General features: G+C 67.8%; 397 protein-coding genes, 2 tRNA genes, 1 pseudogene and 1 riboswitch (2 of these 401 only partly in view). Of the genes and pseudogenes, 166 read left to right on the top strand and 234 right to left on the bottom strand.

Going from position 1 to position 461,373, the window contains the following annotated elements:
- Nucleotides 1-64, top strand: partial view of a Type 1 glutamine amidotransferase-like domain-containing protein gene (locus QX204_RS03430; RefSeq protein WP_301905135.1) — the 3' end only. Its footprint begins 578 nt before the window's first position; 64 of the gene's 642 nt are visible here — the last part of the coding sequence; its start codon lies beyond the left edge, outside the window; it ends in the stop codon at nucleotides 62-64.
- 3 nt (nucleotides 65-67) lie between these two features.
- Here the strand turns inward: QX204_RS03430 and QX204_RS03425 are convergent, their stop codons facing one another.
- Both QX204_RS03425 and QX204_RS03420 read right to left on the bottom strand, forming a co-directional pair.
- Complete coding sequence (locus tag QX204_RS03425) at nucleotides 68-559, bottom strand: GtrA family protein (protein WP_301905134.1); 492 nt, start codon at nucleotides 557-559, stop codon at nucleotides 68-70.
- Nucleotides 560-624: 65 nt separating this feature from the next.
- Nucleotides 625-936, bottom strand: coding sequence for a hypothetical protein (locus tag QX204_RS03420; RefSeq protein WP_301905133.1), 312 nt, complete (start codon nucleotides 934-936; stop codon nucleotides 625-627).
- A gap of 324 nt (nucleotides 937-1,260) precedes the next feature.
- Between QX204_RS03420 and QX204_RS03415 the strand changes: the two genes are divergently transcribed.
- Together QX204_RS03415 and QX204_RS03410 are read left to right on the top strand one after the other, a co-directional pair.
- Nucleotides 1,261-2,634 carry an FAD-binding oxidoreductase gene (locus QX204_RS03415; protein WP_301905132.1) on the top strand — a complete coding sequence of 458 codons (1,374 nt, stop codon included), beginning with the start codon at nucleotides 1,261-1,263 and terminating at the stop codon, nucleotides 2,632-2,634.
- A gap of 19 nt (nucleotides 2,635-2,653) precedes the next feature.
- Nucleotides 2,654-2,938: a GNAT family N-acetyltransferase gene (locus QX204_RS03410; protein ID WP_056818029.1), complete on the top strand. Its 285-nt coding sequence runs from the start codon at nucleotides 2,654-2,656 to the stop codon at nucleotides 2,936-2,938.
- A 132-nt stretch (nucleotides 2,939-3,070) separates the two neighbouring features.
- Here QX204_RS03410 and QX204_RS03405 read toward each other — a convergent pair whose 3' ends face one another.
- The 3 genes from QX204_RS03405 to QX204_RS03395 all read right to left on the bottom strand — a co-directional run bounded on the left by QX204_RS03405 (nucleotide 3,071) and on the right by QX204_RS03395 (nucleotide 5,687).
- Complete coding sequence (locus tag QX204_RS03405) at nucleotides 3,071-4,231, bottom strand: acyl-CoA dehydrogenase (protein ID WP_056819164.1); 1,161 nt, start codon at nucleotides 4,229-4,231, stop codon at nucleotides 3,071-3,073.
- 173 nt (nucleotides 4,232-4,404) lie between these two features.
- Nucleotides 4,405-5,064 carry a TetR family transcriptional regulator gene (locus QX204_RS03400; protein ID WP_301905131.1) on the bottom strand — a complete coding sequence of 220 codons (660 nt, stop codon included), beginning with the start codon at nucleotides 5,062-5,064 and terminating at the stop codon, nucleotides 4,405-4,407.
- Nucleotides 5,065-5,099: 35 nt separating this feature from the next.
- Nucleotides 5,100-5,687 carry a TetR/AcrR family transcriptional regulator gene (locus QX204_RS03395; RefSeq protein ID WP_301905130.1) on the bottom strand — a complete coding sequence of 196 codons (588 nt, stop codon included), beginning with the start codon at nucleotides 5,685-5,687 and terminating at the stop codon, nucleotides 5,100-5,102.
- Between the two features lie 85 nt (nucleotides 5,688-5,772).
- On the opposite strand from QX204_RS03395, the gene QX204_RS03390 reads away from it, so the two are divergent.
- Nucleotides 5,773-6,711, top strand: a complete 939-nt coding sequence (locus tag QX204_RS03390) for an alpha/beta fold hydrolase (RefSeq protein WP_301905129.1) — start codon at nucleotides 5,773-5,775, stop codon at nucleotides 6,709-6,711.
- 29 nt (nucleotides 6,712-6,740) lie between these two features.
- Here the strand turns inward: QX204_RS03390 and purE are convergent, their stop codons facing one another.
- Both purE and QX204_RS03380 read right to left on the bottom strand, forming a co-directional pair.
- The gene (purE, locus tag QX204_RS03385) at nucleotides 6,741-7,214 is read right to left on the bottom strand and encodes a 5-(carboxyamino)imidazole ribonucleotide mutase (RefSeq protein ID WP_062984527.1); all 474 of its coding nucleotides are present in this window, start codon (nucleotides 7,212-7,214) and stop codon (nucleotides 6,741-6,743) included.
- Between the two features lie 76 nt (nucleotides 7,215-7,290).
- A complete protein-coding gene (locus QX204_RS03380; RefSeq protein ID WP_301907894.1) occupies nucleotides 7,291-8,466 on the bottom strand; it encodes a 5-(carboxyamino)imidazole ribonucleotide synthase in 1,176 nt (391 codons plus the stop codon).
- An 87-nt stretch (nucleotides 8,467-8,553) separates the two neighbouring features.
- Between QX204_RS03380 and QX204_RS03375 the strand changes: the two genes are divergently transcribed.
- On the top strand, nucleotides 8,554-9,102 hold the full coding sequence (locus tag QX204_RS03375) for a GtrA family protein (RefSeq protein WP_301905128.1): 549 nt from the start codon (nucleotides 8,554-8,556) through the stop codon (nucleotides 9,100-9,102).
- 1 nt (nucleotide 9,103) lies between these two features.
- On the opposite strand, the gene QX204_RS03370 is transcribed toward QX204_RS03375, so the two are convergent.
- The 3 genes from QX204_RS03370 to QX204_RS03360 form a co-directional block, all read right to left on the bottom strand.
- Entirely contained in the window at nucleotides 9,104-10,411 is a 1,308-nt protein-coding gene (locus tag QX204_RS03370) for a sensor histidine kinase (protein WP_301905127.1), read from the bottom strand.
- A gap of 6 nt (nucleotides 10,412-10,417) precedes the next feature.
- On the bottom strand, nucleotides 10,418-11,116 hold the full coding sequence (locus QX204_RS03365) for a response regulator transcription factor (RefSeq protein ID WP_056818039.1): 699 nt from the start codon (nucleotides 11,114-11,116) through the stop codon (nucleotides 10,418-10,420).
- Between the two features lie 71 nt (nucleotides 11,117-11,187).
- Entirely contained in the window at nucleotides 11,188-11,721 is a 534-nt protein-coding gene (locus tag QX204_RS03360; protein ID WP_101464260.1) for a PH domain-containing protein, read from the bottom strand.
- A 127-nt stretch (nucleotides 11,722-11,848) separates the two neighbouring features.
- Between QX204_RS03360 and QX204_RS03355 the strand changes: the two genes are divergently transcribed.
- Nucleotides 11,849-12,817: an acyl-ACP desaturase gene (locus tag QX204_RS03355; protein ID WP_301905126.1), complete on the top strand. Its 969-nt coding sequence runs from the start codon at nucleotides 11,849-11,851 to the stop codon at nucleotides 12,815-12,817.
- Nucleotides 12,818-12,853: 36 nt separating this feature from the next.
- Here QX204_RS03355 and QX204_RS03350 read toward each other — a convergent pair whose 3' ends face one another.
- A complete protein-coding gene (locus QX204_RS03350) occupies nucleotides 12,854-13,642 on the bottom strand; it encodes a biotin--[acetyl-CoA-carboxylase] ligase (protein ID WP_301905125.1) in 789 nt (262 codons plus the stop codon).
- A 123-nt stretch (nucleotides 13,643-13,765) separates the two neighbouring features.
- Here QX204_RS03350 and QX204_RS03345 point away from each other — a divergent pair, with 123 nt between their 5' ends.
- The 3 genes from QX204_RS03345 (at nucleotide 13,766) to QX204_RS03335 (ending at nucleotide 16,523) form a co-directional block, all read left to right on the top strand.
- Complete coding sequence (locus tag QX204_RS03345) at nucleotides 13,766-15,406, top strand: acyl-CoA carboxylase subunit beta (protein WP_301905124.1); 1,641 nt, start codon at nucleotides 13,766-13,768, stop codon at nucleotides 15,404-15,406.
- A 129-nt stretch (nucleotides 15,407-15,535) separates the two neighbouring features.
- Entirely contained in the window at nucleotides 15,536-15,865 is a 330-nt protein-coding gene (locus QX204_RS03340) for an acyl-CoA carboxylase epsilon subunit (RefSeq protein WP_301905123.1), read from the top strand.
- Between the two features lie 22 nt (nucleotides 15,866-15,887).
- Nucleotides 15,888-16,523, top strand: coding sequence for a Maf family protein (locus tag QX204_RS03335; RefSeq protein ID WP_056818052.1), 636 nt, complete (start codon nucleotides 15,888-15,890; stop codon nucleotides 16,521-16,523).
- Here QX204_RS03335 and QX204_RS03330 read toward each other — a convergent pair.
- Complete coding sequence (locus QX204_RS03330) at nucleotides 16,449-17,213, bottom strand: helix-turn-helix transcriptional regulator (protein ID WP_301905122.1); 765 nt, start codon at nucleotides 17,211-17,213, stop codon at nucleotides 16,449-16,451. The genes QX204_RS03335 and QX204_RS03330 overlap by 75 nt on opposite strands.
- Before the next feature lie 148 nt (nucleotides 17,214-17,361).
- On the opposite strand from QX204_RS03330, the gene QX204_RS03325 reads away from it, so the two are divergent.
- From QX204_RS03325 to QX204_RS03310, 4 genes are all read left to right on the top strand, one after another.
- Nucleotides 17,362-18,252 (top strand): sulfurtransferase, encoded by an 891-nt coding sequence (locus QX204_RS03325; RefSeq protein ID WP_301905121.1) that lies wholly within the window; start codon nucleotides 17,362-17,364, stop codon nucleotides 18,250-18,252.
- 188 nt (nucleotides 18,253-18,440) lie between these two features.
- Complete coding sequence (locus tag QX204_RS03320; protein ID WP_301905120.1) at nucleotides 18,441-20,240, top strand: acetyl/propionyl/methylcrotonyl-CoA carboxylase subunit alpha; 1,800 nt, start codon at nucleotides 18,441-18,443, stop codon at nucleotides 20,238-20,240.
- A gap of 130 nt (nucleotides 20,241-20,370) precedes the next feature.
- Nucleotides 20,371-21,342: a patatin-like phospholipase family protein gene (locus tag QX204_RS03315; protein WP_301905119.1), complete on the top strand. Its 972-nt coding sequence runs from the start codon at nucleotides 20,371-20,373 to the stop codon at nucleotides 21,340-21,342.
- Nucleotides 21,343-21,378: 36 nt separating this feature from the next.
- Complete coding sequence (locus QX204_RS03310; protein WP_301905118.1) at nucleotides 21,379-21,723, top strand: hypothetical protein; 345 nt, start codon at nucleotides 21,379-21,381, stop codon at nucleotides 21,721-21,723.
- Nucleotides 21,724-21,785: 62 nt separating this feature from the next.
- On the opposite strand, the gene lat is transcribed toward QX204_RS03310, so the two are convergent.
- Both lat and QX204_RS03300 read right to left on the bottom strand, forming a co-directional pair.
- Nucleotides 21,786-23,123, bottom strand: coding sequence for an L-lysine 6-transaminase (lat, locus tag QX204_RS03305; protein ID WP_301905117.1), 1,338 nt, complete (start codon nucleotides 23,121-23,123; stop codon nucleotides 21,786-21,788).
- Between the two features lie 66 nt (nucleotides 23,124-23,189).
- Nucleotides 23,190-23,642: an Lrp/AsnC family transcriptional regulator gene (locus tag QX204_RS03300; protein WP_301905116.1), complete on the bottom strand. Its 453-nt coding sequence runs from the start codon at nucleotides 23,640-23,642 to the stop codon at nucleotides 23,190-23,192.
- A gap of 118 nt (nucleotides 23,643-23,760) precedes the next feature.
- On the opposite strand from QX204_RS03300, the gene QX204_RS03295 reads away from it, so the two are divergent.
- Together QX204_RS03295 and QX204_RS03290 are read left to right on the top strand one after the other, a co-directional pair.
- Nucleotides 23,761-25,278, top strand: coding sequence for an L-piperidine-6-carboxylate dehydrogenase (locus QX204_RS03295; RefSeq protein WP_301905115.1), 1,518 nt, complete (start codon nucleotides 23,761-23,763; stop codon nucleotides 25,276-25,278).
- Between the two features lie 74 nt (nucleotides 25,279-25,352).
- Nucleotides 25,353-25,426, top strand: a tRNA-Met gene (locus QX204_RS03290).
- Between the two features lie 43 nt (nucleotides 25,427-25,469).
- On the opposite strand, the gene QX204_RS03285 is transcribed toward QX204_RS03290, so the two are convergent.
- A complete protein-coding gene (locus tag QX204_RS03285; protein ID WP_301905114.1) occupies nucleotides 25,470-26,018 on the bottom strand; it encodes a histidine phosphatase family protein in 549 nt (182 codons plus the stop codon).
- A 136-nt stretch (nucleotides 26,019-26,154) separates the two neighbouring features.
- Here QX204_RS03285 and QX204_RS03280 point away from each other — a divergent pair, with 136 nt between their 5' ends.
- Both QX204_RS03280 and QX204_RS03275 read left to right on the top strand, forming a co-directional pair.
- Nucleotides 26,155-31,332, top strand: a complete 5,178-nt coding sequence (locus tag QX204_RS03280; protein ID WP_301905113.1) for an Lhr family ATP-dependent helicase — start codon at nucleotides 26,155-26,157, stop codon at nucleotides 31,330-31,332.
- A 4-nt stretch (nucleotides 31,333-31,336) separates the two neighbouring features.
- Nucleotides 31,337-32,110 carry an Fpg/Nei family DNA glycosylase gene (locus QX204_RS03275; protein ID WP_301905112.1) on the top strand — a complete coding sequence of 258 codons (774 nt, stop codon included), beginning with the start codon at nucleotides 31,337-31,339 and terminating at the stop codon, nucleotides 32,108-32,110.
- A 26-nt stretch (nucleotides 32,111-32,136) separates the two neighbouring features.
- Here the strand turns inward: QX204_RS03275 and glpD (QX204_RS03270) are convergent, their stop codons facing one another.
- Entirely contained in the window at nucleotides 32,137-33,927 is a 1,791-nt protein-coding gene (gene glpD / locus QX204_RS03270; RefSeq protein ID WP_301905111.1) for a glycerol-3-phosphate dehydrogenase, read from the bottom strand.
- A 203-nt stretch (nucleotides 33,928-34,130) separates the two neighbouring features.
- On the opposite strand from glpD (QX204_RS03270), the gene glpK (QX204_RS03265) reads away from it, so the two are divergent.
- Entirely contained in the window at nucleotides 34,131-35,627 is a 1,497-nt protein-coding gene (gene glpK / locus QX204_RS03265; RefSeq protein WP_301905110.1) for a glycerol kinase GlpK, read from the top strand.
- Between the two features lie 44 nt (nucleotides 35,628-35,671).
- Complete coding sequence (locus tag QX204_RS03260; RefSeq protein WP_301905109.1) at nucleotides 35,672-36,244, top strand: TetR/AcrR family transcriptional regulator; 573 nt, start codon at nucleotides 35,672-35,674, stop codon at nucleotides 36,242-36,244.
- Here the strand turns inward: QX204_RS03260 and QX204_RS03255 are convergent.
- The 5 genes from QX204_RS03255 to QX204_RS03235 all read right to left on the bottom strand — a co-directional run bounded on the left by QX204_RS03255 (nucleotide 36,203) and on the right by QX204_RS03235 (nucleotide 42,804).
- Nucleotides 36,203-37,123: an alpha/beta hydrolase gene (locus QX204_RS03255; RefSeq protein ID WP_301905108.1), complete on the bottom strand. Its 921-nt coding sequence runs from the start codon at nucleotides 37,121-37,123 to the stop codon at nucleotides 36,203-36,205. The genes QX204_RS03260 and QX204_RS03255 overlap by 42 nt on opposite strands.
- A 200-nt stretch (nucleotides 37,124-37,323) precedes the next feature.
- Entirely contained in the window at nucleotides 37,324-38,508 is a 1,185-nt protein-coding gene (locus QX204_RS03250; protein ID WP_301905107.1) for an aminotransferase-like domain-containing protein, read from the bottom strand.
- Nucleotides 38,509-38,599: 91 nt separating this feature from the next.
- Nucleotides 38,600-40,018, bottom strand: coding sequence for a DUF8176 domain-containing protein (locus QX204_RS03245; RefSeq protein ID WP_301905106.1), 1,419 nt, complete (start codon nucleotides 40,016-40,018; stop codon nucleotides 38,600-38,602).
- A gap of 69 nt (nucleotides 40,019-40,087) precedes the next feature.
- Entirely contained in the window at nucleotides 40,088-41,113 is a 1,026-nt protein-coding gene (locus tag QX204_RS03240) for a hypothetical protein (protein ID WP_301905105.1), read from the bottom strand.
- A gap of 290 nt (nucleotides 41,114-41,403) precedes the next feature.
- Nucleotides 41,404-42,804: an NAD(P)H-quinone dehydrogenase gene (locus tag QX204_RS03235; RefSeq protein ID WP_056818075.1), complete on the bottom strand. Its 1,401-nt coding sequence runs from the start codon at nucleotides 42,802-42,804 to the stop codon at nucleotides 41,404-41,406.
- A gap of 220 nt (nucleotides 42,805-43,024) precedes the next feature.
- On the opposite strand from QX204_RS03235, the gene QX204_RS03230 reads away from it, so the two are divergent.
- Nucleotides 43,025-43,486: a gamma-glutamylcyclotransferase family protein gene (locus QX204_RS03230; protein WP_056819179.1), complete on the top strand. Its 462-nt coding sequence runs from the start codon at nucleotides 43,025-43,027 to the stop codon at nucleotides 43,484-43,486.
- A 39-nt stretch (nucleotides 43,487-43,525) separates the two neighbouring features.
- Here QX204_RS03230 and QX204_RS03225 read toward each other — a convergent pair whose 3' ends face one another.
- From QX204_RS03225 to QX204_RS03215, 3 genes are all read right to left on the bottom strand, one after another.
- Nucleotides 43,526-44,692, bottom strand: coding sequence for a M20 family metallopeptidase (locus QX204_RS03225; protein ID WP_301907893.1), 1,167 nt, complete (start codon nucleotides 44,690-44,692; stop codon nucleotides 43,526-43,528).
- Between the two features lie 125 nt (nucleotides 44,693-44,817).
- Complete coding sequence (locus tag QX204_RS03220) at nucleotides 44,818-46,020, bottom strand: M20 family metallopeptidase (protein ID WP_301905104.1); 1,203 nt, start codon at nucleotides 46,018-46,020, stop codon at nucleotides 44,818-44,820.
- A gap of 49 nt (nucleotides 46,021-46,069) precedes the next feature.
- On the bottom strand, nucleotides 46,070-46,771 hold the full coding sequence (locus tag QX204_RS03215; protein ID WP_301905103.1) for an enoyl-CoA hydratase-related protein: 702 nt from the start codon (nucleotides 46,769-46,771) through the stop codon (nucleotides 46,070-46,072).
- A 125-nt stretch (nucleotides 46,772-46,896) separates the two neighbouring features.
- On the opposite strand from QX204_RS03215, the gene QX204_RS03210 reads away from it, so the two are divergent.
- The 3 genes from QX204_RS03210 to QX204_RS03200 all read left to right on the top strand — a co-directional run bounded on the left by QX204_RS03210 (nucleotide 46,897) and on the right by QX204_RS03200 (nucleotide 49,406).
- Nucleotides 46,897-47,676, top strand: a complete 780-nt coding sequence (locus QX204_RS03210) for a purine-nucleoside phosphorylase (protein WP_301905102.1) — start codon at nucleotides 46,897-46,899, stop codon at nucleotides 47,674-47,676.
- A complete protein-coding gene (locus QX204_RS03205; RefSeq protein ID WP_301905101.1) occupies nucleotides 47,677-49,185 on the top strand; it encodes a phospho-sugar mutase in 1,509 nt (502 codons plus the stop codon).
- A 92-nt stretch (nucleotides 49,186-49,277) separates the two neighbouring features.
- A complete protein-coding gene (locus tag QX204_RS03200) occupies nucleotides 49,278-49,406 on the top strand; it encodes a hypothetical protein (protein WP_301905100.1) in 129 nt (42 codons plus the stop codon).
- Between the two features lies 1 nt (nucleotide 49,407).
- Here QX204_RS03200 and upp read toward each other — a convergent pair whose 3' ends face one another.
- Nucleotides 49,408-50,031, bottom strand: coding sequence for a uracil phosphoribosyltransferase (upp, locus tag QX204_RS03195; RefSeq protein ID WP_301905099.1), 624 nt, complete (start codon nucleotides 50,029-50,031; stop codon nucleotides 49,408-49,410).
- 147 nt (nucleotides 50,032-50,178) lie between these two features.
- Between upp and QX204_RS03190 the strand changes: the two genes are divergently transcribed.
- From QX204_RS03190 to QX204_RS03170, 5 genes are read left to right on the top strand one after another with little or no spacing between them, the layout of a single operon-like run.
- Entirely contained in the window at nucleotides 50,179-50,508 is a 330-nt protein-coding gene (locus tag QX204_RS03190) for a hypothetical protein (protein ID WP_056818089.1), read from the top strand.
- Complete coding sequence (locus QX204_RS03185) at nucleotides 50,505-51,662, top strand: C40 family peptidase (RefSeq protein ID WP_301905098.1); 1,158 nt, start codon at nucleotides 50,505-50,507, stop codon at nucleotides 51,660-51,662. The genes QX204_RS03190 and QX204_RS03185 overlap by 4 nt, the downstream gene beginning before the upstream one ends.
- Entirely contained in the window at nucleotides 51,659-52,012 is a 354-nt protein-coding gene (locus QX204_RS03180; protein WP_301905097.1) for a hypothetical protein, read from the top strand. Before QX204_RS03185 ends, QX204_RS03180 begins: the two co-directional genes overlap by 4 nt.
- Complete coding sequence (locus tag QX204_RS03175; protein ID WP_301905096.1) at nucleotides 52,009-52,368, top strand: YbaB/EbfC family nucleoid-associated protein; 360 nt, start codon at nucleotides 52,009-52,011, stop codon at nucleotides 52,366-52,368. Before QX204_RS03180 ends, QX204_RS03175 begins: the two co-directional genes overlap by 4 nt.
- Before the next feature lie 14 nt (nucleotides 52,369-52,382).
- Nucleotides 52,383-53,621, top strand: a complete 1,239-nt coding sequence (locus QX204_RS03170; RefSeq protein ID WP_301905095.1) for a SatS C-terminal domain-containing protein — start codon at nucleotides 52,383-52,385, stop codon at nucleotides 53,619-53,621.
- Between the two features lie 50 nt (nucleotides 53,622-53,671).
- Here the strand turns inward: QX204_RS03170 and QX204_RS03165 are convergent, their stop codons facing one another.
- The 3 genes from QX204_RS03165 to QX204_RS03155 all read right to left on the bottom strand — a co-directional run bounded on the left by QX204_RS03165 (nucleotide 53,672) and on the right by QX204_RS03155 (nucleotide 56,713).
- Nucleotides 53,672-54,769, bottom strand: coding sequence for an adenosine deaminase (locus QX204_RS03165; protein ID WP_301905094.1), 1,098 nt, complete (start codon nucleotides 54,767-54,769; stop codon nucleotides 53,672-53,674).
- Between the two features lie 128 nt (nucleotides 54,770-54,897).
- The gene (locus tag QX204_RS03160) at nucleotides 54,898-56,280 is read right to left on the bottom strand and encodes a thymidine phosphorylase (protein ID WP_301905093.1); all 1,383 of its coding nucleotides are present in this window, start codon (nucleotides 56,278-56,280) and stop codon (nucleotides 54,898-54,900) included.
- Nucleotides 56,281-56,299: 19 nt separating this feature from the next.
- Nucleotides 56,300-56,713 carry a cytidine deaminase gene (locus QX204_RS03155; protein ID WP_301905092.1) on the bottom strand — a complete coding sequence of 138 codons (414 nt, stop codon included), beginning with the start codon at nucleotides 56,711-56,713 and terminating at the stop codon, nucleotides 56,300-56,302.
- A 290-nt stretch (nucleotides 56,714-57,003) separates the two neighbouring features.
- Here QX204_RS03155 and sdhC point away from each other — a divergent pair, with 290 nt between their 5' ends.
- The 6 genes from sdhC to QX204_RS03125 all read left to right on the top strand — a co-directional run bounded on the left by sdhC (nucleotide 57,004) and on the right by QX204_RS03125 (nucleotide 61,578).
- Nucleotides 57,004-57,408 carry a succinate dehydrogenase, cytochrome b556 subunit gene (gene sdhC / locus QX204_RS03150; RefSeq protein ID WP_056818101.1) on the top strand — a complete coding sequence of 135 codons (405 nt, stop codon included), beginning with the start codon at nucleotides 57,004-57,006 and terminating at the stop codon, nucleotides 57,406-57,408.
- A 1-nt stretch (nucleotide 57,409) separates the two neighbouring features.
- The gene (locus tag QX204_RS03145; protein ID WP_301905091.1) at nucleotides 57,410-57,844 is read left to right on the top strand and encodes a succinate dehydrogenase hydrophobic membrane anchor subunit; all 435 of its coding nucleotides are present in this window, start codon (nucleotides 57,410-57,412) and stop codon (nucleotides 57,842-57,844) included.
- 34 nt (nucleotides 57,845-57,878) lie between these two features.
- Complete coding sequence (sdhA, locus tag QX204_RS03140; protein ID WP_056819186.1) at nucleotides 57,879-59,630, top strand: succinate dehydrogenase flavoprotein subunit; 1,752 nt, start codon at nucleotides 57,879-57,881, stop codon at nucleotides 59,628-59,630.
- A complete protein-coding gene (locus QX204_RS03135; protein ID WP_301905090.1) occupies nucleotides 59,630-60,400 on the top strand; it encodes a succinate dehydrogenase iron-sulfur subunit in 771 nt (256 codons plus the stop codon). Before sdhA ends, QX204_RS03135 begins: the two co-directional genes overlap by 1 nt.
- Nucleotides 60,401-60,541: 141 nt before the next feature.
- A complete protein-coding gene (locus QX204_RS03130) occupies nucleotides 60,542-61,051 on the top strand; it encodes a DoxX family protein (RefSeq protein WP_301905089.1) in 510 nt (169 codons plus the stop codon).
- A 68-nt stretch (nucleotides 61,052-61,119) separates the two neighbouring features.
- Nucleotides 61,120-61,578: a hypothetical protein gene (locus QX204_RS03125; RefSeq protein WP_301905088.1), complete on the top strand. Its 459-nt coding sequence runs from the start codon at nucleotides 61,120-61,122 to the stop codon at nucleotides 61,576-61,578.
- Nucleotides 61,579-61,617: 39 nt separating this feature from the next.
- Here QX204_RS03125 and QX204_RS03120 read toward each other — a convergent pair whose 3' ends face one another.
- Nucleotides 61,618-62,508, bottom strand: a complete 891-nt coding sequence (locus QX204_RS03120; RefSeq protein WP_301905087.1) for a fructosamine kinase family protein — start codon at nucleotides 62,506-62,508, stop codon at nucleotides 61,618-61,620.
- Nucleotides 62,509-62,713: 205 nt separating this feature from the next.
- On the opposite strand from QX204_RS03120, the gene QX204_RS03115 reads away from it, so the two are divergent.
- Both QX204_RS03115 and QX204_RS03110 read left to right on the top strand, forming a co-directional pair.
- Nucleotides 62,714-63,943, top strand: a complete 1,230-nt coding sequence (locus QX204_RS03115; protein WP_301905086.1) for a cytochrome P450 — start codon at nucleotides 62,714-62,716, stop codon at nucleotides 63,941-63,943.
- Nucleotides 63,944-63,971: 28 nt separating this feature from the next.
- Nucleotides 63,972-64,688 (top strand): TetR/AcrR family transcriptional regulator, encoded by a 717-nt coding sequence (locus tag QX204_RS03110; protein WP_301905085.1) that lies wholly within the window; start codon nucleotides 63,972-63,974, stop codon nucleotides 64,686-64,688.
- A 16-nt stretch (nucleotides 64,689-64,704) separates the two neighbouring features.
- Here the strand turns inward: QX204_RS03110 and QX204_RS03105 are convergent, their stop codons facing one another.
- Entirely contained in the window at nucleotides 64,705-65,376 is a 672-nt protein-coding gene (locus tag QX204_RS03105; protein WP_301905084.1) for a JAB domain-containing protein, read from the bottom strand.
- Nucleotides 65,377-65,489: 113 nt separating this feature from the next.
- Complete coding sequence (locus QX204_RS03100) at nucleotides 65,490-65,756, bottom strand: type II toxin-antitoxin system VapB family antitoxin (protein ID WP_301905083.1); 267 nt, start codon at nucleotides 65,754-65,756, stop codon at nucleotides 65,490-65,492.
- A gap of 246 nt (nucleotides 65,757-66,002) precedes the next feature.
- Between QX204_RS03100 and QX204_RS03095 the strand changes: the two genes are divergently transcribed.
- Together QX204_RS03095 and QX204_RS03090 are read left to right on the top strand one after the other, a co-directional pair.
- Nucleotides 66,003-66,899, top strand: a complete 897-nt coding sequence (locus QX204_RS03095) for a phenylalanine 4-monooxygenase (RefSeq protein WP_301905082.1) — start codon at nucleotides 66,003-66,005, stop codon at nucleotides 66,897-66,899.
- Nucleotides 66,900-67,051: 152 nt separating this feature from the next.
- A complete protein-coding gene (locus tag QX204_RS03090; RefSeq protein WP_301905081.1) occupies nucleotides 67,052-67,735 on the top strand; it encodes an ester cyclase in 684 nt (227 codons plus the stop codon).
- Here the strand turns inward: QX204_RS03090 and QX204_RS03085 are convergent, their stop codons facing one another.
- Together QX204_RS03085 and QX204_RS03080 are read right to left on the bottom strand one after the other, a co-directional pair.
- Nucleotides 67,736-68,320 carry a TetR family transcriptional regulator gene (locus QX204_RS03085; RefSeq protein WP_301905080.1) on the bottom strand — a complete coding sequence of 195 codons (585 nt, stop codon included), beginning with the start codon at nucleotides 68,318-68,320 and terminating at the stop codon, nucleotides 67,736-67,738.
- Nucleotides 68,310-69,818 (bottom strand): MFS transporter, encoded by a 1,509-nt coding sequence (locus QX204_RS03080; protein WP_301905079.1) that lies wholly within the window; start codon nucleotides 69,816-69,818, stop codon nucleotides 68,310-68,312. Before QX204_RS03080 ends, QX204_RS03085 begins: the two co-directional genes overlap by 11 nt.
- Before the next feature lie 117 nt (nucleotides 69,819-69,935).
- Between QX204_RS03080 and QX204_RS03075 the strand changes: the two genes are divergently transcribed.
- On the top strand, nucleotides 69,936-71,249 hold the full coding sequence (locus QX204_RS03075; protein WP_301905078.1) for a D-alanyl-D-alanine carboxypeptidase family protein: 1,314 nt from the start codon (nucleotides 69,936-69,938) through the stop codon (nucleotides 71,247-71,249).
- A 7-nt stretch (nucleotides 71,250-71,256) separates the two neighbouring features.
- On the opposite strand, the gene yhjD is transcribed toward QX204_RS03075, so the two are convergent.
- From yhjD to QX204_RS03060, 3 genes are read right to left on the bottom strand one after another with little or no spacing between them, the layout of a single operon-like run.
- Nucleotides 71,257-72,279, bottom strand: coding sequence for an inner membrane protein YhjD (gene yhjD / locus QX204_RS03070; RefSeq protein ID WP_301905077.1), 1,023 nt, complete (start codon nucleotides 72,277-72,279; stop codon nucleotides 71,257-71,259).
- 41 nt (nucleotides 72,280-72,320) lie between these two features.
- Entirely contained in the window at nucleotides 72,321-73,352 is a 1,032-nt protein-coding gene (gene trpS, locus QX204_RS03065; RefSeq protein WP_301905076.1) for a tryptophan--tRNA ligase, read from the bottom strand.
- A 21-nt stretch (nucleotides 73,353-73,373) separates the two neighbouring features.
- Nucleotides 73,374-74,318: an oxygenase MpaB family protein gene (locus QX204_RS03060; protein WP_301905075.1), complete on the bottom strand. Its 945-nt coding sequence runs from the start codon at nucleotides 74,316-74,318 to the stop codon at nucleotides 73,374-73,376.
- Between the two features lie 103 nt (nucleotides 74,319-74,421).
- On the opposite strand from QX204_RS03060, the gene QX204_RS03055 reads away from it, so the two are divergent.
- Nucleotides 74,422-75,060, top strand: a complete 639-nt coding sequence (locus tag QX204_RS03055) for a TetR/AcrR family transcriptional regulator (RefSeq protein ID WP_301905074.1) — start codon at nucleotides 74,422-74,424, stop codon at nucleotides 75,058-75,060.
- 13 nt (nucleotides 75,061-75,073) lie between these two features.
- Here the strand turns inward: QX204_RS03055 and QX204_RS03050 are convergent, their stop codons facing one another.
- From QX204_RS03050 to QX204_RS03030, 5 genes are all read right to left on the bottom strand, one after another.
- On the bottom strand, nucleotides 75,074-75,289 hold the full coding sequence (locus tag QX204_RS03050) for a hypothetical protein (protein ID WP_301905073.1): 216 nt from the start codon (nucleotides 75,287-75,289) through the stop codon (nucleotides 75,074-75,076).
- Between the two features lie 361 nt (nucleotides 75,290-75,650).
- Nucleotides 75,651-75,920, bottom strand: a complete 270-nt coding sequence (locus tag QX204_RS03045; protein WP_301905072.1) for a hypothetical protein — start codon at nucleotides 75,918-75,920, stop codon at nucleotides 75,651-75,653.
- A 103-nt stretch (nucleotides 75,921-76,023) separates the two neighbouring features.
- Nucleotides 76,024-76,503, bottom strand: coding sequence for a barstar family protein (locus QX204_RS03040; RefSeq protein WP_301905071.1), 480 nt, complete (start codon nucleotides 76,501-76,503; stop codon nucleotides 76,024-76,026).
- Nucleotides 76,503-76,994, bottom strand: coding sequence for a guanyl-specific ribonuclease (locus tag QX204_RS03035; protein WP_301905070.1), 492 nt, complete (start codon nucleotides 76,992-76,994; stop codon nucleotides 76,503-76,505). Before QX204_RS03035 ends, QX204_RS03040 begins: the two co-directional genes overlap by 1 nt.
- On the bottom strand, nucleotides 76,991-77,770 hold the full coding sequence (locus tag QX204_RS03030; RefSeq protein WP_082844060.1) for an exodeoxyribonuclease III: 780 nt from the start codon (nucleotides 77,768-77,770) through the stop codon (nucleotides 76,991-76,993). The genes QX204_RS03035 and QX204_RS03030 overlap by 4 nt, the downstream gene beginning before the upstream one ends.
- Nucleotides 77,771-77,837: 67 nt before the next feature.
- Here QX204_RS03030 and QX204_RS03025 point away from each other — a divergent pair, with 67 nt between their 5' ends.
- Nucleotides 77,838-78,692: an epoxide hydrolase EphH gene (locus QX204_RS03025; RefSeq protein WP_301905069.1), complete on the top strand. Its 855-nt coding sequence runs from the start codon at nucleotides 77,838-77,840 to the stop codon at nucleotides 78,690-78,692.
- 43 nt (nucleotides 78,693-78,735) lie between these two features.
- Here QX204_RS03025 and QX204_RS03020 read toward each other — a convergent pair whose 3' ends face one another.
- Nucleotides 78,736-79,965: an acyl-CoA dehydrogenase family protein gene (locus tag QX204_RS03020; protein WP_301905068.1), complete on the bottom strand. Its 1,230-nt coding sequence runs from the start codon at nucleotides 79,963-79,965 to the stop codon at nucleotides 78,736-78,738.
- A gap of 193 nt (nucleotides 79,966-80,158) precedes the next feature.
- Between QX204_RS03020 and QX204_RS03015 the strand changes: the two genes are divergently transcribed.
- On the top strand, nucleotides 80,159-81,781 hold the full coding sequence (locus QX204_RS03015) for a purine-cytosine permease family protein (RefSeq protein WP_301905067.1): 1,623 nt from the start codon (nucleotides 80,159-80,161) through the stop codon (nucleotides 81,779-81,781).
- A 168-nt stretch (nucleotides 81,782-81,949) separates the two neighbouring features.
- Here QX204_RS03015 and QX204_RS03010 read toward each other — a convergent pair whose 3' ends face one another.
- From QX204_RS03010 to glpK (QX204_RS03000), 3 genes are all read right to left on the bottom strand, one after another.
- Nucleotides 81,950-82,699 carry an SDR family oxidoreductase gene (locus QX204_RS03010; protein ID WP_301905066.1) on the bottom strand — a complete coding sequence of 250 codons (750 nt, stop codon included), beginning with the start codon at nucleotides 82,697-82,699 and terminating at the stop codon, nucleotides 81,950-81,952.
- Nucleotides 82,700-82,877: 178 nt separating this feature from the next.
- The gene (glpD, locus tag QX204_RS03005) at nucleotides 82,878-84,557 is read right to left on the bottom strand and encodes a glycerol-3-phosphate dehydrogenase (RefSeq protein WP_301905065.1); all 1,680 of its coding nucleotides are present in this window, start codon (nucleotides 84,555-84,557) and stop codon (nucleotides 82,878-82,880) included.
- A gap of 32 nt (nucleotides 84,558-84,589) precedes the next feature.
- Complete coding sequence (gene glpK / locus QX204_RS03000; protein WP_301905064.1) at nucleotides 84,590-86,092, bottom strand: glycerol kinase GlpK; 1,503 nt, start codon at nucleotides 86,090-86,092, stop codon at nucleotides 84,590-84,592.
- Nucleotides 86,093-86,226: 134 nt separating this feature from the next.
- On the opposite strand from glpK (QX204_RS03000), the gene QX204_RS02995 reads away from it, so the two are divergent.
- Together QX204_RS02995 and glpK (QX204_RS02990) are read left to right on the top strand one after the other, a co-directional pair.
- Nucleotides 86,227-86,979 (top strand): IclR family transcriptional regulator, encoded by a 753-nt coding sequence (locus QX204_RS02995; RefSeq protein WP_301905063.1) that lies wholly within the window; start codon nucleotides 86,227-86,229, stop codon nucleotides 86,977-86,979.
- A gap of 55 nt (nucleotides 86,980-87,034) precedes the next feature.
- Entirely contained in the window at nucleotides 87,035-88,558 is a 1,524-nt protein-coding gene (glpK, locus tag QX204_RS02990) for a glycerol kinase GlpK (protein ID WP_301905062.1), read from the top strand.
- Here glpK (QX204_RS02990) and QX204_RS02985 read toward each other — a convergent pair.
- From QX204_RS02985 to QX204_RS02975, 3 genes are all read right to left on the bottom strand, one after another.
- Complete coding sequence (locus QX204_RS02985; protein WP_301907892.1) at nucleotides 88,555-89,757, bottom strand: MFS transporter; 1,203 nt, start codon at nucleotides 89,755-89,757, stop codon at nucleotides 88,555-88,557. The two genes, glpK (QX204_RS02990) and QX204_RS02985, sit on opposite strands and share 4 nt — an antisense overlap.
- A gap of 153 nt (nucleotides 89,758-89,910) precedes the next feature.
- Entirely contained in the window at nucleotides 89,911-91,128 is a 1,218-nt protein-coding gene (locus QX204_RS02980) for an NADP-dependent isocitrate dehydrogenase (RefSeq protein WP_301905061.1), read from the bottom strand.
- Nucleotides 91,129-91,438: 310 nt separating this feature from the next.
- Nucleotides 91,439-92,932, bottom strand: a complete 1,494-nt coding sequence (locus QX204_RS02975) for an MFS transporter (RefSeq protein WP_301905060.1) — start codon at nucleotides 92,930-92,932, stop codon at nucleotides 91,439-91,441.
- 134 nt (nucleotides 92,933-93,066) lie between these two features.
- On the opposite strand from QX204_RS02975, the gene QX204_RS02970 reads away from it, so the two are divergent.
- From QX204_RS02970 to QX204_RS02960, 3 genes are all read left to right on the top strand, one after another.
- Nucleotides 93,067-93,789, top strand: coding sequence for a TetR family transcriptional regulator (locus QX204_RS02970; protein ID WP_301905059.1), 723 nt, complete (start codon nucleotides 93,067-93,069; stop codon nucleotides 93,787-93,789).
- 64 nt (nucleotides 93,790-93,853) lie between these two features.
- Nucleotides 93,854-93,964, top strand: a riboswitch (SAM riboswitch).
- An 82-nt stretch (nucleotides 93,965-94,046) separates the two neighbouring features.
- A complete protein-coding gene (locus tag QX204_RS02965; protein WP_301905058.1) occupies nucleotides 94,047-95,363 on the top strand; it encodes a bifunctional o-acetylhomoserine/o-acetylserine sulfhydrylase in 1,317 nt (438 codons plus the stop codon).
- Nucleotides 95,360-96,505, top strand: a complete 1,146-nt coding sequence (locus tag QX204_RS02960; RefSeq protein WP_301905057.1) for a homoserine O-acetyltransferase MetX — start codon at nucleotides 95,360-95,362, stop codon at nucleotides 96,503-96,505. The genes QX204_RS02965 and QX204_RS02960 overlap by 4 nt, the downstream gene beginning before the upstream one ends.
- 3 nt (nucleotides 96,506-96,508) lie before the next feature.
- Here the strand turns inward: QX204_RS02960 and QX204_RS02955 are convergent, their stop codons facing one another.
- Nucleotides 96,509-97,144, bottom strand: a complete 636-nt coding sequence (locus QX204_RS02955) for a TetR/AcrR family transcriptional regulator (RefSeq protein WP_063056166.1) — start codon at nucleotides 97,142-97,144, stop codon at nucleotides 96,509-96,511.
- A 140-nt stretch (nucleotides 97,145-97,284) separates the two neighbouring features.
- Between QX204_RS02955 and QX204_RS02950 the strand changes: the two genes are divergently transcribed.
- Nucleotides 97,285-98,232 (top strand): oxygenase MpaB family protein, encoded by a 948-nt coding sequence (locus QX204_RS02950; protein WP_301905056.1) that lies wholly within the window; start codon nucleotides 97,285-97,287, stop codon nucleotides 98,230-98,232.
- 1 nt (nucleotide 98,233) lies between these two features.
- Here the strand turns inward: QX204_RS02950 and QX204_RS02945 are convergent, their stop codons facing one another.
- Nucleotides 98,234-98,560, bottom strand: coding sequence for a DUF3017 domain-containing protein (locus QX204_RS02945; protein WP_235569656.1), 327 nt, complete (start codon nucleotides 98,558-98,560; stop codon nucleotides 98,234-98,236).
- Nucleotides 98,561-98,624: 64 nt separating this feature from the next.
- Between QX204_RS02945 and QX204_RS02940 the strand changes: the two genes are divergently transcribed.
- The gene (locus QX204_RS02940) at nucleotides 98,625-99,089 is read left to right on the top strand and encodes a tRNA (cytidine(34)-2'-O)-methyltransferase (protein ID WP_301908236.1); all 465 of its coding nucleotides are present in this window, start codon (nucleotides 98,625-98,627) and stop codon (nucleotides 99,087-99,089) included.
- Between the two features lie 100 nt (nucleotides 99,090-99,189).
- Here the strand turns inward: QX204_RS02940 and QX204_RS02935 are convergent, their stop codons facing one another.
- From QX204_RS02935 to QX204_RS02915, 5 genes are read right to left on the bottom strand one after another with little or no spacing between them, the layout of a single operon-like run.
- On the bottom strand, nucleotides 99,190-99,414 hold the full coding sequence (locus tag QX204_RS02935; RefSeq protein WP_301905055.1) for a DUF167 domain-containing protein: 225 nt from the start codon (nucleotides 99,412-99,414) through the stop codon (nucleotides 99,190-99,192).
- Nucleotides 99,374-100,408, bottom strand: a complete 1,035-nt coding sequence (locus QX204_RS02930; RefSeq protein ID WP_301905054.1) for a DUF4349 domain-containing protein — start codon at nucleotides 100,406-100,408, stop codon at nucleotides 99,374-99,376. Before QX204_RS02930 ends, QX204_RS02935 begins: the two co-directional genes overlap by 41 nt.
- A 53-nt stretch (nucleotides 100,409-100,461) precedes the next feature.
- Nucleotides 100,462-101,508: a M48 family metallopeptidase gene (locus tag QX204_RS02925; protein ID WP_301905053.1), complete on the bottom strand. Its 1,047-nt coding sequence runs from the start codon at nucleotides 101,506-101,508 to the stop codon at nucleotides 100,462-100,464.
- Between the two features lie 51 nt (nucleotides 101,509-101,559).
- The gene (locus QX204_RS02920; RefSeq protein WP_301905052.1) at nucleotides 101,560-105,015 is read right to left on the bottom strand and encodes an error-prone DNA polymerase; all 3,456 of its coding nucleotides are present in this window, start codon (nucleotides 105,013-105,015) and stop codon (nucleotides 101,560-101,562) included.
- Nucleotides 105,016-105,073: 58 nt separating this feature from the next.
- Complete coding sequence (locus QX204_RS02915) at nucleotides 105,074-105,529, bottom strand: hypothetical protein (protein WP_063816123.1); 456 nt, start codon at nucleotides 105,527-105,529, stop codon at nucleotides 105,074-105,076.
- A 132-nt stretch (nucleotides 105,530-105,661) separates the two neighbouring features.
- Between QX204_RS02915 and QX204_RS02910 the strand changes: the two genes are divergently transcribed.
- Nucleotides 105,662-106,618 (top strand): SDR family NAD(P)-dependent oxidoreductase, encoded by a 957-nt coding sequence (locus QX204_RS02910; RefSeq protein WP_301905051.1) that lies wholly within the window; start codon nucleotides 105,662-105,664, stop codon nucleotides 106,616-106,618.
- Between the two features lie 72 nt (nucleotides 106,619-106,690).
- Here QX204_RS02910 and QX204_RS02905 read toward each other — a convergent pair whose 3' ends face one another.
- Both QX204_RS02905 and QX204_RS02900 read right to left on the bottom strand, forming a co-directional pair.
- Nucleotides 106,691-107,131 (bottom strand): GNAT family N-acetyltransferase, encoded by a 441-nt coding sequence (locus tag QX204_RS02905; protein WP_301905050.1) that lies wholly within the window; start codon nucleotides 107,129-107,131, stop codon nucleotides 106,691-106,693.
- Nucleotides 107,132-107,240: 109 nt separating this feature from the next.
- Entirely contained in the window at nucleotides 107,241-108,167 is a 927-nt protein-coding gene (locus QX204_RS02900; protein WP_301908235.1) for a ferredoxin family protein, read from the bottom strand.
- Between the two features lie 265 nt (nucleotides 108,168-108,432).
- Between QX204_RS02900 and QX204_RS02895 the strand changes: the two genes are divergently transcribed.
- Nucleotides 108,433-109,188, top strand: a complete 756-nt coding sequence (locus QX204_RS02895) for a hypothetical protein (RefSeq protein ID WP_301905049.1) — start codon at nucleotides 108,433-108,435, stop codon at nucleotides 109,186-109,188.
- Here QX204_RS02895 and QX204_RS02890 read toward each other — a convergent pair.
- Together QX204_RS02890 and QX204_RS02885 are read right to left on the bottom strand one after the other, a co-directional pair.
- Nucleotides 109,179-110,783, bottom strand: coding sequence for a DNA polymerase Y family protein (locus QX204_RS02890; protein WP_301908234.1), 1,605 nt, complete (start codon nucleotides 110,781-110,783; stop codon nucleotides 109,179-109,181). The genes QX204_RS02895 and QX204_RS02890 overlap by 10 nt on opposite strands.
- A gap of 168 nt (nucleotides 110,784-110,951) precedes the next feature.
- Nucleotides 110,952-111,692, bottom strand: a complete 741-nt coding sequence (locus QX204_RS02885; protein WP_301905048.1) for a DnaE2-dependent mutagenesis accessory factor ImuA' — start codon at nucleotides 111,690-111,692, stop codon at nucleotides 110,952-110,954.
- 199 nt (nucleotides 111,693-111,891) lie between these two features.
- Between QX204_RS02885 and QX204_RS02880 the strand changes: the two genes are divergently transcribed.
- Nucleotides 111,892-113,025 (top strand): serine/threonine-protein kinase, encoded by a 1,134-nt coding sequence (locus tag QX204_RS02880; protein WP_301905047.1) that lies wholly within the window; start codon nucleotides 111,892-111,894, stop codon nucleotides 113,023-113,025.
- On the opposite strand, the gene QX204_RS02875 is transcribed toward QX204_RS02880, so the two are convergent.
- Together QX204_RS02875 and QX204_RS02870 are read right to left on the bottom strand one after the other, a co-directional pair.
- Nucleotides 113,026-113,661 (bottom strand): response regulator, encoded by a 636-nt coding sequence (locus QX204_RS02875; RefSeq protein WP_056819208.1) that lies wholly within the window; start codon nucleotides 113,659-113,661, stop codon nucleotides 113,026-113,028.
- 110 nt (nucleotides 113,662-113,771) lie between these two features.
- Nucleotides 113,772-115,100, bottom strand: a complete 1,329-nt coding sequence (locus tag QX204_RS02870; RefSeq protein ID WP_301908233.1) for an ATP-binding protein — start codon at nucleotides 115,098-115,100, stop codon at nucleotides 113,772-113,774.
- Nucleotides 115,101-115,609: 509 nt separating this feature from the next.
- Here QX204_RS02870 and QX204_RS02865 point away from each other — a divergent pair.
- The 3 genes from QX204_RS02865 to QX204_RS02855 all read left to right on the top strand — a co-directional run bounded on the left by QX204_RS02865 (nucleotide 115,610) and on the right by QX204_RS02855 (nucleotide 117,745).
- A complete protein-coding gene (locus QX204_RS02865; protein WP_367620155.1) occupies nucleotides 115,610-117,319 on the top strand; it encodes a PspC domain-containing protein in 1,710 nt (569 codons plus the stop codon).
- Nucleotides 117,312-117,524 carry a hypothetical protein gene (locus tag QX204_RS02860; RefSeq protein ID WP_301905045.1) on the top strand — a complete coding sequence of 71 codons (213 nt, stop codon included), beginning with the start codon at nucleotides 117,312-117,314 and terminating at the stop codon, nucleotides 117,522-117,524. The genes QX204_RS02865 and QX204_RS02860 overlap by 8 nt, the downstream gene beginning before the upstream one ends.
- An 86-nt stretch (nucleotides 117,525-117,610) precedes the next feature.
- Nucleotides 117,611-117,745, top strand: coding sequence for a hypothetical protein (locus QX204_RS02855; protein WP_301905044.1), 135 nt, complete (start codon nucleotides 117,611-117,613; stop codon nucleotides 117,743-117,745).
- Between the two features lies 1 nt (nucleotide 117,746).
- Here the strand turns inward: QX204_RS02855 and guaA are convergent, their stop codons facing one another.
- Entirely contained in the window at nucleotides 117,747-119,327 is a 1,581-nt protein-coding gene (guaA, locus tag QX204_RS02850) for a glutamine-hydrolyzing GMP synthase (RefSeq protein ID WP_301905043.1), read from the bottom strand.
- Between the two features lie 126 nt (nucleotides 119,328-119,453).
- Between guaA and QX204_RS02845 the strand changes: the two genes are divergently transcribed.
- Complete coding sequence (locus QX204_RS02845) at nucleotides 119,454-120,254, top strand: alpha/beta fold hydrolase (RefSeq protein WP_301905042.1); 801 nt, start codon at nucleotides 119,454-119,456, stop codon at nucleotides 120,252-120,254.
- A gap of 5 nt (nucleotides 120,255-120,259) precedes the next feature.
- Here QX204_RS02845 and QX204_RS02840 read toward each other — a convergent pair whose 3' ends face one another.
- On the bottom strand, nucleotides 120,260-121,414 hold the full coding sequence (locus tag QX204_RS02840; RefSeq protein ID WP_301905041.1) for a GuaB3 family IMP dehydrogenase-related protein: 1,155 nt from the start codon (nucleotides 121,412-121,414) through the stop codon (nucleotides 120,260-120,262).
- Between the two features lie 268 nt (nucleotides 121,415-121,682).
- Nucleotides 121,683-123,227, bottom strand: coding sequence for an IMP dehydrogenase (gene guaB, locus QX204_RS02835; RefSeq protein ID WP_174555356.1), 1,545 nt, complete (start codon nucleotides 123,225-123,227; stop codon nucleotides 121,683-121,685).
- Between the two features lie 222 nt (nucleotides 123,228-123,449).
- Here guaB and QX204_RS02830 point away from each other — a divergent pair, with 222 nt between their 5' ends.
- Entirely contained in the window at nucleotides 123,450-123,863 is a 414-nt protein-coding gene (locus tag QX204_RS02830) for a DUF5319 domain-containing protein (protein WP_022567296.1), read from the top strand.
- Between the two features lie 169 nt (nucleotides 123,864-124,032).
- On the opposite strand, the gene QX204_RS02825 is transcribed toward QX204_RS02830, so the two are convergent.
- The 3 genes from QX204_RS02825 to QX204_RS02815 all read right to left on the bottom strand — a co-directional run bounded on the left by QX204_RS02825 (nucleotide 124,033) and on the right by QX204_RS02815 (nucleotide 126,703).
- Nucleotides 124,033-125,142, bottom strand: a complete 1,110-nt coding sequence (locus tag QX204_RS02825; protein WP_301905040.1) for an anti-sigma-D factor RsdA — start codon at nucleotides 125,140-125,142, stop codon at nucleotides 124,033-124,035.
- Entirely contained in the window at nucleotides 125,135-125,713 is a 579-nt protein-coding gene (locus tag QX204_RS02820; RefSeq protein WP_056818204.1) for a sigma-70 family RNA polymerase sigma factor, read from the bottom strand. Before QX204_RS02820 ends, QX204_RS02825 begins: the two co-directional genes overlap by 8 nt.
- Before the next feature lie 156 nt (nucleotides 125,714-125,869).
- On the bottom strand, nucleotides 125,870-126,703 hold the full coding sequence (locus QX204_RS02815; RefSeq protein WP_301905039.1) for a hypothetical protein: 834 nt from the start codon (nucleotides 126,701-126,703) through the stop codon (nucleotides 125,870-125,872).
- A 621-nt stretch (nucleotides 126,704-127,324) separates the two neighbouring features.
- On the opposite strand from QX204_RS02815, the gene QX204_RS02810 reads away from it, so the two are divergent.
- The 3 genes from QX204_RS02810 to QX204_RS02800 all read left to right on the top strand — a co-directional run bounded on the left by QX204_RS02810 (nucleotide 127,325) and on the right by QX204_RS02800 (nucleotide 128,637).
- On the top strand, nucleotides 127,325-127,618 hold the full coding sequence (locus tag QX204_RS02810; protein ID WP_022567299.1) for a WhiB family transcriptional regulator: 294 nt from the start codon (nucleotides 127,325-127,327) through the stop codon (nucleotides 127,616-127,618).
- Nucleotides 127,619-127,808: 190 nt separating this feature from the next.
- Nucleotides 127,809-128,384, top strand: coding sequence for a sigma-70 family RNA polymerase sigma factor (locus tag QX204_RS02805; RefSeq protein ID WP_101464342.1), 576 nt, complete (start codon nucleotides 127,809-127,811; stop codon nucleotides 128,382-128,384).
- A 1-nt stretch (nucleotide 128,385) separates the two neighbouring features.
- Complete coding sequence (locus QX204_RS02800; RefSeq protein ID WP_301905038.1) at nucleotides 128,386-128,637, top strand: RskA family anti-sigma factor; 252 nt, start codon at nucleotides 128,386-128,388, stop codon at nucleotides 128,635-128,637.
- Between the two features lie 60 nt (nucleotides 128,638-128,697).
- Here the strand turns inward: QX204_RS02800 and groL are convergent, their stop codons facing one another.
- Together groL and groES are read right to left on the bottom strand one after the other, a co-directional pair.
- A complete protein-coding gene (gene groL, locus QX204_RS02795) occupies nucleotides 128,698-130,308 on the bottom strand; it encodes a chaperonin GroEL (protein WP_056818212.1) in 1,611 nt (536 codons plus the stop codon).
- Between the two features lie 84 nt (nucleotides 130,309-130,392).
- A complete protein-coding gene (gene groES, locus QX204_RS02790; protein ID WP_056818214.1) occupies nucleotides 130,393-130,692 on the bottom strand; it encodes a co-chaperone GroES in 300 nt (99 codons plus the stop codon).
- 352 nt (nucleotides 130,693-131,044) lie between these two features.
- Between groES and QX204_RS02785 the strand changes: the two genes are divergently transcribed.
- Nucleotides 131,045-132,529, top strand: a complete 1,485-nt coding sequence (locus tag QX204_RS02785; RefSeq protein WP_301905037.1) for an Hsp70 family protein — start codon at nucleotides 131,045-131,047, stop codon at nucleotides 132,527-132,529.
- 53 nt (nucleotides 132,530-132,582) lie between these two features.
- Here QX204_RS02785 and tsaD read toward each other — a convergent pair whose 3' ends face one another.
- From tsaD to QX204_RS02750, 7 genes are all read right to left on the bottom strand, one after another.
- Nucleotides 132,583-133,629 (bottom strand): tRNA (adenosine(37)-N6)-threonylcarbamoyltransferase complex transferase subunit TsaD, encoded by a 1,047-nt coding sequence (gene tsaD, locus QX204_RS02780; RefSeq protein WP_301905036.1) that lies wholly within the window; start codon nucleotides 133,627-133,629, stop codon nucleotides 132,583-132,585.
- Nucleotides 133,626-134,120: a ribosomal protein S18-alanine N-acetyltransferase gene (gene rimI / locus QX204_RS02775; RefSeq protein WP_301908232.1), complete on the bottom strand. Its 495-nt coding sequence runs from the start codon at nucleotides 134,118-134,120 to the stop codon at nucleotides 133,626-133,628. The genes tsaD and rimI overlap by 4 nt, the downstream gene beginning before the upstream one ends.
- 28 nt (nucleotides 134,121-134,148) lie before the next feature.
- On the bottom strand, nucleotides 134,149-134,841 hold the full coding sequence (gene tsaB, locus QX204_RS02770) for a tRNA (adenosine(37)-N6)-threonylcarbamoyltransferase complex dimerization subunit type 1 TsaB (protein WP_301905035.1): 693 nt from the start codon (nucleotides 134,839-134,841) through the stop codon (nucleotides 134,149-134,151).
- Nucleotides 134,842-134,906: 65 nt separating this feature from the next.
- Entirely contained in the window at nucleotides 134,907-135,362 is a 456-nt protein-coding gene (gene tsaE / locus QX204_RS02765; protein WP_056818220.1) for a tRNA (adenosine(37)-N6)-threonylcarbamoyltransferase complex ATPase subunit type 1 TsaE, read from the bottom strand.
- Nucleotides 135,355-136,431, bottom strand: coding sequence for an alpha/beta fold hydrolase (locus QX204_RS02760; protein WP_301905034.1), 1,077 nt, complete (start codon nucleotides 136,429-136,431; stop codon nucleotides 135,355-135,357). The genes tsaE and QX204_RS02760 overlap by 8 nt, the downstream gene beginning before the upstream one ends.
- Nucleotides 136,428-137,591: an alanine racemase gene (alr, locus tag QX204_RS02755; RefSeq protein ID WP_301905033.1), complete on the bottom strand. Its 1,164-nt coding sequence runs from the start codon at nucleotides 137,589-137,591 to the stop codon at nucleotides 136,428-136,430. The genes QX204_RS02760 and alr overlap by 4 nt, the downstream gene beginning before the upstream one ends.
- Nucleotides 137,588-139,060, bottom strand: a complete 1,473-nt coding sequence (locus QX204_RS02750; RefSeq protein ID WP_301905032.1) for a bifunctional ADP-dependent NAD(P)H-hydrate dehydratase/NAD(P)H-hydrate epimerase — start codon at nucleotides 139,058-139,060, stop codon at nucleotides 137,588-137,590. Before QX204_RS02750 ends, alr begins: the two co-directional genes overlap by 4 nt.
- A 71-nt stretch (nucleotides 139,061-139,131) precedes the next feature.
- On the opposite strand from QX204_RS02750, the gene QX204_RS02745 reads away from it, so the two are divergent.
- Nucleotides 139,132-139,557, top strand: coding sequence for a cupredoxin domain-containing protein (locus QX204_RS02745; RefSeq protein WP_301905031.1), 426 nt, complete (start codon nucleotides 139,132-139,134; stop codon nucleotides 139,555-139,557).
- A gap of 35 nt (nucleotides 139,558-139,592) precedes the next feature.
- On the opposite strand, the gene glmS is transcribed toward QX204_RS02745, so the two are convergent.
- Nucleotides 139,593-141,473 (bottom strand): glutamine--fructose-6-phosphate transaminase (isomerizing), encoded by a 1,881-nt coding sequence (glmS, locus tag QX204_RS02740; RefSeq protein WP_301905030.1) that lies wholly within the window; start codon nucleotides 141,471-141,473, stop codon nucleotides 139,593-139,595.
- Between the two features lie 36 nt (nucleotides 141,474-141,509).
- On the opposite strand from glmS, the gene QX204_RS02735 reads away from it, so the two are divergent.
- Nucleotides 141,510-142,364, top strand: coding sequence for an alpha/beta hydrolase (locus tag QX204_RS02735; protein ID WP_301905029.1), 855 nt, complete (start codon nucleotides 141,510-141,512; stop codon nucleotides 142,362-142,364).
- A gap of 61 nt (nucleotides 142,365-142,425) precedes the next feature.
- Here the strand turns inward: QX204_RS02735 and QX204_RS02730 are convergent, their stop codons facing one another.
- From QX204_RS02730 to QX204_RS02710, 5 genes are all read right to left on the bottom strand, one after another.
- Nucleotides 142,426-142,782, bottom strand: a complete 357-nt coding sequence (locus QX204_RS02730; RefSeq protein WP_301905028.1) for a hypothetical protein — start codon at nucleotides 142,780-142,782, stop codon at nucleotides 142,426-142,428.
- Between the two features lie 31 nt (nucleotides 142,783-142,813).
- Entirely contained in the window at nucleotides 142,814-144,376 is a 1,563-nt protein-coding gene (locus QX204_RS02725; RefSeq protein ID WP_301905027.1) for a hypothetical protein, read from the bottom strand.
- A gap of 31 nt (nucleotides 144,377-144,407) precedes the next feature.
- Nucleotides 144,408-144,728 (bottom strand): hypothetical protein, encoded by a 321-nt coding sequence (locus QX204_RS02720; protein WP_301905026.1) that lies wholly within the window; start codon nucleotides 144,726-144,728, stop codon nucleotides 144,408-144,410.
- A 150-nt stretch (nucleotides 144,729-144,878) separates the two neighbouring features.
- Nucleotides 144,879-145,187: a DUF6802 family protein gene (locus QX204_RS02715; protein WP_301905025.1), complete on the bottom strand. Its 309-nt coding sequence runs from the start codon at nucleotides 145,185-145,187 to the stop codon at nucleotides 144,879-144,881.
- A gap of 91 nt (nucleotides 145,188-145,278) precedes the next feature.
- Nucleotides 145,279-145,470 (bottom strand): PspC domain-containing protein, encoded by a 192-nt coding sequence (locus tag QX204_RS02710; protein ID WP_056819227.1) that lies wholly within the window; start codon nucleotides 145,468-145,470, stop codon nucleotides 145,279-145,281.
- Nucleotides 145,471-145,614: 144 nt separating this feature from the next.
- Between QX204_RS02710 and QX204_RS02705 the strand changes: the two genes are divergently transcribed.
- Nucleotides 145,615-147,255, top strand: coding sequence for an ABC-F family ATP-binding cassette domain-containing protein (locus QX204_RS02705; RefSeq protein WP_301905024.1), 1,641 nt, complete (start codon nucleotides 145,615-145,617; stop codon nucleotides 147,253-147,255).
- Between the two features lie 4 nt (nucleotides 147,256-147,259).
- The gene (locus QX204_RS02700; protein WP_301905023.1) at nucleotides 147,260-147,685 is read left to right on the top strand and encodes a hypothetical protein; all 426 of its coding nucleotides are present in this window, start codon (nucleotides 147,260-147,262) and stop codon (nucleotides 147,683-147,685) included.
- Here QX204_RS02700 and QX204_RS02695 read toward each other — a convergent pair.
- The 7 genes from QX204_RS02695 to QX204_RS02665 form a co-directional block, all read right to left on the bottom strand.
- The gene (locus QX204_RS02695; protein WP_301905022.1) at nucleotides 147,682-148,038 is read right to left on the bottom strand and encodes a hypothetical protein; all 357 of its coding nucleotides are present in this window, start codon (nucleotides 148,036-148,038) and stop codon (nucleotides 147,682-147,684) included. The genes QX204_RS02700 and QX204_RS02695 overlap by 4 nt on opposite strands.
- A gap of 128 nt (nucleotides 148,039-148,166) precedes the next feature.
- A complete protein-coding gene (glmM, locus tag QX204_RS02690) occupies nucleotides 148,167-149,504 on the bottom strand; it encodes a phosphoglucosamine mutase (RefSeq protein WP_301905021.1) in 1,338 nt (445 codons plus the stop codon).
- Nucleotides 149,505-149,647: 143 nt separating this feature from the next.
- Complete coding sequence (rpsI, locus tag QX204_RS02685; RefSeq protein ID WP_082844303.1) at nucleotides 149,648-150,172, bottom strand: 30S ribosomal protein S9; 525 nt, start codon at nucleotides 150,170-150,172, stop codon at nucleotides 149,648-149,650.
- Nucleotides 150,169-150,612 (bottom strand): 50S ribosomal protein L13, encoded by a 444-nt coding sequence (gene rplM, locus QX204_RS02680; protein WP_101468214.1) that lies wholly within the window; start codon nucleotides 150,610-150,612, stop codon nucleotides 150,169-150,171. Before rplM ends, rpsI begins: the two co-directional genes overlap by 4 nt.
- A gap of 205 nt (nucleotides 150,613-150,817) precedes the next feature.
- Nucleotides 150,818-152,167: a hypothetical protein gene (locus tag QX204_RS02675; protein ID WP_301905020.1), complete on the bottom strand. Its 1,350-nt coding sequence runs from the start codon at nucleotides 152,165-152,167 to the stop codon at nucleotides 150,818-150,820.
- Nucleotides 152,164-152,316, bottom strand: coding sequence for a hypothetical protein (locus QX204_RS02670; protein ID WP_301905019.1), 153 nt, complete (start codon nucleotides 152,314-152,316; stop codon nucleotides 152,164-152,166). The genes QX204_RS02675 and QX204_RS02670 overlap by 4 nt, the downstream gene beginning before the upstream one ends.
- Nucleotides 152,313-154,847, bottom strand: coding sequence for an ATP-binding cassette domain-containing protein (locus tag QX204_RS02665; RefSeq protein WP_301905018.1), 2,535 nt, complete (start codon nucleotides 154,845-154,847; stop codon nucleotides 152,313-152,315). Before QX204_RS02665 ends, QX204_RS02670 begins: the two co-directional genes overlap by 4 nt.
- A gap of 143 nt (nucleotides 154,848-154,990) precedes the next feature.
- Between QX204_RS02665 and QX204_RS02660 the strand changes: the two genes are divergently transcribed.
- Entirely contained in the window at nucleotides 154,991-156,394 is a 1,404-nt protein-coding gene (locus QX204_RS02660) for a neutral zinc metallopeptidase (RefSeq protein WP_367620154.1), read from the top strand.
- 365 nt (nucleotides 156,395-156,759) lie between these two features.
- Here QX204_RS02660 and QX204_RS02655 read toward each other — a convergent pair whose 3' ends face one another.
- On the bottom strand, nucleotides 156,760-158,070 hold the full coding sequence (locus tag QX204_RS02655; RefSeq protein WP_301905016.1) for an FHA domain-containing protein: 1,311 nt from the start codon (nucleotides 158,068-158,070) through the stop codon (nucleotides 156,760-156,762).
- Between the two features lie 165 nt (nucleotides 158,071-158,235).
- Here QX204_RS02655 and QX204_RS02650 point away from each other — a divergent pair, with 165 nt between their 5' ends.
- From QX204_RS02650 to QX204_RS02615, 8 genes are all read left to right on the top strand, one after another.
- Complete coding sequence (locus QX204_RS02650) at nucleotides 158,236-159,435, top strand: DUF7373 family lipoprotein (RefSeq protein WP_301905015.1); 1,200 nt, start codon at nucleotides 158,236-158,238, stop codon at nucleotides 159,433-159,435.
- Nucleotides 159,436-159,507: 72 nt separating this feature from the next.
- Nucleotides 159,508-160,701: a DUF7373 family lipoprotein gene (locus QX204_RS02645; protein ID WP_301905014.1), complete on the top strand. Its 1,194-nt coding sequence runs from the start codon at nucleotides 159,508-159,510 to the stop codon at nucleotides 160,699-160,701.
- A complete protein-coding gene (locus QX204_RS02640) occupies nucleotides 160,698-161,930 on the top strand; it encodes a DUF7373 family lipoprotein (protein WP_301905013.1) in 1,233 nt (410 codons plus the stop codon). The genes QX204_RS02645 and QX204_RS02640 overlap by 4 nt, the downstream gene beginning before the upstream one ends.
- Before the next feature lie 153 nt (nucleotides 161,931-162,083).
- A complete protein-coding gene (locus QX204_RS02635; RefSeq protein ID WP_367620153.1) occupies nucleotides 162,084-163,577 on the top strand; it encodes a serine/threonine-protein kinase in 1,494 nt (497 codons plus the stop codon).
- A gap of 180 nt (nucleotides 163,578-163,757) precedes the next feature.
- A complete protein-coding gene (locus QX204_RS02630) occupies nucleotides 163,758-164,927 on the top strand; it encodes a DUF7373 family lipoprotein (protein ID WP_301905011.1) in 1,170 nt (389 codons plus the stop codon).
- 30 nt (nucleotides 164,928-164,957) lie between these two features.
- Nucleotides 164,958-166,229, top strand: a complete 1,272-nt coding sequence (locus QX204_RS02625) for a DUF7373 family lipoprotein (protein WP_301905010.1) — start codon at nucleotides 164,958-164,960, stop codon at nucleotides 166,227-166,229.
- A 329-nt stretch (nucleotides 166,230-166,558) separates the two neighbouring features.
- A complete protein-coding gene (locus tag QX204_RS02620) occupies nucleotides 166,559-166,882 on the top strand; it encodes a WXG100 family type VII secretion target (protein ID WP_056818263.1) in 324 nt (107 codons plus the stop codon).
- A gap of 39 nt (nucleotides 166,883-166,921) precedes the next feature.
- On the top strand, nucleotides 166,922-167,224 hold the full coding sequence (locus tag QX204_RS02615; RefSeq protein WP_301905009.1) for a WXG100 family type VII secretion target: 303 nt from the start codon (nucleotides 166,922-166,924) through the stop codon (nucleotides 167,222-167,224).
- A 112-nt stretch (nucleotides 167,225-167,336) separates the two neighbouring features.
- Here the strand turns inward: QX204_RS02615 and QX204_RS02610 are convergent, their stop codons facing one another.
- From QX204_RS02610 to eccCa (QX204_RS02600), 3 genes are read right to left on the bottom strand one after another with little or no spacing between them, the layout of a single operon-like run.
- Nucleotides 167,337-167,894 carry a hypothetical protein gene (locus tag QX204_RS02610; RefSeq protein WP_301905008.1) on the bottom strand — a complete coding sequence of 186 codons (558 nt, stop codon included), beginning with the start codon at nucleotides 167,892-167,894 and terminating at the stop codon, nucleotides 167,337-167,339.
- The gene (locus QX204_RS02605; RefSeq protein ID WP_301905007.1) at nucleotides 167,891-169,321 is read right to left on the bottom strand and encodes a type VII secretion-associated protein; all 1,431 of its coding nucleotides are present in this window, start codon (nucleotides 169,319-169,321) and stop codon (nucleotides 167,891-167,893) included. Before QX204_RS02605 ends, QX204_RS02610 begins: the two co-directional genes overlap by 4 nt.
- On the bottom strand, nucleotides 169,318-173,355 hold the full coding sequence (gene eccCa / locus QX204_RS02600) for a type VII secretion protein EccCa (protein ID WP_301905006.1): 4,038 nt from the start codon (nucleotides 173,353-173,355) through the stop codon (nucleotides 169,318-169,320). Before eccCa (QX204_RS02600) ends, QX204_RS02605 begins: the two co-directional genes overlap by 4 nt.
- Before the next feature lie 188 nt (nucleotides 173,356-173,543).
- Between eccCa (QX204_RS02600) and eccD (QX204_RS02595) the strand changes: the two genes are divergently transcribed.
- The 3 genes from eccD (QX204_RS02595) (at nucleotide 173,544) to QX204_RS02585 (ending at nucleotide 177,976) form a co-directional block, all read left to right on the top strand.
- Nucleotides 173,544-175,010, top strand: a complete 1,467-nt coding sequence (eccD, locus tag QX204_RS02595) for a type VII secretion integral membrane protein EccD (RefSeq protein ID WP_357211644.1) — start codon at nucleotides 173,544-173,546, stop codon at nucleotides 175,008-175,010.
- A gap of 107 nt (nucleotides 175,011-175,117) precedes the next feature.
- Nucleotides 175,118-176,425 (top strand): type VII secretion-associated serine protease mycosin, encoded by a 1,308-nt coding sequence (gene mycP / locus QX204_RS02590; protein WP_301905004.1) that lies wholly within the window; start codon nucleotides 175,118-175,120, stop codon nucleotides 176,423-176,425.
- A gap of 783 nt (nucleotides 176,426-177,208) precedes the next feature.
- A complete protein-coding gene (locus tag QX204_RS02585; protein ID WP_301905003.1) occupies nucleotides 177,209-177,976 on the top strand; it encodes a potassium channel family protein in 768 nt (255 codons plus the stop codon).
- Here the strand turns inward: QX204_RS02585 and eccB (QX204_RS02580) are convergent.
- Nucleotides 177,973-179,541, bottom strand: a complete 1,569-nt coding sequence (gene eccB, locus QX204_RS02580; RefSeq protein ID WP_367620152.1) for a type VII secretion protein EccB — start codon at nucleotides 179,539-179,541, stop codon at nucleotides 177,973-177,975. The genes QX204_RS02585 and eccB (QX204_RS02580) overlap by 4 nt on opposite strands.
- A gap of 23 nt (nucleotides 179,542-179,564) precedes the next feature.
- Between eccB (QX204_RS02580) and eccE (QX204_RS02575) the strand changes: the two genes are divergently transcribed.
- Nucleotides 179,565-181,208: a type VII secretion protein EccE gene (gene eccE, locus QX204_RS02575; protein ID WP_301905002.1), complete on the top strand. Its 1,644-nt coding sequence runs from the start codon at nucleotides 179,565-179,567 to the stop codon at nucleotides 181,206-181,208.
- A 4-nt stretch (nucleotides 181,209-181,212) separates the two neighbouring features.
- Here eccE (QX204_RS02575) and QX204_RS02570 read toward each other — a convergent pair whose 3' ends face one another.
- Nucleotides 181,213-181,773 (bottom strand): NADPH-dependent FMN reductase, encoded by a 561-nt coding sequence (locus QX204_RS02570; RefSeq protein ID WP_301905001.1) that lies wholly within the window; start codon nucleotides 181,771-181,773, stop codon nucleotides 181,213-181,215.
- Nucleotides 181,774-181,933: 160 nt separating this feature from the next.
- On the opposite strand from QX204_RS02570, the gene QX204_RS02565 reads away from it, so the two are divergent.
- Nucleotides 181,934-182,857 carry a GAF domain-containing protein gene (locus tag QX204_RS02565; RefSeq protein WP_301905000.1) on the top strand — a complete coding sequence of 308 codons (924 nt, stop codon included), beginning with the start codon at nucleotides 181,934-181,936 and terminating at the stop codon, nucleotides 182,855-182,857.
- Here the strand turns inward: QX204_RS02565 and QX204_RS02560 are convergent, their stop codons facing one another.
- Nucleotides 182,858-183,664: an S-methyl-5'-thioadenosine phosphorylase gene (locus QX204_RS02560; protein WP_301904999.1), complete on the bottom strand. Its 807-nt coding sequence runs from the start codon at nucleotides 183,662-183,664 to the stop codon at nucleotides 182,858-182,860.
- A gap of 133 nt (nucleotides 183,665-183,797) precedes the next feature.
- Between QX204_RS02560 and QX204_RS02555 the strand changes: the two genes are divergently transcribed.
- Both QX204_RS02555 and QX204_RS02550 read left to right on the top strand, forming a co-directional pair.
- Nucleotides 183,798-184,133, top strand: coding sequence for a metal-sensitive transcriptional regulator (locus tag QX204_RS02555; protein WP_063004986.1), 336 nt, complete (start codon nucleotides 183,798-183,800; stop codon nucleotides 184,131-184,133).
- 73 nt (nucleotides 184,134-184,206) lie between these two features.
- Complete coding sequence (locus tag QX204_RS02550) at nucleotides 184,207-185,583, top strand: ATP-binding protein (RefSeq protein WP_301904998.1); 1,377 nt, start codon at nucleotides 184,207-184,209, stop codon at nucleotides 185,581-185,583.
- A gap of 15 nt (nucleotides 185,584-185,598) precedes the next feature.
- Here QX204_RS02550 and QX204_RS02545 read toward each other — a convergent pair whose 3' ends face one another.
- From QX204_RS02545 to infA, 11 genes are all read right to left on the bottom strand, one after another.
- Nucleotides 185,599-186,549, bottom strand: coding sequence for a nitrilase-related carbon-nitrogen hydrolase (locus tag QX204_RS02545; RefSeq protein ID WP_301904997.1), 951 nt, complete (start codon nucleotides 186,547-186,549; stop codon nucleotides 185,599-185,601).
- Nucleotides 186,550-186,803: 254 nt separating this feature from the next.
- Nucleotides 186,804-187,754, bottom strand: coding sequence for an AraC-like ligand-binding domain-containing protein (locus tag QX204_RS02540; RefSeq protein ID WP_301904996.1), 951 nt, complete (start codon nucleotides 187,752-187,754; stop codon nucleotides 186,804-186,806).
- A 248-nt stretch (nucleotides 187,755-188,002) separates the two neighbouring features.
- Nucleotides 188,003-188,977 (bottom strand): AraC-like ligand-binding domain-containing protein, encoded by a 975-nt coding sequence (locus tag QX204_RS02535; protein ID WP_301904995.1) that lies wholly within the window; start codon nucleotides 188,975-188,977, stop codon nucleotides 188,003-188,005.
- A gap of 306 nt (nucleotides 188,978-189,283) precedes the next feature.
- Nucleotides 189,284-190,096, bottom strand: coding sequence for a tRNA pseudouridine(38-40) synthase TruA (gene truA / locus QX204_RS02530; RefSeq protein WP_367620212.1), 813 nt, complete (start codon nucleotides 190,094-190,096; stop codon nucleotides 189,284-189,286).
- Between the two features lie 91 nt (nucleotides 190,097-190,187).
- Nucleotides 190,188-190,733 carry a 50S ribosomal protein L17 gene (rplQ, locus tag QX204_RS02525; RefSeq protein ID WP_301904993.1) on the bottom strand — a complete coding sequence of 182 codons (546 nt, stop codon included), beginning with the start codon at nucleotides 190,731-190,733 and terminating at the stop codon, nucleotides 190,188-190,190.
- 21 nt (nucleotides 190,734-190,754) lie between these two features.
- Nucleotides 190,755-191,813 (bottom strand): DNA-directed RNA polymerase subunit alpha, encoded by a 1,059-nt coding sequence (locus QX204_RS02520; protein WP_056818293.1) that lies wholly within the window; start codon nucleotides 191,811-191,813, stop codon nucleotides 190,755-190,757.
- A gap of 91 nt (nucleotides 191,814-191,904) precedes the next feature.
- Complete coding sequence (rpsD, locus tag QX204_RS02515) at nucleotides 191,905-192,510, bottom strand: 30S ribosomal protein S4 (protein ID WP_301904992.1); 606 nt, start codon at nucleotides 192,508-192,510, stop codon at nucleotides 191,905-191,907.
- A gap of 24 nt (nucleotides 192,511-192,534) precedes the next feature.
- The gene (gene rpsK / locus QX204_RS02510) at nucleotides 192,535-192,948 is read right to left on the bottom strand and encodes a 30S ribosomal protein S11 (protein ID WP_019045110.1); all 414 of its coding nucleotides are present in this window, start codon (nucleotides 192,946-192,948) and stop codon (nucleotides 192,535-192,537) included.
- A 9-nt stretch (nucleotides 192,949-192,957) separates the two neighbouring features.
- Nucleotides 192,958-193,329: a 30S ribosomal protein S13 gene (rpsM, locus tag QX204_RS02505; protein ID WP_056818296.1), complete on the bottom strand. Its 372-nt coding sequence runs from the start codon at nucleotides 193,327-193,329 to the stop codon at nucleotides 192,958-192,960.
- A gap of 177 nt (nucleotides 193,330-193,506) precedes the next feature.
- Nucleotides 193,507-193,620, bottom strand: coding sequence for a 50S ribosomal protein L36 (gene rpmJ / locus QX204_RS02500; RefSeq protein WP_056818299.1), 114 nt, complete (start codon nucleotides 193,618-193,620; stop codon nucleotides 193,507-193,509).
- A gap of 145 nt (nucleotides 193,621-193,765) precedes the next feature.
- A complete protein-coding gene (gene infA, locus QX204_RS02495) occupies nucleotides 193,766-193,987 on the bottom strand; it encodes a translation initiation factor IF-1 (protein ID WP_003418601.1) in 222 nt (73 codons plus the stop codon).
- 313 nt (nucleotides 193,988-194,300) lie between these two features.
- Here infA and QX204_RS02490 point away from each other — a divergent pair, with 313 nt between their 5' ends.
- On the top strand, nucleotides 194,301-197,459 hold the full coding sequence (locus QX204_RS02490) for a nucleotide-binding protein (RefSeq protein ID WP_301904991.1): 3,159 nt from the start codon (nucleotides 194,301-194,303) through the stop codon (nucleotides 197,457-197,459).
- 26 nt (nucleotides 197,460-197,485) lie between these two features.
- Here the strand turns inward: QX204_RS02490 and QX204_RS02485 are convergent, their stop codons facing one another.
- On the bottom strand, nucleotides 197,486-197,878 hold the full coding sequence (locus tag QX204_RS02485) for a DUF4254 domain-containing protein (RefSeq protein ID WP_301904990.1): 393 nt from the start codon (nucleotides 197,876-197,878) through the stop codon (nucleotides 197,486-197,488).
- Between the two features lie 281 nt (nucleotides 197,879-198,159).
- On the opposite strand from QX204_RS02485, the gene QX204_RS02480 reads away from it, so the two are divergent.
- Complete coding sequence (locus QX204_RS02480; RefSeq protein ID WP_301904989.1) at nucleotides 198,160-198,969, top strand: GntR family transcriptional regulator; 810 nt, start codon at nucleotides 198,160-198,162, stop codon at nucleotides 198,967-198,969.
- Nucleotides 198,966-199,562, top strand: a complete 597-nt coding sequence (locus QX204_RS02475) for a GNAT family N-acetyltransferase (protein WP_301904988.1) — start codon at nucleotides 198,966-198,968, stop codon at nucleotides 199,560-199,562. Before QX204_RS02480 ends, QX204_RS02475 begins: the two co-directional genes overlap by 4 nt.
- 5 nt (nucleotides 199,563-199,567) lie before the next feature.
- Here the strand turns inward: QX204_RS02475 and eccCa (QX204_RS02470) are convergent, their stop codons facing one another.
- The 3 genes from eccCa (QX204_RS02470) to eccD (QX204_RS02460) are packed head-to-tail and all read right to left on the bottom strand — an operon-like array spanning nucleotide 199,568 to nucleotide 206,468.
- Nucleotides 199,568-203,635 (bottom strand): type VII secretion protein EccCa, encoded by a 4,068-nt coding sequence (gene eccCa, locus QX204_RS02470; RefSeq protein WP_301904987.1) that lies wholly within the window; start codon nucleotides 203,633-203,635, stop codon nucleotides 199,568-199,570.
- Nucleotides 203,636-203,646: 11 nt separating this feature from the next.
- A complete protein-coding gene (mycP, locus tag QX204_RS02465) occupies nucleotides 203,647-205,056 on the bottom strand; it encodes a type VII secretion-associated serine protease mycosin (RefSeq protein WP_301904986.1) in 1,410 nt (469 codons plus the stop codon).
- Nucleotides 205,053-206,468 (bottom strand): type VII secretion integral membrane protein EccD, encoded by a 1,416-nt coding sequence (gene eccD / locus QX204_RS02460; protein WP_301904985.1) that lies wholly within the window; start codon nucleotides 206,466-206,468, stop codon nucleotides 205,053-205,055. Before eccD (QX204_RS02460) ends, mycP (QX204_RS02465) begins: the two co-directional genes overlap by 4 nt.
- Nucleotides 206,469-206,670: 202 nt before the next feature.
- Between eccD (QX204_RS02460) and eccA the strand changes: the two genes are divergently transcribed.
- On the top strand, nucleotides 206,671-208,512 hold the full coding sequence (eccA, locus tag QX204_RS02455; RefSeq protein ID WP_301904984.1) for a type VII secretion AAA-ATPase EccA: 1,842 nt from the start codon (nucleotides 206,671-206,673) through the stop codon (nucleotides 208,510-208,512).
- A gap of 53 nt (nucleotides 208,513-208,565) precedes the next feature.
- Here eccA and eccB (QX204_RS02450) read toward each other — a convergent pair whose 3' ends face one another.
- On the bottom strand, nucleotides 208,566-210,074 hold the full coding sequence (gene eccB, locus QX204_RS02450; RefSeq protein ID WP_301904983.1) for a type VII secretion protein EccB: 1,509 nt from the start codon (nucleotides 210,072-210,074) through the stop codon (nucleotides 208,566-208,568).
- A 118-nt stretch (nucleotides 210,075-210,192) separates the two neighbouring features.
- Here eccB (QX204_RS02450) and eccE (QX204_RS02445) point away from each other — a divergent pair, with 118 nt between their 5' ends.
- The gene (gene eccE, locus QX204_RS02445; protein WP_301904982.1) at nucleotides 210,193-211,932 is read left to right on the top strand and encodes a type VII secretion protein EccE; all 1,740 of its coding nucleotides are present in this window, start codon (nucleotides 210,193-210,195) and stop codon (nucleotides 211,930-211,932) included.
- Between the two features lie 216 nt (nucleotides 211,933-212,148).
- On the opposite strand, the gene QX204_RS02440 is transcribed toward eccE (QX204_RS02445), so the two are convergent.
- The 15 genes from QX204_RS02440 to QX204_RS02370 all read right to left on the bottom strand — a co-directional run bounded on the left by QX204_RS02440 (nucleotide 212,149) and on the right by QX204_RS02370 (nucleotide 238,658).
- Nucleotides 212,149-212,442 carry a WXG100 family type VII secretion target gene (locus QX204_RS02440; RefSeq protein ID WP_301904981.1) on the bottom strand — a complete coding sequence of 98 codons (294 nt, stop codon included), beginning with the start codon at nucleotides 212,440-212,442 and terminating at the stop codon, nucleotides 212,149-212,151.
- A gap of 32 nt (nucleotides 212,443-212,474) precedes the next feature.
- On the bottom strand, nucleotides 212,475-212,804 hold the full coding sequence (locus QX204_RS02435) for a WXG100 family type VII secretion target (RefSeq protein WP_301904980.1): 330 nt from the start codon (nucleotides 212,802-212,804) through the stop codon (nucleotides 212,475-212,477).
- Between the two features lie 42 nt (nucleotides 212,805-212,846).
- Nucleotides 212,847-213,638, bottom strand: a complete 792-nt coding sequence (locus tag QX204_RS02430; RefSeq protein WP_301904979.1) for an ESX secretion-associated protein EspG — start codon at nucleotides 213,636-213,638, stop codon at nucleotides 212,847-212,849.
- On the bottom strand, nucleotides 213,635-214,615 hold the full coding sequence (locus QX204_RS02425) for a PPE domain-containing protein (RefSeq protein WP_301904978.1): 981 nt from the start codon (nucleotides 214,613-214,615) through the stop codon (nucleotides 213,635-213,637). The genes QX204_RS02430 and QX204_RS02425 overlap by 4 nt, the downstream gene beginning before the upstream one ends.
- The gene (locus QX204_RS02420) at nucleotides 214,612-214,917 is read right to left on the bottom strand and encodes a PE family protein (RefSeq protein ID WP_301904977.1); all 306 of its coding nucleotides are present in this window, start codon (nucleotides 214,915-214,917) and stop codon (nucleotides 214,612-214,614) included. Before QX204_RS02420 ends, QX204_RS02425 begins: the two co-directional genes overlap by 4 nt.
- Nucleotides 214,918-214,945: 28 nt before the next feature.
- Nucleotides 214,946-216,313, bottom strand: coding sequence for a hypothetical protein (locus tag QX204_RS02415; RefSeq protein WP_301904976.1), 1,368 nt, complete (start codon nucleotides 216,311-216,313; stop codon nucleotides 214,946-214,948).
- 2 nt (nucleotides 216,314-216,315) lie between these two features.
- Nucleotides 216,316-216,567: a type VII secretion target gene (locus QX204_RS02410; RefSeq protein ID WP_301904975.1), complete on the bottom strand. Its 252-nt coding sequence runs from the start codon at nucleotides 216,565-216,567 to the stop codon at nucleotides 216,316-216,318.
- A 160-nt stretch (nucleotides 216,568-216,727) separates the two neighbouring features.
- The gene (locus QX204_RS02405; RefSeq protein WP_301904974.1) at nucleotides 216,728-217,024 is read right to left on the bottom strand and encodes a YbaB/EbfC family nucleoid-associated protein; all 297 of its coding nucleotides are present in this window, start codon (nucleotides 217,022-217,024) and stop codon (nucleotides 216,728-216,730) included.
- A gap of 25 nt (nucleotides 217,025-217,049) precedes the next feature.
- Complete coding sequence (locus QX204_RS02400) at nucleotides 217,050-217,382, bottom strand: hypothetical protein (RefSeq protein WP_301904973.1); 333 nt, start codon at nucleotides 217,380-217,382, stop codon at nucleotides 217,050-217,052.
- A 29-nt stretch (nucleotides 217,383-217,411) separates the two neighbouring features.
- Nucleotides 217,412-218,194, bottom strand: coding sequence for an ESX secretion-associated protein EspG (locus QX204_RS02395; protein ID WP_301904972.1), 783 nt, complete (start codon nucleotides 218,192-218,194; stop codon nucleotides 217,412-217,414).
- Nucleotides 218,191-219,948: a hypothetical protein gene (locus tag QX204_RS02390; RefSeq protein ID WP_301904971.1), complete on the bottom strand. Its 1,758-nt coding sequence runs from the start codon at nucleotides 219,946-219,948 to the stop codon at nucleotides 218,191-218,193. The genes QX204_RS02395 and QX204_RS02390 overlap by 4 nt, the downstream gene beginning before the upstream one ends.
- A gap of 166 nt (nucleotides 219,949-220,114) precedes the next feature.
- Nucleotides 220,115-220,591 (bottom strand): YbaB/EbfC family nucleoid-associated protein, encoded by a 477-nt coding sequence (locus QX204_RS02385; protein ID WP_301904970.1) that lies wholly within the window; start codon nucleotides 220,589-220,591, stop codon nucleotides 220,115-220,117.
- Nucleotides 220,592-220,688: 97 nt separating this feature from the next.
- A complete protein-coding gene (locus QX204_RS02380) occupies nucleotides 220,689-221,888 on the bottom strand; it encodes a hypothetical protein (protein WP_301904969.1) in 1,200 nt (399 codons plus the stop codon).
- A gap of 14 nt (nucleotides 221,889-221,902) precedes the next feature.
- On the bottom strand, nucleotides 221,903-222,652 hold the full coding sequence (locus QX204_RS02375; RefSeq protein WP_301904968.1) for a toxin-antitoxin system YwqK family antitoxin: 750 nt from the start codon (nucleotides 222,650-222,652) through the stop codon (nucleotides 221,903-221,905).
- A gap of 22 nt (nucleotides 222,653-222,674) precedes the next feature.
- Nucleotides 222,675-238,658 (bottom strand): WXG100-like domain-containing protein, encoded by a 15,984-nt coding sequence (locus tag QX204_RS02370; protein WP_301904967.1) that lies wholly within the window; start codon nucleotides 238,656-238,658, stop codon nucleotides 222,675-222,677.
- Between the two features lie 362 nt (nucleotides 238,659-239,020).
- On the opposite strand from QX204_RS02370, the gene QX204_RS02365 reads away from it, so the two are divergent.
- The 4 genes from QX204_RS02365 to QX204_RS02350 are packed head-to-tail and all read left to right on the top strand — an operon-like array spanning nucleotide 239,021 to nucleotide 241,527.
- Complete coding sequence (locus QX204_RS02365) at nucleotides 239,021-239,404, top strand: hypothetical protein (RefSeq protein ID WP_301904966.1); 384 nt, start codon at nucleotides 239,021-239,023, stop codon at nucleotides 239,402-239,404.
- A gap of 28 nt (nucleotides 239,405-239,432) precedes the next feature.
- Nucleotides 239,433-240,602, top strand: coding sequence for a toxin-antitoxin system YwqK family antitoxin (locus QX204_RS02360; RefSeq protein ID WP_301904965.1), 1,170 nt, complete (start codon nucleotides 239,433-239,435; stop codon nucleotides 240,600-240,602).
- Between the two features lie 14 nt (nucleotides 240,603-240,616).
- The gene (locus tag QX204_RS02355; RefSeq protein ID WP_301904964.1) at nucleotides 240,617-241,084 is read left to right on the top strand and encodes a DUF6301 family protein; all 468 of its coding nucleotides are present in this window, start codon (nucleotides 240,617-240,619) and stop codon (nucleotides 241,082-241,084) included.
- Nucleotides 241,081-241,527: a TY-Chap domain-containing protein gene (locus tag QX204_RS02350; protein WP_301904963.1), complete on the top strand. Its 447-nt coding sequence runs from the start codon at nucleotides 241,081-241,083 to the stop codon at nucleotides 241,525-241,527. The genes QX204_RS02355 and QX204_RS02350 overlap by 4 nt, the downstream gene beginning before the upstream one ends.
- A 12-nt stretch (nucleotides 241,528-241,539) precedes the next feature.
- On the opposite strand, the gene QX204_RS02345 is transcribed toward QX204_RS02350, so the two are convergent.
- The 3 genes from QX204_RS02345 to QX204_RS02335 all read right to left on the bottom strand — a co-directional run bounded on the left by QX204_RS02345 (nucleotide 241,540) and on the right by QX204_RS02335 (nucleotide 244,640).
- Nucleotides 241,540-241,860 (bottom strand): WXG100 family type VII secretion target, encoded by a 321-nt coding sequence (locus QX204_RS02345; RefSeq protein WP_301904962.1) that lies wholly within the window; start codon nucleotides 241,858-241,860, stop codon nucleotides 241,540-241,542.
- A gap of 75 nt (nucleotides 241,861-241,935) precedes the next feature.
- The gene (locus QX204_RS02340; protein WP_301904961.1) at nucleotides 241,936-242,736 is read right to left on the bottom strand and encodes an ESX secretion-associated protein EspG; all 801 of its coding nucleotides are present in this window, start codon (nucleotides 242,734-242,736) and stop codon (nucleotides 241,936-241,938) included.
- On the bottom strand, nucleotides 242,733-244,640 hold the full coding sequence (locus tag QX204_RS02335; protein WP_301904960.1) for a hypothetical protein: 1,908 nt from the start codon (nucleotides 244,638-244,640) through the stop codon (nucleotides 242,733-242,735). The genes QX204_RS02340 and QX204_RS02335 overlap by 4 nt, the downstream gene beginning before the upstream one ends.
- A 256-nt stretch (nucleotides 244,641-244,896) precedes the next feature.
- Between QX204_RS02335 and QX204_RS02330 the strand changes: the two genes are divergently transcribed.
- On the top strand, nucleotides 244,897-246,396 hold the full coding sequence (locus QX204_RS02330) for a hypothetical protein (protein ID WP_301904959.1): 1,500 nt from the start codon (nucleotides 244,897-244,899) through the stop codon (nucleotides 246,394-246,396).
- A 52-nt stretch (nucleotides 246,397-246,448) separates the two neighbouring features.
- Here QX204_RS02330 and QX204_RS02325 read toward each other — a convergent pair whose 3' ends face one another.
- Nucleotides 246,449-246,661: a hypothetical protein gene (locus QX204_RS02325; protein WP_301904958.1), complete on the bottom strand. Its 213-nt coding sequence runs from the start codon at nucleotides 246,659-246,661 to the stop codon at nucleotides 246,449-246,451.
- Between the two features lie 146 nt (nucleotides 246,662-246,807).
- Here QX204_RS02325 and dtd point away from each other — a divergent pair, with 146 nt between their 5' ends.
- Entirely contained in the window at nucleotides 246,808-247,251 is a 444-nt protein-coding gene (dtd, locus tag QX204_RS02320) for a D-aminoacyl-tRNA deacylase (protein ID WP_301908230.1), read from the top strand.
- Between the two features lie 12 nt (nucleotides 247,252-247,263).
- Here dtd and map read toward each other — a convergent pair whose 3' ends face one another.
- The 10 genes from map to QX204_RS02270 form a co-directional block, all read right to left on the bottom strand.
- Nucleotides 247,264-248,061, bottom strand: coding sequence for a type I methionyl aminopeptidase (gene map, locus QX204_RS02315; RefSeq protein ID WP_301904957.1), 798 nt, complete (start codon nucleotides 248,059-248,061; stop codon nucleotides 247,264-247,266).
- 26 nt (nucleotides 248,062-248,087) lie between these two features.
- Nucleotides 248,088-248,633: an adenylate kinase gene (locus QX204_RS02310; protein WP_056818371.1), complete on the bottom strand. Its 546-nt coding sequence runs from the start codon at nucleotides 248,631-248,633 to the stop codon at nucleotides 248,088-248,090.
- The gene (secY, locus tag QX204_RS02305; protein ID WP_301904956.1) at nucleotides 248,630-249,952 is read right to left on the bottom strand and encodes a preprotein translocase subunit SecY; all 1,323 of its coding nucleotides are present in this window, start codon (nucleotides 249,950-249,952) and stop codon (nucleotides 248,630-248,632) included. Before secY ends, QX204_RS02310 begins: the two co-directional genes overlap by 4 nt.
- Nucleotides 249,953-250,107: 155 nt before the next feature.
- Entirely contained in the window at nucleotides 250,108-250,551 is a 444-nt protein-coding gene (rplO, locus tag QX204_RS02300) for a 50S ribosomal protein L15 (RefSeq protein ID WP_056818375.1), read from the bottom strand.
- Nucleotides 250,552-250,553: 2 nt separating this feature from the next.
- The gene (gene rpmD, locus QX204_RS02295) at nucleotides 250,554-250,733 is read right to left on the bottom strand and encodes a 50S ribosomal protein L30 (protein WP_056819257.1); all 180 of its coding nucleotides are present in this window, start codon (nucleotides 250,731-250,733) and stop codon (nucleotides 250,554-250,556) included.
- A 1-nt stretch (nucleotide 250,734) separates the two neighbouring features.
- Nucleotides 250,735-251,394, bottom strand: coding sequence for a 30S ribosomal protein S5 (gene rpsE / locus QX204_RS02290; RefSeq protein WP_056818377.1), 660 nt, complete (start codon nucleotides 251,392-251,394; stop codon nucleotides 250,735-250,737).
- 31 nt (nucleotides 251,395-251,425) lie between these two features.
- Entirely contained in the window at nucleotides 251,426-251,833 is a 408-nt protein-coding gene (rplR, locus tag QX204_RS02285; RefSeq protein ID WP_301904955.1) for a 50S ribosomal protein L18, read from the bottom strand.
- A gap of 2 nt (nucleotides 251,834-251,835) precedes the next feature.
- Nucleotides 251,836-252,375, bottom strand: coding sequence for a 50S ribosomal protein L6 (gene rplF / locus QX204_RS02280; RefSeq protein WP_301904954.1), 540 nt, complete (start codon nucleotides 252,373-252,375; stop codon nucleotides 251,836-251,838).
- 15 nt (nucleotides 252,376-252,390) lie between these two features.
- Nucleotides 252,391-252,789, bottom strand: a complete 399-nt coding sequence (gene rpsH, locus QX204_RS02275; RefSeq protein WP_056818383.1) for a 30S ribosomal protein S8 — start codon at nucleotides 252,787-252,789, stop codon at nucleotides 252,391-252,393.
- 269 nt (nucleotides 252,790-253,058) lie between these two features.
- Nucleotides 253,059-253,790 (bottom strand): YoaK family protein, encoded by a 732-nt coding sequence (locus QX204_RS02270; RefSeq protein WP_301904953.1) that lies wholly within the window; start codon nucleotides 253,788-253,790, stop codon nucleotides 253,059-253,061.
- A 361-nt stretch (nucleotides 253,791-254,151) separates the two neighbouring features.
- On the opposite strand from QX204_RS02270, the gene QX204_RS02265 reads away from it, so the two are divergent.
- Nucleotides 254,152-255,711, top strand: coding sequence for an alpha/beta hydrolase (locus QX204_RS02265; RefSeq protein WP_301904952.1), 1,560 nt, complete (start codon nucleotides 254,152-254,154; stop codon nucleotides 255,709-255,711).
- Here the strand turns inward: QX204_RS02265 and QX204_RS02260 are convergent.
- From QX204_RS02260 to QX204_RS02230, 7 genes are all read right to left on the bottom strand, one after another.
- Nucleotides 255,704-255,916 carry a hypothetical protein gene (locus QX204_RS02260; RefSeq protein ID WP_301904951.1) on the bottom strand — a complete coding sequence of 71 codons (213 nt, stop codon included), beginning with the start codon at nucleotides 255,914-255,916 and terminating at the stop codon, nucleotides 255,704-255,706. The genes QX204_RS02265 and QX204_RS02260 overlap by 8 nt on opposite strands.
- Before the next feature lie 184 nt (nucleotides 255,917-256,100).
- Nucleotides 256,101-256,286, bottom strand: a complete 186-nt coding sequence (locus QX204_RS02255) for a type Z 30S ribosomal protein S14 (RefSeq protein ID WP_056818387.1) — start codon at nucleotides 256,284-256,286, stop codon at nucleotides 256,101-256,103.
- Nucleotides 256,287-256,290: 4 nt separating this feature from the next.
- Nucleotides 256,291-256,854 carry a 50S ribosomal protein L5 gene (gene rplE / locus QX204_RS02250; protein WP_056818389.1) on the bottom strand — a complete coding sequence of 188 codons (564 nt, stop codon included), beginning with the start codon at nucleotides 256,852-256,854 and terminating at the stop codon, nucleotides 256,291-256,293.
- 1 nt (nucleotide 256,855) lies between these two features.
- The gene (rplX, locus tag QX204_RS02245; protein ID WP_056818391.1) at nucleotides 256,856-257,173 is read right to left on the bottom strand and encodes a 50S ribosomal protein L24; all 318 of its coding nucleotides are present in this window, start codon (nucleotides 257,171-257,173) and stop codon (nucleotides 256,856-256,858) included.
- A gap of 2 nt (nucleotides 257,174-257,175) precedes the next feature.
- The gene (rplN, locus tag QX204_RS02240; protein ID WP_056818394.1) at nucleotides 257,176-257,544 is read right to left on the bottom strand and encodes a 50S ribosomal protein L14; all 369 of its coding nucleotides are present in this window, start codon (nucleotides 257,542-257,544) and stop codon (nucleotides 257,176-257,178) included.
- 256 nt (nucleotides 257,545-257,800) lie between these two features.
- The gene (locus QX204_RS02235) at nucleotides 257,801-258,130 is read right to left on the bottom strand and encodes a hypothetical protein (protein WP_301904950.1); all 330 of its coding nucleotides are present in this window, start codon (nucleotides 258,128-258,130) and stop codon (nucleotides 257,801-257,803) included.
- Nucleotides 258,131-258,319: 189 nt separating this feature from the next.
- Nucleotides 258,320-260,167, bottom strand: coding sequence for an ABC transporter ATP-binding protein/permease (locus QX204_RS02230; RefSeq protein ID WP_301904949.1), 1,848 nt, complete (start codon nucleotides 260,165-260,167; stop codon nucleotides 258,320-258,322).
- Nucleotides 260,168-260,357: 190 nt separating this feature from the next.
- On the opposite strand from QX204_RS02230, the gene QX204_RS02225 reads away from it, so the two are divergent.
- The 7 genes from QX204_RS02225 (at nucleotide 260,358) to QX204_RS02195 (ending at nucleotide 271,998) form a co-directional block, all read left to right on the top strand.
- Nucleotides 260,358-261,335 (top strand): ABC transporter substrate-binding protein, encoded by a 978-nt coding sequence (locus tag QX204_RS02225; RefSeq protein WP_301904948.1) that lies wholly within the window; start codon nucleotides 260,358-260,360, stop codon nucleotides 261,333-261,335.
- A 39-nt stretch (nucleotides 261,336-261,374) separates the two neighbouring features.
- Entirely contained in the window at nucleotides 261,375-262,724 is a 1,350-nt protein-coding gene (locus tag QX204_RS02220; RefSeq protein WP_301904947.1) for a SagB family peptide dehydrogenase, read from the top strand.
- Between the two features lie 88 nt (nucleotides 262,725-262,812).
- On the top strand, nucleotides 262,813-263,328 hold the full coding sequence (locus tag QX204_RS02215) for a YbaB/EbfC family nucleoid-associated protein (protein WP_301904946.1): 516 nt from the start codon (nucleotides 262,813-262,815) through the stop codon (nucleotides 263,326-263,328).
- The gene (locus tag QX204_RS02210) at nucleotides 263,325-263,645 is read left to right on the top strand and encodes a hypothetical protein (RefSeq protein WP_301904945.1); all 321 of its coding nucleotides are present in this window, start codon (nucleotides 263,325-263,327) and stop codon (nucleotides 263,643-263,645) included. Before QX204_RS02215 ends, QX204_RS02210 begins: the two co-directional genes overlap by 4 nt.
- Nucleotides 263,646-271,052, top strand: coding sequence for a toxin glutamine deamidase domain-containing protein (locus tag QX204_RS02205; RefSeq protein ID WP_301904944.1), 7,407 nt, complete (start codon nucleotides 263,646-263,648; stop codon nucleotides 271,050-271,052). It abuts the gene before it with no gap.
- Nucleotides 271,053-271,067: 15 nt separating this feature from the next.
- Nucleotides 271,068-271,451, top strand: coding sequence for a hypothetical protein (locus tag QX204_RS02200; RefSeq protein ID WP_301904943.1), 384 nt, complete (start codon nucleotides 271,068-271,070; stop codon nucleotides 271,449-271,451).
- A 166-nt stretch (nucleotides 271,452-271,617) separates the two neighbouring features.
- Nucleotides 271,618-271,998 (top strand): VOC family protein, encoded by a 381-nt coding sequence (locus tag QX204_RS02195; protein ID WP_301904942.1) that lies wholly within the window; start codon nucleotides 271,618-271,620, stop codon nucleotides 271,996-271,998.
- 102 nt (nucleotides 271,999-272,100) lie between these two features.
- Here the strand turns inward: QX204_RS02195 and QX204_RS02190 are convergent, their stop codons facing one another.
- Nucleotides 272,101-272,271 carry a hypothetical protein gene (locus tag QX204_RS02190; protein WP_301904941.1) on the bottom strand — a complete coding sequence of 57 codons (171 nt, stop codon included), beginning with the start codon at nucleotides 272,269-272,271 and terminating at the stop codon, nucleotides 272,101-272,103.
- Nucleotides 272,272-272,620: 349 nt separating this feature from the next.
- On the opposite strand from QX204_RS02190, the gene QX204_RS02185 reads away from it, so the two are divergent.
- Nucleotides 272,621-272,869, top strand: coding sequence for an SUKH-4 family immunity protein (locus tag QX204_RS02185; protein WP_301904940.1), 249 nt, complete (start codon nucleotides 272,621-272,623; stop codon nucleotides 272,867-272,869).
- Nucleotides 272,870-273,271: 402 nt separating this feature from the next.
- On the opposite strand, the gene QX204_RS02180 is transcribed toward QX204_RS02185, so the two are convergent.
- The 5 genes from QX204_RS02180 to QX204_RS02160 are packed head-to-tail and all read right to left on the bottom strand — an operon-like array spanning nucleotide 273,272 to nucleotide 288,318.
- Entirely contained in the window at nucleotides 273,272-278,002 is a 4,731-nt protein-coding gene (locus QX204_RS02180) for a non-ribosomal peptide synthetase (protein WP_301904939.1), read from the bottom strand.
- 43 nt (nucleotides 278,003-278,045) lie between these two features.
- Nucleotides 278,046-283,109: a non-ribosomal peptide synthetase gene (locus QX204_RS02175; protein WP_301904938.1), complete on the bottom strand. Its 5,064-nt coding sequence runs from the start codon at nucleotides 283,107-283,109 to the stop codon at nucleotides 278,046-278,048.
- A gap of 13 nt (nucleotides 283,110-283,122) precedes the next feature.
- Entirely contained in the window at nucleotides 283,123-286,263 is a 3,141-nt protein-coding gene (nbtC, locus tag QX204_RS02170; RefSeq protein WP_301904937.1) for a nocobactin polyketide synthase NbtC, read from the bottom strand.
- The gene (locus tag QX204_RS02165) at nucleotides 286,256-287,569 is read right to left on the bottom strand and encodes a beta-ketoacyl [acyl carrier protein] synthase domain-containing protein (protein WP_301904936.1); all 1,314 of its coding nucleotides are present in this window, start codon (nucleotides 287,567-287,569) and stop codon (nucleotides 286,256-286,258) included. The genes nbtC and QX204_RS02165 overlap by 8 nt, the downstream gene beginning before the upstream one ends.
- Complete coding sequence (locus QX204_RS02160; protein ID WP_301904935.1) at nucleotides 287,566-288,318, bottom strand: thioesterase II family protein; 753 nt, start codon at nucleotides 288,316-288,318, stop codon at nucleotides 287,566-287,568. Before QX204_RS02160 ends, QX204_RS02165 begins: the two co-directional genes overlap by 4 nt.
- A gap of 254 nt (nucleotides 288,319-288,572) precedes the next feature.
- Here QX204_RS02160 and QX204_RS02155 point away from each other — a divergent pair, with 254 nt between their 5' ends.
- Nucleotides 288,573-289,235 (top strand): GNAT family N-acetyltransferase, encoded by a 663-nt coding sequence (locus QX204_RS02155; protein ID WP_301904934.1) that lies wholly within the window; start codon nucleotides 288,573-288,575, stop codon nucleotides 289,233-289,235.
- Between the two features lie 60 nt (nucleotides 289,236-289,295).
- Here QX204_RS02155 and QX204_RS02150 read toward each other — a convergent pair whose 3' ends face one another.
- A complete protein-coding gene (locus QX204_RS02150) occupies nucleotides 289,296-290,567 on the bottom strand; it encodes a SidA/IucD/PvdA family monooxygenase (RefSeq protein WP_301908229.1) in 1,272 nt (423 codons plus the stop codon).
- Between the two features lie 104 nt (nucleotides 290,568-290,671).
- On the opposite strand from QX204_RS02150, the gene QX204_RS02145 reads away from it, so the two are divergent.
- The 3 genes from QX204_RS02145 to QX204_RS02135 all read left to right on the top strand — a co-directional run bounded on the left by QX204_RS02145 (nucleotide 290,672) and on the right by QX204_RS02135 (nucleotide 293,167).
- On the top strand, nucleotides 290,672-291,379 hold the full coding sequence (locus tag QX204_RS02145; RefSeq protein WP_301904933.1) for a siderophore-interacting protein: 708 nt from the start codon (nucleotides 290,672-290,674) through the stop codon (nucleotides 291,377-291,379).
- 83 nt (nucleotides 291,380-291,462) lie between these two features.
- A complete protein-coding gene (locus QX204_RS02140) occupies nucleotides 291,463-291,882 on the top strand; it encodes a TIGR03667 family PPOX class F420-dependent oxidoreductase (RefSeq protein ID WP_301904932.1) in 420 nt (139 codons plus the stop codon).
- Between the two features lie 73 nt (nucleotides 291,883-291,955).
- Nucleotides 291,956-293,167 carry a pyridoxal phosphate-dependent aminotransferase gene (locus QX204_RS02135; protein WP_301904931.1) on the top strand — a complete coding sequence of 404 codons (1,212 nt, stop codon included), beginning with the start codon at nucleotides 291,956-291,958 and terminating at the stop codon, nucleotides 293,165-293,167.
- Between the two features lie 42 nt (nucleotides 293,168-293,209).
- Here QX204_RS02135 and QX204_RS02130 read toward each other — a convergent pair whose 3' ends face one another.
- Together QX204_RS02130 and QX204_RS02125 are read right to left on the bottom strand one after the other, a co-directional pair.
- Complete coding sequence (locus QX204_RS02130) at nucleotides 293,210-294,946, bottom strand: ABC transporter ATP-binding protein (protein WP_301904930.1); 1,737 nt, start codon at nucleotides 294,944-294,946, stop codon at nucleotides 293,210-293,212.
- Nucleotides 294,943-296,775: an ABC transporter ATP-binding protein gene (locus QX204_RS02125; RefSeq protein WP_301904929.1), complete on the bottom strand. Its 1,833-nt coding sequence runs from the start codon at nucleotides 296,773-296,775 to the stop codon at nucleotides 294,943-294,945. Before QX204_RS02125 ends, QX204_RS02130 begins: the two co-directional genes overlap by 4 nt.
- Before the next feature lie 341 nt (nucleotides 296,776-297,116).
- Between QX204_RS02125 and QX204_RS02120 the strand changes: the two genes are divergently transcribed.
- The 5 genes from QX204_RS02120 (at nucleotide 297,117) to QX204_RS02100 (ending at nucleotide 302,670) form a co-directional block, all read left to right on the top strand.
- Complete coding sequence (locus tag QX204_RS02120) at nucleotides 297,117-297,692, top strand: putative glycolipid-binding domain-containing protein (protein WP_301904928.1); 576 nt, start codon at nucleotides 297,117-297,119, stop codon at nucleotides 297,690-297,692.
- A 44-nt stretch (nucleotides 297,693-297,736) separates the two neighbouring features.
- The gene (locus QX204_RS02115; RefSeq protein WP_301904927.1) at nucleotides 297,737-298,678 is read left to right on the top strand and encodes an RluA family pseudouridine synthase; all 942 of its coding nucleotides are present in this window, start codon (nucleotides 297,737-297,739) and stop codon (nucleotides 298,676-298,678) included.
- A gap of 127 nt (nucleotides 298,679-298,805) precedes the next feature.
- The gene (locus QX204_RS02110) at nucleotides 298,806-299,540 is read left to right on the top strand and encodes a CPBP family intramembrane glutamic endopeptidase (RefSeq protein ID WP_062982456.1); all 735 of its coding nucleotides are present in this window, start codon (nucleotides 298,806-298,808) and stop codon (nucleotides 299,538-299,540) included.
- Between the two features lie 202 nt (nucleotides 299,541-299,742).
- Nucleotides 299,743-300,579 carry an SDR family oxidoreductase gene (locus QX204_RS02105; RefSeq protein ID WP_301904926.1) on the top strand — a complete coding sequence of 279 codons (837 nt, stop codon included), beginning with the start codon at nucleotides 299,743-299,745 and terminating at the stop codon, nucleotides 300,577-300,579.
- A 135-nt stretch (nucleotides 300,580-300,714) separates the two neighbouring features.
- Nucleotides 300,715-302,670: a hypothetical protein gene (locus QX204_RS02100; protein WP_301904925.1), complete on the top strand. Its 1,956-nt coding sequence runs from the start codon at nucleotides 300,715-300,717 to the stop codon at nucleotides 302,668-302,670.
- A 150-nt stretch (nucleotides 302,671-302,820) separates the two neighbouring features.
- Here QX204_RS02100 and rpsQ read toward each other — a convergent pair whose 3' ends face one another.
- From rpsQ to rpsJ, 11 genes are read right to left on the bottom strand one after another with little or no spacing between them, the layout of a single operon-like run.
- Entirely contained in the window at nucleotides 302,821-303,090 is a 270-nt protein-coding gene (rpsQ, locus tag QX204_RS02095) for a 30S ribosomal protein S17 (protein WP_056818470.1), read from the bottom strand.
- Complete coding sequence (rpmC, locus tag QX204_RS02090) at nucleotides 303,087-303,326, bottom strand: 50S ribosomal protein L29 (protein WP_056818473.1); 240 nt, start codon at nucleotides 303,324-303,326, stop codon at nucleotides 303,087-303,089. The genes rpsQ and rpmC overlap by 4 nt, the downstream gene beginning before the upstream one ends.
- Entirely contained in the window at nucleotides 303,326-303,742 is a 417-nt protein-coding gene (gene rplP / locus QX204_RS02085; RefSeq protein ID WP_056818475.1) for a 50S ribosomal protein L16, read from the bottom strand. The genes rpmC and rplP overlap by 1 nt, the downstream gene beginning before the upstream one ends.
- Before the next feature lie 3 nt (nucleotides 303,743-303,745).
- Nucleotides 303,746-304,540 carry a 30S ribosomal protein S3 gene (gene rpsC, locus QX204_RS02080; protein ID WP_056818477.1) on the bottom strand — a complete coding sequence of 265 codons (795 nt, stop codon included), beginning with the start codon at nucleotides 304,538-304,540 and terminating at the stop codon, nucleotides 303,746-303,748.
- The gene (gene rplV / locus QX204_RS02075) at nucleotides 304,541-304,954 is read right to left on the bottom strand and encodes a 50S ribosomal protein L22 (protein WP_056818479.1); all 414 of its coding nucleotides are present in this window, start codon (nucleotides 304,952-304,954) and stop codon (nucleotides 304,541-304,543) included.
- Complete coding sequence (gene rpsS, locus QX204_RS02070; protein WP_056818481.1) at nucleotides 304,951-305,232, bottom strand: 30S ribosomal protein S19; 282 nt, start codon at nucleotides 305,230-305,232, stop codon at nucleotides 304,951-304,953. Before rpsS ends, rplV begins: the two co-directional genes overlap by 4 nt.
- A 14-nt stretch (nucleotides 305,233-305,246) precedes the next feature.
- Entirely contained in the window at nucleotides 305,247-306,083 is an 837-nt protein-coding gene (gene rplB / locus QX204_RS02065) for a 50S ribosomal protein L2 (protein ID WP_056818484.1), read from the bottom strand.
- Between the two features lie 32 nt (nucleotides 306,084-306,115).
- On the bottom strand, nucleotides 306,116-306,421 hold the full coding sequence (gene rplW / locus QX204_RS02060) for a 50S ribosomal protein L23 (protein WP_301904924.1): 306 nt from the start codon (nucleotides 306,419-306,421) through the stop codon (nucleotides 306,116-306,118).
- Nucleotides 306,418-307,092 carry a 50S ribosomal protein L4 gene (rplD, locus tag QX204_RS02055; RefSeq protein ID WP_056818488.1) on the bottom strand — a complete coding sequence of 225 codons (675 nt, stop codon included), beginning with the start codon at nucleotides 307,090-307,092 and terminating at the stop codon, nucleotides 306,418-306,420. The genes rplW and rplD overlap by 4 nt, the downstream gene beginning before the upstream one ends.
- Nucleotides 307,089-307,754, bottom strand: a complete 666-nt coding sequence (rplC, locus tag QX204_RS02050) for a 50S ribosomal protein L3 (protein WP_056818490.1) — start codon at nucleotides 307,752-307,754, stop codon at nucleotides 307,089-307,091. Before rplC ends, rplD begins: the two co-directional genes overlap by 4 nt.
- A gap of 14 nt (nucleotides 307,755-307,768) precedes the next feature.
- Complete coding sequence (rpsJ, locus tag QX204_RS02045) at nucleotides 307,769-308,074, bottom strand: 30S ribosomal protein S10 (protein WP_040804197.1); 306 nt, start codon at nucleotides 308,072-308,074, stop codon at nucleotides 307,769-307,771.
- A gap of 556 nt (nucleotides 308,075-308,630) precedes the next feature.
- On the opposite strand from rpsJ, the gene QX204_RS02040 reads away from it, so the two are divergent.
- From QX204_RS02040 to QX204_RS02025, 4 genes are all read left to right on the top strand, one after another.
- The gene (locus QX204_RS02040; RefSeq protein ID WP_301904923.1) at nucleotides 308,631-309,107 is read left to right on the top strand and encodes a hotdog fold domain-containing protein; all 477 of its coding nucleotides are present in this window, start codon (nucleotides 308,631-308,633) and stop codon (nucleotides 309,105-309,107) included.
- Nucleotides 309,108-309,173: 66 nt separating this feature from the next.
- Entirely contained in the window at nucleotides 309,174-310,052 is an 879-nt protein-coding gene (locus QX204_RS02035) for an ABC transporter ATP-binding protein (RefSeq protein ID WP_301904922.1), read from the top strand.
- Entirely contained in the window at nucleotides 310,049-311,218 is a 1,170-nt protein-coding gene (locus QX204_RS02030) for an ABC transporter permease (protein WP_301904921.1), read from the top strand. Before QX204_RS02035 ends, QX204_RS02030 begins: the two co-directional genes overlap by 4 nt.
- A 99-nt stretch (nucleotides 311,219-311,317) precedes the next feature.
- Entirely contained in the window at nucleotides 311,318-312,502 is a 1,185-nt protein-coding gene (locus QX204_RS02025) for a lycopene cyclase family protein (protein WP_301904920.1), read from the top strand.
- 51 nt (nucleotides 312,503-312,553) lie between these two features.
- Here the strand turns inward: QX204_RS02025 and QX204_RS02020 are convergent, their stop codons facing one another.
- The 3 genes from QX204_RS02020 to QX204_RS02010 are packed head-to-tail and all read right to left on the bottom strand — an operon-like array spanning nucleotide 312,554 to nucleotide 315,206.
- Nucleotides 312,554-313,399, bottom strand: a complete 846-nt coding sequence (locus QX204_RS02020) for an ABC transporter permease (protein WP_301904919.1) — start codon at nucleotides 313,397-313,399, stop codon at nucleotides 312,554-312,556.
- The gene (locus tag QX204_RS02015; protein WP_301904918.1) at nucleotides 313,396-314,199 is read right to left on the bottom strand and encodes an ABC transporter permease; all 804 of its coding nucleotides are present in this window, start codon (nucleotides 314,197-314,199) and stop codon (nucleotides 313,396-313,398) included. Before QX204_RS02015 ends, QX204_RS02020 begins: the two co-directional genes overlap by 4 nt.
- 5 nt (nucleotides 314,200-314,204) lie before the next feature.
- The gene (locus tag QX204_RS02010; protein ID WP_301904917.1) at nucleotides 314,205-315,206 is read right to left on the bottom strand and encodes an efflux ABC transporter ATPase subunit, DrrA-related; all 1,002 of its coding nucleotides are present in this window, start codon (nucleotides 315,204-315,206) and stop codon (nucleotides 314,205-314,207) included.
- Between the two features lie 314 nt (nucleotides 315,207-315,520).
- Between QX204_RS02010 and QX204_RS02005 the strand changes: the two genes are divergently transcribed.
- Complete coding sequence (locus tag QX204_RS02005) at nucleotides 315,521-317,029, top strand: aldehyde dehydrogenase family protein (protein WP_301904916.1); 1,509 nt, start codon at nucleotides 315,521-315,523, stop codon at nucleotides 317,027-317,029.
- A 4-nt stretch (nucleotides 317,030-317,033) separates the two neighbouring features.
- On the opposite strand, the gene QX204_RS02000 is transcribed toward QX204_RS02005, so the two are convergent.
- The 7 genes from QX204_RS02000 to QX204_RS01970 form a co-directional block, all read right to left on the bottom strand.
- Nucleotides 317,034-318,272: a TetR/AcrR family transcriptional regulator gene (locus QX204_RS02000; RefSeq protein WP_301904915.1), complete on the bottom strand. Its 1,239-nt coding sequence runs from the start codon at nucleotides 318,270-318,272 to the stop codon at nucleotides 317,034-317,036.
- A gap of 144 nt (nucleotides 318,273-318,416) precedes the next feature.
- Entirely contained in the window at nucleotides 318,417-319,439 is a 1,023-nt protein-coding gene (locus QX204_RS01995; RefSeq protein ID WP_301908228.1) for an alpha/beta hydrolase, read from the bottom strand.
- 248 nt (nucleotides 319,440-319,687) lie between these two features.
- Nucleotides 319,688-336,532, bottom strand: coding sequence for a non-ribosomal peptide synthetase (locus tag QX204_RS01990; protein ID WP_301904914.1), 16,845 nt, complete (start codon nucleotides 336,530-336,532; stop codon nucleotides 319,688-319,690).
- Nucleotides 336,533-336,654: 122 nt separating this feature from the next.
- The gene (locus QX204_RS01985) at nucleotides 336,655-344,163 is read right to left on the bottom strand and encodes a non-ribosomal peptide synthetase (protein ID WP_301904913.1); all 7,509 of its coding nucleotides are present in this window, start codon (nucleotides 344,161-344,163) and stop codon (nucleotides 336,655-336,657) included.
- Between the two features lie 141 nt (nucleotides 344,164-344,304).
- Complete coding sequence (locus QX204_RS01980) at nucleotides 344,305-350,157, bottom strand: non-ribosomal peptide synthetase (RefSeq protein WP_301904912.1); 5,853 nt, start codon at nucleotides 350,155-350,157, stop codon at nucleotides 344,305-344,307.
- Nucleotides 350,158-350,232: 75 nt separating this feature from the next.
- Entirely contained in the window at nucleotides 350,233-357,573 is a 7,341-nt protein-coding gene (locus QX204_RS01975) for a non-ribosomal peptide synthetase (RefSeq protein ID WP_301904911.1), read from the bottom strand.
- A 233-nt stretch (nucleotides 357,574-357,806) separates the two neighbouring features.
- Nucleotides 357,807-358,670, bottom strand: coding sequence for a M23 family metallopeptidase (locus tag QX204_RS01970; RefSeq protein ID WP_301904910.1), 864 nt, complete (start codon nucleotides 358,668-358,670; stop codon nucleotides 357,807-357,809).
- A gap of 267 nt (nucleotides 358,671-358,937) precedes the next feature.
- Here QX204_RS01970 and QX204_RS01965 point away from each other — a divergent pair, with 267 nt between their 5' ends.
- Together QX204_RS01965 and QX204_RS01960 are read left to right on the top strand one after the other, a co-directional pair.
- The gene (locus QX204_RS01965; protein WP_301904909.1) at nucleotides 358,938-359,984 is read left to right on the top strand and encodes an NAD(P)H-dependent flavin oxidoreductase; all 1,047 of its coding nucleotides are present in this window, start codon (nucleotides 358,938-358,940) and stop codon (nucleotides 359,982-359,984) included.
- A gap of 72 nt (nucleotides 359,985-360,056) precedes the next feature.
- Nucleotides 360,057-360,449 carry an SCO5389 family protein gene (locus tag QX204_RS01960; RefSeq protein WP_062982488.1) on the top strand — a complete coding sequence of 131 codons (393 nt, stop codon included), beginning with the start codon at nucleotides 360,057-360,059 and terminating at the stop codon, nucleotides 360,447-360,449.
- A gap of 106 nt (nucleotides 360,450-360,555) precedes the next feature.
- Here the strand turns inward: QX204_RS01960 and QX204_RS01955 are convergent, their stop codons facing one another.
- From QX204_RS01955 to QX204_RS01945, 3 genes are all read right to left on the bottom strand, one after another.
- Entirely contained in the window at nucleotides 360,556-362,190 is a 1,635-nt protein-coding gene (locus QX204_RS01955) for a long-chain fatty acid--CoA ligase (protein ID WP_301904908.1), read from the bottom strand.
- A 117-nt stretch (nucleotides 362,191-362,307) separates the two neighbouring features.
- The gene (locus tag QX204_RS01950) at nucleotides 362,308-362,682 is read right to left on the bottom strand and encodes an ArsR/SmtB family transcription factor (protein ID WP_301904907.1); all 375 of its coding nucleotides are present in this window, start codon (nucleotides 362,680-362,682) and stop codon (nucleotides 362,308-362,310) included.
- A 55-nt stretch (nucleotides 362,683-362,737) separates the two neighbouring features.
- Complete coding sequence (locus QX204_RS01945) at nucleotides 362,738-364,156, bottom strand: lipase family protein (RefSeq protein WP_301904906.1); 1,419 nt, start codon at nucleotides 364,154-364,156, stop codon at nucleotides 362,738-362,740.
- A 159-nt stretch (nucleotides 364,157-364,315) separates the two neighbouring features.
- Here QX204_RS01945 and QX204_RS01940 point away from each other — a divergent pair, with 159 nt between their 5' ends.
- A complete protein-coding gene (locus QX204_RS01940; RefSeq protein WP_301904905.1) occupies nucleotides 364,316-364,945 on the top strand; it encodes a TetR/AcrR family transcriptional regulator in 630 nt (209 codons plus the stop codon).
- A gap of 40 nt (nucleotides 364,946-364,985) precedes the next feature.
- Here QX204_RS01940 and QX204_RS01935 read toward each other — a convergent pair whose 3' ends face one another.
- The gene (locus tag QX204_RS01935; RefSeq protein ID WP_301904904.1) at nucleotides 364,986-365,585 is read right to left on the bottom strand and encodes a TetR/AcrR family transcriptional regulator; all 600 of its coding nucleotides are present in this window, start codon (nucleotides 365,583-365,585) and stop codon (nucleotides 364,986-364,988) included.
- Between the two features lie 72 nt (nucleotides 365,586-365,657).
- Between QX204_RS01935 and QX204_RS01930 the strand changes: the two genes are divergently transcribed.
- The 4 genes from QX204_RS01930 to QX204_RS01915 all read left to right on the top strand — a co-directional run bounded on the left by QX204_RS01930 (nucleotide 365,658) and on the right by QX204_RS01915 (nucleotide 368,478).
- Entirely contained in the window at nucleotides 365,658-366,797 is a 1,140-nt protein-coding gene (locus tag QX204_RS01930) for an acyl-CoA dehydrogenase family protein (RefSeq protein WP_301904903.1), read from the top strand.
- A gap of 62 nt (nucleotides 366,798-366,859) precedes the next feature.
- Nucleotides 366,860-367,651 (top strand): DUF1542 domain-containing protein, encoded by a 792-nt coding sequence (locus tag QX204_RS01925; RefSeq protein ID WP_301904902.1) that lies wholly within the window; start codon nucleotides 366,860-366,862, stop codon nucleotides 367,649-367,651.
- 73 nt (nucleotides 367,652-367,724) lie between these two features.
- Nucleotides 367,725-367,800: transfer RNA gene (locus tag QX204_RS01920), tRNA-Arg, on the top strand.
- A gap of 24 nt (nucleotides 367,801-367,824) precedes the next feature.
- Complete coding sequence (locus QX204_RS01915) at nucleotides 367,825-368,478, top strand: Uma2 family endonuclease (RefSeq protein ID WP_301904901.1); 654 nt, start codon at nucleotides 367,825-367,827, stop codon at nucleotides 368,476-368,478.
- 60 nt (nucleotides 368,479-368,538) lie between these two features.
- Here QX204_RS01915 and QX204_RS01910 read toward each other — a convergent pair whose 3' ends face one another.
- Nucleotides 368,539-369,426, bottom strand: coding sequence for an exodeoxyribonuclease III (locus QX204_RS01910; RefSeq protein WP_301904900.1), 888 nt, complete (start codon nucleotides 369,424-369,426; stop codon nucleotides 368,539-368,541).
- Nucleotides 369,427-369,535: 109 nt separating this feature from the next.
- Between QX204_RS01910 and QX204_RS01905 the strand changes: the two genes are divergently transcribed.
- On the top strand, nucleotides 369,536-369,823 hold the full coding sequence (locus QX204_RS01905) for a hypothetical protein (RefSeq protein WP_301904899.1): 288 nt from the start codon (nucleotides 369,536-369,538) through the stop codon (nucleotides 369,821-369,823).
- Between the two features lie 188 nt (nucleotides 369,824-370,011).
- Here QX204_RS01905 and QX204_RS01900 read toward each other — a convergent pair whose 3' ends face one another.
- The 3 genes from QX204_RS01900 to QX204_RS01890 are packed head-to-tail and all read right to left on the bottom strand — an operon-like array spanning nucleotide 370,012 to nucleotide 372,296.
- Nucleotides 370,012-371,232 carry an RNA polymerase sigma factor gene (locus QX204_RS01900; RefSeq protein ID WP_301904898.1) on the bottom strand — a complete coding sequence of 407 codons (1,221 nt, stop codon included), beginning with the start codon at nucleotides 371,230-371,232 and terminating at the stop codon, nucleotides 370,012-370,014.
- Complete coding sequence (locus tag QX204_RS01895) at nucleotides 371,229-371,600, bottom strand: YciI family protein (protein ID WP_301904897.1); 372 nt, start codon at nucleotides 371,598-371,600, stop codon at nucleotides 371,229-371,231. The genes QX204_RS01900 and QX204_RS01895 overlap by 4 nt, the downstream gene beginning before the upstream one ends.
- Nucleotides 371,601-371,651: 51 nt before the next feature.
- Nucleotides 371,652-372,296 carry a DUF998 domain-containing protein gene (locus QX204_RS01890; RefSeq protein WP_301904896.1) on the bottom strand — a complete coding sequence of 215 codons (645 nt, stop codon included), beginning with the start codon at nucleotides 372,294-372,296 and terminating at the stop codon, nucleotides 371,652-371,654.
- Between the two features lie 161 nt (nucleotides 372,297-372,457).
- Between QX204_RS01890 and QX204_RS01885 the strand changes: the two genes are divergently transcribed.
- A complete protein-coding gene (locus QX204_RS01885; protein WP_301904895.1) occupies nucleotides 372,458-372,886 on the top strand; it encodes a hypothetical protein in 429 nt (142 codons plus the stop codon).
- Between the two features lie 28 nt (nucleotides 372,887-372,914).
- Here QX204_RS01885 and QX204_RS01880 read toward each other — a convergent pair whose 3' ends face one another.
- Both QX204_RS01880 and QX204_RS01875 read right to left on the bottom strand, forming a co-directional pair.
- A complete protein-coding gene (locus QX204_RS01880) occupies nucleotides 372,915-373,343 on the bottom strand; it encodes a hypothetical protein (protein ID WP_301904894.1) in 429 nt (142 codons plus the stop codon).
- A 38-nt stretch (nucleotides 373,344-373,381) separates the two neighbouring features.
- Nucleotides 373,382-374,548, bottom strand: coding sequence for a serine hydrolase domain-containing protein (locus QX204_RS01875; protein WP_301904893.1), 1,167 nt, complete (start codon nucleotides 374,546-374,548; stop codon nucleotides 373,382-373,384).
- Between the two features lie 151 nt (nucleotides 374,549-374,699).
- Here QX204_RS01875 and QX204_RS01870 point away from each other — a divergent pair, with 151 nt between their 5' ends.
- The gene (locus QX204_RS01870) at nucleotides 374,700-375,410 is read left to right on the top strand and encodes a helix-turn-helix domain-containing protein (RefSeq protein ID WP_301904892.1); all 711 of its coding nucleotides are present in this window, start codon (nucleotides 374,700-374,702) and stop codon (nucleotides 375,408-375,410) included.
- On the opposite strand, the gene QX204_RS01865 is transcribed toward QX204_RS01870, so the two are convergent.
- Complete coding sequence (locus QX204_RS01865; protein WP_301904891.1) at nucleotides 375,392-375,967, bottom strand: dihydrofolate reductase family protein; 576 nt, start codon at nucleotides 375,965-375,967, stop codon at nucleotides 375,392-375,394. The two genes, QX204_RS01870 and QX204_RS01865, sit on opposite strands and share 19 nt — an antisense overlap.
- Before the next feature lie 246 nt (nucleotides 375,968-376,213).
- On the opposite strand from QX204_RS01865, the gene QX204_RS01860 reads away from it, so the two are divergent.
- Nucleotides 376,214-377,458: an ATP-binding protein gene (locus tag QX204_RS01860; RefSeq protein ID WP_301904890.1), complete on the top strand. Its 1,245-nt coding sequence runs from the start codon at nucleotides 376,214-376,216 to the stop codon at nucleotides 377,456-377,458.
- Between the two features lie 56 nt (nucleotides 377,459-377,514).
- On the opposite strand, the gene QX204_RS01855 is transcribed toward QX204_RS01860, so the two are convergent.
- From QX204_RS01855 to QX204_RS01835, 5 genes are all read right to left on the bottom strand, one after another.
- Nucleotides 377,515-377,766 (bottom strand): hypothetical protein, encoded by a 252-nt coding sequence (locus QX204_RS01855; protein ID WP_301904889.1) that lies wholly within the window; start codon nucleotides 377,764-377,766, stop codon nucleotides 377,515-377,517.
- Between the two features lie 158 nt (nucleotides 377,767-377,924).
- A complete protein-coding gene (locus tag QX204_RS01850; protein ID WP_084472559.1) occupies nucleotides 377,925-378,092 on the bottom strand; it encodes a DUF4236 domain-containing protein in 168 nt (55 codons plus the stop codon).
- 39 nt (nucleotides 378,093-378,131) lie between these two features.
- Complete coding sequence (locus QX204_RS01845; RefSeq protein WP_301904888.1) at nucleotides 378,132-378,413, bottom strand: hypothetical protein; 282 nt, start codon at nucleotides 378,411-378,413, stop codon at nucleotides 378,132-378,134.
- Nucleotides 378,414-378,532: 119 nt separating this feature from the next.
- Nucleotides 378,533-378,970, bottom strand: a complete 438-nt coding sequence (locus tag QX204_RS01840) for a DUF6194 family protein (protein ID WP_301904887.1) — start codon at nucleotides 378,968-378,970, stop codon at nucleotides 378,533-378,535.
- 43 nt (nucleotides 378,971-379,013) lie between these two features.
- Nucleotides 379,014-379,835, bottom strand: coding sequence for a helix-turn-helix transcriptional regulator (locus tag QX204_RS01835; protein WP_301904886.1), 822 nt, complete (start codon nucleotides 379,833-379,835; stop codon nucleotides 379,014-379,016).
- A 130-nt stretch (nucleotides 379,836-379,965) separates the two neighbouring features.
- On the opposite strand from QX204_RS01835, the gene QX204_RS01830 reads away from it, so the two are divergent.
- The gene (locus QX204_RS01830) at nucleotides 379,966-380,427 is read left to right on the top strand and encodes a hypothetical protein (RefSeq protein WP_301904885.1); all 462 of its coding nucleotides are present in this window, start codon (nucleotides 379,966-379,968) and stop codon (nucleotides 380,425-380,427) included.
- Here the strand turns inward: QX204_RS01830 and QX204_RS01825 are convergent.
- Nucleotides 380,409-381,290 (bottom strand): imine reductase family protein, encoded by an 882-nt coding sequence (locus QX204_RS01825; protein WP_301904884.1) that lies wholly within the window; start codon nucleotides 381,288-381,290, stop codon nucleotides 380,409-380,411. The genes QX204_RS01830 and QX204_RS01825 overlap by 19 nt on opposite strands.
- A 247-nt stretch (nucleotides 381,291-381,537) precedes the next feature.
- On the opposite strand from QX204_RS01825, the gene QX204_RS01820 reads away from it, so the two are divergent.
- Nucleotides 381,538-382,530, top strand: a complete 993-nt coding sequence (locus QX204_RS01820) for an adenylate/guanylate cyclase domain-containing protein (RefSeq protein WP_301908227.1) — start codon at nucleotides 381,538-381,540, stop codon at nucleotides 382,528-382,530.
- Nucleotides 382,531-382,612: 82 nt separating this feature from the next.
- On the top strand, nucleotides 382,613-383,380 hold the full coding sequence (locus QX204_RS01815) for an RluA family pseudouridine synthase (RefSeq protein WP_301904883.1): 768 nt from the start codon (nucleotides 382,613-382,615) through the stop codon (nucleotides 383,378-383,380).
- A 24-nt stretch (nucleotides 383,381-383,404) separates the two neighbouring features.
- Here the strand turns inward: QX204_RS01815 and QX204_RS01810 are convergent, their stop codons facing one another.
- Nucleotides 383,405-383,953 carry a DUF4333 domain-containing protein gene (locus QX204_RS01810; protein ID WP_301904882.1) on the bottom strand — a complete coding sequence of 183 codons (549 nt, stop codon included), beginning with the start codon at nucleotides 383,951-383,953 and terminating at the stop codon, nucleotides 383,405-383,407.
- Nucleotides 383,954-384,216: 263 nt separating this feature from the next.
- Between QX204_RS01810 and QX204_RS01805 the strand changes: the two genes are divergently transcribed.
- Nucleotides 384,217-384,999: a phosphodiesterase gene (locus QX204_RS01805; RefSeq protein ID WP_301904881.1), complete on the top strand. Its 783-nt coding sequence runs from the start codon at nucleotides 384,217-384,219 to the stop codon at nucleotides 384,997-384,999.
- A 52-nt stretch (nucleotides 385,000-385,051) separates the two neighbouring features.
- On the opposite strand, the gene QX204_RS01800 is transcribed toward QX204_RS01805, so the two are convergent.
- Nucleotides 385,052-385,795 (bottom strand): PIG-L deacetylase family protein, encoded by a 744-nt coding sequence (locus tag QX204_RS01800; protein ID WP_301904880.1) that lies wholly within the window; start codon nucleotides 385,793-385,795, stop codon nucleotides 385,052-385,054.
- 105 nt (nucleotides 385,796-385,900) lie between these two features.
- On the opposite strand from QX204_RS01800, the gene QX204_RS01795 reads away from it, so the two are divergent.
- Complete coding sequence (locus tag QX204_RS01795) at nucleotides 385,901-387,079, top strand: acyl-CoA dehydrogenase family protein (protein ID WP_301904879.1); 1,179 nt, start codon at nucleotides 385,901-385,903, stop codon at nucleotides 387,077-387,079.
- Between the two features lie 22 nt (nucleotides 387,080-387,101).
- Here the strand turns inward: QX204_RS01795 and QX204_RS01790 are convergent, their stop codons facing one another.
- Both QX204_RS01790 and QX204_RS01785 read right to left on the bottom strand, forming a co-directional pair.
- Entirely contained in the window at nucleotides 387,102-389,822 is a 2,721-nt protein-coding gene (locus tag QX204_RS01790; protein ID WP_301904878.1) for an AfsR/SARP family transcriptional regulator, read from the bottom strand.
- A gap of 101 nt (nucleotides 389,823-389,923) precedes the next feature.
- The gene (locus QX204_RS01785; RefSeq protein ID WP_301904877.1) at nucleotides 389,924-390,874 is read right to left on the bottom strand and encodes a LysR family transcriptional regulator; all 951 of its coding nucleotides are present in this window, start codon (nucleotides 390,872-390,874) and stop codon (nucleotides 389,924-389,926) included.
- Nucleotides 390,875-390,958: 84 nt separating this feature from the next.
- Here QX204_RS01785 and QX204_RS01780 point away from each other — a divergent pair, with 84 nt between their 5' ends.
- The 5 genes from QX204_RS01780 (at nucleotide 390,959) to QX204_RS01760 (ending at nucleotide 396,341) form a co-directional block, all read left to right on the top strand.
- Nucleotides 390,959-391,879 carry a DMT family transporter gene (locus tag QX204_RS01780; RefSeq protein ID WP_301904876.1) on the top strand — a complete coding sequence of 307 codons (921 nt, stop codon included), beginning with the start codon at nucleotides 390,959-390,961 and terminating at the stop codon, nucleotides 391,877-391,879.
- Between the two features lie 154 nt (nucleotides 391,880-392,033).
- Nucleotides 392,034-394,094 carry an ABC transporter ATP-binding protein gene (locus tag QX204_RS01775; protein ID WP_301908226.1) on the top strand — a complete coding sequence of 687 codons (2,061 nt, stop codon included), beginning with the start codon at nucleotides 392,034-392,036 and terminating at the stop codon, nucleotides 394,092-394,094.
- Entirely contained in the window at nucleotides 394,091-394,831 is a 741-nt protein-coding gene (locus QX204_RS01770; protein ID WP_301904875.1) for an energy-coupling factor transporter transmembrane component T family protein, read from the top strand. The genes QX204_RS01775 and QX204_RS01770 overlap by 4 nt, the downstream gene beginning before the upstream one ends.
- 160 nt (nucleotides 394,832-394,991) lie before the next feature.
- Complete coding sequence (locus tag QX204_RS01765) at nucleotides 394,992-395,648, top strand: DUF8020 domain-containing protein (protein WP_301904874.1); 657 nt, start codon at nucleotides 394,992-394,994, stop codon at nucleotides 395,646-395,648.
- A 51-nt stretch (nucleotides 395,649-395,699) separates the two neighbouring features.
- Nucleotides 395,700-396,341 carry a cysteine hydrolase family protein gene (locus QX204_RS01760; RefSeq protein WP_301904873.1) on the top strand — a complete coding sequence of 214 codons (642 nt, stop codon included), beginning with the start codon at nucleotides 395,700-395,702 and terminating at the stop codon, nucleotides 396,339-396,341.
- Nucleotides 396,342-396,404: 63 nt separating this feature from the next.
- Here QX204_RS01760 and QX204_RS01755 read toward each other — a convergent pair whose 3' ends face one another.
- The 5 genes from QX204_RS01755 to QX204_RS01735 all read right to left on the bottom strand — a co-directional run bounded on the left by QX204_RS01755 (nucleotide 396,405) and on the right by QX204_RS01735 (nucleotide 401,102).
- Nucleotides 396,405-396,584, bottom strand: a complete 180-nt coding sequence (locus tag QX204_RS01755) for an antitoxin (protein ID WP_301904872.1) — start codon at nucleotides 396,582-396,584, stop codon at nucleotides 396,405-396,407.
- A 74-nt stretch (nucleotides 396,585-396,658) separates the two neighbouring features.
- A complete protein-coding gene (locus QX204_RS01750; RefSeq protein WP_301904871.1) occupies nucleotides 396,659-398,917 on the bottom strand; it encodes an ATP-dependent DNA ligase in 2,259 nt (752 codons plus the stop codon).
- A gap of 50 nt (nucleotides 398,918-398,967) precedes the next feature.
- Entirely contained in the window at nucleotides 398,968-399,213 is a 246-nt protein-coding gene (locus tag QX204_RS01745; protein ID WP_301904870.1) for an antitoxin, read from the bottom strand.
- A gap of 27 nt (nucleotides 399,214-399,240) precedes the next feature.
- Entirely contained in the window at nucleotides 399,241-400,374 is a 1,134-nt protein-coding gene (locus tag QX204_RS01740) for an MBL fold metallo-hydrolase (protein ID WP_301904869.1), read from the bottom strand.
- Nucleotides 400,374-401,102, bottom strand: a complete 729-nt coding sequence (locus tag QX204_RS01735; RefSeq protein ID WP_301904868.1) for an enoyl-CoA hydratase — start codon at nucleotides 401,100-401,102, stop codon at nucleotides 400,374-400,376. The genes QX204_RS01740 and QX204_RS01735 overlap by 1 nt, the downstream gene beginning before the upstream one ends.
- A 91-nt stretch (nucleotides 401,103-401,193) precedes the next feature.
- On the opposite strand from QX204_RS01735, the gene QX204_RS01730 reads away from it, so the two are divergent.
- Nucleotides 401,194-402,321, top strand: a complete 1,128-nt coding sequence (locus QX204_RS01730; protein ID WP_301904867.1) for an NAD(P)-binding domain-containing protein — start codon at nucleotides 401,194-401,196, stop codon at nucleotides 402,319-402,321.
- Here the strand turns inward: QX204_RS01730 and QX204_RS01725 are convergent.
- The gene (locus QX204_RS01725; RefSeq protein WP_301904866.1) at nucleotides 402,302-403,156 is read right to left on the bottom strand and encodes an aldo/keto reductase; all 855 of its coding nucleotides are present in this window, start codon (nucleotides 403,154-403,156) and stop codon (nucleotides 402,302-402,304) included. The two genes, QX204_RS01730 and QX204_RS01725, sit on opposite strands and share 20 nt — an antisense overlap.
- A 101-nt stretch (nucleotides 403,157-403,257) precedes the next feature.
- Nucleotides 403,258-404,769, bottom strand: a complete 1,512-nt coding sequence (locus QX204_RS01720) for a carboxyl transferase domain-containing protein (RefSeq protein ID WP_301908225.1) — start codon at nucleotides 404,767-404,769, stop codon at nucleotides 403,258-403,260.
- Between the two features lie 106 nt (nucleotides 404,770-404,875).
- On the opposite strand from QX204_RS01720, the gene QX204_RS01715 reads away from it, so the two are divergent.
- Nucleotides 404,876-405,154 (top strand): helix-turn-helix transcriptional regulator, encoded by a 279-nt coding sequence (locus tag QX204_RS01715; protein WP_101464495.1) that lies wholly within the window; start codon nucleotides 404,876-404,878, stop codon nucleotides 405,152-405,154.
- Nucleotides 405,151-405,684 carry a hypothetical protein gene (locus QX204_RS01710; protein ID WP_301904865.1) on the top strand — a complete coding sequence of 178 codons (534 nt, stop codon included), beginning with the start codon at nucleotides 405,151-405,153 and terminating at the stop codon, nucleotides 405,682-405,684. The genes QX204_RS01715 and QX204_RS01710 overlap by 4 nt, the downstream gene beginning before the upstream one ends.
- Before the next feature lie 60 nt (nucleotides 405,685-405,744).
- Here the strand turns inward: QX204_RS01710 and QX204_RS01705 are convergent, their stop codons facing one another.
- From QX204_RS01705 to QX204_RS01690, 4 genes are all read right to left on the bottom strand, one after another.
- A complete protein-coding gene (locus tag QX204_RS01705; protein WP_228537035.1) occupies nucleotides 405,745-406,239 on the bottom strand; it encodes a GTP-binding protein in 495 nt (164 codons plus the stop codon).
- A gap of 88 nt (nucleotides 406,240-406,327) precedes the next feature.
- Nucleotides 406,328-406,702, bottom strand: a complete 375-nt coding sequence (locus QX204_RS01700; protein WP_056818578.1) for a DUF742 domain-containing protein — start codon at nucleotides 406,700-406,702, stop codon at nucleotides 406,328-406,330.
- 7 nt (nucleotides 406,703-406,709) lie between these two features.
- Entirely contained in the window at nucleotides 406,710-407,123 is a 414-nt protein-coding gene (locus QX204_RS01695) for a roadblock/LC7 domain-containing protein (protein WP_011207200.1), read from the bottom strand.
- Entirely contained in the window at nucleotides 407,120-410,851 is a 3,732-nt protein-coding gene (locus QX204_RS01690; protein WP_301904864.1) for a sensor histidine kinase, read from the bottom strand. Before QX204_RS01690 ends, QX204_RS01695 begins: the two co-directional genes overlap by 4 nt.
- A gap of 319 nt (nucleotides 410,852-411,170) precedes the next feature.
- Here QX204_RS01690 and QX204_RS01685 point away from each other — a divergent pair, with 319 nt between their 5' ends.
- The 3 genes from QX204_RS01685 (at nucleotide 411,171) to QX204_RS01675 (ending at nucleotide 415,437) form a co-directional block, all read left to right on the top strand.
- Nucleotides 411,171-413,216, top strand: coding sequence for an AMP-binding protein (locus QX204_RS01685; RefSeq protein ID WP_301904863.1), 2,046 nt, complete (start codon nucleotides 411,171-411,173; stop codon nucleotides 413,214-413,216).
- A gap of 158 nt (nucleotides 413,217-413,374) precedes the next feature.
- Nucleotides 413,375-414,070, top strand: coding sequence for a response regulator transcription factor (locus tag QX204_RS01680; protein ID WP_301904862.1), 696 nt, complete (start codon nucleotides 413,375-413,377; stop codon nucleotides 414,068-414,070).
- A gap of 140 nt (nucleotides 414,071-414,210) precedes the next feature.
- Entirely contained in the window at nucleotides 414,211-415,437 is a 1,227-nt protein-coding gene (locus QX204_RS01675; protein WP_357211793.1) for a sensor histidine kinase, read from the top strand.
- A gap of 54 nt (nucleotides 415,438-415,491) precedes the next feature.
- On the opposite strand, the gene QX204_RS01670 is transcribed toward QX204_RS01675, so the two are convergent.
- Nucleotides 415,492-415,638 carry a hypothetical protein gene (locus QX204_RS01670; RefSeq protein WP_301904860.1) on the bottom strand — a complete coding sequence of 49 codons (147 nt, stop codon included), beginning with the start codon at nucleotides 415,636-415,638 and terminating at the stop codon, nucleotides 415,492-415,494.
- Between the two features lie 97 nt (nucleotides 415,639-415,735).
- Entirely contained in the window at nucleotides 415,736-416,398 is a 663-nt protein-coding gene (locus QX204_RS01665) for a DUF8020 domain-containing protein (protein ID WP_063004788.1), read from the bottom strand.
- 278 nt (nucleotides 416,399-416,676) lie between these two features.
- Between QX204_RS01665 and QX204_RS01660 the strand changes: the two genes are divergently transcribed.
- From QX204_RS01660 to QX204_RS01650, 3 genes are read left to right on the top strand one after another with little or no spacing between them, the layout of a single operon-like run.
- Entirely contained in the window at nucleotides 416,677-417,834 is a 1,158-nt protein-coding gene (locus QX204_RS01660; protein WP_301904859.1) for a YhgE/Pip domain-containing protein, read from the top strand.
- A gap of 35 nt (nucleotides 417,835-417,869) precedes the next feature.
- On the top strand, nucleotides 417,870-418,316 hold the full coding sequence (locus QX204_RS01655) for a Uma2 family endonuclease (protein ID WP_301904858.1): 447 nt from the start codon (nucleotides 417,870-417,872) through the stop codon (nucleotides 418,314-418,316).
- A 9-nt stretch (nucleotides 418,317-418,325) separates the two neighbouring features.
- Nucleotides 418,326-418,451, top strand: a complete 126-nt coding sequence (locus tag QX204_RS01650; RefSeq protein ID WP_301904857.1) for a hypothetical protein — start codon at nucleotides 418,326-418,328, stop codon at nucleotides 418,449-418,451.
- A 50-nt stretch (nucleotides 418,452-418,501) separates the two neighbouring features.
- Here the strand turns inward: QX204_RS01650 and QX204_RS01645 are convergent, their stop codons facing one another.
- The 5 genes from QX204_RS01645 to pdxH form a co-directional block, all read right to left on the bottom strand.
- Nucleotides 418,502-419,128: a DUF8020 domain-containing protein gene (locus QX204_RS01645; RefSeq protein ID WP_301904856.1), complete on the bottom strand. Its 627-nt coding sequence runs from the start codon at nucleotides 419,126-419,128 to the stop codon at nucleotides 418,502-418,504.
- A gap of 220 nt (nucleotides 419,129-419,348) precedes the next feature.
- Nucleotides 419,349-419,708, bottom strand: a complete 360-nt coding sequence (locus tag QX204_RS01640; protein WP_056818595.1) for an FKBP-type peptidyl-prolyl cis-trans isomerase — start codon at nucleotides 419,706-419,708, stop codon at nucleotides 419,349-419,351.
- 65 nt (nucleotides 419,709-419,773) lie between these two features.
- Nucleotides 419,774-421,087: a citrate synthase gene (locus QX204_RS01635; RefSeq protein WP_101464504.1), complete on the bottom strand. Its 1,314-nt coding sequence runs from the start codon at nucleotides 421,085-421,087 to the stop codon at nucleotides 419,774-419,776.
- A 258-nt stretch (nucleotides 421,088-421,345) separates the two neighbouring features.
- Nucleotides 421,346-422,638: an MFS transporter gene (locus QX204_RS01630; protein WP_301908224.1), complete on the bottom strand. Its 1,293-nt coding sequence runs from the start codon at nucleotides 422,636-422,638 to the stop codon at nucleotides 421,346-421,348.
- Between the two features lie 59 nt (nucleotides 422,639-422,697).
- The gene (gene pdxH / locus QX204_RS01625) at nucleotides 422,698-423,402 is read right to left on the bottom strand and encodes a pyridoxamine 5'-phosphate oxidase (RefSeq protein WP_301904855.1); all 705 of its coding nucleotides are present in this window, start codon (nucleotides 423,400-423,402) and stop codon (nucleotides 422,698-422,700) included.
- A gap of 76 nt (nucleotides 423,403-423,478) precedes the next feature.
- Here pdxH and QX204_RS01620 point away from each other — a divergent pair, with 76 nt between their 5' ends.
- Entirely contained in the window at nucleotides 423,479-424,603 is a 1,125-nt protein-coding gene (locus tag QX204_RS01620; RefSeq protein WP_101464507.1) for a citrate synthase 2, read from the top strand.
- Nucleotides 424,604-424,921: 318 nt separating this feature from the next.
- Nucleotides 424,922-425,620, top strand: a complete 699-nt coding sequence (locus tag QX204_RS01615) for a polysaccharide deacetylase family protein (RefSeq protein ID WP_301904854.1) — start codon at nucleotides 424,922-424,924, stop codon at nucleotides 425,618-425,620.
- A gap of 30 nt (nucleotides 425,621-425,650) precedes the next feature.
- On the opposite strand, the gene QX204_RS01610 is transcribed toward QX204_RS01615, so the two are convergent.
- Nucleotides 425,651-426,289: a hypothetical protein gene (locus QX204_RS01610; protein ID WP_301904853.1), complete on the bottom strand. Its 639-nt coding sequence runs from the start codon at nucleotides 426,287-426,289 to the stop codon at nucleotides 425,651-425,653.
- 66 nt (nucleotides 426,290-426,355) lie between these two features.
- Complete coding sequence (locus QX204_RS01605; RefSeq protein ID WP_301904852.1) at nucleotides 426,356-427,027, bottom strand: TetR/AcrR family transcriptional regulator; 672 nt, start codon at nucleotides 427,025-427,027, stop codon at nucleotides 426,356-426,358.
- A gap of 287 nt (nucleotides 427,028-427,314) precedes the next feature.
- Between QX204_RS01605 and serC the strand changes: the two genes are divergently transcribed.
- From serC to QX204_RS01590, 3 genes are all read left to right on the top strand, one after another.
- Nucleotides 427,315-428,436, top strand: coding sequence for a phosphoserine transaminase (gene serC, locus QX204_RS01600; protein ID WP_301904851.1), 1,122 nt, complete (start codon nucleotides 427,315-427,317; stop codon nucleotides 428,434-428,436).
- A gap of 312 nt (nucleotides 428,437-428,748) precedes the next feature.
- Entirely contained in the window at nucleotides 428,749-429,765 is a 1,017-nt protein-coding gene (sepH, locus tag QX204_RS01595) for a septation protein SepH (protein ID WP_301904850.1), read from the top strand.
- Nucleotides 429,766-429,865: 100 nt separating this feature from the next.
- Nucleotides 429,866-430,597 carry a DUF6928 family protein gene (locus tag QX204_RS01590; protein WP_301904849.1) on the top strand — a complete coding sequence of 244 codons (732 nt, stop codon included), beginning with the start codon at nucleotides 429,866-429,868 and terminating at the stop codon, nucleotides 430,595-430,597.
- Nucleotides 430,598-430,600: 3 nt separating this feature from the next.
- Here QX204_RS01590 and QX204_RS01585 read toward each other — a convergent pair whose 3' ends face one another.
- Together QX204_RS01585 and QX204_RS01580 are read right to left on the bottom strand one after the other, a co-directional pair.
- Complete coding sequence (locus QX204_RS01585; RefSeq protein WP_062982555.1) at nucleotides 430,601-430,900, bottom strand: DUF2537 domain-containing protein; 300 nt, start codon at nucleotides 430,898-430,900, stop codon at nucleotides 430,601-430,603.
- On the bottom strand, nucleotides 430,897-431,700 hold the full coding sequence (locus tag QX204_RS01580) for a TrmH family RNA methyltransferase (RefSeq protein WP_301904848.1): 804 nt from the start codon (nucleotides 431,698-431,700) through the stop codon (nucleotides 430,897-430,899). Before QX204_RS01580 ends, QX204_RS01585 begins: the two co-directional genes overlap by 4 nt.
- A gap of 25 nt (nucleotides 431,701-431,725) precedes the next feature.
- On the opposite strand from QX204_RS01580, the gene QX204_RS01575 reads away from it, so the two are divergent.
- Nucleotides 431,726-432,118, top strand: a complete 393-nt coding sequence (locus tag QX204_RS01575; RefSeq protein WP_301904847.1) for a YccF domain-containing protein — start codon at nucleotides 431,726-431,728, stop codon at nucleotides 432,116-432,118.
- 9 nt (nucleotides 432,119-432,127) lie between these two features.
- Here QX204_RS01575 and QX204_RS01570 read toward each other — a convergent pair whose 3' ends face one another.
- Nucleotides 432,128-432,565, bottom strand: a complete 438-nt coding sequence (locus QX204_RS01570) for a MarR family winged helix-turn-helix transcriptional regulator (RefSeq protein ID WP_056818616.1) — start codon at nucleotides 432,563-432,565, stop codon at nucleotides 432,128-432,130.
- 62 nt (nucleotides 432,566-432,627) lie between these two features.
- Between QX204_RS01570 and QX204_RS01565 the strand changes: the two genes are divergently transcribed.
- A complete protein-coding gene (locus QX204_RS01565) occupies nucleotides 432,628-432,888 on the top strand; it encodes a DUF2530 domain-containing protein (protein ID WP_301904846.1) in 261 nt (86 codons plus the stop codon).
- On the opposite strand, the gene QX204_RS01560 is transcribed toward QX204_RS01565, so the two are convergent.
- Nucleotides 432,885-434,831 (bottom strand): neutral/alkaline ceramidase, encoded by a 1,947-nt coding sequence (locus QX204_RS01560; RefSeq protein WP_367620151.1) that lies wholly within the window; start codon nucleotides 434,829-434,831, stop codon nucleotides 432,885-432,887. The genes QX204_RS01565 and QX204_RS01560 overlap by 4 nt on opposite strands.
- Nucleotides 434,832-434,844: 13 nt before the next feature.
- Between QX204_RS01560 and QX204_RS01555 the strand changes: the two genes are divergently transcribed.
- Entirely contained in the window at nucleotides 434,845-435,654 is an 810-nt protein-coding gene (locus QX204_RS01555; protein ID WP_301904844.1) for a TetR/AcrR family transcriptional regulator, read from the top strand.
- 12 nt (nucleotides 435,655-435,666) lie between these two features.
- Here the strand turns inward: QX204_RS01555 and QX204_RS01550 are convergent, their stop codons facing one another.
- Nucleotides 435,667-438,726: a sacsin N-terminal ATP-binding-like domain-containing protein gene (locus tag QX204_RS01550; RefSeq protein ID WP_301908223.1), complete on the bottom strand. Its 3,060-nt coding sequence runs from the start codon at nucleotides 438,724-438,726 to the stop codon at nucleotides 435,667-435,669.
- Between the two features lie 497 nt (nucleotides 438,727-439,223).
- Nucleotides 439,224-439,961: pseudogene (locus tag QX204_RS01545) on the bottom strand (DUF3027 domain-containing protein); the annotation flags it as partial.
- A gap of 8 nt (nucleotides 439,962-439,969) precedes the next feature.
- Here QX204_RS01545 and QX204_RS01540 point away from each other — a divergent pair.
- From QX204_RS01540 to QX204_RS01530, 3 genes are all read left to right on the top strand, one after another.
- On the top strand, nucleotides 439,970-440,746 hold the full coding sequence (locus QX204_RS01540; RefSeq protein ID WP_301904843.1) for a glutaminyl-peptide cyclotransferase: 777 nt from the start codon (nucleotides 439,970-439,972) through the stop codon (nucleotides 440,744-440,746).
- Nucleotides 440,747-440,838: 92 nt separating this feature from the next.
- Nucleotides 440,839-442,731: an MFS transporter gene (locus QX204_RS01535; protein WP_301904842.1), complete on the top strand. Its 1,893-nt coding sequence runs from the start codon at nucleotides 440,839-440,841 to the stop codon at nucleotides 442,729-442,731.
- The gene (locus QX204_RS01530; protein WP_301904841.1) at nucleotides 442,728-443,258 is read left to right on the top strand and encodes a DUF2771 domain-containing protein; all 531 of its coding nucleotides are present in this window, start codon (nucleotides 442,728-442,730) and stop codon (nucleotides 443,256-443,258) included. Before QX204_RS01535 ends, QX204_RS01530 begins: the two co-directional genes overlap by 4 nt.
- Nucleotides 443,259-443,314: 56 nt before the next feature.
- Here the strand turns inward: QX204_RS01530 and QX204_RS01525 are convergent, their stop codons facing one another.
- Nucleotides 443,315-443,740, bottom strand: a complete 426-nt coding sequence (locus tag QX204_RS01525) for a cold-shock protein (RefSeq protein ID WP_056818628.1) — start codon at nucleotides 443,738-443,740, stop codon at nucleotides 443,315-443,317.
- Nucleotides 443,741-443,902: 162 nt separating this feature from the next.
- Here QX204_RS01525 and QX204_RS01520 point away from each other — a divergent pair, with 162 nt between their 5' ends.
- The gene (locus tag QX204_RS01520; protein WP_301904840.1) at nucleotides 443,903-444,139 is read left to right on the top strand and encodes a hypothetical protein; all 237 of its coding nucleotides are present in this window, start codon (nucleotides 443,903-443,905) and stop codon (nucleotides 444,137-444,139) included.
- A gap of 373 nt (nucleotides 444,140-444,512) precedes the next feature.
- Nucleotides 444,513-445,121 carry a transglycosylase family protein gene (locus QX204_RS01515; RefSeq protein WP_301904839.1) on the top strand — a complete coding sequence of 203 codons (609 nt, stop codon included), beginning with the start codon at nucleotides 444,513-444,515 and terminating at the stop codon, nucleotides 445,119-445,121.
- A gap of 83 nt (nucleotides 445,122-445,204) precedes the next feature.
- Here the strand turns inward: QX204_RS01515 and QX204_RS01510 are convergent, their stop codons facing one another.
- Nucleotides 445,205-445,396, bottom strand: coding sequence for a hypothetical protein (locus QX204_RS01510; RefSeq protein ID WP_062982571.1), 192 nt, complete (start codon nucleotides 445,394-445,396; stop codon nucleotides 445,205-445,207).
- 154 nt (nucleotides 445,397-445,550) lie between these two features.
- Here QX204_RS01510 and QX204_RS01505 point away from each other — a divergent pair, with 154 nt between their 5' ends.
- On the top strand, nucleotides 445,551-447,842 hold the full coding sequence (locus QX204_RS01505) for a helicase-associated domain-containing protein (RefSeq protein WP_301904838.1): 2,292 nt from the start codon (nucleotides 445,551-445,553) through the stop codon (nucleotides 447,840-447,842).
- Here the strand turns inward: QX204_RS01505 and QX204_RS01500 are convergent.
- On the bottom strand, nucleotides 447,839-448,354 hold the full coding sequence (locus tag QX204_RS01500) for an LppU/SCO3897 family protein (RefSeq protein WP_301904837.1): 516 nt from the start codon (nucleotides 448,352-448,354) through the stop codon (nucleotides 447,839-447,841). The two genes, QX204_RS01505 and QX204_RS01500, sit on opposite strands and share 4 nt — an antisense overlap.
- A gap of 97 nt (nucleotides 448,355-448,451) precedes the next feature.
- Between QX204_RS01500 and QX204_RS01495 the strand changes: the two genes are divergently transcribed.
- Nucleotides 448,452-449,294 (top strand): hypothetical protein, encoded by an 843-nt coding sequence (locus QX204_RS01495; RefSeq protein WP_301904836.1) that lies wholly within the window; start codon nucleotides 448,452-448,454, stop codon nucleotides 449,292-449,294.
- Here the strand turns inward: QX204_RS01495 and QX204_RS01490 are convergent.
- The 3 genes from QX204_RS01490 to QX204_RS01480 all read right to left on the bottom strand — a co-directional run bounded on the left by QX204_RS01490 (nucleotide 449,291) and on the right by QX204_RS01480 (nucleotide 453,200).
- Nucleotides 449,291-450,682, bottom strand: a complete 1,392-nt coding sequence (locus tag QX204_RS01490) for a M1 family metallopeptidase (RefSeq protein ID WP_301904835.1) — start codon at nucleotides 450,680-450,682, stop codon at nucleotides 449,291-449,293. The two genes, QX204_RS01495 and QX204_RS01490, sit on opposite strands and share 4 nt — an antisense overlap.
- Nucleotides 450,683-450,767: 85 nt before the next feature.
- Entirely contained in the window at nucleotides 450,768-451,433 is a 666-nt protein-coding gene (locus tag QX204_RS01485) for a DUF3239 domain-containing protein (protein WP_301904834.1), read from the bottom strand.
- 99 nt (nucleotides 451,434-451,532) lie between these two features.
- Entirely contained in the window at nucleotides 451,533-453,200 is a 1,668-nt protein-coding gene (locus tag QX204_RS01480; RefSeq protein ID WP_056818641.1) for a DNA repair helicase XPB, read from the bottom strand.
- A 325-nt stretch (nucleotides 453,201-453,525) separates the two neighbouring features.
- Between QX204_RS01480 and QX204_RS01475 the strand changes: the two genes are divergently transcribed.
- Complete coding sequence (locus tag QX204_RS01475; RefSeq protein ID WP_301904833.1) at nucleotides 453,526-454,170, top strand: LysE family translocator; 645 nt, start codon at nucleotides 453,526-453,528, stop codon at nucleotides 454,168-454,170.
- A gap of 101 nt (nucleotides 454,171-454,271) precedes the next feature.
- Nucleotides 454,272-454,946, top strand: coding sequence for a trimeric intracellular cation channel family protein (locus tag QX204_RS01470; protein ID WP_301908222.1), 675 nt, complete (start codon nucleotides 454,272-454,274; stop codon nucleotides 454,944-454,946).
- Between the two features lie 44 nt (nucleotides 454,947-454,990).
- Here QX204_RS01470 and QX204_RS01465 read toward each other — a convergent pair whose 3' ends face one another.
- The gene (locus tag QX204_RS01465; RefSeq protein WP_301904832.1) at nucleotides 454,991-456,169 is read right to left on the bottom strand and encodes a pyridoxal phosphate-dependent aminotransferase; all 1,179 of its coding nucleotides are present in this window, start codon (nucleotides 456,167-456,169) and stop codon (nucleotides 454,991-454,993) included.
- A gap of 173 nt (nucleotides 456,170-456,342) precedes the next feature.
- Here QX204_RS01465 and QX204_RS01460 point away from each other — a divergent pair, with 173 nt between their 5' ends.
- Nucleotides 456,343-456,558, top strand: a complete 216-nt coding sequence (locus tag QX204_RS01460) for a hypothetical protein (protein ID WP_301904831.1) — start codon at nucleotides 456,343-456,345, stop codon at nucleotides 456,556-456,558.
- A 97-nt stretch (nucleotides 456,559-456,655) separates the two neighbouring features.
- On the opposite strand, the gene sigJ is transcribed toward QX204_RS01460, so the two are convergent.
- Nucleotides 456,656-457,555: an RNA polymerase sigma factor SigJ gene (sigJ, locus tag QX204_RS01455; protein ID WP_301904830.1), complete on the bottom strand. Its 900-nt coding sequence runs from the start codon at nucleotides 457,553-457,555 to the stop codon at nucleotides 456,656-456,658.
- A gap of 114 nt (nucleotides 457,556-457,669) precedes the next feature.
- Here sigJ and QX204_RS01450 point away from each other — a divergent pair, with 114 nt between their 5' ends.
- Genes QX204_RS01450 through QX204_RS01440 form a run of 3 tightly spaced genes read left to right on the top strand, consistent with a single transcriptional unit; the run spans nucleotide 457,670 to nucleotide 459,686 of the window.
- Nucleotides 457,670-458,506, top strand: a complete 837-nt coding sequence (locus QX204_RS01450; protein ID WP_301904829.1) for an SMP-30/gluconolactonase/LRE family protein — start codon at nucleotides 457,670-457,672, stop codon at nucleotides 458,504-458,506.
- A gap of 42 nt (nucleotides 458,507-458,548) precedes the next feature.
- On the top strand, nucleotides 458,549-459,163 hold the full coding sequence (locus QX204_RS01445; protein ID WP_301904828.1) for a GNAT family N-acetyltransferase: 615 nt from the start codon (nucleotides 458,549-458,551) through the stop codon (nucleotides 459,161-459,163).
- Nucleotides 459,156-459,686, top strand: a complete 531-nt coding sequence (locus QX204_RS01440) for an SAM-dependent methyltransferase (protein WP_301904827.1) — start codon at nucleotides 459,156-459,158, stop codon at nucleotides 459,684-459,686. Before QX204_RS01445 ends, QX204_RS01440 begins: the two co-directional genes overlap by 8 nt.
- Before the next feature lie 9 nt (nucleotides 459,687-459,695).
- Here the strand turns inward: QX204_RS01440 and hrpB are convergent, their stop codons facing one another.
- On the bottom strand, nucleotides 459,696-461,373 hold the 3' portion of the coding sequence (gene hrpB, locus QX204_RS01435; RefSeq protein WP_301904826.1) for an ATP-dependent helicase HrpB. The gene runs 806 nt beyond the window's last position; only the last 1,678 of its 2,484 coding nucleotides appear in the window; its start codon lies beyond the right edge, outside the window — the gene reads right to left on this strand; it ends in the stop codon at nucleotides 459,696-459,698.

Raw genomic sequence — 461,373 nt, 5'->3', positions numbered from 1 at the left:
GGCACTCACCGACGACGACGTGGTCCTGGTCGACGGCGATCGCACCGAGGTACTCAGAGGCTGAGCCTCACGCGGCGGCCACCGCCGGTGCGCGGCGGAAGACGATCCAGCGCATCGCGCAATACATGTACACGGCCTCACAACCGCCCGCGAGCAGCCTGGCCAGGTGGTATTCCACGCCGAGCGCGGTGAGACCGGAGCCGACGCCGAGGATGAACGCCAGGTAGTTCACCAGGACGACGACCACATACACCGAGGCCTGCTTGCCCATCGGCGCGTGGGAATGGAAGTTGAAGGTGCGGTTGAGCAGGAAGCTCAGCCCGAACGCGGCGATGTAGGCGAGAGTGATCGACAGCCAGATCGGCAGGCCGAGCCCGCTGTGCAGCAGGGTGAGCAGCAGCAGGTCGACACCGAAGGTGAAGCTGTTGATCAGGGCGAAGCCGAGGAATGTCGCGGGCACATACCGGTCGAGGCCCCACGGCAGCCGGGCGACGACCGCCTCGCACCAACGGGTGAATCGGTCGGCCACCGAATCGGTGACACTCGCCTGATGCTCCACGCGGCCAGCCTGCCAGCGGCAGATGAAGCCAGGGTGAGCAACCGGCAAACGGGCGGGCCGAACAGCTAGCGGCTGACCGCCGCGAACGGGCGAGTATCGAACGAGGCCCATGCGGCGAGACATCGGCGACGGGTGAGCTCGTCGGCCTCGGCGAGCAGGGCATCACGCAGCAGCGCGGGGTCGGCGCTCCAGCACGCGGCGATCTCGGCCATCGCGCGGACATCGAACATCCCGGTCGATTCCAGCGCGGACAGCCATTCCTGATGGACGCCGGTGTGCACACAACGCATCGCCTCGGTATCGAGGCCCGCGTCGGCGAACTCCGCGGCCAACAGAGCACCCACCAGCTCGCTGCGGTCCTGCGGTTGTTTCATCATCGCCAGTCCTCCCTACGAAAAGCGGTGCGGCGCAACGGCGTCGCATGAACGATGCGCGCGGAGCGCACCCGTGGAGCAGAACTCGAAACACGCTGGGCGGCGAGGCGATTCACCATCGAACACACCCTGTACGGGCATTGTGACGGATTGGACGGCGTATACACCAACGGGGCGCGCCAGATCACATCGATGCGGAAATTTCCTTGTTCGGGCCCACATCACATCTGGTCGATCACCAGGGCGATGTTCGCGTGACTCCCTGATGGCCGACCGACCGGGACGAACTGCCCGCGGCGGAGGGGCCGGGCGGGTTAGCGTGAACAGGTGGACGAGCCCAGCGGTGACCTCGATTCGTTGATTTCGGCGCTGTCGGACGGGGCGGTCGTCATCGACCCCGACCTGCTGGCGGGCTACCGGCAGGACTGGGCGCGCGATCCCGACGCGGGCACGCCGCTGGCGGTGGTTCGGGCGCGCACCACCGCCGATGTCGCCGCCACGCTGCGGTGGGCGCACGCGAACAAGGTGCCGATCGTGCCGCGCGGGGCCGGGACGGGGTTGTCCGGCGGGGCGACCGCCGTGAACGGCGGGATCGTGCTCAGTACCGAGTTGATGCGCGAGATCGACGTCGACACGGTGACCCGGATCGCGGTGGTGCAGCCAGGGCTGCTCAATGCCGAGGTGAAGCGGGCCGTCGCCGAAGTCGGTCTGTGGTACCCGCCGGACCCGTCCTCGTTCGAGATCTGCTCGATCGGTGGCAACGCGGCGACCAACGCGGGCGGGCTGTGCTGCGTGAAGTACGGCGTGACCACCGACTACGTGCTCGGCATGGAAGTGGTGCTCGCCGATGGAACCGTGGTGCGGCTCGGTGGGCCGCGGCTCAAGGACTCGGCCGGGCTGTCGCTGACCAAACTGTTCGTCGGGAGCGAGGGCACGCTCGGCGTGATCACCGAGCTCACGCTGCGGCTACTGCCCGCGCAGCCGCCGCAGTCGACCGTCGTCGCGAGCTTCGGCTCGCTCACCGCGGCGACCGAGGCGATCCTGGCGATCACCTCGACGCTGCGGCCGGCGATGCTCGAATTCATGGACACCGTGGCGATCAACGCGGTCGAGGACGAGATGCGAATGGGGTTGGACCGCACCGCCGCCGCCCTGCTGGTCGCCCGCTCCGACGCACCGGGCGAATACGCCGGGCAGGAAGCGCAGGTGATGGTTGGGCTGTGTGAGAAGGCCGGGGCGACAGAGGTTTTCCACACCGCCGATGCCACCGAGGGTGAAGCGTTCACCGCCGCACGCCGATTCGCGATTCCGGCGGTGGAGAAGATCGGGCCGCTGCTGCTCGAAGACGTCGGCGTGCCGCTGCCCCGCCTCGGCGACCTGATCGCCGGGGTCACCGCGATCGGTGAACGCAACGACGTGCTCGTGTCGGTCATCGCGCACGCGGGCGACGGCAACACCCACCCGCTGATCGTGCACGACCCCACCGACCCCGACAACACCGCCCGCGCGCACCGCGCCTTCGGCGAGATCATGGACCTGGCCATCGCCCTCGGCGGCACCATCACCGGCGAACACGGCGTCGGCCGCTTGAAAAAGGCCTGGCTTCCCGACCAGGTCGGCCCCGATGTCATGGCCCTGACCCGCCGCATCAAAGACGCCCTCGACCCCGAAGGCATCCTCAACCCCGGCGCGGTGCTCTGACCGGGTTAGCATCCGAGGTATGACCACCAGGCTCGAGCACAACGTCGACGACACCCGCTACGAGATCTACCACGACGATGTCCTCGCGGGGTACGCCGACTACGCCGAACGCGAAGACCCCAAGGTCCGCGACTTCCACCACACCATGACATTCCCCGAATTCCGGGGCCGAGGAGTGGCGGCCGAGGTCGTGAAATACGGCCTCGACGACTCCCGCGAACACGGCTACCAGATCATCCCCACCTGCTGGTACGTCGAAAAGTACATCGCCGAACACCCCGAATACGCCGAACTCGTCCCGTAATTCGAGTCTGCTGTCGACCCGAATCCGCGGATTTCCGCCCGGGCCCACACAGCAATCGACCGGGTGTTCCGGCCTACCCACGGCCTGGCCGAGGGGAAGTAGGCGATGTGGAACACCCGGTCGGTGTGGGAATCAGCCCTTGAGCAGGTTGCGAGCCATCACCAGGCGCTGGATCTGGTTGGTGCCCTCGTAGATCTGGGTGATCTTCGCGTCGCGCATCATGCGCTCGACCGGGAAGTCGGTGGTGTAGCCGGCGCCGCCGAAGAGCTGGACGGCGTTGGTGGTGACCTCCATGGCCACGTCCGAGGCGAAGCACTTGGCGGCGGCGGAGATGAAGCCGAGGTTCTTCTCGCCGCGCTCGGCGCGGGCGGCCGAGGTGTAGACCATCAGGCGCGCGGCCTCGATCTTCATGGCCATGTCGGCCAGCATGAACTCGGTGTTCTGGAAGCTGGCGATGGTCTTGCCGAACTGCTTGCGATCCTTGGTGTAGGCGATCGCGGCGTCGAGCGCGCCCTGGGCCAGGCCGACGGCCTGCGCGCCGATGGTCGGGCGGGTGTGGTCGAGGGTCTGCAGCGCGGTCTTGAAACCGGTGCCGGGCTCGCCGACGATGCGGTCGCCGGGGATGCGGCAGTTCTCGAAGTACAGCTCGGCGGTGGGCGAACCCTTGATGCCCAGCTTGTGCTCGAGCGGGCCGACCACGAAGCCCTCGTCGTCCTTGTGGACGAGGAACGAGGAGATGCCGTTGGCGCCCTTGTCGGCGTCGGTCACGGCCATCACGGTGTACCAGGAAGACTTGCCGCCGTTGGTGATCCAGCACTTGGAGCCGTTGAGGATCCAGTCGTCGCCGTCGGCCTTGGCGCGGGTGCGCATCGCGGCGGCGTCGGAACCGGCCTCACGCTCGGACAGCGCGTAGGAGGCCATCTCGCCGTTGACGATGTCGGCGAGGACCTTGGCCTTGAGCTCTTCGGAGCCGTTGAGGATCAGGCCCATGGTGCCGAGCTTGTTCACAGCGGGGATCAGCGAGGAGGAGCCACAGACGCGGGCGACTTCCTCGATCACGATACAAGTGGCGACCGAGTCGGCGCCCTGGCCGCCGTAGGCCTCCGGCACGTGCACAGCGTTGAAGCCCGCGGCGTTGAGCGCGGTGAGCGCCTCCTCGGGGAAGCGGGCGTTGCCGTCGACGTCCTTGGCGTAAGGAGCGATCTCCTTCTCCGCGAGGCCGCGGATGGCACCGCGCAGCTCGTCATGGAAGTCCTCGAGCTTGAACAGGTCGAAATCGGGGTTTCCAGCCATCGGGGGCACACTCCTGGTCGTGGTCGTGATCGCTGCGACGATGCTCACAGCGCGTGGCGCGTCGGCACGCAGTGCCAATCTACCGAGGATTATACGCCCGGCACTCTATCGCTACATGCGGATATATGGGTGGCACTCAGTGTCACCGCTGCGCGCACCGGCGCGAGCGGCGGTCACAGGTTACCGAGGCGGGCCGTGAGCAGGTCGGCCACCTTGCGCGGCGGCATGTCGCGGGGGAACACCGCGAGCACCAGCTCGTCGGACTCGGTCTGCACGCGTCTGCCGCGCGGGATCAAGGCCAGTTCGGTGCGCAGATCCGCTACCGCGGCCCCCGATTCCCCGCGCACCATCCGGCGCAGCAGGTAATTGTGCGTGGCGGTGACAGCGGCGGTGTACTGCACCCTTGCGAGATCGGGCACCTCCGGCAGTCGGCCGCGCAGGAACTCGGTGAACAGCCGCTCGTACCGGAACACCGTGACGATCTCGCGCTCACGCAACGCGGGCACCCGCCGCACCACCTGATACCGCCGCGCCGCGATGTCGCGCCACTGCGTGAACCGCTCGAACACCCCGATCACGGCCTCGCAGATCGCTTCCCACGGATCACCCCCCGCCCCTTCGAGGAACTCCTGCGCCGAGGCCAGCTGGAACTCGTGATCGGCGAAGATCACATCCTCTTTGGACCGGAACTGCCGGAAGAACGTCCGCCGCGAGATCCCCGCCGCCACCGCGATCTCATCCACCGTCGTCGCCTCGTACCCCCGCTCGGCGAACAATCGCAACGCCTGATCAACCACCGTAAGCCGAAACTGCGCCGCGTCATCGTGTGCCACGGACGTCAACCGTAGTCACTGCCATGCGGCGCGATTCAGGCAGGCGAACGCGGCGGCGACTGCGCGGTGAACGCGGCGACGAGTTGTGCCATCCCGCCGACGACCTGGTCAGGCGACCTACCGCTCGCGAGACGGCGCAGTTGGAGGCCGACCAACGTCGCGACGGCCAGCGGCGCCGCCGAATCGGCGTCGGCGACACCGAGTGCGCGCAGGATCGACACGGCGAGCCGGTCGTAGGTATCGAAGAATTCAGCGGTCGCGGCATGCAGGGCCGGATATCTGGCGGCCTGGACGAAGAGTTCGAACCAGGCGAGGTGGTCGCCGCCGAAGTCGGTATCGGTGACGATGCCGCCGAGGATCTCACCCGCCTGAGCCAGGTCGATCTCGCCCGCGGCGGCGCGGTCGGCGAGCTGGGTGAATTTGACAGTCTCCGCGGCGACGAAGGCCGCCATCCCCGCTTCGACGAGGTCGCGCTGGGTCGAGAAATGGTAGGTGAGGGTGCCCAGCGAGATGCCGGCCTCGGTGGCGATCCGGCGATTGGTCACCGCCGCCGCACCGTCGGCTCCCATGATTCGAACGACCGCCCGGATGATGCGCTCCCGGGTGGGCTCCGCCTGCGACATGAGTCCCTCTTCCCGCGACCACTCATGTCGCGCTATCGTTGATTCGTTCGTTCGAACGAACGATATCAAAGGATCGGAGCACTCGATGGCCGTAGCCGTCCAGCCCACCCCCTTTCGGCAGGTGCGATTCCGGGATCTGCCGGCCGAACCCGTCCGCCCGCATTCCTTTCTCCAGCTACCAGCGGTGGACCTGCCGATGAACTCCGCCCGATATGGACGGATTCGCATTCGATACCGCACCACCGGAACCGGGCCGCCCCTGCTGCTGATCCACGGACTGATGACCACGTCCTACTCATGGCGATATGTCATGACCGGACTCGGCGAACATTTTCGTGTGGTGGCGGTCGACCTGCCCGGCTGCGGCGGCAGTGACGCGCCCTCGGATGCGACGTTCCGCTCCGCCGAGATCGGCGAATGGCTCGGCGAGTTCCAGCGCGCCCTCGGCATCGAAGGGTGTGCGGTGGTGGGTAATTCGCTCGGCGGTCTGCCGGTGCTACACCGCGCGCTCGCCGACCCCGATTCGTTCCGGAAGGTGGTGATCCTGCATTCGCCGCTACTGCCGGAAATCAAGCATCGCGCGCTCGCCGTCGCCATGGCGGTGCCCGGCGTCGCCGCCGGGCTCGCGGCATACGTGCGAAGACAGCCCCACCGGTGGGCACACCACCGCACGCACTATTTCGACGAGAGCGTGAAGTCGCTGGAGGAAGCGGGCGAATACGGCTCCCCGCTCGCGAGTGCCGCGGGCTCGCGAGCCTTCGTACGACATCTACGCGACGGCCTCCGCCCCGCCGACCTGGCCGCTCTCGGTCGCACACTCAGCGAACTGCCCAGCTTCCCGGTACCGCTGCTCGCCGTCTACGGCACCGAACCCGACCCGATCGTGTCGCCCCGGGTAGCCGACACCCTCGCCGCCCGCCTGCCGTCCGCGCGAATGGTGCGCGTCGACCGGACCTCCCATTTCGTCCAGGTCGACCGACCCGACGCGGTCATCGACACCCTCGTCGAGTTCCTGAACCCCTGAAAAGGACGGTGGTCGGTCGGTGGACGCGATCAGCCGAGGAGTTTGTTGCGCAGGGCCTCGTCCTTGTCCAGGACCATCTGTTCGAGGCCGGCCTGGAACTGTTCCATGCGGGTGCGCAGGGCCGGGTCGGCGGCGGCGAGGATGCGGACGGCGAGGAGGCCGGCGTTGCGGGCGCCGCCGATGGAGACGGTGGCTACCGGGACGCCTGCGGGCATCTGGACGATGGAGAGCAGGGAGTCCATGCCGTCGAGGTATTTCAGGGGGACGGGGACGCCGATGACCGGGAGGGGGGTGGCCGAGGCGACCATGCCGGGGAGGTGGGCGGCGCCGCCCGCGCCCGCGATGATCACCTGCAGACCGCGACCGGCCGCTTCGCGCGCGTAGTCGAGCATGCGCTGGGGAGTGCGGTGGGCGGAGACGACGCCGACCTCGAAGCGGATACCGAATTCGGCGAGTGCCTCAGCGGCGGCTTCCATGGTGGGCCAGTCGGAGTCGCTGCCCATGATCAGGCCGACCTGGGGTCCGTTGGTGCTCACGTTGTTTCCTTAAGTGGTCGAAAGCGTTGTGGTGGAAACGGTTTCACGCCCCGTGTGGGTCCCAACCATCGGTCCAGACGGCGTGCGACATCCAGTGCGCGGCCCGCTCGGCCTTCTCGCGCACCTCGGTGACGTCGTCGCCGAGGATGTTGATGTGGCCGATCTTGCGGTCGGGGCGCTCGCCCTTGCCGTAGAGGTGGACCTTGGCCTCCGGCAGGCGGGCGAACAGGTGGTGCAGACGTTCGTCCATCGACATCTCGGGCGCCTGCGCCGCACCGAGGATGTTCGCCATCACCGTCACCGGCGCGAGGGGGCTGGTGTCGCCGAGCGGGTAGTCCAGGACCGCGCGCAGGTGCTGTTCGAACTGGCCGGTGCGGGCACCGTCCATGCCCCAGTGACCGGAGTTGTGCGGGCGCATCGCGAGCTCGTTCACCAGGAGTTCGCCGTCGTGGGTTTCGAACAGCTCGACAGCCATGACGCCCACCACACCGAGACCGGCGGCCAGCTCCAGTGCCATGGTCTCGGCGCGCGCGGCCAGGTCCTCGTCCAGTTCCTGCGCGGGGGCGATCACCACGGCGCACTGACCGTTGCGTTGCACGGTCTCCACGACCGGCCACGTCGCGGCCTGCCCGAACGGCGAACGCGCGACCATCGCCGACAGCTCACGCTTCAAGTCGACCTTCGACTCGGCCAGCAACTGCACACCGTGCGCGAGCTGGTCGGTGACCAGCCGGGTGGCCTCGGCGGCATCGGCCGGCATCCAGACGCCGCGTCCGTCGTAACCGCCGCGCACGGCCTTCAACACGAACGGCCAGCCGTGCTCGTCGCCGAACGCCACCGCGTCCGCGGGCGCCTTCACCTCGACGAACGCGGGCACCGGCAGTCCGAGCGAGGACAGCTTCGTGCGCATGGCCAGCTTGTCCTGGGCGAAGATGAGCGCCTGCGGCGGCGGCGCCACGTTCACGCCCTCGGCGACCAGCACGTCGAGGTGCTCGGTCGGCACGTGCTCGTGGTCGAAGGTCAGCGCGTGCGAGCCGCTGGCGGCTCTGCGCAGCGCCGACAGGTCGTTGTGGCTGCCGAACACGACGTCGGGAGTCACCTGGGCGGCCGGGTCGTCGGGCCGCTCGGCGAGCACCCGTAGACGCTGGCCGAGGGCGACGGCGGCCTGGTGCGTCATGCGCGCGAGCTGGCCCCCACCGACCATCGTGACGGTGGGCATGGCTGACGGATCGAATGAACGTGCACTCACGTCGTGCAATGTTGTCATGTCGAATGCGAATGTTTGCGACCGGTACACTCGGAACTCGTGTCAATCGTCGACGACGTGGTCAGCGTCCTTCCCCCGCGCCTTCGCGAAACCGCGATCAGGCATAAAGAGCTGATCAAGTTCGCCATCGTCGGGGCGACGACGTTCGTGATCGACAGCGGCCTGTTCTACCTCCTGAAATGGACCGTTCTCTCGGATAAGCCGATCACCGCCAAGATCATCTCGGGCGTGGTGGCGGTTATCGCCTCTTACATCCTCAACCGAGAATGGTCGTTCAAGAACCGGGGCGGGCGAGATAAGCATCACGAGGCACTGCTGTTCTTCGGGGTGAGCGGGATCGGGGTGATCCTGAGCAATATCCCGCTGTGGATCTCGATCTATGTGCTCGATCTGCGCCAACCGCATGTGAGCTTCCTCGTCGAGAACATCGCCGATTTCGTCAGCGCTTTCGTGATCGGCAATCTGCTGCAGATGGCGTTCCGGTTCTGGGCGATGCGGCGCTGGGTGTTCCCCGACGAGATCGACGACATCGTCGCCGAGCTCGAGGAACTGGTCGAAGGCGAACAGGAACCTCTCGGCCAGAGCTGAGTCAGCGCGGCTCGGTCAGCGTCGCGTTCTGCGGCCGGTTGAGCTTGGAACCGAGGAACACCGCGAACAGAGCCGGGCGGCGACGTTGCAGCTCCAGACGACCACCGTCGGCCTCGACCAGCGCGCGGGCCAGCGCGAGACCGACGCCGGTCGACCCGCCCGCGGAGAAGCCACGATCGAAGATGTGCGGTGCGAGTTCATCGCGCACACCCTCGCCCTCGTCGGACACTTCCACACAGATCAACGGGTCGCGCGAACTCATCGTCGGGACCGTGCGCACCGAGATCGTGCAGGTGCCCGCACCGTGCATCAGGGCATTGTCGACCAGTACCGCGACGGCCTCGCGCAACCGTGAACCGGTGATCGGGGCCTGCAGGGATTCGTCGCCGAGCAGGAGCAGTTCGCGCCCGGTCTCGTGGAACGGGTGGGTCCACTCGGTGACGACACCGCGCAATTCCGCCATCACCGGGACGGGATCGCGGTCGGTGGCGTCTTCGTCGCGGGAGGCGCGGACCAGGTCGTCGATCGCCTCGGTGAGCCGGTCGACCTGCGCCATCGCCTCCTCGGCCTCGTGCACCACCTCGGGGTCGGCATGGGTGGACAGCTCGTCCAGGCGCAACCGTACGGCGGTCAGGCGGCTGCGTAGCTGGTGGGAAACGTCGGCGACCAGCGCGTGCTCGCGTTGCAGTCGGCCCGCGATCTCGACGGTCGCCGAATCGAGCACATCGGAGACCCGGTCGAGTTCGGCGATACCGTGGCGGCGGGGATCGGGCCGGAAGTCGCCCATCGCCAGCCGGGCGGCGCGCGCGGCCACATCGCGCAGCGGATCGGCGACCCGACGCGCGGTCACCACGGCGACCGAGAATGCCGCGCCCAGCGAGGCGAGCACGGCCAGCGCCACCGCGGCCACCGCCTGCTCCTGCCTCGAATGCATCGGCCCGGCGGGCACCTCGAGCCGCAGCGAACCGGAGGTGCCCATCGACAGCGATTCGACCAGCGGATCGGTGACCTCCCCGACGCCGATATCGGTGCGCGCGGCATTGTCGTCGGGGGTCGGATAGACGATCGTGAGCTTGCCGCCCTCGGGGACCAACGCGCTCATGGCGCGCACGTCGAGGCCGTCGTGAACGGTCCCGTCGACGCGTTCCTGGGCGATCACCTCGGTCGAGATCCGTTCCAGGCGACTCTGCAAATCGTTGCGGGTGATGTCTTCGACCCACAGCCAGGCGGTGTAGATCAACGGCACGCCGAGCACCACCGTGGTGATGGTCAGCACGGTCAGGATCGAACGCAGGATGCGACGGCGCATGGCCCGTCAGCCTCGGTGCGAGGTGGGTCCGTCGGTATTGAGCCGGAACCCGACACCGCGCACGGTGACGATGCGCCGCTCGGCCATCGGGCCCTCGTCGCCGATCTTGCGACGCAACCAGGACATGTGCATGTCGAGGGTCTTGGAACCGCGCAGGTCGGCATCGCCCCAGACCTCGCGCAGGATGGTCTCGCGCGCCACCACCTGACCGGCCCGGTCGATGAGCACCTTGAGCAGCTCGTATTCCTTGTTGGCCAGGTTCACCTCGGCCCCGTTGACCAGTACGCGCCGCGCCGCGGGTTCGAGCCGGATCGCGCCGACCTCCACGGCGTCGTCACCGATTCCGCTGCGCCGCAACAGCGCTCGCACCCGGGCAAGGAGCTCGGCCAGACGGAACGGCTTGCCCACATAGTCGTCGGCGCCTGCGTCGAGGCCGACGACGAAGTCGACCTCGTCGGTGCGGGCGGTGAGCATCAGCACCGCCAGATCGGCGCCGCTCGCGCGCACCTGCCGACACACCTCCAGCCCGTCCATGCCGGGCAGGCCGAGGTCGAGGATCAGCAGGTCGTGGTTGCCCTCGAGCGCGCGGCGCAACACCGCCGGACCGAAGCGCTCGACGGTGACGGTGTAGCCCTCACGCCCCAGTGCCCGCGACAGGGGTGCGGCGATCGCCTCGTCGTCTTCGGCCAGCAGTACAGCGGTCATCTGCACAGGTTAAGCGAAACCTCCGCCTGCGCTCCGGCCATGCGCAGCCGAGCAGCGCTGCGCGTCGGCGCTCACCGGTATCCGCCACCCCAGTGCTGCTCGTTGGCGGAACGCCCCGCCTCGAACACCTGGTGATAGAGCAGCGAGTGGACCTGCTGCACCTGGGGCACGTCGTCGTATTCGAGCGGCTCCTCCGACGAGGAACCGATGATCAGGGTGCCGGTACCGAGCGCCCGGTCGAGCAGACCGTGGCGGAACTGCACACTGGAGATGCGGCTGAGCGGGATATCGATGCCGGTATGGGTGAGCACGCCCTGGCGCACCAGCACCCGCCGTCCGGTGACGATGAAATGCGTCGACTTCCAGGCGATCACGCGCGCGACGACCCGCCAGGCGATCAGCCCGAGCCAGGCCAGGCCGAGCAGGATCAGCAGCACCGTGCGGACGTGACCGGTGGTATTGCGCCAGGCCAAGCCGCCGAGAAAACCGGCGATCGCGGTCACGACGATAAGAGTGACGATGGGCCACACCAACATTTTCCAGTGCGGGTGGCGGTGCAGGATCAACTGCTCGTCGGGCGCGAGGACATCCTCCGGGTAACCCATGATGTGACAGTACCGCGCTGGCACACCGCATTTCTCGATGCCACGGCCGAGGCGATACTGTGGATTACACGCTAGATGCCAGGTTTTGCCCATATCTGCTTGCTCGACACCGACAGTGGAGGCACGCGTGACCAAAGATCTGACTCAGCTCGAAATCCTCACGGCCCTCGAACCAGTGGCCGAACAGAACCTCAACCGGCACCTTTCCATCGCCAAGGACTGGAATCCGCACGATTACGTTCCGTGGGAGGAAGGCCGCAATTTCGCCGCGATGGGCGGAATCGATTGGGAGCCATCACAATCACGGCTCACCGATGTCGCCAAGGCGGCGATGATCACCAATCTGCTCACCGAGGACAACCTGCCGTCCTATCACCGCGAGATCGCCGAGAACTTCTCGCTCGACGGCGCGTGGGGCACCTGGGTGGGCCGCTGGACCGCCGAGGAGAACCGCCACGGCATCGTGATCCGCGACTACCTCGTCGTCACCCGCGGCGTCGACCCGGTGGCGCTGGAAGAAGCGCGGATGGTCCACATGACCCAGGGTGCGCACGCACCGGCGAACTGGGGCGGATTCCTGGTCAACGTCGCGTACGTGACGTTCCAGGAACTGGCCACCCGGGTGAGTCACCGCAATACCGGCCGCGTGTGCGACGACCCGGTCGCCGACAAGATGCTGGCCCGCGTGGCCACCGACGAGAACCTGCACATGATCTTCTATCGCAACCTGTGCGCGGCCGCTCTCGATCTCGCACCGGACCAGGCGATGCCCGCGATCACCAAGGTGCTCACCAACTTCCAGATGCCGGGCGCCGGCATGCCCAACTGGCGGCGCAACGGTGTGCTGATGGCCAAGCACGGCATCTACGACCTGCGCCAGCACCTCGACGAGGTGGTGCGTCCGGTGCTCAAGCAGTGGAACGTCTTCGAGCGCAACGACTTCGGTGCGCGCGGCGAGGCGGCACGCGATGAACTCGCGCTGTTCATCGACAGGCTGGAGAAGGACGTGCTCCGCTTCGAGGAGCAGCGCGACCGGTTGCTCGCGCGCGAGCGCGAGGTGGCCGAGCGTGCGACGGCGGGTTCGGCCGCACGCTGAACCCGTCCCGGCGGCGGGCCCGGTTCGGGCCCGTCGTCAGTACTGTCCGCGCAGGTGGGACACGTCGCCCGCCGACACCGCCCGCTCGCCGATGAGCAGCCGTCCGGTGTCGTCGACGCCGGCGGCCACCCCGGTGAGCACCGTCCCGCCGGGCAGTTCGGCGCGCACCTCGATCCCGATGGTCGCGCACCGCTCGCGATACTCCGCCATCAGATCGGCGGTTTCCCAGCCTGCCCGCTCCCACGCGGTGAACCGGCGCGCGAACTCGGCCAGGATCGCCGCGACCAGCGCGGTGCGGTCGACGTCTCGCGCACCGGCCAGGGTCAGCGAAGTCGCGTGCGGGACAGGCAGTTCCGACTCGTCGAGGTCGACATTCATCCCGATGCCGACCACGACCGCGGGCGAGATCCCGGTCGTGGCGACCTCGGCCAGGATGCCGGCGAGCTTGCGGCCCTCGAGCAGGACATCGTTGGGCCACTTCAATTCCGGCGAGATCCCGGCCGTGCCGCGCAGCGCGTCGACCACCGCGATACCGGTGAGCAACGGCAGCCAGCCGAGGGCGGTGGGGTCGATGCCGGGCAGGCGCACCAGGATCGACAGCGAGATCTGCGCACGGGGCGGACTCACCCAGGCGCGGGCATGTCGGCCGCGACCGCTCACCTGTTCCTCGGCGAGCAGCGCCTGACGGTCGGCGGACGGGTCGGCGGCGCGGGCGACCAGGTCGGCATTGGTCGATCCGGTCGATTCGACCACATCGATCCGGTCGTAGAACGACAGTCCCTGCGAGCTGCGCAGACCCTGTACATCGATGGGTGCCCTGTTCATTCCGGGGACGTTACTGGAGTTCTCTGTGAACGATCATGACCACACCTAGCTGGGGTTTCTCTACTGGCCGGTAGGCGAGACTGCCGTGGTGCGCGACGGTGTCACTCGTTACACTCGCAACCCATGACGAGTGTCCAGCAGCAGCCCGCATCGGAATCGGCGGGCACCCCCGATATCCACACCACCGCCGGGAAGCTGGCTGATCTGCGGAATCGGCTGGAAGAAGCGCAACACCCGATGGGTGAGGCCGCGGTCGACAAGGTGCACGCCAAGGGCAAGATGACCGCGCGCGAGCGCATCCTCGCCCTGGTCGACGAAGGCTCCTTCGTCGAGCTCGACGCCCTGGCCAAGCACCGCAGCGTGAACTTCGGCCTCGAGAACAACCGCCCGCTCGGTGACGGCGTCGTCACCGGTTACGGCACGATCGACGGCCGCGACGTGTGCATCTTCTCCCAGGACGTCACCGTGTTCGGTGGCTCCCTCGGCGAGGTCTACGGCGAGAAGATCGTCAAGGTGATGGACCTGGCGATCAAGACCGGCCGTCCCCTCGTCGGCATCAACGAGGGCGCGGGCGCGCGCATCCAGGAGGGCGTCGTCTCGCTCGGCCTCTACGGCGAGATCTTCCACCGCAACGTGCAGGCCTCCGGCGTGATCCCGCAGATCTCGCTGATCATGGGTGCCGCCGCCGGTGGTCACGTGTACTCCCCCGCGCTCACCGACTTCGTGGTGATGGTCGATCAGACCTCCCAGATGTTCGTCACCGGGCCCGACGTGATCAAGACCGTCACCGGTGAAGAGGTCTCGATGGAGGACCTGGGTGGCGCGCACACCCACATGGTGAAGTCCGGCGTCGCCCACTACGTGGCCTCCGGCGAGCAGGACGCCCTCGACTACGTCAAGGACCTGCTGAGCTACCTACCGAGCAACAACCGCGCCGAGGCCCCGCGCCACGCGCCCACCGACCCGATCAACGGTGCGATCGAAGAGTCCCTCACCGACGAGGACATCGAGCTCGACACGATCATCCCGGACTCGCCGAACCAGCCCTACGACATGCACGAGGTCATCCGCCGTCTGCTCGACGACGACGAGTTCCTCGAGGTCCAGGCCGAGCGCGCGATGAACATCATCTGCGGCTTCGGTCGGGTGGACGGGCGCAGCGTCGGCATCGTGGCCAACCAGCCGACCCAGTTCGCCGGTTGCCTCGACATCGACGCCTCGGAGAAGGCCGCGCGCTTCGTGCGCACCTGCGACGCCTTCAACATCCCGATCATCACCCTGGTGGACGTGCCCGGCTTCCTGCCCGGCACCGGCCAGGAATACAACGGCATCATCCGCCGTGGCGCGAAGCTGCTCTACGCCTACGGCGAGGCCACTGTGGGCAAGATCACGATCATCACTCGCAAGGCTTACGGCGGCGCCTACGACGTCATGGGTTCCAAGCACATGGGCGCCGATGTGAACCTGGCGTGGCCGACCGCTCAGATCGCCGTGATGGGCGCCTCCGGCGCCGTCGGTTTCGTCTACCGCAAGCAACTGCTCGAAGCCGCCAAGAACGGCGACGATGTCGATGCGCTGCGCCTCGAGCTGCAGAACGAGTACGAGGACACTCTCGTGAACCCGTACGTCGCCGCCGAGCGCGGATACGTCGACGCGGTCATCCCGCCCTCGCACACCCGTGGCCAAATCGTGTCGGCGCTGCGGCTCCTCGAGCGCAAAATGGTGACCATGCCGCCGAAGAAACACGGCAACATTCCGCTCTGAAAACGCGATATCCCGGATAGGCCGCGCACACTTGTTGTGGAAGACAACTATTGATCAGCGCGGCCACACCGGGAATGATCGCGTCAACCGCGCTGTGAAGCGAAGTAAGTGCAGGAAGGATCTGGCACTGTGACAACTGTGGCAGAAGAAGACGTGTTGACAGTCGCCGAGCTCGAGCTCGTCGTCGAACCACTCGTCGAAGAAGCCGAACTGTCGGTGGACGCGGCGGTCGAGGCCCCCGTGACGGCCACCGGCGAGCCGATGTTCCGCATTCTCAAGGGTTCGCCCACCGATCAGGACATCGCGGCTCTGGTCGCCGTCCTGAGCGCGGCAACCGCCAACGCGCCCGCCGGTGCATCGAATGGACCGGCCGACGCATGGGGCACATCGACGATGATGCATCGGGGCACGAACCCGTTCTCGCCGTACGTGTACCCGATGCTGTCGCACCTGCGCTGAGGTGACCGAGCTGGTGGGCGAGATGACCAGACTGGTTCTGGCATCGGCGTCGCCGGCCCGGCTCGGGATCCTGCGTACCGCGGGCATCGACCCCGTGGTGCGGGTCTCGGGCGTAGACGAGGACGCGGTGTCGGCGGCGCTGCCCGCGGACACCTCCTCGCACGATGTCGTCGTCGCCTTGGCTCGCGCCAAGGCGGCCGACGTCGCCGCTTCGATTCCGGAACTCGCCGCCGACTGTGTCGTCGTCGGCTGCGATTCGATGTTGCTCGTCGACGGGCAGCTGCAGGGCAAACCGCACACCCCCGAGGTGGCGCGCGAGCGCTGGGCCACGATGGCGGGCCGCAGCGCGGACCTGATCACCGGGCACTGTGTGCTGCGTCTACGCGACGGCGAGATCGTCGCCGAGTCGGCCGAATGCAGCAGTACCACGGTGCATTTCGCGAAACCGACGCCCGATGAGCTCGATACCTACATCGCGACGGGCGAACCGCTGAAGGTCGCGGGCGCGTTCACCTTGGACGGGCTCGGCGGCTGGTTCGTCGACCGGATCGAGGGCGACCCGTCCAGCGTCATCGGGATCGGCTTACCGCTGTTGCGCCGACTGCTCGAAGACGTCGGCGTCGGTGTCACTCAGTTGTGGCGGGATCCGCGGGGCTGACGGCGCGATCACGTGCTGATCCCCCGGCGCCTCGGCCGGGGTGCGGTCGGGCGCGTTCATCGTCAGGTCGAGCCGGGCCGTACACAGTTCGGGCTCGACGAACGGATGCAGCTGCACGTCCACCCGCCCGCGGGCCCCGTTGCGCTCGAGAACCTCCCGCATGAGGCCCATGTGCACACCGCACACCACCTCGGAGTGCGAGCGGGCCAGCTCACGCAGCGGACAGGCGGTGAGGTTGATCTGTACGTGCTCCGGGGTCTCCCCGGCGGGCTCCTTCTCGGGCGCGAACCCGAGCTCCGACATCAGCGACATGGTGATGTCCCTGGCATCGGCGAGGGTCTCCACCTGCTGCGTGCCGACATCCATCCGCGCACCCCACGCGCGGCCCGCGGCCACGGCGGCGGCGGATCGGGCGACCGGATCGGGACCGAGATGGTCGGCCAGCACCTGCGCGAGCTCCTGATAGCCCACCGAGCGCTGCACCGCACGGTAGCCGATCCGCGGGCGTCCGCGACCGCGTGGCGGTTGCTGGAACTGGCGAACCAGCGACTCACGGGTGAGGACATCGAGGTGGAATCGGACGGTGGTGACGTGCTGTCCGGTGATGCGGGCCAGTTCCTGGGCATCGAGGGGCTCGGTGGCGCCACGTAGGATCGCGAGCAGTCGCCGTCGCGGCCAAGAATCGGACATAGCTCACCCCTCCTCTCCAGAGACTTTATCGGACATCCGTGCGCTTTATTCGCCCATTGTGTCGATTCGTGATGTGCCACCACACACTTACCATCGGCTGCGACCACCAAGTGCTCGCACCCGCCCAACTCGCGTGAAGGACCACACCGTGCCCGTCGCCCCGGATCCGCACCCCGCCTTCGGTTCCTACGCAGTCCCGCATCGATTGGTAACCACAGAATGGCTGTCCGCAAACATCGGCGTGCGTGGTTTACGAATCATCGAGTCCAACGATGACATCCTGCTCTACGACATCGGCCATGTCCCGGGCGCGGTCAAGATCGACTGGCGCGGCGACCTGAGCGACCCGGTGACCCGCGATTATGTCGACGGCGAGCGCTTCACCGAGCTGATGCGTGCCAAGGGCATCGAGCGTGACGACACCATCGTCATCTACGGCGATCGCGGCAACGCCCAGGCCGCGCACACCGCCTGGATCTTCACGCTGTTCGGCCACGAGGACGTGCGCCTGCTCGACGGCGGCCGCGATGCCTGGATCTCCGAGGAGCGCGACACCACCTTCGACCAGCCTTACCCCACCCCCAGCGACTACCCCGAGGTCGTGCGCGACGACTCGACCGCGCGCGCGTTCCGCGAGGAGGTGCTCGGCAGGCTCGGCAAGCCCCTGGTCGACGTGCGTTCGGCGCAGGAGTACTCGGGCGAACTCGAGGACAAGCCGCTCAACCAGGAGTACGCGGCCCTGCGCGGCGGACACGTGCCGACCGCGGTGAACATCCCGTGGACCGCGGCGGCCACCAACGACGGCCGCTTCCGCTCGCGCGCCGACCTCGACGAGGTCTACGGCGCGCTTCCGGCCGACGACCTGGTCGTGTACAGCCGGGTGGGCGAGCGGTCCAGCCACACCTGGTTCGTCCTCACCTTCCTGCTCGGCCGCAGGTCGGTACGCAATTACGACGGTTCGTGGATCGAATGGGGTAACTCGGTGCGCGTACCGATCGCCACGGGCACCGAACCAGGTGTCGCGAATCAGATCATTTGAAACATGTTCACATCACTGGACGCCGCGTAGTGTGACCTGCGACCTACTCGACAGTAGGGCTAGCCGAGTTCGAGCAGGGTTGGCACACTGCCTACACTCGCCCGAGACGAAAGTTGTCGATACCGGGCACGGGGCCTAACCGGCGACCCGTTCCCCGACGCGACCAAAGATTGCACACAGGAGGCTCAGTGCCCAGCCATGCCAGCGCACGGATCACAAAGGTACTCGTAGCTAACCGCGGCGAGATCGCGGTTCGCGTGATCCGGGCTGCCAAGGACGCGGGAATCACCAGCGTCGCGGTGTATGCCGAGCCCGATGCCGACGCTCCCTTCGTGAAGCTCGCCGACGAGGCGTTCGCCCTCGGTGGTCAGACCTCTGCCGAGTCGTACCTCGTGTTCGACAAGATCCTCGACGCCGCGGCCAAGTCCGGCGCCGACGCGATCCACCCCGGTTACGGTTTCCTCTCCGAGAACGCCGACTTCGCCCAGGCCGTCATCGACGCCGGGCTGATCTGGATCGGCCCCTCGCCGCAGTCCATCCGCGACCTCGGTGACAAGGTCACCGCGCGCCACATCGCCGAGAAGGCGAAGGCGCCGATGGCCGCGGGCACCAAGGACCCGGTCAAGAACGCTGACGAGGTCGTCGCGTTCGCCAAGGAATACGGCGTCCCGGTGGCCATCAAGGCCGCTTTCGGTGGCGGTGGCCGCGGCATGAAGGTCGCCCACACCATCGAAGAGATCCCCGAGCTGTTCGAGTCGGCCACCCGTGAGGCCATCGCCGCCTTCGGTCGCGGCGAGTGCTTCGTCGAGCAGTACCTCGACAAGGCCCGCCACGTCGAAGCCCAGGTCATCGCCGACCAGCACGGCAACGTGGTCGTCGCCGGTACCCGCGACTGCTCGCTGCAGCGCCGGTTCCAGAAGCTCGTCGAGGAGGCGCCCGCGCCGTTCCTGTCCGACGAGGTTCGCGCCGCCATCCACGAGTCGGCCAAGCGCATCTGCCGCGAGGCGGGCTACTACGGCGCAGGCACCGTGGAGTACCTGGTGCAGGGCGAGACCGTGTCGTTCCTCGAGGTGAACACCCGCCTGCAGGTGGAGCACCCGGTCACCGAGGAGACCGCGGGCATCGACCTGGTGCGTCAGCAGTTCGCGATCGCCAACGGCGACGAGCTCTCCATCAAGGAAGACCCCACCCCGCGTGGCCACTCGTTCGAGTTCCGGATCAACGGTGAGGACGCCGGTCGCGGCTTCCTGCCCGCTCCCGGCCCGGTGAACGTCTACCGCGAGCCCTCGGGCCCGGGTGTGCGCGTCGATTCCGGTGTGGTCCAGGGCAGCGTCATCGGCGGTCAGTTCGACTCGATGCTGGCCAAGCTGATCGTCACCGGCGAGAACCGCGAGCAGGCGCTGCAGCGCGCCCGTCGCGCGCTGGCCGAGTTCGACGTCGAGGGCCTGGCGACGGTGATCCCGTTCCACCGCGCGGTCATCGAGGATCCGGCGTTCATCGGTGACGGTGAGAAGTTCGACGTCTACACCAAGTGGATCGAGAACGAGTGGAAGAACACCATCGAGCCGTACACGGCCGCCGGTGCCGCCGACGATGACGACGACGATCTGCCCCGGCAGAAGGTTGTCGTCGAGGTCGGCGGGCGTCGCGTCGAGGTGTCGCTGCCCGGTCAGTTCACCCTCGGTGGCGGTGCGGCCGGTTCGGCCGGCAACGGTGTGGTTCGCAAGAAGCCGAAGGCGCGCAAGCGTGGCGGCGCCGGTGCCGGTGCCGCGTCGGGTGACGCGGTGACCGCGCCGATGCAGGGCACTGTCGTGAAGGTCGCGGTCGAAGAGGGCCAGACCGTCGAGGTGGGCGACCTGATCGTGGTGCTCGAGGCCATGAAGATGGAGAACCCGGTCAACGCGCACAAGGCCGGTGTCGTCACCGGGCTGGCCGTCGAGGCGGGTGCGGCGATCACCCAGGGCACCGTTCTGGCGGAGATCAAGTAATAGGCAGTCTCACCAGCGGGCGTCGGTCTTCTCGGACCGGCGCCCGTTGTCGTTCGCCGGGGTGAACGGCGGACGAAGATCACCTGTCCGCGCCGGATGAGTGCCCGTGTTCTGTCGTATCGTGGATCGGGTGACCAGTACTGCGCACACCGGCCTGGATCCGCTCTCGACGCCGGGTTCGGCCACGGTGGCCGAGGTCATCCAGGCTCGCCGGGAATCCGGGCAGCGCGCCGACGGCAACCGCCTCGCGTTGGTGATCGAGGGCGGCGGCAGCCGCGGCGTGTACTCCAGCGGCATGGTCCAGGCGCTCGAGGAGCTGGGTCTGTCGAAGGTGTTCGACGCCGTCTACGGCACCTCGGCCGGAGCGATCAACGGCGCGTGGTTGCTGTGCGGGCGCGCCGCGACGGGAATGCGTTCGTGGACCGACCCGGTGATCATGCGCCGCGTGGTCGATCCGGTGCGCATCCTCCGCGGTCGCCCCGTCTTCGATCTGCACTATCTCGTGCATCGCGTGTACGACGGCATCGAGCCGATGGATTTTCCGGCCATCCTGGCCAATCCGACCACCTTCCACCCGATCGCGACCGATATCCGCACTGGGCAGTCGGTGGACCTCGGGCCCTACATCACTGATAAAAGCACCCTCATGACGGCGCTGCGGGCCTCTGCGGGCCTACCGCTGCTGGCGGGACCCCCGGTGGCCCTCGCGGGTGGCAGCTATTTCGACGGCGGGCTCACCGAGACCGTCCCGATCCGCACCGCCGTGGCCGCGGGCGCCACCCACGCCCTGGTCCTGCGGACCCGCCGGACCGATGAACTCCGCCCGCCCGCTCCCCTGCTGCATCGAGTGGTCGGTGGCGGCTATATGCGTGCCATCGCGCCCGGCGCCTTCCGGGCGTGGAGCAAGCGGCCCGGCCAGCAGGCGGTCGAGGACAGCTACCTCGACGGCCTCGGCGATCATGTCCTCCAGGTGCACCCACCCGTCGGTTCCCCCGCCATCGACAGCGCGGCCCGCGACACCGACCTGCTCACCCGCGCCCTCGACATCGGTCGCACCGCGGTTCACTCACTGCTCGGCGGCGGCGCATTGCGCACGGCCTGAACCCGGCTCGGCGCACGGCACCACTAGGCTGCTCGCGTGGAACCGATCGAGATCAACGCAGGGTCCTGGTATCTGCGCGCCCTTCGCGCCGACGAGCGCATCGACGACCGGCCCGCGCTGGCCGACGGCGGCATCACCGATCCGGACTACGTGGCCACCCGATCGGCACAGTGGGCCGATGAATCCCACTTCTCCTGGGCGGTCTGCGTTCCGACGACGGCCGAACTGGTCGCCGAGATCGGCGTGACACCGGGCCCCGACGACACCGCCACCGTCTCGGGCTGGGCTCGCCCCGGCGAGGACGAGGCGCTGGCCGCCGGTCTGGCCTCGGTCCACCGCTTCGTCGCGGGCGCGCTCGGACTGACCGTCCCGCAGGGCTGATCGCCGCTACCGCATGGCACCGCGTGCCCGGTGGAACAGTGTCCGGGCACGCGGCCACATCGTCAGCGTGCTCGCATGAGCACCGCGTCGAGTGCGCCGACTGCCTGACTCAGCTCGTCCTCGGTGACGGTCAACGGCGGACGGAACCGGATGCTGCGCTCCCCCGTGCCGAGCAGCAGCACATGTTCGCGGTCCCGAAGCTCGTTCACCACCCGATCGCGTAGCTGCGGCGTCGCCAGGGTGATCGCGCACATCAGCCCACGCCCCCGCGCTTCGCTGACCTTGTCCGGGTGTGCGGTGGCGAGCTTGTCGAGCAGGTCGAGCAGGTACGCACCGAGCGGCCCCGCGCCCTCGATCAGCCGATCCCGCTCCAGCACTTCGAGAATGCGCCGGGTGCGCACCATATCGGTGAGGTTGCCGCCCCAGGTGGAGTTGAGCCGTGAGCTCACCTGGAAGACATTGTCGGCCACCTCGTCGACCCGCCCGCCCGCCATGATCCCGCAGACCTGGGTCTTCTTGCCGAAGGCGATCACATCGGGCTGCACGTCCAATTGCTGGAAGGCCCAGGTGGTCCCGGTCATGCCGACGCCGGTCTGCACCTCGTCGAGGATGAACAGCGCGTCGTTGGCGTGGCACAGCCACTGCATGGCGCCGAGGAACTCCGGCCGCAGATGACGGTCACCGCCTTCGCCCTGGATCGGTTCGGCGATGAAGCAGGCGATGTCGTGCGGATTATCGGCGAAGGCCTGTTCGGCCTGGGCCACGGCGCGCGCCTCGAGGGCGGCGATGTCGGGTCCGGCGAAGGTGTGCGGTGTGTCGATTCGCGGCCAATCGAATTTCGGGAATCGCGCGGTCTTCACCGGGTCGGTATTGGTGAGCGACAGCGTATAGCCGCTCCGCCCGTGGAACGCGCCGGTCAGGTGCAGCACCTTTGTGCCGAGTTCCGTTGCGCGGCCGTGTAATTCGTTGTGTCGGCTCTTCCAGTCGAAAGCGACTTTCAGCGCGTTCTCCACCGCGAGCGCACCACCGTCGACAAAGAACAGATGCGGCAAGCGCGGATCACCGAGAACGCGGGCGAAGGTTTCGACGAAGCGGGCCATCTCGACGGTGTAGATATCGGAGTTGCTCGGCTTGTTCAGCGCGGCGGTGGCCAGTTCGGCGAGAAAGCTCTCATCGCCTGCCAGCGCGGGATGGTTCATCCCGAGCGCGTTGGAGGCGAAGAAGCCGAACATGTCGAGATAGCTGGTGCCGTCGCGTTCGTCGACCAGCGTGCGGCCGTGCGACTCGTGTAGGTCGAGCACAAGCTCGAAACCGTCCGCGAGGATGTGCGAGGACAGGATTTCGTGGACCCGGTCGGCGGGGATGACCGCCGCGCCGGGGCGCTCCAGTTCGATGGTCATGAAACCGACGATACGCAAATATTTACGGAAGTTCTACGGAATCACGGATCAAATTACGGGAGATGACTACTTGTCATAGAATGTCTGCAGGATGATGGTGCTGCGGGTGTGCACGTTGGCCGTGGCCCTGATCTCCTGCAGCAGATGTTCCAGATGCCGAGGAGAGGCCACCCGTACCAGCAGGACGTAGCTCTCCTCGCCCGCCACCGAGTGGCACCCCTCGATGCCGGGGATGTGCTGCAACAGGGCGGGCGCGTCATCGGGCTGGGACGGGTCGAGAGGAGTGATCGCGACGAACGCCGACAACAAGTGCCCGAGCGCCTCGGGGTCCACCTGCGCCGCGTATCCGCGAATCACCCCGCGCGCTTCGAGCCTGCGCACCCGTGATTGCACCGCGGAGACCGAGAGACTGGCCTTCTCCGCCAGATTCGACAATGTAGCGCGACCGTCGGCCATCAGTTCTTTGATCAATAGTCGATCGATGTCATCGAGCTGGGGTCGAGCCGGTGTATCCGCCATCAGCGAAGGCTAACGCAGCGTGGGGCTCGGGCGGGGAAAACTTCTTACCGTTCCCCTCCGAATTCTCCCGAACTTTTCCGTGAGTCCTACCAAACAGCAGAAGGTGAGCAGAGTACCGATGACGCAGACCGTGAACTTCTCCGAGCAGCTCTCCCTGCGAGCCAGGGCGCTACTGCAAGGCCTCGGCGCCGCCGTGCCGGAACCCGGCCCGCTGCTCGCGCGCACGCCGATCTCCGGCGGTGTCCTGTTGCCCCTGACCGCCGATACCCCCGACGGCGTCGACGCCGCGATCGGCCGCGCCGCAACCGCGTTCGAGACGTGGCGTACGGTCCCCGCGCCCGTCCGGGCGGCGCTGGTGCGCAGGCTGGCCCAGTTGCTGGTGACCAATCAGCACGAGCTGGCCGAGCTGGTGACCCTGGAAGCGGGCAAGATCGGCCCCGAGGCGCTGGGCGAAGTGCAGGAGATGATCGATGTCTGCGAGTTCGCGATCGGGCTGTCGCGCCAACTCTACGGCGCCACAATGCCTTCCGAGCGGCCCGGACACCGGCTCATGGAGACGTGGCATCCGCTCGGCGTCGTCGGGGTGATCTCGGCGTTCAATTTCCCTGTCGCGGTGTGGGCTTGGAATACCGCGATCGCGCTGGTGTGCGGGGACACGGTGGTGTGGAAGCCGTCGGAGACCACGCCGTTGACGGCGTTGGCGTGTCACACGCTGCTGCGTCGAGCGGCGGTCGAGGTCGGAGCCGATCCCGAAGTGCACCAACTCATCCAAGGCGACGCCACCGTCGGATCCGCCTTGGTCGACGACGCCAGGGTCGCCCTGGTGAGCGCGACCGGTTCGGTGCGGATGGGCGCCACCGTCGCCCCTCGGGTGGCCGGGCGGTTCGGGCGGTGCCTGCTCGAACTGGGGGGCAACAATGCCGCGATCGTGGCGTCGAGCGCCGATCTGGAGTTGGCGGTGCGCGGCATCGTCTTCTCGGCGGCCGGGACGGCGGGGCAGCGGTGTACGAGTCTGCGGCGATTGATCGCGCACCGTTCGATCGCCGACCAGCTGGTCGACCGGCTCGGGGCGGCGTACAGCCAACTCCCCGTGGGCAATCCACTCGACGACGGGGTGCTGGTCGGACCGCTGATCAACGAGCGGGCCTTCGCGGCGATGCAGCAGGCGCTGGTCGGCGCGGTGGCCGAGGGCGGCGACATCATCTGTGGCGGTGAGCGAGTCGAGGTGCTCGGCCCCGACGCCTACTACGTGCGCCCCGCCCTCGTTCGCATGCCCGCGCAGACCGAGCTCGTGCGCGAGGAGACCTTCGCGCCGATTCTGTACGTGCTGACCTACGACGACATCGACGAGGCCATCGCACTCAACAATGATGTGACACAGGGCCTTTCCTCGTCGATCTTCACCCTCGACCAGCGCGAGGCCGAACAGTTCCTGGCCGGATCCGACTGTGGCATCGCCAATGTCAATATCGGGACGTCGGGTGCGGAGATCGGCGGCGCGTTCGGCGGGGAGAAACACACCGGCGGCGGCCGGGAATCGGGCTCGGACTCCTGGAAAGCCTACATGCGCCGGGCCACCAACACCGTCAACTACTCCACCGAGCTCCCGCTCGCGCAGGGCATCCATTTCGGCTGATCAGGCAGACGCGACACTGCGCCCACCAGGCGATTTCACCTTCTGACCCACCCCGTGTAAAGTGGTATTTGCAACGCGGGATGGAGCAGCTCGGTAGCTCGCTGGGCTCATAACCCAGAGGTCGCAGGTTCAAATCCTGTTCCCGCTACTACGAAGAAGGCCCCGGATTTTCGAATCCGGGGCCTTCTTCGTTATCCGTTGCCGAGCCGCAGAGTCCAGTTCCCGCGATAGTGCAGCCGGGTGATGCTCGCGGGCGGAACATCCATGCGCCAGAACGACTTCGCCGGTGCGTCGAGCACCACGAGCAGCGCCGCGCGCACCACGGCCGGATGTGTCACCGCCACGGTGTTGCGCCCCGACGACGCGATCTCGGCCAACCAGAACCGCACTCTATCGACCAAATCGGTGACGGATTCGCCACCGTGCCCGCGGAATTCGGGATCGGTCAGCCAGGCGAACAACTGATCCTGTGGGAGTTTGCCCATCTCACTGCCTCGCCACGACCCGGCATCGAGATCTCGTAATCGCACGTCCTGTTCGCCGACGAGGCCCAGTTCCTCCGCCGTCTCCCGAGCCCGCCGCTCCGGCCCTGTCCGCACCAACGCTTCGTCGAGCGGCACACAGGCACGCACAGCGGCCCGCCCCGACTCGTCCAGGGGTTCATCGACAGGAAAACGCGCCTTACGTACCGCCTCGGTAAGGCCATGGCCGACAAGGTCGACTCTCAGCACCGTTTGCACGAGAGTCGAGGGTAGCGACGAATGCGATCCACGTCACAACCCGGTCTGCGGGCCACCCCGGTCATCGGCATATCCACGCAGGTGGGGGTGCATGAGGTCGGCGAAGTTGTCGGTGGGTCGGTGCACACTTGGTGCTATGGATCGGTTCTCCCCCGCGACGGCACAGTGGTTCGACGGCGCCTTCCCCGGCGCGACGTCGGCCCAGCTCGGCGCGTGGGACGCGATCGCCGCCGGGGAGAACACCCTGGTGATCGCGCCGACGGGCTCGGGCAAGACCTTGTCGGCGTTCTTGTGGGCCATCGACCGGCTGGCACACCGGGACCCACCGGAGCCGGGAACCTCCCGTGGCACATCGGTGCTCTATGTCTCGCCGTTGAAGGCGCTGGCCGTGGATGTGGAGCGCAATCTGCGTGCGCCGCTGGTCGGTGTGACGCAGACGGCGAAACGGCTGGGCCTGGACCCACCGGAGATCTCGGTGGGTGTGCGCTCCGGCGACACGCCGCCTGCCCAGCGCCGGGCCATGCTGCGCACGCCGCCCGACATTCTCATCACCACCCCTGAGTCGCTGTTCTTGCTGTTGACCTCGGCGGCCCGCGAGACGCTCGCCCAGGTCGATACGGTGATCGTCGACGAAGTGCACGCCATCGCCGGGTCCAAGCGCGGCGCCCATCTGGCGCTGTCGCTGGCCCGGCTCGACCAGCTCACCGACAAGCCCGCGCAGCGGATCGGGTTGTCGGCGACGGTGCGCCCGCCCGAGGAGGTCGGGCGGTTCCTGGTGGGGAACGCGCCGATCACCATCGTGCGCCCGCCCGCGCCGAAGACCTTCGACCTGTCGGTGCGGGTGCCGGTGGCCGATATGACCGACCCGGGGGGCGACTCCGATCAGCCGGGCTCGATCTGGCCGCACGTCGACGAGGCGATCGTCGACCTGGTGCTCGAGCACCGGTCCTCGATCGTGTTCGCCAACTCGCGACGGCTCTCCGAGCGACTGACCGCACGGCTCAACGAGACCTACTCCGCCCGGCTAGGCGAGCCGGTGGACACCGAGCACAAACCACCCGCCCAGCTGGGGCCGTCCACCGAGGTGATCCACGGGGCCGACCACCTGTTGGCGCGCGCGCATCACGGGTCGGTCAGCAAGGAACAACGCGCCATCATCGAGGACGATCTCAAGACCGGTCGCCTGCGCTGTGTGGTGGCCACCAGCAGTCTCGAACTCGGCATCGATATGGGCGCGGTGGACCTGGTGGTGCAGGTGGAGGCGCCGCCGTCGGTGGCAAGCGGCTTGCAACGAGTCGGCCGCGCCGGGCACCAGGTGGGTGAGATCTCGCGGGGCGTGCTGTTTCCCAAGCACCGCACCGATGTCATCCACTGCACCGTGGCCGCCCAGCGCATGCTCTCGGGGGAGATCGAGAAGCTCCAGATCCCCGCGCACCCACTCGACATCCTCGCCCAGCAGACGGTGGCGGCCTGCGCGCTCGAACCGATCGATGTCGACAGCTGGTTCGATATCGTCCGCTCCACCGGCAGCTACGCGAACCTGCCGCGCTCGGCCTACGAATCGGTGCTCGACCTGCTGGCCGGGCGTTATCCGTCCGACGAGTTCGCCGAACTGCGGCCGCGCGTGGTGTGGGACCGCGACGCGGGCACCCTCACCGGTCGCCCTGGTGCGCAGCGCCTGGCGGTGACCTCCGGCGGCGCGATCCCCGACCGTGGGATGTTCGCGGTGTTCATGGTGGGTGAAAAGGCTTCTCGGGTCGGCGAACTCGACGAGGAGATGGTCTACGAATCGCGCGTCGGCGATGTGTTCGCGCTCGGTGCGACCAGTTGGCGGATCGAGGAGATCACCTTCGATCGGGTGCTGGTGTCGCCCGCGTTCGGACTGCCGGGCAGGTTGCCGTTCTGGCACGGTGACGGTTTGGGTCGCCCGGCCGAATTGGGCGCCGCGCTGGGTGAATTCGTGCGCACGGCGGGTCAGGTACCAGCCGACGAGTTGTCTCGGATCGTGGCGAACATGGGCTCCGGCACTGTGCTGCCCCCGACCGACGTTCCCGCACCCACCAAGACGACCCGGGGCTCGAAGAAGGCCGGGCGTGCTGCAGCGTCCAGCGTCGACGACCCGGCCGAGGCCGTCGAGGGGCAGATCGCCACTCCTGGGAAGTCGAAGTCGTCCGCGGAGCAGAGCAAGCCCGCGGTAAGACTCGAGCAGTTGGTGCGCACCGCCGGACTCGATCAGAACGCGACAGCGAATCTGGTGGGCCTGCTCGAGGAACAGCGCAGCGCGACAGGTCAATTGCCCACCGACCGCACGCTGGTCGTGGAACGGTTCCGCGACGAACTCGGCGACTGGCGACTGGTCCTGCATTCCCCCTACGGCACTCCTGTGCACGCGCCGTGGGCACTGGCGGTGGGCGCGCGCCTGCAGGAACAGTTCGGCATCGACGCCGCCCCGACCGCCTCCGACGACGGCATCGTGGTGCGCCTGCCCGACACCACCGATCAACCGCCCGGCGCCGAACTGTTCGCCTTCGAGCCCGACGAGATCGACGACATCGTCACCGAACAGGTCGGCGGCTCAGCTCTTTTCGCGTCTCGTTTCCGCGAATGCGCCGCCAGGGCGCTGCTGCTGCCGCGTCGCGATCCCGGCAAGCGTGCCCCGCTGTGGCAGCAGCGACAGCGCTCGGCCCAATTGCTGGACGTGGCACGCAAATTCCCGCAGTTCCCGATCCTGCTGGAAACCGTCCGCGAATGCCTGCGCGACGTGTACGACCTACCCGCCCTGCGCGATCTGCTCACCAAGGTGGCCCGCCGCGAGATCCGTCTGATCGAGGTCGAAACCGCGAGCCCGTCGCCTTTCGCGGGCGCTCTGCTGTTCTCCTACATCGGCCAATTCCTCTACGACGGCGACAGCCCGCTGGCCGAACGGCGAGCCGCCGCACTGGCCCTCGATTCCAGCCTGCTCGCCGAACTCCTCGGCCGGGTCGAGCTCCGCGAACTCCTCGACCCCGACGTCATCACCTTGACCGAACACGAACTCCAACGCCTCACCCCCGAACGTCGAGCCCGCGATGCGGAAGGTCTGGCAGACCTCCTCCGGCTACTAGGCCCCCTCACACCCGTCGAAGCCGCGGCCCGCTGTGTCCCAAGGCCCGGCACCGCATCCGCCGCCCGCCACGCCGAGGCCATGGAGAGCCGAGCACCCGACGACTTCCGGACGCACGAGCGCGCCTCGGACTCCGATGAGCTAGCCGCAGAACCCACCGGGGGCGCTCTCGCAGCCGAGTCGTCCGATCTCGATGGAACCGCAGCGATTGCTGTTCCCGCCGACGAGGTGGATCGTGGACTCGCTTCCGGTCGGGATGAGCGTGACCTCCTCGTCGACTCCGACGCTCCCGCATGGTTCGCGGAACTACGGGATTCACGTCGGGCGCTGGAGGTTTCGTTCGCGGGACGAACCTGGTGGGTGGCGGTAGAGGACGCGGCGCGCCTGCGGGACGCACTCGGGGTGCCTTTGCCGATCGGGGTGCCCGCGGCGTTCATCGAACCGGTGCCCGATCCGCTGGGCGACCTCGTCGGCCGCTACGCGCGTACCCATGCGCCGTTCACGACGGCCGCGGTCGCCGACCGCTTCGGCTTGGGTACCGCCGTCGCCGCGACCTCGCTGCACCGCCTGCTCGCCGAAAAGCGGGTCGTGGAGGGTGAGTTCACGCCGGGTGCCGCCGGTGGCGAGTGGTGTGATGCCCAGGTCCTGCGTCGGTTGCGTCGCCGTTCGCTGGCCGCCGCCCGGCACGAGGTCGAGCCGGTGTCCACCGCTGCCTTCGCCCGCTTCCTGCCCGCCTGGCAACACGTCGGTTCCGGCGAGCTACGCGGCGTCGACGGCGTCGCGACCGTCGTGGAACAGCTCGCGGGCGTGCCTATTCCGGCCTCGGCCTGGGAATCGCTGATCCTGCCGACGCGGGTGCGCGACTACTCCCCCGCCATGCTGGACGAGCTGATGGCGACCGGTGAGGTGGTGTGGTCGGGCCACGGCGCCATCACCGCCCGTGACGGCTGGATCGCCCTGCACCTGACCGACCAGGCCCCGTTCACGCTGCCGCCCGCCGATGACATCGACCCCACCGACATCCAGCTCAGCCTTCTGGTTGCCCTCGGCGCGAACCTGGAGCCATGGCCCCCACCGGACGCCGCGCGAACCGACCCGCAGCCGCCGCGGGACTCGAAGGCACCGGGCACGCGCGCGAAGGCCGCTCGTGGAAAAGCGTCCGCAGGCAAGGTCGTCGACCTCGACGCCGCCGAGTCGGCACAACCGACCCGCGGCAACGGCCACCGGCCCGATCCAGAACACGATGCGCCCACCGAGTCCGGTGGTGTCACACGATTACCACCCACACTGACCGGCGGCGGTGCGTACTTCTTCCGACAGCTCTCCGACGCCGCGGGTCTGCTCGACGACAAGGCGGCCGGGGACGCGCTGTGGCAGCTGGTCTGGGCCGGCTACGTCTCCGGTGACACCTTCGCCCCGGTGCGCGCCCTGCTGTCCGGCACCGCCCGGACCACCACCGCGCACCGCGCCCCACGCCGCGCTCCCCGAGGCCGCGCGTACCTGCCGCGACCCTCGATGCCGACCCGGTCCGGTCCGCCCACGCTGGCCGGCCGCTGGTCGATCCTGCCCGAACGCGTGCGGGACAACACCGTTCGCGCCCACGCCACCGCCGATCAGCTCGTCGAACGCTACGGCGTGCTGACTCGCGGATCGGTGCAGAACGAAGGGATCTCCGGCGGGTTCCAGCTGATGTACCGGGTGCTCACCGAGTTCGAGGATCGCGGCCGTTGCCGACGCGGCTATTTCGTCGACACGCTCGGCGGCGCCCAGTTCTCCACCACCGATACCGTCGATCGCCTGCGTTCGTTCGACACCGACCGGGACGACACCAGAGCCGGCGTCGCGCTCGCCCTCGCGGCGTGCGACCCCGCCAACCCCTACGGCGCGGCCCTGCCGTGGCCGAAGGGCGACGCCGACGGCGGTCATCGGCCGGGGCGCAAGGCGGGCGCGGTGGTGGTGCTGGTCGGCGGCGAGTTGGTGCTCTACTCCGAGCGCGGCGGCAAGACTCTGCTCAGTTTCACCGAGGACATCGGCCTGCGCCGGGCGGCGGCGATCGCGCTGGCCGGACTGGTACGCGACCGCAGGGTCGACAGCTTGGTGATCGACAAGATCAACGGAGAAACCGTGCACGGCAACCTTTTCGTCGAAGTGCTGATCGAAGCCGGTTTCTCGATGACCCCCAGCGGTCTGCGACTGCGCAGGAAGGTGTAATCGGATGCCCGAGGGCGACACAGTCTTCCACGCCGCGCGCCGCCTACGCACGGCATTGGTCGGTAGAACTCTGATCCGCAGCGACTTCCGGGTCCCCCGCTACGCCACCGTGAATCTGGTCGGCGAGCTCGTCGACGAGGTCGCCAGCTACGGCAAGCACCTGTTCATCCGCACCGACCGCGCGAGCGTCCACACCCATCTGAAGATGGAAGGGGTGTGGCGGGTGTTCCACCACGGCCAGCGCTGGACCAAACCCGCGGTCACCGCGCGACTGGTGCTCGCCAACGACGAGTTCGAGGCCGTCGGCTTCTCGCTCGGCAAGGTCCAGGTGCTGGCGCGCGCCGACGAACACACCGTCATCGACCACCTCGGCCCCGATCTCCTCGGTCCGGACTGGGATGCGGCCGAGGCCTTGCGCAGGCTCACCGAGTACCCCCGCCGCGCCATCGGTCTCGCCCTGCTCGACCAGCGCAATCTGGCGGGCATCGGCAACATCTACCGCAGCGAGATCTGCTTCCTGCGCAAAGTCCACCCGGTGACCGCTGTCGGCGACGTCCCCGATCTCGTGGCGCTCGTCGACGAGGCTCACCGCGTCATGGGCAAGGCCGCACACCAACCACCATGGCGCGCCATGGTCTACGGCCGCACCGGCCGTTCCTGCCCCCGCTGCGGCACCCCCATCGCTTCCCAACTCCTCGGCGAGAACGAACCCGGCGACCGCATCACCCAGCGCGAACGCGGCATCTTCTTCTGCCCGCGCTGCCAGCCCCCACCCTGAGAACGCCTCGCAGCCCCTGCTGAGGTTCAGCGGTCCTGCGGTACCGGTTCCAGTAGTTGCGGGCGCGGCTCGGGAGCGGCGGCGCGGAGTGCGTCGGCCGCCTTGTCGTCGGGTTGGGTCTGCGATTCGATCTCGGCCCGCACGCGCGCCTGGTACGTGGATACCTCACGGTCGATATCGTCGGCGTCCCACCCGAGTACGGGTGCGACGAGGTGGGCCACCTGCTCGGCGCTGTTCGCGCCGCGATCGGAGTATTCGATCGAGATGCGGGTGCGACGGGCCAGGATGTCGTCGAGGTGCAGCGCGCCCTCCGCGGCGGCCGCGTACACCGCTTCGACCTGCAGGTAGGCGGGGGCGTCGGTAATCGGTTGCAGCAGTTCGGGTTTGCCCGCGGCCATGGCGAGGACCTCGTCGACCAGGGAGCCGTAGCGGTCGAGCAGGTGCGTCATCCGGTACGGGTGGATGCGGTAGTGCTCGGCGAGCTGCACGGTCTGGTTGACCAGCGCGAAGTAGCCGTCGGCGCCGAGCAGCGCGACCTTCTCGGTGATCGAGGGCGAGACGCGCGCCGGAATGTCTTGTGCGGCTTCGTCCATCGCGTCGGCCGCCATCACCCGATAGGTGGTGTACTTGCCGCCCGCGATGCTGACCAGTCCGGGCGCGACCCTGGCCACGGCGTGTTCGCGCGAGAGCTTGGAGGTCTCGTCGCTCTCCCCCGCCAGCAGCGGGCGAAGGCCCGCGTAGACCCCGTCGATGTCGGCGTGGGTGAGCGGGGTGACCAGCACCTCGTTGACCCGGTCGAGCAGGTAGTCGATATCTGCCTTGGTCGCCGCGGGGTGGGCCAGGTCGAGATTCCAGTCGGTGTCGGTGGTGCCGACGATCCAGTGCGCGCCCCACGGGATGACGAACAGCACCGAGGTGGCGGTGCGCAGGATGATCGCGGCATCGCTGACGATGCGGTCGCGCGGCACCACGATGTGCACGCCCTTGGACGCTCGCACATGGAATCGGCCCCGTTGATTCGACAGACCCTGCACCTCGTCGGTCCAGACGCCCGTCGCGTTGATCACCACATTCGCGCGCGCCTCGCCGGTGCGCCCATCCTCGGTGTCACGCAGCTTCACCCCGACGACCCGGTCGGCTTCGCGCAGAAACCCGACGACCTGCGTGGAGGTGCGGATGACCGCGCCGTAGTGGGCGGCGGTGCGGGCGACTGTCATGGTGTGGCGGGCGTCGTCGACCACGGTGTCGTAGTAGGTGACGCCGCCGATCATCGAATCCCGGCGCAGGCCGGGAGCGAGCCGCAGCGCGCCGTGCCGGGTCAGATGATGCTGTCCCGGAACCGATTTCGCGCCGCCCATGGAGTCGTACAGGGTCAGGCCGGCGGCTACGTACGGTCGTTCCCACACCCGGTGGGTCAGCGGGTAGAGGAAGCGTAACGGCTTCACCAGGTGCGGCGCCAGGGTCGACAGCGCCAGCTCACGCTCCTTCAGCGCTTCCCTGACCAGCCCGAATTCGAGCTGCTCGAGGTAGCGCAGGCCGCCGTGGAACATCTTCGACGAGCGGCTCGACGTGCCCGACGCGAGATCACGGGCCTCGACCAGCGCGACCGACAGCCCGCGCGTCGCGGCGTCGAGCGCGATACCGGCGCCGACGACTCCGCCGCCGACCACCAGGACGTCGAACTGATCCTTGCCCAAACGCTCCCAGGCGCTCCGTCGATGTTCGGGCCCCAGCTCACCCGGCCCGAGCCGGTCCCGCTTTCCGCCCGCGACCAGCTCACCCGGGTGCAGGAACGGAAACTCCGGTGTCTGCGACATGCTCGACTCCTCGCCGCCGGCCGAGAAACGGCCGGTCCCAGTCGACAGTGGGGGCGAACGCCGCGTTCGGCGGCGCCGCTGCGTACAGGCTAAACGTAGTGCCCGCTCGACGCTCGGGACGTGCGCGGCGGGGCGCGGCCGCGAAATTCGTCGCCGACGACAAATCCCGCGGTCGCGGGCTCCGCGTTCGGTAACCTGCAGCAATGCGTCGCTATGTGGCTGCCATCGATCAGGGCACGACTTCGAGTCGGTGCATCATCTTCGATCGGCAGGGTCGGATCGTCGGGACCGCACAGCGGGAGCATCGGCAGATCTTTCCGAAGCCGGGCTGGGTGGAGCACGATCCGGCGGAGGTGTGGCGCAACACCGAGTCGGTGCTCGGTGCGGCGCTGGGCACCAGCCGGTGCTCGGCCGGGGATCTGGCCGCGGTGGGGATCACCAATCAGCGCGAGACCACGGTGGTGTGGGACCGGGCCACCGGCGAGCCCGTGTACAACGCGATCGTCTGGCAGGACACCCGCACCGATCAACTGTGCACCGAACTGGCCGGTGAGCAGGGACCGCAGCGCTATGCGGACCGCACCGGGCTGCCGCTGTCGACCTATTTCGCCGGTCCGAAATTGCGCTGGATTCTCGACAATGTCGACGGCGTCCGGGCACGCGCCGAAGCCGGCGACCTGTGCTTCGGCACCATGGACAGCTGGGTGCTGTGGAAGCTGACCGGCGAGCACCTCACCGACGTCACCAACGCCTCACGCACCATGCTGATGGATCTTCGTACCCTGCAATGGGATTCGCAGATCTGTGCCGACTTCGGCATCCCGATGTCGCTGCTGCCGCAGATCCGCAGCTCGTCGGAGGTCTACGCCGACATCGCCTCCGGTCCGTTCGAAGGAATCCCCGTCGCCGGTATTCTCGGCGACCAGCAGGCGGCCACCTTCGGCCAGGCGTGCCTGTCCCCCGGCGAAGCCAAGAACACCTATGGCACCGGCAATTTCATGCTCCTCAACACCGGCACCACCCCGGTGTTCAGCAAGCACGGGCTGCTCACCACCGCCTGCTACCGACTCGGTGACGCCCCCGCCGTCTACGCCCTCGAAGGCTCCATCGCGGTCACCGGCTCGCTGGTCCAGTGGCTGCGCGACAACCTCGGCATCATCTCCTCCGCCGAGGAGGTGGAGCCGCTGGCCCGCAGCGTCGACGACAACGGCGGCGCCCACTTCGTCCCGGCCTTCTCCGGCCTGTTCGCCCCTCGCTGGCGCCCCGACGCCCGCGGCGTCATCGCCGGCCTCACCCGCTTCGTCACCAAGGCCCACCTGGCAAGGGCCGCACTCGAATCCACCGCCTTCCAGACCCGCGAGGTCGTGGACGCGATGCGCGCCGACGCCGCCGCCCAACGCCTCGACCTGGAACTCACCACCCTCAAGGTCGACGGCGGCATGACCGGCAACAACCTGCTCATGCAATTCCAGGCCGACATCCTCGACGTCCCCGTCGTTCGCCCGGTAGTCCGCGAAACCACCGCCCTCGGCGCCGCCTACGCCGCCGGTTTGGCAGTCGGCTACTGGTCCGGCCTCGATGATCTGCGCGCCAACTGGTCCGCGGATCGAACCTGGACCCCCTCGATGTCGGAGGAGGAACGGACCCAGCGCTACGCCGACTGGAACAAGGCCGTCGAACGCACCTACAACTGGGTATGAACCGACCGCGCAAGCTGCCTCGGCAACAGCGATCCAGGAACACCGTGGAAACGTTGCTCGAAGCGGCTGCCCAGGTGTTCTCCCGGGAGGGCGCGACCGCGACCACCAACCGCATCGCCGAACGTGCGGGCCTGTCGATCGGCACGCTGTACCAGTACTTTCCGAACAAAGAGGCCATGCTGCACGCATTGGCCGAACGCCACTTCCTCGACGGCGGGCAGCGCCTGAGCGAGGTCTTCACACGTCTGCGAGTCGAACAACCGCCGTTCGACGAGAGCATGCGCGCGATCATGGAGGTCGTGGCCGACCTCCACCGCGATCGCCCCGCCCTGCACGCGTTGCTGCACCGGGTGGCGTTGAGCCTGCCGATCGAACTCGCGGCGGTCCGGGCCTTCGAGGACTACCTCGTCGCCGAGGTCGAATACCAGCTGCGTCGCTGCGACCGTGGCGGACCCGACCCCCTGCTCACCGCACGCACGCTGGTTCACGCGGTGGACGCGCAGGTACATCGTGTCCTCACCCGTCACACCGTGAGCGCCGACAGCTTGACGGCGCTGGTGTCGGCCCTCACCGCGTCACCGCCGCGTGCCGCCGACCTCGGTGAGGAGCGTCCGTAGTGTGTCGGCGAGCCGCGTGATGCCTGGTTCCTCCACCGGGAAATGGCCACACCCGTCGAGCAGCGTGACAGTGGTCGGCGCGTCGATGCGATCGAGGAAACGCAGGCTCAGTTCCGGCGGCGTCCATCGATCCGCGGCGGGATGGACCAACGTCACCGGCGCCGCGACGAATTCCTCCGGCGGGGTGTGCCGGAATCGCAGGAAGTCCATGAGGAATCCGAGCGGAATTCGCACTCCGCCACCGCGTGGGTCGGTGGCACACAGCCGCGACAACGACGGGTCCAGACTCATGTTCGCCATATCTACGAGCCAGCGGATCGGCACCCGCACCCGGCCGAGAACCGCGTCGATACCGGAGAGCATCAGCGGTGGCATCGCCCCGGCGGGACCCCAGCGCGCCATCGCCCGTCGCGTCGCCGGATCGGCCGGGTCCGGCAGGCAGGTCGCCACCACCTGCGCGATCCGACCAGTCCGCGCGGCCACCTCGTAGCCGAGGATCCCACCCAGACTCGCCCCGAACACGATGAGCGGACGATCATCGGATTCCGTCTCGGCCACCACGAAATCACACACCAGCTCGACCCAGTCGCGGTAGCGCACCCCGCGCGGGTCCGCCACCACGGTGTCGCCGTAGAGCGGCAGGTCCATCGCCATCACCGAAACGCCTTCGGCCGCAACGATACCGAGCAGCGGCCACAGCAGCCCCGCGTGCCCGCCCGCACCGTGCAGTGCCAGCACCCGAACGGGAGCGTCATCCGCACCGGCACGCGCGACATGAACCCGATTTCCGCGCCAAGCGAACCAGCTCGCCACCGGTTCGAACATCACCACGTCGCGATACCGCTGAGGTAGAAACCGCACATACTCCGCATATTCCATACGTCGAGCATCAACGCTGCCGACCCCGCCGCCAACTCGCATTCGTCCGGCACCACGCTAGAAAAGGCCGGCCCTGAGCTGGGAAAACACTATGCGACCCAGCCGGACTTCACCTTGCTCGCATTCGGGGCCCGGTTGGCCGCCGACCGGAATGCACCCGACACCGTGGCGAGCGAACCGGCGACGACGGGCACCGGCGTTCAGCTCGTAGTCTGTGCTGCCTTCGACAAGCGGCCGACCGCCTCGGTCAGGGTGGCTTCGTCCGAGGTGGTGAAGCACAGGCGCAGGGTGTTGGGTGTGGTGTCGGCGACGGCGAAGGCCGCGCCTGGGACGTACGCGACACCGGCTTCGAGCGCTGCCGGCAGGAGCGTGGAAGTGTCGGTGTCGTCGGTGAATTCGGCCCAGATGAACATGCCGCCGGTCGGGTCGGTACAACGGACGCGGTCGGCGAAAGTGGCGCGGACGGCGGAGACGAGGGCTTTGGCTCGGGTGCCGTAGGTGGTGCGGATCGCATCGATGTGGGCGGACAGCCAGTCGGTGTCGGTGAGCAGGTCGGTGGTGATCTGCTGGGTCAGGGCCGAACCGCACAGGTCGGCGCCCTGCTTGAGCAGTTCCACTGCGCGACAGACCCTTTCGGGGGCGATCATCCAGCCGACGCGGAGGGAGGGGGACAGGATTTTGGAGACGCTGGACAGGCGGATCACCTGGGGCGAGTACGAGGCCACCGGCGCCGGGGCCGGGGTGTCGAACCAGAGTTCGCCGTAGGGGTCGTCTTCGATGATCCAGAAGCCGTGTGCTTCAGCCAATTCCGCGAGGCGCCGGCGGCGTTCGGGGGTGAGGGTGACGCCGCCCGGGTTGTGGAAGGTGGAGACGGTGTGGACCACGGCGGGGCGTTCGCCCGCCGCGAGAAGGTCTTCGAGAATGTCCAGGCGCATGCCCTCACCGTCCAGGGGGACGGCGACGATTCGGGCGCCGGCAGCTCGAAACACCTGCAGGGCACCCACATACGCGGGATCCTCGACGATCACGAGAGCGCCGGGGTCGAGGAGGACTTCGGCGAGCAAGGAGAGCGCCTGCTGGGAGCCGTGGGTGATGAAGACTTCCCCGACCGGCACCGTGCGGCCGATCTTGACCGATTCGCGGGCCGCGATCACCGCACGCAGCGCGGGCCAGCCGGACGACTCGGTGTACTGCAGCACGGCGGTGTCGCGCAGTGCCGTCTCGGCGGCGAGGGCGATCCGTTCACGCGGCATCAGGGCGGCGTCGGGGAGGCCGCCCGCGAGGCTGATGATGTCGTCGCGGGCGGTGAGTTTGAGCAGGTCTCTGATCGCCGAGCTCTGCAGGCCGGCGAGCTTGCCCGCCAAAGCTGGAATGGTCAGCGACATGGGAACCTCCGGGGACGCCACGAGAAGCAATCATCCTACGATTGCATATCGCCCACCAGAATGTGAAATTGTTGTCTCAAATAATGAGACTCTACCGAGCAGTGATCGACTTGACCTGCCACTTTCCGTCGGTGTTGGTGGTGATGATTTCCTGCTTGTAGACCACCGCGGAGCCATCCGGGTGCATTTCGCGCAGCTCCACGTCGTAGCGGCCAAGGGTGGTTTCGCGCATCTTCACGCAGTGGGTGGTGCCCGGGGGGATCTGACTGTCGATCGCCTGCTGGATCGTCTCGGCAGGCGAGATGTTCTCGGCGTCGGGCGCCACGTAGTCGCGCACCTTCGCCCCGGATCGGTCGGTGTAGAAGGCGTATTGGAAGCCCAGGATGGCCCTGGCGCCGGCGGTGGTGTCGCCCGGTCCGTTGCCGACAGTGACGGATTGCTCTGCGACAGTCTGACATTCGGAGGCGGATGCGATCGAGGGAATCGGCGCGGCCGTGACTCCCGGATCGGCACCGCCGCCGCGCTTGACCAGACCGATCGTCAACACGAGGGCCACCACGAGCAGGACGGCCGCGGCCACCCCGCCGATGATCCAGCGCAGGCGCTTGTTGTCGGGTTCTTCCTCCACCGGCGCCGGGGTGATCGGATTCTTCGGCGCGAGACGGCGCGCGATCGGGTCGTCGGCCCACGACAGACCGGGTTCGGACGGCGGCTTCGGGATCGCGCCGTCATCGTCGGGGTTGTCCCACCACGCCTTGTCGGCGGCGGGCCTCGGCTTATCCGGGACCAAGGGGGTGCGTGAGCCCTCCGGCGGCCGCACCGGTTCCGACGCGGGCCCGAGATCGCGCGAGGGCGCCTGCGGCACAGAGTCTTTGGGGCCGGGGCGACCACGACGGATCACCTCGGTGAGCTCACGTCCGGAAGTCACCGGCACGGAATCACCGAACACCGAGTCGCCGAAGACGGAACTCTCGCCGCGCGGCTGCTCGCCACCGAAACGCACCGTCGGGTCGGCAGCGGGCGGACCACCGGGGGTGGGGCCGCCGAACGGTGCCGTGCTCCGCGGACCCGGCCCGGCGGGCGGCGTGGGCGGCGGTGTCGCCACCGCGTCACCGAACACCGAAGTCGGCGCGGAACGGCGACCATCGGGCAGCCGAGGTGGCGCTTGACCGGCGGACGGCGTCGGCGGCACCGAACCGGTGAACGGAGCCCCTGGCGGACCCGGCGGTGGAGTCACGGGCGGCTGACCCGCGACAGGTCCACCGAACGGACCCGGCGCGGGTGCCCCGGCAGGCGGACCGAACGGACCGGGCGCAGGTGTACCGGTCGGCGGACCGGCCGGTCGCCAACCTCGCTCCGGAACCCCGGACGGCGCGGGCGGCGGTGCGGCGGGAACAGGCCCACCGAAACCGGCGTCATCGACCGGCGGCCCGAATCCGCTTACGGGGGGCCCGAATTCCGCAGCAGGTCGTTGATCGCCGCGTTCGTTGTCGTCGCCCTCGGTGCCCAAGTCCAATCCTTTCCCGGGACACACGTGTGGGGCGGTCGAAGGCGACCGCCCCACACGTCAAACTGCGTGTCAGTACTGGATCGAGCCACCCCACTGGGTGTTCACACCCGCGACGTTCAACGTCTGAAGCAACTCCCCCGGCACGGGCAGTGTAGCCTTCGCGGCCGCATCGAGCGCGGCAGTGCCGCCCGGCTGCGCCTTGATCCAGTTCTCCACCGCGGCCTTGGCCAGGTTGGCCTGCGTGGTGTCGAGCACGGTCACCGTGGTGTTGTCGCTGCGGCCGTCGCCACCGTTGAAGGTGGTGACCTTGACCTCGTTCGCGCCGACGTACTCGACCGAGACACCGGCATCACCGAAACCGCCACCCGGCGTCCGGTAACCGACGGTGCCGACGTAGCCCGAAGCGTTGTTGTAGTGGTGGGTGTTGGCCAGGATCCCGGCGCCGTCGACGGTGACGCCGATTTCCTGACGCGGGCCTTCCATCTCGACGACAGGTGCCGCGGGCGCGTTGGCCAGACGCGGTGCCTGCCAGGCCGGTTCCTTCGGCTCCTGGACGAGGGTGTCCGGCGACTCGACCTCGGCCTCGGTGCCGTTCCCGGTGCCCTGCGGCACGGAGGGCTGCGTCTGCTGCTGGCCCGGCGTGGCGCCCGGCTGGCTCGGCTGAGTCGGCGTGGTGCCCGTCTCGGGCTTGGTGGTACCCGGCTGATCGGGCGTCGCGCCCGCACGCTCCGGCTGGACCGCGGGCTGCGACTGTCCCGGCACGGGCAGCGGCGCGACACGCGGACTGGTGACGCCCGGCTGGCTCGGCGTCGGCTTGACGGGGGTCTCCTGCCCCGGCTGACCCGGCGCGGGGCTGGTGACGCCCGGCTGGGCCGGCGTCGGCTTGGTCTCGCCCGGCTTCGTCTGACCCGGCTTCACACTTTCCGGGGTATCCGGGGTCTCCGGGGCTTCTACTTCACCCGAAGGCTGGCCCGGCTGCGCAGGAGCCGGAGTCGCGGGGGTGGTCGGCTGGTCGCTGGGGACCGCGCCGGCCGGCGCCGCGAGGAGGGTTGCCACTGCTGCCGCGGCAGCCAGAGGCAATGACGTGCTTGCCATCGCTCGCTGCGCCCGACTCGGCTTACGATGCTTCACTTTTCGTAATCCCTTTCCCGGAGGGAATCCCCCACTGCATCCACCACGCGACCACAACTGATCGCGCCTCGGCGGTGAGTCAACCACATGAGCGCGGGACAGGCAACGCAGCGCCAGGTTTCGAGTTCACCGGGTGCCGCCTGCGCAAACACCTGGCGTGAGGCGTGCCGCGAAGCGACGAGCAGCGTTGGCGAGCAACACAATTCGAAACTCGAAAGCCTCTGTGATTCGTTTCACAGTCTGGCGTCGAGAGCTCAGTCGAGGTCGTCGTGACGCATCAGCAAACGTCCGGCTTCGGTGAGCGAACCGGTCAGCGAGGGATACACCGAGAACGTCTGTGCCAAGTCGGTGACCGTCAGATTGTTCTGCACCGCCAACGCGATCGGCAGGATCAGCTCCGAGGCGATCGGCGCGACCACCACACCACCGATCACCACACCGGTGGCCGGGCGGCAGAAGATCTTGACGAAACCGCGCCGCAGCCCCGACATCTTCGCGCGCGGATTGGTGTTGAGCGGCAACATCACCGTGCGCGCGGGGACTTCACCGTTGTCGATGGCGGTCTGGCTCACGCCGACGGTCGCGATCTCCGGGCGGGTGAACACCGCCGAGGCCACCGTCTTCAACCTGATCGGGCTCACGCCCTCGCCGAGCGCGTGATACATCGCGATCCGCCCCTGCATGGCGGCCACCGAAGCCAACGGCAGCAGACCCGTGCAGTCGCCCGCGGCGTAGATACCGGGCACCGAGGTTCGCGAAACCCGGTCGACGCGAAGGTATCCACCGCGATCGAGTTCGATCCCGACCCGATCCAGACCCAGGTTCTGAGTGTTCGGGGTGGAGCCGACGGTCATCAGCGCGTGCGAGCCGGTGACGGTGCGACCGTCCGACAGCTTCACCACGATGCCTTCGGCGGTGCGTTCCACGGCGTCGGCGCGGGCGTGCTTGACCAGCTCGACGCCACGTTCGGCGAGGGCTTCCTCCAACACGAGGGCCGCGTCGGCGTCCTCCCCGGGCAGCACGCGGTCACGGCTCGACACGAGCTTCACCCGCACACCCATCTCGGTGTACGCGGACACGAATTCGGCTCCGGTGACACCGGATCCGACGACGACCAGCGTCTCCGGCAGCTCCGGCAGGTCGTAGAGCTGACGCCAGTTCAGGATCCGCTCGCCGTCGGGCTCGGCGCCCTGGAGCACCCGCGGGCTCGCGCCGGTCGCGATCAGCACGACCTCGGCCTCGAACTCCTCGGAGCCGCCGTCGACCAGGTTCGCGCGCACGCGATGCGCCAAACCCGGTGCGGGCCCGACCAATTCGCCGTAGCCGGGCAGTAGTTGCACACCCGCGGCCTGCAACTTGGCGCGGATATCGGAGGACTGCGCCAAGGCGAGCGCCTTGACGCGCGCGTTCACCTCGGGCAGGTGCACCTTCGCCTGGTCGGCATCGATATTGATGCCGAGGTCGCGCGCGCGGCGCAGATCGGTGCGCAGACCCGTCGAGGCGATGAAGGTTTTCGACGGCACGCAATCCCACAGCACACAGGCGCCACCGATGCCGTCGGCGTCCACCAGGGTCACCGTGGCCCCGTGCTGGGCGGCTACCAGTGCCGCCTCGTATCCGGCCGGTCCACCACCGATGATCGCAATCCGTGCCACCAGTCACGCTCCTTGTGCTCGCCTGATCGGACTGCCCCTTGTGAGGGCTCGTCCGTGCTGTCGACTCATCATTTCAGGTGCGATGTGACATGGCCGGGTCGGATCGGTGAACAACGGTGCGCGTGTTCCGCGCCGCGTTCTGTGCCACCGGCAGTGTGACGGTCAGCCGATCTGGGAGGGAGACGGGAATTCCACCGGGGTTATTGGCTACAGTTCCATGGTGCCGATCTATGCCGCCTACGGGTCCAACATGGACTCGACGCAGATGCTGGAACGCTGCCCGCATTCGCCCATGTCCGGGACCGGGTGGCTGGAGGGTTGGCGCCTGACCTTCGCCGGTGACGACATCGGCTGGGAAGGGCCGTTGGCCACCGTCGTCGAGGATCCCGGCTCGCGGGTATTCGTCGTGCTCTACGACGTCTCCCCCGAGGACGAGGACAGCCTCGACCGTTGGGAGGGCTCCGACTTCGGCATCCACAAGAAGATCCGAATCCGAGTCACCGGCACCCAGGGCGAGTCCCGCCTGGCCTGGCTCTACGTCCTCGACGCCTACGAGGGCGGCCTCCCCTCGGCCCGCTACATCGGCGTGATCGCCGACGCGGCCGAAAAGGCAGGCGCCCCAGAGGACTACGTCCACGCCCTGCGCACCCGCAACAGCAAGAACGTCGGGCCAGGAGCTTGAGAGGATCCCGCGCCGGTCACGTGACCGGCGCGGGATCGTTCAGTGTGCCTGCAGGATGATGTTGGTCAGAGTTCGTACGCCGACCGCCAGCGCGCGCTCGTCGATATCGAACGTCGGCTGGTGCAGATCCAACTGCTCGCCGACGCCGGACCAGACGCCCAGCCTGGCCATGGCGCCGGGTACTTCCTCCAGGTACCAGGAGAAGTCCTCACCGCCGCCCGACTGCGGGGTGTCGGCCAGCGCGTCCTCGCCCAGTCCCAGGATCGCGTTCTCGAACATCAGCGCCGACGTCGGATCGTTGACCACCGGCGGCACACCGCGTTTGTAGTTGAGCTGGTAGCGCACGCCCGTCGGCGCGAGCAAGCCGTCGATGATCTCGCGGACCAGCGGTTCCAGCAGCAGCCAGGTGGCGTGATCGCCGGTGCGCACGGTGCCCGTGAGCATGCCCGTCTGCGGAATCGCGTTGGGCGCCTTGCCCGCGCTCACCGCACCCCAGACCATGATCGTGCTGGTACGCGGATCAACGCGACGGCTCAGCAAGCCGGGCAGACCCGTGATGACAGTGCCGATCGCGTAGACCAGGTCGCTGGTCAGATGCGGCCGCGACGTATGCCCACCCGGCGAATCGAGCACCAGCTCGACAGTATCGGCCGCCGACGTGATGGCTCCGGTTCGCACGCCGACCTTGCCGACCTCCAAACGCGGATCACAGTGCAGCGCGAAGATCCGATCGACCCCGGTCGTCCCGCCGGCCGCGACCACGTCGATCGCACCACCGGGCATCACTTCCTCGGCGGGCTGGAACACCAACCGCACCCCGACCGGCAACGTGTCCTGAGCCTCGGCCAGCGCGAGCCCGGCACCGAGCAGGACCGTGGTGTGTGCGTCGTGCCCGCAGGCATGCGACACACCGGGCACCGTCGAGGCGAAGGTCAGACCGGTGAATTCCTGCATCGGCAGCGCGTCCATATCGGCGCGCAAGGCGATACGCGGACGATCGGTGGGGCCGAAGTCGCAGATCAGGCCGGTGCCGCCCGGCAGCACTTCCCAGCTCAAGCCTGCCTTGGTGAGCCAGCCCGAGACGAACTCGGTGGTGGCGAACTCCGCCCGGGACAACTCGGGGTTGGCGTGGATGTGCCTGCGCCATTGCACCAGGTCACCGGTGTGCTCGGCCAGCCATGCGTCGACGATCTCGGTTCCCGACATCAGCGTTGCTTCGGTGTCCGGCGTGATCGGACACGCTGCGGTCTCGCGTGCCATCGAGGGGGTTCCCACACCCATCGATAGCGCGTCGGAGCCTGCGCGTGCGGTGCCCGGATGGCCGGAAATGGTCACCGAATATCCTCCTGTCGTTCGATCAGCCGTTGCAACAACCTGTCCCTGTGTACTTCATCGCCCGCCACGGCGACAGCGGTACGCGCCAACGCGAGCGCGCCGTCGAGCACCGCCCGGTCCGCCGAGGCGTTCACGGCGGCGGCGGCGAACGCGGGTTGGTGGGTAGCCGCGCCGCCCGCGTCGATGCCGATCACCGGGTGAATACCGGGAATGACGTTGGTGACGTTGCCCATGTCGGTGCTCCCGAGCGGTCGCAGCACCTCGAGCTCGGGCGCGATCGGCGTCCGTCCCAGCCCGGTGATCTGCGCGCGGTAGGCGGCGGAGAGAACCGGATCGGGGGTGAGCTCGGTATAGGTGGGCGCGAGCGTCCGTATGTCGTGGGTGCAGCCGGTGGCCAGGGCGCCCGCTTCGAAACACGCCTTCGCTCGGCGCATCAGGTCGTCGAGGGAGTCGGAATCGGCCGCGCGGAGGTAGTACAGCAACTCCGCACGTCCGGGCACGATGTTGGGGGCTACGCCACCGTCGGACACTATACCGTGCAGCTGCTGACCAGGCCGCAGATGCTGACGCAGCAAGCCGACAGCTACCTGGGTCAGGGTCGCCGCGTCGCCCGCGTTGCGGCCCAGTTCGGGCGCGGCGCTGGCATGCGCCTCGCGGCCGTGGAAGACGACGGCGAGGTCGGCCAGCGCCAAGGAACGCGCGCCGACGATATCGACGGGACCGGGGTGAACCATCATCGCCATCGCGATGTCGTCGAAAGCGCCCGCTTCCAGCATGAGCACCTTGCCGCCGCCGCTCTCCTCCGCGGGCGTGCCGAGCACGACCACGGTCAGACCGAGCTCGTCGGCCACGGCGGCCAGACCGAGGGCGGCGCCGACGGCGGACGCGGCGATGATGTTGTGCCCGCACGCGTGGCCGATCTCGGGCAGCGCGTCGTATTCGGCGCAGATACCGACGGTGAGCGGGCCGCTGCCGTACACGGCGCGAAAGGCCGTCGACAGCCCGGCCACGTTCGTGGTGACCGCGAATCCGCGCTCGACCAGCGGCGCGAGGACTTTGGCGACGCTACGCGTTTCGGCGAAGGCCAGCTCGGGTTCGGCGTGGATCGCGTGCGAGAGCCCGATCAGTTCGTCCGAGGCAGCCTTGATCGCGGCGTCGGAGGCGGTGGCCGTGAGTTCGCCGGTGCGCGAGGGTGCCATACCCCCAGTCTTGCATCAGTGCCCGACAGCGGCGCACCGGCGAGCGGGGTCAGTTGCCGAAGGGAAGATTCTCCGGAGTGACGGGGGTGGCCAGCGCGGCGAGGGTCTCGGCGTGCAGCGCGGTCTTGATGATCGGGGTGATCGGCTTGCGCAGGCTGGTGAGCGCGGCGGCGCGAGCGATCGCGGCGGGCAGCACCTCGTCGGCGTCGGCCTTGGCATCGACGATCCCCGCGGCGATGGCCTCGTCGGCGCTGAAGCGGTGGCCGGTGGTCATCGCCTGGACACACACCTGGTTGCTCAGGCGACCCTTCAGCAAGCCGTTCATGCCGACGGTGAACGGCATGCCCAGGTGCACCTCGGGCAGCGACCAGAAGCCGCGGTCACCCCGCATCACGCGGAAGTCGTGGGAGGTGGCCAGCATGGCGCCCGCGCCGAACGCGTGGCCGTTGACCGCGGCGACCGTCGGCATCGGGAAGGTCAGCAGGCGGGTGTAGAGGGAGTGCACCCGGTCGAGGTAGCCGTGGATCTTGTCGAGGTTGCCGAAGACGTAATCGGTGTCGAGGCCGTTGCTGTAGTACTTGCCGGTCGCGACGGTGACCAGCGCGGCAGCACCCTCGGACGCCTCGACCTTGTCGAGTGCGGCGTGGAAGGCCTCGATCCAGTCCGGCGAGAAACGGTTCTCGTTGTCTGTCTCACCTTCGTTGCCGAGGTACAGGACGAAAACATCACCAGAGCGCTCCAAATACGGCATACAGGGAGAATAAACCGCGCCGGAAGGCGTACCTACTCGCGGGTACGACACGTGCGGACCGCATCGTGGCGCCCCGGCCGCTCAGCCCGAGGACACCCACCGCCCACGCGGCTTAGACTCCCCTCATGACTGCCGAACAGGCCGCTGCGGCGATTGCCGAACGTACGGGGGTGCCGCGTCATCGCGTGGCCGTGGTGCTGGGATCGGGGTGGCAGGAGGCAGCAGCCGAGATCGGCGCGCCGCATGCCTCGATCCCGATGACGGAGCTACCCGGCTTCGGCAAACCCAGTGCGCAGGGGCACGGGGGCATGGTGCATTCGGTCACCGTGAACGACAACAACGTGCTGCTGCTGATGGGTCGTCAGCACCTGTACGAGGGCTATACGCCCCAGCAGGTGGTGCATCCGGTGACCGCGGCGATCGCGGCGGGCGCCGAGATCGTGCTGCTCACCAATGCCGCGGGCGGGCTCAGGGCGGGTCTGCAGGTGGGTGAGCCGGTATTGATCGCCGATCACATCAACCTCACCGCGCGCACTCCGCTGGTCGGTGCGCGATTCGTCGACCTGGTCGACGCCTGGGACTCCGAATTGCGAGCGCTGACAAGGGAAATCGACCCCAGCCTGACCGAAGGCGTGTACGCCGGGCTCATCGGCCCGCAGTACGAGACGCCCGCCGAGATCCGCATGCTCGCGACGATCGGCGCCGATCTGGTCGGCATGTCGACGGTACTGGAGGCGATCGAGGCGCGTTCGCTCGGCGCGAAGGTACTCGGCATCTCACTGGTCACCAATCTGGCCGCGGGCGTTACCGGAGAACATCTTTCGCACGCGGAGGTGCTGGCCGAAGGCCAGGCCGCGGCGCCCCGGTTGGGCAAGCTGCTGCGCGGCATTCTGGAGCGCGTGTAGATGCTGCGTTTCGGGACCGCAGGCCTGCGTGGACCGTTGCGCGAGGGCCCGGACGGGATGAATGTGACGACGGTGTCGCGGGCCACGGCCGGGCTGGCCGACTGGCTGCGTGAGCGGTGCCTCGGTGGTGGCGCCGTGGTGGTCGGCCGGGACGCGCGACACGGGTCGGCCGAGTTCGCCACGGCGACCGCGGAGATCTTCACCGCCGCGGGCTTTCCCGTGACGGTGCTGCCGGATCCGGTGCCGACTCCGGTGGTGGCGTTCGCGGTGCGCGAGCTGGGGGCGGTGGCGGGAGTGCAGATCACCGCCTCGCACAATCCGCCCGCCGACAACGGGTACAAGGTGTATCTCGACGGGGGGTCGCAGTTGATCGCGCCCGCCGACAGCGAGATCGAGAAGCACATCGAGGCGGTTGTCGAACCTATTGCGCGGGAAACTGTTTCGGTTTCCGGCGCGGAATTCGTCGATCGTTACCTCGAGCGCGTCGCGCAACTGCCCGGTCTGCTCGGCGGTTCCGGCGAGCGGGCGAGTGTGCGGATCGCGCTCACCGCGCTGCACGGCGTCGGCGGCGAGCTCGCGGTGCGCGCGCTGGCCGACGCGGGGTTCGCCGACGTGCACGTGGTCGAGGAACAGTTCGCCCCCGACCCCGACTTCCCCACCGTCGCCTTCCCCAATCCGGAAGAGCCGGGCGCCGCCGATCTGTTGCTCGCGCTGGCCGAGCGGATCGAGGCCGACGTGGCCATCGCGCTCGATCCCGATGCCGATCGATGCGCGCTCGGCGTGCCGGGCCCGAACGGTTGGCACATGTTGCGCGGCGACGAAACCGGCGTGCTGCTGGCCGATTACGTGCTGCGCACGCGTCCCACCGATCCGCTGGTCGCCACGACCATCGTGTCCTCGCGCCTGCTGTCGAAGCTGGCCGCCGCGCGTTCGGCGCGCTACGCCGAGACCCTCACCGGCTTCAAATGGCTGGCCAGGGCCGGCGACGGACTCGTCTACGCCTACGAGGAAGCCATCGGCCACTGCGTCGACCCCGCGAGGGTCCGCGACAAGGACGGCATCTCGGCCGCGGTGGCCGCCGCCGACCTCGTCGCCCTGCTGAAAGCCCAGGGCAAGACGCTGCAAGGCGAACTCGACTCCTACGCGGTCGAATTCGGCCTGCACGCGGGCGGCCAGGTCTCGCTGCGCCTGCCCGACCAGGCCGCCGCGACCGCGCTGGTCGCCGCCCTGCGTGCGAACCCACCCAGCGAAATCGCCGATACCCCGGTCGAATTCACCGACCAGGCGCAGGTCCGCGGCCGATTGCGCACCGACGCATTGATCTTCGACGCCCACGACTTCCGCATCGTCGTCCGCCCCTCGGGCACCGAACCCAAACTGAAGTGCTACCTGGAGGTTTTCGCCCCGGTAGCCGACTACGCGGCCCTCCCCCAGGCACACCTCGCCGCTGACAACCGCCTCGCGGCACTGGCCGACTATTGCCAGTCCCTCACTACAGTGGCGCGGTGACTGCGCGACACCGCACCCAGTGCGGCGGAACCGTTCTCAGGCTCGGCCTCATCGAGGACGCCGGCCAACCGGCGCACGTCGAATCCCGTTAATTGGAGGGTCCTTTCGAGCGCGGCTTCTTCGGCGGGAAGCGGCGCTCCCGCAAGACAGCTCGCACCGTCGATGCCTACCGCTGCGTCGCCTGCGACCACCTGGAGCTGTTCGTCGGCTCCGAAGACTGAGTCAGCGTGGGCCGAACTGGCGGTCGCCCGCGTCGCCGAGGCCGGGGACGATGTAGGCGTTCTCGTTGAGTTTCTCGTCGACGGCGGCGGTGACCAGGCGGACCGGCAGGCCCGAGGCCGCGAGGGCGGCAACGCCTTCGGGGGCCGAGACCACGCAGAGGGCGGTGATGTCGGTGGCGCCGCGGGCGACCAGGAGTTCGATGGTGTGGCGCATGGAACCGCCGGTGGCCAGCATCGGATCCAGGACGAAGACGGGCAGGCCGGTGAGGTCGGCGGGCAGCGACTCGAGGTAGGGCACCGGCTCGTGGGTCTGCTCGTCGCGGGCGATACCCACGAAACCGACGCGGGCTTGCGGGACGAGTTCGGCTGCGGCGTAGACCATGCCGAGCCCGGCCCGCAGCACCGGCACCAGCAGCGGCGGCGATGCCAATCGGATGCCCTCGGTGACCGCGACCGGCGTGTCGATCGGTTCGCGCACCACCGGCGCGTCGCGCAGCGCCTCGTACATGAGGATGCCGGTGAGATCGGCCAGAGCATTGCGGAAGGCGGCGTTGTCGGTACGAGCGTCTCGCATGGTGCTGAGCAGGGTTGCGGCGAGTGGATGGTCGACGGTGTCGGTGCGCATGAAAAGACGATAGGGTCGCTTGGCGCTTCGCGCCTACGACCGCTGGGGAAATATTTTCGCGGTCGAGGGAACCGAATGCGGAGTCGGTGCGTCCAAGATACTGAGTGACGTACTCTGCCCGGGAACTCGAGGATTGGGGGAAGTTCGATGACGAAAATGTCAGCCGATGCCGAGGGCATCGTCGCGTACAGCGCGGCTGCTGAGGTGATGGCCACGGAACTGGCCACCGCGGCGGCTGGTTCGGTTGCCTCCGACCCCACTCTGCTCGGCCCCATCATGGGTCTCATCGGCGGCGATTTCACCGCCGCCTACTCTGCCGCGCACGCGGGTCACGTGGCGGCGATCGCCCAGCTGTCCGCGGTCATGGGCAGCATGGGGCTGGCCACCGCCAGCGCCGCGACGACTCTTGTCGAGACCGACCTGAACAACGCGGCCGGGATCACCGCCACCGCGGGCGAACTCGGTACCGACGCATGATCGACCTCAGCGGGCTGGCCCAGCCCCTCCTCGATCTGCTGTCGAGCTTCGGCACCGGCGTGCTCGGCGCCGGCGGCGCTTCCGACGGCTTGCGCTCGACCTCGACCAACCTCGACCAGATCTATCAACAGGGTCGCTACAGCATCAACAACGTGAACACCGCGTGGGACGGCCAGGCCGTCGACGCGGCCACCTCCAAAGCGCTGCGCGTGCAGACGTCCTCGGCCACCCTGTCCGACAACGGCACCGAGATGGCGACCGTCGTCGACCAGGCCGCCGCCTACGTGGAGACCGGGCAGAAAGAGCTCGACGGGATCGTCAACTCGTTCCTGTCCCAGGTGTCCGCGCTCAGTCCCACCCTTGGCACTCCCGCCGGTCTGACCGCCGTGGTGAGCTCGGCGATCGACCACATCGGTCAGGGCATGGGCGTCGTCGGCCGCGTGCAGGACGAAATGGGCACCCAGACCGCCGCGATCCAGGAACTCACCCCCGCACCGTCGAGCACGTCGCTGGCGAGCGTCTCGTCCGGCGCGAGCAACCTCGTGTCCTCGGCGTCGAGTTCCGGTCTGCTCTCGACCGCGGCGAGCGCAGGCAGCACGGTGCTCAGCGCCATGGGCTCGGGTCTGTCGACGGCGATGGGCGGCAGCAACAGCAGCACCTCGAAGTCGACCACCACCGGCGGCACGGGCGCGGGTGCGGGCACGGGAACGGGCGGATCGACGGGGTCGTCGGCCGGTTCGTCGACCGGGTCCGGCACCGGCGTCAAGATCACCCTGCCCGACGGCAGCACGGTCGAGGCTCCCAACGAGAAGGCAGCGACCGCGGTCCGTTCGGCCATCGGCGCGGTCGGCACCCCGTATGTGTGGGGCGGCAACGACCCCCAATCGGGCATCGACTGCAGCGGGCTCACCAAGTACGCCTACGGCGAGGCCGGGGTCGAACTGCCGCGGTTGGCGCAGGAACAGCACATCGGCAATCCTCAGGTATCCCCCGGTGACCTGATGCCGGGCGATCTGGCCGTGTGGGACGGCCACGTCGCCATGGTCGTCGGCAACGGGCAGCTCGTCGAGGCGGGCGATCCGGTTTCGATCAGTTCCATCCGAACGGAGAACAGTGGCATGGAGTTCTACGGCTTCTACAGGCCCACCGAATGAGCGGCACGCCGATCCCCGAGGTGCCCAACGTGGAGTCCGCGGTCAGCACCAACCGGTCGGGCACGATCTCGGTCCGCGCGACCAGCATGGGTCTGCCGATCGCGATCAAGTTCGAGCGCAGCGAGTACCAGTTCGGCGCCCAAGCGCTGGCCGACGAGATCCTGCGCCTGACCCGGCGCTCGACCATCGCCGCCGCCGCCCGCCTTCGCGAGGTCTACAGCGAGCAGGCGCAGATCCCCGATGACCTGCTCGACAAGATGAACCTGCCCACCCGGCGTCAGGCGGTCGACGAGCTCGATCGCATCGACGACGCCGACACCGGTCAGACGAGTTGGATGAGGCCACTGTGAGTGCGGAAATGGACGCCCTGGTCGCGGGCGTCACCGGAAAGCTCGAGGCGCTCGAAGCGGCGCTGTACGGTTTGAAGCAGGTCAACGGGCGTTTCACCACCGAGGACGGGCTGGTCACCGCCGAGGTGAACAGCGAGGGCGCCGTCGTCGCCCTGACACTGGACGAAGGCATCACCGCGCTGGCGCCCACCGAGGCCGCCGCGCTCATCCTGGCCGCCTGCAAACAGGCCACCGAGACCGCCGGCGAGGCACGTTCCAACATCATTGCGACACTGAACGAATCGCTCACCGGACCGAGTGCACAGCCCGACGGGCAATTAGCACCCGGGCCGGATAGTGCCCGGCGCTCGAGCTAGCTAGGCTTCGCGTCATGGCTTCTGGAGACATCGTCCCGATCGAGCTCGGTCTGACCGATGGCGATCTCGTCACCCTGTGGGCACCGCGCTGGCGCGACGGTGACGACGAGTGGGAGGCGTTCCTCGGTCACGAGGACGACCTCTACGGATTCGAGTCCGTTGCGGAGCTGGCGGCGTTCATCCGCACCAACTCCGACAACGACCTCGTCGACCACCCGTCCTGGGCGGTCATCGTCGGTCTTTCGGCCGCTGAGCTGGAGCCGGAGGAGAACTTCAGCTTCGATCTGGTCTCCGTGCCGGAACTGGCCGCGGGCGAACCCGACGTCGATGTCATCGGCGAGCTCGAGGACACCCTGGCGATGGTGCGCAATATCGCCGAGGTGTGCGAGCTCGACGTGGTGACCAAGTTCTTCGGCAACAACCCGGTGCTCGGCGCACTGGCCAGCGGGGCGAGCACGTTCGTCGGCCGCGACGGCGAAGAGCTGTGGGACCAGGTCGGCGCCGCGATCGTCAAGGGCTGGGACGACGTGCTCGACGCGATCGACGGCGTCGTGACCACCCCCGAGGTCGACGCGGCCGCGGTCGCCGTCGCCGAGGCGGAACTGCTGGCGGCCGAGGAGAACGAGGTCGACGCCGACGATGTCGCCGAGGAGGAGGAAGAGTTCGAGAACGTCGACCTCACCGCCACCGACGACGACGAAGAGGAGTCCTTCTGGGACGAGGTCGGCATCGACCCCGTCAAGATCGTCACCTCCGACGGCGAGCAGTTCACCCTGCGGTGCTACCTCGACGACGAGCCGATCTTCCTCGGCGACGGCCGCAGCATCACCGTCTTCGGTTCCGAGCGCGCACTGGCCCGCTACCTGGCCGACGATCACGAGCACGAGCTGGCCCGGGTGTCGACCTTCGCCGAGGTGCAGACCGCGGCGGTGGACGGTTCGCTCGAGGTCGAGGTGACCGACGAGAACGTCTACGTGCTCACCGGTCTGGTCGACGATCTGGCCGAGGGGCCGGAGGCGGTCGACATCGAACAGCTCGACCTCGCTGTCGAACTGTTCAGCGACGCCGCCGACTACGCCGACGACGACAGCGTGGAATCCGCTCTCGCACAGTCGAATCCGCTCGGCTGGTACGTCTCCTACCTGCTCAACCCGGATCCGAACCGGATGGCGCCGAACCCGCCGTACGCGTCGGAGGCCCAGCAGTTCCGCGACCTGCAGCGTGCGTTCGAAGCCCGACTCGTCAGCGAGTAGTTCTCGACAGGTCAGGGGTGGCGCCGATGCGGCGCCACCCCTGATCCATGTCAACCGAGCAGTACCGCGTAACCCGGCTTGATCACTTCGTCGATGATCTTCAGCCGGTCCGGGAACGGGATGAAGGCCGACTTCATGGCGTTGATGGTGAAGCGTTCCAGGTCGCTCCAGCCGTAGCCGAAGGTGTCGACCAGCTTGCGCATCTCCTCGCTCATGGAGGTGTCGCTCATCAGCCGGTTGTCGGTGTTGACGGTGACCCGGAAGCGCAGGCGGGCGAGCAGGTCGAACGGATGCTTGTCCAGCGAGGGCACCGCGCCGGTCTGCACATTCGACGAGGGACACAGTTCCAGCGGCACCCGCATATCGCGCACATAGTTCGCGACGAGGCCGAGCTGCGCGTCCTCGATGTCGCCGGGAACGCTGATGTCGTCGGTGATCCGCACGCCGTGGCCGAGCCGATCACAGCCGCAGAACGCCAGCGCCTCGTGAATCGACGGCAGGCCGAACGCCTCACCCGCGTGAATCGTGAAGTGCGCGTGGTTGGCTCGCAGATACTCGAAAGCGTCCAGGTGCCGGGTGGGAGGGAATCCCGCCTCGGCGCCGGCGATATCGAACCCGCCGACGCCGCTGTCGCGGAACCGGACGGTGAGCTCCGCGATCTCGCGCGACCTGGCCGCGTGCCGCATCGCGGTGAGCAGACACGTCACCCGAATGGCATTGCCCTGCTCGGCCGCGATCGCCTCGCCCTCGCGGAATCCCGCGAGCGTGTGCTCGACCACCTCGTCGAGCGTGAGGCCCTTCTCCAGATGCTGCTCGGGCGCGAACCGCACCTCCGCGTAGACGACGCCGTCGGCCGCGAGGTCGATGGCGCACTCCCGCGCCACCCGGCGCAGCCCCTCGGGGGTCTGCATCACCGCGACCGTGTGCGCGAACGTCTCCAGATACCGCTCCAGCGACCCACTGTCGGCGGCGTCGCGGAACCACGCCCCCAGCCTCTCGGCATCGGTAGCGGGTAATTCGTCATAGCCGCAGTCCGCGGCCAGCTCTAGCACCGTCGAGGGCCGCAGACCACCGTCGAGGTGATCGTGCAGCAAGGCCTTCGGTGCGCGTCGGATCGAAGCAAGGTCAAGGGGCGCCGGTCCAGTCATGTATAGACGGTAGCGGCCCGCGCCGATCCCGGCAGCGAAGTCCCCACGTGGCAACCGTCTCGTTGATTATCCGTCCCGCGAAGGACTATTGCGGGCCATCCGGCGTGCGCGAACCCCGGGGCTCGCCCTCACTCGATCCGCCCGAGCACCAGCTCCCCCGGCTTGCCGTCGGGCGCGGAATCGATCGTCACCGCATCGGCGAGCGCAGCCGAAGCCCCGGCGAACGCCTCCGGCGTATCGGTGTGCAGCGTCAACAAGGGCTGGCCAGCCACCACCGAATCCCCGGGCTTGGCATGCATCTCGATGCCTGCCCCCGCCTGCACCTTCTCCCCCTGCCGCGCACGCCCCGCACCGAGCCGCCACGCGGCGACCCCCACCCCCATCGCGTCGAGTCGAGTGAGCACCCCGCTCGATTCCGCCCGCACGATCTCGCTGTGGCGCGCGACCGGCAGCGCGGCATCCGGGTCCCCGCCCTGCGCCTGAATCATCGCGCGCCAGTGATCCATCGCCCGACCGTCGGCGAGAACATCGGCGGGATCGATCCGCAGCCCCGCCTGCGCGACCATCTCCCGCGCCAGCGTCAACGTCAGCTCGACCACATCCGCGGCTCCCCCACCAGCGAGAACCTCCACCGACTCGGCCACCTCCAGCGCATTGCCCGCGGTGCGCCCGAGCGGTGTATCCATCGCGGTGAGCAGCGCGACGGTCTTCACTCCCGCATCGCGTCCGAGCTCGACCATCGCGGTCGCGAGTTCGCGAGCGCCGTCGAGCGTCTTGAGGAAGGCTCCCGAGCCGACCTTCACATCCAGCACCAGCGCCGCCGTCCCCTCGGCGATCTTCTTGCTCATGATCGAACTCGCGATCAACGGAATCGACTCGACCGTCCCGGTCACATCCCGCAGCGCGTAGAGCCGCTTGTCGGCGGGGGCGAGATCGGCGCCCGCCGCGCAGATCACCGCGCCGATCGCCGGGTCGGTCAGGATCTCGCGCATCCGGGGCACGCTCACGTCTGCCTGCCAGCCGCGGATCGCCTCGAGTTTGTCCAGCGTCCCGCCGGTGTGCCCGAGCCCACGCCCCGACAACTGCGGCACCGCCGCCCCACAGGCGGCCACCAGCGGAGCCAACGGGAGGGTGATCTTGTCGCCGACCCCACCGGTCGAATGCTTGTCGACGGTCGGTCGCGGCAGGTCGGTGAAGTCCGTCCGGGTACCGGACCCGATCATCGCCGCCGTCCACCGCGCGGTCTCGCGCCGGGTCATCCCCCGCCACACGATCGCCATGGCCAGCGCCGACATCTGCTCATCGGCCACGATCCCCCGGGTGAACGCGTCCACCACCCAGTCGATCTGTGCGTCGGACAGCTCTGCGCCGTCGCGCTTGGTAGTAATGACTGAAACCGCATCTAATCCGCCTCCCCGCGCCTTCGAGCCAGACTCAGGCGCCGGCCGACTCACGTCGGCGACTGGCGGCAAGTGGGTGGAGCGTTCGTTCGTTCCCGACGAGTTACCCATGTGCCCACTAAATCAGTGGTTACGCGCCTTCGCCAGCCCGACCGGCCGCCAGGTCATCCGGCCCGAAGGCATAGGGCAGCAGCTCCGACAGCGGCTTCGGGCCGTCGGCGTGATCGACCAGCAACTCGCCCCCGCCGTGTTCGAACAGCAGCTGACGACAGCGCCCGCACGGCATCAGGATTTCGCCCCGGGAATCGGTCACGGAGACGGCGATGAGACGCCCGCCACCCGACACGAATAAGTTACCGACGAGTACACATTCGGCACACAGGGTTAGCCCATATGAGACATTTTCCACATTGCATCCGCTCACAATTCGGCCATCCGCACTGAGAGCAGCGGCGCCGACCGGGAAACCCGAGTACGGGGCATACGCCGACCCCATAGCGCGAATTGCCATGTCATGCAACGTATTCCAGTCGATGTCGGGCATCGAAAACCTCCAGCGGATCCCGCCGAACACAGGGAAACAGGGGCCGAAACACCAGTATTCGGCATCGGGAAAGGTAAACCTAACTCGCCTGTTTTACGCGCAACGCACGGCACGCCGAATTAGTTCCGCGAAACAGAGGGGATTAGAGTTCAGCGAAGATCGGTTCAGGTTCCCGGCGGCGGGCGAGCGCTCGAGAATACAGCGCAGCCACCTGGGCATTTGCCTCTCCACGCATGCCGGCGTCGGATCTGTGACCGGGTCCATCAACGACGTTGGAGGCACCGCACTCTATGACCACGATAGAAGCTCCGGCTCCGGCCCAGCCGAAGCGGAAGACGCTGTACCGCGGCGACCCCGGCATGTGGTCCTGGGCGCTGCACCGGATCACCGGTGTCACGCTGTTCTTCTTCCTCTTCGTGCACGTGCTGGACACGGCATTGGTCCGGGTCAACCCGGACACCTACGACCACTCGATCGCGATCTACAAGAACCCGGTCGTGGCGTTGATGGAGATGGGTCTCGTCGTCGCCGTCCTGTTCCACGCCCTCAACGGCGTCCGGGTCATCCTGGTCGACTTCTGGTCCCAGGGTCCGCGATTCCAGAAGCAGATGCTGTGGATCGTCCTCGCCATCTGGATTCTGGTCTCCGCCGCCGGCATCGGCCGCCAGTTCTTCTACCTGCTGACGGAGCACTGATATGTCTGCACCTGTCCTCGGCAAGTCCTACGATCGCCCGGCCAGCCTCGACTCCCCGCGCTCGCCGCGTGGCAAGTCCAACGGCAACTTCGAGAAGTACGCATGGCTGTTCATGCGCATCTCGGGCCTGTTCCTGATCGTCCTCGTACTCGGCCACATGTTCATCATGTTGATGATCGACGGTGGCGTGAACCGGCTGAACTTCGCGTTCGTGGCCGGTCGCTGGTCCAGCCCGTTCTGGCAGTTCTGGGACCTGTCCATGCTGTGGCTGGCTCAGCTGCACGGCGGCAACGGTCTGCGCGTCATCATCGACGACTACTCGCGCAAGGACTCCACCCGGTTCTGGCTCAAGACCATTCTCGCGATTTCGATGATCCTGGTCGTCGCTGTGGGCACGTACGTCATCTTCACCTTCGACCCCAACATCACAGGTTAGGAACAGGCCACCTCGCATGAGTGAATCCCGTCCGATTCAGGAGCATCGCTACGACGTGGTCATCGTCGGCGCCGGTGGCGCGGGCATGCGCGCGGCGATCGAGGCCGGCCCGCGCGCTCGTACCGCGGTCCTGACCAAGCTGTACCCGACCCGTAGCCACACCGGCGCGGCCCAGGGCGGTATGTGCGCCGCGCTGGCCAACGTCGAAGAAGACAACTGGGAATGGCACACCTTCGACACCGTCAAGGGTGGCGACTACCTCGTCGACCAGGACGCCGCGGAGATCATGGCCAAAGAGGCCATCGACGCGGTCATGGACCTGGAGAAGATGGGCCTGCCGTTCAACCGCACGCCCGAGGGCAAGATCGACCAGCGTCGTTTCGGTGGCCACACCCGTGACCACGGCAAGGCGCCCGTGCGTCGCGCGTGTTATGCCGCCGACCGCACCGGTCACATGATCCTGCAGACGCTCTACCAGAACTGCGTCAAGCACGACGTCGAGTTCTACAACGAGTTCTACGTGCTCGACCTGGTGATGACCGAGTCCGATCGTGGCCCCGTCGCCACCGGCGTCGTCGCCTACGAGCTGTCGACCGGCGAGATCCACATCTTCCACGCGAAGTCGATCGTGTTCGCCACCGGCGGCTCGGGCCGCATGTACAAGACCACCTCGAACGCGCACACGCTGACCGGTGACGGCATGGCGATCGTGTTCCGCAAGGGCCTGCCGCTCGAGGACATGGAGTTCCACCAGTTCCACCCGACAGGCCTCGCGGGCCTCGGCATCCTCATCTCCGAGGCTGTTCGCGGTGAGGGCGGCATCCTGCGCAACGCTTCCGGCGAGCGCTTCATGGAGCGCTACGCCCCCACCATCAAGGACCTCGCGCCGCGTGACATCGTCGCCCGCTCGATGGTGCTCGAGGTGGCCGAAGGCCGTGGCGCCGGCCCGAACAAGGATTACGTCTACATCGACGTGACCCACCTCGGCGCCGACGTGCTCGAGGAGAAGCTGCCCGACATCACCGAGTTCGCGCGCACCTACCTCGGCGTCGACCCGGTCTCCGAGCTCGTACCCGTCATGCCGACCTGCCACTACGTGATGGGCGGTATCCCCACCCGCATCCGTGGCGAGGTCCTGCGCAACAACACCGACGTGGTCCCCGGCCTCTACGCCGCCGGTGAGTGCGCCTGCGTGTCGGTGCACGGCGCGAACCGTCTCGGCACCAACTCGCTGCTCGACATCAACGTGTTCGGCCGTCGCGCCGGCATCGCGGCCGCCGAGTACGCCAACCGCACCGAGTTCGTCGAGATGCCGGAGAACCCGTCGCAGATGGTGATGGACTGGCTCGAGCTGATCCTGTCCGATCACGGCAACGAGCGCGTGGCCGACATCCGCACCGAGCTGCAGGCCACGATGGATGCCAACGCGGGCGTGTTCCGCACCGAGGAAACCCTCAAGAAGGTCCTCACCGACATCCACACGCTCAAGGAGCGCTACACCCGGATCACGGTGCAGGACAAGGGCAAGCGCTACAACAGCGACCTGCTCGAGGCCGTCGAGCTGGGCTTCCTGCTCGAGCTGGCCGAGGTCACCGTCGTCGGCGCGCTCAACCGCAAGGAATCGCGTGGCGGCCACGCCCGCGAGGACTACCCGGACCGCGACGACGTGAACTTCATGCGGCACACGATGGCGTACAAGGAGGGGCCGGAGCTCATCTCCGAGATCCGCCTCGACTTCAAGCCGGTGGTGCAGACCCGCTACGAGCCGATGGAGCGTAAGTACTGATGACTGCTGCAGTCGATACCGCAAAGCAGAAGCCGGCGCCGGTGCCCGAGGGCTCGGTCATGGTCACCGTCAAGGTGGCCCGCTTCAACCCGGAGAACGGCCAGGGCGCCTACTGGGATTCGTTCCAGGTGCCGGTCCTGCCGACCGACCGCTTCCTCAACGTGCTCATCTACATCAAGTCCTACCTGGACGGCACCCTCACCTTCCGACGCTCCTGCGCCCACGGTGTGTGTGGCTCCGACGCCATGCGGATCAACAATGTGAACCGCCTGGCGTGCAAGGTGCTGATGAAGGACCTGCTGCCCAAGGGCGACAAGACCCTCACCATGACCGTCGAGCCGATCCGCGGCCTGCCCGTGGAGAAGGACCTCGTGGTCGACATGGAGCCGTTCTTCGACGCGTTCCGCGCGGTGAAGCCCTACCTGATGACCTCGGGTAACGAGCCCACCCGCGAGCAGATCCAGAGCCAGGCCGACCGGGCCCGCTTCGATGACACCACCAAGTGCATCCTGTGCGCCTGCTGCACCACCTCGTGCCCCGTGTACTGGACCGACGGCAGCTACTTCGGTCCGGCCGCGATCGTGAACGCGCACCGCTTCATCTTCGACAGCCGGGACGAGGGCGCCCGCGAGCGTCTCGACATCCTCAACGACGTCGAAGGTGTCTGGCGCTGCCGCACCACCTTCAACTGCACCGACGCGTGCCCCCGTGGCATCGAGGTCACCAAGGCGATCCAGGAAGTCAAGCGGGCCCTGCTCTTCACCCGCTGATCTTTCCCGCTCGGCACCGGCCGTCCACACCGAAAGGTGTGGGCGGCCTTTGTCGTTCGTCGGCACTTGCGGGAATGCCGACGGAGTAGATAGTGTTGCTATCCATAGCAGATAGTTTCAGTATCCATTCTGGGAGTACCGATGATCACCCTCGTAGCCCTGATCGGCTCGCTCGTAGTCTTCCGAACGCTGGGAGCACTCGGCGTGACCCGATTCGCCTCGTGGTCCGCCAGCGCCGCCCACGCACTGGCCGTCATGCTCGTGATGACGGGGACCGCGCACTTCATGCCCGCGAGCGTCACCGTGATGCCGAACTACACCGACATGGTCGCCATGATCCCGCCCTTCGTCCCATTCCCCGGCTTCATGGTCCTGGCCAGCGGCGTCCTGGAACTCCTCGCCGCCGCCGGTCTGATCCTCACCCGCACCCGCCGACTAGCAGGCTGGGCCCTGGTCCCCCTGTTCCTCCTGCTCCTGCCGGCCAACATCTACGCCGCCCTCAACGACATCCCCTTCGCGGGAGAGCCCGCCTCGCCCCTGTGGCAGCGAATCCCGGAACAGGCGCTGTACATCGGGTTCGCCGTGTGGGCCACCCGATCAGCACCCCGTGTCGTGCCCGCGCTACGGCGTCGCGAACCGTCGACCGCCTGAGCGCGTTCGGCTGGCCCCGTCCCCATCGAAAGACGCAGGCTGCCTTTGCCGTTCACTAGGATTGCCGGGTGTCGCAGACATGGATGCCGGTATTCGGCTACAACAACAAAGTCGCCCCGGCGAGCGGAATGCTGCTCGCCGGGTCCATAGCCGTCCTCATGACGCTCTGGCTCCCGCTCTTCGAGGTCGACCGCAGTCGAGGCCGACGAACCTACTCATTGTGGGACCTACGCGAAGTCGGCGCCCCCGGCTTACCGCTGCTGGTCTTCGGCGCGGCCTTGCTGGTCGTCGCAGGTTTCGTCACATACCGGCGACACCTTCCGAGAGCGTTGCTGTCCTGCCTCGCGGTCGCCGAAGCCCTCGGCATCCTGATCGCGCTGAGCATCGGATTCACGATCACCTTCGCAAGCCTGGACTATCCAGCCTCCACTTCCATCTCGTTCCACCCCTGCCTGCTGATCCTCATCGGCGGACTCGCCACTGCCCTTGTCGGCTCATGGCAGCAGCCGAAATTCCACGATCACTGACCCGGAACGGCCGAGTAGAACAGCTCTCTCCGCGATGAGCTAGTAGTAGCGGGCCGCGGCGTCCAGGACGGCGGTTCGGTAGGAGCGGCCGAAGAGGACGGCGTGGGCCAGTAGGAGGTGGAGTTGGTGGAGGGGGATGCGGGTTTGCCAGTCGGGGGCCAAGGGGTGGACTTCGTTGTAGGCGGCGATGATTCGGGGTAGGTAGGGGGCGCCGCCGAAGAGGGACAGGGTGGCGAGGTCCGTTTCGGGGTGGCCTCCGTGGGCGGCGGGGTCGATCAGCCAGGGGGTGTCGGAGAGGCCCCAGAGGATGTTTCCCGGCCAGAGGTCGCCGTGGATTCGGGCGGGGGGTTCGATGGGGGCTTCGATGTGGATCGATTCGATGGAGGTGGCGTCGGCGGGGTCGAGGGCGCCCGCGTCGACGGCGAGCTTCAGGTGCGGCAGGATTCGGCGCTCGCGGTACCAGGTCGGCCAGTCCTGGCCGGGGGTGTTGTCGAGGGGCAGTCCCGCGAGGAAACCCTCGGCGGCAGCGCCGAATCCGGGGGCGCCCGCGTCATGGGTGAGCGCCAGTCCGGCACCGAACCGTTCGGCGGCGGTGGCGCTCGGCTCGGCGTGGTCGATCCACTGCATCAACAACAGTTCGCCGGTCTGGGCATACACCTCCGGCACCGCCACCCCACCGGCCTCCCGCAACCAACGGAGCCCCTGCGCCTCCCCCTCGAAAAGTCCCGACGGAGCAGGCACCGGCGCGGCGGTCGGGACGGCGGATATCCCGCCCGGCCAAGTCTTGAGAAACAGGTGGGTCCCGTCGTCGAGCACGATCCGCTCGGCGACACTGATCGACCCACCCGAGACAGGCGTAGTCCGTAGCCGCTGATGAGCGAGAAACGTCGGCAACAGGTGCGGGTTCGCACGCAGAAACGGCAGGTCCACGCCGCCATCTTGCCCAAGTACCGCCGGTGACTGTCTACGAATCGGGAGATCCCCGGACCACACAGCCAAGTCGGCAGCGTCCGAGCTCCTTGTAAACGGGTATTACTAAACGCTGTTCATAAATAGGCTCGCCGTGGTTTCATCTACTCGAACGTGTTCCACATCACGTTGTGACGTCCGCGCACCGGGCCGAAGGAGATAAGCCGTGACCAGCACAAACATTCCCGCGGGATTCGATTTCACCGATCCCGACCTGCTCGCGAGTCGATTGCCGATCGAAGAGTTCGCCGAACTGCGGCGCACCGCACCGGTCTGGTGGTGCGCGCAGCCCGACCGCGCCAGCGGCTTCGACGACGGCGGCTACTGGGTGGTGTCGACGCTGGCCGACATCAAGGAGATCTCGAAGAACCCGGAGGACTTCTCCTCGCACGAGAACACCGCGATCATCCGGTTCAACGAGGAGACCACCCGCGAGCAGATCGACATGCTCGGCAACATGCTGATGCTGAACCTGGACCCGCCGCAGCACACCAAGATCCGGCGGATCGTGTCGAAAGGCTTCACCCCGCGCGCGGTGGAGAACCTGCGGGCCGCACTCACCGAGCGAGCCCAGCGGATCGTGTGGGAGGCCAAGAAGGCCGGTCGCGGCGACTTCGTCGAGCAGATCGCGTGCGAGCTGCCGCTACAGGCCATCGCCGAGCTGATCGGCGTGCCGCAGGAGGACCGCATGAAGCTGTTCGACTGGACCAATCAGATGATCTCCTACGACGACCCGGAGTTCGAGGGCAACCACCACACCGCGACCGCCGAGGTGATGGGCTACGCCTGGAACATGGCCGAACAGCGCCGCGGCTGTCCGGCGGCCGACATCGTCACCCAGTTGGTGAACGCCGACGTCGACGGCGAGCACCTCGGCTCGGACGAGTTCGCGTTCTTCGTCATCCTGCTCGCGGTCGCGGGCAACGAGACCACCCGCAATTCGATCACCCACGGCATGAAGGCCTTCGTGGACAACCCGGATCAGTGGGAGCTCTACAAGCAGCAGCGTCCGCGCACCGCGCCCGACGAGATCGTGCGCTGGGCCACGCCGGTGACCGCCTTCCAGCGCACCGCCACACGCGACCTGGAACTCGGTGGCCAGCAGATCAAGAAGGGCCAGCGCATCGGCCTGTTCTACAGCTCGGCCAATTTCGACGAGCAGGCCTTCGTCGACCCGTTCCGGTTCGACATCCTGCGCAACCCCAACCCGCACGTCGGCTTCGGCGGCACCGGCACCCACTACTGTGTCGGCGCGAATCTGGCCCGCTTGGAGATCGACCTGATGTTCAATGCCATTGCCGACGCGATGCCGAACCTGCGCCAGGTCGCCGAGCCGGTGCGGCTGCGCAGCGGCTGGCTCAACGGCATCAAGCGCTGGGAGGTCGAATACGCTTGAACCGACGTGTGATCGAGGGGGTGGCCGGGTGACGGGCAAGGCGCGTGGCCGTGCGCCGGTGGTGACCGATGCCGATATCCGGCGGGTCACCCGGGCGCTGCTGTCGGAGCAGGGCGCGGACGCGGTCACCCTGCGCGCGATCGCCCGCGAACTCGGCGTCACCGCGCCCGCGCTGTATCGGCACTATTCGTCGCGCGACGAGCTGATCGAGCGGATGCGGGTGGAGTTCTGCGCCGATCTGGCTCAGTTCCTCTCGACCGAGATCGAGCCGCTGCCCGACGACGGCGCGGTGCGATTCCTTGCCATCTGCCGGGGCTTCCGGCACTGGGCGCTGGCGAACCCGAGGGAGTTCACCCTGGTGTTCGCCTCGCCCACCTCGGAACGGTCGATGATGCACCGCTTCGACGAACCCTTCGGCCGGATCTTCCTCGCCGCCGCCGGCGGACTCCTGGCGAACTTCGAGATCGCCACCCCACCGGGCGAGACCATCCCGGCGGCGCTTCGCGACGACCTCATCGGCTTCCAGACCGACCTGCTCGCCATGCTCTCCGAATCCGGGCAGAAGTTCCCCGCCGAGAAACTCGACCTCGGCGTGACGTACCTGATGGTGCAGATCTGGGCCCGCCTGTTCGGCCACGTCACCCTCGAGGTGTTCGGCAATTACCCGATTCCCCTGGCGGACCCGGAGATCATGTTCGACGCCATGCTCGCCGACCTCGCCCGCACCACCGGTTTCGCCGGCTGAGAGATCCACGCCTCGGTCACGGGAAAGGTGCCGCGGTAGACCAGATTTCGCCCGCTACGACGAGATGGTCGAGGTAGCGCAGGCCCACTGTGCGGGCGGCTTGGTGGAGCAGGGTGCTGGCTCGGCGGTCGTCGGGACTGGGAGTCGGATCGCCGGAGGGGTGATTGTGTACCAGCGCGAAGGCTCGGCCGTCGTGGCGCAGGACGGTGTTGAGGATTTCGCGGACGGGAACGGCGACGTGGTCGATGGCGCCTTCGGCGACGAAAGCCCGGTGGCGTAGGCGGTTCTGGGTGTCGCAGACGAGGACGAGCAGGCGCTCTACCCGGGCTCCCGCGAACAGCGGGATCGCCACGGCCGCGATGTCTTCGGGGGTGGTGAGCTGGGGTAGCGACTCCGTAGGGGTGCGCGAGCGGGTGCCGAGGTGGAAGGCCGCGACGACCGTGGCGGCTTTGGCTGGGCCGATGCCGGCGTGGACGGCCAGTTCCTCGGGCCGGGCGGCGGCGAGTTCGGCCAAACCGCCGTAGTCACCGAGCAATTGGGCGGCGACTTCCAGTGCGGATCGGCCACGGGTGCCCTGGCCGAGCAGCAGCGCCAGCAGCTCGCCGTCGCTGAGCGCGTGTGGGCCGAGCATGCGCAATCGCTCGCGCGGACGTTGGGCGACAGGCAAACTCGCGATCGGAACCGACATCGTATCCCCCTGCGGATCGGTGACTGACTCCGATAATCGCAGGGGGTACCGACAGACTCGGGCTACCCCTCAGCCACCACCTCGGTGACGAACCCGAACCTGGACCTGTCCCCCTAGGTCGACTCCGCGAGGAGGACGGAATCAGTGGGCGGATCTGTGCTGAATACCGAATCTGGATCGAGGGCACTGCCCCGGTCAGTGGGCGGATCTGTGCTGAATACCGAATCTGCCATCAAGCGTTCCAAATTCCGTAGCTGACGTTCGTGCACCACGATGCGGCGCAGCGCCTCGTTGACGGTGGCATTGCTGTCGGCGGTGCCCATGATGTCGGCGGCAGCGGCCAGCAGGCGCTGATCGAGATCTATTCGCAGGGTGCGCACACAACCTCCTCTTCTACGAACGCAATTTTGCGCGATAGCCGCTCGGCTCGTCGGCTGATTCACCGCGTCGTTACCGAAACCGCGTGTTCGCAAGTCCGCACAGCACGGCGCGAGGACAGTCAGCAAGCACACAGAAAACACAGTTCACCGCCGGAATCCGACCGCGACGAACCCTGCAACTGTGCAGTTTGCGTAGTTGTCGGCGTGGTTGTTGTCGCGACGGGAATGCGGTGCTTGCCTGGAGTCATGTTCACCGAGGCCCAGCTCTACTCGCCGGTGACGCGCGAGCGTGACGGCAACGTGACAGTGCACCTGAGCGACGACCACCCCGGCGTGCACGACGAGCACTACCGCGCGCGCCGCAATGCCATCGCCGCGCTCGCGCTCGACCACTCCCCCGGCGCCCCCGCACCGCACATCGACTACACCGACGACGAGCAGCGGGTGTGGCGGATCGCGTCGGCGGAGCTGGCCCGCAAACACGAGGTCTACGCCTGCCGTGAGGTTCGGGAGGCAGCGAGCAACCTCGGCCTCCCGCACGATCACATCCCGCAACTCGACGAAGTATCGCGGCTGCTCACCCCCCTCACCGGCTTCCGGTACGTGCCCGCCGCCGGCCTGGTTCCGCTGCGCGAGTTCTTCGGTTCCTTCGCCGAGCGCACCTTCCACTCCACCCAGTACATCCGTCACCACTCCGCCCCGCTCTACACCCCCGAACCCGATGCGATCCACGAGATCATCGGCCACGCCAGCCAGATCGCCAGCCCACGTTTCGCGGCACTGTACGAGACGGTCGGCGCCGCGGTGGCCCGGCTGGAGACCGACACCGCGCTGAAATTCCTCGCCGACGTCTTCTGGTTCTCGCTCGAGTTCGGCGTGGTCCGCGAGAACGATGAAATCCGTTGCTACGGCGCCGGACTGCTGTCGTCCTACGGCGAGATCGACGAGTTCCGGCACGCGCGCCTGCGGCCGCTCGACGTCGCGGAGATGGGCGCCATCGCCTACGACATCACGCATTACCAACCGGTGCTGTACTGCGCGGATTCGGTGGATCAGATAGTCGGCGTGCTCGGCGAATTCTTCGCGACCATGGACGACGAGACACCGGCCAGGCTCGGCCGCCCCGCCCAGCCGGTTTCCTAGCTACCCTCGAAAACCTTGCTACAGAACACAGTTCAACATTTCGTGTTTCTCACTTGTTGGGACCCAACACGCGCGACTGATGCGCGACTGTTACCTTCGACCCGTTCTTCGAGCTTTTGAAAGGGTCGGGTAGACCGAAAATGACTGTGGACGTGACAAATACGCAGGCCGAGCAGAACCCGGAACCGGAAGCGCCCCTGTGGCTGCAGGGCCGCGAAGCCGTGATCGCCGCCGCAGCGCCGGAGGAATGGCGCGGCGACGTTCCCGATTACCATCTGAGCCATGTGGTGATCCCGCGCGAGCGCAGCGTCGAGCACGCGCCCGGGTCCCTGGAGGCGATCGTCGAAGACTTGGTGAAGGTCTTCGAAATGGAGGTCTCGCACAAGGCCGACCCCGCCAACTGGTTGTCGGTGGTGGCCGAGCATTACCGCGGCCGGGTCAACGGTGGGACGTGGCAGGACGCCGAGGAATTCGCGCGTATCGGCAGCTACAACATCCTGATCGGCGACAACCCGTACTACGACGCCGCGAACGAGACCTTCGATTCCTCGCACCACATCTTCCACACCGCCTTCCCCGGCGGATTCTTCTGGGAGGTCCAGGAAGTGCTGTCGGGCCCGCCGTCGGTGAGCTTCCGCTGGCGTCACTGGGGCAAGTTCGAGGGCGAGTACAAGGGCCACCAGCCCACCGGTGAGCAGATCGAGATGTTCGGTGTGACCATCGCCCGCGTCAGCGAGGATCTGCGCATCCTCGAGCTGGAGCACTTCTACGACAACAACCAGCTGCTCGGCCCGCTGGCGCACGGCTGCCCTGTGCAGCACGGCAAGTCGGAGTAATCAGGCCGGATCGTCGAACGGCAGGCCGGCCTGCAGGAATGTCAGGGCGGCACTGACGTTGGTGACATTCATCGGAGTGGCGGGCGCGATGGCGAGCATGGAGCCGATCATCGCGCCCGCGGCTACCCGCACATCGAAATCGTCCGCGGACCGACCCGTGTAGTCGGCCAGCATCTGGGCGGCGAGCTCGATACTGCGCAGAAATTCCAAACCGATCGCCGAGCGTAGTTCGGGCACGTGGAACAGCAGTGCCTGCCGTTCCTGCTCGAACGCGAGGTCGGCGGGCGACATCCTGCCGAAGACCGCCGCGGTCGCGGTGCGGATGGCGGTGATCGGATTCAGGCCGCGCGGGAGCGTGGCCAGCTCCTCGATCATCACCGGGTCCTGGTCGTCGGCGATGACCAGCTGTTCCTTGGTCGGGAAGTAGCGGAAGAAGGTGCTGGGCGAGATCTCGGCCGCCGCCGCGATCTGCTCCACCGTGGTCTCGGTGTAGCCCTGTTCCCGGAACAGCCGGAACGCCTCGACCCTGATGGTTCGGCGGGTCCGCTCCTTCTTCCGCTCGCGTAGCGACCTCTCAACCGACATGTACCGATTCTGCCGCATCCGGGGCGACAGCCGGTGCCGTCGGTCGCAGCCACAGCGCTGTCACCAGTCCGGCGACCAGACACAGCGCCGCGCACAGCCCGAGCATGGTGTCCATGCCCGCCACGAAGGCCTGCTGCACCTGCGCGAGCATCGCCGGATCACCGGTCTCGCGCGCCACCGCGACGCCCGCGTTGACACCGTCGGAGATCGGCGCACGGTCGAGCGCGCCGAGGTCGGCCCGGTACCGGGTGGCCAGCACGGTGCCGAGCACGGCGACGCCGATGGTGCCGCCCGCCTGTCGAAGTGCTTGCAGCAGTGCTGAACCCGACCCCGAACGTTCGGCGGTCAGTTCACCCATCCCCAGGCCGACGGCCGCGGGCATCACCATGCCGAGCCCGGCGCCGAGCACCGTCGTCCACAGCGCGGTCAGCCCGTAACCGCTGTCCACCGTGGTGAACGCGCCGAGTCCGAGTCCACCGGCGACCACGAGCAGTCCGGCGGTGATCACCACCCGCACACCGAGCCGGGGCAGCAGCAGATCGACCAGTCTGCTGCCGATGACGAGTCCACCGATCAACGGCAGCAGTCGCAGCCCGCTGCCCAGCGCGTCGACGCCGAGCACGGCCTGGAAGTACTGCGGGACAGTGAAGAACATGCCGAACATGGCGAAGCTGACCAGGATCGAAATCGCCGTGCCCCACCGGAAGCCGGGCGCGGCGAACAGCGCGAGGTCGATCAGCGGATACTCGGCGCGACGCTGCCACCACAGGAACACCGCGAGCGTCGCCGCCCCGGCCCCCACGACGAGCCAGCCGACCAGATCGTCCCAACCGCGTTCACCGATGCGGATGAAGCCGTAGGTCAACCCGAGCATGCCTGCCGCCGACAGCAGCGCGCCGAGGAGGTCGACGCGAAAACCGCGCTCACTGCGCGATTCCGGCACCAGGGTGGCGACGGCCAGTGCGCCGATGACGACCAGTGGCACATTGATCAGGAACACCGAACCCCACCAGAAGTGCTGTAGCAGCCAGCCACCGAGGATCGGGCCGAGCGGCAGGCCGATGGCGGTCGAGGTGACCCAGATCGTCAGCGCGCGTTGCCGCTCGACGGGGTCGGTGAACAACACCGGCAGCACCGACATCGACAGCGGCACCAGGGCGGCGGCGGCGATGCCGAGCACCACTCGTGCCGCGATCAGCTGACCCGACGAGCCCGCGAACGCGCACGCCAGCGAGGCCACACCGAACAGCACCAGCGCGGCGAGCAGCACCTTCTTGCGGCCGTAGCGGTCGCCGAGCGCGCCCGCGGGCAGCATCAGCGCGGCGAGGGCAAGGGTGTAGGCGCTGCTGAACCATTGCAGCGCAGCGGTATTCGCGTCGAGGTCGACCGCGAGCGTCGGGATGGCGACCGTGAGCACGGTGACGTCGAGTCCGATGGTGAGCATCGCTACGGCGAGCGCGCCGAGCGCGAGCCAGCGGCGGGTTTCTTCCGTCCGCATATCTCCTCCAAAATGAGAGTGTCTACTTTTTGATAGTAACTTCCATTTACTAGTGAGTGTCAATAGATACTCGGGTCGGGGAACGGCGCGCGACAGCGACAACTAGGCTGCGTGGCGATGAGGATTCGCGAAGTCGGCCTGCGCGCCGCATGCTTTCTCGGCGCTGCCGTCACCGCCACCGCTCTCGCAGGCACTCCCGCCGTCGCCGTGCCCGCCACGAACGGGCCACCGACCAGCGCCCCCGCACCGGGTGCGACGACCACGCCGCCGTTCACCACGCCGAACACCGACGACTGCCCGCAGAAAACGCAGCCGCCCGCGCCGATCGATACCTCGGAAGTGCCTGCCCCCGGCGAACCGACACCGAGCCGGATACCCGTTCCCTCCCCCGCTATCGGTGGCCAGCGGATGGGAGACTGCGGGCTGATCACGCCCGACGGCGCGCCCCCGGTGCCCGCCGAGATCTCGGCCACCGCGTGGATGGTCTCCGACCTCGACACCGGTCGCGTACTCGCCGCCAAGGACCCACACGGCCGCTACCGCCCCGCCAGCACCATCAAGGTCGCCCTCGCCATCGTGGCGCTGCGCAGCCTGGATCTGGACAAGGTGGTGATCGGAACGCAGGCCGACGCCGACGTCGACGGCACCAAGGTCGGCATCGGCCCCGGTGGTCGCTACACCAACCGACAGCTCATGCAGGCGCTGATCATGTGCTCGGGCAACGACGCCGCCCACGCCATCGCCGCCCAGCTCGGCGGCGACAAGGCCACCGTGGCGAAGATGAACGAGGTGGCGAAGTCGTTGCGCGCGTTGGATACTCGCGCGGCGACCCCGTCCGGCCTCGATGGCCCCGGCATGAGCACCTCGGCCTACGACCTCTCGGTGCTGTTCCGCGAGGCGATGAACATCCCGCTGTTCGCCGAACTGATCCACACCGAACAGGTCGACTTCCCCGGCTTCCCCGCCGACCCCGAGATCCCCGGCGACAAGGATCACCCCGGCTTCCCGATCGCCAACGACAACCAGTTGCTCTACAACTACGAGGGCGCGATCGGCGGCAAGACCGGTTTCACCGACGACGCGCGCCAGACCTTCGTCGCCGCCGCCGAACGCGACGGACATCGCTTGGTCGTCACCCTGCTCAAGGCCGACGTACGCCCGATCCGGCCGTGGGAACAGGCCGCGCGCCTGCTGGACTATGGTTTCGCCCTCGACACCGACGGCAGGATCGGCAAGCTGCCCGAAACAGGCAGCGAGGCGATTCAACCCAGCGTGCCGCTGGCCTCACCGCCGCCGCGTGCCGACGGTTCTCAGGCCGAGCCGCAGCGATCCCCCCATCAGGGCGCACGCATCGCCACCTTGATCGGCGGTCCGGTGTTGGTCGTGGTGCTGTTGCTGTTGGCGCGCCGGGCATTCCGACGCAGGCGCTGACCGGGCGTTACTTGCGCCGACCGACCAGCAGCAGCGCGAGCGCCGCGACCGCGCCGGCTCCGAAGTAGGCGGCGCCCGTCCCCGTCGACATCCCGTGCTCGACCACCCGTGGCCGGATGACCACCGCGTTCGGCGGCTCGACCGTCACAGCGCGCTCGTTGTCGCGCGAGGTGGCCGCCCACGCGGTCGCGAACAGCAGAATCCGATAGGACATGTAGCTGAACACCATCAGACCGATGATCGAACCGAACGTCGCCCCCACCGGGCTGGACAGCACCACCCGCAGGTAGATCGCAGCGATGATCTTGAAGATCTCGAAGGCCACCGCGGCCAGCATCGCCGCCCGCACCGCGCTGCGCAACGACACCGGCTCACGCGGTAACCGCGCGATCATCCACGCGAACACCGCCCACGACGCGAGCAATCCGAGCGCGATCGATAACAACCGCAACACCAGCGAGGCGCCGGGCAGATGGTCGGTCCCCAGGAATTCGAGCACCCCCTTGCCCAAACCGCTCGCGGAGACCGCGGACAGACCGAGCGACACCACGAAGGCGAGACCGAGACCGACCAGCGCGCCGATATCCGACAATTTGGCCAGCCACCAGGGTTTTTCGGGACTCTGCGTGTCCCACTGCTCGGTGAGCGCGGCCCGCAGGTTCGCGATCCAGCCGAGCCCGGTGTAGAGGCCGACCAGCAGGCCGATGACGCCGACGGTGCCGCGGGAATTCATCGCCTGCTCGATGAGGTCGTTGATCTGGGTGCCGAAAGAGCTGGGAACCTTCTCGACGACCTTCTCCTGCAACTCGTTCAGCAGGTCCGGTTGCCCGGCCAGGATGAACCCGGCCACCGAGAAGGCCACCATCAGCAGCGGAAACAGCGACAGCACAGTGAAATACGTGATGCCCGCGGCGAAGAAGTCACCGCGCTGGCTCTGGAAACGCCCACCGGCCCTGACCAGATGATCCAGCCAGGGCCTGCGCCCGATGTGCTTCTCGACGGTGGCCGAGATGTTGTCGATCAACTGCATGACACGCGCCCCTTCAACGAAAACCTCAGGTGCGCAACGGGTCAGCGAGCGAGGAAGCCAACCCGGTCGTACACCTGAGCAAGTGTGTTGCCTGCGATCTCACGCGCCCGTTCGGCACCCGCGGCCAGAATCCGGTCCAGTTCTGTCTGATCGGACAGGTAATCCTGGACCTTCTTCTGCAGGGGCGTGACGAATTCGACCAGCGCGTCGGCCACCTCGGCCTTGAGATCACCGTAGCCCTTACCCTCGAAATTCACCTCGAGGTCGACGATCGGGGTTTCGCGCAGCGAGCTCAGGATCACCAGCAGGTTGCTGACGCCCGCCTTGTTCGCCGGGTCGTAGCGGATCTCGCGCTCGGTGTCGGTGACCGCCGAACGCACCTTCTTGGCCGTGACCTTCGGGTCGTCGAGCAGATTGATCAGCCCGGCGTCGCTGGAGGCCGACTTGCTCATCTTCGCGGTGGGGTCCTGCAGATCGAAGATCTTCGCGGTGCCCTTGACGATGTGCGGTTCGGGCACCACGAAGGTCTTCTTGTAGCGAGTGTTGAAGCGCTGGGCCAGGTTTCGGGTCAGCTCGAGATGCTGACGCTGGTCCTCGCCGACCGGCACCTGATGGGGGCGGTAGAGCAGGATGTCGGCGGCCATCAGCACCGGGTAGGTGAACAGGCCGACGGTCGCGTTCTCGGCGCCCTGCTTGACCGACTTGTCCTTGAACTGGGTCATCCGGCCCGCCTCACCGAAACCGGTGATACAGCTGAGCACCCACGCCAGCTCGGCGTGCTCGGGCACCTGACTCTGCACGAACAGGGTGGACTTGGCGGGATCGATGCCGAGCGCGAGCAGCTGGGCCGCGGCGGACTTGGTGCGCGCGCGCAGCGCCTTGGGATCCTGGCTGACGGTGATCGCGTGCATATCCGGAATGAAGTACAGCGCGTCGTACTCGTCCTGCATCGTCACCCAGTACTGCAGCGCACCCAGGTAGTTGCCGAGGTGGAAGGAGTCGCTGGTGGGCTGGATGCCCGACAGCACCCGCTGCTTGCGTTCGGCCGTCGCGGCCGGGGCAGGACTGGACATGCCCCAATCCTTCCATGGGCCTCAAGCGGAATTTCGCTGCACCCAGTTGCGCGGATCGACGCCGGGCATGCTCGGGTGCCCCGTTCGCACCATGTGCTGTTCGCGGCGGGCCAGCAGCTGGTAGGAGGGGGCGCTCGGTCCGGCGAGGGTGCTCGCGAGCACCCGGGGCGCCAACGGTGGGGCGAGGTGGGCGGTGCGGATGCCGGTGCACAGCGCGCGGTGGGCGAGTTCGTCGGCGATGCCCCACTCGATGCCGTACATCTGCCGGATCCGGGCCGGGAGGCTGCCCTGCACGAGCAGATACAGCGCCGTGCCGACCTGCTCGGCGGGCGGACGCTGCCGGTAGGCCTTGCGGTGGCCTGCCAGGTAGGAACCGACCAGCGCCGCCTCGTCGGTGAGGAACAGCTCGGTGGAGTTCAGATAGGTGTCGAAGTAGCGGCGGAAGGCCGGGTAGTCGGCGGGCGCGGCGTCGCGCGGCATGCCGAACAGCTCCCCCCAGCGGACGTAGTCCTGGTAGAGATCTTCGCGTTCGGTGGGGGTGAGTTCGCGCACGAGCCGGTCGTACATCACCTCGGCCGAATCGAAGGTGAAGGCCATGGTCATGAACATCAGATGCGGGTCATGGGCCGCGTAGGCGGTGCCCGCGGGGTGGTGGGCGCCCGCGTCTTCGGGCAGGGCGCCGACCACCGCGTCGTGCTTGCGCCTGGTGAAGGCCAGCGCGCGGTCCGCCTCGGCCTTGCTGCCGAGGAACACCGCTTCGAACAGGGCGCCGGTGACGGCCAGCCGGGTGTAGGGGGTCTCCCGATGCGAGGTGTGTTCGCTGGTGCCCACGAACAGCAGCGGATGCACCGCACCGATCACCAGGGCCCGCACGCCGTAGGTCAGACCGACCGCGCGCTTGCTCATCACCCGCCGGATCATCGAATCATCGGCGAAATATCCGGGTTCGCCCTGTCGTACAGCCATGCCGCGCCTCCTCGTCGAGTGCATCTGGCAATAGAATCCCCCAGAATTGATATTCTGGCAAGAGTCTCTACCAGAACACCACCCGAGTACGACGGCACGCAGAATGGAAGCCGTGGCAGCACAACGGACATACGGCGGCGTCTCGGCGTCGCAGCGGCAGGCGCAGCGGCGCACCGCACTGTTGGACGCGGCGCTCGACATCGTCGCCGAGGACGGGCAGGCCAAACTCACCGTCGCCGGGCTGTGCGCCCGCGCCGGTCTCAACGAGCGCTACTACTACGAGAGCTTCGAAACCCGCGACGGCGTACTGGAAGCGCTGCTCGACCGCATCGCCGAGGAACTCACCGCGGCGATCGCGACCGCACTGGCGACCGCGGGCCCCGACAGCCGCACCCAGGCCCATGCCGCGATCGACGCGGGCATCTCGGTGCTCACCGACGATCCACGCAAGGCACACGCCGCGCTGATCGCCGGGATGGCGACCCCGGAATTGCGCGCGCGCACCGCCCGGACGGTGCGCGCCTTCGCCCGTCTGGTCGCCGCCGAAGGCACCGGATTCTATGGCGGTGACGTTCCACGGAAACTGGTCGACTTCCGGGCGATCTACCTGGTCGGCGGCCTGACCCAGGCCCTCACGACCTGGCTGGCCGGCGATCTCGACCTCACGCGCGAAGAGCTGATCGACCAGATCACCGAGGTCTTCGTGCTACTCGGCGACGACCTGGCCGACCGCTACCGCTGAGCGCACTCGGCTCCTAGCCGATCGGGATGCACGTATCGAGCATGATCCCGTCGCACGGCTGGGAGGAACCGAGCCCGATCTGCCGCACTAGCGCCTCGATCAGGGCACCGCCGGACGATCCGGTCGCGGGCCCCGCGACCGGCGCCGTCGCCACATCGGCCGAGGCCATCGCGGCACCCGACATCATGATCGCGGCGGCAATGCCCGCGCTCGCCAGAACTCGCTTCATCGTGTCTCTCCTCGTTCGGCGGCCTCAGCGACCGCTCGGCGAGAACGGTAAGCGGGTCGACGGCGCGGTGACAGCCACCAATTCCGGTGCCATCGAAGTGTGTGGCTATCGGCGGCGACGTTTACCCAGCAGGGTGAACGTGTGATGCCGCCGACGACGGGCGCGGACGCGACAACGGCGATGCCGGTACGGAGCAGCGCGGGGGTGTTGCCTTCGTCGGAGTCGGAGTCGGAGTCGGAGTCGGAGTCGGAGTCGGTGGCCTGTGCGTCGATCTGAGCCATCGCACCGAACACCGCCACCGCTGAGGTCGCGCCGGAGTACCGAGCTCAGCGCAGGCCGACTCCGACTCCACCTCGATCGGCTATCCCTGTGCGGTTGACGTCGGGTACGGCGTGCAGATACCGGGCGGGACGCCGTTGCACTTCGTGGAGGAGCCGGAGGCTATCTCGACGATGTCGAGGAGAATCCCGTCGATGATCGCGCTCGATCCCGAAGCCGGTTCCGCGATCAGCCCCACCTTCGCCTGCTGGGCATAAGGCTGCGGTGCCGGGCCCGCGTCGGCCGTGCCCATGCCGGTGGCCGCTGCCATGATCGCGGTGAAAATACCCGCGCCGGCCAGTACTCGCTTCATCGTGTCTCCTCGCCGTGCGGCCCTGGATGGCCGCACAGTCGATGACGCTAGGCGACCTGATCACGGTGCGGCAGCCGGGAATTCCGGTGGCACCGGAACCGGGTCAGGCGGACAGGGCGACCGCGCCGAAGGTTTCCGGATCGCCCTGCAGGACAACGCGGAAGGCGACGTCGCGGCGCGTCCAGTAGGCGGCGCAGTCGCGCATGGCGCTGTCGAACCAGGCGCGTTCGGTGGGGTCGTCGGCGAGCAGGTCGTCGGCGGTGCGCACCATCACCACGTAGCCGGGGGCGTCGCCGACGAAATCGTCCAGGTCGCGCAGGCATTCGTCGAAGGCGTCCTTGTTGGCGCCGAAGTAGTACGGGAACTGGAAGGCCGCGGCGAATTCGTCGAACAGTTCGGCCACGGTGCGCATCTTGGCGCCGCGGAGTTCGCGGACGCGGTAGTCGGCGGGGGCGTCGTAGCGGACGCCGCTGAACTGGTTGGCATCCACCGGCAACGCGCCGAGCACCGGCGCCGTGGCGGCGGCCGGTGCCTCGGCGCTGGGACGAGCGAGGAACTGCGACAGCGTCATTCGCGGAGTCATCAGCGCATCCTTGTGAAGGTTTCGTAGTGGTCGCCGGTGTACCAGGCGGAGCCGTCGCTGCCGGTGACGATGCGTTCGGCGTCACGACCACGGTTGGGCTGCTTGGGATTCACATCCCACTCCTGGTATTTCACCGCTTTGCCCGCCGAATCCTTGGGCGGCAGTCTGGTTCCTCGGTTCATGAACTGCTCGCCGCCCTTGGTGCCCTGCGCGTTCGCCGAGCCGGGCCAGCGACCCGCATCGATTTCGATCAGGGTGACGTAGGCGCGGTCGGGCACACCGGCGGTCTTGGTGACCGGCGAGGCCGACGCATTCCCGCTGGGCGGACCAGGTTTCGGTGCGGCGACCGTCGTGGTGATCCCGGCGACCGCCTTCGTGCTGGTCGTGGTGGTGCTGTCCGTACCGCGACCGCCGAACAGCGTGAGACCGATGGCCGCCAGCACGAGGACGAGTCCGCCGAGCAGGCTGAGAGTCTTGCGTGAGAGTTTCATCGGTACTGGACAGTAACCGGCGCGTGGTCGGACCAGCGCTGGTCGTAGGCATCCGCGCGTTCGACGACGGCCTGCTTGGCGCGACCGGTCAGCTCGCCCAGTGCCAGCTGGTAATCGATGCGCCACCCGGAATCGTTGTCGAATGCGCGGCCACGGTAGGACCACCAGCTGTAGGGGCCCGCGACGTCGGGGTGCAGGGCGCGGACCACGTCGACGTAGCCCGCGGCGAGCAGTTCGGCGATCCAGGCCCGTTCCTCGGGCAGGAAGCCCGCCGACTTCTGGTTGCCCTTCCAGTTCTTCAGGTCGACCTCGGCGGGGGCGATATTCCAGTCGCCGCTCACCACGAACTCGCCGGTGCGCGCCTTCAGGTACGCGCCGAGCTCGGCCATGAACCGGTACTTCTCGTCCTGCTTGGGAGTGTTCTCCTCCCCCGAGTGCACGTAGACGCTCGCCGCGGTGACGTCGTCGAAATCGGCCTCGATATAGCGGCCCGACGCCGCGAACTCGGTGCTGCCGAACCCGACGCGCACGGCATCGGGTGCGCGCCGCGACAGAATCCCCACCCCGGCCCGGCCCTTGGATTCGGGCTCGGCGTGGGAGAGCACCCAGCCCGCGTCGAGGGCGGGAGCCAACGCCGCGGCGGTCTGCGCGTCGGTCGCTCTGGTCTCCTGTAGGCAGACGATGTCGGCTTCGGTCGCCGCCAACCAGGCCAACATGCCCTTGGTCGATGCGGCACGGACCCCGTTAACGTTCACAGTCGAGAGGATTATCGGCACCCGACGACCGTACAATGCAGGCAGGGATGCTCCCCCGGACACTGTCGTCCAGGAAGGGGTGATGACGATGACGTCACGCACCGCCAAGTCCACCGCCCGCCCCGCGCCCGTCGCGGCGCTGCATATCGGGTCCGGCGACCCGGTGCTGTTGTTGCACGGGTTCTTGCTCTCGCCACATTGCTGGGAGCAGGTCGCACAGCGAATGTCGGCCCATTGCGAGGTGTACGCGCCCGCGTTCGCCGGGCACTGGGGTGGCCCGAAGGTCGAGGGCTGGGCAATGGATGTGTACGCCCTGGCCGATCAGATCGAAGACCAGCTCGACGAGCTGGGCTGGCGCACCTGTCACATCGCGGGCAATTCGCTCGGCGGCTGGGTGGGACTCGAGCTGGCTCGACGCGGCAGGGCACGCACGCTCACCACGATCGCCGCGGCGGGAGGTTGGGCGTCGCCGTCGCTGAGCCAGGTCAGGGTCGGCATCAAGTTCGCGTCGATGATTCCCTTCATCGAGATCGGCAAGCGCCTGGGCGGGGTGGCGATCAACAATCCGCTCGTGCAGCAGGTGGCCGCCATGCTGGTCACCAAGCACACCGGCGCCGTCGCCCGCCGCGACCTCGCGACCACGCTCACCGCGGTCCTGCACTGCGACGCGATGATCCCGCTGATCCTCGGCAGCCTGCGGGCGCCGGGCATGGACGACCTGGGTGAGCTGACTACCCCGGTGCGGATGCTGCTCGCCGAATACGACCGGATCATTCCCAACAGCGTGTACGCCACCCGCTACCTGCGCGAACTCCCGGAGTCCGCGGATCGGATCCTGGTGCACGGGGTGGGGCATGTGCCGATGCTGGAGGCACCCGACCGGATCGCCACGCTGATCGCCGAGCACATCTACGCCAGCCGCGGACACCTGCGCGCGGTATGACGAGATCCCGGCCGCGACGACACTGTTCGCGGCCGGGCCCGGTTCACTTCCCGAGTAGACCCTTGGCGATGTGGGTCACCTGGATCTCGTTGCTGCCCGCGTAGATCATCAGCGACTTCGCGTCGCGAGCCAGCTGCTCGACCCGGTATTCGCTCATATAGCCGTTGCCGCCGAACAACTGCACCGCCTCCATGGCCACCTCGGTCGCGGCCTCGGAGCAATACAGCTTCATCGCCGAGGCCTCGGCCAGGCTCGGCGGCTTACCCGCGCGACCACGCTCGAGCACGTTGAACACCATGTTCCGCACATTGATTCGCGCAACCTCCATCTTGGCCAGCTTGAGCTGGATCAGCTGGAAGCGCCCGATCTCCTGGCCCCACAGTGTGCGTTCGCGCGCGTAATTCACACAGAGCCGGTGACATTCGTCGATCACGCCGAGCGCCATGAATCCGACGCCGATCCGCTCGGCGGTGAAACTCGCTCTGGCGCTTTCTCTTCCGTCGCCGCCCTTGTGTTCTTCGGTCTCGCCGAGCAGGCGATCCTTGCCGAGCCGGACATTGTCGAAGAACAACTCGCCGGTCGGCGAGGAGTGCAGGCCCATCTTCTTGAACGGTTTGCCCTGGGTGAGGCCCTCCATGCCCTTGTCGAGCACGAAGGTGAGCACCTTGCGGTCGCGTTTGTCGACGCCGTCGCGCTCGTCGAGCTTGGCGTAGACGATTATCACGTCGGCGCACGGGCCGTTGGTGATGAAGGTCTTCTGACCGTTGAGGATGTAGTCCTCACCGTCGCGTTCGACGCGAGTCTTCATGCCGCCGAACGCATCCGAGCCGGAATCGGGTTCGGTGATGGCCCAGGAGGCCACCTTGCGCAGGGTGACGATGTCGGCCAGCCAGCGCTGCTTCTGGGCCAGGGTGCCCCGCGACATGATGGTGGTGGCGCCGAGCCCGATGCTCACCCCCAGCGCCGACACCAAACCCATACACACGCCAGACAATTCACTGATCAGCACGGCCATCATCGACTGTTGATCACCGAACGGACTGCCCGGCTTCTTGTCGCCCTCGCGCGGACCCGCCGCTTCCCTGGCGAGCATCTTCGCGACGGCGTCCTCGCCCATCGCATCGATCCCGAACTGACTGAACAGCGTGCGCAGGATCGGATACGGCAGCATCTCACCGCTGTCGAGGGCGTCGAGATTCGGCCGGACCTCCTTGTCGATGAACGCCCGCACGGCGTCGCGGATCATCAGATCGGTCTCGGACCATTCGAACACTCTCGTCTCCTGACGCTCGCTCCGCCCAAAAACATACACGCGTGCTTGTTTTTGCGCGGCGGTTTCGGTGACCCCGGTCACCATCGCGGTGCGTAACAGCGGCGTAACGAATCAGAAAATTCATGTCTACATCCATGCACCACCGTCTGTGAGTCGCCGATTTCGGGCGGCAGCGGATGAAGGAGAGAGGGAAATGGCCGGAGCAGATACTGCCGCCAAAGAAACACTCGAGGACTACACGCTGCGTTTCGCCCCGCGGAGCTACCGCAAATGGAGCCCCGCGGTCGTCGGCATCTCCGCGCTCGGCGGCATCGCCTATCTGGCCGATTTCGCGATCGGCGCGAATATCGGCATCGCCCACGGCACCGGAAACGCCCTGATCGGCATCGGTATCTTCGCCGTGGTCGTGATGCTCACCGGATTTCCGCTCGCCTATTACGCGGCGCGCTACAACATCGATCTCGACCTGATCACGCGCGGCAGCGGATTCGGCTACTACGGATCCGTGATCACCAATATCGTGTTCGCGTCGTTCACTTTCATCTTCTTCGCGCTCGAAGGTTCGATCATGGCCCAGGGCCTGTTATTGGGCCTCGGAATTCCCCTGTGGCTGGGCTATCTGGCCTCCACGATCATCATCTTCCCGCTGGTCATCTACGGGATGAACACCCTGGCCAAACTCCAGGTGTGGACCACTCCCCTGTGGCTGCTGCTGATGGTGGCGCCGTTCGGCTTCCTGCTGGTGCGCCACCCCGACTCGGTGGGTTCGTTCTTCGCCTACGGCGGGGAGAACGGCGAGGGCGTGAGCGTTTCGGGCGCGCTGCTGGCCGCCGGCGTGTGCCTGTCGCTGATCGCCCAGATCGCCGAGCAGATCGACTACCTGCGTTTCATGCCGCCGCGCACGCCGGAGAACCGGGCCAAGTGGTGGGGCTGGATGCTGCTCGCCGGTCCCGGCTGGGTGCTGTTCGGTGCGGCCAAGCAGGTCGTCGGCCTGTTCCTCGCGGTGTACCTGATCGCGAATCTGCCTGCCGCCCAAGGCATCGCCAACCAGCCGGTGCACCAGTTCCTGGAGATCTACAAGGACATGGTGCCGGGGTGGCTGGCCATGACGCTGGCGGTGGTGCTGGTGGTGATCAGCCAGGTCAAGATCAACGTGACCAACGCCTACTCGGGCTCGCTGGCCTGGACCAACTCCTACACCCGTGTCACCAAGACCTACCCGGGTCGGCTGGTGTTCCTGGTGGTCAACCTCGCTGTCGCGCTGGTGCTGATGGAAGCGAACATGTTCGACTTCCTCAACAACATCCTCGGCTTCTACGCCAACTGCGGCATCGCCTGGATCGTCACCGTGGCCACCGACATCGCGGTGAACAAGTACCTGCTGAAGATCTCGCCGAAGGTGCCGGAGTTCCGGCGCGGCATGCTCTACGACTTCAACCCGGTGGGTCTGGTCGGTTTCGGGCTGTCTGCGGTGCTGTCGATCATGACCTTCTTCGGCCTGTTCGGTGACCTGCTCAAGCCGTACTCGCCGCTGGTCGCGGTGCTGGTCGCCTTCCTCGCGACCCCGCTCACCGCGATCGCCACCAAGGGCAAGTACTACCTGCGACGCGCCGACGACGGCATCGAGGCGCCGATGTTCGACGAACACGGCAACCCCTCGGGCGACCTGCTCACCTGCCATGTCACCGGCATGGACTTCGAGCGACCGGACATGATCGCCTCGGCGGTGCCGGGTCCCGAAGGCGAGATCCAGTACATCAGCTCGCTGGCGCTGTCCACCGACAAGGACGGCAAGCACCTGCTGCCCCGGCAGTGATGTTGGAGCGCTGGCGCGCTCGAGTTCGCGCCCCCGGCGGTCCCGTCGATCAGGCACCGTTGCTTGCTCCTTCGTCGCCTACGCAACGGCGCCTGATCGACGGGACGGGCGCGAACCGCCGACTGCGTCGGCGGCCCCTCCTCGGGGTCGGGGCGTGCGGGACCGGTGTCAGATCAGTTTGCGGACCAGTGGCAGGGGCAGGGTACGCAGCGCGAAACCCATCGGTACCCACGGCCAGGCGGGCACGTAGGCATTGGCGCGGCGCTTCTCGATCGCGGCGATCATGGAGCGGACGCCGGTTTCGGTGTCCACCATGTACTTCGGCTGATGCTTGACCCGGTCGTTCATCTCCGAGCGGATGTAACCGGGGTAGATCACCGAGACGTCGACGCCCGGAATCGCTTCCGCGCGAACGCCTTCGGCGAGCGCCGCGACGCCCGCTTTGGTGGCCGCGTAGGTGGTGAGCGTCTTGGGCATGCCGCGCAGGGCCGAGATCGAGGAGATCATCACCAGATGGCCGCGGCCCTGCGCGCGGAAGATCTGCAGCGCCGCCTCGCTTTGCGCCAGGGCGGCAACGAAGTTCACCATCGCGGTCTGGCGGTTGGCCTTGTGGTACCCGGTGCCGAGCGGTGCGCCCTTACCGAGGCCGGCGTTGACGATCACCCGATCGATGGTGCCGAATTCCTCGGCGAACTCGTCGAAAACGGTGAACACCGCGGCGTCGTCGGTGACGTCGAGTTGCTTCACCGAGACGACGCGGTCGGAGTGTTCGGCGAGGATCTGGGTGCGCAGTTCGTCGAGGCGCTCGGTCCGGCGAGCGCACAGGCCGAGGTCATAGCCGAGCGCGGCGAACTGGCGGGCCATCTCGGCGCCGAGCCCGGAGCTGGCGCCGGTGATCAGGATGGTGCCCCGGCTCACGACAGTGCCGGGGTTCGTCGGGGAGTGATTCGCGATTCCATGTCCCCACGCTAGCCACCGCGCGGCGTGGTCGTCGAGGATCGGCGACTACGTCCCGGCCGATGCGCCACGGCACCGCGGTGCCGCGCTGCTTCGATCAGGCGAGGGCGGCGCGGTCCCGCGGTGCGGGCGGCGGAGTTCAGCGGGCCGCGACCAGCCTGGCGGCGTTCGCGGCGGCGTCGTCGCCCGCTTCGTTGGCGGCGAGTTCGGCGTGGACCCGGTCGTAGTAGCGGTTGATCTCGGCGTTGGTGGTCTCCTCGTTCCAGCCGAGCAACGGCGCGATCAGGCGGGCGACCTCCGGTGCGGCGGCGAGACCGCGATCGGGGACCTCGATGGAGATCCGGGTACGACGGGTGAGGATGTCGTCGAGGTGCAGGGCGCCCTCGTGGGTGACGGCGTAGACGATCTCGGCGGCGATGTAGTCCGATGCCCCCGGAATCGGGTGGCGCAGGGCGGGATCGGCGGCGATGAGGCCGAAGATGTCGGTGCTCAGCGAGCCGTAACGGCCGAGCAGGTGTTCGACCACGTCGACGGGCAGTCGCTGGGACACCGACAGGTCGGTCACCTCGGCGAGCATGTCGAAGTAGCCCGCCGCGCCGACGATGGGCAGCTGCGCGGTCGACGAGGCGGGGATATCCCCACCCAGGCGCGCGACGGCCGCGTCGACGACATCGGCGGCCATCACCCGGTAGGTCGTGTACTTCCCGCCCGCGATCACGAACAGACCCGGCGCGGGCTCGGCGACGGCGTGTTCGCGCGAGAGTTTGGCGGTCTCCTTCGTGGCGCCGGTCATCAACGGGCGAAGGCCCGCGTAGGTGCCGACGATGTCGGCCCTGGTCAACGGCTCGCGCAGCAGCGCGTTGACGTGGTCGAGGATGTATTGCACGTCGGCGGCGGTGGCCGTCGGGTGGTTCTTGTCCAGGGCCCATTCGGTATCGGTGGTGCCGATGATCCAGTGTTCGGCCCACGGAATCACGAACAGGACCGACTTCTCGGTGCGCATGATCATGCCGGTGTGCAGGTCGAGCCGGTCGCGCGGCACCAGGATGTGCACGCCCTTCGACATCTGGACATGGAACGGGAAGTCCACGCCGGTCATCTTGATCATGTCGTCGGTCCACACGCCGGTCGCGCTGATCACGGTGCGGGCCCGAATCGTGTGCGTCAGGCCGGTTTCCAGGTCTTCCACGCGCGCACCCACGACCTTGTCGCCGTCGCGTTCCAGCCCGATCACCCTGGTCCGGGTCAGCACCGTGGCGCCGTGTTCGGCGGCGGTCCTGGCGATCATCATCGTGTGGCGGGCGTCGTCGACCTGCGCGTCGTAGTAGCGGATGGCGCCGGTCATCGCGTTCTCCCGCAGCGCGGGCGCGAGTTCCAGTGCGCCGGAACGGGTCAGGTGCTTGTGCATCGGGACGGTGCGCGCGCCACCGAGGGTGTCGTACAGCGCGATTCCGGCCCCGATGTAAGCGCGCTCCCACACGCGGTGCTGGAGCGGAAACAGGAACGGCACCGGATGCACCAGGTGCGGCGCGAGCGTATTCAGCAGCAGACCACGCTCTTTGAGCGCCTCGCGCACCAGCGCGAAGTCCATCTGCTCCAGGTAGCGAAGGCCGCCGTGGATGAGCTTGGACGACCGGCTCGAGGTGCCCGCGGCGAAATCACGTGCCTCGACCAGGGTGACCGACAGGCCGCGCGATGCGGCGTCGAGCGCGGCGCCGGCGCCGGTCACGCCACCGCCGATGACCAGGACATCGACCTCGGCGGTGTCGAGCGTGCCGACAGCCTTCTCGCGGTAGGTGGGGTCCAGTTGCACAGACACGATGATCTCCTTCTCGAAAGTATTGTGGTGAATCAGATTTCGGCCCAGTCGAGGGTGCGCTCGACGGCTTTGAGCCAGCGGCGGTAGCCGTGTCCGCGTTGCTCGTCGGACCAACTCGGGTACCAGCGGATGTCTTCGGACCAGTTGTCGAGCAGTTCGTCGGTGCCGCTCCAGAAACCCACGGCCAGTCCCGCGGCGTAGGCGGCGCCGAGCGCGGTGGTCTCGGCGACGACCGGTCGCGAGACCGGGACGCCGAGTAGATCGGCCTGGATCTGCATGGCCAGCTGGTTCACGGTGACGCCGCCGTCCACCCGCAGCGTCGCCAGTTGAACGCCCGCGTCGCGCTGCATGGCCTCCACCACGTCGCGGGTCTGATAGGCGATGGATTCCAGGGTGGCCCTGGCCAAGTGGGCGTTGTTGCTGTAGCGCGACAGCCCGACGACCGCGCCGCGGGCATCGGGTCGCCAGTACGGCGCGAACAGACCGGAGAAGGCGGGCACGAAGTACACGCCGCCGGAATCGGTCACCTGACCGGCGAGGTCCTCGATCTGCGCGGCACCGGCGATGATGCCCATCTGGTCGCGCAGCCACTGCACCGCGGAGCCGGTGACCGCGATCGAACCCTCCAGCGCGTACGCGGGCTTGTCGTCGCCGAACTGATAGGCGACGGTGGTGATCAGACCGTGGTTCGAGCGCACGATCTCCGTGCCGGTATTGAGCATCAGGAAATTGCCTGTGCCATAGGTGTTCTTGGCCTCGCCGGGCCGGAAGCACACCTGTCCCACACCCGCGGCCTGCTGGTCGCCGAGCACGCCCGCGATGGGCACCGATCCTTTGAACGGGCCGTCGGGTTTCGTGGTCCCGAACAGTTCCGGGTTCGCCGACGGCGCGATGGTCGGCAGCATGGCGCGCGGGATGCCGAAGATCGCGAGGAGTTCGTCGTCCCAGTCGAGGGTTTCGAGATCCATCAGCATGGTTCGCGAGGCGTTGGTGGGGTCGGTGACGTGCACGCCGCCGGTGAGATTCCAGATCAGCCAGCTGTCGAGGGTGCCGAACAGGGCGTCACCGCGCTCGGCATCGGCGCGCACGCCGGCGACATTGTCCAGGATCCACTTCAGCTTGCCACCGGAGAAATACGGTGCGGGCGGCAGTCCGGTCTTCTGGCGGATGAGCGCGCTGTGCCCGGCGGCGTCGAGGTCGGCGATGATGCGGTCGGTGCGGGTGTCCTGCCAGACGATGGCGTTGCCATAGGGACGGCCGGTGCGGCGGTTCCACACGACCGTGGTCTCGCGCTGGTTGGTGACGCCGATGGCGGCGAGGTCGTCGGCCGTGAGATCGGCGAGCGAGAGCGCGGTCTTGACGACGGTGCGGGTGCGTTCCCAGATCTCGTCCGGATTGTGTTCGACCCAGCCCGGCTGCGGCATGATCTGGGAGTGTTCGAGCTGATGGCGGGCCACAACGGTGCCTTTGTGGTCGAAAACCATGAATCGCGTCGACGTGGTGCCCTGGTCGATCGCGCCCACATACCGGTTCATTTGTCGTCCTTCCCGGATCTCGCCGTCGAGCTCCGCCGATCGGGCACCTCGGCCCGAAACCCACGCTAGGAACGCGCGGACGCGGACACCACACGCACCGTTCGACAATGCTGAACGGTGGTAGGTTCGGGGCCATGCCCGGGCCGATCCAGTCGATCGAACGCGCCGCCGCCGTGCTGCGTCTGCTCGCGCGCGGATCGGGACCGCTGGGCGTCGGCGAGATCGCGACCGCGCTCGACCTGGCCAAACCCACCGCGCACGGCATCCTGCGGACCCTGCTCGGGGTCGGGTTCGTCGGCCAGGACGCACTCACCGGCAAGTACCTACTCGGTCCCGCGATCGGCGAACTCGGGACCGATCGGCTCGATGTGAACGAGTTACGTTCGCGAGCGATCCACCGGGCCGACGCCCTCGCCTCCCGTTCCGGGGAATCGGTGCGCATCGGGGTGGCGCGGGAAACCGGGATCACGGTCATCCACCATGTCTTCCGGCCCGACAACAGCGTGCAGGCCTTGGCGGTGGGCGAAATACTCCCCGCTCACGCGACCGCGCTCGGCAAGGTACTGCTGGCCTACGACGCCGCGGCGGAAGCCGTTGCCCTCCAAGGGTTCACCCAGCGGACCATCACCGAACGCGACCGCCTCGACCGTGCGATCGCCGAGGTTCGACGACGGGGTTGGGCGGACGAAGTCGAGGAGCACCGCTCGGGCGAAGCGGGCATCGCCGCGCCCATTCGAGCCAGAGGTGGGCTGGTCGTCGCGGCTATCGGCATCACCGGGCCGACGGATCGGCTGTGCGACAACCGCTTACAGGTGCATCCCGCCGCGATCGAGCAGGTTCGCGCCGCCGCTCTCGCCGTGCACCGCGACCTGACGGCAGCGCAATGAGCTGGGCCGGTATCCCCGCCGCCGTGGCATCGGCCGACAACGAGAGCAGACGACGATGACCCAACGTTTCGTGCTCGCCATCGATCAGGGCACCACCTCGAGCCGGTGCATCGTCTTCGATCAGCACGCCCGGCTGGCCGGCATGGCGCAGCGGACCCACCGCCAGCACTACCCCAGGTCGGGATGGGTGGAGCAGGACGCGCTCGAGATCTGGCGGACGGTCGAGCGGATCGTGCCCGCGGCGCTGCGCGATGCCGGGATCACCGTGGACCAGGTGGCCGCGATCGGCATCGCCAATCAGCGCGAGACCACCGTGGTGTGGGATCGGCGCACGGGGCTGCCGGTGCGGCTGGCCATCGTCTGGCAGGACGTGCGCACCGAAGAGCTGGTCGATCGGATGAAGGAACTGCCGGGGGCCCAGCGCATTCCCGAGTTGAGCGGGCTGCCCCTGGCCACCTACTTCGCCGCACCACGCCTGCGCTGGCTGCTCGACAATGTCGACGGCCTTCGCGCCAGAGCCGAACGCGGCGACGTCCTGTTCGGCACCATGGAATCCTGGCTCATCTGGAACCTGACCGGCGGCGCCGAGCACGTCACCGACGTGACCAACGCGGGTCGCACCCTGCTGATGAACCTCGCCACCCGCCAGTGGGACGCGGAACTGTTGCGGTTCTTCGACATTCCGCCCGCCATGCTCCCCCGCATCGAACCCTCGACCGGCGATTTCGGCACTGCTTCGACAGTCGTGCCGGGCGTGCGGATCGGCGCCGCCCTCGGCGACCAGCACGCGGCCCTCTTCGGCCAAACGTGCTTCGCCCCGGGGGAAACCGAATGCACCTACGGCACCGGCGGTTTCCTCATGATGAACACCGGCGCCGAACTGATCCGCTCCGAACACGGCCTGCTCACCACCATCGGCTACCAGGTCGGCCCCGAGCCGGTCTACGCGCTGGAAGGCCCGATCGCGGTGACCGGGTCCCTGGTGCAATGGCTGCGCGACATCGTCGGCCTGATCGCCACCGCCCCGGAAATCGAAACTCTCGCCAACACCGTCGACGACAACGGCGGCTGCTACCTCGTCCCCGCCTTCTCCGGCCTCTACGCCCCCCATTGGCGCAGCGACGCTCGCGGCTTGCTCATCGGCCTGACCTCCTATGTCACCAAAGGCCACCTGGCCCGCGCGGTCCTCGAGGCCACCGCCTGGCAGACCCGCGACGTGGTCGAAGCCATGAACGCCGACGCCGGTCTCCAAGCGAAATCCCTACGAGTGGCAGGCGGCATGGCGTCCAACAACCTGCTGATGCAGGTCATCGCCGATGTCCTCGACACTCCGGTCATGCGCCCGCTGGTCACCGAGACGGTCTCTCTCGGCGCCGCCTACGCGGCGGGGCTGGCCGTGGGCTACTGGCCCGATCTGCAAGGTCTGCGCCGCAATTGGAAGGTCGCCGCCCAGTGGACCCCTGCCCCGGACCGCCGCATCCGCGACGACGAATACGAACGCTGGCAACGAGCCGTCCAACTCAGCGTCGGCTGGGCCAAGCCCGCCGGGGGCCGGCGACGCGGGGACCTCGATCGCTAGGACGCGTCGCGTACGGAGCGGCGCTGGAGGAAGACGGTCAGCGTGAACAGCAGCACACCGGCTACGGCGAGGATGGCACCGACCATCGCCGGGGCGGTGTAGCCGAGGCCCGCGGCGATCACGAGACCGCCGAGCCAGGCACCCGCGGCGTTGGCCATGTTCAAGGCGGCGTGGTTGAGGGCGGCGGCGAGAGTCTGGGCGTCGGCCGCCACGTCCATCAGGCGGGTTTGCAGGCCGGGTGCCAAGGCCGCGCCGGAGGCGCCGACGAGGAAGGCGCCGATCGAGGCGGTGATCGGGTTGTGGGCGGCCAGGACGAAGCCGGCCAGGATCACCACCATCGCGATCATGGCGACGAAGATCGACCGGTCGACGCCGCGGTCGGCGAGGATGCCGCCGCCGATATTGCCCACGATCATGCCGAGGCCGAACAGCGCGAGCACGATCGGCACCGCGCCGATAGGCATCCCCGCGACATCGGTCATGGTGGTGGCGATGTAGGTGTAGACGGCGAACATGCCGCCGAAGCCGATCGCGCCGACGGCCAGGGTGAGCAGCACCTGCGGGCGACGCAGCGCACCGAGCTCGGTCATCGGGTTGGTGATCTTCATGCTGGTCAGCGCGGGAACATAGCGCCACAGGGCAGCGACTGTCGCCACCCCGATCACGGCGACGACCACATAGGCGTCACGCCAGCCCAGGTGCTGGCCGAGCCAGGTCGCGCCGGGCACACCGATCACATTCGCCACACTGAGCCCGAGCATCACCGCGGCGACCGCCTTGGCTCGCTGTCCGACGGGCGCGAGCGTGGCCGCCGCCAGCGAGGCGACACCGAAGTACGCGCCGTGCGGCAGACCGGACACGAACCGGGCGAGCACGAGCGTGCCGAAGGTCGGCGCGAGCACCGTCCCGATATTGCCGACGGTGAACGCGACCATCAACGCGATGAGCAATTTCTTGCGCGCCACCCGGGCGCACAACGCGGCGATCAGCGGCGCACCGACCACCACACCCAGCGCGTACGCCGACACCGCGTGCCCGGCCGACGGCTCGGAGATATCGAAAGCCCGCGCGATATCGGGCAGCAACCCCATGGTCACGAACTCGGTGGTGCCGATCCCGAATCCACCCAGCGCCAGCGCGAGCATCGCCGGGACATGCCAGCTGGTGCGTGGCACATCGAGGCGATCGGGAGCTGCGATGGAAGAAGTCACGCTTCCATGCAACGGCCACGGGTACCCGTTCGCTACCCGAGCAGAGCGTGAGTTACCCCACCCCACAGAAAACGCCCGCACCGGATTCGGTGCGGGCGCCTTCACAGCCGTGCGGGTTCGCGGTCGCGAACCGGGGCTACATCACTTCAGTGCGCGAGCCAGGTTCGCATCGAGCGCGCCGAGGAATTCCTCGGTGCTCAGGTAACCCTGGTCGCCGCCGACGAGCGCGGCGAGGTCCTTGGTCATCTGACCGCCCTCGACGGTCTTGATGACCACATCCTCGAGCGCCTGCGCGAAGCCGATCACCTCGGGGGTGTTGTCCAGCTTGCCGCGGTGTTCGAGGCCGCGGGTCCAGGCGAAGATCGACGCGATCGGGTTGGTCGAGGTCGGCTTGCCCTGCTGGTGCTGGCGGTAGTGCCGGGTGACCGTGCCGTGCGCGGCCTCGGCCTCACAGGTCTTGCCGTCCGGGGTGAGCAGCACCGAGGTCATCAGGCCGAGCGAACCGAAGCCCTGGGCCACGGTGTCGGACTGCACGTCGCCGTCGTAGTTCTTGCAGGCCCAGACGTAGCCGCCCTCCCATTTCATGGAGGAGGCGACCATGTCGTCGATCAGGCGGTGCTCGTAGGTGAGACCCGCCGCGTCGAACTCGGCCTTGAACTCGGCGTCGAAGACTTCCTCGAAGGTGTCCTTGAACATGCCGTCGTAGGCCTTGAGGATGGTGTTCTTCGTGGAGAGGTACACCGGGTAGTTCTGCTGCAGGCCGTAGTTGAACGAGGCCCGCGCGAAGTCCTCGATGGACTTCTTGAAGTTGTACATACCCATGACGACGCCGCCGTCTTCGGGCATCTTCACGACCTCGTGCACGATCGGCTCGCTGCCGTCTTCCGGCGTGAAGGTCAGCGTGACGGTGCCCGCCTCGTAGACCTTGAAGTCGGTGGCGCGGTACTGGTCGCCGAAAGCGTGACGGCCGATGATGATCGGCTTGGTCCAGCCGGGCACCAAGCGGGGCACATTGGAGATGATGATCGGCGCGCGGAAGATGGTGCCACCCAGAATGTTTCGGATGGTGCCGTTGGGCGAGCGCCACATCTTCTTGAGGCCGAATTCTTTCACCCGCGCTTCGTCGGGGGTGATGGTGGCGCATTTCACGCCGACGCCGTACTTCTTGATGGCATTGGCCGCGTCGACGGTGACCTGGTCGTCTGTCTTGTCGCGGTACTCGATGCCGAGGTCGTAGTACTCGAGGTTCACGTCGAGATAGGGATGGATCAGCTTGTCCTTGATGAACTGCCAGATGATCCGGGTCATCTCGTCGCCGTCGAGTTCTACAACGGTGCCTTCAACCTTGATCTTGGACATGGATCTTCGTGTCCTCCTCGGTGGGTGCCCTTATTGCACGGCTAGGCGAACACGCTTGTGAGCGGACCCCAGCAGTTCCAACAGACAACGTATATGCCCCGCGTTGTCTGCGGGACGTGTGGTGCAAACAAGACGAGCGTACTGCTGTCCCCCACCTCACCGCGATGGGAGGGCCCGCTGTGCGGGACTCCTCGAAGCTACTCCGCCCCGACCGCGTGCCGGCGCCCGATCGGGCCTTGACCGGCTACTGAGTAGTAACACGGCGGGGCCCGCGCACCGAGGAACGGTGACGCGGGCCCGGTCGAGCAGGTCAGACCGCGATCGGTACGGCGGCCGCGTGCTCGTCGCCTTCGATCAGATTCTCCGGCTTGTCGCGGATCATTACCGCGATCACCACGGCGGCGGCGAGGAAGAAGCCGGCGCCGATATAGAACGCGACGTCGTAGCTGTAGATCGAGGCGCGCTCGATCAGGTGGTCGACGGTGGGGTTGTCGGTGACGTAGTTCTCGGCGGCCTGGACCGAGAGGGTGGTCAGCAGCGCGGTGCCGACGGCACCACCGACCTGCTGGGCGGCATTGAGCAGGGCGCTGGCGACGCCGGAGTCCTCGGCGTCGACCTGATGCAGCGCGACGGCCTGCATCCCGACGAACAGCGGGCCCATGCCGAGCGCCATCAACAACTGCGCCGGCAGCACGCTCAGCGCGTACCCGTCGCCATAGCTCAGTTGCGCCAGCCACAGCAGCCCGACGACGCCGAGCAACGCACCGACCACCATCAGCGGGCGCGGCCCGAACTTGGGCATCAACGAACTGGTGATGCCCGCCGCGATCCCGATGCCCACCGGGAACGGCAGGAACGCGATGCCTGCCTTCAGCGGCGAATAGCCGAGGGTGTTCTGGTAGTAGAAGCTCAGGAACAAGAACATGGCGAACATCGCGATCGGGATGAGCAGCGCGGCCAGCAAGGCGCCGCCTCGATTGATCTCACCCGGAATTCGCAAGGGCAGCAGCGGATTCGCCGAGCGCGCCTCGATGAGGACGAACGCGATGAGCAAGGCGAAGCCCGCCCCGAGCAGGCCGAGGGTGCTGCCCGCCAGCCACCCGTGTTCGGCGGCGCGACTGAATCCGTAGACGATCGACACCAAGCCGAATGTCACGGTGACGGCGCCGGGCAGGTCGTAGCCGCCGGTCCTGGGCACCGGGATATCGCGCGCGATCACCGCCACCGCACCGGCCACCGCGATGAGCGCGATCGGCGTATTCATCAACAGCGTCCACCGCCACGACGCGAACTCGGTGAGCGCACCACCCACGATCAGCCCGAACGCGATACCACCCGCGGTGATACCCGCGAACACCGCGAACGCGCGGGCCCGCTCCTGCACATCGGTGAAGATCACCGACAGCAGCGACAGGGCCGCGGGGGCGAGCAGCGCGGCGAACGCACCCTGCAGACCTCGGCCGATGAACAACTGCGGGCCGGTCTGCGCGAGCCCCGCCAGCGCCGACGCGGCGGCGAAGCCGACCAGACCGACCAGGAAGATCCGGCGTCGGCCCAGATAGTCGGCCATCCGGCCGCCGAGCAGCAGCAGCCCGCCGAAGATGAGCGTGTACGCGGTGAGCGCCCACTGTTTGTCGCCGTCGCTGATCCCCAGGTCACGCTGGGCGTACGGCAGGGCGATCGTGATCACGGTGGCGTCGAGCACCACCATCAGCTGGGCGGCGGAGAGCACGACCAACGCCCACCATCGCATCGAATTCTGTTGTTGATCAACATGTTTCGTCAATACCTCGGTGCCGGTCACCAGGACTCCTCGTCGCTCGATTGGCGTGGACCAATCCTGGCACTCCGAGACAATTGGCGTCAAGAGAAAAATGTCTGAATGCGCCAATTGGCCTACTTGGACAGATAAAGCCGCCGACACGGTAGGCTGAGAGCATGCTGGACTCGACCACTCCGATCAGCGCCGACCGGACGACCGAACCGGCTGCCGACGCGCCGCTGGGCCTGCGCGAGCGCAAGAAGCTCCAGACCAAGGCCGCGATCGTGGCGGTCGGGCTCGAGCTGTGCGACAGCCAAGGGTTCGACGCGACGACGGTCGAGCAGATCGCCGCGGGCGCCGACGTGTCCCCGCGCACCGTCAACCGGTACTTCGCGCTCAAGGAAGACATCGTGCTGGCCCCGATCGACGACTTCGGGGCCTCCGTCGCCGTCGCGCTGCGCTCCCAGCCGAACACCGGCAACGAACTCCAGGCACTGTGTGGCGCCTACCTGACGGTGGTCCAGGCCGAGGCGGACGCGGACGGCATCCGGTTCATCCGCCAGTTCCTGCAGATGCAGCGGATCATGCGCACCAGCCAGTCGGTCAACGCGCGCGCGCTGGAATACGCCGAGAAGAAGAACGTCGCGGTGTGCACCGAGCTCGCGCAACGGATGGGCACGTCACCGGAGGACTTCACGGTGAAGCTGGTGGCCGGCATCTGGCAGATGCTCTGCCATATCTCGGTCGCCGATACCGAACAGGCACTGCTGAGCGGATCACCGGCGGTAGCCGTTCGGGTCACCCGCGACGCCGTGCTGCGCGCCTACCACGGCTTGCGGCAGGTCTGTGGCGCACCGGTGGACGACACGCCAGGCTTCGGCACACCGTCCGACGAGTGATCTTCGGCGGGAAATGCGGGGGAAGTTTCCGCCCGCGGGAGATCTCCGGTTAACATGACGGCAAGGTCATGAGTACCAGCGCCAAGCCCCGGCTCGCTGGTCGGCAACCCTCCAGCTGCGGTGGGGTGCTCCGGGTGATGACCGGGCTCTCGAAAGTCGAGGGCAAGCGCGCACTGCAGGAGGCCCCCATGTGTTGTTGCCAGTCGATCCGACCCAGTTGACGAGATCCCCCCGGCTGACACCCTTTGGAGCACGACATGACTGACTCTTCCCTGCCCGAGAACTGGTCCTTCGAGACCAAGCAGGTCCACGCGGGCCAGGCACCCGACGCCGCCACCGGCGCGCGCGCACTGCCGATCTACCAGACCACTTCGTACGCGTTCCGCGACACCGATCACGCCGCCGCGCTGTTCGGTCTCGCCGAGCCGGGCAACATCTACACCCGGATCATGAACCCCACCCAGGACGCGGTGGAGCAGCGCGTGGCCGCGCTCGAAGGCGGCGTCGCGGCGCTGCTGCTGGCCTCGGGCCAGGCCGCGGAGACCTACGCGATCCTGAACCTGGCGAGCGCGGGCGACCACATCGTGTCCAGCCCGCACCTCTACGGCGGCACCTACAACCTCTTCCACTACTCGCTGCCCAAGCTGGGGATCACGGTCTCGTTCGTCGAGGACCCCGATGACCTCGAGCAGTGGAAGGCCGCGATCCAGCCGAACACCAAGGCGTTCTACGGCGAGACCATCGCCAACCCGAGCAGCGCGGTGTTCGACATCCCCGGTATCGCCGGTGTCGCGCACGCGAACGGCATTCCGCTGATCGTGGACAACACCGTCGCCACCCCGTACCTGATCCAGCCGCTGGCCCACGGCGCCGACATCGTCGTGCATTCGGCGACGAAGTACCTGGGTGGGCACGGCGCGGCCGTGGCGGGCGTGATCGTCGACGGCGGCGCGTTCGACTGGACGGTGCGCGACGCCGACGGCAACGCGCGCTTCCCCGGCTTCACCGAGCCCGATCCGAGCTACCACGGCGCGGTGTTCGCCGATCTGGGCGCGCCCGCGTTCGCGCTCAAGGCGCGGGTGCAGTTGCTGCGCGATCTGGGCGCTGCGGTGTCGCCGTTCAACGCGTTCCTCATCGCGCAGGGCATCGAGACCTTGAGCCTGCGGGTCGAGCGACATGTCAGCAATGCCGAGACGGTCGCGAAGTTCGTCGCCGAGCAGCCGGGCGTCGACGCGGTGTTCTACGCGGGCCTCGAGTCCTCGCCCTGGCACGCGCGGGCCAAGGAGCTGGCGCCCAAGGGTGCGGGCGCGATCGTGGCATTCGAGCTGGCGGGCGGCGTCGACGCGGGCAAGAAGTTCGTGGACGCGCTCAGCCTGCACAGCCATGTAGCTAACATCGGTGATGTGCGTTCACTCGTGATTCACCCGGCGTCGACCACGCACTCGCAGTTGACGCCCGAAGAGCAGCTGGCGGCCGGCGTCACGCCCGGCCTGGTCAGGCTCGCGGTGGGCATCGAGGGAATCGACGACATTCTGGCCGATCTGCGGGCCGGGTTCGCGGCGGCGACGACGTGACCGTGAGCACCGAATCGCCGATCGCCCGACCCGGAACCGGGGTGGCCCTGCTGCCACCGCCGGACGGGCGCGTCGGCGTGGTCGCCATCGGGGATGTGGCGCTGGAGAACGGCGCCGTCGTCCCCGATGTGCGGCTGGCGGTGCAACGGTGGGGCGAGCTCTCGCCCACGCTGGACAATGTGGTGCTCGTCGAACACGCGCTCACCGGCGACTCCCATGTCGTCGGTGGGCCCGACGGGGCGCCCGGCTGGTGGGAGGGCATGGTCGGGCCCGGCGCGCCGATCGACACCGACGAGTGGTGTGTGATCGCGACCAACGTGCTGGGCGGCTGCAAGGGCAGCACCGGCCCGTCCTCGCTCGCCTCCGACGGAAAGCCTTGGGGCGCACGGTTTCCCGAGCTGAATATCCGTGACCAGGTGAAAGCCGAAGCACAGTTGTTCGAGGTGCTCGGGATCGAGCGGCTCGGCGCTGTGGTCGGCGGCTCGATGGGCGGCATGCGGGTGCTCGAGTGGATCATCGGCCTGCCGGAGCGGGTCAGCGCCGCGCTCGTGCTGGCCGTCGGCGCCCGCGCCACCGCCGATCAGATCGGCACCCAGACCACTCAGATGGCCGTCATCACGGCCGATCCCGACTGGCAGGGCGGCGACTATCACGGCACCGGCCGCGCGCCGATGACCGGCATGGGCCTGGCCCGGCGCATCGCGCACCTGACCTACCGCACCGAGGGCGAACTCGACCACCGCTTCACCAACAAGCCCCAGGGCGACGAAGACCCGTGGACCGGTGGGCGCTACGCGGTGCAGAGCTACCTCGAGCACCAGGCCGACAAGCTGGTCCAGCGGTTCGATCCGGCCACCTATGTGCTGCTCAGCGAGGCCATGAACCGCCACGATGTGGGTCGCGGGCGCGGCGGCGTCGCTGCCGCGCTGGCCTCGACATCGGTGCCGTGCGTGGTCGGCGGGGTCGACTCGGATCGCCTGTACCCCCTCAACACTCAGGCCGAGCTGGCCGAAGGTCTGCCCGGCTGCGCGGGGCTCGAGGTCGTGCATTCACGCGACGGGCACGACGGGTTCCTCACCGAGGCCGCCGCGGTGTCGAAGTTGCTCACCGAGACGATGCGCCTCGCGCGGGAGAACCGCTGACCTTCACGGTCCTGTCAGCAAGGCGACGATCGAGCGGACGTAGGCCTGAAGGCGTTCGCGCGGATACTCTTCCGGCTCGCTGACTCCCAGCCGACCGAGCATCTCGGCGATGGTGAGGGTCGAGTTCGCGAGTAGCCCGGCATCCATGCCCGACCATCGCGGCAGCACGGAGATGCCCATGCGGACAAGCGATTCCGCGCGTTCCAAGATCTCGGCGCGCGAAGCACGAAGCGCCGCACGGTATTCGTCGGGCGCACTCGCCGGGGTGGCGAGGATCAGCCGCCAACGGGTCGGATTCGCCAGTGCCACACCGACGAACGCTTCGACGGTCGCCGAGGCGGCGGCCAAGGGGTCGGCGCCGAGCAGGTCTTCGGGCAGCGTGTCGGCGATCTGATCCAGTCCGCGTTCCCGTTCGCGTTCCAGCAGCGCTTCGACGAGTTCGGCGCGGGTCTTGAACACCGTGTACAGCACCGGTTTTCCGACGCCCGCCTCCTGCGCGACGGCCTCCATGCTCAACTCGTGCAGTTCCATCCGGCCCAGGACCGTGAACGCGGCGTCGAGAAGTTGCGCGCGGCGCTGCTCCGGCGGCAGGCGCGGCGCATAGCGGCGTCGAGGTCGCTGCTCCTGGGTCGAGGTCACCGCCCACCTGCCTTTCGCTCGCCGACGATACCCGCCGACCCTGTCGTCACGAATCCTACGCAACCGTTGTATTCGCGTCGAGCCATTGCTACGGTGGTGTTGTATTCAATTATTCCTCGCACTGCAAAGGGGCATGTGCCATGGCTTTCGATGCGTCGACTCTCCGTCGCGACGACCACGGCTTCTTCGGGCCGGATTCCCCCACCTGGAAGGTGTGGGCGGCGCCGACCGCGCTGATCGGATTCCAGCGGGCGGTCACTCTCGAACACTTCGATCCGTTCCTGACCGCCGCGGTCGCCGATTCACACGGGATCTACGACAATCCCGCTACCCGTCTCGACCACACGCTGTCCTACTTCCTGCTGGTCGCGCTGGGTGACGGCCGCACCGCCATCCAGGCCGCCGAGCACCTGATGAAGGTGCACGCGCCGATGACGGGTATCGAACCGATCAGCGGCAAGCGCTACAGCGCCAACAACCCCGACTCCCAGCTGTGGATCCATGTCACCGGGTGGCATTCGGTGCTCAAGGCCTACGAGATGTTCGGACCGGGGCCGCTGAGTCCCGCCGAAGAGGATCGGTACTGGGCCGAGTGCGTGATCGCCGCCGAGCTGCAGACCTGCAAGCCCGCTGATGTGCCGCGCGATCGGGCTGAGGTGCGCGCGTACTTCGAGCGCGTTCGGCCGCAGTTGTGTGTCAGCGAGCGGGCGGTCGAGGCGATGCATTTCCTGCTGTGGCCGTCGGTGAGCAAGGGCATGACGTTCGCGGCCGGTGGTCGGGTGCTGTCGCTGGCGACGATCTCGACGCTGCCCGCCTGGATGCGCGAACTCGGCCGGTTCGACATGCCCCGCGTCGTCGACGCCGCGGTACGCGTCCCGGGCAAGGCACTCGTCTGGGCCGCCGCCCGTCGCGACAACCGTGGCCTGATCATGGCCAGCCCGTACGTCGCGAAGATGACCGGACAGATCCTGGCCGCCCACGCCGGCGCCGCACCGCCGCGAACCCCGGCGACGATCAGCCCGAGCGATGCTCGCGCGCTCTACGGCAGCAACGGCACCCACAGCCTGTGGGACAGGACCTCCGCCTGAACTAGGAAACGCCGAGGGTGTTGATGGTGGCCGCCAGGAAGACGATGGCGCTGCCGAGCGCGGTCAGCGCGGCCACGTCGAACGGGCGGCTGCGTACGGCGAGCAAGCCCACCTGCACGGTCGGCAAGCACAGCCGGAACGCGGCGGCCACCAGGGCGGCGCTGCCGAAGATCAGCGCGCCGCGACGCCACCGATCCCAGGCGACGAAGCCGACCGCGATCACGATCAGCGCGGTCACCACGGTCATCGGCAGATGACTGCGCAGGTACTGCTCCCCCGCGCTCAACCGCGCGACCCGGTGCTTGCCGGTCGTCTCCGCCTCGTTCACGAGCCCGATTGTTCCAGATACCGCCTGCGCGCGGACGGGGTGGCGCATGACAGAGTGGTCGGCTGTGCTGCACCTGATCTTTCACGAGCCCGTGATTCCGCCCAATACCGGCAATGCGATCCGGTTGGCCGCGGGGACCGGCTGCGCGCTACACCTGATCGAACCGCTCGGCTTCGACCTCTCGGAGGCCAAGCTGCGCCGGGCCGGACTGGACTATCACGACCTCGCGGTGGTGACCGTGCATCCCGACCTGGCCACGGCGTTCGCGGCGATCCGGCCCGGCCGCGTCTTCGCCTTCACCACCCAGGCCACCACCCGTTTCACCGATATCGCCTATCACGACAACGACGCGCTGCTGTTCGGCACCGAGCCCACGGGGCTGCCCGAGGAAGTGCTGACAGATCCCCAGATCACCGAGCAGGTCCGCATTCCGATGCTGCCGGGGCGACGGTCGATGAATCTGTCGAACGCCGCGGCGGTCTCGGTATACGAAGCGTGGCGCCAGCTGGGATTTCCGGGGGCGGTCTGACCCCACGGCCTATTCGGTCACGTGATCAGCAGGCCACCATGGCGGCATCGCCCGAGAGCGAAAATCCCTGATGGCCTGGTGAACATCTGTCCAGGCTCTCTCAGGCGATGTCGAAGCGCTTGAAGCGTGAGGTGGGGGCGACGGTCAGCCGGACGGCGGACTTGGCTACGCCGAAGTGGTCGGCGAGCAGTTTGATCGCGGCCTTGTTGGCCTTGCCTTCGACGGCCGGGGCGCGGACGTAGAGGGTGAGGGTGCCGTCGTCGGCGGTTTCGACGAGCGGGCCTTTACGGCTGTTCGGTTTGATCGTCGCCCGCACGGTGGGCACCGGGGGCCTCCTTCCCTGGCGCCGTCGGTTCGGTGGCCCGGGTTGTGGGAGTGGCGGTCTCGGGTGCGGTGACCGCTGGGGCCGTGGCAGCCGGTGCGGTGGTCGCTCGGACCGCCGGTGTGGTGGCAGGCGCCCCGGTACGGCGCCTGCGCAGCAATCGCAGTGCGGCATACAGCAATCCGCCGATCACGGCGAGGAAGCCCAGCCACGGCACGGCCTTGCCGACGAAGACGATCGCGTCCTGCAACCAGTCGATCAGCGAGTGCCAGCCCGAGACGATGCCGTCCCAGAAGTTGTCCGGATCGCCGGGTGCGTTCTTGTCGTCGGCGGTGAGCGTGATGGTGAGCGTCGACAGCGCCACCTGATCGTCGAGGCTGCGCTTCTGCGCGGTGAGACTGTCGAGTTCGCCCTGCCTGCTCGACAGCGCCTCCTCCGCCGCGATCAGGTCGGCGGTGTTGGTGGCGCCGGTGATCAGCGCTTTGAGCCGATCGACGGAGGCTTGTAGTGCGCGGATGCGGGCATCGAGGTCCTGCCACTGCATGGTGACGTCGTCGCGATTGGTGCTCACCCTGGTGACCGTGCCGACTCCGCCGAGGCCGGTGATGAAGGCGTCGGTCTTGTCGGCGGGCACTCGAACACTGAGCACGGCGCGAGCCGCGCGCTTGTCGGTGCCGGGTTGTTCGGTGCGACTGTCGATTCGGCCGTCGACGGCATCGACCTGCCCGGTGACGGTCGCGGCGGCGGCAATCGGATCGGCCGAGGTGACATCCACCGACCCGGTGATCACCTCTTTCCGGTTCGACTGATCCGTCGGCGCCGGACTGTCCTTCTGCGGTGCGCCCTCCCGGAACCCGGGCGCCACAGCGGGTGCGGGCCCACCCAGGACGGTGGGCGCCGATGCCCGACCGGCCTCGTCCTCGCTGTCGTCATCGCCGCACCCGGCCAGGAACAGGAGTCCGAGCAACGCGATCATCACCACGGCAAGCTTGCGCATGATCGCAGCGTAGTGCGTGGGAGAGCCGGAGCGGGCCCGCTCGCGCGACCTGGTCACGACGGCTGATCGTCGGCCGTTGCCGGGTGCCGTCGAGGGTCGAGCGCTACGACCGCGCGGCGGCGGCTGTCGGGCGACGGGTGGGTATGAAACAAGGGCGCCAGTAGACGCTGCTCGTCAGGGATAGCGTCCCAATCCGCCTGCAGTCGTCGTAGTACACCGCGAAGGTCCTGGCCGTAGCCGAGTTCCACCGCTACTCGGTCGGCGCCGTACTCCCGCCACTGGGACAGCCTGGCTCGCGCGACGGGCTGCGCGACGATTGCCACCACCACGGCCAGGGCGGTCGGGAGCCCGAGAAACCGGGTCGACACCGCGAGAAGCGCCCAACCCGAGCCGAGGACGGCCGCGGTCGGCACGATGGCGACCACCAGCACGCCGAGGAGGATGACCGGCCGAGGCCCCCGATACAGCCGGTGGGCGATCCACCGAGGCCCGACCTGCAGCAGCGACGCGACCTTGGACACAACGCCCACCGCGAGAGCGAAGAGCAGGTCGGCAGGACCTCGGTACCACTTGATCAGCATCCGTAACCACATGTACCCCAGCAACTGATGGCCCAACTCGTGCGCGAGTACCGCCCGCAGTTCCCCTCGTGTGAACACGTCGACGGCACGCCGGGTCACGACGATGTGTCGGCCCAGAGTCGCGTATCCGTGCATCTCTCCGTTCACCGTCGCGACGTCGTGAACCCATGGCGTATAGCGAGACTCGTCGATCCGCGCAACGGCGGCGACCGCCGCCCACGCGGCGACCACTTCCGCGTGCTCGGGCGACGCGGACCGGCTGGCCTGCGCTGTCGCACCGGTGATCAGGACACTGACGAGCAGAACGCACGCGCCCGATACCGGCCACACCAGTGCGGCGACGACCACGAGCCAGTCCCCGACCAGCGCCGACAATCCCCAGATGAGCCATCCGCTGAGCACGACCGACGGCAGCGAGACAACCAGATCCCCGATCAGCACCGAGAATCTGGTCCGTCGTGTGACCAGCACCGGCCCCGCGGATTCCGACTCCGATTCCCGCCGAATGTGCGCGTTCATGCTGTACCCCCGATTCCCAAGATACCCAACGGATACCGGGTGACCGCGAGTTCAACGGAAGTCGCGGGAGCGGGCGACGATGGTGAGGTCGAGGTGTTCGAGGTGGTCGGCGACGAGGCTGGCAGCGCCCTCGGCGTTTTGGATGCGGCCACGGATGAGCAGGGCGGTGGCGTTCTGGGCGAGGCGGCGGTAGCGGGTCCACAGGCCGACCGAGCAGACCACGTTGACCATGCCGGTTTCGTCTTCGAGATTGAGGAAGGTGACGCCCGCGGCGGTGGCGGGGCGCTGACGGTGGGTGACAGCGCCTGCCACCAGGATTCGCGCGCCGTCCTCGACGAGCAATAGATCGCAGGCGGGGACGACACCGAGCGAATTCAGGTGGGCGCGAAGGAATTCGGTGGGGTAGGTATCGGGCGAGATACCGGTGGCCCAGACGTCGGCAGCGGCGAGTTCGAGTGCGCTCATGCCGGGCAGCGCGGGTGCCGCGACGGCGGGGCCGGTGCCGGGCAGGAGGTTCGCGCGTTCCTGGGCCGCCGCTCCCGCCGCCCACAGCGCCGCCCGCCGGGAGCTCGGCACCGAGTGCTCGCTCGAGGTGTCGACCAAGGTGCTCAACGCGCCCGCGGTGGCGAGGGATTCGGTTTGGGGGATGGTCAGTTCGATGCGGCCGGTGAGGTCGAGCATCGAGGTGAAGGGACCGTGTTCGGCGCGGGTGGCGACGATGCGGTCGGCGAGGTCGGTGCCGATGTGGCGCACGCCCGACAGGCCGAGCCGGATCTCGGCGCCCGCGTTCTCGAGGGTGGGTTCGGCACGGCTGGCGTTGATGTCGGGGCCGTGCACGCGCACCCCGTGGCGGCGGGCATCGGCGACCAGCGACTGCGGTGAGTAGAAACCCATCGGCTGCGCGCGCAACAACCCGGCGCAGAACGCGGCCGGATGGTGCAGCTTGAACCACGACGAATAGAACACGATCGCGGCGAAGCTCTGCGAATGGCTTTCGGGGAAACCGAAATTGGCGAAGGCGTAGAGCTTCTCGTAGATGCGGTCGGCGACCTCGTCGGTGATGCCGTGCAGCTGCCGCATGCCCTCGTAGAACCGGGTCTTCAACCGGCGCATCTTCTCCGGCGACCGTTTGGAGCCCATCGCACGGCGCAGCTGATCGGCTTCGGCCGCGCTGAAACCGGCGACATCGACCGCCATCTGCATCAGTTGTTCCTGGAACAGCGGGACGCCGAGCGTACGCGTGAGCGAGCGCTCCAGCGAGGGATGGTCGAACACCACCGGCTCCTTGCCGTTACGCCTGCGGATATAGGGGTGCACCGAGCCGCCCTGAATCGGTCCGGGGCGGATCAGCGCCACCTCGACGACCAGATCGTAGAAATTGCGCGGCTTGAGCCGGGGCAGTGTCGCCATCTGCGCGCGCGACTCCACCTGGAACACCCCGATCGAGTCCGCGCGTTGCAGCATCTCGTAGACGCCCGCTTCGGTGAGGTCGAGCGCGTGCAGTTCCACGGTCTCGCCCTTGTGCTCGCGCACCAGGTCGATCATGTAGTGCAGCGCCGAGAGCATGCCGAGGCCGAGCAGATCGAACTTGACCAAACCGACTGCGGCGCAATCGTCTTTGTCCCACTGCAGCACACTGCGCCCGGCCATCCGCGCCCACTCCACCGGGCACACGTCGGCGATCGGTCGATCACAGATCACCATGCCGCCGGAGTGGATGCCCAAATGCCTGGGCAGACCGTCGAGTTCGCCCGCGAGTTCGAGAACCGCGTCCGGGATATCGGTGCCCGTCTCGGCGGCCACCCCGGACCAGCGGCTCACCTGCTTGCTCCACGCGTCCTGCTGTCCCGGTGAGAAGCCCAGTGCCCGTGCGGCATCGCGCACCGAGGACTTACCCCGGTAGGTGATCACGTTCGCCACCTGAGCGGCGAAGTCGCGCCCGTACTTGGCGTAGACGTGCTGGATGGCCTCCTCGCGGCGGTCGGATTCGATATCGACATCGATATCGGGTGGCCCGTCGCGCTCGGGCGAGAGGAATCGCTCGAACAGCAGTTGATTGCCGACGGGGTCGACATTGGTGATGCCGATGGCGTAGCAGACCGCGGAGTTGGCGGCCGAACCCCGGCCCTGGCACAGGATGTCGCTGTCCTTGCAGAACTGGACGATGTCGTGCACCACCAGGAAATAGCCGGGAAAGTTCAGGTCCGCGATCACCGCCAGTTCGTGGTCGATCTGCTCATACGCCTTGGCGTTTCGCTCCCTCGGCCCGTAGCGGCGCGCCGCTCCCGTATAGGCGAGGTCGCGCAGCCAAGAGTTCTCGTCGTGGCCGGGCGGCACCTCGAACGGCGGCAGGTTCGGGGCGATCAGCCCCAGGTCGAACGCGCATTCGCGAGCCAGCGTCACCGCGTTCGCCACCGCGTGCGGGTAGTCGGCGAACAGGTGCGCCATCTCCGTGCCCGAACGCAGGTGCGCGCCGCCGGTGGGAGCGAGCCATCCCGCCATCTCGTCGAGGCTGCTCCTGGCCCGGATCGCGGCCAACGCCATCGCCCGTCGACGTTGCGCCGGTGACGCGAAATGCGCACCGGTGGTGGCGAGTACGGGAACACCGAGCCGGTCGGCCAGTGCGATCAGCAGGGCGTTGCGCTCGTCATCGGTGGCGATTCCGTGGTGGGTGAGCTCCACGCTCACCCGGTCGGCGCCGAATCTTTCGACCAGATCCCGCAGTGCCGCTTCGGCTTTCGACAGGCGAACATCGCCACTGCGCAGATCGTGTTCGAGCGCGTTGCGCAGGTGGCCTTTTCGGCAGCCGGTGAGAATGTGCCAGTGCCCGCCCGCCGCCGCGGTGAGCGTGTCGAGGTCATAGCGCAGCACGCCCTTCTCCCCCGCGGCCATGTGCGCCGTGGTCATCTCCCTGGAGAGCCGCCGGTACCCCTCCTGCCCCCTGGCCAGCACCAGCAGATGCGGGCCGAAAGGGTCGGGAGATCCGGTGCGCGGCACCGAGTCCGGCGCGTGCGCGTGTCCTCGCTCGACCACGTCATCGGCAGTGGCTCGCACCCCGCCCCGAGGGACAGAACGGCGCCGGACCGCATCCCCTCGGCCCGGCGCCGCCTTCGCATCGGTTCCCAGTGACAGTTCGGCACCGAAAACCGTTGGCATTCCCCATTCCCTGGCCGCCTCGGCGAACCGGACGGTCCCGTAGAACCCGTTGTGGTCGGTGAGCGCGAGCGCTTCCAGACCGAGCCGCACCGCCTCCTCCACCAGTTCCTCCGGCTGACTCGCGCCATCGAGGAAGCTGTAGGCGGAGTGGGTGTGCAGCTCCGCGTAGGGCACCGTCGGGCCGGTCGACCGGTCGAGCCCGGCGGCGTGGTACTCGCCGCGCTTGCGTGACCAGGCCGGACTGTCGCCGCCGTCGCCGGGGTGCATATCCTCCGCGGGCCTGCCGCTCGGTTTGCCCGAGAGCACCCGTTCCAGTTCCGACCAGGTCGGCGGACCGTTGCTCCAGCCCATGCACCCTCTCCTCTCACGACCCCCGCATCACCACATCCCTTTCGTGTTGGACGACAACTCAATTCGCGGGCAAGCGCTCCATCGACCGCGACTCCAGCGCGGCCTCCACATGTCCGAGACCCGAGCGGATCACCGCGCCGTAGGCATCGTTGGCGAGCACGTCCAGGTGCCCGCGCGCGATGGCCAACTGCATCCGCGCCATCTCGAAGTCACCGACGCGGCGGTGACTGTCGGCCAGGTTCAGATACAGCGAGGGCAGGAACCCGCGCAGCCCCTCATCGAGCGGGATGCCCGGCCCGAACACCGCGGCCAGCGCCCGCTGGTCCCACAGCAACGCACCCTCCGGCAACTCCTGCACATCCGCCAGGTGATGTGCCACCACGCAGCGATGCAACGGGTCGCCGCCTTCCCCTATTTCGCTCCACAGCCTGGTCAGCGCCGCGCGCGCCGCATCAGGGTCGCCACCGCCGAGCCGCACCGCGGCATAGATGTCCGCCATCCGATCGTCCGCCATGCGCACCAGTATCGCACATACGTTCGAATAATGGCGAGAGGCATTCGAACATATTTTCGAGTTTTTCGAGGGGCCTGGCCCTGGAACTTACTTTGGAGTAAGTTCGAGGGAACGAGCTGCAAAGGAGCAGTGATGTCTCAGGTTTCTCCAGGTGAACGGGGCCGCAAGCGGCGCGATCTCACCGGCAGGCATGTCGTGATCACCGGCGCGTCCTCCGGGATCGGACGGGCCGCCGCACTCTCGGTGGCCGACAAGGGCGGGATCGTGTTCCTGCTCGCGCGCCGCGCCGACGAACTGGCCGCGGTGGTCACCGAGATCGTCGACGCGGGCGGGCTGGCCTACGGCTACCCGTGCGATGTCACCGATTCCGAATCCGTGGATTCGGCGGTCGAGGCCATTCTCGCGCAGCACGGCCACGTCGACATGCTGGTCAACAACGCGGGCCGGTCCATCCGCCGCGCCATCCATCGCTCCACCGACCGCCTGCACGACTTCGAACGCACCATGGCGGTCAACTACTTCGGCGCGCTGCGGATGACATTGGCTCTCCTGCCACAGATGCGCGAACGCGGCTTCGGCCACATCGTCAATATCTCCAGCGCCGGCGTGCAGGTGGCCACTCCCCGCTTCGCCGCCTATCTCGCCAGCAAGGCGGCCCTGGACAAGTTCACCGAGGTCGCGTCGGTCGAAACCCTCGCCGACGGAGTCACTTTCACCACCATTCACATGCCGCTGGTGCGCACCCCGATGATCGCCCCCAGCGGCGACCAGGGTCCCTCCGAATCCCCCGAGTGGGCCGCGGGCACGATCGTCCGCGCCCTCACCGAACGCCCGAGGCGCATCGACGTCCCCCTCGGCACCCTCGCCGAATACGGCGGCATCATCACCCCCAAACTCCGCGACCGCATCCTGCACCGCTACTACCGCGCGCTGCCGGATTCCCCTGCGGCCAAGGGTGAATCAGCCGAAGACGTCCCCGTCCCCGTCCCGACCCCTCGGGCAGATCCGAAAACCCCTTCCGCCGCCCGAAAAGCCACCGGCACCGCTCTGCGCCGCGCAGCCCGCTGGGTTCCCGGCACGCACTGGTGACCCCTGGGTAGTCACCCAGTTCGCTTCGGGCCCACATGGATTCGGGGTACGGCTCGCGGGTCCGCCCGCGATTCACTGCAGGTCGAGGGTGAAGTGGTGGGCGGTGATGGCCAGATGGCGGCGCATGTAGAGGCGGTGGGCGGCGGCTCGAGTGGGGCCGACGCCGGAGTCCAGGTGGATCCCCGTGCACCGCAGGCGCCCGGCCTCGGCGATGAGCCAGTCGAGCAGGCGGTCGGCGTGGCCTCGACCGCGCACCGCGGGGAGGGTCGAGACGTCGTCGATGTAGAGGTGGTGGCCCCAGGCGGTGGAGTGGGATTCGCGGAATCCCGCCACCGATAGCGCTGTGGGAGAACCCGGTTCGAAGATCCCGATCAGCCGGTAGCCCTCGGGGCGGAGTTCGGTGTCGATGAACTCGGTCAGCCGCGATGTCGTCTCCCACCGTGGGCGAAGCTCCAGTAGCGCCGGGCCTGCCAGCTCGGTTTCGTGCTTGCCGATTTCCCGGATGTCGCTCATGGAGTCGACGTTAGGCACGTCGGGTGACGTGCGGGAGGGCCACCGCGCCGCAATTCCAGTAGTCCACCGTGGAGCTCGCCCGGAAGCCGAGTCGTCCGCAGTCGATGAGTCAGCGATCCGTGGGTTGTTCGGACTGAGCGAAGGACAGCGCGGGGAGTTGTTCTACCGCAGCGGGTTCCAAGTAGGTGGCCGGTTTGGGGGCGGCGCCGCAGCTGGCTTGGCGGGGAGCAGCGGGGACGGTGCGGGCGGTGACGCGCCAGCGGCGGCCGTCGCGGTGGGTGACGACGGCGGCGCCCGCCAGCGTCGGGTCATCGGTGGGAGCCGGGTCGGGGTGGACGGTGAGGTCGGTGGCGCCGGCCGGGAACTGTTCGCGCACAGCTACTTCAGCGAGCTGGGAGATCGGGGGGTAGCAGCTACGGCCGCGGAGACCGGTCAGGGAGACCTCGTCGACATCGGCCGCTTCGAGCATCGCCTTGGCGGCAGTGGCGTCTACCCGGCCGTAGGTGAGGCCGGAGGGAAGCAGGACGACCGCGGGGGCGAAGCGGTGACCACCGGTGTGCGAGGCCTCCCAGACCCGGCCCGGGTAATCGGCGGCAAGGGCGGCGGCGATCGGGCGACCCAACAGGGCACAGCACTGGTCGCGTTTACCGTGGGCGCAGACCAGGACCACCGGATCATCCACCCGCACACCGATTCCCGGAGCCGGTCCGTCGACGAGATGCAGGTCGATGTCGAAGAGCTGGCGCAGGTCGGTGATCTCGAACCGCTCACACCAGGAACCCTCCGGCCGCGAACTGACCAGCAGCACCGTGCGGGTACCGGTGAACTCGTTGCGCCCCGGACGGCGGATCAGCGTCGGCCGAACTCGCGCCGCGGACGTACGCGCCGCCAGTTCGGCGGTGATCTCCGGACCGAGCACCTCGTCACCGATCACATCACCGCCCCACGCGCCGGGATGCTCGATACACAGCCATCCGGTGAAGTGCCCCGCGGTACCGAGCAGCGGAAGGTCGGCCGCGGCCGCCGTACACAACATGCCCTCGAATGGGTTCACAGCGCTCCTCCCGCGACCGAGCCTTCCGGGCGTTCCGAGACAGGCCTTGTTCACTGTAGAACCAGTTGAACGACTAATTGGAAGCCTGGGTCGAGGTCGGTACAGTGGTCGCCGTCACTTCGACAAGGCAGGGCGGGCCGAACAAAAGAAGAACCCCCACGACCTAGCTGTCGCGGGGGAAACTCCATGTGTTTACGAGGGACCTTGTCCTCGTATCTGTTATCGATGATAGCGGGGGGAAACCGGGATGCCAACACGCGCCACGATCATTGCCGTCAACAAACATCTCCACCCCGTACGACTCGCTACCTACAGTGCGCGCTGTGGCAACGACCCCTTGCTCGCGCTGGAACTCTACAAGTGGAACCTTCATCTGTCGGCAGCCTTCCAGCAGGTCCTCGCCATCAGCGAAGTTGCCCTGCGCAACGCCATCGATCAACAACTCCGTACCTGGAACGCCTGTCAACCACATCACACGCGCACAGGCGCTACCCATGGCGCCGACTGGCTCATCGACCCCGCTCGGCCGCTCAACTCGCTGACCAGAGGGTCCCGCAAGACCGCGACACAACACGCCACCGAAGCCGACGGCAACCGCGACTCGAAGCATCCGCGCAAAGGCGCGGTGATCACCCACGACGACGTGCTCGCGCAGATCACTTTTGGAGTCTGGCCGAAGCTTTTGCCGACACCGAATGCTGGTGATGCCAGCTATCGCGGCCGCCAGGTTTTGTGGCGAGATGCGTTGCGCCAGGCCTTTCCACACGCGGTAAACGACCCACACGGTCTTGTTGTTGCAGATCGAGCGAGCCGATTGCACGGCTTGCGCAACCGGGTCTCACACATGGAACCGCTCCTCGATGTCAACATCACGGCTCGCCACAATGACGCCTTGCGGTTGCTCGGTGCGATCAGTCCGGAAGTGCGTGACTGGTGCGCAGGGTTCAGCAGGGTGGTCGAAGTTCGACGGAAGTGCCCGGTCGAGTTGAGTCGTCACTCGTAGACGCCCTCGGCGTGCCAAAGGGCGGCGTCGTAGACGAGCAGGACGGCGCGGATTTCGGTGGGGTCGGCGTCGAGCTGGACTTGGACGCGCACGGCCAGGGAGGTGGGTTCGGCGGTGGACCACCATCGTTCGGCGACCGGCCACGGGCCCGCCCAGCCCAGCAGCGCCCATTCCTTGCGGCCCCAGCGCAGGCGGGTGGGGGTGGCGGTGAACAGGCCGCGGTCGGTGACCAGGACGGGAGCGCCGTCGGCGGCGGTCAGGTGTACGACCGGACGGTGCAGCAGGAGCAGGGTGGGGGCGGGTTCGGGGAGTCGTCCGGGCCAGGGCTGGGTGGGGTCGGCGGCGGGGGTCAGTTCGTCGCCGAGGGCGATCATGGTGATGCGTTCGGCGGGGCCGCGGCCGCCGCTGAGCACGCCGATGCGGACCGCTTCGCCGCCGAGCAGTCCCTGCACGCGAACCAGTGCGCGGCGGGCACGTTCGGTCTCCTCGCCCTCGCCGCCCCACAGACCGAGTTGCAGCGCACCGGCGGCGACCACCTCGACCGGCTCCAGCGTGAGCTCCACGATCGGGCCGGTGGGGCGGGCGCGGTGGGTGAGCCAGCCGTCGAGCTGCCAGCGCACGCGGTCGGCGGTGTCGGCGGGAGTGAGCGGACGAGCGCAGCGCCAGATCCTGGTGAGCTCCTCGCCCGCCTCGGTGCGCGCGGTGACGGCGAGCCGGGTGCAGGCCACGCCCGCCGCCGACAACGCCGTGTGCAGCCAGGTGGACAGTTGCCTGCCCGCGAACGCGGCGGCGTCGACCCGATCGATGGGCGGATCGCAGGCCAGCTCGACAGTCAGTTCCGGAGCGGGGCGGCGCGCCGACGGTGGGCGTTCCGGCAGCGCGAGGGCGGCGCGATGGGCGAGCACGGCGTCGGCGCCGAACCGGGAGGCCACTTCGGCGGGAGCCAGGCGCGCGAAATCGCCGATGCGGCGCAATCCCAAGCGCCGCAACAGGTCTACCAACTCCGTGCGCTCCGGTGCGGCCAGGCTCGGTTCCACCGCGAGCTCGGAGACCGGGAGCCCAGCGAGGTACTTCGCGCCCTCCCCCGGCGCCACGATCGCCCCGCGCCTGGCCGCGATCACCGCTGTCGACATGGCATCGGCGATCCCGATCTGCGCCTCCGCTCCCGCTACCGCGACCGCGTCGATCAACCGCACCACCGCGGCCTCCTCGGAGCCGAAATACCGTGCGGCGCCGCGTGCTCCGAGCACGATGAGCCCCGGCCGCAACACCTCCACGCCCGGCACCGTCGCATCGACAGCCCCGACCACCGGCTCGAACAACCGCGCGTCCCGATCCGGATCATCTTGCACAACAACAAGTCCCGGACAACACCCTTGCGCGTCGCGCCGCCGCATCCCCCGCCGCACGCCCTCGGCCCGCGCGATCGCCGAGCACGCCACCACCGAACTCCCGCGCAACACCGCGATCGGCCGCTCCGCCGACACCCCCTCCACCGCGGCCGCCGCCACCGCGGGCCAGTCCAGGCACCACACCGCCAGCACCCGATCGACACGCGTCACGACGACACCGCCGATCCACACGCCACACCACATCCGAACCGCGACACCCACCACGAATGCGGTGGGCGCTCGGTAACCGCGACGGCGTGCCGAGAGCGACTCGGGAACGAACGGGAGACCCGCGGCGACTGTCCGGCGGCCGCCGGACAGTCGATGGATCCCCTCACGCCCATCGGCCGGAACCCGACAACAGGTCGTCGGTCATGAGACGGCCTCGTGGAGCGCGGTGACTTCCGTTGCACCGCTGACGTTTTCGCGAGGCAGCCATTCGGTGCGCCCGACCCGGGCGCACAGGTCCATGCGGCCGTGGCGGGTCTGGCCCGCCTTGGCGCTGACGCGCACGTCGAGGCAGACCGAACGCAGGCGCCCGCGACCGGCACCGAGGCCGCGATAGCCGGTGACGCGGGAGTCCAGGCGCAGGGTGGGGTTGGCCCATTCGCCCGCGACGACGAGGGTGGCGCCGCGATTGCGGGCGCGGGCGGCCAGGACGCGACAGCGAGCGGGTGGGACGGCGAGGCCGCCCAGGCCGAGGACCACCAGGTCGAGGCCGTCGAGCAGGACCGCGGCCACCTCGGCGGGGTCGGGGCCGGGGTCGGCGATCACCGCCAGGTGGGATAGTCGGGCACCCATCTCCGCGGCGGCCAGCAAACCGAGCCGGGGCAGGCCGACCACCGCCGCGTGGCCGCCGTTTCCGGTGACGGCGGCGAGCAGTCCGGTCAGCAGGGAGTGCGCGCCGGTGTAGGCGACCACCGCTCCTTTGGGTAGCCCGCCATCGGGCAGCAGGTCGGCGAGCGGCGGCGGCACCGGCAACAAATCACGGCGTAATCGCTGCTCACGCGGCATGCGCCCGGCCGCGGACTCACCACGGCCCGGCACTGCGGCCATGCGCCTACGCAGCTCGTCGAGCATGCCCCGCTCGGGCGACAACGCTTCCGAACCCATCAACACCACCTACTTCCACGATGGACCCGCGAGCGGAAAACCGCCCCGCGCCGAAACGACAGCACCGTTTCAGCTATCGATCGTATTCGAATATACGTTCGATAGCGACCAGCGTGACACCCACCCCCACCCCGTGTCCACCGCGAAGCACCCCGAAGATCCCGGCCAGTCAGCGCCATATTCGGCTACCCTCGCACCCGTGACCGAACGTGCTCGTCCCCATATCGGCCCCGACTACCTGGTCGCGGGCCGCTACCGCCTGCAGTCCAAGCTGGGCGGGGGTGGTATGGGTGCGGTCTGGCTCGCGACCGATCGGTTGCTGAACCGGGAAGTCGCGATCAAGCAGGTGCTGTCCACCGCGGGACTGAGCGCGGCCGAGGCCGAGCGAATCCGCAGCGCCATCGTGCACGAGGGCCGGGTGGCCGCCAAGCTGTCGCACATCCACGCCGTGGCCGTGCACGACGTGGTGATCGAGGCGGGCGAGCCGTGGCTCGTCATGGAGTACTTACCCTCGCGCAGCGTGGCCAAGGCGCTCGCGCTGGTCGACACGCTGCCCGCGGTCGAGGTCGCCCAGATCGGCGCGCAGGTGGCCGACGCGCTCGCCGCCGCGCATGCCGCGGGCATCGTGCACCGCGATATCAAGCCGGGCAACATCCTCGTCGCCGATCGTGGCAACAGTGTGGGCCTGGCCAAACTCAGCGACTTCGGCATCTCGCGCGGCGCGGGCGACGCCCAAGGTGACGAACCCGACGGTGTGATCACCGGCACCCCCGCCTACCTCCCGCCCGAGGTCGCGCGCGGCGCCCGGCCCACCGAGGCCAGCGACGTGTTCTCCCTCGGCGCCACCCTCTACACCGCGCTGGAGGGCCAGCCGCCGTTCGGTTTCGACTCCGACGAGAACGACGTCGTCGCCACGGCCGCGATGGGCCGGATCATCCCGCCCACCCGTAGCGGCATCCTCACCCAGCCGATCCTGCACATGCTCGAGCCCGCGCCCCAGCGTCGCCCGACCATGGCCGAGGCCCGCGACGAGATCCTCACCGCCGCCTTCGGCCCGGGCACCGGCGCCTACATCCTCGGTGTGCCGTTGCGCACCGAAGACGGCACCATCCCCGCCTGGTCCACCCGCAACTCCGCCAGCGGCCTGCGCAGCCCCAACTCCTCCCCCCTCCCGCGTCCGCACCGGGCCCCGGTCGCCGCCACCGCCGCCGCACCCCAGCAGCGCACCGGCAGCTTCATCGACAATCTGCCCAACGGCGCCCCCCTCGCCATCGGCGCGGGCGTGCTGATCGGCCTGATCATCCTGATCGCGATGATCATCGCCGTGATGTGATCATTCGATCCGTCGTCGGTGCGCCCAGCGGGTGAGCGCGTTGCGATTGGACTGCTGGGTCTTGCGCAGCACATTCGACGCGTGCGTCTCGACGGTCTTCACCGAGATGAACAAGGACTCGGCGATCTCCCGGTAGGTGTAACCACGCGCGAGCAAGCGCAGCACCTCCAACTCACGCGGGGTGAGCGAGTCCAATTCGGGATCGAGTGGCGGCTCCGGGACGGGCGAGCGCCCGGTGAACGAGTCGAGCACGAACCCGGCCAACCTCGGGCTGAACACCGCGTCCCCGCCCGCGACCCGACGGATGCCGTCGGCCAGCTCGGCACCGGAAATCGTCTTGGTGACATACCCGCGCGCCCCCGCCCGGATCACCGCGATCACATCCTCGGCCGCGTCGGACACGCTCAACGCCAAACACACCGGCCCCTGGGCGATTCCGCTCAGCACCGCCACCCCACCGCCATCGGGCATGTGCACGTCGAGCAGCACCACGTCGGGCTTCGCGGCATCGATCCCGGCGATCGCCTCAGCCACCGCCCCCGCCTCACCGACGACCTCCATATCGGTCTCGCGGCTCAACTCGGCCCGCACCCCCGACCGGAAGACCGCATGATCGTCGACCAGGAACACCCGCACACTCACTACAAGACTCCTCAGTAGAACCGTCTCGATCGACCTGCTGTCATCGGTACCACACCGTGGTGTCCGGGCGTCGAAATCGGCTCGGGTTCGGTGCGATCGCACGCTCAGGGATCGGTCGGATGATCCTGCGTCGACGCGCGGTCCTCGGTGGTCGGCGCGTTTTCGCTCGCGACCTCGTCCGGCTCCGAGGTCCCCGAATCGGTGCGCGGCATGACAATCCGCACCTCGGTGCCACGCCCGAGGGTCGAGTCGATCTCGGCGGTGCCGCCGCGGCGCTCGATTCTGGCTCGGATCGACTTGGCAACCCCGCGCCGGTCGGCAGGCACCGCCGACACGTCGAAACCGGCGCCGCGGTCGCGCACGAAGATGCTCACCTGGTGGGGTTCGGTCTCGGCGAACAGGTCGATCTCGGGGACGTCGGCGTGCTTGGCGGCGTTGACCAGCGCCTCGCGGGTGGCGCCGAGCAGGGCGGTGAAATGTTCCTTGGGCAGGCCGGCGCCGGTGTCGCCGGGGTCCATCGCCACATCGCCGACGGTGACCGGGGTGACCTTCACACCGTGCTGGTCCTCCACCTCGCCCGCGATGGTGCGCAGTGCGGTGGCCAGGCTGGACTGGGCGGGTGCGGTGTCGTCGAAGAGCCACTTGCGCAGTTCGCGCTCCTGACTGCGGGCCAGGCGGAGCACCTCCTGCGGGTCCTCGGCCTGACGCTGGATCAGCGCGAGCGTCTGCAGCACCGAATCGTGCAGATGGGAGGCGATCTCCTCGCGTTCCTCGTTGCGGATGCGGGCGCCGCGCTCGGCATTGAGCGCGCGGACCATGCGCAACCACAGCGGCACCGTCAGCAGACCGGCGCCGACCAGGGTGACCGCCACCGCGATCAGCGCGGACCCGAGCGAACTGAGATCGATCCTGGCCAGCACCACCACCCCGAGCCCGACCACGATCAGCGTCGCCCCGGCCACGATGCGCGACCAGGTGACCACCGAGGGTCGCGCGGGCAGCCCGAACAGGGCCCGTGGACCCGGCGCGGCCACATCGTATTCACGCCACACCAGCGCCGCGCCGACCGCGACCACCACGATCGGCGCGATCACCTGCGCGGCTGTCCCCTGGAACAGCCATCCCACCGTCACCGTGAGCCCGAGCCCGAGCAGGGCAAGCCCGATCGCCTGCCTGCGCTCGTCGCCGGTCGGCTTCACGGCATCCGCGCCACCGGGCGTGAAGATCCACAGCAGCCCGTAGGCCACCAGGCCCGCACCGACAATCGCGGACAGCAGCACGAACGCCAGCCGCACCTTGACCACATCGACGCCGAGATGGTCGGCCAGCCCACCCGCGACACCGCCGACCACCCGCCCACCACTGCGACGGACCAGGCGCGGGGGCTCCGGCAACGGCGCACCCACCGGTTCGGGACCGGGGACCGGCAGCATGGGCCGATAGCCGCGAGGCACGCCATAGCCCTGCGGGCCCCCCGGATAACCCGGCGCGGCCCGGTACTGCGGCGGCGGAACGTAGTGCTGCGGCGCCCCATACACCGCGGGCTGTCCCCCGAACGCGCGCTCTACGAAACGACCACGCGGCCGGTGCCCACCGGGCCGCGGATTCGCCGCGGCCCCCGGCCCCTCGGCAGGCCGGCCCGAATTACCCGGTTGAATCCCGTTCGCGGCCACCGGCGCACGACCGACAACGTCCGCTTCGTTGCCGATCGCGGGCCGGTAGCCGGGCGCGGTGGCCTGATGGTTGGTGGCGTTGTTCCCGGCGGCGGCGTGCCCAGGTGGGGTGGCAGACCCCTGGGCGGCAGTGCGGGCGGAAACAGACGGATCCATTCTTCGATACTGGCACGCATTTTGCTGGGTGGGCATCGGGAACATCCCTGAGATCGAATTATCAGGGTTACCCCCGATGTGCGAAGGGGGTGGCTCGGCACACCATGGATGGCATGAGCAGAACGAGCTTCGCCGACCAGGTTCACCAGATGTGGCAGACGCGGCCCGTCCGGCTGCCTCGGCAGGGGCCGATCGCCGGGGTGGCGGCGGGTTTCGGGTTGCGGTACGGGGTGGATCCGGTGCTCGTGCGGGTGGCCTTCGTGGTGTCGACCATTTTCGGTGGGGCAGGGATCGTGTTGTATCTGCTGGCCTGGCTGGTGCTGGGGTCGGCGGGCAACGAGGTGTCGGCGGCGCAGGCCCTGTCGTCCCACGATCGGGGGTCGCATTCGCAGACCAAGACGATCGTGTTGATCGTCGCGCTGGCGATCGCCGTGTCGACCATGGGTCCGATCGGGCTGGGGATGGGCGGGGGCGGGGTGGTCAGCTTCGGGCTGATGCTCGCGGGCTGGTGGATGCTGTATCTGCGTCATCCCGAGCTGCCCGCGGGGTTCGATGCCTACCGCGCTCCGCTCGGCACGACGGGTTACCCGGGTGCGGGCTACCCGACCGGCGTCCCGGTACGCGGATATCCGTATAACCCGGAGGTACCGCCGACGGGGATGTACACGCCCTACACCAAACTCCCCGACGCCTACGTGCCCGATCCGGCGGCCGCCCGCGCGGCCACGGCCGAATCGACCCCGCTGTTGCGTGTCGACGCTACCGAGACGGTCGTCCTGCACAAGAACATCGACGAAACCGGTGAAACCACCTCGGATGCGGTAGACACGGTCCGGATCACGGTGACGCCGACGGAATCCGGCGACCCCGAACACGATGACGCGGATTCGACGCCGACCAGTCGCCTCGAAGCCACCGACGCGACGTCGGACGCACCGCACGCCGCCGGCCCGAGCGAGCAGACAGCGGAACCGGTTCGCCTGGTTGATGATTCGGCCGCGCCCGTCGATCTCGACAAGCGTGCGGACAGCCCGGAAGCCGAGGTCGTCGAGACACCTGAAGCCGAAGAGATCGGCGCCACCGCGGTTCTGTACAAGAACCTCCCCGGAACCATCTCTCCCGCACCGGAACCCGCTCGTATCAACGCGCAGGTGCCCAACGGCTGGGACCCGCTCGCCGTCGCCCCTCTCGCCTGGGAGCTCCCGGAAGCGGCACCCCAGTACGCCCCCGTAGCGCCACCGCCACCGAAACGTCCACACTCCCGGCTGACTCCGGTCACCATCGGCCTGGCGATCCTCGCCGCGGCGCTGGCGGGTGCCGCGGCGGCCTCGGGCGTCGAATGGATGACCCCGGCACGGATCGCGGCCTTCGCCTTGGCCGTGGTCGGTCTCGGCCTCGTCGTCGGCGCGTTCCTGCGGCGCGGGTACGGGCTGCTGGTGCTCACCGCCCCGCTGGCCGGTTTCGTGGTGTTGGCCTCCCTGATCGGGCCGATCGAGTTCGACAGCGCCACCATGGGTGACCGCACCTGGGCACCGGTCGCGCTCACCGAACTCCAGCCGACCTACGCGGTGAACATGGGCTCGGGCACGCTGGACCTGCGCGAGCTGAACCTCACCGAATCCCGCACCGTCGAGGTGTCGGTGAACATGGGCGAGGCCACCGTCCTGCTGCCGGAGAACATGACCGTGAAAACTACTTGCGAGGTCGACATGGGCGAATCACACTGCACCGACGGCATTTCCGGACCCAACACCCCTGGTGCCCCGGTTCTCGACCTGCGCGTCGCGGTGAACATGGGCGAGGCGGCGGTGAACCGTGGCTGAGCAGAACAGCGTCGAGACCCGACGCCGACCCGCGTTCACCCTGCTGACCACCGGCCTGATCGCGCTGGCCGTGAGCGTCTGGGCACTGCTGGGGGCACCCACCCCCGACGAGGGCGGCATCCTGCCCGTCGGCTGGGGCGTGGTGATCGCGGCCATCGTGATCGGACTGCTGCTCACGCTGGTCCCGAGCCGTAAACACCACTGACCGAAGGACAACCGAGGAAACCAGCAATGGCCCGTCATCGTGACGGGCCATTGCTGTTGGACGAGACCAGTTGGAGGACAAGGGCGATGGACGAATCCGACAAGCGACCGGAAACCCCGCTGGCGAAGGTCCTGCCACCGGCCACCCACCGACCGCACACCGGCGGCTTCCTCCTCGGCAGGCTCCTGCTCACCCAGGCGGCGCCGCCGCGACCGGCCTAGTTCACTCCCACTCGATGGTGCCCGGCGGCTTGCTCGTCACGTCGAGGACCACGCGGTTGACGTCGGCCACCTCGTTGGTGATGCGCGTGGAGATCCGCTCCAGCACGTCGTAGGGCAGCCGGGTCCAGTCCGCGGTCATCGCGTCCTCGCTCGACACCGGACGCAGCACGATCGGGTGACCGTAGGTGCGACCGTCACCCTGTACGCCGACCGAGCGCACGTCGGCGAGCAGCACGACCGGGCACTGCCAGATCTGCTTGTCCAGACCGGCGGCGGTGAGTTCTTCGCGGGCGATGGCGTCGGCCTGACGGAGCAGCTCGAGCCGGTCGGCGGTCACCTCGCCGACGATGCGGATGGCGAGACCCGGGCCCGGGAAGGGCTGGCGGGCAACGATTTCCTCGGGCAGCCCCAGTTCGCGACCGACCGCGCGGACCTCGTCCTTGAACAGCAGGCGCAGCGGCTCGACCAGGTCGAACTCGAGGTCGTCGGGCAGGCCGCCGACGTTGTGGTGGCTCTTGATGTTCGCGGTGCCCGCGCCGCCACCGGATTCGACGACGTCCGGGTACAGGGTGCCCTGGACCAGGAACTCGACCTTCGGGTCGCTGCCTTCGGCCGCACCCTCTTCGATGACGATGCCCGCGACCGCGTCCTCGAAGGAGCGGATGAACTCGCGACCGATGATCTTGCGCTTCTCCTCGGGATCGGAGACGCCCTTCAGTTCGCCGAGGAACTTGTCCACCGCGTCGACGGTCACCAGCTTGGCGCCGGTCGCGGCGACGAAGTCCTGCTGGACCTGCTCGCGCTCACCGGCCCGCAGCAGACCGTGGTCGACGAACACACAGGTGAGCCGGTCACCGATCGCGCGCTGCACCAGCGCGGCCGCCACGGCGGAGTCGACACCACCGGACAGACCACAGATGGCGTGCCCGTCACCGATCTGCTCGCGCACACTCTCGATCAGCGACTCGGCGATATTGGCCGGGGTCCACTGGGCAGGGATGCCCGCGAGCTCGTGCAGGAAGCGGCTGAGCACCTGCTGGCCGTGCGGGGAGTGCAGCACCTCGGGGTGGTACTGGACACCGGCCAGACGACGCGCGCGATCCTCGAACGCGGCGACCGGAGCGCCCGCGGTGGTGCCGGTGACCTCGAAGCCCTCGGGGGCGTCGGTCACCGCGTCACCGTGCGACATCCACACCGGCTGAATGGTCGGCAGACCGCCGTGCAGCACACCGCCGTCGATGTTCAGTTCGGTGCGGCCGTATTCACGGGTGCCGGTGTGCGACACCGTGCCGCCCAGCGCCTGCGCCATCGCCTGGAAGCCGTAGCAGATGCCGAACACGGGCACGCCGAGATCGAACAGCCGCGCGTCGAGTTGCGGTGCGCCCTCGGCATATACGCTCGACGGACCACCGGACAAGATCACGGCCAGCGGCTGCTTGTCGGCGATCTCTTCCACTGTCATGGTGTGGGGAATCACCTCGGAGAACACCCGCGCCTCCCGCACCCGTCGGGCGATCAGCTGGGCGTACTGCGCGCCGAAGTCGACGACGAGGACCGGTCTCTGAGTATCTGCCACCGCCACAGTTTAGTGACGGGGTGCGACGAGCAAGCAGCGGGCATCGTCGGAGCGCGGACGCGCCGTAGTGACTGTGCACGACGCGCCCACATTCTTAGGCGTGGCGCGGTGGCTCTGGCTATCCTCGTCCTCGTGCCATTCGCCCGCGCGATCGATGCAGACATCTACTACGAGGACAGCGGTGGCACAGGCCCGGTGGTGTTGCTCGCCCATGAATTCTTCATGGATCGAACGATGTTCGCCTCGCAACAGGCCGCACTCGCACCCGAATTCCGGATCGTCGCCTGGGACGCGCGCGGTCACGGCCGCACCAAAGATCAGCGGTTGCCCTTCACCTATTGGACCGCGGCCCGCGACGCGCTGACAGTGCTCGACTCGATCGGCGCCGAACGCGCCATCGTCGGCGGGACCGCGCAAGGGGGCTTCACCGCCTTGCGCACCGCGCTGGTAGCGCCGGAACGGGTCGCCGGATTGATCTTGATCAGCACCGAGGCGCACGGGCCGACCCTCGACCAGTCCACCGCCACCCAGCGGTTCCTCGACGAGTGGCACGACCGCAGCTCCCGGGAGGAAGCCGCGGGCCGGCTGGCCGACTGGCTCATCGGCGACGACACCTGGTACCGCGACATCTGGACCCGGCGCTGGGTCGGCGACGCCCACAGCGGCCTCGACGCCGCCGTGGGCTGCCTGCTCGGGCGCGATTCGGTGCTCGACCGGCTGCGCGAGATCACCTGCCCGGCGCTGATCATCCATGCCACGCAGAGCGGCATCGCGGGCGCCAGGGCTCGCACGCTGGCCGACGGGCTCACCGCCTCCACCTTCGTGGAGATCGATGACGCCCGCCTGGCCGTCACGATGACCCACCCGGAACCGGTCAATACCGCGATCTCCCGGTTCCTGCGGGATCGGGTCTCACCGACCCACGTGCGTTAGCGCTGTCAGCGGACGCTGAGCCCGACCTTCTGGAATTCCTTGAGGTCGGAGTAGCCGGCCTTGGCCATCGAACGACGCAGGCCACCGACCAGGTTCAGCGAACCGAACGGGTCGTCGGAGGGGCCGTAGAGCACGCGCTCGAGGTTCGGGCGGGCCGCCGCGCCGTCGGGGCCGTCGAGCCAGGCCTCGTCGACCGGCAGGAACGAACCACGCGGCACCGAGGGGTGCGCGGTAGCCGAGGGCCAGTACCAGCCACGACCGGGCGCCTCGGCCGATGCCGACAGCGGCACACCGAGCATCACGGCGTCGGCGCCACAGGCGATGGCCTTGGCCAGCTGACCCGAGGTGGCCACATCGCCGTCGGCGATGACGTGCACGTAACGGCCGCCGGTCTCGTCGAGGTAGTCGCGACGCGCTGCGGCGGCATCGGCGATCGCGGTCGCCATCGGGACGCCGATGCCGAGCACCTCGCCGGTGGTGGTGGCGCCGGGGAACGAGCCGTAGCCGACGATGACGCCCGCCGCACCGGTGCGCATCAGGTGCAGCGCGGTGCGGTGATCGCTCACGCCACCGGCCACGACCGGCACATCCAGCTCGGCGATGAAGGTCTTGAGGTTGAGCGGCTCGTCGCCACCGACGTGCTCGGCGGAGATGATGGTGCCCTGCACGACCAGCAGGTCGATGCCGGCCTGGACCAGCGCCGGGGTCAGCGCGCGGGCGTTCTGCGGGCTCACGCGCACCGAGGTGGTCACCCCGGCCGCCCGGACCTGCGCGACGGCGGCGGCGAGCAGGTCGGGCTGCATCGGCGCGGCGTGGAGTTCCTGCAGCAGCGAGATGGCCTTTTCGTAACCCCCCTTGTCGACCAGATCCAGCAGCTGATCGATCTTGGCCTGCACATCGGCGTGGCGCGCCCAGAGGCCTTCGCCGTTGATCACGCCGAGGCCGCCCTGACGACCCAGCTCGATCGCGAACTCCGGCGAGACCAGCGCGTCGGTGGGGTGCGCGAGCACCGGGATCTCGAAACGGTAGGCGTCGAGCTGCCAGGCCAACGAGACCAGCTTGGACGAACGCGTCCGCCGCGAGGGAACGATATCGACGTCATCGAGCTCGTAAGTCCGACGGGCGACTCTGCCCATACCGATTTCGACCATGTCACGCACAGTTGCTCCTGTGTTTTTGGAGCGCTGGCGCGCTCGAGTTCGCGGCCACCACGGGCCGCCGGTCAGTCACCGCTGCTTGCTCCTTCGTCGCCTACGCAGCGGCGCCTGACCGGCGACCCGGCCGCGAACCGCCGCTTCGCGGCGGGACCCTCCTCGAGGTCGGGTCGTGCGGGGCTGGGAGTGCCGTTACGGCGAGACTCGGGGCCAAGCCTGCGTTGCCTTGTGCTCCGGGAGCCTATCTCCCGGAGCACAAACGCATCTATTGTACTCAGCCGCGCCCGGTGTAGTTCGGGGCCTCGACGGTCATCGTGATGTCGTGCGGGTGGCTCTCCTTGAGACCCGCCGCGGTGATCTGCACGAACTGCGCGCCCTGGAGGTGCTCGATGTTCTGCGAACCGGTGTAGCCCATCGCGGCACGCAGGCCGCCCACGAGCTGGTGGATCACCTGGTTGACCGGGCCACGGAACGGAACGCGGCCTTCGATGCCCTCGGGGACGAGCTTGTCCTCGGCGAGCACGTCGTCCTGGAAGTAACGGTCCTTGGAGTACGACTTGGCCTGGCCGCGGCCCTGCATGGCGCCGAGTGAGCCCATGCCGCGGTAGCTCTTGAACTGCTTGCCGTTGACCAGGATCAGCTCACCGGGCGACTCGGCGGTGCCCGCGAGCAGCGAGCCGAGCATCACGGTGGACGCGCCCGCGGCGATGGCCTTGGCGACGTCGCCGGAGTACTGCACACCGCCGTCGGCGATCACCGGCACACCGGCGGCCTTGCAGGCGGCGACGGCTTCGAGGATGGCGGTGATCTGCGGCGCGCCGACACCGGCGACCACCCGGGTGGTGCAGATGGAGCCGGGGCCCACACCCACCTTCACCGCGTCGACGCCCGCCTCGACGAGCGCGGCGGCGCCCGCACGCGTGGCGACATTGCCGCCGACGATCTGGATCCGGTCGCCGACCTCGGCCTTGACCTTGGCGACCATCTGCAGCACCTGCGACTGGTGGCCGTGCGCGGTGTCGACGATCAGCACGTCCACCCCGGCATCGGCCAGGGTCATCGCCCGCGACCAGGAATCCTCGCCGACACCGATCGCGGCGCCGACCAGCAGGCGGCCGTCGCGGTCCTTGGTGGCGTTGGGGTACTGATCGGTCTTGACGAAGTCCTTGACCGTGATCAACCCACGCAGGCGGCCGTTGCCGTCGACGATGGGCAGCTTCTCGATCTTGTGGCGACGCAGCAGACCCAGCGCGGCCTCGGCGGTGACACCCTCACGCGCGGTGATCAGCGGCGCCTTGGTCATCACCTCGTCCACGCGGCGATCCTGATCGACCTCGAATCGCATGTCGCGGTTGGTGATAATGCCCACCAGCGCGCCGGTCTCGTCCACCACCGGCAGACCCGAGATACGGAAGCGGGCGCACATCGCGTCGACCTCGGCGAGGGTATCGGTGGGACGACAGGTGACCGGATCGGTCACCATGCCCGCCTCGGAGCGCTTCACCGTCTCCACCTGGGCGGCCTGATCGACGGCCGAGAGGTTGCGGTGCAGCACGCCCATACCGCCCGCACGCGCCATGGCGATGGCCATGCGCGCCTCGGTGACGGTGTCCATGGCCGAGCTCACCAGCGGCGTACGCAGCGTGATGTCCCTGGTCAGTCGACTGGATGTCTCGACCGAGCTGGGGATGAGATCCGAGGCGGCAGGCAGCAACAGCACGTCGTCGAACGTGAGGCCGAGCATGGCGATCTTGGTCGGATCGTCGCCCCCCGTAGGAGGGCGCACCGCGGTTCGTTCGCCCGACACGGGATTACTCATTCGGATCGACCCCTCCTGGTCGTCATAGCAACCGACGCGGTAGACACAGTGCGTCGGTGCTCGAGCGGAAAAAAGCTTTCGGATGGTCGGCAAGAACAAAGTCGCCGACGCCTGCATTCCATGGTATCCGGCGGCCGCGGACGCCTGTGAAGTGAGCCCTTCCGCAAAACTTGCCCGGTGCATCGCTGGCGCGATGCACCAAGTACTGCGTACCGTGGGGATGTGCGTGACCATCTACCACCTGGCCTGCCGCCGGATCCCTTCGCCGGAGACCCCTCCGATCCGTCCGCCGCGCTCGATGCGATCGAGCCCGGTGAGCCGTTGGATCCTCATGAGCGCCTCGCGGTCGAGGAAGATCTCGCAGACCTCGCCGTATACGAAGCCCTGCTGGCACATCGCGGAATCCGCGGTCTGGTCGTCAGCTGTGAGGATTGTCGGCAAGATCACTACCACGACTGGGACATGCTGCGGGCCAACCTGCTGCAGCTACTCGTCGACGGCACCGTCCGTCCGCACGAGCCCGCCTACGATCCCACCCCCGAGGCTTACGTCACGTGGGACTACTGCCGCGGCTACGCGGACGCGTCGATGAACGAGGCGTTCCACGGCGACGGCTTCGACGGGTTCGACAACTGAGTTCCGCGCCGGCTCGGCACAGCTGAGTCCGTCGCGGACGCCGGCCCTCCCCCACTCTCGGTCACGCGTGCGTGGGGGACCACGCGGGCCCGCATCCGAACTCCCCCGACACAAAACGAAGGCCCCGAACCTGTTCGGGGCCTTCGTTTTTGGTCAATTCATCGTTCTGCTACGGAGAGGGCACCGTAGGTGGCGACTGCAGGATCGTCGCCTGCGTGGGCACCTGCTGCGTGGGCGGCAAGATCGGCGGCAACGGTGACGACGTCGGGACCACCGTCGGCACGGTGACCGGCGGTGGTGGTTCGGCGATGGTCGTCTGCGGTGTCGTCGGGTCGACCGTGACCGGCGGCGGGCTCACCGGCGGCTGGGTGGTCACCGGTGGTTGCGTCTGCTCGACCGGCGGCAACAGCGGCTTGGTCTCCGGGCCGGGTGACTGCAAGATGACCGGCGGCGGAGTGGACGGATCGGTGCTTTCCGATCCCGGACCGACCGGCGCCACCGGAGCAGTGGTGCCCGGGTTCGTCGTCGGGGGGACCTGAACCGGCGAGGTCGGCTTGGCCGGGGCAGTGGTGGTGGTCGGCGGCAGTTGTGCGCCGATCTCCGGTGCGACCTTGATCAGCTGATCACGCAGCAGGTTCCAGCGCGCGATCAGATCCTCACGCTTGCCCTGGTCGTCGACCTGGCCGGCGTTGGCCGAAGCCTGTTCCAGCCTGGCCTTCGCCTGTTCCGGATTGCCCGAGGTGAGCAGGTTCTGCGCGGCGACCAGATCTTCGTCGGCGTACTGTACGACGGTGGACTGCGCCTGCTCGCTGAACACGACCTCCTTGACCCGCCAGAGCGGATCGCCGGGTGCCGCGCTGTAAGCGAAGGCCGTGATACCGCCGAACACCAGCGACAATGCCGCTGCTGCCCCGAAAATCGGGCGGACCAGCCGTAGACGTCCGCGCGAGGAAGCACCGACTCGAACCTGCCGTGCGCCGATCTCCTGATTGACTGCCGCGAACACGGTGTCCAGATCAGGGCCCGCGGGCATCGGCTCGGCCAGTAGGTCGGCCCGCCAATCCGCGAGTAACGACGCCAGCTGGAACTCTTCGGGACTGTCGGTACGAACCGGACCGTCGCTCGCGATCGCGTCGATCAGCGCGTCATCGCTGCGCACCGCCGCGATGTCGACCGGTCCGGAGTCACCGGTGTCCTCGGCGGCGTAGGGACCGCTGTCGTGCGATCCGCGCTGCCAAACTTTCCGGTCGCCTAGACCGCGCTCGCCATCCCTAGCCATACATTTCACCTGCCCTCGCCACTTGTGACTTCAGTTTCGCGAGCGCCCTGTGCTGGGCGACCCGTATCGCTCCCGCCGTGCTGCCCACGGCGACTGCGGTTTCCTCTGCTGACAGACCCATGACCAAACGCAGGATCAGGATCTCTCGATGCTTCTCGGGGAGCGTTGCCAGCAGAGTGTTCATCTGCCTGCTCGTCTCCGAGTCGAGAGCCCGCTGTTCCGGCCCGTGGTCGGTGGATATGACATCTGGTACTTCGGCCATCGCCTCCGCCTTGTTACGGGCGGCGTTGCGATGGGCGTCGGCGACCTTGTGCGAAGCGATTCCGTACACGAAGGCCATGAAGGGCCGACCCTGATCCTGATAGCGGGGCAGGGCGGTCATCACAGCCAAACAGACCTCTTGCGCAACATCGTCCGCGGAGAGCTGTCCGCGCTCCGCGGCTCCGATCCGTGCCCTGCAGTAGCGAACTACCAAGGGACGGACCAGTTCCAATACCCGAGCTAAAGCGGTCCTGTCGCCCTGCGCAGCCGCAGCGACGGCGAGGTCCAACTCTTCGCCCATATGCGTCATCGTCAGAGATTTTCCTGGCGTTACGAGTGGCGCGGTCGAATGTGACCGAGCTTCCACCGAAAAGGCGGAACGGGACTAACAATAGCGACCCCCCGATCGGTCGCCAGCGGGCGTGGTCGCTTCTAACCGTGCTCTCAGAAAGATCATCCGGAGCAATCAGGCGCCCAGCGGGGCGATGTCTCCACCCCAGGCCCGTAGACGGGCGCCATGATCTGCGGCTTCGTTCGCCGCGTCGCGCGCCCGCGCCGGATCAGCGACCCCCGAGCGCAGCATCGCGGTGGCCCAACGCAGTGGGAGAAGGCCGTTTTCGCGACAATCCGCGTCGACCCGCGCGGCCAATTCCGCCGACCGGGCGAGGTCACCGGTCGCGGCGGTCGCGGCGGCGACGAGCAGTGCCGATTTCACCTGGTGACGGACCGACGGCAGCGCCGCGGCGAGGTCGACGGCCTCGACCGCCTCGCGCAGCGCCGCGCTCGCTTCGCCGCCCGCGAGCGCGGTCTCGACGCGCACCCAGTGCCAGCGCACCTCAGCTCGTGGGGGCGCGTCGGCGAGCAGTGGGCGCACGCGCCCGAGCAACGTGCGGGCCAGGCCGAGTCGGCCGGTGCCGAGCGCATCGGCCGCAAGCCCCGTATACGCGTCGGCGAGCGCTTCGGCGCGGGCCGCTCCGGTGGCGCCGAGCGCGATCGCCGCCGCGCGGCCGTCGAACGCTGCCGCGCCGACGTGATCGCCGAGCTGGCGAAGCAACGATCCCCGGGTGCTCTCGACGAGGGATCGCAGGCCTGGATCCGTTGCTGTTCGCGCCAATATTCGCAGGTCAGAGCGTGCGGCCGCGTAGCGACCCTGCCCGCCGAGCGCGACCGCGCGGTACCACCGCGACACCGGGTCCGCGGGCTCCGGCAACTCCGTAGCGGCCAGCCCGGGAGTGGGGCCGAAGGCAGTCGAAACGAGTATTTCGGAACCGATATCCGCGGGTGAGGCCGTTGTCTGCACGCCGAGACTCTAGCCGCCACTCGCCCGGGAGCGTTCGCGTGTTATGACGCGGAGACTGCCATTCAGCTAACAGTCAGCATTTCTCCCGAGCGGCGATGTTGCCATCAGGTAAATCTCCGCTCCTCGATGCCGCCACCGCAAAGTCTCGAATTCACATGCGTTTCGCGCAATTAACCTTCGCGCCCCGTTTTCGCCATCTACACGCAGTCCGGCCGAGGAAGCCGTTGTGATCCAGCACACCCACTCGCAGTGGACACCACCCGCACGAACCGGGCTCCTACCGGCGCGACCTGGGAAAACTGAGGATGCTGCGCATACGCGAAGACACCCGATCCATAGCCAACCGAACAGTATGGAGGGATCGGGTGTGAAATGTAAATAGTGAGTAGGTTAAATTTCGGCGTTGCAGATTTACTGAACTCATGCGCCGAACTATTGACGGAATTTCCCGCCTGCACCTAACGTAGCTCATCGCCACGGTTGGCGCTGCGCGAAATCGCAGCGACCTCCGAGCGGCACCGTCAGGCACCGTCGAGCCGGCCACCCACCACCGGGTGGCGCGAAGACCTGCCGCACCACTCGCTCGACAACGCTGACGAGCTCGCGCCACAAGGAGTTCACATGCCCATGCCCACCCACCTCCCCGGACCGAACGCCGATGTCTGGGATTGGCAGATGCGTGGCTCGTGCCGCGGCCAGGACTCCGCGGTCTTCTTCCACCCCGACGGCGAACGTGGCCGCGCCCGCACGGCGCGCGAAATGCGCGCCAAGGAGATCTGCCGGGCCTGCCCCGTCCTCATGCAGTGCCGCACCCATGCCCTCAAGGTCAGCGAACCCTATGGCATCTGGGGCGGCATGTCCGAGACCGAACGCGAGATGCACGCCCGCCGCAACCGGCGCCGGATGGCCGTCTGAGATCCCGCCGAGCCTGTCTGGCCGGGTTGGCAAATCCGTTCCAATCCGTTTGCCGTGGCGCGCCGAATCCCTAGCAAACAGCTGGCACCCCGAATAAAGACACCCCCGGTCGCAGGGAGGTCATAGCTTCGGGCTAGATTCGTGACCGATGACACAGAATGGGTTCCGAAGCGAAGCCTTTCCACCGATCGTGGATTCTGCGGTTACCGCACGCGCGGCCGAGGGAGTCGAGCTAGCTGCACTGCTGGAACGATGCGGTCTGTCCGACCAGCAGGCCTTTGCCGAGCTGTACGACCGAACGTCCGCGCGCGTTTTCGGCCTGGTCCTGCGGGTGCTCCACGACCCCGGGTACGCGGAGGAGACCACTCAGGAGGTCTATCTCCAGATCTGGCGTACCGCCACCAGTTTCGACCCCGCCAAGGGGTCGGCGGTGACCTGGCTGATGACGCTGGCACACCGGCGCGCGGTCGACCGGGTTCGCGCCGAGCAGGCCCACACCCAGCGCGAGGTCGCGTACGGGATCCGGGTGCTCGGCCACGAATTCGACGAGGTCACCGAGGAGGTGGAACGCAGACTGGAACAACAGGCCGTCCAGCGCGGGCTCTCGACCCTCACCGAGACCCAACGCGAGGCGATCTCGCTCGCCTACTACGGCGGGCGGACCTACGCGGAGGTAGCGCAATACCTCGGCATCGGGTTACCGACCGTTAAGTCCCGGATTCGGGACGGATTGACACGACTGAAGAAAAGTTTGGGGGTGACGTGAGATGAACGAAGCCCAGATCGATCTCGCGCACACCGTCGCGCTCGGATTGATCGACGACGAAGACCATCACGCGATCCAGACCATCATCGATACCGAAGACCCAACCCTGTGTACCGAGTTCTTGCGAGAGCTTCGCGATACCCGCGAAGCCCTCGCCCAGCTCGCGTCCGCAACCCCCACCCCACCGCCTCCGTCCCTGCGCGCCCGTTTACTGGCCGCGCTCGATACCGAGGATCCGCCGGTAGCCAGCTAGCGGATAACGAAAGGCCCCCAGATCGCGCTCGCGATCAGGGGGCCTTCGTTGTTGTTCGCGCTAGTGCGAGTGACCGTGATGCCCGTGGTCGTCGTCGGCGTCGGCCGGCTTCTCCACGATGGCGCTCTCGGTGGTCAGGATCATCCGTGCGACCGAGGCGGCGTTCACCACGGCGGAGCGGGTCACCTTGACCGGGTCGACGACACCGTCGGCGAGCAGGTCGCCGTAGGTCAGGGTGGCGGCGTTGAAGCCTTCCTTGCCCTCGGAGACCTTGGCGACGACAACCGCACCGTCGAGACCGGCGTTGCTGGCGATCCAGTACAGCGGAGCCTCGAGGCCCTTGCGAACCACCTCGACACCGACGGCCTTGTCGCCGGTGAACGAGTCACGCAGCTCGGCCAGCGCGGCAGCGGCGATCACGAGCGCCGAACCACCACCGGGGACGATGCCCTCCTCGACCGCGGCCTTGGCGGCGGCGACCGCGTCGTCGACGCGGTACTTGCGCTCCTTGAGCGCGGTCTCGGTGGCAGCGCCGACCTTGATCACCGCGACGCCGCCGGCCAGCTTCGCCAGCCGCTCTTCGAGCTTCTCACGATCCCAGTCGGAGTCCGAGGCCTCGATCTCGCGACGCAGCTGCGCGCTACGGCCCTTGATGTCCTCGTCGGAGCCCGCGCCGTCGATCAGCACGGTCTCGTCCTTGGTGACGACGACGCGACGCGCCTGACCCAGCTGCTCGATGGTGGCCTCGCGCAGGGTGACGCCGAGATCGGGGTTGATCACGGTGCCACCGGTGACGACGGCCAGGTCGTCGAGGAACGCCTTGCGACGGTCACCGAAGAACGGCGCCTTCACGGCGACGGCCTTGATCGTCTTGCGGATCGAGTTGACCACCAGGGTCGACAGCGCTTCGCCGTCGACGTCCTCGGCCACGATCAGCACGGCCTTGCCGGACTCGGCGATCTTCTCGAGCAGCGGCAGCAGATCGGGCAGCGAGCTGATCTTGTCGCGGTGCAGCAGGACGTAAGTGTCCTCGAGCACGGCCTGCTGGGTCTCGGGATCGGTCTGGAAGTAGGGCGAGAGGTAGCCCTTGTCGAACTGCACGCCTTCGGTGATGACGAGTTCGGTGTTCGTGGTCGAGGACTCCTCGACCGTCACGACGCCGTCCTTGCCGACCGTGGTGAGCGCCTTGCCGACCATCTCGCCGATTTCCTCGTCACGTGAGGAAACGGTGGCGACCTGGGCGATGGCCTTCTCGCCGGAGACGGGAGTGGCCAGCGCGAGCAGCACCTCCGACACCTTCTCGGCGGCAGCGGCGATGCCCTGGCCGAGGGTGATCGGGTTGGCGCCCGCGGCGACGTTCTTCAGGCCGCCGCGCACGAAGGCCTGGGCCAGCACGGTGGCGGTGGTCGTACCGTCGCCCGCGACATCGTTGGTCTTGGTGGCGACGCTCTTGACGAGCTGTGCGCCGAGGTTCTCGAAGGGGTCCTCGAGGTCGATCTCACGCGCGATGGTGACACCGTCGTTGGTGACGGTCGGGCCACCGAAAGCCTTGGCCAGCACCACATGCCGGCCACGGGGGCCGAGGGTCACCTTGACGGCGTCGGCCAGCTTGTCGACACCGCGTTCCAGAGCCCGGCGAGCCTTTTCGTCGAACTCGATCTGCTTGGGCATAAGAGGATTCAGCTCCTGTTTGTGAACGCAATCCGCCCCGGGCCTGTGAAGACGCCGGGGCGGAACGCTGATGCGGCGTTGGCCTTACTTGGTGACGACGGCCAGGATGTCGCGCGCCGAGAGGATGAGGTATTCCCCACCCTGGTACTTGATCTCGGTGCCGCCGTACTTGCTGTAGATGACGACGTCGCCTTCTTTGACATCGACCGGGATGCGGTCACCCTTGTCGGTGACGCGACCCGCGCCGACGGCGATGACGGTGCCCTCCTGGGGCTTCTCCTTGGCCGTGTCCGGGATGACCAGGCCGGAGGCCGTCGTCGTCTCGGCCTCGTTGGCCTGGACGAGGATCTTGTCCTCGAGCGGCTTGATGTTCACGCTCGCCACGTTGAGCCCTCCACTTTCAGGGGAAATTCGGTTGTCCGGAACTGGTGTCCCAGGCCGGGTTTCGGTCAGCTCGCGACCCTGCGCACAGCCCCGTCGTCGCGGGTGCCGGAGCCGAAGCCCAGAAGTCGACTGGCACAAGTACAGCTACACAGTGCCGACTAGCACTCTATACGTGAGAGTGCCAGCACTCAAGGTCGGGTTCTGCCGACCTCGCATTCTCGACACGCCCACACTGGCCAGTGATCTTCACATCGCCTGCCACAATCTGTAACGTTCGCATAACAGGCTGTGACATAGCACAGGAAAGGCGCCATCCGCTCGGAGAGCACCATCGGCTTGAAGGGAGGTGAACATGCGAACATCCCTCGGTATCTCGGCCGGGAACGAGGTGGTGTGCTCGGCACTGGTCGCGACGGGGCCGGCCGGCGAGCAGAGTTTCGATTACCGGGTCGTTTCCGCGGATGAGGCACATTCCGACCTCGGCGATCTCGTGGCGTCCTCGATCGAGTTGATGACCACCCAGCTACCGGTGTCGCAGGCCGCGATGGCGGGCGAACCGCTCGGCCGCTATTCCGGCAGCCACCGGCGGGTCGAGTCGACCCGCTCGCGTCCGACCAGCGTCGCCGTCGCCTACCGCAACAAGGAACAGGCACAGGCCATTCGGGCCGCGTGCGCTCGCCACCGCGATCTGCGGTTGGTCACCGAGGGCGCCGCCGCCCTCGCCTACCTGCGCCACACCGGACTGCTCGACCGCTACCCCACCGTCGCCGTGATCGACCTGGGGGCAACCGGACTCACCGTCACCGTGGCCGATCACGTCGAAAGCGTGGTCCTGCACTCCGAACGCACGCCGACGCTGAGCGGCAACGCGATCGACGAGCTGATCTACCACCACCTGGTGGACCTGCACTACGCCCGTCGCGGCACCCGGCCCAACCGCACCACACTGACCAACCGTGGCCGTGCCGCCAAGGAACACCTGTCGCAGGCGCCCGTCGTCACCATCGATCATGTCGCGGGACAGGGGCTCGAGCTCACCCGCCCTGATTTCGAGGAGCTCATCGGCGGCCTGCTGCGCAATATCGCGCTCTTCTCGTCGTCGGTGTTCACCCGGGCGCCGAAGTATCCCGACGCGGTCGCCGTGATCGGCGGGTGCGCCAATATCCCGTGCGTCATCGACATTCTCGCCTCGCGCCTCGACGTGCCCGTACTCACCGTGCCCGACCCCGAGGCCGTGATCGCCAAGGGCGCCGCGCTGGTCGCCGATGCCGCGGCGCCGTCCGGACTGTCGGGCGGCATGAACTCCGACGCACCGAGCGGCACCTTCGCCAAGGTCGTCGGCACCCTCGTCGGCGCGGTGGTGGTGGTCGGCCTGGTGATCGGTTACGGCGTGCAAGCCGTCACGCCCGACACCCCCGATGTCACGCCGGCCGGTACGAGCAGCACCGTGCGTCAATCCCCCTCACCGGTGACGCCCTCCCCGGCACCCGCCCCCGCCAATCGGGAGAGCACCGAACGCACCGGCGCCACCGTTGCCCCACCCGCCCCCGAATCGCCCAAGGCCACGACCGGGGCACCGTCGACGAGCGCGAACGCCACCACCCCGTCCGCGCCCACCTCGACAACGGCGCCCACCCTGCGCCCCGACCCGAACCTGCCGCAGATCCCCTACCCCGAGTCCCCCCTCGGTCAGATGGACAGCGGCTCCTCCACCGGCGGCGGGCAACAACGCCCCTCCACCCCCAACACCTCTCCCACGCAGGCGCCCGCCAACAGCACCCTCCCGATCCCGTCGACGACAACGACAGACGAGATCCCCTCACCACCGACCGATTGACGAGCCGAGGCGACGGTCCTCCATGGGGGCCGTACGGACGGCCAGGACGGCCGCTAGCCGCGCAGGGCGCTCACCGAGACCGGCAGCCCCGGATCTGTGGCGACAGTCAGTTCAGCGGGCAGCGCACCCGCCGCGATCACATGCGCCCCCAGCGCCGCGATCATCACACCGTTGTCCGTACACAGCCGCGGCTTCGGCACGCGAAGCGTCAAACCCGCCGCCGCACAACGCTCTTCGGCGAGTGATCGAATGCGCGAGTTGGCGGTGGCGCCGCCCCCGAGCACGATCGTGTCGACACCGACATCTTTCGCCGCGCGCACCGCCTTCATCGTCAGCACGTCCGCCACCGCCTCCTGGAAGGACGCGGCGATATCGGGAATGGGCAGCTGGTCGGCCGTGATGCCCTGACGCTGCGCGGCCTCGACGTAGCGGGCCACCGCGGTCTTGAGGCCGGAGAAGGAGAAGTCGTAGCGCGCGTCACGGGGCCCGGTCATGCCGCGAGGAAAGGCGATCGCGCGTGCGTCGCCCGAGGCGGCGGCAGCGTCGAGGGCAGGCCCGCCGGGATAGCCGAGACCGAGCAGTCGCGCGACCTTGTCGAACGCCTCCCCCGCGGCATCGTCGACAGTGCTGCCGAGCTCGGTGATCGGCTCACCCAGATCCGTGACCTGCAGCAGATGCGTGTGTCCACCGGAGACCAGCAGCGCCACCGCGGGCGGCATCGGCCCGTGCTCGAGCGTATCGACCGCCACGTGCCCACCGAGATGGTTGAGCGCGTAGAAAGGCACATCCCACGCCGCCGCGTAGGCCTTGGCCGCGGCCACCCCCACCAGCAGCGCACCGGCCAATCCCGGCCCGATGGTGACGGCGAGCGCGTCGGGCTTGCTGATTCCCGCGGTCGCGAGCGCACGACGCATCGCGGGCACGATCGCCTCGAGATGGGCGCGCGAGGCGATCTCGGGCACCACGCCACCGAAGCGCGCGTGCTGGTCGACGCTGGAGGCGACCTCGTCGGCGAGCAGTTCGACGGAGCCGTCGGAATGACGGCGCACGATGCCGACTCCCGTTTCGTCGCACGAGCTCTCGATCCCCATGACGATCACGACAACACCTCGTCCTGCCGACCGCGCGCGGCCCACTCGTCGGCCGCGGCGGTCAGTTCCGGACGCCGCATCGTGTACGCGTCGGCGCCGCTGGGGTGGTAGTAGTTCTTGCGCAGCCCGATGATGTGAAAACCGTGCTTGGCGTACATCGCGATGGCGGGCGCGTTGTCGGTACGCACCTCGAGGAACACCGGCCCGCCACGTTCGGCAGCCGTGGCCAGCAGCGCTTCGAGCAGCAGCGTGCCGATGCCACCCCGATGGCATCGCGGGTCGACACCGATCGTGTGCACCTCGGCCTCGGGATGGGCATCGTCACCGAGCAGCGCGATGCCCGCGTAGCCGACCATCACCCCGGCGGCATCGCGCGCGGTGATGTAGCGGTTGTGCCCACCCGCCAGCTCGGACCGGAACGACACCGCTTGCCACGGGTCGTCCTCGGGGAACAGCAGGTGCTCCAGTTCGACGCAGCGGTCGATATCGGGCAGCGTCATGGGAGCGATCAGGTAATCGGTCACGGCATCACGCCCCGGTTCGGTCGAGGGTGCGGAAGCTGTTCTCCACCGCATCGGGCCTACGCAGATACAGCGGCACCAGCGCTTCCGGCACGTCTCCGGCCAAGAGCGCGGGCGCGGCGACGGTGACCAGCCCGGCAGGCGACGGCGTCTCGCTGGGCAGCACCGGTAGATCGAAATAGTCGACGTGCGCGGCCGACCCGGCGACGGCCGAGGCCTCACCCACCGGCACGTCGGCGGCCTTGTTCACCTCGGGACCGGCCACCCGCGCCCCGTTCAGATACTTGGCCCAGTACACCTCGCGCCTGCGCGCATCGGTGACCACCAGCAGTTCGCCGGGATCGCGCTTCTCACCGAAGGTGTCGGCGGCGATCGCGTCGAGACTGCACACCCCGTGCACGGGTAGCCCCAGCGCGTCGCCGAAGGCGGCCGCGGTGGCCATCCCGACGCGTAGCCCGGTGAACGGTCCCGGTCCCAGCCCGACGACGACCGCGTCGAGCTCACCGCGGCTCACCCCCGCTTCGGCCAGGCATTCCAGGATCTGCGGGGTGAGGACCTCGGCGTGCGCGCGGGCGTCGACCTTCACCCGGGCAGCGAGCGTCGCCACGGCGGGCCGGGTGCCGGGTTCAACGGCAGGTGACAGGTGCACCAATCCCGCTGTAACGGCGGGTGTCGCGGTGTCGACTGCTAGTACGAGCATGATTGTCTCAACAATACCGGGTGGTATCGGCGCTCGGCGCGCACCGGTGCGCGCGTGATCGCGCGTTATTCGATCCATTCCCAGATCGCCGTGCGCACATCGGATTCCGGCTCCCGGGCGAGTTGCACTCGCAAGTGCCGGTCGGCGAGGTGTTCGACCACCCCCTTGCCCCATTCCACGACGACGACCGCGTGGTGCAGGTCGGTGTCGAGGTCGAGCGAGTCCAGTTCGTCGAGGTCGCCGGCGAGCCGATAGGCATCGACATGAACCATCGCCACCCCGGGCGTGCCGTCCGGGCGCACCCCGGCCTTGTGCGCTCGCGCGATGATGAACGTCGGCGAGCTGACCCGGCCCGCGACACCGAGTCCGGCGGCGATTCCTCTGGTCAGCGCGGTTTTACCGGCGCCGAGCGGGCCGTCGAGAACGACCAGGTCACCCGGGCGCAGGGTGGCCGCCAGTTCGCGGCCGAACGCTTCGGTGTCCTCGACCGTGTCGAGCACACGCTGGTGCGGGTCAGCCACCGACAGCCTCCTCGCCGCGCGTGTCGGTGATCCCCGCGCGGGCCAGCAGCCGATCGAGTGCGGCCAGGCTCACCTCGGGGAACTGCAGGTGCGGCATGTGCGCCGCCTCACCGATTCGAACCAGTTCGCTGCTCGGCAGTTCCGCCGCCAATTCGCGGGAGTTGCGGAATGGGATCACCACGTCGTGCGCGCCGCCGAGAATCAGCACCGGCATGTCGCCGAGGACCGGCAATGCGGCCGATTCATCGTGCAGCTCAATCGCTTTCAGGAATTTCTCGATGGTGCCGACCGGGGTGCGGTCGATCATCATCGTGGTGAATCGCGACAGCGTCGGACTCACCGGGCCGTGGAAGGAGCTGACGTGCAGGATCGGCGTCACCACGTGCTTGCTCGCACTGCGGCTGAACTGCACCAGCGTCGGCGCCGTTCGCACCGCCAGCCGGAAGCCGTCGACCGCGGGATGCCGGATCAGTTGCGAGATCCCGGTCGCGGTCACCTCCGCAGCCGCGGTACTCAGCAGCCCGACCGCGCGCACCCGGGTCGCGAACAGCTCGGGGAACTGCGCGGCCGCCGCGAGCACCGCCATTCCGCCGAGCGAATGACCGACCAGCACCACCGGCCCCTTCGGCGCGCACTCGCGGATGACGGTGGCGACGTCGTGACCGAGTTGGGCGACCGTGCAGCTGTCGGTGGTCGGCGTGCCGGAGCGTCCGTGTCCGCGCAGGTCGAAGAAGACCATCCGCAGCCGCGATCCCCACTGCTGCGCGAGATCACGGCGCTGGAAGTGGAACGACTCCATGCTGTTGCAGAATCCGTGCACGAAAACGATCGTGACCTCGGCGGAATCGTCACCGTAGGTGCGGGTGGCCAGCGATACGCCGTCGTCGGCGAGCACCGACCCCGGTTCGTCCTCGTCGATCAGGGCGAAGTTCTCGTCGCGGTATTCGTCGCGTTCGGCAGGCCACCTCACCCGGGCGCCGATCTGGCGCAAGGTGTGAGCGATGGCGAGCCCCGCGAGCAGCCCCGCGGTCGCCAAGCCGCCGCGACGGATCACCGTGCGCCGGGTCATCGGCCCGTCCCCACGTAGCGGCGGACCACGCGACCACGCGGCGCGCAGACGACCTCGTAGTCGATGGTGTCCAGCGCCCGCGCCCAGTCGAGCGCGTGTGGCTGTCCCGCGCCGCCGCCGAACAGCACCGCGCGGTCGCCCTCGCGCACTCCACCCGCGTTGTCGCCGAGGTCAACCATGAACTGGTCCATGCACACCCGCCCGACATTACGGTGTCGCGCCCCGCCCAACCACACCTCGAAACGCCCACTCAGCGACCGGAATACACCGTCGGCATACCCCGCGGGCACGAGGGCGACCGTCGTGTCGCGCGGCGCGATCCACCGATGCCCGTAGGACACGCCCTCCCCTGCCGCCACCTGCTTCACCAGCGCGACCTCCGCCTGAAAGGTCATCGCCGGCTTCAATCCGAATTGCCCGAGCTCCGGGATGGGCGAGAGGCCGTACACCGAGATGCCCGGCCTGACCATGTCGAAACGCAGATCGGGCCTGGTCAGCGTGGCCGCCGAGTTCGACAGATGCACGAGCTCGGGTTCGAGCCCGTGTTCCTTGGCCAGCGCGATCGCCTCGATGAACCGTTCCCGCTGCTGATCCACCATCGGATGACCCGGCTCGTCGGCATGCGCGAGGTGGGAGAAGATCGCCCGCAACCGCACCACCTGTCCGTCGACGAGCCCCCGCAGAGCCTGCAAGAGCTGCGGATACTCCGTCACCGACACCCCGTTGCGATTGAGCCCCGTATCGACCTTCACCGTCACCGTCGCGGTCTGGCCCACCACCAGCGCGGCCCGCTCCACCGCCCGCAACTGGGCAAGCGAGGACACCCCGATCTCGAGGTCTCCCGCGATGGCACCCGCGTAGTCGGCGTCAACCGTATTGAGCCAGCAGAGAACAGGAGCTGTGATCCCCGCCGCTCGCAGGGCCAGCCCCTCACCGACAGTGGTCACCCCGAGCTCCCGAGCCCCCGCCCCCAACGCCGCCCGAGCCACCTCGACTGCCCCATGGTTGTACCCGTCGGCCTTGACCACCACCATCACAGCGGCCCCCTGCGCGTACTCCCGCAACACCCGCACGTTATGAGCAATGGCATCCAAGTCGACGACCGTCTCCACTTGCGCATTCACACCCCCGATCGTGCCAGGACCCACCGAATACCTCATACCTGGGCCATACCCCCGCCACGCTCCGCAGAACCACCACCGATCTCCCGCAACACCCGCACAGCCCCCCGAACATGGCCGAGCAGAGGCATCGCGGAGATGGGCGCCCCCGCTTCCTGGCCCCCATAGGCAGCCAAATCGGCGGCCAACGCGTGAACCCGAGCCCCCGCGGCAGCAGCCCACCCCGCCTCACGCCCCGCAGCGAGCAACGCCCCGATAATCCCCGACAGCACATCCCCCGACCCCGGCGTAGCAGCCCAATCCCCACCCGCGTCATTGACCAGCGTCGCTTTCCCAGGCGACGCGATGATCGTCGCCCGCCCCTTGAGCAACACCGTCACACCCCAGTCCTCGGCCAGCCCCCGCACCGCGCCGACGCGATCACCCCCCACCGCAGACCCGGTCAACCGAGCGAATTCCCCCGCGTGCGGCGTGAGCACCGTGGGAGCAGCACGCCCCCGAACCAGCCCCGGTTCCTCGGAGAGAATCGTCAGACCATCTGCATCCACCAATACCGGCAGATCAGAACCCAGCACCTCAGCCAACCGATCCCGAGCCCCCGAATCGGTACCACCACCCGGCCCGACCACCCAGGCCTGCACCCGCCCCGTCTCCGAGATCGACGAGCTGGCGACAACTTCGGGGAACTTCTCCAATACCTCGGCATCGGAGCCCACATACCGAACCATCCCGGACGTAGCCGCCACCGCCGCCCCCGTACACAACACCCCCGCCCCCGGATACTTCGCACTCCCCGCACAGACCCCCGTCACCCCTTGACTGTATTTGTCATCAGCGGGCCCCGGCACCGGCCAACCCGCCCCCACCGCCGCCGGATCCAGCTGCGCCAAACCAGCCTCCGGAAGTCGCAATCCGATCGGCACCAACACAATTCGCCCACAGCGCGGCACCGCCAACGCATGCACCGGCTTATAGGCGCCGAACGCAACCGTCACCTCCGCCGTCACCGCCGGCCCGTCCACCGCGCCCGTCTCAGGATCGACCCCACTGGGCAAATCGACCGAGATGATCGGAACATTCAGGGCTGCAACTACTTCCACTGCACCCGGTCGCAACGGGCCTCGCCCGGAGATCCCCACGATCCCATCGATCACCAGATCAACCGAATCGAGCCGGTCGACCACCCGCCCCCCGGCCGCCCGCAGGGCGGTAAGCCCTTCTTCATGCGCCCGTTCAGGATTCAACAGAACGGCCGTTACCCGAACACCCCGCCGCCGCAGAAAGACCCCCGCCCACAACGCATCCCCGCCGTTGTCCCCGGACCCGACGAGCAACCCCACTGCCCGCCCGACCACTCCCCCGGTTCGCGAACGCAATTCGTCGACGACCACCCCCGCCAGCCCGAACGCCGCCCGGCGCATCGGCGTACCCGCGGGCACCCGCGTGAACAGCTCGGCTTCCGCGGCCCGAACCTCGTCGACGGTGTAGTAGCCACGCCGATCCGACATAGTCGCCTCCCAGCTGCCCGAAACGGGCCGCCGACCGGCCCAGGATCGCTCGCAGACTACGCTCCACACCCATGTCGATGGTTCGTCACCGCGCCGCGTCCGCCCGGTTTGTCGCCGGATTCGTCGTGGCCGCCGCCCTGTTGTCCGCCGGCTGTTCCGGCGACTCCGGAAACGCCGCCACCACCACAACCCGCAAACCCCGCCCGGTCACCACCACGACCAGCACCCAACAACACCCACCCACCAACCTCACGGTCGAGGTCGGCGGCATGAAGTACGCCCCCGCCGACGCCACCATCAAGGTCGGCGAGACGGTCACCTGGAAGTTCTCCGACAAGGTCCCCCACAACGTGCAGGGCATCGGCGACAAGGCGATGGGTCTCAACAGCCCCATCATCGACAAGGGCGAATGGTCCTACACCTTCACCCAACCAGGCACCTACCGCTACCTGTGCACCCTGCACCCGGACATGCGCGGCTCCATCACGGTCAAGTGAGCGTGCCGGCCTCACGATGAGGCCGGCTCGATGCCTTATTCGACGGTGACCGACTTGGCCAGGTTGCGGGGCTTGTCCACGTCGTAGCCCAGCGTCTGCGCCACCTCGGCGGCGAAGATCTGCAAGGGCACCGTGGACAGCAACGGCTGGTACAGCGTCGGCGCCGCCGGGATCTCGATCAGGTCGTCGGCGAACGGACGCACCGTGTCGTCGCCCTCTTCGGCGATCACGATCGTGCGGGCCCCGCGCGCCTGGATCTCGCGAATGTTGCTGAGCAGCTTGGAATGCAGCACCGCGCGCCCCTTCGGCGACGGCATCACCACGATCACCGGCAGACCTTCTTCGATCAGCGCGATCGGCCCGTGCTTGAGCTCGCCCGCGGCGAACCCCTCGGCGTGCATGTAGGCCAGTTCCTTGAGCTTGAGCGCACCCTCCAGCGCCACGGGATAGCCCACATGGCGACCGAGGAACAGCACCGTCGGCACATGCGCCAGCTCGCGCGCGATGGCCCGCACCTGTGGCGCGGTTTCGAGCACGCGCGAGATCAGCTTGGGCATCGACTCGAGCTCGGCGAACTCGCGAGCCACCTCGTCGGGGTACTTGGTTCCGCGCGCCTGGGCCAGCGCCAGACCCACCAGATAGTTGGCGGCGACCTGCGCCAGGAAGGCCTTGGTCGACGCGACGCCGATCTCTGGCCCGGTCCGCGTGTAGATCACCGCGTCGGATTCGCGCGGAATCTGCGCCCCGTTGGTGTTGCAGATGGCCAGCACGCGCGCCTTCTGCTCCTTGGCGTGACGCACCGCCTCGAGGGTGTCGGCGGTTTCACCGGACTGCGAAATCGCCACCACCAGCGTCGACCGGTCCAGAACCGGGTCGCGGTAGCGGAATTCGCTGGCGAGTTCCACCTCCACCGGTACCCGGGTCCAGTGCTCGATCGCGTACTTGGCGAGCAGTCCCGCGTGATACGAACTGCCGCAGGCGACGACGAAAACCTTGTCGAACTCGCGCAACTCCTGGTCGGCGAGGCGCTGTTCGTCGAGGACGATCCGGCCGCCCTTCTCGTCGACGACGAAATGCCCCAACAGGGTGTCGGCGACGGCGGTGGGCTGCTCCTCGATCTCCTTGAGCATGAAGTAGTCGTGGCCGCCCTTCTCGGCGGCGGCGAGGTCCCAGTCGATGGTGAACGGTCGGCTGACCACCCCGTCGGTATTGCCCGCGAAGTCGGTGACCTTGTAGCCGTCGTTGGTGATCACCACGGCCTGGTTCTGCCCGAGCTCGACCGCCTCGCGGGTGTGCTCGATGAACGCGGTGACGTCGGAGGCGATGAACATCTCGCCCTCTCCGACCCCGACGACCAGCGGCGTCGACCGGCGGGCCGCGACGATCGTGCCGGGATGATCGGCATGGGTGAACACCAGCGTGAACGCGCCTTCGAGGCGCTGCAGCACGGCGTGCACACTCGCGGTGAAGTCGCCGGCGGTCGGGCCTTCGGCGTAGGCGCGCGACACCAGATGCACCGTGACCTCGGTATCGGTGTCGCTGAGCAGCTCCGCGCCCGATTCCTCCAGTTCGCGGCGCAGCGGCGCGAAGTTCTCGATGATGCCGTTGTGGACCACGGCGAGCTTGCCGGAGACGTCGCGGTGCGGGTGCGCGTTGCGGTCGGTGGGCGCGCCGTGGGTGGCCCAGCGGGTGTGTCCCATACCGGTCGACCCGGCGAAACGCTCGGTCCCCGCCTCGCCCAGTTCGGCTTCCAGATTGGCCAGCCGCCCGGCCTTACGTTCGACCGCGAGAGCGCCGTTTCCGTCGAGGATCGCGACCCCCGCCGAGTCGTATCCGCGATACTCCATACGCCGCAGCGCGTCGACGACAACGCCGAGCGCATCCCGGTATCCGACGTAGCCCACGATTCCGCACATGGTCCCCCACCCTACTGATCGGATACTCTTCTCGCCGTGTCGGTGTCTGCAAAATCGCTCCTGAGCACCCTGTCCATGCGCGGCCCTCACCGGGTGCTGCGCGGGAACCTAGGGATCGCAGGTCAGCCGGGTGTGGTGTACACACCCGAGTCCGGACTGAACCTGCCCGCCGTCGCGTTCGCGCACGGCTGGCTGACCAGCGCCGAGAACTACAAGAGCCTGCTCGAACACATCGCATCGTGGGGTTTCGTGGTCGCCGCGCCCGACACCGAGCGCGGCCCGATCCCGTCACATCTGGACCTCGGCACCGACTTGCTCACCACGCTCGACATCGTCACCAAGGTCCGCCTCGGTGACGGCACCATCAGCGTCCACCCCGACCGCCTCGCCCTCGCCGGTCACGGCATGGGAGCAGGCGCCGCCGTGATCGCCGCGGCTCAACGCCGGGTAGCCGCCGTAGTGGCGCTCTTCCCCGCCCCCACCTCCCCCGTCGCGGAGAACATCGCCCCCGAACTCGACACGCCCGGCCTGATCCTGACCGGCGACGACCTCGACTCGGTCAGCTCCAACGCCCGCGCCCTGGCCGCCGCCTGGTCCGGCCCGTCGATCCTGCGCACCATCAACGGCGCCTCCCACAACGGCATCATCGAAGGCCGCCGCCTCTTCGCCGCCCTCGGCGCGGGCCGCTACGAACACAAAACCGACAAAACCACCCGAGCCCTGGTCACCGGCTACCTCCTCGCCACGGTCCTCGCCGACAAGAAGTACGCGGATTTCGCCGACCCGGAAGGCGAGATCCCGCACACGAAGGTGGTCGACCCGCACGCCGAGGTCGAAGTCGAGGCGCCGAAGTTGTCCATCGGCACGGTCGCCAAGCTGATCCGCGGCTAAAAGCCTCCGGGCCGCGTCAGCCCGGCGCGATCACCGCCGTATTCGGCGTCGCGCTGACGATTCAGACCAGCCAGCTCTTGCGCTGGTAGTACTCGGCTTCGGGATCGTCGTCGTCATATGGCGCGACGACATCGTTCGCACGCCGCGCTGCCGCCGCGCGAGCAATGGCGTCGCGCTGTTCCTGCGCCTCTGCTTCGAGGCGGTTCAGTTCGGCCTGGCGCTGTTCGGCTGCGACCCTCGCCTTCTCGTCTTCCTCCGCCTGCGCGAGCACCCGCTCCAGACCGGCGGCAGTACGTTCGGCATGGTCTCGGTCTCGATCGGCGGTGGCACGGTTGATCGCGTCGAGTTCCTGATGCAGGATCGCCGTGCGCCGAGCGTGCTCGTCGAAAATCTGCTCGAGTTCGAGGACATAGTTCATGAGCTGGGCTCCTCACATGATGAGCGGACGATCACAGCGGACCTGCCTCTGCCAGGACTGCGCCGGTGTCGACCGGCTCTTCGGCATCACCGGCAGGCAGCGGCTGCGAGTAATGCTCACCGTCGTCTTCGCGCTTGGTTGCACCCGGAATACTCGGCGTGCTCGACGCAGGCGTGCCACCCTCCTCTGCGGTTCCTGAGCCGGAGCTCGGCGTCCCATCACCGATGACACCTTCTTCGGTCGCAGCGTCTTCACCGGTGGGTTCGCCCTCGCCTACGGGTTCGCCACTCTCGGTCGTGATGACCGGCTGACCGTCGGCGCCGATCGTCACGCCGTATTCGGTGGACTGACCGTCGGCTCCGGTGACGACCATCTTCAGGTTGCCGTCCTCGCCCATCTCGACCTTGACGTTGTTGCCGGCCAAGTCGAACTCCGCCGACTTGCCGTCGATGACATCCGGCACCCCGTCGTCATCGGCATCCTGGTCGAACACAGCTTCCAGCTGGCCGACCGCATTCTCGATGCCTTCGGAGATCGAAGACGTGATGGTGTCCATGTTCTCGCTGAGCGTGCCGGCAGCTGTCGTCAACAGGTCCGTGGCGGCGTCGGTGACGGTGCTGACGATCTCGCTGAGCGTGTCGTCGGTAGTCGTGGACGGCGTTGTCGTCGTGGGCGTTGTCGTCGTCGGTGTTGTCGTAGACGGCGTTGTCGTCGTCGGCGTCGTCGACGCAGGGGTCGTCCCGGACGGCGTGGTCCCTGCTGGAGTGGTCCCGTCACCTTTGTTATCGGTGGTAACGGTGCCTGCCGGTCGCGGATACGCCCCGCTGTCGAGCGCGTTGGTCGCGGTCGTCAGCACCCCGTACGCCAGCTTGACGGTGTCATCGGTGTTGGAGCACAGGGAGAGGAAGTTCGCCAGCTTGTTGTCGAAGTCCGGTTTGAAGACATCTCTCAACCACGCTTCGGCTTGCTGCTTGTCGTAAGCCGTCTTTCCGATATAGGCAGAACCCAAGCCTGGAACGGCCATTGCAACGATGCCGACGCCGATCGTCCCGACATCGACGACATCTGTTTCCTCGATCATCTCGTCGATGTCGCTGATGGTCTTTCCGCCGACCAACACCTGATTACCGGTGACCAGCGCCTTGACCCAATCCTTCTTACTGGTGACCAGCCCCCGCAATTTGGTCGTCGCGGTGGCGAACGCTTCCACCGCCGTGGTCAATTTCGTGCGGTCCTCGGTAGCCAGCGCCAGCTGTTGTCCGAGCATCGTCGCTGCGGCCTCGGCCGCCGCACCGCTGCTCCACACCGTGGACATCTTCTGCGAAAGCGCCTGCTGCACACCCCATTGCGTATCGGATACCTGCAGTGCGTTGTAGAGGGCTTCGGCAGTGTCAGCCAGCTTGTCCAGATTCATACCGCGCTGTTCGTCGTACTCCGCGCAGATCTTGGCTTCGGTATGACTGCAGTCGCCGAACGCCTTGTTGTATCTGGGGAGCAACTGGATGAAGTACTGCAGCCCCGATGCACCATCGTCGAGGAGCGAATCGACGTTCTGTCCGCGTATGCCCTCTACGGGGCTGCTCAACACCGTCATCGGTCGGCTCCCACATGTCCTGCGTCACTCACTACAGCGCCTGCCCTGCCTTGTTGGTCTGCTTGGCGTTTTCGGCATCGGTGTTGGAGTAGGCAATCGACGAGGCGCCGATCGCGTCGCCGATCGCCGTGGTAGCCGAGCTCCAGTTGTTCAGCCACGCGATCGCGACATCGAGGCCTGCTGTGACGGTCTTCCCCTCGGCGGCGTAGTTCTTCCCCGCATCACCCGAGCCGAACTTGTTGTCGGAGATGCGTTTCACGGTGTCCTTGACCGCACCGCCCGACATCTTCAAATCGTTGCCCAACTGCCCGAGTTCACCCGTCTGCACGCCCAGCGTGTTCGAGTACCCCATAGCGTCCCCTCCGTTCCGGATCCCGTTGCCGTCCCCCAGCGTCCCGGAAGACTCCCTGTCTTCTTGGACGCGCCAAGACCCGGATCGGTTCCACGATCACACGACGAATGCCGCTGTGCTCGGATTCGATCACAGCGACACCCTCGTGCGCTACTTCTCCAGGTTCCCCTGATCCGTCCTCCGCCACTCCGACGTGCCGTCGGGATGACGGTGGTACTCCCAGGCGGCGTAGTCACCGTCCTCCTCCACGACGGTGACGTGGTCGGCCAGCCCGTCGTGGTCGTAGTCGGACCAGATGCTGGTCGAGTCGGCGTCGCCGGTGGAGAGGGAATCGACGACGCCGTCGTGGTCGAGGTCGAGGGATGGGTTGTTCAGTTCTACGGGGCCGAGGCCGCCCAGTGACGAGTGGGCGTCGATGTCGGGTAGGCCGAGGCCGGGGAACTCACCCGAGGTGACCATGACTGCTCCTCCAACGGAAAACTCGCGGATGACGACGTGGCGGGGTTGCCACCATCTTGTCATCCGCGAGCGGGCGCCGGGAGGTTCGGGGCTACTTGTTCGGGATGAGGATCCACATCGCCAGGTAGATCAGGAACTGTGGGCCGGGCAGCAGGCAGGAGACGACGAAGACCAGGCGGACGACATTGGGGTTCCAGCCGTAGCGTTCGGCGAGGCCACCGCAGACGCCTGCGATCCACTTGTTGCTGGTCGAGCGGGTGATGCGGCGGGCGGGGGCGGTCATGATGTTGCCTTCCTGTGGAGCGGTGATATCTCCACTGTGCCTACCGAACACCCCCACCCGCATCGGTCCACAGACCTATCCGCACCCTGATTTCGACAGGCCCCGACCTCAGGGTCAGACCCCGAGACGGGCACAATTGTCGAGGTGAGCACGACATTGCACGCCAGCGGCCTGTCCGCGGGGCACGCCGAACGGACCCTGTTCGCCGACCTCGATTTCACTCTCGCCCCCGGCGATGTGATCGGGCTGGTCGGGGTGAACGGCGCGGGCAAGTCGACGCTGCTGCGGATGCTGGCCGAGCGCGAGCCGGGCGAGGGCACCATCGCGTTGAGCCCGCCCGACGCGACCGTCGGCTATCTGACGCAGGAACCGGAGCGTATCGAGGGCGAGACGGTGCTCGAATTCCTCTCGCGCCGAACCGGAGTCGCGCACGCCCAGCAGGTGATGGACGCGGCGGCCGAACGCCTCGGCGACGGCGGCGACGACGACTACTCACCCGCGTTGGAACATTGGCTGGCATTGGGCGGCGCGGATCTCGATCAGCGCGCCGAAGAGGTCGCCGCGGATCTGGGGCTGACCAACGGCCTGGCCAGTGGCCTCGACACCCCGATGACGGGCCTGTCCGGCGGTCAGGCGGCCCGGGCGGGTCTGGCCTCGGTGTTGTTGTCGCGCTTCGACATCCTGCTGCTCGACGAGCCCACCAACGACCTCGATCTCGACGGCCTCGACCGGCTGGAACGGTTCGTCACCGGCGTGCGGGTACCGCTCATGGTGATCAGCCACGATCGAGAGTTCTTGGCGCGCGCCGTCAACAGCGTCCTCGAACTCGATCTGGCCCAGCAGCAAACAGGCTTCTACGACGGCGGCTACGACGCCTACCTCGCCGAACGCGAGATCGCCCGCAAGCATGCCCGCGAGGCCTACGACGAATTCGCCGACACCAAAGCAGGTTTGGAGTCGCGCGCGCAGATGCAGCGCAATTGGCTCGAGCACGGTGTGCGCAATGCCCGCCGCAAGGGCAAGAACGACTCCGACAAGATGGGCCGCAAAACCCGCGCGGAATCCACCGAGAAGCAGGCCGCCAAAGCCCGCCAGACCCAGCGCCGCATCGAGCGACTCGACGTGGTCGACGAACCGCGCAAGGAATGGGAACTGCGGATGGAGATCGCCGCCGCGCCCCGCAGCGGCGCGGTGGTCGCGACGGCCAACAACGCCACCCTCGCGCGCGGCGAGTTCACCCTCGGCCCGATCACCACCCAGATCGATTGGGCCGACCGGATCGTGCTCACCGGCGCCAACGGGTCGGGCAAGTCGACCCTGCTCGGACTCCTGCTCGGCAAGATCGCACCCGATTCCGGTTCCGCCGCACTGGGTTCCGGGGTCGAGATCGGCGAGGTCGACCAGGCCCGTGGGTTGTTCCGTGGCGGCGACGCGCTAGCCGACACCTTCGCCGCGGCGATGCCCGACTGGCCCGACGCCGAGGTCCGCACGCTACTGGCCAAGTTCGGCCTGCGCGGGCCGCACGTGACCCGCGCCTGCGACACTCTGTCCCCCGGCGAACGCACCCGCGCGGCACTGGCCCTACTCCAGGCACGCGGGGTGAACCTGCTCGTCCTCGACGAGCCGACCAACCACCTCGACCTGCCCGCCATCGAACAGCTCGAGCAGGCGGTCGAGTCCTTCACCGGCACGTTGATTCTGGTCACGCATGATCGCCGGATGCTGGATTCTGTTCGCGCGACCCGTCGTTGGCATATGTCCGGTGGGCTACTCACCGAGGAATAGGCACATGGACTACGCATTGGGCATCGATACCCGCATCACGCTGCTCGTCACCGGAGTGATCTTCCTGAGCGCCCTGTTGCTCGGGATCTGGAAATACCACGGCATCCGCATCGCGGGCGCGGCGCACGTCTATGTCGACATCGCCCATCGCGCCGCGCTGATGTACGCCTTCGCGGGGATCCTGCTGGCGGTGTTCACCGAGCTCAGCGCCTGGCCGACGATCGTCAACCTGACCGCCGACCTGGTCGTGCTCGCGTTCTTCGTCGGCGCGATCGCCAGCTACGCCCTGCACGGGCTGCGCCGTGACACCACCAACCAGTTCGGCGGGCAGATCCCCGCCGAACTACGGCTGGCGATGTACGGGCTGATCGTGGGCGAGATCGGCGGTTTCCTGGTGCTGTTCAGTGGGTTCGTCGTCGGGCAGTTCTAGAACGACCGCACCACAGCCGGTGCGGCGGCACCGAACAGGTCGATATCGGAACCGAGCTTGGCCCCGATCAGCCCGGCACCACAGGTGACGCCGAGCACGGCGACCACCGCGATGAACGATCGTGAGCGTGGCACCCGTGGCGCCGCGAACGGGCGCGTACTCGCGGCCTGCTCATACTCGAACTGGCCGTAGCCCTCGTCGCGGATCGGGACCGTAGGCGAATAACCCTGCGGCACTTCGCGGCATCCCGGTCGCCCACAGGCCCCACCACAGCGGTGCGGCTGATCGACTTCGCCGTACTCGTACGGGTACTGGTCTTGATAGTTGCGGGCAGGTGGCGGCGGAACCATCATCGGCCCCCTTCGAATCATGCTGCGCGCCACAGTAACCGCCTGCGCCGAGCAGCACACACGCGCCACGGCACACAGGTCCTTACGGCGAATCTCGATACTAGTTGCCGCGCACCGGACCCGCCAGGCGACTAGACGGCAGCGACCCGTTTCGCTAGATCATCGGCCAGCTGACGCGCCTGTGCCGGATCGGTGGCCTCCACCATCACCCGCACCAACTGCTCGGTCCCGCTGGGTCGCAACAGGATCCTGCCGGTTTCCCCGAGGATCCGCTCCGCCTCGGCGACGGCCTCCCGCACCTCGGGAGCAGCCGCGACGGCGGCCTTGTCGGACACCGCGACGTTCACCAGCACCTGCGGCACCGTGGTCATCACCGAGGCCAGCGCGGCCAACGTGGTCTCGGTCTGCGCCATCCGCGCCATCAATCGCAGGCCGGTGAGCACCCCGTCACCGGTGGTGCCGAACCGCGGGAACACCACATGGCCGGACTGTTCCCCACCCAGGCTGAACCCGCCGCGCCGCAGTTCCTCCAGTACGTACCGGTCGCCGACGGCGGCGGTGATCACGGTGATCTCGGCAGCGCGCATCGCGATGTGCAGACCGAGGTTGCTCATCACGGTCGCGACCAGTGTGTTGTCGACCAACTCGCCCGCGTCGCGCATCGCCAGCGCGAGCACGGCCATGATCGCGTCACCGTCGACGGTCTCGCCCGCCGCATCCACCGCGAGGCAACGATCGGCGTCGCCGTCGAGCGCGATGCCGAGGTCGGCGCCATGTTTCAGGACCGCGGCCCGCACATTGTCCAGATGCGTCGAGCCGCAACCATCATTGATGTTGAGCCCGTTGGGTTCGGCGTTGATCGCGATCACCGTCGCGCCCGCCTCCCGGTACACCTGCGGCGCCACCTCGGCGGCGGCACCGTGGGCGCAGTCGACAACGACGGTGAGCCCGGACAGATCCTGCCCGGTGGATTCGAGCAGATGCTCGACATAGCGTTCGTGCGTGCCCTCGACGGAGTAGTCGCCGCGCACCCGGCCGATGCCCGCGCCGGTCGGGCGCACGGTGACGCCTTCGGCGATCAGGGCTTCGATCCGCGCCTCGATGACGTCGTCGAGCTTGTGCCCGCCCGCCGCGAAGATCTTGATGCCGTTGTCGGGCATGGGATTGTGCGAGGCGGAGATCATCACGCCGAAGCACGCGTCGTACAGGCCGGTCAGATAGGCCACGGCCGGGGTGGGCAGCACGCCCACCGAGAGGACGTCGACGCCGACGGAGGTCAGGCCCGCGGTCACCGCGGCCTCGAGCATCTCGCCGCTGGCGCGGGGGTCGCGACCGAGCACCGCGACCGGACGCTTCTTGCCGCGCGAGAGCACCTGTGCTGCCGCGGCGGCGACGCGCATCGCCAGTTCCGGGGTCAGCGACTCGTTGGCGAGCCCACGAACACCGTCTGTGCCGAACAGCCGTCCCATAAAACCCTCTACCTGTAGTAGTCCCCGAATACAGCACGAGAGCAGGCGACCAGCCGTGCTGGAAGCCTGCTCTCGCACACGTGCTCCGCCGACCGTACCGTCTCAACCAAAGTAAGCGAAGACGGTGGTCGACAGTGCGTAAATCAGCGCTTCGAGTACTGCGGCGCCTTACGGGCCTTCTTCAGGCCGTACTTCTTACGCTCGGTGGCACGCGGGTCACGCGTCAGGAAGCCGGCACGCTTGAGGGCGGGACGGTCGTCCGGGGTGACCACGATCAGCGCGCGGGCGATAGCCAGACGCAGGGCGCCTGCCTGACCCGACGGGCCGCCACCGACCAGGCGAGCGAAGATGTCGAAGTTCTCGACACGCTCGACCAGAACCAGCGGGGACTTCACGAGCTGCTGGTGCACCTTGTTCGGGAAGTAATCCTCGATGGTGCGGCCGTTGAGCTCGAAGTTGCCCGAACCGGGCACCATGCGAACGCGAACAACGGCTTCCTTACGACGGCCGACGGTCTGCACCGGGCGGTCGAGGCCGAGCGGCTCGAAAGCCAGCTCTTCTTCGACGTATTCGCCTTCGGCGTAGCCTTCGCCGTCTTCGACGATCTCGACTACGACCTCATCGGTGGCGTCGAACTCTTCGGCTGCGAACTCTTCAGGAGCGGTCACTGGGCCACCTGCTTGATCTCGAACGGAACCGGCTGCTGCGCGGCGTGGGGGTGGTTCGGGCCTGCGTAGACCTTCAGCTTGCCCGCGATCGCGTTACCCAGCTTGTTCTTCGGGATCATGCCCTTGACGGCCTTCTCCACGAGACGATCGGGACGGGTCGCCAACACCTCGCCGACAGTGCGCGACTTGAGGCCGCCCGGGTGTCCGCTGTGGTGGTGGATGAGCTTGTCGTTCTTCTTGTTGCCGGAGATGGCAACCTTTTCCGCGTTGATGATGATGACGAAGTCGCCACCATCGACGTGGGGTGCGTAGGTCGGCTTGCCCTTGCCGCGCAGCAGGCCAGCGGCCTGCACGGCGAGACGGCCGAGGACTACGTCAGTGGCGTCGATGACGTACCACTTGCGGGTGACGTCACCCGCCTTGGGGCTGTACGTAGGCACAGTCGTTCCCTGTCTGTCGTCGGTGTTGCCGGCCCTGATGTGTGGATCGAGGCTGTCCTGGCGGCCGGTGGAGACCCAGGACATCGAGGAGACGTCGACCCGCGAACGGTTCGACGTTCCACACGCCAACCGGCAACGATACCAGCCACGCATCACCGACCCACAATCGGGCGATGCTGATCACCGGCGATCATCGACGGTGCGGCTAGATCACTACCGGCGGTCCCGGATCGGTCGCCCGCGCCGGGCCCGGAATGAGGTAACGCAGGGTGTCGATGCCCGGGGTGACGCAGGCGTGGTCGTCGACGAGCACGCCGCGCGCGGTCGCGATGCCCTCACGCGGGACCGTGTTCGTGTACGGCGTGAAGGCGCAGCTCGCCGGTTCGGCGGCGGTGGCGACGGCGGGATCGGGCTGGAATGCGACCAGCGCCAACGCGCCGACCACGGCCGGTGCGCCGAAGAAGCCCTTCTTCACCTTGCCGAGCAGTTTGCCGCGGCGGTCGTCGTCGTCGGAGTCGTCGTGTTCGAGCGCGTGCCGGGGTGCGCTGGAGGAAGGACGCGGCGGTTGCGCGGCGGGCGGACCGGCGACGAACCCGGCCGGACCCGGTGGCTGGGCCGTGGGCGGCGCAGTGGGTTGCGCACCCCACCCGACCTGGGCGGCGACTGCCTGACCGGGATGCCCCGAGTCCGGATAGTCGTCCTCCTCGTCGTCGAGTTCGGGCTCGGTCACCAGCAGATGCGCGGCGCCGAGAACCAGCGCGTGCATCGGATGGTCGGCCACGTGCAGACGCTGGCCGAGATGGTTCTGGAAGGCGAACCGCAGGGCGTCGTTGAAGCAGACATTGCCCGCCAGCAACACCGTCGAGGTGTCGGCGCCGATCGAACGGGCCGCGGCCATCGCCTCGATCACCACGTTGTCGGCCGTGCGGGCATCGCGCAGCGCCTCGGCGGTGACCGCCACCTCCGTCGATTCGGTCGGCTGCTCGTCGTCGCCGTGCACCGCGACCACCAGCAGCGCTCGCCCGTCGGAGTAGATCCCGGTGGCGCCGATGCCGGTGCGATGCCGCTCGCTGGGCGGGGAGACCAGGCCGAGCGCACGCACATACCCGGAGAGCGCGACGCTTTCCGGCAGCGGTTCCACGACCACGTCGAGCTGCTCGACGAGCGCCGCGTACACCTCGACCTTCTCCTCGGGCCAGCTGTCCGGATACGGCAGCGCCACCAACTGAGGCTTGCCCTGCAGGTATTTGCCGATCGCCGCGAGCGGGTTGTAGAGCCGGGCCCGGAACACGAGCTCGGCAGGCCAGGTGGCGCCGGCGATCACGATCTGCGGGTGACCGAGGATGTCGCGCACATCGGCGATCGCCATCCCCAGATCCGGTCGCTGCCGGTCGACGCCGGCGGTGTGCAACCTGCCCGCGGCATCGGCGAGCAGGTAGGCGGGCGGGGTATAGGTGCCCTCGACCTGTACCGGCCGGACCGGGGTCGCGCCGCCACCCGCGGCCACGGACACCACGTCCCACCCCAGATGTAGGGCCCCAACTCGAACGGTCACAGGCTCAAGTGTGCCCGGTCGGCGACAGACACGCGCAGCTTGCCCACCGAAACGGTTCTGACCTGCCGGATCATGCTGTGCACATCGAGGCATGCTCGGGCGCCCTGCGTGGTGACGCGAGCTGCCGCCTCCGGGCGCTGACCGCTCATGCCTGTGACTTCTTCAGTCGCAGTCTGCTCCAGGTGAACAGCGCGAGGATCGAGGTGATCACGATGAGCATCACGATGTCGAGAATCCAGATCCCGACCGAATGGGTCCACAATCCGTCCTCCTGCGTGCCGAGGACCAGCTCCTTCAAGTCCACCGTCGACGCGCCCGCCGCGTAACCCCAGCGCGAGGGGAACAGGTACGACACCTGCTCGAGGCCGACGCGATCGGTCACCGGGATCAGGCCACCGGCCATCACCAGCTGCACCATGATCATCACCACGAGCATCGGCATGACCTGCTCGTTGGACTTGGCCAGGCTCGACATCAACAGGCCGAACACCACACAGCACACCGCCGTCATCGCGATGTCGAAATACAGTTCCACGCTGCCGTTCGGGATCAGCGAACCCTCGCCCGGCGGCTTCTTGCCGACGAAGGTGATGCCGATCAGCACCGCCGACTGCAGGAACGCGGTCACGCTGAACACCACGATCTTGGCCATCAGATACGCCGACGGCAGCAGGCCGACGGCGCGTTCCCGCAGGAAGATCGACCGTTCGCCGACCAGGTCACGCACCGTGAGCGTGGCGCCCATGAAGCACGCGCCGAGAATGAGCACCACCAGCAACTGCTGTGCCTCACCGCCGCTGGCGCGCCCGAACGACCCGTCCGGCAGCTGCACAAGGGGCGCCGCGGTGAACCCGTCACTACCCGGCACCACCAGCGACAACGCACCGAGGATGAACGGCAACACCACCAGGAAGGCCAAATATCCGCGATCGGCGAAGATCAGCCGCAACTGTCTTCGGATCAGCGTCGAGAACTGACGCACGCCGTTCGACTGAGGCGGAGCGCCCACGTTGCCGCGGTTCGGTTGAGCAGGCGGCGGTGGCGGCACATACGCCTGCCTGGACCGATACTTCGCGAAAGCCTGATCGGGGTTGGCCGCGACCTCGGCGAAGATCTCCGCCCAGTCGCTGGTCCCCATCGCCGCACCGACGCCACCCGGATGACCGGCGAAAGCCGTCTTCCCACCGGGAGCCAGCAGCACCACCTGGTCGCACATGTCCAGGCAGGCGACCGAGTGCGTCACCACGATCACCACGCGACCGGCGTCGGCCAGCTCGCGCAGCATCTGCATGACCTGTCGATCCAGCGCCGGGTCGAGGCCCGAGGTCGGCTCGTCGAGGATCAGCAGCGACGGACCGGTGAGCAACTCCATCGCCACCGACGCGCGCTTGCGCTGACCACCGGACAGTCGGTCGACCCTGGTATCGGCATGCTGGGTGAGCGAAAGCTCTTGCAGCACACCGTCGATCACCTTCTGCCGATCGTTCTTGGTGGTATCGGGCGGCAGCCGCAGTTCGGCGGCGAAGCCGAGCGCCTGACGAACGGTGAGCTGACGGTGCAGCACGTCGTCCTGGGGCACCATGCCGATGCGCGAACGCAGCGCCTCGTACTCGGCGTGCAGGTTGCGCCCCTCGAAGGTCACCACACCGCCGGAGGGCTGGGTGTTGCCCGCGATCAGCTTCGACAGCGTCGACTTGCCCGCGCCCGACGGCCCGATCAGCGCGGTCAACGTCCCGCGCCCCGCCGTCATGTTCACATCGACGAGCAGTTGTTTGTTGTTCTCGACCGTGAACCCGACTCCGTGCACCGAAAGGCCCTGCTCGGCGACCGGCTTCTGCCGATGCGCCAACGCGCCCTGGGTGACGACGAAGTCGATATTGCCGATGGTGACGATGTCGCGCTCGTGCAGCACCGAGCGCTGCTGACGGTGCCCGTTGACGAAGGTGCCGTTGGCCGAACCGAGGTCCTCGATCACCAGGCCCTCGGGCGAGGACAACAGCTTCGCGTGTGCGCGCGAGGCCAGCGGATCGTTCACCACGATCTGGTTGTCCGAGGTGCGGCCGATACTCAGGCCGCCGGGCGGAATCCGGTCCCCTCGCGCGACCGGTTCGGTCGAGGCCGCTTTGCGGACCGGCGGCAGCATCGATGAATCGGCACGGCGGGTCATATTGATGTTGTCCTGCGGCTGCGCGGGCAGCTGCGAGGTGGGCACGTATTGCGGTTGCTGTTGTTGCGGGCGCGACGGCGGCTGGAAGCCGGGATGCGGCTGTTGCGGACGCGGCTGCTGGTGGTGAGGTTGCTGGTGATGCGGCTGGTGCTGTGGTTGTGAAGGCGGCGCGACCATGGTCGCCGCGTGGCGCGCCCCAGGCGCCGCGGGGACCAGGTGCAGCAGCGGCCCGGTGATGGCGTCACCCAGGCGTACCTGGGTGGGTCGGTCGATCGAGACGGGCTGGTTGAGCCTGCGCGCGTCGACGAAGACGCCGTTGGTACTGCCGTTGTCGGCGAGTACCCACGCGCCGTTGCTGAATCGAAGAGTGGCGTGCACACGAGAGACGAGCGGACTGTCCACGAACAGGGTGACCTCGGGCGCACGGCCCATGGTGATCTGCTGGCTCGCTTCGAAGACTCGTTCGGTTCCATCATGGCGCACGGTGATGGTCTGCGCCCCCGGTGAAGACATGGAGCGGATACTATGCCATCGCCCGGACATCGGCGGTGCCCCCGAGACGGCTTTGCGCCCGATCCGGCGATCGACCTGCACGTGTATCCGGCCGACCAGGGGGACGTATGCCGAAAGCCCAAGTGTTCGTTGCGATCTCTGTCGTGCTATACGCGCTGATGGGTGTCGGCTGCACGCGGGCGATCGAAGGGCACGGCGTCTCCATCTACGACGACCCGTTCCAGGTGGCGGGATTGCCGACCACCGGAGGGCCGAACGGGCCACGCACCGGGGTCGCCGATTCGCCCCTCACCGCCACCAATGGCGACGGCGGCGACATGGACAAGTTGGCGCTCAACGCGATCGACGACATCCAGTCCTACTGGCAGGCCGGCTTCGGCACCGAGTTCCCCGGTGAGACCTTCGACCCGGTCGAGAAGCTGATTTCCTGGAACGCGCGCGCCGCCCGCAGCCAGGCGATCGAGTTCTGCAAGGAAACCACCTACCACCTGGTCAATGCCGCCTACTGCCGCAGCGACAACTCCATCGGCTGGGACCGCGAGATGCTGCTGCCCACCATGAGCGAGACCTTCGGCACGATGTCGGTGGTGATGGTGCTCGCCCACGAATACGGCCACGCCATCCAGACCATGGCCAAGATGGTCACCAAGAAGACCCCGGTCCTGGTGAAGGAGCAGCAGGCCGACTGCTTCGCGGGCGCCTTCATGCGCCACGTCGCGGAAGGCAAGTCGAACCACTTCACGATCAACACCTCCGACGGCCTGAACTCCGTGCTGGCCGCGACTGTTTCGATTCGCGACTCCGATCCCGACGACCCGGAGAGCGTGCACGGTTCGGCCTTCGAACGGGTCACCGCCGTGCAGATCGGGTTCACCGACGGACCGCGCGGGTGCAAGGGCATCGACTCCGAGGAGATCGACCAGCGCCGCGGCAATCTCCCGCAAAGCTACGGGGGCGAATCCGGTGAACAGGAAGTATCGAAATCGAGCTTGATCGAATTGAGCAAGGCTCTCGCATCGATCATGCCCACCAAACCGAATCCAGTGTTCAGCTACGGCGGCGCCGTCATCACCTGTAACAACGGAGTTTCCACCGAACCCGTGTCTTACTGCCCTTCGAGTAACACAATCGCGATCGACATTCCCGGCCTAGCCCAACGCAGCTCTCAATCAGGCGAGGAAGACGGCCCGTTGCCAGTAAAGGTCAGCGGCGACTACAACGCGTATATAGCGGTGATATCGAGGTACACGCTGGCAGTGCAGAAGAGTCAGGGCCAACCGCTCATCGGGGCAAAGACCGGACTCCGGGCCGCATGCCTTTCCGGTGCCGTTACCCGAGAACTTGCCCGTCCGGATCGCCCCGTTTCCGAGGGGGACATCATGTTGGCCGCAGGCGATCTGGACGAGGCCGTTTCCGGCCTCCTCACCGACGGGTTGGCAGCCAGCGACACCGAGGCGAAAACGGTGCCGAGTGGATTCGCCCGCATCGACGCGTTCCGCGCAGGCGTACTCGGCGGCCCCGCCCCGTGCTCAGCCAGGTACGAGTAGCAACAGCGGAGCAAACAGACAACCGTTGACACGACCATCGGCCGACCCTACTCTTGATTTCAGCCAAGATATGGGGGGAAAATGGCGAATATCAGAACTTTTTTGATCGCAGGACTGGCCGGACTCGCGTTGAGCGCTACAGTAATGGCGCCCGCGCAAGCAGTCGCACTGACATTCGACACACGCGAGAACTGCGTGCGATACCGCGACGAATATCGAAACGCGTATCCGAACGGGTATTGCGTACATCATTCTAAGCCGAACAGTGCGTATTACCCGCGATGGCAGTTCGTTCCGAATTGATCCACTCGCCGACGAAAGCTCGGCCCGCCGTGTAGTCGGCCGGGCCGAGCTTTCGTCCGAAGTCAGCCGAATGGCGGTGGGGCGGCCGGTTCGTAACGCAGCACCCGGTTGCCGATCATCACCTCGGTGCCGGGGACGAGCACCATCGGCTGATTCGGCGTGAGCCGGACCCAGTCGCGGTAGCCGGGGTGCCGACTGCGAGTTCCGTTGGTGGAACCGCGATCGATGAGTTGAACGTCCCAATTCACCAGGTGCACTTCGGCATGCGCGCGCGACATGCCGCCGGAGGTGTCGTCGATGCGTAGCGGGACGAGTCCGCGCTGAGCCGCGTCGGAGTGCTCCGGGTCACGCCCGATCACCGCGTCGGCGGCCATCAGGTAGGTCATGCCGTCGTCGAGCACGAGCATGCCGAGCGGCGGGCGCACCACCTCCGCGAGCGCCTGGGTCTGGTCGACCGGCATGCCACACACCGTGCAGAACGCCGAGCGGGGATCGCTGGGATGCGCACGCGCGCACTTGAACCCCATCACCTTCACCGCCAGCACCGTCGACTTGGCCGTGGCCTCGAGTCTGCGCTGCAGGTCGGGATCGGGTTCGGGCGCGGGATTGGTTCCGGAGAGCCGGGTTTCGGCATTGTGCGGGTCGACGATCGGGGTGTCGACCGTGCCGGTGACAGCGTCCATCAGCGACGTCGCGGGCTGCATCCCGGTCGCGGGCTGCTCGCTGGGTCGCGGATCCGCTTGCGCCGCACGCGGTTCCCGATCGATGCGCGCGGTAGCCGGTGGCGGCCTGCGTGTTTGCCCCACGGGTTCGGCGGTCCGCACGCGACTGCGCACATCGTTGGACCACATCACCGCCCCGCCCGCCTGCGCGATTCCTTCGACGAGCCAGCCGATTCCGCGTTCCGGCGGCAGATCCGGAATGCGCCCCTTGGCATCGTCGACGAACAGCGCGACCGCCTTCGCCGGCTCCGAGGCCACCCGATCGACGGTGAACGCCGCGTCGCTACCGCGGTAGTACTCCGGGCCTCGATCATCGGCGAGAACAGCGGTCACCGAGCCGTGCAGGAAGATCGCCACGCCCCCGTTGTCGGCGGCGGAGAGCACCCCGAAATCGATGGGCACACCCGGCGAGATCTGCTCGGCGTATTTCATCAGCCATCGGGTCGCCTCACGCGCCACCACCGAACCCGGTCCCGACGGTGCTTGCTCGTGCGCGTCACGCACCAACTCCGCCAGCGATTCCAGCGCGATCGCCGCGGTATCACCGGGTGTGAGTTTGCCCTGCCCGCGATGCGCGACCACGATCACCGCGCCAGCGACCCGCGCGACCGCGTGACTTCCGAGCACCACTTCGACCTGCCGATCCCTCACAGGTATCGGCCTCTACCGGAACTGCGCAGCAGGGGGGTCGCCATGTCATCCAGAGTATGGCAAGCACCCCACATCGGTCCCCCTGGGCGGGTTCGGTCCGGTAACTTCATATCGAGTAGCGATGGCGGAGGTACGCACCTCGCGGCGGACATCGAGGGGCTTGTGATGATCGGTTCGACCAAAATTCGCATCGGGCTCGCTTTGTGTGGCGCCCTGATCACCCTCACCGGCTGCGCGGTCAGCGGCACTCCGGTCGCCGGTGAGCCCGATGTGCGTGGCCTGGAAACCGGCACCTTCGCCACCGACCGGCACACCTACACCGACACCGCGGGCAACCGAGGCGCGATCGTCGAGGGTGCGCGGATGTCGGCGGCCGTGGTCCCCGCACTGCGCATCGACCCCTCGCTGTCGCACGGACGCGGCGGCGTGGTCATCCCCGATATCGAGAGCGCGCTGGATTTCATCGCGAATGTCTCCAAACCTGTTCTGGAGAACCGCAAATTCGTCACCGGCTACGTAGCGCTCGGCGCCGACAGGGCCGATCCCGACGGCAAGACCCGCCCCGGCCCCGACGCGACCGCCCTGACCACAGCCCTGTTGCGTTTCCCCACCGCGACCGCCGCCACCCTCGCCGCGCGCGAGCTCGAGGAGGTCGACCTGGCGGTCTCCCCCGACAACCGCAAACTGACCTCGACCAAATACCCCGACGCCTACCTCCATTGGCGTCCCGGCGTTCCCACCATCGGCGCGTTCCTCGCCCACAAAGAGTTCGTGATCTCGCTGTTCATCCAGCGCCCCCGCGCCGACGCGACCGACCTCACGTCCTGGATCGACAAGAACCTCGCCGCCGAACTCGCCCAGCTCGCCGAGTTCGACCCCACCCCCGCCGAGAAGATCGCCGACCTGCCCGTCGACCCCACCGGGCTACTGGCCCGCGCCGTAGTCGACGACCGTTCCGCCATGCACCCCGGCCAGTACTCCTTCGCCTCCTATGCCCCCGAACACCTCATCAACAAGGCCGCCGACCTCACCGCCCGCCAAAACCTCATGGACGCGACCGGGGTCGAAGCCCACGCGGTCGTCGAGGGCGGCGCCGTCACCCTGGTGCGCGACCAGTCCGCAGGCCAATCCCTCATGCAGGGACTCATCGATTCAGCGGGCCACTACGACCCGATCACCGCCCCCGCCGACGTCCCCACTTCGACCTGCCTGAAGCTCAACGACAACGGCAACAAAGAAGACGATTACGTCTACCGCTGCTACGTCGCCTACAAGCGCTATCTGGCCATGGTCAGCGCCGACGGTGAACCCGAAGTCCGTCAGAAGGTCACCGCCCAGTACGCCCTGCTGGCCAATAGCTTGTGAGTTGGCTCGGCCCCATTCCTCGAAGTCGGTGACGTAGTATTCCGCCGACAAATCGTTTCGGGGAGGAATGAGTTGCGAGCCACGAAAGTCGTCTGTGTCCTGGCGACCGCACTGCTGACCACTGTCGTCGCGGCCTGCGGTGGTCCCGATGACGTCGCCGCCACGGACGCCCCGGTCGACCTCGCCACTCTCGATGTAGGCAGCTACCCGACCCAACCCCGCCAGGTCGGCGTGGTCGCCAATCTCGATCAGGGTCGATTCCTGGAGGCCGAGCGCCTCGGCGACTACGTGCCGACGCCCGCCGACATCGATCCACGGTTCATCCACACCAACCCGTCGATCGCGTCGGTCTTCCTCGACGTCGAGGCCTCGCTCGGCAAGATCATGGCGGTCGACCGGTTCGCCGAGGTCGCCCCTGATTTCATCGGTGGATTCGTGAGCTCGGCTGAGTCCGAGCCCAAGAATATGGGTCTCGACATGGTGAACGCGGTCATGATCTTCCCCGACGCGCAGCGGGCCGCCACCGCCGCCACCGAGCTGGAAAAGCTCGATTTCGGCTACGCCCCGAACAATCAGCGCATCGAGATCCCCGGTTACCCCACGGCGACCGCACACTGGCAGCCCGACCAGCAATCGATCGGATCCTGGTTCGCCACCGGCCATCTGGTGATCTACACCTGGTTCTACGACTACCTGAAGATCTACCTGGAGAAGGTCGACAAGCAGGCCCTGCTCGATCTGACCCGCAAGAGCCTCGACACGATCGTCCCCTCGGTCGCGAAGTTCACCCCCACACCGAGCACCGAACTGATGACCCTGCAGCGCGACCGCGAGGGCATGCTCGGCCGCACCGCCCCCCGCGTCCGCGAGGATTCCTGGATCAACCCACCCGGCGTCTACGCGGGCCGCACCGCCCGCCACTTCCTCTCCGACCCGGTGAGCACCACGAAGATGATCGACGACTTCGGCATCGACCTCTACGCCAACGACGGCGCCGAGGTCTACCGGGCCCGCGATATCGCCGGCGCCCAGGGTGTCCGCGACGAACTCGGCGGCCTCACCCGCAAATTCACCGCCTCCGCCCCACCGAAGAACCTGCCGAGCGCCAAGTGCAAGGAATACATCGGCAGGCAGCAACGGATAGCGATCCGCTTCTATTGCGCGGTGTCCTACGACCGCTACGCCGCCTACGTCTGGTCGAACCAACTCCTGGACGCCCAGCAGCGGATCTCGGCCCAGTACGCCCTGTTGGTGAACGCGAAATGAGAATCCACTACGCCGCACTGGCGGCCACCCTGACTCTCGTGCTGACCGCGTGCGGATCCACCCTGTCCGGTCAGGCGCTGCCCGGCGAGATCGATGTTCGAACCCTCGACGTCGGTTCGTACCCCACCGAGCCGATCAACGCCCACGACGACGATCCCATCCCGCCGTTCTACGAGATGTACGAGGTAGCGGCGATGCGGATCGCCGACTACGTGATCAACTCCCGCGACATCGACGCCCAGATGACCTACGGCAAACGCGCGACCACCGTCTCCGCCGGCGTGATGCCCTCCGCCCTCGGCGACGAGCCCGCGATGTCGGCCATCGCGAAGAAGCACAAGATGCTGTACGGCTTCGAATCCAGTGGCGCCTCCAAGGATTCACGCGTCGAGACCTATGGCGACTGGCCGACGAAGAAGCCCGACAACAGGCTCACCGCCACCACCATGGTGCTCCAGTTCCCCGACGCGGAGCGCGCGGCCGCCGCGGCGAAAGAGTTCTACGACACCGACTTCGGTATGCAGGAGGGTCGCAACCAACCGGTCGCGGTCGCCGGACACTCCGCAGCCCTCTCACATTGGCGGCCGGACTCACCCTTCCTGCGCACCGTCCTCCCCCACGGCCCCTATGTGATCGCCTTCCTGCTGTCGGTGGCCACCCCCGATCAGCAAGCGCTCACCGCCCTCGCCTCCACCGCCTACACCGAGCAGATCGCGGCACTCGCCGAAACCACCCCGCTGACCGACGAACAGGTCATGGACCTGCCATGGGACCCCGACCACCTCCTGATGCGAACCCTCAACCCGGACCAACTGGCCAACCCCGAGGGCAACGGCTACTACCTGGTCACCGGCAAACACGGCATCCTGCACTACTCCGGCGACCAACTCCCCACCGATCGCCACTACATCGACGAGCAACTCACCAAGATGAGCGCCCAGCAGGTGGCCCTGTCCTGGGGCTCGATCGCCATCCGCACCCCCGACGCGCAAACCGCCCGCCGCGCGGTCACCGAGAAGATGTTCCCCTGGCAGGTGGAAGGCGAAGCCGCCAACCCACCCAACCTCCCCGATTCCGCCTGCGTAGACAACAAACGCCCAGGCGCGTCCAAACGCTTCAGCTGCATCCTCGCCTACAACGAGTACGTCGGAATAGTGAGCGGCAACCAGCTTTTGGACGCCCATCAACGTGCGGCCGCGCAATATGCATTATTCGCCAACAGCCGATAATCCCACACCGGCCACCCCCTGTGGAGTCCGATATGCTCCAGCCGGGAGAGCGGCAGCGTGCGGCATTGAGTCAGGAGATCGGAAAAGATGGTGATGAGCCACGGCACCATCGTCGGGGGGTACCGCGTACAGCGAGTGCTAGGCGCCGGCGGCATGGGCACGGTTTACCTGGCCAAACATCCCAGCCTGCCGCGGATGGACGCGCTGAAGGTGCTCAGCGCGGAACTCAGTCGCGACCCCGAGTTCCGCGCCCGTTTCGAACGCGAGGCCAATCTCGCCGCGGGCCTGGACCACAACAACATCGTCTCGGTCTACAACCGCGGTGAAGAACACGGTCAGCTGTGGATCGCCATGCAGTACGTCGACGGCACCGACGCCGCCGCCGAACTCGCCCGCGACCCGCACGCCATGACCCCACTGCGCGCCCTGCGCATCACCACCGAGGTCGGCAAGGGCCTGGACTACGCCCACCGCCGCGGCCTGCTGCACCGCGACGTCAAGCCCGCCAACTTCCTGCTGTCGAGCAGCGACGGCGAAGAAGAACGCATTCTGCTCACCGACTTCGGTGTCGCCAAGTCCACCGACGACGCCACCGAACTCACCCAGACCGGCAGCTTCCTCGCCACCATCGCCTACGCCCCGCCGGAACAACTCAGCGGCGCCAACCTCGACCACCGCGCTGACATCTACAGCCTCGCCTGCGCCTTCTACAAACTCCTGACCGGCCAAAACCCCTACCCCGCAGTCCAACCCGCCATGGTCATGATGGGCCACCTCCACGAGCCCCCACCCCAGGCAACCCGAGTCCGCCCCGGCCTCCCCCACGCCATCGACCACGTCTTCGCCCGCGCGATGGCCAAGAACCCCGCTCAACGCTTCGCCACCTGCCGAGAATTCACCGACGCGGCCTCGAACGCGCTCGTCCCCGGGTTCAACCCGACCGGCCACAACACCTCGCCGACGTACCCGATCCAGGTGCCCGACATGCGGCCCAACACCGATCCGCGCACGTCGTACTCCGCACCAGCGGGGAACTACCAGACCCCGCAGCCCCAGCCTGAACGCCCGAAGACCAGACGATTCGCGCTCATCGGAGCAGCAGCAGCGGTAGTCGTCGCGCTGGCCGCGGGCATCGGGATATGGGCCATCAGCGAGTCGGGCGGAAACCCGGGGACCTCGCCTACCTCCGCCGCCGCGCCATCGGCCGCGCAAACTCCGCTGGAAAAGGCGCGCGCCGAAAACCCCGGCTTCGCGGGTAAGACGATCACCATGGTCGACGTACTCTCCAACCGCAAAATGGCGATATACCTCGGAGCCACTCCACAGACGACGTTCCTGCAGGACCTGGGCTTCGTCTACAACCTCGAGTACACCAAGCGTGCCGACGAGACGTCGCCGCGTCCCTTGGACGACGTATTCGATCGGGTCAAGGCCGACGACAATACCTACATTCTCGCTGTTCGTAGCGACGAAAAGGCTGGTGGTGGCGGACTTTCCGGTCTGCCCGACGACCTCGCCCGGTCCAGGGCAACCGTCATCCCCGTCGATGATCCCGCGACTGTATCCGCCATCCGCAACTGGTCGGAGAACTCCGAGCAGGTACTGCTCCAAAAGTTGGTTCCTGTGTTGCACAACAGGATCAAGTGAACAAGAACTCGACGATCGGGATCGTCTCCCCATCGTTCGGAATGCTATGTTGGCGCGTGCGATGCTGACGGTCGACTAGGGACCACACGTGCGTCGCCGGGGGGATAAAGCTCTGATTGGCATGTCCTCCACCTGCGTATAGACCACTGGAGGGGATCAATGCGGGCACCATCGACATTTGTGGCAGCGAGCCTCGCTCTGATTACATTCGGAATTACCGGATGCGGTTCGGAGGAGGCAGCTAAGATCGAGCAGCCTGCGCCTGTCGAAATTTCGGCACTTGACGTCGGAGGCTATTCGACGACTCCGCGCACGCTCGGTAAACAGAATATCGACCGAGCTCGCCTGACCGAAGGTCAACGCCTCGGCAACTACCTGCCCACGCCTTTCGAAGTCGACAGCCGCTTCAAATTTCAATCCGGGCTGAGCTCGAACTCAGTATACGGATTCATCGAGCGAATCTATACGGTCGGCGACACATTCGCCGAGGACGCACCTGGATTTGTTGGCGGATTCTACAGCTGGGCACAGACACACGAGGACATTCTCGTTGCCGAGATCCTCTCGAATACGGCAATGGTTTTCGACAGCGAGGCCTCGGCGACTGCGGCAGCAGATGCACTGGCGCGTAGCCAACGCGCGAGAAAGGAAGGCCGAGTTAGTGCTTCGATCCCAGGCTATGCCGACGGACACGCGTTCTGGGACCCTGCTCGCCAAGAGCTTTTCACCGTCAAGGCACATAAACAGATCGTCTTGTACTCGATAATCAAAGATAGCGCCAAAATTGAAGTTGGGACGACCGACCTCAATGCAATGAGCACCCTTGCAACGAAGAATTGGGCCACCGTTCAGCCCCGCATCGAGAAATTCGATCCCACACCCGTCGACAAACTGGTGGACACGGAGATCGACCACGATCAACTCCTCAGCTATTCGCTGTCGCGTCAAGGCGAAGAATCCCAAAAGAATCCGCCAGGTATTTACAATAAGCAAGGTGCTCTGCACATTTCAACGAGGCCGGAGAGCGATAAGAAGATCTTCGAATCCGCCGGAGTGGAATGGCTCGGGATCAACGCAACCGAGCTCTACCAAACCAAAGACGCCAAAGGCGCAGAACTTCTCAGCGAAGAGCACAGCGCACTGAACAAGACGCTCCGGTCAGCTGATTCACCGAAGGGGCTACCCGCTGCCCGATGTGACGAACTGAAGGTCAAAGACTCCTTCACCATGAGATTCCACTGCACCGTCGCTTACGACCGCTATGTCATCGAAGCCCGCTCCAACCAACTGATCGATGCCCACCAGCGGATCTCTGCCCAATACGCCATGCTCGCCGCCAAGGCCAAATAGCGAACTAGAAAAGAACTTGGAGACATAGCGATGAAATTCAGAGGGATCAAGAGTGCTGCGATCGCCCTGACCGTCCTTGCTGTCAGCGCGTGCGGACAGACCGTGGCGGGAAATTCGGGCGCCGGTGAAATCGATGTCCGCAAACTCGAAGTTGGAAAATATCCGACCGAGCCACTCGACTCCTACTACAAATTCTCACACTCGGTCCGAAGCGGCAAGAGCCTGGCCATCACCCGGCTCAGCGATCACGTTGTGATCGGCACCGACGTCGATCCAAAACTGCGCTATGGGACAGGCGTTCAGGAAGTACTCAAGCCGGAGGACGTCGCCCAGTCCATGGCGGAGCCGAGCCGTGGAGTCGCCGAGCGGAACAAGATGCAGTTCGGATTCATCTCGGGTAGCAGTGATACCGAGGTCATCGCCTTCCAAAAATCTCCGCTGACCGCAACCTTGCTCACTGTGACCGTCCTACAGTTTCCGAGTGCCGATGCAGCGGATACCGCTGCCCGCGAGTTCGAAGCGGTTGACTTCGAGGTCAATCCGGAGGAAAACAAGCGTGTCGCTATCGGCAAATACCCTGCCGCGCAAGCACATTGGCGGCCGGGGACGCCGACAATCGGGTCGACCGCCGCGCACGGCAACTATACGGTGAGCGTTTTCGTGTCGACGGCAAGCGCCGATCTACCTCTGCTCACCTCACTGGTAGAGAAGACCTACGCAGCACAATTTCCCATGCTGGACACGCTCCCACCGCTGTCGCCTGAAGAGGTCATGCGCACGGACCTCGATCCGGAAGACATGAAGCGTCGAGTACTGAACCCGGACAAACTCGGGGTTCCGTCACTGGGAGGCTTGGCCACCAACACCATCCAGGGCTTCTTGCACTTGCAGACCGACCGAGAAGCGGCCAAGGCGCTGTACGCAGCTGGCAATGTCGAGTTCGTGACAATGGGTCAGGCGTACTCGGGGCAAACCTACAGCTTCAACACCAATGGGATCGCGCAGGGTTTCGCCACCGGATCCAGCCAACTTCTCGACGGCGCCATCATCTACCGGAGCAGGGACGAGGAATCGGCGAAAGCCCTGTGGTCCGGCCTGGCCGCCAAACCGGATCCCTCGCTGACGCCTGTCGGCGTCCCGGACTCGAAGTGCGCCGATGAGCCCAAGCCTGGATCGAACGCCAAGTACTTCCTCTGTGTTGTCCGCTACCGCAACTACATTGGCACGGTGTGGAGCACGCAGCCGCAGGACTCTCAGCAGCGCGCAGCGGCCCAGTACGCCGTGCTCGCCAATAGTCAGTAGCGCACATGTTTGGAGTGATCGCGTCATCCGTGCCGTTTCGGTATGGTGAGGCGAGCCAGCCCGCTAGCCGTCAAACGGTCAGCACAGTGGGAGGAGGGGGGCAAGGCTGGCTACTGGGATCGGTCCGTGTCGGCTTGTACGACCGGGAACCGGCCGCTGACCAGGTCAAACGCCGCGCCGGAGTAGTGCGCGCGACCGGAGTCTGCACTGAAACCAAACTTTCTGGCTATTGGATGGAACCGATCGAGGTCGGGCAGCGTCCAAGTATATGAACTGGGAAAACGATCCCAGACCGCAGCAGCCAGGATCGAACCCGAAAGGAAGCCAACATGGCAGGACAGCTCGACGCGAGTAACGAGAAAATCGGCGAGTTCGCGAAGGACATCAAGCAGAGGCACCTCGATCTGATGACCGCGATCCGCACTCTCAAGGCCAAGGAAGACCAGACCACCGCCACATGGAGCGGTGGGGCGCGCACCGCGTTCGACTCCTTCATGGAGCGCTACTACTTCCAGGCCGACAAGCTCAACGACAAGCTGCTCGAAACCTCCGAGAAGCTGGTCAAGGCCGGGTCCCAGTACGAGGAGCAGGACACCGACTTCGCCCAGCAGGTGAAGGCCCAGGTCTCCAGCCTCGACCTGCCCGCTCTCTGACCCACTCTCAACACACAAACTCTTAGACAAGGAGCTCAGATGGCTGCCAACGACCCCACTCGGATTTCCGCGAATTTCGGCGAAGTCGAGGCCGGCGCCCAGGCGATCGTTTCCGAAGCGCGCAACGTCATGTCCATGCTGGAGGACTTCCACAAGTCGGTCACCGATTTCGTGACCAACAACTGGAAGGGTGACGCCAACGACTCGTTCACCGAGCTGCAGACTCAGTGGAACACCCATGTCCAGCAGCTGAACACGACCCTGGAAGGCGCCGGTACGCTTGTCGCCCAGGGTAACTCGGATCTGCAGGGCACCGACACCGCTCTCGCGGGTCTGTTCTGAACCCAGCACAACGCAAGTCAGGCCCCGGCTCAGCCGGGGCCTGACTTGTCTCACGAGCAGGACCGCCGAACCGCATCGGGTGATCCGGCCGGCGGAGCGCCACGAACGATGACTACTGAGCGGTGATCCGCACACCGCTCAGAATCGCGTCCAGGTCTGCCCGATAGCGGGAGACGTTGGCGACGGGGGTCTGGGTGGCTATTTGGATGGGGTAGAACTTGTCGCCCAGCGGATAGGCGAATTCCAGGTAGTCGTGGTGGGAGACGACGTTGGTTCCGGTGGTGAGGTGGGCGGTGTTGCCGCAGATCTGCACTTCTTCGGAACGTGTTCGATGCCAGTCGGATTCGTTGGGACGCAGGATTCGGAGGGTGCTGCTCGCAGCGTCGGCGGTGCTCGCTGGACTGAAGATGGCGACGGTGACCGTGGCCATGCCGAAGGGTGGGTCGGCGCCTTCGATGGTCTCGAATCGGTGGAGGACTAGACCGCCACCTTCGACCGGCTGGGTGGACCAGCCCGGGGGCTGCGGGGCGTGGATGGTGAGTCCGGCCGAGTGGGTGGTGGCGAAGGGAACTTCAGCCGGGCACGAGGGCGCGCTCGAAGTCGTCAGGTCTGCGGAGGTACAGGCCAGGGTGCACGATGCCGACAGTGCGATGAGGAGGGTGCGGATCATGGTCCGACGTGGACAGCTCCGACAACCTGCTCACAGGCGGACATCACACCGGCCCAACCATTTTCGGCGTACTGGCAGCCGACACTGACCTGGACGCCGCGTTCGACCAGCACCTGCCAGCGGACGGTTGATCCGTCGGCGGGGCGTTCTTCGTAGGAGAGGCCGGGGCGGCCCGCGAAGACTACGTCTCGGCGGACAGGACTGACTGTGCCTGCAGGCTTCTTGGCGATTTGGGCGGCGAGGTCGGCGGCGACCTCGTCGTAGCCTGCCCCGGCAGCAATCGGTTTCTGGGTAATGGTGATGCGGTGACGGGCGGCGTCGTCGGGGACGAGGTCGGCACGGGCATCGGTAGCGGTCGTGCGATGCCAGCCCGCGGGGACTTCTACGACGACTCGACCGACCGTTTCGGTGGAAGGCTTCGGCTTCGGCTTCGACGACGTGGGCTGAGGCGCGGAACTGATGGTTGTCGGCACGGTGGTGGTCACGACGGCGGCGGTCGCTTCCTGATCACCGGAGCCGAACAAGAAGAAGCCGCCGAGTGCCGCTGCGGCAACGACAGCGACCAGGGCCGCGGCGCCGATGTAAAGGGGACGACGGTCGACCGGATTGGTGGCCGCGGCGCGTTCGCGCAGGGGTTGCATCCACTCGGCCGCCGGGGGGATATTCGGCGTGTAGGCCGGGGTCTTCTGGGGCGGGCGGGCGAGGTCGGTTCCCGTCAGTGGACTTACGGGTATGCCTGCACCGCACACACTTTCGACGACCTGGGTGACCGCGTCCAATACCGCGGGATCGGTCGTGCCGAATACCTGTACGACGTCGGCCGGGCGGTCGATGAGCAGGCGGCCGAGAAGCGCGGCGAGCTGGCCGAAGCCCTCCTCACCGGCGAGTTCGGAGGCCGCGAGGTTGGGTTCGACCTCGACCGCCTCGACATGGGTGCCGTACGTGTCGTAGATGACCGAAGAGGCCGAGGTCGACAGCATGCCGAACTCGATGATCGCGGTGCGGCGGCTACGGCTGGCGGTGACATCGACGGCCGATGCCCGCAGCGCACAGGTCTCGAAGACGACCTCATGGGTGAATTGCTGCGCCGCGGTACCGAACAGGTCGAGCTCGGGCTGTCCCCACGAGGTGGGGTGCACGACCACGATCCGCTCACACAAAGGCGTGACGCGCAGGGTGTCCATGATCGCACCCAGCACCGCGGACAGGGACTGGCCCACCGTCGGCATCCGAGGCGGCAACGCGATCACGCCGCCGGCCAGGTACTGCACCACCGACACCGCCTGGGTGGGCGGGGTCAGCGGCTCACCGACGACGAGATCGGAACCGTTGCTGCCCAACACCACCGACGGCGCGACATCCCAATGGGTGGTGGCGCCACGCGCCCACACCTTGGCTTCGCTGACAACGAGCTCGACGACGGTCATTCCGCTTGCGGCATCCACGCGGTCTGGACCAAGCCCTCGGAATTACGCGTGACGAAGGTGCCACGCCCGGCGGGCTTGGGGCCGGGACGGGTGGTACCGACCATGACGCCTTCGTCTTTGCTGCAGCTCATCACCAGTGCGGCCGAACCGAGGTCCTTCATCCGCGCCAGCGTCGCCTCGTACATGGCGCGGCTGGCGCCGCCGGAGCGGCGAGCGATGATCAAGTGGAAACCGAGGTCTCGGGCGTGGGGCAGATGCTCCACGAGTGCCGAGACCGGGTTGCCCGACGAGGTGGCGACCAGGTCGTAGTCGTCGACGAGCACATACAGCTCGGGACCGGACCACCAGGAACGCTCACGCAACTGCTGCGGCGTCACCTCGGGACCGGGGGTCCGCTTGGCGACATAGGCCGCGAGGTCTGCCATGTTCTGGGTGAATTGCGGTGCGGTGGAACCGTATCCGGCCTGGTAACCCTCGGGGATGATGCCCAGCATCGAGCGGCGGTAGTCGCCGACGATGAACCGTGCCTCGTTCGGGGTGTTCGACGCGGCGATGCCCTCGATGATCGAGCGCAACAGCGTGGTCTTACCCGACTCGGAGTCACCGATGATGATGAAGTGCGGGCTCTCCGCGAAATCGATGTAGACCGGAGCGAGCTCGGCCTCGTTGATACCGATCGGGATACGCAGGCACTTGGTCGCCGGATCGACCCGCGAGGGCCAGTTGCCCGCCAGGTACAGCAGCTGTTCGCGAGGCAGACTGTCGGGCAGCATGCGGACCTGCGGCGCGGGACGGCCCGGTGTCATCCGAGCGATCGTCTCGACAGCGCTGGACACAGCCTGACCCAGGTTCGACGGATCGGCGGAACCGTCGATCCGCGGCAATGCCGTGAGCATGTGTAGGCACTCGGCGGTCATGCCTCGGCCCGGCCGACCCTGCGGAACCAACGACGCGAACTTGCGACCGAGGTCGGAATCCATCGGGTCGCCGAGGCGGAGCTCGATACGGGTGCCGATCTGGTCCTTGAGCGCGGGACGGGCTTCCGCCCAGCGCGCGAGTGCGATCACCACGTGCACGCCATACGAAAGACCCTGCACCGCAAGGTTCATGATGACCTGCTCGAGGGCGTCGAAATCCTGGCGGATCGAACCGTAGCCGTCGATCACCAGGAACACATCGCCGAACGGATCCTCGTGCGCGCCCGCGGCCGCGGGGCTCGACGCCGGATCCATCGAACGCAGTCGCCGGAACTCGACCATCGACTCGATGCCGAGCTGCCGGAACTTCGCCTCACGGGTGCGCACGATCGTGGTCATCTCGGCGACGGTGCGCCGGACCTGATCCTCGTCGAGGCGGCTGGCCACCGAACCGACGTGCGGCAGGCCGAGCAGGCTGGTCATCGTGCCGCCACCGAAGTCGAGGCAGTAGAACTGCACCTGTTCGGCAGTGTGCGTCAATGCCATCGCCATGATCATCGAGCGCAGGGCGGTCGACTTGCCCGACTGCGGACCACCCACGATCGCGACGTTGCCTCGTGAACCCGACAGGTCGACGACGAACGGGTCGCGGCGCTGGTCGTAGGGGCGGTCGACGATGCCCATGGGTGCACGCAGGGTAGCGATCGCGGCGTACTCGCCGGTGAGGATCGAACGCGGCACGAGCTGGTCCATGGTCGGCGCCTCATCGAGGGGCGGCAGCCAGATCTCGTGGGCGGGCCTGCCGTGGCCCGCGATCCGCGAGACGAGCATGTTCAGGTTCGACATCTGCTCGTTCTCGTCGCCGAGAGGCTCCGGCTCGAACTCGGCCTCCACCGGCAGCGGAACCCGGTCGGCGGCACGGAAGCCGACGTGGGTCGCGGCGAAAGGCCGTGCGTGGACGTCGATCTCGCCGCCGACGATGCCGGCGCTGGTGACCTCACGCGCCGAACCACCGCCGACATACGGACCCGACACATACGAGGCCTGGAAGCGCTGGATCTCGCCCGAGTCGGACTTCAGGTAACCGCCGCCGGGGGTGCTCGGCAGGTTGTAGGCGTCGGGGACGCCGAGGACCTGGCGGGACTCGTTGGCGGAGAAGGTCTTCAGGCCGATGCGGTAGGACAGGTGCGATTCCAGGCCCTTGAGCTTGCCCTCCTCCAGGCGCTGCGAGGCGAGCAGGAGGTGGACCTGCAGCGAGCGGCCGAGGCGGCCGATCATCACGAACAGTTCCGCGAAGTCGGGGTGCTGGGTGAGCAGTTCGGAGAATTCGTCGAGCACGACGAACAGCGCGGGCAGCGGGTCCAGGTCGGCGCCCGCGGCGCGGGCCTTCTCGTATTCGGAGACGTTGGCGAAGTTGCCCGCCTGCCGCAGGACTTCCTGGCGGCGGTTCATCTCGCCGGCCAGCGCGTCTTTCATACGGTCGACGAGGTCGGCTTCGTCTTCGAGGTTGGTGATGACCGCGGCGACGTGCGGAACGCCGTCGAGGCCGAGGAACGTGGCGCCACCCTTGAAGTCGACGAGGACCAGGTTGAGCTGGTCGGGCGAGTGGGTGGCGAGCAGGCTGAGCACCAGGGTGCGCAGGAATTCCGACTTACCCGAACCGGTCGCGCCGATGCACAGGCCGTGCGGGCCCATGCCGTTCTCGGCGGCTTCCTTGATGTCGAGTTCCACCGGGGCGCCGTCGGCGCCGATGCCGAACGGCACGCGCAGACGCTCGCGGCCGTAGCGGGGACGCCATGCGCTGGCCGGATTGAAGTTGCCGATATCGCCCAGGCTCATCAGCTGTGACCAGGTGGAGATCGTCTCGGTCTCGTCGGTCTCGACATCGCTGCTGCGCTGGGTGGCCGCGCGATAGGGCGCGAGTCTACGGGCGAGCTGCTGGGCCTGTTCTGCGCTGACGCGGTCGATGGTGGCGAAGCGTTCCTGGTTGCCGGTGGCGCCGCGACCGAGGCACTCGCCGTCTTCGACGACCATCTTGATGCCGCGCGAAACAGCAAGGCGCGGTGCGTAATTGCACAGGTCGATGATGGTGACGCCCTCGAACCCGGACTCGCGCAGCTGGTCGTCCTCAGCTTCGAGCAGACCGCCGTCGACGACGATCACCACGTGCACCATGTTCGGGTTGTTCGGCTGGTTACGCGAGTAGCGCACCCGGTTGCCGAGCAGCGGATGCAGGCCGGCCATCGCCTCGCGGATGGAGCCGTAGAACATGCGCTGGGTGCCGATGCCGTCCTGCACTTCGGGGTGCTGGGTGTGTGGCAACCACTTGGTCCACTCCCACTCGCGGGCGGTGTCCGGGCCACAGACCACGGCGACGAGCACCTGGTCGGGCGCCTGGAACATGCACAGCTGCAACAACATCGCGCGTGTCATGTCGCGCGCCTGGGCGCGGTCGCCGTCGAGGGCGACGGTGCCGAAGCCCTTCACCGCGATCGCGGTGGGCAGGTCGGGAACCGTGGAATGCGCGCGTACGAAGCGGCGCAACGACACCGCGGCGATGGGCTCTAGCTCTTCGACGGGGCCTGTTTCCGGAGCCACAAGCCTGGTCGCCAGGCGCTGGCCGCCGAGGCCGATGCGCGCGTGGCAGAAGTCCTTGTCACCGGAGCGGCGCTCCCACATCCGGCTGGTGCCCGCGAGCATCCAGATCAAGCCGGGTTCGGGGTGGCTCCACTCGACGGCCGCGCGTTGCTGTTTGGCGGTCTCGTCGACATCTTTACGAACTTGATCGAGGTAGCGCAGGTAGTCCTTGCGATCCTCGTTGGCCTCCGCGGCCTTCGCCCCCTTGCCGCCACCCTGTCCGAACATGGTGACCATCGACATGATCATCATCATCGGGAACATCATCGACATCGGGTTGGACAGCATGCCGCTGCCCTGGGTGAACATCAGCGCCATCATGCCGACCATGCCGACCACCATCACGACGGGCATCAGCTTCATCAGCAGGCTGCCCGGGGTGATCCGCGGGATCTCGGGCGGCGGCTGCAATGTGACCTCGCCACCCGGTGTACGCGGCATCTCGCGCCGGGCACGGCGCTGGAACCTGACGGTGCTCATGGTCGAAGACTCCCCCTGCTTGACTACTCGCTCATCTGTCGTCGCGAACGGGCTCAGTGTAGAGGTCGCGGCCGACATGTCGTATGGTTCGTCAGGCATTCTGCTGTCCGAACGGTGGGTTCCGCAAACTGTCGACCGTTAAGAGCGGTCGAGCGGAAACACGAGGTAGAGACGGAACTGGGGGAGTTTTGACGCACGCGCGACTCGATCATGTGGAAGAGGACTCCGCACGCGGCATCGTTCGCGCGCCGGACCTTGCCCGAGTAACCATCCTGGCCAAGCACACGCAGGTAGACATGGCTATTCCGGTCGATGTGCCGGTCGCTCTCGTCATTCCCAGCGTGGTCGACATGGTCGCGCAGCACAGTCGCTCGAATGATTTCGACAACGACGGCGAACGCTACGAGCCCGCCGAATGGGTGCTCGCGCGCATCGGCCATCCACCGTTCTCGAATTCGCTGAGCCTCGGCGAACAAGGCGTGCGCGACGGCGAATTGCTCATGTTGGAAAGCGCTTCGCACGCGGCGCCGACGCCCCTGTTCGACGACATCATGTACAACGTCGCGGTCGCCGACGCCGAGCACTACCGCAGCTGGACGCCGAAGACGGCCCGCATCACCGGTTCGGTCCTCGCCGCGCTCACCATGCTGGTGGGCTGCTTCGGTCTGCTGGCCGCGCCGGATGCGTTGCCGTTCTGGGTTTCCGGGTCGCTGGCGCTGTTCGTCGCGATCCTCTGCGTGGTAGCGGGCACGGTGCTGAGCCGTATGTACCGCGACACCTCGGCCGCGCTCGTCCTCGGCGGCTGCGCGCTGCCGACCGCGTTGACCGCCGGATTGCTGCTGGTCCCCGATCATTACGGCGCGGCGCATCTGCTGCTCGGGTTCGCGCTGCTCGGCTCTGTCGCGGTGCTCGCCTGGCGGGTCACCGGCATCGGGCTGGCGCTGTTCATCGGGACGGCGACCGTCTCGGTGTTCGGCGTGCCCGCGGCCCTGGTGGGGTTGCTCACCGATCAGCCGGTCAAGGCGATCGGCGCGGTCGTCGCCGCGCTCGGATTGGCGGGACTGTCACTCTCCCCGCGTGTTTCGATGCTGCTGGCCAAGCTGCCGTTGCCGCCGGTCCCCTCCCCCGGCACCCCGATCGACCCCACCGAGGACGACCCGGACGACCACCGCGCCCTGCCGACTCTCGACGCCCTGCGCGCGCGGTCGGAGCGGGCCCGTAACTACCTCGCCGGCCTGGTGAGCGCGACCACGCTGGTCACCGTTGTCGGCGCGCTGCTGGCGATCGACGCAGGCGCCGAAGATCCCTACTGGCCCGGTATCTCGCTGGCGCTGGTGTGCGCGGTGGTGCTGATGTTCCGCAGCCGCACCTACGCGGGCGCCGAGCAGGCCATCGTGTTGATCGCGGGCGGCTCGGCGATCGTGCTGATCATGCTGATCGGCGTCGCGCTCGAAATGCGCCAGCCCCTGGTCGTTTTCGGCGCCGCGCTGGTGATCCTGATCTCGGCGCTGGTGATGGGTTTGATCGTGCCGAACCAGTCCGCGACACCGCCGATGCGCCGGGCCGTCGAGCTGCTCGAGTACGCGTTCGTCGCCGCGGTGCTGCCGCTGGTGTTCTGGGTCGCTGATCTCTACTCGCTGGTTCGCGGGCTGTGAGGCTCGGCTATCGACTGACGGCCGTTGCACTTGTCGTAGGGCTGAATGCCGGATTCGGTCTGTACGGCACAGCTCACGCAGACCGGCCGCCGGCCATCGACCCCGGCATGCTGCCCGCGGGCGATCCCGCCGCGCCGCCGGACAAGACCGAGCGCGGCAGCGGCACCAACGGACTGTGCTTCCGCACCCAGGCGAGTACTTCGCTGGCGGTGATTCCTCCCAGCCAGCGCTCCCTCGATCTGGAGCGGGCGTGGGAATTCTCGCGTGGCGCAGGACAACTCGTCGCGGTGATCGACACCGGTGTGGAGCCACACCCCCGCCTGCCCGACCTGTGGGCAGGCGGCGACTACGTGGCCGCAGGCGGCAACGGCACCGAGGACTGCGACGTGCACGGCACCGTCGTCGCCGGAATCATCGGCGCGACCAAGATCGACAACCAGGGCTTCTCCGGTGTCGCGCCCGAGGCCCGCATCCTCAGCATTCGCCAGACCAGCTCGCTCTACCAGTCCGAGGGCGCCGGGCGGAACAAGGGACCCGACGACTTCCCCGAGGGCTACGGCAAGGTCTCCTCACTCGCGAGCGCGATCCGGCGGGCGGCAGACTTCGGCGCCCGAGTAATTAATATCTCACTGGTCTCGTGCCTGCCGAGTTCCCCGGCGAACGAGCCGGCGTTCCGCGCCCTCGGTGCGGCGGTACAATATGCGGCGGTCGAGAAAGATGCGGTGATCATCAGCGCGGCGGGTAACACCGATAACAATTGTAAGTCAGGCAATCCCGGCACCGACCCACTCAAGCCGGCGCAGGATCTCTGGAGCACGATCCGGACCTACGTAAACCCCGCCTGGTACGACGATTACGTGCTGTCGGTCGGCGCCATCGGCGCCAACGGCGCACCATCTTCGTTCTCCGTGCCCGGTCCGTGGGTCGGCATCGCCGCACCCGGCGAAGGCATCACCTCGCTCGACGCCAGGACCACCGGTATCTCCGACGGCAAGTACGACAACCAAGGCAAGTACATGGCTTACAGCGGAACGAGTTTCGCCTCGCCCTATGTCGCCGGTGTAGCCGCCCTGGTACGCGACAGGTTTCCTGATCTGACCGCCAGGCAGGTCATCCAGCGGCTACAGGCCACGGCCCACGCACCCGCCGAGGGCTGGAATCCATACATCGGTTACGGCGCAGTCGATCCCGTCGCGGCGCTGACCAACGAGGTGCCGAGAGAGCTTCCGCCGAAGCAGGCAAGCCCGGCGCGCAGCCTGCAGCTGCCGGTGCCCGCACCGCCGCCGCCCGCAGACAATACCGCGCGCAATGTGGCTTTGATCGGTTCCGGCGCCATCGGCCTGATTCTGGTCCTCGGTGTGCTTGCCTCGTTCCCGATCCGCCGTAGATTCGGGATGTCGGTCGACGATCTCTGATCATCTCGACCGAAACGCAAGGTATGGCGTTGGGTCAAATATCCGACGACCCTGGCAACCGCTGAATTCGTTACGGTGGGAGCCCCGCCCCAACACGAATTGACTCGGAGCTGATCGGTTGTATGGAACCGATCAGCTCCGAGTCAGTTTGGCAGACCTACCAAGTATTCATACGCCATGTCCCATTGCCCGTGTACTCACAGTTATAGATCGGATCAGTGGAGGCTTTGCGAGCTGGTTTCGCGACCTGACATGCTTCTTCGGACGGATACAGCACACCAGTGGGGTCGGCGACCGCAATCCCCGAGTTGGCAACGCTAATCCCCCCAGCCGCGACGGCTACTGCCACAAGCGCCACTCGAGCACGCATCTTGAAGTTCATTCTCTCCCCTAACTTCCGGCTACACCCATGCCAGCTCTAAGCGGACTGTTCGCCATCGCTGGCATGCGACTCTCGTTGGCTTACATACTGATTGGACGCAGACCGAACGACTCCGGTTCCAGGTCGACCCAAACTAATAATATGAACCAGATCACATTTATCCGGCTGTTGCCGATAGGGACGCGTGCATAATCGTCGGCTGTCCCACCATCGCGAGCCACCGACGAACTCTCCCCTGCCAGAAATGTGCTCAGCGCGATCGGTCTCATGGTGGTCCTTGGTGTCCTCGCGTCTTTTCGATCGGCGGCAAGTTCCGGCTGGCCTCCGACGTTGCCTGACCGGCTCTACCGAAGAGCAGGGTACGGTCTCCTGGTCTGAGCACCGTCGACCCAGGTAGCCGCATGAATCCGTCAACGACCGAACGTCCACTCACTCGCCGACAGCAGTGGGAGCGCGCGACCAATCTGCCGTTGATGGCGCTCGCGGTGGTGTTCGTCATCATGTACGCGTGGCGGGTGCTCGACACCGAGGTGTCACCGCGGCTCGATACCAGCCTCGTACTGGCGGATATCGCGATCTGGGCGGTGTTCCTGATCGATTTCGTGGTCAGGCTGTGGTTGTCGGGCGACCGGCTGCGCTTCGTGCGCAAGCATCCACTCGACCTGCTGGTCGTGCTCGTGCCGCCGTTTCGTCCGCTGCGCCTGCTGCGGGCTTCGCTGCTGCTGCTCGACGCCCTCAACCGCGCGACGCACCCGCGCACCCGCCTGGTGACGTTCGTTGCCACCAGTTCCGTGCTGATCCTGCTGCTGTCGAGCCTGGCCTTCTTCGACGCCGAATACGGCGCACCCGACTCCAAGATCGAGACATTCGGTGACGCGCTGTGGTGGTCGGCGGTCTCGGTGACGACGGTCGGCTACGGCGACGTCTACCCCGTGACCACCGAGGGACGACTGGTCTCACTGGTCCTGATGACATTGGGCATCGGCCTGATCTCCTTCGCCATCGGCACCATGACCAGCTGGGTCGTCGAACAACTCAAGACCGTCGACGACGCCGCCGACCGCGCGGAGAGCATGCTCAGCGAGCTGGTCGACGAGATCAGAGCCCTACGGATCGAGGTCGCCGAACTCCGTTCCGATTCCGGAACGCCGACGACCTCGCCCGACTAATTCACCGCGGCGACAGGCTTTTTGGCGGGCGAGGGATCCGGCGCGACACCGTCGTGCGCGACCATCGCCTCTTCCCGGCCCATGGTCGGCCCACCCGCGAGCAGCCCGATGATCGGCCACGGCGCAGGTTCGGCCTTGACTTCCTCGAGGCCGAGGGCCTTGACCGCGTCAGCGTTCTTGATGCCGAACCGGACGCCTGTGTCGGCGACATAGAACAGGCTGTCCTTGCGACGGCTGTTCGGCTCGATGCCGGTGGACTGCACGTACGCGCCGGAGGCAGGCGGGATGAAGACCGTGTCGGCGTTGGGGCCCGCGCCGTCGGCTTGCGCCAGGTCGACCATCTTCGCCTTGTCCGGGATCGGCAGGTCGATGCCGGACAGCAGGGTCAGTTCGGCGCGGGCGGTGGCGTCGGCGTTGTCGGTGGCGCCGGCGATCGGCTTCCACGACATGCAGCTGACTGGCTGATCCTTGGCGGTGATCAACGTTGGCCGATCGCGCGGGTAGTCCTGCACCTTCAGCGTCTCCACATGTGGCGCGAAGGTGTAGTCAGTGGACTGAATCGTCGTGCCGTTCATCATCGTCGGATAGAAATTTCGGATGATCTGCGCGGTCATCGTCGAAATCGACTGCAGACCTTCCTGCAGCACTACGTAGTTCTGGTTCGGCTCGTTGAAGACCTGGACCACGTCACCGATCTTGTGGCCGCTCACGCTGTAAGACGGTGTGCCACCGGGATTGCTGATAGTCGGCGTGATCAACGGCAACACTTCAGGAATCGCGTTCAGTAGGCCCTCGCCGATCGGGCGCGGCGTCGTTCCTCCGACGCCGAGCGCCAGAGTGACCGCCGGATCGTCCATCTTCACGCGAGCACGCTTGCCGTCGTAGACCAGGTAGGTTGCGTCCTTGCCCTTCACGAGCATGGCCTTACCGTCTTCGACTTTCGACGCCTTGGCGCCCAGACTAGGGTCACCGGCCAGCACCGACGTGGTCAGATCGGCACTGCCGTCGGACTTGAGCCGATCGCACACCGTCCACGCCCGGCCCTTGCCGCCCTTGTCGTAGAGGATCGACGACGGGGCGCCCGGGATGCCGATCAGCTGACCGCGCGGCTTCTTGCCGAGCTCGGATTCCTTGACGATCGCCGCTTTCGACGCCTCACCGGCGGCCAATCGAGCCGAGGCCAGGTTCAGCGCGGGATGCACGACATTGTCGACCACCACGTAGACGCCGCCGGATTCCTTGGCGATCAGGATCTTGCTGTCGCCGATCTTGTCCTGCGGGCGCAGCAGCGCGAGCACACCACAACCGGCGAGAACCACGATGCCGAGCACCAGTCCGACCACGTAGGCGCGGGTCTGCGCGCGCATCGGGTCGTGCAGCATTCGCACATCCCGGCGCACCAGGGCGTGCTCCATCCTCCGCACCAGGAAGCGGTATCCGCTGACCTGCCAGCGCGTTGTGGGTTTTGAAGGCATGGTTCCTCCCCCGAACAGTGCTCTCGTCCGGGCAACACAGTACAGTTCCCGGCAGCAGTTGTTCGCATTCGGCCATCGGCCGATCGACAATCGGGTACCTGGGGGAGGAACGAATGGCTGAGTTCACCGGGGCGGGACCGCGCCCGCTGTTCGGTCGGATTTCGCTGCCGCACCTACTCATTGCGCAGGTCCTCGGCCTGACCGCGGGGGTTGTCGCGCTGCTCATCGGGCTCGATCCGCTGGCGTCGCTCGGCATCGCCATCGTGGTGGCGCTGGTGCCGTTGATCCCGATCGGCAAGCGCACCGTCCTCGACTGGATCTCGACCATTCGCCGGTATTCCGGCAAGCGTGAGTACACACTCGGCGACACCGTCGACTTCCGTGACACCGACGGCCGCTCGCTCGGGCTGTACTGGGACGGCAGCCGCGTGGTCACCGTCGTCGAGGTACTGCCGCCGCGCGGCGGGCTGACCAGGATCGCCCGCACTGCCGTGCATGCCTCACACCTGTTGCCGCTGCCCGAATTGGCCGCGTGCCTCAACCAGCACGACATCCTGCTCAGCGGGATCGACATCATCAGCCACGGTCACCGCAGCCGGTCTGGTACGCCCGCGGGCGCGATCTACGAATCGCTGCTCGGCCCACTGCCCGCGACCGCGCACCGCACGGTGTGGCTCGCGATCAGTTTCGACGCGGTGGCCTGCCCCGATGCGACGGCTCGTCGCGGTGGCGGCACCGATGGCGCTTCCCGCTCGGTCACCATCGCCACCCAGCGGATCATGCGCACGCTCGAAGACGCCGATTGCAACGCGCGCATCCTCACCGCGCCGGAGATCCGCAAGGCCGTGCAGCAGATCACCGCGGGTCTGGACCCGCGCACGCTGAGTCAACGGTGGAAGTACGCCGAGATCGGCAACGCCGTGAACATCGGCAGTGCGGTGGATCCCAAGCAGTTGGGCTCGGATCTGCTCGCGCAGCTGTGGGTCGCTCCGTCGCGGGGCACTACCGTCGCCGTACGGCTGCGTCCCGGTAGCAATGCCGAATCCGTCAGCGTCGGCGCCGCATGGCGATTGACCGCGCGCGAACTTCCGGAGAAGACCAAGTCCAAGGGCATGGTGTCGATGAGCGGCCGGCATCGCGACGCGCTGCTGGCGCACCTGCCGATCGCGGTTCCCGGGGTGGACGACACGATCCCGACCATCGAGTACCCGATCGATATCATCGGCGCGCTGCATCTTCCGTCGTCGGGCTGCGGGCAGCTGCTCGGTTCCGACGACGAAGGCAACGGCGTCGCCACCCGGATCGTCGGTGTCGGCATCTCCACCGTGTATGTGGCAGGCGAGCTGTATCTGGCCCAGCAGTTGGTGTTCCGCGCGCTGGCCGTCGGCGAACGGGTGTTGGTGCGCACCGACCGGGCGCAGGCCTGGGAGCAGTTGGTGACCACCGTCGGCAATCCGGAGCGGCTGACCATCGCCGTCGAAACACACCAGTCCGACGCGAGTTTCACCGCGACGGTCGTCGACGGTGTGCTCGCGCCCGCCCCACACGCCGGTGTCACCACGATCTACCTCACCGGCGATCCGAACGGCTGGCCCGCGTCACGCCCCGACCTGGAGATCTTCCAGCCGGGCGCGATCGGCAACCGCGTCGTGCTGCGCACGGGAACGACCAGGGTGAACCTCACGCTGGTGTCGATCCCCCGCGAGTCGACCTACATCGGCCAGCCACGTGGTCAGCGCGCGATGGCCGGCGCCTGACCGGTCAGCCCGGATAGGGTTCGACAGTGCGGGCTGCCCGCAACGTCGTTCCCCACCAGTGCAATTGGTTGAGCATGCGGTCGCACGCGTCGATCGCGGCGTCGTCGTCGGTCATGCCGGTCTTGTCGAAGCGGCGCTTGGCCTGGGCGAAGCTCACCGACTCGCGCACCGACACCATGTGCAGTTCCGCAACCACCTGACGCAACTGCTCGACCGCGCGCAACCCACCCGAAAGACCGCCGTAGGACACGAACCCGATCGGCTTGGCCCGCCACTCGTACTTGGCGCTGTCGAGCGCGGTTTTCAGCGAAGCCGGATAGCCGTGGTTGTACTCGGAGGTGACGGCGACGAACGCGTCCGCCGCAGCCAACCTGGCCCGAAACGCCTGGACCTCCGGCGTTTCGGTGAGGTCGACGGGCAGTGCCAGATCACGCAGATCGAGCACCCCCACCTCGAATTCCGGTCGCTCGCCCAGCGCGGTGACCAGCCAGCCGGCCACCACGGGAGCGAAGCGCTCGGGGCGGGTACTGGCGACGATGATCTCCAACCGCAGCGGTGCGTTCATGGCGTCGAGCTTATCGACACGCAATGCCCCGCTCCCGGAGCCGAGGGGCGACTCGTGCACGATAGAGCTGTCGGTTTCGTTCATGGGGCGCAGGGGGTCGCACGTGATTATCGGACGTTGGCAGTTGGTGGAGACGCTGGGGACACCACAGACTTGGTCGATGCTGACCGCGGGGACCACGCCGCGCGAATGGGCGTCGTATCAGCGGGCGATTCCCGCTCGGCTGCAGCCGTTGATCGCGGCCGTGCACGAGACGGGAGCGCCGGTGGAGGAGGTACTGCCGAAGTCGCGCAATGCGTGGTCGGAGTCGCGGTTTCGCGCTGTGCCGGTGCGGTGGCCCGATGGGGACACGCACGCGGTGAAGGTGTGGGTCGGGCCGGACGTCCCGGCGGAGGAACTGCGTGTCGCTCCGTTCCAGGTCGACGCACGAGCCCGCGTCGTGCGCACCCGTCCCGGTCTCGGACCGCACTTCGGTTCGACGCCGGTCGAATACAGCGGCGCCGAGCCGTTCGAGCGGATCGAGCGATTCGATCGAGACCTGGAATTCGTTGCCGCGCTGCACCGTTCGGAACCTCGGAGCCGATGGTCGGGGGTCGCCACCGTGCATTCGAAGGTCGGGCCACGGTCGCTGTTGGTGGCCGCGCGCAACGGCGGCGACGAGCAGCGGCGGTTCGCGTGGCGTGGGGTCACCGTCGATGTCACCGACAGCATTGCCCCGCAACGCAAGTCGTTCGAAGCCTCGACGCTCGAGTTGCTGCGCGAATCCCGGCCCGGGCTGTACCTGGTCATCCTCGACACCGCGCAGATTCGGGCGGTGCGGTGGGTCACCGAGCCGGTGCCGGGGCTGACCTGGCGCGGGGTCGACGAGCGCACCGTCCCGCATCCCGACGACCGCCCGCGAATCGCCGCGCTGCGCGCCGAAGTGCTGGGCGGCGCCACGCGTGCCGGGCTGAGCGGGTTGCGGCTGGCCGCCGAGGCGGGTGGCTGGTTCACCGTCGACGTCGAGGTGTCACCACTGCCGAGCGGCGGCGCGGCGCCCGCCTTCGTTCTCGCTCAATTGCAGGTCACCGCACCGCCGGGATGATCAGGGCAGTTCGAAGGGCAGCGACACCCCGGCGTGTACCCGGCAGCGCTCGCAGGTGTCGGTGCTGTCGACCGCGGTGACCGCGCGACGCAGGAGCTCCTTGAACGGTCCGAGATTCTTCTTGAACTCGGCGAACACGTCCACCGCGTGCACTCCGTGGCCCTCCTCCAGACCGGCATCCAAGTCGGTGACGAGAGCGACTGCGGCGTAGCACATTTCGAGTTCGCGAGCGAGGACGGCTTCGGGGTGTCCGGTCATGTTGACCAGGTCCCACCCCTGCCCGGCGAACCAGCGGCTCTCGGCGCGGGTGGAGAAGCGCGGGCCCTGCACGACGACCATCGTGCCGCGATCCTCGACCCGAAGCTCACCCGCCGACTTCACCGCGGCGGCGCGCAGATCGTCGCAGTAGGGATCGGCGAAGGAGACATGCACGCCGCCGCCGTCGAAGTAGGTCTGTGGACGACCCGAGGTCCGGTCGACGAGCTGATCCGGCACGGCCACGGTGCCGGGACCCCAATCGGCACGCAGACTGCCGACCGCGCACGGCGCGAACACCCGGCGCACCCCGAGCGAGCGCAGCGCCCACATGTTCGCCTGGTAGGGCAGGGTGTGCGGCGCGAACTCGTGTTGCTTGCCGTGGCGAGGCAGGAAGGCGACGGCACGGCCTTCGACCTCCCCGATCGCGACCGGCGCGCTCGGCGCGCCATACGGTGTGTCGACCTCGACGTGCGTCGCGTCGTTGTCGAAGAAGTCATAGAAACCGCTGCCGCCGATGACGGCGAGTGCGGGCCGGGGAAGCGAACTCATGGCGTCGATTCTTCCGTCCGGGCCGACCGCGCGCAGCACCGGGGACTGTCATCTGACAATTTCACCGCGAAACTGTACCCTAGGGGGGTATTAGTTCGCCACGCGAGCTACCAGGCAGGCGAGGAGACCTTCGGTGACAACACCCACCCCCGACACCGCGACCGGCGACGAACACGCAGGCCACGCAGGCCACGGCTACATCACCGCCAAGGACGACTACCTCAAGCGACTGCGCCGCATCGAGGGCCAATCGCGCGGACTGCAGCGGATGGTCGAAGAGGAAAAATACTGCATCGACATCCTTACCCAGGTCTCCGCCATGACCAAGGCACTGCAGGCCGTTGCGATGGGGCTGCTCGAGGACCACATCTCGCACTGCGTCGTCGACGCGGCGGTTGCCGGTGGGCCCGAGGCCGAAGCCAAGATCAAAGAGGCTACCGACGCGATCGCCCGGCTGGTCAGGTCCTGATCGACCCCGTTGGCGTGTTCTACTGAGTGTTGCCAGCAGGATGCTCGTCGATTCGCCACCGGGAGGACCGTCCATGTCTGTCGATTCCGCCGTCGTGTCCGCGCGCTCCGAGGACGGCCGCTCGTTCATCGTCGACGACGCCGCGGCGAGCCCCTTTCCCGCCGGATCTCTGATCGTGGTCAGCTGCGGGGGGCGTAGGCAGCTCGCGCTGGTGGAGGAACGGACCGCGACAGCGCCCATCGGGTTGCGCGGCCGATTGATCGGCGAGCTCACCGACAATGGTGTCGACACCAGAGCAAGCCATGCCTTCGACGGCGGTGCGGTCAGCGCGGCCGATCGCGACACCGTCGCCGCGCTCCACCACACCACCGGCGCCGAGCTCGAGGTGGGGGTGAGCCTTTCGGCGCCCGGCGGTCCGGCCCGCCTGCTCCCGACCCGCTTCAACCGTCACACCTTCTGGTGCGGCCAGAGTGGTTCGGGCAAGACCTACGCTCTCGGCGTCGTCCTCGAACAGCTGATCGCCCATACCGCGCTACCGATCGTCGTCTTCGATCCGAACTCCGATTTCGTGCGGATCGGCGAGGTGGTTCCCGGTGCCACCGGCCCGACCGCCGACGCATTGCGCGAACGCGATATCCGCGTGCTCCGGCCGAAGGGCGACCCGCCCGGTCGCCTGCGCGCGAGGTTCATCGACATGACGTTGACCTCGAAAGCGGCTGTGCTGCAGCTGGATCCGGTGGCGGATCGCGAGGAGTTCAACGAGCTGATCCATCTGTCGGCGATGCTGGTCGGCGAGCTCCACGAGGTGCTGATCCGCCTGCGCGCCGTCGACACCCCGGCTCGCCGCCGCCTCGCGATGCGAGTGGAGAATCTGGGATTGCTCGACTGGGAGGTGTGGGCCGGAACCGATCGGGCGGTCACCGACATCGTCGCCGAGCGGCCCGATGTGGCGGTCCTCGATCTCGGCGGATTCTCCACGCCCGCACAGCAACTCGTCGTCGCCCTGTCGGTGCTCGACGAGCTGTGGGCACGGCGCGAGGAACGACGACCGGTCCTGCTGGTGATCGACGAGGCGCACAACCTCGCCGCACCCGGGCTCGATTCGCCGGTTGCCGTCGCGGTGCGCGAACGATTGATCCAGATCGCCGCCGAGGGCCGCAAATTCGGCCTGTGGCTCCTGCTCTCGACGCAACGCCCGTCGAAGGTGCACCCCGGCATCATCTCCCAGTGCGACAACCTCGCCCTGATGAAGATGACGTCACCGGCCGACCTCGCCGAGCTCGGCACCTACTTCGGCTACGCGCCGAGCGGCCTGCTGGCCCAGGCTCCCTGGTTCCGGCAGGGTGAGGCGTTGCTGGCGGGCGGATTCGTCCCGACGCCCACCCTGGCCAAGGTGAACACGCGACTGACCCGTGAGGCGGGCGCCGATGTGTCGGTGCCGCTGCGCTGATCACCGACCACGTATCTACGCCCGCGCCGGCTCGACCCGCACCGGCTCGCGTCGCACGACCCGACCACTCGACACCCGGAGCGGCTGCGACCGCTCGGCACGCGGCACAGCCGCGGCGGCCGTGCGCAAACTACGACTGAGATCCAGATCGGCGTAGAGCAGTCCCTCCGCCCCTTCGGCCAGCGGCGCGGCGAGTTCGAGCCCGCCGGGTCCGAAGATCCGCGAGACCCCGCCACCGCCACGCAGCAGACGCCGCTCTGGTGTGCGCGCGTCGACGACCTCCCAGCCGGCCACGGGCACGACCGCGACAGGCGCGATGACGTAGGTGGACCCATCCATCGCGTAGCGGACACTGGCGGCGGTATTGAGATCGGGTCCCCACTCCTTGCCCTCGCCGTAGTACACGGTGAAGCCCGACCACGCCGAGACGTGGATCTGTTCGCGCTGATCGTGCAGCTGTCCGCGCAGGTCGGCGCGAAGATGATCGGCGCCGCCGAGCACCCCGATCCGGCCGTGCACAGTGTCACGGACCAACGGTCGCCCACCTGGTGAGCCGCTGAACACCGTGCGTTCGAGTCCGGTCGGTTCGGCCTTGCGAGCGACGGCGATGGTGCCGTCGGCATCGATCAGGGCCTGGGACATGAAGACCTCGCGGCCGGCCCGCTCGGCGATGCCGATCGAGACGTGGACGCCGGTGCGGCGGGCCGCGTACGCGATGGCGCGCAGTTCGGGGCCGTCGGCGGTCACCGCGTTGGCCAGGTACCTGGCCAGGAATTCCTCACCCCAATCCACCGAATTGAGCCACATCCACCACGGGAATCCGGGCAGGAAGGTCTCCGGGAAAGCGATTAGTTGCGCACCGCCGCGTTCGGCCATCTCGATGTATTCGATTGTTTGTTCGACTCCGGCGGACAAATTCAACCACTTCGGCTCGGCCTGCACCGCCGCCACACGTATCCGACTCATCGTGCCCCCTTGTCGCTCAACCCAGTGAAGAGTGTTCAATTCACTCTCTCGCAGAATGGCGCCACACAAACTGTCATCCCGTGCCAGTCGACTGACCCTCCGTGCCAATTCTCTGATTGCCGTCGATGCACTCGGTCGAACGGAACCCATCGTAGCCGTTAATGAGTCATGCCGAGGACACCGAAGTGTCGACCATTCTTTCGGTGTGGATAGATCGAATTAAGCCGCTGTCGGACATGCGGTAATACGGTTGATCAGACGGACAGCGCACTCGACGCGATCATGCGAAATTCGCCGGGGGTCATCCCCGTCTCCAATCGGAAGGCACGGAAGAAGTGACGTTCGGAGGCGAAACCGGACGCGATCGCGACGGTCGCCGTCGCCCGGCCGGGGTGGCGAGTCAGCAGGGTGCGCGCGCACTCCACCCGCATGCGCCGCAGCACAGCGCTGAGCCCGTCTTCCACGTCACCGAACAGTCGATACAGCGTTCGCCGCGATACCAGACAGGCACGCGCGATGTCGTCGATCGTCAGGCTCGGGTCGACACACCGGGCCCGCATGAAAGCGAGCACCTGCTCGCGGGTCAACGCCTGCGCCGACTCACCCGACGGGATTTCCCCCGAGGCCAGCCGGACCGCGGAGGCGAGCAGTTTGATCCCGTTGTCGGCCAGCACGGCCGCATGACCGGGGGCGCTCTGCTGGATGCGGGCCAAATCGCGGAAGAAGGCGGCGACCACCCCGCCCGCGCTGTCGGCGGCGACCGTCACCGCGGTCGGCAACGGGAAACAATCGGAACCCAGCTGGTGGCGCAGGACCTCGAGCGGCGTCTGTACGACGACCTGTGCCCACGAACCGCTCAGATCCCAGTGATACGGGCGCGAGGTGTCATAGAAGACCATCTCACCGGGGTGCACCAACGCGACTCGATCGTCCTGGTAGAGCAGTCCCGAGCCTTCGGTCAGGATGGAGACCAAGAGGAATTCGCCATCGGTCTTCGCGATTCCGCGCGGAGTGCGGCGGATGCGCTGGGCGCTCGCGCTGACCGTCGACAGGTCGAAGCCCGGCTGCCTGCTGCGTTCGATCCGGCCGTGAAAGGCGTCCTCACCGGTCAGATCGACCATCAGCGGGACGTAACTCTCCGAGAGCAGCGACTCCCATTCGGCGAACGATTCGCTAACCCCGGCATGGGACTGCGCGAACTGCATGGCAGCGCCTCGCTTCCTATCCGAATCGAACAGCAAACACCTGGCGTCACACGATCATCGGGCTCGCCTAGCGCCGAGCCTGCCAGATCAGCCGTTTCGTTTCCATCGAATGTTTCCGAATGGGATGATTCGTCGACACCGAAAAGGTATCTAGCACTGCCGATTCCAGCGGATATCCATGCTGAGTCTTTCATAGTGAAACCCCCATGTGAGACACATCACCATGCGTAATCTGGTGGGTGTCGGCCTCAGAATTGGGCGCCGGAACGAGCAATCACTCGGTATTCGCCCGGTGTCATGCCCGTCGCCGTCCGGAACGCACGATAGAACTGTCGCTCGGTGGCGAATCCCGACGCCGTCGCCACCGCGGCGATCGAATGGAAGTCGTCCGCTGCCAGCAACACCTGCGCGCGCTCCAAGCGCAGTCCGCGCAGCACTCCCCCGAGACCGCCTTCGAACTCCGCGACCACCCGATAGAGCGTGCGCCGCGATACCCCGCAGGCATCCGCTATCCGCTCGATCGTCAAGCCGGGGTCGGTGAAGTTGGCGCGCAGATAGTCCAGCACCTGCTGCCCGTTCACAGCCTCGATCTGGGCCCGGCCAGGTCGACCGCCCGACGCGATCGTGGCCGCAGCGCCGAGAAGGTCGATCCCGCTGCTCGCGAGCACTGCCGCGGATTCCGGATCGACGCGGTGCAACTCGGCGACCCGCTGGAAGAACCTGGCCAGCATCGGCCCGACGCCGCCGTCGCCGATCACTATCCCAGCAGGCAGAACGTCGGCACGAACCCCCAGGTAGTCGACGACATGCTGGCGGGGCACACGGATGGTGAGGTCCTCGATCATGCCCTCGGAGCGCCACCGAATCGGCTGGGCGGTGTCGTAGAAGATCATCGCGCCCGGCGTCATCTCGACGCGATTTCCCGCGTGCTCCACCTGGGCGCGCCCGGCGAGTACGACGCTACCGACGACATGGAATTCATCGGCTCTGGCAATATGCCGTTGCGTCCGGCGCAATTCGTGACCTTCGGCAATCACGGTGCCTACGGAGATATCCCCGAAGTCGGCCGATCTGATTCGACCCTCGAACGGGCGCGGCACGGTGGGTGAGATCGACACTTCGGTGATCGCGCGAGCGACCAACTGTTCCCAGTGCTCGAACGCATCCGACGCCGCGATCCGCGCGGTCGAGCAGACCTCGGGAAATCCCTCGAATGCTGTCATCGTCGGATTCCGCTATTTCGCTGCGACTATCGGGACGCGGGCATCTGATACGACCGCTTCCCGTTCATCGAATGAGGCCGGGCAGGCTTCCACAGTCCGCACCTATTTCTATCGTGGTACCAACACTCGAGAGAAACCTAGCACCGCCACCGAAAAACACCCTGCCAACGTGCCCGGGCCCACCGCAATCGGGCAGTGCCACAAGGGAGTTGCGCAATTCTCAGGCTGTCGACGTCACGTCGAAGCGATATAGAATCGCCATTCGAATTGTTGAGTATCACAAATCGTGGAACCCTATGCGGAGGGTCAGTCGCCACAGCAACCTTCGTCGGGCGCCGGAACCGTTCGGGTTTCCCGGGTTTGGATGTTGCGCGCGCCGAGCTCGGCGTCGGCGGGGTAGTCGACGGCGACAAGGCTCAGGCCGTGGGCGGGGGCGACCGTGACCGAGCTGGATCGTTCCGTTTCAGCGAGAAGGGTTTTGGTCCAGTCGGGGGTGCGGCGGCCTTCACCGACAGCGAGGACGGCGCCGACGAGGCTGCGGACCATCGACCAGCAGAAGGCGTCGGCGCTGACGTAAGCGGTGAGCAGGTCGCCGTCGCGTTCCCAGTCGAAGCGCTGGAGTTCGCGGATGGTGGTGGCGCCCTCACGTCGGCGGCAGAACGCAGCGAAGTTGTGCAGGCCCAACAGGTTGCGTGAAGCGGCGCGCATGGCATCGAGGTCGACGCCGGGCTTACACGGCACCACACCGCGCGCCTGCAACGGCTGCGCACCGTAGGGGGCGGTGGTGAGCCGGTAGGCGTAGTGGCGGCGCATCGCCGAGAAGCGGGCGTCGAAGTCGGCGGGAGCAGTGCGGATTTCGGTGATCCGGACATCCTTGGGCAGGAACTTCGCCATGCGGTACAGCAACTTGTCGGCGTCGAATTCGGACTCCGTGTCGAAGTGCGCGACCTGCCCCTCGGCGTGCACACCCGCGTCGGTGCGCCCGGCGACCGTCAGCTGCAGCGGCTCACGCAGCACCTTCGACAGCGACTCCTCGAGTACCCCCTGCACCGTGCGCAACCCCGGCTGGCGTGCCCAGCCGGTGAAATCGGTGCCGTCGTAACTGATCCCGAGCCGCACCCGAGTCATGCCATCCTCCTGATTTCGCACACGGAAAAGAACCGAGCCCGCCACCCACGAAGGGTGACGGGCTCGGCAGAACTCCTGAGAATCAGGCGTCCTTCTTGTCCTCGGTGGCCTCGTCGGCGGCCGGGGCGTCAGCCACGGTCTCGTCGGCGACGGTCTCGTCGACGACGGTCTCGTCGACGACGGTCTCGTCGACGACCTCAGCGGCCGGAGCCTCTTCGGTCTTCTGCGAAGCGGCGACACGACGGGCCCGATCGGCCTCGTTGGTCACGGTCTTCTCGCGGACGAGCTCGATGATGGCCATCGGCGCGTTGTCACCCTTGCGCGGCAGCGCCTTGGTGATGCGCGTGTAGCCACCCTCGCGACCCTCGAACGAGGGGCCGATGTCGGCGAACAGGACGTGGACGACGTCCTTGTTGCGGATGTCCTTCATGACCTCACGACGGTCGGCAAGGCTGCCGGCCTTCGCCTTGGTGATGATCTTCTCGGCGTAGGGACGCACCGCCTTGGCCTTGGCCTCGGTGGTCGTGATCCGACCGTGCTCGAAAAGCGCCGTGGCCAGGTTGGCGAAGATCGCCTTCTGGTGCGACGCCGAGCCGCCGAACCGGCGACCCTTCTTGGGCTTGGGCATTGTGGGTTTCTCCTGGGCGTATTAAAGCTGTTCGGTTTCGGCGTAGTCCTGCTCGCCGCCGTCGGTATCACTGAACGTGCCGCTGTCGCTCCACGTTCCGGTGCTCGCGTCGTAACCCACCACGGAGGACGGGTCGAACGACGCCGGGCTGTCCTTGAGTGAGAGGCCGAGCGTGTGCAGCTTGACCTTCACTTCGTCGATGGACTTCTGGCCGAAGTTACGGATGTCGAGCAGGTCCGACTCGGTGCGGGCAACGAGCTCGCCCACCGTGTGCACACCCTCGCGCTTGAGGCAGTTGTAGGACCGGACGGTGAGGTCCAGGTCCTCGATCGGCAGACCGAACGAGGCGATGTGATCAGCCTCGGCCGGGCTGGGGCCGATCTCGATGCCCTCGGCTTCGACGTTGAGCTCACGGGCCAGGCCGAAGAGCTCGACCAGGGTCTTACCCGCCGAAGCGAGCGCGTCCCGAGCCGTGATGGAGTTCTTGGTCTCCACGTCGAGGATGAGACGGTCGAAGTCGGTGCGCTGCTCGACACGGGTGGCCTCGACCTTGTAGGTCACCTTGAGCACCGGGGAGTAGATCGAATCCACCGGGATCCGGCCGATTTCCGCGCCGGTCGCCTTGTTCTGCACGGCGGGCACGTAACCGCGGCCCCGCTCGACGACGAGCTCGATCTCGAGCTTGCCCTTGTCGTTCAGGGTGGCGATGTGCATGTCCGGGTTGTGCACGATGACGCCGGCGGGCGGGACGATGTCACCGGCGGTGACGGTGCCCGGGCCCTGCTTACGCACGTACATGGTGACCGGCTCGTCCTCTTCGGAGGACACGACCAGACCCTTGAGGTTCAGGATGATGTCGGTGACATCTTCCTTCACGCCGGGAACGGTGGTGAACTCGTGCAGGACGCCGTCGATGCGGATGCTCGTGACCGCGGCCCCCGGGATGGAGGACAGCAGGGTACGACGCAGCGAGTTGCCGAGGGTGTAACCGAAGCCCGGCTCGAGGGGTTCGATGGTGAACTTCGAGCGGTTCTCCGCCACAACCTCTTCGGTCAGTGTCGGACGCTGGGAAATCAGCATGAGGATCTACTTCCTGTTCAGGGCATCCGCTATTTGATGCCTCGTCAGTGATTGCGGGGGCCGCTGTGTGAGCAGCCCCCACCAAAAGCGCTTACTTCGAGTAGTACTCGACGATGAGCTGTTCCTGCAGCGGCACATCGATCTGCGCGCGCTCGGGCAGCTGGTGCACCAGGATGCGCAGGCGGCCGGGGACGACCTGCAGCCAACCGGGAACCGGGCGGTCGCCGACGGTCTCGCGAGCCACCTGGAACGGCAGCGTCGGGAGCGACTTCTCCTTGACATCGATGATGTCGTACTGGGAGACCTGGTAGCTGGGGACGTTCACCTTGACACCGTTGACGATGAAGTGACCGTGGCTGACCAGCTGACGGGCCTGACGACGGGTACGAGCCAGACCGGCGCGGTACACGACGTTGTCCAGACGCGACTCGAGCAGACGGAGCAGGTTGTCGCCGGTCTTACCCTTGAGGCGGTTGGCCTCTTCGTAGTAACGACGGAACTGCTTCTCCATGACGCCGTACGAGAAGCGAGCCTTCTGCTTCTCCTGCAGCTGCATGAGGTACTCGGATTCCTTGATCCGCGCGCGGCCGTGCTGGCCGGGCGGGTAAGGACGACGCTCGAACGCCTGGTCGCCTCCGACGAGGTCGACGCGCAGACGACGCGACTTGCGGGTGATGGGGCCTGTATAACGTGCCATTTTGAGCTTTTTCCTTTCCCGCTATTAGACGCGACGCCGCTTGGGCGGACGGCAGCCGTTGTGCGGCTGCGGAGTGACATCGGAGATCGAGCCCACTTCCAGGCCTGCGGCCTGCAGCGAACGGATCGCGGTCTCGCGGCCCGAACCCGGGCCCTTCACGAACACGTCGACCTTCTTGACGCCGTTCTCCTGCGCCTTGCGGGCAGCGTTCTCGGCAGCGAGCTGCGCGGCGAACGGGGTGCTCTTACGCGAACCCTTGAAACCGACGTGACCCGACGACGCCCACGAGATGACATTGCCCTCGGGGTCGGTGATCGAGACGATGGTGTTGTTGAACGTGCTCTTGATGTGCGCGTGGCCGTGCGGGATGTTCTTCTTATCCCGGCGACGCGACTTCTGAGTCTTCTTCGGGCCAGCGGCCCGGCTCTTCGGAGGCATACGCTATCCCTACTTCTTCTTGCCGGCGACGGTCTTCTTCGGACCCTTGCGCGTACGCGCGTTGGTCTTGGTGCGCTGACCACGAACAGGCAGGCCACGACGGTGGCGGATGCCCTGGTAGCAGCCGATCTCGATCTTGCGACGAATATCGGCCTGAACCTCGCGGCGCAGGTCACCTTCGACCTTGTAGTCCGTGCCCTCGATGAAGTCGCGGAGCTTCGACAGGTCGTCGTCACTGAGATCCTTGGAGCGCAGGTCCGGGCTGACGCCCGTCTCGGCCAGGATCTGGGCGGCGCGGGTGCGCCCGATTCCGAAAATGTAGGTCAGCGCGATCTCCATGCGCTTTTCGCGCGGGAGATCAACGCCCATCAGACGTGCCATGTGGCAGGTTCCTTAATGGTTGCGGAGGTCTGCTCCCCGTCCGTCCCCCCGTGTACAAAGTGGGGGCACCGGCCTCCGTGCCGGTGGATGGCGCGCACACGTACGTACGCGCTGGAACTGGGAGTGCTTCTTTCGGTCAGTCCGATCAGACGATCGGTGCCCGGTGGTGAGGCTGAATCAGCCCTGACGCTGCTTGTGGCGCAGGTTGTCGCAGATCACCATGACCCGGCCGTGACGGCGGATCACCTTGCACTTCTCGCAGATCTTCTTGACGCTCGGATTAACCTTCACGTCAGTCCAATCTTCTCTTGGTCCACACAGGTGGTGTGAACACAGTTTTTCCCCAGCCAGAAGACTGGGGAAGTCTGGTGTGCGTCCCGTTGCCGGGACACTGTGCGACGCCGCGCGCCGGTGGGGCTCGCGACGCCGTCAGGCATCACTTGTAGCGGTAGACAATCCGGCCGCGTGAGAGGTCGTACGGCGACAGCTCGACGACCACGCGGTCTTCCGGAAGGATACGAATGTAGTGCTGCCGCATCTTTCCGCTGATGTGCGCGAGAACCTTGTGACCGTTCTCGAGCTCGATCCGGAACATCGCATTGGGCAGCGGCTCGACAACTCGACCCTCGACCTCGATGGCCCCGTCTTTCTTCGCCATATCCTCCGCGATCCCGGTTACGCTCAACCTGAGTTTGATGGCCGTCCGCTGTGTAGCGTCAACCAAGAGCCCGTCGACATGCATGCGAACAGTCGGCGCATAGGTGCACCGCCGCTCAAGCTTACCGGGCCGGGCGGCCAGAGGCAAAAGTGCCCCGAACCGTACACCTCGACGGGGCCTCGCGCTGAGCTATCAACGGGCTGATCCGGAGCTACGAGGCGGCCACCACCGCGTTGGGGTTGTCGCGTAAACTCACCGACGTCGGAGAAGTGGGTCGATCAGATCGGGGGACCCTGGTGAGCGAGGCGTGCCGGTGAGCCGCAACAACGACAGCCTCCCCATGCTGCCGCCGTGGCTGTCGGAGAGCGACGTCACGCAGGTCGGGTACGAGGCTCCGGTCGAGAACCTGCCCCAGGACGACGAGATCGACGAGGCGCCCAAACGCCGCCGCTTCATGAGCCGCGGTGACGATGCTGCGCGTAAGGACAAGGGCAGGCGCCGCCGTAAGGACCGCGAGTCCGAGGAAGAAGCCCCCGCTCAGCAGCACTCCGCACGCCCGGCCGAGCCGACCCACCAGTCCGGTTGGTCCACTCAGCCGCCCGCGAACCCACTGATCCCCGGCCCGTCACACCAGCAGCCGCGTCAGCAGCCCACCTACGACCAGCCGCCACACCAGCAGTCCGGCTATCCCGGCGAGCAGCAGCCGCCCCAGGGTCAGGCCGCGTTTCAGCAGCCCGCCCCGCATCAGCAGGCGGGGCAGTACCAGCAGGCTGTGCCCGAGCAGCCGAGCGTCGGCAGGCAGCCCGCCCCGGACCGTCTGACGGCGCCGACCAGCGCACCGCCGTCATCGATCGATCCAGCGCCGCGGCCGGACGCCCATGGTCCGTCGTCCGCCCCTGGTCCGTCGGCAGCGGATCCGGCGCCGTGGGCCGTCGGCCAGGCGTCGACGATCAGTCCGGCCCCGTGGCAGACGGGTCAGCCGACAGCGGATCACGCGCCGACTTCCGCCGCCGCGCCCCCGCCGATCCCGCCCGCGCCGTCGCCCACCAGCGGGCCTGCTCACGCAGGCCCGGCAACAGCCGCACCGACCACCGAGGCGGCGGATCACGCCGCGAACGCGCTCCCCACGCGTACGCCGGCACCACCGTCGACCGGCTTCACCCCGCTGGGGCCGAACCAGCGGCCCGATCTCCCCCCGCCCCCTCCCCTGCCCGACCCGCCCGCACGGCCGACCCAGGCCCCACCACGCCTGACCGTCCCGCCGACCGCCGCCGAATCACGGCCGGTCACCGCCGACCAGGAAGTTGCGCAGGCGGGCCCCGCCACCTCCCCACCGGCGACGCCTGGTGAAGAAGGCGGGCAACCCACCACACAGTCGACCTCCACGCGCAGTGAGTCCGAGCAGGCCACACCGCCTTCCCCCGCTGAGTCGGCTGAATCGCAGACGATCGGTGCGCGGCACTCGGCCGGATGGTCGATGCCCGACGAGCAAGCACCCGCGAACACCACTGCCGCCGACAGCACCGCGCGGCCGAGCGTGGCCGAACCGCAGGCAGCGTGGGACTCGTTCGCCGATCACGCACCGTCGCCGACAACGGCGGTCCCTGCCGCATCCGAGCCCACGCAGACACCGGTGACGGCCGAACCCCAGTCGGAAACCGCGCGGACCACCAGCGAATCCGCACCGCAGCACCACGTAGCGCAGACACCGCCGACCTCGACGCCTGAGGCATCCTCGGAAACCGGGCATTCGGATGCCCGGTCCCCGCATGCCGCAGGCGAATCCGCGCCGCAGCACGGGTCGCCTTACAGCTCCGGCGAGTCCGCGGCTCCGCAACGACCTAGCGAGGAGCGGTCGCCGTACGCGACGGGCGAGAACGCGCGGCCCACGACTTATCCTCCGACGCAATACAACTCCGTGCCCGGCGATCCCACGCCCGCTGTCCCGACGCACGCGCCGGATGGGCGGACCGAGGTCATCCGGTCCGATGATCCCCGGCTGCAGAATCGTGTGCCGAGTAGCGAACACGGGCAGCCGAACCGGCAGAGCGGTGCGCAAACCGGTTATCGCTCGGGTGAATTCGTGCAAGCGGCCGACGGCGCATCGCCGTATCCCCGTCCCGACGGCACCCCGGCCCAGCACCAGCAGCCCGATGGTCTGCCCACCTACGGACCCGACGGCATCGCCCAGCGACCCGACGGTGCGGCGCCGCAGTATCGACCCGAAGCCGCTCCCGCACAGCAGTATCAACAGCCGAATCAGGGCGCGCAGCAACAGTTCCCGGCACCACAGCACCAGCCCGACGGCACTGTCGCGCCGTACCAGCAGCAGCCCAACGGCCCGGCCCAGCAGTTCCACCCCGACGGCACCCCGGTCCAGCAGTACAACCAGCCCAACGGCCCGCAGTACCAGCCCGACGGCACCCCGGCGCAGCAGTACCAGCAGCCCAACGCGACCCCGCAGCAGTACCAGCAGCCCGGCAACTACCAGCAGGGCCAGCAACCGCCCTACGGCCAACCCGGTTGGGGCGCACAGCCGCAGGGCTACCAGCCCTCGCTCGACGACGTCCCGGTCAAGCGTGCGAAGAAGGCCCCCGGCAGCGGTTGGCGCAAGGCCGTGCACCACGTGTCCGGCGGTGCGATCAACCCCGGGATGTCGGCGGAGGAACTGCGCCTGCAGGAGCTCGTTGCCCGTATTCGCCAACCTGTGCGCGGCGACTACCGCATCGCGGTGCTCTCACTGAAGGGTGGCGTCGGCAAGACGACCACCACCACCGGCCTCGGCTCGATCTTCGCCTCGATCCGCGGCGATCGAGTCATCGCCGTCGACGCCAACCCCGACTTCGGCACCCTGTCGCAGCGCGTGGCCATCCAGACTCGCTCGACCGTGCGCGACCTGCTGCTCGACCCGGCGATCCAGCGCTACTCCGACGTCCGCAGGCACACCTCCCAGGGCTCCAGCCGACTGGAAGTCCTTGCCAGCGAGCGTGATCCGGCCGCATCGGAAGCGTTCAACGACGAGGAATACCGGGCCGTGGCCCGCATCCTGCAGCGCTTCTACAACATCATCCTCACCGACTGCGGCACCGGCCTGATGCACTCGGCGATGAGCGGCGTCCTCGACCTCGCCCACTCGCTCGTGCTGATCTCCTCGGCCGCCATCGACGGCGCCCGCAGCGCGGCCGCGACCCTGGACTGGCTGTCGCTGCACGGCCACGACCACCTGGTCCGCAACGCCGTCGTCGTCATCAACCTGCCGCGTGAGGGCTCACCCAACGTCGGCGTCCAGCAGCTGCGCCAGTACTTCCTCTCCCGCTGCCGAGCCGTCCACATCATCCCCTTCGACGAGCACCTCTCCGAGGGCGCCGAAATCGACCTGCACCGCCTGCACAAGACCACCAAGCGCGCCTATGTCGAATTGGCGGCGACGGTGGCCGACGAGTTCAGCGTTCACCACCACCGCCTCGGCTGACCCACGACGAACCACGCGGCGTCAGGTCACCACTCCGGCAACCGCCTGCGCCCGGCCAGCACGTCGCGCACCAGATCGTCGTAGGCATCGGCCAATTCGGCCAGGTGGTGCCATGCGCAGTGCAGCATCTCGTCGTTGGCGGCCAACGTCATGAGGGCATGGTGGGCACGCACCGAAGCCTCGGCCATGCGGTCGATGACCGCGCCGACGGTCTCGGTGTGCAGCGACGCGCCGAGGCGATGCTGCGGCACTCCGCGCAGCACCCAGTCGTCGATCGCCAACACCAGTTCCCCACGGCGACAGTCTATTTCGCGGAGGACCACCGGATCGGTGTCGACCCGTCCGCCGCGCCCGACGACGCGTTTCTCGTGCAGCACGGCCAGATCACGCGCGAACCACAACAGCGGTCCACCGACCACCCGATGTCCGCGACACGCCCGAACGAGAATGTCGGAGAGGGGTAACGGACCGGTAGCTGCCGGGTGCCCGGCGGTGTCGACACTCCGCATAGTGTCGGGGAAAGCCATTACAACTGTTGAACTCTCCGAACCAGCCACGTTGCCTCGCCGTCATCGCCGCAGAGCACCGGATCAGGACGTTCATTACAATAAACCTCGCAAGCTCTCTGTCAAGCATTACTCGGCCGTAGGTAACCGATACGAGTACACTTCGTTACCTGCACGACCTACCGAGGAGCATGATGGCGGACGGTCCGACCTATCTCCGGATCGCGAACCTCCTCCGCGAGGAGATCCGCGCGGGCACATGGAAACCGGGCGACCGGTTGCCCAGCCACTCCGAGCTCGCCGATCAGATGCAGGTCTCGATCACCACCTCACGCAATGCGATTCAGGTACTGGTCGCCGAGAATCTGGTCTACACAGCGACTTCCCGCGGCACCATCGTGCGAAATCAGGAAGTACTGGAATCGGTGGTCACCGACCACATCCGTCGCGACCGGCCCCCGTCGTCGCACGACATCTTCGAGGAGATCGCGCGCGCGGCCAACCGCGAACCGTCCAAGCAGTTCAGCACCAGGATGGAACCCGCGGACCCCGAAGTCGCGCGCTGGCTCGGCGTCGCCGCCGACTCCTGGGTGCTGGCCCGCACGGTGGTGCAGTACCTCGACAACGAACCGTGGTCGTGGGAGGTGAGCTTCTACCCCCGCGACCTCGCCGAGGCCGCGGGCATCGACTCCCCCCACGACATCCCCGAGGGCACCACCCGCCGCCTGGCCGACCGCGGCTACGGCGAGACCGCCCACCGTGACACCGTGCTGGCCCGCGCCGCCACCGCCGAGGAAGCGGCGGTCCTCGGCGTCGCCACCGGCACCGTCCTGCTCGACCACCTGCGCATCGGCGCCAATCACGACCGCGTCACCCGCGCCACCCGGCACCGCTCCCTGGCAGGCCGCAATCAACTGGCCTACCAGCTCGGCGACACCATGGGCACCGACATCATCGCCCGCACCCTCGGCATCGCACCCCGGCCGGCCGTCGCGCTGCCATGACGGTGCGCCTGCGCCCGGCCACCCTGGGCGACCTGCCGCTGATCTGCCGCCTGCGCGTGCAGCGCACGTCGTGGCTGACCGCACGCGGGTCGGATCAGTGGACGGTGGCCGGACGCGGACGGCCGATCGAGATCTTCGCCGGGGCGGTCGGGCGGGCACTGGACCGGGGTGAGACGTGGGTCGCGGAGGTGGACGGTGAGCCGGCGGGGACGATCACGGTCAACCATCGGGCCGATCCCGGTCTGTGGTCGGCGTGGGAGCTGGCCGAGTCGGTGATCGTGCATTGCATGATCACCGATCTGCGGTTCGCGGGTCTGCGGGTCGGTGATCACATGTTGGCGCATGCCGCCGCGCTGGCCGAGGAAGAGCAACGGCCGTGGGTTCGTCTCGACGCCTGGACTACCAATACCGGGCTCCACGACTACTACCGCCGTGCGGGTTTCGTGCTGACGCGAGTCGCGGGTCCGGTCGCGACCGGACCGTCGAGGGCCCTGTTCGAACGGCAGACCGCGACCTGGCCGTCCCGGTTGCCGCCGAGATTCACCATCGCGGGTGCGCAGCGGGGGTTCTCGGCAGCCTCCCTTCAGGACTGACCCGCCTACAGCGGTGGCAGGTCGGCGATCTGCACGAGCTCGATTCCCTGGCTGCGCGAGACCAACGTGCCGCGCCCCGGTGGCATCTTGCTCGGGCGGACGTCGCCGATCAGTTTTCCCTCGTCCCGTGAACCGCTCATGATCAGTGTCTGCACCGACAGGTTCTTCATCGCGCCGAGCACCGGGTCGTACAGCGCACGCGACGCACCGCCGATACGTCGCGTGACGACCAGGTGCAGGCCGATATCGCGCGCCTGCGGCAGGTATTCGAGCAACGGGGCGAACGGGTTGACCGATCCGGTGACCACCATGTCGTAGTCGTCGACGACGACATAGATCTCCGGGCCCGACCACCAGCTACGTTCGCGCAGTTGCTGCTGGGTGATGTCCGAACCCGGGATTCGTTTGGCCAGGTAGGCCGCGACCTCGGCGATCATCGGCCCACAGGTCTGCGACGAGGTCGAGTACCCGGCCAGCTGGTCGCCCTCGAGCACGCCGAGCATGGTGCGCCGATAGTCGATCAGGATCACCCGCGCCTCGGACGCGTCGGACTGCTCGGCGATGCTCATCACGATATTGCGCAGCAGCGTGGTCTTGCCGCATTCCACGTCCGCGAAGGCCATGAAGTGTGGTTCGAGACCGAAATCCAGTATCAGCGGCTGCAATTCGGATTCGCCGAGACCGACGACGACCTTGCTGCGGTCGAGCGTGACGCCCTGTTCCCTGGCGGCGCCGACGACCTCGTCGCGCGGGAAACTCAGCGGCAGCATCCGCACCTGCGGGGCACGTCGGCCCGGATACAGCGCGATGAGTTCCTCGCGCGCCCTGGTGACGCCGTCGGCGACCGTGGCGGGGTCGGAGTCGGAATCCAGGCGGGGCAGCGCGATCAGCATGTGCAACTGCTCGCGGGTGAGACCGCGACCCGGCCTGCCGACCGGAACCTGATGCGCGGTGCGACGATTCATCTCCGAGTCGCCGGGGTCGCCGAGGCGCAGCTCCAGCCGGGTACCGACCTGGTCCTTGACCACCGGCCGGATCTCGGCCCAGCGCGAGGCGCCGATCATCAGGTGCACACCGAAGGAAAGACCCTGGGTGGCAATGGCATTGATCAGCGGTTCGAGGATGTCGAATTCCTCGCGGATGGCGCCCCAGCCGTCGATCACCAGGAACACGTCACCGAACTGGTCGGCGGCGAGCAGATCGCCCGGTGCCGCGGTGGTCCCGTTGATCTGCCGCGCCTCGAGCGCGGAGAACTTGCGGCGACGGAACTCGGCCATCGATTCGATGCCGAGCTCGGCGAACCGTTCCTCGCGCTGGCGCATCAGGGTGGTGAGCTCGGCGATGGTGCGCCGCACCCGGTCGCCGTCGAGGCGACCGGCGACCGAACCGACGTGGGGTATGCCGACCAGACCGGCCATGCTGCCACCACCGAAGTCGAGGCAGTAGAACTGCACCTGTTCGGGCGTGTGCGTGGCGGCGGCGGCCAGGATGATCGTGCGCAGCGTGGTCGACTTGCCCGACTGCGGGCCGCCCACCACCGCGACATTGCCCTGCGAGCCCGCGAGATTGATGGTGAGCACGTCACGGCGCTGCTCGTAGGGCTTGTCGATGACACCGATCGGCATCCACAGCTGACCGTGCCGGTTCACCGGCGAACGCCAGTCCGGGTCGGGCAGCAACATATCGGCGGTCGGCGATTCCTCCAGCGGCGGCAGCCACACCTCGTGGGCGGGCCTGCCGTGCCCGGTGAGCCGCTTGACCACCACGTCGAGCAGCGAATCCGGGATGCCCTCCTCGGTGCTCTGCCCGGCGGGTGGGGGCGGTGGCGGCAGTTCCGGCCGACCGCGCAGGATCGGGTCCGTCTCCTCGTGTTCCGGCTCGATCTCGGCGGCCTCGACGGGGGCCGCGGTGAACACCACCGGCCGTTGTCCGCCGACCGGCGCGCCGTCGTCGTCGATGACCGTGCCGACCGGGGCCACATAGGAACCCGAGACATAGCTGGCATTGAACCGAAGTGGTTCGGACGCGTCGCTCTTGAGATAGCCCGCGCCGGGCACGCTCGGCAGGTGGTAGGCATCGGTGATGCCGAGGACGGCGCGTGATTCGTTGGCCGAGAAGGTACGCAGACCGATCCGATAGGACAGATGCGACTCCAGGCCGCGCAGCTTGTTCTCCTCCAGGCGCTGCGAGGCCAGCAGCAGATGGACGTGCAGCGAGCGACCGAGGCGGCCGATCATCACGAACAGCTCCGCGAAATCCGGCTTCTGTGAGAGCAATTCGGAGAACTCGTCGACCACCACGAACAGTGCGGGCAGTGGATCGAGCGGAACGCCTGCCGCCCTTGCCTTCTCGTAGTCGGTGACGTTGGCGTAGTTGCCCGACGAGCGCAGCAGCTCTTGGCGGCGGTTCATCTCACCGGCGAGCGCGTCCTTCATGCGGTCGACCAGCGAGAGCTCGTCCTCGAGGTTGGTGATCACGGCCGCGACATGCGGCAGCGAGTCCAGACCGAGGAAGGTCGCACCACCCTTGAAGTCGACGAGCACCAGGTTGAGCGCGTCCGGAGAGTGGGTGGTGACCAGCGAAAGCACCAGCGTACGAAGGAATTCCGACTTACCGGAGCCGGTGGCGCCGATGCACAGGCCGTGTGGACCCATGCCGTTCTCGGCCGACTCCTTGATGTCGATCTCGACCGGCGTGCCGTCCGGGGTGATACCGATCGGCACGCGCAGGCGCTCCCGCGCGGTTCGCGGGCGCCACACCCGAGCCGGGTCGATCTGGGCGGCATCGGGAATACGCAACAGCGCCATCAGGCCGGGGTCACTGGTGGTGCCCTCCCCCAGGCTGACGATCTGCGCGGCCGTCGCGAGCCGGTAGCGGGCCAGCGAGCGGGCGAAGGCCGCTGCCTCGGCCGGACTGACCTCGTCGGCCGTGGCGAACCGCTCCACCCCGGCGGCACTGCGCGCCGACACCGCACCGTCGGCGACGACCAGTTGCAGGCCGCGCCGTGCCGCGAGTCCGTTCTCGGGTGCGGTCAGATCCAGCACGGTCACCGAGTCGAGGCCGGATTCGCTGATGGTGCGTTCGTTGCCGCTGATGTAGCCGTCATCGATCACCACCACCAAATGCAGCCTGCCCTGGGTGGGCTGCGGATTGCGCATGAACCGGCCGCGTTCCATCAGCTCGGTCTGCAAGGCCGATTCGAGCTCACCGAGCGAGGTGTACATCATCCGCGCCGAGCCGAGCCCGTCCCGCACCGACGGATGCTGCACGTGCGGAAGCCATTTCGCCCAGGCCCACTGCGCGTCCGGATCGGCGCAGACGATGGCGACGACGAGATTGTCCGGCCCGTGGAAGGTGGTCAGTTCCATCAGCATGGCCCGCACCAGCTCGCGGCCCTCGTCGAGGTCGCCGCCGATGTTGATGGCGGGAAAGGCCCGCAGCGAGACCGCGGTCGGCAGTTCGTGCACCACCGAATGGGTACGTACGAATCGGCGCAGCGCCACCGTCGAGACCGGCTCCAGGTCTTCGAGCGGACCGGTTTCGGGCCTGGCCAGCTTGGTGGCGAGGCGGTGGCTGCCGACGCCGACTCGGACGTGCCCGAAGTCGGGGTCGTTGGGGCGGCGCTCCCACATCCGCCTGCTGCCGATCAGCGAGGGCAGATCGGCGGGTTCGGGATGACTCCAGCCCAGGGTCTCGAGCTGTTTGGTGCCGGTGGTGCGCACATCCTTGCGTACCTGGTCCAGATACCGGAAGTAGTCCTTGCGTTCCTCGTTGAGCTCGACGGCGCGCTTGGGGCCACCGCCGCGCATGCCCGCCATCATGCCGACCATCGACATGAGCATCATCATCGGGAACATCATCATCATCGGATTGGCCAGCAGATTGCGGCCCATGGTGGCCATCATCGCGATCATGCCGACCACCGCGATCACCATGATGACGGGCATCAGCTTCATCATCAGCGGCGACGGAATGGCGCGCTGGATCTCCGGCGGCGGGGTGAGCGAGACTTCACCACCCGGTGCGCGCGGCGGCGCGATCCGGGGGCGACGGACGAAACCTTCGGTTGCCATCGATCCCTCTACTACTCGAATTCCTGATTGAGGTCTACGCCGCGTCGACGGAACGGGAACCCGAACGCGGCACCGATTCCCAAGGCGGCCAACAGGAACAGCGATCCCGCGATCGCGACCTGTCGCGGTCGCGAATCCGGTTCCGGCGCCGCGTACGGTTCGGCGATCGGATGGCCGACATCGGCGCCCTTGCTCGGCGGTTCGGCGGACAGCGGCGCGGTGAGCGCCGCGGTCGGGTCGATCAGACCGGCGCCGATGGCGTCGTCACGTCCGCGCCCCGGCGCGTGCGCGGTGCGGGTGATCCGATCGATCACCTGCTGCGCGGACAGTTCCGGATAGCGTGAGCGGATCAGCGCTGCCAACCCGGCGACATACGGTGCGGCGAAACTGGTTCCGTCGATCGGCTGCACGCCCTCCATCGTCTGCACGCCGTCGACCAGCCCGGTGCCGCCGGGCCTGCTGTCCAGCGACACGATATTGCGGCCGATCGCGGCGGCCCCGACCCACGGCCCGCGCAGCGACAGCGCCGAAGGCTGGCCGTCGGCGTCGACCGAACCGACCGAGAGCACGTAGGGGGCGAACCAGGCCGGGGACGGGACCGTGGTCACCGAACTCCAGCCGGACCCCTCGTTCTGGTTCTGGCACGGGCCGCCCTGCTCCACATTGCCCGCTGCCGCGACGACCACGACATTGCGGTCGTAGGCGTACTTCACGGCGGCGCCGAGCGCGCCGTCGGCGGTATTGGAACCGGCTGCGGTGCAGGCTACTTCGGAGATGTTGATCACGGTGGCGCCCATGTCCACCGCGCGCACGACCGCGCCGGCGAGGGTGAGCACACTGCCGTAGCCGTCGCTGCGCAGCGCACCGTCCTCCTTGACCGAACCGGCCCGGTCCTTGCGGTCGTAGGCGAGGCTGAGCTGGCGGATGGCCAGGATCTCCGCATCCGGGGCCACTCCGACGAACGCGTCCTCGGGTGCGGGCCGGGCGGCGATGATGCCCGCCACCAATGTGCCGTGGCCGTCGCAGTCGACGGTGCCGTCGGAATCGCTCACGTAGTCACCGCCCGCCTGCAGCGCGGGCAGGCGCGGATGCCGGTTGACGCCGGTGTCGATCACGGCCACCTTCTGACCGGCCCCCCGGCTGAACTGCCAGGCCGAGGGCAGATCGAGAACCTGTTGCGACATCGGCGGTTCGAGCGGCGCGTTGCCACGCAACACCGGTTCGGCACACAGTTCGCGCTGTTCGGTCGCCTCGAGTGGAGCCGGTCTACCGCTCAACGCCAGCGCGGCGTCGAGCGCGCCCGGATCGATTCGCGGCGGGGCGATGGCGCCCGCGGGCATCGGGAACCCGGCGACGGTGCCGAGCACGGTCGCCGCACAGGCGAGCCGCAGCACCGCACGACGCATGGCTGCGGCGGTCATATGTTGCGGGCGGTCGAGTACACATCCATGACCCACAGCGCGAGCGGGATCATCGTGATGATCAACAGGTACTCGAAGATCTCGATCATCCGCCTCGTCACCGGCGTCACTTCGACATGTGGTCCGATGACGCCGAACCCCACAACACCGCCCGCGGTCGCCAACAACAGTGCCACCGCCACGAATTCGAGCGAATCGTGGCCGAGGCCGAGCCCGGTCAGCAGCGCGAGCAGGGTGAGCGCACCGGCGGTGATCAGCGTGGCGGCCTGCACCAGATCGGCGTAGGAGCGCCCGCGCAGACACAGCACGATCGCCGCGACGGCCGCGAGTGCGACGCCGCCGGAATGGAACGAGCCGAACGGATCGGCCGCGCCGACGGCGCCGATCAGCGCGGCGAGCGCGCACGCCACGACGAGACCGGTCTGGATCTGATTCGCGACCCTGGCGCGTTCGCCGAGCCCGGCCGCCGAGGGCAGCGCGATCGCACCGACCGCACCGACGCCCTCGATGGTCGGGCGCTGTTCGTGATCGGCGGGGTCGATCGCCCCACCCGCGGTCGGTACCGGCGGAATCGGCAGCCTGGCCGCCACCGCGGCCAGGCGTGGCACCGACGACAGCAGCATCACCGCGGCCACGAGTACCCCGGCGAACAGCTTGGCCAGCCCCGGATGCCAGATCAGGTAGATCACACCGACCACCGCGCCGAACACACTGAGAGTGATCGCGGCAGCGAACAATCCGGCGCCGATTCCGGTCACCCGATACCCGATCACCGCGGCGACCAGTAGCACCACGCTGCCGAGCAACAGGCTGCCCGCACCGAGAGGCCCCGGCACCACCAGCGCACCACCGCCGAGCATCAGCAGCAGCGCGTCCAGCGAAAGCCAGTTCGCGGTAATCGAATCCGTGAATTTTCGCGCGGCGATACCGGCCGCGGCCGACGCGGCGATCCCGGTGCCGAGCAGCGCCAACGCGGGCGCGAGCGGATCGGAGTCGGCGCGTGAGACGACCAGCAACGCGAGCGCGGCGATGATCGACACGGTCGCCAGCACGAGCCCGGTCCAGCGGGCCGCGGAGCCGGACCAACCGCGGAATTCGCCTGCGGTGAGCCGGGATACGGCGTCGATGACGTCGTCGAACAGCGCGGGCGACTCCTTGCGGGTCACCGGGCTCAGTACCAGCAGCTCACCGTCGTATACCTCGGCCTCGGTGAGTGTGCGACTGGGTGCGAGGGGGTCTTGGCCGAGTCGCGCCAGCGTCCAGTGCTGGGCGCGGACGGGGGCGGAGTCCTCGTCGCCATCCGGCAGGCGGGGATCCCGCGACCGGATCAGCGCCACCAGATCACCGATGAATCCGGCGATCGGTACCGTGGCGGGTAGACCTATGTCGAGCTGCGTATCACCCCCGATCACTGAAACTCGGCATAGTTCGGGCTCATTGCCTAACAACGTCGACACCAGTGATGAACTCTCAGTCGTAGCTGACTACTTCCGTTGCGACCACACGGCAGCGTTACCTAATCTAACGGACAGGGCAAACCGGCGCGATCGAAGTCTTGCCGCCGGATTGAACACCAGTTGTCCATCAAAGGAAGATTTCGGGGTCCGACACCACATGCCAGACATTCGCCAGGCTCAGCGTGCCTTCGACGCGGGCGTCCTCTCGCTCGGTCTGTCCATCGACGGTCAGGAGTCCGCGCGCGACGAGGAGTACGCGAAGCTGGCCTTCCAGCGCGCGACGGAATGGGATTCGTCGATGTGTGACGCGTGGCTCGGCCGCGCGGCGGCCGGCGAGGTGACCAAGGAGGTGCTGTTCAATCTGCATCGCACCAGCCTTGATTCGCTCGGCCGCGAGCAGCGCCGGATCGGCCTCGCACCGCGGGCCATGGCGGGCCGCTTCCTGCCCGGGCTCTACATCGACTACCCGCTGGCCGGACTCACCGAGATCTGGCTGGCCTGGGCATCGCAACTGATCGCCGATACCGACTACGACCAGGCCGAGCAGGTGCTCGATGAGCTGGCGAAGCTGCGCGCGGGCCGCGGCGACGACCCCGACAAGCAGATCGATGATCGGATCAGCGCCTACATCCGCGGCATCCTGCACTACAACACACAGCGCTGGTCGGATGTGATGACCGTGCTGGCGGGCTCGGAAAGCTGGAAAGACCCCTATCTCGCCACCGGTGCGAATGTCATGGTCGGCACCGCGTGCGCGCAGCTGGGATTGTTCGGTGAGGCGATCCGGCGGATGGAACAGGCTGAGGCTGGCCCGATTCCGTCGGCCAAGTTCACCGCCATGTACAACCGCGGCCTGTGCCTGCGGGAATCGGGCAACGAGGCCGAGGCCCAGAAGCTGTTCGAGCAGGTCTATTCGCAGCTGCCCGATTTCGCGGCCAACACGACGGCGATGCGCGACCGCACCTTCCGGATCGTGGTCACCAGCCGCGAGGTGATCGACGCGCGCACCGACAAGTGGGATGCCAACTCGGCCCCGACGCTGGCCTCGATGAACGAGGCCGCCGCCGAGGACCGCGCCAAGACCGTGCTCGCCGAGGCACGCGCGCAGCTCGACAAGCAGGTCGGACTCGCCTCGGTGAAGAACCAGGTGGCCAAGTTGCAGTCCTCGGCACAGCTGGCCAAGATCCGCGCGGGCAAGGGCCTGTCGAGTCAATCCAGGGGCCAGCACCTGGCTTTCACAGGTCCGCCCGGTACCGGTAAGACCACCATCGCGCGGGTGGTCGCCAAGATCTATTGCGGTGTCGGATTGTTGAAGACCGACAAGGTGGTCGAGGCCAAACGTGTCGACTTCGTGAGCCAGAACCTCGGCGGCACGGCGATCAAGTCCGAGAAGCTGATCGACAGCGCGATGGACGGGGTGCTGTTCATCGATGAGGCCTACACCCTGATCCAGACCGGCCTTTCCGGCGGCGACGCGTTCGGTCGCGAGGCGGTGGACACCTTGCTGGCGCGGATGGAGAACGATCGCGATCGGCTCGTGGTGATCATCGCCGGGTACGACGGCGAGATCGACCGGCTGCTCGCCGCCAACGACGGCTTGGCCTCCCGGTTCGCCAAGCGCCTGCAGTTCCCGTCCTACACCGCCGCCGAGCTCGGACAGATCGGCGAAATCGTGGCGAACAGCCGGGATTCGCAACTGTCCCCGGAATCACTGGCCACCCTGATCGAGACCTGCGACTACCTCTACAACCTGGAGAGCACCGATCAGAGCGGGCAACCGCGTCGCGGTGTGGACCTCGCCGGCAACGGCCGCTTCATTCGTAATGTGATCGAGTCGGCGGAGGAGGAACGCGAGTTCCGGCTGGCCAATACCGACGGGCTCGACCTGGCCGAGGTCGACGACGACGTGCTGATGCGCATCGAGGAGCCGGACATGCGGACCGCGCTCGCCGGGATCGTCGCCACCCTCAATATCGGGCAGATTCCGACTCTGAGCTGAACACCGAAAAGAGCGGGGCCGACCACGGATTCGTGCCGGACCCCGCTTTTCGGCTATTTGCTGGCAGAGGGCAGCGAATCGTAGCTGGTCAGTGCATCTTTCGCGGACAGGGTCGGGCCGGGGACGAGCTGTCCGATGATCGACCACGGCGCGAGCTTCGGCTTGGCGCCAAGGCCGAGCACCGCGGCCGTCGCGGCATCCGGGATGCCGTAGCGAATGCCGTTGTCGGCCACATAGAACAGCGATTCGCGCCGCAGGCTCCCCGGCTCGACCCCGGTGACCTGTACGTATTCCCCGGTGCTCGGCGCCAGGTATACCGCGTCCATCCGGTTGCCCGAGCCGTCCGCGGTCGCGAGAGTCACCGGCTTGGCCGCGGCGGCCAGCGGCAGTTTCGTTCCGGCGAGCAATGTCACCGTGGCGCGTTCGGTGGGCCCGTCCACCGATTTGCCCTGTGCGGTGGCCTCGCCGGGATCCTTCGCCCAGTTCACGCAGGCCACGGGGGCGTCCTCGGCGGACAGGATGCGCGGCTTGTGTTCGGGAAAGGCGTCGATCGGCAGGGTGTGCAGGATCGGCATCCGGTCGAGCACATCCGGTGCCAGCTCGGCGATCTCGCGCATGCCCCGCGAATCGGCGTTGCGCAGCAGGTCGGCGGTGAACTGTGAGACCCGCTGCACGCCGTCGGCCAGCACCACGTACATCGTCTCCCGGCCCGCGGCCTCGACGCCTGCCACCGCGATGATGCCGCCGATGGGCACATTCGACAGTTTGCCGGGCCCTGGTTCTCCCGCGCGGTCGATGGCGGGCACGGCCAGCGGCGGGGCCTGGGTGGTCGCGCCGAGCACCGCGCTGCCGATCGGGCGGACCTGCTGACCGGTCAGGCCGAGGGTGCGGGCGAGCACCGAATTGTTCGGGTCGACCTCGGCCCGTGTCCCCTGGTACACGAGGTAGGTCTTGCCGTCGTGGCGCATCAGCATGGCGTCGTCGGCGCCGACAGCGCCGATCCGGTCGCCGGTCTCCGGCTTGCCCACGATGGCCGTGGTAAGGCCGCCGCCCGCGCCGGACGCACTACCCGCGGCCGAGAGCTGCGTGGTCTCGCACAGCGTCCAGTTCGAGCTCGACCCCTGCTTGGAACCCGGCATGGCCGCCGGTGCGCCGGGAATGCCGAGCAGTGGACCGCGCGGCAGCGAACCGAGCTTGTCGTCCTTCACCGATTTCGGTGCTTGCGCGTCGCCGGCGATGAGCCGAGCCGAGGCCAGGTTGAGCACCGGGTGGAGGGTCTTCACGCCCTCCTCGGCCTCGACGACCACATACATGGCGCCGCTCTGCTTCCCGGTGACGATCAGTGCGTCACCGATAGCGCCCTGCGGTTTGAGGAAGCCGAGGATGGCCGCGCCCGCCACGATGATCAGTCCGAGGACCGCGCCGACCATCAGCGACCGGCTCTGCGACTTCATCGGATCGTGCAACATGCGCACGTCCCGGCGGACCAGAGCATGGTCGAGCCTGCGTAGCAGAAAGCGATAACCATTGACCTGGGCTTTGGTTGTCAGCTGTGCCGGCACAGGGACTCCATTGCTGAGTTGATCACCATCTCGTCGGACACGGTACCGTAAATCCGGAACTTGTCCTTCACCATGATTCGACGTATGCCAAGCAGGGACAACGATTTTGAACAACAGTATGAACGCCGGGGAAACCGGCAGCGCACATGTCTACGACACCCTGCGTGACCCGGAATTCTGGTTGTTCCGGATGTACCCGCTGCGTGCGTGTGTGCCGACCGCGATACTCGCGGCGATCGTGGCCTGGATCGTGCTGGCGACGACTGATTCGCTCTACGGCGCGATCGGCGGCGCCGCTGCTGTGCTCCTGATCGGGCTGGTGCCGATCCGGCGACGGCCCCCGGCGGTGCGGATCGGCGACTGGTCGGCGCGCCGCCTGCGCGGCCGCGCCGACACCCTCGATCGAGCGCCCGCGTTCGACGTGCCGCTGCCGGAGGGCGGCGGCTGTGGGGTGCGCTGGGACGGCGATCTGCTGCTCACCATGCTGCGGATCGATCCGCCGCCGGACACCCTCACCCTGCTGCGCCGCGGCTCGCTCAGTGCCGACCAACTGCTGCCGCTCACCGAAGTGGCGCGCTGCCTCGAGCAATTCGATGTGGGGCTGGTGAGCCTCGATGTGATCTCCACCGGCGCGCGGACCGCGGGCACCGGCGCGGCGGCACACCTGTACAACCGGATTCTCGGCCCGCTGCCCGCCATCGCGCACCGCACCTGCTGGCTCGTGCTGCGACTCGACCCCGTGGCCAACGCGACGGCGGTGGAAAAGCGGGGCGGCGGCGCGACCGGTGCGTTGCGCACCATGATCATCGCCACCCGCCGGGTCGCGAATCGGCTGGCTGCCCATGGCATCGACACCGCGGTGCTCACCGCGACCGAGATGAACAGCGCGGTGCGCGAACTGGCCTACGGCTTCGATCCGCTGCGGTTGACCGAGTCGGCACACGGTCTCGAGTCCGAGTTCGGCCGACACCTGACCCACTACCAGCTCACCGCACCGATGATCGGCACCAACGGACTGGCCGAGATCTGGTCGCTGCCGACCCTGTCGACCACCGTCACCCTGCGGCTGCACCCCGGCGCGCGCCGGACCGGCCGTGCGGACGACAAGGCGGGAACCGTCGTGCTCAACGCCGTCGTACGCTTCGATTCGACCGAGCCCTACGACAAGGCGCCGATCGCCGGGCTGCGTGAGCTCCCCGGCAGCCAGCGCCGAATCCTGCTCGACACCTTGCCCATCGGTGCCGCCGATGACCTCGGTGGCCGCGACGGCTACCGAGGCACCCTCACCGCGCTCACCGACATCGCCGTGCCGACCACCGGCTGCGGCCAGCTGATCGGCGCCGACGAACGCGGCCAGGGCATCGCGGTGCCACTGATCGGCGCGGGTACTCGCCATGTCGACGTGATCGGCAATCTGGATCTGGCTCAGCAGGTGGTCCTGCGGGCCACCGCACTCGGCGCCCACGCCGTCGTCCACACCTCGCGCCCGCAGGCGTGGCAGTCGATGGTCGCCAATCTGGCTACTCCCCAACTACTCTCGATCGCCCCCCGCGCCGCGGGCGCGACCCCGCAGACCCCGCCCGGCCCGCCGCCCGTCCCCGCGGCCCCGTACCCGACCACGACGGTCCTGGTGTTCGACGGCATCGCACCGACCGCCCACCTCGGCGGCGCGACCGTCGTCGAAGTCCGCACCGCCGAACGCGATCCGGACACCCTGCCGCCCGACGTGACCCTCGTCCAGGACCCTTACGCCCCGAACCGGATCACGGTCCGCACCAGCACCGGCAGCGCCACGGTCTCAATGGTGACCACACCGGACGAAATGCACTACATCGGCGAATCACTGGCTTCCCGCTGATTCGCGCAAGACAACGCCAGCGCGTAACCAAGCCGAACGCTCACAAACCCGACCCCGCACGGGCCGACCTCGAGGAGGCCCACGCCCGCGCAGCGGGCGTAGCGGCCCGGCCACCCGAAAAACGGGGCGGGACAAAGTGCCGAAGGCACGAGTCCCGCCCCGTTTTTCGGGTGGCCCATCAGGGGCCGCGCTCGAGCGCGCCAGCGCTCCGACAAATCAGAAGTCGGCGAAACCGTCGCCGACTTTGCCGTCGGCCTCGAGCGCGCGGTTGAGCGCGGCCTCGACCTGAGCGGCCAGCTTGTCGAGCTTGTCGAGCGTGTCGGTCAGCTCGGTGGTGACATTCTTGTGCGCGGTGTCGAAGGTCGAGATCGCCTGGTCACCCTGCAGGTTGTTCCGGAAATCCGAAGCGGCGCCCTCGAGTTCGTCGATCTCGCCCTTCATCTTCCCGCCGTAGTTCTGCAGGTCGCTGAACAGCTCGTTCATCGCCGCGGGATCATAAAGAATGGTCATAGCTGTAGTTCCTGTTCGTATCGCAGTCGCGGTCAGAGGTTGGTGAGGCTGCCGCCACCGCCGGTGGAACCACCACCGGACAGGCCTTGGCCGTCCATGTTCACCAGGGTGGACTTACCGGTGCTGACCGCTTCGGTGAGCCGGTCGAACTTCTTGTTCAGTGCATCGGACTCGTCGTGCCAGGCCTGAGCGACCTTCACGAACTCGTCGGAGGCGTCACCCTTCCAGCCGCGGAGGACGGCCTGGGCCGCGTCATCGATCTGGGCGACCGACGTGCGGAGGTTGCCGATGCTGCTTTCGAGCTTGGAGACGACGCCGTCTACGCCGCCGGCTTCTACACCTACTGGTCCCTGAGGGGGCATATGCCGAACCTTTCCTACTTGATGGTTGAAACGAGAGATGGCTTAATCTGGCCGCCACCCCCCACCGGGAAGCCCCTCGAGGAGCGCACCGATTGCCTGCGTGAGGCGGTGATCGGTGCCCGGCGTGATGGTCGACCACACCTGCCCGTCGGGCGCCGTCATCGGCGCTACGACGATCCGGCCGCGCGCGGTGTCGTACACCGCGACCGCGCCAGGGGCTCGGGTGGTCAGCCCGTCTTGGTGGACTACAGCGACGATCTCGGTGTAGCCACGGCAGGTGCCGAAGGCCGCGCCGAGCACGGTCGCCTGGTGCGCGTCGATACCGAGCGCATACATCGCGTCCACGTACTGGGAAGTTGTTTCGGCCGCGTCGAGGCGCGCCGCGAGATCGTCGGCCGCGACACTCACCGCGGCTACCTCGGCGGGCGCGCAGGTCGGCAGCGCGGCGAGCAGCAGGCGGGCGAGTTCACGGTCGGATCCGTCGATGGCGTCGGTGGCGATCTCGAAGGTCTCGCCGGTGCGGACCGCGCTGGCGTGACCGGAACCACGCCGGGCCAAGCAGATTCGCCGTCGGCCCTCGTCGCCGTAGCTGCGGGCGACGAGTTCGGCATCGGGTTGGGCCAGTGTGTACAGCGCGCCTGCCAGATCGGGCTCGACATCGCCGTAGGTGTCGAAGATGCCGGTGGCGGTGAGGTCGGCGACCGCGGCGTCGCGGGCCGCGCGCCAGGCGTCGAAGGAGTCCTGGCGCGGGCCGACGGCAAGCACCAGTGGCAGGGTCTGCACACCGAGCCGGTCGGCGACGGCGAGCAGCGCGTCGTTGGTGAGCGTGGTCATGCTCGGCCCTCCGCGGTGGCGGTGCCGCCGGTCTGCGGGGCGGCGCGTTCGGCCACACCGAGTACCGCCGGAGCGGCCTGGATCTCGCCTTCGGCGACCAACTGGTCGGATTCCTCGTAGGCCAGGCCAGCACGGGGGAAGCGGGCGGTGGAGTCCTGGCCGCCACCGTGGGCCATCGCACCGGGGACGAGCGGCGCGGACTGCCCGGCGGGAGTGGTGGTGACCGGCGCCGACTGCGTCGTGGCACCTACCGTGGTCGTGGACTGCACGAAAGTGGGTGCGCGGTAAGCGGTTTGGACGGGCGCCGGCAGAGACGGCAACATGCCGAGACCGATCGCGCCGATCCCGGGCATCGCCCCGGCGCTCGGCGTCGGCGTCGCGCTCTGGCCCGACTTCTCACCGGTCAGTGCGGCTTCCGGGGCGATCGGCGGTGGCGGCGCGTGCAACCACGGCGTCGCCAGCGGTTCGGTGGCCGCCTCGTAGCTGCGCATCACCCGGGAGGCAACGGCTTTGGCCACGTCGGCGTCGGCATCGGTCTGCGCCGCGATCGCCTTGATCGGCGCGCCGAGCGTGGTGCCGACCTGTTCCAGTGCCTGCTGCATCGCCGTGATGGCGGCGATGTCGGCGGTATCGGGCATGGCGATGGCCGCCACTTCGTAGGCGAGGACCTGGGCCTGCATCCTGGCCGCGTTGGCGGTCGCGGCCGCCGCGGTCTCGAGCAACCACTCGCGCAGCGTCGAGATCCGCTCCCACACGAGCTCACTGCTTCCGGACTTCCAGGAACCACGCAAGCTCTGCAGCACCTGCTCGTAGTCGAGCACGGCCGCGCCGAAAGCCGCGGCGAGCCGCGTCCAGGCGGCGGCCGCGTCGGCCATCGGCATCGGTCCGGCACCGGTGGTGAGGTCGGTGGCGAGCTTGTCCGGCTCGCGCGCCTCCCACACCACTCCGGTGAAGCCGGGCTGCGGTGGTTCGATCATTGTCCGTTGAAGCCGCTGGTGTTGTCGGTCTCCATCTGGTCGAACTCGCTGACCTGCGCACGCAGGGTGGCGGCGAGCTTGTTCATCTCGTGCGCACCTGCCTCGGCGCCGGTCAGGTAGTCGTCGGCGACGCCGTTGGCCGTGTTCGCGGCGCGCACCGACACCTCCTCGGCACCGGCCGGGGCGACGTGCAGCGCCGGGGCGACAGCGGTCAGTTCGGTGGTGAGCCGGTCGGCGATGCCGTCCAGCGCTGCCGCGGCTTTGCTCGCCGCGGCCGCATCGAATTCGAAGGTGTTACTCATCTGCCACTCCTGTCATGGTCGTGCCGCGTCACAGTGAGAGTTCTTTGTCCGGCGGCGCATCGGTGACCACCGGTTCGGCGGCGCCGACGACCGGGGTCGCCACCCCCGCGATCTGGCCGACGACTTCGTCGCCGTGATTTCCGGTGACCAGTTGTGAGTGCACGGCCTCGTTGCCGCCGCCCTCCACCGCGCGCGCCATCGGCATGCCCGCACCGGCGCCACCCATCGGCATCATTCCCGGCGACGAGCCGCTCGCCGATGCCGTGGTCATATTCGCCCCGCCGGACGTGGTGCCGCCCGCGCCGCCGACCGCGCCGGTGGCGCCGACGGTGGACAGACCACCACCGCGACCGCCCTGCCACGGGCTCAGCGGTGACGATGCCGCGCCCGCGCCGCCGATCGCACCGACCCCACCGATCGCGCCGCCACCGCCGCCACCGCCACCCGCGGCGGCCAGCTCGTCGGCGGATTCCTCGCCCGTCGCGGAGATCTCGGTGCCGGTGGTCGTCGAGTCGCCGGTGGTGGTGGTCGACAGCGAACTCACCTGCTCGGCAAGGGAACCGAGCGAGGTGACCGCGGTGCTCGCGGTACTGATCAACGGCGTGATCAGGCTCATCAATTGGCTCAGGGACTCGCTGCCCGCATCGACACCGGACGGCGCGTTGGTCACCTGGACCTTCTCGCCCGCCTGTGCCATCTCGCCGCTGCGCGCCACCATCTCGGCCTTGGTCTCGGCCGTGATCGCCAGGCCCTCGGCCATCGCCTCCATGGTCGCCGCGATGAGCACCGCCTGACCACCCGGCGTCATCATGTAGAGCGGAGCGAGCGCCAGGGTGGCCGAGTAGCGGGCGATCACGGCGGACAGCTTGGCGCCACCGACGGCGACATTGCCCGCGGCCTGGGCGAGCACGCCCTTCTCCTGAGTGCTCTGCGTGGCGAGCTTGGCGCCGTCGGCCTGCGCCGCGGTCGCCTTGGTCGTCGCCTCCGTCGCCGCGGCGCTCTGCCACAGCTGCATCACCGTCTGCAGCGCGGTCGAGCCGAGCGACATCACCGTCTCCAGCACCGAGGTGATATTCGTCAGTGCCTCAGCGGGATTGCTCGACGTGCCGGTGCCGGAGGTCGCGCCGGTGCCACCGAGCGCACCGGTGCCGAACGCGGAGGCCAACTCGGTGAGCGGCTGCATCAGCGCCGTCAGGTCGATCGTCGGCAGCGCGGGCATTTCCGGCAGCTGGATGAACTCGGGAAGCTGCGGCAGCTGCGGCAACCCCATCGAGCCGAGCACCTGACTCACCGGCTGGTCGAGCATCGGCGCCAGCGAACTGCCACGCAGCAGCTCGAGCACAGTCGGATCGACCGACGCTGCCGCGCCGGCCGAATCTCCCCCGGGATAAGTCATTGCTACTGATCGACCGCCGAGAGACCCAGCTTGGACGCTCCGTCGGCGCCCTCATAGGTAGCGGCTGCCTGGGTAGCGGTCAACGCGGTGCCCGCGTGCACCGCGGCCAGCTGGGCCATCGAGCTGAGGTGGTTGGCCTGCGCGTACGCGAACGACATCAGGAATTCCTGGCCGATCAGGCCGAACACGGGCACCGCGGCGGCCATCGTGGCGACCTGGTCGACCGCGCCTGCCTGGGCGACCCCCGCCGCCATCGTGGCCGAGGCACCCGCGTACGCACGAACTGCGTCTGGAACTACCGCAACATGATTCATGGCTATCGTCCAATCTCGAAACAGCCCATGGTGTTTCGTTACTTTATCTACCCGTCTGACCCTGACACCACACAAATATGCGGTGAAGGTCAGTTGAATCTCACGTACCTGTCCGGTTGTATGCCGTCACCAGCTCGGCCCGCTCGCCGAGAGCACGGTGCGCGGCCGCCCGCGTGGTCTGTAGCAGCACGCGCTCGAACTCGGCCGGTGACAACTTGGCGATCGCCGCGCCGAGCTCGAGCCCGACCAACGCGCCCGCACCGTCGACGGTGGCCGTCACCGCGCCGTCGGGCGAAATCTCTTGCGCCCGGATGTCATTGGTCGCGTCGGCCAGGTCCTGCAGCCGATAGAGCTGCCCCCGCACCTTCGAGATCAGCTCGTCCATGGTCTCGACCATCGCCTCGTCCTCCCCTCTTCGCTCGCTAGACCGACCGCAGCCAGCTGTCGGGCTCGGTGTCGTATTCCTGCTCCTCGACGATCTCCGCCGCCGCGACCTCGGCCTCGGTCGGCAGTCCCGTCGCCGCGAGCAGCGCCGGGTCGAACCCAGCCTCCGCCAGCTGATTACGCCGCGCCAGACCCGCCCGCTTGGCCGACTTCTGGCACAACCGCAGGATCTCGGCGGCCAGCTCGTCCGGGTCGCGGCGCAGCTGTTCGCGATCCACCGTGATCCCCACCGGCAGTCCCTGCTCGGTGGTACGCACCACGATCGCGCCGGTCACCGACGATGCGCTGAACTCGGTCGGAAACTCCTCCACGACTGCCCCTCCCATCCGGTCTGACATCACTACGCCCGATCGTCCCTGATGGCTCTGACAACTTCGGCGATCTGGGTGTTGATCAGCGAAACCACCCGTCGGCGATCGGCGCCGACGGCCACCGGTGGCGTCCCCGGCACGATCACATAGCGCCCGTCGTCGGTCAGATCGCGCCAGCCGAGCCGCAATCGCAGGATGCCACGCGGACCGAATCGCGACCAGCCCTGCTCGATGTCGATGAAGCCGTCGCGGTCCAGCCCGGCCTGTTGAAATGTCTTCGTCTGCACCGCGGCTTCGTCGTCGTAGTGCTGCACCAGTGAGCGGCCGTAGCTGTGGTCGAACTGATCGTCGTCCGGTTCGTCGAGGCGGATCTCCTGACCACGCCCGGCCTCCGCCGCGGGCAGCTGATCAGCGATCACATCACCGAGGGTCAGGGCAGTGTGGCGCGTGATGACGAATCCGCTCGCGTGGAACAGGGTTTCGCCCGGCAGCTGCCGCACGAGATACCCCACCTCGCCCTTGCGCACGGCGAGCATGCGCACCGAGTAGGCGGGATCGGTCAGTTTCTCCCCGCCCCCGTAGCCACGCACCGCGATTCGGATGTCGGGATGCACGAGCACATCGATGATCTCGTCGAGTTCGTGCTCCCACCGCCGCCTGATCCGCGCCCAGGCTTCCTTGCGCGCGAACTCGGCCTCCTCCGCGTCGCCGGGCGCGCTGGAGTGGATGAACGGGTCCGGCATGTACTCCTCTTCGATACCCGTCCAGAGCGCGTCGAACTCGTCACCGGTGAATTCCCAGGTAGGCGTCACTGTTCCACCACCGGCCTCGCGACGATCGGCGCGTCACCGAGCGCTTCGTCCAGATGGGTCGTCGAGTCGAGGTAGTCGGCCCGCTTGTGTTCCTTCTGCTGGCCCTGACCGCCACCGGCCCCGCCCATCGGCGACATCGGCATACCACCCATCGGCGAGCCCGCCGCCGACGACGCGACACCCGTACGGAAACCCTCCATACCTGTGGTGGCCGAAGCCCGCGGGAACAACTTGGACGCGCTGTCCAGGCTCGGCGACAGCGGCGCGACGCCCGCACCGGCCCCACCGCCGCCCGCACCCGAGCCACCGCCGCCACCGCCGCCCTTGCTCGCCGCGCTGAGCGCCTTCTTGGCCTGGTCCTGCAGTGAACCGAGCGCCGCGGAGCTCGGAATACCCGCCAGCGCACTCTGTTCCGCGGCCGAGGTCGCCTGCTCCAAGGCCGACTGCGCGGCGGAACCGGCCTGTTCGAGCCCGGACTGCAGAGCCGAAGTCAATTGATCGGCCGACGACGACCCCGTCGACCCCGTCGAACCGGTCGATCCCGTCGAACCGTTGCCCGTCGAACCGTTGCCCGTGGTGCCGTTGCCCACCTGGCTACCGGACTGCTGTTCCTGCAGCTCGGCCAGGGCCCGCTTGAACGCGGCGGAGGTATCGCCCGAACCGGAGCCGCTCCCCGAACCGGACCCGCTGCCCGATCCGGAGCCGCTGCCGTTTCCGGAGCCGTTCCCATTCCCGTTCCCGTTGCCGGTTCCGTTCCCGGATGACGGCGCGGTCGGATCGGGCAGCGTGGGCAGGTGGCTCGTGGTGCTGTTGAGTCCAGGAACGTAGGTGTTCCACATGACCTGGCGACCGTTCTTCGCGCAAGCCTCCTTGTCGGCCTGTGCCTGCGTGCCGTTGGGGTCGGCGTAGCACCGGGGCAGCATGAGCGCGGTCGCCAACCCTTTGGAGGTGGCATTGATCCAGCCGACGGTGTAATCGAGTGCGGCGGCAACCTGTTTGGTCTGATCGACCAGCAGTCCGTTGGCCTCGTGATAGGCCGACATCGCCGACATCGCTCGCGTGGCGCCACCCGGGCCGGTCCAGCTCTTCTTGCTCGCTTCGACTTTGGCGTTCAGGTCGTCGAAACCTGTTTTGAGCCAAGACGCCAGATCACCCCAGTACAACGCGGTGTGGCCCAGGTTCCCTGGAACCGCCGACAGCGAATTCATGATCGCCTGGAGCTCGTTGTAGTTGTAGCCGTTGGGGCTCTCCGCCTTCATTCCGGCCGGATCGAAGGTCTTACCGTCGGCCAGGATCTTCGGCAGGTCGACCGCTGTCGCCACCGCCGGAAATTGGAGCACCGTGGGCGGCAGAGGCGTCTTGGCCATGCCGGCGCTCCTGCCCTGCTCGATCTTGGTGCGCAGTGCGTCCAGATCCACCTTGCTGCCGTCCTCGGCGCCCTTGTAATGCCGGGCCGCGTCGAGAAAGGTGTTGGCGACATTGTCGAGTACCGTCTCGTGCTTTCCGAGTACGGTCTTCAGTTGTCCGGCCTTGCCTTCGAACTGCTTCGACAGTTGTTTGCCCGACTCCAGTGAGGAGAAGTCGAGCAGGTTCGAGACCATGTCCACTTGGTTTTTCACCGAGTTGACCCAGTAGCGCGCGTTATTGGCGGCTTCGACCAGGTTGGGCAGTGCCGACGGCTCGAGCATCAGCGATCCGTCCGAGGCTGCCGAACGCAGCCCCGCCCACTGATCCTGCGCCGATGGTCCCGTCATGAAGTCGACCCTCCCTGTCCGTACCGGTGTCGCCTCGCGCCCCGCCTGGCACCGCTACCACGACACCGCCGATTCGCACGGCTTGCTAACGATTCTACGGTCTGACACGTGAATTACGCATGTACAGCGATGATCTCGCTGGTGGCGAAGGCTCGACCATCTCCGGCTACCAGCCCGCGTCGGTAGCGGGGCGGGACGGATCACGGGACCCGTCCTCGTCGTCGGTCGAGAGTCGTTCCCGCTCAGGTGAATTAGGCGGTTCCAGCGATGCTTCCACCGGCTGCGGAATGGCGAAACCGTCCATGTCGTCGACCAATTCGTTGATTTTCGGCAGTCGGGCGCGTTCGCGCTGGATCGGCGCCATCAGTTCCTGGGTCTTGCGCGCGACCTCGATCGAGGCCTGCTGCGCGGCCTCGGTGACCGCCTTGGCGATCTCGGTGTAGGTGAGGTCGTCGATGTCGGGGGTGAACTTCGTCTCGATGACCTTGTAGTCGGCGTTGACCGTCACCGTCACCCGTTTGCGCACAGTGGCGCTGGCGATGATCTTGGCGCGGTCCTGTTGCACCTGCGCGATCGCCCGCATCTGGGTCTGGACAGTCTCGAGGATGTCCGCCATCTGTGCCTTGGCATGCTCGTTGGCCATACCCGATTCCCTCCGGCTTACGAACCGACACTCCCAGCCCGTCGGTTAGCGAGCACATCACAACTGGCACACCCACGCAACAGCACGGCCCCGCTCGTCACGTCGCGATGCCGACGGTGTGGGTGCCGAGCAAACCGGCGAGATTCAGCTGGAACCAAGCGGAATCGACGTTGTAGACATCAGCGGGAAAGACCCGGGTGAACGCCTCCCTTGCTACGGCCGCACGCTCGGCGGCCTCGACCAGGCCGGGTACCGCCTCCTTCTGCGCCTGGCCCGCTTTCGCGCCGAGCAGGCCCGTCAGCACATCGACCACGGTCCTGGTATCCCACATACCGGGAACGGCGGGAGTCAACGCGTCGGCGCCCGCCGACGCGCCGCGATACCAGCGACCGCCCTCCCACCAGTAGCAGAAGGTCAGCAGACCGTTCTCGGCGCGGCGGTTGATCACCGGCTCGGCGACCCAGTCGGGGGCGCCGAGGTAGAACTGCGGCATCGGAAGGTCTTTGTTGTAGACAGCGTCGAGTTCCGGTGCGTCCCATACGCCGCCGGAGAGCACCGCACGATCGCCCGGAAGCAGGCACAGGGTGGAGCCGCTGTGTTTCGAGCCCTCGAAGACATGGAAGGCCGGTGTCACGCGCGGTCCCCACTTGGAGCCGATCGCGACGAACGCGGCCGCGATCAGCGCCCACCGTCGGGCCAGGAGATCGAGCGGCGGGAATTCCACATCCGGCGCCGACCCGATCGCGGTGCGGCCCGCGGCGGCATCGGCGCGCGCCTGCTCGGCCGCGGCCAGCGGGGTGCGGATCTGCCGGTTGCCGTGACCGACGTAGGCGGCCAGCCAGATCGGCAGCCGATCGCGCGGATAGATCTCGATATCGGTGCGGTACACCGTCGGCGGGAACAGCTGGTCGTCGGGGAACGGGTCGTCGCCGTAGTCGTATTCGACGTTCATCCGGCCCGCATTGCTCAGGGTGAGCAGGTAGCGCCACCACGGCCCGTCGCCCATCGACGCGGAAAGGTGCCGGTGCTCACGCAGCAGATCCAGCAGTTCCGGGCTCGGGAACACCCGGGCGAACCGCTCCTGCTCGTCGTGGAACACCACCATCGACACCTCGGCCGCCGCCGTCATCGCGAAGGATGCCTCGACCTTGGTCCAGCCCGGCGGACCCAGCGCCGCCAGCGTTTTCGCGATGCGGTGGCTCAGCGCGGCGGCCCGATCCGTGATCCCGTCGTCGTCGGCCACCACCGTGGTGAGGGTGAATCCGACATCGGGATCCCCGGCCAGCTCGTCAGCCACTGCGCACTCCTCGCCTAATCCTGGTTCTCGCTGTGCCGCGCGGTCACGGCGCCGGTCTCGTCCCATTCGGTCCGGGTGAGCAGCGCGCCGTCGGAAGCGAAAACGGTTTCTTCCTTGCGATTCCCGGTGGGGAACCATTCACACCAAGTGCCGACCTGGCGCCGATCGGCGTATTCGCCGGTGTAGCGCGGGGTTCCGTCGAGGTACCAGCCGCGCGTCGGTCCGTCGGGGTAGCCGTCGGTGTAGCCGTCCAGCTCGGTGATGGGGCTGCTCGGCGCCGGGCGGCGGAACTGCTGACCGGTGAACGGCTCGTCGCCGTAGTACATGCGGGCTTGCTCGTCGTCCCAGCGAAGTGCGGGATCGTCCGCCGACACGGCGTCGGCCGCGATGCCCTTGCGGGTGCGCTCGTCCTCGAGTTCGAGCACCTCACCCGCCGGGTTCCAGACCGAGTGGGTGAGCAGTGTGCCCTCGATGTCGTAGACGTCCTCGAGCCGACGGGAGCCGTCGGGGTACCACTCCTGCCAGGTGCCGACAGGCCGGTTGCGATAGAACTCGCCGTTGTAGCGCATGGTGCCATCGGGGTACCAGCCCGTCCAGTCGCCGTCGCGGTCGCCGTCGTCATAGCTCCAGTACTCACGCCAGGTGCCGTCCGGGCGGGTCTGGGTCACCGCGCCGCTGTAGGGCTCACCCCGATACGACAACCTGCCGGTCGCCGCGTCGATCGCCACATCCGGATCGCTCAATTCGATCGGATCGTCGCTCACCGTCGAAACCCCTCCGATCGCATCAGACTCGGTCGCTGAAGATTGTCATCCGGCCGGCCGGATCGGCAACCACGTTACGGATCAGCAGGCCGAGGTCGATTTCCGGCGGCAGCGAAGGGTAGATCAGCTCACCCATCGGTCTGCCGTCGACCGCGACCGTGAATCGCGTCATCCGCTGCCGTGAACGCTCCCAGCCCACCTGCGCGGCCCAGGTGAGGTCGATCGGCTGAGCACCCACCTGCACCATCAGCCGATCGGCGAGCCGATAGAAGATCACCGTCACCCCACCGAGATCGGCGTACAGGCCATCGGCACCGAGCTGCCCCGGGGCCGCGGGTCGCAACGAACCGGACCGCGGATCGAACTCGGCCGGCACGCCACCACCGTACGGGCGGACGAGCAGCACGATGTGCTCGGTCGGCGGCTGATACTCCGGCCGATAAGGCCGACGGGCATCATCCTGCCCACCGGCGGGCGGCATCACAGGCGGCGGATACATCGGAGCACCACCCTGCGGATTGCCGCTGCCCGACTGCTGCCGACCGGATTGGTCGAGGGCCGGGTTTCCGTTGCTCGGGGAGTGGAGCTGCCCGTTGCCCGGCTGGTACGGGTGACCATTACCCGGAGCGTAGGGCTGACCGTTACCAGGCGGGTACGGCTGACCAATACCCGGAGCGTAGGGCTGACCGTTACCAGGCGGGTACGGCTGACCAATACCCGGAGCGTAGGGCTGACCGTTACCGGGCGGGTACGGATGACCGCTTCCGGGTGGGTACGGCTGGCTATTTCCGGGGGACGGCTGGCCGTTTCCGGGCGGATACGGTTGACCACTCCCAGGAGGGAACGGCTGACCGTTACCGGGGTACGGCTGACCGTTACCCGGCGGATACGGATGACCGTTACCCGGCTGGTCAGGTGTGCCCGAGCCAGGGGGTTGAGTTCCCCAAGGCGGAAGAGACGGCAGGCTCGGATTTCCGCCTGGCGGAGTCGGCTGGACCGGCCACGACGGCACCGTCGGTTCGTTCGGAGTCGGTTCGGTCGGCCACGGCGGCGCGGGTGGGAGCGACGGCACAGGCGGTGCCGCAGGCAGCGAAACCGGCGATTCCGGCGGCACAGGCAGCGGCGGAACCGGTGGCAGCGGTTCGCTCTGCGGCAGCGGCGGTTTCGGAGGCACAGGCGGATTCGGTTGCTCCGGCGGGCACGGCGAACTCGGCCGGTCGGGCGGGCGCGGCGGTTCCGGCGGCAGCGGTGGCTCCGGCGTCATCGCCAGCGGCGGCACCGGCCATTCGACGGCGTCGAACACCGGCACGTCGAGCTCGACCTCGTACTCGTGCGGCGGATGCGGGATGTGCGAACGCATCGCCGATCCCGGCAATTGCCTGCGCACTCCCGGACGTCCCTCGGCATCGGGCGACCGCGGCGGACCCTGGCCGTCCCCGTCGGAGTCGCCGTCCCGATCCAGATCGAAGCTCTTGTCCGGAGCCCCCGAATCAGCGTTGGCTCCACCTGCGTCCGGGTCTCCGGCCGTGGTCGGCTCGCCGTCATCGACACCCGAATCCGGATCCACGGAAGGACGCCGCGCTGCCCCATCGGCCTCCGACCCCGTCGGCTCGGACGAACCGATGCCATCGAGTTCGGCCCCAGGCCGGTGAATCCCCCGGCTCGGCTGCGGGTCCTTAGAAACGCCGGGGTCACCGGGGTCGGTCACCGGGTCGAAAACCGTTGGCGTGGAGGGGCTCTCATTCGGCTCGACCGGATCATGACCATCGGCACGTGGGAGAGACCGACTAGTGTCGCCGAGTTCTGCGTTCTCGGCGGGGGGCTGCTCGCCGGAACGATCGACCGGTGGGGTTCCGTTGTCGCCGTCGGTCGCCGGACCAGCGGGCAACCCTGGACGCAGCGGTGCGCCGGGCACAGCTGGGCCGTGGCTCGGCGAACCGTTCGGGTCCGACGCCGACACACCCTCGGACGGCCCGTCGCCCAGCGCGGGCGTGTCCGCACCACCGATTCCGGGATCGGTCACGAACGGCTCGGTGAACAGCGCGCGCAACCGGGCGATATCGGCGGCCCGCCCGCGGATCTCCTCGCGGATCTGCTCGTGCACCGCGGCGAGTTCGTCCAGGGTCAGGCGTTCGTGCTTGTCGATGCGGCCGTCGCGGAACCACTCGTAGACCTGGGCCACCCGCGTGTCGTCGGCGTCGGTCAGGTCGACGCCGAGCAGCCGGCTGTGATCGCGACTCGGGCCCGGGACTGCGTCCTCGGGTGCGGCGGGTAGCGGCGACCGGTTGCCGAGGTCGTCGGCGCCCACCTCGCGCAGGAAATCGAGGGCGTCGCGCACGTGTACCGGTGGGTCGTCGCCGATGGCGCGCGGGTCGGTGTCCGGGTCGTAGACCAGGTTGTCGGCGTAGGGATCGATCTTCGCGAGTGCCCGCACGTAATCGGCGAGCGGGCCGACGAGATCATCGATCTCACCGCGCGCGGCCCGATTGGACAGTGCCTCGGCCAGCGTTGCCGCGTCGAGCGGCAGCCCACCACGCGGCAGCCCGAGATGCGGGGCGAGCGCGTCGCGGGCGGCGTCGACGGCCGCCGGGTCGAGCGCGCGAAGGAGCTTCGCGTAGTCGGTGAGATTCGCCGATCGCTGGCGATGCAGTTCCACCCGCGTCGTGGGATCGGCCAGCGCACGGGCGATCACCTCCGGGCTCAGCGCCTCCGGGGTGACGCCGAATCGCAGCGCCAACGCACTGCGCGCATTGTGCAGCGCGTTGAAGTTATCGATGGCGTCCGCGGTGCGCGCGTAGTCGACCAGCCCCTCGACCTGCCTGGCCCGCACCTGATTGGCGCGTTCCTGCTCGGCGAGCAGCTTGTCGAGCTGCTCGGCCGACAGGTTCGACGGATCGTCGATGCCGAGCCGCTGCGCCACCTCGGCGATGTCGGCCCTGAGCTCGGCAAGCGAACGTGGTTCCGGCACAGGCTGATTCGTGTCGTCGGCCACGGCGGGCAGGTTGGCGTCCGGCTCGGCGACAGTGGGCGGCCGCTCGATCATCCGCCACGGCTGCGTCCCGTCGCGCACCATCGTCGCGTCGACCGTGCGACCGTCCACCTCGGTGCGCAGGTGCCGCACCTCGGGCGCGTGTGCCTCGAGGATGTGCACGCGCCCGCCACCATCGATCCCGACGACTCGGATCTCGATGTCGACCTCGCCACGGTTGAGCCGGTCGATGAAGTCGGGGTCGGCGTCGGCGAGCGCACGGGCCAGCGCGGCCTCGTGCCCCGCCCCGGTGTCGACGATCGCGATCTTGCCGTTCTCGGTGTCGACCACGAGCCGATCGCCGGTGTCGCTGTCGGTGAAATCGGCTACCCGCTGGGTGAACTCACCGAGTACCCCGACATTGTCGTCCAGCTGCGTGCGCAGCCTCGCGACCTCGGCGTCGAGATTGTGGACCAGCGCCTCCAGGTCCGACCCGGCCAGGTGCGCCCAGGTCGACCGTTCGTCACGCAGCCCCGCGCGGCGCAGCGCGTCGTCGAAGATCTTGCGCGCGTCCTCGGCGTGGACGGTCGGATCGCCGCCGTCGTCGCTGAGGTCGCCCCAGATGTTGACCCATTCGCCGCCGTTGTTCACTCCGCGCCAGTTCAGCATTCGCAAGCCGAACTCGTCGCCCCTGGCCGCGACGACTTCCTTGAGGTAGGCGCCGAGCGGGTCCTTGCTGTGGAAGTTGGCTGGCCGGAACGGGATGTCCGCGTGCTCGGCGTTGAAGAATCGCGCGGCCGCTTCCAGCGCCTGGATCACTCCGTCGCGGCGCAGCAACCGGTATTCGGCCTCGGCGACGGCCTTGCGTAGTCCGTCTTCGCTGAAATCGGTGAGCTGAACCCCGAGTTCGCGGGCCAGCGCTTCGAGCACGGTCGCGTCGGCGATGCGCCCGTTGACCGCGTCGACCACATCCTGCAACCACGGCGGCAGGGGTTCGGCTACCGCGGGAACTTCCTCGCCCTTGCTCGAAATCTGCACCGGCTCATCAGATTCCGGGAGTTCCTTCGACTCCCTCGCCGCCAGTTCCCCGGGCGACAAGCTCTCCGGTTCGAGCAGATGCTCCAGCCCGGCGTCGCGCAACTCCTGTTCGATCTGACGACGCAACTGCGGATCGGCATCGGAGATCCACGGCTTGTACTCGCTGCCGTCGAGATTGCGCAGCGGCAGGAACTCGCCCGCCTGATCGGCGATCCGCGAGGACAGGTGCTTGAGGATCGGCACCAGCTCGCGGTTCTGCCACATGAGCACACCCTCTTTGAGGATGCGCGCCGGATTGAACTTGATCTGGAGCTGGTCGTACTCGCCGCCCGGCTGACCCGGCGTCGAGTCCTTCACCGTGGTCAGTGGCAGCCCGGCACTGTGACCGAGCAGTGACTGACCGGCACCGTCCATGCTCGATCCGGACGGGTACTTCGGATTGTCGCCGTAGTAGCCACGATTGACGAGCCGGTCCCACAGCTTGCGCAGCCAGTTCTTCTTCGGCGGCACCTCGACCGCCTTGTCCGCGGTCGGCGTGAACGGCCTGGGTTCGATGCGCGCGAGAGGTTCGAGATGCCAGGAGTCCGGCCCGTCTGCCACCAGCCGCACCAGCGTCTTGTCGCCGTCGACATCCAGCGACAGCACGCGGTCGTCGAGCTCGGTACGCACCATCTGATACAGATGCGCCATATCACCGGCGTCGCGCGTCACCCCGGCGCGCAACCGGTTGATGTCGTCGGCGGCGCGGACGAGACCGGGGTCGGCAGGAAGTCCCAGCCGGGCCGCCCAGCGGCGAGCGATGGCCTCGCGCAGCGCCCGCTGCTGCGGATCGGTGGCGGCCTCGGCATGCCGGACCGCGGCGGCGAACGCCTCGACCGCACCCGCCCGCAGCAACTGGCGGTATCGCGCGGCGTCGAGTGAACCCGCATCGGTGAGATCCACACCGAACCTGGCAGCCAGGCGATCCATCGCCTGCTGCGCGGGCTCGATCCGCGGACCGCCGGGCGGGCGCGCACCGTCTTCCGGCGGAAGTATCGACGACGGATGCAACGGCGGGGCCGGTGGGTTCGGCTCCGGCTCGGCGCCGAGGGAGGGTCGTGCGTCGTCGTCGAGTCCGGCCAGCCGCAGTTCCTCGGCCATCTCGGCACGCACCTGCGGATCGCCCTCGACCCGCCAGTGGTCGAGCCCGTCCTGCAACTCGTCGACGTCGAGCGGCTCGTAGTCGTCCGGATACCGCATGGGTTTGCCGAGTTCGGCATCGGGATCCAGTGCGCTGTCGAGGAATCCGCGAGCCCGCGCCATATCGGCGATCTCGGCGAGCGCCCCGAGCGGATCGCGCTGGCCGGTGAGCGCCTCACCGAGGCCGAGAGCTTCGGCGAGTACGCGGATCTGCTCGGCCTGCTCCGGGGTGAGTGGTGGTGTGTCGGCGGTTACCGAGGGTGGCAGATCGCTCAGTTCCTGCAGGAACTGGTAGACGTCGTTGAGGACGTCCCGACGTTGGTAGGCGCGTTCGGGTGCGTCGTCGGCGTCGTTGACCGGCTGATTCAGCGCGGCGTCGCCGGGTACCGCCAGCTCGGCGGGGGCCTTCGGCAGACCGGAGTCCAGCGGCGACGAATTCTTGGCCGGCTCTTCGGGTTCCGGGCTCGGCGCGATCGGCGGACGGGACGGCGGCTCGGACGGTGGACCGCCGGGCGTCGTCTGTGCTGCGGGCGGATCACCCGAATCGTCGTCATCGTCACGCGATCCGTCGTCCTCACGCGCACCGTCGTTGTCGCGCGAAACGCCCTCGGCACGAGCACCGTCGACGCCGTCGCCTGACAACCCGTCCCCGGCGTCCTGAGTCGAGGTTGAGCCCTGCCGTTCCACCGCGGCAGCGAACCGGGCGGCCACTTCGGCACGGGCGGCATCGAATTCCCGCTGCGCCCGCAGATACGACTCGAGTGCCTGCGCGTCGGCCAACGCTTCGGCGTCGAGCTCCTCCGGCCGGGTCTGCGCGGCCTCGGCGAGTTCGGCACGCAGCGCGTCGAACCGCTGCTGGGCGGCGAGGTAGGACTCGAGCGCGGCCAGGTCGGCTTCGAGTTCCGGGTCGTCGCGGCTCGGTTCGGACTCTCGCGCCTCCTGGGTACCCAGTTCCTCGAACCTCGCGGTGATCTCGGCCTGCGCGGCATCGAACTCCCGCTGCGCTCGCAGGTACGACTCCAGCGCGGCCAGATCTCCGTCGACACCGTCGAGGGTGTTCACCGCGGCGTCCAGCGCCTCGTCAGCCAGATCGGCGCGGCGCCCGTCAGCCTGGTCGGCGAGCTTGTTCTGCCGTTCGACGGCATCGTCGATCATGGCCGGCGGATCCACCGGATCGCCCGGTCCGACCAGATCGTCCAGCGAGGCGATCGGTTCGGCCAGCTCGTCGGCGACCTCGTCCAGCTTGCGCATGGTCTGGTCGAGCTTCGCGTCGGCCCGGTCGTCGAGGTCGGTGCCGCGTTCCGGCGGCACCCCAGGATCGCTCGAATCAGGTGATGGACCAGACGGATTCGTGCGCGGACCACCGGTGGACTCGCCACCGGCGGGCAGCCCGCGCGGCCCCTCGGTCAGCCCCGGAGCTTGCTGGTCGCGATGTTGTCCTGCCGCAGTGGGGTCGGCGGGCGGCAGGTCCGCCACCGGTCGGTAGAACTCGTCGGTGAGCGCCCGCAGCCGCTCGATCTGCTCGGTCCTGGTGCGGATCTCCTCTCGGATGGCGGCGATCTCGGCAGCCAGCTCTTGCGAGCTGAGTCCTTCGTGGCTTTCGATCGCGCCGTCGCGGTAGGCCTCGTAGATCTCGATGAACTCGGCGCCGTCGGCGGTGGACAGGTCGACACCGGCCAACCGCGCCCAGTCCCGATTCGGCAGCGGCCGTGAACTGTTCGGATCGGTCGGTTCGTCCGCGCCGTACGCGCGGGCGAGGTTGTCGGCGACCTGGGCCGCGAAGTCGAGCGCACTCGCGCCCGGCACGACGCCGTCGACCACATCGCGCAGGGCGTGCACCGCGTCGTGGTCGTAGATGTGCGGGTCGCCGGTGGTCCGCGGGTCTGCGGCACGGTCGCCCTTGGGCACGTCCTTGTACGGGTCGATCGCCAGCAGCGCGTCGGCGTAAGCGGTAAGCGCCGCCAGCGCCTGGTCACCGTGGCCGAGTCGCTGCAGCCGCATGACCGACCTGCGCAGTTTGGTCGGGTCGATGCCGGTGTCGGCCGGTCCGATCTTCGGCCGACCGGTGGTCTCGTCGATCTCGGCGACCATCGTTCGAAGTCGTTCGGGGTTGTCCGGGCTCAGCGCCTTGATCAGCGCTTCCTGCGCCGCCGTGACCGCGTCCTCGTCGACCTTCTTCAGCTGCTGGGAGTATCCGGCGGTCCCACTCGGATCCCGTTGCTGGCCATCGAGCAGGTCCTCGAACTGCTGGCTGCGCGTGCCCCTTCGCTGCTTCGAGTCGAGCAGGGCTTCGGCGATCCGCTGCGGGGTGAGTTCGGCCTCCGGAATACCGAGCCGCGTCGCCAGCTGGCTGCGCGCATCGCCGACGAGATAGAAGGTCTCGATATCGGCCATGGTGCGCGCGTAGTCGGCCAGCGCCTCGGTCTGCCCGGCGCGCACCGCGTTGTCCAGGCTCAGCGCGCGCAGCGTGTCGCCGATGTTGTCGGGGTGCAGCGCTGCCGGTCCGAGGTTCATCTGCCGTGCCAGGTCGACGATTTCGCGCACCATGTCGGCGCGGTCGCGCGGTGTGGGCGGCGGTTCGGGCATCGGCTGAACCGGCCGCCACTCACCGTCCTCGCCCCGGATCATCGTCACCTGCAGCTCGGCGCCGTCCACGGTGCGGCGAATGTGTTGCACCTCCGGTGTCGCCACCGGGTCGAGGAACTGACGACCCGCGCCGTCGGCGTGTACCGCCCGGAAATCCGGTTTCAGCACACCGCTGTCGATGTCGACGCCGAGCTCGGGGTTGTCGCGCAGCGCGCGAGCCAGCGCCTCGTTGCGGTCGAGCGCACCGTCGATGACGAGCAGCCGGTCGGGCCCACCATCCGGGTCGGGGACCCGGGCGACCTGATCGCCATAGGACTTGCCAACGGGCTCTGCGCCCTCGCCCTGCAGGATCGGCTGGGCCGCGGCGATGAAATCGGCCAGGTTCTGTGCCCGCTGCCGCGCCGATTCGCGCAGGTCGTTCAGCGTCGGATCCAAGCTGTCGCCGGTCAGATCACTCAGGTCACGGCCGAACATCGCGGCCCAGGCGGATAATTCGTCGCGCAGCTGATCGCGGCGCAGCGCGTGTTCGAAGAACTCACGGGAACGCGCCTCGTCGCGGCCTGGTTCTCGGTCGTCGAGGAAGGTGGCCCATTCGGGCAGCCGGTCCGCGCCGTTGCTGACCCCGTCGTAGTCGCGCAGCGTGGTACTGCCGTCGAAGGCGACGATCAGGTCGCGCAGGAATCGACCGAGTGGATCCTTGTCGAGGAAACTGACGTCGTTCGCGAACGGCACGGGGCGTGGGGAGCTGGTGTCGCCCCAGTAGCCATGCCGCCGCTGATCGCCGTCGAATTCGTCGTCGAGATCGTCGTAATCGGCGGTGTCGTCTCGTGGCTCGCTTGATTCGACCTCACGCAGCGGCTCCGATCCCGGCACGGTCCGCTCGTCAGGGGCGGGCACCGGCTCGGCGTCGGCGGGATGATCGGCGCGCCGGTACGGGCGGGTCTGTTCTTCCTCCGCCCGACGCGCCGAGTCGGCCAGACCTTCGATCGCGCCGATCTCCCGCAGCACCCGGTGGGTCTGTCGGTCGATCGCCCGCCGCAGGTCCTGCGGGCTGTCACCGTCGAGTTCGATGCCGAGTCGCTGCGCCATCTCGGTCAGCGTCTCGCCCTCCGGTGGCGGACCCTGCTGCTCGGGCGGCGGATCCGCTGCGGGGATCGGCGCGTCCTCCATGGCTCGCGCCTCATCGCCGTCGATCAGGCCGTTGGTTTCCAGATCGTCGATCAGATCTTGGCGTAGCTGCGGATCGCGGGCGCCGTCGAACAGCTCCTTCAAGATGTCGCGGACCTCGTCGGATTCCATCCGGTTCGCCCGCAGCTCGCTGACCACGGTCTCGCGCACATCATTGGGATCGGCGTCGCTGATCCACGGCCGGTACTCGGTGCCGTCCGCGAAATAGACCGGGTGGTACTCACCCGCGACGTCGGCTTGCCGACCCATCGCCCCGCCGATGACCGGAATGTGCTCCCGGTTCTGCCAGATCCTGATGCTTTCCCTGGCAATGCCGACCACATTCGGCGCGTGATCACCTGCCGCCGGCGGTGCGCTGATCGTCGGACCGTCTACCGGCGGCGGCGCGGGCGTCGGCGTGGGCAGACCGGTCACCAATTGGGCACCACCCACCACGCCGTCGCGCAACGGGGTCTGTCCGTCGATACCCGATCCGGACGGATAGGCGAGGTTCAGCCCGGTATACCCGGCGTTGAGGTTATCGACCAAGCGCCGCAGGGCATTGCGGGTATCGACCGCCGGAATATCGTCGTCGCGCACCGCGGGCGGGTGCTGCGGGCTTTCGTCGCCATCGGTCCGCGCCACAACCCACTGCCCATCCGCCAGCTGCACATGCAGGGCCACGACTTCGCCGTTGTCGCCGAGTTCGACGCGCACCTCGCGCTGCGGCAGTTCAGGCACCGGATCAGCGAAATCCGGTTTGCGGTTTGGTGTTTCGCCGTCTTCGTCACCCATGAAGTCGGTATCGGCCCGCAGCGCACCGTCCCAAGAGACAAGGGTCGGCTTCCGCGGAGTGCCGTCCGGATTCGTCAAGTCTTCGAGGTCTGCGCGAGGTTCCGCGTCGACAATGTCTTGCGGCACCCCGTCGACGTGCCTGCGGGAGAAGCCCTCGGCACTCTCCGTCCCGGAAACCATTCGGGTGCAGTTCGCACAGCACACGACGCCTTCGGCCGACTTGAGATTCGCGGGTGCGTGAACGAGCGCCGCCATCGAGGCTCGATCTGTGCGCTCACCGTTTCGTTCGCGATCGTGCAGCGCTTCGTTGGTCGTACGCACCTCGGCATGACGAAGCGGATCGTCGCCGTGGTCCCAAACCTTCGTGTCCTTGTTGCCCTTGGCCAACTCGGCCATATCCTGACCGGTCGCTTCGGCGTTCTCGTACAACCTCGGATGAAGGTCACCGACGCGGAGGCCGGTTTCCGGCGCACCGTTCGCCGCTTCGTACACACGCCCGGTAAGACGATCGATAGTGACGGCTACAACGGGACCGATCGGGTTCGCCCGCCCATTCGCCTCACCGAACGCGGATTTCGCCGCCGCGGCCTTCTTCTCCAAGGCTTCGAACTTCTCATTCGCCCGGTCGCGAATCTCGGTCAAGGTACTGAGATCCTCGGGCGCCGCGTCTCTCAGATTGCGATTCGCGATGCCTCGCGCACGCCTAGCGGCGTCCAATTCGTCAGCGAGACGGACTTTTTCCGGCTTGGTCGCTGCGATATCGCTTGCCTTCTGCCGGTCCGCCGCTTCGCTGACCGCCGCGTACAAGGGCAGCCGCTCAGCAGCCACCCGGCGCACGAGTTCGTCGACATACTCACCGTCGACTTTGGCGATGTAACCGTCGGCATCCCGGACTATGTCGCCGGTCAGCTCGCCGAGCAGATGCGCCTTTGCGGCGGGCACGTCGCTCGACCCCAGCTCATCGCCATCGGCGGACACGGGTTGGACCTTCGACATCGCGGGGGCGAGCTCAGGCGGATCGCTATCCCTTGTCTCCGGCGGATCATTGGGTGGTAGATCGTCGTCACCCATGAAATCGATGTCGTCGTCGGGCGAGTGGTCTCCACGGTCCGGTGTTCCGTCGAGCGCGTTCGGATCGGCGCCGAACGGCAAGGGCACGTCAGCGAGCACATTCACACCGTCGCGCTGGAGGAGCAACTCCGTGACGGTGACTGTTCCGTCGGCGGCGGTGTGCACGAGGCGATACTCGACCTGCAGGGTGCCGTCTTCCATCGCCGCCCGCAGGTCGGCGACGGCGTCGGTCAGTGCACGGCCCTCGGGGCTGTCGGGGTCGATGCCACGGGCCAGCATCTGGTCTGGGGTCTCGTTGAGGATCTGCGCGAGATTGCGATCCATGTCCAAGGTTCGCCGCAGGTATTCCGGCGAACCTTGTTCCGCCTGTGCGATTTTGGATCCGCCGAGGACCGAGCCCACACCCTTGGCCTCGACGACGACCAGGGTCGGCGCCGAGTCGGCGTCCGCGCGCGGGACGTAGGCGGCGATGTCGACCACACCGGCACCGTCGAACGCCCCATCGAACGGTGTCAGCAGGACCGCGCGCGGGCGGGCATCCGGATCGAGCGCGAAGTCGATTCCGGCAACCTCGCCGAGCGTCTTCGACACCTCGATCATCTCGCGACCGAGGTCGTTGTAGTCGGTGGCGGTGTCTTCCAGATCGCCGAGCAGTTCGAGCCTGGCGGTCCGTTCGTCCGGGCTCAGCGCGGGATCGGACCGGATTTCCTGGCGCAGGTTCTGAATCGCTTCGGAAAGACGCTTGGGTGCGAGCTCTTTCGCCTCTTTGATATCGAACTCGGCCATGAGCTTTTTGAGCTCGGCCCGAACGCCGTCACGTTCGGTCTGCAGTTCGAGACGCCGCTCCGACGCCGCTTCCAGCTCGGCCGCCCGGTCCGGATCGCGCATCTCGTGCGTGTCCGAATCACCCTTCATCGCGTCGTACAGGTAGTCGGCGTTACTCAGGTGGTCCTTGACGAACGCCCCACCGGGCCCGTACAGGCCGAAGTTGACATTGCGCTTGGTGCCGGCCGGGTCGTCGACGTGATGCCAGGTCCCATCCGAATCCCGATAACTGTCCGTTCGATCGCCCGGCCGGTGCAACAGTCCGTCTTCCCCACGGAACATCCCTGGCGGCACCGAATCATCGGAGCCACGAACCGGACCCGCGACATCGTCGTCGTCGCCCATGAAGTCGGTCTCGGGGTACTCGGGTGAGACCAAACGGGGTTCGATGGGATTTCCGTCCCTGGCCGCCTGTTCGAGATCGGCGTGGCGCAGCGGGTCGACCCGGGGTTCGCCTTCGTCGATGATGTGGCCCGCGGTGCTCTCGGTGCCCTGCACCACCCGGGTGCAGTTGGCGCAGCAGGGTGCTTCGACGCCACGACTGGGGACGAACGGTGAGTTGAGGATCGAGGCGAGGCCGTCGAAATCGGTCGGCAGCTGCTCGTCTGGCCCGCGCTGCTGGTTGAGCAGTTCCCGGTCGTGCAGCGCGGCGTTGGTGCCGCGCACCTCGGCGTGGCCGAGTGGGTTGTCCGTGTGCGGGAAATGGGCCGGGTCACGCCCGTTGCGGTAGACGTCCTCGGGGTCCTGGTAACGGGCGACGTTGTCGTGCAGCGTCGGGTGTAGCTCGCTGGGGTGGATGCGCTGCTCGGAGGTGCCGTTGGCGGCTTCGTAGACGCGACCGGTCAGGCGGTCGATGGTGATGGACGTGACGTGGCCCCGCCGCTTTCCGGGCAGCCGATCGGCTTCGGCCTTCTCCAAGCGCTTGGCGGGCGAATTGCCTGCCTCGGCTTCGGCCGCGTCGGCAGCCAGGAAGTTGTCGAGGGCGGTCTTGGCCGCCGCGGCCTGCTCCTTGGCGTCCGCGACGCCGGCCTCGGCGCGTTGCACCCCCTCCGCGGCTTCCTCGGCGGCGCGGTCGAGCGCGTCAGCGTCCTCGGCGCCGCGGTTGCGTGCATCCGAGGCTGCCTCGACAGCGCGCGTGTGCGCCGTCCGGGCCTCCTTGAGCTCTATCGAGGCATCGCGTACCGCCCGGCCCTTGTCGGACTTCGCGGTTTCCAGTGCCTTCTGCTGGGCCTTGTGCTGCTCGTAGTCGGCGACCAAGGCCGCGTCCGGCGTGGACGCATCGACGAACGCTTGGCCACGCTCCGCACTGAGCCGGTGGGAGTATTCGTCGATCGGCTCCCCGCCGACATGGGTGATCCGGGGCGGATCGCCCGCCGTCTGCACCAGCGGGTCGTTCGGATCCAGCACGCCGAGCAGATGCGCGTCTACACCCGGCGTCCGGCTAAACGGTGCGTTGGCGGTCCCGACTTGGGGATCGAGGAACGACATCGCGGTCGGGCGGGTCGGCGAATCCTCGTCACTCATGAAGTCGACGAGCTCACGATCGCGTGGTGAGCCGTCGCCGTCGAGCGTGTCGAGATCGCGAGTATCGGATGGATCGGAATCTGTTCTGGGCGAGGTTGTATCGCCGGGCGCCGTCGCGGACTCCGGGCTGAACGTGCGCCACTCGCCACCGCGATCGATCACCGGATCGGAGCCCGGCTCCCGCCGCACACCCACTCGATCGGTCGGCGCGGTGACATCGACACCGAGCTGGTCCGCGATGTACTGCGCCCAGCCCTTGCTGTTGCCCGCGTGACAGGAGAGCAGCCGGATAGGCGTTCCTGGAACGTAATTCGGGTTGTTGCGGATCGCGTCGACGATGTCGCGCGGATGGACCGGGTCACCGTTGCTCGGGGTCACCGAACCGTCGCGACGTCCGTGCACGACCACGTCGTGGGAGCCGTCGTTGCGCACGTTCTCGCTCACCCGGTGCGTGCGGGCATCCTCACCGATGGCGGTACCGGTCGGATGGTGCACGACGCCTTGACCGTTGGGCAGCCGGGTGTCGTAGACCGGGCCGCTGTCGTTGTCGTCGGGCTGCGGCTGCCTGCGATCGTCGCCGGAGTCGGTGCGGTCTCGCGGCGAGGCGGTGTCGTCGGCGCCCGGTCGACCGGGTCGACTCGTCTCCGGGCCCGGCCGGGGGCTCGCGCCCGGGTCCGCACCGACGATCGGCACCACCGGCGGGATGTCGGCCAGCGGATCGGACTCCGGCCTGACCTCGGAATCCCCGGCACGAGTCCGGTCGGCGGTAGCCTCGGGCTCGCCCGCGCGGGTCGGCGGCGCTTCACCCGGCGCGGCCTGCAGCCCCTGTAGCGGCGTCTCGGCCATACCGGCGCCGCGCTGTTCGCCGACACCCGCACGGCTTTCACCATCGGGTCGACTCGTCGCACCGGAATCTTCGGCGGTGCCCTGTGGGTCGGCGACCCGCGACTCGTCGACAGTCGGGGCGTCGGCTCTGACTTCCGGTGCGCCGGAACGAATGTCGGATCCTGGTTGCACACCGTCGGTCAGCCCGGCTCGGGCTTCCGGCGCGCCGGGACGGGCGGCGGGCTGTGACCCCTGGGCGGGCGTCGACTGCTGCCCCGGAGTCGACTGCTGGCTCGGCGTCGATTGTGTTGGTGTAGTAGATGATTGGGTGGCACTCGCGGCCGGCTGACCGGTCGTCGGCGTCGCTGCCTGATTGGTGACCGGCGCCTGACCGGTCGCAGCGGGCGACGGCCCCGCCGTCGCCGCGGGCCCGACACCTGCCACACCCGCACCGACCGGCGCTCCGGCCTGCGTTGCGGTGTCCCGGTTGGTCGCCGCAGTGTCGTTGACCTGTGTAACCGGCTGCCCACTCGACTGCGCGTCGGTGCGCGTCCCTTCGCCCACGCCGGCGCCGTCGGTCTGCTCGGCCTCGCCCGCCCGTGACTTGTCCTGACCGGAATCCGTCTGTGCCGCAGGGCTTTCCCCTTCGGCACGACTGCCGCTGTCCTGGCGACCACCGTCACCGGCCTGCGATTCGCCGCCCTGTACCTCGGGCTTGGACTCCTGGCGCCCCGCGCCCGCGCCGCCCTCCGCCGAGGACTGGCGATCGTCGCCGGACTGCTGATTCGCCTGTCCCTCTTCGGAACTCGTCGGTCCTTGGGCTTCACCTTCGGGCGACTGCGTGCTTCCGGCGGGGCGCATCGACTGACCGTCGTCGCCGGCACCGGCCCGCGACTCACCGGAACCGTCGCCGCCCATGGCGTCGTCGGCCGCACCCGCGCGCACGCCGTCGTCACCACCGGACCCGGTCCCCTCTTCGTCGGCACCCGCCCGGTTCTCGCCCTCGCCACCCGGACGGTTGGACGACCCGTCGCCGCCCGCACCGTCGTTCTGCCCGAATGTTCCGAGGTCGTGGCCTGGCATGGCATCGCGAACCTGCGAGCTGAAGCTGGGTCGTTCGAACAACCCCGGCTTCATCGCCGACCAGGCGGAATTCGCCCCGGCCTTGTTCAGGCCCGAAAGTCCGCCGTTGGTGGCGCCCGCACTCCACATGAGCGGGTCGGACGCCGCGGTCTTCAAGTTGTTCCAGGCCTGATCCCAGCCCTGGGTCACGCCCTCGTACCCGAACTGGCCGAGCATGCCGCCGCCCGCGCCGACCAGACCGGCGCCGGTGCCGGTGATCGCACCCTTGAGCCACGGCGACATCCCGTCGCCGAGCCGCTTGCCGAGGAAGTTGCCGAACGGACCGGCCGCCAGACCACCGGCGGCGGAACTGACAGCGGCCGCCTTCACCTGGTTCCAGTCGACCTCCTTGCGGTGGCCCTGGTCGACCTGCCATTGCTGGACGCCGAGTTCCTGCAGGGTGCCGAGCGCCGTGTCGATCGCGACGTGCTGGCCGACGAACTTCAGGACCCTGGTGATCACGGCCTTCGCGCCGTGCCGCAGGATCGCCGCCAGTACGCGCGCGAAGATTCCCCGTGCGACAACGCGGGTCACGCCGATCGCGGCCGCTTGCACCGCGGGCGCAGTCGGCGGAAACACCCACGCCGCAGCGATTTCCAGCGCCAGCAAGCCGAGCGACGACAGAAACATGATCTTGGTGTATTCGATCTCGGTACCGGTCTGATACACCGAATCGCCGAGGATGTCGAACAATTCGGCCAGCTTGGTCACCGACTGGTCGCCGCGGGCCATCCCCTCGAAGGCTTTGAGCATGTCCTCGACGCCGTCGCCCTGCGGATATGCCTTGAACGCAGCGTCTTTGGCGGCGTCGACGTCGTCGACCAGGCCTCGAAGACCATCCGCGGCCGTGCGCCAGTCCTCGGCCATGGCCCACATCTCGTCTTCATTGCCCTCCGGCCACTCCATGCCGGCAAGAATCGAGAGCCAATGCAGCCCAGAAGGGAGATCGATCATGGAGCGCTACGTCACCAACTCGAGTCCGTGAACGTCGCCATCGCCCCTCATCCCTCAATAGTGATGCCCGGTCGAGCACACCACAACTCGTTCGCCTGCGCAACAGAGTGACAGGTACCGACGAATCCGTGGTGACGACAGTATGAACGCCAGGCAGCCTGAATGAACCCCGGGCAGGCGACTTGACGACCAGCCGGTGCGGGCGAAGGATCGAGGTCGGCGGCGCGCCGAAGGGCAGGCGCGACCGGGCACCCCGCGCCGACGTGCGCGGGAACCGGGCACAGACTCCATGAATCGAGAACGGGACGCACACAATGGAATTGAAGCCGGTGGCCATGTACCGCGAGATGTACGAGCGCGGGCACGACGAACTGCCCTCGGTATTCGACGCGCCCACCGGCACCGTCGAGGCCGACCGCGACCGGATCCTGGACTACATGCGCAAGGTCCGCGCCATCTTCGACGTCATGGGCGAGGCCCCCGATCTGTTCACCGAAGGCGTCGATATCGAGGGCGGCCCCTCCCTCTACTCCGACGGCGTCTGGATCTGGCGTGAGGACTCCCTCAAATACCTCGCCGAACAGTCCCTCACGTTGCCCACCGAATTCATCGAGCGAGTGCGCTCCTTCGACTACGCCCCACAAACGTTCGACACCCGCGACCCCGACTTCGACGCGGCATTCCTGTCATATTTCTGAGAAACGAACCAGCGGGAAGGAGCGTCGCGTGTCGCTGTTCATCGATACCAATGACCCCGAACTGACCACCGTCGACGGACGCGTCTACTACCGCGGCGAACCATTCACCGGTGAAACAGTCGAATACCTGCCCGACTTCACCGAAGTCGCGAACACTTCCTATGAGAACGGCTACCGCGAGCAAAGCTGCACCGCCTGGTACCCAGACGGAACACGACGGTACTCGGGCTGGTACCGGCGGGGATTCAAGTACGACGACTGGCGATATTGGTCGCCCGACGGCGCCCTCGTCCAAGAGGACAACTACGACACCAGCGGCTACCTCCGACACCGTAGACGCTGGGACTCGGATGGCGTCCTCATCGAAGACTTCGACGCCGCCACCCTCGCCAAACCTCTTCTCCCGGGCGCCGTCAACCACAAGGACCCCGACCTCGTCTATGACCAGTACCACGCAGGTCTGAACACCTATCACGGCCTACCATTCACCGGCCAAGCCGTCGGATACGGCTATAACTATGCGGATGGCCCCATAGTCGAAATCGAATGGCACCTCGACGGCTACCGCGACGGACCCGAACTCGCCTGGCATTGGGACGGCGCACGCCACTACGCCTGGGTCAACGGCCGAGGAAACCCCATCGGCCTCCAGATCACCTGGAACCAGGACGGCACACCACACCACCGCACAATCGCCGACCACTCCGGGAAAACCCTGCTCCAACAAAGCTGGAACGACAACGGCGAGCTCACGACCTATCCCGCCGAAGCACATCCCGACCTGGATCACGACGATCCCGCACTCACGACCGATCAAGCCGGGGCCCTCAGGCACAATGGCCGACCCTTTACCGGACGAATCAACGCCGACACCACCACCCAGGACTACCGCGACGGCTACCCCAACGGCCTCTATGCCGAGTTCGACAACCGGAAAGTCCACCGCGAAGGTGTCAACAGCCCCACCGGCCCGATCGGATCCTGGTATCGATACCGCCCCGATGGTCGTATCAGCGAAGAACACCACTACGACAGATCCCATCGCCTACTACTCCACCGGCAATGGGATGAAGATGGCGCGCTTGCCGCACCCATGACGGGCCTCGCACTCCAGGACAACGGCACCGCTCGACGGGGCGAACTCGAAGCCGAAAACGCAGCACGCCAACAGCACCAAACTAGGAAGGCAAGCGAATGACCACGTGGCGAACGATGCCAGCAGACGACGCGGCCGACCTCGCAGGCAGGCTGCGTACCCTCGACTGGTCCTGGTCGATGGACGACGCCCCCGCCATCGTCGAACAATTCGGGTGGGCAACCATCTCTCAGCGCCCGCGCCGGATCATGCTCGACACCGGATTCGGCCCCGACAGCGGCACCATCCAAGCCAAGAACGGCGAAGTCACCCGCATCGAACTACAACTCACCGACTACGCGGAGTCCACCGAAAAGCCCGAGCTGAAAACAGCTTTCACTCATTTTGCCCAAGCGATCACCACGGAACTCGGTGAGGCGACCGGACGAGTCAAGGCGCCGACCCCGCAATACCGGTGGGCAGGCCCCGACACCACCGTCGTGCTCATTCTCTCCGCCGCCTCGATCTGGCTACATCTGGTCACCAACACCCGCCTCGCCGCCGACGACCGCAACCTCGAACTCGACAACCAGGGCCTGCTATGACCGATTGGGCAGACTTCGCCCGCGGGCTCGCCGACGAACTCGCCGCCGCCCCCGACACCACAGTCCTGGTGATCGGCGAGGTCGCACCGCCTGGTTCGCGCCGCTTCGCTCAGTTCCGGAAGACGAGCGGGTCGGTCGAGGCCGAACTCACCGGCGACGAATGGCTCGACCCCGCATCGCGTCTCGATGACCCGGGCTGGCGAGCCATCACCCGAGCAGGCTGGAGCCGACCCGACCAGGATCACTGCGACAACTGGTGGGCCGAATTCCCCTCACCGGTCGGCACCGACCAGTACCGGCGTATCGCGGCGATCACCGTCGCCGGTCTCCGCGACGGCTTCGGCATCGGTTCCCCGCTGACGCTCGCTTACAAGGGCTGGGTAGAGCGTGCCGGAAACAGCAACCTGCATCTGCCGGGCCTCGGCATCCCGGACGCGAGTTGACCGGTCGCGCGGCTACGTCAAGCCGTCGCGGTTGCCCTTCTCCATCTTGTCGATGTAGTCGGCGCTTTCGGTCTGACCGTCGGCGAACTCGCCCATGGACTTCGCCATCGTCTTGACGTTGTCGCTGGTGTTCGTCCAGGAGGAGTCGTAGCCGTCGTTGCCGCCGGGTCCGTCGTTGAAGCTCTGACCGAGTTTGTCGTTGCCCCAGACGTTTCCGCGGCCGTTGAGCGAGCTGTTCAGCGTGTTGATGATGCCGGTGAGTTGCGTGCTGACGTTGCGCGATTTTCCGGCCGCTGTCCGGAAATCGTCGGCATCGTATTCGAAGGTGCCCATCGCCCTCATCCCTCCACGAGTGGTAGCTCTGAGCACACCACAACTCTTTCGCGTACGCAACAGCCTCTGCAGCTCCTATGCGCTTGCTTCCCAATGTGATTCCACGCGCGACATCATGCGCTGGATGGACACGTTGACCTTCTCGGTCAGGTCCGACCGCGACATCGGGGTGGCGATCGGATTCTCGCTGGGGAGCTCGATGACATAGCGCCCGTCGTCGGGAAGATCGCGCCACACCAGGATGTCGCGATGCATGCCACGTGATCCGAACATCGACTGATTCTGAAGGATATTGATGGTCCCGGTGCGGTCGGCGGAACGGTTGAAGAACTCGGTGCTGCGCTCGACGATCGAGGTGTCGGCCTCCTCGAAGAACATCGAGGACCGCTGCCCGTAGTCGTCGCCGCTGCCGGAACTCGCGTCGGTGACGAGTGGGATCACCCCGCCCGTACCCGCCCCGGTGGTGGGCATCAGATCGACGATGGCGTCGGCCAGGCCGTGGGGACCGACGTCGACCACCGTGTAACCACCACTGTGTGTGGGGGTTTCACCGGGGAGCTGGTAGATCAGATAGCCGTTGGCACCGGCCCGTGCGGCCCTGGCCTTGAGCCACTGCGCGGCGTCGTCGCGCGCGCGATCGTTCCAACCACGCAGCCGCACATACACTTCCGGCCGCTCCAGCACATCGAAGACCGAACGAAGCATCGGATCGACCGTGTGCTGCAGACGCTGCCAGACCTGGTATTTCTCCTCCTCGTACTCCTCGTGCAGGCGAGTCCGGCTCTGGAAGGTGAGCGGACGCGGCAGATCGGTTCCGACGAATCGCTGCCACAGCACCCGGAATTCGATGTCGGTGAGTTCCCACTTCTGTGTCACGCCTGTGCCTCCGGCCGCGCGTGTGCGATCGAGTCGGTGCTACCGACTTCCACGGATTCGACCGGCGCTTCGATCACCTGCGCGGGCGCTTCCGTCGCCATCGACTCGGCGAACAGGCCGGTGAGCGGGGTGACGACCTCGTCCAGACCCGACAGGTTGGAGAAGTCGGGCAGCGAGGCACGCGGGAAGGCTTCGTCCACAGCCGCTTCGGCGTCCGCCTCCGGCACGCCGGCCCCGTCGACGGCAGTCGTCGCGGTCTCGATGCCGAGCAACTCCGCCAGCGGCGAGAGCGCCGGGTTGTCCGCGATCAGTTGGTTGATCTCGGGCGACTGCGACAGCAGCTCCGTCAGGTCGGGGAACTGCCCGAACAGGTTTCCGAGCTGGGTGAAATCGGGCAGGCCCGACGTGGCACCGGTGCCGGTGGTGTCGGCGGACACCTGCTGCAGCGCGGTGGCCAACGACGGCAGCGCCTGGGTGAGCGAGGAGACCGCGGAGGTGACCGCCGACATCACCGCAGACAGGATGCTCGACATGTCGCCCGAGCCCGAACCGCTCGACCCCGCCGACGATCCGGTTGATCCAGTCGATCCGATCGAACCCGCCGTCTGACCGGTCGCGCCCTGCTGCGAACCGTTGGCGCTGTTCTGCTGCAACTCCGCAGCCGCCTGCTGGGCGGCTTGCTGCGCCGATTGCTGAGCAGCGAGGGCAGCGGGCGACATCGCCTGCTGTTGGCCTCCGCCCCCGGAATTGCCGCTGCCACCAGAATTTCCGGCGCCACCGGAATTACCACCGCCGCCGGCATTGTTATTGCCGTTGTTGTTGCCGTTATTATTATTATTATTGTTGTTGTTATTGTTGTTCTCCGGCGGCGCCACCGGGCCCTTCGGCGCCGCAGGCTCCGCCACCGCCGGGAACAGTTTCTCGGTCTGCGTCACACCGTCTACGTAGTGTCGCTGGTACCGATCGCGATTCTCCTGCAAATCGTCGTCGCACTTGTCTTCTTTGTCGATCGGCATGGACACCTTGGTCGCGTACAACCAGTTCGCGGTGTACTCGAGGTTCTGCTGCATCATGGTGAAGGAATCACTCGCGGTCATCGCCGACTTACCGAAGGTGGAGATCGCGGCGAACGCGGCGTCGCCGCCCTGGCTCTCCCACCGGTCGCTGGTGATCTCACCGAGCTTCTGCTCGAGGTCGTAGGCGGCGCCGTGCACGGCATGGGCCATCGCCTCCCAGATCGGTGCGTCGTTGGCCACCTCCTGCCACGAGATCCGCTGACCGAGGTCGTACATATCGCGCCAGGACATATTGTCCGCGGCGCGGACGGGAATCCGCACGCCGACCGATTCCGCCGTGGCGGTGCCCGCGTGCTTGGGCACGTTCGCGGTCTCGATGTCGTAGTTGTGCTTCTCCATCTTGATTTCCATGCCGGTGCCCTGTCGCACCTTGACATCGACTTCCCAGTGGGCCGGGTAGTAGCCACCGGCCTGGGAGACCTCGCCCTTCAGGTCCTTGGCGCCGGGCGAGGAATTCACATTCTTCAGATCACCCTTGAGCGCGGCGATGTTGTCGCCAGAGCCCTGATCGGTATCGGTGTACGACTCGCCCGCGGCCTTGAACATGGAGACCATGTCTTCGAGCGAGTCGATATAGCGCCCGAGCAGGTCCTTGGCCTGGGTGGCCTCGGAGATGAACTTGTACCGCAGGGGCGGTCCCGCGTCGACTTGGCTGCCGCCCAGCTTGGACTCGTCATAGTTGTTGAGGTCGTGGTCGCGGAACAGGTTCTGGCAACCCTTGAATACCTCGATAGCCGTGCTGCACGCCTTGGCCGCCTCGAGCGCGGCTCCCGTCTCGACCTTGACTTTTGCCTTGCTGGCCAGTCCTGACCAGGGAGAATCGCCCACGCTAACCGCTCCTCGAAGCACCCCACCGCCGACTCTCGCAGTCGACTCGATCGCATCGCATTCTAGTGAGCAAAGCGAAATATGCACAGCGGCAAGGAAACACCGGTACCGATCCCGGATGAACAGACGGTTCCGGCGAACGATCCGGCAGCCGACACCGATCTGTGACAGACTCGATCGAAGCGCTAGCGGCCGCAGGACGGCCATGAACGAACGAACGATAGGGCCCAGCTTTGACGTCGCGATGGAACTGCTCATGACCGACCTGAGCGGCCTCGAACGGCGCGTGGCAGCCAATCGCGCCAACACCCGCAGCCAGCACGCGGACGACTACTTGAAGCTGGCCGGTTCACTCACCGAACTCGCCCAGGGCCTGCTCGCCACCCGCGACGATCCGTCGGGGCGCGATCGCACGGCGGAGGCGTTGGAGCCCGCGCAGGAAGCGGTGGCGATCCGGCTGCACTGGCTCGTCGGGGGTTACGTCTCCTACGAGTACGCGGGTGCGCTGCAGGATGCGTTGCGGTTGTTCGAGCAGGCGACGCGGTTGGTCGGGCATCGGCAGCTCGCGACCAACACCATTCGCAGCGCCTGTTCGGCGTATCGGCAGGTCGCGCAGGACTATCCCGATGTCTCGGCCATGTGCGCCGATGGGCTGTCCAAATGTGGCGTGTGGTTGATGCGGCTCGATCACGATGCGGCGGTGGCGGCGAGTGAGTCGGCGGTGCGGATTCGGGCGGGGATGTACGCGCGCGCGTCCGAGCAGCCAGGGAAGTATCTGGCGAGCCTGAGCACCCTGCTGCGCACGCTGATGGTGGGACGCTCGCGCAAGCAGGCCATCGCGAGCTATCGCGCGTTGTATTCCGAGGTGACCACAACAGCGAGTACCGCGAAATTGCGGGAAACCCGGGTCGAGGAGCTGGATCTCACGGTCAAGACCACCCAGGCCCTGATCAAGCTGGGCGCGCCGACCCTGGAACGCGCGGGGCGGCTGACTCAGCAGCAGATTCTGTACCAGTCGGGCGGCGACCTGGCCACGATCGACGAGATCAACTGGCGGTTGGCGCTCGTGGGCCTCAAGCCCCTCGCGGCAGGGGCGATGCCGGAGCCGCCCTCGCGGCCGGTGGAGATCTCGGCGACCTACGGTGCGATCGCCGTGCGGTGCTCGGCGCCGGACGCGCTCGACCAGGTCCGCGCCGCCATCGTCGCCGCGTACGCCGAGGACAAAGCCGAGCCTGTCGATGCCGGACGATTCGCGGGTGTGCACGACAAGCACTGGGGCGTCAAGGAACCCAAGACCAATCTCGACACCGACCTCGGCGCCGACGTGGTGCTCGTCGAGAAGTCCTCGGGCAGCTGGATTTCGGTGAAGAGCCTCAACTGGGAGATCGGCGCACTCGGCAAACATCCACTCGCCGTTGCCCTCTCGAGGAAATGGCCGGTCCTCACCGTCGCCACCATCGAGAAGATCTCGTACGAACTGTGCCTCTACGACAACGGCATCGCCACCCAGTACGCGGCCCTCGGCAGACCCTCCGGTCAGGCGCCCCTCGACGCCCCGCTGGCCCCACTGGATTTCGCGACCCTGGCCGACTACGGCGCCGACTACGCCTCGGAAACCCAGGTCAGAGCGGCCTTCGGTAACGCCGAGATGTTCGCCAAGGTCACCGAACTCCCCGGCGCCGGCATTCGCCAGGCCGCGGAGAAGGCCCCGCTCACCGACTACGGCCCGAATATTCTCTTCTTCGGCAAGGACTGACGGTCACAACGAAAGCCGCTGCCTCCCACCGGGAGACAGCGGCTTCGTCATGTCAGGAGTCGCGTCGCGCGTCCCGCTTGATCCTGGCAGCGCTGCCGAAACAGCCCGCCGCCGCCACCAGCAGACCCGTGGTGATCGCACCGGTCAATCCGCTCGGCTCCACGCCGAACGCCGAGAACAAGAGAATGAAAAGGCCAACGCCCCCCAGTGCGGCAAAACCCCCCATGAATAGATTCTTACGTTGCTGCACTTGATCTTCCGTCATGAATGCAAAACTATCCCACCCGATGAATAGCGCAAATTCCTGCACCACAAGGAATTACAACTCTCGATCCGAATATCTCACGCCGCTGGAATCGATATGCCGCCCCGGAATGCCGTGGAGTACGACCACCCGGCATGATCGGAGTCGTGCGAGTACTGCTGCAGCGAGTGACCAGCGCCCAGGTGCGCGTCGACGATCAGGTCGTCGGACGCATCGACCCGACTGCGACGGGTGTCCCCCACGGCCTCCTCGCCCTCGTCGGCGCCACCCACACCGACACAGCGGCCAACGCGAAGGCCTTGGCCGACAAGACATATCGCCTGCGAATCCTCGACGGTGAACGCTCCGCCGCCGACCTGGACGCCCCCATCCTGGTGGTCAGCCAGTTCACCCTCTACGCCAACACCGCCAAGGGCCGGCGCCCCTCCTGGAACGCCGCCGCCCCCGGCTCGCTCGCGGAACCACTCGTCGACACCTTCGCCGAGACACTTCGTGAACTGGGCGCCACCGTCGCCACCGGAAAATTCGGCGCCCACATGCAGATCGAACTCACCAACGACGGCCCGATCACCGTTCTGCTCGAAGGCTGACGTCGTCGGAGACTACTCCGGGCGCAGGGTGAGAATGCGCGGCCCGTCCTCGGTCACCGCGACGCTGTGCTCCCAGTGTGCGGCACGCGAACCGTCGGTGGTGACCACGGTCCACTCGTCATCGAGAGTCTTGGTGTCGGTGGTACCGAGAGTCAGCATCGGCTCGATCGCCAACACCGAACCGACCACCAGGCGCGGGCCCTTGCCGGGCGCGCCTTCGTTGGGCAGGAACGGGTCCATGTGCATCTCGCGGCCGATGGCGTGGCCACCGTAACCGTCGACGATGCCGTACTGACGACCGTGCGCCTGCTCGGCCGCGCGCGTGCCCAGCTCGATGGCGTGCGAGACATCGGTGAGACGGTTGCCCGGCAGCATCGCCGCGATGCCGGTCTCCATCGAAAGCCTGGTGGCCTCGCTCAGCAGCTGATCGGCCTCGATGATGTTGCCGATGCCGAACGTCCACGCCGAGTCGCCGTGCCAGCCGTCGAGGATGGCGCCGCAGTCGATGGACACGAGATCACCCTCGGTGAGAATCTCACTCGCCGAGGGGATCCCGTGGACCACACGGTCGTTGACCGAAGAACAGATCGAGCCGGGGAAGCCGTGGTAACCCTTGAACGACGGGACGGCGCCCGCGTCGCGGATCGTCGCCTCGGCGACCTCGTCGAGCTCCAGCGTCGAAACGCCGGGCTTGGCCGCCGCGCGAACGGCGACCAGCGTCGCGCCGACGATCGCGCCGGCTGCCTGCATGGCATCCAGCTCGCCCGCCGAACGGAACGGCACGACCTTCTTCTTACGGGTGAAGACCATCCGGCCTCAGTACTCCGATCCGCTGATTACTGACCGAGCGCCGCGAGCGCCCGGCCGTTGACCTCATCGACTTCGCCGATGCCGTCGACGGTCACGACCAGACCGTCGTAGTGCTCGAGCAACGGCTCGGTCTCCTCACGGTAGACCCGCAGCCGGTTGCGGATGACGTCCTCGGTGTCGTCGGCGCGCCCACGGGCGAGCATGCGCTCGACCACAGTGTCCTCGGCGACCACGAAGCACAGCACGGCGTCGAGCGTGGTGCCGTTGTGCTCGAGGATCTTCTTCAACGCGTCGGCCTGGTCGACCGTGCGGGGGTAACCGTCGAGCACGAAACCGTTCGCGGCATCGGGCTCGCCGACGCGGGCCTCGACCATGCGGTTGGTGACGTCGCTGGGGACCAGGTCGCCCGCGTCCATGTACTTCTGTGCCTCACGCCCGAGGGCGGTCTGCTGGCTGATATTCGCGCGGAAGAGGTCTCCGGTGGAGATGTGCGGAACGCCCAGCTTCTCCGACAGCAGGACGGCCTGAGTACCTTTGCCGGCACCCGGCGGACCGAGCAGAACAACTCTCACTTGAGGAACCCTTCGTAATTTCGATTCATCAGCTGGCTCTCGATCTGCTTGACCGTGTCGAGACCCACGCTGACCATGATGAGCACCGCGGTACCGCCGAACGGCAGGTTCGCGACCGCACCCGAATTGCCCATATCGAGGAACAGGTTCGGGAGCACTGCGACCAGACCGAGGTAAATCGAGCCGGGCAGGGTGATGCGGCTCAGGACGTAGTTCAGATAGTCAGCGGTCGGCTTACCGGGCCGGTAACCCGGGATGAAGCCACCGAACTTCTTCATCTCGTCCGCGCGTTCCTCCGGGTTGAAGGTGATCGCGACGTAGAAGTAGGTGAAGAACACGATCAGCCCGAAGTAGATCGCGATGTAGACCGGGTTGGACGGGTTCACCAGGTATTTCTGGATGATCTCCTGCCACCAGCTCGGCTCCGTCGCCGTGCTCGATCCGGTCAGCTGCGCGATCAAGTTCGGCAGGTACAGCAGTGAGGACGCGAAGATCACCGGGATGACACCGGCCTGGTTGACCTTCAACGGCAGGTACGTCGATGAACCGCCGTACATCTTGCGACCGACGACGCGCTTGGCGTACTGCACCGGAATCCGGCGCTGACCCTGCTCGACGAAGATCACGGCCACGATGATCGCCAAGACGGCGGCACACACGAGACCGAACACCAGACCACCGCGGGTATCCAGGATCGACTTGCCGTCGAGCGGGATACGCGCCGCGATACCGGCGAAGATGAGCAGCGACATGCCGTTACCGACACCGCGCTCGGTGATCTGCTCGCCGAACCACATGACCAGCGAGGCGCCGGCGGTCATCACCAGCACGATGATGATCATGCCGAAAATGCTGGTGTCGGCGAGGATTTCCTGCTGGCAGCCCTGCAGTAGCTGACCCCGCGCGGCGAGCGCGACGAGGCCGGTGGCCTGCAGGATCGCCAACGCGACCGACAGGTACCTGGTGTACTGCGTCATCTTGGTCTGGCCGGATTGGCCTTCCTTGCGCAGTTCCTCGAACCGCGGGATGACGACGGTCAGCAGCTGGATGATGATGCTCGCGGTGATGTACGGCATGATGCCGATCGCGAACACCGACAGCTGCAGTAGCGCGCCGCCGGAGAAGAGGTTGATGAGCTGGTAGATACCGGCGGATTCACCGCCGGAGACCAGCTTCACGCAGTCCTGGACCGCGCGGTAGTCGACGCCGGGGGACGGCAGCGCGGCACCCAACCGGTACAGCGCGATCAACCCCAGCGTGAAGAGAATCTTCCGCCGTAAGTCCGGAGTCCGGAAGGCCGATACGAAGGCGGAAAGCACAGATCCTCCTGGCGAACGACATGGTCATGCCATGCGACATCGGTTTTACGGAAACGTCAGCCCATGACAAGTGTTGGCAGCCAACGACTGAACTCTAACAGTGACACCGGACGAGTTTGCCACTCGTCCGGTGTCGACTGCTCTTCAGAGTACCGTCAGGCCAGTTCGGTGACGGTGCCACCGGCTGCGGTGATCTTCTCCTTGGCGGAGCCGGTCACCTTGTCGGCGGTCACCTGGATGGCGACGCCGATCTCGCCGTCGCCGAGAACCTTGACCAGCTCGTTCTTGCGAACGGCGCCGGCCTCGACGAGCTCGGCCTTGCCGATGGTGCCGCCCTGCGGGAACAGCTCAGCGATGCGGCCAACGTTGACGACCTGGTACTCGACCCGGAAGCGGTTGGTGAAGCCGCGAAGCTTCGGCAGACGCATGTGCAGCGGCATCTGGCCACCCTCGAACGCCGCGGGGACGTTCTTGCGCGCCTTGGTGCCCTTGGTACCGCGACCGGCGGTCTTACCCTTGGAACCTTCACCGCGACCCACACGGGTCTTCTCGGTCTTGGAGCCAGGGGCGGGACGCAGGTGGTGCAATTTGATGGTCATGTCTAGACCTCCTCAACTGTTACGAGGTGGCGCACGACGTTGATCAGACCGCGGTTCTGAGCGTTGTCCTCACGAACCACCGACTGGCGGATCTTCCGCAGACCAAGCGTCCGCAGGCTGTCGCGCTGGTTCGACTTGGCACCGATCGTGCTCTTGATCTGAGTCACCTTGAGATCAGCCATGTCAGGCTCCCTGTCCTGCACGCGCACGCAGCATGCCCGCCGGAGCGACATCCTCGATCGGCAGACCGCGACGTGCGGCAACCTCTTCGGGACGCTGAAGCATCTTGAGCGCGGCAACTGTCGCGTGAACGACGTTGATCGCATTGTCGCTACCGAGCGACTTCGACAGAATGTCGTGGATACCGGCGCATTCGAGCACGGCACGGCACGCACCACCGGCGATCACACCGGTACCGGGCGAAGCCGGACGCAGCATGACCACACCGGCCGCCGCCTCACCCTGAACCGGGTGGACGATGGTCGAGCCGATCATCGGGACGCGGAAGAAGCTCTTACGAGCCTCCTCGACACCCTTCTGGATGGCCGCGGGAACTTCCTTGGCCTTGCCGTAGCCGACGCCGACCAGACCGTTGCCGTCACCGACGATCACGAGGGCGGTGAAGCTGAAGCGACGACCACCCTTCACGACCTTGGAGACACGGTTGATCGCGACGACGCGCTCGAGCTGGTTCTTCTCGGCCGCGTTACCGCCACGGTCGTTACCACCGCGACGATCGCCACCGCCACGACGGTTGCCCTCGGGGCCACCGGCGTTGCTGTTGTTGTTGCTGTTCGGTCCGGCGGGTCCGCCGCCGCCGTCGCGCCGCTGACGTCCCGGCATCAGACGTTCCTTCCGTTGGAAATAATGGTCATCAGAACTTCAGCCCGCCTTCGCGAGCGGCATCGGCCAGCGCCGCGATACGGCCGTGGTAGTCGTGACCACCACGGTCGAACACGACCGCCTCGATACCGGCAGCCTTGGCACGCTCGGCGATCAGCTGACCGACCTTCGCGCCCTTGGCGGACTTGTCACCTTCGAACGCACGCACGTCGGCCTCGATCGAGGAAGCGGCGGCAATGGTCTTGCCCACCGAGTCGTCGATCAGCTGAGCGTGCAGGTGGCGCGCGGAGCGGTTGACCACCAGGCGCGGACGCTCGGTGGTGCCTTCGACCTTCTTACGAAGACGGAAGTGACGGCGAGTCTTCGACAGACGACGCTTCGTCGAAGCATCCTTGCCGAGCGGAATCCGCTTGGCCTTCTGGTTAGCAGTTTGCGCCATGATCACTTACCCGTCTTTCCGACCTTGCGGCGAACGACCTCGCCGGCGTAGCGGATGCCCTTGCCCTTGTACGGGTCGGGCTTACGCAGTCCGTGGATCACAGCGGAGATCTGACCGACCGCCTGCTTGTCGATTCCGGACACCGAGAATTTGGTGGGCGATTCCACCGCGAAGGTGATGCCTGCCGGGGCCTCGATCGGCACCGGGTGGCTGTAACCGAGGGCGAACTCGAGGTTCGAACCCTTGGCCTGAACGCGGTAACCGACGCCGAAGATTTCCATCTTCTTCTCGTAGCCCTTGGTGACACCCTCGATCATGTTGGCGATCAGGGTGCGGGAAAGGCCGTGCAGCGAACGGTTCGCGCGCTCGTCGTTGGGACGAGCAACCTCGAGCTCATTACCTTCACTCTTGGTGACGATGATGGGCTCGGCCACGGTGTGCGACAGGGTGCCCTTGGGCCCCTTGACCGTGACAACCTGGCCGTCGATGTTGACGTCGACGCCGGCCGGAATCTCGATGGGCTTCTTACCAATACGCGACATTAGTCCTGACCTCCCTTACCAGACGTAGGCGAGGACTTCGCCCCCGACGCCCTGCTTGGCCGCCTGACGGTCGGTGAGCAGACCGGTCGACGTGGAAATGATCGCCACGCCGAGGCCGCCGAGGACCTTGGGCAGGTTGGTGGACTTCGCGTACACACGCAGACCCGGCTTCGAGACGCGACGCAGGCCCTGCAGGCTGCGCTCACGGCTGGGGCCGTACTTCAGATCGACGACGATGGCCTTGCCAACGGTCGCGTCTTCGGTGCGGTAATCGGCGATGTAGCCCTCACGCTTGAGGATCTCGGCGATGTTCACCTTGATCTTCGAGTGGGGCGCCTTCACCTGATCGTGGTACGCCGAGTTGGCGTTGCGCAGACGCGTCAAGAAGTCTGCGATCGGATCAGTCATGGTCATGGTTAGACCTCGACACCTTTCTCGCTGCGGTTCCCATACAACATCTCCCGCACGCTCGCGCGCAGGTGACCGTGGGCCTACAACAATTCGGCTGGTCCGGTCGGCACTTGCCGACCGGATGAGTTCTCTTGCGAGCTCTCGGCGCCTGGCACGGTCCCACTCGCGCCGAAGCGCGCAGCGGACACAGATCTGCCCAGGCAACCGCTCTAGTGTAGGCAATGCCGTGGTCAGGACCAAACTCGGGGGGCAAGGAACCGGGGCGATATCCGTCACGCGGCCGTGTGATCGACCTTCGCGCCCGTCTTGTAGGTGATCAGGATCGCCGAGGCCGAGACACCGGCGGCGACGATCAGCATCATCTCACCACCCACCACCATGCTCATCAAGCCACCGAGCAGGGCACCGACCGCGAAGGCCGCGTACTGCAGGCCGTAGCCGAGCCAATCGCGCGAGCTGCCGCCGCTGACGTGGCTTTCGATGCCCTGACTGAGCTTCACGACCGTGCCGGTGGCGTAGCTGAGTGGAACGCTGGTCTCGCCGTTCTTGACGAACGCGGTGTTGAGCGCGCCCACCGCGAAGGCGACGAACGCGATCGGGATGAATCCCACCTCCTGCCCGCCGGTGCGGTCGAGGGCGTAGTCGACGACCGCGGCCACGGCGAGCGCCACGGTGGTCACCACGGACGCGCCGTAGTGACCGCTACGCCACAGCCGCCGCCGGAGCAGCGAGGCCACGAACACGCCGAGCCCGAACGAGAAAAGCAGCGTAATAGCCCCGGTGGCCAGCAGTTGATCATTGTCGAACCAGCCGAGAACGGCGCGCTCGGTATTACCGGTCATAAATGTCACGAAATATCCGGCGGAATGTGTATATGCGGCGGCGCCGATAAATCCGGCCAATATCGAAAGAAATGCCACCATCGGCATCGCACCCGCGGGCATCCCGCGTAGCGGCGCCCGGTGGGCCACGTCACGAGGCTTGTTTTCTGTGGTCAGAGTCACAATTTCACATCCTCTGCATTTACTCCGGCAAGGGATCGACACTGACGCCCATCTGCACGCTGCATTATTGCGCAACGACCTCGACAGTAGCCACGAAATAAATTTCCGACCAGTTCGGAGATCACATTCTCGGGAAAGACACAGGATTATGAGGTGCCGGTAATACCGAAGTAACCGGGAAATCGAAGACAATTCCGGCCGGTGTCCACGCGCGACCTGCGACGATGCCGCCGCAGGCCGGCGGCCGATCCGCGCTGCCCATCGAATTGTGTTAGATACCAACCACTTTGCGTTCGTGAGCGCTGCTCACGAGTGTGGTAGCTTCGCGAGGTTCGTCGGATCTGCGCAGGAGGCTCGGCCGTTGTCTTCCCACTGTGCGCGCCGCCGGGGCTCGGCTTATCTGCTCGCCGTACTGCTCGGGATCGGCGCGCTCGTCGCACCCGCGCGCGCTTCGGCCGATCCCTACGTCGACCAGCTCGCCGACGCGACGACCACCCCGACGCTGGGCTGGGAGGGTTGCGCGGACGGATTCGAGTGCGCACTGGCTCAGGTGCCGCTGGACTACAACAGCCCGCAGGCCGCGCAGATCGACCTGGCGGTCATCAAGTTGCCCGCCTCCGATCCCGCTCGGCGCATCGGAACCCTGTTCGTCAACTTCGGTGGGCCAGGGCCGTCCGGCGTCGACCGCCTCCGCGAGCGGGCCCGCTGGCCGTGGCTGTTCTCCGACGAACTGCGCGCCCGGTTCGACCTGGTCTCCTGGGATCCACGCTCGGTCTCGCGCAGCGCGGGCACACAGTGCTTCTCCAGCGCCGCCGAGCAGGACGCGTACCTGGGTTCCTTCCCCGGCACCCCCACCGATCCGCGCGACGAGCCCGCGTTCTTCGCCGCCTCCGCCGATATCGCCGCCCGCTGCGCCGCGAACGCGGGGCCGATCCTGCATCACGCCTCCACCGCGAACACCGCCCGCGACCTCGACCTGCTGCGCCGCGCGGTGGGTGACGAGTCCCTGACCTACCACGGCATCTCCTACGGCACCCAGGTCGGCGCGGTCTACGCCAACATGTTCCCCGGGCGGGTCCGCGCGATGGCGCTCGACGGTTCCCTCGACTTCGAGGGGAATGCGAACGGCCACGGCACCGACGGCGTGAACCTGCCCCTCGATACCCGCCAGGGCGTGGCCGCGGGCATCGCCGAAACCTTCGACACCTTCCTGCGCGACTGCTCCGCCGCGGGCCCACGCTGCGCGTTCGCCGAGGGCGACCCGAAACTCAAGTGGATCGCACTGGCCGAACGAGCGCGCCTCGCCCCGATCACGGTCGACGGCACCCCGTGGACCTTCTCCCGGATTGTGAGCGCCGCGGGCAGCCTCTCGCGCCCCGATACCTACCCCGACCTGGCGATTTTCCTCCAGAGCCTCTTCGACGCGGCAACGGTGCTACCCGCCAGGGTCCCCGACGCCCTCTTCGCCGAGAACCACCCCGCCAACCGCGTCGAGGCCTTCTACACGATCCAATGCTCCGACAGCACCGTCCCCACGGACCCCGCCGTCTACAGCAGGGTGGCCGCAGCCGAAGACCTCCAGTCGCGCTACTTCGGCCGAACCGCCGTCTTCAACGCCACCCCCTGCGCCTTCTGGCAGGGCGAGGACCGAGACCGCTACACCGGTCCGTGGAACCGCGAAACCGCCGCCCCGATCCTCGTCCTCAACAGCCGATACGACCCGGCCACTCCCCTAGCGGGCGCCAAAGCCGGTGCGGCCCAACTGAACCGGGCCCAGGTAGTCGTCATCGAAGGCGCGGGCCACAGCTCCATGTACGTCCAGAGCACCTGCGCCGAACACCTCAAACGCGACTACCTGTTCACCGCCCAACTCCCGCCCGCCGGCGTCAGCTGCGGAATCGACCGCTCACCGTTCAGCTGAACAGGCAGAGCAGGTCGTAGAGCGGCGGCTTCTCCACGCTGCCCGTGGAGAACAACAACTGCGCGATCGGTGAGCAGATCAACTGCGTCTCCGACGACCCCGATCCACCCCCGGACCCGGAACCGCCGCTGGGGGCAGCGGAGGCAACACCAGGCGCCCCGAGGAGCGCGACGGAAAGAACAGCGACTGTGGCGAACTTCTTCATGCGCCAAGAGAACACACCGGCGGCCACCCTTGGAGTGAAATGCAAACATTTCATCCAACTTGATGACACTCCACAATCCTGAATCAGGCCGGGTAGACGCACGAAGGCACGGACTCCCGTCGGAAGTCCGTGCCTTCGTCGATATTTCGCCTAGGCGGCGGGTGCGCTCACTCCGAGCGCAAGCTCACCAGGAGCTCTTGTGCACACCCGGGAGCTCACCGCGGTGCGCCATTTCGCGGACGCAGATACGGCACAGGCCGAACTTGCGGTAGACCGCGTGCGGGCGACCGCAACGCTGGCAGCGGGTGTAGGCGCGGACGGCGAACTTAGGCTTGGCCTCCGCCTTGATGCGCAGTGCTTTCTTAGCCATGTGCTCAGTTCTCCTTGAACGGGAAGCCGAGGTGCTTCAGCAGCGCGCGGCCTTCTTCGTTGTTGGTCGCGGTGGTGACCACGGTGATGTCCATACCGCGCGGGCGGTCGATGGAATCCACGTCGATCTCGTGGAACATCGACTGCTCGCTGAGGCCGAACGTGTAGTTGCCGTTGCCGTCGAACTGCTTCGGCGACAGGCCGCGGAAGTCGCGGATACGGGGCAGCGCGATGGACACGAGACGGTCCAGGAACTCCCACATACGGTCGCCACGAAGGGTGACCTTCGCGCCGATCGGCATGCCCTCACGCAGCTTGAACTGCGCGATCGACTTGGTGGCCTTACGGATTTCGGGCTTCTGGCCGGTGATCAGCTCGAGGTCCTTGACGGCACCGTTGATCAGCTTCGCGTCACGGGCGGCGTCGCCGACACCCATGTTCACGACGACCTTGACGACGCCGGGGATCTGCATCACGTTGGCGTATTCGAACTCGCCGTTCAGCGCGTCCTTGATCTCGGCGCGGTAGCGCGCCTTCAGCCGGGGCTGAGTCTGCTCAGAGGTGGTCATGTCAGATGTCCTTCCCGTTTTTACGGGAGATCCGGACGCGCTTGCCGGACTCTTCGTCGGTGCGGTAGCCGACGCGAGTCGGGTTACCGTCGGAGTCGACGACCATCACGTTGGAAACCTGGATGGGGGCTTCCTGGGTGACGATGCCACCCGAGGACGCGCCACGCTGGTTCGCGGAATCCGCGACGTGCTTCTTGATGCGGTTCACGCCTTCGACGAGAACCTTGCCGGTCGCCGGGAAAGCCTGAATGACCTTGCCCTTGGCGCCCTTGTCCTTGCCCGAGATGACGAGCACGGTGTCACCCTTGTGCACCTTCATAGTCAGAGCACCTCCGGGGCCAGCGAAACGATCTTCATGAAGCGCTTGTCACGCAGCTCGCGGCCGACCGGGCCGAAGATGCGGGTGCCACGAGGGTCGTTGTCCGGCTTGATCAGCACGGCAGCGTTCTCGTCGAACTTGATGTAGGAACCGTCCGGACGACGACGCTCCTTGGTGGTGCGAACGACGACAGCCTTGACGACGTCGCCCTTCTTCACGTTGGCGCCGGGGATGGCGTCCTTCACGGTGGCGACGATGATGTCACCGATACCGGCATAGCGACGCGACGAGCCACCGAGCACGCGGATGCAAAGGATTTCCTTCGCTCCGGTGTTGTCGGCGACGCGCAGTCGCGACTCCTGCTGAATCACTTCAGCACCTCCTGGACCTGGATGTATACGTACGCCGGATTGCCGACCCGACGCACATGGTCAGTTACCCTCCGGACGCGCGCCTGCCAGCGGAAACACCTTCCACTGGGGGTTCACTGCCGGATTGCGGGGGCATAGCTCCCGCAGGCAACCGTTCTAGTGTAGGTGAAGCTCCAGGACGATCCCAACCGGGGTGCCGAGGCCGACCCGTTCACGGCCGACTCACTCGACGCGCGGGGGAAGTGCCGAACTGCGGTCAACTGTCGCCGGACTCGTCCTCGATCTCGGCCAAGAGATACTGCCCGGGCACGAACTCCGATTCGGTCGGCGACTTGCCATCGGTGCTGGTAATCCAGGCGAGATCGATATACGCGTGATCGGACAGCCCATCCAAGGCCGCGAGTGAGATTTCGGCTGTACCGCCGCCCGGCATCGGAACCGACCCCCGGAAGCCGCCGAACTGCTCTCGCCACTGCGCGAGGGTTCGCCCACCCGGCCGATCAGGCATCTCCCGCAGCACCTTCTCGTCGTAGTGCACGACACTCGCGACTATCCATATTTTCGCCACGACATCCCCCTCGGTCACTGTGCCAGCAATCCTACGGATCCGATACAGACCAAACAGTCCGAAGGGCCTGGGTGCCGGCGGCGAAAATCCTGAACGCGGGCAGCGAACCGGCGACGGGTAGCTCGGGCCGCGCCTCCTGACGACAGCGGCCGAGCGAGGCCCGATCAGGGCTTCGCTCGGCCGCTACTCGACCAGGTCGAGGTTGTATCAGCCCGCTACCGGTGCCAGTTCCCACGGACCCTCACCCGTGAGGGTGAGGACTTGGGTGTGGTGCTGGTCGACCGTGCTGCGGTGGGCCACCGAGACGACGATGGTGTCCGGCACCTCGGTGCGGAGCAGGCTGTACAGGGAGTACTCCAGACCCTCGTCGACGGCGGAGGTCGCCTCGTCGAGGAAGACCACCTTGGGGCGGGTCAGCAGAATGCGGGCGAAGGCCAGACGTTGCTGCTCGCCCGGGGACAGAATCTTCGCCCAGTCGTCCTCTTCGTCGAGGCGGTCGATGAGATGGCCCAGGTTGACCTTGGTGAGAACCTCGCGAATCGCGTCGTCGGTCGAGTCGTTGGACTCGGCCGGGTACTCGACCGCGGTCCGCAGATCGCCGAGCGGGAGATAGGGGAGCTGGGACAGGAACAAAGTCTCCGTGCCCGCCGGTCGGCTGATCTCGCCATCGCTGTACGGCCACATCTGCGCGAGCGCGCGCAGCAATGTGGTCTTCCCGCTACCGGAGGCGCCTTTGATGACCAACGCGTCGGTGGGGACGAGCCGCAGGGTCAGGTCATCGATGAGCACTTCCCCGTCGGGCTTGCGGACATCGACCTTGTCCAGGCGCACGGCGTCGTCCAGGTCGACAGCGGCAAGCTTGGGGAGGGTACGGGATTCTCCGCTGGCGACCAGCAGGCCGTCGAGACGGATGAGGGACGCTCGATACTCGGCGAAGTCGTCGTAGGAATCACGGAAGAAGGACAGGGAGTCCTGGATTTCCCGGAAGGCCGTGGCCGTCTGGTTCATCCCACCCAGGGTGATCGCGCCGCTGAAGAAGCGTGGCGCCTGGATGAGATAGGGGAACAGGTAGGCGGACTGGGTGACGACGAAGTTCCAGCCGACGAACTTGAGCATCCGGTAGACATAGGCCCACTGCACCCGGATCACTTCGGCGAATCGGCTGAGCAAGCCGGCCCGTTCGACGTTCTCGCCCCGATAGAACGCGACGCTCTCCGCCGCATCACGCACCCGGACGAGCGCGTAGCGGAAGTCGGCGGTCGTACGCTCTCGAAGGAAATTGATCCGGATCAGTGGGTGACCGATCCAGAAAGCGATCACGGTGGACACCAGGACATAGGCGAGCACGATGACCAGCGCTGCCCGGGGAATCGTGACGCCGAGAATGGTCATCGGCCCCGACAGATCCCACAGCACCTTGGTGAACGACACGACAGAGACAATGGCCGTCACCGCGCCGAGCGCCAGCGTGCGGGATTGCTCGGTGAACGTGATGGTGTCGGCCTGGATTCGCTGGTCAGGGTTATCGATCGTGCTGTCGATGAACCGGGAACGATAGAAGGCGCTGCCCGCCATCCAGTCCGTTGTGACCCGATCGGTCAGCCACACCCGCCAGCGGATGTCGAAGGCCAGTTTGGCGTACAGATACACCAGCTCTTTGACCGTCCAGATGGTGATCAGCAGGGTGAACAGCTTCGCCGAGTCCCAGAACCCGGTTTTGGCTTCCGAGAGTGCCGCGTCGTCGCCAGATTTCAACGCTGATGCGGCGAGCTGGAACGAGGCGAACATGTCGTTGCCCCAGTAACTGAGCAGCACGCTCAATCGCACCGTCAGCAGGGCCATGAACAGCAGAGCAGCGACGAACAGCCAGACGCGCCACGCTCCGGCGCCACGGAAGTAGTTACCGCTGACGGACCAGAACTGGCGACCCCACTTCGTGAGCCTGAGCAGCAGTGCGGCGATCACCACGAACGCCACCGCGGTGATGAGGAAGGCGATCCCGAGCCACTTCAGACTCTCGAACCACTCGACGCTCCAGTCTCTAGACGTCTCCACGCACGCATCCCATCCCTGACGGCCGAAATTCGGCGCAGTCTAACCCGCCGAAGCGGTCTTCGCCGGGCCGCAACTCGGCCCATCGATTGACCGCCGAAAACCGACGTAGGTTAGCCTTGGCTGACTTATGCTGGAACAGGCTCTACAGGGCCGCTCGAGGAGCACTCCTCGAGGTAGAAGGGACGCAACGATGACTGCTCGGACTTCACGCGGGTGGCGCCGCACGGCGGTAGCCGTGCTGGCAGGCACCCTCGCCTTCGGCGGTGTCACGGCCTGTAGCTCATCCGACGATTCGTCGACCGGTGGCGAAGCGGTGACCATCACCCACGCCCGCGGCGAAACCAGCGTTCCCGGTACCCCGAAGAAGATCGTCGCCCTGGGCAACCAGTGGCTCGACACCTCGCTGGCACTCGGCGTGGTCCCCGTCGGCTACATCGACAACGTCTCCGCGGTGTCCAAGAGCACCCCGCCGTGGACACCGGAGTCGTTGAAGTCGGCCACCGCCCTCAACACCACCGGCAATATCGCCGAGCAGGTCGCGGCGCTGGAGCCGGACCTGATCCTGGCCGACCCCTTCATCGCCGACCAGAAGACCTACGACGACCTGTCCAAGGTCGCCCCCACCCTGCCCGCGCTGACCAAGGACGCCGTCACCCCGTGGCAGGACCAGGTCACCGCGCTGGGCAAGGTGCTGCACAAGGAGTCCGACGCGAGCGCGGTGATCAAGAAGGTCGACGACAAGGTCGCCGCCATCGCGACCGCCAACCCCGGCCTGAAGGGCAAGACCTTCGCCAGCACCTGGCTCGCGAGCCCCGCGCAGCTGATGGTGCTGACCGACCCCAACGACGGTTCGGCCAAGGTGTTCACCGCACTCGGCATGGGCATCCCGGCCAACCTCGCCGCGATGCCCGCCAACCAGGGCCGCCTGGCGCTGTCGCCGGAGAAGGTCGACGAGCTCACCGCCGACCTGCTGCTGGCCGGCTACTCCCCCGGCCTCGACGAGAAGTACCGGCAGCTGCCGGGTTACGCCGATCTGCCGTCGGTGCGCAAGGGTTCGGTCGTGTTCCTGACAACGCAGGAGATCAGCGCGATCAACCAGCCGAGCGCGCTGTCGGTGCCGTACATGCTGGACAAGCTCGAACCCGCGTTCGCCGCCGCCGCGAAATAGGTTCTGCCCCAGACCGGTTCTACCCCCGAGGATTTCACCGTGCTCGCCTCCGCTTACCCCGCCCAGACCCGCTTCGCCCTGCGCGCGGGCGTCACCTGCCTCACGACACCCGCGGGCGCGGTGCTGTTGAACCCGCCGCGCAACGAGAAGCTGACCGGTCTGGGCGCGGGGGCGCTGCAGGCGCTGAAAACCCTGAACCAGGGCCCGGCGACCGCGGCGGAAATGGCGACCGCGGCGGCGGGCGACGACATCACCGCCCTGATGCGCAAGCTCACCGACGGCGGCTGGCTGTCGGTGACAGTCCGCGACGGCGGCCGCGACCTCTACAGCATCCGACCCTTCGCCGACCCCGCCCCTCGCCCCGCGGTGGCCCTGCCCACCTGGTCGGCGACACTGTCGAAATTCGCTGTCCTGCACCGTGACAACCAGGGCTTCGTGCTCGAACACCCGCAGGCGTGGTGCGACCTTCGCATCCACGACCCGCGCCTGCTCGCCCTGCTCGACGGCCCCCTCGCCGCCGATTCGCCGGTGCCGGCCGCCGTGAAAGCCCAGTTCATGGCGGACCTGCAGTGGTGCGGTTTCCTGGTCGACGGCGACGAGGAAGAGCGCGAGTTCACCACCCGCTCCTGGAACACCCCCGACCTGTGGTTCCACCGCCGCAGCACCCTCGGCGCCCGCACGGTGACCTGGGACGACTTCGGCCCCACCCGCTGGGCCGACGGCCAGTTCCCCGAATTGCCGCTGCGCCGTGCGTCATTCGCCGGTGACCCGATCGCCCTTGCGAAGCCGGACCTGGTGTCGCTGCGCGTCTCCGACCCGAGCCTGGCCGCCGCCATCGAGGACCGTGTCTCCACCCGCGCCTTCGACGACGCCGCTCCCATCACCTCGGTTCAACTGGGCGAATTGTTGTTCCGCACCGCCCGCACCCGCGAGGACGGCTCCCGCCCCTACCCCTCCGGCGGCGGCGCCTACGAACTCGAGATCTACCCCGTGGTGCGCAATGTCGCAGGCCTGGAAAACGGCATGTACCACTACGACTCGACCGATCACGCCCTGCGCCCGGTCGCCCTCGCCGACGCTCCCGCCGTCCAGAAGCTCCTCAAATCCACCTCGGCCACCCTGGCAGGCGGCGCGCAACCCCAAGTCCTGCTGCTGGTTTCGGCCCGCGCGGGCCGCGTCATGTGGAGCTACGAACAGGTCGCCTACGCCAACATCCTCAAACACGTCGGCGTCCTCATGCAGACCGTCTACCTGGCCGCCACCGCCATGAACCTCGGCGTCGTCGCCCAAGGCTTCAGCGACACCTCCGCTTTCGCCGCCGCCACCGGACTCGACGAACTCGAGGAGTGCAACGTCGGCAGCATCATCGTCGGCTCACCGGCCCGCTAGCGGTAGAGATCTACGTCACACCATGCAACCCTCGACGGGTCTCGCGCGTCCAACCATGTGACGTGCATTCCGACAGATCGAGGGTCTCATGAACGAGGACTGGTCGGCGCCGACCCAGGCGTCGAACAACGCTTTGCGCGCGCAGATCGATGCGATGCTGGATTCCTTCACCGCTGAGAAGTCGGCTCTGCTCGACGCTCGGTCGCAGGTCGGCCAGCTCGTGACCGCCTGGTCGGCGGACAGCTTGGTCCGCGTCTCCGGCACCATCGCGGGGATCTCGGAGGTCCACATCGAGCCGGATGCCTTCAAACGGTCGACCCCGGAATCCCTCGGCCGATCGGTGACCGAGGCGATCGCCCAGGTGGCCGCGCAAGCCGCCCAGATCCAACAGCAAGCCCTCGCCCCGCTGTCGGACCTGAGCGCGAACATGCCGGACCTGCCCGACCTGATCCCGGGCGCCCCCAGCATGAAAGACCTCATCGCCCAGCTGACGCCGCCACCACCCCCGGCCCCTGAACCGGTCACCGACTCTCCCCACAGCCTCGTCGATGACACCGACGACGAAGAAGGCGAATACTTCCGCAATCGCGGATACCTTCGATGAGCTCGCTGAAAGCCGACCCGCAAGCGCTGCGCGGCACTCAGCCGTCGTTCACCTCGGTCGCCGACACGATCACCACGGGCGCCCAGAAGCTGGCGGCCGTGATCGCGGCGGAGGGTGAGTGCTGGGGCAACGACGAAATCGGCCAGTCGTTCGCCAAGAACTACACCCCCGGTGTCGAGCCCGGCCAGAAGGCGGTGTCCGGGCTGGCGACGGTGATGACCCAGCTCGGCGAGAACATGGTCACCGTGGCCGAAGCGTTGCAGGCCCAGGACACGACGCGCGCCGGTGAAATCGACAAGGCCACGGGGGCGCTGTAAATGGGCATAGAGATCCCCGACGAGCTCGCCTGGGTAGCCAAATACATTCTCGGCGCGGGTGATTGGCCTGAAGGTGACGAAACGGCGATGCGCCGAGTCGCCGACGGGTGGACCGCCATGGCGAACACCCTCGACACGGTCGACGACAACGCCGCCCTCGCGCTGAACGCCGCTCTGACAGCGCTGTCCGAAGGCGAAACCCACACCGCCATCACCGCTTACCGCGACAAGTTGCTGTCGGGCGACGAAGCGACCTTCGCCGCTGTTCGCAAGTGGTGTGAAAAACAGGCCGAACTGCTCGAAGACGGCGCCAACGATATCGAGCACACCAAACTGGTGATCATCGCGACGATGGTCATCGCCGCGGTGGAGATCGGTGCGGCGATCGCGACCTCGTGGACAGGTATCGGCGCTGTAGCCGGCGTGGCAGCCCGAGTGGCCGCCCAGGTCGCGGTGCGTGTGGCGATCAGACAGCTCATAGCCCGCATGCTCACCCGCGGCGCCGCGAAGGCAGCCGCCCGGTTGGCTCTGCGTGGCGCCGCGTTCGAAGCACTCGAAGAGGGCGGCACCGACCTCGGCGCACGACTGATCCAGGTAGCCAAGGGCGACCGCTCCGGCGACAAATTCGGCTGGACCGATCTGGGCCTCGCCACTTTCGGCGGCGCAGTCGGCGGCGCGGCAGGCGGCCTGCTCGGCGGCGGCACCGGCGCGCTCGGCGATGTCGCGTCTTCTACCGCGGGCAAGCTCGCGGGCAAGGTCGTCGGGGGCACGGTCACCGAACTGGGCGCCGACCTCTCCGCCCAAGTCGCCACCGCGGGAGTCGGCGCGGCCTTCCTCGGCCAGGAATTCAAGCTGGATGTCGGCGTGGATACCTTCACCAGCGCTGGAGCGGGTGGTGTCCAGAGCGCGCTGGAATCCAGCAGTCACGGCGGAAACAGCACAGCTCCTACCGTTCCCGATCTGGGCAGCGACCTTCCCGGCTCCACCACGCCCGCGGGGACCGATACCCCGTCCGGCGATCAGAGCCCGAACGGATCGAGCAACACCGGTCCGAACGCGCCGACAAGCCCGAACACCGGCGACACCGGCGGGTCCACGAACCCGGCATCGACCGCTCCTACCGGGGACGGAGCGACCCCGCAAAACGGTTCGCCCAACACCTCGGCACCGGGAGAATCCGCGCCCACGAGCCCGAATGACAACGGCGCGAACGGAACTCCACCTGCTGGCGACTCCGCACAGTCGAACCCGAACAACAACGGATCCACCGGAACCCCCGACGCCGGGGAAACCGCACCCTCGTCCACCGGATCCCCTGCCGCCGGCGACGCGACGCCGTCCAGCCCGAACGGCAACGGGGCCAACCCGACCCCACCGACCGGCGACACCACACCATCGAATCCGACCAGCGATACCGCCACCGGAACCCCCCAGAGCGGCGACTCACCGACGGCCCCGAACAGCAACGCCCCGACCGAAACACCGTCGGCCGGCGACCCCTCACCCACAGACGACACCGCGACTCCCGCCCCCACCGGCTCATCTCTGGACCTCCCGACCCAGGATTCCTCGACCCAGCCGAACGCCCCCACCGACAACACACCGAATACCGCTACCGGACAACAGAACCCGACCCCGAGCGACAACGGTCAATCCAACCCCACCCTGACGACACCGACCAATCCCCAACCCACGACCCCAGACCCCACCAACACACCGGATTCGACCGGCCAACAACCGACCACATCGACCCCCACCACGCAGGAGTCGACCCCCCAGCAATCACCGACTTCGACTCCCGCCGCAACCACCGCTTCGCCGATCTCCACAACCTCCCAACCGGCAACCCCATCGAACACCCCCACCCACATCCCGGCCGACACCACTCGCCCGTCCTCCAACGACACAGCGACAGCGGCCGCCACCACCGCTACAACCCCACAAACCGCAAACCCCACAACAACACCCACCGCAGCCCCACCGCCCACTGCCACGCAGACGTCCACGCCGACACCCCCGATCAGCCAAGCCCCATCGCCGGCGCCGTCATCGCCCAGATCGACAACGACACCCCCGGCAACCACCGGAACCCCACAGTCCACGTCTGCGACTCCACCAACGACAACCCCGTCGAACACCCCTGGAACCACACCGAGCCACACCGAAACGCCGATCACACACCGGACGTCTTCGCCTACCCCGCAGCAGACTCTCGGCACCAGCCCGACACCGCCGAGCACACCTGACACCCAGCAACCGTTCGGCCCGAATCCGACACCGACCAGCAGCCCGAGCACACCGAACAACACGAGCCAGCCACCTACGAATCAAGCTCGCGAGCTCCGTGAATCGCTGCGTGGCTTGCCATCTCAGGATGGTCGCACCACGTCGGTGGACGCGAATCGAAGTCCGTTCGTCCAGCGTCCGCCCGCCTACCGAATCCGCCGTTTCCACCTGGGCGGCAACCGGTGGGTCGCCGTCGCCACTATCCGCGCCCACATCCCCAACGCTCACTTGATGTCACCCAACGACCTTCGCCTGGCGATGGAAGCAATCCAGGCGACCGTTGACGCGACCTTCAACAACGGCAGTCCCCTGCTCAGCGGTGACCGATTCCTGGTCGATGTGGAGTTCACGACCGATCCCGCGGCTGCCGACACAGTCCTGGATCCCAGTCGGCCTGCCGGCATCGCCAACACGCTCCGCGACCACTTGGGGTTGTTCCCCGCGCCGCCCGGCCAGCTCCTGAGCCCGAGCGATCTTCGCGAGATCAGCAATGACATCGCTCGCGCGAATACACCTTCGAGAATCGCCGATCCCGCGAATTCGCGGGTAATCGATCATCGCGAACTCGCCGACGTCGAGGATCCCCTGCATCAAAGTCGGATCGAAGACTCGCTTCGCGCGGGCAACGGCTTCATCCAGGGCGCCGACCCACGCACCCATCCGTACGGGCAGTTGACCAACGACGGCGGGCGCACTGTCCCGGGCCGCGGCAACAACTGCCTCGACTGCTCCCTCTCCGCCTTGTCATCGTTCTTCGGCCTGCCTCGAGTCTCGGCGCCCCGATGGCCCGACCAATTGCCGAACGGCCAGCCGGACAACGTGTCAGGAGAGTGGAACGGCCATAGCCGTGCGGCAGCCTGCCTCGGCGCGAACTGGGCGTCGTATTCCGGAATGCCTATTCCGGACCAGTACCAGGCCTTGCACAACTACATCGCCGGCCTCGGCCCTGGTTCCGCGGCAATGGTCGGGACCAGATGGCATGCGCGTGATCAGAACGGCAACAAGCTCTACAACAACGACGGCTCACCGGTGTACCGCGGCGGTCACGCGACAGTAATCGTCTTCCCGCCGGGAGCGGCAGGCCCGGTGTGGTGGGATCCGCAGTCCGGGCAGACATCCGATGCCCCACCGGCATACCTGACCAACGACTCGGCGGCGTTGGAGTGCATACCCATCGACGCAAACGGAGGATCTCCCCATGGCGGAACCAGTACCCACCCGGGAACAGGCCAGACATTTGCTGGCCCGAGTGTTCGGTCCGAGCCAGGAGTACAGCATCCTGGAGAGCAGGCACGGCTGGGTATGTCAGCCGATGCTGTCGCCGGAGGAGGACGCCCAGAGGGGAATGGGCTTGGGCAACTACGTGATCAACAAACATACGGGGGTGATCACGGCGCACTCGAGCATGGCGATGCCGGTGATCGCGGAGGAGTTCGACGCGACGACGGAAGCGGGCCTACCACCCCAGGGCTACCAGATCCATCCGAAACAGCGCCGAATTCACCTGACTCGCCGGTTCGAGGACCAGAACACGATCGTGTACCGAGTACAACTGACCTTCTTGGAGAGCCCGGACGATCCGGGGATGACTCAGGAAGTCGAGATCACCAAGAATCCGATCCGTCACCGGCCCACGGACCGAGTCTCAGCGGTGGCGACGTCATGGGCGTACGAACAGAGCCGGAACACGGGGACATGGCCCGCGGAGGGGACGATCGAGCAGTAGGCGATCAACCGAGCAATTCCGCCCCTCCGACGACCGCGCCCCAATCCTCACCGGCTACCGCAGTCCCGAACACCCCGACATCCACGTCCCAACCGATAGAGGGCACCACGACGCCGTCGTCGCAGTCATCGGTAAACCAGACCCAGCCATCTCCGCCGCCGACACCGCCCCCTGGTACATCACCGGCACCCGTCAGCGGCACAACGCCCACTGCCCACCAGCCGGCCACTCCGACGCAATCGATCCCGACCCCGCAGCAGTTAATCGACGCCAACCAGTCACGCACAGCCCGCGAGAACCTACGCTCCCAGCACCCTGACGGAGGAGTGCGCCACGTCGTCGATCCGCTTGGCGGCCGCAGTTTCACCTGGGGCAGATTCACCACCGCTTTCAACACGCCCGTGTCGATGCTCCGGGTAGGCGTTCATATGGCCGGCGTCGGCAACCTCGATCCAGCAATCGTCCAAGCGCTGCTCGAACGCGCCCAACTCGCCGTCGATCTGCACTTCAACCGAGGCGAGCAACTCCTGTCCGGCGACTGGATGATGGTCGACCTGGTCCCGGTCAGTGACCCTGCCGCGGCTGACATGACGATCGATCTCGACTCGTCCAACCCTGACAGCACACCTACCGACGCCGACCTCGACGCTCTCACCGGGCTGCTGCGAGAACAGCTCGGGCTGCCTCCCAGTGACACCGATCTGGACGTGGACGACCTCCGCGAACTGAGCAACAGCATCGCGCGTGCCAATACACCAGCAGTGCTGGACGGTCTCCCTGGTACCCGGGTCGAAGGCCCCGCACGGCTCGACAGTCTCGAACAGGCCGAGTATCAACACGACGTCGAAGACGCTCTGCGCGATGGCAACCGGTTCATGGTCGGCGCGGACCCCCGGACAAACGATTATGGCAGCCTGATCAACGACGGCGGCCCGACTGTTCAGGGCAGGAGCAATAACTGCCTCGACGGATCGCTGGCCGCATTGTCATCGTTCAATGGCAGGCCCGAAGTCGGTTCACCGCGATGGCCCGACCTCGACGCCGACGGGGACCTCGACACCCGATCAGGTGAGGAAAACGGACTCGATCGAGCAACTGCGTGGTTGGGCGGTACATGGCAGCTCGGCGACGTCGACCTCGCGGTTTCGGCTCAATTTCAGGCGCTGCACGACCAGATTCGCAGCATGGGCCCCGGAGCGTCGGCGCTGGTTGTCAACACCTGGCACGCCCGAGACCAGAACACCGGCGAACTGTTGTACGAGTTGGACGGGTCGCCCACGATCGACGGTTCCCACGCGACTGTCATCGTCTATCCACACGGCGCCGCGGGCCCGGTGTGGTGGGATCCCCAATCATCCGAATTCTCGGACACCCCGCCGCACAACCTAACCAGTGGATCGGTCGAACTCTGGTCGATGCCCGTCGATACCCAAGGAGTAACCAATGCCGGTTCCACCACTGGTCACCAAGGAACAAGTGCGGGAATTCCTAGCGGAAGCGTTCCCAACCCAGACATTCTCGGTGATCGAGTTCAAACACGGGTGGGTCTGCCGACCGGAGCTCAGCCCGGAGCAGAAAGCACTGGGCCAGGGACTCGGCCAGACGAGCTACGTCCTCGACAAACAGACCGGGATAGTGACAGTGCACCCCAGCCTGCACCCGTGGACGATCGGCGAGATGTACGACCAGGCGATCGAGACCGGCCAGCCGGTGAACGGACGGCAGATCTATCCCAAACGCCGACAGGCGACATTCCAGCGCCTGACCGAGAACTCGGAAACGATCACGTACCAAGTGACAGTGACGTCACTGAACAATCCGACAGAACCACCCGAGGCGTACCAGTTGACGTTCGACAAGCAAACCCTGAAACGGGACCAGCACGGACCGATGGACTCCCTGGTGATCTCGAAAGCCCAGTGGCTCAGACGTCGCCAACAGAGTTGGCCGACGGACGGAACGATCGAGGACTAGTAGACGCTGAGTCCGATGCGCCCGAACAGGTGCATACGGGTGGGGCGATTCGTCCACGTGACGACGCGGCAGCCTTCGATTGGGCAGAGGAGGCATACACCCGGTTTCGCAGCGACGACAGTGACATCGACGAGATGGCACGCGCCTTGGCTGACCAACTGCGGGCTGACGGCACCTACTTCACCCGAGCCGACCTCGAACAGATCAAGAACCATGTGTTTCGGACACAGCATCCAATGGTCGACTATGACGGAAACATTGTCCACCAACTCTTCGACGCCGATCCGAACATGGCCGAGGCATGGATTCGACTCCGAGCCGGGCGCCCGCTTCCGGCCGATATGGTGCTCCTCGAACACGAACTGGCCGAGTCCACTTACATGCGAATGCATCCAGGATCGACTTACCAGGACGCGCACGCACACGCAAATACTCAACACGACTGGTCTCGCGACATCCCGCCGAGCACCCGCGAACGCTACGACACACACTGGGGAGAACCGAATGGCGCTACTGGTCTACTACAACCAGATCAGGAACGATCCGAGCGAGGTGGAGTACCGATTCGGGGAGACCAGGGACAACCTGGACCGGACCCTGATCATCGACAAGACGAACGAAGCAGCCCTTCCGGGACAATCGGAGGACGGGATCTTCCGAACGACAGTAGGCAGGATCATTCATCGCGCGCGCCGCGAGAAGGAATGGCCGAAGAACGGGATGATCGCCTCGTAGCGGATTCCCATTACGAGGTAGCGGCCCAGTCAAGCGACCAAATAGACACGAACGAGCATGGTCCACGGTCTGAAGATCCGCGGCGGTTGGGAAGAACCCTCCCTCTGCCTCCTGACCACGCGTCTCCGCCCGATCCCGCCGCAGCGCCGCCATCCCCACCGGATGCCCACCAGCCCGACAGCTCACCGACTCAACCGCTTTCGGTACCGGCGGCGATTCCGTTGCCTCCGCACTTGCAAGCGTACTTCGATCTCGGGGAAAGCACACCCGCCGGTCGGTCCTACTTCGAGGAATCCGACTCGGAAATGAGAGAGTACGCCCAGTGGGTCGGAGCGCTACAGAACTTCTACACCATTGATATGCACGGGGATCCCGAAGCTGTCTTTATCGGCGATGACGAGCTGTCACCGAAAGACCTCGCGGCGCTCATCCGAGCCGACCCACGCTGGCAAAATCGCGCTATCCGCCTGCTGTGCTGCGAGACTGGGCAGGGCCCAGATCCCTTCGCCCAACATCTTGCCAACGAACTGGGCGTACAGGTGTGGGCTCCGAACGAGATTGCATGGACCGATGAAGACGGCACTGTCGTAGTCGCGACCGAGGTCGTCGACCCGGTGACCGGCGAAGTTGATGCAAAGGATCCGCCGGATGGAGACTGGATCCTGTTCGAGCCCGAGAGCCAGTAGAGGAGTATCAACACTGTGAAAATTTCTCGACTCTTCGATGGAATAGACGAAAATGGTGTGCCGATAACTACTGCGAGGCAGATAATTACCGACCTCGAAAGAAAGGAACAGATTCTCACTTTCCTCAGAGGTGGGTCGGCAATCCGAGCAGCCAATGGTAAATCGAACGATCAGATCGACCCGTCCAAAGGGAAAGTCGTTCCGCGCGTTTTCAAAACGGACGGAAAATGGATTTGGACAGCAGCAGCAAGATATTACTTGGAAGAATACGGGATCGCCCCGGAGGATAATTTCCTGTCGCATATCGAATCGTGCGACTTTCAGGCCGCTACGCCCGATGCCGAGACGCGGGAACTCGCCGTCAGCGCACTTGCCAATCGACGGAAAGGCGGGCGCTGAAGATCGGTGCTGCGGATTATTCGGTCGAGGTGGAGGACGGGCGGGGCGACAATATGACTGTGCGAGTGGCAGGGATGGCTGTACGAGGGCATCGGGACGACGGGGTCTGGCCCGAGGCTGGTATTCACCAGGCGTGAGTCGTCGGCGCGGGCGTAAGGTCGCGCTCATGGCTTGTAGGATCACCGAACTTGTCATCGATTGTGCCGACCCGGAACTGCTGGCCGGCTTCTGGTGCGAAGTGCTCGGCTATGTCGTACTCGACCGGGACGACGGTGACGTCCAGATCGGCGCGCCAGGAACCGAATTCGGCGGACCGCAGCCCACCTTGCTGTTCAGCCTCAGCACCGACCCCAGACGGGGAAAACTGCCGATGCACCTCGATGTGAACGCTACCGACCGCGATCAGGACGAAGAACTACAGCGTCTGCTCGCCGCGGGTGCCCGCAAGGCCGACATCGGCCAGACCGGCACCGAAACCTGGCACGTGCTGGCCGACCCGGAGGGGAACGAATTCTGCCTGCTGCGGCGACGAGTGGGGACGACGTGAGGCCGATGCGTGGCTAGAACGGCTCGACAGTCGGTCTTCAGCCTGCACTGGGAGGCGGGTTCGCATGGCGGACAGCAGTTCTGGGCACCCGATCGCCGCAGGTCACAGCGCCGAGCAGTATCCGATACTGATCGAGGAGTTCAGCAAGCGTCGCAACGGGTGACATCCCCACCCGCTCGCCGTGTCGGCGCGGTCGGGCGACCCACTGAGGACAGCCAGCAGATAGCCGTTGAGGAAGCTGTACAGCAGCAGTGGCGCGGCATCGAACCCCAAGCAGGGCACAATACGGATCCGCACGGAAACGGTGAGCCCAACTCGTGCATGGATGACTGGGAGCGAGGGGAAAGAATTACTGCAATATTCCAAGAAATCCGAGATACGCTGTCGCAGCTCGGGCCGGGATCCAGCGCAATAGTCGGAGTCGATTGACACGACGGCGGAGGACATTGGTTCAACGCTTTCAATGTCGAAGGCGTCCCTATGGCATCCGACTCACAAAACTCCACACTGGAGCCGTGGCCGCCGTCGGCGCAGGGGGTGGGAAACGGTGAAAGTCACGCGAGCGCAATTGATGTCATGCACATCGATGCCGCTGGAAATCATCTGAGGGAAGTGAGCTACCATGATAAGCGAGTCCGACGCCAGAGAAATTGCGTCCACATTTTTGGATTCCGAAGAATTCGATTTGGTCGAGTTCGACGCAGGTTGGCGGATTGTCCGTGCAGTTCAAGGCAGAGGCGCGACCAGCCTTGTGGTGGAACGTGATACGGCGGCGATCGTCAGCTTTCCCTCCTCCATCCCTCCTCAACGCATCGAGTCCAGTTACGTCGATGTACGTCCCGTCGGGCACCGTTACGATGCCGAGAATTGATATTCTCGTTTCCGCACCGCCACACGTTCAGTACCTCCATCATGAACTATCTTCCGAGTCGCCGAAACCGATGAGAATTGGGTCGTACCGATGGAAGCGGATGAAATCCGGTCATCGTCGGTCTTAGAATATCGGCCGGAAGGATCAATGCGTCGAGATCTGGATGAGCGCACGGAAAAGGCGAAATATCCAGCGTTCTTCGTCATCGAGATATTTGACTTCTCGAGGAGTGCGAGGCGCTCAGCGTCGAACTCCCGAGACTGATCAAGGCCATGGCGGACCGGTCGATCGCCACGGGTAACGGGGAACAGTATCCCGTGCTGATCGACGAGCTCGCCGAGCCGCACAACGCCTGACGGACAGCGTGTGCGCCGGCAATATAGTGCGTCGGGGTGGGGCGCGCTAACGGTCCAGCGCGTCGGCGAGGGTGGTGATCGCCAGTTCCCAGTGTTCGGCGAAGCGGGCAGCCTTGGCCTCCGTGAAGAGAGCGGTACTCCAGCGGAAGTTCGTCGTGAGCGCGGAGCCTTCGGGCGTGGCGCCGATGCCCGCGATGACGTCGACCGCGTAGCGCAGTGGTAGGTCAGGTTCCGGGTCGAGTGGGAGTGCGGTGTCGTGTTCGCCGACGAGCAGTGACCAGGGGTCGGTCTCGTTGCCGCTCAAGTCGATTCGGCCGAGATAGTTGAACTCGACCTGGGGTTCGGCGGCGGTGCGGAGTTCCGCGGAACGGTTGACGTAGCGGAGGAGTCCGTAATCGAGGCCCTGGTTCGGGATTTCACGCAGATGGGCGGAGACCGAGTCGAGCAGGGTGCGAGCGGCGGCGGGGTCCGCTTGTGCGCGTGCGACATCCACCGCGTTGTCGCCGACGCCGAGGCGTACGGGGAAGACGCTGGTGAACCAGCCGAGGGTGTTGGCCGTGTCGGTGCCGAGGGTGGTGTCGGCGCGGCCGTGGCCTTCCATAGCGATCAATGCGCCTGCGGCCGGGTCGTTTCCGTTGTCGACGTGTAGCGAGGCCATGGTCATGGTGAGGGCGGTGAGGAGGAATTCGCGGACGCCCTCGTCCTTGCCGACGCGGTTGAGCAGGCGTTCGGTGACCGCGACCGGAGTCGCTACCGTGCTGACCCGCAGGCTGGACCAGGTGTCGGTCGCCGGGGCGGGGTGTCGGGAGCCGAGTGCGGCATCGGGCTCGCGGACCTGCGTGGTCCAGTAATCGCGCTGAGCGAGGACTTCCGGCTCGGACGCGCGCTGCCACATGGCCTCGGACCACTGTCGGTACGAGGTGAACTCGGGCAACATCTTCGGCGTCACGCCCGCTTGGATCTGTTGCCAGGCAGCGGCCAGTGCGTCGAGCATGATGTGCCAGGACACGACGTCGACCGCGAGGTGGTGCACGGTGAGCAGGAGGATGTCGTCACCGGTGCCGAAGCTCGGCACGACGGTGGCACCGACCGGCTCCGCACCGTGAGTGTCGACAGCCGATTCCGCACCCGAGAACCACACTGCCCGAACCATGTCCCCGGCCCTCGGGTCGATCGCGTCATTGGCTATCCGCGCGTATTCCGTAATGGCCGTGTCGAGTTCGGTGCCGCCGAGCCCTCGCGGCGCCTCGATGACGAGCTCGGCGGCGTTCACCGCACCGGGCGCGCGCGTGACCATGCGCGGTCCGTCTGTCGTGTCGGTGAGCACCGCGCGCAGGGTGTCGTGCGCGTCGAGCAGCGCCTGGAGGGTGGATTCCATTGCCGCACGGTCGATTCCGGCGGGCAGGCGCAGCATTGCGGTCTGGGTGAAGCGGCGGTAGTTGCCGTATTCGTACATCCAGGAGACCACCGGCAGCGGCGGCACCACGCCGTAGGCGTCGGCGCCGGACTGCGCGGCGGCGGCCGGTGCGTCGTCGACGGCGGCAGCGAGTTCACGAATGGTCGGGCAGGCCAGCACCATTCGCGGATTGAGGGCGAGGCCGCGACGGCGGGCCTTGTTGACCAGGGAGATCGCGACGATGCTGTCGACGCCGAGCTCGTAGAAGTCGGCGTCGATGCCGGGTGCGCGACCGTCGAAGAGTTCGGCGAAGAGCTCGCTGAGCGCGATCTCCGTCGCCGTCTCGGCGGCGGCGTTGCTGTCGGCGACCGCCAGCGACTGCTCGGCGAGTTCGTTCAGCGCGTGGCTGTCGAGCTTGCCGTTGACATTGACCGGCAGCTGATCCAGGACGACGATGCGCGCGGGAATCATGTACGCGGGCAGGCGTTGCGCGAGGTCGGCGCGCACCCGGCTGACGATCACAGCGCGACCGGCCTTACCGACGACGAAGCCGACCAGGGACGCACCACCGGCACGGCGCACCACGGTCACCGCGGCGGTGTCGATATCGGCGGAGCGACGCAGCGCGGTCTCGATCTCGCCGACCTCGATGCGATAGCCACGCACCTTCACCTGGGCGTCGGCGCGCCCGAGGTAGCCGAAACGGCCACCGGGAAGCCTGCGCACGAGGTCGCCGGTGCGGTACATGCGCTCGCCGGGGCGCGTGGGGTCGGCGACGAAACGGTCCGAGGTGATGGCGGGTTTGCCGAGGTAGCCGCGGGCCAGCTGCACCCCCGACAGGTAGAGCTCGCCGACGATGCCCTGCGGGACCGGTCGCAGCCGGGAGTCGAGCACGTAGCCGACCATGCCGCCGTTGGCGGTGCCGATCGTGGGGATCTCCGAGGTGGCGACGGGTGCGACCACGGCTTCGACGGTCGTCTCGGTGGGGCCGTAGCAGTTGTACACAGCCGTCCCGGGCAGCGCGCGCAGTCGTGCCCACAGCGCGGTGTCGATGGCTTCGCCGCCGAGAGCGAGCACCGACAGTTCGCGGTCGAGCAGGCCCGCTGCCGCCAACTGCGCGAGCATCGACGGGGTCGTGTCGATCATGTCGATGTCGAATTCGGCCATGCCTGCGACGATTCGGTGCGCGTCGCGCATCTCCTCGGCGTCGAACAGGTGCAGAGCCTGTCCGGCGAAGAAGCCGACCATCGGCTGCCAGGAGGCGTCGAAGCCGAGCGACCAGGCGTGGGCGATCCGCAGGGGGCGACCGAGCTTGCGCATCGCCGGACGGTAGAAGCGCTCCAGGTGATCGGCGAAGTAACCCGCCAGGGCGGCGTTCGTGCCGACGACGCCCTTGGGCTCGCCGGTCGAGCCGGAGGTGAAGATGATGTAGGCGCTGTGGTCGAGTTCACGACGCACAGTGGGTGCTCCTGTCGGCCGGGCCGCGACCCGCGCCAGGACTGCGGGCTCGTCGAGCGCCAGTATCTGGATTGCTTGCCGATCGGACGGCGGCGCAACGCGAACGGCTGCATCCGAACCGCCGGAGCCGCCCGCGATCGCGCCGTCACCGTGGCGATCGGTCTCCTCGCCGAGAGGCACGGCGCCGTCGACGGACACCGTGTCGAGGGTCGTCGCGTCCAGCAGAGCGCGGTCCGCGCCGAGGATGACAGTGAGCGTCGGGTTCGATTGGCGCAGAATCGATTCGATGCGCCCGGCCGGGAGTGAGATGTCCACCGGCACATAGGCGGCGCCCGCAGCGAAGGTGGCCATGATCGCGATGATCGAGCGCGGCCCGCGCGGCAGCATCAGGGCGACAACGGTTTCCGGGGTGACGCCGTGGGCGGCGAACTCCCCCGCCATCCGGCAGGCCTGCTCGTGCAGCGCGCGGTAGGTGTACACCTCGCCGGAGGTGGTGGTGAGGGCGATCGCGTTCGGGTCGGCGGCCACCTGCCGCTCGAACAGTTCCCACGGGGTGGCCGTCGGGGGACCGGTGAGATCCGCTGCGGCGCTGCTGAGTTCGGCATGCTCGGACGCGGTGAGCAGATCGATCGCCTCGGTGGTCGCGGCAGCGTCGAGCGAGGGCAGCGTGCGCAGAATGGTGAGCATGCGAGCGCCGAGGTCGACGGTGTCGAGGTGGCCGAGGAGGGCGGGGATCGCCTCGACGAGGACGAGGAGTTCGGCGTCGCTCAGGTGGGAGACCACCGTGAGCGGGTAGTGGGCGAGGCTTTCCATCTCGATCGGGCGGAACTGCGCGCCGTCGGGGGCGGTGACCGTCTGGATGGCGTCGTCGATGGGGGCGTTCTCGAAGACGAACAGGGTGTCGAACAGGGCGCCGTGGCCCGCCGCGCGCTGCAGGGTCGACAGGCTGAGGTAGCCGATGTCGCGCATGGTGGCCGAATCACGCTGCAGGCGTGCGCATTGCGCCACGACCGGCTCGGCGGGATCGAGGCGGTGCACGACCGGGACGGTGTTGATGAAGAGTCCCACCATGCCTTCGACGCCCGTGAGCTTCTCTGGGCGGCCGGAGATGGTGGTGCCGTAGACGACGTCACGACGGTCGGTGACGCGGCCGAGCAGCAGCGTCCAGGCGAACTGGACCGCGGTGTTGAGCGTCATCCCGTTGCCGCGCGCCCACTGCTGCAACTGCTCGGTCTCGGTGGCGGACAACCGGAGTCGCGTGGTCTGCGGAACCGCGGAGCCGCGCTCGCCGGCGCCGTCGGCCAGTACCAGCGGTGCGCTGACCTGGCCCAGGTACTCGGCCCAGCGGCGGGCCGCGGCGTCGTGGTCCTGGGCACCGAGCCAGCCGATGTAGTCGCGGTAGGGCCGGGGCGCGGGCAGACCGTCGAGGGTGCCGCCCGCCCGGTAGACGGCGAGCAGTTCGGTGAAGAACACCGCGACCGCCCAGCCGTCCATGAGGATGTGGTGGGCGGTGAGGATCATCCGCTTGCGCGGCGCGGGCGCGTCGGTGACGTCGAGCAGCAGCACTCGCAGCGCGGGACCGCGACTGAGCACGAAGGGGACGCGGCGCTCGGATTCGGCGATGGAGTCGAATTCCGTGGACAGCGCGGCCCGTTCGGCCCACGGCAGCTCCGCGCGCGACGGGATGATCTGCACCGGCTTGGGCACATCGGTGTCCCAGAACGCGGCCCGCAGGTTCGGATGACGGTCCAGCATGGCCTGCGCGCTGCGGTGCAGCAGGTCGGTGTCGAGCGGGCCGTCGATATCGACCACGAATTGCATCGTGTACAGGTCGATCTCGGTGCCCGTCAGCCGGGAAAGGGAGAACAGCCCCTCCTGCAGCGGGCTCAGCGCGAGTACGTCTTCGATCTGCGGCGCACTCATGCTGCGTCCCTTCCTAACTGCTCGTTCATCCCGACGTTCGTGCTCATCCCTGTGCGGACCAGGCGGCCGTCAGCGCGGACAGGGCATCGGATTCCAGGCCCGACGCGCTCATCGGCGCGTGCGAAACCTGTTCGGGCTCCTCGGCTCGAGTCGCGCCACCGGCGGCAGCGTCGACGGCGGCGGCCAATTCGGTGATCGTGGCGCACTCGAAGACCATCTGCGGCGACAGCGGCAGACCGAGGGCGTCGGCGCGGGCCGACCACTGGATGGAGATGACACTGTCGCCACCGAGGGCGAAGAAGTTGTCGTCGCCTTCGACCTCGTCGATCTCCAGCAGTTCCTCGATCAGGGCGATCAGGGTGCGCTCGGTCTCGGAGTCGGTCGCGGCACCGGTGGCGACGGCGCTCGCCGCCAGCGCGGCAGGCGGGGCGAGCAGGCGCTCGAGATCCGCGGCGGGCAGCACCCGCAGGTCGGCGACCGGCAGGTCAGGTGTCTCGGCGAAGGCACGCAGCGTGGCGGCGAGGGCGTCGGCGATCAGCGAGGCCGTGGCCGGGTCGTACAGATCGGCGTTGACGACGACGCGCACGTCCATGCCGCCGTCGGCGGTCACGTTCAGGCTCAGGTTCAGATCCAGGAACGAGACGTCGAAGTCGGCGGGCAGCACGGTGACGGTGGTGTCGCCCGAGGAGGCGAACGGCAACGTGGTCGGTGCCCAGTCGGCGCCACGGAAGTGGATCATGCTCTGGAACAGCGGGTTCCGTGAGCGCGAGCGGCGTGGGTTGAGCGCTTCGACCAGTCGCTCGATCGGGAGCTCCTGATGGGCATTGGCGTCGAGCACCACGTTGCGCGCCCGCAGCACGGTGTCGTGCAGGGTCGGCGCGTTCGACAGGTCGTTGCGCAGCACGACCATGTTGGCGAACAACCCGATCATGGCCGTTGTCGCCGGATCGGTGCGCGCCGCGACGGGAGTGCCGAGGGTGATGTCGGTGCCACCACCGAGGGTGTGCAGCAGGGTGGCGACCGCGGCCTGGCACACCATGAATTCGGTGGCGCCGCTGCGGATCGCGAGCGCTTCCAGCCCGGAGCGCACGGCGGCGGGCAACGAGAAGTTCACCACCTCACCGCGTTTGCCGAGTACCGGCGGACGCTGCCGGTCGTGGGCGACCGCGATCTCCTCGGGGACGCCGGCGAGCGCGGCACGCCAGTAGTCGATCTGGTCGGTGGCGAACGCGCTCGGCGCGGCCTGGTCGAACAGTTCACGCTGCCACAGCGCGTAATCGGCGAACTGGACCGGCAGCGCCGCCCAGCTCGGGGCGCCGCCCAGCTCGCATCGCGCACGGTAGGCGGTGGTGAGGTCGTCGAGCAGCACGCCGAAGGACGCGTGGTCGGCGACGATGTGGTGCACGAGCAGTGAGAGCACGTGGGTGTCGGCGTCGAGCACGAGCAGTTCGGCGCGGATCAGCGGCTCGCCGTCGAGGGTGAAGTGGTAGTCGGCGATCTCGGCGAGCGCAGCGGTGAGCTGGTCGGACGCGATCTCGCGCACCGGTAGCGGGACCGGGGCGGCGGGGTGCACCACCTGGTAGGGCACGCCGTCGTGTTCGGGGAACGTGGTGCGCAGCGACTCGTGCCGAGCGACCACGTCGTCGAGTGCGGCACGCAGCGCCGCGATGTCGAGCGCGCCGTCGAAGCGCATGGCCAGTGGCAGGTTGCCGACCGAGCCCGCGCCCTCCATCCGATACTGGAACCACATCGCCAGCTGCGAGTACGACAGCGGAACACGCTCGCCACGCGGGCGCCCACCGATCGCGGGTCGACTGGTGTCGGTGGTCTCGCTCTCGGTCGCGGCCGGGGCGTCGTCGAAATCGGTGTCGACGGCGTCGAGGTCGATGTCGAACTCGGCCAGGAAGCGGGCGACCAGGTTGGCAGCGAGGGCCGCGGGGGTCGGGCTGTCGAAGACGACGCGGACGTCGAGTTCCACGCCGAACTCGGCGCGGACCTGGGCTACCAGGCGGGCCGCGAGCAGCGAGTGGCCGCCGAGTTCGAAGAAGGAGTCCTCCGCGCTGACCTCGTCGAGACTGAACAGGGCGCCGAACAGGGCGCAGACCTTGCGCTCGGTGGCCGTGGCCGGGGCGCGGTGGGTGCGCGCCACGGCGGGGGTCGCCGCGGGCAGGGCGCGCTTGTCGAGCTTGCCGTTGACGGTGAGCGGGATCTCGGGGATCACCGCGAACGCGCTGGGCACCATGTATTCGGGCAGTCCGCTCGCCGCGAACGCGTGGACCTGTTCGAGGTCGATGGTGCCCTCGGCGGGCACCACATAGGCGGCCAGCATCGCGCCGATGGCGGGGTCCTCGGTCACCACGACAACGCAGTGGGCCACGGCGGGATGCGCGGCGATCGCGGCTTCGACCTCGCCCAGTTCGATGCGGAAACCGCGCACCTTCACCTGCTCGTCGGCGCGACCGACGAACTCCAGCTCACCGAAGGTGTTGCGGCGCACCAGGTCGCCGGAGCGGTACAGCCGAGCGCCCGGGGTGAACGGATCGGCGACGAAACGCTGGGCGCTCAGTGCGGGCCGGTCGAGGTAGCCGCGGGCGAGCTGCTCACCGCCGAGGTAGAGCTCACCGACGACGCCGTCGGGCACCAACTGGAGCGCCTCGTCGAGAACGTAGGTGTAGACGTTGCGGTTGGGGATGCCGATCGGCACCACGCCGGTGCCCTGCGGGCCGGAGACCGGCATGTGGGTGGAGCAGACCACGGCTTCGGTGGGGCCGTAGTGGTTGCGCAGTTCGGCGTCGAGGGTGTTGGCGAAGCGGTCGGCGACCTCGCCGGGCAACGCCTCACCACCGACGGGGATCTGGCGCAGCGACTGCCATTCGCTGATCTCGGGCAACAGCAGGAAGGTGCTCAGCATCGACGGCACCATGTGCAGCACGGTCACCTGGCGGCGGCTGATCAAGTCCGCGACATAGCGGATGTCGCGGAAAGCGTTGGGCTTGGGCACGATCAGCTGCGCACCGACGGTCAGCGTGATCGCGATGTCGACCAGCGACGCGTCGAAGCTCACCGACGACGACTGCATCAGCCGGTCGGCGGGGGTCATGTTCCAGTCGGCGGTGAAGCAGACGATGTGCTCGGCGATAGCGTTGTGCGGCACCGGAACACCCTTGGGCTTGCCGGTGGAGCCGGAGGTGTAGATGACGTAGGCGAGGTTCGACGGGCGCAGTGGGCGCAGTCGCTCGGCATCGGTGGGCGCCGTCGCGGGCAGCTCGGCCGCCGTCTCCTCGGCGGCGGCCAATTCGACCGCCCCGAGCAGCAATCGAGGATTCGCGTCCTCGACCAGGTACTCGATGCGGTCCTCCGGGTAGGCCGGGTCGATCGGCAGGTACGCGCCACCGGCCTTCAGCACCGCGAGCACGGCGACGATGAACTCGACCGAGGTGCCGAGCCGAAGGCCGACGATGTCCTCGGTGCCGATGCCCTGCTCGATCAGCCAGTGCGCCAAGCGATTCGCGCGCGCGTGCAGCGCGGCGTAGGTGAGCTCCACATCATCGGAGACCAGGGCCCGCGCCTCGGGATCGGCCGCCGCGGCCGACTCCAGCAGGGCGACAAGGGTTGTCGCCTCTTCGTCGACGAGCACGCCGTGCGAACGGTCGAGCAACGCGGCGCGATCGGCATCGCCGAGCATGTCGAGATCGGCGAGCCTGCGCTTCGGGTCGCGCAGGGCGCTGTCGAGGAGGCGACCGAAGTGGACGAGCAACTGGTCGACGAGGGCATCGGCGAGCACGTCGGTCTGATACTCGGCTTCCACCACCGCGCTGCCGTCGGCCTCGAGCACCACGGCGAAGGCCAGCGGCACCTGCGCGCTCGCCGCGCCCAGTTCGAGCTGGGTGGACCGCACGCCGTCGATGGCGAAACCGTCGGCGCTCTTGCGCACGCTGAAGCCGAGGCGAACCAGCTGATCCATGCCGTCGCGTCCGGCGACACGGTCCGGATTCGCTTCACGGACAACACGATCGATGCCGACGCCCCGACGCGCGAACGACCCGGTGCAGGTGTCGCGCACGCCGGCGACCAAGGTGGCGAAATCGTCGCGGCCACCGATTCCCGCACGCAGCAGCAAGGTGTTGCCGAAGTAGCCGATGAGCTGTTCGGTACCGACGGGACGGTCGGTCACCGGGATGGAGACCAGGAAGTCGTCGGCGGCGGTGTAGCGGTGCACGAGGGCGTCGAAACCGGCGAGCAGCACCATGAACGGGGTCGCGGCCTGCTCGCGCGCGAACTGTTCGGTGCGGGTGACGAGGTCGGCGGGCAGCCGGTGGGTGCGGCGGCGGGCGTGCCTGCCCGCGCCGACCGAGGCGGCGCCGGGGAGCTCGAGCGGTTCGGGCAGCGGGCGAAGTGCTTCACGCCAGTAGGCGACGTCGTCTTCGGCGGGCTCTGCGGTGGGCGCGATCGCGGCGAACTGCACCGTGTCGGGCTGGGAGGCGGCGTCCGCAGCGGGTGTGCCGAGCCGGTAGGCGGCGTTGAGTTCGGCGAAGAAGACGGCCCAGGAGTCGTCGTCCCAGCAGATGTGGTGGATGGTGAACAGCACGACATGCTCGTCGACGCCGGTGCGGATCAGCGTGGCACGCAGCGGGAGCTCGGCGCCGAGGGCGAAGGGGCGGGCGAAGTCACGCTGGGCCAGCACCTCCACGCGAAGGTCGCGACCCGACTCCGCGAGCTCGGTGACATCGTGGGTCGACCAGTCGGCGCGGGCATCCGCGGTGAACACCTGGAACGGCGTGCCGTCGGCATCCGTGCCGTAGGTCGTGCGCAGGATGTCGTGGCGCGCCACCACCGTGTCGAAGGCGGCGTGCAGGCGGTCGGCGTCGAGCGGGCCGGTGAGGCGGTAGGCGACGCAGATATTGAGGGCGGTGTCGTCTGCATCGCGGGTCTGCAGGAACCACATGCGGCGCTGGCCGGGGGTGAGCGGGCGCCGCTCCCCCGCCGGGATCCTCGGCACCTCGACGGGTTCGGCGTGCACGACCGACATGCCGCGTTCGCGCAGCTTCTGCTGCAGCAGCAATTTGCGGCGTTCCGCGACGGACAGGGTGGCTTCGGTGTCAGACATGTTCTTCGGCCCCTCAGCCCTGGTTGGTGTTCTGTGCCATGAGCAGCACGACATCGTCGAGCGATGCGCCGCCGAGAATCGCCGCGACCGGCAGATCGCGATCCAGCTCCGCCTTCACGCGCTTGCGGAAGTCCAAGGCCTGTAGGGAATCGAGGCCGAGTGCGACCAACGGCATGGTGGCGTCGATGGATTCGGCGCTGTCACCGCCGATCACCTTGAGCAGTTCGGTGCGCATGCGCAGGTCGAGCGGGAAACTGTCGATGGGTGCGGCGACGACGGGCGCAGGCGCGGCCGTCGGAACCACGTCGGCGGATGCCTGGGTCGCCTGCGGTGCCCGCGTCTCGGTTTCGAGGCCGGTGAGCACGCTGGCCTGGCCGAACGCCCCGAGTACCTCGCGCAGGAAGTCCCAGTCGGCGGCGATGATCATGCCGTCGCGAACCGGCGCGGCCAGTCCGGCCTCGATCGCGTCGGCAGGCACCATCGGGAACACGCCTGCCTCTTCCACCCGGGCGAAACCGGCATCGTCGAGCGGACCGGCCACACTCCACAGACCCCACTGCAGGCTCGCGGCGGCGATGCCACGGGCGCGGAGTCGGCGGGCCGCCACGTCGAGCATGCGGTTGGTCACCGCATACAGAACCTGCCCGCGTCCGCCCAGCGTCGCCGCCATCGACGAGCACAGCAGGACCCGGCAGTCCACGGTCAGCGCGACCGCGTCGATGAGGTTGTCCAGGCCGCGCAGCTTCGCGGCGGCGGCGGTGCGCACGGCGCCGCCGGTGATCTGCTCGAGTTCGGCGTCCACATAGTTCACCGCGGCATGGATCACCAGATCCACCGGACGACCGGCGATCTCGGCGCCGAAGGCAGTCGCGGCCGCGACGTCGCCGACATCGCAGGATCGCACCACGATCTCGGTCGCGCCGATACCGCGCAGCCGAGCCAGTTCCGGTGCCAGCGCGTCGGTTTCGCCGCTGCGGCTCAGCAGCGTGACCCGGCCCGCACCCGTGCGCGCCAGGTGATCGGCGAACCGCAGACCCAGCTGACCGGTGCCGCCCACGATCACCACGTGATCGAGATCGGTGCCCAGCGAGCCGGTTTCGTCGGTCGTATCGACGATTAGCCGCTTCACGAACAGTTTGCCCGCCCGCAGCGCCAGCTCGGCCTCACCGCTCGAGTGCACCGCGCCGACGATCTTGGCGGCTTGCGCGGGCGCGGATTCGCTCGCGGCGAGATCGAGATGGCGGAAGTGGATGCCGGGGTGTTCGATGCCGACACTGCGAAATCCGGCGCTGACGCCCGACTGGAACAGTCCGGGAATCGGGTCACCGTCGTGCACGGTCTCGCCGCCGGTGGTGAGCAGCCAGCACTCACCGCCGGGACGCAGCGCGGATACCGCTGGGGCCCAGGCGCGTTCGGCATAGAAGTCGACCAGCGCGTCGATCGCACCGGCACTGTCGTCGTCGGGGCTAGGCGGGAGCAGGACGATCACGGTATCGGTCGGCTGTTCGTCGCCAGGTCCACCCGCGGCGACAACGCGCGCCTCGGCGCCGTGGCGGTCCGCCGCGGAGACCAGCGCGGCGGCCAGCTCGGAGCATTCGCCCGTGGGGTCGACGATGAGCAGGCTGCGCGGCGCGGTCAGGGCGCGACGCAGCAGTGGCGTCCACTGTTCCACCAGCCGTTGGGGTTTCGGGGTGGCGACGGCGAGTTCGGCGGGAGTCTCGTTGACGCCGAGGGGTGCCCAGAGACGCTTGGGGTTGGTGACGGTGTGCGGGAAGTCGCGCAGCGGCAGGGTGACGGTGTCGTCGACGCGCAGCGCGTCCCAGCGGTAGTCGAGGTCGAGGACGGCGACCTGGGCGAGATTGCGGGTGAACTCCGACAGGCCGTCCGCGGTGCGCAGCGAGGTGCCGAGGACACGGAAGTCGCGCGCGGGCAGGCCGGGACGGTTCGGGACGAGGCCGAGGTTCTCCTGGATGGCCAGTTGCAGCACGGGGTGCTCGGCGACCTCGATCAGCAGGTCGACGCCGTCACTGCCCGCGCTGACCACGGCCCGGTCGAACCGGACGCGGTTGCGCAGGTTCCAGAACCAGTACTCCTCCTGCTTGAGGTCGGGGGTGATCTTCTCGCCGAGAGTCGCGCCATAACAGGCGATCTCGGACTCGGTGAAGTTCGGTGTGCTCATCTCGTCACCGAGGAAGCCCTCGAAATCGGACCGCACCTCGGCCACGATGGACGTGTGCGCCGGGAAGGCGACCCGGATCTCCCTGGCGAACTGGCCGCGTGCGGTGGCCGCGGCCACCAGGTCGACCACGGCGCCGCGTTCACCGGAGATGGCGATGATGTGCGGCGAATTGACCACGGCGAGTTCGGCCCACCCCGAGTGCCGCGCCATCAGCGCTTCCACACTCTCGCGGTCCATGCCGAAGACCGCCATCGAATAGCCGCGCGGGGACAGCCGATCCGCGAGCAGGGCGCGATGGGTCACCGCGAGCACCGAATCACGCAGCGTCATCACCCCGGAGACCGCGCCCGCGGCGAGCTCGCCCTGGCTGTGGCCGACGGTCGCGTGCGGATCCACACCCGCCGCTCGCCACACTGCGGCCAGGCCCGTCATGTGGAACATCAACGCGGGCTGCACTTCCCACACCGTGTCCTCGTACTGCCCTTCGTGGCCGAGCAGATAGTGCAGCGGCTGGGAGTGCCCGAAGCGTTCGGCGTGGATGGCGGCGCACTCGTCGACCACCGCGCGGTAGTCGGCCGACAGCTCATAGAACGTCGCGCCCATGCCGGGCCGCTGACTGCCTTGACCGGGGAAGACGAACCCGACCCGACGCGCACTCGCCGGCACGTCGCCGTGCACGACGAGCGCGTGCTCGGCGCCGGTCGCGATGGCGTCGAGGGCGGAGAACAGCTCGTCAGTCGCCCGCGCCGAGGGTGCTGCGTCCGGGTCGGCGACCGACGGCGAGGCCAGGATCAGGGCCCTGCGGCGACGGGCCGAACGGGTGCGGAACAGCATGTCCGCCAACCGTTCCGGAGTCACCTCGGGATGCGCGGCGACGTAGTCACGCAGCGCGGCGGCCTCGGCGCGCAGGCCGTCGACACTGTCGGAGGACAGCAGCACGGGAACGCTGCCGTCCGGCAAGCGGTACTCAGCCATGGTTGGTCTCCTCCAGCACCGGCAGGCCGACGATGGCGTGCGCATTGGTTCCCGCGACACCGAACGAGGACACGGCGGCGTAGCGCAGGCCGTCCGCGCGCGGCGCCCAGTCGGTGAGTTCGGCTGCCAGCCGCAGACTGGTCGCGTCCCAGTCGATGTCGGTGGTCGGGGCGTCGGCCCACAGGCTCGGCGCGATGGCGCCGTGCGCACCGCACAGCAGCACCTTGATCAGCCCGAGCATCCCCGAGGCCGCCTGGGCGTGCCCGGCGTTGGACTTCACCGAACCCAGCAGGGGGGCGTCGGTGCGATCAGGATTGCCGTAAGCCGCTGCCAGCGCGGTCAATTCGAGTGGATCGCCCACCGCGGTACCGGTGCCGTGGCCTTCGATCAGGCCGATGTCGTCGGCACTGATTCCGGCCGCGGCGACCGTGTCCTCGATCAGCCGCTGCTGCGCGCTCGCGCTGGGTACCGCGATCGGGGCGCCCGCACCGTTGTGGTTGACCCGCGAACCGAGCAACTGCCCGTAGATCCGGTGGCCCAGTGCCTTCGCCCGCGATTGCCGTTCCAGCACGATGACTCCCGCGCCTTCGGCCCACAGGGTGCCGGTCGGGTCGGCGGCGTAGGAACGGCAGTGGCCGTCGGTGGCCAGGGCATTGTTCTTGGAGAACTCGTAGAACGCGCCGGGCGAACCCATCACGCACACTCCGCCCGCCAGCGCCCAGTCGCACTCGCCCGCGCGGATCGCCGAGGCCGCCTGATGCACGGCGGTCAGCGACGACGCGCACGCGGTGTCCACGCTGATCGAGGGACCGACCAGGCCGAGACCGTGCGAAATCCGCCCGGCCACCGCACCGAGCGCGGTGCCGGTCGCGCGGTAGCCGCTGTACTCGTTCACCGACCCGACCCGCGGCCCGTACTCGGCCGCCGAGACACCCATCCACACACCGGCCGAATCACCGTCGAGCGCGCCGGGATTGATGCCCGCGTGCTCGAGCGCGCGCCAGGCCACCCGCATGGCCACCCGCTGCTGGGGATCCATCGCCACCGCTTCGCGCGGTGTGATGCCGAAGAACTGCGCGTCGAACTCGGTGGCGCTGTCGAGGAATCCGCCCGCGTCGCGGACCGGCGCCCAGCCCTCGAGCCTGCCGAGGGCGAACAACTCGTCGAGCGGCCAGTCACGATCGCGCGGGAACGGGCCGATCAGCTCGCGCCCGGCGGCCAGTGCGGACCAGAATTCGGGCAGTGTGTCGACGCCGCCGGGGGCTTCGACGCCCATCCCGACGATGACGATGGGATCGGAGTTCATCGCGCGAGCGCCTTGCCGACGAGCACCTCGGCGATGCCGTCGATGTTCTCGTCGAGGTAGAAGTGGCCGCCCGCGAACAGGTTGACCTCGATCTCGGCGGTGGTGCTCTGGTCCCAGCCGTAGAGGTCGCGCGGGCCGACGAACGGGTCGTCGTCGCCACCCAGGACAAGCACGGGTGCCGTGACAGTCACCTCGGGGCCGCACGAATAGGCGTCGAAGGCACGGTAATCGGCCTTCAACACCGGCAGCGCCATCCGCATCACCTCACGGCTGGCCATCACGTCGGCGCCGGTGCCGTTGAGCGTGCTCATGTGGTCGAGCAATTCGTCGTCCTCGGTGGGATGGCCTGGGAGTTCGGCGATTCGGTGCGGTGCGGCGGCCGCGGAGACCACCAGCAAACGCACAGGCAACCCCGCAGCTTCCGCCAAACGGACGAACTCGAACGCGACGATGGAGCCCATGCTGTGGCCGAACACGGTCAGCGGCGCACCGGTGTTGTGGGCGGAGTCGCGGAAGGCGGCGAAGGCGCCTGCGGCCAGCTCGGGCAGCGTGTCGGCGGCGGCTTCGCGCGCACGATCCTGACGGCCGGGGTACTGCACGATCACGGTGTCGAAGTCGGCGGCCGTACGCTTGGCGAACACTCGGTAGGCAGAGGCGCCCGCGCCCGCGTGCGGGAAGACGATCAGTGGCGGTAGGGAATCGGTCCTGGGGGCCTGAAATTGCCTGATCCAGCCGAGTTCTCTTGCCATGTCGCTCTCCCTCACCGGCCACGCGAAGCCGCGCGGCCGTTTCGCACTATCCAACGCCGCGCTCACGCGCGGGCCCGCCCGGCGCTGTCGTCCGGAACCGGGGCGAATCCTGTTGCATCCGAATTCGACCCGAATAACGGACGCCCGGCTATTACCGGGCGATCGGTCGGGCAACAGTAACACCCGGCCATTAGTATAGGCTAGCCTTACCCATCGAGGTGACCAAGGTTACGATTGAACGGAGCACCGAGTAGATGAACCCCGCCGGGACCCCCACCGCGCTGCCCCGCGAGCAGACCGATCTGCCCGCCGAGGTGGCCGCCGCGCCCGCGCCCGCGCTGCCCGTCTTCGCGGCGCCGTTCAGCCTGCGCCTGGCCGATCCCGACGGCACCGACCCCGAACTGCTCGCCGAATGGATGGCCCGCCCGCACCTGCTCGAATCGTGGGAACAGGACTGGGACGCCGAGCGCCGCCGCGACAACTTCCGCGCGCAACTGGCCGGAACCTATTCCCGCCCTTGCATTCTCAGCCTGGACTTCGCTCTGCTCGGCGAGCCCGAACTCGGCGTGCGCGATATCGCCTACCTGGAGTTCTACCGCGCCGCCAAGGACGAGATCGGCCGCTTCTACGACAGTCATCCCAGCGACATCGGCTTCCATATCGCCACCGCCGACACCGCGGTGATCGGCAAGGGCATCATGTCCGCCTGGATTTCCTCCATGACCACCGCCGTCTTCGCCGCCGATCCCGATTGCCGCCGCGTGCTGGGCGACCCCGACCACCGCAACGTGGCGATCGCCCGCAGCCTGGCCAAGGCCGGGTTCCAGCTGATCGGCGAGATCGACGTCCGGCCCGATCGGCGAATCGCGTTGCAGTACGTGCCGCGCACTCCCGAAGACGTCATCGCGCCGCGCTGAGCGCGAACACAAGAGCCCCTTCTCGTCGACTTCTCGACCGGAAGGGGCTCTTGTCTGCGCTCAGCGCGAGATAGCGCCGGCGCGCGCGCGAGCCGGCACCGTCTGCAGCACCCGGTCCGAGAGTTCGCCGAGGCAACTGAGGTTCGGGAACCCCGGCCCCTGCGCCATCGCGGCCATGTTGGGGAGATAGAGCTTGCCGCCGAGCCCGGTGACGGCCAGGTCGTAGCCGATCGACGATTCGATCCGCGACTGCGTCAACGCTCCGCCGACGGCGAGTTCGAGCAGGTCCGCGGTGCGCTGATCGAACAGCTCGAGGAACCACAGCGGCTGGCCGCCGGTGGCATCCACCACCAGATCGAAGTTGTGCACCTGATCGGCGCGCAACTCGTTGCTCAGCGTCAATGCCAGCGATTCCCCCTGCGGCGCGATCTTGGTGACCCGGCCCTGCAGGTGATGAACGCGGTTGTCGCCCAACAGGCTTTCCTGCACGCGCACCGAGAACACCCCGCGGTCGGTGCGCCGGATCACGTCGCGCCGTTCCTGGATGCTCAGCGCCGCCCATTTCACGGGATCGCTGAACAGCGAGTTCTCGAAGAAGCTCTCGCCGCGGGTGTAGAGGGTGGCCAGCGGGGAGATCACCGAGATGGTGAGCATCTCGTGCCGAACCAGCTCGTCCAGCGCCGAGCCGCCGGTCTCGCCACCACCGATCACCGCGGCGCGGGAGGCAGCGGGCAGCGTGCGTTTGCCCGCCCTGTCCCAGAATTCGGCGATGCTGAGCACGCGCGGATGGTCGAGCAGGGCCCGGCTGCTGCGACCGGGACCGGTGATCATCAGGCCGTCGGCGGTCAGTTCGCTGCGCGCGCCGTCGGCGTCGACCACGTCGACCTGCCACTGCTCGCCGTCGCCGTGACTGACGCGCTCCACGCGACCGAGCACCAGCTCGAGGTCGATGGACTTCGCGACCCACTGCAGGTACTTGGCCCACACATGGTGCTGCGGACTGGGTCTGCCGCGGTCGATCCACTCGGCGTAGGTGCCGTGCTCGATCAGGAACGTGGTCCAGCTGAAGGCGGACATCGCGTGATCGATATCGCGGTTGCGACCGCGCGCCCAGGTGGAGTGGTACGGGAAGCCGATGTCCTTCTCGGGACTGGTGCCGAGACGGTGCTGCCCGTCGGTCCAGCCGCCGGTGGGCAGCCAGTTACCGCCGACGGCGTGCGCCTCGACCACGACCACGCGCGGAGCGGGCATTCCGAGCGAGCGCAGAACGTGCGATTTAGTCGCCACCGCAAGGGCTTTCGGCCCCGCGCCGACTACCAGGAGGGTTTCCACCGGTTCGTTCTCCACTCTCTCACGCACCAGCCCATATTTGCATAGGCTTACCTTATTTAACCACCGGAGCGGACAAACAAGTGTCGTTAGGCTAACCTAACGCTATGGGTAAGGGATTGAATGGTCTGATAACCAAGGCCTGGGGCGGTGCCGACTACCGGCTGACGGTGACGTCCAACGAACAGATCACCGACAAGTTCGTCCGCATCGGCTTCACCGCGGGTGGCCTGCTCGCCGACCACCCGGTACACCCGACCCAGTGGATCCGCCTGTGGATTCCCGACGCGAACAGCGACAAGCTGCACCACCGCGGCTACACCCTGGTCGACCAGAACCCTGACGCGGACACGATGAGCATCGACTTCGCCCTGCACAACGGCCCGGCAGCCGACTGGGCGCGCCGCGCGAAGCCGGGCGACCCGCTCGACGCCACCGTGCTCGGCTCGGATTTCCAGCTGCCCGAGCAGACGCCGAGCGAGTACGTCATCTTCGGCGACACCGCCTCCTTGCCCGCCATCAACTCGCTGCTCGACGCCATCGGCGACACCCCGGCGCGCGTCTGGCTGGAATGGCAGTACGAGTCCGACCAGACCATCCCGGTCAGCAACAAGCCCCACCACACCCTCACCTGGGTCCAGCGCATCGACGACGGCCGCCTGCTGCGCGAGGCCGCTCAGGAAATCACCTGCGTACCGGGCACTTACGGGTGGGTCACCTGCGACGGGCACACCACCCGCTCGATCGTGAAGACCCTCAAGACCCAGCACGCCCTGCCCAAGACCTCGATCAAGGCGCAGGCCTACTGGAAGTAAGGCCCGCGAGGCGGGTAGCGGCGTAGCGGGATTTCGGCAAGTGTGAGGGGCGGAAGTCGTCCCCTGCCTGCGAGGAGAGCACCGTGTCCATTCTCGACGCCGCCACCCCCTTCGGCGAAGAAGTCGGCAAGCGGCTGGCCCGCGAACACGTGATCTGGTTGACCACCGTCGGTGCGAACGCCACTCCGCAGCCGAACCCGGTGTGGTTCCACTGGGAGAACGACGAATTCCTCATCTTCACCATGCCCGAGGCGAAGAGGCTGCGTCACCTCGCGCACAATCCGCGGGTCGCGCTGAATTTCAATGCCACCGCGTCCGGCGGCGAGGTGGCTGTCTTCACCGGCACGGCGCGGGTGGACGAACCTCCCACCGAGGACGAGATCGCCCACTACGCACGGAAATACACCAAGGGTTTCGTCGACATCAAGATGACCCGATCCGAATTCTTCGAGACCTACTCGGTGCCGATCCGCATTGCCCCGGACCGCCTGCGCGGCTTCTGAACTGCCGTGGTGCGTGCACCGGATCCCGGCGAGTACTGTGGCGATCTCCGTCCGTATCACGGTGGGAGCCGACATGCAGTTCAAACAGTCGAGCAAGCTCGCGAACGTTTCCTATGAAATCCGCGGCCCGATAGCCGAGCACGCCGCTCGACTAGAGGTCGAGGGACACCGGGTGATCAAGCTCAATACCGGTAATCCGATGCAGTTCGGGTTCGACGCACCGTCGGAGCTGCTGCGCGACATCATCGCCAACCTGCCGGCGTCGGCGGGCTACGCGACCTCGAAGGGGTTGCTGCCCGCCCGGCGCGCGGTGGTGCAGTACTACGAGGACCGCGGCGTGGACGACCTCGATATCGAGAACGTCTTCCTGGGCAACGGCGCGTCCGAACTCATCATGATGGCGATGACCGCGCTCATCGAGAACGGCGACGAAGTCCTCGTCCCCGCACCGGATTTCCCGCTGTGGACCGCCGCGGTGCATCTCAACGGCGGCCGGGCAGTGCACTATCTCTGTGACGAGGGCGCCGACTGGTATCCCGACATCGCCGATATCGCGGCCAAGATCACCGACCGCACGCGGGCCATCGTGATCATCAACCCGAACAACCCGACCGGCGCGGTATACCCCACCGAGGTGCTCGAGCAGATGCTCGAGCTCGCCCGCCAGCACAATCTGATCGTCTGTTCCGACGAGATCTACGACAAGATCCTCTACGACGACGTGGCCCACACCGTCACCGCCTCACTCGCGCCCGACCTGCTGTGTCTGACGTTCAACGGCTTGTCCAAGGCCTACCGGCTCGCCGGCTTCCGGTCCGGCTGGCTCACCGTCTCCGGGCCGACGCGTCATGCCGAGAGCTACCTCGAGGGTCTCACGATGCTGTCCGGTTTGCGGTTGTGCGCGAATGTGCCCGCACAGCAAGCTGTTCAGGCGGCGCTGGGCGGACATCAGAGCATCCACGAACTCACCCTGCCCGGCGGGCGACTGCTCGAGCAGCGCGATCGCGCGTGGTCGGCACTCAATGCGATTCCGGGTGTGTCGTGCGTGAAGCCCAAGGGCGCGCTGTACGCCTTCCCCAAGCTCGACCGGGAGACCTACCGAATCGACAACGACGAGAAATTCGTGCTGGACCTGTTGCTGGCCACCAAGATTCACGTCGTGCAAGGCACCGGCTTCAACTGGCCCTCCCCCGACCATTTCCGCATCGTCACCCTGCCGCAAGCCGATGAGCTCGACCAGATCATCGGCCGGATCGGCGAATTCCTCTCCACCTACCATCAGTGAACTCGACCTCGGCGGTGTCGCGACACCGCCGAGGCCTGGCGTTTACGCGGAGACCGGCTCCAGCCGCCAGCCGGTTGCCCGCTCGCGCTCGTTCCAGAACGCGGCGTAGCGGCCGTTCAGCGCGAGAAGCTCGGCGTGCGTGCCGCGTTCGGAGATGCGGCCCTTGTCCAGGAACAGGATCTGGTCGGCGTGGGCGATCGTCGAGAGCCGGTGCGCGACGACGAGAACCGTTTTATCCCTCGTGAGTTGGTGGATGCCACGGACCACGACGGCCTCGCTGTGCGGGTCGAGCGCGCTGGTGGCCTCGTCGAGCAGCACGATCGGGGCGTCCTTGAGCAGGGCGCGGGCGATCGAGACCCGTTGACGCTCACCGCCGGACAGCGAGGTGCCGCCTTCGCCGACGGTGGTGTCGAAGCCGTCCGGCAGCCGTTCGACGATCTCGTCGACCCTGGCGGCGATCGCCGCGCGGTGCAGTTCGTCCTCGGTGGCGTCGGGCTTGCCGATGCGGATGTTGTCGGCGACCGAGCGGTTGAACAGGTAGACGTTCTGGAAGACCAGCGAAAGCTGATCGAGCAAGGTGTCGGAAGGCTGTTGGCGCACATCGTGTTCGCCCACCGAGACCACGCCGGACTCGACGTCGTAGAAACGGGCGGCGAGACGCAGCAGGGTGGTCTTGCCCGATCCACTCGGCCCGACGATGGCGGTGGTGGTGCCCGCGGGGACGGTGAACGTCAGATCCGACAGCACCGGTTCGCCCGGGCGGTAGCCGAAGCTCACCTCGTCGAAGACCACCGCGGGCGCACCCGGGGTAACCGGTTCGGTGGCGGCGGGCAGCGGCGATTCGGCGAGCAGGTCGGTGATGCGGTCGGCGGCCGCGGCGGCCGAACGCAGGGCCGTACCCAGCTGGGCGGCCTGGTTCACCGGTTCGATGAAGCGCGCGCTCACCGCGATCAGCGCGATCGCCGCGGCGGCCGAGATCGCGCCATCGGTCACCTGGACGACCGCGATATAGGCGAGCACCAGGAATACGGCCTGCACGAACAGCGCGAACACGGTCAGCCCCGGCACGGTCGCGACCATCATCTTCAGCACGGCCGAACGCTGCTGTACCAGCGCCGAATCCAGCTTCTTGTTGCCCGCGCCGACCGCGCCGAACGCGCGCAATACCGGCTGGGCCTGCGCGAACTCCACCACCCGCGAGTCGGCTTCGGCCGCCGCGGCGTGCAGCCGGGTGTCGGCGCCGGTGTAGGCTCGATTGGCGAGATTGTTCACCAGGTAGAGCACCGGTGCGGCGAGCAACATCGCCACGCCGACGCGCCAGTCGATGAACAGCATCCCGATCGCGACGACCAGCGGCACGATGATGCCGGTGAGCACCTTGGTGAGCAGATAGGCGATCAGGCCCTGCATTTCACGCACCTGCTCGACCATCACCCGCGAGAGCGGGCCCGCGTCGCGATCTTCGAACCAGCCCAGCGGCAACGCGTTGAGCTGATCGCCGAGCCGGGTCTGCAGTCCACGCTGCATGCCGAGGCCGATGCGCAGCCCGATCACGGCCTGCAGGTAACCGAAGACGACCACACCGGCCACGGCGGCGGCCATGCCGAGCGCCCACAGCCACGCGCCGCTCAGATTGTCGTCGAACAGCGCCTCCAGCACGGGAACCAGCAGCAGATACGCGATGGCCTGGCACAGCGCCTGCACCACGATCACGCCGAGCAGCCGCGAGATCAGCGGGGCGAACTCGTCGGGGACGAGCCGGAAAACCTTGCGAATCATCGTGTCTCCTCCACCAGGGCGAGCGCGCCGAGGGCTGCTTCGTTGATCTCCCACAGCCGCTGATATAGGCCGCCCGCGGCCCGCAGTTGCTCATGCGTGCCCTGTTCGACGAGAGCTCCGTTGTCCAGCACCAGAATTCGATCGACGCCGGTGATGGTGTGCAGACGGTGCGCGATGACGAGCACCGTGCGCCCGGCGACCAGGGCGGCCAGCGCGTCCTGGACCGCGGCCTCGGACTCGGGGTCGGCGAACGCGGTCGCCTCGTCGAGGACGAGTACCGGGGTGTCGGCCAGCAGGGCGCGGGCGATCGACAGGCGCTGCGCCTCACCGCCGGAGAGCGTGGCGTCGACGCCGATCTCGGAGTCGTAGCCGCGCGGCAGCGCCAGGATCCGGTCGTGGATCTGGGCGGCCCTCGTCGCGCGCTCGATGGCTTCGGCGTCCGCGTCGGGGCGGGCCAGCAGGAGGTTCTCCCGGATGCTGCCGCGGATCAGGCGAACATCCTGGAAGACGAATCCGACTGTGCGGTAGAGTTCTTCGCTGGTGAACTCGCGAATATCGCGACCGTCGATGGTGATTCGGCCCGCACCCACGTCGTAGAAGCGGGGCAGCAGCTTGGCCAGGGTCGACTTGCCGGAACCGCTCGGGCCGACCAGGGCGGTGATGGTGCCGGGAGTCAGTTCGAGGTCGACGCCGCGCAGCACATCATGGCCGGTGCGGTAAGCGAACTCGACGCCTTCGAAGCGCACGACGCCGGTCTGGACGCCCGCCGGTGTTTCGGCGATCTCCAATTCCGGGGTCTGCAGCAGTTCGTGCAGTCGCAGGGCCGCGGCGCCACCGGCGCGCAGGGCCTGCGAGCCGTAGCCCAGGCCCAGCAGCGAACTGCCGATGCCGAGCCCGACCAGCAGGAACGGCAGCAGATCCAGCGGGTCCACCCAGCCGAGGCCGACCCCGGCGAGGCCACCGAGAACCACGACCAGCATGACGAACACGGGCATCACGACGATGTCGGAGGCCGCCTGCACGCGAATGATCGGCGTCTTCATCCGATGCGCCGCCTGGACCTGGCCTTCGACAGCGTCCTGGAACTCCTTGTGCGCTTTGCCCGCCTGACCGAACGCCCGCACCACCTGGATGCCGTCGACGAACTCGATGGTGGCGGCGGTCAGACGCCGCTCCCAGCGGGTGTACACCGCCACGCGGTCGCGGCCGTCGCGGTCCATGATCTTGCCGAACAGCACGAAGTAGGCGATCAGCGGAATCATCAGCACCAGCGTGAGTCGCCAGTCGACGGTGAACAGGTAGCCGAGGGTGACCAGCGGGACCACCAGCGCGCCGATGAAATCGAGCCGGGCATGCGCGACCAGGAAGTGCAGGGCGTCGACATCGTCGCGCAGATAGCCCTTGACCTCACCGGAGCTGCGCTCACCGAACCAGCCGAGCGGCACCCGGGTGAGCTTGGCCGCGAGCAGCCTGCGCAGCGTGAGCTGGTAGCCGGCGTCGACCGCGTGCGACCAGCTGAGCGCGACGACCTGCAGGGAGGCACGCGCGACGAGCACGAGCACGGCAGCGCCGAACAGCCACCACACCCGGTCGGTGTCGACCGGGGAGTTCAGCAGTTCGCGGCAGGCCGCGACGATCAAGATGAACGGGACCACCGAGCACACCGAGGCGAGCGCCACGATCAGGCTCGCCACCGTCAGCATCCCCGATACCGGCGCCAGAATCTCCTTGCGCGCCAGCGCTTCCCGCTGCTTCTGCGCTTTCGCTGCCGCCTTGGGCAGCCGGTTCCCCGACTCCGCCCCCGGTGGCGGCGCTACCTGCACCGTCATATCGTTCTCGCCTCTCGACCTGTCCGCGGCAACTCCGCAGAAGGTAGGTTAGCCTAAGTTGAGCGGTTGTGGCCGATCGGGGAAGGTTGTGTGAACTGCCAGTCAACCCGTCGGCATTGCGCGATTTCGCGCGTAATTTCCTCCGCCGATTGCCATTCCGACCCCGGAAAACTGTCGCCCGAACAGGCGCATCGGGCAATGCAGATACATCTGGAATGCAGCGTCGACCTGTGCCGGGTGCGACGGCGTGCGCGCCAAGTCCTCGTCGAAGCGAAACTGATGGTGCTCGATCAGCGGGCGGGCTAGCGATTGGGCGGCGGAATTCAGGGAATGCGGTGGCCATGTTCACTCCCCTGCCACCTTCGGCCGCCTGGCTGCATCGTGACGCGCGCACCGGATTCGAAGTGACATATTTCCGCGACGATGCGCGCGGACTTCTCGTCGAGGGGTGTGCGACGGCGGTCGAGGACGGCATCGTCTGGGCGATCGACTATCGGCTGCGGCTCGACGGGGGCTGGAATACCCGGTCGGCGCAGATCGTCGGGCGCTATCCCGAGGGCAGGCGGTCGGTGCAGGTGCAGTCCGACGGGTTGGGGCGCTGGCAGGTCGACGGCACGCTCGCGCCCGAACTCGACGGGTGCCTCGATATCGATCTCGAGGCGTCGGCGTTCACGAACGCCTTGCCGGTGCATCGCCTCGGGCTCGCGGTCGGTGACGCGGCCGACGCGCCCGCGGTCTACCTCCGGGCCGCCGACCTCACCGCGGCCCGGTTGCCGCAGCGCTATCGCCGCATCGCCGACGGGGCCGGTCAGCGCTATGCCTACAGCTCTCCCGACTTCGACTTCCAGGCCACGCTGGACTACGACGAGTCGGGCCTGATCGTGGAGTACCCGGGAATCGCGACGCGCACCGCCTGAACCCCACGGCGGAGCACGTTCACCGGACAGACCACACTTGCTTCATGCGACGTAGGCAGCAGCCGCCGCTGCCGAAGCGGCACGGCCTCGATCCCGCCCGACTCCGGCTCCCGGAGGACGGGCAGTGGGCGACCGTGCGCGACCACCTCGTCGAGCGGTTGCCGCGGGTGGATCCGGCCAGGATCGACGCGATGCTGATGGCGGGTGAGATCGTGGACCTGGAAGGTCCGCTGGCACCGGACGCACCGTTCGTGCCGGGTAGTGCCGTGTGGTTCCACCGCGATCTGCCCGTCGAGACCGAGGTGCCGTTCGATATCGGCATCGTGCACCGCGACGACGACATCCTCGTGATCGACAAGCCGCATTTCCTGGCGACGATCCCGCGCGGCCAGCACATCCTGCAGACCGCGCTGGTGCGGTTGCGCAACGACCTCGACCTCCCCGATCTGATCCCCGCGCACCGACTGGACCGGGTCACCGCGGGCCTGCTGCTGTTCGTGGTGAATCCGGCGCGGCGCGGGGCGTATCAGACAATGTTCCACCGCAAGACCGTGCGCAAGGAATACGAGGCCATCGCCCCCTACGATCCCGCGCTCGAGCTGCCGCGGACCGTGCGCAGCCGGATCATCAAGGAGAAGCAGGTGCTCGCCGCCTATGAAGTGGACGGCGAGCCCAATGCCGAGACCGAGGTGGAGTTGGTCGAGCACCGCGACGGGCTCGGGCGCTACCGTCTTCGCCCGCACACCGGGCGAACCCATCAGCTGCGGATCCATATGAACGGACTCGGCGTGCCGATTCTCGGCGACGATTTCTATCCGGTGATCACCGATAAGCCGGTCGACGATTACACGCGGCCGTTGCAATTGCTGGCGGCTTCGCTCGAATTCACCGATCCGGTCAGCGGAGTTCCACGGCGGTTCGAGACCCAGCGCACGCTGCGGGCATGGACCGATCCGGCCGGATGGTCCGGATCGCCTGTCGAATAGCTCACAGCACGGCGAATCCCGACGATCTTGATGGTCCTGCTCCCGGCCGCTCAGTGCCGGAGTCGGCATGTTGTCCCGCATTCACCGGACCGTTTTCCTTTCGTGATATTTCCGTACACTCGGTCGGGTGCCCGTACCCGCCATCGCCGATTCCCGGCCGAAGCTGCATGCCTACATCGACATCGCCGTGGTTGTCGTCGTGCTGGCCGGTACCAATCTGATCGCGCACTTCACGACGGCCTGGGCCAATATCGTCACCGTGCCCATCGCGGCGTTCGCGCTGTTGGCGCTGATGCGCAAGCGGGGGCTGGGCTGGGCTGAACTCGGCCTGTCACCGCGGCACTGGAAGCGCGGGACGGTGTATGCCCTCGGCGCGGTCGGGATCGTGTTGACCGCGGTCGCGATCGGCGCTCTCCTACCGCTCACCAGGCCGTTCTTCCTCGCCGATCGATACGCGACGATCTCCGGCGCGCTCATCGCGTCCATGATCGTCATTCCGTTGCAGACGGTGATCCCCGAGGAACTCGCGTTCCGCGGCGTACTCCACGGCACCCTCGATCGGGTCCTCGGCGTTCGCGGGCTCTTCGCGGCGGGCTCGCTGATGTTCGGACTCTGGCATATCGCGTCCTCGTTCGGCCTCACCTCCGGCAACAAGGGGCTGTCCAGCATCGTCGGTGGCGGCTTGCTCGGCCAACTGGTCGGCATAGCGCTGGCCGTGGCTGCCACGGCCGCCGCGGGCGTCGTGTTCACCTGGCTGCGCCGGCGCAGCGGCAGCCTCCTCGCGCCCATCGCTCTGCACTGGTCGCTCAACGGAGCGGGCGCGCTCGCCGCCGCCGTCGTCTGGCACACCGCCCTGCGCTGAGCTCGAACCGGGTAGTCGAACGCCGCGCTCTCAGCGGAAGTGTTGTGTAAAAGTCGAACGCCGCGCACGCCTGGTGGTCGAGTGTCCAGAGGTTTGCCGCTGAGGCTATCGGCACGTCGTGACTGCGTGGAATACTGGCGACCGATTTCTGGCATGACGGCATGCCAGATATAGCGGTTTCCACCGAGAGGGCATTGTCGCCATGAAACGTACGCACACCGGAAGGGTCGTCGCGGTAACCGGCGGCGCCGCCGGGATCGGGCTGGAGATCGCGCGGCAGTTCGCGGTCGCGGGAGCTCGGGTGTGCCTCGGCGATCTGTCGGGAAACGCGGCGCGCGAGGCCGCGGCCGGGTTGCCGGGCACTGTGCACGGGTGCGAGCTCGATGTGACCGACGAGCGGTCGTTTCACGATTTCCTCGCCGTCACCGAGGCGATACTCGGGCCGGTCGATGTGCTCGTCAACAATGCCGGGGTGATGTGGGTCGGGCCGTTCGATACCGAACCCGACAGCGCGACGGCACGGATGCTCGCGGTGAATCTGCACGGGGTGATCCGCGGGGTGCGATTGGCGGCCCCAGCGATGCGGACACGCGGGCGTGGGCACATCGTCACCATCGCGTCTCTCGCGTCCAAGGTGTCCCCCGCCGGTGAAGCGACGTACGCCGCGACCAAACACGGGGTCCTCGGTTATCTGACCGCGGTTCGCGAGGAATTACGCGGCAGCGGCGTGCATCTGACGGCGATCATGCCGGGCGTGGTCGATACCGAGTTGGCAGCCGGAACCGCAACGGGCGCGGCACGATTACTCCAGCCGAGTGATGTCGCCGCAGCCGTTCTCGATGCCGTAGAGCGGCCGCGATTCGAGGTGACACTGCCCGCGCATCTCGGACCGGTGGTCGGTCTCGTCGGCGTGCTGCCACAGTGGTTGCGCGACATCGTCTTGCGGCGGACCGTGCCGAATCAGGTTGTGGCGGTGGCCGGATCGTCGAACCGCTCCGCCTACGAGAAAAGGCTGCTCCGCGGCGAGAGCGATTCCTGAATCCCGGCGTGTCGCTACCGGGGATTCGACGGAATCGACTCGTTGTCGTTGACCGGGGCACGGTCGGCGTTTACGCTCTCTGGCAATCACACATATGTTCGATAGTCCATATGTTCGAGTGGCGGAAGGCGCGACATGTCCGACGATCGGTTGAGCGAGAATGCCGCCATCGCGCCGAACACCGAGATCACAGCGCTCGCCCAGCAGGTCGCGACGGCTCGCGACAAGCTCCCCCTGCAGCACGACACCGCCCTCTACGACGCGCTCTCCGACAACGAGATCCGCGCCGAACGGGAACTGGCCGAATGGATTCGCACGCAGCGACGTAAACAGCGTCGGCGCGCGGTGGGCGACGAGCTCGCCGCCGAACAACGCGACCGCCGCACCAGCGCCCTGATCCGCCGCACCGACGAAGCCGACGCGCGCTGGCATCGCAAGGCGCTGGCCGCACGACGACGGGTGTCGAGCGCCGACGCGCGCCTGGCCCAGTTGTACCGGCGGTCGGAATGGTCATCGCGCGCGCTGATCGGGGTGGTCGTTCTCGGCATGGTGTGGGCCGGGGTCAACGTGCAGCGCAACCTCGTGCCGAGCGGCGACATGAGCGACCCGCTGTACTGGCTCAGCTACGGCATCGAGGCGATGATCTCGATCCCGATCATCGTCATCATGGTCACCGCCACCACCGCGGCCCGCTGGGGACGTGAGCTGGAGCGCGGCAAGGTGATCGTGTTCGAACTCGCCCTGCTCGGCACCACCATCGCTTTGAACGCGGGCCCCCACCTGGCCGCTGGATCCTTCGGTCGCGCAGCCGAATTCGCCATCGCCCCGGTGATGGTGGGGGTGGTGATCTGGTTGCACGCGTGGGTCTCGGCCCGGTACGCGATGTTGATCGAGAGCGCCTCCGTCGAACTGCCCGGCGACGCCGGGTACGTCCCTGCCGAACGGATCGCTGCGACCGCTTATCCACAGAGGGCGACCTCGCTCGGTGATGACAGGCAAGCGCTCGCGCACACGGTGATGAACGGCGTTGCGCCCGAGCTCCGATCGCCGCTGTCCGACCTCGCGGTTGTCGCCTCGACGGCTCCGCCTGCCGCCGAAGTGCGCGACACCCAGTTCTGCGCGATGCCCGACAAGGATTCCCTCGCAGTCGAAACGGATCGCGAGACCATCGCGTCGGCCGAGCAGACTGTCACCGCGAATCGCGAGGTGGCCGAATCGCCTGTCCCGCCGGTCGTCCCGGAGCCGGTGGTCGGCGATACTCCGGCACCGAGCGCTGAACCTGTCGTCGCCGAAGCCGAGACCATCGCGGCGACGGCGGCCGAACGCACCTACCCGCACAGCCTGCGTCGTCCCTCCACCGACAAGTCGCACGCCCCCGGCACCCTCGAGCTGATCCACAAGGCCGCGGCCGACCACCGCCGCAACGGCGCCGAGCACGCGACCCGGACCAATGGCGCCGCCCCCACCCTGCGCCGAATACCGGTCACCACCGTCGCCCACGCCACCGCGGGCGACGCCACCGGTACCGATCCGGTTCCCGAGGCGACGATGCACGCCGGCACCGTCGCCCGTGACCCTGATGGCGACACTCCACCGATCACCGATCCGGTAGCGGTGCACAACGATCCACAGCCCCCCGCCGTGGAGCCGGAGCAGCTGACCCTCACCGCCGAACCCGCCGAGCAACTGGTTTTGCAACCAGAACCCGCGCAGCGTGAACCTGCGGCGCAGACCGCCGAGAAGGTAGCCCCCGCTCCCACAGAACCCGCTCCGGTCGTAACCCCCGAGCCGGTCCAGGTCGCGGCCGACACCGAGCCGGTGGAGGTGGATCTCGACGACGACGAAGACCTCCCCGCCCCGGACGATTTCGACTTCGACGAAGACACCGAGGTCCGTGCCCTGGCCCGCCGTATCGCCCACCGCAGTCCCCTGCGCCTGACCCTGGACCAGATCGAGGAGATCCTCGAGCTCACCGACCAGTCTTGGTCGGCCCGCAGCATCGGCAGCGAAGTCGGCGTCCCGAGCAGCACCGTCACCAACATCGTCGAATTCGCCCACAAGATCCGCCAGCCCTACGCCTTCACCGGCTGACTCCACCGACACAGCGAAGGCCCGCCCCCCGTACATGGGGGCGGGCCTTTTGCGATGCGACGACAACCGGGTCGTCCAACGACGAAGGCCCGCTTCCCCAGGGGGAAACGGGCCTTCGAAGAAACGATCTCGATGGATCGAGGAGGGACCTTACTTGGCCTTCTCCAGGACCTCGACCAGACGCCAGCGCTTGGTGGCCGACAGCGGACGGGTCTCCATCAGCTGAACGTGGTCGCCGACGTGGGCGATCTCGTTCTCGTCATGCGCCTTCACCTTGGAGGTGGTGCGAATGATCTTGCCGTAGAGCTTGTGCCGGTGACGGTCTTCCAGCTCGACGACGATCGTCTTGTTCATCTTGTCGGAGACAACGTAGCCGCTGCGTACCTTGCGGCTGTTGCGCTCTTCGGTGTTCTCGCTCATGCCGCATCTCCCTTGCCAGCGGGTGCCGTGGCCAGGCCGAGCTCGCGCTCACGCATGACCGTGTAGATGCGCGCGATCTCGTGGCGGACGACGCGCAGACGACGGTTGTTGTCGAGCTGACCCGTTGCCATCTGGAAGCGCAGATTGAACAGCTCTTCCTTCGACTCACGCAGGCGGGCGACGAGCTCCTCTTCGTTGAGCTCGCGGAGCTCTGCGGCCGGTGTTTCGGTAGCCATCAGAACTGCTCCTCCCTGGTCACGATCCTGCATTTCATCGGGAGCTTGTGCATCGCGCGGCGCAGGGCCTCACGAGCAGTCTCCTCGTTGGGGTAAGACATCTCGAACATGACCCGACCGGGCTTCACGTTCGCGACCCACCACTCCGGCGAACCCTTACCGGAACCCATGCGGGTTTCGGCCGGCTTCTTCGTGAGCGGACGATCGGGGTAGATGTTGATCCAGATCTTGCCGCCACGCTTGATGTGGCGGGTCATTGCGATACGCGCCGACTCGATCTGACGGTTGGTGACGTAGGCGGGCTCGAGAGCCTGGATGCCGTACTCACCGAAGGCCACCGCCGTGCCGCCCTTGGCCATGCCGGAGCGACCGGGGTGGTGCTGCTTGCGGTGCTTGACCCTACGGGGCATCAGCATGCGTCAGCCCTCCTTGTTCTCTGCCGGAGCCTCCGCCACTGCAGTGGCGGCGCGCCCGACCTCGGTGCTGGTCGCGGTGGTGCCGGTGGCGCCGGACCGACGAGGGCGGCTCGGACGCTCGCGGCGCGGGCGATCCGGAGCAGCGGCGGCGGCGGTCAGTTCACGACGACCACCGACGATGTCACCCTTGTAGATCCAGACCTTCACGCCGATGCGACCGAAGGTGGTCTTGGCCTCGTAGAGGCCGTAGTCGATGTCCGCACGCAGCGTGTGCAGCGGAACGCGACCTTCACGGTAGAACTCCGAGCGCGACATTTCGGCGCCACCGAGGCGGCCCGAGCACTGCACGCGGATGCCCTTGACGTTCGGCGAACGCATGGCCGACTGAATGGCCTTACGCATCGCACGACGGAACGCCACACGGTTGGACAGCTGCTCGGCAACACCCTGAGCAACCAGCTGCGCATCCGATTCGGGGTTCTTGACCTCGAGGATGTTCAGCTGAACCTGCTTCTTGGTGAGCTTCTCCAGCTCCGAGCGGATGCGATCGGCTTCCGCTCCACGACGACCGATCACGATGCCGGGACGCGCGGTGAAGATATCCACACGGACGCGATCACGGGTGCGCTCGATCTCGACCTTCGAGATGCCTGCCCGCTCCATGCCTGTGGCGAGGAGCTTGCGGATCTGAACGTCTTCCTTCACGTATTCCGCGTACTGCTTGTCCGCGTACCAACGCGACTTCCAGTCGGTGGTGATACCGAGGCGGAAGCCATGGGGGTTAATTTTCTGTCCCATTTACTTTGCCCCTCCCTTCCGGCGGCTACGAGTGGCAGCGCCGGTGGTGGGCACGCTCTCGACCTCGATGGTGATGTGGCTGGTGCGCTTGCGAATCCGGAACGCACGGCCCTGGGCCCGCGGCTGGAAACGCTTCATGGTGGCGCCCTCGTCGACAAAAGCAGTCGAGATGACCAGGGTGGCCGGGTTGAGGCCGAGGTTGTTCTCGGCGTTCGCCGCGGCCGAAGCCACGACCTTGGCCACGGGCTCGCTGGCAGCCTGCGGTGCGAACCGCAGAATGGCCAGCGCGTCCTCGACTCGCTTGCCGCGGACCAGGTCCACGACGCGACGGGCCTTCATCGGGGTGACCCGAACGTGCTTGGCGGTAGCGCGCGCAGTCGGGTTCTGAACCGTTTCGGTATTGGTTTCAGTCATCGCCGCTTGCTCTTCCGGTCGTCCTTGACGTGGCTCTTGAACGTCCTGGTCGGCGCGAACTCACCGAGCTTGTGGCCGACCATGTTGTCCGAGATGAACACCGGAACATGCTTGCGACCGTCGTGGACGGCGAAAGTGTGTCCGATGAAATCGGGGATGATGGTCGAGCGACGCGACCAGGTCTTGATGACCTGCTTCGTGCCCTTTTCGTTCTGCACGTCCACCTTCGCGAGGAGGTGGTCGTCGACGAACGGGCCCTTCTTGAGGCTGCGTGGCATTTCTTACCTCCTCCTTAGCGCTTCTTGCCGGTCTTACGACGGCGAACGATGAGCTTGTCGCTCGGGCGGTTGGGCTTGCGGGTACGGCCTTCAGGCTGACCCCACGGGGAGACCGGGTGGCGACCACCGGAGGTCTTACCCTCACCACCACCGTGCGGGTGGTCGACCGGGTTCATGACGACACCACGGACGGTGGGACGACGGCCCTTCCAGCGCATACGGCCGGCCTTGCCCCAGTTGATGTTCGACTGCTCGGCGTTGCCGACCTCGCCGACGGTGGCGCGGCAGCGCACGTCGACACGGCGGATTTCACCCGAAGGCATACGAAGGGTCGCGTACGGCCCTTCCTTGCCCAGCAGCTGAATGCTCATTCCAGCGGAACGAGCCATCTTGGCGCCGCCGCCCGGACGCAGCTCCACGTTGTGGATCGTGGTACCGGTCGGGATGTTGCGCAGCGGCAGGTTGTTACCCGGCTTGATGTCGGCCGTGGGGCCGGACTCGATCGGGCTGCCCTGCTTGATGCCCTTCGGCGCGATGATGTAGCGCTTCTCGCCGTCGGCAAAGTGCAGCAGTGCGATGTTGGCGGTGCGGTTGGGGTCGTACTCGATGTGAGCGACCTTGGCCGGGATGCCGTCCTTGTCCAGCCGACGGAAGTCGATCAGACGGTAGGCACGCTTGTGACCGCCACCGCGGTGACGAGTGGTGATGCGACCGTGCGCGTTACGACCACCGGACTTGGTGAGCGGGCGCAGCAGCGACTTCTCCGGCGTCGACCGGGTGATCTCGGCGAAGTCCGAGACGCTGGAGCCACGACGGCCCGGCGTTGTCGGCTTGTACTTACGGATTGCCATGAGTTCTTCTCGCTTTCTGGAGTCCCAGGCGCTTACGCGACCGGTCCTCCGAAGATCTCGATGGGCTTGCTATCGGCCGAGAGGGTCACGAGTGCGCGCTTGGTGTTCTTGCGCTTTCCGTAACCGAATTTGGTCCGCTTGCGCTTGCCCTGACGGTTGGCGGTATTGACGCTGGTGACCGTGACGCCGAAAACCTTCTCGACGGCGATCTTGATCTGCGTCTTGTTCGAATCCGGGTGCACCAGGAAGGTGTAGGTGCCTTCCTCGATCAGCCCGTAGGACTTCTCCGAGATGACCGGTGCGAGCAGGATGTCGCGGGGGTCGGCGATGGTGCTCACTTGCTCTCCTCCTGGGCCGCCTCGGCGGGACCGTGAACGAAAGCGTTCAGGGCCTCGACGCTGAACACCACGTCGTCGCTGTTGAGCACGTCGTAGGTGTTGAGCTGGTCCGGGGCGATCGGCAGCACGTTCTGCAGGTTCGCCACGCTCTTCCACGCGGCGACGTCCTCGCGGCCGACGACGACCAGGAACTTCTTGCGGCCCGAGAGCTCGGCCAGGAAGTCCTTGGCGATCTTGGTCGACGGGTTCTGACCCGAGACCAGTTCGGTGATCACGTGGATGCGCTCGTTGCGGGCCCGGTCGGAGAGGGCACCGCGCAGGGCGGCGGCCTTCATCTTCTTGGGGGTCCGCTGGCTGTAGTCACGCGGCTGCGGGCCGTGGACGGTGCCACCGCCGGCGAACTGCGGCGCACGGGTCGAGCCCTGACGGGCGCGGCCGGTGCCCTTCTGGCGGTACGGCTTCTTGCCGCCACCACGGACCTCGCCACGAGTCTTCGTGGAGTGGGTGCCCTGGCGAGCAGCGGCCAGCTGAGCGATAACGACCTGGTGCATCAGCGCGACGTTGGCGGTCACGTCGAAGATCTCCGAGGGGAGTTCGACGGTGCCTTCGGTCTTGCCGCCTGCGGCCTTAACGGTCAGCGTCAGGTTGGCCTTCTTGTCGAGGCTGGTCATGCGTGCGCACCACCCTTCACGGCGCTCTTGACGATCACGATGTTGCCCTTGCGGCCGGGGATAGCACCCTTGACCAGGAGCAAACCGTTCTCGGCATCGACCTTGTGAACCGAGAGGTTCTGCGTGGTGACGCGGTCGTTACCCATACGACCCGACATGCGCATGCCCTTGAACACGCGGCCGGGAGTGGCACAGCCACCGATGGAACCCGGGCGACGGTGCACAGCCTGCGCACCGTGCGAGGCGCCCTGGCCCTTGAAGCCGTGACGCTTCATGGTGCCGGCGAAGCCCTTGCCCTTGCTGATTCCGGTCACGTCGACGTAGGTGCCCTCTTCGAAGACATCAGCCGAGAGTTCCTGGCCGATCTCGAAGGTGGAGGCATCCGCGACGCGGATCTCGGTGACGTGGCGGCGCGGGGTGACACCGGCCTTGGCGAACTGGCCGGAGACCGGCTTGTTCACCTTGCGCGGGTCGATGGCGCCGAAAGCGATCTGAACGGCCGAATAGCCGTCGCGCTCCACGGTACGAATCTGGGTGACCACGTTCGGGCCCGCCTTGATGACGGTGACCGGGACGACGCGGTTCTTCTCGTCGAAGACCTGGGTCATGCCGAGCTTGGTGCCCAGGATTCCGGCCTGGGGCCGATTCTTGTTGTCAGTCATGTCTCGAGTCCCCGTCACTGAATGTTGACGTCGACGCTGGCCGGCAGGTCGATGCGCATCAGCGCGTCAACCGTCTTCGGCGTCGGGTCGAGGATGTCGATGAGGCGTTTGTGCGTGCGCATCTCGAAGTGTTCGCGCGAGTCCTTGTACTTGTGCGGCGAACGGATGACGCAGTAGATGTTCTTCTCGGTCGGCAACGGCACAGGCCCGACCACACGGGCGCCGGTGCGGGTCACCGTTTCCACGATCTTGCGCGCTGACGCGTCGATCGCCTCGTGGTCATAGGCCTTGAGCCTGATGCGGATCTTTTGTCCCGCCACGCTAAGTGTCCTTTTCTCCGCTTTCCTTCGTGGTCACAGGAGCTGACTCCCGCACCACCCTCAATTTGCACAGCCCGAACACAGAAAGACGCCTCAGCGTGGTTTCCCACTAAAGACCCGCAACCAGGGCGCACCAAAAGGCACTACCTAGTCCTCGCCGCTGTTCATCTGTCATGGTTCTCCGGTCCACGCGGTCGGGCGTGTCGCCCTAACTCTTAATCTCCGACCCGGGTCAGTTACTCACCATGGGCCGGAAGTGCGTGGTTCCGAACGTATCCACACCGGCGAACCGGCGAGATACAAACTACTGCTCCCCTTGCTCAGGTCATCCGCTCCGAAGAGTTGGGGATCCTGCGCAAGGCAACCCGAACAGTATGCACCATGCCGACGACGTCCTTCAAATCGGGGGTCATGAGGTATCGATCACGCCACCACAGGGGCTTTTACCTGGACCGCACCGCCGGCTGGGCTGTACCGAGCAATGGTAGCTGGCTCGTCGCCCCCGCTGGTCACCGGAGGGTTCCCCGCTACCTTACTTCTGAGTAAGATAGCGACCATGACACAGGAAACCGCGACCTTCCGGGGCTGGAAGAAGCTGCCGGACAACCGCATCGGACACGCGCTGTTCTCACTCGGCATGGTCGCCAGGGTCCCCTACTTCGGCACCGTGCTCCCCCAGGTGGTTCGCCTCGAACCCGGCGTCTGCGAGGTGACCTCCCCGAAGTGGTTCGGCATCCACAACCACCTCGGCACCTTCCACGCCATCGCGGCCTGCAACCTCGCCGAGGTGGCGATGGGCATGCTCAGCGAGGCCACCGTTCCCACCACCCATCGCTGGATCCCCAAGTCGATGAACGTCCAGTACCTGGCCAAGGCGGAATCGGGCCTGCGCGCGGTGGCGAAACTCGACGAGATCCCCGACTTCTCGGCGATCACCAAGGGCCAGGAACTCACGGTGCCCGTCTCGATCTACGACAAGGACGGCATCGAGGTCGTGCACGCCGACATCACCACCTGGGTTTCGCCGCGCTGATCCCGGCGCGGGAACCCTTGCATCGGTACGGTTGTGGCTCAGGCCACAAAAGACGGGGAGAGTCCGATGTTGGAAGTCGCCCATGTGACGCGCCGGTTCGGGGAGAACGTCGCGGTCGACGATGTGTCGTTCGCGGTCCCGCCCGGCGCGCTGACCGGGTTCGTCGGGGGCAACGGGGCGGGCAAGACCACCACGATGCGAATGATCATGGGGGTGTTGGCCGTTCAGTCCGGCGAGATCCGGTGGGCGGGCAGGCCGGTGACCGAGCTGGATCGGCGCTCGTTCGGATATATGCCCGAGGAGCGGGGGCTCTATCCCAAGCAGCCGGTGCTCGACCAGCTCGTGTACCTGGCGCGCTTGCGTGGGCTGCCCGCCGTCGAGGCGAAGGCGCGCACCGAAACCCTGTTGGAGCGGTTCGATCTTGGCTCGCGCGGCAAGGACAAGCTCGAATCGTTGTCGCTGGGTAATCAGCAGCGCGTCCAGATCGCGGCGGCGGTGATCGCCCAGCCGACGGCGCTGATCCTGGACGAACCGTTCTCCGGGCTCGACCCCGTAGCCGTGGATTCGATGGTGGAGTTGCTGCGCGAGTACGCCGATCAGGGTGTGCCGGTGCTGTTCTCCTCGCATCAGCTGGATCTGGTGGAGCAGCTGTGCGATCAGCTGGTGGTGCTCGCCTCGGGTCGGGTGGTCGGGCAGGGCTCGGTCGACGAGCTGCGGTCCAGCGGTGGCTCACGGTATCGGCTGGTGCTCGAGGGTGATGCGGGGTGGCTGCGGGAGTATCCGGGGATTCGCGTGGTCGAGAGCGCCGGGCCGCGTGTGTTGTTCGAGATCGACGGCGGCGGCACCGACGGGGTGCTGAAGGAGGCGCTGTCGCGGGGGTCGGTGCGCGAGTTCACCGAGGCCAGGCCGACGGTCGCCGAAATCTACCGGGAGGTGACAGCGTGAACGGCGTGTGGCGGATCGTTGCCGCGAGAGAGATCGCGGTGAAGCTGCGTGACCGCAACTTCGTCATCTCCACAGTGGTGACGCTGGTGGTGATCGTCGCGTCGCTGGTTCTCACCGGGTTCCTCAGCAGCAGGCCCGACAAGATCGACGTGGCGATCACCGGTTCGGACACCTCGGTCGTGCTCGAGACGGCGAACACCCTGGCCTCGAACGCGGGGACCGACGTGAGCTTCATCGCGCGGCCCGTCACCGACCGGGCCGCGGTCGAGCAGTCGGTCCGCGAGGACGAGGTCGACGTGGGCCTGGCGCCCGCCGATCCCAGCGGATGGCAGCTGATCGGCAAGACCGCCGAGGACGACAACGCCACCACCTACATCACCGCCGCCGCACAGCAGATCGCGTTGCAGCGCAATGCCGCTGTCGCGGGCGTCTCGCTCGACGAGCTGGCCCGCGGTGCGACCGTGACCTACGACCTGCTCGAGCAGGGCTCGATCGACCCGGGCCTGGCCAAGATCGTCTCGTTCGTCTTCGCGTTCCTCTTCTATCTGGCGTCGGTGCTGTTCGGCATGTCCATCGCGCAAAGTGTGGTCGAGGAGAAACAGAACCGCATCGTGGAGATCCTGGCCAGCGCGATGCCGTTGCGGCAGTTGCTGATCGGCAAGGTCGTGGGCAACGCGGCGCTGGCGTTCGCGCAGTTGGCGCTGTTCGTCGGGGCGGGGTTGGTCGGGTTGGCGGCGACCGGCAAGGGTGCTCAGCTGGGCCAGGTCGCCGGGGCCGCGGGCTGGTTCATCGTCTTCTTCCTCGTCGGCTTCCTCGCCCTGGCAAGCCTGTGGGCCGTCGCGGGCGCGCTCGCCACGCGTAGCGAAGACCTCCAGTCCACCTCGACTCCGCTCGGGCTGCTCATCATGATCGTGCTGTTCGCGGGCATCTTCCTCACCGGCACCGCCCGTGTCATCGGCTCCTATATCCCGATCATGTCCATCGTCGCCATGCCCGCCCGCCTGGCCGACGGCACCGCTGCCTGGTGGGAACCCTTCGTCGCCCTGGCCCTGATGGCGGTCGCCACCTACGCGATCGTCGTCGTCGCCGAGAAGATCTACCGCCGCTCGCTGATGCAGACCCAGGCTCGCCTGACGATGCGCCAGGCCCTGGCCCTGGAGGACTAGGAATCCCGCGAGCCCGGGTTTGATCCGCGGCGTCGGGGCGAGTGACGACCGGGTCACTGACGCTTGCGTGGTGACGGGTGGGGCCGATTGAATGCGGACGTGAGTGTTGTGCGGGAATTCGATATCTGCGTGGTCGGGCTCGGCCCGACCGGGCGGGGGTTGGCGCATCGAGCCGCGGTGGCCGGGTTGCGAGTGGCCGCGGTGGATCCCCGACCGGAGCGGTTGTTCCCGCCGACATTCTCCTGCTGGATCGACGAATTGCCGACGTGGTTGCCCGCGAGCGCGATCGCGCAGCGGATCGCGGCCCCAACGGTGTGGACCAAAGGCGAGCACCGGATCGAGCGGCCCTATTGCGTGCTCTCCAAAGCCGGCCTGCACGCGGCGTTGGCCTTGGACGACGCGACCGTCTTCGCGGATCGGGCGCGGCGGGTGGACGCCCACGAGGTGGAGCTCGCGGACGGGACCGTGATCTCGGCGGGGACGGTGTTCGACACGCGGGGGCTGCCGACGTTGGGCATGCGCAGGGCCGCCTCGGCGCACGGGATCTTCGTCGACGCCGAGACCGCGGCGCCGATGGTCGCGGAAGGCGAAGGGCTGCTGCTGGATTGGCGGCCGGAGAACGGCGCGGGCCCCGACGAGCCGCCGTCGTTCCTCTACGCGGTGCCGCTCGGGGACGGGAGGGTGATCTTCGAGGAGACCAGCCTCGGATTGCGCGGCGGGATGCCGCAGCACGAGTTACGCAAGCGCACCCTCAACCGGCTCGCGGCCCACGGGATCACTCTCACCGGCGACGAACCACACGAGGCCGCCCACTATCCCCTGGATCAGCCGCCGCCGAAGAAGGGCACCGCGGTGGCGGTGCCGTTCGGCTCGCGCGGCGGGATGATGCACCCGTGCACCGGCTACAGCGTGGCCGACTCACTCGCACTGGTCGACAGCGCGGTCGCCGCGGTGCAGCGCGGCGAGAATCCGATCGAAGCCCTCTGGCCGTGGCGGGCAAGGGCCGTGTACTGGATGCGGATGCGTGGCCTGTGGGGTCTGGGTCGACTCACCACCGACCAGTCCATCGCCATGTTCGACGCCTTCTTCACCGAATCCGACCGCCGCCAGCGCGCGCTGCTCTCGGCTCACGACGACTACTCCGCGCTCGGCGCCGCCCTGTTCAACACCGTCGCCCACACCTGGCCGTTCCGGTGGCGCTACGACCTCGTCGGCTGGACCAACCGCGACCGCTGGGTGGACTACCCCTTCGCGCCCGCCGGCGCCGACTCATCCGCCCGATAACGCACTGATCGCCGCCACAGCGTTCGTGGCGGCGATCAGCATGCGGCGGTCTCAGGACGACTCGGCGGCCTTCTTGTAGCCGACGATCGCCGGGTAGGCGAAGACCGCGACCATGCCCACCGTCCAGGCGACGGTCTTGAGCAGCGGTTCAGCGACCGGCCCACCGTAGGACAGCCCCTTCATCGCATCGATCGCACAGCTCATCGGCTGATTCGCGACCACATCCTGCAACCAGGTGGGGTAGGCGAAGACCGGAACGAAGCCGGTGTTGAAGAACATCAGCAGCGTATTGAGAATGCCGATGAGGCTGATCAGCATGACGCCCTCGGTGATCGTGGCCAGGGCGGTGACCATCACCGCGAACCCGATGCCGAACAGCACCGGAACCAGGACCAGCGCGATATTGGCGAGCGGGTCCTCCATGAACAGGAAGCCGAGCGGCACCGCGACGAGCAGCACGATCAACGTGGTGATCAGGATGCGCAGCATCTCGGCCAGCAGCCGACCGGTGAGCAGCGAAGCCTTGTTCAGCGGCATCGTGTAGAACCGGCTGAGCAGTCCCGATGCCTTCTCTCGTTTGAACCCGAGCGCACTCACCACCGCGCCGGTCATGGCCGCGACCAGGGTCAGCAGCGCGGCCTGGCCGTAGATGCTGGGGGCGCCGGTGGCCGCGGTGATCGAGTCACCGAGCACGATGCGGAACATCAGCAGGGTCACCGCCGGGTAGGCGATGGTCTGGATGGTCGTCGAGGGGTCACGCAACCACACCATCAGCAGCCGCTTGGTCTGGATGAGGCTGTGGGTGACCCACACCGACACCGAACCCTCCGGCTTGGGATGCACCACCGGCAGTTCGGCCGCGGTCTCCTCGACCGACGACTTCTCGATTGTTGTCATGATCGCCTCACACTCGCCCACACAGCCAGTGGGAGGAAGAAAACAGCCAGTCCACCGAGCCACACCAGCGACACCCACGTGCCCGCCCAGCTCAGATGGCCCGCGGCCATATCGCTGAGGGTCTGGGCGAACTGGGAGATCGGCTGGTTGCGCGCGAACGGCCGCACCCACGCCGGGAAGCTGGCCTCCGGCACGAAACCGGTCGACATCATGCCGAAGATCAGGATCGGCAGGGTGAGGGCCTGGCTGAGCGCCTCGGGGTTCTTGGTGAGGCTGCCGAGCGCGTCGGCGCCGAGCGTGAGCACCACACCGACGGCCAGCGCGAATCCGCAGAACGCGAGCGCCTGCAACCAGCCGCCGGTGAACCGGAAGCCGATCACATAGCCGTAGGCGACGGTCGCGATCAGCGAGACGATCGACCGCACCAGACCCGCGCAGATCCGCGACATCAGCGGAACCAGCGAACCGATCGGCATCGTCTGGAGTCGGGTACTCAGCCCGGTGAGCGCTTCGAACGCCGCGAGCTGCGCGTTCGACATCATCGTCATGGCCATCGTCTGCAGCACGACGATCGGCATCACGTACTGCGCGTAGTCGATGCCCTGGACCTGCATCACGTACTTCAACGGCAGGTAGAAGGCCACGGTGACCACGAGCGGGGTGAGCACCGCGACGATCAGCTCGCCCTTGGTGGCCATGGTGTGCACGATGCGCCCGGTCAGCGCGCGCCACTGCGCGAAGCTGCTCGGGTGCACAGCGGGTAGCTCGGCGAACAGCGTGTTCGCCGCGGGGGTGGACACGCTCACTAGTGGCCGCCCGAGTGACCGGTGATCGACAGGAACACGTCGTCGAGCGAGGGCCTGCGCAGCGCGATGTCGGCGAGGTCGATACCCGCGTTGTCGAGCCTGCGCAGCGCCTCGGCCAGGGTGGCGGCGCCGTCGGGGGCGGGAATGGACAGCTTGTCGGCGCCGTCGATATCGGCGGCGACGACAGCGGGCACCAGGTCACCGAGGGCCCGCACGGTCGCCGGGAGGCGGCTCAGGTCCAGCGGGACGATCTCGCAGTAGCTGCCGCCGGTCTTGGCCTTGAGCTGGTCGGCGGTGCCTTCCGCGATGACGGTGCCCTTGTCGATGACGATGATGTTGTCGCTGAGGACGTCGGCCTCTTCGAGGTACTGCGTGGTGAGCAGCACCGTGATGCCCTGGTTCTTGAGCGCGGTGACCAGGTCCCACACGCCCTGCCTGCTGCGCGGGTCGAGGCCGGTGGTGGGCTCGTCGAGGAACACCACCTCCGGCCGCACCACCAGTCCGCAGGCGATGTCGACACGACGGCGCATGCCGCCGGAGTAGTTGCGCACGGCTCGCTTACCCGCGCTGACCAGGTCGAACTCCTCGAGCAGCACCTCGGCGCGCTTGCGGGCGGCCGACTTGGTCAGGCCCATCAGGCGACCGAACAGCTCGAGGTTCTCCCGGCCGGTCAGGTTCTCGTCGAGGGCGGCGTACTGACCGGTCATCATGATCGAGCGACGCACAGCCGCGGCATCGGTGAGCACGTCGTGCCCGGCGACGACTGCGGTGCCGGAATCGGGGCGCAGCAGCGTCGACAAGACCTTCACCATGGTGGTCTTACCCGCACCGTTGGGTCCGAGGATGCCCAGCACACTGGCCTTTTCAGCCTGGAAACTGATGCCCTGCAGGGCGTGCACGTCACCGAACGACTTGCGCACGTCGGACACCAGCACCGCGGGTTCACTGTCGCGCGACGCGACGCCACCTGCGGGCGAATCCACTGAGATCGAACTCGGCATCAACTCTCCACCATAGGCCGGTGCGCACTGCCCTGAACGAGACGAGCGCACGCGGAAAAATTCTTCCCGGTAAGTGATCCATACCGTTCGGCGCGATGTTACCGGTCCGGCGCTTTTCCCGGCCCGGGTCCGCGTTGATGCGCCCGGTTTGCCGGGGCATCTCTCGCCTGCCGTAGTGGTGTTACTCACGTGGGCAGTGCAAGGGCAGTGCGCTGACCTTGTCGGCCGGGCCGTACACCCATACGCTGACAGCGGGGAAACACTCGTCTCACCGGCCCGCACGCGGGCGTGTTCGATCTTGTGGGGAGGTGACCATGGTCGAGTCGGCTTCCACTGCCGCGCCGATCGGTCGATCCGATGTGCTCACGGCCTTCGATCCGCGCACCGGTGAACAGCTCGCGCACTATCCCGTCCACGGCACCGCCGAGGTCACCCGTGCGGTGCGCACCGCACGGGCCACCCAGAACTGGTGGGGGGAACTGGAATTCGGGGAGCGCAAGCGCCTGTTGCTCGACTGGCGTCGCCAGATCGCCCGCAACGCAGGTGAATTGGTGGAGATTCTGCGTAGCGAGACCGGCAAACCGGAGGCCGACGCCACCCTGGAAGTGATGCTGGCGGTGGAGAATCTGGACTGGGCCGCGCGCAACGCCGCGCGCACACTTGGTCGCCGACGCCTGTCCACCGGCTGGTTCACCCGCAATCAGCACGCCTCCGTCGGCTATCTGCCGCTGGGCGTGATCGGGGTGCTCGGCGCGTGGAACAACCCGGTGTTCACGCCGATGGGTTCGATCGCCTACGCCATGGCCGCCGGTAACACGGTGGTATTCAATCCGCACGAACTCAGTACCGGTGTCGGCACCTGGCTGGCCGACAGCTGGGCAGCGGTCTCGCCCGAACAGCCCGTACTGCAGGCGGTTACCGGGAATTCGCGGACCGCGACCGCCCTGTGCAAGGCGGAGGTGGACAAGATCGCCTACGCCGGGCCCGAAGCCCGCGGACGCGAGGTGATCGCCCTGTGCGCTCAGTCGCTCACGCCGGTGGTGGTGGAGAACAGCGGCAAGGGCAGCATGATCGTGCACGTCGACGCGGTGCTCGACGCGGCAGCGGAGGCGGCGGTGTTCGGCGCGATGGCCAACGCCGGGCAGAACTCCTCCGGCATCCAGCGCTGTTATGTCGCCGATTCGGTGTTCGACGACTTCCTGGCCAAAGTGGCCGAGCGGGCAGCCAAGTTGCGTCCCGGCGCCGACAATCGCGCCTCCTACGGACCGATGATCAATGCCGACCAGGTCGACGTGGTGCGCAGACAGGTCCGCGACGCGCTCGCCCACGGCGGGCACGCGGTGCTCGGCGGACTCGATTCGTTCCGCGACCCGTATGTGGAGCCGATCGTGCTGGCCGAGGTCCCTGAGGACAGCATCGCGATCACCGGCGAGGGGATCGGCCCGGTGCTCGTGGTGAACCGGGTCGCCGACCTGGCCGACGCGGTCACCCGGGTCAACGCGGCGGGCAACGGCATCGCCGTCACCATCTTCACCCTCGACATCCCCAGCGCCGAGTTCATCGCCGAACAGCTGAAAGTGGGTGTGGTGACGGTGAACTCGTCGACCGCGTTCACCGGCATCCCCGCTCTGCCGTTCGGCGGGGTCGGCGAGTACGGCCAGGGCCACAGCCACGGTCAGCAGGGGCTGCACGAATACAGCCGCACGATGTCGATCGCCCGCAGGCGCTATCGGGCGCCGATCCGGCTGTCCACCTTCGACCGTCGCCCTGGCCATCTACAGACCGCGAAGGCGATCTTCCGCCTCCGCCACGGCCGCGGCTGACCGGCTAGTTCTCCTCCGGCGAGCCGCTGCCGAGCAACACCGCGTCGGTGAGTGCGGTGAGGCGGGCCAGTTGTTCGGGGCGCGAGTCGAAGCGCAGCAGGCGACCGACGTCGATGATCTGACCGACGGCGGCGTGCACGCGGAAGCGCGCTTCGATCGGGTCGTCGTCGAGCAGGTTCGCCCATTCGAGGATGTTCTGTCGCTGGATGGCGCGCAGGCGGTGCTGCTCGGCCTGCGGGAGGTTGCTGAACTCCGCGTAGTAGACCGGCATGATCTCGGGCGTCGCGAAGGTGAGGCGAGCGTGCTGGCCGGCGATGCGGCGCGCAGCGTCGGCGCGGTCGTCGCTTTCGGCCAGTGCCTCGCCGATCGCGACAGCGAGCCGGTCGGCGGTGCGATGAAAAGCCGCCGCGAGCAGGTCGGCCTTGCTGTCGAAGTGGCGGTACACGCTCGAGGCGTTGATGCCGACGGCGGCGCCGATCTCCTCGATACCCGATTCGTGATACCCGTTGCGACCGAAGATCCGGATCGCCTCGGTGAGCAGCTGTTCACGTTTCGACGTCACCGGCAGGCCGCGGGTCTGCTTGTCGGGCTCGGCCTCGGGGGGCGTCGGCGGCAGCTCGGCGCGCACGATCGCCCAGGCCATCCGGAGCTGCACCGCGAGCATGCGTCCGTGCGAGAGGGTGGTGCGGTGCGCGGCGATACTGGCCAGCGAACTCAGCGCGCCGACCGCGAGCAGGATCACGTCGTCGGCGCTCGCCTCCGGCCGCACCTCGGCGATCCGCGCGGCGACATTGGACTCGAGTTCGCGATAGAACGCGCGAATGCGCACCCGGTCATCCGGCTCGAGATAGCGGCGTTCCCAGCGGTAGAGCCCGGCCTCGCGGCGGATGTCGATATTACGTTCGGCGACGGCGGTGAGCACCGCGTTCAGCCTGGCCTCCGGGCTCAGCGACGGGTCGTCGGCCGCGGCGGCGACATCGCGCAAACCCCGAGCGCCCTCCTCGGCGGCGGCCACGAGCAGCGCGTATTTGTTGGCGAAGTGGCGGTACAGCGCGGGCCCGGAGATACCGACCTCGGCAGCGATCTCGTCCACGCCGACCGGGTAGTAACCCCGCGCACTGAACGCACGGGCGGCGGCCCGCATGATCTGCATCTTGCGGTCCTTCGGCCTGCGGCGCACGACGCGGGCAGGTGCGGTCGTCGGCTCGCGGGCCTGTTCGGCCTCACTGCGATCGGCGACCATGCACTCACTTTCCGTTACGCGAACCAGGTTGGACCAGTCAACCTAAGTTAACCACAATTCGCAAACGTCGAGGGCAGGTCGAAGAAATGGAACCGCCCCGGCGGCGACGTACTCGCTACCGGGGCGGCTCGGGAGAAGATTCGTCTACAGGCCGAGTCCGCGAGCCAGCGTCGGCCACGACAGCTTCAGCTCGTCCTTCCAGTAGCCCCAGGAGTGGGTGCCGCTGGGGCGGAAGTTGAAGGTCGCCGGGATACCGAGTTCGTTGAGCCGGTTGGCCAGATTGTGCGTGCAGTAGTTGGTGCCCGCCTCGATGACGCCACCGATCACGATCTGGTTGGCCAGGCCGTAGGCCCCCGGCAGCGCGTACGGACCGTCGAGGGTGTCGTACGGGCCGGGCAGGCCGTTGCCGGTGGAGATGTAGAGATCGACGCCGCGCAAACCCTCGGCATTCACGTACGGGTCGTTCGCGACCCATTCCGCCGAGCCCTCCGGACCCCACATGTTCAGGGTGTTGCCGCCGCCCCAGGTCTCGACCGTGAGCTTCACGAACTCCGAACCGACGGGATCGGAGGTCTGCGCGCAACCGCTGTAGGCCGCGGCCGCCTTGTACAGGCCGGGCTTGGCGATCGGCAGCGCGAGCACGGTGGTGCCCGAGGTGGACAGGCCCGCGATCGCGTTCACACCGTTGGTGCCGAGCGCGCCGTCGACCAGCGGGGGCAGCTCCTCGGTGAAGAAGGTCTTCCACTTGTTGCGCCCGACGACCGGGTCGTCGTTGATCCAGTCGGTGTAGTAGCTCCAGGAGCCGCCGATCGGCTGGATGACGTTGACGTTCTTGTCACTGAGGAACTCGAGCGCGTCGGTCTTGGCCACCCACGACGCGGAATCCTCGCCGCCGCCCGCACCGTTGAGCAGGTACAGGGTGGGACGCGGGACCGAGGCGTCGGCGGGGCGCTGCACGTCGACGATGATGTTCTGGTCCATGGCCGCGGAGTACACGTGCAGTCGCAGACTGCGCGAGTCCTTCACCTCGGCCTTGACGATCTTGGAGCCGTCCTCGGAGACCGGGTTGGCGAGCAGGCTCTTGGAATCGATGATCGGGTCAGCCGATGCCGGGCTCGCACCGATGCCGGACATCAGTCCCGCCGCCACTGCCGTTGCCGCGATCATCGCCGCGGCCCGGGAGCCACGACGCCGGGTGTGCCGACGCATCAATTTCGCACCTTCGCTTCGTCTCGAATTCCGATTCGGTCCGTGCTCCCCTGCAGGGCACGAAGTTGCAACACGCCAGACCCTACGGGTTATCCGGTAGCTACAACAGGGGTAATCGTTACAACAGCGCGGTCACATCATGCCTCACCGGCACAGTCGATGTCACCGCGCCCCGGCGTAAATGTCATCGCGCCCCGGCGTAAATGTCACCGCGCCCCCGCCGCGCGGTCGCCGGCGTCGAGCAGCTCCGCCAGTCGTGGCCCGATCTCGGCCAGCGCCTGTGGCGAAGTCATCTGATCATGCACCACCGCGACCGGCCGATCACGCACCACGCCGTCGACATACGGGGCCCAATTCGCCGCTGCCGCCTCGTGTCCGAGCGCGCTGAAGTACTCGAGTTTGCCGCGGAACACCGCGGGCCGGTGTTCGGCGATCAATTCGGCCGAGCGCACCGCGCTGCGATAGATCCGGCGCACCCGCTCGGGGGTGAGCACCGCCATGTTGGCCGGGATGATCGCGTGCAGCGCGGCCAGTGCGTCCTCGCTGAGTTCCCGCACGCCCGCGGCAGGCAGCGCCGCGCTGATGTCGACGCCGAGTTCGGCGAGCGCGTCGCGGACCGCGGTGTGGAAGTCGGGCACGTCGATATCGGGATGCGAATCCAGCATCGCCAGCAGCGACACCTGCTCCCCCGCCGCCTGGAGTTCGGTCGCGACGGCGTGGGCGAGCACGCCGCCCAGCGACCAGCCCATGAGCCGGTACGGCCCGTGCGGCTGCTGGGTCCTGATCTCGGCGGCGTAGCGGCGTGCCATCTCGGCGAGCGTGCCCGGCAGGTAGCCCGCCTCGCTGAGCGCGGGCGACTGGAGGCCGAAGATCGGGCGCCGGGCCGGAATGTACTGCGCCAGACCGGCATAGCACCAGGACAGCCCGTACATCGGGTGGATACAGAACAGCGCGCCGCCCGCCTCGGTGCCGTGCGGGACCCGGTTGCGGATGGCCAGCAGGACACCGAGGGCGTCGTCGGATTCGAGGTCGGAGGCGAGGTCGTGTTCGCCGCCGGCGGACTGGGTGGCATCGATGCGCTCGGCCAGCGCGGCGACGGTGGCATCGGTGAAGAACCACTGCACCCGCACCTCGGCGCCGACCCTGGTGCGCAATCGGCTGATCGCCTTGGTGGCGACCAGGGAGTTGCCGCCGAGTTCGAAGAAATCGTCGTCGAGTCCGACCTTGCCCGCGCCGAGCACCTCCGCGTACACCTCGGCGACCGCACGCTGCAACGGCGTGGTCGGGGGGCGGTAGGCGCGGGTGGTGAAGGCGGGGACGGGCAGGGCTTTGCGGTCGAGCTTGCCGCTGGCGTTGAGCGGCAGGGAGGGCAGCAGCACCAGGCTGGCCGGAACCATGTACGACGGGAGCGCCGCCCTGGCATGGGCGAGCAACGCGGACTGATCGAAACCGGTAGTGGTGGTGCCGCTTTCGATCGAGTAACCCTCGGGGCGAGCCGACGCTCGCGCTTCCTCGACCGGCGCCTCGGCGGGCACGATGTAGCCCACCAGACGGTCACCCGTCGGGCCGTGCACGAGCGCGACCGCGGCGTGCCGGACGCTGTGATGGTCGCGCAGCACGGCCTCGACCTCACCGAGTTCGATCCGCTGCCCGCGCAGCTTCACCTGGAAGTCACTGCGGCCCAGGTATTCCAGGCTCTCGTCGCAGGTCCAGCGCACGACGTCGCCGGTGCGATAGAGCCTGCCGCCACCGGGACGGGCGACGAAGCGTTCGGCGGTGAGCGTGGGAGCGCCGAGGTAGCCACGGGCCAGCTGCACGCCTTCCAGGTACAGCTCCCCCGCGGTCCCCGGCGGGACCGGTCGCAGTTGGCGATCGAGCACGTGGACGCGGGTGTTCGCGACCGGCGTGCCGATCGGAATACCCACGGCGGGCCCGGCTTCGACCTGCGCCGCGGTGACCACGGTGGCTTCGGCGGGCCCGTACCAGTTGACCAGCGTCGCCTCGGGCACCACCTGAGCGAACCGGCGGGCGGTCGAGGACGACAGCGCCTCGCCCGCCGCGAAGACCCAACGCAGCGAGGGGAATGCGCCGCTGTCGCGATCGGTGAGGAACGCGTCCAGCATCGACGGCACGAAATGCACAGTGGTGACGGCGCGTTCGGCGATCACCTCGGCCAGGTAGTCCGGATCACGGTGCCCGTCGGGGGCGGCGATCACCACGGTGGCGCCGGTGTGCAACGGCCACAACAACTCCCAGGTGGCGATGTCGAAGGTGACCGGGGTCTTGTGCAGCACCACGTCGCCGGGGCCGTGCGGGTAGGTGCGCTGTGCCCAGCGGAACTGGTTGACCAGCTGTCGGTGGGTCAGCATGACGCCCTTGGGCGTTCCGGTGGACCCGGACGTGTGGATGACGTAGGCGAGATTGTCCGCGTTCGGCAGCTCCAGCTCGGCCACTTCGCCACGCACAGCGTCGATCTCGACGACGGGAATGCCCGAGGTGGTCGTGAATCCGCCGGTAGTGAGTACGCAGATCGGCGCGGCGGCGGCCAGCACCCGCTCGGTCCGCTCGGCCGGATGGTCCGGGTCGACCGGCACGTACGCCGCCCCGGTCCGCAGCACCGCGTAGATCGCGGTCACCAGGTCGATCCCGCGCCGCATCGCGACCGCGACGAGCGTCTCCGGCCGGGCTCCCCTGGCCCGAAGTCCGGCGGCGAGCGCGCGCACCCGATCGTCGAATTCCGCGTAGGTGTAGACGGTTTCACCGTCGACCAGCGCGGTGGCGTCCGGCGTGCGCTTGACCTGAGCGTCGAACAACGACAGCAGGGTGGCCTCGTCGAGCAGTTCGGGCGCGTCGGTGGCATTGACCGCCGCCAGCGTCGCGCGCTCCTCCGCGAGCAGCACGTCGATCTCGGCGAGCCTGGCCTGCGGGCCGGCGATGAACCTCGCCAGCAGCATCGAGAAGCGTTGCGCCATGGCGTTCGCGGTGTCCTCGCCGAACACATCGCGCAGGTACTTCACCGAGACCCGGAGCTGGGAGTCGGCGACGATCTGCACAGTGAGCGGGTAGTGGGTGCCGTTGGCGGCGTCCATCCCGGTGACGGCGGCCGACCCGGACGCGGCCTGCGCGAGCCCCTCACGGTCGACCGGGAACGACTCGAACACGACGAGCGAATCGAACAGCGCGTCGATGCCCGCGATCTCCTGGATCTCGCCGAGGCCCAGGTAGTGATGATCGAGCAGCGCGGCCTGATCGTCCTGCAGCCTGCGCAGCAACTCTGCGACGGTATCGCCGGGACGCACCCGCACCCGCACGGGAATCGCGTTGAGGAACAGCCCGACCATCCGCTCCACGCCCGCGAGCTGGGCGGGCCTGCCGGAGACGGTGGCGCCGAACACCACGTCGTCGCGATCCACCAGCCGGGCGATGAGCAGACCCCACGCCGCCTGGACCACGGTGTTCACCGTGACGCCGAGGCTCGCGGCGAGCTCGCTCAGCGCGGTGGTGTCCGAGGGCGAGAGCGCGAAGCCGGTTTCCCCCGTACCCGTCGCGATCTCGCGGCCCTGATCGACGGGCGCGAGCGGAGTGGGCTCGGCCAGGCCGGTGAGCGCGGTGCGCCAGGCGGTCCTGGCGGCTTCGAGATCCTGGTCGACGAGCCAGGCCAGGTAGTCGCGATAGGGCGCGACCTTCTGCAGACGCCTGCTCCGGCCGCCGATCATGTACGCGGTGAGCAGTTCCTGCAGCAGCAGCGGCGTCGACCAGCCGTCGATCAGGATGTGATGGCTGGTGACGAGCAGATGCGCGGCCCCGGGGGTGCGCACCAGGGTGAACCGCAGCAGCGGCGCGGCGGCCATGTCGAAATGGGTGGCCAGGTCGGCGGCGCGAATCCGCTGGTAGGCGGCGTCGTCGGCGTCGATGGCCCGCCACGGCACGTCGATGTCGTCGAGCACCACCTGGAGCGGGGTGCCCGCGGCGTCGGTGGCGAACGCGACGCGCAGGTTGTCGTGCCGGTCGAGCACGGCCTGGGCCGCCTCGTGCAGTCGTTCGGCATCCACCGACGGGTCGAGGTCGAGGACGAACTGGGTGATGTAGGGGTCGACCGAGTTCTCCGCGAGCAGCGCGTGGAACAGCATCCCCGATTGCAGCGGGGTCACCGGCCAGACATCACTGAGCAGCGGGTAGCGGCGGACCAGGCGGGTCAGCTCGGTCTGGCCCAGACGCACCAGCGGGAAGTCCGACGGCGTGAATCCGCCCGCGCCGGGCCGCAATCCGTGTTCGGCGAGGCCACCGAGCGCGCGGATCCAGTGTTCGGCGAAGGTCTTGACCGCGTCCGCGGTGAGGACGGCGGTGGCGTAGTCGAATCGGGCCACCAATCCGTCGTCGGTGGCGTCTACAGTGAGCACCAGCGCCAGGTCGTCGGTGGCGACGTCGGTGTGTACGCGCGCCGGGCGCAGGTCGCGCATGCGCACCGCGAATCGGCCGCGGTCCAGCGTGCGGACGCTGTCGGAGGTCTCGGCGTCGAGGTAGCGGAGCAGGCCGAAACCGGCGCCGTGGGCGGGGACCGCGCGGCGCAGTTCCTTGATCTGGGCCAGGGCCGTCCCCGCGGCGGGGCCGCCGACGAGCGCGTCGGCGACGTCGATCCCGTCCAGGCGCAGCGCCAGCGGATAGTCGGTGGTGAACCCGCCGACCACGTCCTCGGCATCGGGCCGACCGAGCAGGCGCTGGTCGGCGCGCAGCCGCACCACCGTGCCGATCACGCGGGCGGCGGCGGTGTCGGCCCCGGTGTGCAGCGCCAGCGCGGCGGCGGTGAGCAGTACCTCGTCCACGGTGGCGCGGTAGGCGTCGGCGACCGTGCGCACCGCGGTGGTGCCCTCACCGGTGATGCTCAGCGAGACCCGGTTGCGCTGGTGCAGATCGACGGATTCGCCCGCCCTGGAGCGGATCGCCCGGTGCCAGTACGCACGTTCGACGCGCGCAGCCTGGGTGGACGGGTACTCGGCGAGTCTGCGTACCAGGTCACCGAGTCCGGCATCGGGCGCGGCGGGCGCGGCGTGCCGGCCGCGACTCCAGGCCGAGGTCAGCTGGTCGATCACTGCCCGCCACGAATTCTCGTCGAGAACAAGGGCATTCGCGACGACGACCAGGGTGGCCGAGCTACCGGCGTCGCCGGTGAGCACGAAGTGGATATTGCGCCCCTCGTCCGGATCGAGCGCCGCGGCGGCCGCGGTGACGATGTCGTCGACGGGCAGCGAGGACTCACCGTCTTCGGTGTCGAGCCTGCGGAAGGCGCCGCCGGTGCGCTCGTCGGGCGGCGGGATGCGCAGCACCGGGGTCTCGCCGGTGCGGTCGAGCAGCGCCCACAGCATCGGATGCTGGCTCATCACCGTGGCCGCGGCGGCGGCGACGGCCTGGTCCGGGCAGTCGGCCGGCACCTCGAGCAGCACGGCACGGGGTTCGACGGCGCTCGCTCCCGCTTCGGTGAGCTGGGCGGCGGTCGCGGTGAGCGGGAGCGTGGCGGACGGAACGCCCGGTTCGACGGTGACGTCGGCGCGTCCGGCCAGCGCGGCGACGGTGCGCGCGTCGAACAGATCGCGCGGTCGCAGCACCACGCCGGCCGTCGTGGCCCGCGACACCACCTGGATGGCGGTGATGCTGTCGCCGCCGAGGGCGAAGAAGTCGTCGTCGAGGCCGACCCGGTCGTGGCCGAGAACATCGCCGATCACGCGGGCGATGGTCTTCTCGGCGGCGGTGCGTGGCGGGCGGTATTCGCCGCGAACGGCGGCCGGGTCCGGCAGCGCGCGCCGATCCAGCTTGCCGACCGGGGTCAGCGGAATCTCGTCGAGAACGACGATCGCGGCGGGCACCATGTAGTCGGGCAGTACCTGCGCGGCGAGCCCGGTGAGCTCGGCGGTGTCGAGAGTCCTGCCCTGATCGGCCATGACGTAGGACACCAGCATGGTCGAACCGCTGCCGTTGTCGCGGCCGAGCGTGGTGACCCAGGCGACGCCGGGTGCGGCGGCCAGCACGGCGTCGATCTCACCGAGCTCGATGCGCAGACCACGGATCTTGACCTGGAAGTCGTTGCGGCCCATGAACTCGAGAACATCGCCGCGTCGGCGGACCAGGTCGCCGGTGCGGTAGAGGCGTGCGCCCGCGGGGGCACCGGGCCGATCACCGAAGGGGTCGGCGACGAAGCGCGACGCGGTCAGCGCCGGACGCCGGTGGTAACCGCGGGCCAGTTGCACACCGCCGAGATAGAGCTCGCCGGTGACGCCCTCGGGGACCGGACGCAGGCGTTCGTCGAGGATCAGAGCGCTGATGCCGCGGATCGGGCCGCCCATGTGGACGGCATCGCCAGGACGCAGCGCGTCGCTGATGGCGGTCATGACGGTGGTTTCGGTCGGTCCGTACCCGTTGTGGAAATGCCGCTTGGGCAGCGTGTTCCAGCGTGCGGTCAGGTCGGCGGGGACGTGTTCGCCACCGACGATCAGGGCGCGCAGACCGGGGAGACCGTCGGGGTCGAGAGTGGCCAGAACCGAGGGGGTAAGGAAGGTGTGGGTGACGCCCTCGGTGCGGATCAGCTCGGCGAGTTCGGTGCCGCCGACGGACCCGGCGGGAGCGACCACGAGGGTGCCCGCGCCGCCGATGGCGAGCAGCAGTTCCAGCATGGACGCGTCGAACGACGGCGAGGCGAAAGCCAGTGCGCGCGTAGCGGAGTCGAGGTGATAGCGCTGCTTCTGCTCGGCGCAGAAGTTGGCGAGTCCGGCGTGGGTGACGACGACGCCCTTGGGCAGACCGGTCGAGCCGGAGGTATAGATCATGTACGCGGCGTTGCCGGTGTTCGGCGGCGCGAGCAGTTCGATTTCGCGCAGGCCGACGGTCGCGCAACCGGCGATCTCGGCGGTGAACGCCCGATCGTCGAGCACGACCCAGTCGCCGTCGCCGGGCAGCGCGGGCAACCCGGCGAGTTCGGCCGCGAGGGTGATGCCGAAAACAGCGCCCGAGTCGGTGACCATGTGGCTGATCCGCTCGGCGGGGTAGCCGGGGTCGATCGGCACGATCACCGCGCCGGTCCGCGCGATCGCCCACACCGCGAGCACCGATTCGACCGAACGCCGAATCGCCACGGCGACAGCGGCTTCCGGACCGGCGCCGCGCGCGATGAGACCGCGCGCGAGCTGGTTGGCGGCGGCGTCGAGTTCGGTATAGGTGAATCCGCGACCGCCGCCGCGCAGGGCGATGCCGCTCGGATTGGCGCGCACCGCATCGTCCATCAACTGCGCGAGGGTGCGTTCCGGCTCGGCCGCCGGGCCCGCGAACGTGATCTGCGCGCGGAATTCGGCGGGGTCGAGCAGGTCGATATCGCCCACGGCGAGGTCGGGATCCGCGGCCACGGCGGCGAGCAGACGGACGAAGCGCCGACCGAAGCTCGCTACGGTCTCGGCGTCGAACAAGTCCGTCGCGTAGCCGAATTCGGCGAACATGCCGCCGTTGTCCTGCTGCTCGCGCACGGTGAGCAGCAGGTCGAACTTGGCCTCGGCGGTGCGGGCGTCGAGCGCCCCCACCGTGATTCCCGGCAGTTCGAAGGCCACCGGGGCGAGGTTCTCGAACGACAGGGCCACCTGGAACAGCGGGTGCCTGCCCGCCGAGCGCGCGGGCTGGATCGCCTCGACCACCCGCTCGAACGGGACGTCTGCGTGGGCGAAGGCGCGCAGGTCGGTGTCGCGGGTCCGGATCAGCAGCGCGGTGAACGGATCGCTCTCGGTGATCCGGCTGCGCAGCACCAGGGTGTTGACGAACATGCCGACCAGGTCGTCGAGCTCACGCGCGCCACGGCCCGCGATCGGGGTGCCGATGGCGACGTCGTCGGTGCCGCTGAGCCTGGCGAGCAGTACCGCGAGCGCGGCCTGCACGACCATGAACACCGTGACCCCTTGCGCGCGGGCAAGTCCGGCCAGTTCGGCGTGGAGGCCGGCGTCGATCTCGAAGGTGCTGATGGCGCCCGCGAACGACTGGACCGCCGGGCGTGGCCGGTCGGCGGGCAGCGCGATTTCCTCGGGCAGCCCGGCGAGCTCGTCGTGCCAGTAGGCCAGCTGGGCGGCGGCCGTGGAGGTGGGGTCCGCTTCGTCACCGAGGGCGTCTCGTTGCCACACCGCGTAATCGGCGTATTGCAGCGGCAGCGGCGACCACGCGGGCGGCGAGCCCGCTGTGCGCGCGGTGTAGGCGAGGACGAGGTCGCGGGTGAGCGGGCCCATGGAGAACCCGTCCGCGCTGATGTGGTGGGCGACGAACACCAGGACGTGGTCGTCGGCGCCCAGGCGCAGCAGCCGCAACCGGACCGGCGGCGCGGCGGTGACGTCGAATCCGGCGGTGACGGTCCGGCGCACCTCGTCGGTGAGCTCGTCGCCGGCCACCTCGACCGGTGTCAGGTCGACGCGGACCGCGTCGGGCGCGAGCACATCCTGGATCGGCACGTCCCCGCGCGCCGGATAGCGGGTGCGCAGGACCTCGTGCCGGGCGAACAGGTCGGCGACGGCGAGGCTGAGGGCGGTCAGATCGAGGGCGCCGGTGAGGCGGATCGCGGCCGGGATGTTGTAGACGGTCGCGTCGGGATCGAGCCGGTTGAGCAGCCACATCCGCTGCTGTGCCAGCGACAACGGCACCCGCTGCGGGCGTGGCCCGGCGAGCAGGCGCGGCGCGGTCGCCTCGTCCGATCGGTGCACGCGCAGTGCGAGATCGGCGACCTTCGGCGCTTCGAACAGCAGCCGGACCCCGACCGCGCGATCGAGCGCCGTCCCGATCCGGGCCGCGGCCCTGGTGGCGAGCAGCGAGTTGCCGCCGAGGGCGAAGAAGTCGTCGTCGGCGCCGACGGAGGCGACGCCGAGGATCTCGCCGTAGACCTCCGCGACCAGCTGTTCGGTGTGGGTCGCGGGGGCACGGAAGGCGGCGGCCTCGAAGACCGGCGCGGGCAATGCCTTTCGATCCAGCTTGCCGTTGACGGTGTAGGGCAACTCCTCGAGCGCGACGAAGGCGTCGGGGACCAGATAGGTCGGCAGCTTGTCTCGCAGCGTGGACTTCAGCTGCGCGACATCGAGATCCGTGCCGACCACATAGGCGACCAACCGATCACCGAAGTGCGGGTCGGTGCGGGCCAGCACCGCGGCCTGCGTCACCTCGGGCAGCCCGAGCAGGACGGCTTCCACCTCACCGGGCTCCACCCGGAATCCACGGACCTTCACCTGGAAGTCACTGCGGCCCAGGTAGACCAGCTCACCGCCCGCTGCACGGGCGACGAGGTCGCCGGTGCGGTACATACGCGCGCCGGACTCGAACGGGTCAGCGACGAAACGTTCGGCGGTCAGGGCCGCCTTGCGCAGGTAGCCGCGAGCCAGCTGGATGCCGCCGAGGTACAGCTCGCCCCTGATGCCGGGGGCGACGGGGCGTAGGCGCTCGTCGAGGACGTAGACCCGGCTGTTCCATTCGGGACCGCCGATCGGAACGGTCAGTACGTCGGCAGCGGTGACCCGGTGATCGGTGATCGAGACGGCGGCCTCGGTGGGACCGTACAGGTTGTCGATCCTGGTGCCCGGCAGGGCCTTCAGCAGGCGCTGGGCCAGTGTGGCGGGCAGGGATTCGCCGATCGCGAGGATGCGGGCCAAGGCACCGACGCGCCCCGAACCCGTCAGCCCGGCGCCGTTCTCGTCGTGCGAATGCGACTCCCAGTAGCCCGACAGCGCCTCGAGCAGGGAGGGCACGGCGGTCAGGGTGGTGACGCCCGCGTCGGTGATCAGGGCATCCAGGTAGGCGGGGTCGCGGTGGCCGTCGGGGGCGGCGATCACCAGACGGCCGCCACAGACGGCGGCGGACCAGAATTCCCAGACCGACAGGTCGAAGGTGGCGGGGGTCTTCAACAGGAAGGCATCGGCGGCGGTCGTACCGAATTCACCACGGAGCCACTGCAACTGATTGACCACCGCCGCGTGCGGCACCGCCACGCCCTTGGGGCGACCGGTGGAGCCGGAGGTGAAGATGACGTAGGCGGTGTTCTCCGGGTGCAGCGGCGCGCGGCGGTCGGCGTCGGTGATCGGGCGCGGATCGGCGGAGGCGATCACCGGGTGGTCGACCCGCACCACCGGGGCGGCATCGGTGCGGAAGCCCTTGGTGAGCACGCAGATCGGGGCGGCGGTGTGCAGGATGTAGTCGGTGCGATCGGCGGGCTGATCGGGGTCGATGGGCACGTAGGCGCCGCCGGACCTGGTCACCGCGTACATCGCGACCACGAGATCGATCGAACGCGGCAGGGCGAGGGCGACCAGCGATTCCGGGCCGACCCCGATGGAGATCAGGTGGCGCGCGAGTCTGTTCACCCGTGATTCGAACTCGGCGTAGGTGAGCTCGAGGCGGCCCTCCGGCAGATCGGCCACCAGCGCGACGGCCTCGGGCCGGGCGACCAGCGGCAGCTCGGCGAGCGTGCCACCGGGCACAGCGAGATCCGCTGCCCCGCTGACTGTTTCGGAGGCCCGCTCGGCGGCCGTTCGCAGCTCGATATCGCCCACCACCACGGCGGGCTCGCGCACCACGGCGTCGAGTACCAGCGCGAGCCGGTCGGCGAAGGCTGTCACCGTCGCCGCGTCGAAGAGATCGGTGGCGTAGGTGAAGAAGCCCTCGATACCGGTGGGCGCGCCGTCCTCGTCGTACCCGTCGCCGACGATCAGATGCAGATCGAATTGCGACACAGCCAGTTCCGCGGACACCGGCGCGATCCGCAATCCAGGCAGCTCCAGTGCGGCGCGGTCCACGTTCTGGAAGGAAAGACCCACCTGGAACAGCGGATGACGTGCGGTGGAGCGCGGCGGATCGAGCACCTCGACCAGCCGCTCGAACGGGATGTCAGCGGCGGCGAACGCGGCGAGATCGCTCGCGCGCTGGGCGGCGAGCAGTTCGGCGAAGGTGGCGCCACCGTCGTAGCGGGTGCGCAACACGACGGTGTTGACGAACATGCCGATCAGATCATCGAGTTCACGCTCACCGCGTCCGGCGACGGGAGTGCCCACCGCGACATCGGCGGCGCCGGCCAACCGCGCCAGCAGCACCGCGAAGGCGGTGTGCAACACCATGAACACGGTCGCGCCACTCTCCCGTGCGATCCGGGTGAGCGCGGCGTGGGTCTCGGCGCCGATGCGCACCGGCACCCGGCCGCCCACGAGGGAGGCGACCGCGGGCCGTGGGTAGTCGGCAGGCAGTTCCAGCAGATCCGGCAGGTCCGCGAGTTCGGAACGCCAGAACGAGAGCTGCTGTGCCCCGGCGGAATCCGTGTCGTCCTCGGCGCCGAGCCGGTCCAACTGCCACAGCGCGTAGTCGGCGTACTGCACCGGCAGCGGCGGCCGATCCGGGGCATGACCCGCGGTGCGGGCGAGGTAGGCGGTGGTCACGTCGCGCACCAGCGGCGCCATCGACGAGGCGTCGGCGGCGATGTGGTGCACCACCACGGCGAGCACGTGCTCGGTGGGTGCGTCGGGTCCGCTGCCGGTGATGTCGAGCAGCCGGACCCGCAGCGGAACCTCGGTCGTCACGTCGAACGCGGTCGACGCGAGTGCGGCCACCTGTGCTGTCGCGTGGTCGGCACCGATCCGGTGCACGGTGACGTCGAGGTCCACCGCGTCGACCGGCAGGATCTGCTGGATCGGTCCGTCGGCGGTGTCGGGGTAGATCGTGCGCAGCACCTCGTGGCGGGCCAACACGTCGCGCAGGGCGTCGGTGAGGGCGGGCACGTCGAGGGTGCCGGTCAGGCGGAGCGCGAAGGGAAGGTTGTAGGCGGCGGCTCCGTCGTCGGCGCCCTGGTCGAAGCGGTTGAGGAACCACATGCGGCGCTGGGCGGGCGAGAGGGGCAGCACATCGGGGCGGGGCAGGGTGCCCAGTCCAGAGGTCGGTTCCGCCACCACATCGGAGCCGAGGACAGCGGCGAGCGCGGCGACGGTGGGGGTTTCGAAGAGCGTGCGCACGGCGACTCGGCCACCGGTGGCGGCGCCGAGCCGGGCGACCAGGCGGGTGGCGATCAGCGAGTTGCCGCCGAGGGCGAAGAAGTCGTCGTCGGCGCCGATATCGCTGCGGCCGAGGACCTCGCCGAACAGACCGGCGACGAGCCGTTCCTGGGTGGTGCTCGGCGCGCGGAACGCCCGCGCGGTGAAGCTCGGCGCGGGCAGCGCCTTGCGGTCGAGCTTGCCGCTGGGGTTGAGCGGCAGCTCGCCGAGCACGGTGATCGACGCCGGAACCATATAGACCGGAAGGGTTTTGGAGACAGCGGCCCGCAGCCGGTCGGGCTCGGCGCCGTGGCCGTGGGCGGGCACCACGTAGGCGACCAGCTGGTCGCCCAGCTCGGTCGCGACGACCAATGCCACTGCCTGGCTGACGGATTCGTGCGCCAACAGCGCGGTCTCGATCTCGCCGAGCTCGATCCGCTGACCACGGAACTTCACCTGGAAGTCGATGCGCCCCAGGTAGTCCAGTCGGTGCGGGGCATTCGAGGTGGGCCGTCGCCACACCACCAGGTCGCCGGTCCGGTACATGCGCGCGCCCCGCACAGGGCCCGGCGCGTGCACCCCTTCGGACCCGCTGCCGGACACCGAGGCGAAGGGATCGGCGACGAAGCGATCGGCGGTGAGGCCGGGCCGCGCGAGGTAACCGCGGGCGAGCTGATCCCCCGCGAGATAGAGCTCTCCCGCGATACCGGGGGGCACCGGCCGCAACCGCTCGTCGAGGACATAGACACTGGAGTTCCACTGCGGCAGACCGATCGGCACCGAGCGCTCACCCGGGCGGGCGGGCCAGTAGGTCACCGAGACGGCGGCTTCGGTCGGACCGTACAGGTTGTGCAACCTGGCCGAGCTGACCGCGGCCATGGCATCGACGGTCTCCGCGGGCAGCGCCTCGCCGATGACGAAGACCTCGCGCAGCGACTCCAGGTCGGCGTGGCCCGCGGGCCCGGCGTCCGGGTCGTCGGCCGCTGCCTGGGCGGCGAACATCGTGAGCATCGACGGGACGAAGTCGGTGACGGTGACCTTGTGCTTGCCGATCAGGTCGATCAGATAGGCGGGGTCGCGATGGCCGTCCGGGGTGGCCAGCACCAGTTTCGCGCCGACGCGCAGCGGCATGAAATAGCCCCACAGCGACACGTCGAAGGTGGTCGCGGTCTTCTGCAGGTACACATCACCCAGCGCGAGCGGGTACTTCGCCAGCATCCACACCAGCTGGTTGTGGATGGCGGCGTGCGAGATCGCGACGCCCTTGGGCTTGCCGGTGGAACCCGAGGTGAAGATGACGTAGGCCGGGTTCTCGGGGCGTAGCGGCGCGCGCAATTCCGAGGGCAGGACCGGATCACCGGGCACGGCGGCGACATCGAGATCGTCGAGCACCAGCAGCGGGGTGCCGTCGGGGACCGCGATGACGTCGGCGCGGGTGCTCAGTACGCAGGCGGGCCGGGCGGTGTCGAGGATGTAGGCGATGCGCTCGGCCGGGTGGTCGGGGTCGAGCGGCACATAGGCGCCGCCCGCGGTGAGCACCGCGTACATGCCGATCACCAGTTCGGGCGAGCGCCGGATGGCCAGGCCGACAAGGCTTTCGGGACCGACGCCCTGCTCGATCAGCACCCGGGCGAGGGCGTTCACGCGCTGGTCGAACTGCCGGTAGGTCAGCTCCGTGTCCGCGTAGACGAGCGCGGTGGCGTCCGGATGTATCTGCACCGCACGGCGATACGCGTCGAGCATCGGTTCCGGCGGCACCGGATGACGAGTGTCGTTCCAGCTCACGAGGGTCTGCTCGCGCTCGGCCTCGGTGAGCAGATCGATGTCGGCGATCGCGATATCGGCGTCGGTGGCGACCGCGTCGAGCAGATGGGTGAACCGGGCCGCCAGGGATTCGATGGTCTCGGCGTCGAACAGATCGGTGGCGTAGTTGAACGACGCGGCCATCGGCTCGGTCGGATCGGCGCCGGGCACGATGGTGAGCTGCAGGTCGAAACGTGCCACCGCACCACCGAATTCGACCGGTGTGGCGTCGAGCCCGGGTAGTCGCAGGTTCGGCAGGTCCAGGTTCTGGAAGAACAGGGCAACCTGGAACAGCGGGTGATGGGCCTGCGAGCGAACCGGATCGAGCAATTCGACCAGGCGCTCGAACGGCAGGTCCGCGTGGGCGAAAGCGGCGAGGTCGGCGCGTTTGGTCGCGCGCAGCAGTTCGGCGAAACTCGCTCGCGGATCGAGGTGTGAGCGCAGCACCAGCGTGTTGACGAACATGCCGATCAGGTCGTCGAGTTCGCGGGCGCCGCGCCCGGCCACCGGGGTACCGATGGCGATGTCGTCGGTGTGCGCGACCCGACCGAGCAGCACCGCGAAAGCCGCGTGTACGACCATGAATTCGGAGGTGCCGCTGCGCTGGGCGAGCGCGGCGAGCGCGGTGTGCACCGGCGCCGGGATCCGGAAGCCGAATTCGGCGCCGCGGCCGGTGAACACGGGCGGGCGAGGGCGATCGGTGGGCAGGTCGAGGCGGTCGGGCAGACCCGCGAGCGCGCTGCGCCAGTGCGAGATCTGCGCGGTGGCGACCGAATCCGGATCCTCTTCGGAGCCGAGCAGCTCGCGATGCCAGAGCGTGTAGTCGGCGTACTGCACCGGCAGCGGCTGCCACCTGGGTCGCGAGCGGTTGCGACGCGCCAGGTAGGCGCCGAGCAGGTCGCGCAGCAGCGGCGCCACCGAGGCGCCGTCGGCGGTGATGTGGTGCAGGGCAACGGCGAGCACGTGGTCGTTCGGCCCCAGCTCGGCCAACGCCACCCGGAACGGCACCCCAGCGGCGACGTCGAACCCGGTAGCGGCGAATTCCGCCAGCCACAGCGGCAGGTCGTCCTCGGTGAGCGAGTCGACCAGCACATCGGGGACGGCCTCGGCCATCGGCAGGACGACCTGATGGCCGACGCCGTCGACCACAGCACCGTATTCGCCCGCGTGCGCACCACGCTCACGCTCGTCGGCGTTGTAGACCGGGTACCACGTGCGCAGCGATTCGTGCCGACCGACCAGGTCCGACAGCGCCGCGTGCAGCGCGCGAGGATCGAACGGTCCGGACAGTCGCAGCGCGAACGGGATGGTCTCGGCCGTGGAATTCGGATCGAATTGGTTGAGGAACCACATTCGCTGTTGCGCGGGCGAGAGCGGGATCAGGTCGGGACGCTCGCGCGGTGCCAGAGGCGCGTGCCCGCCCGCACCCTTCAGCGGCTCGAGCAGCGTGGCGAGCCCCGCGACAGTGGGACTTTCGAAGACGTGGCCCGCGGGTACCCGTGCCGACAGCTCCGCCCCGAGGCGCGCCGCCGCGCGTGTGGCGAGCAGCGAATTGCCGCCGAGAGCGAAGAAGTCGTCATCGGCGCCCACCGGGTTCTCCGGCGCGAGCAACTCGGTGAAGATGTGGGCCACCAGCTCTTCCATCGCCCCCGAGGGCGCGCGGAATTCCTCGGCCCGCAGAGTCGGCGCGGGCAGCGCGGCCCGATCGAGTTTGCCGACGGGAGTCAAAGGGATGGCGTCGAGCACGGTCAGCGCGGTCGGCACCATATGCGCGGGCAGACCGGTTCTCGCGTGCTCGAACAGCTGGTCGGTGTCGATGCGCGCGCCGGGTGCGGCGTGCACGTAGGCGGCGAGAATCGTGGTGCCGTTGTCGAGTTCGTGTCCGATGGTCACGGCGAAGTCGACGGTGTCGTGCGCGGTCAGCACGGTATCGATCTCACCGAGCTCGATCCGGAACCCGCGCACCTTCACCTGGAAGTCGTTGCGCCCCACGAACTCGATCGCACCGTCCACCCGGCGACGCACCAGGTCGCCGGTGCGATACATCCGCCCGTCGGCCCCGGCGAAGGGATCGACCACGAAACGCGCCGCGGTCAATCCAGGCTGACGGTGATAGCCGCGCGCCAACCCGTTGCCCGCGATGTACAGCTCGCCGATCATCCCGTCGGGCACCCGAACCAGGCGCTCGTCGAGCACGTACTCGGTCACCCCACGCAGCGGCGCGCCGATATTCATCGTGTCGCCGACCACCAGCGGCGCGCTGATATTCGTCACGATGGTGGTCTCGGTCGGTCCGTAGCAGTCGTGGAACCGGCGCGACTCCGTTGCCCAGCGTCGGATCAGGTCCGGCGGGCAGGCCTCGCCACCGGTCGTGACCACCGTCAGCGCGTCCAGCCCGGCCGGATCGAGCGAGGCCAGCGCGGCAGTGGTGATGAACATGTGCGTCACGGCCTCGCGACGCAGCACATCGGCCAGCTCGGCGCCGCCGAGAATGCCCGCGGGTACGAGCACCATCGCGGCCCCGGCGCCCACCGCCATCAGCAGTTCGAGCACCGCCGCGTCGAACGAGGGCGACGCGAAGTGCAGGGTGCGCGAGGTCGGCTCGATCGCGTAATGCGCGCGCTGCTCGGCGCAGTACCCGGCCAGCCCGGCGTGCGTCACCACAACGCCCTTTGGCAGGCCGGTGGAACCGGAGGTGTACACCACGTAGGCGGGGTGCTGCAGCCGCAGCGGGCGCACCCGGTCGGCGAAGGTCACCGGATCGCCGGACTGATCGTCGGTGGCGCGACGCACGCTGTCGTCGTCGAGGCACAGCCAATCGAGCGCACCCGGCAACCGGTCCACCGCCGCACCGACCGCGACGCCGAGCACCGCACCGGAATCGCCGAGCATGTGGCTCACGCGGGCAGGCGGATAGTTCGGGTCCACCGGCAGGAACGCCGCACCGGTCTTGGTCACCGCCCACATCGCCAGCACCGACTCCGGCGAACGCGGGATGCCGACGGCCACCACGTCCTCCGGACCGACACCGCGGGCGATCAGCAGCCGCGCCAGGCGGTTGGAACGTTCGTCGAGCTCGGCGTAGGTCCAGCGCACCGGCGCAGACACACCGTCGTCCCAGGAGAGCGCGAGCCCGCTCGGGTTCGACTCCACGGCCACGGACAGCAGTTGCGGCAGCGACTTCCCGCGCTGCCGGGCGCGGGCGCCAGACGCCCGGTTCGCCCGGGTCACGACAGTTCCGTCCGATCGACGGAGTCGACTTGCCGTTGCCCGGTCATGCACACCTCGTACCGATATCGACGCGCACTGCCACTCATCCGCACCGCGCGCGGACCAGCCAGTGTTCGTTCCACCTATCCATCCATCCCGACTACCGTGCGCCGCTCGTGCGGCTGCCCGGCGTTGCCGATCATCTCACTGAGCGCGACAATCGTCGCACCGGTCCCGTCGCCGGGCTCGGCAACGGCCACCGCGGCCTCGGTGAACACGTGGCTCACCTCGTCCGCACCCCCCTGGTCTGCCCCCATCACCAGCGTCGCACCCGCGATCGCGGCCGCGACGATCTCGAGCACGCCCGCCACCGAATCCGGTCGGCCCGCCGCTCGCGTGCGCGATTCGAAGTTGAGCCCGGTGCGCTCGGCCACCTGCTCGGCCGCGGTCGCCAACTCGTCGTAGCTCAGCGTGCGGCCACCGCCGACGAACGCCACGTCGTCGCCGCGCAGCGCGCGGGTGCGATGGGCGTAGCCGATCGGGCGCGGCGATTCCGCGGCCAGTTCGGCGCGCAGTGCCGGGTCGGCGAGGTCGTACCAGTCCAGGCCGTCGGGTGCGTCGAGAATGTCGATGGTCAGGCCGAGCTTCACCTCGAGGCTGCCCGGCAGGCGCGCGTTCATCGTCATCAGCGGCACCACCGCGGCGCCGGCCTTGAGTACCGCCCAGGTCGCGATCGCCGCATCGACCCCGCGGTCGAGTCGCACCGCGACTCCGGTGCCGGGCCCGGCGCCGCGGGCGATCAGCGAGCGAGCCAATTGCGAAGAACGGGCGTCGAATTCGGCATAGGCGATCTCGGATCCACCCAAATCGAGAGCGGGCGCGTCCGGGTCCTCCTCCACCGCCGAGGCCAGTTCCTGCGCCAGCGCGGCGCCGTTGGCCGACGGCGGGGGCGCATAGGCCGCGGCGGTCAGTTCGCGTTCACGTTCTCTGGCATCACGCAGGTCGATATCGCCGACTCGCACCGTGGGATCGGCGGCTACCGCGGTGACGATCTCGGTGAGCCCGCGCGCGAAGGCCGCGACGGTGTGCTCGTCGAAAAGGTCGGTGGCGTAGGTGAAGACGACGCCGATCTCGTCGGGTTCGCCGGTCGCCGACAGGCGCGGTTCGACATTGACCTGGAGGTCGAACTTGGCGGGCCGGGCCGCGAGGTCCATCGCCTCGATGGTGAGCCCGGGCAGGCGCAGCACGGGTGTCTCGTTGTTGTGGAACGAGAGCACCACCTGGAACAGCGGGTTGTGCGACACGGTGCCGGTCGGGGCCACCTCCTCGACGACTCGCTCGAACGGCAGGTCGGCGTTGGCGAACGCGGCGAGGCCGACTTCGCGTGCGGCGCTGACCAATTCGTCGAATCCTCGGCGCGGGTCCACTTCGGTGCGCAGGGTCAAGGTGTTGACGAACATGCCGACCAGATCGTCGAGTTCGGGCTCGCCGCGCCCGGCGATCGGGGTGCCGATCGCGATATCGGTGCTGCCCGAGATCCGCGCGAGCAATACCGCCAGTGCCGCGTGCACCACCATGAACAGCGAGGCGTTGTGCCTGCGGGCGATCTCGGCGAGGCCGACATGCACGTCGGCGGGCAGCGTGATGCTCACGTCGGCGCCGCGCAGCGAGGCGTGCGAGGGGCGGGGATGGTCGTGCGGGAGTTCCACCGTGCCGAGATGTCCGGACAGGGTGTGCCGCCAGAATTCCAGCTGCCGCGCGGCGGTGGAATTCTCGTCGGATTCCGCGCCGAGCACCTCGCGCTGCCACAGCGCGTAGTCGGCGTACTGCACGGGCAGTGGCGCCCAGGCGGGCGAGCGGCCTTCGACGCGGGCCCGGTAGGCGATCACGAGGTCGCGCGCCAGCGGAGCCAGGGAGGCGCCGTCGGCGATGATGTGCTGCACCACCACGGCGAGCACATATTCCTCCTCCGCGAGCGGATCGTCGGCGCGGGCCGTGAACAGTCCGGCGCGCAGGGGAACTCGCTCGGCGACGTCGAAACCACCGGAGAGCAAGCGGATCACCCGTTCGCGCGGATCGTCGCACTCCTCCAGCGCGAGGCCGGTGGGCAACACCGCGCTCACGGGCAGGATCTCCTGGTACGGAACAGCTTCGGCGTCGTCGGCCGGGAAACGGGTACGCAGCGCCTCGTGCCGTTCGAGCACATCGGCGACGGCGTAGCGCAGGGCCGAGGTGTCGAGCGCGCCGCGCAGCCGCAGGACCAGCGGGATGTTGTACGCCGGCGAGTCGGGATCGATGCGGTTGAGCAACCACATCCGCTGCTGCGCGGGCGAGAGCGGAATGACGCCTCGATCCTGCGCCGGGATCAGCGGCGGTCGTGGCGCGGTCACCGAGCCCGGGCGCACGCGCGCGGCGAGCGAGCCCACGGTCGGCGCCTCGAACAGGTCACGTACCACCAGGTCGGTGCTGAGCGCCTGGTCGATGCGGGCGATGGCCCTGGTGGCGAGCAGCGAGTTGCCGCCACGGTCGAAGAAGTTGTCGTCGAGGCCGATCTCGGGCACGCCGAGCAGGGCGGCGAAGACCTCGGCGACGCTGAGTTCGATGGGAGTGGTCGGCGGCCGGAAGGTGGTGGCGGCGGTGAACTCCGGCGCGGGCAGGGCCGCCCGGTCGAGCTTGCCGTTGGTGGTCATCGGCAGTTCGGGGACCACCACGACCGCGTCGGGAACCATGTAGCCGGTGAGGAAGTCGGCGACGGCGGCGCGCACCCGCACCGGGTCGAGTGCCGTGGCCACGCGAGGCCCGGAGTCGTCGTCGGCGAAGCCCGCACCGCCACGTTCGAAGCGTGCTCCGACCGGGCTCTTCGGACCCGCGACATCGGGCTCGACGACATCTGTCGCCGGGACGACATAGGCGATCAGGCGGTCACCGGCGTGCTCGTCGGCGCGCACGATGACCGCGGACTGACCGACGCCGGGAACCCGGAGCAGGGCGGCCTCGATCTCACCCGGTTCGATGCGGAAACCACGCAACTGGACCTGTTGGTCGCCGCGGCCGCCGTATTCGAGGGTGGGGGTGCCGCGGAAACCGATCCAGCGGCCGAGATCACCGGAGCGATAGCGGCGCGCACCGGGTTCGCCGAACGGATCGGCGACGAAGCGGGTGGCGGTGAGGCCCGGCTTGCCGAGGTAACCGCGCGAGAGTTGGTTGCCCGCGATGTAGAGCTCACCCGCGACGCCGAAGGGCACCGGGCGCAGCCGGTCGTCGAGGACCACCACCGACAGCCCCGGCAGTGCGCGGCCGATGAGGCTGCCGGGCAGTTCGGCGGCATCCTCGCGCCGCTCCACCGCCGCGTCCGCTCCCCCGACGTCTGCCCGGTCGGCCACGATCTCCGCCGTCCGCGAGGTCAGGACCTGGTGCGAGACATGGACCGTAGTCTCGGTGATGCCGTACATGTTGACGAGTTCGGGTGCGCCATGGCCGTTGCCGTACCGGTCGTACCAGCGGTTGAGCTTGCGGGGGTCGAGGGCCTCGCCGCCGAAGACCACATAGCGCAGTGGCAGCGGTGTGGCGCCCGCGGCCTGTGCGGCGCGATCTGCTTCGTCGAGTTGCGCGAAGGCCGTGGGGGTCTGGCTCAGCACCGTCACGTGTTCTCTGGCCAGCAGCTCGCGGAATTCGATCGGCGACCGGGAGGTCAGGTGGTCGACGACGACGACCGACGAGCCGCCTGCCAGCGCGCACCACAGTTCCCAGATCGAGAAGTCGAAGGCGAAGGAGTGGAACACCGTCCACACGTCGTCCTCGTCGAAGGCGAACAGCAGCTGGGTGTTGGCGAACAGCTCGAGCACATTGCGATGGGTCACGCCGACGCCCTTGGGCAGGCCGGTGGAACCCGAGGTGTAGATGACGTACGCCAGGTGATCGGGGAACAGCGCCGCGCGGCGTTCGCCGGGATGCAGGGGTGCGTCGGAGTACGCGGGTTGCTCGTCGAGCAACACCACGGGCAGATTCGCGAGGGGCGCGAGCAGTTCGTGCTCCGCCGAACTCGACAGCAGAACAGCGGGTTTCGCGTCGGCGATGATGTAGCCGAGGCGCTGCGCCGGGTATCCGGAGTCGATCGGCAGATAGCCCGCGCCCGACAACAGCACCGCGAGCAACGCGACCGGGAGCTCCTCGGTGCGCGGGACGGCAACGGCCACCAGGGTTTCCGGGCCCGCGCCCTGCGCGATGAGCGCGCGCGCCAGCGCCGACGCCCGGCCGAGGAGATCGGCGAACGTGATGGACCGCTCCCCCGCCCTGATCGCGATCGCCTCGGGCCGCTGTCGCGCCTGGGCGATGATCAGGTCGGCGAGGGTCACCTCGGGAACCGCGATCCCGGGCGAATTACCCTCGCGCAGCACGAGTTCACGCTCACCCGGTGCGAGCACGTCGATATCGCCCACGGGCTTGGCCGGATCGGCCACCACCGCGGCGAGGACCCGCGTCCAGCGGTCGGCGAAGTCGGCGACCGTGGCGCGGTCGAAGAGATCTGTGGCGTAGACGAATGTGGCCGCCATGCCCTGCGCCGCGCCGTCGATGCCGATGTGTTCGGCGAGTTCCACCTGCAGGTCGAACTTCGCCAGCGGCACCGCGAAATCGGCGGCGGACACAGCGAGGCCGGGCAGTGCGAGGTCGGAGCGGGCCAGGTTCTGGAAGGTCAGCATCACCTGGAACAGCGGGTGCCGCGCGGTCGAACGCACCGGCTCCAACAGCTCGACGAGCCGCTCGAACGGCACGTCGGCATGTCCGAAGGCCGCGAGATCGCGGGATCGGACCTCGGTGAGCAACTCGGCGAAGTTCGCCGCCGGATTCACCTCGGTGCGCAGGACAAGGGTGTTGACGAACATGCCGATCAGCTCGTCGAGTGCCTGCTCACCGCGGCCGGCGACCGGGGTGCCGATCGCGATGTCGCGGGTGCCGGAGAGCCGGGCCAGCAGCATGGCCAGCGCGGTGTGCACGACCATGAACAGCGTGGCGTTGTGCTCGCGGGCCAGCGCGGACAGGCCGGCGTGGACCGAGGCGGGCACCTGAATGCTCAGCGAGCCGCCCGCCCGGCTCGAGACAACCGGACGCGGGCGGTCGGTGGGCAGTTCGAGCTGTTCGGGCAGACCGGACAGGGTCTTTCGCCAGAAGGCCAGTTGCGCGGCGAGCAGCGAACTCGGGTCGTTCTCGACGCCGAGCAGTTCGCGCTGCCACAGCGTGTAGTCGACGTACTGCACCGGCAGCGGCGGCCACTGTGGCGCGCCGCCACCGCGCCGTTCGGCGTAGGCGGTGAGCAGATCCCTGGTCAGCGGCGCGAAGGAGAATCCGTCGGCGGCGATGTGGTGCACCACGCACACGACGACGTGCTCGCTGTCCGAGATCGCCAGCACCCGAACCCGCACCGGCGGACCGGCCGTGACGTCGAAGCCGGTCAGCGCCGCGGCGCCGATCGCCTCGGTGAGCTCGTCCTCGGCCACCTCGACCACGTCGAACTCGGGCATCGCGGCCGGATCGCCCGCCGCCAGCACCAGCTGGTGGCCCTCGCCGTCGAGCACCGCGCCGTAGCCCTCGGAACCGACACCGCCGGACACCGGATAGACCGTGCGAAGAACTTCGTGGCGGGCGACCAGGTCGGCGATCGCGGCGCGCAGGGCGGGCAGGTCGAGGCGACCGGAGAGCCGGACCGCGACCGGGATGTTGTCCACCGCCGACGCGGGGTCGAAGCGGTTGAGGAACCACATCCGCTGCTGGGCGTAGGACAGCGGGATCAGTTCGGGGCGCGGACGCGGCGTCAACGGCAGCGCGTGCGCCGACAGTCGTTGCTGCTCGGCGCGATTGGCCAGACCGGCGACGGTCGGCGCCTCGAAGACCGCCTGGACCGGCACCCGCACATCCAGCGCGGCGCCGATGCGGGCTACCGCCTGGGCGGCGAGCAGCGAGTCGCCACCCAGTTCGAAGAAGTCGTCGTCGGCGCCGACCCGGCCCGCGCCGTCGCGCAGCAACAGCGCGGCGAACACATCGGCCACCACCTGTTCGGCCGGGGTGGCGGGCGCGCGGAAGCCGCGCGCGGCGAACACCGGCGTCGGCAGCGCGGCGCGATCGAGCTTGCCGACCGGGGTCAGCGGCACCGCGGCGAGCACCATGATCACCGACGGAATCATGTACGCGGGCAACGTTTCCGCGAGGAACTCCGCCAGCGCCCCGGTATCGACCGTGTGGCCGACGCGCGGCAGCACATAGGCGACCAGCGCCGTCGCGCCCGACGGCATCGTCTTGCCCAGCGTCACCGCGTAGTCGAGATCGGGGTGCGCGGTGAGCGCGTTGTCGATCTCGCCCAGCTCGATCCGGAAGCCACGCACCTTCACCTGGAAATCGGTGCGGCCCAGGTATTCCAGCGTGCCGTCGTGTTCGTAGCGGCGGACCAGATCGCCGGTGCGGTACAGCCTGCCCGGCCCGAACGGCGAGGCGACGAAACGTTCGGCGGTGAGCCCCGGCCTGCCCAGATACCCCTGTGCCAGCGCGGGACCGGACAGGTACAGCTCGCCGACCACCCCGGCGGGCACCGGTCGCAACCGCGCGTCGAGCACGTACAGACCCATGCCCGGCACCGCGGTGCCGATGGTGATCGGCGCGTGCGCCCGCAGCGGCGCGGTGCTGGTGGCCAGGATCGTGGCCTCGGTGGGCCCGTAGCCGTTGTAGAACGTACGCCCACCGGTCGCCCAGCGGCCGACGAGCTCGGGACCGAACCGGTCGCCCGCGACGATCACGGTCGCCAGATCCGGCAGCCCGGCCGGATCGACGGACTCGAGCGCGCCCGGGGTGATCAGCAGGTGGGTGATGCGCTCGCGGCGCAGCAGGTCCGACAGTTCGAAACCGCCGAACACCCGCGGCGGCGAGATCACCAGCGTGGCACCGACGCCGAAGGGCAGCAGCAGCTCGAGCACCGACACGTCGAAGTTCGGCGAGCAAACATGCAGCACGCGCGAATCCGGTTCCACGCCGAAGTGTTCGCGCTCGGCGGCTACCAGCGTGGCCAGGCCGGCATGGGTCACCACGACGCCCTTGGGCTTGCCGGTGGAGCCGGAGGTGTAGATGACGTAGGCAGGGTGACGTTCGTCGATCGGGCGGACCCGGTCGGCGTAGCTCACCGCGTGCGCGGGCCGCACGGCGATGCGTTCGGCGACCACCGGGTCGTCGAGTTCGATCCAGTACGCGGTGGTGCCGAGGCAGGAGCGATGGGCCGCGGTGGTCAGGCCGATGGTCGCGCCGGAGTCGGCCACGATGTGGGCGATCCGGTCGGCCGGGTAGGCCGGGTCGACCGGCACGTACGCCGCACCGGTCTTGGCGATGGCCCACACGGCGAGCACGGATTCGATCGATCGGGCGATGGCGATCGCGACGACATCGCCCGCGCCCATGCCACGGGCGATGAGTTCACGGGCCAGGCGCGAGGATCGCTCGTCGAGCTCACGATAGGTGAGTTCGAGTTCCGCACCGGGCATCCCGGTGGGGTTGTAGCGCAGCGCGATCGAATCGGCCGCGGACTCGACGGCGGCCGTGAGCAGCTGACCGAACAACGGAACGCCGGTAGCACGTCGGCGACCGGCACGGCCCGTGCGGCGGGGGGTTTCCACAGACCAATACACCTCTCGCGTCCGGCGGCCGAGTCGGACACAGCATAGCCACACCTACATAGCCGCTGCCGACCGTCGCCGAGGTGTGCGCCACGACACACCAACTCTATCGTAATGGAATCGTAATGCCCATCGAGCCCGTTACGGACACGTATCGACGGATCCGCGTCCACCCACTACGACCTGGGCAATTGCCGGTGCGAACGTGGCTACCGCCACAGTCGAGAGCATCTGCTGGTGAGTGGCCTGAACCGGGTGGTCAGCAATGATCCCGCTGACGTAAGGCCGCCATCGCGAGGCGCCGTCCCCCAGCTTTTGGGGGGTCTGCACGGCGGTGAAATAGGTGAGATCGCCCTCGAATTCGGTGTGTTCGAGTTCGGTGAGCAACGCCACCGAGCGCAGTGCGCCGCGGTACATGCCGACGAATTGCGCCCGCGAGATCGGCGCGTCGCCCGCCAGCGCGTCGTGCAGCGCTGCGAGCGCCTCCTCGCCCAGCTCGGTGAGCCGGTCGGGTAGCTGATGCTCGGGAATGCCGAGTTCGACGAGCCCGTGCCGCAATTCGGTATCGAAATCGGCGAGTGCGGCGCCGGGGAGGCTGTCGAGCATCGTCAGCGATGCCACCGTTTCACCCTCGGCCTGTAAACGGGTCGCGACGGCCTGTGCGAGCACGCCGCCGAGCGACCAGCCGAGCAGCTGGTAAGGGCCGTGCGGTTGGACGCCACGGATTTCGGCCAGGTAGCGATCGACCAGTTCTTCGGCCGATGTGGGCCGGAATTGCGGATCGCTCAGCGCGGGTGACTGGATGCCGACCACGGGCTGATCGTCGGGCAGATACGGCACCAGGCTCGCGTAGGCCCATGCCAGACCGGAGACCGGGTGCACGCAGATCAGCGGCGGGCGGGTGCCGCGGCGCGCGATCGGGAGCACGACCGAGAGTGCGGCTTCGAGGTCGGCGGCGTCGGCCGGGCCGTCGCTGATTCTCGCGGCGAGACCGGCGACGGTCGGGTCGGCGAAGAACGCCGCGACGGTGAGTTCGACGCCGGTGTGTTCGCGCAGGTGGTGCACGACGCGGGTGGCCAGCAGCGAGTTGCCGCCGAGGGCGAAGAAGTCGTCGTCGAGGCCGGGCGTTCGCGCGCCGAGCACCTCGGTGAAGACGGCGGCTACGGCGATCTCGTGATCGGTCTCCGGTGCGCGATAGCGGCGCGGTTCGAGTACCGGCGCCGGGAGCGCGGCTCTGTCGAGTTTGCCGTTGGCGTTCAGCGGGAGGTGGTCGAGGACGACGAAGGCGGCGGGAACCATGTAGGACGGGAGCACCTGCGCTACGGCGGCTTTGGCTTCCGTGGCGGTGAGCGAGGTTCCGGACGCGGGGACGACGTAGGCGACGAGCCGGTCGCCGAGTCGCGGATCCGTCGACGCGACGACCGCCGCATTGGCGATCCGCGGCGCGACGAGCAGGGCGGCTTCGATCTCGCCTAGCTCGATGCGGAATCCACGGATCTTCACCTGGAAGTCGGTGCGGCCGCGGTAGTCGAGCTCGCCGTCAGCCGTCCAGGCCACGAGGTCACCGGTGCGGTACATCCGCGCGCCGCCGGGTCCGGCGAAGGGGTCGGCGACGAAGCGGTCGGCGGTGAGGTCGGGGCGGGCGTGGTAGCCGCGAGCGAGCTGCGCGCCGGCGAGGTACAGCTCGCCCGCGACACCGACCGGGACCGGGCGCAGCCGGGCGTCGAGGACGTAGACGCCGCTGTTCCACACCGGTCGGCCGATCGGGACCGTGGCGCGATCGGCGGTGGTGACGCGGTGGTCGGTGATGGACACCGCGGCTTCGGTGGGGCCGTACAGGTTGTGCAGTGCGGCCGAGGTCGTCGCCAGGAAACGCTGGGCGGTAGCGGCGGGCAGGGCCTCGCCGATGGCGAGGACGCGACGCAGTGAACGCGGTAGGTCGCCGGCGGATTCGGTGAGCAACGCGTCGAGCATCGAGGGCACCACGTGCAGGGTCGTCACCGAGTGCGTGGCCAGGACACGCAGCAGATAGGCGGGGTCGCGGTGGCCCTCGGCGGCGGTGATCACCAGGCGGCCTCCACAGACCGCGGCCGACCAGAACTCCCAGACCGAGAGGTCGAACGTAGCGGCGGTCTTCAACAGCACCGAGTCGTCGCGACCCAGGCCGAAAGCGGCTGTCTTCCACAGCAACTGATTGACGACCGCGCCGTGCGAGACCGCCACGCCCTTCGGCTTGCCGGTCGACCCGGAGGTGAAGATGAGGTAGGCCGTGTTCTCCGGACGCAGCACGCCGATGCGCTCGCTCGCCGGAATCGGCGCGGTCGAGACCGCGGAAGTGTCGACCGTGTCGATAGCGATCACCGGCGCCGACACAGCCGCGAATCCGTCACGCGTGGTGGTCAATACACAGGCGGGCGCGGCCGTCTCGAGGACGTGAGCGACGCGGTCGGCGGGCTGATCCGGGTCGACGGGGACGTACGCCGCGCCGGTCTGCGTCACCGCGTACATCGCGACGACCAGGTCGGTGGAGCGCCGGATCGCCAGCGCCACGCGGTCCTCGACCCCCACACCTCGCGTGATCAGATGTCGCGCAAGCTGATTCACCCGCGCGGCGAATTCACGGTAGGTGAGCTGCGCGCCGTCGGCATCGACGAGCGCCACGCCATCAGGGTCGGCTGCTGCGGTTTCGGCGAACAGCGAGGCCAGCGTCGCGGACGGGCACGGGTGGTCGGTTGCGTTCCAGTCGTGCAGGATTCGTTCCCGCTCGACCTCGGAGAGCAGTTCGAGCTCGTCTACGGGACGCTCGGGCGCGGCGGCGATCGCGGCGAGCACTCGCGCGAAACGGTCGGCGTAGGTCTGAGCGGTCGACGCGTCGAACAGGTCTGTGGCATAGGTGAATACGCCACTGATCCCCTGCGCGACGCCGTCGCTGTCGTAGGCGTCGGCGACGATGGCGTGCAGATCGAACTGGGAGACCGCGAGGTCCACGTCGACGCCCTCGACCGCGGTCTCGCCGAGTTCGAGGCCGGTGCGGCTGAGGTTCTGGAAGGACAGGCCCACCTGGAACAGCGGATGGCGGGCCGTGGAGCGGGCGGGGTTGATCGCCTCGACGAGGCGCTCGAACGGGAGGTCCGCGTTCGCGAACACCTGGAGGTCGCTGTCTCGTTGGCGGGCGAGGAGTTCGGTGAACGACTCGCCGCGGGTGAGGGTGGTGCGGAAGACCAGGGTGTTGACGAACATACCGATCAGGTCGTCGAGCGCGGCCTCGCCACGGCCGGCGACGGGAGTCCCGACCGCCAGATCGTCGGTGCCCGCCAGCCTGGCCAGGGTCACCGCGAGGGCGGTGTGCACGACCATGAACAGGGTCGCACCCTGCTTACGCGCCAAAGCCAGCAGAGCGCGGTGGGTTTCGGCGTCGACCTCGATCGGCACACGACCGCCGGCGAAGGTCTGCACGGCCGGACGCGGCCGGTCGGCGGGCAGGTCGAGCTGGTCGGGCAGCCCGGCCAGCGCCGCGCGCCAGTAGGCGAGCTGAGCCGAGGCCAGCGACCGCGGGTCGTCCTCGCTGCCGAGCAGGTCCCGCTGCCACAGCGCGTAATCGGCGTACTGCACCGTCAGCGGCGCCCACTCCGGCGCGTTACCGGCCGAACGCGCCGCGTAGGCCAGCATGAGGTCCCTGGTCAGCGGCGCGAGCGAAGAGCCGTCACCGGCGATGTGGTGCACCACCACCGCCAGCACCGACGCGTCGGCGTCGAGCTCGAACAGCGCGACCCGCAACGGCACCTGGGCGCGCACATCGAACCCGGACGAACCGAACTCGTGCATGGCGGCGGTTAGCTGATCGGGCGCGATCGAGCGCACCTCGAGCCGGGGCGTCGCCTCGGTCTCGGCGAGGATCTGCTGGATCGGCCCGTCGTCGGTCTCGGGGTAGATCGTGCGCAGGGTTTCGTGCCGGGCGACGAGGTCGGCCACGGCGGCGCGCAGCGCCTCCACCTCGATGGCGCCGTGCAGCCGCACCGCCATCGGGATGTTGTAGGCGACCGAGCTGGGGTCGAACTGATTGAGGAACCACATCCGCTGCTGAGCCAGCGACAGCGGAATCCGCGCGGGCCGCTCCCCCGCCGCCAGCGCGGGACGGGCGCCCCCACCGGCGGATTCGGCGAGTCGGCGTGCCAGCGTTTCCACCGTCGACGCCTCGAACAGCAGTCGGACCGGGAAGTCGGTGTCCAGCGCGGCGCCCAGGCGGGCGGCCACCTGGGTGGCCATCAGCGAGTTGCCGCCGAGGGCGAAGAAGTCGTCGTCGAGGCCGAGCTGGGTGTCGCCGAGGTCGAGCACCTGAGCGAAGGTGCCCGCCACGATCTGCTCCACCGGCGTGGTGGGTGCGCGGAATTCGGCGTGCTCGAGGATCGGTGCGGGCAGCGCCTTCCGGTCGAGTTTGCCGACCGGGGTGAGCGGAATGGTGTCGAGTTCCATCAGCACGGTCGGCACCATGTGCGCGGGCAGACTGCGCTCGGCGAAGGCGGTGAGGGCGGCGGTATCGACGGCGGCGCCCGGCGCGGCGTGCACATAGGACACCAGAATGGTTGCGCCGCTGTCGAGTTCGTGGCCGATCGTGGCGGCGAAGTCGAGGCTCTCGTGCGCCGAGAGCACCGCGTCGATCTCGCCGAGTTCGATCCGGAAGCCGCGGATCTTCACCTGGAAGTCGTTGCGGCCCACATAGTCCAGCGCGCCGTCGGCGGTCCAGCGGACCAGATCGCCGGTGCGGTAGAGGCGAGAACCGGCCGGGTCGAACGGATTAGCGACATAGCGCGAAGAGGTGAGTCCGGGGCGGGCGTGGTAGCCGCGGGTCAGCTGGGCGCCGGTGATGTAGAGCTCACCGGTGACGCCGGGCGGAACGGGACCGAGCCGGTCGTCGAGAACATATTCGGCCACGCCGTTGAGCGGGCCGCCGATGGTCATCGGATCACCCGGCTTCAGCGGCACACTGATGTTGGTGACGATGGTCGTCTCGGTGGGCCCGTACACATTGTGGAACTCGCGCAGGGTGCCGTCGGCCAGCGGTATCGCCCAGCGCCGCAGCAGATCCGGCGGCACGGACTCACCACCGACCGCCACCACCCGGAAATCGTCGAGCCCGTCCGGATCGATCGAGGCCAGCGCGGCCGGGGTGATGAACACATGGCTCACCCGCTCGCGCCGCAGCAGGGCGGCCAGATCGTCGCCGCCGTAGACACTCGGGTCGACGATCACCATCGTGGCGCCTGCCCCGATCGCCAGCAGCAGTTCGAGCAGCGAGGCATCGAACGACGGTGAGGCGAAGTGCAAAGTGCGCGAGCCGGATTCGACACCGTAGTGACGTCGCTGTTCCGCGCTGAATCCGGCGAGTCCGGCCTGGGTCACCGCGACGCCCTTGGGCAGGCCGGTGGAGCCGGAGGTGTAGATGAGGTAGGCGAGGTCCTCGGCCCGCACCGGACGCAGCCGGTCGGCGGCGGTGATCGCCGCACCGGAGATGTTGTCGAAGAAGGGCTCGTCGCCGCCGACAGGCCCACCCGGCTGGTGACCGTCGAGCGGCAGCCACCGCACCTCGGTGGGGAGCCGGTCGGCGACCGCGGCGACGGTCAAACCGAAGACGGCACCCGAGTCGGTGACCATGTGAGCCACCCGGTCCGGCGGGTAGTTCGGGTCGACGGGGACGAATCCCGCGCCGGTTTTGGTGACGGCCCAGACGGCGAGCACGGACTCGACCGAGCGCGGGATTCCGATGGCCACCAGGTCGCCCGCGCCGATGCCGCGGTCGATCAGCAGGCGGGCGATGCGATTGGAACGCTCATCGAGTTCGGCGTAGGTGAGGCTGCCGATGGTGCGGGTGGCGTCGGCGAGGACCACCGCGAGACCGTCGGGGTTGGTCTCGACGGCGGTGGCCAGCAGCTGCGCCAACGCGGTGACGCGTGGGCGACGTGTACGTACCGGTCGGGTTCTTGCCGGTCGTGTCATAGCTGTTCCACCTCACCCATCACCGAAACTTGTTGTCTCGCACCAGCTCCCGCCCGTCGACGCGGAGTACCGGGGTCATGCCACCTGGGCGCGCGAGTCGCCGAGTACCAGCACCACATCGGCCGAGCCCGGATTGCCCGGTGCGGCGTCGTCGGCGATCAGCGCCTGCAGATCGCCGAGTTCGGCGGTGTCGAGTGCCTCGATCCCGGCCCGATCACCGAACACGTGGGTTACCCACTCCTCGGCCAGCGCCGCCGACAAACCGTCCGTCGCCTCCGACACCAGCACCATCGACGCACCTGCTACACCCGCGGCGACCGGCTCCACCAGGGCGGTGAAGCTGTCCACAGCGCCGTACCCGAAGGTTCGCGCTTCGAAGGTCAGATCGGTGTCGGCGCGCACCCGCGCACCCGCCGTGGCGAGTTCGTCGTAGCTGCGGGTGCCGTCGGCGCCCACGAACACCGGGTCGCCGCCGCGCAGCGCGCGGGTGCGGTCGGCGTAGGTGACCGGGCGGGCGGAATAGGTGGACAGCTCGGTCTTGATCGCCGGGTCGTCGAGTGAGATCCAGTCGACGCCACGGGATTCGCCGACGGTGATGCTCAGCTTCGCGGCGGGTTCGGTGTGCGGCTGGGTGCCGGTCACCGGGACCACGGCCGCGCCTGCCTTGAGGATCGCCCAGACCGCGACGGCCCAGTCGACACCGCGCGCGAGGTCGACGGCCACCCCATCTCCTGGGCCGAAGCCCCTGGCGATCAACAGCCGGGCCAGGCGTGCGGAGCGGGCGTCGAGCTGCTCGTAGGTCAACGCGTCGTCGCCCCAGACGAGGGCGGGTCCGTCGGGATCGTCCTCGGCGGCGGCGGTGAAGGCCTGCGCGAGCGTGGTGCCGCCCGACGGGGTGCTCGGCGCGGGCGCCTGTGCCGCGCCCGCGAGCAGCCGGGCGCGTTCGGCCTCGTCGAGGATGTCGATATCGCCGATGCGGATCTGCGGGTCGGCGGCCACGGCGGTCAGAATGCGGGCGAAGCGGGCGCCGATGCCGCGCACGGTGGCCTCGTCGAACAGGTCGGTGGCGTAGTTGAACAGGGTGACCAGCTCGTCGGGATCACCGGCGGCGGTGAAGCGCGGTTCGACGTCCACCTGCAGGTCGAACTTCGCCGCGATCGCGGTTTCCAGGGCGTTCACGGTGAGGCCGGGCAGTTCGAGCGCGGCCGCCTCGTTGTTGCTGAAGGTGAGCGCCACCTGGAACAGCGGGCTCTGCGCACTGCCCCGGCCCGGCGCGACGACCTCGGCGACCCGCTCGAACGGCAGGTCGGCGTTGGCGAACGCGCCGAGATCGGTCTCGCGTGCCACATCGACGGCCTCGTCGAAGGAACCGGCCGGATCGAGGGTGGTGCGCAGCGTCAACGTGTTGACGAACATGCCGACCAGCTCGTCGAGCGCCCGCTCACCGCGCCCGGCGACAGCGGTACCGATGGCGATGTCGGAGGTGCCCGACAACCGGCCGAGCAGCACGGCCAGCGCCGCGTGCACAACCATGAACAGCGACGACTTGTGCTCGCGCGCCAGATGATTCAGGGCGGCGTGCACCTCGGCGGGCAGACGCAGCTCGGTGGTGGCGCCGCGCAGCGTCGGCACCGTGGGACGCGGACGGTCTTGCGGCAACTCGAGCAGCGCGGGCACGTCGGCCAACTGCTCGCGCCAGTAATCGAGCTGCGCGGCGGCCAGGGATTGCGGCTGTTCGTCGTCGCCGACGACCGCCCGCTGCCACAGCGCGTAGTCCGCGTATTGGACTTCCAGCGGCGTCCACGCCGGGGCCTGGTGCGCGGCGCGAGCCACATAGGCGGTCATCAGATCGCGAGCGAGCGGCGCCAACGACGCACCGTCGGCCGAAATATGGTGCACCACAACAACAAGCAGCCGGTCCGCGGAAGTTCCGTCGGTGAGCAACCGCGCGCGCAGCGGAACCTCACGCGTCACATCGAAGCCCGTTCCGGCCAATTCGGCCGCACGAGTGAGGATGTCGGCGGTCGTCTCGACCTGAAGCCCGCCGGGCAGCGCCTCGGCCACGGAGAGAATTTCCTGAACGGGCATACCGTCGGCCACCACAGCAGGGTCACCACCGGTCTGTGCACGACCGGAGTCGAGGGTACCGGCGTCGCCGACCACGGGGAAGAAGGTGCGCAGCGACTCGTGCCTGCCGAGGACATCGGTGACCGCGGCGTCGAGGGCGGCGATGTCGAGTTCGCCGGTGAGGCGGATCGCGAAGGGGATGTTGTAGGAGCCGGAGGCGGGGTCGACCTGGTTGACCACCCACATCCGCTGCTGAGCCAGCGACAACGGAATGCGTTGCGGGCGTTCGGTGGCGACCAACGGCGGGCGCGCGGCCGCACCGCTCGCACCGCCGACGCGCGCGGCCAAGGCCGACACGGTGGGCGTCTCGAACAGGTCGCGAATGGCCAACTGCGCGTCGAGAGCCTCGTTGATCCGGGCGATCGCGCGGGTGGCCAGCAGCGAGTTGCCGCCGAGGGCGAAGTAGTCGTCGTCGGCACCGACGCGGGCCATGCCGAGCAGCTCCGCGAAGACCCCGGCGACGATCTCCTCGGCGGGGGTGGTGGGCGCGCGGAACTCGCCCGCGGTGAAGGCCGGGGCGGGAAGAGCCTTGCGGTCGAGCTTGCCGCTGGGGTTCAGCGGGAAGCTGTCGAGCACCGTGACGACGGTCGGAACCATGTAGGCGGGCAACGATTCCGCCACGGCCGTCCGCAGCGCCGCGGCGTCCGGCTGTTCGCCGGGGCGCGCCACCACGTACGCGACCAGATGCTGGCCCGATGCGGTGTCGAGCACCAGCGCCACGGACTGGCTGATCGCGTCCTGCGCGAGCAGAGCCGTCTCGATCTCGCCGAGCTCGATGCGCTGACCGCGGAACTTCACCTGGAAGTCGGTGCGGCCCAGGTATTCCAGCGCGGGCTCGGCCGACGCCCCACCCCAGCGCACGAGGTCACCGGAGCGATACATCCGCGCGCCGGGCTCGAAGGGGTTGGCGACGAATCGATCCGCGGTCAGACCGGGGCGGGCGACATAACCGCGCGCCAGTTGGTCACCGGCCAGGTACAACTCGCCCACCACGCCTGCGGGCACGGCACGCAGCCGCGAATCCAGGACGTAGACACGGGTATTCCACTCCGGCACGCCCATCGGCACCGAACCGCGATCGGAATCGCTTGCGGGCCAACGCGTCACCGTGACGGCAGCCTCGGTAGGTCCGTACAGGTTGTGCACCCGCGCCGTGGAGACACGGGCGACGTCGGCCACGGTCTCGGCGGGCAGCGCCTCACCGGCGGCGAACACCGCGCGCAGACTCGGGATCGAGCCGGCGCTGGTGTGCGCGGCGAAGACCGAGAGCATCGACGGCACGAAGTCGGTGAGCGTGACACTCTGCGCCGCGATGGTTTCGGCGAGGTACACCGGGTCGCGGTGTCCGTCGTGGGTCGACACGACCAGCTTCGCGCCGGTGCGCAGCGGCAGGAAGTAACCCCACAGCGACACGTCGAACGTGGCGGGCGTCTTCTGCAGGTACACATCCGACGGGCCGATCCCGTACTCGGCGCCCATGTACATCATCTGGTTGACGATCGCCGCGTGCGACACCGCCACGCCCTTGGGGCGCCCGGTAGAACCGGACGTGAAGATGACGTAGGCCGGGTTCTCGGGCCGAACCGACTCCGCCAACTCGACGGGCGCGGCCGAGAACTCCTCGAGCGCTACGGAATCCACCAGGATCACCGGCACACCCGCGGGCACCTCGACCGCATCCGCGGTGGTGCTCAGGACAGCGGCGGGCGCGGCGGTCTCGAGAATGTGCGCGATGCGATCGGCCGGATGATCCGGGTCGATCGGCACATACGCGCCGCCGGCGGTCACGATCGCGTACATCCCGACCACCAGGTCGAGCGAACGCCGAACTGCCAGTCCGACCAGGGATTCGGGACCGACGCCCTGCGTGATCAGCAGCCGGGCGAGCCGGTTGACCCGCTCGTCGAACTCCCGATAGGTCAGCTCGGCGCCCTCGTAGGCGACAGCGACGGCATCGGGATATTCGGCCACGGCACGCCGATAACCGTCGAGCAGCAGCTCCGGCGCGAGGTCGTGGCGAGTGTCGTTCCACTGCACCAGGATTCGGTCCAGCTCGGCGGGTTCCAACAGCTCGATCGCGCCGAGCGGCTCGGCAGGTGCGGCCACGATCGCGGCCAGCAACCGCTGGAACCGATCGGCGAACCCGGCGACGGTCTCGGCGTCGAACAGGTCGGTGGCATAGGTGAGCCCGACCCCGATACCGTGCGGCGCACCGTGGCGATCGGTGTCCTCCACCATCTCGAACTGCAGGTCGAACTTGGCGAACGGCATGGTCAGCTCGACGCCCGCGACGGTCAATCCGGGCAGCTCCAGGGCGGTGCGGGCCATGTTCTGGAAGGCGAGCATCACCTGGAACAGCGGATGACGCGCGGTCGAACGGGCCGGGTCGAGCAGTTCGACCAGGCGCTCGAACGGCACATCGGCGTGACCGAAGGCCGCGACATCGACCGCACGGGTCCGGGTGAGCAGCTCTTCGAAGCTCGCCGCCGGGTCGACCTCGGCGCGCAGCACCAGGGTGTTGACGAACATGCCGATCAGGTCGTCGAGCGCGGCGTCACCACGACCCGCGACAGGCGTGCCGATGGCGATGTCGGTGCTGCCCGACAGCCGGGCCAGCAGTGCCGACAGCGCGGCGTGCACCACCATGAACAGCGTCGAATTATGGGCGCGCGCAAGCTGATCCAGCCCGGCGTGTACCTCGGCCGGAATCCGGAAGTCCAGGCTCGCCCCACGGTAGGAGGCGGTCGCGGGCCGTGGCCGGTCGGTGGGCAGCTCGAGCTGATCGGGCACACCGGCGAGCTGGGTGCGCCAGAAGTCGATCTGCTGGGTCAGGATCGACTCCGGGTCGTCCTCGGTGCCGAGTACCGCGCGCTGCCAGAGCGTGAAATCGGCGTACTGGACGGCCAATTCGGGCCAGCCCGGCGCGTGGCCCGCACTGCGCTGGACGTAGGCCGTCATCAGGTCGCGCGTGAGCGGGCCCATCGACACACCGTCACCGGCGATGTGGTGCATCACGCAGACCAGCACGTGATCGGTCGCGCTCAGCCGCAGCAGGCGCAGCCGCAGCGGCGGAGCGACGGTGACATCGAAGCCGGCGCCGACGGTCTCGGTGACCAGGGCGGCGATCGCGTCCTCGGTGGCGTCGTCGGCCGCGAGGGCGGGCACGGCGCGCGAGTCCGACAGCGGCAGCACCAGCTGCGTGCCGACCCCGTCGACCGGCGGATACATCGTGCGCAGCACCTCGTGGCGCGCCACCAGATCGATGACCGCGACGCGCAACGCGTCGACATCGAGGGCCCCCGACAGGCGCACCGCGATCGGCATGTTGTTCACGGCACTGGCCGGATCGAACTGGTTGAGGAACCACATCCGCTGCTGGGCGAACGACAGCGGGATCGTATCGGGGCGCTGCTGGGCGACCAGTTCCTGGCCCGCACCGGTGCCGATGTGGCGTTCGACGCGTTCAGCCAGCCCCGAGACCGTGCTCACCTCGAACAGCACCTGCACCGGAATCCGGGTGTCGAGCGCTGCGCCGATGCGCGTGGCGGCCTGCGCGGCCAGCAGCGAGTTGCCGCCGAGCTCGAAGAAGTCGTCGTCGGCGCCGACCCGGATCTGCTCCGGCGCACCGGCGGTCAACAGCTCGGCGAAGATACCGGCTACCACCTGCTGTACCGGAGTCGCGGGCGCACGGAACTCGCGCACCGCGAAAACGGGTTCCGGCAACGCCTTTCGATCCAGCTTGCCCACCGGCGTCAGCGGGATCCGGTCCAGGACCATGATCGCGGCCGGAATCATGTAGCCGGGCAACGATTGCGCGAGGAAGGCATCGAGCGCGGCCACGTCGACGGTGGCGCCGGACGCAGGCATCACGTACGAAACCAGCGCTGTCACACCGGAAGGCAAGGTCTTGCCGAGGGTGGCCGCGAAGTCGATATCGGGATGCGCGGTGAGCGCGTTGTCGATCTCACCCAGCTCGATGCGGAAGCCACGGATCTTCACCTGGAAGTCCGAGCGCCCCATGTATTCGATGACGCCGTCACCGGATTCGGCGCGGCGCACCAGGTCTCCGGTGCGGTACAGCCGCGCGTTCGCGTCGCCGGATTCGGCGCCGAAAGGACTGGCGACGAAACGTTCCGCAGTCAGCGCGGGCCGGTTCAGATAACCCTGCGCCAGCGCGGGACCCGACAGATACAGCTCGCCGATCACACCCGCGGGCACCGGCCGCAACCGCGAATCCAGCACGAACGCACCGACACCGGCGATCGCGGCGCCGATCGTCACCGGCGCGGCCGGGTCCATCGGCGGGGTGCTGGTGGCCAGGATGGTGGCCTCGGTGGGGCCGTAGCCGTTGTAGAACTCGCGCTCGCCGACGGCCCAGCGACCGACCAGCTCCGGGCCGAACTTGTCACCCGCGACGACCACTACCCGCAGGTCGTCCAGGTCGGCCGGGTCGACCGATTCCAGCGCGCCCGGGGTGATGAGCATGTGCGAAACCTGTTCGCGGCGCAGCAGATCCGCGAGCTCGAAGCCACCGAACACTCCGGGCGGGGCGATCACCAGGGTGGCGCCCGCGGAGAAGGTGAGCAGCAATTCGAGCACCGACACGTCGAAGTTCGGCGAACACACGTGCAGCACACGCGAGTCGGCGCCGACGCGGTAGTGCGCGCGCTCGGCGGCGACCAGACCGGCCAGACCGGTGTGGGTCACCACCACGCCCTTGGGCTTGCCGGTGGAGCCCGAGGTGTAGATGACGTAGGCCGGATGCCGCTCGTCGAGAGTGCGGATCCGGTCGGTGTAGGAGATGGGGTGCGCGGGCTGGGCCGCGATGTGGGTGGCCGTCTCGGCGTCGTCGAGCTCGAGCCAGGTGAGCGCCGTGCCGAGCACCTCGCGGTGCGCGCCGGTGGTGAGCCCGAGCACCGCGCCCGAGTCGGAGACGATGTGGGCGATGCGGTCGGCCGGGTAGTTCGGGTCCACCGGGACGTAGGCGGCGCCGGTCTTGGCGATCGCCCACACGGCCAGTACCGACTCGATGCCGCGGGCGATGCCGATGGCGACCACGTCGCCGGGCCCGATGCCGCGGCCGATGAGCGCGCGCGCCAGCTGCGAGGACTGCTGGTCGAACTCGGAATAGGTGAGCTGACGCTGGTCGGCGGGGTCACCGGAGGGGTTGAACCGAACCGCGACCCGATCGGCGGCCGATTCGACGGCCCCCGTCAGCAACTGCCCGAAGGTCGGACTGCTCGATCGGCGACGGCGGTTACCGCGGGCAGAACGACGGGCAGTTTCCATTCGGGTTCATTCACCTCTCATCGAGCCTGAACGCGCGGCGATCCCGCACCGTGCAGATCGAGCCATCATATAGACCGACTACACGTCGGCCGAGTCAGCGTGCCCTCGGTACTCGGGGCCCAGAGGAGTATCGGACCGGCCCGCGAACGTGTTGCCGCTTCAACAGCAAAGTGACGGGGCTCATAAGAACCACCGTCACTCGCTCTGCGGAGAAAGCTCCGCGCTCACACCGCTCAGTGCGCGGAAGGGCCCCACTCCAGCGGGACACCCTTGGAGGCCAGGTACGGCATCGGGTCCATCTTGCTGCCGCCCTGATCCCAGATCTCGAGGTGCAGGTGCGGGCCGGTGGACTGGCCACGGTTGCCGACGGTCGCGATGACATCGCCCGCGTTGACCCGCTGGCCCTCGCTGACGAGCATGTCGTTGACGTGTCCGTACACGCCGGTGGTGCCGTCGTCGTGCAGCACCCGCACCCACAGGCCGAAGCCCGACGCGGGGCCCGCCTCGATCACGGTGCCGCTGGACACGGACTTGATCGGGGCGCCGATCGAGTCGGCGAAGTCGAGGCCGTAGTGCATGGCGCCCCAGCGGGCGCCGAAGCCGGAGCTGATCGGGCCCGCGACCGGACGCGCGGCCTGCGGCGGCGCGACCTGGTGCTGGATGCCCTGCAGGATGTCCTCGACCTGCGACAGCGGGCCGGAGATCTCGGGGGGCAGGTTGCCGATGCCGAAGGGCGCGGCCACGGGGGCGGCGATCGGCGCGGCGATCGCGCTCACCGGGGCGGTCTCGACATGCGCGGCGACTTCCTGCGCGGCGACCAGGTCGACATCCTGGCGCGCCGACTCGGGGGCGACCGATTCCGCGATGCTGTCGTCGTGGGTCGGCAGCAGCGGCGCGGCGAAGGCCAGCGCCGGGGCGATCTGAGCGGTGACGCCGACCAGCGCACCAGCGGCGACCGCGGCACTCGCGGCGACGCGCACACGATCCGAACGCGACGCCTCGGCGCGGTGCCTGCTCCTGCTCGGGCTCCGGCCATCCGCGTGCGCAAGCAGGGCCTGCACGGAGATGGATTCGGGACCCACACGGTGCTGCGACAAGATCTCGTCCTAGCGTTCCGACAACAAGGAAACGAAGCCGGTCTGCGACCGGCCCGGAGACCACCTGGGCGTTCTCCACCGCCGAACTATGTGTAACGGTTCGGCATACGTTGTGACGGGAACTCTACCCGGCCGTGACCATTCCGCAACCTTCTGTCACGAAAACGCAGGTAGATGACCTGCCGCACAGTAACGATCACGGTGTCCGACCCATCACACACGTTGTCACCGGGCCTGAACACGACCCCGACGGACCAGACTCGACCCATGGTGATCGAGACCTTGACCGTCCCCATCGTCGCCGCGCCCATGGCCGGCGGCCCGTCCACACCCGAGTTGGTGGTCGCCGTGGCGGCCGCGGGCGGGTTCGGACAGTTACCCGCCGGATATCTCAGCACCGACGCGGTGGCCGCGCAGATCGAGGCGACGAGAGCTGCCACCGCGGCGCCGTTCGGCGTGAATCTGTTCGCGCCCGGAGCGGTGGCCGATCCGGCTGTCTATGCCACCTACCTCGCCGAACTCGGCGCCGAATTCCCGCTCGGCACCCCCGAGCACGACACCGACGGATGGGCCGACAAGCTCGATCTGCTGATCGCCGATCCGGTCGCGGTGGTGTCGACGACCTTCGGCTGCCCGACCGCGGTCGAGGTGGACCGGCTACACGCGGTCGGTTCGGAGGTGTGGGTGACGGTCACCTCGCCCGCCGAGGCACTGATCGCCGTCGACGCGGGCGCCGACGTGTTGATCGCCCAGGGCGCCGAGGCGGGCGGGCATCGCGCGACCTTCCTCGACGACCCCGCCGACGACCCCATCGACCCGCCCGGCCTGCTGACCCTGATCCAGTTGCTCACCGCCGTCACCTCGCGTCCCCTCGTCGGGGCGGGCGGCATCGCCACGGGCGCCGGCGTGGCCGGGGTGCTGGCGGCCGGTGCGGCGGCGGCGCAGATCGGCACCGCGCTGCTGCGCTGCCCCGAAGCCGGTACCAACGCCGTGCATCGCGGTGCGATCGGCACGCCGGAACCGACGATGCTGACGCGCGCGTTCACCGGACGTCGCGCCCGCGGGATCCGCAACCGTTTCCTCGTCGAACACACCGCCGACGCACCGGCCGCGTACCCCGAAATTCATTACGCCACTGCCCCGTTGCGGGCCGCCGCGCGAGCGGGTGGCAACACCGAAGAAGTGAATCTGTGGGCGGGGCAAGCTCATTCACTGAGCACCGGGCAACCGGCAGGCGAACTGGTCGCCGACCTGGCCGCCGACGCGAAAAGCGCACTCCGAAAAGCACTTTCGGAACGAATTCAGGGTTATTGACAACGAATTTCGTTTAGACTCGGACCTGGCATCGCATCCCGCCGACCACCCCCCAAGCAGGAGGAGAGCGCCATGTCCCTCGATGTTCCCGCCGCACTACTCGAACGCGCCGAACAGGGCGATATCGACGACGCCGAATTCGTCGAATGTGTCCGTACCTCACTGCCTTACGCATGGGAGGTGGTGAGCCGGGTTGCGGACGACCTGCGCACCGGCACCGACGAATACGCCGACAATCGGGTGCCACCGCCGGACGAGGTGGCCCGCGGTCAGCTGCTGCGCGCTCTGGCCTCCGACGCCATTCGTGGTGGATTAGAGCGGCATTTCGGTGTGAAGCTGGCCTTCCAGAACTGCCACCGGGTCGCGGCGTTCCCGCTGTCGGCCGTCGGCGGGGAGACCTACACCCGCTACATCAGCCCCCGCGCCCAGCTCCTGAACCAGAGCCCCGAGCTGCGCAACTGCTGATTCTTTGGCGGCTGGCGCCGCGGGTCGCGGCCCTTCGGGCCGCGAAAACGCAGCACGCAGCACAACGGCGGGCGTGGAAGCGATTCCACGCCCGCCGTTTGCTGTCTTACACCGTGACGACGTCCAGCTCGCCCTCGGCGTACTGGGCGCGCAGGCGCTTCTTGTCGAACTTGCCGACGCTGGTCTTCGGGACCTCGGCGATGAAGGTCCAGCGTTCGGGCAGCTGCCACTTGGCGAACTTGTCGGCCAGGTAGTCACGCAGTTCGGCGGCCTCGGCGGCCGCGCCTTCGGCGAGCACGATGGCGACCAGCGGGCGCTCGTCCCACTTCTCGTCGGGCACGCCGATGACGGCGGCCTCGGCGACGGCCGGGTGGCCCATCACCGAGTTCTCCAGATCCACCGAGGAGATCCACTCGCCGCCGGACTTGATGACGTCCTTGGAGCGGTCGACCAGGGTGAGGTAGCCGTTGGGGCTGATCTTGCCGACATCGCCGGTGCGCAGCCAGCCGTCGTCGAACTTGTCCGGGTCGATCTCCGCGCCGGTGGGCGAGTAGTAGGAGCCGGTGATCCACGCGCCGCGGACCTCGAGCTCGCCGAGGGACTCACCGTCGTTCGGCACGACCTTGCCGTCGTCGCCGACCAGGCGGGCCTCGACGTTGGCCGGGAAGCGGCCCTGGGTGTAGCGGTATTCCCAGGCCTCGTCCTCGCCGACACCGGAGGGCGCGTGCGCGACGCTGCCCAGCGGGGAGGTCTCGGTCATGCCCCACGCGTGCAGGATGCGCACGCCGTGCTTCTCCTCGAACGCGCGCATCATCGCGGGCGGCACCGCGGAACCGCCGACCACGGCGGTGCGAAGGTGCGAGATGTCCTGCGGCGCGGCGGCCAGCGTGGCCAGCACGCCGCCCCAGATGGTGGGCACCGCGGCGGCGAAGGTCGGCTTCTCGGCCGCCATCATCTCCAGCAGCGGCCCGGGCTGCAGGAAGCGGTCCGGCATCAGGACGTTCGCGCCCGACATCAGCGCCGCGTACGGCAGGCCCCACGCGTTGGCGTGGAACAGCGGCACGATCGCCAGCACGTAGTCCGAACCCTGGAAACCCATGCCGTTGGGCGAGTTCACCTGCATGGCGTGCAGCCAGTTGGAGCGGTGCGAGTAGACGACGCCCTTCGGGTCGCCCGTGGTGCCGGACGTGTAACACATTGCGGCAGCGGAGCGTTCGTCGACGACGGGGAAGTCGAAGTCGGCGGACTGGGCGTCGAGCAGCTCACGGTAGGAGTGCACCGTCACGCCCTCGGGCGCGGTGAGCGCGGCGGCATCGCCGTTGACGACGATCACGTGCCGCACGGTCTTCAGGTTCGGTAGGTACTGCGCGAACAGCGGTAGCAGCGTGCCGTCGACGAGCACCACCTTGTCCTCGGCGTGATTGGCGACGAAGACCAACTGCTCGGGGAACAGCCGGATGTTGAGCGCGTGCAGCACCGAGCCCATCGCGGGCACCGCGATGTAAGCGACCATGTGCTCGTTGTTGTTCCACATGAAGGTGCCGACGCGGTCGCCCTCTTCGATGCCGAGCCCGCGCAGCGCGTTGGCCAGCCGAGCCGAATCCGCACCCAGCTCGCGGTAGGTCATGGTGCGAACACCGTCACCCGTCCACGTGGACACAGTCGAATCGCCCTGGAAAGTTGCGGCATAGTTGAGCAGTTTGGCCAGCGAGAGCTGGTCGTCCTGCATGGTGCTCAGCATCGGTGCTCCTTCAAGTCCCTGCCGTGGCATGAGCCACGTCACACCGGATGTTACCGAAAGGTTTGCACCCCGCAATCGTTTCCTCCGACAACATTCCCGCAGGTCGGGTCGTCACCATTAATAAGGTGACGTCTCATGGGGCGGCTGACCATCGGGGCCGCTATGGTGCGACGGCACGCCGGGGCCCGCGTGTTCGGCGTTGTGCACAGCGTCGACGACCAGCCTGCGGACGTGGTCGTTGTCGAGGCTGTAGAAGATGGTCGTGCCCTCTCGGCGGGTTCGGACGAGCCGAGCCATGCGCAGTTTCGCCAGATGCTGGGACACCGAAGGCCCCGGCTTGCCGACCCGGCTCGCCAGTTCGTTCACCGAGAGTTCATGGTCGGCCAGCGCCCACAGGACCTGGACCCGAGTCGGGTCGGCCAGCATGCGGAACACCTCGACCACCAAGCCCACCTGATCTTCGGCCAGCGGCGAGCGGTCATCTGCATTCATGCGCAGATAATAGATCGCCGACCGGGGTCCCCGGTGACCACCGATCCGGCGTTCGTCAGACCGGCATGCCCAGTGCCGACGCGAGCGTCTGGCCGAGAGCGTTGACGAACGCGTCGAACGCACCGGGATCGAGAATCTGGCTGTATACATCGCGGCTATGGCAGCCCGCCGGGGCCGGCACGCCGTTGAGCCGGTCGTCGAGCCAGAGGGCGACCGAGCCCGCACCGGAGACGGCCGCGATGCCGTGTTCGCTGAACAGATCGCGGGTGTAGGAGACCGAGGCGGCCGGATCCTGGCAGTAGGTGTCGTAGAGCTTGTTGACGGCGTTGATCGGCATCGCTTCGTCCAGCGGCGCCTGGTAGATGTAGAGCGGGGCGGTAGGGGTGCCCCGATTTCCGAGGGTGAGCTCGTCGAGCACCGCCTGCATTTCGGGTGCGCGCATCGGGTCGCCGGGGTAGTCGAAGAGACCTTTGATGTTCACGAACGGGAACGCGGCGAATTGTATTGCGACACATTGCCCTTCGTGCACCATCCGGAGGCCTTTACCGAGCGGGTTCATGTACTGCTCGATGAATCGGTCCACTTCGGGATATTCGCGAGCGACACCGAACAGGCCGCCGAGCACGGCGCCGCCGAAGGTCGAGGTCGCGTTGTTGTAGTCGACGGCGGCCCGGATATCGGCGAGCAGGCCACCGGTCGCCGAGCCGACCAGGTTCAGTTCGGGCGCGTATTCCGGCTGTAGTTCGGCGGCATGTGCGGTGGGAATCGCACCGCCGGAGTATCCCCACATCGCGGTGCGGGTCGCCGCACCGGACAACCCGGCCTGGTCGAAGTTCTGCGCGGCGCGAATTCCGTCGAGGGTGATCCGGCCGCCGAGCGGACCGACGGCATAGGCCGCGTCGGGGCCCTGATGATCGGGCACCACCACCGCGTGCCCGAGTTGCAGCATCGACTGCACCTCGATGAATTCCAGCCCGATCACACTGTTGAGCGGATTCGGCAACGATCCCATCTGCAGGGCGTAGGACGGCGCGCAGTTCTGCGACAACGAATCCTCGGCGAACTGGAAGGAGACCAGACTGCGCTCCCCCGTCGGCGCGGGCCGATGCGGCACGATCACCGTCGCGACAGCGGGAATCGCTTCGCCGCGAGTGTTGGTGCTGCGGTAGGACAACTGCCAGGCACGCACGTCGATCGGTATCAACCAGAAGTTGGCGAGGTTCACCTGTCGCGCGGACAGGATCTCGCCGGGTGCGGCCGCGGCCACCCTGGCGGGGTCCGGGTTGTAGAAGGCGGGGTCGAGGAACGGTGGTGCGGGCGGGACCGGGAACGGCAGCGGTGGGGCCACCGGCACCGGATCGGCCACGGCCGGACTCGCCACGGCCGGGCAGGTCGCGACAGTGAGCCCGGCGATCAGCGCCAGGCACGCCCCTGCGAGCACCCTGCCGGTGCTGCCTGTGGTGGCGATCTTCATATTCGGCTCCTCGAATCCCCAGGTGGCAGCGCATGCCAGCCATAAAAGAGAGTGATTGTTTCCTAAGTGGGACGACTGTAGGACGAGCAGAGCCACTGTGTCAACGATCACGTCCCCCGGGGATCGCCTACATCCGCCGGAACGGCAGGATGATCGGCCATGACCGCCGCTACCCCACGCCCACGCCGCACTCAGCAGCAACGCCGTGCCGCGACGGTGGCCAAACTCGTCGACGCGACGATCGCGGCGATCGGCGAGCTGGGGTACCAGCGCACTACCGTCCAAGAGATCTGCGGGCGCGCCGGACTGTCCGTCGGCGCGATGTTCCGCCAGTTCGACAGCAGACTCGACCTGATCGTGCGGACCGCGGACGAAGTCTTCGCTCGCCAACTCGCCGCATTCCGCGCGCTGATGGAACACCTGGACGCACAAGAGGATTCGCTCGACACCGCCCTGCGATTCCTGCGCGAGGCCCAGTCCTCCCACATCACCCACGCGCTGCGTGAGATCTATCTCGCCGCCCGTTCCGATGCCGAATTGCGCGCCCGCATCGAGCCGACGGTGGCGAGCTACTACGCCGCGATGGTCGAAGGCGTCGAGCAGACCGGCGTCTTGAGCCAGTTCCCCGACAAGCTTCGAGAATCCGTCTTCTTCCTGCTCCTGCACCTGTTCTCGGGCGAGGCGATCGTCCGCCCCGTCTACGCCCGCCCGGACCTGGATGCCTCGATCCTCACCTTGATCGAAGACATGCTCAGGACCTACGCCGAGTCCCTGCCCACCGGCGATTAGTTACCCGCGCGGTTTCGCACCACGGCGATCGCGCAGTCGCTCAGCGCAAAGCGATCTCGGCGAGCGCGGTCCAGTCGGCCAACACCTGTTTGCGACGCACGCGATCACGTCCGACCATCTCGTCGAGAGTGGCGCCACGGACCAGGTTGATGGTGAGCCAGAAGGTGCTCTCCAAGCGCTCACCGGTGATGGCGGGGTCGATCAGCCCGGCACAACGGTCGAGCAGCTCGACGGTGAGTTCGTGCTGCACCCGCAGCATTTCGCGGCGCAGCGCCGCGTCGTTGGCGATTCCCACATACAGCTCCACCGCGGCACGACCGAGCTTGCCCGCGAAGGTAGCGGTGACCAACTCCACCAGCACAGCGCCCGCCGACGTGCCGTCCGGCACCGCTTTCGCCTTGCGCAGCATGGCTTCTCGCTGACGATCGGTGAGATGGCCGATGGCCTGAGCGAAGAGTTCGGCGCGCGTGTGGAACTGATGCAGCTGCGCACCACGCGTCACCCCGGCCCTGGCCGTGATGTCGGCGATGGAGGCACCCGCGTAGCCGACCTCGGCCAGGCTGTCGATGGCGGCATCGAGCAGCAGCGTCCGGGTCCGCAGACTCTTCTCCTGATGCTTGTTCGGTGGGAGCGCAGACATAAATCCAGTATAGGGCCACAAAATTACATGTCGCATTGCACGCAATTCAGTGCTCAGCGTACTGTCATCGGCATGGCTGTAGACCGGATGTTGCCCACCGACGAGGCACGCGAGCTGATCGAACTGACCCGCGACATCGCCGACAAGGTGCTGGAGCCGCGCGTCGCCGAGAGCGAGAAGACCGGCGTCTTCCCCGAGGGCGTCTTCCCCGCGCTCGGCGCGGCAGGGCTGCTCAGCCTGCCGTATCCGGAGGAATTCGGCGGCGGCGCGCAGCCGTACGAGGTGTACCTCCAGGTGCTCGAGGAAATCGCGAGCCGCTGGGCCGCCGTCGCCGTGGCGGTGAGCGTGCACGGACTGTCGTGCCATCCGCTGTTCACCTACGGCACCGACGAGCAGAAGCAGCAGTGGCTCGACCGCATGCTCTCGGGCGAAACCATCGGCGCCTACAGCCTTTCCGAGGCCCACGCCGGTTCCGACGCGGCCGCGCTGCGCTGCCGCGCCACCCCCGTCGACGGCGGCTACCGCCTCAACGGCACCAAGGCCTGGATCACCAACGGCGGCCGCGCCGACTTCTACACCCTGTTCGCCCGCACCGGCGAGGGTTCGCGCGGCATCTCCTGCTTCCTGGTCCCCGCCGACACCGCGGGTCTGAGCTTCGGCAAGCCCGAGGAGAAGATGGGCCTGCGCGGCATCCCCACCACCACCGCCGCCTACGACGACGCCTTCCTGCCCGCCGAACGTCGCATCGGCGAAGAGGGGCAGGGACTTTCGATCGCCTTCAGCGCCCTAGACGCGGGCCGCCTCGGCATCGCCGCCGTCGCCACCGGCGTCGCCCAGCGCGCGCTCGACGAAGCGGTGGCCTACGCCAAGGAACGAGAAGCGTTCGGCCGCAAGATCATCGACCATCAGGGCCTCGGCTTCGTCCTCGCCGACATGGCGGCGGCCGTCGACACCGCCCGCGCCACCTACCTCGACGCCGCCCGCCGCCGCGACGCCGGCCTGCCCTACTCCCGGCAGGCCTCGGTCGCCAAACTCGTCGCCACCGATGCGGCCATGAAGGTGACCACCGACGCGGTCCAGGTCTTCGGCGGCTACGGCTACACCCAGGACTTCCCGGTCGAGCGCTACATGCGCGAAGCCAAGGTCATGCAGATCTTCGAGGGAACCAATCAGATCCAGCGCCTGGTCATCGCTCGACATCTGGCGGGGTAGCTAATCTGTAATGCACTGATCATCGCAGGTTAGCTCGTTTGGGCAACCGATCAGTAAACTGGATGGCATCTCGAGACCTCGACGAAATGAGGCGCGCGATGCTGTGGTGGTTGATCTTGATCGTGATCGTGTCGGTGGGCGCTCTGCTGTACCTGCGTGCCGAACAGAACAAGCGCAACGCGCGCGAGCTCGAGGAGGCGCAGGCCGACGCGAGGGCGACTATCGAGCGGCTCGGCGGGCAGGTCTACCAGCTGTCGCCGAGCAACGAAGCGGCCCGTCAGGCGTTGGCCGACGCCTCCGAGCGGTACAACGCCGCAGGCGGCCAGATAGACCGCGCGAGCTTGCCCGTCCAAGCCCAACTGGCCAAGCAGTCCGCCCTGGAGGGCCTCTACTACATCCGCGCCGCCCGCACGGCGATGGACATGGACCCCGGCCCGCCGATCCCGGCCATCGCGGGCCAGGACATCGCAGGCCAGGTCGACGAGAAGCGCACCGTCGCCCACAACGGCCGCACGGTCACCGCGTCGCCCTCCCCCTCCGCGGGCACCCCGAACTACTTCCCCGGCGGTCGAGTGGCGGGGCGCCCCGTCCCCGCCGGGTGGTATTCCGAGCCGTGGTGGAAGCCCGCGCTGATCGCGGGAGCCTGGGGTGCGGGGTCGGCCCTGCTGTTCACGACGATGTTCGCCGGAATGGGCGGGGTCGGCTACAACGCGCAGGCGTTCGAGGACGGCACCGGCGAAGCTGCCGCCGATCCCGGGTACGACCAGGGCGGAATCGACCCCGGCAACTCCGATACCGGTTTCGACAGCGGCAGCGGCTTCGACAGCGGCGGCGGCGGTTTCGACGCCTTCTGATCCCCACCCAACGGGCCTACTCCACCGAGCCCGCCCCCACGCTATACTCAGCTCGGCCAGCCGAGGCTGCCACGCCTTCGTAGCTCAGGGGATAGAGCAACCCTCTCCTAAAGGGTAGGTCGCAGGTTCGAATCCTGCCGAGGGCACCAGAGTTCGCCTGGTGCGAGGAGAAGATGACGATGTCGAATCCGTCAACGGAGTTCCCCCCGCTGCCTGACCGCATGACCTGGGCTGAGTTGAGCGCACTGCCGCCTGACCAGTCGGAACGTATCGAACTGATCAAAGGGCATCCGGTCTGGATTCGAACAGGGCCACCAGAGCATCAACGGTTCGCCACTCGTCTGCGGAATGCACTGGAGAACGCGGCGCGACGCAGCATGAAGGCCCGTCCTGGTGAATGCTGGCAGGTGGACACTGAAACCAATGTCTTCCTGAGTCGCACCAAAGACGACTTCCTCACCCCGGATTTCATGGTCTACCACTGCCCCGACGAACCATGGACACCGATTTTCGCCGAGGACGTTGTCATCGTCGGCGAAGTACTTTCCCCGTCCAACCACATCGGTCAAATGCTGACAAAACAAGCGCGCTACGCCGAAGCTGAAATAGGCGAATACTGGGAGGTGCTGCTCGACCGCGAAGGCCGACGCATCGACACCATTTTGACCTATGTCCTGGCGACACCCACCGACCTACCAGTAGGCGTCACCCCTCTGCGGCCTCGCCAGTACGCCCTGGTCAGCGAATGGTCACCAACCGTCCATCCCGAAGTCGAGCTGAGCCACCCGTTCCCTCTCACCCTCAGCTGGACCGACCTCGAATATTGAGCACACCTGCCCGTTTCAGTAGGTCGCGGGTTCGAATCCCGCCGAGGGCACCAGAACTTCTCAGTCAGGCATTGCCGAGTAGGTCACCACGAGTGGGGCGTGATCGGAGAGCCGCTCAGCGGGTGACGGTTCCTTGTCGACGACGACAGACGTGGCGAGGCGGGCGAGACCGGGTGTTGCGAGTTGGTGGTCCACTCGCCAACCCACATCCTTGGCGAACGATTGCCCCGCCCAACTCCACCAGGTCAGTGGACCCGGGCGATCGCCGTGCACCTGTCGCACCACGTCGACGAGCCGACGCGTGCCCAGAATCGAACTGAACCACTCGCGGTCGGCGGGCAGGAAGCCGTCCATCGTGCGGGCGGCACGCCAGTTGGTCACATCGTGGCGGGTGTGTGCGATGTTCAGATCCCCGGTGAGGACGAACTCGCGTCCCGCACTCAGCGCAGCGAGCCGGTTCCGGTGCACTTCGCGGGCGAACGCCGCGAGGAACCTCTGCTTGCGTTCGTACTTGACCCCACCGTCGGGCTGTTCGCGCATCGATCCCGGGCGCTGCAGATGCGCGGGCAGACCACCCTTGGGGAGATACAGAGAGGCCACCGTCACCGGCCGGTCGGCCAGGTCGACCTCGATATAACGTCCCTGTGCGGTGAACTCACCGAGTCCGCGGGCCCTGGGCGGGTGGGTCACCCACGTCCGCACGGCAGCGGCGGGAACCGTGGTCAGTACGGCCACACCGTTGCGACCGGCCACGGAACCGACGTCTACTGCCGCCGAATAGGCCGGGAAGGTTCCCACATCGGCTGCGGAACAACGCAACTCCTGCAGCGCGACCACATCCGCCGACCGGGCCCGCAACCACTGGTCGAATCCACGACGACGTGCCGCGCGGATTCCGTTCACGTTGAATGTGGCGACAGTGAAAGAGTCAGCGACCGACGAACCCATGGCAACACTGTGCCGGAGTCCCCCGTCACACTCTCGCGCAGCTCCGGAACGCGACCTCGGTGGGGCCGGGGAGGTCGGCGAACTGGTCTCCCGCCACCCGACACCTTCGATGCGCACGGCTGCCGCCGCGCATGTCATGCTGAGGTTTCGCTTCAATCACCAGTCGCCGAGACTGGCAACAGGTTCCACGGTCTGGGCAGCCACCGATCGTGGCACTCGCCTCGACGGTGACGACCGATCACTGCTGGTCAGCGAATTCGCTGACAAGGGCACCTTGTCACTACTGGATCTCGAGACCGGGAAGAAGAAGTGGTCGGTACCCGATCCGGGCTTCGACCCCTACCCGAGCCAACGTACGACGTTTCTGGTCGGTGATCGAGCGCTGATCACGGAATAGCCACTCACGACGACAAGTCGTTTTCCGGTTGCCCATGTTTACGTGTCCTACCGAGGGCACCACAACCAATCGAGGCCCACCCGATGTCTTGGCGGGGAGCCATCAGAGTGCATGCGCCGTCAGCTCGGCGGGCACGTTCGCACTGCGCGCAGGGTCGGTCTGGTGGTTCCACCTGAGGTACGCGGCAGTCAGTCGAGGTGATCGGCTTTGGCGCGTAGATACCGTTGCTCGACTTGGTTGCTGGTGAGGTCGGCTGCGTGCCGGAAGAGCCGGACCGAGGAGGTGCGGTCGCCGGTTTGCTGGAGAAGATGGGCGCGAACAGCGTGTTCACGCTGCCGGGTGAGCGGGTTGCGATCCAGGTGGTGGCGTCGGTTCAGATCGTCGAGCAGCGCCAGTCCGCGCGCGGGTCCGTAGGCGCGGGCAACGGCTACGACCCGCGCGAGTTGAACGGGCGGGGTCGGGGTGAGTCGTTCGAGCCACAGATAGAGCAGCGCGATCTGGGGCCAGTCGGTCCCGCCCGGCTCGCCCGCGGCGTGCACCGCGGCGATGGCGGCCTGGATTTGGTAGGGGCCTGCCGCTCGGCGGTTCCAGACACTGTCGATGAGCGCGGTGCCCTCCACGATCAGGTTGCGGTTCCAGCGAGCGGGGTCCTGCTCGTCGAGGGGCACCAGTTCGCCGGCGTGCGTGCGTGCCGCGCGGCGGGATTCAGTGAGGAGCATCAGCGCGAGCAAGCCGGTCACTTCCGCGTCGTCGGGGGCGGTGTCGTGCAGCATTCTGGTCAGCCGGACGGCTTCGGCGGTGAGGTCTACCCGGACCAGTTCGCCGCCGGTGGTGGCGGTGTAGCCCTCGTTGAAAATGAGATAGAGGGCGCGCAGGACGGCTGCCAGGCGCGTGTCGCGGTCGGCGTCGGCCGGTGGCGTGAAGCGCGCCCCAGATTTGGCGAGTTGTTGTTTGGCGCGGCTGATCCGGGTGCCCATGGTGGCCTCGGTCGTGCCGTAGGCGTGCGCGATTTCGGCCGTGGTGAGTCCACCGACCGCACGCAGGGTCAGGGCCACCTGGGCGGTGTGGCTCAGCGCGGGGTGACAGCACAGCAGCAGCAGGGTCAAGCTGTCGTCGACGTCGCATGGCTGCGCGGTCCGCATCGGCTCGGCCGTGGCCACCGCGTCGATTTCGCGGCGGCGGCGCGCCTGCTCGGAACGCAGCATATCGATCATCCGCCGGTAGGCGATTCGGATGAGGCGGCTGCGCGGGTTGTCCGGGATGCCGTCCACCGGCCACGACCGAGTCGCGATCAGCAGGGCTTCCTGCACGGCGTCCTCGGCGATGTCGAATTGCCCGAAGCGACGCACCAGCGCCCCGAGGACCTGCGGCGCTTCGGCTCTCAGCAGGTCCTCGATCGCGGGCGTCACGCGGTGAAGTCCGCACCCATGATCGCGCGGATCTCGATCGGTTCGCCGAGGGCCTCGACGATGCGGGCGGTGATCTCCACAGCGCGCTCGTGACCGGAGACATCGATGACGGCGAAACTGGCCAGGACCTCCTTCAGTTCCGCGAAGGGCCCGTCGGTGGCGACCACACCGTCGGCGGTCTTGCGCACAGTGGTGCTCACCGCGGGATGGCCGAGGCCCTCGCTGGTGACGAACTCCCCGGAGGCAATCAGTTCTTGCTCGAGCCGCTGATAGGTGGCGAAAGCGGCCAAAGCCTCCGACGAGGGGGTGTCGGCGGTTTCGGCGTCCCAAGCGGTGGCCGGGGTGTAACCGAGCAGCAGATATTTCATCGTCTGTCCTCCCGATCGGTGGTTGTTGTGACGGTAGCCCGACGCGATCGGTCAGGCGACGCGACGTCGGGAGATCGCCAGCGCGGTGGTCCAGGTGAACGCGACCAGGCCGTTGACCGCGATCTGGATGCTCATGTACTCGGGCGATATCGGTACCAGCAGAACGAGTCCGGCCAGCGCGCTCGCCACCGCGGGCAACACCGCCCGGCGACGCACGCACCGCACGCTCAGTATGAGAGCCGCGACGGCGAGCGCGGTGAAAGCCACTGCGGCAGATGCTGAATGGGCGATGCTGTGCCAGGACATCTGCGCTACCGGCTCATCCGGAGTTCCGGCCGGGAATCCTTTCTCCGCGTCCATGGTGAAGACCCCGGCCGCGATCAGACCCGCTCCGAACACTCCCACCAGAACCGGCAGTGCCCGCCGACCGGTTCCCTCGGACAAAGTGCGGCCAAGGCCCACCGCCAACGCCAACGCGCCCGCACCGGCGGTCACGAATGTCGCGATCTGGATCCAGGCGAGGTCTCCGGTGGCGAGCTGGCTGATCGGATGCCGGGTGATGTCGAAGCCGTTGCGGGTGAGCATCTGGGTAATCGCCGAAGCGAAGAACAGTGGTCCGGCGGCAGCACCGGCGAGCAGCAGACGGTCCGAAACCCGCCTCGGGGTGTGCCGGGAGGCGGCGGCTGTGAGAGTCATCGTTGTGTCCCTTCCTCGATCGGGCTTTCGCTGCTACCTCGGAGCCGGCGGCGGGATCTCGACACCACCACACAGTGATTCAGATCACAGATGTTCGGTGTCGAGAACCGCACCGCGGCTCCGAGGTAGCAGCGAACCAACCCCCGACCGAGGAGAACGAGATGATCGAGACCCAGCCGCAGCCCACTCCCGAACTGCGGGCATTGGACCGCCTGGTCGGCACCTGGCGAGTCAGCGGTGGCGCGCAGGGAACGGTGCGGTACGAATGGATGGCGGGCCGGTTCTTTCTGCTCCAGCACATCGATCTGGCCCAGGACGGCCAACCCGTTACTGGCATGGAGGTCATCGGCAACCTGCGCCCGTTCGGTGAACCGACCGGGCCAGATGTGGTCTCGCGATACTACGACTCCGTCGGGCGCAGCTTCGACTACGTCTACGACTTGACCGGCGACACCCTCACCATCTGGGCCGGGGCCAAAGACAGCCCCGCCTACTACCGGGGCACCTTCGATCCCACAGGGGCAACCGTCACCGGCGAATGGGTCTACCCCGGCGGCGGCGGATACTCCTCCACGATGACCCGCGTCTGACCCGGCACCACGAGCGGTCGAGGCCTGCCTACGGGAGCGGCAGGCAGGAGCTGCCGGTATTCACGCCCCTCCCAACGACTTCGACCGTCACGTATTGCGTCGAGGTCACCTGCCCGGGTGTGAACTGCTGGGCGAAGACGTTTTGGCTACCGGAATACACCGGGGTCCACTCGAAGGTCGCGGTGCCGTTCTCCGGGTGATAGACGGCGACCCCGAGCCGCTCACCGTTGCCGGGGACCGAACCACCGCTGATACCGATGGTCACCTCGCCTGCCTCGGAAACCGGTGCGTCGACCCCGACGGTCACCGTGTAGGTGCACCCGGTGCGTAGTCCTTCGGCAGGCTGCTCCACGCTCACTCCGGTGACCGCGGCGGTCGCGTTCGGTGCGGCCATGATCATGGTCGGCACGGCACCGAGAACCACGGCAAGGCCGAATCTGCGAGTACGGACGTTCATTTGGCGATCCTCTCGTTTGCCCCCCACTGTGCTCTCGATCATCGCCCGGCGCCAGACCCGCCTCGGTTTTCGCAGAGCGCGTGGTCCACCGATTCCGCCGCCGCGCGCAGTTGCGCGAATCCCTTACTGTGCGTGACATCTTCCCCGACCGCGAGGGCGGCCGACAGCGAGACGACGGCGCTGCGGTTTCCGTCCTCGGTCACTCCGACGTTGGTGAGAAAGCCGGTCTGGCCGCCGTTGTGCATCCAATAGGTGCCGCCACAGGACAGCGGCACCGAGAACAGGCCGAGACCGTAGCCCGCACCCGGCCAGAGCTGCCCGATCACGCCGTCGACCGGCACCGTTGTCCGCATCTGCGCCAGTTCCTCGGGACGTAACAGCGTGCCGTCGAGGAGACTTCGATAGAACGTGCCCACGTCGGCGGTGGTGGAGAGATGGCCCGCGGAGGCATCGGCGTCCACCAGTTCGGTGACGTCGATCAGCGGCCCGTCGACCTCGAATTGCTGGTAGCCCCTCGCGTGCGGGATGGGCAATGCGGCGGTGTCAGCGGGCCAGTAGGTATCTCGCAGTCCGAGCGGTTCGAGGATTCGCGCACGGACCTCGTCGTACCAGGGACGGTCGACCACCCGCTCGATGATCATGCCCAACAGGACGTAGCCGACATTGGAGTAGGACCACCCGGTGCCGGGTGCGAAGTCGGGTGGGTGCCACATGGCCGATGCCACGGTCTCGCGCGGGTCGCGCACCTGATAGCGAAGCCGGTAATAGTCCTCGGCGGTCGCCATTTCGGGCGCGCTCTCATGAATACCGCTGGTGTGCTGCAGAAGTTGACGGACCGTGATCCCAGCTCCGTCGTTCCCGTGGCCGTGCCTCATTTCCGGGATCCACTGCTGCACGATGTCATCGAGCGCCAGACGACCCTCACCGACCAGCATGAGGACCACGGTCGCGACCATCGTCTTGGTCAGACTGCCGATCCGGAAATGGCCTTCTGGTGACACCTGTTCCGAAGTAGCGACATCCGACTCCCCCGCCACCCGGGACCGATCGGTGCCGGCCGCGACATCCACAACCCTGGCCTGCACTCCAGTGGTGCCGATCGCCGCGATCGCATCGACATCGCGCTGCAGGGTGTCGGGCTCGGCACCACAGCCACTGACTACCGAGACCAGAGCAAGCACTACGGCCGTCATCACCAATCGCATCGGGCGCCCCTTTCGCACAAACGGCAACCTATCGACGCCCTACGCTGCGCGACATCACCCCGCGGTACTGCATCGCAGTCCCCCCGGGTACCGATTTCGACCGCCCCTGGAATCAGCTCCGATGGTCGTAGCCGCGATTAGGATCGTGGCGGTGGGATTGGTGTTCGAGACCCGACGATCGGATTCGCCGTGGGTGGAGTCGGTCTGGACCTGCCGGAGTGAGCAGGTCGCGGAGATGACCTCCGTGGCGACCGAGACCTGGGGATTGGTGTTCTGGGAGCAGCAGGGCGTGCCCTGCGCGGCGGTCACCGGCCCCGAAGTCGCCACCAGCACCGCACCCGTCCCTGAGGGGGCGGAGTTCGTCGGTATCCAGTTCGCGGTCGGCACCTCGCTGCGCGCGGTGGCCACCACGACGCTGGTCGACAGCGGGATCGTTCTGCCCGACGTCACCCACCGGGGTTTCTGGCTGGACGGCGCCCACTGGGAGACCCCCCACGTCGACGACGCGGAAGCGCTGGTCCAGCGGCTCGTCGACCACGAGGTCGTGGTCCGCGATGCCCTGGTCGCCGACGCACTGCGCGGCATGACGCCCGCGATCACCGAGCGCACGCTCGAACGTCGCTTCCGGGCGGCGACCGGCCTCACCCAGGGCGCGGTCCGCCAGATCGAGCGGGCGCGCACCGCGGCGCTGCTACTGAGCGCGGGTGAGATGCCGGGCGATGTCGTCGACAAGCTCGGCTACTACGACGAGCCCCACCTCGCCCGGGCGCTGCGCCGATTCGTCGGCCGGACGGCGCGGCAGCTGCGCGAGGGCGGCAGCGGCGTGATCGCGCTGGATCTCACTCAGCGCACGACGTCGTAGACGAGCTTGGCGACGCCGTTGGAGTAGGTCGCCGAGTCACGCAGGCGCAGTTGCTGTTTGGGTCGATCCGCCCGGCCGAACAGACTCTTGCCCGCGCCGAGCAGCACCGGGAACACGAGCAGGTTGTATCGATCGATCAGGTCGGCGTCCGAAAGGCTTTCCGCCAGTGCGGCGCTGCCGTGGATGTAGATCGGCCCGCCCTCGGTCTGCTTGAGCTTTTCGATGTCCTCGGTCGAGCGCAGGATGGTGATCGCGCCCCAGCCGTCGATCAGTGCGTCGTCGGTAAGCGACGAGGAGACAACGTATTTGGGCAGATCCTTGTAAGCGGCGTGATCCTCGGAATCGCGCCAAATCGGGGCGAACGCCTCGTAGCTGCGACGGCCGAACATCAACGCGGTGGTATCGGCGAGCTCCTCACCCTTGAGCGAAAACGCCTCCGGCACGAACTCGGTCTCCATCACCCACCCGCCACTGCGATGCCCCTCGACCTTCCCGCCGGGCGAATCCACCACACCATCGAGCGACATGAACCCCGTGTAAACCAGTTCGCGTGCCATCACAATCCTCCTGAATCCAAGCGTCGGAAACTGCCTGCGATCAGCCTAGGGAACCCTCCCCACCCTGTCTTGGACGAAACCGACACCGTGCGTTCGGTGACACGATCCGGTCGGACCATCGACGGGTGCTGACCGAATACATCGCCGTGATCCATCGGATCAAATACTGGCAGATCGACACCGCAAACTTCGGCAGATCGACGGAACACCCTTCGGCAGATCGACGGCTCACGGTACGATCCATTTATGCATCAGGCCGCTGATCTACTGCCACGTAAAGCCTCTGAGCTGGTAAAAGAGGCATTGGCGGATACCCGAGTAGTCATCATCAACGGCGCCCGCCAAACCGGCAAGAGCACGCTCGCAGAGCAATGCCTACGGAGCTTCCCTGATGTGACCAAACGTTACCTCGACGATGTGCGGACTCGCACCTCTGCGGCCGCGGATCCGGCCGGCTTTCTCGATGTCTCCGGCACGATGATGATCGACGAAGTACAGCGCGTCCCAGATCTGTGGCTGTCGATCAAACACGAGGTCGATCGCGACCCACGGCCTGGACATTTCCTTCTCACTGGTTCAGCCCGACTGCTCGGCCTGAGCACATTGGGCGATTCGCTGCCCGGGCGCTCGGAAACCATCGAACTGTTTCCGCTGTCCCAAGGCGAGATCAGCGGCACCCCAGATGGTTTCATCGATGCGGCGTACGCCGCGGGCAGCGACTTTCGAACCGGTGAGTCGAATCTCAGACGAAAGGACTACCTGGCGCTGGCCGCCAGGGGCGGATATCCCGAAGCGATCCGCCGGACCGCAGTACGACGACGCGCTCAGTTCTACAGCTCCTACCTGGACGACATCATGAGCCGCGACGTGCATCAGGTCGCCGACATTCGGCGCGGCTCCGATATGCGTCGCCTCATCGCAGCGCTAGCCGCCCAGACCGGCGGCCTACTCAACTACAGCAGACTCTCCGCCGACCTGGGGATACCGGTCACGACCGTTCGCGACTACATCGACATCTTGGAACTCATCTACCTCATTCGTCTGGTTCCCGCTTGGTCGGCCAACGCCACGGCTCGTGCTATTTCGACGCCGAAACTGACCTTTACCGACTCGGGCCTCGCCGCCCACCTCCTCACCGGCATCACCAACGATGCCGCGACCGGCGCCATCATGGAAACCTTCGTTCTCGGCGAGCTCACCCGCCAACTCACCTGGAGTACGAGCATGGCCAGACTGCACCACTACCGTGACAGGGACGGCTATGAAGTCGACGCCATCCTCGAGGACAACGCAGGCCGCGTCGTAGCGATCGAGGTCAAAGCCGCCGAAACCATCCGCACTGACGACTTCCGGGGACTACGCGTTCTCCAGCGTCGACTCGGCGACCGTTTCCACGCCGGCTTCGTCGTCTACTGCGGCGACCAGCAACTCCCCTTCGGTGACGGTATGTCCGGCATCCCGATCAGCGCGCTGTGGACCACACCGCGCTGAGAGTTCGCGCGGACACGGTGAGCCTTGAACCGTGGCTGTTCGTCCCCACTCCGTCGCTAGCCGTCGACGTCCACAGCTGTCGCGTGCTTTGCGTGGAGGGCGCTGCGGCGTGCGACGGCACGAGCTGACCGGCGGTCGCGGCTTTCGGCGGTGCGGCGGGTGTTGGTCGATTCGTGTTCGCGGATCGGCTCGGCGACCTCCGCTCCCCCGAAACGATCACGAACTCGGTGCACCGCAGCGGCGACCACGTCCCACAGAAACGCCGCGACGACGAGCAGGATCAGACCCGCGCCCGCGATCGCGAACACGGGCCCGAATGCGCTCTCTATCAGAAACTTCCACACAGAAACCAGTTCCCCCACGCATGTGCGGCCGTGCCGCGCTGATGACAACTGGCGAATGTTACAGCCGACGGGACATAACCGCGACCGTGCGGGTCGCGGTGAGTGTCAACCGATCGGCTGGGTCAGCGTTGACGCCAGCTCAGTGGGCCGGGGAGATCGACGCTGTTCTTCCGGGTGCGGGAGTTCCACGACCATGGGCCGATTTTGATGCCCCAGGACGACAGGCCCGATTGGGTGAAGTTGAACTTCAGCGGACCGAAGGATTTGCGTTGACGGAACTTGATGGGCATGAGTGGCCTCCCTGATCGCCACCAGGATAGCCGATCCGGTTATGTCCCATCGGTTTCCGAACCCCGACGACGAACAGCGACGGCGAACATGGCGAGGCCGGTGGCGAGGGCCAGGGTTACGGCGAGGGCCAGCAGGATCAAGGGGACGGTGGCCATGGCGTCGGTTCGGCCCGCGCCGCTGCGGCGGATCAGCAGGGCGGCGATCAGCGGTCCGATCATTGCCAGCGCCGCGGCTATCGACAGCAATCCACCGGTCACCAATTCGACGGAGTCGAGTCTGACATCGACTAACGACCGCACCGGCCGGATAGGTACTGACATGACCTCCCCTTTCGTTGGTATCTGAAAGGTACCGCGCGGAATGGAATAACCGCCGCCATAAGACCAGCCGTCGCTCAATTCGATATCAGCAAATCAATAGCGACCGAAAAGCGGTAGCGCTATTCGGCCGCGCGACGCTCGGATCGCGTCCGTGCCCGGTCATGGGCTTCACGCAACAGCTCACGGACCGACGCTTCGGTAGCGGCCCCGGGATTCACCACCGCGAGCCAGTTCGCGGCAGCGTAGAGGGGGTGGGCGACCACGGTGTCTTCCAAGCTCGCGTCGGTCGGGGCGGCCGCGGTGGTGAAGGTCGTCTTGCTCACGGCGATGTTGACGCGGAAGCTGCCGGGGCGGTTCAGGTCGGAGGTCTCATCGCCGGGGTAGTCCTTGGTCACGATGGTGGCGAAGGGCTGACCTGCGGGGACGACACCGTCGGGGGCGTAGTAGAAGAAAGTGTCACCCCAGGCGATCTCGGGAGCCTCGCTCCCCTCGCTCGGCTGCATAGCCAGCACCCCGCCGAGGCCGGTCACGTACTCGATGATTTCCTCGATTGTCATGCCTCGAGCGTCTCATCCGGACGCGGCCCGCTCCAAGAACCGATCAGCTGACGCCGACCAGCTCCCGCGCGGACAGCGCGTCGACGGCGTCGCGGGCGGCCGATCCGGGGTCCACGGTGTACACCACCAGCAGCTGATCCGCCTCACCCGGCAGGTTCAATGTCTCGTATCCGAATTCGATCCGGCCGACCACAGGATGCTGAATCAGCCTGTTGCCGTGCGAACTACCCGCCGGGGGTTGGATCGACCAGATGCGATGGAACACCGGGTTGCCCGCGGTGAGTTCGTCGATGAGCGAGGTCAGTCGGCGATCACGCGGGCAGCGGGTCACCTGGCGACGCAGGTAGGCGGCGGTCTCCGCGGCGACCGGCTCCCAGTCGGGATAGAAGATGCCCGCGGCGGGGTGCAGGACGGTGAAGCGAGCCAGATTACGTTCGGATTCGGCATCCGCGAAACCGAATACCTTCTCGCCCAAGGCATTCCAAGCCAGAGCTTCCATGTGGCGGCCGAGCACGAACGCGGGGGTCGTGATCGAGTCGAGCAGCAATCGGGTGCCGGAGCGAATCGTCGGGGCGTAGTTGTAGTCGGGGTCGGCGGGGCGGACCAGCGTGTAGAGGTGGTCGCGTTCGGCAGCGTCGAGGCGCAGGGCCCGGGCGACGGAGTCGAGCACCGAATCGGGGAATTCCTCGCCGCGACCCCGCTCCAGCCGGGTGTAGTAATCCACGCTCATCCCGGCCAGCTGGGCGACTTCCTCGCGTCGTAATCCGACCATCCTGCGGCGACCGTATTCGCTCAGTCCGACGGCGGCAGGTTGGATGCGGGCTCGCCGGGTCCGAAGGAACTCGCCGAGAGCGGGTGACGACATGGCAGCCAGCGTAGAAGGTAGATGCGGGCTCGTGTGCATCGCATCTTGCGAAGGGATTGTTCGACCGGTTAACGGGGTGCGGCGGGGCGGCGAAATACCAGGTAACACCACGTCGAGGGAGGACGCCGAAGTGTTGATTCGATCCGCACTCATCATCTCCGGGGCCGCGCTGGCCGCCGGATTCCTGGCAGGCGGGCAAGCCGCCGCCCAATCGGGACTCGGCGATTACACACCGGTCGACCCCGCCGAATACCAGGTCAGCGAACCCGAATACGCGGGCAGCGTCTTCTTCACCACGCCCGACGGACGGCACTGCGCCATCTACTGGAACAACGGCCCGGCCGGGTGTGACGCTGTCCCGATCGACGCGCCCGCCGGCACCGACCAGCTCCGGGTGGGAATCTTCGAAGCGGCGCACTTCGTCGACGCCGACAGCCCGATCTTCACCCACCCGGCCGCGAAGGTGCTCCCCGAAGGTCACCGCATCACACGGGAGAACACCACCTGCGGCGTCGGGTATCAGGGGACGGTGAGCTGCGAGGTCGGCGAGCACGGCTTCACGCTGTCGGCCACCTACAGCGTGCTGCGCTGACCCGTTTTCAACTGCTCGATCACCGCGGTGATGCTCTGTGCACCGTGCCCGGCCGCGACCGCACGGCTCAGCAGCTCGTGCATCGGGGCGTGCCAGGACACGTCGACGCCCGTTTCTGCGCCGAGCCGCGCTTCGTCGGCGGCGGCGGTGTGGAACAGCTCGACCGACGAGCCGAGACGGGTGTAGTCCTCGTCGTCGATTTCGCCCGCCAGGACCGGCAGCAGCGACTCGATCATCTGCAGCCACTTCACCGAATAGGGCACCATCGTCGAGGCGGGAAGCCCGCGGGAAGCCAGCACCGCCGCGCCCTCGAAGAAGCCGAGGAGCGCCGGGAGCAGGGTCGCGCCGACTGCGGATTCGTAGAGCGCGGCCAGATCCGGTTCGGCGCCGAGGTATTCGAGTTCGCCACCGAGAACGCGCAAGGTGGCGGCGTGGGTGTCGAACACGTCGCGATCACCGCCGAAATACAGCAGCGTGTTCGGATCGCCCACGGCCGCAGGCACATTCTTGATCGCGCCACCGAGAAAGCGGGCGCCCTCGCACCGTGCGAACCGGGCGAATCCCCGTGCTTGGTCGGGTGTTCCGCTGTTCAGGGTGATGAGATCGCGACCGGCCAGCCCGTCGACGCCGAGCAGGCTGTCGCGCGTGGCGGCGAAGGTGGTGAGGCAGGAGATGAGCACCGGGCTCGCGGCGACGGCATCGGCGATGTCGGGGTGCGCGGTCGCGCCCGCGGCCGCCGAGGCCGCCGTGCGTTCGTGGCTGCGGTTCCAGACCTGGGTGCGGTAGCCCGCGGCGAGGAAGGCGCCGGCCAGCGCGCTGCCCATCGATCCGGTGCCGAGCACCGTCACCGATTCCTTGATCATCTCGACTCCTGTCCTGGCGGGGTGATCGGACGATCTCCCCGGACCGAGTGTCGATTCGGGCCCGCACGCGGACAAGTACGCACTTTCGCCATCAGTTGCGCACCGGCAGGTAAGCGACCAGGTGACAGGTATCGGGGTCAGCGGCACTGTGCCTGGTGTCACCGGCGGGGAAGCGGGGTCCGGATTTATGAACGTTGCCAATGCGAGGACGAGGATGCCTGTGGCTCGCGCCGCACAGTCGTAGAGTCTGGGTATGTCGGACCCCGAGATGACCGAGTTGGTGCAGCGCAGCGTCGAAGAGGCGCTGCTCGGTGGACCGCGGCGGTATACGCGCACGCAGGTGGCCGAGCAGTCGGGAGTGCCGGAGGCGGAGTCGCGGCGGCTGTGGACGGCGCTGGGATTTCCGGCCAATGAGGACGATCAGGTCGACTTCACACAGCTCGACATCACGGCGGTCACCAACTTTCGGAGCATGAAAGTTGTTCCCGCGTCGAATATTCGGCAGCAGGCCGCAGCTGCTCGGACCATCGGTCAGGGCATGGCGCGGCTGGCGGAGTGGCAGGCCGACCTGGTGCTGGCCGAGATCAAGGCGCGCGTCGTCGCGGGCGATCCCACGATTCCGCTGGCGGAACGGGTCAGTGCCGCAACAGAATCCACCATGGCGAGCATCGAGCAGTTGCAGTCGTATGTGTGGCGCAGGCACCTGGCGGCAGCGGTCGCCAGATCGAACGAGACGCAGGGCGAAGGCTCGATGCGGACGCTGGCGGTGGGATTCGCCGACATGGTCGGCTACACCAGGCTTACCAGACACCTGCACCACGACGAATTGTCCACGCTCCTCGAAGCTTTCGAGTCGACCACCACCTCGGCGATCACCGACAACGGTGGCTGGGTGATCAAGAACGTCGGCGACGAGGTGATGTTCGCCGCCGAGACCGCGACCGCGGCAGGCCACATCGCGCTGGCCATCCAGGAGTCGACCATGCTCGTCGGCGGCACCCCGGAACTGCGCGTCGCCTTCGCCTACGGCGAGGTGCTGCAACGCTTCGGCGACCTCTACGGCTCGGTGGTCAATGTCGCCGCCCGCCTCACCGGCGTCGCTCGGCCGGGCAACATCCTCATCGACGACGCCGCGGCGGACGCCCTCGACGGCCACCCCGATTTCGCCATCCGCCACCTGCGCAGCGTGCGCGTGCGCGGCTTCAACCGCCTACGCCCCCACCGCCTGCGGCAGGCATGATCGGCCCGTGCGACGTTCCGCCGCGGCGGACCGCTGACCAGCCGTCGAGCACAGCAGGCACACCATTGCCTAGGGTGTTGTAGTGGACTTGGATTGGCGCAGCGTGCGCGAGGACTACACCGTGTTCGCCGATGACGCGGTGCTCGCGTTGAACAAGCCGTCGGGGATTTCGGTGACCGGAGAGCGCCACGACACCGATCTGGTGGAGTTGGCACAGGCGGCGGGCACGCAGCTGTATCCGGTGCACCGGATCGACAAGGTGACCTCCGGGCTGGTGCTGCTGGCTACCGATCTCGCCGCCCACGGACCGCTGACCAGGCAGTTCAACAATCAGACCGCGCGCAAGGCGTATCTGGCGATCGTGTCGGGCACCGAGCTGCCCGATCGCGGTGAGATCGATCTGCCGCTGAGCGTGGGGCGCAAGAACCGGGTGCGTATCGCGGCGCCGAGGGAGGCGATCAAGCGCGAGGGTGATCGGTGGTTCGTCGAGGAGGCCGACCTGCTGCCGACGAAGAACTATCCGTCGCGGACCTTGTTCAACACGGTCGCCCGCGACGGCGATCACGCGCTTCTCGCCGTGCGGCCGGTGACCGGGCGACGCCATCAGATTCGCGTGCAGCTGGCCTGGATCGGTCATCCGATCCTGGGTGACCCGCTGTTCGACCGCACCGCCGCGCTCCCCCGCACCTACCTGCATTCCTGGAGGCTCGGCCTCGACGCCGGCTGGCTGACCCCACCGGTCCTCGACCTCGAGGCCACCCCCGGACCCGACTTCTGGGAGCCGGTGACGCGCGACCCCGACGAGGCCGCGCGACTACTCGACGCCGCGCGGCAGCTCACCGACGGTTGACCTCGACCCGGCGGCCACCGGGTGCTATTCCACGAGTCGCCAGTCGCTGTCACCCCCGTTGCGGGCGGTCACCTCGATCGTCCCCGAGTCGCCCTGCGCATCGACCGCCGTACAGGTGAAGGTGCTGCCGACCTCGACGATCTTCAGTCCCTGCCCGCAGTCCACCGTCACCGGAAAGCCCACCTGGCTCTCGACATCGGTGGTGAGTCTGTTCGCGGTCGCGGCGAGGTCGAACACGATGTCGCGGGTTATGAACTTCACCGCGCCCTCGTCGTTTTCGACCGTCACATCGACGCGTACGTCGTTGCCGCCGAGGTCGGCGACGCAGACGAAGGTGTCGCCTGCCTTCGGATCGTCGGCCAGTCGTGGGCATTTCACCGAGGAGACCTTGCGCGACATCGACACGTAGGCGTTGTCGAGCTCGGTGGTGATGTTCTTCTCCAGTTCCCCGTAATCCGGGCCGCCGATCGAGACCGACGCATTGCACCCGAATAGGGCGAGCGTCAACGGAATAGACAAGGCACTCAGTACGACTCGGGTACTGAGATGACGCACAGCATCAGTGTTGGACACATAGACAAAGTTACGCAATATCGAGCCTCGAACATACGAGAACGCTCACTCGGGTTTCCGCTAGTACATCGGCGTGCGACGCGCATCGGAACGGCCGGATCCGCGGGCGTGAAAGGTGACACAGACCACTGAACAGGTTTTCGTCCGTGGTACGGCTCATGAAGACGAAAAAACGCAGGTCATCTAGCCTGGAGAGGTGCCGATGAGTCATACCGGCGCACTCTGACGCAACGGAGCGATCCCAGAGAAGAAAGCGACTGCCGATGATCCTGGCGGCTCAGCTCAGCGATACCCACTTCGACCTCAGCGCGCGCAACACCGAACGGGTGGAGGCGGTGATGGGCTACCTGGCGGACCTGCCACGCAGGCCCGACGTCATCCTGGTGACCGGCGATATCACCGATTCCGGCACGCCGGAGCAGTACGCGCAAGCACGCCTGGCCCTGCAGGGCGGCGACATCCCCGTGTACCTACTGCCCGGCAACCACGACGACCGCGTGAACTTCCGCACCGTCCTGCTGGGCGAGCCCGCCTCGACCACCCCCGTCAACAGCGTCCACCGCGTCGGCCCGCTCACCGTCGTCATGCTCGACTCGAGCATCCCCGGCCAACCGGCCGGTCTGCTGGGCGAGGACACCTTCGACTGGCTGCGCGCGACGCTCGCCGAGACGCCCGACGGGCCCATCCTGGTGGCCCTGCACCACCCGCCCAAGCGGGTGTTCAGTCCCGTGGTCGACGTCATCGCGCTCGCCGATCCCGGCCGACTGGCCGCTGTCGTGGCGGGCGATCCCCGCATCGTCGGCATCCTCACCGGCCACGCCCACTCCCCGATCGCCACGACCTTCGCGGGCAAACCCATGATCACCGGTCCGAGCACCGCCTCGGTCCTCGGCGGCGAATGGGAACTGACGCCACCCCACCGCGTCATGGACTATGCCCCTGACCCGGCCATCGCCCTGCACGTCATCGATGAGAACTTCGGCCTCACAACGCATTTCCGCACAGTGGCGATGGGCGGCTGGCTGGCCGAGCCCCCGCCCGCCTGAGCGTCGGCGGTCGTCGGGCGCGCGGCGTGCCCGACGACCCGCGTGGGCGATGTCAGCAACCGAGGGCCGCTGCCACGGATTCACGCACGTCGGCGGCGACAACGAAGGTCTCCTCGGCGACCAGCTCGTGCAGCGACGCCTCGTCGACCGAGGCGGTGAGCGCGCCGGTCTGGGTGGACATCGCACGTAGCGCGGCGACCTTGCGGTCGAGCGCCGCGCCGCTCAGTGTGTGGTTCAGCGGGATCTCGGCCCGTGGCACGCCGAGGGGCCGAAGCGGGCTCATGTACATGTTCCATTCCTCGTAGAGCGGCATGAAGCGCGCGAGTTTCTCGGTGGACGGCACCGCGTACAGCAGTCGGCCGGGGCGCCCCGCGGATCGCCAGGCATGGGTCACCCAGCGATGGACCGCGATGTGGTCGAGGTGGAAGGTCATGCCCTCCGGTCCGAAGGTGAGCACGGTGTCGGGCCGGACTTCGGCGAGCAGGTCCGCGGCCCAGCGCTTTCCGGCCTGATCGTGCATCGGGAGCTCACCGTCGGGGAAGTCGTGGACGCGATGTTCGGTGACGCCGAGAACCGCCATCGCGGCAGCGGCTTCCCAACGACGTACCCGGCCGAGGCGTGGTGGCGGCCAGTTCACCGAGTCCTCGGTACCTCTCTCGCCGGCCGACGCGGTAGCGCAGACCACTCGTTGGTCGTTGTCGCGGGCGGCCGCCATGATTCCGGCGGCCAGGTAGGTTTCGTCGTCGGGATGGGCCCAGATCGACAGGATCGTGCCCAGTTCTTCGATTGCGATCATGGGTTCAGCGTGCGATATCGCCCTGTCAGCGGGCTGTCAGGCACCGCGCGGTCGGTGACAGCGCACGACAGCGGCGTAACAGCACGCCACCCGAGAGTGGCTCCCATGACTCAGACGATCATCGAATCCCGCACCATTCCGACCGACATGCTGGAACGGTTCCGGTCTCGCGCCGCCGCACACGACCGTGACAACACCTACTTCGCCGAGGACCTCGCCGAGCTGCGCGGCATCGGCTACCTGGCCGCGGCAGTGCCCGCCGAGCGTGGCGGCTGGGGCCTGGACCTTGCCCAGCTCGCCGCGAGTCAGCGCCGCCTGGCCGCTTACGCCCCCGCCACCGCGCTGGCGATGTCGATGCATTCGTACTGGATCGGCATCGCCGTCGAAATGGCACGGACCGGTGACGATTCGCTCGACTGGATCCACGACGAGGCGCTGGCGGGCGAGATCTTCGCGGCAGGCCATGCCGAGCCGGGCAACGACATTCCGGTACTGCTCTCGACCTGCCGGGCCCGTCGCGTCGACGGCGGGTACCGGCTCACCGGACGCAAGCAGTTCGGATCCAACGGGCCCGCGTGGAAGTGGCTGGGCGCGCACGCTCTCGATGCCGACGCCGAGGGCGGGCCGAAGGTGGTGCACGCCTTCGTGAAACGCGGATCCGACGGTGCGACGGTGGTCGAGAACTGGGACACGCTCGGCATGCGTCCGACCCAGAGTCACGACACCCAGCTCACCGACGTCTTCGTGCCCGATGTCCGAATCGGCTGTGTGATGCCTGCCGGTGATGCCGACCATCCGTTCCTGATGGGGATGACGATGTGGCCGCTGTCGCTGATCGGGGCCGTGTACCTCGGAATCGGCGACCGGGCACTGGAATTGGCGGTCGAGAACGCGCGGCGCAAGAAGTCGATGGCGATCGAGCGTGGCGCGTACGCCTACAACCCGTTCGTGCAGCACCAGATCGCGTCGATGTATCTGGAGCTCGACGCCGCCGACGCGGTGCTCACCAAGTTCACCACCGACTGGGTGAGCGGTGCCGAGCACGGGGCCGACTGGGCGCCGAAGGTGTACTCGATGAAATGGCGGGCCGTGGAAGCCGCCAAGCGGGTGGTCGATACCGCCCTCGATGTGGCGGGCGGGGCGGCGATGCTGTCCGGGAACGAGCTCGAGCGGCTCTATCGCGATGTGCGGTGTGGCGGTTTCCATCCTGGCAACGACGCGCTGACCCACGAGATGGTCGGCAAGGCGGTGCTCGGGATTCTGGGCGAGCAGCCGCGCTGGTGACTGCGACGGCCCGCAGGCTGATTCAGGTCTGCGGGCCGAGCGCGGTCAGGGTGTAGTCGAGGATCTCGTCGTTGTCGAGGTCGGCGCCGCGGCGCCGCGCACGGTCGAAGCCGTTAGCACCCAGGGCTTTGCGCAAGCGATCCGACAACTGGTCGAGAACCTCGCGATCGGATCCGAGGGGCTGATCGGCGGTGGCGGCGCGGATGGCGCCGTCGAGGACCGCCGCCTGTTCCGCGCGGCCGAGCTGGTCGAGCAGCAGCGCGATCGAGCGCAACATCACCCACTGGGTGGACCACATTCCGGCGCGCTGCCAGCCGCGGATCAGCGCGGGATAGGCCACTGCGGCCTCGGCCGTTCTGCCGGAGCGGACATCCAGGGAGGCGCGCGAGGCCCCGGCGACACCGGTCACGAAGGTGGTGCCGGTGGCTTCCGCCATCCGCAGTGCCCGATCGAGCAATTCGCGCGCCCGGTCCTGGTCGATGTCCAGAACGGCCTCACCCGCGCAATAGAGTACGTACGCCACGTAAGGGGAAGTGACGGAACCGATTTCGGCGACCAGCTCAGCCGAGCGTCGTTCCGCTGTCGGGTCGCCCGCGTAGCCGAGCAGCATGATCCAGGTCGCCATATCCATGTTCGGCGACGGCCGATCCGGGATGATCCCGGCGCGGCGATACCACTCGGCGGATTCACCGAAACGGCCGGAGAACAGGTCGCAGACACCATAGGCGCCGTAGGCGTTGTAAGGCGGGTCGTCGCAGACCGCGAGCGCGTGACCAGCTCGTTCGTAGGCACCCGGCAGGTCGCCTGCCATCCAGCGCGCGTACGACGCCGCCGCCGAGACCTCGGCGGCGAGTCGGCCGGTGGCGTCGGGATCGGCCGCGATCACGAGTTCGGCCCAGCCGAGGACATCGGGGCGCAGTCTGAGCAGGCCGTAGTCCATCAGGGCCGCGACGAGCCGGGCGGCATTCGCGGTGTCGCCGTGGTCGAGTAGCCAGTGCAGGGCGCGCTGGAGTTCGGTGATCGCGTCGTCGATCCGGGAGACGACGGTGGCCGAATAGGCGAGTTCGCGACCGGCCCGCTCGACCCAGTCGACGAAGTAGGCGGCGTGCCGGGCACCGGGGTGGTCATCGGCGCTCGCGCGTGCGGTTCGGCCGAACGTGCGCAGAGTTTCGAGCAGGGCATAGCGGCGGCCGGGCGCGCGCGAGACCAACGATCGTTCGGTGAGTTCGGTCAGTCGGTCGGCGGTCTGCCCCAGGTCGGTGCCACAGACCGCTGCCGCCGCGGCGACATCGAAAGGCCCGGAGAACACCGACAGGCTCGTAAAAGCCTCCCGCAGAGGCGGGTCGAGCAGATCCACCGACCAGGCCACCGCGGCGGCGAGCGAACCGTGTCGGGTCGCGGTGCGGTAACCGGCTGAGAGGAAGTCGAACTGACGGTCCAGTCCTGCCGCGATCTCGTCGACCTCGTGCGAATACATCCGTGCCGCAGCCAATTCGATAGCGAGCGGCAGGCCGTCCAGGCGGGAGACGATCGCGCGGACCTGGTCGAGAACAGCGGGGTCGAGGGCCAGTTCGCCGGTCGCCGAAGCGGCACGTTCGAGGAAGAGTTCGACCGCGGGGGAAGTATCGCCGCCGACCTGGAGCGGAGGCACGCGACGCACTTGTTCGCCGGCTACGCGGAGGCGTTCGCGGCTGGTGGCGGCGACCCGCACCTGTGGGCAGCGGCTCAGCAGCAGGTCGACGAGTGCGGCGATCGGTTCGATGACATGCTCGCAATTGTCCAGGAGCACCAGCATTTCCGTGGCGCCGATGACGCCGACGATGCGCTCGTCGAGCGGGATCGCGGGGCGTACGTCGATGGCCAGTGCGGCGGCGACCGCTGCGACGGCTCCGTCGGCATCGGCGCCGGCCAGTTCACACCACACCACCGAGGTATCGGTGTGCCGACGTCCCAGTTCGAGCAGCATCCGGGTCTTGCCGACGCCGCCGGGACCGACGAGGGTCACCAGGCGGGAGTCGGTGAGCAGGGCCTCGGTCTCGGCCAGCAGGTCGTCGCGCCCGACCAGGGAGGTCACCGGCAGCGGAAGTCGCTGGGACGCTTCGGCCACCCGTTCACCGGCGAGCAGCTGCTGGTAGCGCCGCTGGAGCAGTTCCGAGGGCTCGGTGCCGAGTTCGTCGGCGAGGAGTCGACGGAACTCGTCGTAGACCCGGAGCGCGTCGGCCGGTCGGCCGGTCGCCACCAACGCCTCGATCAGCAAGGCGCGCGGGTGTTCTCGCAACGGATACTCGTCGACCACCGCACGCAGCTCGGCGGCCAACCCGTCGGTCCGACCCTCGGCGAGCCGCTGAGCTGCCTCGACCTGCCCCGCTCTGACCCGAAGTTCTTCCAGCCGCGCCGATTCCGCCCGTGCCTGGTCCACCATGTCGAGTTCCGGATAGGCGGGTCCGACCCAACGCCGCAGGAGCGCGGTGGGCGACCCGCCACCGTCGAGAATCTCCCCCAACTCGTCGACATCGACCACGATCCGCTCCGGATCCAGCCGGTACCCGTTCCCCGCCGACTCGATCATCTCCGGCAGCACCCGACGCAGACGCGACATATGACTGTGCAACGCCGCCGACGGATTGTTCGGCCCACCTTCCGGCCACAACAACTCGATCGCCGCATCCACCGACACCACCGCCCCACGGCGCAACACCAGCAGGGAGAGCAACCGCCGCGGCAGCACCCCGCTGGGGGTCACCTCCGCACCATCGGGCCCCCACACTCGCAACGGCCCGAGCACGGCGCACCGATACCGCTCGGACCGGACTCCACCGGGCACTGTTCCGCCTTTCCGCGACGTCAGCGCGTCGTCCGTGGGCTCGACTGTGCGCCCTCGGCCGACGGTGTCACGAGGCCGCCGTGCGGTTGAACAGCCAGTTCATCGAGCAACTCCATCGTTCGGAGGACGACTGGATTGTAGGACTCGGAGTCCTTGATGTGCGCGCAGATCGTGCGACGCGGAGTCGGGTTGGTCAGCTCCAGCGCGCGGGCACCGGGAGGCAGGTCCGTGGCGCCGAGGCGAGGGACGACGGTGATGCCGACGCCGCGCGCCACGAATCGCAGCGCGGACGGGTAGTCGGTGGTCTCCACCACGAATCGGGGGGTGAAACCCGCTGCGGCACAGGCATTCAGCATCGCCTGCCGGCAGGGTCCGTGGCTGGTGTCGTTGTCGATCCAGCGGTACTGCTCGAGTTCGGCGACGTCGACGGTGGTGCGTGCCGCGAGCTCGTGGTCGGCGGGGACCACCACCACGTACGGCTCGGTGATCAGGTCGCGATGGGTGTAGCCGGAGACCTGGGTGGGTTTGCCGAGGCGCACCGTGAGGGCGATGTCGGGTCGGTTGTCCGCCGTCGCGGCCAGTTCGTCGACGATCCGGAGCCGGACCCTGGTGTCGGGGAATTCGTGGGTGAGGGTGGCGACCACGTCGGGCATCCAGTTGGTGCCCGCCGAACTGAACGAGTTGATCGTGAGCCGGGCGGACTTGCCCGCGCGCAGGTCCGACACCGTCGACCCGAGCGCGGTCAACTCGTCGAGCACCTTGGCGGCCTCGCCCGCGATCACCCGCCCCGCCGGGGTCGGCTCCACGCCACGACCCACCCGTTCCAGCAACCGCAAACCGGTTTCCCGCTGAAGCGCGGTGAGGTGCTGGGAGATCGCCGACGGGGAGTAGCCCAGCGTGGCCGCCGCCGCGGCCACCGAACCGGTCGCGACCACCGAACGGAAGATCATCAAGCGGTGCGTGTCGATCATGGGAACTCCTCGATTCAGTTCTACTGAATATTAGATGGCGAATACCCGCTTGTGCTTACCTCTTCACGGGTCCACCGTAGAGGAATGAAGTCACACCTGCCCGCTCTCGCCCTGGTCGCCGTGATGCTGGCCTGGGCATCGTCGTTCGTGATCATCCGCGGCATCGCGCCCTACGTCTCGCCCGCGGCGATGGCGTCAGGACGACTGCTCGTCGGCGCGATCGTGCTGGTGCTGGTGCTGGCGTTTCGCGGCGGCCGGATGCCGCGCGGCCTGGCGCTGTGGCTCACGATGACCTACGGCGCACTGTGGTTCGGGCTCTACACGGTGCTGGTGAACGCCGCCGAACAACATCTCGACGCGGGCACCACCGCACTCCTGGTGAATATCGCGCCCATCGTGGTCGCGGTGCTGGCGGGGTTGTTCCTGAACGAAGGCTTCCCGCCGCTGCTCGTCGTGGGCATCGCCGTCAGCTTCAGCGGCGCCGCGATCATCGCGTTCACCGGACCGGGGCAGCGCGACCGCGTCGGCGTGCTGCTCGCGATTGCCGCCGCCCTGCTCTACGGGATCAGCGTGGTGGCACAGAAACTCGTCCTGCGCTCCACCGACCCGCTGACCGCGACGGCCCTCGGCGCGGTGGCCGGTGCCGTCGTCTTGCTGCCGTGGGCACCGAAAATGGCGCACGAACTGGCCCAAGCACCCCTCTCCGCCACCGTGGGCGTGGTCTACCTGGGCCTGGTCTCGACCGCCCTCGCCTTCCTGCTGTGGGCCTACGCCCTCGCGCACACCCCCGCGGGAGTGACCGCGTCATCGAGCTACGCCGTCCCCGCGCTCGCCATCGTGATGTCGTGGATCTTCCTCGCCGAGGTCCCCACTCCCACCGCACTGCTCGGCGGCGCACTGTGCCTGACCGGCGTCGCGATCGCCCGTTTGCGGCCGAGTATGTTCCACCGGCGCCCGCGGACCGCACCGATACACCAGGACGACGCGGCCCCGGCGTATCGGTAGCCGCCGCTGCCGTCCGTCGGCAAACCCACACAACCTCCACATCAGCCCCACACCCGCAACCGCGGCCCCCTGGCAGACTGGACACGTGAGAGACAAGCCCGCGGGTCTGCCCAGCGGTCCCCTGCGCCCGATCGAACTGGCAAGCGGCGCGGTGATGGCCGGACTCACCGTCGGCCTCATCACCGTCGGCTCACTGGTTCCCATGGCTGCCGCCCTTCAACTCGTCGCGGCAGTGCCCTTGGGCCTGCTCGCCCAGCGGTATCGATTGCGAGCGCTGGTCACCGCCACTATCGCGGCGACGCTGGTCACCTTCGTGGCCGCCGGTGTGATGCCCGCGCTCGGCGTCATGGGCGCGGCCACCATGGCCGGAATCATCGGAACGGTGAAGCGCCGTGGCGGCGGATTCCCCGCGGTGCTCGCTCTCGGCGTCATCGCGGGCGTGGGCTGGGGACTGTTCTCCGTCGGCAGCCTGCTGATCTTCTCGCGCACCAGGGACCTGTTCTTCGAGGCGTTCCGCAACACCGCCAAGGGCATCGAGAATCTGGCGGGCCGGGCGCCCGCGCTGGAGCCGCTCGGCCGCATGGCCGCCGAGACCGTCGACGTGGTGCTGCGCTGGTGGTGGATCTACATCGGCGCCACAGTGGCGCTCGGCGTGCTGGTCAGCACGGTGATCTCCTGGTTCGTTCTCGGGGCGGTACTCGATCGACTGGCCTGGCTGCCGGGCAGCGACCGGCTCGACGCGCCGCGCGACGATCGGCCGGTGGGGCCGCTGCCGGTGTCTCTGCACGGGGTCGGCTACCGGTACGAGGGCACCGATATCGATGCGTTGGCCGATATCGATCTCACCATCCGGCCGGGCGAGTTCGTCGCCGTCGTCGGTCACAACGGATCCGGCAAGTCGACGCTGACCAGAGTCCTGGCAGGCAGGCCGCCGACATCGGGCGCGGTGGACCGCCCTGGCTCGGCGGGTCTCGGCGCGCTCGGTGGGACCGCGCTGGTCCTGCAACGTCCCGAGAGCCAGACTCTCGGCGTCTCGGTCGCCGACGACGTCGTGTGGGGACTGTCGGCCGAATCGGCCGCCGAGGTCGACGTCGACGCGCTGCTCGCCGAGGTCGGCCTCGCCGATATGGGCGCCCGCGAAACCGCCACCCTCTCCGGCGGCCAGCAACAGCGCCTGGCCGTGGCCGCCGCGCTCGCCCGCCGCCCGGCCCTGCTCATCGCCGACGAGGCCACCTCGATGATCGACCCCGACGGCCGCCGCGAACTCGTCGCGTTGCTGGCCGAACTCCCGCGCCGACACGGCACCGCCGTCGTCCTGGTGACCCACCACGAGGCCGACGCGACCGCCGCCGACCGGGTGATCCACCTCGCCGGCGGACGCATGGTCGACCACCTCGCGAGCTGGCCACACCCCGCCCGCGACCAGCGCCGCAGGCCGATGGGCGCTCCCGTGCTCGAACTCGCCGACGTACACCACACCTACAACCGCGGCACGCCGTGGGAGGCGCCTGCCCTGCACGGCGTCGACCTGTCGGTCCACAAAGGCGAGGCCCTCCTGATCGTCGGCGGCAACGGATCGGGCAAGTCGACGCTGGCCTGGATCATCGCGGGCCTGATCGCGCCGAGCTCGGGACGCTGCGAACTGCGCGGCACCGCGGTCGACAAGCAGGTCGGCGGGGTCGCGCTGGCCTTCCAGCACTCCCGGTTGCAACTACAGAAGCAGACCGTCGGCGCCGAGATCGCCGACTGGGGTGGACGGGCGACCGGGTCGGGCGCGGTAGGACAGGCGCTGGACGCGGTGGGCCTGGATCGCCGTCTCGCCGCTCGTTCCGTCGAGGAACTCAGCGGCGGGCAGGCCAAGCGGGTGGTCCTGGCCGCCATGGTGGCGAGTCGTCCGCAGGTGGTGGTCCTCGACGAACCATTGGCGGGCCTGGATCCGCAGGGTCGCGCCGAGATCGTGGAACTGCTTGCCCGGCTGCGGGATTCGGGTCTGACATTGGTCATCATCTCCCACGACGTCGCCGAGATGTCCATGGTCTGCGACCGCACGGTGCACCTGGACGGCGGCGTCGTGGTCTCGGCCGACGGCCACGCGATCCCGAGAACCGAACGCGCACTGGAGAAATCGGCCTTCGTGGCCGGTCTGCCCCTCGGCCGTCGCGGCGACGAAGGCGCGACGGCCCACACCAGCGCACCGAAAGGCACCACCCCATGAGCACCGTGCTGCTGCGTGAAGTACCGGTCGACAGCGTCGTGCACCGCCTGTGGGCAGGCACGAAGATGATCGCGGCGTTCCTGATCAGCCTGCTGCTGATGTTCCTGCCGTCCTGGCCGGTACTCGGCGTGATCACGGCCTTCCTGGTCCTCATCTGGGTGCTCGCGCGGCTGCCGCTCGGTGCGATTCCCCGACTGCCGTGGTGGTTCTGGGGACTTGTCGTGCTCGGCGGTCTGATCAACGCGCCGATCGGGATGAAGGCGGTGCTCGGCTACATCCAGATCTTCGTGTTCGGACTGGTCCTGGTGGCCGCCTCGTTCCTGATCGCCTTCACCACCCCGATGGGCGAGATCGCCCCCGCACTCGCCAAACTCGGTGCGCCGCTGCGGAAATTGCGGCTACCCATCGACGAGTGGGCCGTCGTGGTGGCGCTGACGCTGCGCGGATTGCCGCTGCTGTTGGATGAGATCCGGGTACTGCGCGCCGCGCGCAAGTTGCGACCCAAGGACAACCTGCTGCACCGCGCCGCCGACAACCCGCTCATCGACATCCTCACCGCGTGCATGGCGGTGTCGTCGCGGCGCGCGGGCGAGCTCGGCGAGGCGATCACCGCCCGGGGCGGCACGGGGATGCTGACAGCGCACCCGAGCGCACCGCACCGTCGGGACGCGATCGCCCTCACCCTCGTGGTCGCGGTCTGTGCGGGAGCGGTGCTGCTCAGCAACATCATCGGATGAGGCACTTCGCAATACCCCGAATTCACTGCCCCGAAACCCTATGGCGAGATATGGTTCGTCACGAAAATCGAGCTAGGCAGCTTCACGCGCCGGTCACGAGCTTTCTCGGGGAAAACACGCCACGGCGCTTGTTCGAACACTCACGCCTGATGAACTCCAGATGGGAAATGTTCATATGATCATCCGCAAGATCGCCGCGGCCGCCATCCCGATGCTCGCTGCCGCACTGGTGGGAACCGGTGTAGCCGGTGCCGACCCGGTGACGCCGGACGTCGAGTACCGCACCGAGGTCGTCGGCAACACCCTCATCACCACCCTGACGCACGGCACCTTCACCGTCACCGGTGGCGCGGTCGACATCCGCGACGAAGCGGGCGCCACCCTGGTTTCGCTGCCGCTGTCGGTCCGCGACGGCAAGTTCGAATACCCGCTGCCGCATACGGTTCGCGAAGAAGGTCACGTACTCGAGCTGACCGCGGTGAAGGACGTCGCCGCGGCGAAGCCCAACCTCACGCCGGTCGCCTCGCCCGCCGAGAACTACGCGGCACAGGCGAACTTCGCGTCGAGCTTCGGTCTGGCCACCGCCGTCGGCAGCTTCGTCGGCATGGGCCTCGGCGCGGTGATCGGCCTGGTCGTCGGCGGTCTTCTCATCCCCGGCGTCGGCGCGATTCCGGGCTTCGTCACCGGCGCCTCCGTCGGCGGCATCATCGGCACGCTCGTTGTCGGTGGACCCGCGCTGGTCATCGCCGGCATGGATCTGATCAACACCCTGCAGGCACCGGCAGGCACCACTCAGTGGGCAACGCAGACCAAATAGTCTGCGCCACAGTCTGATTCCTCCGTCGCACCGACGCCTACACTGGCGTCGGTGCGACAAGGAAACGGACTCGACATTCCCGAAACCCTCGGCGATCTGTGCGCGCCCGACCGGATGGCGCTGATCGTCTACGACATGCAGGTCGGCGTCCTCGGCCAGCTGCCCGACGGGCAGGAGATCACCGAGCGTGTCGTGCGCGTGGTCGAAGCCGCCCGGCGCGGCGGCTATCCGGTGATCTTCCTGCGGCACTTCTTCCCGCCGCGGCGACTGACCGGCGTGTACGGGATGCGGCTCCTGATGAGCTGGCAGAACGCCGAGTCCGTCGACGATGTGGCCTTCATCCTGCAACGCGATACGCCCGCGTTCGAGCTGGTGCCGGAGCTGGTGCCGCGCGAGGACGAGCTGGTCTTCGACAAGATGTCGATGTCGGCGTTCGAGGGCACACCGCTCGCCAGTCTGCTGCGCGATCTGAAGATCGGCTCCTACGCCATCGCCGGGGTCGCGCTCGAAATCGGGATTGCGCCCACCGTCACCCATTCCACCGATCTGGGTTTCGTGCCCGTGGTGATCGCTGACGCCTGCGGCGGTCGCGACAAGGAAGCGATCGCGCGCGCCTACGACGACTTCGCGTTCCAGGGCAACGCACTGGTCACCGATATCGAGACGATCTCCGGCCTGATGGCCGGGAACTGACAGCACGGCAAACAGTCAGCGTGCGGGTTCGGCGGGCCGGTGATCATCGGCCCGCCGAGACAATCAGGCCTTCTCGCGCAGGGCGTTCTTGGCCGCGTCCTGGGCGGAATCCACCTGGCCGCTGAACTTGCCGCCGGTCTTCTCGTCCACCACGTCACCGGCCTTGTCGATGACGCTGTCGACCTTGTCCGCATGCTGGGCGGCCAGGTCCATCGCCTTGCCGGCCAGGTTCTTGAAATCCACCGCGTACTCCTCGTTGATTCGACACCGGGTACAACTCGATTACCGTAGCAACATCGCAGATTTCGCGGTGAGCATCATCGTGGCGAACTAGTCACACCGTCCCACACGGGGTGCCATAGCCGTCCGGTGTCGGTCCAGGCCTGGAAGCGGACCGTGCCGGTGAGCTCGGGGGCGACCCATTGCGCGTCATGGCGTTCGTCGGCAGTCATCTCGTTGGCGAACGGTGACGTCGCGCGCCGCAGCCCGGCCAGCTCGGCGGCGATCCGACGCGCCTGTTCGTCACCGAATCCGGTACCCACCCGGCCCACGTAGATGAGGCCGTTCTCGTGCGGCATTCCTAGCAGCAGCGACTTGAACGGCCGCTTGTCGCTCCGCCGCCACCCGCCGACCACCACCTCGCGCGAACGCCAGTTGCGCTGTTTGAGCCAGGTCTGGCTGCGCTTGCCCGGCTGGTACACCGATTCCAGCCGCTTGGCGACGACCCCTTCCTGCCCCTGCTCGCGACTGGCCTTCATCGCCTCGGCCCCCGAACCACCCAGCAGCGCGGTGACATTCATCGACGGCGACAGCTTGCCCAGCGCCTCGAGCACGGCGCGGCGGTCGGTGTACTTCTTGCGCAGCAGGGAGGTGCCGTCGAGGTAGAGCACGTCGAACGCGACGAACACCGCACGGGCCGAATCCGCTTGCAGCGCGGAGATATCCGAGAGACCGGCCTCATCGAACACCACCGCCTCGCCGTCCAGCACTACCTGGTGCCCGGCCAGCTCCTCACCGACAACGGCCAGGCGCGGATACCGGGCGGTCACCGTGTTGCCCGCGCGACTGCGGACAGTGACCGCGCCGTCGTCGATCTCGACGATCACCCGGAAGCCGTCCCACTTGGTTTCGAAGGCCCAGTCGGTGGAGGTCAGCGATTCGACATCACCCGCGGTGGCCAGCATCGGCGACAAGTCGCGCGGCAAACCCTTGTCCACCATGGGTTCTCGACGTACCTGATCGCGCATCAGGTGCATGAGCCACTGGTCGCCCTTGGTCTGGATGAACGCGTAGCGGCCGGACACCCGCTCTCCGTCGAGTTCGACGATCACCTCGTCGGAGCGCCACTTCTCGGTGACATAGGTGCCCGAATCCCAGATTGTCATCTCCCCCGCGCCGTATTCGCCCTGGGGAATCTCACCGTGAAAGTGCAGGTATTCGAGCGGATGATCCTCGGTGCGCACGGCAAGGCGATTGTGTTTCGGTTCCGTCGGCGGGCCCTTCGGCACCGCCCAGGAGGCGAGGACGCCATCGTGCTCGAGGCGCACGTCCCAGTGCAGGCGACGGGCGTGATGTTCCTGGATGACGAAGCGATTGCCGGGGCCCGGTTCCGGCGTGGCCTCGGGGACCGGCTCGGGCGTGCGCTTCGGGTCGCGCATGCTGCGGTACTTGGTGAGCGAGTCGGGGCGGGCGGGCAGTGGCGGATCGAGATCGGCCAGCAGGTCGCCGTCGGCTTTCCAGCGGGCGAGTACCTCGTCGAACCGCAACTGACGCAACGTATCCGCGTCTTCGATCTCGGCCCAGGCGCGCGGGGCGGCCGCATTGGGTTCGGCGCGACCACGCAGCGAGTAGGGCGCGATCGTGGTCTTGGCCGCGTTGTTCTGGCTCCAGTCCAGGAACACCTTGCCTTTGCGGGCCACCTTCGCCATGGTCGCCGTCACCAGATCCGGGTGCAGCGCTTCGAGATTGGCGGCCACCTGCTTGGCTACGGTGGACGCGCCGCGCGAACTCAGCGGCCGATCCAGCGGCACGTAGACGTGAATTCCCTTGCTACCGCTGGTCACCGGGAACGCCCGCAGGCCGATATCGGCGACCATCTCCCGCACCGCCAGCGCCACCCGCGCGCATTCGGCCAGCCCGGCGCCGGTACCGGGGTCGAGATCGAACACGATCCTGGTGGCCGGGCCGCGGTCGTTCGCGTCGAAACGCCATTGCGGCACATGGATTTCCAGCGCCGCCTGCTGTGCGAGCCAGGCCATGCCCGCCTCGGAATCGATCAGCGGGTACACCACCCGGCGGCTGGAATGCTCGATCGCGGCGCGGTGGATCCACGCGGGCGCGTGCTCGGGCAGGTTCTTCTCGAAGAAATCGGAATGGTCGACGCCGTTGGGCCACCGTTTCCTGGTGACCGGGCGGCCGACGAGATGGGGCAGCGCCGCCGCGGTGATCGCCGAATAGTAGGCGATCACTTCGCCTTTCGTGGTGCCGGTCTCCGGGTACAGCACCTTGTCGAGGTTGCTGAGCTCAACCTCGATGTCCGGTTCACCCGGTGCGCCCCGAAATTCCCGGCGGACCATCGACGTGATCGGAGCAGCGGGGACCGTCTAGACGGTCCCCGCGCGCCGAATCAGGCCTTGGGTCCCGGATCTGTCGGAGCGGGGCCGCCGGGGGCAGTGCCGGGACCTGCCTGCGGGGGCACGACCTTCTTGGCCGCGTCCTTGCCCTTCTCGATCTTGTCGCTGTACTTGCCCTTGGTTTTGTCATCGATGAAGGTGCCGGCCTTGTCGACCGCCTCATTGATCTTGTCGGCGTTCTGTTCGACCGCTACCTTGCCCTTACCGAGCAAGCCCTTCAAGGTATCCACGAGACTCATCTGTCGATGTTCCTTTCGCGAGGAAGGTCATTCCACATCTTCCCACCACGAATCCCGTGGTGGGAGGTCATTCGGAACCACCCTCTGGCCCGGCTTGGGCACTACCACCGGAGTACCCGCATCGGCGGCGGCCGACACAAAGCGCCGGACCGGTTCGGACCAACCGTGGAAAGCCAGATTGAACGTGGCCCAGTGGATCGGGACCAGCAGGCCGTAGGAAGCGTCGCCCAGGCACAGGTCGGCGTGCGCGCGCACCGCCTCTTCGGGGTTCATGTGCACATCGGTCCAGCGCTCGTCGTAGGCGCCGATGGGCAGCAGTGTGAGATCGAAGGGGCCGAGCACCGCGCCCGCCTGGGAAAACGCCTTCGTGTAGCCGGTGTCGCCGCCGAAGTAGACCCGCTTGGTCGGACCCGCCAGCGCCCACGACGCCCACAGCGTGGTGTTGCGAACCAGGCCGCGACCGGAGAAATGCCTGGCCTCGGCACAGGTGATGGTGAGCCCGCGATCATCGGCGTCATGGCCGAGCGAGACCGAGCCACCCCAGTCGAGCTCGATGATCCGGTATTCGGGCACGCCCCACTGGCGCAGGTGCGCGCCGATGCCGGTGGGCACGACGAACGGCGCGAGCTGGGTGCGGACGAGCTCGTCGACGGTGGCTTTGTCGAGGTGGTCGTAGTGATCATGGGAGATGATCACCGCGTCGACCTGCGGCACCTGCGACAGCTCACCGGGGACCGGGTGCAGACGGGCTGGGCCGACCACCGGGGACGGGGAGACCCGTTCGCTCCACACCGGGTCGGCCAGCACACGGTAGCCGTCGAGTTCGACCAGCGCGCTCGCATGCCCGTACCAGGTGACCGCGAGGTCGGCGGCCTGCTCCGGAACGGCGGGGGTGACCAGCGGAACAGGGTTCGCCGGGCGACCGATACTGCCCTTGGTGAGCCCCGACCAGATCAGCGACGGTGCGGCGCCGGCGGCGAGCATGGAGCTCGGCTCGGTGTTGTGGAAACGGCCGTCGCGGTAGGAGGACTTGCCGATCGCGGTCGGCGCGATCGCCGACGGACTCGCGCCGATCGAGGTCGGCAGACCCCAGACCGCGCGTGCCACCCAGGCGAGACCGAAGGTGCTCGCCACCGAACCCGCCAGGCGTGTGATGCGCATCAGCGGCCCACGAACTTCGCCGGACGCTTCTCCTGTCGGGCCAGGCGGCCCTCTTTCGCATCGTCGCTGCTCCACGCGGCTTCCAGCGCGGCCCGCTGCTGCTCGCTCGCCGGGTCGCCGGTGCCGTCATCGTTGAGCATCAGTTTCATGGCTTGCAGCGACAGCGGCGCGAGCGCCGCGATGGACTTGGCCCAGTCCTTGGCATCGGCGAGCGTGCCCAGCTTGTTGGCGAAGCCGTAGGCGTAGGCGTCCGCGGCGGACACCGATTCGGCGCCGAGCAGGATGGTGCGGGCGGGTCCGCCGCCGATCAGGGCCGCCAGCCGCGACACCGTCCAGCGATCCACCGAGATGCCGAGCTTGGCCGCGGGCACCGCGATGTACGCGTCGGGCTCGATCACCCGCAGGTCCGAGGCCAGCGCCAGCTGCACACCCGCGCCGAGCGCGCCGCCGTTGATCGCCGAGATCACCGGAACCGGAACGGATTCGATGGTGTGCAGCATGTCGAGCAGGCCGCCGAGAAACGACTCCGAGTACACCCCCGACAGATCGGCGCCCGCGCTGAAGATCGGCCCGCGGCCGGTGAGCACGATGGCACGCGCACCTTGTGCCACCGCGTCGAGTACCGCGGCGCGCAACTGGCCGACCAGGTCGTCGTTGAGCGCGTTGCGCCGTTCCTCGCGCTGCAATTCGATGGTGACCACATCACCATCGCGAGTCACGCCGAGCATGCATCCTCCCCAGAATCAGCGGATTTCGTGGATGTTCACACTCTGCCACAGCCCGCCGACAACGCCCCGCAAGGCGATAGCATCGACCGCTGTGGTCGATGACTATTCTGCCCCGGACATCCTGGTGATCGGCGCGGGTCAGGCGGGGCTGTCCGCCGGTTACCACCTGCGCAAGCTGGGGCTGGCGCCCGAACGCGATTTCCGCATCGTCGACCACGCACCGGGGCCGGGGGGCGCCTGGCAATTCCGGTGGCCGTCGCTGACGCTGACGACGGTGAACCGCGTGCACGATCTGCCGGGGATGTCCTTCGCCGAGACACTGCCCGCGGGGTCGGAGTCGGCGCGAGCGGCCACAGCCGTGCCGCACTATTACGAGCTCTACGAAAAGCGCTTCGAACTGCGGGTTCAACGCCAGGTGACGGTGAAAGTAGTGTGCGATCGGACCGCTGACGGCAAGAGCTGCGCGGGCCGCGGCGAGGTACTGCACGTCGAAACCGAGGGGGCGGGCACCCTGCGTGTGCGGGGGCTGATCAACGCCACCGGCACCTGGGAGCATCCGTTCATCCCCCGCTATCCGGGCGCCGAAACCTTCGCGGGCCGCCAACTGCACACCCGCGATTACCGCACGGCCGACGAGTTCGCGGGCGAGCACGTGGTCGTCGTCGGTGGGGGAATCTCGGCGGTGCAGTTGCTCGACGAGATCTCGCTCGTGAGTTCCACCACATGGGTGACCAGGTCGGAGCCCCGGTGGCGGGAAACGCCGTTCGCCGAGCAGGACGGGCGCGACGCCGTGGCCCTGGTCGAGGACCGGGTACGCGCGGGGCTCCCGCCCGGCTCGGTCGTATCGGTGACCGGACTGCCGCTCGACGAGCGAATACGGGCCGCGCGCGAGCGGGGTGTGCTGCGGCGGTTGCCGATGTTCGAGCGGATCGAGCCCACCGGCGTGCGATGGGCCGACGGCAGTTTCCAGGCCGCCGACGTCATCCTGTGGGCGACCGGTTTCCGCAGCTCACTGGATCACCTGGCGCCGCTGCGGCTGCGCGGCCCCGGCGGCGGGATCACCATGACCGGGCGATTGGCGACCCAGGTGGCCGTCGACCCGCGCATCCATCTCATCGGCTACGGCCCCTCGGCCAGCACGATCGGCGCCAACCGGGCGGGCCGGGCAGCGGCGCGTGAACTGACCGACTACCTCGGGATCAGTCCAGACCGACGCTGAACGTCGCCGGATCGCCGCCGACCCGCTTGCCCGCGTCGAGGCGGCTGATCGACTCCATCGCCTCGGCATCGAGCTCGAAGGTGAACACGTCGAAGTTCTCGGCGATCCGCGACGGCGTGACCGACTTCGGGATGACGATATTGCCCAGCTGCAGGTGCCACCGGATGATGACCTGCGCGGGCGTGCGGTCGAGTTCCTTCGCGATGCCGACGATGGTCGGGTTGTCGAGCAGCGTGCCCTGCCCGAGTGGGCTCCACGCCTCGGTGGCGATCGCGTGATTGGCGTCGTACTGGCGCAGGTCACGCTGGGCAAGGGTGGGATGCAATTCGATCTGGTTCACCGTGGGCACCTCGCCCGCGTCGGCGATCAGGGTCTCCAGATCGATCACCCGGAAGTTGGAGACACCGATCGAGCCGATCCGGCCCTGCGCCTTGAGCGCCTGGAACGCGCGGAACGTGTCGACGTAGCGGCCGGCGGACGGGACCGGCCAGTGGATCAGATACAGGTCGAGATAGTCCAGGCCGAGCCGCTGCATGCTGGCATCGAAGGCGCGCAGGGTGCTGTCGTAGCCCTGGTCGGCGTTCCACAGCTTGGTGGTGATGAAGAGTTCGTCGCGGGGAATCCCCGATTCACCGACGGCGCGGCCTACGCCTTCCTCGTTTCCGTAGACCGCGGCCGTATCGATGCTGCGGTAGCCGACCTTCAACGCCTCGGCCACCACCCCGGTGACGTCTTCCGCGGGCACCTGGAACACACCGAAGCCGAGCTGTGGGATCACGTTCCCGTCATTGAGCACGATGGTGGGGACAGGGCTGCTCTCGCTGCGGAAGGTCACCCTCTCGAAGGTAGAAGTGGTTCGGTGTGGCGTCAACGACGGCGCGTGGCGTGTTTCCCCCTCGCTCGAAGCGGGGCGCTGGTCAGGAGAGCACCCCCGGCTCAGTACCCGCCTCCGGCAAGTCCGATTCGCCGGTACCGGGCCTGCCGTATCGTGCGCAGTTCAGCGGGCTCGTAGGCGCGCAGCGCGGCCAGTTCGGCGGCGATCGCGAGGACCGTGCGGCGGGCGAAGGCGACGGGTTCGTCGGCGGCGTCGGGGTACTCCTCGACAATCTGGTCCACCACACCGTCTTCGAGCAGATCCGCCGATCTGATGCCTTGCGCCGCAGCCATTTCCGGCGCGTGCGTGGTATCGCGGAACACGATGGCGCTCGCGCCTTCCGGCGGCAGCGGGGCGAGCCAGCCGTGCCTGGCGGCGAGCACCCGGTCGGCGGGCAACAGCGCGAGCGCGCCGCCGCCGGTGCCCTGACCGAGCAGCACGGAGACCGTCGGGGTGTCGAGGGTGACGAGATCGGCCAGGCAGCGGGCGATTTCGGGGGCGAGGCCGCGTTCCTCGGCTTCCTTGGACAGCGCAGCGCCGACGGTATCGATGACAAGCACCAGCGGCAAACGCAATTCACGCGCCAGGACCATCGCGCGCCGCGCCTCGCGCAGGGCGGCCGGGCCCATGGTGCGCTCGCCCTCCTGGCCGGATCGGTCGTGTCCGAAGACCACGCACGGTTGTCCGGCGAAGCGGGCGAGGGCGAGCAGCACCGTGCGATCGGACTCGCCCCGACCGGTGCCGCTGAGCGGAACCCGTTGCGTCGTATGGCGAAGCAGATCCCGGATGCCCGGTCTGCCGGGCCTGCGCGAGCTGAGCACCGAATCCCAGGCGCTCGCGGTCGGATTCGGCGGCGTCGCCGGACTACGCACCGGCGCAGCCCAACCCGGCTCGGTCGTCACCGGAACCACGGCTCCGCCCGCGACGCTCATCGCCCGGTGCGCGATGCGGCGAAAGATCTCCACCGTCACCACTCCGTCGATCACACCGTTGCGATAGAGGTTCTCCGCGATCTGCACGCCGGGCGGAAAAGCCCTGCCGTACAACGCCTCGTACACGCGCGGCCCGAGGAATCCGATGAGCGCGCCGGGCGCGGCGAAGGTGATGTGTCCCAACGACCCCCACGACGCGAACACCCCGCCCATCGTCGGATCGCGCAGGTACACCAGATACGGATGCCCCGCCGCCTTGTGCACGGCCACCGCGCCCGCGATCTTCACCATCTGCACGAAAGCGACTGTCCCCTCCTGCATCCGGGTGCCGCCGGAGGTCGGCGAGGCGATCAACGGCAGCCCGAGTTCGGTAGCGCGCTCGACCGCGCGCACGATCCGCTCCGACGCGGCAACCCCGATCGACCCGGCCAGAAACGCGAATTCACAGGCGATCACCGCGACCCGGCGCCCCCGCAACAACCCCTCCCCCGTCAACACCGCCTCATCGGTACCCGCCCGTTCGGCCGCGGCGACGAGCTCCTGCCGATAGCGCGGCGACATCGCGGGCTCGATCGGCGCACGATCCCAGCTCACGAAAGAGTCCGCGTCGAGCAACTGTTCGAGCAGGTCATCGGCCGACATATGCACGCTGTGAGCGTAGCCGGACCGGGTTCGAGTAGCTCACACAATCGCGACGTCGCGTTGCAACACCTTGACTTTCTGTTGTGTTTTTACAACACTTTGTTAGGTGAGCCCAGTCAGACGAGGGGAAACCCTGCCGATCTTCAATCGCATTGCCGTGTTGCGCGCGGAGCATCGGATGAGCAGGGCGGCGCTTGCCGAAGCCGTCAACGTCAATGTCCAGACGATCGGCGCGCTCGAACGTGGCGATCACTATCCGAGCCTCGATCTGGCGATGCGCATCTGCGATGTGTTCGCGCTGCCGATCGAAGTCGTGTTCTCCCGCAAGGAATTCGGGCCGTTGTCGGCCGAGCTCTACCCACGCACGAAAGGCGAGATGCCATGACCAGCACGCTCATCGACCGCTACCAGAATTACCGCGTCCGGCGCTGGCTGGCCCAGGAGCAGCAGACCTCGGGGATGCTGAGAAGCTGGCGACCGCTGCGTCGGCGGCGGATTCTTGTCATCGTCGTGACGATCGCACTGCTCGGGCTCGCGGGCGCGGGGGTGATCCGCGCGCTGGACCTACCCGGCGCGCCCGTGATCGCGCTCGTCTCGGCGCTGCTGTTGCTACCCAGCTGGACGATGTTGCGAATCGTGTCGGGCGGGCAGGACCACGCACCCGACCAGATGCTCGACGAACTGGAGATCACCGAACGCAACAAGGCGCGTTCGGCGGGGCTCGCGCTCACTCAGTCGCTGACCATACCGCCGCTGGCGTACCTGATTTTCGGCAGCGCGTTCTCACCGAAGACCGACGCCTACAGCATCGCCTACGCGGGCGGACTGATGATGCTGGCCACGATCATGGCAGGCGGCTGTGCACCGGCGATGATCCTCGGCTGGACCCGGCCCGATCCCGAACCTGAGTCCTGAACGAGCACGGCTCGAACGAGGGCGGGGCTGCGGCCTTCATCGCGGCAGCCCCGTCTCACGTCAGTAGCCCTGCATGACCTTGCGCAACGCGTACTCGGTCAAGGCGACCAGGGCCTGCTTGGCCGGTTCCCGGCGACGGGCGTCGATCGACATGATCGGCACGTCGGCGGGAACCGCGAGGGCCTGGCGGATGTCCTCGAGCGGGTACTTCGGCGCGTCGTCGAACTCGTTGAGCGCCACCAGGAACGGCAGCCCGCGGGCCTCGAAGTAGTCGACAGCGGCGAAGCTGTCTTCGAGCCTGCGGGTGTCGACCAACACCACGGCGCCGATGGCGCCGCGGATCAGGTCGTCCCACATGAACCAGAACCGATACTGGCCCGGCGTACCGAACAGGTACAGGACCAGGTCGTCGGCGAGGCTGATGCGACCGAAGTCCATCGCCACCGTGGTGGTCGATTTCTGCGGAATACCGGTCAGGTTGTCGATTCCGGTACTGGCGTTGGTGACCAACGCCTCGGTGCGCAGCGGAACGATCTCCGACACCGCGCCGACCATCGTGGTCTTACCCACGCCGAAGCCGCCGGCGACCACAATCTTCGCCGAAGTCGGCTTGGCCGTGCGGGTGTCGACCTGCGCCGTCGAATCAAATACGCCGGAGTCCACTGAGAACCCTTTCGATCAGCTCGCGACGTTCATCGTCGCTGGAATCGTCTTTCAAAGTTGCCGAAACCCGGACATGACCGGCCTCGATCAGGTCGGCTACGAGTACCCGGGCCACCCCGATCGGGATGTACAGCTGGGCAGCTATCTCGGCAACGGACGGCGATTGCCTGCACAACTCCACGATGGACGTTTCGAGGTTGTTCAGTTCGTACTGCCGCTCCATGGCGACCGGATGCGATGCTACGAGTGCCTCCAGCGCCAACTCGACCGCCGGCCTGGTTCGGCCGGCAGTCAAGGAGTATGGGCGAACGAGGCTGGGCTCGGCGCTCCCCATGCGGTGATCGTCTATGTCCATCCCACCATCAGGAACCCATCGTGACGCGAGGCGTGGCCTGGACCGTCTGGCCAACGCGCTCGACCAGAAGTGCCATTTCGTAGCCGACCTGACCGATGTCACACGAGGTGTTGGTCAGGACCGCTAGATATGAGCCGTCGCCGACTGCCATGAGCAGCAGGTATCCGTGCTCCATCTCGACGACGGACTGGAGTACCGTACCGCCTTCGAACAGATTCGACACGCCGACGGACAGGCTTGCCAGTCCGGCGGTCACAGCGGAGAGCTGCTCGGCGCGGTCTACCGGGAGCTGAGCGCTCGCGGCCATCAACAGTCCGTCAGCCGAGACCAGGACGGCATGGGCTACGCCAGGAACCTCGTTGGCGAAGTTCGAAACCAGCCAATCCAGCTGACGGTTCGTACCACCTAGATCGGGGTTCATCGGTCTCCTTTATCTCCGGTTAGGTTCATTGCCTTCATTGCGCGGCCATCCCGGACGCCCTGCTGGTGACGACTCAGGCTGTTGCGGATCGTGGCGGGATCGCGTTGCTGCGGAGTGCGATCGGCGGCGCCGCTCACACCACCCGGCACAAGCCTCCCGCCCGGACTGCGCTGAGGCAAGCCGGCGGCGGTACGCACTTCGGACTGGGCTTCGCTCGCCGCGCGAGCAGCCTCCCAGCCGTCATCACCGGGTGATTCGAAGGACGCGGCCATCTGGTTCCGGTCGGAATTCTCGTCCGTGAGCCACGACGACATCATCTCCGCGAAGATCGGTGTTCCGCCCATCACGGAATCACCTTCCGGTGCCGGCTGCAACCTGGTCTGGAAGAACGACGCAGCCTTGACCGGATTGGACCGGAAGCTGTGCCGACCCGGATCACGCCCTGCCGACGCAGCGTTATCCGGCCCCGCAGGGTCCCGATCCCGTTGCGGCAGAGCCACTCCTGGCCCGGCGTTCGCCTGCGGTACAACAGTAGCCCCGGGATCGCGCTGCGGCAGCCCATTCGGCGCAGCCGCACGTTGGGGCAGTCCGTTGGGCGCTTCCCGCTGCGGTTGACCCGCGGCCGGGGCACGCTGTGGCAGACCGTTGTCGGCCGGATCCTGCTGCGGCGCAGGGGTTGCGCGCTGCGGCAGACCGTTGGCCGGACGGGCGGGCTGGGCCCGCTGTGGCAGGCCGTTGGCCGGATCACGTTGGGGCAGACCGCCGGTCGGCTCACGCTGCGGCAGACCGTTGGCCGGATCACGCTGCGGCAGACCACCGGTCGGCTCACGCTGCGGCAGACCACCGGTCTGATCGAGCCTGGGCAGACCACCGGACTGATCCCGGCCCGGCAGACGCGGCGCGGGATCGCGCTGCGGCAGACCGCCCGCGGGATTGCCTCGCTGCGGAAGGCCGGTCGACGGATCACGCTGCGGCGGCGTGGAGTCACGCTGCGGTGCGGCGCTCGCCTGACCACGCTGCGGCAATCCGGTCGACTGCGACGGATCACGCTGCGCACTCGCGGGCTCACGCTGCGGCAGACCCGTTGCCGGATCACGCTGCGGCAGACCACCGGTCGGCTCGCGCTGCGGCAGACCGGTCGACGGGTCACGCTGCGGCAGACCGCCGGTCTGCTCACGCTGCGGCGGCCGCGGCGCCTGGTCGCGCTGTGGCAGCCCGACCGAAGGATCACGCTGCGGGGCGCCGTTGGCGCCCGGCGAACGCTGCGGCAGACCACCGGGGGTGCTCCCCCGCTGCGTCTGTGCCGGATCGCGCTGGGGCGGTGCCGAATCACGCGGCGACTGCACCTGCGGCTGCGCGGATTCGCGCGACGGCGCACCGTTGGCACCCGGCTGGCGCTGCGGCAATCCACCACCGGCCTGCGGCGACCCACCGGGCTTCTGCTCGGCCGGACCCTGCTGACCCGGCCCGGCGGGCGGACGCGGCGGTCCACCCGGCGCCAGATTGCGCTTGGGCAGATTCGCCGCGGCGAGCTTGCCGCGCTGCGGCACGTTCGCCTGTCCCGGCGCGGGCGGGCGCAGCGACGGCGACGACTGCTCGGTCGCGTCCTGAGCCGCGCCCGAAGCCATCGAGTTACCCGGCTGACGCTGCGGCAATCCGCCACCGGCACCCGCCGGGGTCGGCCCGCTGACGCCGGGATCCACGGTGACCATCACGTTGCCACCCGGGGTACGGGTGATCGCGCGGGTCTGCATGGTGCTCGGCTGCTGCTGCGGGTTCTGCTGCTGGGGCGGCGTCTGCGGACTCGGCTGCTGCTTCTGCAACTGCTGCGGCGGGATCACGGTGCCGCCCGCACCCGAGACGATCAGGCCGACCGGCACGTGCACGGTGACGGTGACGCCGGGATCGCGGGCGGTATCGAAGGTCGGGCGGAGTCGCACGGTGAGACCGTGGCGCTCGGCTAGTCGGCCCACCACGAACAGACCCATGTGACGGGCGGTGTCGGGACCGGGCTCCGCGGTCTGCCCGAGCCGGTGGTTGATCTCCGACATCTCCGCGGGCGGCATACCGATACCGCGGTCGGCGACCTCGATCAGCAGACCCTGGTCGTGGGCCTGGGCGAAGGTGAACTTGACGTCGGTCTCGGGCGGAGAGGCCCGCAGCGCGTTGTCGAGCAACTCGGCGAACAGGTGCGCCATGTCGGAGGCGGCCGGTTCGACCAGCGAGCCGCGCGGCGTGGCGCCGAGCTTGACCCGCTCGTAGTCCTCGACCTCGGAGATCGCGGCGCGCAGCACGTCGGCGATCTCGACCGGAGCCGACTTCGTCCGGCGCTGTTTGGTACCGGCGAGAATCAGCAGGTTGTCGCCGTTACGGCGCATGCGCGCGGCGAGGTGGTCGAGCCGGAAGAGGTTCTCGAGCAGGCGCGGGTCCTTCTCGTCGTACTCCATCGCCTCGATGAGGGTGAGCTGATGGTCGACGAGCGACTTGGAGCGCCGGGCCAGGGTCTCGAACATGTCGTTGACCTGTGAACGCATCTGCGCCTGATCGCTGGCAAGGCGCAGCGCCTGACCGTGGATATCGTCGACGGCGCGGGCGAGCTGGCCGATCTCCTCGTCGGAGCGCACCGGCATCGGCTCGAGCGGCACGTCCTCGGGCGCGGCACCGTTGCGGAGCTGGGCGACCTCGTGCGGAAGATCGGACTCGGCGACGCGCAGCGCGGCCAGCCGAAGGCGGTGCAGCGGCACGATCATCGAGCGGGCGACGAACACGGCGAGCAGGAGCGCGGCCAGGATCGTCGCGATGACGACCGCGGTATAGGTCCAGGCGCCGGTGGCGGCAGCGCCTGCCAGCTCGTCCATCGCGGACTCGATCGCCTTGGTGGCCTCGTTGACGACGCCCTCGTAGCCGATGAGGCTGGTGTACAGCGAAGTGCGCAGGTCGCTGACGGGCAACTTGCCTGCCTGCACTTCGGGACTGCTGATCAGGTTCTTCCGGACGTCGGCCTGTGCCTTCAGGTCGGCGATGACCCGGTCACCGGCCGGGAAGCGGATGGCGAGCACTTCGAGCAGGTGGTTCTCGGTGCTGACGCCGGTGAGGAAATTCTGCGATCCGGTCGGCAGACCACGCAGCATCTCGGAGAGCCCGGCGAGCTCGTCGACGAGGAGCGAGCGGGTGTTGAGCGAGTCGACCAGGCGCAGCTTGGCCGTATCCATCACCGGGTCGCTCACCTGCGCCACGGTCGTCTCGACGATGTCGACGCTTTCCTTACGCATCTGCTCGACCGAGGCCAGCGCGGGCTCGGCCGACGTGGTCAGCGCCGTGCCCTGCCCACGCACCGTCTTGGCCTGCGTGATCATCCGTTCCAGCGCGGAGTGTGCCTTCGGCAGATCGATCAACTTGCCGTGGGCGACTTCGGCCGAGGCGATGGCGGCGTCGAGCTCGGTGAGGTCCTTCTCGGTGACCAAGCTGATTCCGGGGCCTGCGGGCACCATCTGGCTGCCTGCGACCTTCGCGGTGCTCGCGCTCAGCGCGGTGACCGAAGGAATCGTGTCGATCTGCTCATTGATGCTCGACAGCCGGTTGGCTTCCGAGAACTCCGAGGTAATTCTCGACACGCCGAGCCCGACCGCGACCGCGAGTGGCACGGCAAGTACGGCCGTAACCTTCCAACGCAGGTCCCAGTTGCCGAGCGCCCAGCGTTTACTGCCGGACCTAGCGGCGTCACGCATCTCCCACTCACTTTCCAAACTGGCCTCGTACCGTACGCCTGAGGCGAACCTCCACAGGCGCGATGGTGGCTCGCCAGTGGCTGCTGGCCGAGAACTACGGCTGGCCGAGAAATTGCGTCTACGACTGCCCGAATAAGTGACATCGGATTCTAACGGATCAATAACTTCTTGGCTGACTCCCGGTCGAGGTCCGCTCCATGACCAGCCTGTTGTAGGCAAAACCAAAGGTCGCGGCACCCCCTCGGGTGTCGCGTGAAGTCTGCCACAATCATCTGGATCTATCGAGCGGGCATCGAAGCGAGGCTAGGGAGTCACGGGGTTGGACACCGAACACGAGTACCGGCCGGTCTATCAGACCAGCCTGGTCGACCCAGCCGACTTCTGGTCCGCCGCAGCTCAGAGCATCGAGTGGGATGTCGAACCCCAGCAGATCGTGGATGCCGCCGATAAGCGATCGTCTCGATGGTTCCCCGACGCCCGCCTCAATACCTGCGTGAACGCCCTCGATCGCCATGTCCGAGCGGGCACTGTCGACGAGGGTGGACACGCTGATCGACCCGCCCTCATATATGTCTCCGCTATGACGGACACCACCACGATTTACACCTACGCCGAATTGCTCGACAAAGTGGCGGAGTTCGCCGGGGCCATGCGCGATCTCGGTGTGGTGGCCGGCGATCGCGTGGTGATCTATCTGCCGATGATCCCCGAAGCAGTGATCGCGATGCTGGCGTGTGCCCGCATCGGCGCGGTGCACTCGGTGGTGTTCGGCGGGTTCGCCGCGCCCGAACTGGCCGCCCGCATCGACGATGCCGAGCCGGTCCTGATCGTCACCGCCTCGGGCGGGCTCGAACCCCATCGCCGCATCGACTACCCGCCGATCGTGATGGCCGCGCTCGACCTCGCCGAGACCGCGTCGGTGCGCACGGTGATCGTCAAGCAGCGACCCGAGTTCACGACGATCGAGTTCCCCGCCGCCCTGCCCGCCACCGACGTGCTGCCGTCCTCGGAGCAGACCGTTGCCGCCCGCTGGGTCGATTGGGATGCCTGCGTCGACGGCGTCGCGCCCGCCGACCCGGTCTCGGTGGCCGCCACCGATCCGCTCTACATCCTCTACACCTCCGGCACCACCGGAAAGCCCAAGGGCGTGGTGCGCGACAACGGCGGGCACGCGGTGGCGCTGGCCTGGTCGATGCGCAATATCTACGACGTCGGCCCTGGTCAGGTGTTCTGGGCCGCCTCCGATGTGGGCTGGGTCGTCGGCCACTCCTACATCGTCTACGCGCCCTTGCTGGTCGGCGCGACGACGGTGCTCTACGAGGGCAAGCCCGTCGGCACCCCCGACGCGGGCACGTTCTGGCGGATCATCGACGAGCACGACGTGCGGGTGCTGTTCACCGCGCCGACCGCGTTGCGCGCGATCCGCCGTGCCGACCCGGAAGCCACCGCGGCCAACCGTTCCGACCTGTCCCGGCTGCGCGCGCTGTTCTGCGCGGGCGAGCGCCTCGATCCGGCCACCCTCGAGTGGGCGACGAACACCCTGCTCGCCGAGCATCCCGACACCCCGGTGATCGATCACTGGTGGCAGACCGAGACCGGCTGGCCGATCTGCGCCGACCCGCTCGGCCTGCAGGAACTGCCCGTCAAGCCCGGTTCGGCGAGTGTGCCGGTGCCCGGCTACCGGCTGCGGGTACTCGACGCGAACGGCAACGCGGTGCCCGCCGGAACCGAGGGCAACATCGTCATCGGACTGCCGCTGCCGCCCGGCTGCCTGACCGGGTTGTGGCGCGACCGGGACCGCTTCATCCGGTCGTACCTGTCGGCCTTCCCCGGCCACTACCTCACCGGCGACTCCGGCTACTTCGACGAAGACGGCTACCTCTACGTCCTCGGCCGCAGCGACGACGTGATCAACATCGCCGGGCACCGACTGTCGGCGGGCAGTATCGAGGCCGCTATCGCCGGGCACGAGGCCGTCGCCGAGTGCGCGGTGATCGGCATGCCCGACGAGCTCAAGGGCAGCCTGCCGCTGGCGTATGTGGTGCTCAAGCAGGGCGTCGACATCGACCAGCGGCAACTGCGCGCCGAACTCGACGAGCGGGTGCGTGCCCAGATCGGTGCGATCGCCACCCTGCACGACTCGATCATCGTCACCGGCCTGCCCAAGACCCGCTCCGGCAAGATCCTGCGCAAGACGATCCGTCAGCTCACCGCGGGCGAACACGTCGAAACCCCGGCGACCATCGAGGATCCCCACGTCCTGACGGCCCTGGCCGACCGCATCCTCGCCAACCCCCCGCTGGGCAGCATCACCACGGCCCCCACCCCCGAACAGGACAACGACCCGGTTTCCCCGGCTCCGTGAACACCCGACGTCCTTCCCAGCCCCGCAGGGGCGTCTCGGCCGCCTCGATCTGAACTGACCAGAGGGTGCGACGAAGGAGTGCCCGCCGGGAGGGAAGATCGAGCCCGACAGGCCGAGACCACGCGGCCCCCGGGCCGCCGAAAATATAGGCTCGCGGGGTGACTTCCTCTACGGTCCTCGTCGTCGATGACGACGAGGACGTTCTCGCCTCGGTCGAACGTGGCCTGCGGCTGTCCGGATTCCGGGTGCTGGTCGCGCGCGACGGCGGCGCCGCGCTACGATCCGTCGCGGAGCAGGCCCCCGACGCGGTGGTCCTCGACATGAACATGCCGGTCCTCGACGGCGCCGGGGTCGTCACCGCCCTGCGTGCGATGGGCAACGACGTGCCCATCTGCGTGCTCAGCGCCCGTGCCTCGGTGGACGACCGGATCGCGGGCCTCGAATCGGGCGCCGACGACTATCTGGTGAAGCCGTTCGAGCTCGCCGAACTGGTGGCCAGGATCAAGGCTCTGCTGCGCCGTCGCACCGACACGCCCGACCCTGTGGCGCCCGGTGCGCTGACCGTCGGCCCGCTGCTGGTCGATGTCGCGGGTTATCGCGCTCTCCTGCACGGACGCGAAATCGAGCTCACCAAAAGGGAATTCGAATTGCTGTCCACGCTCGCCCGGAATGCCGGTGTGGTACTGACGCGCGAGCGACTGCTGGAATTGGTGTGGGGTTACGATTTCATAGCAGATACGAATGTGGTCGATGTGTTCGTCGGATACCTGCGCCGGAAACTCGAAATAGATGACACGCCAAGGATTTTGCACACGATTCGCGGGGTGGGTTTCGTACTCCGGGAATCGAAATGATCCCCGAACCTACGCTGAAACATCGTCGCAGACAATCGTTTTCGCTGCGGACAAGAGTCGCGGGAGCGGCTGCGGCAGGTGCGGTCATCATCGTCACGATCGCCGCTTTCGTGGGTTTCCAAGCAATCGAACGCAATAATGTGACCCAAACCGATCAGCAACTGGAAATCGCTTCGCGCATCGTGCTGATCGAACCGGTGCTGGCAACCGGTTTCGTCAACCTGACCGGCCTGCAGAACACCATGGCGCTCACGGTGCGCGACGACGGCCAGGTGACAGCGTCGAGCTCCACCCAACTGCCCGACCTTCCCCCCGGGTCGCAGACCGTCGAGCTGCACGGCCAGCCCTATCGGGTGCTGACCACCACCGAGAACCAGCCCGCGGGCCGCACCGTCTCGCTGGCGATTCCGACCACCGAGGCCACCAAGGCGACCGACGACCAGCAGCGCTGGGTCCTCGCGGGCGCGGCGATCGCGGTGGCGGCCGCAGCGGCGCTCGGCTGGTTGCTCGCCGGGCGCGCGGTCGGCCCGATCGTGAAGCTGACCAGGCAGGTGTCGGCCCGCAGCGCGGGCGGCGAGCCGGACGAGCATGATCGACCGGTCGACGGTTCCGGCGTCGACGAGGCGGTGAAGCTGGCCGACGCGGTGAACACCATGCTGGCCCGCGTCGACCAGGCGCAGGCCGAGACCGCCGCCGCGCTGGAGACGGCCCGCGACTTCGCCGCCGTCTCCGCCCACGAACTGCGCACCCCGCTCACCGCGATCCGCACCGACCTCGAGGTGCTGCGCACCCTCGACCTCACCGACGAACAGCGCCGCGAGATCCTCGACGACCTCGCCCGCAACGAGACCAGGGTGGAAACCACCCTGTCGGCGCTGGAACGGCTCGCTCGCGGCGATCTCACCGCCGAAGCCGATCACGTCCCCACCGATGTCGCAGACCTGTGCGACCAGGCCGCCCACGACGCCATGCGCCACAACCCCGGCCTGTCGGTGCGCATCGACACCGATGCCGAACTGGTGACTCGCGGCCTGCCCGCCGGCCTGCGTCTGGCCGTCGACAACGCGCTCACCAACTCGGTGAAGCACGGCGGCGCAACCAGCGCCGTCGTCTCGGCGCACCGCACTGCGCACGGTCGGATCGTGATCGCCGTCGACGACAACGGCACCGGCGTGGCGCCGGAAGAACGCGCGGCGGTCTTCGCGCGGTTCGCCCGTGGCGCCAACGCCGCCAAGGGCGGTTCGGGCCTCGGCCTCGCGCTGGTCGCCCAGCAGGCTCAGCTGCACGGCGGGCTGGCGTACTTCGAGGACAGTCCGCTCGGCGGCGCCCGCCTCGTGATCGACCTGCCCGCTCGACCGGCCCGGTAGAAACACGAAAGCCCCGCACCCATCCTGACGGTGGGTGCGGGGCCGAGCTCGCTGCTACTTGTCGCTGTTGAAAGCGTCCTTCACTCTGCCCGCCGCGCGCTCGGCAGCAGCCTTCACGTTGGCCGCTGCCTTCTTCGCTTCCGCCTCGATCTTCTCGCCCTCGGCCTTGGCCTTGGCTTTCACATCGTCGGTGTCGGACATCGAACCTCCACTCTCGTGAGTTCCGCGCCTGACCCGGCACGGGTGAAGACACTCGCGAGACTACCGCACAGTTAACGCGCAGCGACTGAAGCTTTTATCAGGGCAGAACCTGCGGGATCGCGTCCGGGATGACCAGACCGATCACCGCGCCGAGCACCGCACCGGTGATCGCCATGGACACGCCCGAGGTGAACGCGCAGACGAAGTAGCCGATGATGAACGCGGCCAGTGCGGGAATGCACAGGATCGCCGCGGTCAGGAAGCCGACGGTGGCACCGGCGGCCGCACCGTTCTGGACGGGGTCGTGGTTGCCGGCCTCGGGGTTGGTGGCGATGCTCTTCAGCTCGTCGGTGGTGGCGGCGGACAGCTGCGGGGCGATCTGCAGGGTGCGACCGTCCTCGGAGATGACCGAAGCCAGCGCGACGTTGTTGCCGCCCGCGGTGGCCAGCGTCAGCGGAAACTCGCTGACCTTGGCGCCGGTGGCGGAGATGACGGCGACGTTGGCGGAGTCGGGTGAGAGCACGAAGGTGCCGTTGTCGACGGTCGCGGAGATGGTGCGCAGGTCCGGCGAGACGACGGTCTTGTAGCCGACGCCCTCGGAAACGCCCTCGCTGCCGAGCGCGGTCGCGATCTCACCCTGACGCTCGACGGTGACGTCGGCGGCCGCGGTGCCCGTGGTGACGAGCGAGGCGGCGACGGCCAGCGGCAGCGCGGCGAAGACCGCGCGGCGACCGGCGCGAGTGATGGTGTGCTTGAACATATTCGGTGCTCCCTCCCGATGCTTCCGAAGAATCCCCGAACCCCCCGGACGAATCGAAAAAATCTCGATGTCGATTGACTCGAGAGTTGTACCGAACCACCACAGGATTACGTAACCCGTTGTGACACAAGCCATAGTTTGAACAGACAGCTATCGATGAGCGACCGCTCACCCCGCTCGATCAGCACACCGACAGCTACCCGCGATCGGCCCTTCCTCAAAGAACTCTCAGACATCTCCCACCCCCGGCACCGAAATCCGCGGATACCTTCACCGATGTGATCGACAAACGCGCGCGTCTGCTCTGCCTTGCCACTGCCCTCGCGCTGGCGGGCGGTGCCGTCGCCTGCACGGGCAAGGAGTCGGCGCCGACCGGGATGGCGCTCGTCAACGCCGATTCCGGGCCCACCGGCGAGCGCGTGGCCAAGGCCGTGCAGGACGCGGGCGGCTACGAATGGACGGTCGCGAAGCCAGGAGAGATCGACGAAGCCGATTTCGCCGCCGTGATCACCCTGCCCGCCGATCTCACCGCGTCGATGGCCACCCTCGCCACCCCGGAACCCAAGCGCGCCAAGGTCACCGTCACCACCCACGAGGGCGCCGACGCGAATACCGTGAACGGCGCGGTGGACGTGGTGACCCACCGGATCGGCGCGTCCGGCGTCGACGCCGCGCTGGCCGCGGTCTCGCAGGCACGCAACCAGATGACCTCCGTCCAGTTCACCGCCCAGTTGCTCAGCGCGGGCGTGAACGCCGCCGCCGACGGCGCGAGCCAGTTCAGCGGCGGCGCGGACCAGATGCTCGGGTTCCTCGACTACGCGAAAGAGGGCGCAGGCCAACTCACTTCGGCCATCGAGCTGCTGAACCAGACCGTCGACGGCGCCGCCAAGCAGGCCACCCAGCTCGCCGATGCGCTCGGCGCCACCGGCGTGACCATCGCCGGCGTCCAGGCCGGTGCGGTGGCCATGGGCTCCGGCCTCGACCAGATCCTGCCGCTGCTGAAGGCCCTCCCCTTCGCGGGCGACCCCCAACTCGCCGACATCATCACCAAACTCGAAGCACTACGAGGAGTGTCGAACCAGGCGGGCACCCAACTGGACGGCCTCAGCGAATTGACGGGCGCCGCCGTCGATCCCGATACCGACCTTGGCACCCTCCTGCGCACCGTCGTCGCCCGCCTCAACAGCGCCCGCGACCAACTCACCCAGGGCGCCGAACTCGCCAAGGGCCTGCCCACCCTCGCCGAACAGGGCGGCGCCCAACTCCTCTCGGCCGTAGAACAACTCACCGGCGGCGTAGGCGCCCTACAGAACATCGTCGGCAACCTCAACACCCAAACCGGCAAGGCCCTCGAAGCCCTCCCCCCACGAGGCCAGTCCCAACAATCCGCCCTCGCCCTTGCCCTCACCGACCCCGTCGAAGTCGTTCACGAGTAGTGCCGAGGTGGCGGCCCAGTCGGTAAGCTCGGCCCATGGCGATCCAGGCCGTGGACTCGCTACCGCATCAGATGACGGAAGAGCAGTACCGTCAGCTCCCCGAGGACGTCTCCCGGGAGATCGAGGTGGTGCACGGGCACGTCATCCTCTGCGAATCGCCGACGCCTGAGCACAACCGCATCGCTCGCCGACTTGCCGGCGCGATGGAAGACCTGCCGAGCACCGAACCGTGCATCCGCGCCGAGACCGACATCGGTGTGGTGCTCTGGCGGGTTCCGAAGTTCACCTTCCGGCGGCCCGAGGTCACGGTGTACCGATCCTTGGACCAGCCGGGAGACAAACCGGAAGCGGGTGACGCGCTGATCGTGGTCGAGGTGTCGTCGCCGTCGACAGCGGCCGAGGACCTGCTCGACAAGAAGGCGCAGTACGCGCGGGTCGGCATTCCGCTCTATCTCGTGGTCATGCTCGATACGAAATATTAGATAGCCGAGGTGCTCGAGTTCCGGCTCGACGCGCATGCGCGCGAGTATCGGCTGCACCAGATCCACCGTGACGGGCTGGTCCGGCTCGAACACGTGATCGTCGGTGATATCGCGTTCGCTGAGCTCACACGCTGAACAAGAGCGACCCGGTCGGTGGATCCGACCGGGTCGCTGTGGTTTTCAGGTCAGGGCAGGACCTGGGGGATGACGGTTGGTGCGGCCACTCCGACCACCGCGCCGATCAGCGCGCCGATCAAGGCGTTCGGGAGACCCACCAGGCCGACGCACGGCAGGTAGAGGATCATCGTGGTGATCATCGGGATGCACACGACGGCGGCGATGAGCGCGCCGATGCCTGCGCCGATGGCGGCGGCGTTCTGGACCGGGTCGGGGAATTTCGCGGTGGGGGTGGTCGCGATGGTCTTCAGTTCGTCGCTCGCCTCCGAGGTGGGGCGCGGTGTCACCGTCATGCTCCGCCCGTCGGCCGCGATCTCCGTCGCCATGGCGATCACATTGCCGCTGACCGTGGTGAACGAGGTGGGGACCTCCCCGATCGGATCGCCGGTCGCCGATTCGACGATCACCCGGCCCCGGTCGGGTGCGAGCAGGAACCGGCCCTCGTCCACCGAGGCGGAGACGGTGCGCAGGTCCGGCGCGACCGTGGTGCGGTAGCCCTCCCCCGTACTCGACAGGCCCGCCGCGTACCGCGTCTGCTGATCGACCTCCGCAGACGAGACGCCGGCCAGACTCACCGCCACCGCGACGGGCAGCGCCACGGCCAGCGCGCGGCGAACAACCTTGTGTTGGAACATGATCGAGAATCTCCCTCCCGAAACTCCCGAAGAACCCGGCCCCGGGCGAATCGAACAAGTCACTGTCATGGACAACGCATTGGAAACGAATCACGCGGGAGCCATCGGGGCTCCGTCATACGCGGGGCACATTACCCGGCGGCTCGAGAGGCCTAGCTTCTACCCCTGAAACAACAACGGCCCGTGTCTCCCTGGGGAGACACGGGCCGAAGAACTGGTATCAGTTCGCGTTGAGCAGGTCGATCACGAAGACCAGGGTCTTGCCGGAAAGGGCGTGGCCCGAGCCGGCGCCGCCGTAGGCGAGCTCCGGCGGGATGACCAGCTGACGACGGCCGCCGACCTTCATGCCGGGGATGCCGTCCTGCCAGCCCTGGATCAGGCCGCGCAACGGGAAGGTGATGGATTCGCCGCGATCCCAGGAGGAGTCGAACTGCTCACCGTTATCGAACTCGACGCCGACGTAGTGCACTTCAACGGTGCCACCGGGCACCGCTTCCTTGCCTTCGCCCTCGATGAGGTCGGTAATAACAAGCTCGGTGGGCGCGGGGCCCTCCTGGAATTCGATCTCCGGCTTGGTCATGCGGGCTATCCCCTTCGATAGATTGCTGTACCCAACAAGTTTGACGACAACAGCTGGTTCGAAACCTAGCGGTTGTCGATCGCACGATAGTCGCGTTCACCGTAGCCGGTGTAGATCTGACGCGGGCGGCCGATCTTCAGCGGCTCGGAGTGCATCTCCCGCCAGTGCGCGATCCAGCCCGGCAGGCGGCCCATCGCGAACAGCACGGTGAACATGCGGGTGGGGAAGCCCATCGCGCGGTAGATGACGCCGGTGTAGAAGTCGACGTTCGGGTACAGGCGACGCGAGACGAAGTAGTCGTCGGTGAGGGCGGCCTCTTCGAGCTGCTTGGCGATATCGAGCAGCTGGTCGTCGCCACCGATCTTCGACAGGATCTTGTCGGCGGCCTGCTTGACCAGCGTCGCGCGCGGGTCGTAGTTGCGGTAGACGCGGTGCCCGAAGCCCATGAGCTTCACGCCGTCTTCCTTGTTCTTGACCTTGCGGATGAATTCCTTGACGTCGCCGCCGTTGGCCTTGATCTCGTCGAGCATCTCGAGCACGGCCTGGTTGGCGCCGCCGTGCAACGGGCCCCACAGCGCGTTGATGCCACCGGACACCGAGGTGAACAGGTTGGCGTCGGAGGAGCCGACGAGGCGCACGGTCGAGGTGGAACAGTTCTGCTCGTGGTCGGCGTGCAGGATCAACAGCATGTCGAGCGCGGCGGCGACCTCGGGGTCGACCTCGTAGGGCTCGGCCGGGAAGCCGAAGGTCATCCGCAGGAAGTTCTCGACCAGCGACAGCGAGTTGTCGGGGTAGAGGAACGGCTGACCGACCGACTTCTTGTACGAGTACGCCGCGATCGTCGGCAGCTTCGCCAGCAGGCGGATGGTCGACAGCTCGACCTGCTCGGGATCGCGCGGGTCCAGCGAGTCCTGGTAGTACGCCGACAGCGCGTTCACCGCGGACGACAGCACCGGCATGGGGTGCGCGTTGCGCGGGAAGCCGTCGAAGAACCGCTTCAGGTCCTCGTGCAGCAGGGTGTGGCGACGGATGCGATCGGTGAAGTCGTCGAGCTGTGCCTGGGTCGGCAGCTCGCCGTAGATGAGCAGGTAGCTGACCTCGATGAAGGTCGAGCGGCCCGCCAGCTGGTCGATCGGGTAACCGCGGTAGCGCAGGATGCCCGCTTCACCGTCGATGTAGGTGATGGCCGACTTGGTCGACGCGGTGTTCATGAAACCGGGGTCATAGGTGACGTAACCGGTGCTGGCCAGCAGCTTGCCCAAGTCGAGCCCGTCGTTACCCTCCGCGGCCTTGGTGACCGAGATCGGGAACTCGCCACCGGGGTACTGGAGTACCGCCTTGGCGTCTTCGGTGACGTTGGTGATGTTCTCAGCGGGCACGGAAGGATCCCTCTCAGGCTAGAACCGTAGGCACCGGTGCGGTCGGCACAGGTGCGCTTGCGCTAACGCTAGCTGTTGTTCGGTCAGGACGAGCAATCAGGGTTGTCCTGTCCTGTTCTCACACCGGTCACGTGCGGCGGTGAGGTCGGCGCATAGCCGGGGACCTGCGCCGATCCCGTTTTCCGCACCCTCGGCGCGGCGGTGTCGAACGATTGCCCGGCGCGCGGAGCCGATGCCCGAATCCGATTGCCGCACAGGTCAATTCGCGGCCACGGTGGAGTGTGCGCGAGTGACGCGGTAGCGAACGAAGGCGGGGAACGCCAGCGCGGCGAGCACCACTCCGATCACCACCAGGATGCCGCCCCCGGCAGCCGCTACAGCGGTACCCATGCTCGCCGCCGCGAAACCGTGGGCAACGTCACCGATTCGCGGCCCACCTGCGACGACCACGATGAACACGCCCTGCAAGCGCCCGCGCATCTCGTCGGTGGCCACCGTGAGCAACATGGCAGTGCGGAACGCCGCCGAGACCATGTCGACCGCGCCGCCGAACGCCAGGAAGGCCACCGCGATCCACAGCCACACGCCGAGTCCGAACCAGTGCCCGGCCAACCCCACCGCGAGCCCGAAGCCGACCATCGCCACACCCCACAGCGCGATGCACACGATCACCGCCAGCCCCTGCCTGCGCACCCGGGGTATCCACCCGGAGAACACGCCGCCGATCACCGAACCCGCCGCGATGGCCGCGAACAGCAGGCCGAGCGCCACCCCACCCTCGGCCGGATCGTGGAAGGTCTCGTGCGCGATCTGCGGGAACAGCGCGCGCGGCATGCCGAACACCATGGCGATGATGTCGACGACGAACGACGCGAGCAGGATGCGCTGGCCACCGAGATAGCGGAAACCGTCGAGTACGGCGCGCAGCCCGGCCCGGCGCTGCTCGCCGGTCGGCGGGAAGGCGGGCAGTCGCCACACCGCCCACAACGTCGCGAGCAGGGCGATCGAGTCGATCAGATACAGCATCGGCAGGCCGATCACCGGGATCAGTACACCGGCCAGCACCGGCCCCGCGATCATGCCGACGTTCTGCACGGTCATGCTCAGCGAACTGGCCGAGGCCATCTGCTCCGGCGGCAGCAATCGGGCGATGAGGGCGCTGCGGGTGGGCTGGTTGACCGCGAAGAACGCCTGCTGGACGGCGAACAGCCCGAGCACCAGCCACACATTGTTCAGGCCGAGCGCGGCCTGCACCCAGAACGCGACCGCGGTCAGACCGGTGCCCGCGGTGGTGAAGACGAGCAGGGTGCGCCGGTCCATCACATCGGCGAGCGCACCACCCCAGAGACCGAACACCACCAGCGGGACCAGGCCGAACAGACCGGCCAGGCCCACGTAGCCGGAGCTACCGGTGATCTGGAACAGCTGCTGCGGTACCGCGACCACCGAGAGCTGCGCGCCGATGACGGTGACGATATTGGTCGTCCACAACCTGCGATAGTCGCGATTACGCAGGGGTTCGGTGTCGGCGAGCAGCTTCACTCGGCGCAGATTAGCCACTGCGACACGGTCATCCCATGTTTGCGCGCAGTGACATCGGCCACCACCGGTTACGGCTGCAAGCGTTCGATCGTTGTGGTCTGCCCGTCGATCCGCACGACGATCCGGTTGTGCAACCTGCCGCGCCTGCCCTGCCAGAACTCCACCTCGTCGGGGCGCAGCAGGTAACCGCCCCAGAACGGCGGCACGGGGATGTCGTCGACGTCGGCGAAACGCGCCGTCGTCTCGGCCAGCACGCGATCGAGTTCGGCCCGCGAGGACACCGGCCGCGACTGCTGTGAGGCCCACGCGCCCAGCCGTGACTCCCGTGGCCGCGCCGCCCAATAGGCCGCGGTCACCTCGGCCGACACCCGCTCGGTCACGCCGCGCACATGCACCTGCCGCGCCAGCGCGGGCCAGACGAAGCTCGCCGCCGCGTACGGATCGGCGGCGAGCTGGGTGCCCTTGGCCGAGTCGTAGTTCGTATAGAAGGTGACGCCCTCGGGCGAGAGTCCTTTGCACAGGACCGTGCGCGCCACCGGTCGCGGCGCGGGGCCGGTCAGCGAGACCGTGGCCAGCACCATCGCGTTGGGTTCGGCGACGCCGGCGCCGCGCGCCTGCTCGATCCAGCTGCGCAGCAACGGTTCCCAGCCGCCGGCCACCCAGGTCTCGTCTAGATCGGGTTCGGTGGCCGCGACGATCAGGGGATTGCCGTAGTCGACACGCATCGCGGCGAGGTCGGGCGCGGTGGTCGCGGCGGGGTCCAGGTCACGCATAGGGGCGAGATTACTCCGCGGTACGTCCGGGTCTAGGGTTCAGAAATATCGGCATGCCCCTGCAAGGAGAGTCACCATGACTACCAGCTCGGTACCACAGGATTTCGTCAGCGGATTGGAAGGCGTGGTGGCCTTCACCACCGACATCGCCGAGCCGGACAAGGACGGCGGCGCGCTGCGATATCGCGGCGTCGACATCCAGGATCTGGTCACCGACCAGGTGACTTTCGGCGACGTGTGGGCCCTGCTGGTCGACGGTGAGTTCGGCCGCGGCCTGCCGCCCGCCGAGCCGTTCCCGCTGCCCGTGCACACCGGCGATGTGCGCGTCGACGTGCAGGCGGGCCTGGCCATGCTCGCCCCGATCTGGGGCTACGAGCCCCTGCTCGACATCGACGACGAGACCGCCCGCGAGAACCTCGCCCGCGCCTCGGTGATGGCGCTGTCGTATGTGGCGCAGTCCGCTCGCGGTATCTATCAGCCCGCCGTTCCGCAGCGCAAGATCGACGAGTGCGACACCGTCACCGAGCGGTTCATGACCCGCTGGAAGGGTGACCCGGACCCGCGCCACACCGAGGCGATCGACGCCTACTGGGTGTCGGCGGCCGAGCACGGCATGAACGCCTCCACCTTCACCGCCCGCGTGATCGCCTCCACCGGCGCCGACGTGGCGGCGTCGCTGTCGGGTGCGATCGGCGCCATGTCCGGCCCGCTGCACGGCGGCGCCCCGGCGCGCGTGCTGCCGATGATCGAGGCCGTCGAGAAGTCCGGTGACGCGCGTGCGCTGGTCAAGGGCATCCTCGACCGCAAAGAGAAGCTGATGGGCTTCGGCCACCGCGTGTACCGCGCCGAGGACCCGCGCGCCCGCGTGCTCCGCGCCACCGCCCAGCGCCTCGACGCCCCGCGCTTCGAGGTGGCCGCCGCGCTGGAGCAGGCCGCACTGGCCGAGCTGCGCGAGCGTCGCCCGGATCGCGCCATCGAGACCAATGTCGAGTTCTGGGCCGCGGTGATCCTCGACTTCGCCGAGGTTCCGGCGCACATGATGCCCGCGATGTTCACCTGTGGTCGGACCGCGGGCTGGTGCGCGCACATCCTCGAGCAGAAGCAGCTGGGCAAGCTGGTCCGCCCCGCCGCGATCTACACCGGGCCCGGCCCGCGCACCCCGGACGAAGTTCCGGGCTGGTCCACCATCTCGCAGCACTGAGTCGGCTGAACCGGGCGCCGGATCATCGACGCCCGGTTTACTCTCAGCTACTTGTCATCTCTAATGATTGATCTGCGCGTATGCGTCCGACGCGCGCAGGGTCCGGATCGGCGATAACATCCCAGCGAACATGTTCGTTAGGGGTGGATTGTGGTCAGCAACGGTTTGTCTCGACGTCGACTCTTCGGCGCCTGCGCTGCTCTGACCACCGGTTTCGCCACAGGATGTGCTGTCGCACAAGGTGATTCGGTTGCCTCCGAGGCGACGAGCCGCACCGTCCCGCCGGCGCGTGCACACCCGATCGCCACTCCCCAGGCCGTGCCGCCTCTTTCCCCCGCCCAGGTGGCGGCCCGGCACGCAGGCACGATCCCGCATCAGTGGGGCGTCGACCTGCCCGGCATCACCAGCAGCTTCCCCGCGGGCGGCAAACAGTTCGCGCTCACGCTCGACGCGTGCGGCGGGCCGGGCAACAGCGATATCGACCAGGCGCTGATCGACCTGCTGATCGCCGAGCAGGTGCCCGCCACCCTGTTTCTCAACAAACGGTGGGTCGATGCCGATCCGGATCGGGTGCGGCGGCTCGCCGCGAATCCGCTGTTCGAGCTGGCCAATCATGGGTCCGCGCACAAACCGCTGTCGGTTTCGGGGCACTCGGCCTACAAGATCGCGGGCACGGGTTCGGCCGAGGAGGCCGCGTACGAGGTGTGGGACAACCACCAACGGCTCACCGAACTCACCGGCCGCGCGCCCCGTTTCTTCCGCGCGGGCACCGCCCACTACGACGAGGTGGCGGTCGCGATCGTCAACGAATTGGGTGAGACCCCACTGGGTTTCACCGTGAATGTCGACTTCGGCGCGACCGCGTCGGCGGCCCAGGTCGAGCGCGCCATGAGAGCGGCCGCCCCCGGTGGTATCGCCTTGGCCCACATGCACCGCCCGCGCTCGGGTACTGCCGCGGGCATGGCCGCCGCGCTCCCGGCCCTGCGCGCCGCGGGCTTCACCTTCGTCCATCTCTGACGAGTCGGCACGACTCCACCGGGTGGGGCGCTAGCGGGTCAGCGCCTCGAAGTCGAGTGCGACCGAAGCTCCCCGATCGACGGTGAAGAACGCGGCCGCCAACCGGGTCCCGAGTTCGATCTGCCCGACCGCCGACAGCGGCACCGGCTGAATCAACCGCACCCGCCACGGCAGCGGCTCGTCCCGGGCCCGCATCTCCAGATCGAGCCGGAGGACCGGATCATCGCGGCCCGTGTAGTCGGCCGCGATCGGCGCCACCGCGAGCACCGTCGCCTCGGCCCGCCGCCCGTTCGCCAAGATCTTGGCCGCCGCCTTACGCCCCGACTCCGGCGCCTCCGGCACGAACAGCACCACCCGCTCCCGGTCCCCGGGGTCTACTCGACAGCCGACCACGTCACCGGTCTGCATCCACTCCAGATCCTGGCTACGCACCCGCTGCCGAACCCGCGCGTCGTAGGCCAACTCCCCCGGCACCGAAACCCGCACGCTGAATCGGTACCCACCCTCCCCACGCCGAGTCCGCACCGACAGCACACTCGCCATCGCGGGCAGCCCCCTGATCAGCAATTCCCGTCTGCCGCTCTCCGACAGCAACCCCGGCCGCCTCCCGAACGCCCAGGCACACCGGTCGAGCAGGGTCCGACCCGAGTCGGCCACAACGAGGCTCATGGCAGCAGAGTAATGCGAACGCCCTTCGCGCAAGGGCAAATTCCCCGCACTCACCGCACCGCGCGGTCAGCCGAGAGCGGCGATCCCGGCGAGGATGAAATCGATTCCGGCGAGGAATTGTTCGCGTTCGTCGTGCTCGCGCAGCTGCTCGGCGATCTGATGAGCGAACGGGAATTCCGCCGGATCGTGCTGTGTCCAGCGAGCGGCGACGGCGGCGAGGAAAGCCGAGCGGTCACCCTCCGCCACCTCGAGTCGAGCGTTCGCCGCGTTCTGCCCGGCGACGCCGAGGATGTAGTTCACCAGCGCGGACGCGGCATAGAACATCGACCGCTCGGGGACGCCGAGTATCCGCAACTGCCCGCCGATGCGCTCGTAGATCCGCAGCATCGCCGGCTGCCAGGGCACCCGGACGAGCTGGGCGCCCACCCACGGATGGACGTCGATCGCGTCGAACAGCCCGAGCGCGACGGCCCGGATCTCGGCGAAGGGCTCCGCCCTGTCGTCCGAGGTATCGAGAGCACGGGCGATGACGTCGTCGGACGCGGCGACGAGCAGATCGCCCTTGTTCTCGATATGCCAGTAGATCGCGCCGCTGCCGGTTTCCAGACGTGAAGCCAGGGCGCGGAACGTGAGCGCGCGTTCTCCGTCGGCGTCGAGGATCTCGATCGCGGCGTCCACGATCCGCTGCTTCGACAGCGCGTCGGTGCGCCGGGTGGTGCGTGGGGGACGTGTCGCCATGCACACCATCTTCACACTCCTGGAACAGCGTTCCAAACCGGCGCTATGGAACGCCATTCCAGACTGCGGAGGGGAGCACTATGACGACAGCGGTCACGATCATCGGCGTCGGCCTCACGCTCGCCCGAGTTCTCCCTGTCGACGCAATCTCCGCGACGGTCTACGAGGCCGCCCGCTGCTGGCGTTTCCCGAACAACCGTGACGAACGCGAGTGGGCCGCCTCACAGCCTCTTCCCGACCCGCCCCCGTGCGCGTACGAGCTTCGGCGGACCACTAAACTCGCCCCCATGACCAGTGCGTTCCCGACAATTCCCGCTGACCTCAAGCCCGCCGACGGACGGTTCGGCTGCGGCCCCTCCAAGGTCCGCCCGGAGCAGCTGCAGTCCCTGGTGACTGTCGGCGCCTCGGTCTTCGGCACCTCGCATCGCCAGAAGCCGGTCAAGGACGTGGTCGCCCGCGTTCGCAACGGCCTGCGTGAGCTGTTCTCCCTGCCCGACGGCTACGAGGTCGTGCTGGGCAACGGTGGCACCACCGCGTTCTGGGATGCCGCCGCCTTCGGCCTGATCCGCGAGCGTTCGCTGCACCTGACCAACGGCGAGTTCTCCTCGAAGTTCGCCTCGGTCGCCAAGGGCAACCCCTTCATCGGCGACCCGATCGTCGTCAAGGCCGAGCCGGGCAGCGCGCCCGAGCCCGTGTCGGACCCCTCGGTCGACCTCATCGGCTGGGCCCACAACGAGACCTCCACCGGTGTGTCCATCCCGGTGTCGCGTCCGGTCGGCTCGGAGAACGCCCTGATCGCCATCGACGCCACCTCCGGCGCGGGCGGCCTGCCGGTGAACATCGCCGACTCCGACGTGTACTACTTCGCCCCGCAGAAGTGCTTCGCCGCCGACGGTGGCCTGTGGATCGCGATCATGAGCCCGGCCGCGCTGGCCCGCGTCGCCGAGATCAAGGAGTCGGGTCGCTGGACTCCGGAGTTCCTGTCGCTGCCGATCGCGGTCGACAACTCCTCCAAGGACCAGACCTACAACACCCCGGCGCTGGCCACCCTGCTGCTGTTCGCCGATCAGATCGAGTGGATGAACGCCAACGGCGGCCTGGACTGGACCGTGAAGCGCACCCTGGATTCGTCCTCGCGCCTGTACTCGTGGGCCGAGTCGAGCGCGTTCGCCACCCCGTACGTGTCGAACCCGGCGCACCGCTCGCAGGTCGTGGGCACCATCGACTTCGACGACGCGGTCGACGCCGCCCAGGTCGCCAAGATCCTGCGCGCCAACGGCATCGTCGACACCGAGCCCTACCGCAAGCTGGGCCGTAACCAGCTGCGTGTGGGCATGTTCCCGGCTATCGACCCGGAAGATGTTTCGCAGCTGACCCGTTCGATCGACTGGGTCGTCGGTCAGCTCTGAGATAAGACCGACATCGGGCCGGTGTGCGGCGAACTTTTTCGGTTCGCGGCGCACCGGCCCTTCTTTGTCATGACGCACACATTCGCAATATTCGCCGAGTTTCGACAGATCTCGGTACCGAGATTTGATGTTGATCTATCACCAAAACGCCTGTACACAAGCCGAATTCGTACGGTGAGCCGCTCAGATTAGCCCCCTGGGCAGCCAAGGCGTGCGATTTAAGTCGTGCGTGTCTGCTGCCACGGCCAAGTAATGTGCACTACTGTCTAGGAAAGTGGGCGGTGTCGTAGCCGACGCGATAGGGAGGTAACGGTGCGTGAACTTCGAGTGATCGGGGTGACGCCCGACTCCACGCACATCGTGTGCAGCGACACCGAGTCCGGCACCAAGTTCCGGTTGCCCGCCGACGACAAGCTCCGCGCGGCGGCGCGCGGCGACCTCGCACGATTCGGCCAGATCGAGATCGAAACGGAGGCGACTATGCGTCCTAAAGATATTCAGGCCCGTATTCGCGCTGGAGCGTCCGTCGAGCAGGTCACGGCGGAGTCCGGGATGCCGGAATCCAAAGTCGAACGATTCGCCTACCCCGTCCTGCTCGAGCGCGCCCGCGCCGCCGAGCTGGCGCAGAAGGCGCACCCGGTGCGCCCCGACGGCCCCGCGGTGGAAACGCTGCACGAGATCGTCACCGCGGCCTTCACCGAGCGCGGCCACACCATCGAACAGGCCGAGTGGGACGCCTGGAAAGACGAAAAGGGTTTCTGGGTCGCCCAATTGCAGTGGCGCCACGGTCACTCCGAGATCGCCGCGCACTGGCGCTACCAACCCGACGCGCACGGCGGCTCGGTGTCCCCGCTCGACGATCCGGCCAACGATCTGATCGATCCCGACTTCGGCCGCGCGCTGCGTGGGCTGGCGACGATCCTGCCCACGCCGGTTCCGGCCCCCTCGCCGGTGCCGGAGCCGCCGACCTCGGTGGAGCCGCGTCCGCGCGAGCAGATCGCCGCGCCTGCGGCCCGGCCGCAGAGTCGGCCCGCGCCGAACGTGGACGAGTACTACGAGCAGCGTCAGGTCGCGGCAGGCGGTGGGACGGCGGCGATTCCGGCCGCACCCATCCCCACGGCGCCGATTCCCGCTGTCACGCCGAAACCCGCTGCCCCGATTCCCGCCGTGCCCGCCCCGCCGAGTCAGCCCGCGGCACAGCAGGAGAAGCCCGCTGAGGAGCCGGTGGCCGAGAAGCCCGCCCCGAAGCCCGCACGCACCAAGCGCGGTAAGGCGCCCATGCCCTCGTGGGAGGACGTCCTGCTGGGCGTCCGCAGCTCCGGAAACTGACGAACTCCGACATCTCGTCAGTGCAGGGGTAACTCACCGACGTGCTACCCACCTCGATCTGGCTTCGAACGCGCGCAGTGGCGGACAAGGAGGCGGAACAGTGGCTTCTACGCTCTGGTACGTCGATACCACTGATCCGGTTTCCGTCCTGAAAAGTCAGGTCGAGGCGGATCCTGTTGCGGCGGCGGCGTTGGCCGGGCAGTTGTATGCCGACCACGATGTGCGGCCACACATGGTCGGGACGCTGGCCGGGTGCGCCGCACCGGATCGGGACGAGGTCTACATCGGGTGCTATCCCGGACTGACGGTGGTGTGCACGGCCGAGGCCGCGCTGGTTCGGCCGACGAAACTGCCTGATCTGCTGGTGCGACCGCTCGCTTCCGAGCACACCTACCTCGTGTCCTATGACGCGAAACTGCACTGGGGCGCGTTCGCGCATTGGGAGCGCGGCGAATTCCGGCGGTCTTTCAGTTCCACCCGGGTGGACATTCTCGAGAACGAAGGGCTCCCGATGGTGTGGGAGCGGACGTTCTGGGCGGGTGAGCATCCGGTGCCGTGGCGGGGTGAGGACCATCCCGAACCGCAGTCGCTGCCGTTCGATCCACCGGATTTCGCCGACGCCGCCAATGCCGAATGGCTCGGTTTCCGCTACCTCGCTCCGGCCGCTCCCGGGCAGCCCTCCCCCGTCGACCTGGCGGTCTGCGGTTTCACGCTGTATCCGAAAGGCCAGGCGCCCGAACAGCGGCAATCGCCGATGGGCCGACCCGGTGCGGCGACGCGGCGCAAGCGCGGGATCTTCGGGTGGCTGTACGGCGCCGATCGGGTGGTGTAACCCTCAGCTGATCACATAGACGGTCGCGGCGATCCAGCCGAGCACCACCGCCGCGGCCGCACCGGCCAGCACCCATCGCACCACCGGCGTGAACCGCCACCGCCACGCCGTCGGGGCAACCCCACCGGCCGCCACCACGTTCACCCCGATCGCCAGCAGCGGGTTGACCGCAGCGAGCGCGCAGCCGAAGGCATACACCGCGACCCCGCCGAGCAGCGCGACCAGCACGACAACGGTGCCGCCCGCCACCCACGGCACCGAATCCGCTTGCGCCCGATACGGGCCGTCGCATTCCTGGCTCATGACCTGCGCACTCGTTCGTAGAACGCCATCGCCGCCGCGGTCGCGACATTGAGGGAATCGGTACCGGGTGACATCGGGATCCGCGCACGAATATCGGTGGCGCGCATGGCCTCTTCGGTCAGGCCAGGGCCTTCGGCGCCGAGCAGCAACGCCACCCGCTCCCCTGTCATCGCCGTCGCCAGATTGACCGCTTCGGGATTCGGCGTCAACGCGATGATCTGGAAACCCTTGTTCCGCACGAGGTCGAGACCTTCGGGCCAGGCCGGCAGTTGCGCGAACGGCACCCGGAGCACATGTCCCATCGATACCCGGACCGCCCGCCGGTAGAGCGGGTCGGCGCACCGGTCGCCGAACAGCACCGCGTCCGCACCGAGGCCCGCGGCATTGCGGAACATCGAACCCAGGTTCTCGTGATCGTTGACGCCTTCCAGCACCGCCACCGTGCGCGCGCCGTCGAGCACCTCGTCGACCGTCAAGTCCGCTGGACGCGGCGCGACGGCGAGCACGCCGCGATTGAGATGAAATCCCACCACCTCGGCCATCACCTCCGCGCTCGCGCGGTAGTACGGCAGATCTCGATCGGCGAGATCATCGGCGAGGGCCTCGAAGCGTTTCCCGACCCCGAGCAGCGCGTTCGGCGTGAAACGCGAGTCGAGCATCCGCTGCACGACCACGACGCCCTCGGCGATCACCAGACCTTTACGGCCCGGCAGGTCCGGCCTGCGGTCGGCATCGGACAGGTTACGGAAGTCGTCGACGCGCGGGTCGGTGGGGTCGTCGATATCGATCACTTCGGCCACCGGCTAATCCTGGCATGCTGGAAGCATGAAGATTGTCCAGTTGATCTTGAACGTGCTCTGGGTGGTGCTGTGCGGATTCTGGATGGCGCTGGGGTACCTGCTCGCGGCACTGATCTGTTTCATCCTGATCATCACCATCCCGTTCGGGATCGCCTCGCTACGCCTGGCCGGGTACGTGCTGTGGCCGTTCAGACGCACGGTGGTCGACAAACCGAGCGCGGGTGCGGGCTCGCTGATCGGCAATGTGATCTGGTTCATCTTCGCGGGCTGGTGGCTGGCGCTGGGCCATGTGTTCACCAGCATCGCGCTCGCGGTGACGATCATCGGGCTGCCGTTCGCCTGGGCGAACCTCAAGCTGGTGCCGCTGTCGTTGTTCCCGCTCGGCCATGACGTGGTGTCGGCCGACGCGGTGCGGTAGGCGAGCCGATCACTCCGATTCGGCGACGATCTGGTTCATGATGCCGACGGCTTCCCCGAGCACCGCGATCTGCTCGGGGCGCAGTCCGGCGAGCTGACCGGTCATCCACACCTCGCGGGCATTGGTCTCGTCGGCGATCAGCGCGCGACCGGCGGGCGAGAGCGAGACGATGATCTGCCTACCGTCGGTCGGGTGCGGTCGGCGTTGGACCAGGTCGAGGTCGGTGAGCGAGGCGATGACACGCGTCATCGACGGTGGTTGCACGCGTTCTTTGCCTGCCAGCGCGCCGGGCGTCATCGCGCCATCACGAGCCAGCGTCGCCAAAGCCGACAGCTGAGTAAGCGAGATCTGCGCGTCGGAACGGCGTCCGCGCAGATGTCTCGTGAGCCGCACGACAGCCAGCGAAAGGTCACCGGCCAGGGAGCGGACGTCCGATGGCGTTGTCACAGTGCAGAACTCTACGGTAAATCCGGCTGTGCTGACGGGTTTCACACCGCTACTGTTTGGGTATGGACGCCGGACCTGTCAGTCCCGAGATACCTCAACTGCCCCGAATCCTGGTCGACCCGCGCCCCGTCGTGCTGGCTGGCTTCGCCCTGTGGGCCATCGCGACCGTGGTCGTGTGGATGAACGCGAGTTGGGCCGATGCTCTCCCGGTGTGCCTGATGGGACTCGTGGTGGGCGTGCTGGGGTCGTCGATCTTCCTCGCGCAGCGGCGTTCCGCGCGACGCGGTGACAAAGGCGCCCAGGTGGGACTCGACACCGACTAGGCCACCTCGAATTCGTCACTGGTCCCGATGAGGGGACGGAGTGTGCCGTCGGCGCCCAAAACGTCGGCATAGTGCACGAATCGATGCGTGCCCGGTTCAGCGGTCGCCGGGATATCCCAGGTGAAGCGGGCGATCGAGACCGCTGCGCCCTCTTTGCGCCAGTGGAAGCGGACGTCCCACTCGCCCTCGTTGGCTACCCGCGCCCAGCCCGCCGCGGTCTGTCGCTGCACGTGCAGGAAGGTGTCGCCCCGGCGCGGATTGTGCTTCGGGTGGGCCGAGACGAATTCGACCGCCGCCCGCTCGCCCCGTCGACACGACGCGGGCTGGACCAGAACATCGCCGAACCCACGACCCTGCGGGGTCGCGTCGGGGCCCGGCGCGGTGGCGAAGTTCGGCTGTAGCGCGGAGACATCGCGCGGTGCGGGGCCGCGATCGACTGCCTGCCCCGCCACGAACGCCTCTGCCAGTCGCGTGAATTCCTGCACGTACCCGCACAGCGTGTAGCGGCCGAACAGCGTCGAGGCGCCCTCGTACTGTTGCGCGTCGTACTCCTCCGGCGTGGTGACATATTCGTGGTAGCTGTTCGAATAGCCCTGTAGCAGCACCTGCTCCAGCTCGACGCCGAGTACCGCCGCCACCGCGCGCCGCACGCGCAGCCCCGCGACGATCGTGAATTCTCCGCCGGCCGCGGCCAGATACAGGTCGCCGATGCGCACCAGCTGGATCGGCACCACATTGGGCACCCACGGCACCGGCGGCATCAGCCCGAGTGGGGCGAAGATCGCTTTGGGGGCTTGGGCGTCGGCGAGCCAGGCGGGGTGCGGATGGTCGATGCCGCCGAAGAAGTCGATCATCGGGTTGCGCACGCCTTCGGGAATCGGGCCGCCGGGCAGGCCGGGACCGTCCTCGACGCTGCCCGCCGCCAGGGAGACGCCCGCCGCGGCCGGGGAGGTGCGTCGCGGGGCGCCGTCGGGGGTGAAGCGGCCGTCGATCGTGAGCGCGGCGAGGTCGATGTAGCAGAGCATCGAGCCGACCTCGGCCCGTTGCGCAGCGCCCTGCGCCGCGGCCTGTTTCGCCGCGTGGTGCTGGCGTTCGCCGAGGATCCTGGTGTTGGCGAACTCGTCGGTGGTCGGTCCGTTGCCGGGCGTGAGGCCCAGATTGGGCGACATGTCACCGGCATTGGTCTGCGCGAACGCGGCGATGAAGTCGGCGCCGTCGAGGTGGCGGACGCCGTGTTCGAGGTGTTCGGCGGCGTAGCTGGCATAGCCCTTGTTGTCGGAGCTGATCAGGCGGTTCGCGTTGGTCATCGACGTGTTGTGGGTGGCGAACCAGGTGAACGCACCGACCTGACGACCTTGCCTGGCGAACTCCAACGTGGTCACCGCGGGGTCGATCGCGTCGGGGAAGACCGCGCGATCGGCGGCCGGATTGCGGTCGAAGGCCACGCGCGAACGGTTCACGCTGGCGTCGTGCAATTGCGCGCGGCCGAGGGTGATCGAACCCGGCGCGACATCCGCGTCGGCCGCGACGATCGCCTCCACGATCCCGTCGACCTCGGCATCGAAGACCTGCTGCTGAAATCCCATCGTCGCCAGCGTGTAGGCGTAGTCGTGTGCGGAGCCACCACAACTGGCATGGGTGTGCGTGGAGGTGAGGACGACATTTCGTTCGGAATACCGATCACCGAAACGGCGTGCGAGCGCCAGTAGCACCGCGCCGTGGACCGAGCCGAACACCGCACCGTTCTCCACCGCGACGAGTGCGATCCGATTTCCGCGCGCCCCGATCACGAACGCGCGGGCGCGCGGGCGCAGATGAATTCCCGCTGTGGCCTGTTCGAACTGCGAGTAGCCCATCATGCCGCATTCCGCGGCCGGACCCGTGAGGTCGGCGATACCGAGCCCGAATTCGAATCCCTCCGGATTCGCTTGTGCGACCGGCATTCCCATAGTGGAGATGACGGGCAGAGCGGTGGCACTCAGTGCCGAGGCGGCAAGCATCGTGCGGCGGGACAGGGACATCGGGCGACTCCTTCACAACTTCCATTTCGGAGACAACCACATCAACTGGTCAAATGTCCAGGATTTTCTGGCGGACCGGCGAATTGACTGTTCGTGGCATGGGCGCTTAACTCGCACAGTGTCCTCCCGATTGAGCGTCGAAGAACGACGAGCCCACCTGATCGAGGCAGCGATCGGTCTCGCCGAGAAAAAGGGCGTGGCGGGCGTGACCACGCGTGATGTCGCCCAAGCGGCCGGTGTCTCGTTAGGTGTGGTGCATTACTGTTTCGAAAACAAGGACGCGCTGATGACCGAGCTGGTCAAAGCGCTCTCAATGGAATTGCGCGATTCCGTCGATGCCGATGAATCGGTATGGGAAGACGCCGGAACAGGAAAAGAAGCACTTCAGAAATTGGTGCGCCGCGGTTTGGAACTGATGTGGCGCAACATCGAAGCTACTCCCGAACGACAGTTGCTGACCTACGAGACCACCACCTACGCGCTGCGCGAGGGTGAGTCGACACCGGCCAAGCTGGCGATCGCCCGCGAGCAGTACGGGTTCAACGACAGCACCATCGCCGATGTGATCAACCAATGCAGCGAGGCGACCGAAACGCGGTGGAACACACCGGTGCCGACGCTGAGCCGCTTCATGCTCAATGTGATCGACGGGATCGTGCTGCGCTGGCTGGTCGATGACGACAGCGAATCCGTGCAGACCCAGCTCGATCTGCTCGCCGAGATGATCACAGCCCACGCGGCGTAGGTCGACGCGGATCTATCCGCGCGGCACCTGGACGTGCACGACATCGCCTTCGCACCACCACGGGACGCGGACGGTGCCCGAGAGCGCGCCGCGCAGGTGCACTTCGAGAGTCTCGTGCAGAACCAGTTCGCCGGTGCTGTCGCTCGGGGACCACAGCTGGCGCAGCACTACGCCCAAAGGTTCTGCGGCCCAGGTGCTCCGGCGGCCGGTCCCGAGCACCTCGGCGCTGACCTCCTCCGAGACCAGCGGGAGATCGAGCAAGGTGGCCAGCGACTCGGCGTGTGCGGTGTCGCCGACGACGAGGCGTTGTGGCGGGACGACCAAGCCGAAGCAGGGCTGGTCGAGAACCATGGCGGTGCTCGCGTCGACGACGTCGCCGGACAGGGCGCGGATCTGCTCGGGAAGATCGAGTTCGCGCGGATCGAGAACCCCGGCCGCGACCGCCGCGGCAAGGCGGGCATTGGTCCGGGCGATCACTTCGGGGGCAGGGGATTTCGACGGATCGGCCAGTGCGTCGAGGAGTTCCTCGGCCAGCGCGGCCGACATGATGTCGGGGCGCACGAGCGCGGGGCGCAGCGCGTCGAGGTCGGCGCCGTCGATGCCGAATGCCGCGAACACCGTTAGGAGCCCGGCGAATTCGGTGTCGTCGGGGTGGTGGAGTCGGCCGAGCGGGATGCCGTCGATGTGGGCGTGGCGGTGCAGCCACCAGACGGTGTAGCCGTCACGATCGGCGAGCAGCGCGCGGGTGCGTGGCTCGGACAGCAAGTGGCGCAGGGCTTGCGGCCAGCGGTCGTCGTCGACCAGGTCGAGGTCGCGTACCGCGGTGAGCTCGCGGGGGTCTTCGGAAAGACTGTTCCACCAAGCCTGTTCGTCGTCGAGGTCGTGGTCGGGGCCGATCGGCTCGGGATCGGTGAGGACCGCGAAGCCCCAGCCGACACCGATCGCGCGCAACGCTTGCTCGCCGTACTCGGCGACGACGGTGTCGGCGATGGTGCCGAAGGGCGCGTCGGGCGCCAGGACCTCGGCGAGCGGGGCGCCGGGGAGCAGTAGCTCGTCGGCGGGGCTCAGCTCGCCTGTGTCGTCCGGCAATTCGAGAAGGCCGAGCCAGTCGGGCAACGAGCCGGCAGAGGCGTAGGGCGCCAGCTGGAGTACCGCGGCGACCGTGTCCGGGTCGGCCGGATCGTGCTCGAGCAGGTCGTGCAGAGCGGGATCGGTGAGCAGGTCGTCCGAACTCGCGCTGCGGGCACCGAGGCGACCGAGGAGCGGGTGCGTGGCGTCCGGGTGGACCAGGCGAGCCCAGTGCACCGGCACGGCCACCGTGAGCTGATCGTCGAGCACCACGGTGCGCGGGCCGGTGACCAACCGGCCGTCGGTCAGCGGCACGGCCAGCGCGCCGAATTCCTCGGCCGTCCTGGTATCGATTACGAACGGTTCGAGAGTCGCGTAAAACCGCCGCCACCACCGTGGTTCACGGTGCAACCCACTCGACAGTTCGGCCAGCGCGGCAGGCCCGAGCCGATGGACGTCGAGCACCGCCAGCTTGTCCTGACCGGCACGACCCGACAGCTCCGGAATCACCAGCGGGCCGGTGATCTCGGCCAGGATCGCGGCCAGTTCCGGTGTGAGATCGGGGAATACGCTCGCCCGGGTGGGCGTGCTACACGGCGAGTCCGCTGCGGCCGGTTCGTACGAGGACGACTCCGCCGACGCGAAAGGGTCGCTGTACGGTGCGGATTCGCCCGGTCCGAACGTCGTCGTGGGGTGAGAGCCGTCGGCTTCGTCAGCCGCGAACAGATCCATGAGGTCTGGGACAGCCTTGGGCACCGGCGTGGAATCAGCGGGACCGACGGAGGCGGAGATGCCGCCGGGTGCTGCCGATTCGCCCGTTGTGCCGCCGGGTTCGGCATGGTCCGGCGCGGGCTCCATGGGGTCCCACGAGTCCGCCGGTTCCGCGGTGCGGGCGGCACAGACCGGGAGCCAGGGGTTGGTGCGAAGCTCTGTGATCAGGGCTTCGCGCAGGAGAGCGTCGGCTTCGCTGCGGGCGAAGCCGGGGGTGGGGACCAGGACGAGACGGTCCCGTGGCGGGAGCGCACGGGCGAAATCCGCGTAACCCGTTGCCAATTCGGTGAGGCGGGCGCCGGGGAGGAGACGGCGGCGGTCGGGTTGCATGGGGATGTCGGCGACCAAGATCGCGGGGAGGGAGAGTTCCTCGTCGGAGCGGGTGGGGGCGCGCAGGACGTCCGGGGCGGTCGCGACGGGGCGGCCCTCGCGCAGTGGGAGCAGCCAGCGGGCCCTGGGAGTGCGGTACTGCCACCAGGTTCGGCGTGTGCCGGACGGGAGGGTGATCGTCAGCTGGGAGAGGGTGCCGGTCTCGTCGGCGGCGGTGGTGACGTTCTCCGTGGCATCGGCGGTACCAGCGAGAATGCTTATGGCGCTGGTGAATTCGTCGGATTCGATGCGGATGCGCTGTAGGGCGGGCAGTTCCAGGAGGAGGTCGGGGGCCTCGGCTCGCATGGCGTCGAGGAGGGCTGTCGCGTCGATGTCGTCGCGGAGGTGGACGACGATCTCGGTGTCGGTGCCCGCGAGTGGGGTGGTCGGCACGGGCCAGGCGAGCCGCAGGACCGGGGGCGCGATGGCGGCCAGGTCGTCGGGGATGCCGATGCCGGTGTCGTGCAAGGCGTTCAGTGTCGCCACGCGGGAGAAGCGGAGGGATCCGGTCGTCGAGCGGACCTCGATCTCGTCGCCGACGGACCGCACCGCGGTGAAGCCGACGCCGAAGCGACCCACCTGGGTGGTGTCGGCCTTTCCGGAGGCACGCAGTGCCGTCAGCGCGTGCACACCGGAAACGCTCAGCGGCGCACCGGTATTCGCGACATGCAAACGGCCGTCGAGCACCCGCACGGTCAGCGCGCCCGCGACTCCGGCCTTCGCCGCGGCGTCGGCCGCGTTCTGCGCGAGCTCGGTGAGCAACCGATCCCGGTAGCCCGCGGCCACCAGATCCGCCTCACTGGCACTGTCCTCCCGCAACCGCGTCGGCGAGTCCCGCCACGCCGCGAGTACTCCGGCCCGCAGCTGCGCAGTACCGAACGGGTCCCCCGCTCCGTTCAGCGCGACACCGACGATCCGTGCTCACTGGCGTCAGCGGACTCCATGGCCTCGGTGACCGGTGCGGCCTCGGCCGTGATGACCTCTTCGGCCGACTCCGGCAGCGCACCCTCGGCGAGCGCCGAACGCTCGGCGTCCACCGCGGCCACCGCCGCGGCCTCGGCGGTTTCCTGCTGATCGGCCGCCTGCTCCGCCGCGGCCTCGCCGACAGCGGTCAACGAGTCAGGACCCTGCTCGGTCGCGGAGACCGGAGTCGCCGGGTCGGTGATCGTTTCAGCCGCGATCTCCACAACCTCGATCGCGGGATCGGCGGTCGGCTCGGCGACAACCTCCACGACCGCCGTCGCGGCGTCGGCAGACTCAGGCGCGGCTTCGTCGACGGCCGTTGCCGGGTCTTCGGCGGCAACCTGCGACTCGGCCTCGTCGATCGCCTTCTCCACAGCCGGGCGGACGATTTCGACGAAGTCCACCGCGTGGTCGTCGAACGCCTCGTACAGCGGCGATCCGTTGCCGCTGGGGGCGACCACGTCGGAGTGGGCGCCACAGCCGTAGGCGACGTGGACGACGTGGCCGTCGGCGCCCATCGCGTTGCCGCAGACACCGAAGGACTCGCGCAGGGCGCCGGCCAGCGGCAGGTAGAAGCCGCACATGCCGCAGGTCGCCGGGGCGGCCTTGGCCATCTCGGTATCGGGGCCGAACTCGGCGAACCACCGCTCGGCGGCATCGGCACGACCTTCGACGCTGAGAACCTGCACGCGGCCGAGGCCGACCTCGCGGGCCACCTCGTCGATCACCGGATCGCCGGTGGCCACGTAGCCGGGGACCAGGCGGGGGTCGTCGGCGGACGTGGCGAGCAGGTCGCCGGGGCCGAGGTCGCCGGGGCGCACCCGCTGGTCCCACGGGATGAAATCGGGGGCGATCAGGGCATCGAGGGCAGGCAACAACGCCGACTCGCTCACCGTCGCGTGGTCGGCCCCCGGGGGCGCGGCGACCACGACGGCCCACTGCCAGCCGCGGTAGCCGGGCAGGGTCGCCTCGAACCGGTGGGTGGCCGCGGTGTCGTCCTCGGCGCTCACCCCCAGATGGACTCCTACCCCGTCGGGTTCCAACGCGACGAGCGCACGACGTGCGACCTCGGCCGCGTCGGCCAGAACGGGACGCACGCCGGACTCCGAAACAGATACTGCGCTCACGGCATACATTTTGCCGTATGAAGTGCAATCGCAGTTCGTTGGCCGTCGCAGTGCTGGTCGGTGTGCTCGGCGCGGGGGCTTGTGGCGGACCCGAAGAGCCGGGTCCGGCGCGGTTGCGCGTGGAGGTGATCAGCTCGTCACCGCACGATCCACAGGCCTTCACCCAGGGCCTGGAAGTGGTCGACGGCATTCGCTACGAGAGCACCGGCATGTGGGGCGTGTCGACCGCGCGGGCCACCGACCAGCGCACGGGCGCCGAAACAGCTCGCGTCGACCTGCCCGGCCGGGTGTTCGGCGAGGGCATGACCCGGGCGGGCGCGATCGTGTGGCAGTTGACCTGGCAGGACGGCTTCGCCATCGCCCGCGACCCGGTGACCCTCGCCGAAACCGGCCGCGCCGCCTACGAGGGCGAGGGCTGGGGTCTGTGCGCGCAGCCACACCGGTTGGTGATGAGCGACGGCACCGGCACGCTCACCTTCCGCGACCCGGTGACCTTCGCGCAGACCGGTTCGGTGACCCTGTCCGGCTATCGCGATCCGAAACCGAACGAGTTGGACTGCGCCGAAGACGGCACGGTCTACGCGAACCACTACCCGACGGACGAAATACTGCACATCGATCCCGAGACCGGACGGATTCTCGCCGTGATCGAGGCGGCCGGACTGCTCACACCCGCCGAACGAGCGGGCACCGATGTGCTCAACGGCATCGCGCACCTGCCCGGCACCGATCGTTTCCTGCTGACCGGGAAATACTGGCCGCGCATGTTCGAAGTACGTTTCGTCGACGAATAGGGGTACCCCCACCGAGTGAATCAGGACGATGTGGCCGACATTGCCTCGGCGCGAGTGAACACGCACAGCCCGAGTGCGACAGAATTGGACTTGTGACTACGCCCCGCGATCCATCCGGTCCCGACCGTGGTCGCCGGGACGGTACTGCCGCCGACCCACACCCCGGCTACGGGCAGTACCCGCCGCGCGCACCGCGCAAGGTCTTCCCCCGGCCCGAACGGCCGCTGCCCGCCGAGCCGCCGACGGGCCGGTCGAAGAGCCTGTTCCGCCGCCACCGCCCCGTCGACCCCGCCGCCCCGACCACCCCTGTGCCGACAGCGGGAAAGGCCGCGCGCGCACCGGCGGAGTATCCGAAGAGCCGACCGGTTCGCAGCGAACATCCGAGTCCGCCTGCCGACGAGCGGGGCCGACCGGCCGCACCGCGCGACGAGCGATGGCACGCCGACCCGCCGCGTGACGACCCGCGACGGTCGATCCCGGATCACGAGGTCACCGGGCCGGACGGCACCCGTCCGTTCCCGCGCGACGAAGGCGTCGACGACCCGATCAACCAGCGCGTCCCGCGCAAACTCACCGTCACCCGCGTAGCCGCGATGCGCAGCCGCGAACTCACCGAACGCGGCATCGCCACCTTCCAGCGCGCCGCCAAGGCCGACGGCGCCGATCAGTCCGGCCTGACCGCGCTCACCTACGCCACCATGGCGAACTTCGCGCTCGACGCGGCGATCGCCGTAGCCCTGGCCAACACCCTGTTCTTCGCCAGCGCCACCGCCGAATCCAAGACCAAGGTGGCCCTCTACCTACTGATCACCATCGCCCCGTTCGCGCTGATCGCGCCCCTGATCGGTCCGCTGCTCGACCGCCTGCAACGCGGTCGCAGGCTGGCGCTGGCGACGACCTTCGGCCTGCGCGCGGGTTTCGCGCTGCTGTTGATCTTCAACATCGACACCTGGGGCCTGTATCCCCTCGCCCTGTGCATGATGGTCGGCTCGAAATCCTTCGCGGTACTCAAGAGCGCGGTGACTCCGCGCGTGCTGCCACCGGATATCGACCTGGTCCGCACCAATTCCCGGCTCACCGTCTTCGGCCTGGTCGGCGGCACCATCGGCGCGGGTGCGCTGGCCGCGCTCGCCGCCATGATCGCTGGTTCCACCGGTGCGTTGATCTTCGCCACCGGCATCGCCATCGCGGGCGCGTATCTCAGCCTGCGCATTCCGAGCTGGGTCGAGGTGACCGAGGGCGAGGTCCCCGCGACGCTGACCTATCACGGCCCCGATGCCAACACCGAGGTCATCGAACGCGGCCAGGATTCCCCGGTGCCGGCGCGCAAACGGCGTCAGCCGCTGGGCCGAGCCGTGGTCACCGGCTTGTGGGGCAACAGTTCGATTCGAGTGCTCACCGGGTTCCTCACCTTCTACATCGCCTTCGTGGCCAAGGGGTCCGGCGGCAGCCCCACCGAACAGGCGGCGATGCTCGGCCTGGTCGGCGCGGCGGCGGGCATCGGCAACTTCAGCGGCAATGCGACCGGTGCCCGACTGCAACTGGGCAGACCGTCGCCGGTGGTCCTCGGCTGCACCGGCGCGTGCGCGGTGGTGGCGCTGTTCGCCGCGTTCACCGGCAACCTGTTCGGCGCCGCCGTGGCCGCGCTGGTGGCCTCGGCGGCCAGCGCGCTCGCGAAGGTATCCCTAGACGCCGCCATCCAGGACGACCTCCCACCGGAGTCGATCGCGTCCGGCTTCGGCCGCTCGGAGACCGTGCTGCAACTGAGCTGGGTCGTCGGCGGTGCGGCCGGTGTGTTGATGCCGATCGAGTACTGGAAGGGTTTCGCGTTGATCAGCGTGATCCTGTTGGTCGGTCTGCTGCAGACGTTCGTCAGCTATACCGGGCACTCGCTGCTGCCGGGTCTGGGCGGCAATCGCCCCCAGCACGTGGAGCAGGAAGTGCCCAACACCCATCCGAGAGGGACAGGAGACCCCACCTGGTGAGCAAGCTCAACGCTCGAACGATCGTCGCGCTGGTCGCGGCCGGACTGTTCGCCGTCGTCGCGGTGACCGCGGGGCTGGTGGCCTTCGCTGTGTCGAAGGCGCCCGCGCACAATCCGCAGCTCACCGCGTACGCGCACGGAACGACCATCACCGTCGACCCGTTCATGTACTGCACGGTCAGGATGGAGGACTGCCGCTACGGCGAAACCGCGCCGCTCGTGGTCCCCGCCGGTGAACCCGTGCAGCTCTCGCTGCCCGACGCGGTCTCCCAATCACCCTGGCTCATCCAGCTGATCTACCAGCGTCCCAGCGGCGAACAGCTGGACCGGGTACTCAGTTTCGCCGATTACCCCGACCGCGCCAGGGCATTGACCATCGAGTCGAATCCCGAACCCGGCCTGCGCCTGATCGGCATCGAAGTACAGCTGCCGATCCTGGCCCGCGATGTCGCCACCGGCCGGGAAACCTATATCCCCCACGCCGCCTGGTCGATCGTCACTCCCGAACCGGAACCGCGCGAACCCTGAGCCGGAAAACGAGACCGGCCCCGAACGCAGGCGTTCGGGGCCGGTCTCGTCGAAACTCAGTGGTCGAGTTCGCGAGCCACGGCTCGCACGACCTCGGAAATCCGCTGGGACATCTTGCGATCCGGGTACTTGCCCCGCCGCAGGTCCGGCTGCACGGTGCTCTCCAGCAGCGTGATCATGTCCTCGACCAGGCCGTGCAGTTCGTCGGGCGACTTGCGCGGCCCGGCGTCCTTGCGCGCGGGCATCTGCCCACGGTCACGATCGCGGGCGACGGTCGGCGGCGCCTCCAGCACCGTCACGCTGAGCGCCTGCGGCCCACGGCGACCGGCGGCCATGCCGAATTCGACACGCTGTCCGGGCTTGAGTCCCTCGACGCCCTCGGGCAGTGCGGACGAGCGCACATAAACGTCCTCGCCCTCGTCTTGAGACAGGAAGCCGAAGCCCTTCTCGACGTCGTACCACTTCACCCGGCCGGTCGGCACTGCGCTCACCCGTTCATCATTCGGCACCCGAACCCTTGTGGCCCGGGTTACACACTTTTGCTTGTCGCGAAAAGAACGCGCCCCCCAACAAGGCGGGACGCGATGTGGTGCGAGTCTACCCCGGTGGCTATAACGCGAGCACATCAGTTTTACGGTTCACCGGTGACGAACTCACCAGATCCTGCCTCGCCCGGTCCTCGACGCTCCGGCGATCGTCTCCTGCACGTGGCCCTCGCCCTGTTCGGCATCGGAATCCTGGGGGTGATCGGGATCTTCGTGACGCCGATCGTGTCCGACAGCGATCCGGGTCTGTGGCTGTACGGCCTGGCGATGCTCGCGCCGGTCGGCTTCCTGCTCGCGCTGATATTCGCGCTGTGGTCGGGCCGACGCGCACGTTGATGCGTCAACCGGGTACCCCACGAAATACTTTCCAGGCAAACATGTGATCTTCGTCACATAACAGTCCGGTTACGAAGTGAACGCACAGCCGTCGCGCACATTCCCCACCGCGACTACCTGCGCGGACACATCAGGGATCACCCTGAGACGACCCCGAGACCCACCGGGACCCGCCGGTTACCAAATAGTGACATTCGCCGCTGACCGTCGTACCGTTTCTCTCAGCCGGGGTAACCCCCGGAACCACCGGCCCGCCGCACCGAACCTCACCCCGCGGGTACCGGACCCCGATTGGAAACAAGGGATGAGGGCGGACCGGGAGACCTCTCAGTCCGGGCCACATGCAGGTGCGAACGAGAGGAAGAAACCCGATATGAGTGGACGCCACCGCAAGCCGACTTCCACCGGGCGCGCTGCTGCCAAGGTCGCCGTCACCGGCGCTATCTTCGGTACCGCAGCCGCAGCCCTCGCCGGAAACGCCAGCGCGGCCCCTGACTCCGACTGGGATCGCCTCGCACAGTGTGAAGCCGGCGGCAACTGGGGTATCAACACCGGCAACGGCTACCAGGGTGGGCTGCAGTTCTCGCCCTCCACCTGGACCGCGCACGGTGGTGGCGAATACGCCGCCTCCGCCAACCAGGCAACCCGCGAACAGCAGATCGTGGTCGCCGAAAAGGTTCTCGCTTCCCAGGGTTGGGGCGCTTGGCCTTCTTGCTCGTCGCAGCTGGGTCTGAGCAGCGGACCGTCCGAGCGTATCGCTCCCTCGACGCCGAGCTGGGCCCCGCAGGTCAACGTGCCGCAGGTCCAGGATCCGAGCCAGGAAGTGTTCTCGGCCGTCGACCGCGCACTCACCGTCGTGCAGCAGCAGGGCATCGCCGTGCCGCAGCAGGCTCTCGACTTCGTCAACTCCGCCAAGGGTTCTCAGCTGGACCCGGCCGTGATCGACTTCTTCCAGGCGAACAAGGGTCTGCTGCCCTCCTGATCGTTCGGATTCCGCACAGCGTCCGCACACATAACAAGAGCCCGCATCCTCGAGGATGCGGGCTCTTGTCTTTCTCGTCCGAATTACACCCGGTTGATGGTGGTCTGGGGGTGCACGTACGGCAGCGATGCGGCCGGGACGGGAAACTCGGTGTCCTCACCGAAAGGCGAGAGATTACCGGCACGGGTCGACGACAGTTCGGTCACGGCGTGCTCGCCGTCGGCCACCTCGGGCCAGCCGTTGTCGACGTAGGGTTTCTTCGATTTGTTCACCACCGGCTCATTCTGGCATACCCAACACAGTGCCCATCAGCGGCTGGCGCCGCAGTTCTCGGCCCCGGGGCCTCGATCTCGCCTCCCTCTGGGCACTCCTTCGTCGCACCCTCCGCTCGGTCCAGATCACGGCGGCCGAGAACTGTAGGCTCGATCGGTGATCGCGACAGACTCTCTCGCCGATTGGCTCGGTGCGCGCACCGATGCCCAGCTGGTGAAATTGCTGCAGTTGCGGCCCGACCTGGCGGTGCCGCTGCCCGCGTCGATGTCGGTGCTCGCGGTGCGCGCTCAGCAGCGCGCGTCGGTGTTACGGGCCGCCGACGACCTCGACACCCTAGAGTTCGCGGTCATCGAGGCGCTCACCGCCAATGAGGACGCCCGCACCATAGGCGCCGAACTCACCCCGCTCACCCGTACCACCCTGCACGCGCAGCTCAAGGATCGCGTCACCAAGACCGCGCTCACCGCCGCGCTGACCCGGCTGTTCGACCGCGCACTCGTCTGGCAGGTCGGCGACGACCTCGACCTCACCCCCAGCGCCGCCGAAGCCCTCCCCTGGCCGCTCGGTGCGACGACAGCGCTCCCCGACGCCCTCACCGAGCCGGAGGTCACCGCCGCGCTGGCCGCGGCCGCCCCGCCCGAACGCGCGCTGCTGGACAAACTCGCGACCACCGGCCCGCGCGGTCGCACCAGGGATGCCGCGCCCGGCACCGACCCCGATCGCCCGGTGCCGCGCCTGCTCGCCGCGCGGCTGCTGCACTGGATCGACGACGAGACCGTGGAGTTGCCCGTCACCGTCGGGCAGGTCCTGCGCGGCGAACCCGTCACCGACCCGCACGCGCTGGCCCCGCCCAAACCCGCACTCGTCAAGAACGCCGCCACCGAGGTGAATGCCGTGGGCGCGGGCGAGGTTGGCGAACTGCTGCGCGATGCAGGCGATCTGATCGACGCCCTCGGCAACCTACCCGCCCCTTCCCTGCGCGCAGGCGGGCTCGGCGTGCGCGAATTGCGCAGACTGGCCAAACAGACCGGCATCGACGAACAACGCACCGGCCTGCTGCTCGAATTGCTGGCCGCCGCGAAACTCGTCGAAAAGGGCCTGCCGGAGCCGACGCCCGACCTCGACTCCACCGACGACTTCTGGGCGCCGACGCCCGCCGCGGATGCCTGGTTCGACGCCCCGCCCTCGACCCGCTGGGTGACGCTGGCGCAGGCGTGGCTGGAACTGGATCGGATGCCGTGGATGATCGGCCTGCGCGATGCCGCCGACAAGCCGATCGCGGCCCTGTCGGCGGAGCTGCGCGTCCCGCACGCGGTGCGTGACCGCGCGGCGATCCTCGGCCTGCTCGCCGAGTACCCGACCGGCACCGCCGTGACGCCCGCCGACATCGGCAAGCTGCTGGCCTGGCGGATGCCACGCCGCCGCAGGCATTTCCGCCTCGCCGCCGTCACCGCCACGCTCGCCGAAGCGGCGGTCGTCGGCCTGTTGGGCCGCGGCGCTCTCGACTCCGCCGCCAGGGCTCTGCTGCACGGTTCGATCGCCGACGCCGAATCGGAGATGGCCGCGGCGCTGCCGAAACCGGTCGACCACGTCCTGGTCCAGGCCGACCTGACCGTGATCGCGCCAGGCCCGCTGGTCCCCGAACTGCGCGGCAAGATCGCCCTGGTGGCCAACGTCGAATCGGCGGGCGCCGCGACGGTGTACCGGGTCAGCGACGCCACGGTCCGGCGCGCCCTCGACGCCGGTCTCACCGCCGCCGAACTCCACGCTCTGTTCGCCACTCACTCCCGCACCCCCGTGCCGCAGTCGCTGACCTACCTCATCGACGATGTGGCCCGCCGCCACGGCCAACTCCGGGTCGGCATGGCCCAGTCCTTCCTGCGCAGCGACGACCCCGCGCTGCTGGCCCAGGTCCTCGCCGCCCCGGTAGCCGAAACCCTGGCACTACGCGCGATCGCCCCCACCGTGGCGATAGCCCTTGCGCCGCTGAACGAAATGCTCGACCAACTCCGCAAAGCGGGCTTCGCTCCCGCGGGTGAGGATTCCGGCGGCGCCATCGTCGACCTGCGCCCCCGAGGCGCGAGGATCTCGGTCCGCCCCCTGGCCCGCAGGCCGTACCGCCCGATCCCGCCGAACGACGACCAACTCTCCCAGTTGGTCACCGAACTCCGCGCGGGCGAACGCGCGGCGGGTGCCCGCACCGGCCGCGCGGTCCGCACCGACGGCAGCCGCACCGGCACCGCGGCCACCCTCGCCCTGCTCCAACTGGCAGCGCGAGTAGGCCGCCCGGTGAACATCGGCTACGTGGACGCCCAGGGCGTAGCCACCCAGCGAGTGGTCGAGCCGCTGCGCGTGGGCAACGGCCAACTGGACGCGGTGGACCCGGTCAGCGGGGCCACCCGCCACTTCACCCTCCACCGAATCGCGTCGGTGGCCCTGCTCGATTAGGGCTTCGCCAGGCAGAAGGTGGTCTTCGGATCGGGCACCGTCCGAAACTGCGTGGCGTCCACCCCGCACAGCAGTTCATCGGTCTGCCCGTCGATCCGCTTGACCACCTTGAACGTGGCCTCGGGCGCGGTACAGGCGACAGACTCCGCCGGCCGCTTGCCCGCATCCGCGTAGCAGCTGCCCTCGGCGAAGTTGGGCGCCAAGCACAGGGTGTTCTTCGCGTCCCCGACCGTGCCGTTGAAGGCGGCGTTGTCGGCCGCGCAGTCCGCCGAGCCGACCTTCGCGATCCGGTAGCTGGACTTCGCCGACGAGCAGTCGCCGACCGTCGCCTTCATCGCGTCGGCGGCGTTGTCACTGACCTCCACGCACGACCCCACCGCGACAGCACCGGCCGACGACGAGTCATCGGACGAGCACGAAACCACCGCGCCGACCAGGGCCATCGCGGCCACCGGGCCGAGCACGATCCGCGCCAACAGCCGCTTCTCCGGGAAAATCACTGAAAACCTCACTCACCGAACGGTTCAGGGTGAACACAACGTCGGTGACGATACCCAAGTGCCCCGAGCCCGCGCTCCCCCGTCGAGCAAGCTGTCTACCATCACAAGAATGACCCTCGACGACGTCGCAGGCGAGCTCTACACACTCGACCCCGGCGACTTCGTGTCGACCCGCGCCGAGCGCGCCGCCCAGGCGCGCGCCGACGGCGACCGCGAGCTGGCCAAGGCCATCACCGGCCTGCGCAAACCGACGGTCGCGGCCTGGACGGTCAACCTGCTGGCCCACCACGCACCGCGGGAGATCGCCACCCTCCTCGATCTCGGCGATGCCCTCCGGTCGGCCCAACGACAACTCTCCGGTGACAAGCTGCGCGCCCTCGGCACCCAGCGTCAACAGGTCGTGAACGCGATGACCAAGCGCGCCGCCGAACTGGCCGCCGAACACGACCGTCCGGCGAGCGAGCAGGTGCTGCGCGAGGTCGGCCAGACCCTCACCGCGGCGCTGGCCGACCCCGATGTCGCCGACCTGGTTCGTGCCGGTGTGCTGCCGACCACCGTCACCTACGACGGTTTCGGCCCGGCCGGTCTGGTCGCGATCACCGGTGGCAAAGCCACCCCCAAGCGCGCGAGCAAGCCCGCCCCGAAAAACACCGACGCCGATCGGCGAGCCGAGGCCGAGAAGGAACTCGACGACGCCGAATCCGGTTTGGCGGCAGCCCAGGCCGATCGCGAGGCGGCCGAAGCCGCTGCCGCACAGGCGAAGTCCGACCTCGACGAGATCGAAGCCCGCATCGCCGAGCTCCGCGACGAGCTCGAACACGCCGAACAGCAACGCCATTTCGCCCACACCGCCGAACATCGAGCGCGGGGCGAATTCACCGCCGCGCGTAGCCAATTCGACCGGATGCAGCGCTGGGTCGAGCGCGCCCGCGCGCGTCTGAGCGAGGACTAGCGGCCCAAGGTGCCCGGATAGAGGAACGCGTCACGCGGCGGCCTCGTCCCATCGAGCCATTCGGCAAGGAACTCACCCAGCGGCATCGAGGTCCGGCTCTGCAAGAACGCCCGGAACTCCGGCATCGAGGCGTGGCCGTCGCGATGCGCGTTCACGAAATCCCTGATCGCCGTGAAGAACACGTCCTCACCGATCAACTTGCGCAGCGCGTGCAGGAACAGCGGGCCCCGGTAGTAGACGGAGGTGAACTCGTCGCCGACACCGGGAGCGGCCAAGGCGATCTTCCAGAACTTCGGCTCGTCGAGGTATTTCGCGATCGTCTCGCGGTACTCGGTGTCGACATCGGCGTGGTCGACCCGTTCCGGCCACAGATAGTCGGCGGTATAGCTGGCGAAGCACTCGTTGAGGCAGATGTCGGACCACTGCCGCACCGACATCGTGTCGCCCCACCATTGATGGGCCAGCTCGTGCACCACCGTGTTCAGGTCGGTCCACGGCGCGTAGATCGGCCGGGTCTGGGTCTCCAGCGAGAACGGCAGCTCCGTGTCGACATAGATGCCGCCGGCCACATCGAACGGGTAGGGACCGTAGAGATTTTCGAGGAAGTCGAGGATCTCGGGCAGCCGCTGTTCGTCCTCGCGATTGCCCGCCGATTCCGGCGCGAACGCGCTCAGTACCGCGGTCCCGTTCGCCCGCCGCTGCTCGAGAAAGGTGAAGTGGTCCACCGCGACCGTGGTCAGATAGCCGATCGTGGGCTGTCGGGTCTCCCACGTGGTGACCAGTCGACCCTCGCGCACCACATGCTCGGTGCGATCACCGGTCGACATGACCTCCCACTCGGCGGGCACCGTGGCGTGCAGGGTGAAAGTCGCCTTGTCCATCGGGGTGTCGTTGAGCGGGTACCAGGTGCTCGCGCTGTGCGGCTCGCCGACGGCGAAGGCGCCGCCGCTGGGTGCGTAGGTCCAGCCTTCGCCCTCGGTATCGGCGGCCTCGCCCGCGTAGTCGACGATGATCCGCATCGGAAGTCCGGGTGGCAGGAGCAGCAGGGGCGTGAGCACCAGTTCGTGCTCGCCGTCGTGGGCGAAGCCCGCGGGCTGACCGTTGACCGTCACCATCAGTACCTCGGGCCCGCTGTAGTCGAGGTTGAACTGCGCCAGCGGTTGGGTCGCGCGAGCGTCGATGCGGGCCGTGCCGCGCAGGTGGTGATCACCGGGTTCGTAGTCGATCGACACGTCGTAGTGGGTGACGTCGTAGCCGCCGTTCCCGTCGAGCGGATAGTACGGATCACCGAGTCCCGGCGCCCCGATCAACGCCGAATCCGCCGCTACCGGCGGAATTCCCAGCGCCACCAGCGCGAACACCACGCACAACCCGGCCGACCAACGCATGCCGAAGACACCTTTCGCCGAGGCGGATCGCACGGACCCGACCATCGTCGCAGGCACACGCGGACCCTGATCGGCCGCGGTACGCCTAGCCCAGGTCGGTGGGCAGATGCTGCGGGTCGAGGAGCAGGCGTTTGGTCGCCGTGCGCTTCACCCGTGCGGCCAGCGCCAGGTTCTGCGCGAGCAGCCGCCATTCGACCTCGTTGATGGCGTCGCAGGCCCGCTCGATCACCGCGTCGTCCCGCGTGCCCCAGGCGATCGGCATGGCCGTGACCAGCTGCCACCGCTCGCCGACCTGGCGAGGGGCGCGATCGGTGCGCACCGCGACGGCGGGCACTCGCTCGCCCCGCTGGGGTGTGTGGCCGGGCAGCGTGCGCACCTTGCGGGTGATCAGCGCCCAGCTGCGCTCCGCGGCGGCGGGTTCGGCGATATCGACCAGGGCGAGCAACACGATGCCGCCCGGCTCGGCATCGCTCACGACGGCGGGTACGAGAACGCCGTCGTGGTAGAGCTTTTCGATGCTGGACCGGTGCGGCGTCCACAGGGCCACCCACAGCGCGATGGCCGCGACGAGCACGCACACCACCGCGAGCAGAAATCCCCACGCCTGCCCGCTCCACACCAGCGCCACCGTGGCCGCCACCGCGAGACCGGCGACCAGCAGTGCTACCAGGCGCAACCTGCGCAACCCGGTGAACGTCTCATTGACCGCATGAGCGTGTTCACGGTCGACCACGAATTCGAAGCGGCGCACGCCTTCCTTCCTAGCACAAGTTGCGGAGGAATTGCCTCCACTTATCTGCCGAGGGGTTCGCACATCGCACGCTACCCCCCTTTGACCTGGCGAACAGTGCTACACGCCGTCTCCGATGGGCGGACCGAGCAGGTCGTCGGCGTCGACGATGCGGTAGGCGTAGCCCTGCTCGGCGAGGAAGCGCTGCCGGTGCGCGGCGTATTCGGCGTCGAGCGTGTCGCGCGCGACCACCGAATAGAAATGCGCCTGCCCCCCATCCTGTTTCGGCCGCAGCAGTCGACCGAGGCGCTGGGCCTCTTCCTGGCGGGAGCCGAAGGTGCCCGAAACCTGCACCGCCACAGAGGCTTCCGGTAGGTCGATGGAGAAGTTGGCGACCTTGCTCACCACCAGCACCGGGACCTCACCGGAGCGGAAGGCGTCGAACAGCGCCTCGCGTTCGCGGTTCTTGGTCGCGCCGGTGATGACCGGAGCGTTCAGGTCGACACCCAACTCGTCGAGCTGATCCAGGTAGGCGCCGATCACCAGGGTTGGCGCGCCCTTGTGGCGGGCGAGGATGGACTCGACCACCGGGATCTTGGTGCGCGCGGTGGAGCACAGCTTGTAGCGCTCCTCCGGCTCGGCGACGGCGTAGGCCATCCGCTCCGCGTCGGTGAGCGTCACCCGCACCTCGACGCAGTCGGCCGGTGCGATCCAGCCCTGCGCCTCGATGTCCTTCCACGGAGCGTCGTAGCGCTTCGGGCCGATCAGCGAGAACACGTCGCCCTCGCGGCCGTCCTCACGCACCAGCGTGGCGGTGAGACCGAGCCTGCGGCGCGACTGGAGGTCGGCGGTCATCCGGAAGACCGGCGCGGGCAGCAGGTGCACCTCGTCGTAGATCACCAGGCCCCAATCACGGCTGTCGAACAGCTCGAGGTGCTTGTACTCACCCTTCGATTTACGCGTGATGACCTGGTAGGTGGCGATGGTGACCGGGCGGATCTCCTTGCGCTCGCCGGAGTACTCGCCGATCTCCTCCTCAGTGAGCGTGGTGCGCGCCAGCAGTTCGCGTCGCCACTGCCTGCCCGCCACGGTATTGGTGACCAGGATCAAGGTGGTGGCCTTGGCCTTGGCCATCGCGGCCGCGCCGACCATCGTCTTGCCCGCGCCGCACGGCAGCACGACTACACCGGAACCGCCCGCCCAGAAGGAGTCGGCGGCCATCTCCTGGTAGTCGCGCAGGTGCCACTTGCCCTCGGTGTAATCGAGGCCGATGTCGTGCGCCTCGCCGTCGACATAACCGGCCAGGTCCTCCGCGGGCCAGCCGATCTTCAACAGCATCTGCTTGATATGCCCGCGCTCGGACGGGTGCACGATCACGGTGTCGTCATCGACGCGAGCGCCCAGCATCGGTGCGATCTTCTTGTGCCGCAACACTTCCGCGAGCACCGCGCGATCCAGGCTGATCAGGCACAGGCCGTGCGCCGGATGCTTGACCAGCTGCAATCGGCCGTAGCGACCCATCGTGTCGACGATGTCGACGAGCAGCGGCTGCGGCACGGCGTAGCGCGAGAAGTTCACCAGCGCGTCCACGACCTGCTCGGCGTCGTGGCCCGCCGCGCGGGCATTCCAGAGCGCCAGCGGCGTGATCCGATAGGTGTGCACATGCTCGGGCGCGCGCTCCAGCTCCGCGAACGGGGCAATGGCCTGCCGAGCGTTGCCTGCCAGCTCGTGGTCGACCTCGAGCAGCAGTGTCTTGTCGCTTTGCACGATCAGCGGACCGTCGGTCACTGGACTCCTTTGCGGCCGGGGCCGCGGGTTCGGGGCCTGTAACCCCTCGATTCAGCACTCGAGACTCGCGCCTACGGCGCATGCGCTTCGAGCGCTGAATCGAGGGGGCGGCCCCGAACGGGCTCGTAAGACTCGCCCTGTGCGGGGTTGCGTTCGGCCTAGATGCTCTGAGTTGATGTGCCATGCCCTGGTGGGCGGCTCGTTCGATTGTACGGACCCAGTCCGACATGGCTCGTGCGGCGATGGCGTGCAAGCGGTGAGCACCGGTCCAGCGGGTGCCGACTGGACCGCGACAACCGGGGCCTGACCAGGTCAAACTCAGTGCATGCTTCAGACAACGGCGGTTCTCGGGGTTGCGGCGGCGGCGCTCGGCATGGTGCTGACACCGGGGCCGAACATGATGTATCTGGTCTCGCGCACCGTCGCGCAGGGGCGTCGGGCGGGGATGATCTCGCTGCTGGGGGTCGCGGCGGGGTTCGGGGTCTATCTGATGGCCGCCGCGGCGGGGATCACGGCGGTGTTCGCGGTTGTTCCCGGGCTGTATCTGGCGGTGAAGCTGGCGGGGGCGGCGTATCTGCTCTGGCTGGCCTGGCAGGCGATCCGGCCGGGCGGGGTCTCGGTGTTCGCGCCCGCCGACCTGCCGCACGACCCCGCGCGACGACTGTTCACGATGGGATTGGCCACCAACCTGCTCAATCCGAAGATCGCGATCATGTACATGGCGCTGATCCCCCAGTTCGTCGACCCCGATCGTGGCGCCCTCTGGTTGCAGAGCCTGTCGCTGGGCGCGATCCAGATCACGGTGGCCCTCACGGTGAACGCCATGATCGTCCTCGGCGCCGCCGGCCTGGCCACCTTCCTCGCCGCGCGTCCGCTGTGGCTGCGCACGCAGCGCTATCTCATGGGCACCGCCCTCGGCGCCATCGCCGTTCTCCTCGCCACCGACAAGGCCCGCCCCGCCCCCGCCTGAGATTCAGGTCTCCGTCGCCGGGACCGGTCGCCGGGGCCACGCTCCTGCGTGTCACGCTGCTTCGGAGCAGCGAGGCGAAGGAGTGCGTGGTGAGCGTGGGTGTGCTGGTGGCGGCGTTGGCAGGGCCTTCGGTCAGCGAGCTGGATTCGGCGGTGAACGCGGTGCATCGGGGCGGCGAGATGATGGGAGTCATCTCCTTCGCCGCGTCGGGGGCGCTGGTCGCGGTGCGCAAGCGGCTCGATCTGTTCGGGATGGTGGTGATGGCGTGCGCGACCGCGCTCGGCGGCGGCATCGTGCGTGACCTGCTGATCGGGCGAACTCCCCCGGCCGCGTTCACCGACCTCACCTATCTGTCCGCGTCGATACTGACCGCGCTGGTCCTGTACTTCATCGCGCCGTCGCGCCGACTCACCAAGGGGCCGCTCGAAGTCGCCGACGCGATCGGGCTCGGGCTGTTCTGCGTCACCGGGACCGTGATCGCCGACTCGGCCGGGCTCGGCGCGCCCACCGCCGCCCTGCTCGGCATGACGACCGCCATCGGCGGCGGGGTGATTCGCGATGTGCTCAGTGGCGAGGTGCCCACCGTCTTGCGCCCGGACCAGGACCTCTACGCGATCCCGGCCCTGTTCGGCGCGGCCGCGACCGCCGCGCTGCTGTCGTTCGACCTGTACCAAGCGTGGACCGGACTACTCGCCGCTGCGGGGGCGGTGGGGTTTCGGCTGCTGGCTCGGCGTTATCAGTGGCATGCGCCGCTGGCTCGCCACGCGCGTGACTGACTCGTGTCGTCCGGGTTCACCGGACTAGGGGCGTCCGGCTCGGGTCAGTGCGCTGCGGCGCCGGTTCGGAGTCGACGGATTCCTTCGTCGATCGTCTCGTCGCGTTTGCTGAAGGTGAAGCGCACCAGGTGTTTCCAGTCCGCCGGGTGGTCGGCGAAGACGCTGACCGGTACGGCGGCGACGCCGAGTCGCGCGGGGAGTTCACGGCAGAACGCCAGTCCGTCCTCGGCGCCGAGCGGCCGGATATCGGCGCAGACGAAGTAGCCGCCGTCGCTGGCCGAGACCGTGAAACCGGTGTCGCGCAACGCCTCCGACAGCCGCGTTCGCTTGTCGCCGAGCCCGTCGCGCTGGGCGAGTACCCAGTCCGATTCCTCGTTGATCGCGTGCGCGACGGCAGGCTGGAACGGCCCACCGCCGACGAAGGTGAGGAACTGTTTGGCCGCGAGCACACCGTCGAGCAGTGGCGAGGGCGCGCACGCCCAACCGATCTTCCAACCGGTGACATTGAAAGTCTTCGCCGCGCTGGACACCACGATGGTCCGCTCGCGCATCCCGGGCAGTGTGGAGATGCTGATGTGCTCGGCGCCGTCGTAGACGAGATGCTCGTACACCTCGTCGGTCAGCACCAGCAGATCGTGGTCGACGGCCAGTTCGGCGATCGCGGCGAGATCGGCCCGGTCGAGTACGGCACCGGTGGGGTTGTGCGGCGAATTGACCACCAGCATGCGGGTTTTCGGGGTGATAGCGGCCCGCAGACTGTCCAGGTCGAGCACGAATCGGTCGCCGTCGGGCACCAGCCGAGCCGTCCGCCGCTGCGCACCGGCGAGGGCGATCGCGGCGGCGTAGGAGTCGTAATACGGCTCGATCAGCACCACCTCCTGGCCGGGCTCCACCAGGCCGAGCACGGCGGCACTGATCGCCTCGGTCGCGCCGACGGTCACCAGGATTTCGGTGGCCGGGTCGTAGGCGGTGCCGTAGCGGCGGGCTCGGTCGTCGGCGATCGCCTGGCGCAGCACCGGCATTCCGCGCCCGGGCGGGTACTGATTGAGCCCGTCGGCGATGGCCGCGCGCGCGGCGTCGAGCATGCCCGCGGGCCCGTCGGTATCGGGAAAGCCTTGGCCCAGATTCACCGCGTCGTGACGGACGGCGAGCTCGGTCATCTCGGCGAAGATGGTCGATCCGAAGGGGCGCAGGCGGGCGACGGTGGGCGGCACAGGCGGCATCTTCGCAGCGTATCCCACTATTCCGCCACGTTGCCGAACGATAGCGAACACGCATGTTTCACAAACGTTTTCCCGCGTTGACCTGGGCTATTGTGCGTTTCCCCAACCTCAGCTAGCCTCGCCGTGTTCTACCTCACACACCACAGCGTGGTGGTATATCGAAAGGGGCTCACATGGCCTCACCTCTGCTCGACTTCATCCTGCAACCGGCTGCGTCGGAGGTAGCCGGTTCGGCCCTGCGATTCATCCAGGATCATCTCGTCGCCAGTCCGATCGTCGACTGGTTCACCGGTTCGGCGACGCCGAACAACAACCTGGGCTCCTCGACCGGGGACTTCAACCTCGGATCGTCTACCGGCGATCACAACTGGGGCTCCACCTACCCCTAGCCCTCAGCGATGCGACGCAGTCCGCGTCGCTGTGCGGATCAGCCCGGCGCTGTGAAGCGAACCGCTGACCCCCGCGGACCTCTACGGTGCTGCGGGGTCAGCGGGGACGCGCGCCGGACAGTTTCACTACGTTGGCGAAATCGTAAGTCGCCCAGATCTTTCCGTCTCGCACCGAGAAGGCGAGCACCCGCACCGGCCGCCCGAACGGTGAGTTCGGGTCGGTGAACACCAGGCCCGATTGCCCGTTCACCGCGGCTGCGCGCATGTCGAGGCCGGGTTCTTCCTGATGTCGGCGCCACAGGCTCAGCGCCAACCGCGCGACCTTGTCCTGTCCGGCAACGATATTCAGCGCTGTCCTGGTGGTGCCACCGGCATCGGCCGTGAAGGTCGTATCCGGGTGCAGCGTGGCGGCTACCGCGGCGACATCGCCGGTGGCCAGCGCGGCCAGGAATCGTCGCACCGCCTGATCGTGCACATCGTCGGCGACCGGTTCCGGCGCTTTCGCCACCGCGCGGCGCGCACGCACTGCCGATTGCCTCGCGGCATCGGCGGAGACGCCGAGGATCTCGGCGATCTCGTCGAACGGCACACCGAGTCCCTCGTGCAGCACCAGCGCGACGCGCTGCTGGGGCGTCAGCGCGTCGAGCACCACCATCGCCGCCATCCGGCTGTCCTGATCGCGGACCACCACATCCAGCGGATCCGGGGTGCGTGAAGAACTCGCCGCCGAGACAATCGGCTCCGGAAGCCATTGCCCCACATAGGTTTCGCGGCGCACGGCGGCACTTCGCAAGTGATCGAGGCAGATTCGGCTGACCACCGTCGTCAGCCAGGCGCGCAGATCGTCGATCTCGGACTGGTGCACCCCGGCCATGCGCAGCCAGCTCTCCTGCACCGCGTCCTCGGCGTCGCCGACGCTTCCGGTGAGCCGATAGGCGACCGAAAGCAAGTGCGTTCGATGCGATTCGAACAGGTCTGCGAGAAACGGGGAAACCATCGAGGAAGATCCTACGGAGTACCCCCTGGCGACCGACCTCACGGGTCGGACACCGGTGATTCCGCACACTTCATGTCGTCTGTACTACTACTGCCACTACGAAGGACGGCGCTGATGAGTACACCCGAGATCGTGCTGGAGGGAATCGTGTTCGGCGAGTCACCGCGCTGGCACGACGGTCGACTGTGGTTCGCGGACTGGGGCGCGAACCAGGTGATCGTTCTCGACGACGGGCACCGCCCAGAGGTCGTCGCCCAGGTTCCGTCGTTTCCGATGTGCATCGACTTTCTCCCCGATGGACGCTTGGTGATCGTCGACTCCGCCGCCAGGCGGCTGCTTCGGCGCGACCCCGACGGGTCGCTGGTGGCCTACGCCGACCTTTCGGCCGTGTCGGACAAGCCGTGGAACGACATCGTCATCGACGAGCGCGGCAATGCCTATGTCAACAGCATCGGCTTCGATTTCCCCGGTGGGGAGTTCGTACCCGGCTTCATCGTCCGCGTCACGCCCACCGGTGTGGTGCGCCGGGTCGCCGATGGACTCGCGTTTCCGAACGGCATGGCGATCACGCCCGACGGTTCGACGCTGATCGTGGCCGAGTCCTACGCCGAGCAGCTCACCGCCTACGACATCGCGGCCGACGGTGGGCTCAGCGATCGGCGCGTGTGGGCGGCGACCCCCGGCGATCACCCCGACGGCATCTGCCTCGATGCCGACGGTCAGGTCTGGTACGCGGATGTGGGCAACCAGCATTGTGTCCGGGTCGGGGAAGGCGGCGAGGTGTCGGCGCGGGTCCGGCTCGACCGTGGGGCGTTCTCGTGCACGCTCAGCCGAGGCACGGATCCGCGGTTGTACGTCGTCGGACAGTCCTGGGGTGACGCCGAGGCGACCGGCCCGACCGGACAGGTCGTCGCCTTTCCCGCCCCCGCACCGGGCGCGGGCAGGCCGTGAAAATCCGGCGAGGAATTCGGCCCCGACTGTCAAGATGGCCACATGTACGAGCACACGCTCACCGACGGCACCGTCTGGCTCACCCGCCCGACCGGGGCCGATATCGACCGCATCGTGGAGTGCTGTCAGGACCCTGACGTGCAGCGCTGGACCACTGTTCCCGTGCCGTATCAGCGCGGCGATGCCGAGCAGTTCCTCGACCGCGTCGTTGCTCCCGGCTGGGCGGACAATGTGCCGGTCTGGGCGATCCGGACCGCCGAGGACGGGCAGGTCGAGGGGATGGTCGGCCTGCACACGCGCGGGCCGGGCACCTGCGAGATCGGCTTCTGGCTCACCCCGGACCACCGCGGGCGCGGCCTGATGTCACGCACGATCACCCTGGTGTGCGATTTCGGTTTCGCCCCCGATGGTCTCGCGCTGGACCGGATCACCTGGCGCGCGATAGTCGGCAACATTGCTTCGGCCACCGTCGTCCGCCGCAACGGCTTCCACTACGAGGGACTGGCGCGCTCGGGCGGGGTGCAGCGCGGCGCCCGGGTCGACGAGTGGCTCGCGGCCCGACTCCCCACCGACCCGGCCGGGCCGGTGGACGGGTGGCCGGCTTCAGCGCAGACCGAACACTTCGCGGCTGCCGGGGAGATCACGGGCGATGGCTGATGACACGCGGTTCGAATGGTTCGCCGACACCATGGGGGTGCGGGCGGGTGAGCGAGTGCTCGAGCTGGGACCCGGTTCCGGCGCCTCGCTGACCCGGCTCGCGGCCCGGCTCGGAACCGGACGGATCGTCGGGGTCGACCGGTCGGCGACCGCACTCGCGCGAGCCGAGCGACGCTGCGCGGCGGAGATCGCGGCCGGACGTGTTCGCCTGGTCGAAGGCGAAGTCGCGAAGGTGGGGCCCGCCCGATTGCTCGCCGAACTCGATCCCGGCGACCGCTTCGACCTGGTCTTCGCGGTCAACGTCAACCTGTTCTGGACCGGACCCGCGACCACCGCATGGTCGACGGTGCGCGAATGCCTCGCCCCCACCGGCCGCTTCTGGCTCTGCTACGGCTACGGCACGACCGACAGCCCCACGCCGCCGATCGCGCAACTCACCGAACGTTTCGCCGCCGCCGGCTACCAGTGCACAACCGTCACCACCGATACCCTTCTCGCCGTCCGAGCGACGCCACTGACCTGACGATCGAAGTCAGTTCGGGCGGGTGGCTCGGCGCGCGGTACCTCGGTGAGCGACGACGGTGGTGGGGTCTTCGGGCCAGGCGTGCTTGGGGTAGCGCCCGCGCAGGTCGGCGCGGACCTGGGGCCAGCCGTTCTTCCAGAAGGAGGGCAGGTCCGCGGTGACGGCGACGGGGCGCTGGGCCGGCGAGAGCAGGTGCAGCAGGATGGGAGCGCAGCCGTCGGCGAGGGTGGGCGGGTCGGTCCAGCCGAAGATCTCCTGGACTTTGACCGCTAGAACGGGCTGGTCGGTGGAGTAGTCGAGGCGGACACGGCTGCCGGAGGGGACTTCCAGGCGTTCGGGAGCCAGCTCGTCGAGGCGGGCGGCGGTAGGCCACGGAAGCAAGCGGCGCAACGCGGCGCCCGCGTCGATGCGGGCGAGGTCGGAACGGCGTCGGGCAGTGGACAGTTCCGGGCCGAGCCAGGTGTCGAGGTCGGCGAGGAGCGCGTCGTCGTCGACAGCGGGCCATGGGGCGCCGAGGGTCCGGTGCAGGAAGTCCAGCCGTTGACGCAGACCACGGGCGTCATCGCTCCACCGCAGCAGCCCGAGACCTTCCGACTGAAGTCCTTGCCGCACAGCCTGTTCCACCAACAGTCGATCCGGCTGACGTATCGCCTTCTCCGACAGCAGAATCGCGCCCAACCGCTCCACCCGGCGAGCCACCACCTCCCCGCCGTCCCATCGCACCTCGTCGGCGACGACCACCAACCCCGGCGCCGCTTCCCGAGCGAGGTCTTCATCGGCGACGGCCGCCAACCGAATCCGCCCCTCGGCCCGCCCCGGATCACGATCGGCGACGGCCACCGCGAGCCATTCCGCCGCCGCCAGACCGGACCCCGGCGGCAGCGTCACGGCGGTGCCGCCCGCCATGAGATACGTCGACGACCCACTCGACCGCCGCCGAGCCAACCGCTCCGGCTGCGCCAACGCGATCAACAGGGCCGCGACATCCGTTCCCGAACCACCGCTCTCGTTCCCGACGACGCGATCGCTCGATATGGTCGCGACGAGTCGCGTCAGGCGTTGGACTTCACGAGCCCAACGCGGTGGGCGTTCGGTGCGCAGAGTGCGCAGGGCCGCTGCGGCGTCGACGGTGTGGGCGAGGGAGTCGTCGTCCATCAGGACCACCATTTCGGCGGCGGCTTTCGCGCCGACTCCGGCGGTGCCGTCGAGGAGGGCGCGGGCGAGGCGCGGGTGCAGGCCGAGGGCAGCCATGGCCTTGCCGCGGGCGGTGATGTGGTCGGAATGATCGAGTGCGCCGAGTGCGCGTAGGACGGTTCGGGCCGCGGCAAGGCCGCCTTCCGGCGGGGCGTCCCACCAGGCGAGGCCGGTGCCGTCGGGTGTGCCCCAGCAGGCCAATTCGAGGGCGAGACGGGTCAGTTCGGCGGTGCGGATCTCCGGTTCGGGATAGGCGGGCAGCGTTTGGTGCTCGTATTCGGGCCAGCAGCGCCAGGCGTGGCCGGGGGCTTCGCGGCCCGCACGGCCCGCGCGCTGTTCGGCGACCGCGGCCGAAACACGCACTGTCGCAAGGCCGGACAGGCCACGCCGGTGATCGACACGGGAAACGCGGGACAGGCCGGAGTCGACGACCGCGCGCACGCCGGGGACGGTGAGGCTGGATTCGGCTACCGCGGTGGACAAGACGACCCGC

It is taken from the genome of Nocardia sp. PE-7 (genome assembly GCF_030486425.1).
Lineage (GTDB): Bacteria > Actinomycetota > Actinomycetes > Mycobacteriales > Mycobacteriaceae > Nocardia > Nocardia salmonicida_A.
Note: the sequence above shows the minus strand (reverse complement) of the source record. Positions and strands in the feature narration are given on the sequence as shown.

What these genes read in the sequence shown, in the direction of transcription:
- QX204_RS02010 (WP_301904917.1), bottom strand. Translation starts at nt 315,206, where the DNA reads ATGCCGAGTTCGATCTCAGTGGATTCGCCCGCAGGTGGCGTCGCGTCG.
- QX204_RS03360 (WP_101464260.1), bottom strand. Translation starts at nt 11,721, where the DNA reads ATGGGTTACCCGGAGGATGTCCTCGCGCCCGACGAGCAGTTGATCCTG.
- rpsC (WP_056818477.1), bottom strand. Translation starts at nt 304,540, where the DNA reads ATGGGACAGAAAATTAACCCCCATGGCTTCCGCCTCGGTATCACCACC.
- QX204_RS01805 (WP_301904881.1), top strand. Translation starts at nt 384,217, where the DNA reads ATGATCCTGGCGGCTCAGCTCAGCGATACCCACTTCGACCTCAGCGCG.
- alr (WP_301905033.1), bottom strand. Translation starts at nt 137,591, where the DNA reads ATGAGGTATTCGGTGGGTCCTGGCACGATCGGGGGTGTGAATGCGCAA.
- rplP (WP_056818475.1), bottom strand. Translation starts at nt 303,742, where the DNA reads ATGCTGATGCCCCGTAGGGTCAAGCACCGCAAGCAGCACCACCCCGGT.
- glmS (WP_301905030.1), bottom strand. Translation starts at nt 141,473, where the DNA reads ATGTGCGGAATCGTGGGCTACGTCGGATACCGGGATGCGCTCGGCGTT.
- QX204_RS03250 (WP_301905107.1), bottom strand. Translation starts at nt 38,508, where the DNA reads ATGTCGCTGACCATTCCAGCTTTGGCGGGCAAGCTCGCCGGCCTGCAG.
- QX204_RS02005 (WP_301904916.1), top strand. Translation starts at nt 315,521, where the DNA reads ATGGTCGAGTCGGCTTCCACTGCCGCGCCGATCGGTCGATCCGATGTG.
- QX204_RS02670 (WP_301905019.1), bottom strand. Translation starts at nt 152,316, where the DNA reads ATGAGCGGTCAGCGCCCGGAGGCGGCAGCTCGCGTCACCACGCAGGGC.
- pdxH (WP_301904855.1), bottom strand. Translation starts at nt 423,402, where the DNA reads ATGCGTGACCTGGACCCCGCCGCGACCACCGCGCCCGACCTCGCCGCG.
- QX204_RS03380 (WP_301907894.1), bottom strand. Translation starts at nt 8,466, where the DNA reads ATGCCCACCGTCACGATGGTCGGTGGGGGCCAGCTCGCGCGCATGACG.
- QX204_RS02535 (WP_301904995.1), bottom strand. Translation starts at nt 188,977, where the DNA reads ATGACAGCATTCGAGGGATTTCCCGAGGTCTGCTCGACCGCGCGGATC.
- QX204_RS01875 (WP_301904893.1), bottom strand. Translation starts at nt 374,548, where the DNA reads ATGCGATTGGTGATGACGGCCGTAGTGCTTGCTCTGGTCTCGGTAGTC.
- QX204_RS02720 (WP_301905026.1), bottom strand. Translation starts at nt 144,728, where the DNA reads ATGGGGTACTCGAACACGCTGGGCGTGCAGACGGGTGAACTCGGGCAG.
- QX204_RS02540 (WP_301904996.1), bottom strand. Translation starts at nt 187,754, where the DNA reads ATGCAGTTCGCGCAGTCCCATGCCGGGGTTAGCGAATCGTTCGCCGAA.
- QX204_RS01705 (WP_228537035.1), bottom strand. Translation starts at nt 406,239, where the DNA reads ATGGTCGGCGCGGTGTCGGAGATCGTTCCGCTGCGCACCGAGGCGTTG.
- QX204_RS02260 (WP_301904951.1), bottom strand. Translation starts at nt 255,916, where the DNA reads ATGAAGAAGTTCGCCACAGTCGCTGTTCTTTCCGTCGCGCTCCTCGGG.
- QX204_RS03350 (WP_301905125.1), bottom strand. Translation starts at nt 13,642, where the DNA reads ATGAACAGGGCACCCATCGATGTACAGGGTCTGCGCAGCTCGCAGGGA.
- QX204_RS02100 (WP_301904925.1), top strand. Translation starts at nt 300,715, where the DNA reads ATGTCCGACGATCGGTTGAGCGAGAATGCCGCCATCGCGCCGAACACC.
- QX204_RS02135 (WP_301904931.1), top strand. Translation starts at nt 291,956, where the DNA reads ATGCAGTTCAAACAGTCGAGCAAGCTCGCGAACGTTTCCTATGAAATC.
- QX204_RS02650 (WP_301905015.1), top strand. Translation starts at nt 158,236, where the DNA reads ATGATCGGTTCGACCAAAATTCGCATCGGGCTCGCTTTGTGTGGCGCC.
- rplQ (WP_301904993.1), bottom strand. Translation starts at nt 190,733, where the DNA reads ATGCCCAAGCCCAAGAAGGGTCGCCGGTTCGGCGGCTCGGCGTCGCAC.
- QX204_RS02215 (WP_301904946.1), top strand. Translation starts at nt 262,813, where the DNA reads ATGAACGAGGACTGGTCGGCGCCGACCCAGGCGTCGAACAACGCTTTG.
- QX204_RS03085 (WP_301905080.1), bottom strand. Translation starts at nt 68,320, where the DNA reads ATGTCGGTTGAGAGGTCGCTACGCGAGCGGAAGAAGGAGCGGACCCGC.
- QX204_RS02145 (WP_301904933.1), top strand. Translation starts at nt 290,672, where the DNA reads ATGGGTAAGGGATTGAATGGTCTGATAACCAAGGCCTGGGGCGGTGCC.
- QX204_RS02950 (WP_301905056.1), top strand. Translation starts at nt 97,285, where the DNA reads ATGGCTTTCGATGCGTCGACTCTCCGTCGCGACGACCACGGCTTCTTC.
- rplO (WP_056818375.1), bottom strand. Translation starts at nt 250,551, where the DNA reads ATGACCATCAAATTGCACCACCTGCGTCCCGCCCCTGGCTCCAAGACC.
- QX204_RS02890 (WP_301908234.1), bottom strand. Translation starts at nt 110,783, where the DNA reads ATGTGGTGTGGCGTGTGGATCGGCGGTGTCGTCGTGACGCGTGTCGAT.
- eccA (WP_301904984.1), top strand. Translation starts at nt 206,671, where the DNA reads ATGCCAGACATTCGCCAGGCTCAGCGTGCCTTCGACGCGGGCGTCCTC.
- QX204_RS02995 (WP_301905063.1), top strand. Translation starts at nt 86,227, where the DNA reads ATGCCCGGGCCGATCCAGTCGATCGAACGCGCCGCCGCCGTGCTGCGT.
- QX204_RS01575 (WP_301904847.1), top strand. Translation starts at nt 431,726, where the DNA reads ATGAAGATTGTCCAGTTGATCTTGAACGTGCTCTGGGTGGTGCTGTGC.
- QX204_RS02520 (WP_056818293.1), bottom strand. Translation starts at nt 191,813, where the DNA reads ATGCTGATTTCCCAGCGTCCGACACTGACCGAAGAGGTTGTGGCGGAG.
- QX204_RS03080 (WP_301905079.1), bottom strand. Translation starts at nt 69,818, where the DNA reads ATGCGGACGGAAGAAACCCGCCGCTGGCTCGCGCTCGGCGCGCTCGCC.
- QX204_RS01610 (WP_301904853.1), bottom strand. Translation starts at nt 426,289, where the DNA reads ATGAGCCTCGTTGTGGCCGACTCGGGTCGGACCCTGCTCGACCGGTGT.
- QX204_RS02730 (WP_301905028.1), bottom strand. Translation starts at nt 142,782, where the DNA reads ATGAACTATGTCCTCGAACTCGAGCAGATTTTCGACGAGCACGCTCGG.
- QX204_RS02020 (WP_301904919.1), bottom strand. Translation starts at nt 313,399, where the DNA reads ATGACAACAATCGAGAAGTCGTCGGTCGAGGAGACCGCGGCCGAACTG.
- QX204_RS02930 (WP_301905054.1), bottom strand. Translation starts at nt 100,408, where the DNA reads ATGCGCAAGCTTGCCGTGGTGATGATCGCGTTGCTCGGACTCCTGTTC.
- QX204_RS03410 (WP_056818029.1), top strand. Translation starts at nt 2,654, where the DNA reads ATGACCACCAGGCTCGAGCACAACGTCGACGACACCCGCTACGAGATC.
- QX204_RS02895 (WP_301905049.1), top strand. Translation starts at nt 108,433, where the DNA reads ATGCCAACACGCGCCACGATCATTGCCGTCAACAAACATCTCCACCCC.
- QX204_RS02155 (WP_301904934.1), top strand. Translation starts at nt 288,573, where the DNA reads ATGAACCCCGCCGGGACCCCCACCGCGCTGCCCCGCGAGCAGACCGAT.
- QX204_RS02345 (WP_301904962.1), bottom strand. Translation starts at nt 241,860, where the DNA reads ATGGGCACCTTCGAATACGATGCCGACGATTTCCGGACAGCGGCCGGA.
- QX204_RS02910 (WP_301905051.1), top strand. Translation starts at nt 105,662, where the DNA reads ATGTCTCAGGTTTCTCCAGGTGAACGGGGCCGCAAGCGGCGCGATCTC.
- QX204_RS03205 (WP_301905101.1), top strand. Translation starts at nt 47,677, where the DNA reads ATGCTGCGTTTCGGGACCGCAGGCCTGCGTGGACCGTTGCGCGAGGGC.
- rpmC (WP_056818473.1), bottom strand. Translation starts at nt 303,326, where the DNA reads ATGGCTACCGAAACACCGGCCGCAGAGCTCCGCGAGCTCAACGAAGAG.
- QX204_RS02625 (WP_301905010.1), top strand. Translation starts at nt 164,958, where the DNA reads ATGAAATTCAGAGGGATCAAGAGTGCTGCGATCGCCCTGACCGTCCTT.
- QX204_RS02195 (WP_301904942.1), top strand. Translation starts at nt 271,618, where the DNA reads ATGGCTTGTAGGATCACCGAACTTGTCATCGATTGTGCCGACCCGGAA.
- QX204_RS02210 (WP_301904945.1), top strand. Translation starts at nt 263,325, where the DNA reads ATGAGCTCGCTGAAAGCCGACCCGCAAGCGCTGCGCGGCACTCAGCCG.
- upp (WP_301905099.1), bottom strand. Translation starts at nt 50,031, where the DNA reads ATGCGCACCGACACCGTCGACCATCCACTCGCCGCAACCCTGCTCAGC.
- glpD (WP_301905111.1), bottom strand. Translation starts at nt 33,927, where the DNA reads ATGTCGCAGACACCGGAGTTTCCGTTCCTGCACCCGGGTGAGCTGGTC.
- yhjD (WP_301905077.1), bottom strand. Translation starts at nt 72,279, where the DNA reads ATGCAGTTGATCGACAACATCTCGGCCACCGTCGAGAAGCACATCGGG.
- lat (WP_301905117.1), bottom strand. Translation starts at nt 23,123, where the DNA reads ATGACCATCGAACTGGAGCGCCCCGGCGCGGCGGTCATCCCCGCCGAC.
- QX204_RS02750 (WP_301905032.1), bottom strand. Translation starts at nt 139,060, where the DNA reads ATGTCGGATCGGCGTGGCTACTACACCGTCGACGAGGTTCGGGCCGCG.
- QX204_RS02665 (WP_301905018.1), bottom strand. Translation starts at nt 154,847, where the DNA reads ATGTCTTCACCGGGGGCGCAGACCATCACCGTGCGCCATGATGGAACC.
- QX204_RS03025 (WP_301905069.1), top strand. Translation starts at nt 77,838, where the DNA reads ATGACGTCACGCACCGCCAAGTCCACCGCCCGCCCCGCGCCCGTCGCG.
- QX204_RS01645 (WP_301904856.1), bottom strand. Translation starts at nt 419,128, where the DNA reads ATGTTCCAACACAAGGTTGTTCGCCGCGCGCTGGCCGTGGCGCTGCCC.
- QX204_RS01540 (WP_301904843.1), top strand. Translation starts at nt 439,970, where the DNA reads ATGAAGTGCAATCGCAGTTCGTTGGCCGTCGCAGTGCTGGTCGGTGTG.
- QX204_RS01955 (WP_301904908.1), bottom strand. Translation starts at nt 362,190, where the DNA reads ATGCTGAGCACCATGCAGGACGACCAGCTCTCGCTGGCCAAACTGCTC.
- QX204_RS01825 (WP_301904884.1), bottom strand. Translation starts at nt 381,290, where the DNA reads ATGATCAAGGAATCGGTGACGGTGCTCGGCACCGGATCGATGGGCAGC.
- QX204_RS02385 (WP_301904970.1), bottom strand. Translation starts at nt 220,591, where the DNA reads ATGGCCAACGAGCATGCCAAGGCACAGATGGCGGACATCCTCGAGACT.
- QX204_RS03255 (WP_301905108.1), bottom strand. Translation starts at nt 37,123, where the DNA reads ATGGAATATGCGGAGTATGTGCGGTTTCTACCTCAGCGGTATCGCGAC.
- QX204_RS03040 (WP_301905071.1), bottom strand. Translation starts at nt 76,503, where the DNA reads ATGACTCCGCGAATGACGCTGTCGCAGTTCCTCGCTCGTCCCAGCGCC.
- QX204_RS03160 (WP_301905093.1), bottom strand. Translation starts at nt 56,280, where the DNA reads ATGGGTAACTCGTCGGGAACGAACGAACGCTCCACCCACTTGCCGCCA.
- tsaB (WP_301905035.1), bottom strand. Translation starts at nt 134,841, where the DNA reads ATGCTCGTACTAGCAGTCGACACCGCGACACCCGCCGTTACAGCGGGA.
- QX204_RS01620 (WP_101464507.1), top strand. Translation starts at nt 423,479, where the DNA reads ATGACTACCAGCTCGGTACCACAGGATTTCGTCAGCGGATTGGAAGGC.
- QX204_RS02855 (WP_301905044.1), top strand. Translation starts at nt 117,611, where the DNA reads ATGGACGAATCCGACAAGCGACCGGAAACCCCGCTGGCGAAGGTCCTG.
- QX204_RS03050 (WP_301905073.1), bottom strand. Translation starts at nt 75,289, where the DNA reads ATGAAGCGAGTTCTGGCGAGCGCGGGCATTGCCGCCGCGATCATGATG.
- QX204_RS02430 (WP_301904979.1), bottom strand. Translation starts at nt 213,638, where the DNA reads ATGACCACGCTCACCAACGACGCGCTGCTCGCCGTCGCCGACCGGCTC.
- QX204_RS03225 (WP_301907893.1), bottom strand. Translation starts at nt 44,692, where the DNA reads ATGTCGGGAACCGAGATCGTCGACGCATGGCTGGCCGAGCACACCGGT.
- QX204_RS03420 (WP_301905133.1), bottom strand. Translation starts at nt 936, where the DNA reads ATGATGAAACAACCGCAGGACCGCAGCGAGCTGGTGGGTGCTCTGTTG.
- QX204_RS03370 (WP_301905127.1), bottom strand. Translation starts at nt 10,411, where the DNA reads ATGCGCCGTCGCATCCTGCGTTCGATCCTGACCGTGCTGACCATCACC.
- QX204_RS03185 (WP_301905098.1), top strand. Translation starts at nt 50,505, where the DNA reads ATGATCGACCTCAGCGGGCTGGCCCAGCCCCTCCTCGATCTGCTGTCG.
- QX204_RS01445 (WP_301904828.1), top strand. Translation starts at nt 458,549, where the DNA reads ATGTACGAGCACACGCTCACCGACGGCACCGTCTGGCTCACCCGCCCG.
- QX204_RS01905 (WP_301904899.1), top strand. Translation starts at nt 369,536, where the DNA reads ATGCGCACGGCTGCCGCCGCGCATGTCATGCTGAGGTTTCGCTTCAAT.
- QX204_RS02325 (WP_301904958.1), bottom strand. Translation starts at nt 246,661, where the DNA reads ATGACGGAAGATCAAGTGCAGCAACGTAAGAATCTATTCATGGGGGGT.
- QX204_RS03060 (WP_301905075.1), bottom strand. Translation starts at nt 74,318, where the DNA reads ATGGCTGTACGACAGGGCGAACCCGGATATTTCGCCGATGATTCGATG.
- QX204_RS02710 (WP_056819227.1), bottom strand. Translation starts at nt 145,470, where the DNA reads ATGACCGCCCCCGCCCGCCGCATCACCCGCTCGACCAGCAACAAGTGG.
- QX204_RS01450 (WP_301904829.1), top strand. Translation starts at nt 457,670, where the DNA reads ATGAGTACACCCGAGATCGTGCTGGAGGGAATCGTGTTCGGCGAGTCA.
- QX204_RS02800 (WP_301905038.1), top strand. Translation starts at nt 128,386, where the DNA reads ATGAACGAAGCCCAGATCGATCTCGCGCACACCGTCGCGCTCGGATTG.
- QX204_RS01690 (WP_301904864.1), bottom strand. Translation starts at nt 410,851, where the DNA reads ATGCGTGACGCCGCTAGGTCCGGCAGTAAACGCTGGGCGCTCGGCAAC.
- rpsM (WP_056818296.1), bottom strand. Translation starts at nt 193,329, where the DNA reads ATGGCACGTCTGATGGGCGTTGATCTCCCGCGCGAAAAGCGCATGGAG.
- QX204_RS02415 (WP_301904976.1), bottom strand. Translation starts at nt 216,313, where the DNA reads ATGACTTATCCCGGGGGAGATTCGGCCGGCGCGGCAGCGTCGGTCGAT.
- rpsQ (WP_056818470.1), bottom strand. Translation starts at nt 303,090, where the DNA reads ATGAGCGAGAACACCGAAGAGCGCAACAGCCGCAAGGTACGCAGCGGC.
- QX204_RS01835 (WP_301904886.1), bottom strand. Translation starts at nt 379,835, where the DNA reads ATGTCGTCACCCGCTCTCGGCGAGTTCCTTCGGACCCGGCGAGCCCGC.
- QX204_RS01495 (WP_301904836.1), top strand. Translation starts at nt 448,452, where the DNA reads ATGACCCTCGACGACGTCGCAGGCGAGCTCTACACACTCGACCCCGGC.
- QX204_RS02440 (WP_301904981.1), bottom strand. Translation starts at nt 212,442, where the DNA reads ATGACCATTCTTTATGATCCCGCGGCGATGAACGAGCTGTTCAGCGAC.
- QX204_RS02420 (WP_301904977.1), bottom strand. Translation starts at nt 214,917, where the DNA reads ATGAGTAACACCTTCGAATTCGATGCGGCCGCGGCGAGCAAAGCCGCG.
- QX204_RS01885 (WP_301904895.1), top strand. Translation starts at nt 372,458, where the DNA reads ATGATCGAGACCCAGCCGCAGCCCACTCCCGAACTGCGGGCATTGGAC.
- QX204_RS02620 (WP_056818263.1), top strand. Translation starts at nt 166,559, where the DNA reads ATGGCAGGACAGCTCGACGCGAGTAACGAGAAAATCGGCGAGTTCGCG.
- QX204_RS02785 (WP_301905037.1), top strand. Translation starts at nt 131,045, where the DNA reads ATGCGAACATCCCTCGGTATCTCGGCCGGGAACGAGGTGGTGTGCTCG.
- QX204_RS01945 (WP_301904906.1), bottom strand. Translation starts at nt 364,156, where the DNA reads ATGAAGATCGCCACCACAGGCAGCACCGGCAGGGTGCTCGCAGGGGCG.
- QX204_RS01490 (WP_301904835.1), bottom strand. Translation starts at nt 450,682, where the DNA reads ATGCGTTGGTCGGCCGGGTTGTGCGTGGTGTTCGCGCTGGTGGCGCTG.
- QX204_RS03330 (WP_301905122.1), bottom strand. Translation starts at nt 17,213, where the DNA reads ATGTCCGATTCTTGGCCGCGACGGCGACTGCTCGCGATCCTACGTGGC.
- QX204_RS02350 (WP_301904963.1), top strand. Translation starts at nt 241,081, where the DNA reads ATGACCGATTGGGCAGACTTCGCCCGCGGGCTCGCCGACGAACTCGCC.
- rplD (WP_056818488.1), bottom strand. Translation starts at nt 307,092, where the DNA reads ATGACCAGCCTCGACAAGAAGGCCAACCTGACGCTGACCGTTAAGGCC.
- QX204_RS03240 (WP_301905105.1), bottom strand. Translation starts at nt 41,113, where the DNA reads ATGGCAAGCACGTCATTGCCTCTGGCTGCCGCGGCAGCAGTGGCAACC.
- QX204_RS03165 (WP_301905094.1), bottom strand. Translation starts at nt 54,769, where the DNA reads ATGACTGGACCGGCGCCCCTTGACCTTGCTTCGATCCGACGCGCACCG.
- purE (WP_062984527.1), bottom strand. Translation starts at nt 7,214, where the DNA reads ATGGGCAGCGACTCCGACTGGCCCACCATGGAAGCCGCCGCTGAGGCA.
- QX204_RS02635 (WP_367620153.1), top strand. Translation starts at nt 162,084, where the DNA reads ATGGGCACGGTTTACCTGGCCAAACATCCCAGCCTGCCGCGGATGGAC.
- QX204_RS01915 (WP_301904901.1), top strand. Translation starts at nt 367,825, where the DNA reads ATGACGATGTCGAATCCGTCAACGGAGTTCCCCCCGCTGCCTGACCGC.
- QX204_RS01980 (WP_301904912.1), bottom strand. Translation starts at nt 350,157, where the DNA reads ATGACACGACCGGCAAGAACCCGACCGGTACGTACACGTCGCCCACGC.
- QX204_RS01560 (WP_367620151.1), bottom strand. Translation starts at nt 434,831, where the DNA reads ATGCCGGTCGCACAAGCGAATCCGGAGGGATTCGAATTCGGGCTCGGT.
- nbtC (WP_301904937.1), bottom strand. Translation starts at nt 286,263, where the DNA reads ATGGCTGAGTACCGCTTGCCGGACGGCAGCGTTCCCGTGCTGCTGTCC.
- QX204_RS03405 (WP_056819164.1), bottom strand. Translation starts at nt 4,231, where the DNA reads ATGGCTGGAAACCCCGATTTCGACCTGTTCAAGCTCGAGGACTTCCAT.
- QX204_RS01460 (WP_301904831.1), top strand. Translation starts at nt 456,343, where the DNA reads ATGGCCTCACCTCTGCTCGACTTCATCCTGCAACCGGCTGCGTCGGAG.
- QX204_RS02165 (WP_301904936.1), bottom strand. Translation starts at nt 287,569, where the DNA reads ATGAACTCCGATCCCATCGTCATCGTCGGGATGGGCGTCGAAGCCCCC.
- QX204_RS01965 (WP_301904909.1), top strand. Translation starts at nt 358,938, where the DNA reads ATGGTGATCGAGACCTTGACCGTCCCCATCGTCGCCGCGCCCATGGCC.
- QX204_RS02610 (WP_301905008.1), bottom strand. Translation starts at nt 167,894, where the DNA reads ATGATCCGCACCCTCCTCATCGCACTGTCGGCATCGTGCACCCTGGCC.
- QX204_RS03190 (WP_056818089.1), top strand. Translation starts at nt 50,179, where the DNA reads ATGACGAAAATGTCAGCCGATGCCGAGGGCATCGTCGCGTACAGCGCG.
- QX204_RS03280 (WP_301905113.1), top strand. Translation starts at nt 26,155, where the DNA reads ATGGATCGGTTCTCCCCCGCGACGGCACAGTGGTTCGACGGCGCCTTC.
- QX204_RS02410 (WP_301904975.1), bottom strand. Translation starts at nt 216,567, where the DNA reads ATGGCGGCGGGGGTCGCCCAGGCAGGCGCGGTCGACCAGGTCGCCACG.
- sdhC (WP_056818101.1), top strand. Translation starts at nt 57,004, where the DNA reads ATGACCACGATAGAAGCTCCGGCTCCGGCCCAGCCGAAGCGGAAGACG.
- QX204_RS03095 (WP_301905082.1), top strand. Translation starts at nt 66,003, where the DNA reads ATGTTCACCGAGGCCCAGCTCTACTCGCCGGTGACGCGCGAGCGTGAC.
- eccCa (WP_301905006.1), bottom strand. Translation starts at nt 173,355, where the DNA reads ATGAGCACCGTCAGGTTCCAGCGCCGTGCCCGGCGCGAGATGCCGCGT.
- QX204_RS02565 (WP_301905000.1), top strand. Translation starts at nt 181,934, where the DNA reads ATGCTGACCGCGGGGACCACGCCGCGCGAATGGGCGTCGTATCAGCGG.
- QX204_RS01765 (WP_301904874.1), top strand. Translation starts at nt 394,992, where the DNA reads ATGGGAAATGTTCATATGATCATCCGCAAGATCGCCGCGGCCGCCATC.
- QX204_RS02915 (WP_063816123.1), bottom strand. Translation starts at nt 105,529, where the DNA reads ATGGCGGACGATCGGATGGCGGACATCTATGCCGCGGTGCGGCTCGGC.
- QX204_RS02175 (WP_301904938.1), bottom strand. Translation starts at nt 283,109, where the DNA reads ATGTCTGACACCGAAGCCACCCTGTCCGTCGCGGAACGCCGCAAATTG.
- QX204_RS03130 (WP_301905089.1), top strand. Translation starts at nt 60,542, where the DNA reads ATGATCACCCTCGTAGCCCTGATCGGCTCGCTCGTAGTCTTCCGAACG.
- QX204_RS02900 (WP_301908235.1), bottom strand. Translation starts at nt 108,167, where the DNA reads ATGTTGTGTACGGCGGCCGCGGCCGACCTTCCGCTGCTCGGTACCGCG.
- QX204_RS02885 (WP_301905048.1), bottom strand. Translation starts at nt 111,692, where the DNA reads ATGGGTTCGGAAGCGTTGTCGCCCGAGCGGGGCATGCTCGACGAGCTG.
- QX204_RS01895 (WP_301904897.1), bottom strand. Translation starts at nt 371,600, where the DNA reads ATGAAATATCTGCTGCTCGGTTACACCCCGGCCACCGCTTGGGACGCC.
- QX204_RS03345 (WP_301905124.1), top strand. Translation starts at nt 13,766, where the DNA reads ATGACGAGTGTCCAGCAGCAGCCCGCATCGGAATCGGCGGGCACCCCC.
- QX204_RS02390 (WP_301904971.1), bottom strand. Translation starts at nt 219,948, where the DNA reads ATGACGGGACCATCGGCGCAGGATCAGTGGGCGGGGCTGCGTTCGGCA.
- QX204_RS01720 (WP_301908225.1), bottom strand. Translation starts at nt 404,769, where the DNA reads ATGTCGGCCGATGACCTGCTCGAACAGTTGCTCGACGCGGACTCTTTC.
- QX204_RS02425 (WP_301904978.1), bottom strand. Translation starts at nt 214,615, where the DNA reads ATGATCGAACCACCGCAGCCCGGCTTCACCGGAGTGGTGTGGGAGGCG.
- QX204_RS01565 (WP_301904846.1), top strand. Translation starts at nt 432,628, where the DNA reads ATGGACGCCGGACCTGTCAGTCCCGAGATACCTCAACTGCCCCGAATC.
- QX204_RS01995 (WP_301908228.1), bottom strand. Translation starts at nt 319,439, where the DNA reads ATGATCGCGGCAACGGCAGTGGCGGCGGGACTGATGTCCGGCATCGGT.
- QX204_RS03170 (WP_301905095.1), top strand. Translation starts at nt 52,383, where the DNA reads ATGGCTTCTGGAGACATCGTCCCGATCGAGCTCGGTCTGACCGATGGC.
- QX204_RS02130 (WP_301904930.1), bottom strand. Translation starts at nt 294,946, where the DNA reads ATGATTCGCAAGGTTTTCCGGCTCGTCCCCGACGAGTTCGCCCCGCTG.
- QX204_RS02745 (WP_301905031.1), top strand. Translation starts at nt 139,132, where the DNA reads ATGTCGATGGTTCGTCACCGCGCCGCGTCCGCCCGGTTTGTCGCCGGA.
- mycP (WP_301905004.1), top strand. Translation starts at nt 175,118, where the DNA reads ATGCTGCCCGCGGGCGATCCCGCCGCGCCGCCGGACAAGACCGAGCGC.
- rplB (WP_056818484.1), bottom strand. Translation starts at nt 306,083, where the DNA reads ATGGCAATCCGTAAGTACAAGCCGACAACGCCGGGCCGTCGTGGCTCC.
- QX204_RS01740 (WP_301904869.1), bottom strand. Translation starts at nt 400,374, where the DNA reads ATGCGCATCACACGCCTGGCGGGTTCGGTGGCGAGCACCTTCGGTCTC.
- QX204_RS02820 (WP_056818204.1), bottom strand. Translation starts at nt 125,713, where the DNA reads ATGACGCATATGGGCGAAGAGTTGGACCTCGCCGTCGCTGCGGCTGCG.
- QX204_RS01515 (WP_301904839.1), top strand. Translation starts at nt 444,513, where the DNA reads ATGAGTGGACGCCACCGCAAGCCGACTTCCACCGGGCGCGCTGCTGCC.
- rplF (WP_301904954.1), bottom strand. Translation starts at nt 252,375, where the DNA reads ATGTCGCGTATTGGTAAGAAGCCCATCGAGATTCCGGCCGGCGTCGAC.
- glmM (WP_301905021.1), bottom strand. Translation starts at nt 149,504, where the DNA reads ATGGGACGGCTGTTCGGCACAGACGGTGTTCGTGGGCTCGCCAACGAG.
- QX204_RS03300 (WP_301905116.1), bottom strand. Translation starts at nt 23,642, where the DNA reads ATGGCGGATACACCGGCTCGACCCCAGCTCGATGACATCGATCGACTA.
- QX204_RS01700 (WP_056818578.1), bottom strand. Translation starts at nt 406,702, where the DNA reads ATGGACATAGACGATCACCGCATGGGGAGCGCCGAGCCCAGCCTCGTT.
- QX204_RS02825 (WP_301905040.1), bottom strand. Translation starts at nt 125,142, where the DNA reads ATGGCTAGGGATGGCGAGCGCGGTCTAGGCGACCGGAAAGTTTGGCAG.
- QX204_RS02560 (WP_301904999.1), bottom strand. Translation starts at nt 183,664, where the DNA reads ATGAGTTCGCTTCCCCGGCCCGCACTCGCCGTCATCGGCGGCAGCGGT.
- QX204_RS02040 (WP_301904923.1), top strand. Translation starts at nt 308,631, where the DNA reads ATGACACAGGAAACCGCGACCTTCCGGGGCTGGAAGAAGCTGCCGGAC.
- QX204_RS02120 (WP_301904928.1), top strand. Translation starts at nt 297,117, where the DNA reads ATGTTCACTCCCCTGCCACCTTCGGCCGCCTGGCTGCATCGTGACGCG.
- QX204_RS02605 (WP_301905007.1), bottom strand. Translation starts at nt 169,321, where the DNA reads ATGACCGTCGTCGAGCTCGTTGTCAGCGAAGCCAAGGTGTGGGCGCGT.
- QX204_RS02365 (WP_301904966.1), top strand. Translation starts at nt 239,021, where the DNA reads ATGGAATTGAAGCCGGTGGCCATGTACCGCGAGATGTACGAGCGCGGG.
- QX204_RS03395 (WP_301905130.1), bottom strand. Translation starts at nt 5,687, where the DNA reads ATGTCGCAGGCGGAGCCCACCCGGGAGCGCATCATCCGGGCGGTCGTT.
- QX204_RS01800 (WP_301904880.1), bottom strand. Translation starts at nt 385,795, where the DNA reads ATGATCGCAATCGAAGAACTGGGCACGATCCTGTCGATCTGGGCCCAT.
- QX204_RS02980 (WP_301905061.1), bottom strand. Translation starts at nt 91,128, where the DNA reads ATGTCCAAGATCAAGGTTGAAGGCACCGTTGTAGAACTCGACGGCGAC.
- QX204_RS03295 (WP_301905115.1), top strand. Translation starts at nt 23,761, where the DNA reads ATGACGCAGACCGTGAACTTCTCCGAGCAGCTCTCCCTGCGAGCCAGG.
- QX204_RS03390 (WP_301905129.1), top strand. Translation starts at nt 5,773, where the DNA reads ATGGCCGTAGCCGTCCAGCCCACCCCCTTTCGGCAGGTGCGATTCCGG.
- QX204_RS02330 (WP_301904959.1), top strand. Translation starts at nt 244,897, where the DNA reads ATGACCGACCTGAGCGGCCTCGAACGGCGCGTGGCAGCCAATCGCGCC.
- QX204_RS03275 (WP_301905112.1), top strand. Translation starts at nt 31,337, where the DNA reads ATGCCCGAGGGCGACACAGTCTTCCACGCCGCGCGCCGCCTACGCACG.
- QX204_RS03145 (WP_301905091.1), top strand. Translation starts at nt 57,410, where the DNA reads ATGTCTGCACCTGTCCTCGGCAAGTCCTACGATCGCCCGGCCAGCCTC.
- QX204_RS01770 (WP_301904875.1), top strand. Translation starts at nt 394,091, where the DNA reads ATGAGCACCGTGCTGCTGCGTGAAGTACCGGTCGACAGCGTCGTGCAC.
- QX204_RS01465 (WP_301904832.1), bottom strand. Translation starts at nt 456,169, where the DNA reads ATGCCGCCTGTGCCGCCCACCGTCGCCCGCCTGCGCCCCTTCGGATCG.
- QX204_RS02810 (WP_022567299.1), top strand. Translation starts at nt 127,325, where the DNA reads ATGCCCATGCCCACCCACCTCCCCGGACCGAACGCCGATGTCTGGGAT.
- glpK (WP_301905110.1), top strand. Translation starts at nt 34,131, where the DNA reads ATGCGTCGCTATGTGGCTGCCATCGATCAGGGCACGACTTCGAGTCGG.
- QX204_RS01840 (WP_301904887.1), bottom strand. Translation starts at nt 378,970, where the DNA reads ATGACAATCGAGGAAATCATCGAGTACGTGACCGGCCTCGGCGGGGTG.
- QX204_RS03135 (WP_301905090.1), top strand. Translation starts at nt 59,630, where the DNA reads ATGACTGCTGCAGTCGATACCGCAAAGCAGAAGCCGGCGCCGGTGCCC.
- QX204_RS02035 (WP_301904922.1), top strand. Translation starts at nt 309,174, where the DNA reads ATGTTGGAAGTCGCCCATGTGACGCGCCGGTTCGGGGAGAACGTCGCG.
- rplR (WP_301904955.1), bottom strand. Translation starts at nt 251,833, where the DNA reads ATGGCGCAAACTGCTAACCAGAAGGCCAAGCGGATTCCGCTCGGCAAG.
- serC (WP_301904851.1), top strand. Translation starts at nt 427,315, where the DNA reads ATGACCAGTGCGTTCCCGACAATTCCCGCTGACCTCAAGCCCGCCGAC.
- trpS (WP_301905076.1), bottom strand. Translation starts at nt 73,352, where the DNA reads ATGTCCAGTCCTGCCCCGGCCGCGACGGCCGAACGCAAGCAGCGGGTG.
- glpK (WP_301905064.1), bottom strand. Translation starts at nt 86,092, where the DNA reads ATGAACCGGTATGTGGGCGCGATCGACCAGGGCACCACGTCGACGCGA.
- QX204_RS02160 (WP_301904935.1), bottom strand. Translation starts at nt 288,318, where the DNA reads ATGGCAAGAGAACTCGGCTGGATCAGGCAATTTCAGGCCCCCAGGACC.
- QX204_RS03105 (WP_301905084.1), bottom strand. Translation starts at nt 65,376, where the DNA reads ATGTCGGTTCCGATCGCGAGTTTGCCTGTCGCCCAACGTCCGCGCGAG.
- QX204_RS01670 (WP_301904860.1), bottom strand. Translation starts at nt 415,638, where the DNA reads ATGTCCGACACCGACGATGTGAAAGCCAAGGCCAAGGCCGAGGGCGAG.
- QX204_RS03045 (WP_301905072.1), bottom strand. Translation starts at nt 75,920, where the DNA reads ATGAAGCGAGTACTGGCCGGCGCGGGTATTTTCACCGCGATCATGGCA.
- QX204_RS01910 (WP_301904900.1), bottom strand. Translation starts at nt 369,426, where the DNA reads ATGGGTTCGTCGGTCGCTGACTCTTTCACTGTCGCCACATTCAACGTG.
- QX204_RS02370 (WP_301904967.1), bottom strand. Translation starts at nt 238,658, where the DNA reads ATGGAGTGGCCGGAGGGCAATGAAGACGAGATGTGGGCCATGGCCGAG.
- QX204_RS02255 (WP_056818387.1), bottom strand. Translation starts at nt 256,286, where the DNA reads ATGGCTAAGAAAGCACTGCGCATCAAGGCGGAGGCCAAGCCTAAGTTC.
- sigJ (WP_301904830.1), bottom strand. Translation starts at nt 457,555, where the DNA reads ATGGTTTCCCCGTTTCTCGCAGACCTGTTCGAATCGCATCGAACGCAC.
- glpK (WP_301905062.1), top strand. Translation starts at nt 87,035, where the DNA reads ATGACCCAACGTTTCGTGCTCGCCATCGATCAGGGCACCACCTCGAGC.
- QX204_RS01860 (WP_301904890.1), top strand. Translation starts at nt 376,214, where the DNA reads ATGCATCAGGCCGCTGATCTACTGCCACGTAAAGCCTCTGAGCTGGTA.
- eccE (WP_301905002.1), top strand. Translation starts at nt 179,565, where the DNA reads ATGGCTGAGTTCACCGGGGCGGGACCGCGCCCGCTGTTCGGTCGGATT.
- QX204_RS03335 (WP_056818052.1), top strand. Translation starts at nt 15,888, where the DNA reads ATGACCAGACTGGTTCTGGCATCGGCGTCGCCGGCCCGGCTCGGGATC.
- QX204_RS02205 (WP_301904944.1), top strand. Translation starts at nt 263,646, where the DNA reads ATGGGCATAGAGATCCCCGACGAGCTCGCCTGGGTAGCCAAATACATT.
- QX204_RS01655 (WP_301904858.1), top strand. Translation starts at nt 417,870, where the DNA reads ATGGCGATCCAGGCCGTGGACTCGCTACCGCATCAGATGACGGAAGAG.
- QX204_RS01880 (WP_301904894.1), bottom strand. Translation starts at nt 373,343, where the DNA reads ATGAACGTCCGTACTCGCAGATTCGGCCTTGCCGTGGTTCTCGGTGCC.
- QX204_RS02125 (WP_301904929.1), bottom strand. Translation starts at nt 296,775, where the DNA reads ATGACGGTGCAGGTAGCGCCGCCACCGGGGGCGGAGTCGGGGAACCGG.
- QX204_RS02475 (WP_301904988.1), top strand. Translation starts at nt 198,966, where the DNA reads ATGACGGTGCGCCTGCGCCCGGCCACCCTGGGCGACCTGCCGCTGATC.
- rpsK (WP_019045110.1), bottom strand. Translation starts at nt 192,948, where the DNA reads ATGCCTCCGAAGAGCCGGGCCGCTGGCCCGAAGAAGACTCAGAAGTCG.
- QX204_RS03215 (WP_301905103.1), bottom strand. Translation starts at nt 46,771, where the DNA reads ATGCCGTATTTGGAGCGCTCTGGTGATGTTTTCGTCCTGTACCTCGGC.
- QX204_RS01780 (WP_301904876.1), top strand. Translation starts at nt 390,959, where the DNA reads ATGAAGTCACACCTGCCCGCTCTCGCCCTGGTCGCCGTGATGCTGGCC.
- QX204_RS02870 (WP_301908233.1), bottom strand. Translation starts at nt 115,100, where the DNA reads ATGCTGCCGGTCCCCGGTCCCGAACCGGTGGGTGCGCCGTTGCCGGAG.
- rimI (WP_301908232.1), bottom strand. Translation starts at nt 134,120, where the DNA reads ATGACGCTGCCCGATATCGACCGCTGCGTCGAACTGGAGCACCTGCTG.
- QX204_RS02480 (WP_301904989.1), top strand. Translation starts at nt 198,160, where the DNA reads ATGGCGGACGGTCCGACCTATCTCCGGATCGCGAACCTCCTCCGCGAG.
- QX204_RS01925 (WP_301904902.1), top strand. Translation starts at nt 366,860, where the DNA reads ATGGCATCTCGAGACCTCGACGAAATGAGGCGCGCGATGCTGTGGTGG.
- QX204_RS01775 (WP_301908226.1), top strand. Translation starts at nt 392,034, where the DNA reads ATGGCCGGACTCACCGTCGGCCTCATCACCGTCGGCTCACTGGTTCCC.
- QX204_RS01795 (WP_301904879.1), top strand. Translation starts at nt 385,901, where the DNA reads ATGACTCAGACGATCATCGAATCCCGCACCATTCCGACCGACATGCTG.
- QX204_RS03075 (WP_301905078.1), top strand. Translation starts at nt 69,936, where the DNA reads ATGAGGATTCGCGAAGTCGGCCTGCGCGCCGCATGCTTTCTCGGCGCT.
- QX204_RS01975 (WP_301904911.1), bottom strand. Translation starts at nt 357,573, where the DNA reads ATGGAAACTGCCCGTCGTTCTGCCCGCGGTAACCGCCGTCGCCGATCG.
- QX204_RS01640 (WP_056818595.1), bottom strand. Translation starts at nt 419,708, where the DNA reads ATGACCAAGCCGGAGATCGAATTCCAGGAGGGCCCCGCGCCCACCGAG.
- rplX (WP_056818391.1), bottom strand. Translation starts at nt 257,173, where the DNA reads ATGAAGGTGCACAAGGGTGACACCGTGCTCGTCATCTCGGGCAAGGAC.
- QX204_RS02695 (WP_301905022.1), bottom strand. Translation starts at nt 148,038, where the DNA reads ATGATGGTTCCGCCGCCACCTGCCCGCAACTATCAAGACCAGTACCCG.
- QX204_RS02970 (WP_301905059.1), top strand. Translation starts at nt 93,067, where the DNA reads ATGCTGGACTCGACCACTCCGATCAGCGCCGACCGGACGACCGAACCG.
- QX204_RS02925 (WP_301905053.1), bottom strand. Translation starts at nt 101,508, where the DNA reads ATGAACGCGCACATTCGGCGGGAATCGGAGTCGGAATCCGCGGGGCCG.
- QX204_RS02920 (WP_301905052.1), bottom strand. Translation starts at nt 105,015, where the DNA reads ATGGGCTGGAGCAACGGTCCGCCGACCTGGTCGGAACTGGAACGGGTG.
- eccCa (WP_301904987.1), bottom strand. Translation starts at nt 203,635, where the DNA reads ATGGCAACCGAAGGTTTCGTCCGTCGCCCCCGGATCGCGCCGCCGCGC.
- QX204_RS02715 (WP_301905025.1), bottom strand. Translation starts at nt 145,187, where the DNA reads ATGGTCACCTCGGGTGAGTTCCCCGGCCTCGGCCTACCCGACATCGAC.
- eccE (WP_301904982.1), top strand. Translation starts at nt 210,193, where the DNA reads ATGAACGCCGGGGAAACCGGCAGCGCACATGTCTACGACACCCTGCGT.
- QX204_RS02760 (WP_301905034.1), bottom strand. Translation starts at nt 136,431, where the DNA reads ATGACCCGGCGCACGGTGATCCGTCGCGGCGGCTTGGCGACCGCGGGG.
- QX204_RS01890 (WP_301904896.1), bottom strand. Translation starts at nt 372,296, where the DNA reads ATGACTCTCACAGCCGCCGCCTCCCGGCACACCCCGAGGCGGGTTTCG.
- QX204_RS01935 (WP_301904904.1), bottom strand. Translation starts at nt 365,585, where the DNA reads ATGTCTGCGCTCCCACCGAACAAGCATCAGGAGAAGAGTCTGCGGACC.
- QX204_RS02865 (WP_367620155.1), top strand. Translation starts at nt 115,610, where the DNA reads ATGAGCAGAACGAGCTTCGCCGACCAGGTTCACCAGATGTGGCAGACG.
- QX204_RS03220 (WP_301905104.1), bottom strand. Translation starts at nt 46,020, where the DNA reads ATGGCACCCTCGCGCACCGGCGAACTCACGGCCACCGCCTCCGACGCC.
- QX204_RS01785 (WP_301904877.1), bottom strand. Translation starts at nt 390,874, where the DNA reads ATGATCGACACGCACCGCTTGATGATCTTCCGTTCGGTGGTCGCGACC.
- QX204_RS02725 (WP_301905027.1), bottom strand. Translation starts at nt 144,376, where the DNA reads ATGACGGTGTTGAGCAGCCCCGTAGAGGGCATACGCGGACAGAACGTC.
- QX204_RS01440 (WP_301904827.1), top strand. Translation starts at nt 459,156, where the DNA reads ATGGCTGATGACACGCGGTTCGAATGGTTCGCCGACACCATGGGGGTG.
- QX204_RS03055 (WP_301905074.1), top strand. Translation starts at nt 74,422, where the DNA reads ATGGAAGCCGTGGCAGCACAACGGACATACGGCGGCGTCTCGGCGTCG.
- QX204_RS02435 (WP_301904980.1), bottom strand. Translation starts at nt 212,804, where the DNA reads ATGCCCCCTCAGGGACCAGTAGGTGTAGAAGCCGGCGGCGTAGACGGC.
- QX204_RS02570 (WP_301905001.1), bottom strand. Translation starts at nt 181,773, where the DNA reads ATGAACGCACCGCTGCGGTTGGAGATCATCGTCGCCAGTACCCGCCCC.
- rplC (WP_056818490.1), bottom strand. Translation starts at nt 307,754, where the DNA reads ATGACTGACAACAAGAATCGGCCCCAGGCCGGAATCCTGGGCACCAAG.
- rpsS (WP_056818481.1), bottom strand. Translation starts at nt 305,232, where the DNA reads ATGCCACGCAGCCTCAAGAAGGGCCCGTTCGTCGACGACCACCTCCTC.
- QX204_RS03365 (WP_056818039.1), bottom strand. Translation starts at nt 11,116, where the DNA reads ATGACCGCTGTACTGCTGGCCGAAGACGACGAGGCGATCGCCGCACCC.
- QX204_RS01605 (WP_301904852.1), bottom strand. Translation starts at nt 427,027, where the DNA reads ATGGCGACACGTCCCCCACGCACCACCCGGCGCACCGACGCGCTGTCG.
- QX204_RS02550 (WP_301904998.1), top strand. Translation starts at nt 184,207, where the DNA reads ATGTCTGTCGATTCCGCCGTCGTGTCCGCGCGCTCCGAGGACGGCCGC.
- QX204_RS01865 (WP_301904891.1), bottom strand. Translation starts at nt 375,967, where the DNA reads ATGGCACGCGAACTGGTTTACACGGGGTTCATGTCGCTCGATGGTGTG.
- QX204_RS02115 (WP_301904927.1), top strand. Translation starts at nt 297,737, where the DNA reads ATGCGACGTAGGCAGCAGCCGCCGCTGCCGAAGCGGCACGGCCTCGAT.
- QX204_RS03035 (WP_301905070.1), bottom strand. Translation starts at nt 76,994, where the DNA reads ATGAAACTCTCACGCAAGACTCTCAGCCTGCTCGGCGGACTCGTCCTC.
- QX204_RS02965 (WP_301905058.1), top strand. Translation starts at nt 94,047, where the DNA reads ATGACTGACTCTTCCCTGCCCGAGAACTGGTCCTTCGAGACCAAGCAG.
- QX204_RS01850 (WP_084472559.1), bottom strand. Translation starts at nt 378,092, where the DNA reads ATGCCCATCAAGTTCCGTCAACGCAAATCCTTCGGTCCGCTGAAGTTC.
- QX204_RS01695 (WP_011207200.1), bottom strand. Translation starts at nt 407,123, where the DNA reads ATGAACCCCGATCTAGGTGGTACGAACCGTCAGCTGGATTGGCTGGTT.
- QX204_RS03015 (WP_301905067.1), top strand. Translation starts at nt 80,159, where the DNA reads ATGGCCGGAGCAGATACTGCCGCCAAAGAAACACTCGAGGACTACACG.
- QX204_RS02640 (WP_301905013.1), top strand. Translation starts at nt 160,698, where the DNA reads ATGAGAATCCACTACGCCGCACTGGCGGCCACCCTGACTCTCGTGCTG.
- QX204_RS01950 (WP_301904907.1), bottom strand. Translation starts at nt 362,682, where the DNA reads ATGAATGCAGATGACCGCTCGCCGCTGGCCGAAGATCAGGTGGGCTTG.
- guaB (WP_174555356.1), bottom strand. Translation starts at nt 123,227, where the DNA reads ATGAGTAATCCCGTGTCGGGCGAACGAACCGCGGTGCGCCCTCCTACG.
- QX204_RS01665 (WP_063004788.1), bottom strand. Translation starts at nt 416,398, where the DNA reads ATGTTCAAGCACACCATCACTCGCGCCGGTCGCCGCGCGGTCTTCGCC.
- rpmD (WP_056819257.1), bottom strand. Translation starts at nt 250,733, where the DNA reads ATGGCTGATCTCAAGGTGACTCAGATCAAGAGCACGATCGGTGCCAAG.
- QX204_RS03210 (WP_301905102.1), top strand. Translation starts at nt 46,897, where the DNA reads ATGACTGCCGAACAGGCCGCTGCGGCGATTGCCGAACGTACGGGGGTG.
- QX204_RS03180 (WP_301905097.1), top strand. Translation starts at nt 51,659, where the DNA reads ATGAGCGGCACGCCGATCCCCGAGGTGCCCAACGTGGAGTCCGCGGTC.
- map (WP_301904957.1), bottom strand. Translation starts at nt 248,061, where the DNA reads ATGGTCTTCACCCGTAAGAAGAAGGTCGTGCCGTTCCGTTCGGCGGGC.
- mycP (WP_301904986.1), bottom strand. Translation starts at nt 205,056, where the DNA reads ATGACCGCCGCAGCCATGCGTCGTGCGGTGCTGCGGCTCGCCTGTGCG.
- QX204_RS02355 (WP_301904964.1), top strand. Translation starts at nt 240,617, where the DNA reads ATGCCAGCAGACGACGCGGCCGACCTCGCAGGCAGGCTGCGTACCCTC.
- QX204_RS02405 (WP_301904974.1), bottom strand. Translation starts at nt 217,024, where the DNA reads ATGGTCGAGACCATGGACGAGCTGATCTCGAAGGTGCGGGGGCAGCTC.
- QX204_RS02105 (WP_301904926.1), top strand. Translation starts at nt 299,743, where the DNA reads ATGAAACGTACGCACACCGGAAGGGTCGTCGCGGTAACCGGCGGCGCC.
- QX204_RS01960 (WP_062982488.1), top strand. Translation starts at nt 360,057, where the DNA reads ATGTCCCTCGATGTTCCCGCCGCACTACTCGAACGCGCCGAACAGGGC.
- QX204_RS01745 (WP_301904870.1), bottom strand. Translation starts at nt 399,213, where the DNA reads ATGAGTCTCGTGGATACCTTGAAGGGCTTGCTCGGTAAGGGCAAGGTA.
- rplV (WP_056818479.1), bottom strand. Translation starts at nt 304,954, where the DNA reads ATGACTGAAACCAATACCGAAACGGTTCAGAACCCGACTGCGCGCGCT.
- infA (WP_003418601.1), bottom strand. Translation starts at nt 193,987, where the DNA reads ATGGCGAAGAAAGACGGGGCCATCGAGGTCGAGGGTCGAGTTGTCGAG.
- QX204_RS02185 (WP_301904940.1), top strand. Translation starts at nt 272,621, where the DNA reads ATGATAAGCGAGTCCGACGCCAGAGAAATTGCGTCCACATTTTTGGAT.
- QX204_RS02225 (WP_301904948.1), top strand. Translation starts at nt 260,358, where the DNA reads ATGACTGCTCGGACTTCACGCGGGTGGCGCCGCACGGCGGTAGCCGTG.
- QX204_RS01475 (WP_301904833.1), top strand. Translation starts at nt 453,526, where the DNA reads ATGCTTCAGACAACGGCGGTTCTCGGGGTTGCGGCGGCGGCGCTCGGC.
- QX204_RS01750 (WP_301904871.1), bottom strand. Translation starts at nt 398,917, where the DNA reads ATGGTCCGCCGGGAATTTCGGGGCGCACCGGGTGAACCGGACATCGAG.
- QX204_RS01940 (WP_301904905.1), top strand. Translation starts at nt 364,316, where the DNA reads ATGACCGCCGCTACCCCACGCCCACGCCGCACTCAGCAGCAACGCCGT.
- QX204_RS01735 (WP_301904868.1), bottom strand. Translation starts at nt 401,102, where the DNA reads ATGCTCGGCGTGACTCGCGATGGTGATGTGGTCACCATCGAATTGCAG.
- QX204_RS02180 (WP_301904939.1), bottom strand. Translation starts at nt 278,002, where the DNA reads ATGAGTGCGCCGCAGATCGAAGACGTACTCGCGCTGAGCCCGCTGCAG.
- QX204_RS01930 (WP_301904903.1), top strand. Translation starts at nt 365,658, where the DNA reads ATGGCTGTAGACCGGATGTTGCCCACCGACGAGGCACGCGAGCTGATC.
- QX204_RS02585 (WP_301905003.1), top strand. Translation starts at nt 177,209, where the DNA reads ATGAATCCGTCAACGACCGAACGTCCACTCACTCGCCGACAGCAGTGG.
- rpsD (WP_301904992.1), bottom strand. Translation starts at nt 192,510, where the DNA reads ATGGCACGTTATACAGGCCCCATCACCCGCAAGTCGCGTCGTCTGCGC.
- QX204_RS02615 (WP_301905009.1), top strand. Translation starts at nt 166,922, where the DNA reads ATGGCTGCCAACGACCCCACTCGGATTTCCGCGAATTTCGGCGAAGTC.
- rpsE (WP_056818377.1), bottom strand. Translation starts at nt 251,394, where the DNA reads ATGCCGGGACGTCAGCGGCGCGACGGCGGCGGCGGACCCGCCGGACCG.
- groL (WP_056818212.1), bottom strand. Translation starts at nt 130,308, where the DNA reads ATGCCCAAGCAGATCGAGTTCGACGAAAAGGCTCGCCGGGCTCTGGAA.
- QX204_RS01845 (WP_301904888.1), bottom strand. Translation starts at nt 378,413, where the DNA reads ATGTCAGTACCTATCCGGCCGGTGCGGTCGTTAGTCGATGTCAGACTC.
- QX204_RS02700 (WP_301905023.1), top strand. Translation starts at nt 147,260, where the DNA reads ATGGACTACGCATTGGGCATCGATACCCGCATCACGCTGCTCGTCACC.
- QX204_RS01585 (WP_062982555.1), bottom strand. Translation starts at nt 430,900, where the DNA reads ATGAGCCAGGAATGCGACGGCCCGTATCGGGCGCAAGCGGATTCGGTG.
- QX204_RS03155 (WP_301905092.1), bottom strand. Translation starts at nt 56,713, where the DNA reads ATGCCCGACATCGACTGGAATACGTTGCATGACATGGCAATTCGCGCT.
- QX204_RS02905 (WP_301905050.1), bottom strand. Translation starts at nt 107,131, where the DNA reads ATGAGCGACATCCGGGAAATCGGCAAGCACGAAACCGAGCTGGCAGGC.
- QX204_RS02000 (WP_301904915.1), bottom strand. Translation starts at nt 318,272, where the DNA reads ATGGTCGCCGATCGCAGTGAGGCCGAACAGGCCCGCGAGCCGACGACC.
- rpsH (WP_056818383.1), bottom strand. Translation starts at nt 252,789, where the DNA reads ATGACCATGACTGATCCGATCGCAGACTTCTTGACGCGTCTGCGCAAC.
- QX204_RS01710 (WP_301904865.1), top strand. Translation starts at nt 405,151, where the DNA reads ATGACCAGCACGCTCATCGACCGCTACCAGAATTACCGCGTCCGGCGC.
- QX204_RS01555 (WP_301904844.1), top strand. Translation starts at nt 434,845, where the DNA reads ATGACGGGCAGAGCGGTGGCACTCAGTGCCGAGGCGGCAAGCATCGTG.
- rplE (WP_056818389.1), bottom strand. Translation starts at nt 256,854, where the DNA reads ATGACCACCTCTGAGCAGACTCAGCCCCGGCTGAAGGCGCGCTACCGC.
- QX204_RS02545 (WP_301904997.1), bottom strand. Translation starts at nt 186,549, where the DNA reads ATGAGTCGGATACGTGTGGCGGCGGTGCAGGCCGAGCCGAAGTGGTTG.